This window comes from Cohnella soli, assembly GCF_042655525.1.
In the GTDB taxonomy this organism is placed as follows: Bacteria; Bacillota; Bacilli; order Paenibacillales; family Paenibacillaceae; genus Cohnella; species Cohnella soli.
In genome coordinates, this window is record NZ_JBHSMI010000067.1 from 114,137 (window position 1) to 575,509 (window position 461,373).

A 461,373-nucleotide genomic window follows, 5' to 3' on the forward strand; every position below is an offset into this window, starting at 1 on the left:
TTTCTGCAGAAAAACATATACGGCGAACAGGGGCGCAACCACGACGATAATGCCCGCGGCCAGAAACGTCCAATCGGTGGAATATTGGCCGAAGAACAAGTACAAGCCCGCCGTCAAAGGTCTCATCTCCCGATCGGACAAAAACAAATACGGATTGATAAAGTCGTTCCACGTCCCGATTGCTCCCAGCATCGCCACCGTGGCCAGCGAAGGCTTCATGAGCGGGAGTACGACCGTAAAGATAAAGCGGAAATACCCGCAGCCGTCGATCGCCGCCGCATCGTCCAGTTCGCGCGGGATTCCTTTCACGAAAGCGACGAAAATAAAGATGGCAACCGACAGGCTGTTCCCGACCATCAGAAGGACATATCCGTAATACGTGTTGATAAAACCCAAGTATTTCATGATGAAAAACAGCGGAACGAGCGCAACGGGCAGAAACAGGGCCGACAGAAATACGAGATAGATAAAGCCGGCGCCCCGAAAATGGTTGCGAGCGATCGGATACGCCGCCATGCCGGAAATCAGGCAAGTGATCAGGGGCACGGCGACGGCGTAAATCAGACTGTTCGCGAAATACGTGCTCATTTCGGCCTGCTTCCATACTTCGGTAAAATTCTGCCATTGGGGCGAACCGACCGGTTGCAATGGGTAATTCAGAAACTCTTCGCGGCTTTTCAAAGCAATGTTCACTACCAGCAGCATAGGAACAACCATCATCAAGGCGGTTAGAAGCAGTACCGCATTCGCGAGCGAGCGTTGGAGCTTGCCATGTGTCACGATATATCCGCCTCTCTCCGCCGCAAGTAATATTGAACGATCGCTACGACGGCAAGCACGATGCCGAAGTGGATCACCGAAAGCGCCGACGCGTAGCCTTGGCTGCTGCCGGGAGTCAGCAAGTTTTTGAAAATATACATCCCGAGCGTAGACGTCGCCGACCCCGGTCCGCCATTGGTCATGACGACGATGATATCGAACGTCTTGAGCGACCCGATGATGCTGAGCAGCGTATTGACCGTGACGGCAGGCCTCAGCAGCGGCAACGTAATATGAAAGAAGGAGGCGGCGGAGCCGGCGCCGTCGATCCGCGCGGACTCGTACAGATCGTGCGGAATACTTTGCAAGCCCGCCAAATACAAGATCATCGCATATCCGACCGTGCTCCAGATCGTCACAAATATGACGAGATACAGCGCAATGCTCGGGCTGCCCAGCAGCGCCGAATTCGTATGAAACGCGCTGAGCAGCTTAATGACGGGACCCGAATAGGGATCGAAGATCAATGTCCAGATCAAACCTACGATGACCACGCCCAGAATCGTCGGAGCAAAAATGACCGACCGGTAAAAATTGCGGATTCGCAGCTTCATGTTCAAGAGAACCGCCAGCACCACAGCCGCTGCATTTTGAATCACGGTCACAAGAACGGCGAATAGAAACGTCACTTTGACCGAATGCCATAATCCTTCCGACTCCCATGTGAACGCCCGCGCATAATTGGCGCCTCCGATCCAGCGAATCGGAGAGAACACGTTGCCGCTGAAATCGGTAAAGGAAAAGTAGATGTTGCCGACAGCCGGCAATAACACGAAGAGACCATATAGCAGCAAAGCCGGCATAACGGCAAGCAGCGGCCAAATCCGCATTTTCCCCTTGATGATCACTTTACTCCCCCCGGAACGTCGTCATTTCCAATTCTGCTTGCTGTCGATGAAGTCTTTTTGCATTTTGACGGCGGCGTCTTGCGGACTTATTCCGTTCAGAATCAGCTTCATCGCATATTCGGTATAGTTGTATTTGGCTCCGGCAACCTGATGAGCTTCCCAGAAATCCGTCTGATTTGACAAAAGGCCGGCAATTTCTTGCGTAAGCGGACTTTCCATCTGGACGTCTTTCATCGTCGGCAGCATTTTCGTCGCGCTTACGAACATCTGATAGTTGTCCGGACGCGATAGAAATTCCAGATATTTCAGCGCCGCGTCTTTGTTTTCGGCATTTTTGTAGACGAGCCATCCGCTGTCCCCGTTGGACGTCGGCGCGGCTTCGTTAAAGTTCGCCTGATCGCTCCCCGGCGTCAAGAAGGCTCCGACTTCAAAGGCCGGATTCGCCGATTCGACCTGCTGGGCGCTCCAGGAGCCGTCGATCATCATCGCGGCTTTCCCTTGGGCGAACAAACCGGGCGCTTCGCCGTAGGCCAACCCTGTCGCGTTTTTCTCGAAGTATTTGCTCAACGTTTGCAGTTTGCTGTAGACTTCCACCCAAGCCGGGTCGGAAAATTTGGTTTTTTCCGTTTTCATCCCGTCGTAGAAGTCGGGCTGCGGTCCTTGCACGATCCCCGCTTCCAGTCCGATCAGAATCATATTGACCGGCCATTGATCCTTGCCTCCGAACATGACGGGATCGATTCCGGCGGCTTTGATTTTCTCGCACGCGTCGACGAACTCCGACCACGTACGCGGCACGGAAAGCCCCAAGTCCTGAAATACTTTTTTGTTGTAGTAAGTAACGACGGAAGTGGAGATCGTGGGGATGAGATACTGCTTGCCGTCCGCTTGACCCGCTTTGAGCGCATCCGGGAAATAGCCTTCCAGGAGCGGTTGCCCGCTCAGGTCCATCCAGTTCTCGCGCATGGTCGGATCTTTCACGTCCCGTCCTCCGCCTCCGACCAGATCCACGTCTCCGGCAACCAGACGGGATTGCTTGAGCTGAGGGTAGTCTTTGGTCGGAACCGCATCGTATTTAATATGAATATAGGGATACTCTTTCTCGAACTTGGCGTTGATTACATCGTAGAACGCTTTGTCCTCGACGCGAAAATTAATGATTTTCAAGTCGACATCTTTCTGGGATGCCGGCTGCGTCGAGCTGCCGGACGTCGAAGGCGAGTCGGAAGAGGATTTCGAGCAGCCGGAAATCGCCAAAGCTGCGACAAGCGCCGTGTAAGCCATCCCCTTCAGAAACTTTTGCTTGTTAGCCACATGCATTCCCCCTGAATTAATTTGTTGAAATAAAGTTGAATTAAAACTGCATTTTTGTTGAATTATAACCCGTTTCACACCTCCATTTTGTTGAAAAGTGAAAAAAAGCGTTAAAAACGCAAAAAATAAACCGCTTACATCTTGTCTGACGTCATTATTTTATCAACGACCATCATATGATGTCAACATTTTATTACACAAGTTTATATACTTATTTAAACTTAACTAAACTTTTGTTGCAGAAACTCTGGAAGCGACGGAATTTCGCTCTACAATTTCCGTGGTTATCATCAAATGCTCCGGGCGCCTTTCCCCTTCTTCCATTCTTCTCAGCAATTGCTGGACGGCACGCTGCCCCATAATGTCTTTGCGTGCATCGACGGATGTCAGCGCCGGCGAGACCCACTCGCACTTGTCGACATTATCGAACCCGATCAACGAAATGTCGTCCGGACAATTCAGCCCGCATTTTTCCATCAACTGCAGAACAAGAAAAGCAACAGGGTCGTTCGCGCAGAACAAGGCAGTGGGGATTTCTTTCTGCCGGAAGCATTGGAGAGCTTCCGATTCGGAAAGCGGTAGACGACTCCCCGCCCGGTCGGCGGTTAACGGGTATTGCTCGATTTTCTCGCCCGGGAATTGCTCGCCAAAGTCCTTGATTGCGTCCAGATAACCGCGATACCGCTCCTTGAAGCTGAGCGCATACGAAATGTCGCCGGCAAAACCGATTTTGCGGTGACCTTTATCCAATAAAAATCTCGTGGCGTCATACCCTCCGCAGTAATTCTCCGCGAGTACGTGGTCCAGCTTGGATTGATAATGAAGGGAATCGACCAACACGGCCGGGATCCCCGTAGATTGAACGGCAATAATATAAGCGATTGGCATGAAGCCTAGTATCAGCGCCCCATCGACTTTCCGATCCGTAATGCAAGCCGGCATCCCATCGCTCGTAGACAACATCGTATCAATGCCAGCCAGAATCATGCTGAAAGACTTTTTGCTGAGCTCCTCCTCGATGCAGCGGATAATTCTCCCCCAATACTCGATGTCGTACAAATCCTCCCGCGGTAGCAGCACCGCGATAATCCCCGTTTCCGAGGAAGGAACGTTCATGATCGATGAATTAAATCGATAACCCGAACGGATCGCCTCCAACCTGACCCGTTCCTTCGTTTCTTCGCTTACTCCGGCCTGATTTGACAACGCTTTCGACACTAGAGACTTGGAAATATTCAATTTATCGGCGATGGACTGCATCGTCACTTTGTTCTGTTTCACGTCTTGTCCCCTCACGAGATTCGAGATATTTTTCCCTATCATAGCTGTTTTCAACATTTACTTCAACAAATTATTCAACTAGATTCAGTCCTCATCCTAACTTAAGCTTCAACGAAACCAAACAAACAAAAACCGCCGAAAAATTTCGGCGGCCGAGCTTACGAATGATGCGACATCGTTCGGTACTCCTGAGGCGTCAACTCGTTATGCTTTTTGAAAAAACGAATAAAGGCGAGAGCAGAGTTGTATCCTACCGCTTCTGCAATATGGCCTACTTTCATGCTGCTATTCAGCAGCAGCTCTTTCGCCTTCAAGTTCCGGTAATCGTTAATATATTCGGAAAGCCCTTTACCCGTCATCTGTTTGTACAGCCTGGAAAAGTAAGAAGGATTCATCCCTACATGGTCGGCGATAGAATTCAGCGAGATGTCTGTCGTAATATGGTCTTCAATATATCTGTGGACGGTTTGAATCATTTTGAAGGAAAAGTCTGTGCCTTGGTCCGCATTCCGCTCCCACACTGCTTCGACAAGCCGCATGAAATACCGCCCCACCTTGTCCCATGACCCCATCTCCCGATATTGAAGCAACGGTTCGAGATCGATCACCAGACCGACATGTTTCTTCAGCTCCGGATTGCGGTTGATGAACGACAGGAGTACCGCCGATAAGGAGTGGTACAGCTCGATTTTCCTCTCGAAAGGCTCTTCGTCGCTGCTCCACGTCTTCATCAACCTGCCATAGATTTGAAAAAACTCCTCGCGGTGATTGTTTTCCAGGCAACGCAGGAGCAATTGAATGCGATTGTATAGAAAATAATCTTCTTCCTTGCCGTCCGTAACCTTCTCGCGAATTTTCGCCTGCTCGTCCGTTAGCAACGCTTCCTCGCACAGACCGAGGTCATACAGGAGCAAGTCACTCAGTGTGTGAAAACGGTCGGATACGTTCCGCCATTCCGCCGGTTCCGCGCTGCGCACGATAGAGAACGAAAGCTTAAGCAGCCTTTTGCAATTGCGCTGAATCGCGCTTAGCGCCCGCTCGAGTTGATCTCGCGATTGCCTGCTCACATCCCCCTTGGCAGAGGATCCCGACTCCATCGTGCTGTCCGTCGGTTGAATCAGCCACACGATTCGCGACGAATCCAAGGCGTAGGAATAACATCTGAATGCCGGCCGCAAATATTCTTCTGCGATGTTCTGAATGGCATAGAGAAGTAGCTCCTTGTCCGATTGAGGCGTCATTTCCTTCCACGAGTCGACGCGTCCGAGCAGCAGCGTGGCGGGAAGAGACGGCGACAGCGGAAAATCGATCTCGGCGAACTGTTGCTGCAGTTGTTTCTCTGTGATCGGCTTGCCTTGCAGAAGCGCCGAAACGAATTCTTTGCGCAAGGAAGGAAGGGCAAGCCGCAGTCGGCTGCGCGTTTGCACGGTCATCTCCTGGCGGCCGGTATCTTCCGCGATTTTATCAAGCGCGCGCTCCACGGCGCGGATAATTTTCTCGTCGCTTTCCACTTTCAAAATATATTCAAAACCGCCGTAGCGCATCGCGTCTTGAACGTAATGAAAGTCGTTGTAACCGGTCAGGAAAATGACGATGCAATCCGGCCAGCGCGCTTTGATTTCCTGCAGCAGTTGAATGCCTTCCAGACCGGGCATATGAATATCCGATACGACGATATCCACCCGGCGGCCCGAGAGCACTTCTAACGCTTCATCCCCGGAGTATGCGGTCAAGACGTCTAAGTTCAAATGTTCTGCTTGATTGAACAAATCCATGAGGCCGTCTACAATAATGGGCAGATCATCGACGACTAGCAAGCTGTTCATGGTTGTTCCTCCTCGCCAATGTCAAGTTTGAGACGCACCCTCATCCCTCCGAGCGGGGAGCGAGTGACCGAGAGACCGTATTCGTCGCCGTAACGCAACTGTATCCGCCTATGCACGTTCAGAATGCCAGTCGTTTCTTCCATAATATCTGGCGTTCGGCCGAACTGCTCGTTTAACCGGACAAGCGTCTCGTCTTCGAGACGGTTCCCGTTATCCTCGACATAGCAGCACCATCCGTCGTCGGTCAGTTCGCTATGCACCCACAATTCTCCCCGTTCCCGCATATTTCCGAACGCGTGCTTGTACGCATTTTCGATAATCGGCTGAATAACGAGACGCGGGACGAGCGCTTTCGGATGCGTCTCCGCCTCGAAGCGGACGAACACCCTTTCTCCGTAACAGATGGATTGCATGTCCACGTAAGTGCGCGAATGCCGGAGTTCTTCCTCCAACGGAATTTCGTCGGCACTATTTTTCGTAATAAATTCGAAATACTGTCCGATGTGCATGCAGAACCGATTTGCTTTTTCCTTGTTGTCGGACTTGATCAACCTGTAAAGCACGAAGAAGCAGTTATATAGAAAATGGGGATTGATCTGCGACTGCAGCCGTTTCAGTTCGGAACGCTGGTTGCGGATCTTCTGCTCATAGTTTTCACGAATCAAAGTATTCAAAGACTGCACGGTCTCGTTGAACGCATGGTAAAGATAAGCGAACTCGTCTTCTCCCCGCTGGACGGTAATCGGCAACAGCTTGTTGTTTCTCATCTGCCGGAACGATTGGACGAGCACCTTCAATGGCTGATGGATCAGCTTAAACAAGGAAATGGAGAAGAAAAAAGCGACGAGTAAGCCGATACAGATCGCCCACCAGAACCATAACCGATATTTTTGCAGAGGAGCCATAATCTTTTTTTCCGGAATGATGGTTACGGAATACGAATGCCATACGTCCGAATAAGCGAATACGGTCAAATAGCGGACGCCCGCGTACCGAATCGTGTCGAAGCCTTCACGAACGCCGTCAAGCTGTTTCTCCTGCACGAACTGCGATAACGTCGCGACCAGCTTATCGTCTAAGCTTCCCGCAACTTGCCAATGCCGATCCAAATTCACGAGCATGCTCCGCCCCCCGAGGGATTGGCTGATCTGGGCAAGCGTATTCGCGATTTGCGTCTTGGACAGCTCGACCCCGATCACCCAAAGCGGATTTTTCCAAGCATTAGACGGATACTGCAGCGTGATAAACAGCCGGTCCTGCCAATGAATGATCGGCTCTTCGTACAGTTTGCCACTCTGCAGCATCGCGCTGTATTCATCCTTATCGATCAACGTCTCGAACTTCTGGCTGAGTAACGTTCGGTTAATCTGGGGGACGTAAGCCCGCGCTTCCAAAATATAAGGACTCGAGTATCTCATCAGATCCAGTTGTTTCTGAACGGCGACCACTTTCTCGACCCGCTCGTAAGCGGTCAGGTCGTTTCCCGACACGCCTAGTTCCATCAAACTTTGATCCATAGCGAACTTCGGCAGGAAGTCGGAAATGCGGCTAGCTTCCTTGTCCAGCGAACTTAAATAAAATCGCGTCGTGTTGGCGACCGATTGTGAAGTCTCGGTTCGAATGCTTTCCGCGCCCTTCTCGCTCATGCGCCAATTGATCAAATAAATCGGCACGAGCGCGATGACGAATACCGCCATAATCTTGTTGAAGATAGAAGAATTGCGCAAACGGTAGCCAAGTTTCATCGTTGTGGTCTCCGAAAAGTCGGGCGAGCAGCCCTATTCTTTAACGCTCCCCATTACAATACCTTTAATAAAAAATCTCTGCAATAACGGGTAGATGACCAAAATAGGGAAAGCGGCGACGAAAATTTGCGCGGCTTTACTCGTTCGATCGGACATCTGGGCGATCAATTCCGCGTTTTTCGCGTTCAAGTAACGCGAATCCAGCTTGATGATAATCGTCTGCAGAAACGTCTGCAGCGGATAGCCGTCTGGCGAGTTCATGAGCAGCATGCCATCGAACCAGCTGTTCCAATGGGTGACGATCGTGAACAGGCCTGTCGTCGCGAGCGCCGGCATCGCCAGCGGAACGTAAATTTGCCATAACGTGCGCCAACTTCCCGCCCCGTCTATTCGTGCCGATTCTTCCAGCTCCTTCGGCAAATTGCGGTAAAAGTTCAGCAGCAAAATAATATTAAACACGTTCAGCGCGCCGGGCAGCACAAGCGCCCAAATCGAATCGATAAGCCCGAGCGTCTTGATCGTCATATACCAAGGGATTAGCCCGCCGTTGAATAGAATCGTTAGGACGAACAACCATACGTAAGGCGTGCGCATACGGAATTGCCGAGGATCCTTGGACAGCGGATATGCGGTTACAATCGTCAGAAACATGCTGGCCGCCGTACCGAGGATGACGCGTTTGATCGTTACTTCGAAGGCTCGCAAATACTCCGGCTTCCCGAACACGTTCTCATACGCGGCTGTCGTGAAATGGATCGGCCAGAAAGAGACTTGGCCGGCGGACGCCGCCGAGCCTGAACTGAACGATACGGCTAGAATATGCACGAGAGGCAGCAGGCATAGCGCCGACAACACGAAAAGAAACACGCTGTTCGATAGTAGAAAGGCTTTGCGGCCTAATGACGCTTTATGTTCCATGTTTCTCCCTCTTTCCTAGAAAACGCGGTAATTCGCTAAACGGTATGCAAGAAAATAGGAAGTCGCGATCAAAATGAACGATACGACAGATTTGAGCAACCCAACTGCTGTCGCAAAGGCAAACTGCGCGTTCTGTACCCCCATGCGGAAGACAAACGTATCGACGATATCCCCGCTTTCGAACACAGGAGGACTATACAGGTTAAAGATTTGGTCAAATCCCGCGTTAAGCACGTTACCAATGTTAAGCGTTAGCATGAGTACGATGATCGGCATCATGCCAGGTAAGGTGACGTACAACGTCTGTTTCCAGCGGCTGGCGCCGTCGATTTCCGCCGCTTCATACAGATGAGGGCTGATCGCCGTCAAAGCGGCCAAATAGACGATCGTACCGAAGCCGAATTCCTTCCATACATCCGTAATGACCATAATGTAAGGAAACCAATGATTATTCCCGAGGAAAAAGATCGGTTTAACGCCGAACAAACCAAGAAATTGGTTGATCATTCCTGTCTCCGGCGACAGCACATCGATAATGATGCCACCGAGCAGCACCCACGACAGGAAGTGCGGCAAATAAACGAGCGTCTGGAATGTCCGTTTCATCCACTCCTTGCGCAGCTCGTTCAACAATAACGCAATGGTAATCGGAACGAACAAACCTGCTGCGATCTTCATGACGGCGATAAAAAGCGTATTAAACAACACCCGTTTGATGTCCGGGTAATTCCATAAATAATCGAAATTATCAAAGCCGATGAACGGCGAGCCGTAAAGCCCTTTGTTCGGCATAAACTTCTGAAAAGCCATGACGATTCCCGACATCGGGATGTAACAGAACAGCACGGCAAAGGCAAGAGCGGGAAGCAGCATCACATGAAAGGAGCCTTCCCGGTTCCAGAAACGCGAGGAAGAAAAAAGGGGATTGCGAGCAATCCCCTTCTTCCCGATCGTTTCCTCGCGGAATCGATCATTTGTTTTGTGCATACCACTCGTTCACTTCTTTCGTCATTTGGTCGCCGCCGAGTTTTTTCCATTCTGCTACGAATTTGTCGAACTCGTCGATGGAGACTTGGTTCATGATGATTTTGACGAATATTTCATCCCGCTTCGTATTAAGAATCGCTTCTTTCTCCACCATGGCCGGAGTCGGTGCGCCATAGAATTTGTCGCGCATGAAACGCTCGTTTTTCTGGAGATCCGGAACAAGCGACGACGCGCCTTTCGGACCGGAGATCAGCAATTCCCACCATACGCTGTTGTCGCCTCCCAACGCTTTCATCGCACGGGCGTAACGGCCTTTCTGGTCTTTCGTTTGCAGTAAGCTTTCGTCTTTGTTCTCGATCGCCTTCGGCAAAATCTCGCCGTTATTGTTCGTTTGGTTGTATACGGTGAGCGGGTTGAGCAGCCAGTAGTTCGACGATTTCTCCACGCGGTCTTTGCCGAACTCGTATACTTTGTTTTCTTCCGTCTGGTTGTTGTCGACGACGATCCAGTTGTTCAGCAGCTTGATGACGCCTTCAGGGTTTTTCGCTTTCTTCGAAACGACGTAATAATCGTCTGTTCCTAGGCCCATTTGGGACTTGCCAGGCGTGCCGTCGACCGAAGGGATCGGGAATACGCCCCACTCTTGCACGACTTTGTTGTCTTTTACCGCGCCAGCGGCAAGGTAAGCCGGCATCCATTGCGGACCGTACACGAGACCGATTTTGTTGTTGAAAATCAGTTCGCCTTCTTTTTGATCGTCTTTCACGGCAAACTCAGGATCGATCAAACCTTTTTTGAACATATCTTGCAGCGCCTTCAGCGCCACTTTCATTTGCGGTTGAACGTCGCCCTTCACGAGTTGGCCGCTGCCGTCGTCATACCACAGCTTCGTGTAAGCTCCGAATCCGTTCAGGAAACCGGTGAACGATTCGGCGCCGTTCCATGTGCCGATCGCGGAGCCTTCGTACAAGCTTTTGTTGAAAGCCATGCCGTACGATTTGCCCGTGCCGCCCGGATCTTTGGTCGCGAACGCTTCGGCGATGTTCATGACGTCTTGCATCGTTTTCGGTTCAGGCAAGTTCAATTTCTTCAGCCAGTCGGTGCGAACCCACAGGAACTGGTAATTAAACGGATTGCCCGTCATCGGGATGGCCATCAGCTTACCGTCGTAGGTTGCCGATTTCATCTGCAATCCGCCGTCGCGGACCATGAAGTCTTTCGTATTTTGCGTCGCGTTTTTGTCGTACAGATCCGTTAAATCCATGATCATGTCGGCTTCTACGAGTTGTTTCAATTGCGTTGCGCTCACCGGCATGAAGTCCGGAAGATCGTTCGTTGCGATTGCCATTTTCACTTTTTCTTTGAATTGGCTGTCGTCGGCAACCCATTTATTCGTAATTTTAACTCCAGCGTCTTTCTCGTAGGCGTCGTAAACCGAGTTGTGATCGAAATCTTCGCCTTCGTCGAATTTCAAATAAGGATCGCTTTTGCGAACGGTGCTGACCGTCACCACTTCGTTCTTCTGATCAGGCGATGCCGACGGACTTTGCACGGCGGTTTGCGACGGACTTTGCGAAGCATCTCCCGTTGCCGCCTCTTTGTTATTGCTGTTGCCGCATGCGGCCACGCTTACCATAAGGGCCGATAACGATAACGTCATCAGCATTTTGCCAACTCGTTTCATTGCTGTGCCTCCCTATTTGTTTGCCTTCGGTTTGATTATAAGAAACAGCCGTTCCGAGCGACTATATACCACTGTTTACTTTCGTATACTTCTGTTTGGATCGCCTTTGAAGGCCGATTAGTTTGTCATTGCAACGGTGACTGCGATACAGTAAAATTAAGATGAAAATAATTTTCTTGGGTTTCCTAGAAAATAAGAAACTATTTTTCGGATGGAAGGCGACCTCGCATGAGCATTTTGAATGCCATACATGAAAAGTTGGATAGCCTACATCTCAAAGAACGCGCACTGGCGGAATATTTGCTTGCCCATCCGCAGAACGCAGTGCAGATGACGATTACCGAGCTTGCCGCGCAATCGGGCAGCAGTCCATCGACAATCTCGCGCTTCTGCAAGACGTTCCACTCTCATAATTTTCCCGACTTTAAGCAGAAGCTGGCAACGGAGCTCGTCCAATCGACGTCGACCGACAATCAGTATCAGGACATCGTCGCCGGTAAGCCGCTGGACGATATCGTCGCCGCGCTCACGGCCAACCATCTGCGTTCGATTACGGACACGACTCGCGTGCTCGACGCCCAGCAGCTTCGACTGGCGATCGCGACGATGCACGGCGCTTCGCGCATCGATCTGTACGGCTCGGCGACTTCCGGCATCGTCGCGCAAGATTTCTTTCAGAAGCTGATCCGAATCGGCAAAGCGGCTTCGGCGTTCTCGGACCCGCACATGATGCTGACTTCCGCTTCTTCCTTATGCTCGCAAGACGTGGCGATCGGCATTTCCTATTCGGGAGAGACGCCGGAGACGATTCACGCTTTGCGCTGCGCTGCCGAACGGGGTGCGACGACGATGTCGATTACCCGGTACGGGGCGAATACGCTGGCCGGGCACGCCTCCATCCACCTGTTCACTTCCTCTTCGGAAGTCGGCATGCGGCGCGGCGATATGGCTTCACGGATGGCGCAGTTACACGTTGTCGATATTTTGTTCGCGGGACTTGTCAGCGAACATTTCGAAATTTACGTTCCCCGCCTGGAACAATCGTACCAGACGGTCAAATCGTATACTACAGCCAAAGAGGAGAAGAAAACAAAATGAACATTCTGACTTTCGACAGCGACGCAAAACTTAACGAGGCGGCCGCCAACATTATTATCGGCCAAATCCAGACGACTCCGAGGGCCGTGCTCGGTCTTGCTACCGGCGGCACGCCGGTAGGCATCTACAAACAAGTCGTTAAAGAATTCGAGCGGGGCATGTTCAGCTTCCGCAACGTATCGACGTTTAACCTCGACGAGTACGTCAACATTCCGGTCGAGCACCCGGAAAGCTATCATTCCTATATGAAAAGCAATCTGTTCGCCCACATCGATCTTCCGGAGGCGCAATGCCATATCCCGGACGGTAATGCCGCAGATCTAACCGAGGAATGCAGAAGCTACGATGAAGCGATCGAGCTTGCAGGACAAATCGACCTGCAATTGCTTGGCCTCGGCCATAACGGACATATCGGTTTTAACGAGCCTGCGCACGCATTGACGAAAGGCACCCATATCGTCGAGCTCGCGCAAGAAACGCGCGAAGCGAACGCCCGTTTCTTCGACTCGATCGATCAAGTGCCGAAGCAGGCGCTGACGATGGGCGTCGGCACGATTCTGAAAGCGAAAAAAATATTGCTCGTCGTCAAAGGCGCGGACAAAGCCGATATCGTCAAAAGCGCCTTGCAAGGACCGATCACGACCGACGTGCCGGCATCCCTGCTTCAAACGCATCCGAACTTGATAGTACTGCTCGATAGCGCAGCAGCGGGTAAACTCGCATGAGCGGCGCTGCAGCAGCATCATCATCGATTCGTATCGTCGGCGCCCGGATCGTCACTCCCGAAGGCATCGTCGAGGGCGGCGTCCTTCTCGTGAAAGACGGTGTCATCGCGCATATCGGCAGCGGCGCGGACGATTCCGCAACTGCGGGGGATGTGGAAACGATCGATGCGGCAGGACAATGGTTGCTTCCCGGCTTCATCGACGTGCACGTACACGGCGGAGCCGGCCACGACTTCATGGACGCAGAAGCGGCAGGCATCCGGGAAATTACAAAGTTCCACGCGGCCAACGGCACGACGAGTATGCTGGCAACGACGCTTACCGCGCCGCGCGAGGAATTGACCGCCGTAATCGACCGCGTCAGCCAATATATGAGCGAGCCGATGCCTTACGCGCAGCTCATCGGCGTTCACCTCGAAGGACCGTTCGTGAACGTCAAATGGAAAGGCGCGCAAAATCCGGCGTATATCGTTCCTCCCCAACCGGAATGGCTGGAAGAATGGGTAAGCCGTTTCCCGGGCATTATCAAGATCCAGACGCTTGCGCCGGAGAACGAAGGCGCACTTGATTATATCGAGAAACTGGCCGACAACGGGATCGTCCCTAGCGCGGGCCACACAGATGCGACATACGACCAGATCATCGCCGCTGCGGATAGAGGGCTGCGCCATGCGGTTCATACGTTTAACGCGATGACGCCGCTCCATCACCGCAACCCGGGCACGGTCGGCGCCGTGCTGACCGACGACCGCATCGTCGCGGAAGTGATCGCCGACGGTCACCACGTCCACCCGGCCGGCATTAAACTCATTACCCGGGCCAAAGGCGCACACAACGTCATCCTCGTTACGGATGCCATGACTGCCGCCGGAATGCCCGACGGCGACTACGACTTGGGCGGCCTTCCCGTCCGCATGATGTGCGGCGTCGCCCGGCTGAAAGAAAACGACAGCCTCGCGGGAAGCACGCTTACCATGATTAGCGCCGTTCGTTACCTTGTTCAGACAGTCGGTGCCGGCATTGAAGACGCAAGCCGAATGGCTAGCGGCAACCCTGCTCGACAGCTCGGCATCGACAGTCGAACAGGCTCGATCGCAACAGGCAAAGCCGCAGATTTCTTGCTGCTGAACGATGACCTGGAGCTGCTGTCCACGTGGATCGGCGGACGCCGCATCACAATCGAATAGTACAAAGCGCCGGATTCGGGGTCTTCTCCCGCTCCGGCGCTTTTGTTTTGTTCAGGTGCTCTATTCGGACAGTTTGCGCGTCGTTCCAGACTTCGTGTATGATGCTATATGAGATGTTTTATAACTTGCAGTAAGGCATACAGCGGAAGGCTGACGGGAGTGAAGGATCGTGGATGAACAACTAAAGAAAGCGTACGAGACGCTGGGATTGCCGACCGACGCGGATCGCGAGCAAGTGGAGAATCGCTACTTCCTGCTGATGAAGCGGGCGAAGGCGGCGAAATCAAGAACCGAGTCAGGCGGCGAGGGCGAAGAGGCACCCGATTTGACGGAGATCAATCAGGCGTACAACCTTGTACTCGGCATCGAAACGGAGAAAAACGTCACCGTACAGAAACAAACGAAAGTCGGGCACTTTTTCTATTATTATAAAATCCATCTGATTGTCGGCATTATCGTTGTTATTATGGCTTCGTATTTCATCAAGGAAGGCATCGACAAACGTCGGGAAGCGGCGAACACGCCGCCGGCCAACTTGTCGGTCAGCATGTTTGGCAACTTCTTCTTGGCTGATGAAACGACGCTTTCCGCGAATTTATTAAAACTTGTTCCCGAGTGGCAGCGGGTCAAATCAACGGTCGTCTACGTGCCTACGGAGCTGAAGAGCCCGCAGGATATCGCGCTTCAGCAGAAGAGCGTGCTTATGCTCATGACGGAGAAATCCGAGCTGTACATTGTCGATGAGAAAAATTTCGAGAGCCTCGCTGCCCAGGGGGCGTTTATTCCTTTGGACGACTTCTTGAAGAAGGAACCGCTCGACGTTCCGGAAAATAAAATCCGCAAAACGCAAGGTGAAAAAGAATCGGGGCTTCACGCTTACGGCATCGATATTACCGGCAATCCGGTGTTTAACGGCATCGAGCTCGGCGGAGAGCATACGATTGTGGCGATTCGAGCCAAAGAAGACAAGTGGGATGATACCTTTAAGCTGCTGAAGCCATTGGTCTCGACGACACCCTGAGTGATAAGAAGAGGACGCTTCAAGCCTTGACGGCTTCGGCGTCCTCTTCTTGTTTGTTTATCGAAGTATGGCGTACAAGATGACAACTTGCACGACAAGAATGGCGGGCATACCCATGACGAATGAGATATGTTTCGTCTTGTGGTGCCATATTCTCATGCCGACAATCGATCCAGGTGAACCTCCTATCGCTGCTAACAGAAACAGTGTCCGTTCCGGCACTCTCTGTCTCCTTCGTTTCGCCTGACCTTTATCGTACGCCATCGCCCACAACGCACCGACGTTAATCGCGAGCAAGTAACAAACCAACAGTAACATCACTTCGTCTCCTCCCCCATCGTTTTATTGTAACACCTCCTTTCGACATTCTCACAGTAAAACAAAAGCCCCATCTTTCGCAATGCGCGAAGGATGGGGCTTGAGTATGCCTAGACGGTTAAGTGTTAAAGCTCAGCACAAACGGCTGCCCGCCTTCCGTCGTCTTCAGTTCGTTCCATTTGGCGGCGTCTGTGACGATGCCTCCTTGGAAGCTCAGTTCGTAGACGCTTCCGTTTTTCAGATCGCTGCCGAGCTTCAGGGAAATATCCGTAACGACTTTGTTCGGATCCCCGTTGTCGATGCCTGTGACGTTCACCCAATCTCCGCCGCGCTCCCGAATGCGGAACGCCTCCGTCTTCACGTTCGTGACAGGCTCGCTGAACACGACTTTGACCGTTCTCCGGTCCGTCAAATACACTTGCGCGACGAACGGGTTAAGATTTTCTTTCACCGTACCCGCGAATACAGCTGTGTCGGCGTTCCCTTCCGTCTCGAGGCCGACGATGCCAGACACCCGCGCCGTGTACGTATGCCCTGTGACGAACAGGACTGGATTCGGAGACTTCGTCCGGAACTGCATAATCACGACTCGATCCGTTCCCGGCTTCATGGTCGAGTAATCCGTCCAGTCTGTTAACGAAACGTTGGCGTCTCCGTCCAGCAAGCTGACGATTCGCGCGTTGTTCACATCCGTGCCGGTCACCGGACGGTCGAACGTCACTTCAATCGTATTGTTGTTGATCGCTTTGATGTCCTGGACTTTAACCGGCGTCAGCGGATTTGCCACCGCGCCGAACTTCCAGTTCCCTGAAGTATCCATCATATTGCCGGCCAAATCCGGAATGCCGCTGACCGTCAGCGTGTAGACGACGGCATCTTGCTGCTGCGTCGTTCTCAAGTATACGGTCAGGCCGTCTTTGCTTAGCGTAGCTTGAGTCACTCCAAGCCCTTTATCCAATGCGTAATGGTAAGCTTGCACCGCTTGCGTCGGGTCGATTTTCTCGCTGAACTTCACGCTGACGATCGCCGTCGTCACATCGATCCGCACTTCGGTCACTTTCGGTTTCGTATTGTCGCCGTTGCCGACGAACGTCAGATCGTCATTACGGTCCATTACGTTGCCGGCCAAATCTTTGACATTACGAACTGTGAGTCGATACGTCTTGCCGTTCGTCTGATCGGACGTCGAGAACGTCACTCGGCGCAAGTCGGAAGAAAGCTGCACCGATGTCACCCGCAAACCATCGCTTAGCGTATAATTCGCCATGTTCGCTGCCGTACTGCTGTCGACCGGCTCCGAGAAAGTGATTTCGAACGTTTTCGCTGCGATGCGGTTCAGTTGGCCAACGATTGTCGGCTTCGTCGTATCGTCAGGCGTGGACGAATAGCTGTATGGATTGCCGTCGACGTATAGCCAATGCGTGATTCCGCCGATTTGGCGGTCCGTCCACAAGACGATGGACAATCCATCCTGGGCGACGATCGCTTGTTGAATGCTACGATTATTGCCATAAACATCTTTCAGCGCAAACCTTTGCAAATTGATATTGTCGCCGCGTTCGTACAAATTGAGTCTGATCGATTGATTGGACAACGCGTCGACTGAACGCACGCGCAACGGTTGAACGTGCGTGTCGAGGTATACGGTATACGCCGCTTCGACTAGCAGTCCACGGGATGCGTCAATCGTGTAGTCGTTTAGCTGAGGAATCAATCCTTTGTCCAGCGCGAGGCTGACGGCACCTCTTGCCCACGAGGAAACTTTACCCGCAACCGGCGTCGATCCGTTTCCTTTCAAGCCGTAGCTGCGGATGAACACGGCAGCCATTTGCTCCACCGTCACGTTCATGTCAGGCGAGAACACGTTCGTCTGCGTGCCGCTCATCAAATTAGCCCTCGTCACTGCCCCAATCTGCGGATACGACCAGCGGGTTTTGAGCACGTCTTTGTAGCTGAGCGCTTTCGTACTCATCGGCAAATCCAGCAACCGCCACAGCACGACTGCCAGTTGTTCCCGCGTCATCGAATCGTACAAATGCGCGCTTCCGTCGGCGAAGCCGGTAAAAATATTTTTCTGCCGCAAAAACTCATACTTCTGCTCGGTGTTCAAATTCGATGCGGCGTTCGCCCCAATTGGCAGTTGAATTAGCAACAATAGCGCAAGCAGGCAGAGCCATGCTTTCCTCATATCGATACCTCCCTATTTCTCCGCCGCGGCTTCCCGGGTTCGCGTCGCGGCTGGTATAGGGTTTGACGCAATCAAGATACGTTTTGTTTCGGCATTTAAATTAATTTTTGAAAAAGATACATTGTGACGCAACTTGTCCACTATGGTCGCTGGCGAGACGTGCGTCGGAGTGCCGTAGCTGCTCGGGAGACAACTAACCAAGCCGCTCCCCGCCTTGTCGGACGGTGAAGCGGCTTGGTAGACCAACATATAATCATACACTTATGCCCGTGAGAACCGGTTCGGGGAATGTTTCCTTTGGCTCTCGATTTTGTCGCCGTTATCGAGTCTGAGCCATGTCTCGAAGCTCTCGCTACCCTCGCGCATCCGAATGAGGCGGGCGCCGCGGCGGAAACGCCATCTTCCATAAGTATTGTACCCGGTCGCTCTGCCGTAGCAAAGCCGAACGCCGTACAGCGTGCCTTCGTAATCGTTGACATGATCGTGCCCGCAAAAAGTCCCCATCACGCCGCCCGCTTGCTCCAGCGCGGAGAACATGCCTGTGTTCAGCCGCGGCGCCTGCACTTTCTCGTATCTTTTGCCGAAGCATGTTTGACGATCCCATACATCGCGATATTCCGGAAGCGGAATATGGAAAAACGCCAGCGAAGGCAGCGGTCGCCCGCCATTGTCCGCTTGCAACACCCCGGCTTTCTTCCGCACCCACTCCGCTTGACTGCGCTGAAACCAGCCGTACCCCGGGACATGAGGAAGCTCCGAATAAGCGCCGCTATCGAGGAAATAGAGCGCAGCGGCAGACGAGCCATCCCGGCCAACCAACGTCCTTACGAAATTGCCGACGCCGCCGATGTCGGAAGGGCCATATTCGGCGATCGTTCCTGCTATGCTCGTCTGGACGCTCATCAATTCTTCGCGTGAAGTCTTACCTTCGCTATCGTGATTGCCGAAAACCGCCGCCCACGGAATGCCGCTTTCGCTCGCGACCCCCACCGCATCTCGAAACGAACGATACGGGTCTGCGCAATGCAAGCTATCAATGACATCCCCCGTGAAGACGACAAGGTCCGGCTTCTCTTCCGCGATAATACGCGCCATAAGCGATTTCGTACGGGCGTCTTTCCCGTCGCCGTTCTTCCAATGAACGTCGGTAAACTGCACGATCGTAAATGTCCCGTCTTCCCGGAAGCTCAACTGCTTGTTCATCGACTTCCCTCGCCATCCGAAAAACTATTCCCTCAGCGCGTCGTAAAGCTTGCTGCTCATATTTTGTCCTGAACCTGCGGCCAGCGCTTTGCGCGCCTTGGCCAAATCTTCCTTGAGTTTGCCGTTCTCCGTGCGCAAGGCCAGCAGTTCGGCTTCCCGCTCAGCATCGGACGCTCCGAGTCTCTTCCCATTCGCGTAGTACGCATCCTCCTCGTACACCTTAAACGCGATCTCGGCCTCAGTCACGCCAACCGATCGAATATGGCGATCGATACAGGAGGCGACGGCGTCTCTGACCGCCAAGCCGCGATCAAACCAGTTTACCTCAACGAACGGATACGAATCGACCGCTTCGCCGCCGAAGAAAGCGGTCGTGTGCAGCGCTTCCAACACAAAATAATCTTCCGGACATTCGCATATATTCGCCAACTCGGCGACGAGCGCCCGGCTGACGGACCGGATCCCTTCATGAGAGACGCCTCTAATCAACAGGTGGGGCATAATCATTAACTCCTTTTTACAAAACACTCTGAAATCTATTGTCCGAAAATCCGGATCAAATACGGATTCAGAAAAATTCCGTCCGGATCCAATCGCCGCCTCAGTTCGTGAAAGCTTTCCCACATCGGATAAGCATCGCGCAGCCGTTCGGCCGTTAAGTTATGTAGTTTGCCCCAGTGCGGCCTTCCGCCGTACTTCAGAAAGATGCTTTCCATGTCCGCGAAATATCGTTCGTGCGGCATTCCTTTGTACATGTGGACGGCGATGTACGCCGAGTCTCTACCGTAAGCGGGGCTAAGCCAGATGTCGTCGCCTTTGGCAAAACGGCATTCGACCGGAAAATGCACGCGATACTTGCCATGAGCCATTGCCTCGCGCATCTCCCGAATGACATTCGCCATCTGCTCGGCCGGTAAATTGTACTCCATTTCGTTAAAGCGAACAAGCCGTGTCGTCGCATACACTTTGTGGCTGTGCCCGACTCTTCCGCCCGTCGGGACAAGCGCGGCACATAATCGGCTAACCGGAGCGCTCATGCCCGGTATCCATTTGCTAAGCTTGGAGAGTACGCCGAAGGCAGCGTTCTCAAGCAGCACATCGCTCACATACCCGCCAATTCCGCGATGCGTCTCCGGTTCTTCGGTTTCGTCCATCGTTTTAAGCTGACACGGCTCGGCATACGGAAACCAGTAAAATTCGAAGTTGCGATGACTGACCATTAAATCCGGCATACGTTTCAAACATTCCTCGATCGGTACCCTCGAGCTCTCGTAACGCAGCCGATAGGCGGGACGCAGCCGAAGCTTCACTTGCACGATAATGCCTAGCGCTCCAAGCGAGATTTGCAATCCTTTGAACAAATCGGGATGTGATTGCTCGGTTACATCCAACACTTCTCCCGTACCCGTCACGACAGTGATGCCAATGACTTGGGTCGAAATATTGCCGAAGGACAGTCCCGTCCCATGCGTTCCGGTGCTAATCGCTCCGGCGATCGACTGCATGTCGATGTCGCCGAGATTTTCTTGCGCGAGCCCTTCGGTATGCAGCAACTCGCCGAGGGCTTTCAGCTTTGTTCCCGCCCAGACGGTAGCCGTAAGTGCGGCAGGGTTCGTCTCGAGCACCCCCTGCATGTTGTCCAGAGACATCATGATGTCATCCGTCGTGACAAGCGCGGTAAAAGAGTGTCCCGAGCCGACGACTCTAAGCTTGCGCCCTTCCCTTCGGCACATTTGGACAGCTTCGACGACTTCCTCAATATGTACGGGATAAAGAACGGTTCTAGGCTTTGCTTTCTCGATGCCCGACCAGTTGCTCCACCGGCATCCCTTGTTGATCATAAGAAGTTCCCCCCATGCCCCTGTAGGTCGCATATTTCCCGACGATTGCTCCGTCTGCGACGACGTTTAAGCAGTCGAAACGTTCGCACAATTCCCCAGCTTTCGCATGGCGGAAAAAGATCGGATCACCAATGTGCAAACCGCGATGCTCCGGTCGATTCGCCAGCACCGGCGTCTGCACTTCACCCGCGCCTTCTAGCGAAAACAGCCGCAGGTTCTGTGGCAAATAGGGCTGGGGGAGCTTCGTCGCTCCCGCAGCGCCCGAGGCGACATACCCGCCGCCCAGACACGTTACGATATCGACGCGAGGTTTTCGGACGATCTCTACGGCGAAGCCCGCTGCAGGCAGGTATCGGAATGACTTGTAATAATCAAATAACGTCGGGCCATAAAAACCGGAACCAGCGGTTACTTCCGTGACGAATTCCTCTTCCCGAGACGTCGCCAAGCTGCCGGTTCCGCCGGCGTTGACGAACCGGAGCGCCACACCGATGCTTGAGAGACCGCGAACGACTTCTGCCCTTCGTCTGGCAACTTCAGAGACGGATCTTTTTTGCAGAAAACAGACGATCCGATTTTGGAATGTCGCACCTGGCACATCGTCTCCTACACCCGCGATTTGCGCTTCATATCCCATAATGCCGTCAAGCTTCAGCCAACGGGAGCCGACGATCGCCTCGACAACCGGTTTGGCTTGCTCCCAGCCGTTTATCGGGGAGCGCCATACGCCGAAACGCAGCCCCGGATAAGACGTGGACATGTCCACGTCCAGACATAGCGGAACACGAGTCCCGCTTCCTTGAGCAAATTTTTCGATATGGGCGACATGTTCGATGGAATCGACCATAAAGGTGATCTGCTTGCCGGCCGCAACTCTCTCCACAAGCGCACGAATGCCGTCCGCCTCCCACGTCGGGTAGCCAAGCAGCAGATCGTCGAACCCTTGGTCGGCCAGAAACGCCGCTTCCGATGCGGTGTAACACATAACGCCACCGTAAGGAGCACCCGAGTCCAAAATGCGGCGAAGAACATCCACGGAACGGATCGACTTGCTGGCGATACGGATGTTTTTGTTGCCGGCGGCCGCGGCAATATCGGCGATATTGCGATCAAGCATGCTTAAGTCCAAATAGGCGAACGGCATCGGGAGATGTGCGAACAGTTTCTTGTACGCTTCGTAACCGGGTATCAACGTTGCCAGAACACATTCCCTCCCCTCGTCGAGATCGTTTATCGCAGCAGCTTGCGAATGATTTTCGGACCGAGCTTGGAGCCAGGGTAACGGAACGGCAGATCAAACCGATTGGACTGCTTCAGCACGGCTTTGCAATGGGAGAACGTACGGAAGCCATATTCTCCGTGATAGTTGCCCATTCCACTCGGGCCGATGCCGCCGAACGGCAAGTAAGGCGTGCCCAAGTGGATAACCGCATCGTTGATGCAACCCCCGCCGAACGGGATTCGGCCGATGATCTCGTCCTGAAACTTCTTATTTTCCGAGAACACGTACAGCGCGAGCGGTTTCTCGTTCGCTGCGACAATCGCGAAGACGTCGTCGATGTTGCCGTAAGTGATAATCGGAAGAATCGGTCCGAAAATTTCTTCCCGCATGACTGGGGCGTCCGGTGCAACGTCCGCCAGCAGCGTCGGGGCGATCTTCAACGAAGACTCGTCCGATCGTCCGCCGTAGACGACGTTTCCGTCCTTCAAGTAAGCCGCCACGCGATGAAAATGCCTCGCGTTTACGATACGCCCGTAGTTCAGATGGGCAATCGGGTCCGCACCGTAGAACGATTCGATCACTTGCCCGATCGCTTCGATCAGCTTCGTCTTGACCCGCTCGTGCACGAGCAAATAATCCGGAGCAACGCACGTCTGGCCTGCGTTCGCGAGTTTGCCGAACGTAATTCTTCTCGCGGCGAGTTCGATATTCGCGTCTTCGTGTACGATGCAGGGGCTTTTGCCGCCAAGCTCCAGCGTAACCGGAATCAGCCGCTTCGCGGCGGCTTCCATGATAATTCGCCCGACGGTCGCATTGCCCGTATAGAAAATATGATCAAACGGCAATTGAAGCAACGCCTGACTCGTCTCGGCTCCCCCTTCTGCGAGGGCGACCGCCTCTGGAGAAAACGTCTCGCGTACGAGTCTCGCCAGCATCGCTGACGTGGCGGGCGCCATCTCCGACGGTTTCAGCACGACGGTGTTGCCTGCGGCGAGCGCGGCAATTGTAGGAATAAGAATGAGTTGAACCGGATAGTTCCATGGACCTATAATCAACGACGTTCCTAACGGTTCGTAGCGAACGCGGCTGCTGGAACCGAAGTGCGTAATCGGAGTGCGTACCCGCTTTGGCTTTGCCCATTTCCGGACGCGGCGGGATGCGAAGCTGATTTCCGACAGCACTGGCCCAATCTCGAGCGCGTAACTTTCCGTCTCGGGCTTGTTCAAGTCGCTCCTTAGCGCGGCCAGAAGCTCCGGCTCGAGACGGACGACGGCCTCGCGTAACTTCTCAAGCTGCTTAAGGCGATATGCAATCTCTCTTGTCGCCCCGCTAAGGAAAAAATCCCGTTGTCGTTGCACGATTTGGGAAAGCTCGATATCGGCGGCGGATTCGGGAATGGTGAAAGTCATTGGTTTGTGCACCTCAAAATATTTTAGTTAAATTATCTAGGCAAATAGACCCTGATGTAAAGACTTTTCTGACAACTCCCTCATTGCGTACACATTCGCTATCAGGTATGATCGAATCAACACTTGGAGGTGTAAGAGAATGGGAAAATCGAAGTCGAAGCAAGAGAGGCTTAAGCGGGTGCGCGAAGGCGCGAACAACCCCGAAATCGTCCGTGTAACGTGGCAGAGGAAACCGCAAACGCAAGTCGTCATGAACAAGAAAGCAGAACAGCGCCGTACGCATTGCCGCCGGGGAGGCAGCAGCGATGGCGCTGTTTTTGATTTGCTTCGTATCGCTTTCGTGCTTTAAATTTTCAATACTCCCAGCAGCTTATAGATCATCGCCGCCGCTTCCGCCCGCGTTGCTTGAACATAAGGACGGAAAGTTCCATCCTCATAGCCGTTCAAGATGCCCGCCGACACAGCTGTCTCGACAGCAGCTTGGGCCCATTCCGGGATTGCTCCGCTATCTTTGAAACGAGCTGTTCCGCCCGCTGCTCCCTCCGCTCCGTTCCCGCCTGCGCTTAGTGCGCGTGCGATCATCACTGCCATTTCCGCGCGAGAGATCGTTCGATCGGCCCTGAATCGCATCGCTCCTTGCCCCGGATACCCGCTGATAAGACCGAGTTTCGCAGCTGAGGCCACGGCAGACTTGGACCAGTCAGGAATCTCGTCGTCATCCGCGAAATCCGTCGCGTTCGCAGTTGCCGGAAGTCCCAGCGCTTCGGCAAGCATTTTCGCAAATTGCGCCCGCGTTACCGTTTCATTCGGGTGGAACGTTTGATCCGGGTAACCTTGAATTACGTGCATACCCACTAATCGCTCGGTAAACGCCGTTGCCCAATGGCCCGCCAAATCGGAAAACGATGTCGGCTTAAATTCGAATACCGCAAATTTCGTGAAATGGTTAACGCTTATCGTTATCGTTCCGTCCTCGTTTACCGTTCCTCCGATATAAATCCAACGATGTTGCAATTCGTTGTAGTAGTAGACTGCCGCACGACTACCAGCGCCGACTTTGTCTTTTCCATAATAAAAGGTGATTTCCACCGGCTTGTCGAACGAATGGCCGGTCGTGCTCGAAAATTCAACTACCTGGCTAACCGCGTTCAGCCCCCCCGTCGATGGAGCCTGATCGGCGGCCACAATCGATACGGAAATTTTACCTTCTCGAGAAACCGCACCAGCCGGAACCTTCAGCTTAACAACGCCCTTGATTTCTCCTGACCCGCCTTGTTGCGGGCCGACGGTCAAGTGCAACTCGTTGTCTCGTGACGGTTCCGGGCTTACTACCGGAGGCGGCCCGATGTTGCCGGAGCCCGGTGCCGTCGGCGTTACTGGAGACGAGGCGGTAGACGCAGGCGATGCTCCATTCGCGTTGATCGCAACTACTGTGAAGGTATACGCCGTGCCGTTCGTAAGACCTGATATCGTGATCGAGCCGGACGTTCCAGTTGCTTCTTTCACATTCTGATCATCTTTCCATGCCGTAACCCGATATTCCGTAATCGGGCTGCCTCCATTATCGAAGGACGGATAATAGGAAACCACTGCGCTTCCATTGCCTGCCGTCGCCGTCACGTTCGTCGGCGCTTGCGGCACCGTGCTTGGCGTCACTATGTTGGACGAATCCGATTGTTCCGACCAACCTACCTCATTGTAAGCTTCTACGACGAACGTGTAAGCCGTGCCGTTCTGAAGCCCCGTCACTTCTATCGGACTGGACGAGCCCTCGATCTGCATGAGAGTAGCCGTACCCGCCGACGCTGTCACTCTGTATTTCGTAATCGTCATCCCGCCATTTTCCGGCTCGTTGAAGGATACGATTGCTTTTCTATCCCCTGCCGATGCAAAAATGTTATATGGCCCTGCAGGCACCGCGGGCAGTTGCGTCCATACGACTGTCTGCGTTTCGGCGGAAGCGCCCAGCGCGTTAAGTGCTGCGACTTTGAATTGATAGTCTCCACCGTTGCGGAGCCCGCTCACGACCGCGGACGTTGCGTTCGGGCCAACGGTCATCGTAATCGGATTCTCTTCGGCGTTGCCGGGAATCGTCGTGATCCGGTAGCCTGTGATCGGGCTTCCTCCGTTGTTGGTGGAAGGCGTAAAGCTTACCGTCGCTTGTTCTATGCCAGCGGTAGCCGTTACGCTCGCAGGAGGGGTAGGAACCGTGGCTGGAGTTCCCGGCAGATCGGCCGACGGCTCCGAAGGACCGTTTGCGTTAACTGCCACTACCGTAAACGAATACGTCTCGCCATTCGTCAAGCCTGTCACCGTTATCGGAGACTCGCTTCCGACAGCGCCTCGCTTAAGAACGCCGTCTTGCTTCGCCAGAACTTGATACTCGGTGATCGGGTTGGAGCCGTCGCTAACCGGCGGCTCGAAGCTCACCGTCGCCTTGCGGTTGCCGACTTCGACCCCCGTAATCGTCGGCGCACTCGGCACAGTCGAAGGAACGAATGTCCGCATAGTAGATGGTGCTGAAGACCCAACGCTATTCACTGCGGATATCGTGACGCCGTAAGTGACGCCATTCGTCAATCCCGTCTTGGTATAAACCATGCCTGGCGTGTCCTCTACGAAATCGACTCCACCCGACATTGGGTGAATGGTGACCCTATAGGACAGAATATTGCTCCCACCGCTATCAGGCGCATTAAATAGGACCGTAACTTCGCCGTCCCACGGGAGGACTTCCGTGATTTCAGGCGCGTCCGGCACGGTGGCGGCGGTCGTGAACGTCCACTCGATGGTCGGAGCCGGATTGTCGTTCAGATCGGCGAAAGCTCCCGCTTCCGCAACAGCCCGGTAGCTCGTCACCTTTCGTAATTCGGTCGGTACATCGATGGTCGCTACATTCCCCGTTACCGACACATTCGCGCTGCCGGCATCAACGAGCTGGCATTCCGTGGAAGCTACCTTGCAAATCTCGATATCATGACCCGGCACGCTCTTGATCGGTTCATCGAATGTTACCGTTAAGCTCTCGCCCCTGTCTACGTCTGTCGCCCCGGCGGATGGAGTCATTCCTGTCACCGAAGGCGGAATCTTCTCTGGCGCATACCGGATGACGACAGGATGGTTGGCTCCGTCAGTAAACGCCAAGTAACCTTCTCCGTTCTCCCCGAACGCCAGCGAGACATTGTCCGCATTCATTGCCAACCCGCCTGTCGAAGTCGTATCGATCAGAGCCGAGCCGTTCCACGTCTTAACTTCGGCTTTGCCGCTCCGATCGATATACGCAACGAACGGAGCATTCGTCAGCGGACTGATCGCCAAGTCGATATTTTTCATTCCATGCGCATTCCATTCCGCAAGCTTCTCCCATGTCCCTCCAGACAGCCTGTATAAATAAGCTATGCCGTTATCGGGCGCATTGCCGTTCTTGAAAACCGCATATGCCGTTCCGTCGGAAGCGAAACGAAGCGATGGGTAATGCGCAGAGACGCTCGAGAATTGATCGTTACCCAACGTCTGCCATGCATTTCCATCGTACACAATCGCTTTCGGCCGATAGTAACCGGTAGAACCGTCTGCGAATATCATTGCGGGTTGGCCTTGCGGGGTCATCGTCAAGTTCGGAAGATTGCTATAGTTGCCCGTAACCACCGTCGCCGTCGTCCAAACCGTGCCATCGAATTGTCGAATAAAAGTCTGAAACGAACCGCGTTCCTGGTAATACATAGTTGGCTTACCGTTCGTTCCAGCAACGACACCGGTATAATCAGCACCTGCCGGAGAAGACAAAAACCCGCCGTCGCCCAACTCGACCCATGCTCCGCCGCTAAGCTTGCGAACGACCGCATGATACGGACTTCCGCTCCCGTCTACGTAGGTTGCGTATATTTGTCCGTCCTGTCCAATATTGAGCGACGCGCTCCCCATGTGGCCCGGCGTAACGTAACCCCCGCCAACCGTCGCCCAACTCGATCCGTCCCACGATTTGACGATTCCTCTGCCCCCGCCACTGCCAACGTTATAGAACAAATAGGGCACATTGTCGTGTACTTCAATATCAAGCGTCTGCGCAAAACTGTTCTCCACCGCCCCTGTCCCGACCGGCTCCCAAAGCCAGTCGCCCACCGGCACCGCTCCTGCCCGTTCCGTACCTAACCAAACTGCGGCAGTCTGCCAAGAGACGATGAGCGCGAGTGCCGCTCGCGCGAGTTGGATCCACTTTCTCTTCATGTCATCCCTCATTTCCTGTATTCGCTCACAACTAGACGGAACACGAATAAAATACATCCGACTTCTCACAAATTACTCACAAAAAACGACAGAAAACTACGACGGCACAATTCACTAACCAGAAACATAACTGCTAAGGCACAATTGTTGAATGTTGTAACGGTTGGAGCGCGTAAATGCGAAATCAGCCGCCGCCCGTCGGTAGTAGAGCGACGAGAAGCGGGTACGCGGTGGGCTGCAGTCAGGCGAAACCCACATAGAGCGACGAGAAACGGCGGACGGCGAGCTGCAGTTAGGTGAAACCCACTTAGTGCGACAAAAAGCGGCGCACGGTGAGCTGCAGTCAGGTGAAACCCACTTAGAGCGACGAGAAACGGCGGACGGCGAGCTGCAGTTAGGTGAAACCCATTTAGAGCGACAAAAAGCGGCGCACAGTGAGCTGCAGTCAGGTGAAACCCACTTAGAGCGGCGCGAGGCGGTACAGTTTTCGTCGGCAGCAACATAGGTGTTAGTGCATTGTGCCGCCGTAGAAAAAAAGAGAGACGCAAAGTCTCTCTTCAAATCTCCTTCAACCCTCATATGGAAAACCCCGTTGCCAGCACCCGGATCGACTCTGTCGGTCGGACACCGAGTTCTGCCTCCAAGCGTTGAGCGTATTGTTCGTAATGATTCCGGAACGCTCCCGACTCCCCGCTTTCCGCATACAACCGGAGAAGCTCCGCGTTGATCTCCTCATCAAGCGGAGCATCGGCCAAGTAGGTCCGCAGTGTCATCTTCGCGGCCGCCATGTCCGCGATTTCACGATAGTAGGACGCCAGCATAAGGGCCAAAGAAGCCTTCTGCGCCGACACTTCGGCAGCGAGGCCGGAGCTCCACACATAATCTTTGCCTCCGAACAATTCTCCGCGGCAGGACCGGAACAGCTTCTCGGCCTCCGTCGCGTTCCGTATATCGATCGCGGATGTCCGCTTCATGAAGTCTCGAAAACGTTCGATGTCCGTAAAGGCGGGGGCTACGCGCAACAAATATCCTTCGTTGCTGTGCGTCAAGTCCACAGGCAACCCGGCTTCCTTTAAAGCCTTCTTTAACCTATAGATCGCATTGTGCACATTGTGGAGGGCACGGTCCTCCTCCATGTCCGTCCAGAGGAGATCGGCCAACTGCCACTTGCCCGCCAGCCGGTTCGGGTAAGCTAACAGGTATGCGAACAGCTCTTCCGTCTTACGTGTCGGCCAAGAGATCAGGCTTCCGTCAACCTTCCGCGTCTCGAACGTTCCCAAGCAGCGGACGGACGGTTCACCGACGGCAACTGGAGCCTCCAGATTGGAACGCAGCGAATAATTTTTAGAAAGACGGGCCACAACCCTCTCCAGATCATCCGAAGTGACCGGCTTGAGCAAATAATCGACAGCACTCACACGAAATGCATCGACCGCATAATCGGGATAAGCGGTCGTGAACACGATCTGAATGTCCTCGTCGATCTCCCTGAGCTTGTTCGCAAGCTCAAGGCCGCCCATCTTCGGCATCTCGACGTCGAGAAAGACCGCGTCCGGCTTCAATAGAGTATACTGTTCCAGCGCCTCAAGAGGGCTCGTGAACGTTCCCGCAACCTCCAGCAGCGGATGCCGGCCTACAAGCCTCTCCATCAAATCCAGAGTCGGCTGCTCGTCCTCTACGATGATGACGCGAATCATGTTTCTTCCTCCGTTTCTCGCTTGGGCAAATAGATCGTTACCCGCGTGCCCCGTTCCAACGCGGAATCGATCGCAATGCTCGCGCCCGGAATCGTCGCCAGCCGTCTTCGAACGTTCGTCGCCCCGATGCCGGCGCCTTCAGGACGATCTCCCGCCCTCAGACGATACAGCGTGTCATCCGCCATTCCGACGCCGTCGTCTTCAATATCGAACCGAATATAGCCGTTGCCGTCCGAGACGGTTAACGTAACCGTTCCGTTGCCTTCTTTTTCGAACAAACCGTGCCGGATTGCATTCTCGACGAACGGCTGAAGGATCAGCGAAGGAATGACGGCTGTGTCGAGCCCCGGATCCGTCTGCAGCTTGTAGGCTAACCGCGTACCAAAACGGGCTTTCTCGATTTCAACGTATGCTTTAATAAGTTCAAGCTCCATTCTTAACGTTACGAACAATGTTGTCTGATCGCGTTCAAACACGATTCGTAAATATCGGCTCAGCATGGACAGCAAATATGCTGCCTTTTCCCCGTCCGTATAACAGAAAGAAACGATACTGCTTATGGCGTTGTAAAGGAAATGAGGTTTAATCTGCGCTTGCAGGAACGCCATTTCGTTCTTGACGGCCAAGTCCATCGAGGTTTTCATCGACAGTAAGGTCCGGACTCTTGCAGCGAGCGTCTTTGGATCGAACGGCTTGGCGATGAAGTCGTTCCCTCCCGCACCGAAGCAAAGCTCGATATCATACAAAGAATCTTTTACGGTCGCGAACAGTACGGGCAGTTCCAACACCGAGCGCGATTCGCGAACTTTCCGGCATAGATCGATGCCCGACATTTCCGGCATCATGACGTCCATGATGATTAGATCAATCCGCGAATGAGTTTCCAGCTTGCGAAGTGCCTCTTTCGCAGACAATGCCGTCAATACGTTGTACTCGTCTCCCAGCAGATTCAGCAGGATCCGAACGTTAGACGCCTCATCGTCGACGACGAGAACCGTATACTCCCGCATCTGATCGACGATATCGAGCTCCGTTGAAAAGTTCTTTGGCGTCGATTCCACGGCAGCTGCCACTTCACCTTCTGCGGTTATCCAGTCTCCGGTATCGTCAGCTGGAAGAGTGAATGTCATCCGCGTTCCCTGTCCCGGCTCGGAGCGTTCCACGTAAATGCTGCCGCCCATCCGTTCCACCAACTGGCGGCTGATATACAGTCCGAGCCCCATGCCTGTGTACCCATCCTGCGGCAGGGCGCGTTCCGCTTGCTCGAAATAACCGAAGACGGCCTCCTGGCTTTCTTGCGGTATTCCAATCCCGGTATCTTCTACCCAAACGACGGCTTGTCCGTCTGCAACTGTCGCACCTACCCATATCCAGCCTTTTTTCGTATGCTTGATTGCGTTATGAATGAGGTTGTACAACACCTGTCTCACCCGGTTTTCGTCCGCACGGACGAACGTACCAAGCGGAATCCGATTCTCCCATTGCACGTCCTTGCCCGTCAGCTCGAATTCCAATACCTGGAAAGCCGTCTGAACTGCAACCCGCAAGTCCAGAACCGTTTCTGCAAGCCGGAGATCTCCGTGCTTCATTCTTACGACGTCCACAAGGTCGTTCACAAGCGCGGATAACTTCGTCGATGTATCTTGAATAAGCGACAGCTCGCTTCTCTGCTTGTCCGTAAGATCTCCTGCCTTCCCGTCGAGCAGGTAGGAGGCCATATTCTGAATCCCATGCAGCGGCGTCTTCAGTTCATGAGACGTATTGGCCAGAAATTCGTCCTTTAATCGATCCCGCAGGATCAATTGCTCCGTCAGTTGCTCCGTCTTGTCCGTGGCGCGGGTCAGGCGAAAAGCAAGCAGCGTGTTCATGAACGCAATGGCTGCCAGAAACGCAACCCGGCGTCCGAGATCCGTCTCAACCCATCCCATGGAATAGAAGATCCCGACAAGCGAAATCGACACGGTGGATACGAGCACGCCGCAGAGCAGCGCGGTTTCCTTGCGGTCCAGTTGGCCGTCTTGCTTCGCAAACAATCGTGCTGCCCGATAGAGATAGATCATGAGGAGCAGCAACGCATAATCCCAAGGCAGTTGACCGAGAACCGAATACATCGAATATGGCAGTACCGCAACGGATGCGATATAGACGGCGATTGGAGCAACGAGTACGCTAAGCATCTTACGCGACAGCAGCTTCCCGTCCAAGTAGTGGAGGAAAATGCCTAGCATCGCGAAATTCGAAAACCCGCCGATATAGTTGAGCTTCCTCGCCCAGTCATAGGAAAATCCCGGCACCAGTTGGAGCAGCAGCTTGTCTCCGTCCATCGCGATGAAAACCAGAAAGGTCAGGTAATACAGACTGCTACAAAGATAGGCTTTGTCCTTCGACCTCATGACATAGATACTCAAGTGATAACCGCCGAATAGCAACAGGATAAAAAGTCCCAAAAATTCAACAGCGAAGAACAGTTCGTCCTTGCGAAGCAAGTCCGCCTGCGAGCCGAGCTGCAATTCTTCGAAGCCCCCGATTCTCTCGGGGATGTCGCTGGCTACTTGCAGCACAATGTCCAACTCCCGCCCTTCCGCGCGGAAAAACGTCGTATAAGGCTTATTTTCCGCTCTGTACTCCCGCGGAATATCGGACGGATTGCCTCCGCTTCCGATCATAACGCCGTTGACGTAAAGCCGATGCGACCGGTTGATGTTGTTCGTCCGAATGCCGTAGCTGCCGCCGTTCTCCTTCAGCTTGACTGTCAGCCGGTACGTGCCGTACGGTGTCCGGCTCGCTTCGTCCGGAGAACTTCCTCCGAACCAAGCGTTCGGAATGCGAGCGGTGATGGTCCTGACATCGCCTTCCCCGCCGCTTCGGAATTCGTCCGGCGTCAGCAGCCGATTCGGATAATACGTCCACTCTCCGTCAAGATTAATGAACCCCCTCTTGCCGAAGTCCCATTCGCTCAGATCCAGGACGCCAGCCCGAGCTTGCGGAGCCGACCGGTTCGGTACCATAAAATCGTAAAACCAGATTACCAGAACAAACGAAATCAACGGGATCAACGTCAGGCCTAACGCCCGCGAACCGAAAAACACCCCTTTTCGCAAGCTCAAGCTTCCCACCGCGGTTCCTCCCAAGTTCCCGTTTTTGTCAAAATAGCAACTTTCACTCCCAAAATACTCACAAGGCCATTATTACAAAATTATCGACAGCTTGCTACGAGAAAACAAAATAGGCCGCCAGAAACCGCGACCTTTTACAAAGACATTAGCAATTACGCTTCATGATGGTATTTTTTGCTTGCGACGCGAGCTAATAGATTAACGACGCCGTACAGGAAGACCGACAGCAGTGCAAGCATCGCCACGCTCACCATCACGAGATTCATCTGGAACACTTGACCGCCGTAGATGATCAAATAACCCAAGCCCGCTTTCGACGACAGAAACTCTCCCATAATGACCCCGACAAGCGTTAAACCTACGTTCACCTTCAACGTCGCGACCAAATGCGGCACGCTCGCCGGAAGCATGACCATCCTTAACATTTGCCCTTTCGTCGCCCCGAAAGATTGCATCAGCTTCAGCTTTGTCCTGCCGATTTCCTTGAATCCATTTTCAACCATCATAATCGTGACGATAACCGAGATCGCAATCGCCATGCCGTACACCGAGTAACGATCCCCGAGCCAAATGTAAAAAATCGGACCAAGCGCAACTTTCGGCAACGCATTCAGCACGACGATGTAAGGCTCAAGCGCTTTCGAAGCAAACGTCGACCACCAGAACAGCACCGCAACCGCCGTGCCGAGCGCCATCGAAAGGGCGATGCCGACAACCGTCTCCGTCCCCGTAATGCGAGTATGATGAAACAGATCCCCATGAAAAGCCAGATCTCGAAACGAAGTCCACAGCATCGACGGCTTGCTCGTTAGCATCGGATCAATCCACTTCCAGTCCGCCGCCAGCTCCCATACGAGCAGGAACAGCGCCAATATCGCAAACCGGGCGAGCCCGATCATGATGCGCGTGCGGCGCTGCGCCCGAAGAAACCGTTCGTACAACGGCGACTTCGCGCCATTTGTCTTCATCGCTGCTCGAGCTCCTTCCAGATGGCGTTGAAATAGCCATTGTAACGCCCGGCCTGCCTTCTGTCCCATGGAGAAAGATGACTGCCTTCCTCGAACGTGATAGGGTGAACCGAGCGGATCGTACTTGGCCTAGAGGACATAACCATCACCCGATCCGCCATACTGATCGCTTCGGACAAGTCGTGCGTCACGAGGACGGCCGTCGTCCCCTGGTCTTTAATGATGCGGAACACTTCCTCCTGCAGCGTTAGCCGCGTCTGGTAATCCAGCGCGGAGAAAGGCTCGTCGAGCAGCAAAATATCCGGCTCCGCGACAAGCGTCCGAATGAGCGCAACACGCTGCTTCATCCCACCGGATAATTGGGAAGGCAAGTAACCAGCGAAGCCGCCGAGTCCGTACCTCTCCAGTAACGTCTCGGCTTTGGCTCTCGCTTTCTTCCGGTCCATCCGGCGAATTTCCGCACCTACCGTCAAGTTGCCGAGCACATCTCGCCATTCGAACAAATGGTCGTGCTGCAGCATGTAGCCGACTTTGGAGGAGGTGCCCGACACCTCCTCCCCGTCGATGCGCACGCTGCCTTGCGTCGGTGTCAGCATGCCGGATATGAGAGAGAGCAGCGTGCTTTTGCCGCAGCCGCTCGGCCCTACGATGCTAATAAACTCTCCGCGGGCAATCTCGAAGCAAACGTCGCGCAATGCTTCTGTTTCCTGCTGCAGAGTGAAATAACTAAGCCCGACACCTTCCATGACGATATGCGCGGGAGCGGATAGCGGACGATCGATTCCGTCGCTCGGTTCGATTCGCGCCATCGTACGATCAATCCTTGCCGGCCGCGGCCGCGAAGCTGTTATCGACAACGTCGTCCAGCTTGCCGACTTTGTCCGCCGCCTTCAGCACGCCGTTCTCGACGAGTACGTTCTGCAAAATATCGAATTGATCTTGCGACAGCGCCGGCGTCGTCGACCACGTCATCTGCTTCTTATAACGCTCGACCGATTGCAAAATAATGTCATCCGGCGTGGCATCGAAAAACGGCTTCAACGCTTTAAGCACATCGTCGGATGAGGCAGTCTGCAACCAGCGCGCGCCTTCGGTTACGGCTTTCGAGAATTTCCGGACAACTTCCGGATTTTTCTTCATGAAGTCGGAAGTCGCGACATACGACGTTTCCGGATAGCTGCCGAACGCTTCTCCGAGCGATGCGACGTAATAGGCTTTGCCTTCCTTGATCAGCGTCGAAGCGACAGGCTCGAACAGTTGGATGAAATCGCCCTGCCCGCTCGCGAACGCACCCGCCATCGCCGGTGCTGCAATGTTCGTTACGACATTTACGTCTTTCACGCCTTCTTTTAACAGCGTCGAGTTCAGAACCATTTGCGGCGAACTGCCCGGACGCCAGCCGATCACCGTCTTGCCTTGCAGGTCGCTCCATTTGAAGCCGTCCAGCTTCTCGCGCGACAGCAGGAACGAACCGTCCTTAATCGTCAATTGATGGAACGCTTTAAGCGTCTTCTCGCCTTTCTGGTTGAAAATATAGATCGTTGTCTCAGGTCCGATAAGCGAGATATCGGCCGTCCCCGCGATGAGGGCGGCAGCGCCTTTGTCCGAGCCTTGGGCGGTATTCATGTCGACATCGAGGCCCTGATCCTTAAAGAAGCCTTGCGACATTGCCACATAGTGAGGTGCGTAAAAAATCGAACGAATGACCTCGGAAAATCTCACCTTTGTCGTCTTGTCGGCGTTGTTATCGTTTTTGCCGCATGCGGCGGTCGCGGCGACAAGCAGGGCGGCGAGCAGCAGCAAGACGGGTTTTCTCGCTTGACGCATAGTGGTTCTCTCCTTCTCATAGCGAGCTAAGGTACTTGTATATGAACGGTTCAGCTCGAACCGGCGTATTCGGCGCAACGCGAAAAAGCTTCGAATAGGTATTATCCTATTCAAAGCTTTAGGCGCTGGTTCTTCGATTGGGAGGAGCTATTCTTTCACGACGACACCAAGCAACGAGCCGAAGCTTTCGATCTGATCCGACCGCACGATGCAGCCGCGCAAACCTTCAAGCGTCACGCCAATCGATCGGAATTCGCAGCTGCTCAGGTCGATTCCCGCTAGCCTCGCGTTTCCGAATTGTGTCTGGTCAAGCTCCGTATCGGCGAAGGTTACGCCTGAGAAAACCGCATCGTAGAAGTCGGATTTCTCGAATTGACTGTCTTGGATGCCGACGTATTTCAAATCCGCGAACCGGAACATAGAATACTGTCCGTGGCACTTGTCGAACTTCACATTGCGCAGCGTTGCATTGGACAAGTCAAAGCCGAGCAGCTTGCAATTGACGAACTCAACCCGGTGCAACACCGCATCGCGGAAAATAACGTTGGAAAGATCGCAACTGTCGAACACCACATCGGTTAGCTCCACGCGTTCCAGCGTTACTCGGTCAAACGTCACGCGATCAAACACGACAACGTCGAATGCGACTTTATCCGCGCGCTGATCCCGGATCGTTCGGCTCTCGATTCTACCATTCTCGATTACGGTTTTGTCTTCCCACTCCTCATCACCGACGTCCAATGGCTCAAGCCTTGACGGCAGCCTCGGCGCTTCCGGGTCTATGTTTTTCGGTTTTTTCGTTGCCATTGGGGATACCTCCATACGTTCCGATTGCGAAACACTCCCTCTATTATGGACGAAGCCTTGGCGCAAGTGAAGTCGTATGTGCGTAACGCCCCGCCGCTAGCTGTATACGCGCCATTTCCCTTCCGTGCGGGCTTCGACGATTCTCGCGCCGGCGAGCCATTCTGCGATCGTCTCCGTCATGTCGACCGTCGATTCCCGGACAATCGGCTTGCCTCGGAACATACGATATTCCCCGCCTCCCGACGCACGGTAATGGTTCATGACGACGTCGAATTCCGCCTCCAGATCGAGTGGCTCGCCGTCGCGACGCAAGTAAACGACGCGCTCACCTGCAGGGCGGGACACGTCGATAGCGTATTCGATGCCTGTCCACATATCGTAGTTGTAGTGCTGCGGCTTCGGGAACAAGTATGCCGGAGACACTTCGATCAGTCCGCCTGGCCTAGCTTGAGCGAAGTATGTCGCCGTCCGCTCCAGCGCTTCAAGGATGTCCTGGCCGCGAAGTCGCAACACTTTTAACGTATTCGGATACGGATAATTCGCCGTAATCTCCCTCATCGTCACACGCATGCCAAACCCTGTCGCCGCATTGTCAAATAGCGACGTGCACGAGATGCGCGCCCCCGTCGCCTCCATCTGGATACGGTTAATCAGCGCGATGAGCGGATGCTCCGTCAACCTTGCCGCCGCATGATCGATCAGCCTCATGTCTCCCCTAATCTCGCAAATCGGCGTATCCAGCCATTGCTGCGTACGGGCCTCGCATGACGACAATCGGCTCACCAGTTCCATGCTAGCGTCCACTCCTGCAGCTTCCAAATAATCGCTGCAAGTATCCGCCACCCGCCATTCGCCGGCGCTGTCGTCTATAGTCAGCTCGATTCTCGCAAGCCCATTTCCTTGGTAGCCTGGTTGAACCGTCCACGTTCGGTTGATTTTCGCCCCTTCAATAATGCGGTGCTGATGCCCTGTAATGAGCAAGTCAATGCCTTCGATCTCTTGACACAAACGCCAGCCTTCGTTTTCACCCGTCTGCTCTTCGACCGCCTCTCCCGTGGCGATATCCTTCTCGAAGCCTCCGTGATAAGAGACGATCACGACGTGTACACCTTCCCGCTCCCTCATTATGGGAACCCAGCGTTTGGCCGCTTCCGTAGCCGACTCGAAGCGCAGACCGGCAATATTGCCCGGCTGCTCCCAATTCGGAATATATGCCGTCGTCAAGCCAAGCACCGCGACCCGCAACCCGTCTTCCCATTCGAATATCCGGTACGGAACGCCGAAGAAAGGCTCCCCCGTTCCGGCGTCAAGCACGTTCGCCGACAACCAAGGGTAATTCGATTGCTGCCAGGTTCGACGCACGAAAGGTAAGCCGTAGTTGAACTCGTGGTTGCCGGGAACGAAAACGTCCAGCCCGAGCGCGTTCATCGTATCGACGATCGGATGGGGCGTCTCATCGTCCAGCATTGCATGATAATAGGCGAACGGCGTCCCTTGCAACAAATCTCCGTTATCGATGAACAAGACGCGTTCGCTCCTCTTTCTCTCCTCTTGGACGATCGTCGCCAGTTTCACCAGTCCCGAATCGACCGGCGCGTTATCTGAATATCGAACGGGCAATACATGTCCGTGTATATCGCTTGTCGCAAGCACCGTCAATTGGATCGTTCGAATGTTGCTCATGCACTCCACTTCCTTTTTCCGATATCGTTTCGATTTGTTAATTCGATATTTTACATGTCATCGCCATTTTTAACACAGTGCGTCATGTCGCAAAATAATTCGATGGTAGATTAGGGCTTGTACCCCTAATTTGTGTCATATAGAAAGAGGAGGAGAAAGAAATTATGCTTAACCGTTTGCCTGCTTTACGTTTACTGGTTGTCATCTCGATCGTTATGCTTGTTATCGCCGGGTGCGGCAACAAGAACAACAACAATGCCTCGGGCAATTCGGCATCGCCGTCTGCCTCAAACACGGAGTCTGCTTCCTCTGAATCGCCTAGCCCGTCTCCGAGCGCCAGCCCGGAAGATACCGGTTACGTCCCGAAGGAATTGACCGTTCAATTCGTACCTTCGCAGAACGCGGAGACGCTTGAAGCCAAAGCGAAGCCGCTCGAGAAGCTTCTGTCCGACAAACTCGGCATTCCTGTAAAAGTAAGCGTATCGACCGATTACAATACGATTATTGAGGCGATGCAATCGAAGAAAGTCGACGTCGGTTTCTTGCCTCCGAACACATACGTGCAAGCGAAAGCGATGGGCGCAGCGGAAGTTATTTTGCAAGCGCAGCGTTACGGCGTTAACGAGAAAGACGGTACGCCTTCGACCGAACTCGTCGACAGCTACAAATCGATGATTGTCGTTAAGGCCGACTCCGGCATCAAGTCGCTTGCCGACTTGAAAGGCAAGAAAATCGCCTTCCAAAGCGTGACGTCTTCCGCGGGTTACGTCTACCCGGCCGTCGAAATGAAAAAAGCCGGCATCGATCCGAACACGGACGTAACGAGCATCGAAGTGAAAGGTCACGATAAGGGCATCCTTGCCGTGCTGAACGGCGATGCTGACGCTGCAGCTGTTTTCCAAGATGCGCGTAACATCGTGAAAAAAGACGTGCCTGACATTTTCGAGAAAGTCGTACCGATATACTTCACGACGCCGATCCCGAACGACACGATTTCCGTCCGTTCCGACATGAGCAAAGAATGGATCGCCAAAATCCAGGATGCGTTCATCAGCCTCGGTCAAAATGAAGAAAGCCACAAAATCATTTTCGAAATTTACTCCCACGAAGGTTACGTGAAGAGCGACGACAGCCATTTCAATTCCGTTCGCGAGTATGCGGAAGCGTTGAAGTAACAACAAAGGTTGTCCGGCGTTGTCGGACAAAGAAGAAGCCCGGATGATCGGCTCCCCAGGGAGCGCGACCATCCGGGTTTTTCTTGCGCTTTAGCGGCCTTGTACGAGCTTGCGGCGAATGCTGCCGGACAGCCAATCGATTGCCGTCACAAGCGCGATAATCCCAAGCAGAATAATGCCGACGCGATCCCAGGAACGCCCTTCCATCGCGAATATAAGCGGTGTGCCGATCCCTCCCGCACCGACTGCGCCAAGAATAGCCGCCGAGCGGACGTTAATCTCGAGCCGGAACAACGCAAAGCTGAGATAAGCCGGAATCGCTTGGGGCACGATCGCATACCAAATCGTCTGCAACCGGTTTGCGCCGCACGCTTTAAGTGCCTCGGACGGCCCCATGTCCAAGTCTTCGATCGCTTCCGCGTTCAGCTTGCCGAGCATCCCGATCGAGTTGATGCCGATCGTTAGCACGCCCGCGAACGCCCCTGGCCCGACCGCCTTAATAAAAATAATCGCCATAATCAAATCCGGAAACGTTCGAATGAGACTTAACGTGAACGTCGATGCCCCTGAGAACAGCCTCGTCTTAACGAGGTTGCGGGAAGCCCATAATGCGAACGGAATCGTCAGAACGACAGAGATCGTTGTGCCCAGTAGCGCTATGGCAAGCGTCTCGCCCAGCCCGCGCAGCAAATCTTCCCCTTCCGGCAAATAAACATAACCCCAATCGGGATGGAACAAGCCGCGAAATACAGCCTTCGTAATCTGCCATGCCGTCGGCTTGATGCCGTCGAACGGAAGTCCGTTAAACGCCCATACGTAGATGGCAACTATCGTGGCGAAAATTAACCAAGTACGCCATTTCGCATACCACATCGGCGGCCTCGTCATATGAGTTTCCTCCTTATGACGGAACTGACGACATCGATCGCTTGTACGATCGCCAGCGTAAACAGGATGATGATGATCGTCTGATCGTACCGGAACATGCCGAGCGTCCTGTTCAAATAGATGCCGATCCCTCCTGCACCGACAATGCCGAGAATGGCCGCCGCGCGGATATTGATCTCGAACATGTACAACGCGAAGCCGACGAACTGGGGCATCACTTGCGGCAACACGCCATACTGAATCCATTGCAGCCGGCCGGCTCCGACGGCGGTCATCGCTTCAAGCGGGCCTTCGTCGATCGTCTCAATCGCCTCATATGCCCATTTCGACAAAATACCGAAAGAGAAAAAGGCAAGCGCCAGCATACCTGCCAGCGGTCCGTAGCCGAATACGGCGGCGAACAACGCGGCGAACAGCAAATCTGGAATCGTTCGCGACAAATTCAGCAGCAGCCTTGCAGGCGTACGCAGCAAGGCGTTACGAGTGACATTACCTGCCGCCAGAAACGAGATCGGAAGGGCAAGCAGCGCCCCGAACGTCGTCCCGAGTATCGCCATCTGCACGGTCTCGATCATCGGTTTGACGACGATTCGGATGTAGCTCCAATCGGGAGGAAACATTTTCGCGATAAACTTGCCGATTTCCGGAATACCGTCCGCAAGCTCGCGGAACGAAGCTTCCGTCTCATGTGCGCAGTACCAAAGCATAGCGATCAGAACTGCCGCCGTCATCCAACGTTTCGCGCCCGCAGTCGGCTTCGGAGGAATGACGAGCGCATCAGCCGGCTTCATGAGATATCTCCCCCAACTTCTCGCCAATTGCGACCGGCCGTCCGTAAATGGCAGCGAACGCTTCGTCCGTCGCCTCCGACGGCGTGCCGTCGAACACGATTGTCCCTGCCCGTACGCCGATTATCCGTGTCGCATATTCTCTGGCCAAATCAACGAAGTGTAAATTAACGACTGTCGTGATCCCCATATCCCGATTAATGCGAAGAAGATCATTCATCACCTGGCGCGTCGTTAGCGGATCGAGCGAAGCAACGGGTTCATCCGCGAGGATGATTTTCGCTCCCTGAGCGAGCGCTCGAGCGATGGATACGCGTTGTTGCTGGCCGCCGGACAGTTGATCGGCCCTCTGGTAAGCTTTGTCGAGCATATTTACCCGATCTAGCGCCTCGAATGCAAGTTCCATGTCCCTCTTCGGGAACAGACCAAGCATCGTTCGAAACGTGGAATGATAGCCGACTCTCCCCGCAAGCACGTTGCGCAGCACGGACGATCGCTTGACGAGGTTAAAACTTTGGAAAATCATGCCGATCCCCCGCCGCATCACCCGCAACTCGCGACCTTTGGTCGACGTGATCGAACGACCGTCAATGGCGATGTCGCCTGACGTAATTTCATGCAGCCGGTTGATCGAGCGCAGAAGCGTCGACTTACCCGCCCCCGATAATCCGACGATGACAACAAATTCGCCGGGCAGAATTGTCAGATCGATATTTTGCAAACCGACCGTCCCGTTTGGATATACTTTGCTGACTTGCTTGAACTGAATCATAAGTTGCCTACCTCCGTTAGCAACGCCGTCCGATTTTGTCTTCCGTTGGAGTAAATGCGGCGTTCCTTGCAGAAATTCGGCACCATTCGGCCTGTTCCTCCGGGATTTTGAAATTTAACAGTTATTTTACAATTTTGAATAAAAGTTAACTTGATGATAACGAACCCTGTGCCGTTATCGCGATCTAATCGAACAATTCAGGAAGTCACTGCCTTCCGACACTCCGATGAAAAAAGAACCGTCCCCCCGGTCGGCCTGCGCCAACCTCGGAACGGTTCTATAATTATGGTTGAAGCGACAGCGTCAGTTCATGCGAAGCCGCTTCGATGTCGGCGGACGCCCAGTGTGTCGTCGGCACATCTTTCCACGTCGACACGGTCCCGGCCTTCGTCGGAATGGGACGATCGAACAGCTTGTTCAGCGCTTTAACCGCTTCGGCGCGGGTCAGCTGGCCGTTCGGGCGGAAAGTGCCGTCGCCGAAACCGACCAGATAGCCGCTTGCCTGGACTGCAGCGATATCCGTTGCCGCCCAGTAGCCTGCCGCGACATCGGTGAAAGTAGAAGCTGCACCGGATGGCTTCAAGCCTTTGTAAGACGCGATAATTTTGGCTAGCTCCGCTCGCGTCACCGGCGCGTTCGGACGAAAGCGTCCTTGGCTGTCGCCAACCATCAAGCCGGCCTGTTTGACCGCCGCGATCGGAGCCGCAGCCCAGTGGGAGCCCGGAACGTCCGGGAACACAGCAGCGGAAACCGTTTCCGCATCGGTTTTCCCGTCTTCGCCGATGTTGCGCGCCAGCCATGCGGCCAATTCCGCCCTCGTCAGCGGCCGATTCGGATGGAACAGGCCGTCGCTCGCAGGCGCCACATAACTCGCTAGTATAATCGGTTCGTTAAGCGTAACCGGCGTAAACGTGCTGAACTTGGTCACCGTAATTTCGATGGCTACCGGGTTGCTTTGCGCATCATAACGGATCGTTCCTTTTTGCAGTTCCTTGCTGCCGTCGCTGTGCGCGATATACATCGCCAATTGCGAGATGTACCACTTTCTCAGCACCGGGTTTGCCGGCAGCTTCAGTCCGGCGAGCGGGAGCTCCAGTTTCGTTTCTTTGCCGCTGTAGTTCGGCTCAATGTCGTAGCTAATGCCCGCCGCGGCTGCATTGCCCCCCGGAGCCGCTTCCTTCACCTCTCCCGAATTAAGCGCATTGCTACCCGTCGCAGCGGAATCGACTGGTTTCAGCTTAAACGACAAATCTTGACCTTCTGCTTTCAACAGTTTAAGAGTCTCCTTGGACAGCTTGATGACCGCCCCGCCTACGACGATCTCGAGACCGACGTTGTTGTCGTTTAACGCAGCGACGCCTTCTTTCGGCACGTTTACGATTTTGCCGCCGCCCGAGCTGCCTCCCGACATGCCATCTAGATCTATCCTTACGACCGTGCGGTTGGCTGAAGCAGCATTTTTCGCCAAATCGGCGATGTTTGATCCCAGCATCGTATAGATATCCGTCGTTCTTCCTTCGGCGTTTTTCGTCTGCCGAACATCCACCTTGGCTGCATGATTCGGATCGTTCGTCGGCGCCGTCGTCGTTGTTGGAGCTGCCGGCACGCCAGGCGTCGTGACGACCGTGGAGGAGGTATCCGTAATCGTAACCGCCAGCTTCTGATGCCGCCCGTTATTAAACACAAATTCCAGGTTTGCCGTTCCTGTGCTTAGAGTCGAGAGGTACGTCTTATGAAACGCTACGACGTTTCCTGCGACGGTATAGTCTACACCGGCTTGCAATTTCGCTCCGCCTTTGCGGATGCTGACAAGCATGTTTCCGTTTGCCGTTATCGTCGATTCGATGTTGGCCTGGTTAGCCGGATTTTTATCGAAAGACGCCGTATTGGACGATAACGAAGCGCTTACGGGCGCGAACTTCGAAACTCGGCGGTTGTCGGAATCCGATGCGAAAACATTCCCATCCGAGTCGACGGCGATTCTGTTTAAGGATGCGAATTTTCCATCCTCTGTTCCGTCCGTGCCCCAAGCGACAATCGCGTTGCCTTGCGAATCGTATTTGCGAATCCGGTTGCCGCCCGAACCGGAGCCGTTTTCGGCTACGTACACATTGCCATCCGCGTCGATCGCCACGCTGTTCAAATCTCCGTGGCTCGTCCCGCCGAATTCTCCCCAGTCGGACTCGACCGGTGTGCCGTCCAGCAGGAACGTTTGAATGTTATCCGGGCCCGAGACGTACAACAGTTGCGCATCCTGGTCTACGGCTATGCTTAAAGGAATAAACATCTCCGGCATATTATAGTTCGGCTCGCCCTCCCAATCCGTCAATTTTACGCCGGACGGCGATACTTTTACGATTTTCCCGTCCCCGATGTCCCCAATATAGACGTTACCATCGTTATCTACTGCAAGACTTCCAATGTAAGGCATGTCGTCTTCATCGGTGAAAGCGTAAAATATCGCTGCTTCTCCGGTCGCCGCGCTTGCTTTGAACACTACATCGCCGTTACCGATATACAAAGAACCTCTGTCGTATACGATAGCACTCGGGTTAAAATGATCGGGGTTGCCATCCGCGCTCCCCATAGCTCCAAGCTTCTCTAGAGCTCCGTTATACTTCGCGATTTCATGCCTTCCCGGGTCTGCGACATACACATTCCCGCCCTCGTCCGTAGTCAGATGATCAGGCTCGAAATAATCGCCGTATATGTCATATAAATCCCATAAGTCCCGCTCGCCCAAATCCTCGTTAAACAACAGCAGGCGATAACGATCCGAGTCCGCTACATACAACGTGTTGTTCTCGTAGACGATACCTCCCGGTTTACCGAGCTTATTTTCTGCTCCGACGAATCCATCAGCCGAAATGTAATTTCTATCGTCGGAGTTATAATGGTATACGAGACCTGTCGCTTCGTCGGACAAATAGAATCCTTCGTTCTCGTCGGCATCGATGCCGACGATCTCCGAGCTGCCGCTCGGCGCAGCCCAGCTTTCCTGCAAATTAAACGAAGAATCGAGCTTAAGAATTTCATTTCCGTTGTTCACGACGTAAAGGTTCCCGCCGGAATCTTTCGCAATCGCGGTTGGGCTTACGAACGGCTTGTCCGTCGTCTCGTCTTTGTAAGTTGAGATTTTTTCCCACTCCGAACCGGTCTCGGCATCGGGCGTATACGCATATATCGCGTTGTCCTTCGCGTCCGTGGCCAGCAGCGAATAACCGTTGCTTACGGCAACGAGGTCTCTTAAGTCTCCGAATGGTTGCGGCAGTTGCCGGAATTCGTAATCCCATTCTCCCGAATACATCTCCCATACACGATTGTCGCTAGCGAAGTAGATCGAATCCACGTCATGTACCGCGATCGCATAGGGCTGGATGGATACTCCCTCAGGAGGTTGCCAGCTGTCGGACGATCCAAAAATATGTCTTTCGACGATTCGTCCGTTTCCCCGATCCGCGATATAGAAGTGGTCTCCATCGTTCGAGTCGATATCCCTTACATCCGCAAGTTGTGCCGATTTCACGAATTCATACTTCGGTCCCGTGACCGTTGCCTCTGCCTTCCCGGGGCCAGCGCCAATCGCTCCCGGCAGCGCCAGAAGCGCGGCCAAAGCGACCGCTGCCGTCTTGCGCCTTAACGTCATTGCTCTCATGTGCCGTTCACATTCCTCTCTTTTATGGTCATGTGACGTCATTCTAGCAATTTGCGCCTCTCAAAACGATTAACGAAAGTTAATCATTCCTGTCGATTTAACAATAAATAGGACGTTATAATGGAATGTAACGAGAATGTTGTCAGCATCCGGAGGTTCTATGCACACATTACCCGAACCGATTATTTTACATACGAAACTCGCCGCTCCCGCCCCGCGCACGAAGCTGGTCGATCGGCTCCGTCTCATTGAACTGATCGAACGAGGCACTGCCGGCAAACTTACTTTCGTCTGCGCTCCGGCAGGCTTCGGCAAAACAGCGCTGCTCGGCCAGTGGGCACGCACCGTCGTCATGCCCGTCCGCTGGGTATCGCTCGATGAAACCGACAACGACCCGGTACGCTTCTGGCGATATGTCGCAGAAGCGTTGTCCATTGCGTTGCCGCCAGCGAAGAGCGACGTCTACAAGCAGCTCGTTCGTAGCCTTCCTGACCTGTCTTTAAGCACGTTCCTCGACGCTCTCATGAATCAGTTGTCCGACGCAACGCGGCCCATCCATCTGATACTGGACGATTATCACGCGATTGAGGAGCCGCAAATTCACAAAAGCCTTTCGTATTTCATTGAACATATGCCGCTTAGCGTTCGTCTCGTTATCGCCAGCCGTTCCGACCTGCCCTTTCCGACGGCGAGATGGCTCATCCAAGGTGATTTCGTCGCCATTAATGCGAGCGGGCTAACCTTTACATTAGAGGAAGCGGAACGATTCTATCGCGACGTCGCGAACTTGCCGCTTAACAGCACGCATGTCGCTGAGCTCTATCGACAGACGGAAGGGTGGGTCACCGGACTTCAGCTCACTTCCTTATCTCTCCGGACAGAGAAAGAGCAAGATTTCGATCGATTTATCGACCAATTCGGAGGCGCCCATCGGAATGTCTCGGATTACTTGTTCCAAGAAGTCGTAGCCCGGCTCCCCGACGAGACGCTCGATTTCGTGCTCAGAACGTCGCTGCTTGATCGACTCGATGCCAAAGCTTGCGACGCCGTTACCGGGCGTTCCGACGGCATTCGGATGCTCGAAAGCTTAAAAGCATTGAACCTGTTTCTCATCCCGCTAGATGACCAAGATATCTGGTTCCGCTACCATCACTTGTTTGCAGACTACTTGCGCAACCTCCTCCACGCAGAACACCCGGAAGAATGGGCAGTCGCCCATTTTGCCTCATGCCGCCATTTTGCTTCCCGCGGGCTGACGGACGAAGCGATCGGCCACGCTCTTGCCGCCGAGGCTTACGGAGAAGCCGAGAGTCTGATTGCCCGGCATGCGCCTCATACGTTGAAACGCGGGGAGCTTCCGACGCTTCTGCGCTGGTACGGCACGTTCCCTTCGGAATACGAATTGTCGCCGGACATGGGTTTGCTGTATGCCTTCCTCCTTGCTATTACCGGACAAGCGGAACATGCCGGCCGTTTGCTCGACGATCTAGAGCGGCGTCGGGACGGGATGGAAGCAGGTGAGACGAGGCAGCAACTGCAAAGCGGGCTTCTGTTCGTGAAGTCGAACCTATTCTTCTCCGGCGGCGACTTCCCGCAATGGTTCGCTTTCATTAGCGGTATCCTGGACGACATCTTGCCGCACAATCCGATGTTCTACAACTTCAACTACAATCGTATGGCGCCGTACGTCAGAAGAACTGCTTTCGGTTTGAACGGCGTGTTGTCTGAAGACACGGAGAAAATCGGGAAATTGTTCGCTGGGGTACTGGAGAAGCACGGTTGGGGAGACTCGTTGATCAGCTTATACGTGCTGCAATCGCTGGCCGAAGGTTTCTATGAGTGGAATCGGATCGGGGAAAGCGAGGAATTGACGGCTCGGATCGAACGAGCAGCGCGGCTGAAGCTCGTGCCCGGCTTATTCGTGCCGAATCGGCTGACGCAAGCTCGACTCTATTGGCTGCGCGGGCAGCGAGAATTAGCCTTCGAGACAATAGACGAGGCTATAGCATTCGCGGCGAAACTTCCCGAACCTCAATGGACGTCCCGGCTTATCGCCGCCAAAGCGATGTTCCTTATTCAGGACGCTCAACTTGCGGCCGCCAAGAAAGAAACCGTCAAGCTGCGCCTCGGCGCGAAAGATAAGCCAACGTACGACAAGGAATTCGAATACTTGTCGCTTGCGCGTTTGCTCGGCGCCCAACGCAAAGAGACGGAAGCTCTGAAGCTGCTCGAGTTGCTTATTCCCCAAGCAGCAAGGGAAGGCAGTCTGATGCCGATCGTCGAAATTCGGATCGTTCAAGCTTGTTTGCTAGATCAAATGGGACAGCGGACGAACGCGTGCAAAGCACTTCGCGAAGCGCTCAAGATCGGCGAGTCAAACGGGTACGAGAGAAGTTTCGCCGATGAAGGCCAGCCGATGGAACGGTTGCTTCAGCGTTATGCTACGATTGCGGGCTCTTCGGATGCTGCTGAGCACGAACTCACGGGCGTTTCCCCGGAGTACGTGGGACGATTGCTCGGTTTATTCGAAAAGCCGAGAACTTCTCCCCCGTCGGTGACACAGCAGGAACGACTGATCGAACCGCTAACTCGTTCGGAACTCGTCTTGCTTGCCCTCATCCGGGAAGGTGCGTCCAATAGGCTGATCGCCGAGAAGCTGTCGTTGTCCGAAGGCTCCGTAAAAGTATATACGTCACGTATTTACGGCAAACTCGGCGTCTCGTCTCGCACTCAGGCAATCGCTGCCGCACAACGGCTGCGCCTTCTCGACGGCGACGAATCTCAATCGGCGTCTCACACGTAAAGCAAAATCGCAAAGAAATGCATAACCGAACCGGCTACCACGAACAAATGCCAAACCGCATGGTGATAAGGGAATCCGCGCCAGACGTAAAATACGGAACCAACCGTATACAGCACGCCGCCAATGATAAGCAGCTTGAGCCCTTCGGGCGTCAGCAGCTCATGAAGCGGCTGCCAGGCAAAGACGATGAGCCAACCCATCAGCACGTAGAATAGCGTCGAGAGCACAAGAAACTTTTTCGTAAAAAACGCCTTGAATACGACGCCCGCAACCGCAAGCCCCCAAACGATGCCGAACAGTGTCCAGCCCAGGGGGCTTCTTAGCGTGACGAGCAACAACGGCGTGTACGTTCCTGCGATAAACAAATAAATACACGAATGATCGAAAGTCTCAAACAGATCTTTGACTTTGCCTTCAGGAAAAGAATGCACAAGCGTCGATGCCGTGTACAAAAGGAGCATCGTCACTCCGAAGATCGTAAAGCTGACGACGTGCCATGCTGTTCCGTTCAGGCTCGCGAAGACGATTAGCAAAACAAGGCCGGCTATGCTAAGTAACGTGCCGATACCGTGCGTGACCGCGTTGACGACTTCTTCTTTTCTCGTGTAGACATGCGTATTGGCCATTGCAGCTTCCTCCTGTGCGGGCGAATCTAGTATGATAACAATATCACATCGGAAAAGCCTCATAAAAGTCGAAGAAGGGGGGCTTGTCTTGTCCAAACAACTCAATTGGGGCGTCATCGGAGCCGCCGGCATCAATGGTGCTGTCGTACCCGCTATCCAAGCTTCTTCCAGGGGCCGTGTCGTGGCGATCGCCAGCCGAACTTTAGAGAAAGCCCGAGCTGCAGCCGACAAATTCGCCATTCCGACTGCTTACGGCAGTTACGAACAGCTGTTGACCGATGAAAGTATTGATGCGGTATACATTCCGCTTCCGAATCATCTGCACCGCGAATGGACGATTCGCGCCGCGGAAGCTGGCAAACACGTGTTGTGCGAGAAGCCGCTTGCCCTGAATGCGCAAGAAGCGCAAGAGATGGTCGACGCTTGCGCGAAAGCCGGGGTTCACCTCGCAGAGGCGTTCATGTATCGCCATCAACCGCGATGGGAGCGGATCAAGAACGTCATCGCCTCCGGCGAGATCGGCGAGCTTCGCGTCATGCGCGGAGCGTTCACGTTTAACATGGCCGCTGACAAAGGCAATGTGCGGTTTCACGCCGATTGGGGCGGCGGTTCGTTGTTCGATATCGGCTGTTACCCGGTCAGCACCGCCAGATTTCTGCTTGGGAACGAGCCTATCGCCGCATCTGCGCATGCCCTCTTCTCTCCCGAGCATGACGACGTCGATATGATGCTCTCGGGTATTCTCGAGTTTCCTGGAGATGTCTCGCTGACATTCGACTGCGGCATGTGGGCAGACTTTCGCAATTTCTTCGAAGTCGTCGGTTCGGACGGCCGCATCGAAATTCCCGGCACGTTTATTCCGAATGACGACGATGCGGACTTCGTCGTATATTCTGGCGGCCAGCGAAGAGTAGACAAAGAGCCCGCAGTTAACCAATACTCGCTGCAGGCCGACCGGTTCGCCCGGGCGGTATGGGGCGAGGATGTACCTCTTGTTCCGGCGACAGACGCCGTCCGGAACATGCGCGCACTCGACGCGTTGCTGCGTTCCGCACGCGAGAAAACGCGGGTGACGTTTGATTGACCAACTCGCACTAACTCCATACCGGGTGGGGCTCCGATCAGAGATTTACTTAAGCAGAATCTAAGCAAGTTTCAATAGGGTACTTTTCAGCCGAGGCAACATATGCTAACTTTTAACTATATTCATCTGCAATGCAATGCGCGTGAAGCACACGCCGCTTACTCCGAAATGGAGTGGGCGGCTTTTTTATTTCCAAGGAGGAGATTCATTTGTTTGAGGAAGAGTTCGAGGCACTGGTCGCAAGGCAAAAGAAAGAGGCGCGCGGCCAAAGAAGGGAAATGCTTGAAAAGGATCTATCCGCGACAAAGAAAATGCTTGAAGTTTTATATCCTCTCATCGGTTCGCTTAAAGACATTATTCTTGAATACGAGATTGTAAAATCATCCGGCGTCAAAATATATGCGGATGCCTTCATTCGAAAACTACGCATAGTCCTTGAAGAAGAAAACTTTGTAACGCACGCAGAAACCATTACTAGAAAAAGATTCAGCTTTGAACGTTCTCGTGTGCGCACGATCTCCATTTTCGGATACACGTTTTTCACCTATTCCCGAGATGAACTCGATCAACAGCCGGAACAATGCCGCAGAGATTTTCTAGAGTTCATCAGCTCTCGAACTAACATTAAAGGCATTGAACTTTTGCAGTTACCCGTATTCGAAAGAGAAATACTTCGCTTTGCCTTGCTGCAGGATAGCCCATTTGGTTTAGCCGAACTTTCATCACACTTGCAACTCCATCCCAATGCATGCAGTAGATTGGCGAAACTTCTTGTGACTGAAGGTCTGTTAGGCAAAATCGGTGGAGGAGAGCACAGATGCCATCAATTTCAGATTTCTGAAAAAGGAATTTCCATGTTTCACCCAAAGCTGCCTCATTCGTTCTAACTCCGAGGGACTTTGGGGACTTCGAGCACCGAGTTACTTACGATGGCGCATTAATTCTGCATCGCGCGGGGCTTTGAGCACCGAGTTACTCACGATGGCGCATTAATTCTGCATCGGGCGGGGCTTTGAGCACCGAGTTACTCACGATGGCTCATTAATTCTGCTTCGGGCGGGGCTTTGAGCATCGAGTTACTCACGATGGCTCATTAATTCTACCTCGCGCGGGGCTTTGAGCACCGAGTTACTTACGATGGCTCATTAATTCTGCCTCGCGCGGGGCTTTGAGCACCGAGTTACTCACGATGGCGCATTAATTCTGCCTCGGGCGGGGCTTCGATCACGGAGTTACTTACGATGGCTCATTAATTCTGCCTCGGGCGGGGCTTCGAGTACCTAGTTACTTACGATGGCGCATTAATTCTGCCATGAGCGGGGCTTCGAGTATCGAGTTACTTACGATGGAGCATTAATTCTTCATTGCGCGGGGCTTTAGCACCGAGTTACTTACGATGGCGCATTAATTCTGCCTCGTTCGGGGCTTTGGGGACCGAGTTACTTACGATGGCTCATTAATTCTGCCTCGTTCGGGGCTTTGGGGACCGAGTTACTTACGATGGCGCACTAAATCTGCCTCGCACAAGGCTTCGAGCACCGAGTTACTTACGGTGGCGCATTAATTCTGCCTCGTTCGAGGCTTTGGGGACCGAGTTACTTACAATGGCACATTAATTCTGCCTCGCGCGGGGCTTTGGGGACCGAGTTACTTACAATGGCACATTAATTCTGCCTCGCGCGGGGCTCTGAGCACCGAGTTACTTACGATGGCGCATTAATTCTGCCTCGCGCGGGGCTTTGAGCACGGAGTTACTTACGATGGCTCATTAATTCTGTCTCGGGCGGGGCTTCGAGTACCGAGTTACTTACGATGGCTCATTAATTCTGCCTCGTGCGGGGCTCTGAGCACCGAGTTACTCACGATGGCTCATTAATTCTGTCTCGGGCGGGGCTCTGAGCACCGAGTTACTTACGATGGCTCATTAATTCTGCCTCGCACGGGGCTCGGGCTCGGGGCTCGTGGCCCCTGGCCCCGAGTTGTCCCGCCCCCCTCACACCGACTGGCTTTTCCGATATTCGTTTGGGGTCACGCCGGTCAATTTCTTGAACACTTTGCTGAAATATTTCTCGTCCTGGTAACCGACCATCTCTGCGACTTGTGCGATTCTCAAATGCGGATTCAGCAGCAGAAGCTTCGCCTTCTCGTTGCGGATGCGTCCGATACAATCCGAGACATTCTCGCCGGTCTCTTGCTTAAATCTACGCGAAATATATTCTCTGCCGACATAAAGGTGGTTCGCGATATCCTGAAGCGTAATGTCTCTATGGTAGTTTGCTTGAATATACTTGCCGATCTCATGCACGAGATTGTTCATCTTCGTATGCTTCTCGGCGAGCGTGCCGGATACCGCAAGCATCGCGCGGTTCAGTTCCGACTCCCATGCGGTCAGATCGAGCTTACCCGACCGATCCAGCGGCGGCAGCTCGAACGGCCGCGCAATATCGGTCCACTCTATCGTCGGCTCCTCTTCCTGCGATTCCTGTGACAGCTCCCGAAGCCATTCGGAGCAAAACACGGTATATTCGTTCCACCACTGCTCCAACTGTTCGATCGTCGCCTGTTTCTGCTCACGCAGCGGCGACAGCAGCTTGCCGATCGATCGCCCGACCTGCTCGGCATTCCCGCTGCGGACCGCAAGCCTAAGTTCCTCCGCCCCGTCGCCGAATCTCGCAGAAGCTGCACGAACAGGCTGCTTCCCTCCAATATGTATTCGCAAATCCTCGTCCATCACATTGCTTGTCTTGATCGCCTGCTTCGCTTCCCGGTAAGATTCGCCAAGCCCATACGGGAACGCTTGCGCCGAACCGATGCCGAAGTGGACTTTGCCGCCGAGCGCCTTCCTGATTCCTTCCTCGATCTCGCGAACCGTTTTTTCCACCGCTTCGATGTCGACGGTGCGCCAGAAGGCAATCAAAATTTCCTTGTCGCTGTTCCAATATCTAAATGCGTAACCGGCATTATCCCGCCGTACGATCTCGTTACAAATGTTCGTTAACGAGTAATACAACAGCTCCCGATTGTCCGCGAACTTGCGCGCCAGCCCCGGATCGATCCGCTCCAGACTTAAGATGGCCAACCTGCTTGGACAACCTTGATCCAGCCCGCCGAATTCCTCGCGAATCGATTCGCGTTCCGCCGCCATCGAAGACGGCTCCACGACAAGGTTGGACAGCAGTTTGTCCCAGTAGACGGGCTTCAGCCGATTCACCTCAATCGATCGAAGAGTCGTTTCCAGTCTTTTCCGATCGTCTTCATGCCAGCTCTCCACTGCTTTACGCACCGTCTCCGTCAATTGATCGGCATCGATTGGTTTTAGCAAATAGTCGATTCCGCCATGTTTTAACGTATGACGCACCAGCTTAAAATCATCGTGCCCGCTAATGACGATCGTTTTGCTGCGGGGGGAGTGCTCGCTAAGCCATTCGAGCAATTCGGATCCGGACATGTTGGGCATCATCATATCCATGAAAATAAGCGCAGGACGCTCTTGCTCGATCAACTCGATTGCTTGCTGTCCGTCGGAAGCTTCCGACACTTTGGCAATGCCAAACCGTTCCCAGTCAACCAGCATTCTGATCGCGTCCCGCACATGTTTCTCGTCATCGACGATGATCGCGTTCATGATCCCTCTCCTCTCGTGTCCGAGCCCGCAATGTCCGTGTCCGAGCCTGCAATATCCGTATCCGGACCCGCAATGTCCGTTTCCGCAATATCCCCGATCTCGAACTCCGCCCCCGCACTTTGCGGCGGCAGCCGAAGGCAAACTTGCATCCCAAAAGGCTGGACGTTGTTGATGATCATTTCAGCGGCATCTCCGTCGTGCAGCCTCATTCTGGCCAACACATTCGCTAGCCCGATGTGGGCGATCGACGCATCCGCCGCCCAGCCCGGACGGCCCGCCTGCGCCAACTGACCGCGCAGCGTCTCCAGCTTCTCCTCATCCATCCCTGTTCCATTATCCGTCACGCTGATCTCGACCGAACCGTCTGGAAGCAAACTAGACGAGACTGCAATTTTCGCCATATCCGGCCTCGGAGTAAATCCGTGCTTAAAATAGTTTTCTACAAGCGGCTGAATAATCATTTTCGGAATGGGTGCCTGTCGCGTCTCCTCCGCTATGTCCAACTCGTAAACGAACGTATCGTCGAAGCGCTGCTTCTGCAGCTTCAAATACGCGACGACGTAATCCATTTCCTGTCGCAGCTCCACGACCGTGTCTTCCGTCCGCATGTTGTAACGCATCATTTTGCCGAGGGACGTAATCAGTGAATACGTCTTCTGATCCCCATTGTGAAGCGATTGAGTGGCGATCGATTGCAGCGCGTTATACATGAAGTGCGGGTTAATCTGCGCTTGCAACGCTTTTAGCTGGTTCGTCTTGTTCGCAAGCTCGAGCCGGTATTCGCGCAAAATCAAGTCATTGATCGTCCCCATCATCGACTGAAACCGACGAGCCAGAATACCCAATTCGTCTTTATCGTCGATGTCGATATCTTGCTGCAAATTGCCGCTTTCGATTTTTTTGACATAACCGAGCATCTTCTTAATCGACCTTGTGAAGCGGATCGTAATGTACAAGGTTAGCGCCACCGCAACGACAAGGAACAAGCCGAACAGCAAACTGTTAATTTTCGTGATGCCTCTTGCGCTCTTATCGAGCGCTACGTTCGGCGTCAGCTTAACGATCGTCCAATCCATAAACCGCGTCTGCAGCTTCTCGTAGAACACAATGCCTGAAAAAACATCGTTTTTCCAATCGAAGTGACCATACGGGAGGGTTGTCCCGCGCACGTGAGCGACCCAATCGTCGTCCAGCTTTTTTCCCCATTGGTTCTTGTCCGACGAATAAATCATGGTACCCTTCCGATCGACAATATAGAGCAAGTCGCCGGGCGTCTGCAGTTGTTCCCCGATGCTCTCGATCAAATCCATCCGAATATCGATCGAGACGTATCCGAGCACTTTGTCCGACGGCGTCCTGACGATCGGTCTGTGGAACGTGATCACTGTCGGGCGTCCCTCAAGCGGAATGACATTGCCCATACCGAAATTATGGCTCTCATGCGGCGGCTCGATAAACACTTCATTTTCGGATGGAGGCACATACCCCGGATTGTACAGGTAACGGTTGTAATCGTTCACTTGCAACATGGACATTCTATCTTTGAGCGTAAACAGATGGATTTTGTAAAATTCCTTCATCGTGCGCAGCATGTTCATCAACTGGCTTCTAAGCGATTCCGGCGGAAGCGTCGTGCTGTCCGGCACGCCATTGGGCCCCGGTTGGCGCTCCAAATCTTCGATGTACGTATAAAGCGACCCGATCTGATTAATGCCCGAATAGATCGTAAGGCTCGATTGGTTTACGGCGTTCATGTAGTTGAGCAAATTCATTTTACCCAAGGAGAGCGTCGATTCCGTGTTGCGAATCGCGTTTTCCGTGACGGAGCTTTTCGTGTAATAGTACGAGATGACCATCGAAGTGCAGATCGGCACGACTGTCGCGACGAGCAGCAAGACGATGAGCTTCGAACGAAAGCTGTAAATCATGTTGAATTCCCCCCCGAACGCGAATACGCGAAAACACCAACAGTTTAACAAGATCGATCAATATATTCCACCTTATTCGTCACGATCATCGGTAGTTGCGTTTCGGCGCGCATCGCTATACTGAAGTTATTCTAGGAAGACCGCGTGAAAGGAGTCGGGAAAACATGCGCAATCGCAACAAGAAAGAATGGCTGCAACAGACGGTATTCGTCGGCCCCGGGCTGCTGCTGTTCATGGTCATCGTTATCGTGCCGTTCCTGATGGGGTTCTATTATTCATTTACGAAATGGGACGGCATCCGTTCGTCTCCGACTTGGACGGGCTTGACCAATTTCCGGATTTTGCTGGCTGAGAAGGCGTTCTGGACCTCTTTCCTGTACACGATCAAATTCACCGTCGTTACCGTTCTCGTTTCCAATGTGCTCGCCTTTGCTTTCGCCTATGTGCTGACCAAAGGACTAAGGCTGAAAAATGTCCTCAGAACGGTCATTTTCCTGCCGAACGTCATCGGCGGTTTGCTTCTCGGCTATATTTGGCAGTTCATATTTGTCAAAGGCTTCTTCACGATCGGGGAGAAAACGGGCATTGGCCTGTTCGCGCAGCCGTGGCTCGGGACGCCGACAACGGGTTTCTGGGGGACGGTCATCGTCTTCGTCTGGCAATCGTCCGGCTACATGATGATCATCTATATCGCCGCGCTCGTCGGCATGCCGAAAGATTTGCTTGAAGCTGCCAAAATCGACGGCGCGAACGGCTGGAAGCTGCTTCGTAATGTCACGCTGCCGATCGTCATGCCGGCGATTACGATTTGTCTGTTCCTGACGACATCGAACGCGTTCAAAATGTTCGACCTCAACCTCAGCTTAACGAACGGCGGGCCGGGCACGTCCACCGAATCGCTTGCGCTTAATATTTACCGGGAAGCGTTCACGAACAGCAACTTCGGTCTTGGCACGATGAAAGCGATGGTGTTCTTCTTCGCCGTCGCGCTCGTCACCGTCACGCAAGTGCTTATTACGAAGAGGCGGGAGGTGGAAGCTTAATGGAACGGACAAAAGAAAAGTATACGCCTGCGCTATTTAGCATCGAGATCGTAACCGTTCTGATCGGTTTGCTGTTTCTGGCTCCGTTTTATTTTCTCGTCAGCAACTCCTTCAAGTCGTTCCGTGAAATTCTGATCGATGCCGCTTCGTGGCCCAAAGATTTCACGCTCGACAATTTCAAAAATGCGTGGGAAGTGATCGATTTCCCGAAAGTGGCGCTCCATTCGTTCATGATCACCGTGCTCAGCGTATTTTTTATTGTGCTGTTCAGCTCGATGCTGGCTTACCGGCTCGTGCGCAGGCCGACGGTTTTTAACCGAATAGTGTTCATCATGCTGATTGCCTCGATGATCATTCCTTTCCAATCGATCATGCTGCAGATGGTCAAAGTGGCGGCGCTGCTTAACTTGCACAATACGCTGTACGGCATGATCGCCTGTTACATCGGCTTCGGTTTGCCGCTGGCGATGTTCCTGTTCCATGGCTTTATTAAGTCGGTTCCGCTCGAAATCGAGGAAGCGGCGGTAATCGACGGCTGCTCGCCTTACGGGACGTATTTCCGCATCGTCTTCCCGCTCATCCGCCCGATCGCCGTCACCGTTATCATTCTCAACGTGCTGTGGGTATGGAACGACTACTTGATGCCCGTGCTTATCATCGGCAGGAATGAGGAGCTCCGCACGATTCCGCTCGCGATCCAGTCCTTCTTCGGGCAATATACGAAGAAGTGGGATTTGGCGATGGCCGCGCTCACGCTGAGCATCGTTCCAATCGTCGCTTTCTTCCTCGCGCTGCAACGGCATGTCGTGGAAGGCGTCGCCCAAGGTGCAATCAAAGGCTGATCGCAACAAGTGCAACAATTTACCCCCTTTCGTTCAATATCGTCCGTATCGTTCGCGAACAATCGCCAACTATAATGAGCGTGTCGGACAGTTAACGCTTATCATCGCACAACAAATCAGGGAGGTTCTACAGATGAAAAAAATCGGGTTACTCGCGCTAACGGCAACGATGCTGGTTCTTCCTCTCGCCGCTTGCGGCAAGAGCAACAACAATAACGGCCAAGCCGCTTCTCCGTCCGCTTCGGCCAGCGCCAGCGAGACCAAAGCTTCGGAAGCGCCGAAGAAAAACGTATCGATTAAGATTTTCCAATTCAAAGTTGAAATCGATGAGCAACTGAAAGCACTAGCTAAAGAATATGAAAAAGAAACCGGCGTAAAAGTCGAAGTCGAGACGCATGGCGGCGGCGAGGATTACGGCGCATTGCTGCGGGCGGCGCTCGCGGCGGGCGAAGAACCGGAAATTTTCAACAACGGCGGCTTCGCTTCCCTTGTCCCTTACATGGATCGCGCAACGGATTTGTCCGGCGAATCGTGGGCGAAAGACGTTCTTGAAGTCGCGAAAGCGCCAACGACCGTGGACGGCAAGCTGTACGGCATGCCGATGAACGTCGAAGGCTACGGGCTCATCTACAACAAAGACCTGTTCGCCAAAGCCGGAATCGACAAGCTGCCGACGAACTTGACGGAGCTTGAAGCGACGGCGAAGAAACTGAAAGACGCAGGCATTACGCCGTTCATGCTGACGAACGAATGGTGGTCGCTCGGCATTCACCTGGTCAACGTCGGCATCGCCAACCAAGCCGACCCGGCGCAATTCGCAGCCGATCTGAAAGCCGGCAAAGCAAAATTCAAAGGCAATGCGGTTATGGAAGATTGGGTTAAACTCGTTGAGCTGATGTTCAAGTACGGTCAGAAAAACGCGATGACGACGGACTACAACTCCCAAGTGACCGGATTTGCTTCCGGCCAAGCGGCGATGATGCAGCAAGGCAACTGGGTACAAGGCATGATCGACGGCATTACGCCAAACATGAATATCGGCACGATTCCGCTTCCGATCAACGACGGCTCTACCGGTTACGTGTACACGGGCGTTCCGAACAACTGGATCGTCAACAGCAAGTCCGCTCATCCTGACGAAGCGAAGAAATTCCTGGAGTGGCTCGTCACTTCCGAGACAGGCAAACGTTACATCGCGACGGAATTCAAGTTCATCCCGGCATTCACCAGCATCCCGGCGGATGCAAAAGCGATCGGTCCTATTGCTACCGAACTGAACAAACTGCAAGCGGACAATCCGGATCGCGTCAAAGGCTGGCACTGGGATCGTTTCCCGGACGGCACGACGCAAGCGTTCGGAGCGGCGATGCAAGAATTCCAAGGCGGCCGCATCAACAAAGATCAATTGCTCGAGAAGCTCGACAAAGGCGTAGCCGACATTATGGCGAAGCAGAAGTAATAGAGCGATTACACGATTGAGCGAAGACTCCCCCCATCTTCGCCCTAATGAAAAAGGGTTGAGCAGATCCCCTCTCTGCTCAACCCTTTTTGTTATTTCTTCCGTAGAATCATCCAGCCGAGCGCGAATCCCGCGAGCGAGAGCACCGCCATCGCCCTGTACAGCCATTCGCCTCCGAACTCGTCGATCAGCCATCCTCCTGCGCTCGATCCGATAATGCCCGATACGCTGAAAAATGTCGCCGTCAGCACCGTCTGACCGGTCGACTTCCATTGCTCCGGTACAATCCGGTACAAATATTGCATCGCTCCTACGTAGAACAATACGAACGTCAAACCTTGAAACACCTGCAGCCCGACAAGGACATACGGCGATCCGGCCAAGGAGCTAAGCAGAAAGCGAAGAGCGTACAGTCCAGCTGCGGCCGCCATCCATGTTGCTTCCTTGCCCGGCTTAATCCAGCGGGAACTGACTGCAAACATAATCGTCTCGGTAATGGTCATGACAAACCACGACACCCCCGTTAGCCGGACGTCTCCTCCGAGCTGCTCCATGTACAGGCCGATGAACGTATCGTTCATCTTGTGAGGGATGGCGACGATCAGCACGAGGAGGAAAAACAGCCAAGTGTGGGACTGGAACAGGAAGTTTTTCAAGTGCTTCAAGGAAGGCCGCGACGCGGACGTGTTGACATCCGATAAGCCTAGTGCGAGCAGGAGCGCGATTACACTCATGCCGAAGAAAATCCAACTGAGACTGTTCATTCCCCACAACTTCGTCGCGTAACCGGCCGTTAACGAGACGCAAGCGTATCCGAGGGCACCGAACATCCGCACCGAGCCGTACCCGACTTTCTCCCGCTCAGCCGTCTGGAAGTTCAAGCTTTCGACGAGCGGATCGGTCGGCAAGTAAAATACGTTCATAAGGGCGACGAGCAGGACGAGACTCCACGCCGCTTCCGCACGATAGAGCAGCATACCTACGATCGAGGACACGGCGAGCAGCAGTATAAGTATCTTTTTGATCGTCCGGGCTTTATCGCTGACCATTCCCCACAACGGCTGGGCGAAAATGCTCACGAGACTGCCGAATGCGAGCATAAGCCCAATTTGCGTGCCTGAGATGCCAACTTTCGCACTGTAGACCGGTAGGAACGAGATGAACAGCGCGAACAAGGCAAAATAAGAGAAATTAAACCCTTTCAGCCGGGCGATAGTGGACATAAGATCACCGATCCGCCGGGAAAGCCACGCCCATCTGCCTTCTCGCTTCATCCATCGTTCGTAGTGTCGCCAAGGAAACCGCATGGGAATTCACAGTCGATTCCTTCGACCCTCTATTGAGCAAACCGATAAATTCCCGTACTTCGTACGTCATGGCATTTTTCGCTTGCGGCGCCGTTAGAGTCTTCGTCGTCCCGTCCCGAAACCGGATTTCCGCGAAGTCCGGCCGACTGATTTTCTCGAAAACAATCGTACCGTTCTCCCCCTGGATTTCCGATCGGGCGTACGAATCGGTCATCTTCGAGTAGTGTACGACCGCATCCATGTCCGCATATTTCAGCAGCAGACTCCCGGCAACATCCGCTCCCGTATCGAGCAGCCGTCCTTTCGCAGTAATCCGCTCCGGCTCGCCGAACAGCGCGATAAGCGGGTACAAGCAATAGACGCCAAGGTCCATCAGCCCTCCGGTCGACATAGCCGGGTCGAACACGTTCGGCGAACCGCCGGACGCATACTCGCCGAAGCTTCCGGAATATTGGCAATAACTCGCGAAATAACGACGGACGGGACCGATCGCTTCGAGCTGGTCGCGAATCGCGAGAAACGTCGGCGTGAACGTCGACTTCATCGCTTCCATAAGCAAGACGCCATTTTCCTGTGCTGCAGCCGCCATTTTCTCGTACTCTCGCGCGTTGGAAGCCGCGGGTTTCTCGACAAGCACGTGTTTGCCGCCCTGCATGCAGGTTATCGCCTGATCCGCGTGTAATACGTTCGGGCTGGCGATGTAAACTGCGTCGATGTCCGGACTCGCAGCTAGCGCCGCCAGGCTCGTGAATGTCAGGGGGATATTGTGCTTCGCCGCGAAAGCATCGGCATTCTCCTGCGTCCGGGAATAGACTGCGGCAAGCTCGAAATCGTCCGAGGTAAGCCCCGCGTCGATAAAATGGTCCGTAATCCAGCTTGTGCCGATGACGCCGAATCGAATCATGCTTGACCTCCCTTGTCCGCCGGGAAGACAAGGCCGATCTGCCTGCGCGCTTCCTCTATTACAGCTATCGTCGTAATCGAGTTGAACGGAGAGTTGGTCGGATCTTCTCTTTCTCCCCGCTTCAGCAAGTCAATGAAAGCGCGCGTCTCGTAATACATCGGGCTGTTCGTTTGCGGGCGCCCGATATTTCTCACCGTGCCGTCGCGATATCGAATTTCGACTTCCTCCGGACATTGCGCAGGCTGGAACACAATCGTCGCGTTCTCCCCTTGAATTTCCGCCGGAGCATACGAATTCGTAATTTTCGAATACATGACGACAGCATCCATCTGTTCGTAACTAAGCAACATACTGCCTTCACCGTCCGCGCCCGATGGCAGCATATGCGCGTTTGCCAGCAGGCTGTCGGGTTTGCCGAACAACGCGATGAGCGGATACAGGCAATAGATACCGAGATCCATCAGCGAGCCGTTCGATAATTGCGGGTTGAATGCATTCGGCAGCTCTCCGCGCTTAAACGCGTCATACCGCGAAGAATACTGGCAATAACTCGCGAAATAACGACGAATCGTCCCTACCTCGCCGAGATGATCGCGGATCGCCTCGAAGTTCGGGAGCTGGGTCGTCATCATCGCTTCCATCAACAGCACGCCGTTGCGCCTCGCGACCTCGAACATCTCGCGTGTCTCGGCCGCATTCGAGGCGATCGGCTTCTCGACGAGCACATGTTTGCCCTGCTCCATGCAAGCGATCGCTTGTCGGGCGTGGAACGCAGTCGGGCTGGCAATGTAGACCGCCTCGAACGCCCCGCTGGCGGCAAATTGCTCCAAATCCGAATACCGATGCGGGATGCCGTACTTATCCGCAAACTCATCAGCCCGTTCGGCTGTGCGCGAGTACACGGCGCTCGCGACGAACTCGCCCGTCTCTCCCGCCGCTTGCATAAATCTGTCCGTAATCCAGTTCGTACCGATGATGCCGAATGTCGTCATAGAGATTTTAGTTCCTTTCGTTGTGTCGCGTTATAAGGAGAACAAATCCAATTGTTCCGGGGCTTCCGGTATAGCCGCCTCCGGAAACTCCGGTACAGGTAAGCCGAGCAATCTCATGAAGCTCTTGGCATTGCCGGCCGCATGACCGCCGGAATTGTTGTTGAAGACGATGCCCACTTCCGCAGAGGACGTGAGCAATTGTCGTATGCGCCCCGCCCATTCCTCCAACTCTGCGTCGTTGTAATTGTATAAATAGCGGACTTCCCGCCAGTTCGCTTCGCCGCTCTGGTTCCAGCCGCCTACGTTGCGACCGTGAAAACGGACGAGCGTGTAATCCGGGCGAGAAGCCTCCAGCACGATCGGAATAGAGCCGATGCCCGCCTGCGGTTCGTCGCAAACGCTATGAATCCAGCCCTCTTCGCGCATGAACGCCATCGTCCGCTCGCGGAATTCCAGCGTATACCAGCTTTGATGCCGGAATTCGAGAGCGCAAGGGAAGCCCTCCATCCTCCGCTTCGTCTCTCTTAACAGCGTTACATTCTGTTTCGAGCAATCGAACCAAGGCGGATATTGAAACAGCGCCGCCCACAGCTTGCCCGCATGCATCATCGGCTCCAAACTGTCGCGGACCGCCGTGTACATGTCATCGTCGTTCGTGTAGTAGGGCTTGCCGCGCAGGTGGCCGGTCATCCCCTGGTACGCCTTCACGACGAAACGGAAATTGTCCGGCGTCTCCTCCGCGTACCGCGCCATCCGATCGGGAGGCTGAACCGCGTAAAACGAGCTGTCCATCTCGACCAAAGAAAAATGGTCGCCGTATCGGGGCAGCTTTGCTTTCGCCGCCGTTCCCGGCTTGTAAAGGGAATCGTGGTCTCCCCATCCGGCTAAGCCGACCCTGATCACTAGCGTTCCCTCCCTCCAAAAAAGTCTCTCCGCAACGAGAAAACGAAAGAAATCACATATCAGAAAAAAGCTGCAATTGTACATTTTTTGATCCATTTTCTCACGTTGTGGTGCAGTATTCCTGCAAAAATACATGTATTTTCCGCTTAACTGCGCAAAAAAACTTATCAGTAGCAGAAAGCCTGTACAATCGCAGGCATTTGTTGGGCTTCGTCATTTCTGGAGAAAAAAACTGCACTTTTGCAGGTTTTGCACACCGATAAAGACGCCTAACCTGAGTCTAAGACTTTATTCTTTTCCCGGCAAGTTTAGTTGTACGCAGCTTACACGCATTGTTGATCCACCTGGCTCTTGTCCGCTCCGCGCCTTGAACGAAAAACGAAAATGAACCTTTTACGTTTGTCATTTGTCTGTATATAGCAGGGAGGGGATAATAACTTGGAATTCGAATATTTAAAATCTTTGACTGGGGATTATCCAAGAGGCGAAATTCTGACAGATATGGTGCGATGTTTTGGTAAAGACGTCTGGAATTATGCCCTTTCAATTTCAGGTAAACCAGAAATGGCAGATGATATAACCCAAGATGTGTTTTTCAAAGCATTAAAAAAACTGGACACATTTCGACACGAGTCTTCAATGAAAACATGGCTGTTGAGAATAACGCGAAACTCTGCGCTCAATTATAAATCAAATTATTTCTTCAAAAAAGTAACGCTCGTCGATAAGTGGTTTGAAAGCCAACCGGGTTTGGACCATCCCTCAGCAGAATCGGTGGCTCTTGAACGCATTCAACTTAATGAGGCCTGGAAGATCGTACTGCAATTACCAACAAAGTATAGAGAGGTTCTCGTTCTATTCGCCTTTCATGAAATGACACATAACGAGATAGCTCAGACTGTCGGTATTCCTGAAGGAACAGTAAAATCGCGTCTGCACAAAACAAGAATTCTCTTTGCACAAAAATTCGAGGGAGGGACGTACGAATGATAGATCAGTATCGCACAGACATGGAGAAGAAGCTCAAAATTTCGCCGATTGATGATTCCGCAATTTTGAGACTTACGACGGAATTGTGTGAACGGCATATAAAGTCTGTGGAAAAAACAAAAAAGCGATGGATCTACAGATTAGGTTATTTGATTGTGATGGTTGTCTGTTTGGCAGCTGTTATTGTTAGCACGAATCCATTCTCCGTAAATACCGCGAAACAAAGAGAAAATACACAAAATGAAATACCATTGGTTGAAGGCGATGGATTCCAAATCATGCCTGCAGAGTTTTTTCTCTACAAAGCTAACGTTGAAGAAATAAATAATAATCCTAAATCTACCCCGATGATCCTAAGTGACGAGCAGATAGTTAACAACATGATTACCGAAAAACTTTTAGTCCTAAATGCAAAAAAAAGAGGGCTAAAAGTATCTCCAGCTGAAGTAGATAAAGAAATTGAGTTCCAGCGGAACGCTTTAGAAAAAGCTGCAACTGACAATCCAATACGGGAAATCATGAATAATCGGATCAAAAGAAGCGGATTTTTTGAAGCAGAATTTTGGACCAGTGATGAAATCAGAGGATATTATGAAAATGCATTACTGGTAGGTAAATTGTTCTCAGCACTTGCTGCTGACGGGACAATAAAAAGTATTGGTAATGGATCTGAAGTTGCAAAATATAAAGAAGAGATACTGTCTAAGTATAAAAATACTCTGGTTATTAATTGGTCTGCACTGAAGAATAAATGATCTATTAATATTATTAAGTTACTCCAACCATTACTGCTTATGGAACAAGCCGCGTCCGAAAGCTTTGAATGCCGCCTCAAGCGGCCGATGCGGACTGGGCACATGCGCGCCCGACAGCTCCCACACCCCCAGAGCGAGCCCAATAAGCATAACTCCTATATACAGGAATGCCGTCCGGGAACGTCGTTCCCGGATTTCTCGGCGAACTTGCAGCCAAGAGAGAAAGCCAAATGCAAGCAAGAACAGAATCCACTTCACTACCATAAAAGCCTACCTCCCTGCCGGTATAGCGCCGGCAGTTCCTTTTTTGCCCGCAAAGATTGCGACTGCAAGCAGCGCCGCAGGAATGAGCAACTGGAATGGCAGAGAGTACCAGGGCCACACCCATAGCGCGAATTGCACCGATTCCGTGCCTGCTTTGTATACGATGCCGGACAGTTCGATCATCAGCAATGCAAGCGGAATCAGCAGCGGACGATAACGTACCGGACGAATCAGATCCGCAAGCGAACGCGAGGCGACATATAGACACACACATATTTTGATAAAACCGCCCAACACAAGCGTGAACATCGACAGCGGCTCCACCCGATCGAGAAAATCCGAAATCGAAATGTACTGGTAAGTTGTATAGCTGGCAAAGATCATCCGCGTGCTCAAATCCCCCAGAATGAGCAAATTTCGCACGTTAACGATCAGCAGCAGCAAAGCGCCGAATCCGAGCGTCAGCATGACCGTTCGGGTTGACTTGCCGACCCGGTTCAACTGCGGAATAATCATGGCGAACAGAACCGTCTCTCCGAACGGAAACGCGGTCACTTCCACTCCGCCCTCAATAATCGGACTCCACCCTCGATCGAGAATGGGAAACAGATTGGCATACTGAAAATCTTTACTCATCATGAGTACAGATGCCGCGACTTCGGACAGAACAAGCGCAAGAATAATCATGGCGCACCGTCCGATCACTTCAATGCCGGCAAAAGCCGCCCACAGCACAACGCTCATCATCATCACAGCGATAATGACAATCGGCGTTCTGGGCAATGCCACTGCCGAGATGAAATCTATAAAGATCCGCAAGACAAGCGCGCCAAGGTGAAGACTATAAATCGCGTACAATACTCCGATCAGACGACCTGCCCATGAGCCGAGCACCGTTTCGGCTATCTGGACAAGCGATTGACCGGGAAACCTTCTGCATAACCGGGTGTACACAAGCGCAAAGCAAAGCGAACACGCCATGCCGAGCAGAATGCTGATCCAGGCGTCTTTTGCGGCGACTGCGGCAAGCGGGATCGTCAGCGAGCTGCCGACCAGAAACATGAACATCGTGGCTACGAATGACCGCTCCGAAATTTGCTCCGTTCTATTGGCCACCTTCCCATTCCTCCTCTATTTGACGATATCGCTTTCCTTCAATTGCAGCGGCGGCCCCGTCATGCCGATCGAAGTAATCTTGAAGTCGACCGACACGGTCACATTTGCCTGCTTGAATACATGTTCCCAGTCCTTGCTCCTCTTTTTCCATGCGTACTTATGCTGCCGGTGCAGCGCTTCCCCGAATCCGAAAATATCTGAATTGTAAGTGCTCTGCACATTGTCCACCATACGCTGCGCCATCAGGCGAATCGCAGCCTGCGCTTCCTTTTCCACCTGACGCAAGCGATCAGGATCCGTCAGATCGAGGCGTGCATTATTCTCTTGTACTATTCCACGTCCTTTCATATGAACGTGGATGATCGTTTCATCGCCTCTGATGGCTGTCTCGATCGTCCGCTCCGGGTTTGTGATCGCCACCGTGACGGTGTCTTTCGCATTGCCTATCTCGATCGTTACCGTCCCATTGCTCAATCGCCCGACAATCCATCTGTAATATAGCGAGTCGTTTTCATCCAAATATCCCAGCAACTTTGTGTTTTTGAACACCGCGGTTTTGTCTACGCGGAACCGGCTGGAATTCGTGTTTTTGCCAGAACCGACAACCGGGCTGACCAACTCGACAACATCCGTGACAGGCTGAATGCCCGTCTCAGAGACGGAAGCGATCACGTCTCTCAGCGTAGTCGGGGTTCCTCTATAGACTTTTTCCATTTCGCGAATCGCTTCTGTCGGAATGAACTCCATCGGATAATCCGTGTTGAGGAGGTCGCTGCCGGATCGGCCCTTGACGACGAGCACGTATGTGCGGAGCCTGCTTGACGGATTCCGGCTAAAGTAGTCCAGAATGTTCTCGATACCGTGTCTGGCCAGCTCTTCTCCGATAAAAAGCACGCGTCTGTGCGCGACGAACATTTTGCGAGAAAGCTTGAATTGAATGTGTTCCAGGATTTCGTCGACTGTACGCCCTGTAGCCGATTCCGTCATATAGCTCTTCTCGCCCTCCTTCGAGGGCTTCGTGCCGATCTGCCTGACAGGTATGACGAATTGCGAGGTCGCCCTATATTTGCCGTCCGGATCCATATCCAAGGCTGTCGCCATGACCAACGCAATATCGTTGATTTCCTGCTTGTCCCAACAGCCCGTGCATGAGAACAGCACTAGGGAAGCGATAACGGCCAAGCTTAACCTTCGCATGGAGAGAAGCCTCCTTCGTCATCCAGACTTATGGTTATGAGCGATTCGGCCGCGGCTTCTGCCCGCCGGGAACGCGCACCGGATTGCGGCGATCAAACGGTTTTTCGCGTTTGGAAAACGCCCAATGCGGCACGCGAATGAACACATCCTTCAGGCTATGAGTCGACAACGGAGCTACCGGGTACAAATAGGGCACCCCGAAGGAGCGAAGCGAACACAGATGGACCAACAGCGCGAGGAAACCGATGGCAATACCGAAGAGGCCGAAGGCCCCTGCCAGAAACATCATCGGAAAACGAAGCAAACGAAGTCCGAACGAGAAATTGAACCGCGGAACCGTAAACGATGCGATACCGGTAATGGCAACGACGATGACCATCGGCGCGGATACGATGCCGGCTTCGACGGCCGCTTGCCCGATGACCAGCGCTCCGACGATGCTGACCGCGGCGCCAACCTGCTTGGGCAACCTGACGCCGGCTTCGCGCAGCGCTTCGAATGAAACTTCCATAATGAGAGCTTCGACAAAGGCCGGAAAAGGGTTTGCTTCGCGCGCTCCTGCAATGCTAACTAGGAGATTTGTCGGAATCATCTCCGGATGAAATGTGGAAATAGCAATGTAAATGGAAGGAAAAAATAAAGAAATGACCATAAATACGAGCCGCAGCCAACGGACAAAAGTGCTGACAATCCAATTTTCATAATAATCCTGTGCGCTTTGCAAAGATCCCCAGAATGTAAACGGCATTACGATTGCCGAGGGCGAGCCTTGAGCTAAAATCGCCACCCGCCCTTCCAGCAACCCCGCCGCTGTAACGTCCGGGCGTTCCGTATTTTGTATGGTCGGGAAAGGCGAATACGGTTCATCCTCAATGAAAGCTTCGACATAGCTGGAATCGATGATGCCGTCTATCGAAATATCCGTCATTCGGCTGCGGACTTCCTCGACAACCGATTTTTTGGCGACTCCATCGATATACACCATCGCGACTTTTGTCTGGGTATATTTGCCGAGCAGAATCGTTTCGATCTTCAAATCTTGGGTGCGGATCCGATTGCTAAGCATTGCCAAATTGGAATCGAGCTGTTCGATAAAGCCTTCCCGCGGCCCCCGCACAAGCGGCTCGGCGTCCGGCTCCTGGATGCTTCTTGTCGGCCACTGTTCAATGCCGGTGACGAGCGCCGCTTCTCCGTTACCGAAAAGCAACGCGGCTTTTCCCGACAGCACGCCTTGCGTCAGCTCTTCCAGGGTGCCGGCGCGCTCGAGCTTGCCGAATGTCTCCGACCGCTGCAAATCCGCAAAGGCCTCCGGTATTTCCTCCGCCAGTCGGGTCAGACAGCGACCTAGCAGATTATGATCTACCGTAGCTTGAGCGTATACAACGCAAATTTTGCGGTCGCTTGCGCCTCCAAGATCCCGGCTGACAATATCCGCACGTTGAGAAAGTTGTTGCTCTAGCAAGGTTCGATTCTCATCCAGGTTCTTGCTCAAATTTTCGCCCATTGTCCCTCGCTCCGCTTCACCGCGTCGGCAGCCTGATGTACGTATTTCCTATTTTGGCGAAGACAGGAATGATTTATTCCCTTCCCCCAATATCGTCCAATCCGGCTGGCATCTATGTTACAATCGGATGACGGACGCAACTTTTCGACATCTTTTTCGTTCATAATTAAGTCTGTCTATTCCATACTGAGCTCCTTAGGGCGTGTCTGCAGACACGCCCTAGCCGGGAGCAACAAGAGAGGTGCCACAAACGAAGTGATAAGAGAAAGCGCATTGCAACGCACAACGTCGGAAATCCCCCAAGACACTTACCGAGAAACGAGGTCCGGGCACAAGAAACGGAATACCTTCTTTTTCTTCCTGGCACTATGGATTGTCCTGATCGCCTGCGGAACGCTGGGAGCAAAATGGTACTCCGACCGCATTCAGCAGCAGGTTACCCTTGACGTCTCGAAGCAAACCGCCGTCCAAATCTCCGAGCTGCAACAACGTTACGAAACCCGGATATCCGAGCTTGAGTCCGGCTACCAACAACAAATCGCCAAGATGGACAGTAAAATCCAGTCGCTGAACGAACTGCTCACGTTCGCCAAGGACAATGCAGACACGAAAACCGACAACAGCAACAAGCTTTACACGCAATTGGCGGAAGTGAAGAAACAGCTTGCAGAGCTGAAAAAAAGTTTGGACGTGCTCAAATGAGCGCGCTGGCCGTCCGTTCTCTGAACCGCACGCTGCTGTACGCCGCCGCCCCTTTCGCCGGACTGCTCGTCTGGCTGTTCGTCGCGAGCGTCAACGTGACGATCGAGGACAATTCGCTTCGCTCTATCATCGAATCGTCCGCGTCGGATTCACCGTCCGATTCACCTTCCGCCGCGACCGAGACAACACTCGTGAAGCTCGGACAAGCCGAGAAGATCGCGAAAGGTACAGGAGCCTCTCTCAAGAAGCAGATTACGCTCTATAACAAAACAAACGCGGACATGAATGCAATCGCAGAACTGGCCATCTCTCAAGCCGCCAGACCTTACGCGATTTACGATAAGAGAATTACGGGCAGACTTGGCGCGCCATCTGCGACGATCCAGTCGGACAAGCTGAAGGCGCAGCTGTTCTACCTCGGAACGTCGAACTTCACGAGTTATGCACTAAAAATCAAGCTCAAAAAAAGCGACGCCATGAAACTCTCCCTCGGCAACGACAAACAAGGCGGAGCAGAGACGACGCTTGCCGCAGTCAAGCGCACCTCCGCCGTCATCGGCATTAACGCCGGAGGTTTCGCCGACAGCGGAGGCAAGCGTTATCCGCTAAGTACGACGATCGTCAACGGCGAATATGTCGGAAGCTTCGAGGCTAGCTACAAGGATTTGTTTTTCGTCGGTTTGAACGACAATAACCGGCTCATTGGAGGCAAATTCGGAAGTAAGGACCAACTTGACGCGTTGGCGCCGAAGTTCGGGGCGTCGTTCGTGCCGGTGCTGCTCAAGAACGGCCGGACGACGGACATTCCCGCCAAATGGCAAACAAGCCCGAAACGCGCGCCCCGCACCGTTATCGCAAACTATAAAGACGATCAATTGCTTATCCTCGTCGCCGACGGTTACAACGAGAAAGGCAGCTCCGGAGCAACGCTCGAAGAAATGCAAATATTGCTGCAGCGATTCGGTGCGATCGACGGCTACAATCTGGACGGCGGGGGATCGACTTCGCTCGTCTTCGGCGGCAAAGTGATTAACCGTCCTTCCGACGGACAGCTACGCAAAGTGCCGACGAATTTCCTGTTCTTCAAATAATGACGTATAATGCCGCAAGCGGCTCGTCCGATCTCAGTTCGAATATTCGTTGCCTCCCGATCATACCTTTTCAAGGTAGGCTTTCCTTGGAGGGATCGATATGGAGCAGAAAAAATTAGTCCGATATTGCGAGCTGAAAGCGCAGCAGAAACAAATCGAAGACGAGCTCGAGTCGCTGCGCAAAGAAATTATTTCCGCTTACTCCGCGGACGCGCAATTCGAGTTGGAGAAGTTCACCTTAAAGCTTGTTTATCAGGACAAGCGGCAATACGACGACGTTCGCCTATTCGAAGCGGTGCCCGATCCGGAGCTGTGGAAGGCGGTGTCCAAAGCGGATTCCGCCAAAATCGGCGCGCTGCTGAAGGCGAATCTCTTGTCGGATAAAGCGCTGGAAGGCACTTATCACATCGTCCGAACGCCTTATTTGTACGTTCAACCGGCAGTCATTCCCTGATCTCGCCTATCCGTCGATGTGATACAATAGGGAGATCAACAAGACTAGACGTGAACGAAGGTTGTAGCAATGCGATGGATTCACCAAGCGAGAATGGATATACAAAGCTGGAGCCGCGCCGTGCGGCTCTTTTTCCTGGCCAACATCCTCTATCAGACCGGCAACGGCATGTTTACGGTTCTATATAACTTATATGTAGATTCGCTAGGCTTCGGGCAAAATACGATCGGTTCCATCGTTAGCGTCCAGTCGCTCGCGGCTGCGCTGATGATCATTCCTATCGGGCTGCTAGGCGACCGGTCCAGCCGGAAAACGATTCTGATCGCCGGCATGCTGCTGACCGGTTGCGCATACGTGGCAAGCTCCTTCGCCGAGACGGGGCTTGCTTTGCGCGGCTTCGCCATCATGTCTGGCCTGTTCACCGCGTTCTTCCAAGTGACGGCTGTCCCTTATCTCGCCGCCCATTCGGACAAGTCCCAGCGGCTGCGGATGTTCAGCTTCCACTTCTCCGTTATGCTCGCCTCCCAAGTCGTCGGCAGCTTAACCGGCGGTTTGCTCGGCGATTTGCTTCAGTCGATCGGATGGAGCGCAACAGTCAGCCTGAGAAGCGCCTTGTCTCTAGGCGGCATGCTCAGTTTGTCGGCTTGCTTGCCGCTTCTATTCACAACAGGCGGTGCCGGGAGCAGGAGCGTTGCGACGACGCGGGAAGCCACATCAACATCGGACTCAAAGGTACAATCGGTCGACAAAGAAACCGCAGACGCCCGTCGCCGGGAGTGGCGGCTCATCCTCCGAATTACGCTTGCGCAGCTTTTAATCGGCTTCGGCTCCGGTATGGTTGTGCCTTACTTAAACGTGTATTTCACAGACCGATTCAATGTGTCCTTGTCGGCGATCGGGCTGCTTATTTCGCTCGGCCAGTTGATGACAGTGCTTTCGATGCTGATCGGTCCATCTCTCGTCGGCCGCGTTGGACAAGTGCGCGCCGTTGTCATCTTCCAACTGTTGTCGCTCCCGTTCCTGCTGCTTACCGGCTTCACGAACGTTCTGTTCGTCGCCGGCATCGCCTTCCTGTTCCGGCAAGCGCTTATGAACGCTGCCAACCCGATTCAATCTTCCATTCTGGTCGATCGAATATCGGATACCCGCCGGGGCGTCGCCAATTCGCTCACCCAGACGGTATTTATGCTCGGCTGGGCATCGATGGGACAAGTGCAGCCCCAATTGATCTCGCATTACGGCACGTACTGGGGTTACGTGCTGACGTTCAGCATTACCGGCGCGCTGTACGTCACATCGGCCATCTATTTTTATTTCATGCTCAGACGCAAACCCGGAAAGTCTCCGGCAGGTGCTTAGACAGCGCCCCCGACGGTCGCCGTCAGATCAATCTTTGCCTGCGCCTGTAGGCGATCGGGGACATGCCGGTTGCCGCTTTGAACCATTTGCTGAAATAATGCAGCGATCCGACATGCAGCCTCTCCGCCAATTCGCTTGCCGTCCACTCGGTGCCGGTGAGCAGTTCCTTGGCGCGTTGGATTTTCTGCAACGAATGATAGCGATGCGGCGTCATGTTGCATACTTTCAGAAACATGCGGCACACATAATCCTCATTATAACCCGACCATACGCTGAGCCATCCGCGATCATACGGCTGTTCGGCTAGCTGCTCCAGCCTGCGCCGGATGTCCCTGACAATCCGCTCCTGCGGTGACATCGCCGACTCGTCCCGTCCCTGGTATTGCTGAAGCAGCACGAACGTCTGCAGCAGCATTCCCCGGTTGGCTACGGCGGACTTGTCGCTGCTGCTCCGGTATTGCTGGACGATCGACATGAGCAATTCCGGTATGGGCGTCCCCTTGATCTGCTGTTTATCTTCCACGCGCAAGAAATCAAGCCCCTGCTCTCCGATCATCAGCCCGTTTTCAGTGTGAAGCAATCTCCTTATTTCCTCAGGCCCCACTTCTCTGATGACAAGAGGGTCATTTGCAGCCTCCAGCCCTTTGTTCAGATCGAAATGCATGCCGTATATTTCGAAAGGTTCCCGCTCGTCCGCTCTGAACCAATGAACGACCCCCGGCCCGTAATAGAAAAGATCGCCAGCTTCGGCGACATAACTTGCGCTGCCGATCTCTCCTATCCCTTTTCCTTTCGAAATATAGATCAATTGATGATTGCCAATTATACGCGGGCCGTATTGAAAAGAAGGCTCACACTTCAGCAGCAGCGCGAAATTCACGACCGGATTCAGTTCATTCCACGACAGCTTCTCCATTTGCCAGCCCCCTTTTTCCGTATTTCAGATTATGTCTGTAAAATACAAACATGTTCCCGTTTGTCTAAAGCCGCATATAAGAATATGTTCTATACTCTGCGTGATACCCTTTATTTTATCTTATAGGAGCGAGTCTCATATGACTACAGAAAGTCGACAATATGCAAATGTGTCCGACAACCCGAGCGAACCGACGAAAGGTTTCACCGACGCCACCCCGCTGCTGCACGATCCCGCAGGTTTGCGCAAGCAGGCCGAGCAAGACAGCTATTTGTGGTTTAAGGGGTTGCTGCCGCGAGAACAAGTGCTCGAACTCCGCCATAGCATTCTGCAATTGCTTCGCGACCGCCAGATGCTGGACCCTTCTTATCCGCTTGAGCAAGGGATCGCCAATACGGAGGAGATAGACCGGCTGGCCGCGGAGGGACCGTTCTGGGCAGGCATCCCCCAAGATCTCTATTTGCAGATTCAGAAGCTGGAGGCATTCCATCGCATCGCGCGCGCGCCTGAGCTGCTGCACGTCTATCGTTTGTTGTTCGGGACGGAGCCTTTCCCTCATCCGCGCAATATTTGCAGGGTCGTGATGCCGCATCCAACCACGGTTCCGACGCCGCCTCATCAAGATTTCCTTCATATTCAAGGCTCAGAGAACACCTGGACGTGCTGGTTCCCGCTCGGAGACTGTCCGAAGGAGACAGGCGGATTGGCCATGCTGGAAGGCAGCCATAAGCTCGGCTTACTAAATGCGGCAGGGCACGATGGCGCGGGAGGGCTGGAGACGATTCTGTGCGGCTACAATATGAAGTGGGCTTATGACGATTACAGCGCGGGGGACGTCATCATTTTCCACAGCCACACGGTACACAAAGCAATACCGAATCAGAACGGCAACCGCTTCCGGCTTTCATGCGATTTCCGCTACCAACCTGCGACCGAGGTGATCGACAGCAGCTCGCTGCTGCCTCACGGCGATTACTCTTGGGAAGAAATTTACGCCGACTGGTCTGACGAAAGCTTGAAATACTACTGGCGAGATATGAATTTGGAACTGTCCGCCTGGGACGAGTCGATCCGCTGGCAGAAAGAGAAAATTTGCTAGGTTACTCCACACGGTCGTACGTACGGCCTCATCCGGAAGAGCGTCTCACGGTCGCACGTTATGCGGCTCGAGAGGCGCTTTTTTCGTTCGTGCGAACGGGATCGATACTTTTGACGCGGCTACGAAATTTCGTACAAACCTCCTCTGACTGACCACCTGGTGCCCCGCTTTATACGAAATTTCATACAATCGCCCTCTGACTGACCGCCTCGTGCCCCGCTTTATACGAAATTTCGTACAAACCTCCTCTGACTGACCGCCTCGTGCCCCGCTTTATACGAAATTTCGTACAAACCTCCTCTGACTGACCGCCTCGTGCCCCGCTTTATACGAAATTTCATACAATCGCCCTCTGACTGACCGCCTCGTGCCCCGCTTTATACGAAATTTCGTACAGACGCCCTCTAACTGACCGCCTCGTGCCCACCTTGTACGAAATTTCGTACAAACATCCCCTGACTGACCGCCTCGTGCCCCGCTTTATACGAAATTTCGTACAAACGCCCTCTGAGTAACCGGTAGGCATCCGAATAGCTGCATATGGTTGAAAATTCGCACACCTTAACCCCATAACATTGAAGGTTCCATTGGCTTAAATGCACAAACGCAAAAAGAAACCCAAGCGCAACCAAACGCACTTGGATTTCCCGATATCCCTTTACACCGACCCGTCAGCTTCGACCGAAGCTTTCCTCTTACGAGGCAGCGCCCCCGACAAGAACACTTTAAAGATGGCAATCGCGAATACCGCGATGAATATCAGATGCATGCCGTCGGCGAATTGAACTTGCGTCCCTTCCCCAACAACGTGTCTGTTGAGCAGCATGCCGAACACGGCAACCGCGACCGTCTGGCCCAGCGTGCCCATAAAAGAGCTCGTCGACGTTGCGACACCTCGCTGGCTGTCCGATGCCGCATTCTGAATGGACAGGATCGCCGGCGTATTGATGCACCCCATGCCGAATCCTATAATCGAGACGATACCGATGACGTGCCAGTAAGGTGTTCCGATATTGAGCGTAATGAGCCATAAAGTTCCCAATACCAACAGTACCGTTCCCATTACCATGAACACTTTGGCGCCAAAACGGAACATGTACCGCCCGGACAAGTTCGATGCGATCGGCCAGGTCATCGACATCGGCATCAGCATAAGCCCCGACTTCGTTGCGCTTAAGTTCATGACCGTCTGCACCCACATCGGAATGTATAAGGTAACCCCCGCCACGATGCAGAAGCCGAAAAACCCAAGCGCGTACGCAACCGTCAACGTCCTGTTTCGGAACAACTCAAGCGGAAGCATCGGCTCCTTCGCTTTCCTCTCAATGAACAGAAACACGACCAGGAACAAAGCTGCTATCGCGAACAACGACAAGATATACGTGGAGTCCCATGCGTGTTTTCCCTCGCCCCCGCCAGTCAACAGCGCGAGCAACAAGCTCGATACGCCGATCGTAAACGTCGCCGCGCCCGCGTAGTCGATGGTTGCGCGGACTTTCGAGAACCGTTCGTGGAGAGAGCCGAAAACGAGAATGAATGATACGATGCTGACCGGCACGTTCATGAAGAAAATCCAGCGCCATGAAATCGTATCGACGAAATATCCGCCGACGAACGGCCCGACAAGGCCAGCAATCGACCACATGGAAGCGAGAACGCCTTGCACTTTGCCCCGCTGTTCACCGGTGTACAAATCCCCGATAATCGTGAACGTTACCGGCGTCAGCGCACCGGCGCCGATTCCCTGAATCGCGCGGAACCAAATGAGTTCCGTCATCGATTGCGCTGCGCCGCACAGAACGGAGCCAACTAGAAACAACACCAGCCCGATCGTGAAGATCGACTTTCTGCCGAACAAATCCGCCAGCTTGCCGAAGATCGGCGTCGTAACGCATGTCGTAAGCGTATAAATCGAGAAAATCCAACTAATCAACGCGAAACCGTTTAAGTCTTCTCCAATCGTTTTCATTGCCGTATTTACGACCGTGCCATCTAATGCTCCGATGAACAAAGCGGCGAGCAGCCCGACCGTAACCAGCTTGCGATTTGTTTTTTTATGAGACATTACGTTCAAATCCTGCCTTTGTTATCCTTTTAGTCACTCGTATGCGTGGCTCGGGTTTTGCTCGATTACCTGAACCGCGCTGGCTAGCTCCCGCAAAATGTCGGACTGGAGCTGCGGCTCCTGAAATAAAGCCTTCACGTAGGCTTCTCCTGCTTGCGTCGATGTGTAACGAGGTGGAAGGTGATTGAGCGCGAGCGCCAGAATGTCGGCCTGACATCTTTCGCATGCGCACTTCAACACGCCCGTTTTCTCGAAATGATCTTCGAACATATGGCTAACGATCGGCTCCATGGCGTTCAATACCGGCGATTTCCCGGACTGCAGCATCCGCAAACACGCTCCAATACATGTAATAGAAACAATAGAAATGCCCCTATTATACCACAAAACCGCTATCTCCTTTGTTACAGCTTAATAGAAACTTTGCCGAAACGATTACCTTTATCCATGTAACGGAACGCTTCGATGGACTGTTCGAACGGGAATACGCGATCGATGACGGGCTGCAGCTTGTTCGCATCTATCGCACGGTTCATCGTTTCGAACATTTCGCGGCTGCCTCCGTTAATGCCCTGAATCGTCGGTTTTTTCAGCATTATCGGAAGGATGTTGAACCCTTCAGCGACCATGCCGGTCAAAATTCCGATAACGCTCACACGCCCGCCAATCCGCACCGCCGCAACAGATTGGTTAATCGTACGCGCTCCGCAGACATCGATCACATGATCGGCGCCCAATCCTTTCGTGTATTCGAGAACCGCTTTCTCCCAGTCCGGGTTCGTGTTGTAATTGATGCCGAAGTCCGCCCCAAGCATCTTTGCTTTGGTTAGCTTCTCGTCACTGCCGGAAGTGACGATCACTTTCGCTCCGTGAATTTTCGCGAATTGAAGGGCAAACAACGACACGCTTCCTGTCCCTTGTACAACGACTGTGTCCCCTGCACCGACTTTGCCTTCGGCAACAACGGCGTGCCACGCCGTTACTCCGGCGCATGGGAGAGTAGCAGCTTCCTCATCCGTCAGATGCTCAGGCACAAGCACAAGCGCATCTTCATGTACAACTGCATATTCGGCCAGCAAGCCGTCCGTAGGGCTGCCGATCGTGCTATACAAAGTCGTTCTGTCAGGCGCCCCGGCAATCCACTTATGAGCATAGGTCGGACTTACCCGGTCGCCAACTTCCACGCGGCTTGTATTTTCGCCAAGCGCGACGACTTCGCCGACGCCGTCGGACACCGGAATGAGCGGAAACGTCTGATTCGGATTGTAGAAGCCTTTCACAACGCTTAAATCTCTAAAATTCAAGGAAACGGCACGTATGCGAATCAGCGCTTCGCGCGGACCGGGCGCAGGCACAGGACGCTCCCCAGTCGTAATAGAATCGATGCCGAATTGCTTGATTTCAAATGTTTTCATCCCACTCGCTCCTCGTATTGTCGTTTTCTTTGAACTAACAATATCGCATGATTTAAGAACGAGTAAGGAGGCACTTTAAAGTGCGCTACCCACTGAAAAGTGTCTTTTTGTGCCAGCATGGCGTCCGGTCCCTTCAATCATAAAAACAGCGATGAATCAGGCATCCTAAGCCCCATCCATCGCTGCTCGATTAATCCTTCATCGTTAAGAAAGCCGTTACTTCACTCATGAATCGTTCGGGCTCTTCTACGCTCGGCGCGTGCCCGGAAAACTCGAACTCGGAGAAAGTCGATCCGGCGATCAGCGAAGCGATTTCCCGCCCTCGTTCCGGTGGATTCAGCCCATCGTGTTTGCCGCTAATCACCAATGTACGAGCTGTAACTGCCGGCAAACGGTCGCGAAAATCAAAGCCTTCAACCGCCTTGTTTGCAGCCGCTTGCTCCTTCGGATCCGTTAACGTCATCTGTTCCTTGTCCCAATCTCCCATCGTCTTCTGTGCTACGTCGTGACGATGGAAAATATATCTGGTCGCGTATGCGAACTTCTCAGTAGCCGGGATATCTTTCATCTCCTCGGCATGGCGAACAAAAAGCTCTTGCACGGAAGACGTTTTGCCGTTGCTTTTCGATACAATCAGCACCAGCTTTTTGATTCGTTCGGGAATCGCGATCGCTACGCCTTGCGCGATATAGCTGCCCATCGACACGCCAAGTAGGTAACAAGATTCGATCTCGAGCTTGTCCAGCAAAGCGACGACGTCCTTCACGTGATCCTCCAGCTTATACTCAGGAGGTTTGTCCGATTGTCCATGACCGCGCGCATCCGGCACGATCACGCGAAAATGACCTTTCAACTGTCGCACTTCGTTTCTAAACGTCTTGCCGCTCCCGAACAAACCATGAAGCATCACTAGCGGATAACCTTCGCCTTCTTCTTCGTAATAAAGCCGTGTCCCGTTGACGTCAATAGTCGGCATTGCTCCACGCTCCTATCCTCTTTCTAATATTTGGAAAATTGCAGTGACTCTTTAGAAACGTATTCGTCGCGATTTATCCATTTACCTGTATGTATTTGTGTGCGAATTTTGCGTGCGCATAGCAAAAAGACCGCAAGCAATCGCCTGCGATCTTTCACTCCAAGCTTAAGTGCGCGATTCTGCGCAGCTTTTGCATATGCACGCTTTGCGCCGGCTTTCCAGGGGAACCTTGTCGAGCAGTTCCGGCGGAAAAACAGCCGAGAAACACCAGCAGGTTCCGGCTTCATTCCCGGCAACTGAGCCGCATTCGTTAGGCCGCCCGCATAATGGGCACGCGGACGGATCGACGTTGCGTTCGTCCATCCGCGAACACCTCGTTTATGATCTTGCTCTCAGGAATCGAACGGCTTCTGCGATGTCGACTTCCGGATTGGCGCCGACTTCGCGTTCGATCGTCAAGTATCCATCATAGCCGATATCCCGAAGCGCCTTCAAGTATCCGTCCCAATTCACGCTGCCTTGGCCAAGCGGAACTTCGCGGAAGGCGTCGCCCGACTCTGCCTGCTGGGCGATAACTTCATGATCAAGCGGATCAAACCCAAGCGCGCCGTAGACGAGACGCGGATCGACTTCGCGCAGACGTACGCCGTCCTTCGCATGCGTATGCACGATATAATCGCGCAGCGTGTATACGCCTTGTACGGGATCGTCGCCCGTTACCATAACCATATTCGCCGGGTCGAAGTTAACGGATACGCCCTTGGAACCGAGTCCGTCAAGGAAGCTCTTCAGATGCGCAGCCGTCTCTGGTCCCGTCTCGATAGCGAAGAAAGCATTCATGCTCGTCGCGTAGTTGCTAAGCTCTGCACACGCTTCGTGCATCGCCGAGTAAACCTCGCTGTTCCGGTCGTCCGGAACGATGCCGATATGGGTCGTAACGACGTTCGTACCGAGCTCGACGGCAAGATCGAGAATACGTTTCGACTTCTCGACTTTAGCCGCGTTCGCTTTACGGTCCTGGAAGCCATGTCCGCCTAGATCTCCGACAAGAGCGGAAATTTGCAGTCCTTGCGATGCGATAAAATCTTTCCATTCTTTGCGGGCAGCCGGGGAAAGACCAGCAGGGTCCATCTCGCCTTCCACCGCATAGATTTGTACGCCTTCTGCGCCGAGAGCTGCCGCTTTCTTGAGTCCTTCGCGCACGCCGACTCTGAAGCTGTCTACGATAATGCCAACTTTCCATGGCTTAACAATATTGGACATTTTAACGAACTCCTTCCGCCGATTAGGCTAATTCCCACAATCTCTTCACATTGTCGAGCGCAATCTTCGTCGCTTTTACGCACGGCTCCATGCCTTCGAACTCGATCGAGATGTATCCGTCGTAGCCCGATTCTTTTACGGCACGCAGTGCTCCAACGATGTCGAGATCGCCTTGTCCGATAATCGCGCCGCGCAAGTAAGTGCCGTTCGTCGAATTGAACCAGCCCTCTCCCGGGTTCACTCCGGAAGCCGGACGGCGATAGAAATCTTTCACATGCACAATCGATGCGTACGGCGCATTGTTGCGTACACCGACAAGCGGATCTTCGTCCACGCAGACGAAGTTGCCGACATCCAGCGTCGTGCGGAAGTTCGGGCGATCAACCGCATGAATGAGAGCTTGTACACGGTCGCTCGCCTGCACGTAAAATCCGTGGTTTTCGATACTTGTCGTAATGCCGAACTGCGCTGCATAGTCCGCAATTCTGCGGCATGCGTCCGCCAAGCGAGGCAAGTCCGCGAGAAACCGCTTGATCGAACGATCGTCCGAATTCGCCACATCGTGGCGCATCAACTTCGCTCCGAGCGCAGCGGCAATGTCGACCTGACGCATTACACGCTCGATTTCCTTCTCGTACGCCTCGTCGTCCAATCCGGCGAAGTTCGCCCCGATCGCATAGTTCGAGATGTCGAGCCCATGTTCCGCCGCTTTGGCGACGATCGCCGCGACCAGTTCCGGATTATCGGTCAAGTCGTAGTCGAGCGGCACGATTTCGACGTGCTCGCCGCCCATTTCCGCAATTTTACCGATCGCCTGAAGGACGTCCAGTTCGCCCGCTTGCACCGCTTGCCATAAGCAGTACGTGCTTACACCGAATTTCATAGACGAATTTCCTCTCCCTTGGCTGCCGACTCGTAAATGGCGCACAAAATTTTCATCAGTTCGACGCCGTCTTCAACAGGGCTCATCTGCTCGGTTCCGTTGGCGATGCAGTCGATGAAGTGATTGATTTCGTTATCGAAAGCAGGTTGCCCCGCGAAGCCCGCTTTGCTGTCGGTTTGCGGCTCGATGTTCAGGATTGTATCGTATTTCTCGGTGACGATGGCGATTTCCGGATCGATCTCGAACGAACCGTTCACGCCGTAAAGCTTGACCGAGCCTTCGTCCTTCTTCGCGTGCAGCGAGTAGCTGACGTCAACCATCAGCGAGGCGCCATTCTCGAAGCGGATGACGGCGCTAGCCAAATCTTCCACCGTGTTTTTGGATGCGTCGTAGTCTGCCGCTTTGTAGAACGACAGATGTCTGACATTGGAGCGGTTGCCGAGCTTGTTGTATACGTTGCCGCTGACCGTCGTCGCTTTCGGACGCCCCATCAAGTACCAGACAAGGTCGATAACGTGAACGCCGATGTCGATCAACGGACCGCCGCCGGAACGATCAACGTCCGCGAACCAGCCTCCCGGATTGCCAAGACGGCGAATCGTCGAAGCTTTAGCATAATAGATCTCGCCGAACTCGCCGCGTTCAGCGAATTCGCGCAGCATTTTCACGTTCGGATCATATCTGCGCACGAAGCCGACTTGCAGCAGCTTGCCTGTCGAACGAACCGCGCGTTCGATTGCAAGGGCCTCTTCTACAGTACGTGCAAGCGGCTTCTCGACGAGCACGTGTTTGCCGGCTTCAAGAGCCGCGATGCTGATCGGCGCATGCGTGTTGTTCCATGTGCAGACGCTGACCGCGTCAATATCGGGATCAGCAAGCAGCTTATGGTAATCGGTAAATACTTTGTCCGCGCCGTATTTCGCCGCGACTTTGCTTGCTCTCTCTTCGTTTACGTCGCAGATGGCGACAATTTTCGCATTCGAATTGCTGTTATAAGCGCTTAAGTGACATTCCGAGATCGATCCAGTTCCAATAACGCCAATTCGAATCGGGTTCATTCGTTTCGCACTCTCCTTGGTTTATGAAAAAAATAAATGCAGTAGCTTTTGCCAAAGTCGTATTGCCTAACAATTCGTATTATAATGGGACCAGAAATGGAAACCATGAAGAGGCATGCTCTATTTTTGTACAATCATGCTATTGGAAGGGTGAATGAGTTGCAAAATCTATCGACGCTGCGCGAGCATATGCCGATGCCCGATCCGTCATTCCCGATCAAGATTAACCCGCTTCAGACATGGCGCATGGAAGTGGGGGCAACGCTGTTCCCACACCACTGGCACGAGCACATGGAGTTCCTCTATGTCGTCACTGGACACGCGACGTTCGAATGCGGTTCCGTCCCCTACGAGTGCCAGGCGGGGGATTTGATCGTCGTGAACAGCAACGAGCTGCACTATGGGATAAGCAGATCCGAAGATTTATCCTATTATGCGTTAATCATGGACATTTCGCTGCTGAACAGCCCTTCCTCCGATGCCGCCGATCAGAAATTCATCACTCCGATGATCGAGAACCGTCTGCTTTTCCAAAACTATATCGAAAAAGACTCCTCCGTCACGGATTGCATTCTTGCGATCAGAGATGAACTCGAGGTCAAAAATGTCGGGTACGAGCTATCCGTCAAAGCGCATTTGTATCGTATGTTGACGCTGCTCGTCCGCCGTTATGTCGCCACCGTCCGGGAGAGGGACGAGTATTACGCCCGGTTAAAGGAGCTGGATCGGCTTGCACCCGTGCTCGCCTACATCGACGATCGCTACAAAGAGAAACTGACCGTCAGCGAGCTAGCAGATCTGGCCGGGCTAAGCAGATATCATTTCAGCCGCTTGTTCAAGCAAGTAACGGATAAATCGCTCGTCGAGTACATCAACCTCGTTCGCATCAACAAGTCTGAAAGCCATCTTCGCGACGGCAGATTGACCGTATCTGAGATTGCGCTGGCAACGGGTTTTAGCGACATATACTATTTCAGTCGCATGTTCAAGAAGCTGAAAGGCGTCTCTCCGTCCGAGTGGCGCAGCGATGTCTGACCCGGCCGGCTAAGAACGATCCGAATGCCGGTTGGCATTCCTTTAAAGCACCATCCGGCTTTTCGTAAATCGATTAGCGTAAGAGGAAGCAATGCATGCTTCCGGCTTTACTCTTGGCGCGTAGCCGCCCATCGCTTCGACACGATCGACCATTTCCTGCACGTATTGCGCCGTTTTGCTGACGATCGGTTCCGTCCCCGCATCGATATCGATATAGGTCCGCAGACTTGCTCCTTGGTAAACATAGGGAACGAGAAGATTTTCCATTCGCCTTACCGCCTCCGACTCGACAAAATAACCCGCCACCCGCTGCGAGAACGACGTTTCCAACGTCAGCTTCTCCCTTATCGATAACAACTGCCTGGGCAACCCGACTTGCCTATAGCACGCCCATGCCCCTCGGCCGATCCGATGAATGACGATTCCCGTCACGAACTTCGTATGGCCTCTGTGCACTTGGCTGTCCGTTCCGATCACGAATTGGTAAGCGCCTTTCGGATCTTTGGCGATAAAGGCGATGACTTTCTCGAGGACGCGTTCCACGCTCATCCCTTTCTCGGACAAGTTCTGGAAGCACAAATCATCCCAGGCCGATATCGTGCTCATCATGTCACTGCCTTCCTCCTTGCTTCTCAAGCCACTTCCTCCACTAGTCTATGGCGCTTCATTCCGAACTCGAACCTTTTGAGACCTATATCCATCCCGAAAAATGCATCAAGCTTGTCGAACGTTGTATTTATCCGCATACGCGCACTATAATAAATAAAGTAGCTTGACTATACTCGAACCTATGAAAGGGAATCTTATGGATAAATTCATTCTCATCCTGACCGCCGTAGAGGCGGAAAAGGATGCCGTCGTCCGCGGCTTGCGGGGAGACGAACGCTTCGAAGCGCATGCTGCAGGAGTTGGTCCGGCCGCCGCCGCCGTAACCGCTGCTGCGGCGCTCGCAAGTAATCCCGGCCATTACAGCCTGGTCGTGAGCGCCGGCATCGCTGGCGGCTTCGCCGGCGTCGCTCCCGTCGGCTCGGTCGTTATTGCTAGCGAGTCGATCGCCGCCGATCTCGGCGCCGAGACGACTGATGGCTTCGTACCGGTGGACGAGCTCGGCTTCGGTTCAAATCGGTTGCCCGTCGACGGCGATGTCGCCGCCCGGCTAACGGAGAGGCTGCGCGATGACAACATCCCCGTCGCATTCGGCCCCGTGCTGACGCTGTCGACCGTGACCGGCACCGCAATGACCGCTGCAGCGTTGGCTGAGCGTTATCCAGGCGTCGCGGCAGAAGCGATGGAGGGTTTCGGCATTGCCGCGGCGGCCGATCGTTTCGGCGTGCCTTTTCTCGAAATCCGCGCCGTCTCTAACGCCGTCGGGCCGCGCGATCGATCTGCCTGGCGGATCGGCGACGCGTTAGCCGCGTTGGAATCCGCTTGCTCCACGTTAACGGAGGTGCTGAAATGACAACTTTGAAGATCGCCTACTCTCCGTGTCCGAACGATACGTTCACCTTTCACGCGCTCGTGCACGGCCTCATTGCCGGCGCCCCGTCCTTCGACGTCACGTATGCCGATATTGATCACACGAACGGCTGGGCCTCGACCGACGATGGCTACGACATCATGAAAATTTCTTATGCAGCCCTGCCATGGATATTGCCGTCTTACAAGCTCATCCCTTGCGGCGGCGCGCTCGGCCGCGGCTGCGGACCGCTCGTGCTCTCTGCGGACGGTCAGGCGAACGCTTCTTCGCTATCCGGTAAAAGAGTCGCCGTGCCAAGCGAGCGATCGACCGCTTATTTGCTGTTCCGGTTATGGGCGGCGAGCAACGTACCTGGCGGCGTCGGCGAAATCGTCGTCATGCCTTTCCACGAAATAATGCCCGCCGTACGAGACGGCGCTATCGATGCAGGCCTTGTCATTCACGAAGCTCGTTTTACGTATCAGAATTATGGGCTGTCCCAAGTCGTCGACCTCGGCCATTGGTGGGAGTCGGATACGGGCCTGCCGATTCCGCTCGGAGCGATCATCGCCAAGAGGTCGCTCGACCTCGAAGCGGTTCGCGAGTGGATTCAGCAGTCGGTGCGCTATGCATGGAAGCATCCGGAAGTCTCCCGCGACTACGTGCTGGCGCATGCGCAGGAGATGGACCCGACAGTCGCCCAAGCTCATATCGATCTGTACGTAAACGCATTTACAGAATCGCTCGGAGACGACGGCTTCGCGGCTGTTGAGTCGCTGCTCGGTCGCGCGATGGGAGAAGGGTTAGTGCCAGCGTTTGATCTGGCATCTCTGCGTTGATCGGTCACATATAAAAAAGTCTCCGATGCCCGTAGACATCGGAGACTTTTTAAGTTATTTTTCGGATTTATCCGTCAAAATGCCATGATAGAAAATCGTAGCCAGTTGCTGCTTGACCGATTTGATCTCACCCAGATGGAGCAGCGTATCGGATTTGGAGACGTGTTCGCCCATAAACTTCAGGAACGCAACGACGACGCTCGGAGACAGTTCCTTACGGATTTGCCCTTGCTGCTGCCCTTGAAAAATCAATTGCTCAAATTGAGGCAATGCGCGTCCGAGTTGGGCATCGACCCATCTTGCCATCAAGTGCGGATAATCCGACTGCAAATCCGTTACGAATGCTTCGGAAATATCGGCATCCGGGAAGTCCAGTTCTGAAATTCGATTAAGGGCATCGACCGTATCGCTTGAACCTTGGATCGCCTCATCGAATAACCGCAATATTTCCTCTACGGCATCATCGACGACCGCCTCGAGCAGCCCTTCCTTGCTTCCGAAATTGTTGTACAGCGTCATTTTCGTGACAGGCACGGCTTCGGCGATCTGCTCCATGGACACGTCGTTTATGCCTCTGGACAAAAACAGTTTGCGGCCGGCCCGAACGATCGCCTCTTTCTTGCGGCTCATCCGGCATCGCTCCTTCGGTATTATGTTACAAGTCTCGTTTGAGGAGTGCAAGCCAGCCAGCGATACTGCCCGCTGCAAAAATGCCAACGGCGGAGGCAACGCCGCCAACGCTTAGCGACCCGCCGCGACTGATTGCAAATGTGTCGAACAGATGGAACAAACTAATGTCGGCCAACCAGCCAAGATTGTCTCCGAAGCCAGACAGCATGTTAAACAAGAACATGAGCAGCACGACGCCGATGCCGAGCGACAAGCCTGTGCGTTCGGAAGACAGCCACGGGGTAATCGCGTACCCGATTCCCATGAAGGCGAATGCAATCAGCGTGCTCGCGACGATGAGCCCGGTCACGGCTCCGGCGTCTTTCATCGTGTCCGTCGCTTGCCCAAGGCTCAAAGTAATGGCGATAACCGCGACGGCGATCGCGATGACTTGCAACACATGCGAACACCATTTGGCCCAGTAGATCGACGTACGGCTTCCCGGTAGAGTAAACAGAAACTCGGCGGTTTGACGATCCCGTTCCTTGACGATGCTGCCGATCGACCAATTCATGGCGAAGAATCCAAGCAGCAGCGCATAGAACGTATAAGGCTCGCTTGCTACCCAGCCTTCGAACGTCGAGAAACTTTCCGGATGGATGCCGAATCCCTCCAGCATCCCCTGAGGCATCTGCTTCAGCAGCTTTTCCATGTCCGGATTGTTGATGTAAGTTTTGGCCATGCCGGCGAACAACGCTTGGAGGGCGAGCACGACGACGGCGCCGATCCAGAAGCCGCGTCGATTCTGGCGCGATTCGAACTTGGCGAATTGCAGCATGTTAATTCACACTCCTGTCTTGGGGCTGCTGTTGCGGCTTCCGGTATTCGTCCATGAACCGTTCTTCCAGCGTCGGTTTGCGAATATTCAATTCATGCACCTGTTTTTCCGACAGCAGCTTAAGCACATCGTTCAGCGATGACCCCACATGGAAAATATGATGTCCGTTCTCGTATATCGCACCGGGATCGATTGCGCGTATTCCGTATTCATCCCTTTTGTCACCAGGCTCCCGAAACATCGCTTCAATGCGGTGTCCGCCATCCGCGGCAATCTCTTCAAGCGTCGACACCCGGATCAAACGGCCCTCGCGGATGATAGCGACGCGATCGCACAACTTCTCAACCTCTGTCAGTACGTGCGTGGAGAAAAAGATCGTCGTCCCGTGCCGCTCGTTCAGTTCTCGTAACATATCGTAAAACTCTTGCTGCATAAGCGGATCGAGACCCGACGTCGGCTCGTCGAGAATGAGCAGATCAGGATTGTGGACGATGGAGAGCAAAATACCCAACTTCTTTCTGTTCCCTAGCGAGTACGACTTGATTTTCTGTTTCGTGTCGAGTTGCAGCCTTTCTACATACCGCGCTGCAGGCGAGTTGGCCAGTTCGATGCCGTGTACGGCCGCCGCGAACTCTAGCGCTTGCTTGCCGGTCATGTCCGGGAAAAGTCGGATTTCCGATGGCAAATACCCTATCCGCGCACGAAGCTCCGGGTGATCTCCGCCGATACGAGTGCCCAGAATGGACAATTCACCCGCTGTCGGTGCGATCAATTGAAGCAACATACGGATCGTCGTCGATTTCCCTGCCCCGTTCGGCCCGATAAAACCAAAGATTTCTCCCTTGTTCACGGCAAGGTTCAGCTCTTGAACACCTTTTCCGTTACCATAGCGCTTCGTCAACTTTTTAGCTTCGATAACGATCATACGCCGCCTCCAGCTTATACTTCTAATGTATTTTGAGTATAATTTATTCCTCGGTGTCGCTATTGTCAATAGCAATTTATATCGAAATTCCGATTGGATATCAAAAAAACGCCAGCGAGTACGCTGACGTTTCACTATTTTATTTCTGCATGACTTTATCAGAACAATTGATCGACCAGAAGTCCGGTAAGCGGATAACGCAATTTCTGTTGCAGGGCCGAGCTGTACACGGAAAAAGGCTGCAATCGCTGCTCGTTGTCGTTGACGAGACTGCCGACGGACGCTTCCGAGAACTTGCCGACAGACAACTCCAGCTTCTTCGCGAAATTCGTCAATGCACTGTCGGTCCGGTTGTAGTCCCCCTGAAGCCGATCGGACAACTTTTTCTCATCAAGCTTAAGCTTGCCGTCCGCTCCGCGCTGAATGACGACGTCCGCAAGCGAACCGCTTTGGCCGATCGCTTGATCAAGCGATCGTTTCGTGGACGAGCCAAACAGTTGTCCGGCGTCCTTCAATCGATCGAGCGTCTCGTTGTAGCCATCGACGAGTGACTTCACCGCCCCAACGATGCGCTGAACATCCGGCCGAACATCGATCATTGTCCCGCTGCTGCCAGCCGCATCGGGCTTGATCAGCTTCGCGGTTACTTTGTCTTTCTCCAGAACGATTTCGTTCGTCGCAGAGCTGCGCACCTCGCCGCCATTGACGGAATATTTCGCATCCGTCGCTTGATTGGCGATGGCGGAGACCCCCGACTTGGCGACGATGTCTCCAGACTCGTCCTCAATCGTAAACTTGTTGTCTTTCCCCGACTGAACCCCCGTTAACTCCAGACGAAGCGCTCCCGAATCTTTATCCTTCTGAATCGCGGCTTTCACGCCGGCGCTCGATCCGTTGATCGCGTCCCGAATTTTCGTGAGCGCCCCTTCGTTCGTATCCGTTTCCCGGATGTCGACCTTAATACTCGATTTTCGGCCGCCGCTCTCGATCGCGAACTGGTTCATGCCGCTCCGTAGCGTCGTCTGACCCGCAGGATTCAAAGAGCTGCCGACGTTCTGCTGGGCTTCCGCCACTTGGCTCACTTTCACGCGATAACTTTGTAAGGAGGCTCCGTCTTTCGCGGACCCGACTGCAGAGCGCCCATCATCCGACGCCGATAATGACGATGACACAGCCTGTCTCGTCTTTAAGATCGACGTGCTCAGGAAAGACGAAGCGTTCGCCCGCGTCCGTTCCGCCGCCTGCAGGAAATCCGCGATCGAAGCCGCCCCTTCCCTCGCCTTATTGCCATAAGATCGGCTGTTCCACGGGTTCTTCAACCAACTATCGATAGGCCGATAGCCGTCATGAATGGCTGCGGTTCGTCCGATCGCGGGCACAGGCAACGACGTCCGAGCAACGAAGCTTATCGAGTTCACCACATTGACACATCCTTTCCGTAAAAATTTCTCGTTTTGAACATCTACATTTATAATAGTACATTCTCAGACTTTTTTACACAAAAATCCATCTATTACAGAGCAAACGGTTGAAAGTCATACCCGCGAGGCTTCGAATACTGAGTTACTTAAGATTGCACATTAATTCTGCCTCGCACGGGGTTTCGAGCAGGGAGTTACTTTCGAATGCTCATTAATTCTGCCTCGCACGGGACTTTAAGTAGGGAGTTACTCACGATTGCGCATTAATTCTGCCTCGCACGGGGCTTTAAGTAGGGAGTTACTCACGATTGCGCATTAATTCTGCCTCGCACGGGGCTTTAAGCAGGGAGTTACTTATGATTGCTCATTAATTCTGCCTCGCACGGGGCTTCGAGCAGGGAGTTACTTACGATTGCTCATTAATTCTGCTTCGCACGGGGGTTTAAGCAGGGAGTTACTTAAGATTGCTCATTAATTCCGCTTCGGACGAGGCTTCGAGTAGGGAGTAACTTACGATTGCGCATTAATTCTGCCTCGCACGGGGCTTCGAGCAGGGAGTTACTTACGATTGCTCATTAATTCTGCTTCGCACGGGGCTTCGAGCACCGAGTTACTTACGATTGCGCATTAATTCTGCCTCGCACAGGGCTTCGAGCAGGGACTTACTTACGATTGCGCATTAATTCTGCCTCGCACGGGCTTTAAGCAGGGAGTTACTTACGATTGCACATTAATTCTGCCTCGCACGGGGTTTCGAGCAGGGAGTTACTTTCGAATGCTCATTTATTCTGCCTTGCATGGAGCAACGCCCTGCCCTGCACTCGAAAACGCCATTAAAGGGATTGCTCGGCAGAATTAAAGAGTCAAAATCGCCAAAATTGCACAATCTATCCATGAATGCGGACGGAGCTCAACCGTTCTCTTTATGAGATCATTCTTATGCATAATAATGTCTATTCCCGAACAGAAAAATGCATTAGAATGGAATAGGTTCAATAAACCAATCTCAAGACTGATCGTTATCAATCAAGAATGCAGAGGGATGAACAGATGTCTGTTGACAATGAAACGATGCAAGGACTGTGGCAGCAGTTTTTCGGGCCCAATCTAGGCTACATCCAAGAGCAGCACGAAATTTATTTGAACAATCCGGAAGCGGTCAGCCCGCAGTTCCGGGAGCTATTCGCGCAGTACGGCGCACCTCCCCGGATCGAAGCAAACACATCCCGGACGCTGGCAGAGCAACCGCAACAAGTTCGTGGCAACGAGAAACCGGATTCCCTTGTTCTCAAAAAAGCAATCGCTGCAGGCCAACTGGCTTGGAATATACGCTCTTTCGGCCATTTGGCCGCCAATATCGACCCGCTCGCGCTTAGCTTCCAAGCCGACGCCAGCGTGATCGAACCAAGCAGATACGGCTTGTCCGAAGCCGATCTGAAGCAATTGCCTCCGGAATGCGTATGGGAAGAATCCCCGTACGCTTTTAACAATGCGTGGGACGCGGCACAGAAGCTTCGCGAAGTGTACACGGGCGCAATCGCGTTCGAATTCGACCATGTTCACTCCGAACAAGAGCGCAAATGGCTGAACAATCAAGCGGAGAACGTCATTCCGACGAGGAAGTTGCTCGCTACCGAGCGCGAATCGCTTCTTCGCCGATTGCTTGAAGCCGAGCAATTCGAAGATTTCCTGCAAAAAACGTTCGTAGGCCAGAAGCGCTTTTCCGCTGAGGGCATCGAATCACTCATTCCGCTTACGGACGAGATCGTTCATGAGCTAACGAATGCTGGCGCGCGTTCGATTGCAATCGGCATGGCGCACCGCGGCCGCTTGAACGTGCTCGCTCACGTATTGGGCAAGCCATACGGCAACATTTTCTCGGAGTTCCACCACTCCCCGAACAAAAACCTGATTCCGTCCGAAGGCTCTATCGGCATTAACTATGGCTGGACGGGCGACGTTAAATATCATTTGGGCGCAAACCGTTCGATCCCGTCCGGACAGACGGCGGAAACGCGCATTACGCTTGCGAACAATCCGAGCCACTTGGAATACGTAAACCCGGTCGTCGGCGGCTTCGCCCGCGCGGCGCAAGAAGACCGGACGAAGCCAGGTTATCCGGTACAAAACCTGGATGCTGCCGCCTCCATCGTCATTCACGGCGACGCGGCATTTATCGGCGAAGGCATCGTCGCCGAGACACTGAACTTCGGTAACTTGAAAGGGTACACGAGCGGCGGCACCATTCATATCATCGCCAACAACCGCATCGGCTTTACGACCGAGAGCCAAGACTCCCGTTCGACGCATTACGCAAGCGACTTGGCGAAAGGCTTCGAAATTCCGATCGTTCACGTCAATGCAGACGAACCGGAAGCCGTCATCGCCGCGGCGCGACTGGCAAGCGAATACCGTACGCTGTTCAAGAAAGACTTCGTCATCGACCTGATCGGCTACCGCCGCTATGGCCATAACGAGACGGACGATCCGGAAACGACGCAGCCGCTTATCTATAAGAAAGTCAAAGCCCACTCGCCTGTCGCCCGGTTGTATGCCGACTCGCTCGTTCTCAATGGTGCAATGTCGGCAGAGAAAGCGGCGCAAGTCAAACTCGACGTGCAAAACAAATTGAAGGCCGCTTACGACGAAGTTAAAGGCAAAGAGAAAAAAGACCCTGTGCACCAAGCGGGGCCAACAGCGTTTAACTTGTCCGCGCCGAAGCCGGTCACATCGGTTCCGCTCGAGAAATTACGCAGCATTAACGCCAACCTGCTGAAATGGCCGGACGGCTTCAAAGTGTACGGCAAGCTGCAAAAAATTCTCGAACGCCGCTCCGATGCGTTGAACGACGGAGAAAAAGTCGATTGGGGGCTCGCCGAGACGCTCGCCTTCGCATCGATTTTGTCGGATGGCACGCCGATCCGGTTGAGCGGTCAAGACGTCGAAAGAGCGACGTTCGCACACCGCAACCTTGTCCTTCACGATCCCGAGACAGGCTCAACGTTCTGCCCGCTTCATGTGTTGCCAGAAGCGAACGCTTCGTTCGCCATCCATAACAGCCCGCTGTCCGAAGCCGGCGTTCTCGGCCTCGAATATGGTTATAACGTCTACGCGCCGGAAACAATGGTCATCTGGGAGGCGCAATACGGCGATTTCGTTAACGTCGCCCAAGTGCTGATCGACCAGTTCATCTCCGCCGGCTTGTCCAAGTGGTCGCAGCGTTCCGGCCTGATTATGCTCATGCCACACGGCTTCGAAGGTCAAGGACCGGAGCACTCCAGCGCAAGAATGGAACGTTTCCTGCAACTGTCCGGCGAAGAAAACTGGACGGTCGCCTACTTGTCCAGCGCGGCGCAATATTTCCATCTGCTCCGCCGCCAGGCGTCCATCTTGAATACGGATGAAGCGCGTCCACTGATCATGATGGCGCCGAAGAGCCTTATCCGTAACCCACTTGTGGCGTCACCGGCATCCGAGCTGAGCAACGGTACATTCCAAACCGTTCTCGAGCAGCCGGGACTCGGAGGCAACCCGAAACACGTCGAACGCCTCGTACTTTGCACAGGCAAAGTGGCTATCGACCTGGCAGACGAGATCAGCAAGACACCCGAAGTGAATCGCGACTGGCTTCACATCGCGCGGATCGAGCAGTTGTACCCGTTCCCGCAACAGGAAGTTCAGGCGATCATCGCTCGTTTCCCGAACTTGTCCGAAGTGCTGTGGGTACAAGAAGAGCCGAAGAACATGGGCGCGTGGAGCTACATGGAGCCTCGCATCCGCGAGCTTGTAGATAACGCCAAAGTCGAAGTCGGCTATAACGGCCGTCCGAAGCGTTCCAGCCCGGCAAGCGGCTACCAGCAAATCCATACGTTCGAGCAACAGTTCATCATTAATCAAACATTGGTTCAAAAAAAGAAATCCGCAGTCAAATCCGGGAGGTAACTAGCAATGTCCGACATTATCGTACCAGCAATGGGTGAATCTATTACGGAAGGAACGATTTCCAAATGGATCGTTAAAGCGGGCGACTCCGTCCGCCAAGGCGACTTGCTGCTGGAACTCGAAACCGACAAAGTCAACCTTGAAATCAGCGCCGAAGAAGACGGCGTCATCACCGAAATTCTCGCCAATGAAGGCGACACGGTTCGCATCGGCGAAGCTGTCGGACGGATCGGAGCAGGCGGCGTAGCCGCAGCTCCAGCGGCTGCAGGAGCTGCTCCTGCAGCCGCTCCTGCTCCTGCACCAACTGCGCCTGCTGTACCGGCTGCGGCTCCTGCAACTCCAGTGGCAGCTGCTCCTTCGGTCGACGCCAGCTCTACGCTCGCTACGCCTGCCGCTCGCAAGCTCGCACGCGAGAAAGGCATCGACCTGAACGCGGTGCCGGCACGCGATCCGATCGGTCGCGTTCATGCCGCCGATGTTGCGGGCGCTGGCACGGCGCCGGCTCCGCAAGCAGCCGCTCCGGCTGTAGCGGCTGCGAATCCGAACAAGCCGGAAGAACGTAAACGCATGTCCCGCCGCCGTCTGACGATCGCCAAACGCCTCGTCGAAGCGCAACAGACGGCTGCAATGCTGACGACGTTTAACGAAGTCGACATGTCCGCGATTCTCGAAGTGCGTAAACGCCGCAAAGACTCGTTCAAAGAAAAGCATGACGTCGGCCTCGGCTTCATGTCGTTCTTCACGAAAGCAGTCGTCGGCGCGCTGAGAGCATTCCCGCTTCTGAACGCGGAAATTAACGGCGAAGACATCATCGTGAAGAAATATTACGATATCGGCATCGCCGTATCGGCTAAAGAAGGTTTGGTCGTACCGGTTCTCCGCGACGCCGACCGTCGCAGCTTCGCCGACATCGAGCGCGGCATCGTAGAACTGGCCGGCAAAGCTCGCAACAACACGCTGGAATTGTCCGAGCTGCAAGGCGGAACGTTCACGATTACGAACGGCGGCGTATTCGGTTCCCTGCTTTCGACGCCGATTCTGAATGCACCGCAAGTCGGCATTCTCGGTATGCACAAAATCCAACTTCGCCCTATTGCAATCGACGCAGAGCGGATGGAAAACCGTCCGATGATGTACATCGCTCTCTCCTACGACCACCGTATCGTAGACGGCGCGGAAGCGGTACAATTTCTCGTCAAAGTGAAGGAAATGCTTGAAGATCCGGAAACGCTCCTTCTCGAAGGTTAATCAACAACAAATCCCGCTTCGGCTACACGAAATCGTGCGCCGCAAGCGGGATTTTTTATATCCTATACTCCTTCATGCACTCGGCATATTCGTCGTCTTGTTCCAGTCTTTCGCCTCCGCAGCCGTAAGCGGTTTGCTGAACAAATAGCCTTGAATGCAGTCGCAGTCATACTTCTTGAGATAATCGAGCTGCGCGTATTTCTCTACACCTTCCGCCACAACTTTGATGCCCATTTGTTTGGCTAGTTGAATGACCAATCCCGTTAGCGGATTATCGTCCCGGTTATCCGGAATGTGATCAACGAAGCTTTTATCTATCTTAAGCGTCGTAATTGGCAGTTTCATGAGGTGACTTAAGGAAGAGAATCCTCTACCGAAATCGTCCAATGCGATGTTTACGCCGGAGTCGCTCAAGCGCTTGAGCTTGTCCCCGATAAGTTCCAACGACTCGATCACCATTGATTCCGTCACTTCAAGCTCCAGGTGATGCGGGTCAACTCCCGTTTCCGCCAAAACTTCGCGCACCATATCTTCGAAACGGTGGCCATACAGTTGGACGACGGATACGTTAACGGAAATGCTTGGCTTATTCTCGTTGCTTTCGTGGAAATCACGAATAAATTCGCAAGCTGTCCGAAGCACCCATTCTCCGATGGGAACGATCAGTTGGGTTTCTTCTGCGATCCGAATAAACTGATCCGGGCCAACTCTTCCAAGCACCGGGCTATTCCAGCGAATCAACGCTTCGAAGCCTTCGACCCCGGCACTCGCCAAATTGATCTGCGGCTGATAGTGAAGTTCGAACTCCCCGTTCTGCAGCGCTTGTCTGAGCAATCTCTCCATTTCCATCCGATGCTTGAGAGGGACGCTGAACGACTCCTCATAAATCGCGAGTCCGTTTTTACCTCGTTTCTTCGCTTGGTACATCGCGATGTCCGCATTTTTTAGAAGCTGCTCGAGTGTTCTTCCATGGAACGGAAAACGGGAAACGCCGATGCTTCCACTCATGTGAATACTATTATTTTCTACTGAAAAGGAATGATCGAACAAGCCGAGCAGCATTTCGCCCCGGACGCTCAGCCGATCTTCGGTTTCCCGCGACACGATTACCCATTCGTCTCCGCCGAGCCTATATAGCTGTTCCGACTCGGTCAATCCCTCCGATAACCTTGCCGACACTGCGCGAACGAGTTGATCGCCAAACTCATGACCGAGAGAATCGTTCACGTATTTGAAATCGTCCAGATCGATATAGAACAGAGAGACGTCCTTCAGCAAACCTAAGTTCTCGTACAGCGCAAGCCTGTTCGGCAGCCCGGTAAGCTGATCTTGGAACGCGACATTGCGCAGTTCCTCCCGGCTGTTCAGCAGTTCGGTGAATTGGTTATGTAACTTGCGCTCCGCGACGCTCATCCGGAACGTTGCTTTATAAATCAAGTAGAAGAGCAGAAACGCCGTCATGACAATATAGAGCCAGCCCTTAATTAGGCTGAAATAGGCAAAATTCTCCTTGTCGCGAACTAAGGCACCCAATACCTGATCTGAAAATAGGATCCACAAAGCCCCGCAAAACAAATAAACGGCCGATATTTTCAATGCTGCGGTTCGCGGTGATTGTACTTTGTACTTCTGGGCCTGCTCCTGTTCACGGTGCATCATTTGCCCCCTCGCGTATGATATTGTCTGTCGAGAATTCGACATTCTTTCGACCTTAACTTACACAATTCTCCACAAAATTTCGGAATCCTCTATCGTCCGTCGACAAAAAAAGCTGACCAAGCGCACGAACTTTGCCGAGAGCTTGATCAGCTTTTGGATGGCTGAGATGACCTATCTTTGTTCCGCCTTTGAGCCGGTGCGTCGTGGTTCGGAGCTCCACGTCCCTATTGTATGGCGCGAAAGAAAGCGCTTGTAATTCATGTTTTTTTGCTTCCGTTTCAATCGGTTTACTTCTTTGCTCAGAGGTACCTCATTCGAAAAAGCCCGCCTCACCGTGAGACGGGAGGCGGGCAGGGTCATATTGTTTACTATGCAAAAGGTTCAGCCGTTAGCGACAAGCAACGCAGCGCCGATCGCGCCCGCTTCCTTGCCGAGCTCGGGAGCGATAATTCGAACGCCGTCCGCCATCGAGGCGATGCCCAGATCGGCGATCGCCTTGCGCATCGGAGCTAGCAGAGGCTCGCCGATCGCCGACGCGCCTCCGCCGAGCACAATGACTTCGGGGTTCGCCATGTGGATGATGCTCACAAGCCCCGTTCCGAGCGCGCGGCCCGCTTCGCTCAAGAGCGCGAGCGCTGCTTCGTCGCCTGCCGCAGCCGCTGCGGATATGTGCCGCGACGTGATCGGCTCGCCCGCCGCCAGCGATAGTAACGCTTTCGCTTCGTCCGGCCGCTCCTCGGCCAAACGTTGCCCGGCGCGGCCGATCGCCGTTCCCGAAGCGTACAGCTCGACGCAGCCGACGTTTCCGCAAGGGCACTTCGGCCCGTTCCAGTCGAGCGTAATATGGCCAAGCTCACCCGCGCTGTTGTCTCTGCCGCGAAGCAGTTTGCCGCCGCTGACGATGCCTGCACCGATGCCCGTCGACACGGTAATGTACACGCAATCCTGCGAGCCTTTGCCCGCGCCGACTGCCCATTCGCCGTAAGCGGCAGCGTTCGCATCGTTCTCGAGACTCGTCGGCACGCCGAACGATTCCTCCAGCTTCTTGCCGAGCGGGACGTCTTTCCAGCCGAGATTCGACGCGAGCGCGACGATGCCTTCATCCGCGTTGAGCGTGCCCGCCGTCGCAACGCCGATGCTGGCAAGCCGATCCCCCGGTCCGATTAGTTGTTGCAATAAGGCAACGATCCGCCCGATGACTGCATCGGCCCCTTCGGAAGCTTTCGTAGCCGTCTCCGCCTCTCTTAGCTTGTTGCCTCCCTCATCCATAAGTACGATCAAAATTTTCGTGCCGCCAAGATCGACGCCTGCAAACACTTTTTTTTCCGACATTCCGCCATACCTCCGAATTATTTCAACACCGATGCGCTGAATATTTTTTGCAGCATTAACGCCGCTGAACCATACAAGGCGCCTTTCTCTCCGAACGTCGCCGGCATTAAGCCAATTTTAGAAAATACAAAAGGGAACGAACTCGTTTCGACCGAAGCGTTCAGCTTCTCCATAAGCTTGGCCGAACGATTGATCCATCCTTCGACTATGACAGCTTCCGGACTGAGAAACTGCACGGTTCCGAAGATCATTACTTTACACACGTACAGAATCCGGTCAAATATCGGCTCGAGCCAATCTTCCCCTGCTTCGTATCGAGCGAGCAACTCCTCCATCGACTCCGGCGCTGCAACTCCTATCTGTGCGGCGATCGTTCCGCATTTGTCCAGCACATACGGACTGCCAAGCACGGTTTCCAGGCAGCCGACCTGCCCGCACTTGCATATTTCGCCTTGAGGATCGACCGCAATATGCCCGATCTCACCTGCCGCCCCTTTTTTGCCCGAATAAATGTCCGAATTGACGATAATGCCGGCTCCGATTCCATCATCGATTCGCAAGTAGACGAGATTGTCCAAGTCTTTGCCCGCTCCGAAATAATGCTCGGCGAACGCCGCGGCGTTCGAATCGTTCACGATCTGAATCGGCACATTCGGGAACATGCCGGACAGAATCTTGTGCAAGTCGAAGTTCGTCACCTTTAGCTGGCTCGAGTATACGATCGTCTTCGCTCGCTCGTCGATAATGCCTGGCGCCGAAATGCCGATCCCCATCATCGAATCCTGGCGAAATTCGCTCGTTTGGGCTGTGCAGGCCGTAATCGCGTCGTAAATCTGATCTGCCAGCGGCTTGCGGCCAACTTCGAGCTTCGCGCGGTATTCCGTCACAATTTCTCCATGCAAGTTCATGATCGCACAAGTCAGCACATGAACGTTAAGCGATACGCCGACGACGTAACCGCCGTTTTTGTTGATCTGCAAGGAAAGCGCTCTGCGCCCTGCCCCGGGCATAATTTTCTCCCCGATAATCTCGACGAGATTTCTGCCGATCAGTTGTTCGATCAAGCCGGAGACAGTCGTCGGACTGAGCTTCGTCATTCTGGTCAGTTCCGCCCGCGTCAACTTCTCATTGCGATGTAGGTAGTTCATGATCATGGCCGTATTGATTTCTTTCATTAGCTGCAAGTTGCCCTTTATTGCCATACGGCACCGATCCTCCCGCAGCATCCATATGCAAATCTATTATTCCATTGGGTGGAATAATTACAGTATAGTGCATTATTCGGCTGTAGTAAACGAAATAGGCTGCCGCAAACGCGAATTTCTTCGAGAAAAAAAGAACCTCAGCCCCCACTCTTCAGTGTGGGATTTGAAGTCCTTTCGCATGTAAATAGGGATGTCCTTATACCTTGAGTGGCGCTTCGTAGCCCGGTTCTTGAGACTGTCGATTAAATAGTCATCAGGCTATCCTTTTGCTGCCGTTAACCGGAAATTGCCCGTAGTGGACCAAGCCTTCGCTTTCGCTGAAAGGCCAATGTAAGTGAACCCTGCACATGTTTTACGATTTGCTTAAGGTTCGTTGCTAGAGCCACAAGCATCGTGTCCATACGGCGTCGCCCCACAATCCCATAGTCAGGTGAAACCGAATTAGAGCGGCGCGAAAGCGCAACAACGAGCACGCAGTCGGGTGAAACCGAACTAGAGCGGCTCGAAAGCGTAACAACGAGCACGCAGTCAGGTGCAACCGAACTAGAGCGGCGCGAAAGCGTAACAACGAGCACGCAGTCAGGTGCAACCGAACTAGAGCGGCGCGAAAGCGTAACAACGAGCACGCAGTCAGGTGCAACCGAACTAGAGCGGCGCGAAAGCGTAACAACTAGCACGCAGTCAGGTGCAATCGAACTAGAGCGGCGCGAAAGCGTAACAACGAGCACGCAGTCAGGTGAAACCGGATTAGAGCGGCACGTAAGCGCAACAACGAGCACGTAGTCAGGTGAAACCGAACTAGAGCGGCGCGAAAGCGTAACAACGAGCACGCAGTCAGGTGCAACCGAACTAGAGCGGCGCGAAAGCGTAACAACGAGCACGCAGTCAGGTGCAACCGAACTAGAGCGGCGCGAAAGCGTAACAACGAGCACGCAGTCAGGTGCAACCGAACTAGAGCGGCGCGAAAGCGCAACAACGAGCACGTAGTTAGGTGAAACCGAATTAGAGCGGCGCGATCCGGGCTATTGCTCGCGAAATCGTTCAAGAGTGGCTATTGCCCGTCGAAAATTCACCAAATGGCTTTTGAGACGGCCCCGCTATTTGCAAATTACGATCCTATCATGCGGAAATCGATGCGCGAAGGCGGCGGGAACTGGATTTTCGCCTCTTCGATATGCGCTTGGGACAGCGGTTCGTTTCTGCTCTCGGCAAGCTTCTTCGCATGATATTTGTACCACAGCTCGATAATAAGCACTTCCCCTTCGCGAATGACTGCGAATTCCGTATCGAACAGTTCCTTCATGAACGCTTCTTGGCCGAGTTCGAGCGCCGCAGCGCCGACGATGATCTTGATCCGGTCGGCGTTCGCATAGTTCGCGGGCAGCGTCTCGTATAGGCGCCAAGCTTCTTCGTACCGGCGATCCTGAATGAGCAACTGCAAATACTCTTCCGCGAGCGCCCGGTCCGGGAAACGTCCGGATACGCCATAAGCTTGCTCGAGCAAGCGGAGCGCCTTGTCCGTCTCCCCGTTCCGTTTCGCCGCTTCCGCCAAATTCCGGTACGCCCACGCGGAAGGGCGAAGGCGCAGCGATGCTTCCCAAGCTTCTATCGCTGCTTGCTCCATGCCGCTCTCATACGCCATTACGCCTGCGTGAAGATAGGCTGTCCACGTCCGGCCTTCCGGTTGCCCGAGGCTGGCTCTCACTTTCTCGGCCCACGCCTCTTGAATCATCCAGGAAGGAGGAGCCTCCTCGACTGCATGTTCCGGCAGCCGTCCTTCGCGCAGCAGCGCGAGCCAAGGCGCTTGCGCCGCTCCGAGCGTCCGATCCTCGAACGTCAATCCCGACGGCACAGGGCGTCCTTCCGTTGTCTCCCTGCGGACGCGTTCGAGCGCCCCCCAGCCGGAGCCGTCGTGCAGCCGTTCCCCCGGTTCCCGCTCGGCGAACGCCCGCAGCTTGTCGTGGATCGCGTAAACATCGTCCGCGCTCAAGATCGACTCCAACCGCCTTGCCACGTCGCTGTTCGCGTCCGCCCACTCCGGCTTGAATACCGATTCCTCGTCTATGTCGGTCATACCGAACGCCTGAGTGAACTCCCATGTCGTGCGCGGCGGCATTTCAATACCGTGAAGCTGAGTCGGAGCCAAGCCGCCCTGTACTTCAATGTAGTTGCCTTCCCCCGGCTTGGCGAGAAAATCGCACCATCTTCTCCCGCCCGCATGATGCCCCCAGCAAAACATTTTGCGGTAACGCAGAAGAGAAGTCGATCGTTCGTAAAACAACCTTCCGTCTTCGTAAGCGACCGCCTCCCAAGGCGATTGACAGCTCGCGTGCGTCTGGAAGAAATATTCGCTCGAAAACGGAAAATTCATCGGGTATGAGGCGTCGCGTCCCGGAAGCGAAGGCAGCTCGGGAAGATGGCCGACTCCGTGACCGTTTAATCCCGGCACGATGTAGATCGCTTCGCTCGAGGCAGAGAACACCCTAGCCCGCTCCGTCTCCTCAACGGCGATATTCGTCCACCAATACATCGGCACGGCTTGATCGTTGTCGTTCACGATGCGAACGTACACCTGCAATTGCTCCGCTCCGCTCGGCAAATGGAAATCCATTTGCCAAAAAACATTTTTGCATCGCTCATACTCGTACATGCGCACGAACGCGTTGCCGTCATCGTCGATCAGCTTCGCCGCATGCAAAGGCGAGCAAGTTCCGAATGTGTGGCCGACCTGCCCGATATTCCACTCGATCCCGCCCGAGAACCAAGCGTTTAAAATCGCCAAATTCGCCGGTTGCATAACGGGGTTCCGGTATAGAATCTCTTTATCCTTTCTTTTGTCTTTCAAGGAATATAGCCTCCCGCCGTAATCGGGCAGAAATACGGCTTTCAGCAACTCATTCTCCAGCGTAATCGTCTTTAGATGTATCGTACGGCGCTCCCGCGTATACCGGTCCTGCACCCGGTATGGCAGAAACCGCTCGCCGGTGTTGGCGCCGAAATTCAGCTTCAGCTCCGGTGGGAAACTCCCATCTTCCGTCACTTCCCGTTGCGGATTCCTGTTTCTGAACATCGGCAGCGGGTTGTCCCCTTCCAGTTCGGTGCCCTCAATCGCTAAAGTCGACACATAAACGTTCATTCGCGCGCCCCATTCCTATTGTCTGTTAGCCTTTTACAGATCCCATCGTCATGCCGGCAATAATTTTTTTGGATACGAACACGTATACGATAAAGCTTGGCAGAAACACGACCATACAAGCCGCGAAAATGCCTCCATAGTTGTCCGTATTGACAAAGCCGTAAACGATCGATTGCAGCGATAGCGCCAAAGTCCGCGAGCTTTCGTCGTTCGCGAATATAAGCGCGTAGAAAATACTCATTCCATATGTTCAGAAAATTAAAGATCGACAGAGTTATTATACCAGGTTGAGCGATCGGCAGGGCGATCCACACGAAAGTTTTGATCGGCCCGTAGCCGTCCATCGCCGCGGATTCTTCGAACTCCTTCGGAATGGAAGAGAAGAAGCCGGTCAGAAAAAAAACTCCGCACGGCACGTTCGTGCAAATATAGATGATGATTAGAGTCACGATAGAGCCCGTAAGCTACAATAAAGTGCTAGGCCCGATACCCATAAACGACCGTGAAAATAGTGGCTGTCTCATAAGTAAGCTCTACATATACAGTCTAAAGTTAATGCGTTTCGCGTAGTATCTCCGGGCTAGAGGTGCCTTGCACGCTCGAGTTAATGCGTTTCGCGCAGTATCTCCGGTCCATAGGTGCTTTGCAAGCACGAGTTAATACGTTTGGCGCAGTATCTCCGGTCCATAGGTGCCCTGCACGCTCGAGTTAATGCGTTTGGCGCAGTATCTCTGATCCAGAGGTGCCTTGCACGCTCGAGTTACTGAGTTTGGCGCAGTATCTCCGGCCCAGAGGTGCCTTGCACGCTCGAGTTAATGCGTTTCGCGCAGTATCTCCGGTCCATAGGTGCTTTGCAAGCACGAGTTAATACGTTTGGCGCAGTATCTCCGGTCCATAGGTGCCCTGCACGCTCGAGTTAATGCGTTTGGCGCAGTATCTCTGATCCAGAGGTGCCTTGCACGCTCGAGTTACTGAGTTTGGCGCAGTATCTCCGGCCCAGAGGTGCCCTGCACGCTCGAGTTAATGCGTTTCGCGCAGTATCTCCGGGCTAGAGGTGCCTTGCACGCTAAAGTTAATGCGTTTCGCGCAGTATCTCCGGCCCAGAGGTGCCTTGCACGCTCGAGTTAATACGTTTGGCGCAGTATCTCCGGCCCAGCGGTGCTTTGCACGCTCGAGTTAATGCGTTTCGCGCAGTATCTCCGGTCCATAGGTGTTTGCAAGCACGAGTTAATACGTTTGGCGCAGTATCTCCGGTCCATAGGTGCCCTGCACGCTCGAGTTAATGCGTTTGGCGCAGTATCTCTGATCCAGAGGTGCCTTGCACGCTCGAGTTACTGAGTTTGGCGCAGTATCTCCAGCCCAGAGGTGCCTTGCACGCTCGAGTTAATGCGTTTCGCGCAGTATCTCCGGCCCCGAGGTGCCTTGCACGCTCGAGTACCTCATTTAATCCGGGATAGAGCAGCCACCGGATAGAGATACATCTACGCTAAATATAAATCGTACGCACAACAGGGGATGCCCCTCAGTCTTTCATGACTTATGGGACAGCCCCTAATCACACATGCACGATCAAGTTATAACATTTGAAGTAGCCGATAGACAGCTTGAGCGATTTCCGCCCGAGTAGCGGTTGAAGCGGCGTTAAACCGATTGCCGCCGGTCCCGACCATGAGCCCGAGTCCGACAGCGGTACGAACGTCTTCCGCCGCCCAGCTCGAAATTTTCTCCTGATCGGCAAAGGAAATATCCAACTTCCCAATCCCTTCCGTGCTGCCTTTCTTATACTGGTACGCATGGACGAGCAAGGACGCCAATTGCTCTCGGGTCAGTTTGGCATCCGGTTGAAATTCGGAATCCGTTACTCCCTTTATCAGACCGGCTTCGGAGGCTGCCGACACCGCATCGGCATACCAAGCGGATGCCGCAATGTCGCGGAAGGCCGGCTGCCCGCTCGCCTTTAAGCCGAGCAAACGGGTCAGCAGGGCTACGGCTTCCGCGCGAGTCGTTTGTCCTTGCGGATTGAAAGCCTGATCCGTTGCCCCTTTGACGATATGCCGGGCAGTCAGAATTTCAAGCGCATGATGCGCCCAATGCCTTGCAGGAACATCGTCGAATTCTTTTTTGTATTGCAGAACCGCGTAAGCGCTGAAGTGACTCAACTGCACCGCTATGACATCTTGACTCGAACTCGGAAGGCCGCCGACATACTCCCATGCCGCGTTTTTTTCGTCGAACCAATAGACGCCGGCCAAATCCTTGTTCACAACCGAACCGTCGAAAGAAAACTCTACCTCGACCGGTTGAGGAAAACTTGTTAACTCCTGTTCTTTGCCATCCTCTCCGACGACAGCAAGCTTCAAGCGATAGATTTCGCCTCCCGCTTTCAGCGAAGCGTTAGGTCCTGCCCCCGGCAGAACCATGCTTTCCGCCGACGGATTCGACTCCTTCCCGATGGAGAACACGATCCGGCCGGCTGACGTCAAACCGCTACCGGCAAGAGTTGCAACGGCAGATAGCGTATCCGAAGGAATGGTAACCGTTACGCCTTCCGCCTGAACGACCAGCTCGCTTGCACCCAATATCGATGCAGCTCGAATCGGTAGCTGAATGCCGCTTTTCCCTTTCGGTAATTGAAGCGTAACTTTACCGCCGGTCGTACCCGACAGCTCCCCTTCCGATACGGCGTACAAATCGCCCGAATCGGAAGATTGGACCGGCAGGCTCCCTCCCGGTGTTGAAGGGACAACTATCGATTGGGTAGTTACCGTAATGCCCGGGCCATCCTGGCTCCAGTGGCCGGTCATATCCAGTGCCTCCACTTTAAAGGCGTAGCCGGTTCCGGGATTCAGACCGCTCACTACGTAGGTCGTCAAGTCGCCGCTTAAGCTGGCCAGCAACTCGTTCCCTTTATAAACCCGATAACCGGTCGTGCATTCTTCGTTCGCAGGGGTCCAATCCAAGCGAAGGCTTGTCGTCCCCACATCCCGGACCGACAAGCGGCTATCCGGGGACCACATCGGCGATGCCGCGAGCGCATTTCCCTTTTCATAGATTTTGAATTCCCTAATTTTCGGCTCCGCAGCGGAAGCCGCGATCAACAGCCTGATTTTCGTCGCCGAAAACTTCCTCATTTCGATCTCGCGGAGGCTTCCGATCGTCGTCCCTTCATGAACGGTGCTCCAGCTTTTTCCGTCCCATTTTTGAAGCTGGAAGCTTGAGACGTTGTTCCCTTCCTCGGACAGCACCACCCGGTCGATCTTGACGATGTCTTTGAATTCCGCTTGAAGCCAGGCGCCATTCGTTTCGCGGATTGCCGACCAGTAGGATTCCGTCGCTCCATCCATTGCCCGCGACGCCTGCACGTCGAACCGATAAGTAAAATCGCCGGCGGCTTCTCCAACCAAATAAGAGGAATAACTGAAATCGTTGTTGTCGTTGGAAGAGGCCGATGCCTTCGCGGCAAGCGCCAGGTTGCGGTCCGCATACAGCCGGAATTCCGCAATCGAAGGCGCCAGGGAAGCCGACAGAATATGAAGCCTCACCTTACTGCTCCGAAATTCGGGAAACACATTTGTCGCTTGAGCGCCGACGGCCGACCCGGAGTAAGCCCCCTGCCATGCCTCTCCGTTCCAGTATTCGATAGCGTACGATCCGATATGGTTGCCAACTTCGGAAAGAACGGCCCGATTCACGGTCGTCTCTCTTCCAAAATCGATTTCAAGCCAGGACTCCTGCCCCGTCGGCGTCCATTTCGTATTGAAGTTGCCGTCAACGGCATTCGCGGCGATTTCCGTACCGGAGAACGAAGACGCGGTAACGGATTGACCCGGCGCTTGATTGACGGCGCCCGGCTTGTAATCGCCGCTGCCTCCCGGAAGCAGGACGTAGGGCGTCGCTTTGCCGAACGTATACGTCACCGTCCCGTTCACGACGGCAATCCGATCGACGAAGGCTCTGCCGGAGTCCGTCAGCTCGTACAGATCGACATCGGCTACATCGCTCCAGCTGCCGGGCAGCGTCCAGGTGATGGCACGGCCGTCCCTGCTGTACGCATAAATTTTCTTGTTCCCGTCCGGCGAAGGGAGAAAGCGATCGTAGCCTTTGGCCATCACCACGTTACCTTGCGTCAACGTAAACTGTCTGGTCGTCTTGTCGAAACGGGCGATCAGGTTGTTCCCCCAACGAACCTGATACTTGCCGGCATCATTCACGTACTCCTGAACGGTATATTTACCCATAGTAGCGTTCACAAGGTTGATTAAATAATGATCCTTGACCAGCGCATCCGCCAGCATATTGTCCACGCCGTTCAAATTCCCCATGCGGTCCCTGCCGGAAATGACATTCCCGAACAGCTTGTCGTATTCTTCTCCTACATAGCCTGCAGGACTTTCCCAAGGGAAATAGTTATATTGCATGAAGGTGACGCCGGCGTTAATAAATCGATCGATTATACTGGAAGTCGCGTACCTTTTAAACAGAAATCCGCCGTTCCTCCGCTTCTCCGGCGAGTAAAATTCGGTCGCCGTATAAGTGCCGTGGGAGCGCCATTGGTCTACCTCCCGCTTCATGGCATACCACTCTTCGTCGATTCCGTAACCGACATCCTCGCTTGTATGCGGAAGCATAACGTCCTGGTACACAATTCGAGGGGCCCAGTATTTAGCCACAAAATCGTCGATCCGAGGCAGTGCCGTCCCCTTCAGCAAATCTTTGAAATGACTGATGTACCACACGTTATATCCGAAAGCATTGTGCGAAAATTTAGGCGTTCCGGCGACATCCTTGGCCAAAATATCGGGAATGGTCTGATAAGCGTTGCTGAGCTCCGACATATCGTCGGCATTCACATGAAAGGAGAGGTCGCCGTTATATTTCATGATTTCGTTGCGTGCCCAGTCCAAATCCGAGCGTTCTCCCAGCCCGGGATTCAATTGCTGATTCGCCCAATCCGGATAATTCCAGTCGTGCCCCCTGTATTGCCAGCCAACTGCTTCATAGCTTTGCCGCGACAATCCATCGGTTTGATAAAATAATTTCCTCTGTTGCGCGGCAAGAACGGAATACTGCGTCATTAGCATCGTCGATTCGGGAATCGGATTGTCCGATCGAGGAAACGCCATATGCGTCTGGCTCCAGTTCCCGCCATTGCGGAAGAAATCCTTCAAATCCGTCGGCATGGGCGGCAGTTGATCTCTGACCCAAATCGCGCCATCCTGCCAATCGACGGTACCGTTCGCATTCGCGTCTCCGCCAATGTAGGTTTTGCTCTCGAACCAAACGCCCGGCTTTACCGTCTTGAACCGGTACGGATAAGCATTGTCATAAATCGCCGCGTACTTTTGTCCCGCTTCCTTGGCCACGACCATTTTGAAAGGAGTGATCGGCAAGTTGTTATACACGGCTCCCACTGCCCCGGACGTATATACGAAAGCCCACGGCGTCTGTTGATTGCTCGTTCCCAGCGTGGACAATCCGCCGATTCTGTCCGTAAGCGCATCGGCATACCATGCGGCTCCGTTTCCGGCCTGCTTCTCTTTTACTTTCAAAATCGGAGACGTAATTCGGACGGTCTGCACATTCGGTTCTCCCGGACCTGAAATGTCCGTTATCGTTCGAACGAGCGCTTGACCCTCCAACGTAAAGCGATAGCCGATCTGCACGTTGAAGTCGGGGACGCTGACGGTATAATTCATATAATCGCTGCCATAGGTCAGATCCGTAACGCTCGCCATGTAGTCCATGCCGTTAATGTTGATGGCAGGACTGTCTTCCGTACTCGCACCATATAGAACGGCGCCGGATTCGTTCAATTTGTACTGGAGCGGTTGCGGGAACTTTTTGTCCAGAAGGACCGACAAGGAACCGTTGCTGATCTCATAGGAACTAGAAGGATCCGGTTCCAGAATTTCCTCGAATTCGGCTTGCTCGAAGTTGGCATTGCCAACAGACCAGATGACAAACCCCTCTTTGCCGGGACCTGTCGTGATCAAGCTATCCAATGTTCCCGAGTAAACTTGACTATCATTTATCCAAACTGTGATTCTCTTGCCTGCATATCGGATTTTCACGTCGTACCACGTGTTCGGATCAAGCGCGGGCGACGTAAAAAACACGTCCGGCTGGGCGTATGCCGCCTCCCTGATTCTCCAATGTCCGACGCCGTTAAAGGAATATTCATACCCGATCCAAATGTAGCTGCTTTCCGATGTGTATCGGATCAAGCCGCCGGCCGTCCCCGTTCCGGGCTGCATGCGAAACGAGTAGACGCCGTCTTTGGCGCTTGGCAGTTGACTATCGGTAACGTGTACCTCCTGGTCGGCCGCTATCACGTTTAACCGTCCGTTCGCTTCAGTCAAAGTGCCGGTGCCCGAAGCGCTCACCCATCGAGCAGCAGGGGGAGGAATATCTTCCTGAACGATTTGGCTGAAGGCGGCACTTCCGTTGCCCCAGACGACAAAACCGATTTTTCCGGCGCCCAGCGTAGTCCAGCCCTGCAACGTATCGGAATACACTTCTTTGCCGTCCAGCCATACCGTAAGCTCCTTGCCGATATACTGCACTTTGACCTGGTAATTCGTATTGGCGTCCAATGCGCTTGTCGTAAAGAACACATCCGGTTGGGTATAAGCGGCCTCGCGAATTCTCCAATGTCCGACGCCGGCAAGGGAGTATTCATACCCGACCCAAATGTAGCTGTTTTCCGAGGCGTACCTGAACATGGCTCCGGTCATACCTTCGCCCGGCTTCATTCGGAAGGAAACGCTGCCGTCGGCTAAGTTTAACGAATCCTTATCATAGACGTGCAAGTCTTGATTCGCCGCGGTAACATTCAAATTCCCGCCGGAAACCGTCACGGTCCCGCTGTTTGACGCGTTGACCCAGCCTCCCATGTCGTTATCGACGAGCACGGGACTGTAAGATTGCGCCGACGCCGGCGGCGCGGCAGCCCCGATGAACAGGACCGCTGTCAGAACATGCAGAACGAATAAGGAAATCCGTTTGCGCAATGAATGTTTCATGAGCTGTAATCCTCCTTATGGGTCAACTCAATCGAATAAGCGCTTTCATAATTGGAAAGCGCCCTCTTCGCATTTTATCCTTTCACCGAACCTACCGTAATGCCCGCCACCATTTTGTTGGACAAGAACAGGAACAGCAGAAAAGTAGGGAAAAAGACGACCATGCATGCCGCAAAAATGCCTGCGTAATCGCCCGTATTCGCAAGGCCGTAAACGATGGATTGCAGGGCCAAGGCGACGGTGCGGGTGCTTGGATTGTTCGCGAAAATCAAAGCATAGAAGTATTCGTTCCATATCCCGAGAAAATTGAAAATGGACAAGGTGAGGAGACCCGGCTTGGCCACCGGAAGAACAATCCGGATGAACGCTTTGATCGGACCGCAGCCGTCAATCGCGGCGGATTCTTCAAATTCCTTCGGAATCGAGGAAAAAAAGCCTGACAGCAAAAACACGCCGAAAGGTGCGCTCGTGAAAATATAGATCAAAAGCAAAGTGAACAGGGACCCCGTCAGCTTCAGCTCGACGAACAGCGAAAACAAAGGAATGGCAATCAGGATGCCGGGTATGGCCAGCGCCGATAAAAACATCGCTTGAACAAGCTTGCGCCCCCGAAACTGCACCCTTCCCATAATATAAGCGGCGGGAGCCGCAACCACGATAATCCCGATACAAGCTGCAACGGTATAGATGGCGCTGTTGAGAAAATAACGTCCCATCCCCTGGTCTTTAAACAAATGAATATAATTAGAGAAATGAAAGCCGCTCCGAAGCAACGAATTCGTGAAAATTTCCCTCGTCGTGCTTAGAGAGGCCAGGACTGCCCACCCAAACAGGATAACGGTAAAGAGCAGCCAGGCAAAAAGCATCAGATAACCCGGCAGCAGCCGCCGTTCCTTCTTCCAATTGTTGATTCCCACTTCGCGGATCACCTCTATTAATATTCCAGCCGCTCGCCTTTGAACAGCCGATTCAGGAGAGCCGAAACGATCAGAATGGTTAACGTGATCAGAATGCCTACGCTGGCACCGGACCCGACATTAAACTCGTCTTGCGCGTAAACGTTGCTCCCGACGCCGAATACTTTTTGATACATATAATAAGCCGGCGTTACGGTGTGCGGATCATCCTGGCCGAAAGTCGCGGACCAGGCGAAGAAATTGCTGGCCGTAATCGTCCACAAAACGACGGTGGTACGGAAAACCTCGCGAATCAACGGCAAAGTGATTTTATAGAAACGCTGAATGCCGTTCGCCCCTTCCAGCAAAGCCGCTTCGTAATAATCGACCGGTATCCGGTCCATTCCCGAGCTGAGAATGAGCATAAAATAGCCGATGGATCCGAAGCAGTAAGCGACGATCATCGAAATAAATAAATGCTCGTTGTCCGTCCACTGTATGCCTGCCAACTTCGCCATTCCGAGGCGATGAAATACATTGGCGAGCAGGCCATAATTGGGGTTATAAATATAGTGCAGCCACACGACCGAAAGAACGACGACCGAAATCGTATTGGGCAAAAAAATCAGCGACCTCCAGAAGCTCTTCCAACGAACGCCCGATTGAAGAATGACGGCGTACAGAAAAGCAAATCCGAAAATCAAAGCTCCGCCTATGAGCCATATCCCTAGCACATTCCGCACCGATGACAGGAAGTAGGGGCTTCGGACAAGATCGGCATAATTGGCCAGTCCGGCAAACTTCCATTCCGAGAATCGGCTCGATAGCGCCGGTATCGTGTAGAAGCTCATCAGTATAGTCCGCAAGGTCGGATAAAGAAAGATACCTAGATAGACGATAACGGCAGGCAGCAGAAAAAGCGCGATAACCCTTTTTTGAATTCTCATGAAAAACCTCCGGAATACTGCAATCCTGTTGAAAGAAGAAGCCGAGCGCAGCGTTCAGAAGAACTGCCGCACTCAGCGCCTCCCCATCCATCGCTACGGATTACTTGCCTCCGTAGAACTTTTTGGCCTCCGACTCCATCTTGGCAACGTATTGTTCCGCATTGATCTTTCCTGTGACCAACTCCATGAATACCGGGATGACGCTCCCGGAGGAGAAATCGGCGCCGCTGTTGATCGAGAAGCCCCACGGCATGTTCACCTTGGCATTATCGAAAGCGACAGCCGCCTCGGCTAAGGAGCTCGGCCATGGCGTATCGACGGTAGCCGGAATCGCCAAAGCCTGAACCGCCATGCCCTCCTGGGCTTTCTTGCCGACCAAATATTTCATCAATTCGAAAGCCGCGGGAATGTTTTTGCTGTTTTTGTTCAACAGAAGCCCCTGCGCGCCGAAGCTGAGCCCTTGCTGTCCGCCCTTGTCGTTGCCGTTCGGAATAATCGGGAACTGGAAGGAGCCCCATTGAAAATCCGGCCCGGCCGTTGCGGATACTTCATTGGGCAGCCAGGTGCCGTTAAAGTACATCGCGACTTTCCCCAGCGCTACGTCCTGCTGACCGGCAGGATATTTATTGCCGCCGATGGTTTTGGAGAAGTACCCCTTTTCATGAAGCGTTTGCATGTCTTTGGCAAATTGAAGAACCATAGGATCCTTCCACATCGCGCCGGTTTTATCCGTGACGAGCGCTTTCACCCAGTCGCTCCCCATGGCGCTGCTCAAATAGCCGCCGATGAATTGATCCCGATAAGCATCGTCGAATGTAATCGGCTCAACGCCGGCTTTCTTGAGCGCTTCGCACGCTGCCAGAAATTCCTCCCAGCTTTTCGGTACGGACGTAATGCCGGCTTTCTGAAACAGCGCTTTGTTGTAGAAGAACAGTACGGCGTAAGGCTGTTGCGGCAAGGCATAATAGCCTTCCTCAAGTCCTGCCGTCTTGGAAAGCGATTTCACATTATTCATCAAAGCCGGAAGCAGAGAATCTTTGACGGACTTTCCATCCAAACCGATGGACGGCTGATCAAGCATGTCGTCCAGCTTGAGCACGTGGTCTTTCAGATTGGCGAGCGCGCCTGCGGGATCGTACTCGAAAACATCCACCGTCTCGCCGCTCTCCAGAGCCGGCTTGATCAGCTTGAACAGTTCCCGGCCGTTGAACTTGACTTCCACATCGACGCCGGGGTTCGCTGCTTTAAAATCGGCGATCGCTTCCGTAATCACTTTGGATTGAGGCTCCGTATTGCTCCACATCGACCAGAAAACGACTTTACCCCCCAGCTTGGAAGCTTCCGGCGAAGCTTGGGCCGACGGTGTTTCGGAAGCGTTCCCGGACGCGCTTCCGGATGCCTGCTCCGGTGAACTCGCCTCGTTTTTGTTGCCGCCGCATCCGGAAAGAACGACAAATGCCGCCATACACAGAATCAGCAGAACCGTACTTGCTTTTGTTTTCCGCTTCATGAATCAAATCCCCCTCGATTGTTTGTCAACAGCCCTTTCAAGCTTCGGGGACGTTCCTCTTACCTGACTTCTGTTGACATTGAGTTCATTTTAGGGAAATTGTCCGCGGAAAAGTATGTGCCCGAGTTAGGCAAAAATGGACCGGAATTAGCTTTTGGAGTTTCACCCCCAGTGCGGAAAAAGTTTTTATGTATAATAGAACTTGTCAAACCGTTATCTCGTCGTCTCGGGGGGCTGCAATGAAATTTCTCAAAAAAATGCGGATCAAGACGCAAATTTTGATCGCCGTGTCTTGCTTCCTCCTGATCATGTTGTCGATTATCACGTCCATGTATATCCAAACTTCCCGGATCGTTGTCGACAATAGCAAACTGTATGCGGAAGAAACGGTCCGCAAGTTTCAGAACGGAATCTCCCGAGGCTATGATGAGATCGGTCAAATCATGTTGAACTTAGGATTCGATCCCGCGATCCAGAAGTATATGGTGTTGAACGACCCGACGGTCGCTTACGAGATGTCCAAAGAGGTGGATCGGAAAATGATTTCCCTTAAAGCCGGCAGGACAGGAATCGAAGACATCGTCATTCTCGGCTCAAGCGGCTCCAAATACAGTCTAAACGGGGGCATTGACTACGTTCACAATTTGAGAGAAGACATTATTCAAAGCAACGGGATGTATGTCAGCGGGTTGAAAAAATATTACTATAATCAGATAAAAATCGATTGCCTCGTCTTCGCGCAAAAAATCTATTCGAACAATCTGACGGACGGAACGAACGGCACCCAGATCGGCGAAATCGCCGTCATCGTGAACGTAAATGCCATGTTCTTCGACAAGGAAGCGTCCAAGACCCCGGCCGGAGTCGTATTCTATCTGGTCGACCGTTTCGGAGCCGTCTTTCCGGACAACCGTTCCTCGGATGTGAGGACTGTTCTGCAACAATCGTTTACTCGTATCGAGGACCAGATGCCGTTCAAAGAAACGATCGGAAAAGCGGAAGGAACGGTTCAGATTCACCCATTGGATCAGATTCAAGCCCGAATGGTCAGTTTCGTCCCAGACGGCCCGCTTTTGTCAGCGCTTTCTTCCGTTCGCACCAAAACCATCCTGATCTTGATCCTGGCGCTTCTCTTCCTGGCATTGCCCTTCTCGGTGATCGTCAACAATATTCTTCACCCGATCCAAATTCTGGTGAAATTTATTAATACGATCAAAGCGGGCAATTTGAAAGACTTAAAAACGAAGCTTCGATTAGAGGGAAACGTTGAAATGACGGTTGTCGCCGATAGATTCAACTCGATGCTGAGCGAAATCGACAGTCTGACCTCCAAGCTAGTAGAAACGACAACCCATCTACTGGCAGCGGAAATCGAAAAGGAGAAAGCGGCGTCCGCCTATTTGAGAAGCCAGATCAACCCTCACTTTTTGTATAACACGCTGGAGTCCATCAAGGGACTCGCCTTGGACAAAGGCGTTCCGCAAATTGCCGATATTGCCAAGGCGCTTGGCAAGCTTTTCCATTACAGCATTAAAGGCCCCGGCGTTGTCACGCTGGAGCAGGAGTTGAAAGCCGTAAAATCTTATTTGTTTCTACAGCTGATCCGATTCGAAGGGCGATTCGAAGTCGCCTACGAGTTTACCGATGAGGCATTAAAAACAACCGTTATGAAAATGATCCTTCAACCGCTCGTCGAAAACGCCATCTTTCACGGACTGGAACCCAAGACGACAAAAGGAAGGTTGGTCTTGTCCGGGGGAGTGGACGAACATCGCGTGCTGATCATTCGGATTGCAGACGACGGAATCGGCGTAGACGAAGCGCGGCTATCCCATATTCGGCAAAGATTGTCGGGTGCGGTAGACTTGCACGGCCAAGGAAGCGGAGATGAGGCCGACGGTTATGAAGGCATCGGGATTTCGAATACGCATAATCGGCTGAAGCTGGCTTATGGCCCCGCATACGGCTTAACGTTCGAAAGCGAGTCCGGTATCGGAACCTGCATCACGTTAAAGATGCCAGGACATCACATTCACCCGGGAGGCGACACCGATGTATAGAGTTCTTTTAGTGGATGATGAAATGCTGGTGCTGAAAAGCTTGGAAGCGGGAGTGAATTGGAGAAAGTCGGGCTTTCAAGTAGCAGGAAAGGCCAATCATGCGGACCAGGCGCTGCAATTGGCGGCGGAGGTTAAACCCCACATCGTCTTTACCGACATTCGGATGCCCGGATTGTCTGGCCTGGAGTTGATGAAAAAAATGAAAGAAATCGATGAACAGATTTTGTTTGTCGTCATCAGCGGCTACGCGGAATTCGAGTATGTCAAAAAATCATTGCATTACGGCGTTCTTGGCTATTGCTTGAAGCCGTTTGACGACGAAGAGATCGACGTCTTGCTTCAAAACGCCGCCGCGATTCTGGAGGTAAACAAGCTCAAGCGTCAGAACAGCTTGTTGGAATTGCTGGACGAGGGAGTTACGGAGTTCAGCCAGCATCGCGTTGATCATATTCTGACGGAAGCCGGATTGACATCCGGGAAATTTCATGTGCTGGTTGCGCTCGGGAAAGGAACGCTAGAGTGGGAAGCAAACGATCGATGGGTCGGCTTCAAGCTTGGAAACGATCAGTACGGTTTTTTCGTTCAGTTTTCGCAGCCGCAAGCCTTTGAGCGTTCCCTGACAAGCCGCTCCCCCGATTGTTGGATGGGGATCGGCGTTGTCGAAACGGACAGAGATATAATTAGCATGACGAAAAACCTGGAGCTTGCTTCGGTGCGAGCTTGGGATTTCTTTCTCCACGGGCGGGCAGGGTATTTTCGAGGAAACGATCCCGGAAGAGAAGCGACGGCGGCTCGACTGGTCAAGCAGTTGACCGAAGCCGTCGGCCAAAAAAATACCGCGCTGGTGCTGGAACTCCTCGATCGCTTGCGACTGAAGGAAAGCAAGGAATGTTTAACGATCAGAGATGCGCTGAAAATCTATAACAGCGTCTACTTTCATGCCTTTTCCCGTCATGGCATTCGCGCGGAAGAAGATTATGTGTTCAGTAACGAACAACTGCTCCATCTGTTTCCCAAATTCGATGAAATGATTGAAAGCTTGAAAGCGCTGTCGGACATGCCTGATGATCCGAACGATTCGCACGGCGGGCATGGGATCCGAAATGCCAGCCTGAAGGCCATTACGTCCTACATCCATGACCATTATCGGGACGATATCTCCATCCAAGTGATTTCCAAAGCCTTTTACCTGAATGCAAACTATTTAAGCCAGCTGTTCAAAAGAGAATTGAACCTGACCTTTACTGAATATTTGACCAAAGTTCGCTTGAAGCAGGCCAAGCATCTGCTTCATACGACAGAGTTATCGATCAGAGAGGTGGCGGAAAGCGTGGGATTCCGGGATTATTTCTACTTTATCCGGGTATTCAAGAAGCATGCGAGCCAAACTCCGAGGCAGTACAAATATCAAGCCCGTTCCGGGCTCTGTTGATCGTGCTCAAGCGAACATGGAGGCGCAAAATGAAAAAAACAAAGCGCATTTCAGTCACCTTGGCAGTTCTTTTGTCGATTACGCTCATCCTCGTCGGCTGCAGGAAAGCTGACGCCCCTCCCCCTCGGCAGGATCGAATCGAGATTTCGGTTGCGCTATGGGGACTTGCCGAGAACTTGTCGGAGCCGGACCCTTTAGTTCAACGATTGGAAGACAAATTGAACATCAAAATCAAGCCCGTCGCAATGACGGGGGTCGATTATGCGCAGCAGTTCCAGATGTGGGCCTCCTCGGGGCAACTGCCGGATATTTTTGCGGTCGACGCCATGAACTCCCGCTATTATAAAAATTGGATCGCCCAAGGCGTCATCAAGGCGCTGCCAGAAAACTTATCGGCCTATCCCCATCTGGAAAAGTATCTGTCGCTGCCGGACATCGAATCGCTCAAAGTAGACGGCAAGCTGTATATGATTCCGCGCATGACTTATGACAGCACCGACTACAATGTCCTTGACCGGATCGTCGTCTACCGGTGGGATCTTGCCCGGAAAGCGGGCATCGATAAAGAGCCTGAGACGTGGGAAGAGTTTAAAGCCATGCTTAGCGCAATCGTCGCTCAAGATCCCGAGAAGAAAAATATTGCCGGCCTGACCAGTGCGAGCAACCTGCTGCTCGGAGGGTTGTTCTGGCTGTACAGCTCGCCTGCGGCGACAAGCGATGGCAGCGGAAGCGACTACAAATGGATCAAGGAAGACGGGAGATATATTCCCGCTGTCTTCGCCAAACAATCCGTGGCCTCCTTGTCCATGCTGCGCGACTTCTACGCCTCGGGCTTAATCGACCCGGACCTGCCGATTATGAAAGGCGAGATGGGGTTCGACAAATTCGCCCAGGGCAAAGTCGCCGCCTTGATTACATCCGGTATGCTACAAGCCGTAGATACGAACATTTACAAGGATCGATGGCTCAAGCTACACCCGGACGAAACCCGATTTTATGACAAGGTGAAAGTGCTGAAGCCGTTAAAATCGATGGACGGCAACCGATATCATGCCGTGTTCAAATCCTTCTGGTCGGAGAGCTATATTTCAGCCAAAGTGGACGACAAGAAGATGGATCGCATCATGCAGTTGCTCGACTATATGAGCACGCCGGAATTTCTGGAAATGAGGCGCTTCGGCTTGCAGGGCGTCGATTATGAAAAAAACGGAGAGCTCCTCACCCGAATTCATCCGGAAGAGGACTTGGTGAAGAAATACAAAGGAATGTCTTCTCTGGGCATCCTGCTCGACTGGGATGGAATGTTTAAGCTCGACCCTGCATATTCGGGCCTTTCCCCTGAAGGACACCAAGTTCAGCAAGAACTGCTCGATTATTCGATGAAAATGACCCGCAAGCAAGCTTTCGATAGTCGGTTGACCTATCTGTCCACCCCGACGAAAGACGGCTTTTCGATCTATGACAATGATGACATGATCCGGGTTATGCTGAGCAAGCGACCCGTGGAAGACGCATGGAAGGAAATTGTAAATGGCTATCGAGCGAAAGGTCTTGATCGGTTGATAGAGGAAGTCAATGCCAAAGCCAAAGAGATGGGTATCGAATAAAAAGAGGCAGATCGTCTCCGCGTCTATAATGACCGGGAACGATCTGCCTCTTCTTCGTCGCACCCTATACGCCCGTGCGACGCTTCTGATTGTTCTGCACTTTATTGATCTGCGTCTTCATTTGTTTGACGTCCGAAGAGAAACCGGCTTTGCCGTTCTGCGCTTGCTGGCGCGCTTTTTTCTTCTCGAGAATTTTTTTGATCGCATCCGCTTGGCTCATCTGCTCGCAACCTCCTTGCATGAAGCGAAATTTACGTTTTCTCTATTGTACACGATTGGAGCGAGCAGTTCATACTCCGGGAAAATATCCCACCCTTTTTCGACAAAATTCTTTATAATAGAGTAGAAAACAAAACGGTTACGGGGTGTTCCGATGCGATTCATCAGCTTATTGCTCGCAATCTGTCTATTATTGACGGGGTGCGGCGCGAAATCAGGTTCCGGTAATGGGAACGGCCCGTTCAAGCCTACCCTGGATGTCACACTGGACATCAAGGGCCAATCCGTAGTCGTAAACGTCAAGACGAACATGAAAATATCCGCCGAAGACTATGGTGCCGAGCGTAAGGAAGGCGTTGGCCATATTCATATGTACTTGGATAACGGGGAAAAAATCGGCGTCAAAACCGGCAGCCATACGTTTACCGAGTTGCCGGCAGGCAAACACACGGTCAAGGTTTCTTTGCACAATAACGACCATACCCCTTACGACGTGACGAAAACATACGACTTCACGATCAAATAAAGATCGAAATCGCGCCCTTATAGGAGATTTGCCGTGTTCAAAAAACTAAGCCTACAGAGCCGAATTATCTTTCTCGTAACATCAGTCACTCTGCTGCTTGTCTCCGTGATCGTCTGGTTCGACTCCTACAGCTTGCGGCGTTCCGTAGAGGAGACTTACGTCAGCCAGTTAGACGGAATGAAAACCGCAATTAACGGGCGTTATGAAGAATCGCATCTCGTGGAAGACGTTCAGCAAATTCTCGATTACATCCAGTATAAAGACAAAAATGTCATTCGACTAACGCTGTTCGGCAAAGAAGCGGTACTCGCTTCAACGGACAGAGATCTTATCGGCAAACCTTCTCCGACCGGACTTCTCGATGCACTCCAGGCCGCTCCCAAGGAGACGCTTGTCGTTCATCTAAGACACGAGGACGATGGCATTCCGAAAGACCTGCTGACTGCGCCTCTGAAAGAAGACGGAGTAACGATCGGAGCTATCGAACTGCTCGTCGATACGTCGGAAAGCGCGAAACTCATCTATGACCGCACTCAGTTCATTATCGGCGTAGGCATTTGCAGTACAGCGCTGCTGCTCGTGTCCCTTGCTTTTATTATCCGCAAAATGCTAATCCGGCCTTTGCTGAAGCTCAGGAAAGCGGCGCTCTCTGTCAAAAGAGGCGACGGCTTCAAGGAGATTCCGCTTGATTCCGGCCAAGAGATCAACGAGGTGGCGTCAGCCTTTAACGAGATGGTCGCGAATCTCGAGGGCCGTTACACCGAACTGCAACATGCCCAGAAACAGCTCATCGAATCGGAGAAGATGGTCGCCCTCGGCAGCCTCGTGGCCGGCGTCTCTCACGAGATCAATACGCCCATCGGGATCGGCGTAACGGCCGCATCCTACTTAGAGGAACGCTCCCGCACGTTTAACGAGACGTACAAAAGCAATCAGATGAAGCGGTCGGACCTCGAAGATTACTTAAAGATGGTGCTCGAGACGACGGGTATGCTGCAAAGCAACCTTTTCCGCGCCTCCGAACTGATTCGCAGCTTCAAACAGATCGCGGTAGACAGATCCGTAGAGATCAAACGAACGTTCCAGTTGAAAGAATACATTAAAGAAGTGCTGGTCAGCCTTCAGCCAAAGCTGAAAAAGACGAAGCTGAATGTCTTGCTCCTCGGCGAGGACCACATCGACATTCACAGCGACCCTGGCGCGCTTTCTCAGATCATCACTAACTTAATCATGAATTCGATCATTCATGCTTTCGAAGAGGATGAAGAAGGCACCATTACGATCACCGCGACCTCTTCCCCCGATGAACTGACGATCCGTTACAGCGATAACGGCAAAGGGATGCCGCCGGAAGTCGTCGAGCAAATTTTTCATCCGTTCTTTACGACAAACCGTGCCGCGGGAGGCACAGGACTCGGCATGAACATCGTCTACAACCTGGCGACACAATCGCTCGGCGGCACGATCCGATGCGAAAGCGTTCCGGGCGCTGGCACGACATTCACCATTCAAATACCTAAGACGAACGAGGGATGACCGACTATGGCAGGCGATCAGCAAGACGATTTTCTACTATTCGCAGACGAATCCGACGAACCTTCCTTGTCGTCTACATCTTCGGCTCCACATGGCGATCGATGGAAAGTCATCATCGTCGATGATGAGCAGGAAATCCATAACGTAACCCGCATGGTGCTAGGAGACTTCGAATTCGACGGCAAACGTCTCGAAATGTTCAGTGCATACACCGAGGCGGAAGCACGAGACGTCATCCGGAGCCATCCGGACGTCGCCATTATTCTGCTCGACGTTGTCATGGATCATGACGATACGGGGCTGCAAATTGTCAAATACATACGCGAAGAGCTGAAATATAAGGCAACCCGCATTATTCTGCGCACGGGCCAGCCGGGTCAAGCCCCGGAGAAGTTAGTCATCACCAACTACGACATTAACGATTACAAAGAAAAGACGGAGTTGACGTCACAGAAGCTTTTTACGACGGTGATGTCCGCCCTTCGCTCCTATCGCGATATTATCGTCATCGAGAATAACAAAGTCGGCCTCGAGAAAATCATTAACTCCTCCGCCGACCTATTTGAACTCAAGTCGATGCGCAAATTCGCGTCCGGTGTTCTGACCCAGTTGACATCGATTCTGAACTTGCACAAAAACGCGCTTCATTGCAACAGCTATGCCGTGTCGAAGGGCAGCGAGAAAATTTATATCCTTGCCGCAAGCGGCGATTACGCTCCGAACGAAGACGACCGGATTGAAGATGTCGTTCCCGCCGAAGTGCTTGGCTGCATCGAGCGCACATTTCGGGAAAAACGCGGCGGCTTCTACGACGATTATTTCACCTGCTATTTCCAAAGCAAAACCGGCAGCGAGAACGTTATCTACTTCGAAGGGCCAACGCCGCTGAGCGAATGGAATCGTTACCTGATCGAAATATACAGTTCCAACGTATCCGTCGCTTTCGAGAATATTTACTTGAACGAAGAAGTCGAGAATACGCAGAAGGAAATTATTTTTACGCTTGGAGAGATCGCGGAGACGCGCTCTAAGGAGACAGGTTACCATGTCAAACGCGTCGCCGAATATTCCAAGCTGCTTGCACTGAAATACGGACTTCCCGAAGAAGAAGCCGAAATCGTACGGCTCGCTTCCTCGATGCACGACGTCGGCAAAGTCGCCGTTCCGGACGAGATTCTGAACAAGCCGGGCAAGCTGACCGAGGAAGAATTCGAGACGATCAAAAACCATACGAACCACGGCTACGCGATGTTGAATCATTCCAATCGCGACATTATCAAAGCCGCGGCCATCATCGCCCATCAGCACCACGAGAAGTACGACGGCAGCGGTTATCCGAGCGGTCTGGCTGGCGAAGACATTCACATCTACGGCCGCATCGCGGCGATTGCTGACGTCTTCGACGCTCTCGGCAGCGAACGGGTGTACAAAAAAGCATGGCCGCTGGACAATATTCTCGCTTACTTCCGCGAAGAGAGCGGCCGCCACTTCGATCCGCGGCTCGTCGAATTGTTCTTTGAAATTATGCCGTGCATTCTTAAGATTCGAGACGAATATGCGGAATTGAAGGGTTGATGGGTTGGGGAGGTAAGCACGAGAGAGTTGTAAGAGCAGAATCCTACGTATGGGGATTCTGCTTTTGTTTTTTCAGTATGCTACAATATACTTAAAAAGTTTTGGAGGGATCAAATGTGAAATGGCATGAGGCTCAACTCATTTACCCTAACCAATTTGTAAAATTTGAAATTTTGCACTCCATTGAACAAGACAATAAAGAAATTATTGATGAAATTGCTTTAATTGGCCCTGTTAATGACGAAGACGCAACCCGGGAATTACTTAATTGTAAGAATAGAACTCTAGTTTTCCATACTTCCAGAGAACAAGTTGAAGTCATTATCCGCAAGAACATTGGGTTAAGGAGATTCTAAATGAAAATACAATTTCGAGAAGGTCTCCTTTTTACAGAGGTTACAATTAAGTATAATGGCCATAGCAAACTGGTGAAGGACGTTGTCATTGATACCGGAGCAAGCCACACATTAATCTCTCAAGATGCAGTGGATGATATTGATATAAGGGCAACAAGGGATGATCATTTCATTACTAGTTTTGGTATTGGCGGTGAGGAGCACGCCTTCATTAAAACAGTTGATTCTATTGAAGTTGGAGATTATGTGATTACCGATGTCGAATTAGATTTTACCTCCTTTAAGTATCACAACATTAATGGGTTGCTAGGTTTGGATGTTTTGCTTAAAGGAAAGTTTAATATCGATTTATTTCATTTAGAATTAAAGCGTCTGCAATGAAAATTGCAGACGCTTTTGTCATTAGCCAGCTTTTCCTCCCTCCCCACACCGTTCCCCCAATTAATCATTCGAGCCCCTATCCAAATTATAATAATTATAAAATAGTATTGATTATATTTTAATAACAGTTATCATTAGTGATGAGGATTATACCATTATTCATTCAAGGAGTGGTAGGGGAATGAGTTCGAACAATCGATTGACGACCAGTTGGGGAGCACCGGTAGGAGACAACCAAAACTCGATCACGGCAGGCTCCAGAGGGCCTACGCTTATCCAGGATGTGCATCTTCTCGAGAAGCTCGCCCACTTCAATAGGGAGCGCGTACCGGAGCGCGTCGTTCATGCGAAGGGCGCGGGTGCGCACGGTTACTTCGAAGTGACGAACGACTTGACTGCTTATACGAAAGCTTCGTTCCTGTCCGAAGTCGGTAAGATGACGCCGATGTTTATCCGTTTCTCAACTGTGGCCGGCGAACTTGGCTCCGCCGATACAGTGCGTGATCCACGTGGCTTCGCCGTCAAATTCTACACCGACGAAGGCAACTACGATCTCGTCGGCAACAATACACCCGTCTTCTTCATTCGTGATGCGATTAAATTCCCGGACTTCATCCATACGCAGAAACGCCACCCACAGACGCATCTCAAAAATCCAAACGCCGTATGGGACTTCTGGTCGCTGTCCCCGGAGTCGCTTCATCAAGTGACGATTCTCATGTCCGACCGCGGCATCCCGGCTACGCTGCGCCATATGCACGGCTTCGGCAGTCATACGTTCAAATGGGTGAACGCGCAAGGCGAAGCGGTGTGGGTGAAATACCACTTCAAGACGAATCAGGGCGTCAAAAATCTGGACGTCGACCTCGCAGCCAAAATCGCCGGAGAAAACCCGGATTATCATACGGAAGATTTGTTTAACGCGATCGACAAGGGCGATTTTCCTTCATGGACGCTTTACGTGCAAATTATGCCGCTAGACGACGCGAATACGTATCGCTTCGATCCATTCGACGTGACGAAAGTGTGGTCGCAGAAAGACTATCCGCTCATCGAAGTCGGCCAAATGGTGCTGAACCGCAACCCGGATAACTATTTCGCCGAAGTCGAGCAAGCGACGTTCTCCCCGGGCTCCTTCGTTCCCGGCATCGAGGCGTCTCCCGACAAAATGCTGCAAGGGCGCCTGTTCGCCTACTCCGACGCCCACCGTTACCGCGTCGGCGCGAACCATAATGCGCTGCCGATCAACCGTCCGCATTCGCCGGTCAACACGTACCAACGCGATGGCGCGATGCGTTTCGACGGCAACGGCGGCGGCTCCGCCTATTACGAGCCGAACAGCCTCGGCGGCCCCGCGCAAGGCGGCTCGCAGCAGAAAATCGCGCCGTTCGAGGTGAGCGGCGAAGCCGACAGTGTGGCGTACGACCACGACGATCACTATAGGCAAGCCGGCGACCTGTTCCGCCTGCTGAGAGCAGATGAGAAAGAGCGCCTCATCCGCAACATCGTTGGCGCGATGAAGCCGGTCGAGAGCGACGAGATCAAGCTGCGGCAGATTGCGCACTTCTACAAAGCCGATCCGGCTTATGGCCAAGGCGTGGCCGACGGTCTCGGCCTCTCCGTCACGGGGATGTCTTCTAAGTAATTTATAGGCAAACGAAAGAAACCGTTCTTTGGAACGGTTTCTTTGCGTTTTTCCTGCGTAATTGCAGCCGCGGCGGCAGCCTTCTTATTTCGGAAGCTTCAGCATCCGAACGATAGCCGATGCGGCTTCCGCGCGGGTCGTTGCCGCACCCGGTGCGAATTTACCGTCAGGTAGGCCCCCGACAATAATGATGCCCGTTTCTTCGGCTTTAGAGACGGCGGGTTTCGCCCATTTCGGAATGTCGGCATCGTCTGCGAATTTGGTCGCATCCGCGTTGCCTGTCGCCAGACCGGAAGCGCGAATGACCATCGAGATCATTTCCGCATGGGTAACTTTTGCGTTCGGCCGGAACGTGCCGTCTGGATACCCGCTAAGAAAACCTAGCTTCACGGCTTGCTGCACCGGTTTCACAGCCCAACTGGGGATTTTGTCTTTATCCTTGAAAGCGAGAGGCGTTCCCTCTTCTGCAGGTTTGAGCCCCCGGATGATCATGCTGGCGAATTCTGCCCGGGTTACGCTCCCCTCCGGCCGGAACGTGCCGTCAGGATAACCGGTCACGACGCCGAGCTTCACCGCTTCGGCAATTTCCGCAGCCGCCTTATGTCCCGCAAGATCTTTGAAATCTACAGCCGGCATGCCAGGGGATTCCGTTGGCGCGCTTTCCAAGACTGTCACGATGCAGACGTCCTTCAAATTGCCCATCTCGGACGTTACGGTAATGTTCGCAACGCCCGGCGCTTTGGCCGTCACCTTACCGGCGTTGTCTACCTCGGCGATCCCGACATTATTGCTGCTCCAAGTCATTTTCGGATTCGCCGCATCGGAAGGCATGACCGTCGCGGTCAGCGTTTCGCTTTCGCCGGGTTTCAATGTGACGGATTTTTTATTCAGCTTGACATCGTTGACCGACTTTTTGTCGAGATCACCCAATTTCAAGTTGAAATCAACGAGATATTTGAAGGGGTCGATCTTCTGAATCGGCGTATTGGAATCGATTTTGCTCTTCAGGTCCGGAATGACGACGTCCGGGATGACAACGTTCAAATTCGAATAGATTTTGATCTGATCCGCGAGGCTTATCGGCACTTTTGTTTTGACGATGGCCCATATGACTCCTGGCCGCAGGTCTTGCGGCAAATTGTATTTGTCGATAACCGGCGTGACCGAGTACACGTAAATCGTGCTTTTCTTTTTGTCCGTCTGTTTGTCCACGTAGGTAAGCGGTCCGATGTTATCCATCGTATTTTCCACCGTAAACGTCTTATTACCGTCCGGCCCGGCGCGCGTAATCCGGTAATACGATTCCATGTTCGAGTTGTCCTGCCACCGAAGCGTTACAATACCGTCGTCGCTCGACGTAGCGGTTAAATCCGACGGATCGCCCGGCTGCATTATTGGATAAGGTCCGATCGTTTTCGAGGAAAAGGTTTTCGAGCCAATAAGCGGATCGAAGTACGCGCTAATGCGAAATTTGGCGGAAACGAGCCCCGGGTCGATCGGCAAACTGAATATTTTCCTAAAAAAACCGTTCTCTTGCGTGATCGGGAGACTGAGCCAAGTCGCGCCGTTATTGGTCGTATATTCAAGCTGTACCCCCTCCATCGACGTCCCGAACGCGGCATCGGAATCGAAAGCCGGATAATAGGTTTTCCCCGCGATCAAATAGGACGCCTGCGAAAAAGTTTCTAAATCATTAAGGGTGAATCGATTGATTTGCGCCGCATTGGCATTCTTGATCGGACCAATGGCGCCATTCATCAAAAGAAAAGCGAGTAACAGAATAAACATTTTTCTAGCAGCTTTCATACGCGGTTCCTCCTCGTCCTCATCAAAACTTTACTGTCGGTACGATCTTTTCCGCTTCATCGATCTGAAAAAAACGTTCTTGTCGGAAGCTGAACATGCCGGCCAACAGGTTGGTCGGGAAGCTCATGGCTGCGGTATTGTAGGCTTCCACCGAATCGTTATAAAACTGCCTCGCGAAACGGATTTTGTCTTCGATGGAGGAAAGCTGCTGTTTCAAATAAAGGAAGTTTTCATTCGCCTTCAGCTCGGGATAGCTTTCCGCCACCATCATCAATCGGCTCATGAGCCCGGAAATTTCGCCGCTGACCGCCGCTTTGTCCTGCACCGAGCCGGTGGAGGCGTACTGCGTTCTCAACTCGGTAACGCGGGTAAAGGTTTCTTTTTCATGCGCGGCGTAGCCTTTGACAGTTTCAATCAAGTTGGGGATGAGGTCGAACCGGTTTTTCAGCACAACGTCCACCTGCGACCAGCTGTTGCGGACCCGGTTTCTTAGCAATACCAACCGGTTATAAGCTAAAATAAGCCACAACAGCAGCAGAACAATGATTCCAAGCGCAATATATCCGCCCATCTCGTTCACCTCTTACGTCAAATGTATGACTTGCAGGACTCCATCCTTAGAATGCGCCTCGACCGCCGCCTCCGCCGCCCCCACCCCCGCCTGAAGAAAAGCCGCCGCCCGACCCTCTTGACGATGCGTTGCTTTGTGCGGCGGATACCGTCTTGTCGAACGAATCGGCGAAATGATCGTAATGGTGATGAAAATCCGAATCCGTTGCCCAATAATATACGGAGTCGTTGCCGTTGCTCGCTTGCCGGAGATCAATCGCGGATATGGCGATCATCTTTTTCGCTACGCCGAGGGGAATCGCATATACGAAAAAGTGCTCCCACAAGTGAACCGCCATAGGTTCCCTGGACTCCATTCGGCTGTAATCGTGCAAGAAATGCTGAAATGCTTTCCATTTCGCATACTCGGTTGCTCCGGTCTTCGTTCTGCGTTTGATCTTTAAACCGTACAACAAGAGCGGGATTGCTAGAAATCCGAGCCATTTGTTTGTCTCGGAGACCAGGAAAAAGAACACGACAAACTGAGCAGCAAACGCAAGAGCAGCGATCCTTGAGCCTGCCTTCGAAGAATCAACATAACCGTATTGCGTCGCTTCCTGCACCGCCTTCTTCTTCCATTCGGCCAACTGCTGGGCGAAAATGCGGGCATTCGCCTTTTTCTTGACGTATCCCCGAATGTCCGAGAGGGAAATTTCGTTGTTCCGGCCAAGCTGAGCGAAAAACCATTGCATCAGAAACGACTCGTGTTGCTTCAAACCGTCGGTGCTTTCATCGATCAGCTTGAACCGGTATTCGCTTTTTTCTCTGTGAAAAAGTCCGCCCGTACTTTTGACCACCTGAATATCGACGCGTTTTTTTCGGACAAGGTCGATGAGCGTCGCCATCAGATCGCCTGTCTGCACCTTGAAATTCATTAAATAGCCAACGACGGCAGGCGTTATGTCGGCTGGCAGCTCGCGATAATAGGCGCCGTGCCAGTCCGGCCTCCGTTCCTTGTCGAATTTGAAATAGAGAAATACAATGAGGGCCAAATTCGTTGCGAGCACAGCGATGGCATACAAGATCGGCCGCGGCAACGAACTTCGGTGGGTATTTCGCGCGCTGTCCGCTTTGTCCGCCCAGTTCAACTCCTCCTGCTTAATCTGGTCGAGCATCGGGGCGTTTTTGATTTTGGTGCTATCCGACACAGCTATCTTGGGAAAAAGTACTCGCGCCTCCAGCAGTTGACCGGCCTTCAAATCTCCGACTTGGTAATCCACTGTGCCATCCTCGACGATATTCACCGAACCGGAGAGCGGTCCGTGTCCGAACGCCAATATATCGTCTTTAATCACGCTGCCAGGCAGCTCGATTCGGATGCTGACCGTACCCAAGTCGCTCGGATTGGATTGATCGAAAAACTTCCAGTATAGCTCTGCGGTATCTTCGTAAACCTGAACCGCGTTTTTCACGTCATATACGAATTTGAAAATTTTCGTTTCATCGCTGGCCTTATCGTACACTTTGAACTCCGTCTGGCTGCCTTTGCTGGATGATTCGAATTTAAGCGGGATCTCTTGCTGATCCTTGATTTCAAAAGCTTGAAAGTTAACGATGCCGTCCGAACCGGACGAATCGAGCTGCACGATAACGCCGTTATAGGCGCCATGGAATTGGTACGTATCCTGTTCGGTCACCTGCATATTGCCTGCCGCATCGACATGAGCACGAATATCGACCTCGGGAATATCGAAGGAGCGGTCGCTCGCGGCATAAATGGGGGTGGAGCTTAAGATTAGCAGCAACAGGCTTGCAACAACCAACGACACACGGGCCAAGCCTGTTCTTCGTCTGGCAGCAGACATTGCAAAACCTCCTTCGGAAAATGATAAAGCAAGGAGCGCTTCAAAAGCGTTACACCGACGCATAACGATGCAACGCCTATTTCGCAGAAAACAAAAATTAGGCCGTCCTCAGCTTGTAGGACGGCCCTTGATGTTTAACGATTGATTCCATAGTTTATTCCATACTTTTGGTTATTTTACAACAACTTAACGATAAAAATAAAGCCTTATGTTTCGGGTCAGCCCCTTGCAAAATGGCTCATGAAAGCTGCTCCCATCGCGCCCATAACTCGGTCGGGTTCAACTCGTACACTTCTCGTTCGCGGTACATGAACTGGTGCATGATGAACTCCCGGCGAATCGTAGCGAAATCCTCATGGTAAGCTTTAATAAACTCGTTCAATTCCTTCTCGGAATATTGCCGCCCTTTCTCCAGCTTTGACACCAAATACTCGAGCACGATCAGCTTCTTCTTCAGCTGTGCCGGAAGGCTCTTCAGCTTGCCTTCGGCCGTGAAGAAGTTGCGCAGCACGCTATCCCTCGTTCGACCGTAATCTTCATCTAACATCTTCGACTCCCCTTTGTCCACGCTTCGGTAGATCAAATCTTCCGTCGCTTCGAAATAACTTTTCATGAAATAATTGTTCAGCGAGAAATAAATCGTATTCTTGTCTCGGCGTTCGTTAATGAGCGCCGCATCCCGCAGCTTCGTCGCGTGAAACGTGATGGTGGCGGGCGTGACGCCAAGTTTCTCCGCCAACTCTTGCCCATTGCGCTCCCCTTCTCCGAGCAGAACGAGCAGCTTTAGCCTCGTCGCGTCTGCCAGCGCTTTGTGGAAGTTTACGACTTTGTCGAGTTGCATGTGGGCGGGTCAGCTCCATTCGATTATACATTTATCTAATTAGACGATCATCTAGTTAGATAATAATCAAATTAGATTGCTTATGCAAGAGATCCTGTTCAAGTTTAAGGCTAAACGGCAGGTTCTTCCGCTATTTCCTTTGATTCTCCAGCAGTGACGGGCATAGCGGAAGCATTTTCCGTTATTTATTTGCAACTTGCCACCAACGAGGCAAATATGAGAATAATAGCGGAAAAAGTTTCCTTTTTAGTGTTGCATAGTCTTCTGCGGAGCTACAATAGCGGAAATTAATGTCGCTAGCTGCCGACGAAGTCGCGGGTTGAAGATGAGGTTGAGACAGTAAGAACTGGCACATGCAGTGAGCGAGATAGCGGTCTGTGGGGGAGTTACTTTGGCGAAAATTGGCTTGGCGAGCAAATAGCGATCTGCGGGAGCGTTAGTTTGGCGATTGCTGGTCTGACGAGCGATTTAGTGGTCTGCGAGAACATTATTTCGGCGAACTGAGTCGGGCGAGCGATTTAGTGGTCTGCGAGAACATTATTTCGGCGAACTGAGTCGGGCGAGCGATTTAGTGGCCTGCGAGAACATTATTTCGGCGAACTGAGCCTGGCGAGCGATTTAGTGGCCTGCGAGAAACATTATTTCGGCGAACTGAGCCTGGCGAGCGATTTAGTGGCCTGCGAGAACATTACTTCGGTGAAACTGAGCGGGCGTGCGAAAAACAATCTGAGTGAGCGTTATTGCGAGCCGCGAGAGACGTACGTAGCTCCACCATTGTTGCATTTTGCAACAATAAGCCATTCATCCTGCTCGACGTCGGAGCTGTTTTGCGTAAAGCCTGCAATAATACATCTTTTCACATCCAAATCGGCTCTCTCACACCAAAAGCCTGCCAAAGTGCAGGCTTTCTCCGCGTAAAAGGACACCAAAACCGATTTATCCAACAAATTCCTGTATTCTTGCAGGCTTTCAACTGCCAGAGTCGGATTGATCTGCCAAAGCCTGCACTTTTGCAGGCTTTCCGCTCGCGGCACCACACCGCAAAAGCCACCACGCGTCGACCCTACGCGTCCCCGTAGCTTTCGTAACTTTCCTCCGTTGCAATATCCTGAATGTCTTGCGCGCTGATCACGAAGTAACCATAACCTTCCTTATCTCTTTTGCGAAGTGCCTTCTCCCTCATAAAGCGCGGGCTCGCGTCGCCAGCGTCTTCATCGTAGACGAGCAAGATGCCGTCCGTCTTGCGAAGCAGCAAGTCGTCGCGCGCGGCAAATTGCCACGCCCCGACGAACGGCTGCTTGCTGACCGCGCCATAAAAGTCGAGCCTCCCGACCAGTTCCCGATAATAGTTCTGGCGCTCCTCCTTCCAGTTCTCCTCCTGGTTCTGGAACCCCGTCAGCACGGACACCTTCAGTTGCGGATATTGATCCTTCAGCTCAAGCGCGGCTTCGCACGCCCACAAGTCGACGCCGTACTGACCGGGCGTAATAATCCATTCCAAACCGTCTTCGAGCAGCGGAATCAACTTCGCCACGATCGCTTTGCGAATGTAGCTGATGCCAGCGTGCTTCTGATCGTATATGCCGAGTTCGTGGGCGCGGTAGCCGGTAACGAGAATATTTTTCACAGCGGGATCAACTTCCGTTCCATAATTGATGTAATTTCATTGTACCAGAAGCCGAACCTGCCTCCGAAGTGACTTTCTCCCGCCTCCGATGTAAGATAGGAATACATACCCAACTGTGGAGGAACGCGCTATGAAATTCATTAGCAACAACGGCATTACCGACCCGACGCTGAATTTGGCGCTGGAAGAATATATTTTACGCTCGCTTCCGGACACGGAAGATTTCCTACTCTTCTACATTAACGAGCCTTCGATCATCATCGGCAAAAATCAAAACACCGTCGAAGAAATCAATGCGCCATACGTAGAAGAGAACGGCATCCATGTCGTTCGCAGATTGTCCGGGGGCGGCGCCGTTTATCATGATCTCGGCAACCTCAACTTCAGCTTCATCATGAAAGACGACGGTCAGTCGTTCCACAATTTCAAGAAATTTACCGAGCCGGTCGTCCGCGCGCTCCGCAAGCTTGGCGTAGATGCCGAACTGACCGGACGCAACGACCTTCAAGTAGGCGAACGGAAAATTTCGGGCAACGCGCAGTTTTCCACCCGGGGAAAAATGTTCAGCCACGGCACGCTGTTGTTCGATTCGGAGATGGATAACGTCAGCTCCGCGCTGAAAGCGAACGCCGAGAAATTCGCCTCCAAGTCGACGAAATCGATCCGCAGCCGCGTCGCCAACATTTCTGAATTTCTTGCGGAGCCGATGTCGATCGAGCAATTCCGCATTCATCTGCTCTCATCGCTGTTCGAAGGAGCTTCCGATATCCCGACTTACGAACTGACCGAGCAGGATTGGGATAACGTTCGCAAGCTCGCGGACGAGCGCTATCGCAGTTGGGATTGGAATTATGGCCGTTCGCCGGCGTTTAACGTGCGGCAGACGAAACGAATCGAAGGCGCGGGTACGTACGATTTCCGCTTGCAGGTCGAGAACGGCGTCATTACCGAAGCGACTCTTTACGGCGACTTTTTCGGACGCGGCGACAGCACGGAATTCGCCTTCCAACTTATCGGCACGAAATACGAAGAGAAAGCACTCGACGCGTTGCTGGAAAGCATCGATCTGCCCTACTACCTAGGGCCGGTCACGAAAGCGCAAGTGATGGAGCTTCTTCTATAGCCGGCAGCATTTTCACCACGACACCTGAGAGGGGCATCAGCAGCATGAACGAAGCGCTGTCTTATTTTTTGAAATTGGACGACGCCGTCATTATTACCGACACTGAGCATCGCATCATCGATGTCAACGCCAAATACGAAGAGATTACCGGCCATCGCCGCAATGACATTATCGGGTTCCAGGCAGGAATCCTGAAATCGGGGTTAACCCCGAAGAGAACGTATGAACAGATGAAAGAAGCGTTGAACGACAGCCGCGCTTGGTCCGGCGTGTTCGTCAACCGCAAGCGCAACAAAGGACTTTGGCATTCCAATATTACGATTACGCCGATCGAAATCGGGCAGTCGCTATTTTTTATCGGCATATTCAGAGATTTGGGCACGATTACGGAAGGCACTTACGTCTCCGAGAAACGCATTACGAAAATCCAGAACGAAATATTAAAGGTGCTCGCCCTCTCCTGCGAAATCCGCGATCCATTCATCGAGGAGCACTTGTTACGCGTGCAGACGTTGACGAAAAAGTTTCTTAAAACGTTTAATGCCGCCAACGAAATGATGCTGACCGAAGATTACATCCAACAAGTGGTTAACGCCAGCATTATGCACGACATCGGCAAATCCGGCATTCCGGAAGGCATCCTGTACAAACCCGGCAAATTGACTTATTATGAACGCAGCATTATCGAGACGCATCCGCTGATCGGCGTAGACATTCTCAATAAAATTTCGAACGAATTGGAGGACGAGCTGTTCCGGCAAGAAATTATCGTCTCCAAGTCGATCGTCGAATTCCACCATGAAAAATGGGACGGCACGGGTTACCCGCATCAGTTAAAAGGGGACGAAATTCCGTTCGAGGCCCAGGTCGTCTCCATCGTTGACGTCTATGACGCGCTAACGACGAGAAGAGCGTACAAAGACGCTTGGACCCACGAACAAGCGATCGATCATTTACAGCAGCAACGGGGCGTCGCCTTCAAAGCGGAACTCGTCGACTTATTCGTGGAAGCGATCGACGCATCTGCTTAGACCGCTTGCACGAACCCCATCTATCCGATTACTTGCCCGAAAGTTGCCCCGCAACGACCTGGCCGCGATGAAGCACCGCTAGCCGCGGCGCCCTGCGCGCGACCGCTTCCGCCGAGCAGCTCGCACCAGCGAGCACGAACGACGCATCATCGCCGACGGTTGGCCATACCCGATTGCCTTCTCCGTCCAGCGGCATTACGCCCCCCGTAATGAAGCCGAGCGCGCGCGACAAGCCAAGCTCGTCCGACATGCGGTACAGTTGCGCCAGCAGTCCGGCTTTCTCCAGATTGTCGCCGTTGCCGAACGAAGACCAGTGATCCACCAAGCTGTCCGTGCCGAGCTCGACTTTTACCCCTTTGCGATGCAACATCGGTATCGGCATGATAAACCCGCCGAACGGCACTGTCGACGCGACGGAAATGCCCGCTTCGGCGAACCGTTCCGCCAGTCTTTCTGCAGCCGCAGTATCGGCGGTGCCGAAACCGAAGGCATGGCTGACGGTCACCCTGCCTTGCCAACCCGCCTCGATCGTCAGTTCGACCAGTCGGTTCATCGTCGCAATGCCGACGTCGCCTCCTTCGTGCAAATGCATGTCGACACCCGCGCCTGTCTCCACGGCAATGCTCATCATCTCTTGAAGCGAGCGTTCCATATCGCCGTCCACCGATGTCGGATCAAGTCCGCCGACATGCGTCGCCCCACGCCGCACTGCTTCCTTCATCAGCGCCGAAGCGTTGGAAAGCAGCAGCCCGTGTTGCGGAAATGCGACCAGCTCGCAGTCGACTTTGCCGGCGTAGGCAGCAAGCGCTTCTTGCACGGCTTCCAATCCTTTTAACCCGCTCGTCGGCTCGATGTTGATTTGTCCGCGCAGCCTCGTCGAGCCGCCCCGGATCATCAGCTCCAATATCGCTTTCGCCCGCTCGACAGCGACAGGGAATAACGTAGGCAGCAACCGCTTCTCTTCCTCAATCCGATCGAAAATACTTGCAGCCGGCCGAACCGCCTTCCAAGGCCCCCCGTAATAGGTTTTATCCAAATGAATGTGAGCGTCCGTGAACGAAGGAAGCAGCAACGCGCCATTCGCGTCCATCGCCGTCCGTCCTTCCTCATGCGGCAGCTCTCCAAATCCAATTTCCGCTACTTTGCCATCAGCGATGCGAACATGCGCCCGGCTTGTTTTCGTTCCGGTTACGGCTCCGTCCTCATATTCAAATTCCGTTTCCAGCGTCACATTTGTTAACCAGTACGTCTTGTTGTCCATCTCATCTGCCTCCTAAGTTAGCAAAAACCCCGACCCGGACTTATGATCCGGGATCGGGGCAACGTCTTACTTATTATACCATGACTTTGCAAATGTCGTTCGTGAATGCAACCGGATCTTCGATCGACAATCCTTCAATAAGGAGCGCTTGGTTGTAGAGCAAGCTCGTATACAAGCCCAGCTTAGTCTTGTCGTTCTCGAACGCGTTCTGGAGCGAGCGGAATACTTCGTGATCGGTGTTGATCTCGAGTACTTTCTCCGCCTTCACGTCCTGACCGCTCGGCATCGCCTTCAAAATTTTCTCCATCTCGATCGTCAATTCGCCTTCCGCAGTCAAGCAGACCGGGTGGGACTTCAGGCGCTTCGATGCCTTGACGCTCTTGACTTTGCCTTCGAGCAAGCTTTGCATATACTCGAACAGCTCTTTGTTGCCGCTTTGCTTCTCTTCGGCTTCTTTATCCTTCTCCTCGGAGTCGATGCCCAGATCCCCGCTGGAAACGGATTTGAACTCTTTGTCCTTGTACGAAGCGATGATCTTGATCGCGAACTCGTCGATGTCGTCGGTGAAGTACAAAATCTCGTACCCTTTGTCCAGAACGATCTCTGTCTGAGGAAGCTTCTCGAGACGATCGACTGATTCTCCTGACGCATAGTAGATGTACTTCTGCTCTTCCGGCATCCGCGAGACGTATTCGTCCAGCGTCACTTGCTTCTTCTCCTTGGAGGAAGTGAACAGAAGCAAATCTTGCAAGACGTCCTTGTTCATGCCGTAGTCGTTGTACACGCCAAACTTGAGCTGACGGCCGAACGCCTTGTAGAACGTCTCGTATTTGTCGCGCTCGTCCTTCAGCAGACTGAGCAGCGTTGATTTGATTTTGCTTTGGATGTTTTTCGCGATGAGCTTGAGTTGACGATCGTGCTGCAGCATCTCGCGGGAGATGTTAAGCGACAGATCCTCGGAATCGACCATCCCTTTCACGAAACCGAAGAAGTCCGGCAGCAGGTCACCGCACTTGTCCATAATGAGTACGCCGTTCGAGTACAGTTCGAGCCCTTTTTCGAACTCTTTTGTGTAATAATCGAAAGGAGTGTTCTCTGGAATAAAAAGAATCGCTTGGTAGCGTACCGCGCCGTCCGCGCTCAGGTGAACGTGTTTAAGCGGCTTGTCGAAGCCGTAGCGCTTCTCGTTGTAGAAGTTCGCGTAGTCTTCGTCCTTCAGCTCGCTTTTGTTTTTGCGCCAGATCGGCACCATGCTGTTGACTGTCTGCTCTTCCTTAAACTCCTCGAATTCGCCCTCTTCGCCTTCCTTCGGGCGGCGGCTCGACATCTCCATCTTGATCGGATAACGAATGAAGTCCGAATATTTCTTGATGATCGCCCGCAAGCGGTATTCTTCAAGGAATTCGTCGTAGTTATCGTCTTCCGTGTTCGGCTTGATCTTCATGACGATCTCGGTGCCGACTTCGGCTTTCTCCGCCGGTACGATCGTATAGCCGTCCGCGCCTTCGGACTCCCATTTGAACGCCTCGTCGCTGCCGAGCGCGCGGCTCGTCACCGTCACGACGTCGGCTACCATAAACGCCGAATAGAAACCAACGCCGAATTGGCCGATGATGTTATGGCCGTCTTGCGCCTCGTTCTCTTTCTTGAACGCAAGAGAACCGCTCTTGGCGATAACGCCGAGATTGTTCTCCAGCTCGTCTTTCGTCATGCCGATACCGGTATCGGCAATCGTCAGCGTACGAGTTGCTTTGTCCGCCGTTACTTTAATGTAGTAGTCCTCTTTGTTAAAGACGAGGTTGTCGTCGGTAAGCGCCTTGTAATAAATTTTGTCGACCGCATCGGAAGCGTTGGAGATCAGTTCCCTCAGGAAAATTTCCCGTTGAGTGTAGATCGAGTTGATCATCATCTCGAGCAAGCGCTTCGATTCCGCTTTGAATTCCTTCTTCGCCATCGTGAAATAAATCCCCCTTCGGTGTTAGCACTCATCTTTCCCGAGTGCTAAGTCTACTTTTTATATATCATACGCCCGATGGGAGTGTCAATCTATACGTTCGCCGGCCTCATTTTTCCCGATTGTATCCTTTGTCCTCGTAAGGCCGCAACCGCTCCAGCCACGGCTTCAAAACCACTTTCAGCTCCCATTTCATGTCGGTAATATCGTCGATCACTTTCTGCTCCAGCACTTCGTATTCGAACGCGCCCGCTCCGAGCTCTTTCCAATCTTTCTGCAGCTCCAAGTTCGCGAATCGTCCCATATCCAGTTGCGCCTGGATCATCAGCCATTTATTTTTTAAGTTCGGATACGAAGCAAGATAGATTTTGCCGTTTGTTACATTTTTGATCTGAATAACGCCCATATAGATTTTGATTTCTTTATAAGCTTCTTGCAGCTCTTTGCGCCTGTTTTTGTCCATGTTGTTTTCCTCTCCTTTTGTCGCCCTTCGATTTTACTGAATTACTTATTTACTAATTTACTTAACCAAACCTGCTCCGTCAATATACGGCGAACGAAAAGAAAACTCCCGGAAAAATCCGGAAGTCATTTTGAATCCCTCTATTAGTTACCTCCGGCTCCCCCGAATCGGATACTGAATACCGTGCCGGCACTTCCGCTGTTCACATGGATAATCGCTTTATGCCTTGCGGCGATGCTGTAGCAAACCGCCAGTCCGAGTCCGGTCCCCGCTTCCTTCGTCGTAAAAAAAGGCGTCCCCAGCTTCTCCAAATACGACTCCGGAATGCCGCTGCCTTGATCTTGTATACGCAATATGACTTCGTTGCCTTGACCATATGTCGTGATCGTCAGAGCGCCTCCCGGAGACATCGCTTCCAATCCGTTAATCGCCATGTTCAGAACGAGCTGCCGAATTTCTTTCTCATCCAGCATCAGTTCCGCGATTTCCCCGTAATGAACCTGGAAATGCTTGCCCGACACCATCGCTTCTGCCAGAATGAGCGGTTCCAAGGAAGAAAGAATTTCATTCAGGTTCATCGTTTTCAAATTCGTCGTCTTGTTCTTCGCCAAAGACAGAAATTCGGTAATAATGCCATTCGCCCGGTTCAATTCTTCGAGCATAATGTCGACGTACTCGGTCGTCATGTTCCTGTTTTTCTTCGACATCTGCAGAAATCCGCGAATCGTCGTCATCGGGTTGCGGATCTCATGCGCGATGCCGGCCGCCATCTCGCCGATCAGGTTCAGCCTGGCTAACTTGGCCATCTCCTTCTCCCATGCGATACGCGCTTCGTTCGCGGCGATCAGCTCCGTCGTACGTTCCTGAACGATTTGCTCCAAATACTCGTACTGATCTCTGTAGAAGCGATGCATCTGCACGAAAGCATCGACTTTCATCTTCAGAATATCGGGATTATACGGCTTAAACACGTAATCGACCGAGCCGGCACGATATCCTTGCAATACATGGTCCGCCGTCTTGCTGATCGCCGTAATAAAGATGATCGGGATGTCCTTCGTCTTCTCCCGGCTTTTGATCAGCTTGGCCGTCTCGAAACCGTTCATCCCCGGCATCTGGACATCAAGAAGAATAACCGCGACGTTCTGCATATTTTCCCGCATCGCATAGCGGAGCGCGTCTTCGCCCGACTTTAATCCGATGAGATTATAGCCGGGATCGGAGAGCGCGGCTTCGAGCGCAAGCAAGTTCTCCGGACGATCGTCAACCATTATAATGTCGATCTTCGTTTCCATCGCCTACCCTCGTTCTACAAAGTAGGTTCCGCGATCGGCGGATTCGACTGCTTTGCGATATATTTTTTCTTTCGCGTCCACTTCTTCGAAGCTAACCGCATGTGCTCTAAGAAGTCCTTCTTTGTTGCCGAGACCCAAATAGCCGGATTCAACGAGACTTTCGTTAAACAACCGAAGAACGCGTCGCTGCAGCGATTCATTAAAGTAGATGAGCACATTCCGGCAGATGATCGCATGAAATTCGTTAAAAGAATGATCGATAGCCAGATTATGCTGCGAGAAAATCATATTTTCGGATAAATAGGGCTTAAATTCAACTCCATCTTCGTTAACCGAATAATATTGCGAGAATGCTTCTTCCCCACCTGCCTGCAAATAATTTCTCGTATACAGCTGCATCTTGTGCAAAGGAAACGTCCTCCCTGCTGCTTGCCGCAGCACTTTGTCGTTCATGTCCGTCGCATAGAGCATCGTCTTATGGTACAAACCTTCTTCATGCAGCAAAATAGCCATGGAATACGCTTCCTCGCCCGTCGAGCAACCGGCATGCCAGATACGGATTGCAGAGTAGTTCCGAAGCTGGGGCACGATTTTGCGGCGGAATGCGAGAAAAAAGCTCGGCTCCCGAAACATTTCGGTCACGTTGATCGAGAAGTCGGCGAACAACCGATCCATCACGTTGCGATCATGAAGCACTTTATCCAACAGTCCCAGTATCGAACCTACATTTTCTCCCTGCATGCGGTGAATGATTCTTCTTCGAATCGACGGGTAAGAATAGTTTCTGAAATCTTGTCCGTAATGCCGGTACACGCCTTCAAGCAACAAGGAGATTTCCAGCTTCTCGATCTCGTCGTCATGCGTTTGCGGTAACGAATCGTTGTTCATCTCCATGGGCACGCCTACCTATATAACCAGACTCGAATCAAACTCAATAGTTGATCTACGAGAATCGGCTTGCTGATATAATCGTTCGCGCCCGCCTCGAGACACTTCTCCCGGTCGTACTTCATCGCTTTGGCCGTTAATGCGATAATCGGCAAATTCTCGAATGGCGGCAGCTTGCGGATTTCTCTAATCGCTTCGTACCCGTCCATCTTCGGCATCATAATGTCCATAATGACAAGATTGATGTCGCTATCCTCGTACAGCCGTTGAATGCCTTCCTGTCCGTTCTCGGCGAATGTGACTTCGACTCCTTGGGCTTCCAATACTGTTGTCAACGCGTAAATGTTGCGCAAATCGTCATCGACAAGCAGCACTTTCTTCCCTTCAAGCGATATGCTCGAGCTTTCGCCCGCGGCATCCGGACTTCGCGCTTCGAGCGCCGCCGCAGCTTCCGGAATGGAAAGATGCAGCAGATCTCCGCGAACCTTATGCACCGGTATGTATAACGTAAACGTGCTCCCGGCCCCCTCTTTGCTTTCGATCCGAATCGAACCGCCAAGCAGTTGAGCGATTTTCTGGCAGATGGACAACCCTAAGCCCGTTCCACCGTATTTGCGGCTCGTCGTTCCGTCCGCTTGGCGGAACGCTTCGAAGATGAGTGCCTGCTTCTCTTGCGGGATGCCGATTCCCGTATCCGACACGGCAATCGCAAGTACAACGTCTCCAACGAAGTCTAGCGGCACGCCGATCGCCTCTTCCTTGGCGACCAAGCTGATCTCCAGCATAATACCGCCATGCTCCGTGAATTTGAAGGCGTTGGAAAGCAAGTTCTGCATAATTTGCTGCAGGCGCTGCTCGTCCGTGTAGATCATCAGATCGATGATTCCTTCATCTATGCTCACTTCGAACGTCAAACCTTTGTCATTCGCGACCGGTTCGTATTGGCGCCTCGCGAAGTCAACGAAATGGTGCAGCTTGACCCAATCGGACACGAGCTCCAGCTTCCCGGCTTCAATCTTCGACAGATCGAGCACTTCGTTAATAAGGCCGAGCAGGTCTTTGCCCGACGAATAAATCGTTTGCGAATACTCGATTTGCTTGGCGCTTAAGTTGCCTTCCTTGTTGCTCGCCAGCATCTGCGACAAAATGAGCAAGCTGTTCAGCGGCGTACGAAGCTCATGCGACATATTCGTCAGGAACTCCGTCTTGTAGCCGGAAGCGAGCATAATATGTTCGTTCTTCTCTTCAAGCACCGCTTTGATTTTCTCCAGCTCGGCGCTTTTTTTCTCCGACGCCTCGATCTGGTCCCGCAGTTGCTCGTTTAAAGTCTTCAATTCTTCTTGCTGCAATTGCATCTCTTCGGATTGTGTCTGCAGTTCCTCCGTAATGATCTGCGATTCACTTAATAGCCGCTTAACTTGCATCTGCCCGGCTACGCTCTTGATGGTAATGCCGAGCAGTTCTGTCAGTTCCTCGAGCAGTTGCAGATGGGTCTGGGTAAAAGGCTGGAACGATGCCACTTCGATGACAGCGACAACTTGATTCTCGAACGCTACCGGCGTAATCACGATTTGCGCCGGGGAAGCCGTTCCGAGTCCAGAGGCGATCTGAATATAATCCGAAGGCGGTTCGCTTAAAATAATCGTTTTGTTCTCTTCCGCACATTGCCCGGCAAGTCCTTGTCCGAACTGAAAACCATCCAAACCGATCGTCTCGTTATTCGCCGCGTATGTACCGCCTTTGACCAACCGAGGGATTCCGTCTTCCCCGTCATGCCGATTATAGAAGACGCCGTAGCTCGCTCCGATCAAGGGGGCGACGGCTTTAATGAATATTTTCGCGAGCCCGGTTAGCGTCTGTACCCCCTGATACATGGCGGTAATTTCGGCGACTTTCGATTTCTTCCAATTCTGCTCCTGCAATCGGGAGTTCGTCTGCCTCTGGAACGCCGCTTGTTCTTCAAGAGCTTCCGCCATGACATTGTAGGCGCGCCCGATGCTGGCCATCTCATCCCTCTTGCGTACTTCGATACGCGGCAACCGTTCGCTATGGTCCGCAATAGAAGCTTGCTTCATCACCGTAATAATGTGCGATAAGCTACCTGTTACGCTTCTGTACACCCATATAGCGACGAGCGACGTGCAAATCAGTATGAAGACGATCACTGCGATGATCAGGCGAATGACTAGCCCGTACATGTCGGTCGAATCGTTCAGTGCCGTATCCATTTCATGCTCTTGCAGAGCATTAAACTTCTTGATGTCCTCGAACAGAGCGACCCGGATCGGCTCTGTCTTTTCTCTATGCCACTGCACGGCTTCGTCTTTCTTGCCGATCTGCAGCATCCTGAGCGATTCGTCCGTGCTTTGAACGAAGTCGTCATGCAGTTGATGGAATTCTTGAACGAGCATCCGAGCTTCCGACTTCTCTTCGAACATCCGCTCCAGCTTGTTCAGGTTGTCGTTTAATCTTTTTTTCGTATCGTTAATCTTGGCAACGCTTTCTTGAAGCTTGTTCGTTTGCAGCGTAATCAGTTGCTCATTCGTCTCTGTATTGATGAGATTGATGTCCGAACGTACGACGTTGGCAAGTTTCACTTTGGAGTAATTTTCGTCTACAATTCCGTGCATAGCCTCATTCATACTAAAAAACATTTTCAGAACGATGGCGGAAAACACGACCAGTAAAACCAAAATTGTCGCGAACCCCGCGATTAGCTTCGTGCGGAATTTCATCGAAAAAACACCTTTCTAGGGAGTGTCTGAATACTCCGAGGGAAGGAGATTTTGCCGAATTTTCGTTCCATGCAAGGAACTTTTGTGAAGGCGTACCGGGGTACGTCGAGCAAAAGTGACGAAGCAGGGGGCGAAAAGGCGGTGAAAGATGCCCCCGAGCGAGTTTTCAGGCACGCCCCAGTCCGAAAATATCCCTCCATTCTTAGTTATAGCCGAATTCCCCTCGTAGTGCCAGAAAAAATTGGAAATAGGGCCATTGACAGCGAAACACAATTTAATCGTGAACGTCTCATGGCTCGATGCCATCGCTTTCTGCAATCGGTTATCCGAGCAATCGGGGTTGAAACCATGTTATGCGATCGATGGGAACGATGTGGGGATCGACTGCGACTGGGAAGCGAACGGTTATCGCCTTCCGACGGAAGCGGAGTGGCAATATGCTTGCAAGGCGGGGACGACCGGGTACAAGTACGGGGAACTCGACCGATTTGCTTGGTACGAGGAAAACTCGGGAGGCGTCATTCATGACGTAGGTCAGAAGGAGCCGAACGCTTGGGGGCTATTCGACATGCTCGGTAACGTGTGGGAGTGGTGCTGGGACTTGTACGATGAGAATGTCTACGGGTCTTATCGGATTTTCCGCGGCGGCAGTTGGGCAGACACGGCCCGAGGCTGCGGAGCGACATGCCGCCGCCGCAGCCATCCGACTTTCTCGATCGACGACCTGGGGTTCCGCCTGGCTCGGACCGTGCGATGACGTTGCCCTCTTTGGCTAACATCTCACATGTTTGCGTTTGAACCCCAGTTGTCCTCGGGTTAGGGCTTTCTGAATGTTATCTGTGGCGTTCAACAGCTTGGGCTTCGACTTGACCTGGCCGACTTCAACCGGGCCAACCGCCTTGGCGGTCTCGATCGCACGTTCGTGCAGCGGTACGTAGGACACGGCCACCGTATAAATAAACTGGTTCATTGCGTACTTTGCCCGTTCGGGTGCTCCATGTATCGTACTTTGTGCTAGCTCTAGCATGCCCGCCAGTTTGCTCTCGGAGAACTCGTGATCCGGCCGATTGCCTATCAGCCAACAATAACAGCTCCACCCCGCAGACATTCTCAATTCCTCGCCGCTTGCTATCCATTTGTCGGCTACCGCTTGCGCAATATCCGCCTCCGACAGCGTGACCGCGACTACGAAGTCCGACAGCATATAGAAGTACGCCGCATCGATCCAGCGCTCGAAGTCCGCTTCGGCCATCTCTTTCGGGTCCGCGATAATGCCCGCGAAATACATCGCGTCATAGTTGCCCGTCGCGTAAAGCTGCTCCGCAAGCGGCTGATCGATCTTGATCTTCTTCACAAGCGGCTTCATCTCGCCCGTCGCCACGCCAAAGAGCGGCTCTCTCGCTCCGTTGGACATATACATTTTCTTTAACCGCTCCTTGCCGAGCGCTTCGAGTTCCTGCATGACTGTGTCTGCGTTCATTGGGGTGCTCCTTATCTCGGGGGATGTATAACGAATGAGTTGCCTTAATTGCCCGGCATGAGTTTGACTGAAAAACCGTCTATTAATACACTCAGCCCAAAATGAAACTCGTTCTCCCAATTCGTTTTCGTTGTATAAGTAGCAAGACGAATCATATTCGGAAATTGTTCCTCAGGCAGCTGGCGGAAAAATTGATCCACCTGTTCCCCCATTTCCTCGTATGAAACATCCTGGTCTTTGGCGATTGACTGCAACTGATCCTCCTCTGCCACAAAGCCTAGCACGTAATTTTTGAGCATGGAGGCGATCCACGGTACTTGGAGATCTGCAAATCCCGCAGAAACAAGCAATTGGTACAACTTCTCAATCTGGGTTAACCGTTCGTAACCGGATGCAATCGTCTGGCTAAACAACTCAACCGCCCCCCGGTGGGAGAGAAGGACTTTTCTAAATTGCCCCGCCCACTGATAAATCTGATCTTGCCAAGGCAGCCCCGCTTCCGGCCAAACCATTTCTCTACATATCCGGTCCAAGAGCAATTGCATCAATTGTTCTCTATCTTTGACGTGATAATACAGAGATGCCGTTTTCACCTGTAATTTATCGGCTATCTTCCTCATGCTTAATTCTCTCAAACCCATCTCGTTTAATAACTGAAGAGCAGTTTCCAATATTCGAGCCTGATCAAGCGGGATATGAATTGGATCTTCAACAATTAAAGCGTTCGATACTCGAGTCGTTCGTCGTCTCGCCATTACGCGCACCTCTTTCACTTGACAAGTATATCATGTTTTCGTATTCTAACACCATTAGATTATTCTAATATCATTAGATTATATGTAACGGAGAGGAGATCCACGAAATGAAACTTAATCATTTGAATTTGTGCGTTTACGATCTTTCTGAGGCCATTCCCTTTTTCCAAAATGTTTTCGACTTCCAGCTTTTAGATCAAAAAGGTGAATTTATTGCTGTGATGACCGACGGTCACGGGTTTACCCTAGTTCTGAGCAAACTTCAGTCCGATCGAAACGAGGCAGCCCCTTACCCGAAAGATTTTCACTTAGGGTTTTATGTCGATACTCGGGCCGAGGTCGATCAATTCTATCAGAAAATTGCGGCGGCCGGCATTGCAACCGAACATGAACCTAGAGTGTTAAGAAGCGGATACACTTTGTATTTCAAGGGTCTGGACGGCATTCTTTTTGAAGTAACCTGTTATAATGACTAATGATTGAGAAAATGGATTCGTAGGAACGATGGGCGTGGGCGATCCTTCGAGCGACCTAGTGATGGCATGGAATTTTTTCGATGACAACAGTCGCCAAATTTACCTGAACCGCATGAACTTAGGAGAAGATACGATCAACCGCGCACGCGGATGGGCTTTGTGGAAGGCACTAATCAGCTACCAGTGGAATGAAAAAGGTTCGGAGTTATCCAATTGGGGGAAACGCGTGCTGGATGTTATTGTTCGGGATTCGGGGGTTAGGTATGTTTTCTCGACGTTTCATCGCGAATAAAAAACAGGCCAGCTCACGGCCTGTTTTTTTTATTCTATATATTGTCGCACACACATCTGTGACGTTCGAGCGTTTCACTTCCTATTCCAACTCCAATTCCGCCCACTGCTTCCGCACAAGCTGCATCAAATATAGTGACTGGCGCCAACGATCGCTCACTTCTTGCGTGCGCGCACCTAGTTCGTCCGTCGTGATCGCGTACGATGGCGGCCCCAGTTCGATGACGACAGGGAAAGTTCGCCCCTCGTTCGCCGGATCGGCGCGCCAGTGACGCATACCTTCCTTCCACCACCGCGCGAAGTGTGCCACCATTGGATGTTCGCCTTTATCGTCTCCTACGCCGCCGTCGATTTGAATCTGTTCGCCGTTGGAGATGCGCGTGTGAATGCTGGATGTTCGCGGCAGCAACTTGCCGAGCCAATTTTCCGCTTCCGGCGATATCGAATGCAGCTCCCCTGCGACGACATAATGCGAGTAGTCGATCGTCAGCCGCAAGTCCGGCAACACCTCGACGAATTCCGCCGTTCGGATAAGGTCTTGCGTCACTGTGCCCCTGTGTGTCTCGACGAACGCTGGAATGCCTGTTTCGCGTGCAACCTCATCTAACCCACGTAACAATGTCAGCGCTTCTTCGCCAACCGCAAATGGTTTCAGCACCTGCATATTGACGAAATCCGCTCTCCTAAGCGTAGCTGCTTTCTCCAGAAATATTTTCAAGTCCTCCACCGAGGACGGGTACGCGTTCAAACTGAAAGAAAGCCCGTAACGTTCGAGCCTGTCGAACCATTCGTCCGCTTCCTCCGGCTTGAGCAAGAAGCCGTTAATGCCATCAAACCCGCCTTCTGCAATCATCTGCACTTTCCGTTCGACCGTTAACTGCCCTCGATCGGCCTCGGACAAGTTGTCCATCGCCCACCAGGACATCTGCACATCCAATCGTTGATTCGCCATAACAAACCATCCTTCCGCCGTTATCGGCTGCCGAAATCACACATGATTTAACGGTAACATTCGCCTAAGCCGTTCGGAAGTAACGATTCTGCCTTTAACTACCGGGATTCTGCTATTCGTTGCAAAAATGTCCACACCAAAAAGTCGAGCCCCATGTTCCAGCACGATTAAGTGTATACTGTTCACATAGGCATCCATTTTCACCCATGATCACTTTTGGGAGGTCTCACGCATTGGCTATCACGCTGCTTACCATTCTCATCGTCATCATCGTCGTCCCGCTGCTTATTTTCCTCGGTTACATGTACGCCTTGTCCAAAAAAGCGAAGCATTCCATCATCCGCTCGCACCCGTTTCTGGGTTGGATTCGCTATTTGCTCGAGAAACTCGGTCCCGAATTCCGCCAGTACTGGTTCGACAACGATACGGAGGGGAAACCTTTCTCCCGAGCCGATTTCGTCGGTCTTGTGTACGCAGCCAAGTATCGGACGGACTTGATCTCATTCGGCGGCAAACGCGATTACGAGAAACCCGGTTACTACTTGTCCAACGCGTTGTTCCCGAAGCTGACAAGCGAACTTCGCATCGACAACGAAACACTCGTACCCGGCAAAAAGTACGTCATTACCGACGAAGGTTTGTTTACGCGCAAAGAAAAAGTGGTGGACGAACAAGTGAGACGCTGGTTGCTCCGTGACGATGATGCTATCGTCGTTGGTGAAAATCGCCGATACCCATGGACGCTCAAAGGGATGTTCGGCGCATCCGCAACGTCGTTCGGAGCAGTCGGCGAAAACTATATTCAATCAACCGGCAATGGTGCTGTGATGGCGGGCGGTTCCTGGATCAATACGGGGGAAGGCGGCGTCGCAGAGGTACATCTGGAGACAGGTGCCGATATCGTCTCGCAGATCGGTCCAGGTCTGTTCGGTTTCCGGGACGATGTGGGACACTTCTCGATCGAAGCGTTCAAGCGCAAAGCGGAACACTCGAATATTAAAGCGTTCGAACTGAAATTCCACCAAGGCGCCAAAATCCGCGGAGGCCACCTGGAAGGCTCCAAAGTGACGGCTAAAGTCGCCGCCGCCCGCCTCGTTCCCGTCGGCAAGACAGTTAACTCGCCGAACCGCTTCGAGTTTCTGACAAGTCCGGAAGAAGCGCTGCGTTTCATTGCCACGTTGCAAGAAGAAGGCGGCAAGCCGGTCGGCTTTAAAATCGTCGTCGGTGATCCGAAACGGCTCGAACCGCTGTTCCAGGCGATGATCGACCTTGACATTTATCCGGACTTCATCACGGTGGACGGGTCCGAAGGCGGTTCCGGAGCTACGTTCAAAGCGATGGCCGACGGCATGGGCCTACCTCTCTATCCTGCTCTGCTCATTCTCGATGATCTGGCGAGATCGTTCGGCGTTCGCGAGCGGTTCAAAATTTTCGCATCGGGCAAGCTCATCACGCCGGACAAAGTGGCGATCGCCCTCGCACTCGGCGCTGACTGCGTCAATTCAGCACGCGGTTTCATGATGGCTAACGGCTGCATTATGGCGATGCAGTGCCATACCGGTAAATGTCCGACCGGCATTACAACGACGGATGCCAAGTTCCAAGAGGCGCTCGCGGTCGAAGAGAAGCAATGGCGGGTTATGAACTATATTTTGCAGCTACGAGAAGGCGTGTTCTCGCTGGCTGCTGCTTGCGGACTGGACAGCCCGCGCCAATTCCGCCGGGAACATGTCGTGTTCACGGACGAAAGCGGGCGCAGCGTCCGCATCGCGGATTTGTTCCCCGTAACGCAAGCGTCGCGTTAAGTTAATGCGCCTCGCGAAGTAATTCGCCGAGATTCGGGGCTGTGTGTCGCGAGTTAATGCGCCTCGCGAAGTAATTCGCCGAGATTCGGGGCTGTGTGCCACGAGTTAATGCGCCTCACGAAGTAATTCGCCGAGTAGCGGGGCTGTGTGCCGCGAGTTAATGCGCCTCGCTAAGTAATTCGCCGAGTAGCGGGGCTGTGTGCCGCGAGTTAATGCGCTTTGCGAAGTTATTCGCCGCGAATCGGGGCTGTGCGCCGCGAGTTAATGCGCCTCGCTAAGTAATTCGCCGTGGTTCGGGGCTGCCCGCCGCAAGTTAATGCGCCTCACGAAGTAATTCGCCGAGTAGCGAGGCTGAGCGCCGCAAAAAAAAGGGAGCTACACCATCGTTATGCGAAGATAACGATTGGATAGCTCCCTTTTGCAATTGCGCCGAACCTATTCAATTTCCAACTGCATCCCATCATAAGCGACCTGGATGCCATGCGGCTCAAATATAGCTTGGAAATCCGTATGCAATAATTGTGCATTATGAGAGAAGTGCGTGACGACTACAGAACCGCCATCTTTCAGTATGCCGTCGTCTCTAAGGCGTGCGTTCGTCTCGAGCACGGCTTCGATGTTCATATGCGACTTGCGATAAGGAGAATGGCCCATCGTACATTCCAGGATGGCCAGATCAAGTTTCTTGTCCTTCAGCCAATCCCACGTCTCGTCAGGGAACGTGCCACTGTCGTGGCCGTATAACATCGCTTTGCCGTTCTTCTCTATATAATAGAGGAGACACGTTTCCATCGGGTCGTGAACCACAGGAAGCGGAACCGCAAAACCGTCGTGCAACTCGATGCGGCTGTACGGGCGAACGCGGTTCAGCGAATAGCGGCCTTGCGCTCCGCCTTCCGCGTCAAGCTTCGCCTTGATCATCGTCACAACCAGCTCGTTGCCATACACCGGAAGAGGGCTATCCGCAGTCCGGGTGTACCCGGGCAGCCGCGCCACCAAATCTTCAGCGTACAAATGGTCCGAATGCGAATGTGTGAAGAGAAGCGTTCGAATAGCCTCTAAGTCTAACCGCTCGCGCACCATATGAGTGAACGTATCCGGCGGAAAATCAATTTTCAAATCGTCATCCAGCATCACAGACGTACGCGTGCGTATCTCTTTGCCGCCAAGCTCGAACGCTTTTTTGCACAATTCGCACCCGCAGAACATCGCTGGAATGCCTTCGAACGCCGCCGTTCCGAGAAATCTTACTTTCATCTTCCCATCGCCCCTTGTCCATCGTCCATCGTCGGTCTCGACCGTCATTTTACCCGACAACCCGCCGCAGTTCAAGCACGCCGGCAGGATGCACGCGCAGCCGATGAACGCAGGGGTCAAGCTTCGCGGAGTCCTCTGACCGCTTACCCTTTAACCGCAGAACTAACCGTGAGCGCCTTCTCGACTTGTTCGGAGAACAGCATGTAGACGAGAATGGTCGGAATCGTCGACAGCACCATAACTGCGCCCATCGCGCCCCAGTCCGAAGTAAACTGCGTCTGGAAGTACAGCAAGCCGAGCGGCAGCGTCTTCAGCGAATTGTCCGCGATCATAACAAGCGCGACGAGGAATTCATTCCAGGCGAACAAGAAGACGAAAATGCTGACCGACGCGATCGCCGGCACGACAAGCGGCACCATAATGCGGAAAAACGTCGTATACACGCTGGCGCCATCGATGGCGGCCGATTCTTCAAGCTCATGGGGCAGCGACCGGAAAAAGCCGTAAAAAATAATCGTCGCGAAACTTAGTTGGAAAGCGACGTACGGTACGATAACGGCAAGGTAGCTGTTCTGCAAGTGCAGCGTTTTCTCCAGAATGAGCAGCGGGATCAAAATAATCTGCATCGGGATAAACATCCCTGCTGTCATATACAAGCGGCTTGCATCGGCAAGCTTCCACTTCATACGCGCAGATGCGTAAGAGAACATGAGTGCCAGCAAGACGGTCACGACTACCGTCCCCGCCGACACGATAAAGCTGTTCTTGAAATACATCGTCATATCGAACGCGTCGAACGCGTTGCGGTAATTTTCGATCCGCCATATTTTCGGTAAACCGAATACGTTCGTCGAGAAAATCTCTTCATTATTTTTGAAAGAATAGAACAGAAGCCAGACGAGCGGGTACAAGCTGATTAGCACGTAAAAAGAAAGGGGACCATAGGCCAGCGCTTTCTTGACGGTACGCGTGAACATGGGACGCCCTCCTCTTAGTAGCTGATTTTGTTGCGCGCAATGAAACGGTTGATGAGAATCGTAAAGAGCAAACATTCGAGCACGAGCACGGTCGCCGCAGCGGAACCATAGCCGTATTCGCCCGATCGGAACGCGGCTTTGTACATCATAAATGTGAACGTGTACGTGATGTTGCCCGGTCCGCCGTTCGTCATGACGTACATATCCTGGAAGGCGTTTAATCCGCCTGTGATCGCGATGATGAGACAGAACTTGTACGTCTCGCTAAGCAGCGGGATCGTAATTTTCCAATGGGATCTCCAGAAAGATGCACCGTCGATTTTGGCCGCTTCGTACAATTGTTCGGGAATCGACTTGATCGCCGCGTAGATGAGTACGATGTGAATGCCCAAGTAGTGCCACGCATTCGAGAAGGAGACAGCCCAGATCGATGCGTGCTGATCGCTCAGCCAGCCTTGCTGGTAACCGAATCCGAGAGCGGCGAAAATGCTGTTGATCAGGCCGCCGTCCGAGTTGTAGATCGCGATCCACAACTGCGACACGACAACGCCGGACAAGACGACCGGAACGAAATACGCCGTCTTGAAAAACTTGCGGCCGCGCAGCTTCTTGTTGCTCATCGAGATCGCCAGAACGGTGCCGAGCAGCATCTGATAGATGACGAGCACGAAAGCGAAAATGAGACCGTTCTTAAGCGACACCCAGAAATCGTCGTCGTCGAGCAGGCGCGTAAAGTTGTCGAAGCCGATAAACGTCGCCGGAGACAAGCCGTCCCAGTCGAAGAAGCTTCGATAGAACGTCTGCATGATCGGATACACAACGATGAGCGAGAAAAATAGCAGCGTCGGCACCGTGAAGACGATAATCGCCAGATTGTATTTTTGCCTAGTCGTCATAGGTCCTCCTTACGGAAACAGGTCATCCCGCGAATAAGGACAACCTGTCTCCTACTGCTATTATTTACGTGCGTTTTCGAGCGCTTTGTTCATATCCTTGATGTAGCTTTCCGTTTTCTGTCCGGCGAGCAGCTTCTGCGTGTTGTCTTCGACCGCCGTTTTGAACTTCGCATTCTCGTAACCCCATGCGAAAGTCGTCATCGTTTTGAAGTTGGCCGAGTCATCCGCATATTTCTGCTGAAGCGGATTGAGGCCGTTCGTAGGCGCCACTTTCTCGGCGAGAATCGAGTTCGGGTCTCCGATCTGAATGACGCGTTGCTTCGCGAATTCAAGCGAGTACAGCGCCGCGTATTTGGCCGCGATTTCTTTGTTCGCCGAATTGTTGGATACCGCGAAGCCTTGGTTAAAGCCGCCGCCGCTGACGTTCCATTGCACGCTCTCTGCTTTGTCCGCGTCTGCGAGAGGCGAATACAGAATGCCTGCTTTGTCGCCCATCTTGTCGTAAATGTCGCCCAAGGACCAAGCGCCGTTCAAGTACATCGCCGCTTTGCCGGAGATGAATTGCGCAGCAGCATCGTCTGCAGTCGTATTAAACGCGTTTTTGGACAACAGGCCCGCCGACGCAAGCTGCGTCAATTTGTCTGCCGCTTTGGCATAAGCTTCGTCGGAGAACGTGCCTTCGCCGCCGTCGAGCTTTTTCAGACCGGCAGGCTCCGAGCCGACGACAGCCATATCGAGCAGTTGCACGCCCGGCCATTTTTCTTTGGCGAATAGTGCGAGCGGCGTAATGTTTTTCGCTTTGAACGCTTTAACCGCGTCCATATATTCGTTGAAGTTCGACGGAACTTTGACGCCGTTCTGATCGAACAGCTCTTTGTTGTAGTACATAACGGCAGCCCATTGACCGACATTAGGTACGGCATAGGAATGTCCGTCTTTGTTCCGGAGCATCGGCTTGGAGGAATCGTTCAGCTTCGACTCGATGTCGAGTTGCTTCACGATGTCGTCCATGACGTACAGGTTATTCGAATTTTTAAACGTTTCGATCAGGCCGCTGGATGCGAAGAAGATATCAGGCAAGCTGCCTGCCGCGGCGTACGTTTTGATTTTCTGCTCGTCGTCCTGCGCCGCAACTTCGAATTCAACGGATACTTCAGGCATGACCGCCTTCATCGCTTCTACAGCCGCATCGTATACACCTTTTTCCGGACCGCTGTATTGCGCGTAAAACTTCAATTTAACCGAGCCGGCTTCAGGAGCTGCGCTCGCCGAGCTTGCAGGAGCTTCACTGCTGGCGCCGCCGCTGGCCGAAGGGCTCGCTGCAGGTTTATTGTCGTCGTTCGATCCGCATGCCGCAAGCACCGACAAGAGCACCGTGCTGGCAACGACGGTCGAAGCTTTTTTCGTAAATTTGTTCATGTGGACATCCCCCTTGATCGGTTATATCCCGATTGTACTCGCGGTCCGCAACACCGATAAGGGAAAAATCGGAACACATTTGTACATTTCCGCCTATTTGGTTAATGTTGCTTCATATTCGCTCGGGCTTATCCCCGTATACTTCTTGAACGTCTTGCTGAAATGGCCGGCATCTCCGTAACCGACCATCTCGGCGATGTCCGTCAGCCGCAAGTTTCTTCCCGAGACGAGCAGTTCCTTCGCCTTCTGCATTCTCGTATCGAGAATGAAGTCGCTGACGCTTTTCCCGTAAGCCTGATTAAACAGCTTGAGCAAGTAACGCGACTGGATGAACAACCGCTTGGCGATGTCGTCGACCTTAAGCGCGCTATCCGCGTAATGCTCGTTGATGTAGGCTACCGCTTGTTCCAGCGTCTTCCCCGACTTCGTGCGGATGGCGCTCCGCGACTGGCGAAGCACCGTCATATACAGCTCCCGAATCCAGCCGAAGGCGGAATCTAGGCTTGAATGCTTCATAATCTCGCGAAACGGCGAGAAGTCTTCCGGCAAAACCTCTTCCGGCTTTTTCCCGATCTCGTGAATGTAGGTCAGGCACAAGGAGACAAGTCCAGCCAGAATCATATGAATGGAGTCGCTGGATAGCCCGCTCGTCTCGACGTACTGCCGAATCGCGTCCAGATTGCTAGTGACTTCCTCTTCGTTATGTTGCCTCATCTGAACGAGCAAATTCTCGTTGATCTCGTGCGGATAGAAGCCGACGCTCGAGGAACGCGATTGAATGTCCTCGTATCGGATGACGTCGCCGAAATCTAGCGAAATCTTGTTGCGGATCGCGATAATCGATTCGATATAGGATTTGCGGATGGCGGCGATGCCGTCTCCCGCCGTGCCGATGCCGGCCGTTACGGTGAAGCCGAAGTTGTGCCTCTTGATCATCGCGCACAGCTTGCGAAGCCCGTCCAGACAGAAAGCCGCTTGGCCCGCTTCCTCCGCGGCGTAACCAAGCAGCAGGATGACCCGATTTTCCGGTCCGTTAAAAAGGTACATCGTGCTCATCGGCTTCACAATGTCGTTGAGCAGATTGGCGACAATATATTGGCGCAGACGGATTTCCCGGGAATCAAGCAACGGCTCGTTCATCGCATCGATCTCGACGGAGGCGACCTGGAACCGCATGCCGCCTCCCTGTAGCCGGAACAGTTCGAGCTGCTCGGCGATTTGCGGATGCTCCTCTTCGCATTCCCGGCTAATGAGCAAATTCAGGAAGCTTTCCTTCCAGACAAGCCTTTCCTTCTTCGTGTTATCCTGCTCAAGGCGGGCTTGCTCGATGATGCTCTTTACTTTCGTTAAGGAGATAATTAATTCTTCCTTGTCGAATGGCTTCAGAATGTAGTCGCTGACCCCAATCTTCAGCGCCGCTCGGGCATACTCGAATTCGCTGTGACCGGTAACGAAAAGCATAAACGTACCTGGATAGTCCTTCTTCACCGCAGTTGCGAGATCCATCCCGTTCATATGAGGCATATTGATGTCGATAAAAGCAACGTCAGGGCGCTCCTTGTCCACGAGCTCGAGCGCTTCAAGTCCGTTCTTCGCTTCGCCGCATACCTGAAAACCATAAGCTTCCCAATCGATGACATGATGAAGGTATTTCCTGAACTGGATCTCGTCGTCTACGAAAATCACTTTATACATGATCGCTCAAATCTCCTGTCTTCAGCGGTATCTCGACTGTGATCGTCGTGCCTACTCCGCTTTCGCTATGCACACGGACACCGTATCGTTCGCCGTAATACAGCTTGATTCGCTCATCCACGCTGCTTAGGCCGAACGAGATTTTCCCCGTTTGCCCCGCCGCTCGCTCATCGTTCCAGTCCGCTAGCTTGGCCTCCGGAAATCCAACTCCATCGTCTGAAACCCGGAGCAGGAGAATGCCATCCTGCTTGCTGCCCTCAACAGCGATATGGCCGAAACCTTGCTTCTCCTTAATGCCGTGGTAGATGGCGTTCTCTACTAGCGGCTGCAACGTCAGCTTCGGAATCGCATAACCAAGCAGTTCGTTCGGAATATGGATTTGATAGTCGAACTGATCGGCGTATCTAGCGTTCTGGATATACAAATAACTTTCGATATTGCGTACTTCTTCGCGGATAGAGATAATCTCTTCCCCGTTGCTAAGCGCCGCACGATAGAAGTCGGCGAGTGCCTTTGTCGTTCGTCCCGCTTCTTCATTCTCGCCTGTCATGCAGTTCACATAGATCAAATCGAGCGTATTGTAGAAAAAGTGCGGCTTGATCTGGTCCTGCAACAACGCGAGTTCGTATTCCCTTTTGGCCTTCTGCTCTTCCTTCACCCTGGACAGCAGATCGTTGACCCTGCCGAGCATCATATTCAGTCCAGAGCCGAGAATACCGATCTCGTCTCCGCGAGTCACTTCGATCGGGCGATCCAGATTCTCATCCCGAATACGGCTAACATAACGGGCGAGACTCATAATCGGCACCGCGATCGCACGCGACAACACAATCGCGCCGATCAGGGCGAGCAGCAGGCAGACGCCGCTGACGACGAGAATGATTTTCGATACTTGCCACGATTCTTTCGTCAGCTCCTTCAGCGGAATTTCGTTGACCAGCCGCCAATTCTGCTTGCCGAACGGCATCGAGGTGAGCAGAATCTTATCGCCGTCTCCGTCTACCGCTTCTTCCGCCAACATTTTTCCAGACAAAATATCCGCCTTCTTCTCCTCGCCCATCGGCTGCAGCACACGGGCTTCGTCCGCGGAAGACACGATAGTCCCTTCGTTGTCCACGATGGAATAACCGCTGGACTGAACAGGGCCGACAGGCCGGTAAACGGAAGACAGCGCCTTCTCGCTGATGTTCACCAATAAGTAACCGAGCGTCTCCAGCGTCTCCGTGTCCATAATTTTTTTACCGACAGTAAGCACGGGCTTGTCTGCATCTTTCGTCCAGTAAGCCCTTCTCTGCATTGGGAACCAGTTGAGTATACCGTTGCTGCCTGCCACCGTCTTCAGCATATCGCTCTTCACGCCTTCGGCCGATCCTTGCAGCAGATCCGGATCCGTCACGTACAGATGACCGTTCTTATCCATAAATATGGCAGACTCTACGTCCTGGAAAATCAGCCGAGCGAAATCAAGCTTGTTCTCGACCTGGCTGCGCAGCACGTAGTCGCTCGTCTGCCATTCTCCGTCCTGCCGCGGCTGCTTCTCGAGCGTCTTGAGCAACTCTTCCTTGTTCAGATCGAGCATGATCATGTTCGAGAAGCTCTCCGCGTTGGACATGATCGTATCGATCCGCGTCGTAATGAGCCGGGACTCGTCCAACATATTTTTCTTCGTCTTCTTGATGACGGCGTCCGTGTTTACGGTGTAAGAGAAATAGCTGAGGAGCAGAAGCGGAATAAATACGAGCGGGACGTAAATAAACAAAATTTTATTCAAAATCCGTTGCCTCTTAAACCAAGGAGTGCCGCCGGGATTTGTCGATTTCATGCGCCTCTTCCTCTCCGAGCTGCGTGCAGGCTTGATCTTAGAGTAATTAAAACAAAAAGCACCCCACGCAACAACACTTTTGTGTTATCTTCGCGGGGTGCGGCGTTAGCTGATCAGAAAGAATAAATTTAGTCGCTATATCCTCGCTTGATATCATCATCACCAAGCCATGGGCTCCACGATATGCTGCACACCATTGCTGCCTGATCTTGCGGTTCGCTGCCCGTCTGACATCAGAATAAGCGAATATTCGCGTAGTCGTCCAAGTGTGCAAAGTGACCGAACGCGTCTGTAGCGCCCCCTGTAACGATGAAATTCATCGCACCATGCCGCCGTTCTGTCCATTTCAATGCTGTTGCGATGTTTTCCATCGTTATTGGAAAGAATTCGGCCATTTCGCGTCTGCAGCGCCCCTGTAACGATGAAATTCATCGCACCACGCCGCCGATCTGTCCATTTCAATGCTGCTGCGATGTTTTCCATCATTATTGGGAAGAGTTCGGCCATTTCGCGTCTGTATCGGCCCCTGTAACGATGAATTTCATCGCACCATGCCGCCTGCTAAGCTTCGACCGCCTCTTTCATCAGCCGCTCGACTTCTTCTGCATACTCGTTGCGCCGCTCTTCCGTCCAGTTGCTCCGCTCGGCCATCGCCGCGATGACGCCTGCACCCCACCGACGCACGGAGGCGATGTCGAAAAACATCCATCCTGTCCGGCGCACAAGGAAATCTTGCGGTTTGACGACCATCTCCTCGTCCATCGCATACTTTAGCTGCGCGGCAATCGCCAGAGGCAAGCCGTTCCGTTCCGCCCACGCCCGCGTTTCGACGTTCGCCGCGACCGCGAACAGCGAATCGACGTTGGAGCCGTAAAACTTCGCCAGCGCTGCGGCTTCTTCTTTCGTGAAGCCTAATTTCGCACCATCTTGCGTCTTCTCCGCGACGTAACGTCCATAATTGGCGGAGCCGCCGACATCTCCACCGGAAATCGGAATATTTATCGTGCGGCACGCGCCCGCATTTGCTCCCGCTCGAACGCCCTCAGCAGCGAGCCGCTTCGCCACATCGTCTACAATCGATTCTGCCATTTTCCGGTATCCCGTCAGTTTGCCCCCGGCAATCGAAATCAATCCGGACGAGGAATGGAAGATTTCATCCCGCCGCGAAATTTCAGATGGATCTTTGCCCTCTTGATGAATGAGCGGCCTTAAACCCGCCCAACTGGATTCGATGTCCGCATCCGTCAGCCGCAATTCCGGGAACATGAAGTTCGCCGCGCCAATCAAATACGTGCGATCCGCTTCCGTCGCTCGAGGACGGTCGATTTCTCCTTCGTAATTCGTGTCGGTCGTCCCGAAATACGTTTTGCCTGCGCGGGGAATCGCAAACACCATTCGGCCGTCCGGCGTATCGAAATAGACCGCCTGGCGAAGCGGAAAGCGCGACTGATCAAATACAAGATGAACACCTTTCGTGAGGCGCAGCGTCTTCCCGGACTTCGAACCGTCCAATTCGCGCAAGCCATCCACCCATGGTCCGGTCGCATTCACGACTTTCGCCGCAGACACTTCGAATACGGTACCGCCGATCGTGTCGCGAACGGCCGCTCCCGTCAGCTTGCCGTCTCCGTCGTACAACAGGGAATCTACGCGAGCGTAGTTAACCGCCAGAGCGCCGAGCTCGCATGCTTTTTTTAACACTTCGATCGTCAGCCGGGCGTCATCGGTGCGGTATTCGACGTAATAGCCGCCGCCTTTCAGCCCCTCGCGCTTGAGCAGCGGTTCTCTCCGCAGCGTCTCCCCGGCGCTGAGCATCGACCGACGCTCCCCTTTCTTGACGCCGGCCAGAAAATCGTACACGCGAAGACCGATCGACGTCGAGAATTTCCCGAACGTTCCCCCGGCGTACAGCGGAAGCAGCATCCATTCCGGCGTCGTGACGTGAGGGCCGTTCTCGTATACGATCGCCCGTTCCTTGCCCACTTCGGCGACGACGCCGATCTCAAACTGCTTCAAATATCGCAAGCCGCCATGCACGAGTTTCGTCGAGCGGCTCGACGTCCCCGCCGCGAAATCCTGCATCTCGACAAGACCGACGCGCAACCCTCTGCTTGCCGCGTCAAGGGCGATGCCCGCTCCGGTAATGCCGCCGCCGATGACGAGCAAGTCGACCCGGCTATCCCGCATATTCGTCAATATTTCATGTCGTTGTGCCAACATTCGTCATCTCTCCTTCGGGAGCAAAAAGAAAAAACCACAATAACCGCTTCCGAGGGCCAATCTCCCCGGAAACCATCATCGTGGTTTCTCCATGAACTCCAACCGATATTAACTTATAGGGGTATCATAGCACCGTTACTCCGCGAACGCAATGGCCGCCTTTACCGCCCGGCGCCAGCCCGCGTACAACCGCTGTCTTTCCTCATCCGCCATGTTCGGGCGATATTCGCGATCGACTTGCCGCAGCTTGCTGATCTGCTCTTTGCTGCTCCAATATCCAACTGCTAGCCCCGCTAAATAAGCGGCTCCAAGCGCCGTCGATTCGTTCACGACCGGCCGCGCGACGGGAACTCCGAGCATGTCGCTCTGGAACTGCATCAGGAAATCGTTCTTCACCGCGCCGCCGTCGACCGCAAGCGTCGACAGTGTAATACCTGAATCCCGCTCCATCGCCTTCAAGACGTCTTTCGTCTGATAAGCGAGCGATTCGAGTGTCGCCCGCACGAAATGCGCTTTGGTCGTTCCACGCGTCAAGCCGAATACTGCCCCGCGAACGTCGCTGTTCCAGTAAGGAGTACCAAGGCCGACAAAAGCAGGCACGACATATACGCCTTCCGTACTTCCTGCCTCCTCGGCCAGCCGCTCGCTCTCTGCAGCGTCGGCGATAAACTTCAAGCCGTCTCTCAGCCACTGGATAGCTGCTCCGGCGACGAATACACTGCCTTCCAGCGCATACTCGACTTTGCCGTTCACTTCCCATGCAATTGTCGTGAGCAAGCCGGACGGCGAGCCAATCGCTTCCGCTCCGGTGTTCATGAGCATGAAGCAGCCCGTTCCGTACGTATTTTTGACGCTGCCCGCCGTATAGCATCCTTGGCCGAACAGCGCTGCTTGCTGGTCGCCGGCGGCGCCTGCGATTGGAATCGCCAGACCGAACAAGCTTTCATCCGTCTCTCCGTACACTTCGGAGGAAGAGCGCACTTCCGGCAGCATCGCTTGCGGTATGTTAAGCAGCGCAAGCAGTTCGTTGTCCCACTTCTTCTCGTAAATATTGAACAATAGCGTGCGGGAAGCGTTCGAGACGTCCGTCACATGTACGCGACCGGTCGTCAATTTCCAGATGAGCCAACTGTCGATCGTACCGAATAGAAGCTCGCCTCGTTCAGCCCGCTCGCGGACGCCCGGCACCGTCTCCAGCATCCAGGCAATCTTCGTTCCGGAGAAATAGGCATCCACGACGAGCCCGGTTTTCCGTCTGAACGTCTCTTCGTGCCCCGCCTCCTTTAACCGTTCGCAAATACCGGCTGTCTGGCGGGACTGCCAAATAATCGCCGGGTAGATGGGCTGCCCCGTCGCGCGATCCCAGACGACTGTCGTCTCTCGCTGATTCGTAATTCCGATACCCGCGATACGGTCGGCCCCGACGTTCGATTTCGTAAGCAAGCAGCTGATCACATCAACCGCCGACTGCCAGATTTGCTCGGCGTCGCCTTCAACCCAGCCCGAGTGCGGATAAGTCAGATCGATCTCCTGTTGTTCCCAGCTTACGATGCCGCCATGTTCGTTCACAAGCAAAGCCCGCGTACTTGTCGTTCCTTGATCTAACGCAAGCATGTAACGTTCCATTGTTCCATTCCTCCCAAGCTTCCGGTATGTTCGCGGTTTAACTGCCTTCCTCGCCTGTCGGCTTTACGTCTTCCACAGCTCTCGCCGCGATGTCGTAATTGCCGTTGCCCCGGCGTCCAGCGCCGTTCGAACATCGGCTTCCGTCCGGATTAGCCCCCCTGCGATCACCGGAATGCCCGTTCTGCTCTTCACTTCCTGAATCATATGCGGGATAACGCCTGGCAACACTTCGATGAAGTCCGGACGAGTCTTCTCGAGCAGCAAATAACTTTTCTCCAGCGCTCCGGTATCGATCAGGAACAGCCGCTGAATCGCCAGACATTTGTTCTGCTTCGCCTTCAGAATGACACTGCCCCTCGTTGAAATCAGACCAGCAGGCCTTACATGCTGGCACAAATATTCCGCCGCGTACTCGTCGTTCTTCAACCCGTCGACGAGATCGGCATGCAGCAGCACCTTTTTGCCATGCTGTTCCCCCAGTTCCACCATCGGACGCAATTGACCCAGATGACCTCCGAGCAGCACGACGTAGGCGTACGGGGTGGACAGTGCCGCTTCCATCTCCTTGCCCGTTTTCACGGCCGGCCACACCGTCTGGCTATGAATAAGCATGCGCACCCTCCGTTCTCAAGACGTAAAAAAATCCGCATCGAAATACCGTCCTATAAGGACGAGCTAACGATGTGGATCTCCCATTCTCCATCACATTATGAACTTGAGCCTATTATAGTCCCTTCGCAAAAAGTGCGTCAACACCGGAATCCGTTTTCAACATAAATACGAGGCACTCTCTTGCCTACCTTGCACACGACTTCATAGTTGATCGAGCGCAGGTTTCCCGCCACGGCGTCGATTGACACCGCGCCACCTTCCGATGCCCCGAACAACACGACTTCGTCCCCGACGCGAACGCCCGGAATGCCGGTTACATCGATCATGATCTGGTCCATGCACACAGTGCCGACGACCGGCGCGGCGCTCCCGTGAACGAGCACCGTCCCGTTGTTGGACAACTGTCTGGAATAGCCGTCCGCGTAACCAATCGGCAGCGTGGCGATCAGACTATCTTCTTCTGTCGTGTAGCGGCGGCCATAACTGACAGACGTGCCTTGCGGGACGGAGCGGAGCGCAACGATGCGTGTTTTCAGTTCCATCGCGGGAATGAGCGGAAGCGGCGTGCACCTTTCTTGAGAGAAGGGTGACAGACCGTACAACGCGATTCCGACCCGAACCATGTCCATATGCATATCGGGAAACTTCAACGTTGCCGCGCTGTTGCAGCAATGTTTGACAGGAAAACGGATGCCCCGCTTCTCCAGATCGGCGATCATATCGACGAATCTGGACAATTGCATGCGGGTATACACCTCATCTTCGTTGTCCGCGTTCGCGAAGTGCGTAAATATCCCTTCTAGCTCGATACAGCCGCTGTCCAACGCTTGCGAGGCAAGCGAGTAAGCCTCGTCCGCCGAAGCAACGCCAAGCCGGGTCATGCCGGTATCGATTTTCAAATGCACGCGTGCCCGGCGATTAAGCTTCCTGCAACCAGCGATAATGGCGTCCATTGTTTCTTCCGCAAACACCGTCATCGCGACTTCGCGCCGAATCGCTTCTTCGACCGCACGCGAGGAAATATGACCGAGAAGGAGAATCGGAGCGCGGATGCCCGCATCGATCAGCGCGATCGCTTCGTCCAGAAAGGCAACGCCGAGATCGCTCGCTCCCGCCTCAAGTGCCGCCCGGGCGACTTCGACGGCGCCGTGACCGTAACCGTCCGCTTTAACGACGGCCATCATCCGGCACCTTTCTCCGAGCCCGGAACGGATCGTTCTTACATTGTGACGGATCGCTTCCAGCGACACTTCCGCCTGCGTATCCCTGTAACTCGCCGTAACCATTCGTCAGCTTGGGTTGGCTGCAAGCTCCAGCGTATCCTCGAACGGCACATAAGTGTAACCCAGATCGGTAGCTACCGCGCGATGGGTAACGTGACCAGCGGCAACGTTAACGCCCGGACGTAGCCCTGGATTGTCTTGAACGGCCTGGCGCACGCCTTTGTTCGCGATTTGCAGCGCGTAAGGGACGGTCGCATTCGTTAGCGCGATCGTTGACGTTCTCGGCACCGCGCCCGGCATGTTGGCCACGGCGTAATGCACAACACCGTGTTTAACGAACGTCGGGTTGTCATGCGTCGTAATCCGGTCGACCGTCTCGAAAATACCGCCTTGGTCGATCGCTACGTCCACGACGACGGAACCCGGCTTCATTGCTTGAATCATCGCTTCCTTGACCAGCTTCGGCGCTTTCGCCCCCGGAATAAGTACCGCTCCAATGACCAGATCGGATTCCGCAACGGCGTCGGCGATGTTCATCGGATTGGAGATAAGCGTACCGATCTGTGCGCCGAAAATATCGTCCAGCTGGCGCAGCCGTTCTGCGCTAAGGTCGATGATCGTCACGTCTGCCCCGAGGCCGACCGCGATTTTCGCCGCATTCGTCCCAACGACGCCGCCGCCGATAATCGTCACTTTACCGCGTCTAACGCCTGGTACACCGCCAAGCAGTATCCCCTTGCCGCCGAATGGCTTTTCCAGAAATTGCGCACCGATCTGCACCGACATCCGACCTGCAACTTCACTCATCGGCGTTAGCAGTGGCAACGTACGGTTCGCTTCGACTGTCTCGTAAGCGATCGCAGTCACGCCTTTTTCCGTCAGTGCTTTAGCCAGTTCCGGTTCGGCCGCCAGGTGCAAATACGTGAACAGAATAAGCCCTTGACGGAAGTGGCCGTACTCCGACGACAAAGGTTCCTTGACCTTCATCACCATATCGACGGAAGCCCACACTTCTCCGGCAGTCGCTGCAATGGCGGCCCCCGCACTCACATACTCTTCGTTCGTAAATCCGCTGTTGATGCCGGCATTCGTCTCTACGACGACTTGGTGTCCTGCACTCACAAGTGTTACTACGCCTGCTGGCGTTATCGCTACACGGTTTTCATTGTTTTTGATCTCTTTCGGTATACCGATCCGCATGAAAGAGAACCCCCTTCTTCTTGGTCATGTTAGCTTTCCTACACCAAGTATAAGAGAGGAAGTCCGATTCGGATTCGTGATAAAACATCAAAAATCGTGCGCCTATTTGTCCTTTTTAACAAAGGAATTAATCTTAACGGCGATCGGTATGCAACTCTTGCCTCAGCCTGATCATGTCCCGGCACTGTATGCCGTCCTCGAAAATTTCTTCATCATAATGTCTGACGAAGAAATCGTGATCGATGCCGGTAATGCGGAATCCGCATCTTTGGTACAGAGCCAACTGCCTCACGCTTGAATTGCCTGTCCCGATCTCAACGGAATCGGCTTGAAGCTCGACAGCGACCGCGATCGCTTTGTGCAGCAGTTGCCTGCCGATGCCTTTCCCTTGATGCTTCTCTTCGACCGCTATATTAACAATTTCATATGTTTTCGGATGCGTATGAATGAGTACGAATTCACCGACAAGTTCGTCTTCATCATATGCCAAATAACAAATGCCGCGGCCGATATAGTCGTCGATGAGCGACTTGGAGGGATCTGCCAGCAGCAGCAAGTCGTACGGGATCGCATCATGATGAGGATCTAGCTTTGCAAATCGAATGGCCATGTCTGTCGGCTCCTTCTTGTTTCGCGTTTATGCGATGTGCTTCAGTGTTCCGCCTCCATGTTACCACGAGGGCAATGGCAGCAACAGTGGCGTAATCGCAAAAAAGCTCCCCGACGATCGCCGAATGGCGTCGTTGAGGAGTTTTTTCGTGGAACTAATCTTGTACTAAGCGCCTTCAAACCCTCGCGCAAACTCTTGCAGACTCAAGCTTGTACCGTCAACTCTCGACTGTTCCGCCGCGAATGCCATCAAGTGGCTTTGCACCGAACGATCGGCAGACGTCAACCCCCGGTTTCCGCCGCCTTCCCGCACCAGTCTCAGGAAGTCTCGCATCAGTCCCCAGTCTCCGCCGCCGTGGCCGACATGGCCTCCGCGGTCTTCGAATACGATCCGCTCGGTTTTGCCGGATCCGAAATGCAAAATTTCGATTTCGTTCTTTTCCATCGCGCCGCGTATTTCGCCTTTCGTGCCCATTAGCTTGATCGTACGACTAACGTCCCTTGTGAATGCGCTCATCGTGAACGACGCCGTCACTTCGTTCGCAAACTCCAAGTTTACGACTTGATGATCGACGACATCGTTGTCGCAATGATAGACACATCTGCCGTAAGGGCCGGTCTGCAATGCCCTGTAGCGTGCTTCATAACTCAAATCATCGCTGATTGCAGACGTCGGCCAATGCAAATCGTTCCTTAAATATTGCTTCGGTGCATAGTATAGGCAGTCGTCCGCCGCCGGGCAACCGTCCAGACAGCGCAGCGGCGCACCCTCAGGCGCTTGATCGGCCTTAAAGTGTGAGAGCGAGCCGAATGAAGACACCCGCACGCAATCCGAACCCGCCAGCCAAAGCAGGATGTCCAAATCGTGGCAGCTCTTCGCCAGAATCATTGGGCTCGACTCGTCTTTACGCCGCCAATTGCCTCTAACGAAGCTATGAGCTTGATGCCAGTACCCTACGTTCTCATTGTGAGAAATAGACATCAGTTTGCCGATCGCACCCTGCTCCAGCAATTGTTTGATCGTGGAGAAGAAATTCGTATAACGCAGCACGTGGCAAATGGAGAAAATGCTATTGGTCTGGGCAGCCATTTGCCCCATCCGTATGCATTCTTCGGCACTTGGCGACATCGGCTTCTCGAGCAGCACATGGTAACCCGCTTCAAGCGCCTTCATCGTCGGATCGAAATGCTGCTTGTCCTGGGTACAGATCAGAACGGCATCCGCCAGCTTCGGGCCTGCGAACAAGTCGTCCCAATGCGCGAAGCACTGTTCATCAGATAAGCCGTGTTGCTCCTTGAAGGCGTTCCTTCTCTCGGCCACAGGCTCCGCCACAGCAACAATCTGCATCTCATGAGGATTTTGCAGCGCGTAATTCGCGTAGTTAAAGCCTCGTTGCCCTGCACCAATGAGCGCAACCGTTATTTTTTTCATGCCATTATCCTCCCATTTCAAACCTTTCGCCTATTCCTTCACGCTGCCCACCGTCATGCCGCGCACGAAATACTTTTGCAGGAACGGATACACAACCATAATCGGCAATGCGCCCATGAAGATTTGCGCTGTCCGCAACGTCTTCTCGCTCAAGTTCTCTAGCGCCTTCAACTGTTCGACCGATACCGCCGTCATCATGGAGTTCATCGCAGTGATCAGCGTGGACAAATACGTCTGCAGCGGGTATTTCTCCGGCGAGTTCAAGTATAGAATGCCGTCAAACCAGGCGTTCCAGTGTCCGACAATCGTGAACAACCCGATCGTGGCGATGGATGGCAGCGATACCGGCAGGAATATTTTCCACAGTATTTTCCAATGGCCCGCACCGTCGATCGTCGCCGCTTCCTCCAATTCCTTCGGTATAGATCGGAAGAAATTCAGCATCAGAACAACGTTCCACACGTTTAGCGCCCCCGGCAAAATCAGCGCCCAGATCGAATCGATCAAGTGCGTTTCTTTAACGACGATATACGAAGGAATCAGTCCGCCGCCGAAAAATATCGTAAATGCGAAAAACCAAGCATACCACGTCCGCGACTTGAACTGCTCGCTGGATTTCGCCAGCGGGTAGGCCGTCAGGAAAACGAGGAACATGCTTACCGTCGTCCCCAAGACGACCCGTTCGACAGATACGCGCAGCGAACGGAAAAATTCAACTTTCCCCCCGAGATATTCATAAGCGTCCCAGGAAAACCCTTTCGGCCACAGCGACACTTCTCCGGCCATCGCAGCCGTATTCGAGCTGAGGGAGATCGCTAGCAGATGCAAGAAAGGGACAATGCCAAGCAGCGTAACCCCCGTCAGCACCAGCACGTTAAATACGACGAATATTTTTCTGCTTAAAGTCGGCTTGATTGCCATACTCGTTCCCTCCCTGTTGGGGCGTGTCTGAAAACGCGCTCAGGGGCATATTCAGACACACCCTAGAAAATCCGATAGTTGTTGTATTTGAATGCCGCATAATACGTTATGGAGACGAGGCCCAGCGATATCGCGGATTTGAACAAACCAATCGCGGCGGCAGGCCCGAATTGCTGGCTGAACATCCCAAGCCGATAAACGAATGTATCGATAATATCCGCCCCTTCGTACACGGTCGGATTATACATAATCAAAATTTGTTCGAATCCGGCATTCAGGATATTTCCAAGGCTCAATACGCTTAGCAAAATCAAAATCGGAGCAATGCCCGGAAGCGTAATATGGATCATTTGTTTCCACTTGCCCGCGCCGTCCACTTCGGCGGCTTCGTACAACGTTGCGTTGATACCGGTAATGGCTGCCAGCATAATAATCATGTTATAGCCCATGCCCTTCCATACGTCCGTTCCGATGATGATGCCTCTGAACCAGTCGTTTTTGAGCATGAACATAATCGGCTCAAGTCCGAGAGAAGTGATCAGTCCGTTCACGGGACCGTTTAACGAGAATAGTTCGATAATAACGCCGCCAAGCACCGTCCAGGACAGGAAAAACGGCAGGAAAATCGCCGATTGTACGACCCGCGAAAACCATTTTTTCGTCACTTCGTTTAACAAAAGCGCAAGAATAAGCGGTACAAGCAGGAACAGCACCATTTTAAATACGGCGATCACAATCGTATTCCACACGACTTGGCCGAAGTCGGGCAGATGAAAGACGTACTGAAAGTTATCCCATCCGATAAACTTCGATTTGAAGAAGCCGGAAAGCGGCTGAAAGTCCTGGAAAGCCATCACAAGTCCCGCCATCGGCCCGTAGGCGTAGATCAGTGTTAAAATAGCGCCCGGCCATAACATCACGTGCAGCGGCCAATTTTTTGTGAGCGATCTCATCGTTGTTCCCCCTCGCATCGTGTTCAAAAAGACCGGTTTTCAGCACCGAGAAGGTTGAAAGAAGCTAGGGAATGAGGAGCGGAGCGTAGGCAAACCTACGTGAGCACCGGAAGTCCCGGCTGAATTCAAGATTCGATGCCGAAACCGCTTCCCGAATGACTCCGTGATCAAAATCGGGCTTTTTGAACTTCCTCTAAAAAAAGCGGGAAGTCTTGTCGACTTTTCGACGCAACCCCCCGCCCGTCTAATCTACTTACTTGACAGCTTCCTTCTCATACCAAGCGTTCACTTCTTCGATGATTTTGTCGCCGCCGAGAGATTTCCAGCTAGACACGAATTTATCGAATTCACCTATTGGCGCACCCATGATGATCTTGGTGAAAGATTCTTGCATCAGCTTATCGAGCTGGCTTCCTTTGCTGACGACCGTCTCGGTAGGCAAGCCGTAAAACTCATTGTTTACGAAAGCGTTGCTTTCCTTGATTTTGCGCGTAGTGCCCCAGCCTCCGTCTTTAGCGGCGCGGCTGAAGTATTGTCCCCAGTTCACGCCTTTGGAAGCTTTGGAAGTATCGCCGGACATGTAAGCTTTCGTTGCCTTGAAGACCGAATCGACGCTTTTGAAGTTTTGGTCGTCCAACGTGATTTCGGTTTGGTTCGCATCGAGCGCCTTGTTGACTTCGGTGTAAATCGTATCGATGTCTGCAGGATTGTAGATCCGTGGATTAAACCAGTTGTAGACGAATCCGTCTTTCGCTTCGGTTTTGTCCATATATTTCTTGTAGCCCATCTCGATGTAGTAGTTCAACATTTTGATTGCGGCTTCCGGATTTTTCGCGTTTTTGTTCACGGCGTACACTTTGCCGGCGCGGATTTTCGGAACAAGCGATTTGCCAGGACCGCCTACGCCTGGAATTTGGAGCGCGATCCAGTTGGCTTTCGGATCTTTATCCAAGCTCGTGTTCAGCGGCCAGTTCGGGTACCACCATTCGCCGTAAGAGATGCCCACTTTGCCGGCAACGATATCTTCTACGACTTTATTTTCGTCTTTCAGCGCGAACTCTTTATCGAGAACGCCGTTTTTGTACCAGGATTGCAGCATCGTCAAGCCGTCTTTCATTTCCGGCTGGATCAAGCCCGGAACAAGCTTGCCGTCGCTTCCTTTAATCCAAGCGGACTGCGCGTCGCCAACGGAAGGATAAGCGCCGAATCCGTTAAAGAACCCTCTCAGATCGAAGCCCCAGAAGAACAACGTTTTTTGCAGCGCGACGCCGTAAGTATCTTTCTTGTTGTTGCCGTCCGGGTCCTGATTAACGAACGCGTTCGCAACTTTATCAAGCTCTTCCATTGTGGTCGGTGGTTGCATGCCGACTTTATCGAGCCAGTCTTTGCGAATCCAGAGCAGCTGAGTGGAGAGGAACGGATCCTCGAAAGCCGGAATCGCGAGTTGTTTGCCGTCCGAACTGAACGTCTTCATCGTGAATCCGCCGTCGGACTCCATGTAACCTTTCAGTTCCGGAGACGCATACTGGTTATAGGCTTCGGTCAAATCCGCGAGCATGTTCTGGTTTTTCAATTTTTCGAAGTTTTTCTGATCGAGTTCCATAATATCCGGGAGGTCGCCCGATGCCAGCGCAAGCGAGAACTTCTGCTCGAATTGGCTGGAAGGCACCATCCACTTGAATTTAACGTCGATGTTCATTTTCTCTTTCAGGTCTTTCAGGTACGCGTTCTTGTCAGGAGTGAGACCTGAAGGCGTCCGCGGATCTTCCGGAGGATTGTAGCCGATGACTTCCGTCACGGTTACCGTCTCTGGATATTTGCCAAGCGGGTCCGGTGCCGAAGAGGCTGACTCGGATGCTTGCGAAGAAGCGGAAGCCGAAGCTGCCGGGGATGATGCGGAAGGCGACGACGAATCGTTCTTATTGCTCGAACAAGCCGCTAGCGTCGTTAGTGCAAGCGATGACAATAGCACGGTTTTCCATACGTTCTGTTTTTTCATTTGCATATGTCCCCCTGACTGCCGTTTGTTAGGTTTAGGAGCTCCATGTCTGTATTGTAGCTAACAGGGGAAAACGCTCGCAATTTTAAATCGTTTACAAAAGTTTTAGATTTTTTACCGACGTGCGTTTCGATACTGCTGCGGCGACATGCCCGTCATTTTTTTAAAAAAGGTCGTAAAGTAGGAGTTGGAATCGAATCCGGTGCGATCGGCGATTTCGTTTAGCTTCAGCGGCGTATGAAGCATCAGATCGATGGCCGCATTCAGCTTCGTCGCCTGAATGAACTCCAGTAAATTGCGTCCGGTCGCCTGCTTGTAATAGCGAGATAAGTACGATGGGTTAAAATGAAACTCGCTGGAAATCGTCGTCAAAGACAAATCGCCGGCCAGGTGGTCGTGCACGTATTGGTTAATTTGTTCGATCAGCCACTGCCGTTGTTCTCCTTCTTCCTTGCTTGCGCCGCTGTCGGCAACCGGTTCCGTTCCTGCGCTTTTGCTGAAATCGACGATCGCCAGCTTGTTGCCAAGCCGAACCTTGTCCCGGATCCCGGCAAGCATCGCTGTCATCCTCTGGGGTACGGTCTCCCATCTATCGGACAGATTACCGGAGATACCGAATGCAACAGACACTTCGAGCGCTGCCTCGCATTCGTTCTGGATTTGTTCCAGAACGCCTTTCAAGTACGCAACCACTCCACTGCCGGCAGCGTTCCGGACAGTATCACGGTCGACGAATCTCGCAAACAATTCCTCGCTCGGCTGCAGCAGCCAGACAGGTACGACATCTTCGTATATCGTATGCTCGCAAGCCAGCGACTCCGGCAGCAACTGCTCGAATATGCGTTGCACGGATTGCAGCGTCTTGCGCTTGGGCGCATCCGCCCCGTTCGCTACGCCGGCAACGAGATATGCCGGACGGGCGAGATCGATGGCAATGTCCAGATCGGCATACCTCTCGCTCGCAAGCAGCGACACCAACGACTGACCGCCGTCGAGCATCGCGGACAGCAGCTCCATTTTCAAATACGGGTCGGCGATTTGCAGATGCAATTGCGCCCTCTCCTGCTCCAGCCGTCTATTGTTCTCTTCTTCCAGCTTGAGAATCGCTCGCTTCACCGCTTCGAAGATCGGATCCATGCCTTCGGTCTTTAAAATATAGCTGTCCGCGTTTTTGCGGATCGCTTCGTACACGTAATCGAATTCGTTGTAACCCGTTAAGAAAATAACCCGGCAAGCGGGCCAATAATACGAGATTTCATCGACCAATTGCAGGCCGGTCTTGCTGGGCATACGAATATCGCTAACGAGAATGTCCAGCTTCGTCCGCTTCGCAATCTCGAGCGCTTCACTGGCGGAATACGCCTTGCATATGTCCAGTTCAAATTCGGAATGATCTTGGAACATCTGAATGAGTCCGTTCACGATAATCGGTTCATCGTCCACAATTAACATACGATACATGTTCGATCAAACTCCCTTCTTGTCCAGATGGATGATCAGTTCGGCTTTCAAGCCGCCGTGCACGCTGCGCGAGACGAACACGCCGCTGCCTGCTCCGTACTTGAGCGCCAGTCTGTTGTGCACGTTAAACAAGCCGGTTGTTTCTCCTTGCCTGTGCTTGTTCGCCAGCCGCTCCTTCAATTGATTGAGACGTTCTTCCGTCAGCAATTGTCCGTTATCCTCAACGGTGATTTTAACGCAATCTTCGTCCTGGCTCACCCCGATGAAGACTTTCCCGGTTCTCGTCTCGTCTTCGAAAGCATAATCGAATACGTTCTCGACAATCGGCTGAATGATCAGCTTAGGCACGTGGATTTTTTTGAGCGAATCCGGAACTTCGGTGTACGTATAAGAGATTCGGTTGGAAAAACGGATGCATTGAATTTCGCAGTAATCGAGCGCATGCTGGTATTCCTTCTCCAGTAGAACTTCATCCGCACCGTTTCTAGTAATGTACTGATAATAACTTCCAAGCCGTTGAGACAGCTCGCCGGCGCTCTCCGAGTCATCCATCTTGCACAGCATGTAAATGTTAAAAAAGCTATTGTACAGGAAATGCGGGTTAATTTGCGACTGTAATTGCTTTAACTCCGAATGCTGCAAGGAGATCTTCTGTTCATAGTTCTCTTCGATCGATACTTTCAAGCGGTTAACCATCCGGTTAAAGCTCTGGTATAGGTAATGAAACTCATCGTTTCTTTTCGATTCGATGACCAGATTCAGGTTGTCCGTCTCGATGATGCGGAAAGCTTTGACCAAGTTGGACAACGGGCGATGGATCATCACATGAACCGAGAAGGCGTAAAGTACGAGAATGACCGTGGCAATGCCGAACAAAATATAAAAGGACACATTAAACTTGCTGATCGGTCGGATCAATTCGCTCTGGTTCACGTACATCGTCAACGATAAATTCAGCGCCCCTACGGCATGGTGCGTAATGAAATACTTCGTGCCGTCGATCGTCTTCCATTCCGGTGTAACTTTGTCGTTAATCTGCTGGTCAGGGATCAACGAAGTTTCCAATTGGGCAGACTGACCGTCTTGCGTCGTCGACAACACGCTTCCAAGTTCGGGGCTGCCGAGGAACACTTCGGATTCCTTGTACAGGGAAGTGACTTGTCGCAAACCTTCAATCAGCTTCGCCTTGGATATCTCAATATAGGACACGATACTTCCGTTATTCTGGCTTTCAATAAAAAAAATCCGATCTCCCGCCTCATAGAAGGAAGATGGAGACGAGCGCTTCAATAGCGCGGCGATCAGATCGTATTCGCGGTTCGGGACGTCCGTAACGGCGCTTTCCGCCGAAATCGTCTTGCCGATAGACTCAACGAACACTCCGGCATTAACAATGGTATCGCTCGTATCGACGAGCGGCGATAACCGGGCTCTGACCTGTTCGATCAGTTCCACCTCGTCATACTTTTCCAGCTTGCCGCCTCGAAAACTCAGCTTCTGCAATTCCTGCTCATTCATGAACCTCAATTGCTGGCTGCGAACAAAATACATCTCCTTGTCCAATTGCATGGCATAAGAAGATGCGCTGGCGGTCGCCGAGTCCAATATTTTATCTTTCAGGAAAGTCATTCCCCTGTAATTTACCCAAATGTTCAAAGCGATAAGCGGCACAAGAAATACGACGAACAGCATGACGATTTTTTGGTAGACGTACCATCTGGCTTTGCCGCCGACCTGTAATTTCATGAGGCACCTCCTGGAATGATCCTATTCATAACACAGATCGACTATCGTTGGCAATCGGGGGCGCGCGGGAGACATGCAGGCGGCATACAGGTGAAACGCATTGGCCAGGTCCTTATCCGCTAACGATTAAAAACATCGCAGCAGCTTCGAAATCGGCTCGTCGGGTGTACGGTGCGATGTTTTCCATCGTTAAAGTGACCCCGTAGACGCCAATTGGCCAAGTTCTTGCTCCCTAACGATTAAAAACATCGTAGCAGCTTCAAGATCAGCCCGTCGGGGGTGCGGTGCGATGTTTTCCATCGTTGCAAGAGTGCAGCAGACGCTCATCGACCAGATCCCCACCTGAGAATCGCAGCAAAGCGAAGCCAACCTGCCTGCCTAACTTTCTCTATCGACAGAAATCACCTCATCAAGTCAATAAAATTCAAGCAAAGTCAAGAAATCAAAATTGCGCTGCGGCCCATTTGGATTACGATTAAAGTAACTGTCTCGCAAGGAGTGAACCACGATGGGCACAAGCAAAATCATCAACGCCAGACCAACGCTAATCGACGATGTATTAACCAATCCGGGCATCGGATTTATGACTTTTCAGCGGTTTAACGGCGACAAGTTAAACGAAGGCACAGGCTGGACCGAAGGATTCCCGATTGTGTACCAAGATTTCGACGGCAACTTGGAAAACGAGAATCACCCGGCGACGACAATCGCTTATTTCAGAATTTACTGGAGATATGTAGAGCCGGAGAAAGGCAAATTCAACTGGGAGATGATCGACCACGCGCTCGCAACGGCGCGCCAGCGTAAGCAGACGCTGATGCTGCGCATCGCCCCGTATGGCGCGAACGAGAGAGAGGACGTGCCTGCATGGTATCGCGAAATACTCGGGAAACCGGCTGATACTTTTACGTTGGCCGGCTGGATGGCGGATCCGGAAGACCCGACTTATGCCGAATACTTCGGCGGATGCATTCGCGCGATCGGCCAAAGATACGACGGGCATCCCGATATGGAAAGCGTCGATCTGTCCATCGTCGGTTCGTGGGGAGAAGGCGTCGGCTCCAATCAGCTATCCCAACCGACAAGAGAAGCGCTCGTCAGTGCATACACGGATTCCTTCAAGGAAACGCCGCTTATTATGCTGCTGACCGACCGGAAAACAAACGGTTACGGCTTGTCCCAAGCGAATGTAGGCTGGCGCGTGGACTGTCTCGGCGACGTCTGCGGCAACGCATGGGATTTCGCCAAAGACTGGTCGCATATGCACGACTATTATCCGCAAACGCTTATTCGTTCGGGCATGCAGGATGCATGGAAAAAAGCGCCGGTATCGCTTGAAGTGTGCTGGGTCGTGCAGCATTGGAAAGACAAAGGCTGGGATGTCGACTACATCATCGATCAGTCGCTGAAATGGCATATTTCATCTTTCAACGCGAAATCTTCGCCGATCCCGAAAGAATGGGAGCCCCATATCAATCGCTGGTTGAACAAAATGGGCTACCGCTTGGCGCTGCGCAAATTCTCGTTCCCCGCTGCCGTGAAGCCAGGGGGCAAGCTTGCGTTCGCTTCGTGGTGGGAAAACTTGGGCGTCGCGCCATGCTACAAAAACTTCCCTCTCGCATTGCGGCTCCGCAATGAGCAAACAAACGAGCAGTTCATGACGAACGCCGACATTCGCGACTGGATGCCAGGTGACAGCCTGTTCGACAGCGCCATCTGGATTCCAGCCAACATGCCGCTCGGACACTACCAGCTGGAGCTTGCTATCCTCAATCGCCACACCGGACAGCCGGCTATCCAGCTCGGCAACACCGGCCGCCAGCCGGACGGCTGGTACGCGCTCGGCAGCGTAGAAGTCCAGCTTGAGCTTGATTCTCCTGATGTTGTTGAGTGAGTGAATTGTGGAGAGAAGCTGCTGTTGAACGCTTGTAGAGTGCTGGTTTATGCAGAAAAAAACCCCGATCCGGATCGATTCCGGTCGGGGATTTTGGCGTAATTTTCATTTGGGCTGGCTTGTTGATTGATAACCAAATCTAGCCTGCCAGAGCAAATTAAATGGAAATCGTCGCTATTTCTGAAATGCTTGCCAATCTATAAAGAATAGTTGGAGTTTTGACGTTAATCCTCACTGCGAGCATCAATGACTTCCACAGAGCTACTACTCCACAAACTTAGCCAACTGCATCTCCAAAAAAAGCGTTACGTTGCCGTGCATACTGTCCAGATCGATATCGCCGATTTCTTCGATCCGTTTCAGCCGATACGTCAATGTATTCACATGCACATGGAGCGTTTCGGCCGTTTTCTTCACGTTGCTGCCGCTTGCCAGGAACAGCTCAAGCGTACGCAGCATATCCGATTGATGCTCCACATCGTACGCCTTGAGCTTACCAATGCTGGCGTTAACGAAATTGTGCTCGCGCCACTCTTCGGCCATCCTCGGGAGAAACCGATAGAAACCCAGTTCCTCGTACCGATAAATCTCCTTGCACCGTTCCGGAAACTTCTCGCGAATACGCAGTACGCTTAGTGCTTCTTGATAACGCTTCTCTGCAGCTGCGTAATCGCCGGACAGAAGCCCCGCTCCCGCGTTGGCAACCAACGGCCCGAGCCTGTCGAGCATCCGTGAGACAAACCCCTCGGAGTTGTGCCCCGACAACAAAATCAAATGTTTGCCGTTCACGAGATGCAGCACGATCTGTTCCTGCGGGTTGGCATGAATGACATAACGAATGCGCCTGCGCGTCTCTTCGGAAATATTGGAATTATATTCGAATATATGAATACGGTAAGTTGACGGAAGGGCAATACCCAACTTATCCGCCTTCGCCCGGACACGGTCGACGGAGCTGTAATTGCCGGTAAGCATTTGCCACAGAAACTCCTGATGCTCCTTCTCGTCTTTCCGATTCCTCATTTCTAATTCGAGAATGTTCGATTTGACGGCAGCGGCAGCGATCTTCATCAGCGTCAAATCTTCGGGGCCGAACTTCTTCCCGACTTCCAACGCCCATATATAACCGAGTACTTCGTTCCTTCTGCGAACAGCGATCGCCAGCCGATCGCCGAAGCCGATACCGTCTATTGAAGGTATGCGAATCGGCTCGTCGCTTTCGTTCAGCTTGCCCATCGTCCCGTTGCTCCACAGTTCCCGGATGACGTATTCGGGCACTCGGCGACCGATGATCGTTGCGATACGCACCGGGTCGCTTTGCCCGTCATGAGAGCTGTATGCGATTAATCTATGATGGGCGTCCTCGATCGTCACCGGACAAAGAAGCGCTTCGCCGATCTCATCGGCAAGAGACGTTAAGTTGTCGAATCCTCTATCGAAAATCGCATGGTCGTCTTTCATGTCGGGCATTTCTCCTTAAATGACCGCAACGCTTACGGAATTCCCTTGGGATTTCCCTCTCGCGGCCCTGCCCTTTCATGTTACCACGACGTCGCGACATCCCGCTACGCCATTAGCCATTGCGGATTATCGCTCATGATCGCTTTTAGCATCCGTTCCGCGAGAGATTCGCTTTCTCTGACAGCAGGACGCGTTGCCGGCCGTACCGTCAGTTCACGGATTCTTTTCCTTGTGCGAAACAGAACAGACTTTACGATCGAGACAGAGCAGCGCATGTCCTCGGCGATCTCCTGCATCGAATAACCGTAATAGTCGAACAGGAGCCAGATTACAATATTGCGCCGTGGAATTGTCTCCGCGAACCGTTCCGCCCAACTCCTAATCTCACCGTAATCCGCGTCGAATGTCGGGGTCAACAGATCCGCGTTAAACAAGACAAGCTCACCCTTTTTCTGAACCGCGCGGTAGTGATCAATCCACAGGTTGCGGGCGACGCGGAACAAGAACGGCTTGACGCTGTGCCGCAGCGGCTCTACTCTCGCGAAATAACGCATCGTCTTCACGAGCGTTTCCTGGAACAAGTCTTCCCCGTCCCATTTCGATTTCGCCAGATAGAAACAATATTTCCGCAAATCATCCAGATGAGGACGAATGAGCTGCTCGAACAACATCTGTGAACGTTCGCGAGAAGAGGTCGTCGGTTGCCGCTCTACCCGAGACATGCGATAACCCCCTCGACGATGGCGGCTGCAGCCTGCTCCCGGAACGAGTCCGTTTGCATTCGCTTCTCGTCCTGCTCGTTAGAGATGTAACCCAGTTCCAGCAAAATGGACGGTCTCGCATTCTCCCTAAGCACGAAATAATCGCCGAACTGCACCCCTCTGTCTTTCGCATCCAGCTTGGCCAGAGACTCGTGTACGAGCTCGGCGAATTTTTTGTCCTCTTCCTTGTTGTAGTAGGTCGTCATTCCCTTGACGCCCCGATCCTCGAAAGCATCGAAGTGGATACTGATGAACAGATCCGCAGCTTCGTCGGCTGCGACGTCCACCCGCTCTTCGAGCTGAACTTTCTCGTCCGTCGCTCGTGTCAGAACAACGGTCGCTCCTTTGTCCTCCAACTGTCGCTTGAGCTCGAGCACAGCAGGCAGCGTGACGTCCTTCTCGTATAAGCCGTTTTTCCCGATAGAGCCGACGTCCTTGCCCCCATGACCCGCATCGACGACGATCGTTCTGCCTGCCAATGATCCGGATGACTCGTTAGTCGAGGGCGGTTTGTCGGAACCTCCTTTGTCCCCCGCCGTTCTCATATTTTCCGCTTCAGGCGCATTGCTCACCTTATTCCCTGTAACTCCACCTTCGACTTGATTGTGCAATACAACAGCGGCTATGGCTAAAATGGCGACGATGAACGCTAAGCGTTTGATGTTTTTTCTCATGACGTCATTGTAGAACTTGCGAATCAAGGTGAAATGGAGCCGATATAAAGATGAGATAAAGATTTATATTTCTTCTTCGTATACGTTCAAATAGAAGTAGAAAGCAACGCCGTCCTCCGTGTTCGCCGCTCCGTATTCCGCGCCGTGCAGCTCCAAAATGTTTTTGGCGATTGCAAGTCCGAGACCCGTACCGCCCTGCGAACGTTGCCGAGACGAATCCGCGCGGTAGAAGCGATCCCAGATTTTGTCCAGTTGTTCCTCCGGAATGTGTGCGCCTTTGTTTTCCACGCAGACGGCGACCCGTCCCTCATGCTCAATCGTCGATACGAGAATAAGCTGGTCTTCCGGCGTGTAGCGTATGGCATTCGTCATAAAATTCGTCAATACCTGCTCGATTCGATGTGCGTTAGCGACGACCTCAACAGGTAAGAGTTGCGTTTTGACTCGCAGCCCTTTGCTCGCAATCGGAAGCTCGAGCTGCTCGAGAATCGCCCCGATCGACTTGTCGATCCGGAAGACGTCCATTTTCATCGCGTAAGTGCCGGACTCGAACTTAGCCAGCTCCAGCATATCCACGATCAGATGATCCATCTTGTCGACTTCCTTCTCCATCGCTTCAAAATAATACTCTTTTTTATGACTTGCCACGTTGTCCTTTAGAATCGAAATGCAGCTCTTCATGACGCTGAGGGGAGTCTTGAGCTCATGGGAGACGCCCGAGATAAACTCCTTCCGGGTCGACTCCAGTCGTTTCTCTTTCTCGATATCCTGCCGTAGTTGGCCGATATAGCCATGGAGAGTGGCAGACAAAGAATTGATATTGCGCGACAGTTCGCCGATCTCGTCCTTGGAACGAACGGGCAGCGATTCGGTAAAATCCAAGTCCGCGATCTTTTTCGTCGTCCGGTTGATACGCAGCAACGGTCTCGCGATTCTAAGGGAATAATACAGCGATGCCAGAAGTACAAGCACGACTACGAACAGGACGATGTACACGTAATAGTCCTGAATCATGCGCACCGCTTCGTCGACAGGTTGCAATGACGCCATGGCGAAAATATACGCCGGTTGTCCGTTTTCGCCTTCGATTCGATGAACGAATAGCTTATACTTCACGCCGCTCTCCTCGTAGTCGATCGTATGCAACAAGCCGTCGTCCGCCTTCTTCTCGCCAAACAACAATTCCTCTTGGAACTGCTTGATTCGCTCCAGGAAAAGCCGATTCGAATAAAGCAGATTCGACGTTCCGTTCGGGTCCGGGAATACGGCATCGACAATGAGCCCGGTGTAATAGTGCGCGGGTTGTTTGATCGCGCTCTTAAAAGGTTTTTGCGAGGGTTCTGCCGTCGCTTGCGGCATATTGGGGTCCTCAAATAGGATCCCGTTTTCGTTGACTACAATTTCCGGCAAAATTTCTGTCGGCAATTTCTCCCGCGATGTTTTCAGCCCAGCCGCTTTTTTGCGGGTTTCCTGCAATTTTTTCTCGTATTCCATGTACTCTTCTTTGATTTGGATGTTGATCTCGTCTACTTGTTTCGACAACAGGTCGTTGCTCCACAGCTTTCGGCTGCCTTCTTCCTGAAGGAATACTGGCGCGACAGGCTCGCCATCGTCCATCACGACGGACAAAAAGGCCTTCAGCTTAGGGGCGAACAACGCTTTCGCTTCTTCCACTTTGTCCGAGTCAACCAAGTGATACAGCGGAATTCGGTAAGGGTTGTCGGGCTGCGGCTTCACATTCTCCGGCATGAAGTCGAGATAAAAATCATCCGATCGAGCCAGGTTGCCATAGCGGTCGAGCGTCGTGATCCATGTGTTGTTATTGCGATAAAATTCCTGCTCGCGCTGTCTGACCAAGCTTGTCGACGCATTAGAGGAAAGCGGTTGATGCTCGAATGCTGAGATGCTCGCCTTGATGTCGTTCACTTTACGATTGGCGTAATAATCTTTGAAAAAAATCGTCTGCCCGACATAAATAACGCCCAGTATCGCCGAACAAAGCGCGATCGTTAGCAGAAACAGTTTCGGTACGATGCCGATTCTCATACGACGCCCCCGAATTTATACCCTGTCCGTACGACCGTTACGATCAGCTTCGCTTTCTCGCCCAGTTTCGTTCTGACGTTGCGAATGTGGGTGTTCAGCGTCCGGTCGTCTCCCGCGTACTCGTAACCCCATATTTTCGTAATCAACTGCTCGCGCGAGATGACGATCCCCTCGTTCTGCATCAGGTAGGCGAGAATTTCGAATTCAGTGTGTGTCAGAATAATCGACTCATCATCCGAAACAACTGTCCGGGACGGAAAATGAATCTTGATGCCGCTCAACGTCAGTGTATCTCCCGTTCCCGCATGGGCGTTCGCTCCGTTGGCGACTTGGGCAGTCTTGGCGCTCCGGGCGCGGCTGTCGATCAGCCGCTTCGCTCTCGCTAGCAGCACCGGCGGACTGTAAGGCTTCGTCACGTAATCGTCCGCGCCAAGCTCGAAGCCAAGCAGCGTATCGTCTTCGTCCACGCGTGCAGTCAGCATAATAATCGGAACATCCGACGTCTTGCGAATGCGCCGGCATACGGACCAGCCGTCAAGCTCAGGCAGCATAATGTCTAACAAAACCAATTGCACCGAACGCTGTTGGAACAAGTCTAGCGCCGTTTTACCGTCTCCGGCTTCCAGCACTTCGTACCCTTCGTTCAGGAAATAGTCTTTAATAATTTCGCGTAAAATCCGTTCGTCTTCGACGATCAGGACAGTGTTGGCCATGTTCGTTCCACCTGTTCTATAGACTCCTCGCTAATATAACGAAATATTGGAGCAAAAGGAAACGGGGGAGTTTGAAATTTTGTTGATCATTCTTATTGAGCGGGAGCCTTCAAATACTCTTTGGCGAATCTTTTCAAAGTATCCGGGTCATACCCCCACAAATCGATCGCAGTCACCTGCTGCCCCTCGATTTCTTTATGATAAAGGGCAAGCTGGTAGCGCCCCTTTTGAAGATCCATAAGCACAGCCAAATCGTCTCCGAAGCCCGATAAAATTTTTGACCCATGAGGGTATTGGACTTGGAAAGTTGACGATTCGTCCTTATTGATTTCGGATGCTGTGAAGCTGCTTTCATAGCTTTGAATAACAACTATCCGCTCTCTGGCAGCGCTAACGAACAAGTCGACATAGATAAACGGATTCTCTGCTTTTCCAAAACTTTCGAGCTTCGTCCAACCAGGTTGTTCCGACACTACCCTGATAGGGAATTTAGCTATTTTAATGGATTCGGAAAGCCCGACATTTTTCTCGCTCGATCTTTTCAACAAATTCTCGAACCCTTCAAGAGGAGTTAACATCGTCGATAGATCATCATTTTGGGGCGCGAAGGTCACCTTGGAATTCGCCCAATTCAGGGTAGTATAATAAGTAAAACCTGCCGTAACTGCAACAAGCACGGATAATACGATTGCCCACGCCATTCGTTTGGACGTTCTGCGGGACTTGACTAATGTAGCCTTGCGCCAGACTTCTTCGAACGAAACTTTGGGATGTCGTTCCGTCATAACCGTGTCCATCACTCGACTAATGTCCGCTTGATTGTTCAATCGTTTCACCGCCTTTTATCAACAAATATGACTCTGTGTCCATCATTTGCTTTCTTAGCATATTTAGCGCCGAATGCAGCCTGGATTTGCAAGTCCCTAGTGGAATGCCGAGGATATCGGCAACTTCATAAAGCTTGAGGTCTGCATAAAAATGAAGCACAACAACTTCCTTCCTCTTACGCGACAGCTTGTTTACCTCCAGCCATAATTCTCGATCCCTTTCGTTTTCCAGAATAGACGCCTCGATTCCATCTACCCGGTCGTGCTCCGGCACCCCTGCGAAAAAACTCAACCATCTCGTCTTGCGCATGTTATTCCTTGCCAGGTTCACGGCTATTTTGGATATCCAAGGTTTGAAAGGCTTGTTCGGATCATAGCTGCTGAATTTGCGAAAAGCTTGAATGAATGCTTCTTGCGTAATATCCTCTGCTTGCATATTTGATTTGGTCAGCAAATACGCCACACGATAAACATAGGTAGAATAATCATCGAATAAAGTGTGAGCCTGCTCTTTTCCAATCTCCAACCTACTCCCCACCTCTTTCTTCCAAAAGTAACAACCTATATACACTTTGAAAGATCAAAAGGTTCGCACTTCGCACTTTATAAAAAAATCAGCGTCACAAAAAAACCGTCGCATGGGCAAAATGATCGCTGCTCATGAAACGGCTTGATGGCTTGTTGTATCGTTGTTAACGAGGTTGAGGCTGCTGCGGACGGGGGCGTTGCCCTTGCCCCGGATTCCTTCCGGAACGTTGTCCGCCGTTGTTCGACGGCTGGTTCCCGGCGCTTGGCCGAGACGCTTGCTTCGAACGTTGCTCCTGTTGCAGCAACGGTTGCTGCTTCGCCTGCTCGGCGCGCGGCTTCGGACCGTTGTTGCGGGCGCCGCTGTTCTGTGCGGGCTCGGCTTTAGTCGTGTTCAGCATCGGGTAGGCGTGATCTTTCACCTCGGGAACACGCTTGCCTGTCAGCTTCTCGATCGCCTTCAAATACGGAATTTCCTCATATTCGCAGAAGGAAATCGCAATGCCGCTTAGTCCCGCACGGCCCGTGCGGCCGATGCGGTGGACGTACGTCTCCGGAACATTCGGCAAGTTGTAGTTGATTACATGAGACAACTCGTCCACATCAATGCCCCGCGCGGCGATGTCCGTCGCGACGAGCGCACGCGTCGTGCCGTTCTTAAAGTTGTTCAGCGCTGCCTGGCGCGAATTTTGCGACTTGTCTCCATGAATCGCTTGAGCAGTTACGCCAGCCTTGTTCAGTCCGCGCGCGACGCGGTCCGCCCCGTGTTTCGTGCGGGTAAACACAATCGCGGATGTGATGGATCGATCCTGCATTAGATCGTTCAACAGCTTCTGCTTGTTTTCCTTGTCAACCAAATACACCGATTGCTGAATACGCTCCGCTGTCGAAGATACAGGCGTAATTTCCACTTTCACAGGATCTTTCAACAACGACTTGACCAAGTCGGCGATCTCCGGCGGCATCGTTGCAGAGAAGAACAACGTTTGCCTCTTGGTCGGCAGTTTGCCGATAATTCTCCTTACGTCGTGGATAAAGCCCATGTCGAGCATTCTGTCTGCTTCATCAAGAACAACAATTTCGACATGCTGCAAGTCGATATGCTGTTGATTAATGAGGTCGATCAGGCGTCCCGGCGTCGCAATGACGATATCCGCCCCTTGAGCAAGCGCCTGTTCTTGCGGCTTCTGCGGCACGCCGCCCACAATCGGCACATTGCGCAAGCCGGTGAATCGGCTGTAAGCTTCGATATTATCGGCGATCTGGATGGCAAGCTCTCGCGTAGGCGTCAAAATCAAAGAACGAACGCGTCGCTTGCCGCTTTGGTTGCCAGCTTTCTCGGTCAGCAACTGAATGATCGGCAGCGAGAAAGCCGCCGTCTTGCCCGTTCCCGTCTGTGCGCAGCCGAGCAAGTCTCTTCCCGACAATACGGCAGGAATCGCTTTCTCCTGAATTGGAGTCGGCGTCGTGTAATTCTCTTGCGCCAGCGCCTTCAAAATTTGTGGAATCAACTTTAAATCGTTAAATGTCATAATATCTCCTTCGTCCGATCATGTCTTGACGATTTAGGATACCATACGAACGTACGGCGCCACAATGCGACGGACGGACAGTAAAGCAAAGGGACCCTTCGCTGGTCGTCGACCGAAGGGCCCCTTTGCCATTATTCCGTCTTATTTGCTAGAGCAAGCATTTTCAATAAAACCGTTACGGCTTCTGCCCTCGTCGCTTGATCGTTCGGATGGAACTGGTTCGCTCCTTTGCCTTCCATAAGACCCAACCTCTTGACTTCAGCCGCCGCACCTTTCGCCCATGACGGGATGAGCTTATCATCTCCGAAGCTAGTTATCGCTTCTGGATTCAGAGTCAGACCTAGCGCTTTGGCGATCATCACGGCCATCTCGGCACGCGTAATGGCAGCTGTCGGGCGGAATGTCCCATCCGTATAACCGCTGACGATTCCGGCTTGCGCCGCCGACGCTACTGCGTTTTTCGCCCAAGATCCGATTTGGTCCGCATCAGTAAAGGCTGGAGTTTGTCCCGCCCCTTGCTCTTGCGACTGTAATACCTTTAATACCTTCATCAACATAACCGCGAACTCGGCTCTGGAGATCGATTTGTTCGGTTTGAACGTACCGTCTGTATAGCCAGAGACGATGCCGCCGGCGACCGCTTTCTTAATCACAGCCTCGGCCCAGTGCCCGGCAATATCTCTCAAGTCGGCCGAAGGGTGTTCGCCTGGCTCCTCTGCCGGTTGGCCAACAGCGAGCACCGCGAACTTCGTAAAGTGATCGACGGTTACAGTGATACGGTTTCCGGTGATGACGCCGCCCTTGATATCGATCCAGTTTTTCTTCTCTTCATCATAGTAAAACACGGATGCCGATTGGCCTCTTTTGATTTTGGCAGGATCGAACAGGAACGTAAGCGTGACCGGCTTCTTGAAGTTGTCCCTGAAGCTCTTCAGCAACTCGAAAACCGAGCTCAGCGGAACTTCATTGTTCAGAAGCAGCTTCTGCGCATCCGTTACTTTATCAATCGTGACTTGTAATTCTTTGTCCGTCGCGCCAGCCGGAATGAAGACGATGACTTCGTCATCCAAGCTCACTTCGCCCTCTCGGCCTGCCGGAAGCGTTAGCTTGCCGTTCTTCGACTTCAAGACGGTATCTCCCGGCGTCGCCGGGCCTCCGCCGATTCCACCACCGCTCGAAGCAGGGTTGACCGTCACCGTGTACGTCGTCTTTGTCATGCCATCTTGCGCCGTGACGATGACTTTCTTGCCAGACGCAAGTGTTGTCGCGATCGTCGTGCCGTCTGCGTCGTACACGTTAAACGTCGCACCCGTTGCCGGAGTGATCGCCGCCTTGAAGTCGGCTAACGTCGTGCCGTAAGGAATCCCCGTAATTGTCTCAGTGGTCGAGCCCGACCCGCCCGTGCTTACCGTGCCGATTGTCGAAGATAACGTCGCAACGTGGCTTGGCTCTTCGGATACCGTTACAACCCAATCTTGCGTTGTGCCGTTCTCCGCTTTGACAGTGTAAGTTACCGGGCTGCGGAAATCGTTGGCGGTCGTACCGCTTGTTTGATCTACCGTCCCGACTTTCGCCGTTGCTCCTGCCGATAAAGCGAATGCCGCTACCAAACTGCTGACATTGGTCCCGTGCACCACTTCGATTGCGATCGTATGCGCCGTCGCATCGATCGTCGCAGTCCCTGTCTGGGAGGCAAGGCTAAATGATGTTATCGCTTTGGCGCTATTCGCATCCACCGTCACCGTGTACGTCGTCTTTGTCGTTCCGTCCTGCGCCGTGACGATCACCTTCTTGCCGGACGCAAGCACAGTCGCGACCGACGTGCCGTCCGAATCGTACACGCTAAACGTCGCACCCGCTGCTGGCGTAATCGCCGCCTTGAAGTCGGCTAACGTCGTGCCGTAAGGCACGCCCGTAATTGTCTCAGTGGTCGAACCCGACCCGCCCGTGCTTACCGTACCAATCGTCGAAGATAATGTCGCCACGTGGCTTGGCTCTTCGGTTACGGCGACGACCCAATCTTGCGTTGTGCCGTTCTCCGCTTTGACCGTGTACGTCACCGGGCTGCGGAAATCGTTGGCGGTCGTGCCGCTTGTCTGATCTATCGTTCCGACTTTCGCCGTCGCTCCGACGGATAAAGCGAATGTCGCGACTATGCTGCTAAGATTAGTCCCATGCGTAACTTCGATTGCAACAGTATGTGCGGTCGCATCAATCATCGCTGCACTTGTCTGTGCGGCCAGGCTGAACGATGTTATCGCTTTGGCGCTGTTCGCATCAACTGTCACCGTATACGTCGTCTTCGTCGTTCCGTCCTGCGCCGTGACGATGACCCTCTTACCAGACGCTAGTGTTGTTGCAACCGTCGTGCCATCTGCGTCGTACACGTTAAACGTCGCACCCGCTGCAGGTGTGATCGCCGCCTTGAAGTCGGCTAACGTTGTGCCGTAAGGAATCCCTGTGATCGTCTCGCTTGCTGAGCTGCCCGCGCTTACCGTGCCGATTGTCGAAGATAATGTCGCTACGTGGCTAGATTCTTCGGTCACAGTAACGACCCAATCTTGCGTCGATCCGTTCTCCGCTTTGACCGTGTACGTCACCGGGCTACGGAAATCGTTGGCGGTCGTGCCGCTTGTCTGATCAACGGTACCGACTTTCGCCGTCGCTCCGGTGGATAAAGCGAACGTCGCTATCAAGCTACCAAGATTAGTCCCGTGCGCCACTTCGATTGCGATCGAATGCGCAGCCGAATCGATTGCTGCTGCCCCTGTCTGCGAGGCCAGACTAAACGTTGTTATCGCTTTGGCGCTATTCGCATCAACCGTCACGGTATAGGTTGTCTTTGTCGTTCCATCCTGCGCTGTGACGATAACCTTCTTGCCAGACGCAAGCGTAGTCGCGATCGTCGTGCCGTCTGCGTCGTAGACATTAAACGTCGCACCCGCTGCCGGCGTAATCGCCGCCTTGAAGTCGGCTAATGCCGTGCCGTAAGGAATGCCCGTAATTGTCTCGCTCGCTGAGCTGCCCGTGCTTACCGTGCCGATCGTCGAAGATAATGTCGCCACATGGCTTGGCTCTTCGGTTACGGTGACGACCCAATCTTGCGTCGTGCCGTTCGCAGCTTTGACCGTGTACGTCACCGGACTGCGGAAATCGTTGGCGGTCGTGCCGCTTGTTTGATCTACCGTACCGACTTTCACCGTCGCTCCGACGGATAAAGCGAAAGTCGCCACCAAATTGCTAAAATCAGTCCCACGCGCCACTTCAATCGCAATCGTATGTGCGGTTGAATTAATCGTAGCTACTCTTGTCTGCGAGGCTAGGCTAAAAGACGTGATCGCTTTGGCGCTGTTCGCTCCGACAGTGACGGTAACCGTCCAATTCTGCGCCGTATTATCCTCGGCTCTCACCTTGTACGTAACCGGATTCGTAAAATCGTTAATGGTTATGCCGCTCTTTTGCGACGTGGTGCCGACTTTCGCTGTCGCACCAGCGGACAACGTGTAAGTAGCCTTCAAGCTAGTTACGTTAGTCCCATATGCCACTTCGATCGCCACCGTATGAGCCGTCGCATCAATGACGGCCGGTCCGGTCTGCTGGGAGAAGCCGAAAGATAGGATGTCGTTCTCGGTATTCGGCGCAATCGAAACGATAACTAGCCAATCCCGCGTCGTTCCGTCCGCTGCTGTCACCTTATATGTCACTATAGGCGTCGTGAAGTTGTTCGGAGTCGTGCCGCTCACTTGATTTACAGCGCCAACCTTTGCCGTCGCTCCCGGGGATAAGGTGAATGTAGCGATCAGCCCGTTCAAATTCGTCCCGCGAGCGACTTCAACGATGACTTTATACTGCGAATCTGATTCCGACTTGACGATATCTGCCGGTTTGGTTTGATAAGGAACGCTGAAAGAAGTAATATCTTTCGCACCCTTCCATACCGTAACGGTAACTGTCCAGCTCTGCGTACTGCCGTCCTCCGCTTTGACGTCGTATACGACCGGTCCCGTAAAGTCGTTAACGGTTGTACCGCTCGTTTGCGCAAAGCCGCCAACCGTCGCCGTCGCCCCTGCTGATAAAGCGAACGAAGCGACCAATCCAGTCAAATCCGTTCCAAGCGCCACTTCGACCGCTACTGTATGCGCCGAATCGTCGATCGTTGCCGCCTTTGTTTGCTCGGCAAAGCTAAACGACGTGATCGCCTTCTCGCTGTTCGCCTCGACCGTTACGGTGTACGTCACCTTCGTGGTCCCGTCTTGCGCAGTGACGACGACTTTTTTCCCCGATGCCAGTCTCGTTGCCACCGTTGTCCCGTCGGCGTCGTAGACTTCGTAAGTCGCATCCGGCGCCGGGGTAATGCTCGTCTTAAACGCGGACAACTTCGTGCCGTAAGGAACGTGAGTAATTGTCTCGCTTGATGTGCCGCCCACGCTGACGCTTCCAATCGTGGAAGACAACGTTGCGTCCGAGCTCGGATTCGCCCACCTTGCGTACAAAGTTGCTGAAGATGTGAGATGTATCATCTCTCCCGGACGATAAGAATCGCCGCTGTCGTCCGCGCTCGTATTCCATCCGAAGAATGAAAATCCGTTTTTGACCAAGTTCACCGCATCCGAGTACACGCGAGCGGGAGCTCCGATAGGATAAGATTGGCTTGGCGGACCAGTTCCGCTGTCATTGCCGTTACCTTCGTAATCCAAATAGGCTTGAGCTTTGATCAAATAAGGATACCCGCCGTTGCGTGTCGTATCCAGCGCCCATATCCCTGCAAAGTCCCAAGCGTTGGCGACATCGTTCTCGTAAGTGCTTTGCGTCAGCATCTGTCCGGTCGTTACGCCGCTTCCGCCTGCCGATACGTTCTGCCCGGTCGTGTTCTTATCGTAGAAGCTGTTGATCGTCGACGCGGACATATTGTAACCGACCAAGCCACCGGCTTCTTGGCTCCCGCTAACAACGGTCACTTGGCCGGAAGCATAACTGTTTCGAATAACAACGTCATGATTGTACCCGATCAAGCCGCCGGAATAATCCTTGCCGGTTACTCCTCCGGAAGCATAACTGTCGGAGATCTCTCCGGCATTGTCGCCAACCAAGCCGCCTAAGTTAAAGCTATCTCCGTTTCCGACAACCTCCCCCGAAGCATAGCTTTCAGCGATCGTTCCTCCGTTGCTGTAGCCGATCAATCCCCCGACCGCTAGAGCGTCGTTGCCTCCGTACACGTCCCCGGACGCGAAGCTGGCGCTGATCGCACCCGCCGTGTTACCACCGACCAAACCGCCGACCTGGAAACTTCCGTCGTTTCCGTTTACATTGCCTAAAGCGTAGCTGTACGCGATCTCGGCCGTAAAGTTCTGACCGACCAAGCCGCCGACGCTATTTGTTCCACTCACGTTGCCTGAGGCGAAGCTTTCGCTGATTTTCCCGGTCATATTGTTACCTACCAGGCCGCCGACCGAGGATCGCCCGATTGCTCCACTCACATTCCCAAGAGCGTAACTATCGCTAATCCGGCTGTCGTTATTCCAACCAACTAGCCCGCCGACATTTTCATCCCCGCCGACACTACCTAGAGCGTAACTGGACGTAATTTCTCCCGAATTAGAAATATTGCCGACGAGACCGCCGACTTCCATATCGCCGTTCACTTCCCCCGAAGCATAGCTGCTGATGATGGCCACATCGGAGTCTGAGCCGACCAATCCGCCGATCTCCCGCTTCCCGCTTACTTTACCCGAAGCATGGCTGCTAATGACCGCCCCTTTGTAGCCTTGGCCAATCAAACCTCCAATGCTATTGCCACCGCTCACTTCGCCTGAAGCGTAGCTATTGATAATTAACCCATAATCGCCACCCGAGTAACCAGCCAGACCGCCTATACCGATACTTCCGCTTGCGCCAATCACGTTCGCGGATGAGCGGCTGTCCCGGATCTCCCCATCGGCGTTAGAACCGACCACACCGCCCGCATTATACATCCCGTTCACGGTTCCCGATACGGAAATGTCGTGAATCGTTCCGCCCTCATTGTACCCGGCTAGCACACCTACAGATTGATTGCCGTTAATCGTCGCATTTTCAACGTTTAACAGCGCAACGGAACTCCCCGCACTGAGGTATCCGAACAGTCCGACATAATCTTTGTTCGCGTCGTTAATCGTTAACCCCGTTATTGTGAATTCGTCGCCGTCCAAGTTGCCGCGAAAAGGCTCCAACTGGTCTTTTCCGATCGGCTCCCAGTCCGCATAACCGCTCAGATCGATATCCGCAGTCAACTTAAAATAGGTGCCCATGTCCATATAAGTCCCTCTTACTTTATTCAGTTGTTCCGCTGTGCCGATTAGATATGGATTGCCTGCCGAACCGTCCCCCACGAAATCGGGGCTTGCCGCGGCTGCTCGTCCGCTCCCGACGAATCCGCCAGCCATAACGGTAAAGGCCACGATCGCCGATAAAATAACTCTCATCGTTTTCATGATTGTCTTCCGCAACACCTTGTTCCCTCCCAAACTTTCACGTTTACTCATAGAAAGTCTATCGAAGCCGAATAAAAGAATAATGAAAGAATCGGTGGAGAAAACACAAAAACCGCTTGGCATCAAGCCTTCGCGGTTTTCGTCGGCGTTCGTCTTTTTTTGCGGCATGACGAAAATCAATCTTGCGATCTAGGTTCCAACCTTCGCACAGAAATAGAACAAACCATTATCCAACAATGAGATCCTTATACAAATCGAGCGAACTATGCTCGGCTATTATTTTCGACAGGAATTTGATGGTAAATGTCGAATAGGTACATCGACTGCGCGTTAATCTCCGGGGGGTCCGCGCCAGTCAACCCGTATAGCTAACTTGTGCGTATCTTTCACATTAATTAGCGCCCTCCCCCCATCCCGCACCGTTTATCGTCGAATTATTGGAGGTCGTATTTTGGAGAATCAATTTGAGTATTCGCGGGGATTTGCTGCTCCACCCCCACCCTATCGTCTTGTTGCAATCATTTCTACTTGTTTAGCAGTATTATTTTTTTGTATGGCAATTATCTTGTATTTTGATAGATCAACTATGAAAAAACAACTTAATGATCAAAAAGCAGAAATTGCGAGGATAGGGAATTCTCTTGAATCAGTAAAAAATGACGATATTTTTACAAAGGAATATAAACAAAGCATTTCATACTTGTCGAAAATGATCTGGCTACAACTAATACAACATTCTGCGGAGAACATTATACGGACTGACGACTTCATAGTAGAAAAGCTACATCTACTGCTTGATCCCGAGGACGGATCGTTTGAAGTCATAATCGACGTTAGCACAACACCGCAGATGAGCCCATATTACAAAGGCAATGGTATCTTCGATATACCCGATGCTGATCTGCGCGCTAAAAGTAAAGAATTAATTGCTCTGATTAAAGAATTTTATACTAGTTCGCGTTTGAATTATAAACATATCCCAAAGTGGGACAATAAGAGTATTTATTTAACAATAGAGGGCTCTCTTGAAATAGGAGAAGTGACGTCGGGGAAATTTAAGTTAGAAGGCGAAAAATAATAAAGAAGCACTTCATAATCGGCCGGTGAGCTTCATGTCCTCGCCCCCTTCATCCTGCTCGAGGCTACCTCCGCACGTTGTAGATGCTCATTAGACAACTAACTGCCCACTCGAACCTGCCTCCGCACGTTGTAGCTGCTCAATAGACAACTAACTGCCTACTCGAAGCTGCCGCCGCACGCTGTAGTTGCCCAACAGACAACTACTTGCCTACTCCAAGCTGCCTCCGCACGCTGTAGTTGCTCAATAGACAACTAACTGCCTGCTCGAAGCTGCCTCCGCACGCTGTAGTTGCTCAATAGACAACTACCTGCGGCTCAGCCGTTATCGCACGCAAGCCCCTCAACGTGCAAAGGCGGCGCTGGGCTCACATCCCACACGCCGCCATTTACATCTTCAGTCCACAACAATCCCCGAGCAATGCTCCCAATCGACGTGAACATTTTCGCCCGAATCGATAAATCGATTGCCGGACACGTAACCTCCATCCAACGAGCTTAAGCTAACTCCTCGAATTCCGTTGCCATAAACAACATTACCAGTAAAGGCAAATCCCCGATGAACGCCCGCTTCCGCTTCTTTGCTTTCCGTCATCAGCGCAAGCGCGGAAGCCCCGCGATACGTTCCGCCTCCAAAGCCGCAAGAAAGGAATAAATTGCGCGTCACCGAAACGTCTTGCGTGGCTGCAGACTCCATCCAGCCCTCTGCGCAATTCACATGAATAGCCGACCCTGTACAATGGTCGAAAGTGTTGTCCGCAATGACGGCGTCCCTCGTCTGCACAAGGATCGCCCGAGCCCGATTGTTGCGCACGATGCTGTTGGTGAAGCGCAGCGTCGCCATACGAGAAACGTTCGTGAGCAGATCCCCCATCTCGTACCCCCGCACATCCTCTTCGAACTGAATCTCTACATCGCCGTTCGGCAATCGTTCCGCTTTCCGCACGGTCAACACGCCATAAGGCTTAAGCGTGGCCCTGCGAGTCAGTTCCATACGGTCTCCCGGAGCAGGAATCTCGGAACATTCGGATTGAATATCCGCATCGATGCCGCACACGAGGCTTCTGTCGCCACCGATCTCTCTCACGCTTACATAGAAGCCGTGCACATTTGTCGCGTCGTCGCCCATGCCCTCAAACAAGCAATCGTCGAACGTAATCGTGCCGCTGCATCCGATAAAATGCGTCGCGTCCGTATTGGTGCTGAGCACGTTTCTGCTCCCCGGCCGTCTCATTACGCGCAAACCGCGCATCGTTACGTCGCCGCAGCCATGGCCGATGACCCCCATGCCCGGTGCTGTGTAAATCGTAACATTCTCCATCGCAACGTTATCGCACTGATAGAATAGAAAAGCCGATTTATAGTTCATCACATGCCGAACGACAACATGTTGGCCGGGCGATGGGGCTGCTCGCGAACCACTCATCACCTGATCCCGGATATGCGGCTTATAAGAAATTCTCACCCGCTGTTCCCCGGTCAATTCCGTCCGGTCCGCGAAGTAAAACCAGTCCAGCTTGCATCGAAGCGGGTGGGCGCTTCCGGGCACGAAATCCAGCATCGCGGCGATCGGCAAGCCGGAAGCAACCGGATAAGCCGGGTCGAACGCGATTTCCAGCCCGTTCTCATCGGCGGCAACGATCTCTCCTTGCGAGAACAGCGGCCGAGCCCAATCGATGCGTACGTTCCGAATGACAACTTCCTTGCATGCCCTGAAGGAAAAGGGCTGAATAAGTCCATGAAACCTGAGCACCGAACCTTGGAAGTCGAGCTCAATTCGTTCCATACCCTCGAAGGAAAGAAACGTATTTTTCAAATCAACGCTTTCCCCCAGATCCCACTGACCGCTTCCGCTCATCAACGCCTCGAAATCGCGCCGAGCCTTCTCGTCCGCAATCTCATACACGCCCGGCTTAAACCGGAAGCGCCGCGTCCCGTCTGCAAGTTCTTCCCGTATGAACGCACGGATTCGTCCAGTCATATCTACGTCCGTATCCGGTTCGATTCCGTGAGCTTGCGTCCCTTCCTTCCATTCCAATGCAGATTTCCTCCTTATTGCGATTCCTTAACGGTTGGCCATTTTGGCTGCATACTTCTCCGTCCATGCTTTCTCAACTTCCGGAAGTCCCAATTTGTCGGCTTTCCCGATAAACTCCGCATACAGAGCAAGCGCTGCAGCCTCGTCCTTGGCGAAGATCATTTTGGAATAATAGCCGATGTACAAGTCGAGAATTTTCTTCTCGGTCACGCCGATCGCGCTTGTCGGATCCAATTCAAGGCCGGACAGGGAAGGATCGTAGGAGATGTGATCGCCGAACATTTTGTTGTACTCGATGAACTTCGGATCGGCCGCATCCCACTCCGGCATATTCCACCAAGTCGAATTGGCTGCCAGCCAATATTCCGACAGGCCGTTCTTCTCCGCGACCCCCGACCAGTCCTTCTGCTTATCCGCCCAGTACTCAGGCAAGTAGGTCGGCTTGCCGTCCACCATCTTGTAATGCGCCCCTTGCGCGGCATCAACGTATTTGTCTCCCTCGACGCCCCATTTCGTCAGCTTGTGGCCTTCCTCGGACGCCAGGAACGACAGAAATTGAATCGCTCTTTTCGGGTCTTTGTTTTTCTTCGTGATCGCGATCGCCGTCCAGCCGCTTCCGTCGCGCACATCCTTATACGAGTCGAATGGAGGCATAACCGTATACGACGTATTCGGATTATCCGCTGGGACCTTTGTACCGTCGCCGATCGTCCACACGTAGGAGGCCGTGTCTCCGTTGTTGATTTTTTGCGTAAAAATATCCTTCGTGTCGATGAAAGAATCTTTGGTGAGCAATCCTTTCGTCGATAACCGGTTCAAAAACTTGATGACGTTCTGGTACTCGGGGCTGCGAAGGCCCGATTTAACGGCGTCGCCGTCCTTGATGAGCGACTGTACTCCGAACTGGCGCGCCGTTCCTAAGGAAACGACCGCATCGGAATTCAGATTTTTGGCGTTCGTCACTCCGTTGGCGTTCGTGTAGAAGCCGATTTTGTCCTTGTGCTTTGCTTTGATTTGCTCAAGAGCGGCAATATAGCTGTCCGCGTTGCTAATATCCGGTTTGCCGATTTCTTCCCAATAATCTTGTCGAATCGACCATGTCGACTGGTTGGAGCCGACCAAAGCATTGTACTTTTTAGCTGCTTCCACGTACTGCTCGCCTTCGATAAAGCTGACCAGCGCATACGTTTTGCCGTCCTTCGCTTTATAGTTGGCTAGCGCCTCCTTCGGCAGCACATTTTTCATCTCTGGGGCATATTGATCGATCAGTTCCTCGAGCGAATAAAGCAAACCGCCGTCGATCATGCGCTGCAAAGCGGGGTCCTTCTTGTCAAGCAAGACAAAGTCGGGCAGCTCCCCTGTCGACATCATCACATTGATTTTCTGGTTGTCGTCCGATACGGGCTTCGTAATATTCAGACTCACGCCCGTCTTATCCGTAATATTCTTGGCGGCCGGATCGGACCAGTTCATTCCGAACCACGAGAAGTTGACGAATAGATCGAACTTAATCGGAGAACTGGAAGGTGCCGCAGACTCCTCTTGCCCGCTTGGGCTTGCAGATGCCGATTCTGTGCCGGTCGCCGGGGACGACGGAGCTGCGTTGTCGTTGTTTCCGTTCGAAGAGCAAGCTGCCAGAAGCATAACCCCCATACACAAACACATCAATGCCGACAAACTTCTTTTTTTGCTGCCCATTTGATATGACCTCCTGAGTTTGATATCTATTTTAACTTGCCGGCTATCCGTCTTGAAAGAACCGCAAGCTAAAAATGAATGTGATTTAGGCTTTAATCGAGCCGACGAGCATCCCTTTGACGAAAAAGCGCTGAACCATCGGATACAGCAGCGTGATCGGCAAGATCGAGACGAACAACGTCGCGTAACGGAGCGATTCCATCGTCACTTTCGATTGGTGGTTACCTAGATACTGCTGAATTTGCTGCTGGGCCTCGGTGAGCGACAACAGACGAATGAGAATAACCGGCAGCGTCTGCAGACTCTCCTTGGAAATAAAGAAGGTAGGGACAAAATAATCGTTCCAATAGTTGACGCCGACGAACAACGTAATCGTCGCAACGACCGGCATGGACAGCGGGATGACGATTCTAAAAAAGATGAACCACTCGTTCGCTCCGTCCACGTGCGCCGATTCGAACAGTTCCTTCGGCAGCTCGCGGAAAAAGGCCATAAACAGCAAGCAATGAAAAAAGGTAAACAACGATGGCAAAATATAGACGAGGAAATGATCCAATAAATGAAGCTCGTGCAAAACAAAGTAAAGCGGGATCAAACCTCCGGAAAAATACATGGTGATAATCGCCATGGCGAGGTATAGCTTCCGAAACTTCAGCTGCTCTTTGGTCAGCGCATACGCAGCCAAAGCCGTAACGAGCACCGCGGCAATCGTTCCGATCACCGTTCGGGCTACAGACATGCCCAAACCCGTGATCAAGAAATGTTGCTTGAATACCATCCGGTAATTTTCCAGAGAGAACTCTCTCGGATAGAAATAGATGTGCCCGCGAGCGGCGTCCGCCCCATCGTTCAACGAGTTGATCAGCACGTAATATAGCGGATAAGCCGTGGAGATCAGCAAGAGGGCCGACAGCAGGATGGCAATGAAATTGACCGCTCGGTCTTCCCTTGTCAACTTGATAGCTTTCATGCGTATCCATTCCTTTTCGAATTAGAAAATTTGGCTTCCGTTCAGCTTCTTCGCCCCCCAGTTCGCCGCCAGCAGCAGCAACAAAGACACGAAGGACTGGAATAAATCGACTGCCGTAGCGAATGAGTATCTCATCTGCATCAAGCCGTTATCTAACGTGTAGTAACCAAGCACATATGAGGTATCGCGGTTGAATACATTGCCGAGCAAATACGACTGGTTAAAGTTAGACCCTCCGTACATCAGACTGCCGATGTTGAGGATGAGCAGCACCATAACCGTCCCCTTGATCGCCGGCAAATTAATATGCCAGATCGTGCGCAGTCGCCCCGCTCCGTCCACTTTCGCCGCCTCGTGAATTTCCAAGTTAATGCCGGTAATCGCGGCCAGATAAATAATGGCGCCCCAGCCCGTTTCCTGCCAGACGTCCAGAGACGCGCCCAACATCCAGAAATAATGCGAATTGGCCAGAAATTCAACCGGGTTGTCGGTTACGCCCGTGGCCTTCAACAATCCGTTCACGATACCTTTCGGGTCCAGGAAGATGATCGTAAGCGTAGCGATGATGACATAAGACAAGAAGTGAGGCAGCGTCGTCAGCGTTTGTACCCATTTCTTGAAACGGGCAAACGGCACTTCGTTCAAAATGAGAGCGAACAGCACGGGAGCGAGAAAAGTGATCAATAGTTTGATCGAGCTCATGGCAAGGGTGTTGCGCAAAGCGGAATGGAATCTTTCATCGGTGAACATCTCGCGAAAGTTCGCGAGACCTACCCATTTTCCGCCAAAAAATCCTTCCAGCACGTTGTAGTCCTTGAACGCGATTACAATGCCGAACATCGGCAAGTAACTGAATATCAGTAGCGTAAGCAGCGCAGGAACGATCATGAGCTGCAGATCGATTTGACTATTCCGTTTTCTTATTTTGCTTTTGTGGACCTGCTGCATCGAAAGCCTCCATTCTTATCGTAATTCTCGTTCGGGTAACCACATTGTAAGCGCTCCCCGTTCGCAAATCAGGAGAATATCTTTGGCTTTGGTCGACTATTTTTAGGACCTTCTCTCCGACCATCTGAACCAGTAGACGCCTTTGCGGGCATCCCCTACAATGAAGTGGGGGGAACATCCGTGAAAATGATACCGCTTCCAAATCACTTCCGCACATACAGCTTCAAGACGAAACTTTTTCTTTCATACATGCTGATCGTGCTTATTCCGGTATCCATCAGCGCCGCGTGGATTTATGATCGGGTGCTTGTTCCGACCCGGGGCGAGCGCATCCTTCTTATCGAGCAATCGATGAATCAGTTGCAAACGACGGTAGATAAAGACTTGGACGACATGGAGAAAATCGGTTACTTGATCTCGACGAACATCGTGCTGAAGAAGTCGATGCTCAAGCGTTATTATGACGAGTCGGAAATCATCGAGGTGATGAACACCTCGATTCAGTCTTTGCTGTCCTGGTTCGAAGCGACAAACAAAGACATCGGGCAATTTCACTTTTTTACGCATAACGAGACGCTGCCGGAAAGCAACTTTTTCATGCCGGTGTCGCTGTTCGCCGCCTCCCCTTGGTTCAAACAGATGATCGAGCGGGTCAAGAGCAGCTACCCTTACTGGGAAAGCAATCATGAACCTCGCGACTATCCTTACAGCAGAAAAGTCGGTTCGGCGGTATACTCGATGTTTTATCCCATTAATGACGAATTTCCGGACGACACGTCCTATTTGGAATTTGAAATGGACACCGGCCGTTTTTTTTCCAAGCTGGAGACGCTATCGCTTGCCAAATCCGGCTTCGTCACGGTCGTCGACTGGGATGGAAAACTTGCCTATTCGCCAAGTCGCGTCAGAGATTCCACCCAAGGCATTGCCGATTCGCTCATGCGATCCGGCGGCCGAATGAACGAGCTCGGATCAGGAAAAATGACGTACAACGGTACCACCTATCGCTTCGTCGTCAAACCGATCGAACGACTGCATACTTCCTTCGTCGGCCTTGTTCCCATTCAGGAAATAGAAGGCCCTTGGAGCGACGCGAAATATATTTTTATCGTGCTGATCGTTCTTCTTACCATTCTCCTTGCAGCGCTCTCGTATCTGTTGTCGGGGTTGCTCATGAAACGGTTGGTTGGTATCGTCCGAAGCGTACGCAAAATTCAGAACGGGAACTTCCAGGTGCGCATTCCCGTGCGGGGCGAAGACGAGATCGATTGGCTGGCCATCAACATCAACTCCATGGCTGGTCAAATCGACGATCTGATTAACAGAGTATATAAATCGCAGGTCTCGCAAAAAGAAGCGGAGCTAAGCGCACTGCAAGCGCAAATTAACCCTCATTTCCTGTTCAATACGCTCGAAACGCTAAGGATGATGGCAGAGGCGCGTAATGAGCAGAAGCTGTCGGATGCGCTGACCGCTCTCGGTAGTATGATGAGAATCACGATCGCCGGCGGCAATCATGCCGTCTCGCTGGAGAACGAAATCGAACATATTCGCGATTACGTATACATTCAAAATTTGCTGCACAACAATCGCATCTCGTTCCATTGCGATATCGCTGTGCCGCTGTTGGCATACCGCATACCGAACCTCCTGCTTCAGCCGCTCGTCGAGAACAGCATCATTCACGGCATGAAAGGCCACAGCGGCATATTAACGATCAGCATCATCATCGAAGAAGAACATTTGCCAACCGGAAGCCTGCTTCGGTTCGAAGTCATGGACAACGGTTGCGGCATATCCCCTGAGAAACTGGAACGTATTGTCAAATTACTGGTTCTGAAGAAGGAGCAGCGGACAAACGTCCCTGACGAAGTTCAAGCGAAGCAACGAGGCGGAGTCGGGCTGACCAATGTTCACGATCGCATTCTGTATACGTTCGGTCCCTTGGCCGAAGTGAAAATTCAGAGCCAACCCGGAAAGGGTACGACGATCATCATGAAACTACCGACGTCCGACATGACTTAAAGACTGGAAAGAAGGCTGTTAATCGATATGTACCGGCTACTAATCGTGGAAGATGAAGACATTATTCGGGTCGGGATTAAGAAAATCATTCAGGAAATGGCTTTGCCTATCGGTGATATTGTCGAAGCGACGAGCGGAGCCGAAGCGTTGACCATCGCCCGGAACGGGAACGTGGATATTATCGTTACGGATATCAAAATGGAGGGCGGGGACGGGCTCTCGCTCATTCGCAATCTGGCAGAGGAAGGAATCCGAGCCAAAAGCGTCATCCTAAGCGGATATGGAGAGTTCTCTTTTGCCCAGCAGGCCATCTCGCTAGGTATTGCAGAGTACTTGCTTAAGCCGGTCAAGAAGAAAGACTTATACGCGGCATTAACGAAAATGATCGGACAGCTCGATGCGGAGAAGGTCGCGAAAGCAACCGTCTCGTCAGAGCCTTCGGGGAAAGAACGGCTTCAGCGGTTGTTGACGGATATCGTGCTAGGGAAAGCTGAATTCGAGTCGCTTAACAACCAGGCAGCGAGAGAGGATGCCATGCTGTCCGGGCTTGCCTGGCTGGCTGTCTCTGTCACAAGCAACAGGGTGAACATGCAGACCACGCTTTCGTCTCCGTTTCCGGTTGGCGATGAAGTAGAAGATATTCAACAATACGTCATTACCGAATCGGAGTTCGGTTATACCGTGCATTTATTCGCAGCGAAGGCGCCGGTCTGCGGGCAGCTTCGGCAGTTTGCCGATTATCTGGCCAGGACGTCGGGCGCATTCGGGTACGATGCCCTTTTCGGCATTTGTCACGATATCGGCGGACCGGAGAAACTTCCCGAGTTGATCCGGCAATCCGCCTATGCGCTTGACTTCAGATTACTTCAGCCGAATGTCCGAATATTTCGCTCCAAGGAATCTACTGTTCGTTCGTTTCGCCCTCCGGAAGCGAATGCATTCACGCAAGCGATTCACAACGCGCTTCGAGAGAACCAACCGAAGAGGCTTCAAGAGACGATCGACGCTTGGTTCCGCTTCGTTGAACGACTTCCTGACGCGACCCCGGCTTTTATCACGGATACGTTATATCACTTGATGGTCTTCTCCGAGTTTAAGTCGGACAACGAGCAGGATCGCAGTTGGCGGGCGCACGCCGACCTGATTCGCCTGTATCGCCGCTCGATTACGCTTGGCGAATTCAAACTGCGCGTGCAAGAACGTTTCTTGCAAATTAGTAGAAAACCGCCAGCAGCCAACGTTCCATATGACAGTCATGCGATATCGTTCATTATCGAGTACCTGGAGAGGCACTACGATCAAGACATTACGCTTTCTTCGGCCGCCGAACAAATCTTCATGAACCCGAGCTATTTCAGCACTCTGTTCAAAAGAAAAACCGGCATTACGTTCGTGCACTACTTGCAGCACCTTAGAATCGAGAAGTCGAAGGCGCTCTTGCTTGAATCTAACTGCAAAATCTATGAAATCGCCGTAAAAACCGGATTTGCCGATGAGAAGTATTTCTTTAAGGTGTTCAAAAATTTGACCGGAAGCACGCCAACCGAATATCGGGCCAAGTAAGGGAGCGTCATCCTTCCGCTCCAGATCTTATTCGTACTTCGCCCTATAGACCGAAGGCGTCACGCCGTATGTTTTCTTGAACGTTCTGCTGAAATAAAGCGAATCGTTAAATCCGACGAGCCCGGCAATCTGTTGAATGTTCAGCCGGGTATGCTTCATCAGTTCGCACGCTTTCTGTAGGCGGAATTCGTTCATGTACCGCTGCGGCGTCTTATTCGTCACCGCCTTGAATAGCGTCGTATATCTGTCCGCGCTCAGATGCGCCCGCTCGGCTAATGCAGGCACGTACAACTCGTCCGCGTAATGGTCGTGAATATATTTCAAGGACTCGTAGATTTCGTCCCGGTCGCCGCCTCTCCTTCCTTCGCCGGACGCCTGCTCGATCTCGCGAGCGAACAAAGCAAACAAATAAGAAAGATGAGCAGCCGAAGCCAACTCGTAACCGGTTTTCTTGTCTCGCAATTCGCTCATTATCCGTTCGAACAAGTCGGCAATCTCGGCGTGTATCCCTGAACGGAAGGGTCCTTCCCCGTCCAGTCCAGCCGCCCGCAAGACGTCTTCCGCCCCGCTGCCCGTAAAATGAACCCAGTACGACAAAAACTTCTTTTCCCCGCAATGGCCATAATATTGTTCATCTCCGGGACGGAATACGAACAAACTTCCCGGCGGCAGCTGATATTCCCTCCCGCCAAGCTTGACGGTCATCGGCCCGTAATAATTGTAGCCAAGGTAAAAATCCTTGCGCCCCCGTGGCCGATGGCTCATGCGGAAGTAAGCCTCGAACTCGTAATAACCAACAGAATTAACAAGCAGATACGTGTCCAACTGCTGTAAGCCCTCGTCATCCTCATCCGGAACCCGGTAAAGATTCGTAAAGTTCACCCAGCCCCCTCCTTGTCCACTCACCATAACACAAATACGTGAAAAATCCATATTATCAAGTCGATATTACATTCCTAATACGCTGGACGGATTTTATACTGCAAGGGCGTGTCTGAAAACTCGCTCAGGGGCATCTTTCACCGCCTTTTCGCCCCCTGCTTCGTCACTTTTGCTCGACGTACCCCCGGTACGCCTTCTCAAAAGTTCCTTGCATGGAACGAAAATTCGGCAAATCTGCTCACCTCGGAGTATTCAGACACGCCCTATTAGAAATCGAACTAGTCTATATGGACCGTATGGAGGGAACGACATGAACATTTACGCCGGACTTGAGGCCGACAGCTACAAACACGTGCACGGAGCTTTACAGAAATTTACTGTGCCGTTCGACGAGAACAAAACAATTGCGCTGACTTGCGGCAAAAACGACCGGGCGGCAGTTCAGCTTCTGCTCTATTCCGAGCAAGAAATGCTGGTGAACGTAAACGGGGATTGCAGCTTCTATGAAAAGGGACCGATCGACAACGTGCGGATCGCCGTCGAAGCACCCGGCTTGCAAGGCGGTACCGCCACGGTTAACTTGATCGGCCTCATCGAGGACGACGATCGCCAGCTCAAAGCCGACATCCTGCTACGTCAGGCAGCCATTCACGTCGAGGGACGCAGAGTCCAGCCGGTATGGATCGAAGTGGCGATCGGCAAGGATGCCAAACCGGGCATTTACACGCCTCGCATTTCCGTATACGGACAACGGATGTTCGCGGATGAACAGCTTATCCGCGAGCTGACGTTCGAAATCCGCGTACTCGATACAACCCTCAAGGACGTGAAAGACTATTCGTTTAACCTCGACTTGTGGCAGCACAATTCCAATATCGCACGGAAATACGATGTTGCGTTGTGGACCGACGAGCATTTTGCCATCATGGAAAATTATATCGCTTCGCTTGCCGACCTTGGCCAGAAAGCACTCACCGTCATCGTCACCGAAATTCCGTGGTCGGGCCAAGCGTCCAGTTACGATCGTATCGATCCGGCAAACATGTTCGAATACAACATCGTACGGACGACACGGCTCGCCAACGGCGAATGGTCATTCGACTTCAGCGCTCTGAACCGTTACGTCGAGCTTGGGATGAAACATGGCATTACGCAAGAGATCGAAGTGTTCGGCCTGATCAACATCTGGGTGCTAGAGGATGTCGGCTTCGGCGGCGTGTTGGAGGACCATAACGATGCCGTTCGTGTTCGCTACTGGGATGAGAGCACTCGATCGTATAAGTACATGAGGCGGAAAGCGGACTTCGAGTTATACGTTCAAGCGTTACAACGGAACTTCATCGAGCGCGGCTGGATCGACCTCGTTCGGGTAATCGCTGACGAACCGGCCGACCTCCCCGTCTTCAAAGCCCGTCTCGACGCGCTGAGGCAAATGGCGCCTTCCTTCAAATACAAAGCAGCGATTAATCATTCGAATTTCATCGAGCAGCAGATCGAAGGCATGACGGACTATGTGCCCGTTCTGAACTGCATCGCCCATGAGTTCGAGCATATTAAGAAGCTTAAGACAGAAATTAAAGGCAGCATGAATTATTACGTCTGCTGCGGACCGGATTTTCCGAATACGTTTATCCGGTCTCATTTGCTGGAAAGCCGTCTGATCCCTTGGCTCGCCTACTATATGAATATGGACGGGTTCCTGCGCTGGAATTATACGGTGTGGCCGAACGATCCTCTGCGGAAAATTTCGTACCATGCACCGATTTTTCCTGCAGGCGATACGAACTTCGTCTATCCGGGCAAAGACGGCAAACCGCTCCTGACGCTCCGGTACAAGCTACTGCAGAAAGGCATCCGAGACTATGAAATCATTCGTAGTTCCGTTGAAAACGGCGGCAATCGCGAACAATTGGAGCAGGAGTTCAAAAGAGTGTTCCTCTGGGAACATTTGAGCGAGCTGCACCCCGAATCCCGGAAACGGAAGGAAGAGCTGTTCTCGCTGAACGACGCGGACTACGAGGAGATCATCACAGGCATTCTCGCGAGGATCGCATCAGCGGCGCCTGCTGAGCGCTAAACCTGCCGAACACGACCATCCCCCTCCGACTTCGGCGCTTGTCGCCAGAACGGAGGGGGGTTTCTTTCTTCGAAATAACATCGCCACGCGACGCTAATCCCTCGTATGTACGCGTTTCGCCGAAATAACATCGCCAATGAAAAAGAGGGGCCGTCCCTTAGTCATATTTTATGACTTGTGGGACAACCCCTCTTACCGCATTTATAGTCGTGCCGTGCTTTGCCTGACGACAAGCTGCGGTTCAAGCGCGGTCAGCTTTTTCGTTTTCCCTTTGTTCATCATTTGCCTCAGCACTTTAATGGCCATCCGGCCAAGCTCGTTCGCCTGCTGGGACACGGTCGTCAGCTCGGGAATGACATGATGGGCGAGAGGGATGTCGTCGAAACCGACAATCGAGATGTCGTCCGGCACTTTCAGCCCGTTCTCGACGGCCGTCTTGATCGCCCCGATCGCTGTAAAGTCGTTCACGCAGCAGACGGCGGTCGGCTGCTCCTTCATGTCCAGCAGCTTCTGCATCATCTGCCTGCCAGAATCGACAGAGAAACTGTCCGGTAGTATCCACTCCTCCCTGACCGGAATTCCTTCGTCCCTTAGCGCCTTGCGGAAAGCACGCAGTTTGATAGAGGTCGTCGTCATATGGCTTTCGCCGCCGATAAAACCGATCTGCGTATGGCCGAGTTCAATCAGGTGGCGCATCGCAAGCAGCGTGCCGGTGTATTCGTCCGTTACGACTCGGGTTAATTCGGTATTTTTAAGATTGCCGTTCACGAGAACGAGCGGAATTTTGTTGGCGTGTTCGACGACTTCCTGTACGAGTTCGGGCTCGCAATCTTTCAGATTGATTCGTCCCCCGATAAAGACGATGCCGTCGACGCGTTTTTCCTGCATAATGTTCAAATACTCGGATTCTTTCGCGTAACTGCCCATCGTATTGCATAACAGAAACGTATGTCCCGATTCCTGTGCTTCCTGCTCCGCGCCTGCAAACACTTCAGGGAAAAAAGGATTCGTCAGATCGGGCACGATTACGCCGATAATGCCCGTTTCTTTGGAAAGCAAGCTTCTGGCCATCGCGTTCGGTTGGAACTGGTACTTCTGGATGAGCGCTTCGATCTTGGCTCTTGTGGATGCTTTAACTGGCGCGGTTCCGTTCAGTACCCTGGATACGGTGGCAACGGAAACTTTAGCTTCTTTGGCTATATCGTAGATCGTAATCTGCCTCATAGGATTCTAATCCCTTTCTGCAGTCGTTATCATCGCCACATTATATCAGACTCAAGCATTTTCTGTAACGGGTTACAATTCGGGATTTTGCACAATTGCGATCCCCGCTAAAAAGCGGGACCGTCCTTCCGGACAGCCCCGCTTCCCCGACGTAACTGTTCCGATGACGCTACAGCGTGGCTGTTTATTGCCCGGCCATCTGCTGTTTGAACGCATCCATCTGTTTCTGAATTTCCGCGAGCACTTTATCGTATCCGGCCGTTTTCAACTTGTTGCGGAAGTTCTCGACCGCTTTATCCGGATCGCCCGCTTTCCCCCACAAGATGGCAGGTCCCATCTCGCCGATCACTTGCGAGATCGCCGTCAGTTCGGGGTCGATGCTCGTTTTGTCGAAGACGAATTGCCCATACGGATAGGGCTTCTTGTACGTATCATATTCCGCATAGTACTTGGAAATGCCGTCCCACACCGTATCGGTAGGAATCTCGAATTTGTCGACCCGTCCGCCCCAGAAATCGGAGTAGTACGCGTCTTTCGCTTCGTTGTATGCTGCAGGCAGCACGCGTTTGCCGTCTTTGATCTCGTATTGCACGCCTTCAAGCCCGAAGTTGATCAGTTGATAAATCTCTTTGTCGTTACGCATCAAGTCGTAGGCCATCAACGCGCGTTCCGGATTTTTACTGTGTGCGCCCAGCGATGTTCCACCGTGCGTAATCGACAGCTCGATCAAGTTTTTACGCGTTGCGGAGAATGGGAACATTTCCAGCTCCGAACCTGGTTGATCTTTGTCCATCTGCACGCGCAAGGAGGCGAACGTTTGCGTGTGATGGGCATCCGCGCCGGACAGTCCCGCTCTCAGCAGCGTGCGCGTATCTCCTTTATAGTTCAACACGTCCTCGCGCCAGTAACCTTTGTCCGCCCATTCCTTCATCATTTTCGCCATTTTCAAGAACACATCATCGAAAATCGGGCTCGTAACCGTGTACTTCTCATCATAAGACTTCGCGTAGAATGCAGGGAAAATGCCTGTGCCGATCGGTAGCTCGATCATGTCCGTATACGAATTCGCAAATCCGATATAAGGCGCAATGCCGTTGGACTGCGTATCCCAAGGTACGACTTCCTTCTTGTTGTCTTTAATAAACTGGAAGTACTTGCCGAGCGTTTCGAAATCGGTGATCGGGCCGGTAATGCCCGCTTCTTTGGCCCAATCTCCGCGATAGAAAATGCCATGGTTAACCCACTGCGTATAGTCATTCTCCGGAATGATCACGATTTTGCCTTTGTACTTCGTTTGCGCCCAATCTTCCTGCGGAATGGACTCCCACGTCTGCGGCGCGTATTTCGGAAGCAAGTCGTCAAGCGGCATGAATGCTCCACGCTGGGCGTTGTTCCACGCGTCCAGCCAATCCGTCGCCACCGTAATCAGATCAATCGGTTCACCGGACGCGAGCAGCAAGTTATATTTCGTCGACCAATCCGCCCATTCGACCCATTTCCATTCCAACTCGGCGTTGATTTTCTCTTTCATCAGCTTGTTGACTTTCTCGAACACTTTCTCGAATTGGCCATTCTTCGGTTTGTCGCCGAGCACGACATAGCTGATCTTAACGAACTTCGACGTGTCGATTTTGCCGTCGGAAGCGGACGCGCTTGGCGAGTTCGAAGCACTTTCCTTGCTCTGCGAATCGCTGGCACTCGACCCCGAATTTTTGCTGTTGCATGCAGCCAGAACAACAATCAGAATGACGGACATGATGAGTGAAACGAGCTTTTTTCCCCTTGTCATTGCATTTCCTCCCCTTGATTATAGATACCTGTGAAACCAAGGTGTAACCGGTTTCACTATATGTGAAGGAGTCTCTTGCGAGCGCTCCCGGCACAACTTGTTACGTTATCCTTTAACCGCGCCGATCGTAATCCCTTTGACGAAATAGCGTTGGACGAAAGGGAAGAACAGCACGACCGGCCCCGTCGCGACGATGGCCGCAGCCATCTTCATCGACTCCAGCGGCACATCCCTCAGCGGAACATTGGAGGAAGCGGACGAGTTTTTGATCCATTCCGCGCTCGTAACGACGTTGTACAGAAAAAGCTGCAGCGGGCGATATTTTACATCCGACGATAGGAACAACATCGAGTTATACCATTCGTTCCAATATGCAAGCGCGATAAACAGGCCGATCGTCGCCAACGCCGGCGTCGTCATCGGCAGAATAAGCCGGATGAAAATCGTAAAGTCTCCCGCCCCGTCGATTTTGGCCGATTCCGTAATCGCATGCGGAATCGACGACACGAATGCTTTCATCATAATGATAAGAAAAGGGGTTAGCAGTCCGGGAAGCAGCACGGCCAGGTAGCTGTTTTTCAATTCCAAATATTGCGTGATGAGCAAATAGAAAGGAACAAGTCCGCCGGAAAACAGCGTCGTGAAGTAGATCAGGAAGGAAATGTAGTTGCGATACCGAAAATCCGGCCGTTGCAAGGCGTAGCCTGTCATCGCCACTAGAAACAACCCGGCCACCGTTCCAATGATCGTAAGCGCAATCGTTACCGCGTAAGAGCCGACAACGTAATCCGGATTCTCGAACACGATTTTATAAGCAAAGGTCGTGAAGTCCTTCGGCCAGAAATTGAACCCGTGCTTCTGGATCGAACGCTCCGTCGTGAATGACGTGCCGAGCACAAGGATGAACGGCAGCAAGCAGCATAAAGCAAATAGTCCGATCGAGCAGTATCCGACCAGCCTGACGACTTTCTCCGCGGCATTGTTCCGAATGCTTCGCGAAACATTTTCCATTCGTGCCGCCTCCTAGAACAATGAGTTGTCTGGGGATACTTTCTTGACGAACCAGTTGCACGAAACGACGATAACGAGACCGAACAACGATTGATACAAGCTGACGGCGCTGCCCATCGAGAAATTGAAGTTATTCATCAAGGAGCGGAAAACGTACGTTTCGATAATGTCCGTCGTCGGATACAGCGCCACATTGTTCGCGCCGACCAAGTTGTAGAACAGACCGAAGTTGCCTTTCAGAATGCCGCCGAGCGAGAACAGCAGCAAAATAATAAACGTCGGCTTCAGCCACGGAATAATAATATGGATGATCCTCCGGTAGGCGTTGGCGCCGTCGATTTCGGCTGCTTCGATAATCTCGCCGTCAAGTCCCATGATCGCCGCGAAATAAACGATAGAGCCGTAACCCGTCGACTGCCACAAATAGACGAGAACGATAATGAAAGGCCAAATGTGCGGGTTGGAGTAAGTCTTCACCGGGTCGATGCCAAGCGATGCGAGGATGCTGTTCAAGATGCCGTAGTCGTAGCTGAGGAAGTTGTAGGTGATTAGTCCGATCAAAACCGCGGAGATAAAGTAAGGGAGAAACATGAATGTTTGGGCGATTTTTTTGAACCATTTGGTTCGCAGCTCGTTTAGAAGAACCGCCACCACGATCTGGAGCACGTTGCCGAGCAGGATGAAGGCGATGTTGTAGAGCACCGTGTTCACCGTCAGCCGCCATAAATCTCCATTAATGACGAGAAACCGAAAGTTATCGAATCCGACAAACGCGCTTTTGAAAATACCGTCCGTATAGTTGTACTGGATGAACGCAAGGTACAAGCCCGGCATCGGCAAATAGGCGAATACGAGGAAAAACAGAACGGCGGGCGCGCACATGAGCAACAATGTTCGATTGTTCCACAGCCGCTTCCCGCGGGATGTCTTCGCAACGGGCTTTCGCTGTTTCTTTAACGCTATCGTCTCAGATACTTGCAACTGAAAGTCTCCTTTCCTTTTAAACTTGGATGAAAGAGAACCGTTCAATCGTGCACGGGCCTGCCGGGTCCACCGCTTCCACGTAAATGGCAAGCTCGCCTTGCTTACCCGCAAACCATGGCCCTGGAAGCCAGAACGAATCCGGACTGCCGCCGCTCATCGTCGGTCGTGCGCTCCCGCCCTGCAGCCACAGCCGCGATATGACTTGGCCTTCGAACAACACGGTAAGCTTCAAGCCCGTTCCTGCTACGCGTACACGCCAGCCTTCTTCGCTCGAAGATAGAGGAATGCTGCCGAACAGCCATGACGTCTGTCCGGGCTCCATCGTTAGCGGCAGCTTGCTCTCGAGCGCTTCGACTGCCATGCTCTCCGCCTGTTGAGCCAGTTCCCGCTCGCCGCATGCCGTCAGACGCCAGTCTCGCGCTGCGTTGCCTTCGTACAAGAGGACGTTGCCCGCATGCGCTTCGAAAGTGCGTTCCAGAAATACCGTCAGTTGAGCAAGTTCGCCCGGCACGATGCAGGAAGAAATGTCGACGAATGGATCGAACGATGTGACCTGATCTAAAGCAACGCCATTGACGTATACCTCCGCTAATCCTTGCAGGCCGTCGAAATGTAAGGTCCACGAATCCGCTTCCCGGGAAGGGATGAACGACTTGCGGAAGCATTCCGCCATTGGACGGTCCATCTGCAGCCAACCGCCGAATCCGGTGATCGGCCATTGCCTGTCTTCGTATGCGGGGTCCGCGAGCTTCACTCTGTCCCCTCTGACGAGTTCGAGCTGCCTTCGCCAGTTACCGCTCAAGTCTTTCACTTCGCTGACGGAGACAAGCCCTCGAATGCCTTTTAATGCGTTCAGTCGGAGGGCGGGTCGGCGGAGATCGTCGAAATTGGAATGACCCCAAATTTCGGTTCTCGCCGCGAACTGTCCTGCTTGATCGCCGGGAAAAGGCAAGTAAATGCTGGAACCGCCGGGAACGACCGTTCCCGCATAAACGCCGTCCGCGTACACGGAGACGACGTCGCTTGCCTGACGAACGAGAATACCTTGGCGACGTACGTTCGGAGGCATCGTATCCGTCGCCTGATACAAGGCAAATCCTCTATAGATGCCGAAGTGTTCCAAATAGTCAGCTTGCCCGATCGTTTTCGTCCCGGTCAAGTTAGCGTGGGCAGCCGGATCGACGGAGACGCGGGACCACTTAATGTCTATTGGCGCGGGCTCATCATCATAGGTCGGCAACGAAACACTGACGATCCGTCCGTCCGATCCGATGCCCTCCATTTCAAGTGCCGTCTGTCTGTTCATGACGACGATGACGAGTCGGCGTCCGTCTAGTGCGTTGCCCGCAAAGTTCGTAGGGCCGCCTGCGCCTGACTCGAACCGAACCCGAATCCGCCCTCTGCTCTCTAAATCTGCTCCGTCCTCTTCCCATACCAACGCCTCGTCGAAGCGGAATAACATCTCTCCATCCGTATCCGCATGAAAGGCTGCAATCGTTTCTTTCCCGTTCGTCTGAAGGTGAAACAACTCAGCTGTCGAGTGAATCAGGCATCCTGCAAAATGCCAATCGGATAGCGGCAGGTTGAGCGGAATAGCGACTGTGCTCTTCGCGGGCAGCGAAAGTGGAATCGCCTCTTCGGCTAACCCACCGCTCAGCGAGACCGGTGCGCTTGCATCCGATGTGTTGTGTAGGAAGACGAGATGCCCGCCTTGCTTCAGCGACAGAGCCGTCGGTCCGATCACTCCGTTCGCGTCGCCCTTGTTCAATACGTACGGGCTGCCTTCTTCCGGCGCCATCGGTAACGCTTCCGCCAGCGAATCTCCATAGGTTTGAATGAGACGGTTGAGAAGTCTGCCTTCATGGACTTCCGGTCTGAGACGTCCCTCCGGTGAAATCATCCCTCCGAAATCATAGTCGGACGTCATGAAAGCAAGCGGGTCGCCCCAATTGTTCGTTCCGTTCGTGAAGCCGAAGTCCGTCCCTGACACTTGCAAATAAGGACCTAGCAGCTTCGCGCCTGCAGATAACAATCTTCGCAGAAGAAAATGGGAGCGGTTCGTCTCGGTGACCATAAGCGGTTCGTCTCGCTCTTCTAGCAGTTGCCGGTATTGAAGTACCTTCTCTTCGAATTCGGGGTCCAGATCGTTCGGGTAGAAGTTGCAAGTGGGGATGACTTCCTTCGCGAGTCCCGATGCCGCGAACAACCCTCCCTGCCCCGCGCAAGCGATCAGCGGCACTTCGATGCGATGCTGCAATGCCATGTCGCGCAGAGCAGCGATATATCCGTGCGGGTCTTTGCATCCATAGAAGTCCAACTCGTTCTCAAGCTGTACACAAATGACCGAACCCCCTTCGCCGATCTGTTGCCGGCGAATAATCGGCATCATTTGTTCAAACCACAAGGCCACATACCGCAAATACGCAGCATCGTTGTCCCGGATCGTGAGCCCGCTCTTCGCAAGCAAGTAAGCCGGAAGCGCCCCTCCATCCCATTCGGAGCAAATGTAAGGTCCTGGTCTGGCAACCGTCCACAGGCCGGCTTCCTGAACAAGCCGCAGGAACGTCTCTGCGTCCCGTTCCCCTTCGAAGTTCCATTTCCCCTCGGACGTCTCGTGGTAGTTCCAAGGAAAGTACACATCCACGCAGTTGTAGCCGGCGAGCTTGAGCCGATCGAGCCGGTCTTTCCACAGTTCTCTAGGAATCCGAAAATAAAATACCGAAGCGGACACCAAAATGACGGGTTTCCCATTCACGCGCACCGCTTGCCCGGTTAGTTGGATCGGCATGACGTTCTGCAAGAAAACAATCCCCCATTCGCTCGAAAAAAGAAGATATGACAGCATTCGACAAAATAATGTAACCCGTTTCATGAATTCGGTTTCATAATATCTAAAATAATAAAGCGCAGCATTTTCGCCCTTCGATGCCCCCTAATGAAATGGGTTACATTTTCTTCGAATAAATAAAGCGCTTTCGGGAAGATCATAATACTGAACTCTATTTTTGTCAATCGTCTAAGTTGGGCATGTGCTGAAAGCGCCGCCGCAGGCAGTTGGTTAGACTAACCCAACCTACAACGCACCGTATTGTTTGGACGTAAGCCAAAAGCCGACGCCATCTTCTCGAATCTCGAGAATAGCGTCGGCTTTGTCGCTGTTATGTCTAATTACTCCGTCGTCTCAGCGGTCTCCACCTTCGCCTTCACTTCCGCCACAGGCGAGGCTGCTGCGGAACTTCTCTGCGCGAAGCCGTTAATGAGCTTCTCCACGTCTATGCCGGATACGCTCTTGAGCATGTCCGGGGCGGTCGCCATCAGCTCGGTCAAATACTTGCTGACTTTAGTCGCACCGCCGCCGTTTCCGCCTGCGTCCACAACCGTGATCTTCTCGATATGCCCCATCGGCTCGGCGATTTTCCCTGCCAAGTCGGGCAGCATTTTGACGATCATCTCGAGAATTGCGGCTTGACCGAACTTCTCAAACGCCTCGGCCAGCTTCTCTTTCGCTTCCGCCTCTGCGAAGCCTTGAAGACGAATAATATCCGCCTCTGCGGTCCCTTTCGCCCGACTGATGTCCGCTTCCGCCGTTCCTTTGGAACGTTCGGCCGCCGCCTGGGTTTCGATGACGTATTTGTTCGCGTCGGCTTCGAGAATCCGCCGTTCCTTATCCGCTTCGGCGGCCTGAATGACGGCTATTCTTTCCGCTTCCGCCTTCTTTACGATCTCGGCGGCGTACTCGCGCTCCCTGATTTGGATTTCTTTCATCTTGATGTCGGATTCCCGTTCGCGCTTAACGATCTCGACTTGCATCTGCTCTTCCATGACGACGCGCTTCGACCTGGCCTCTTGAATGCTGTAAGCTTGGTCGGCTTCTGCTTTCGCGACGTCTTGTTCCTTCTTGAACTGGGCGACGCTCATCGCTTTGTTTTTCTCCGACTCGGCGACGAGCGTATCGCGCTCGAGTTCGGCTTTCTGTGCTTCTTGGTCCGCGGATGCACGCTTCACCCGGGCATCCCGGTCCGCATGTGCTTTGGCAATCTCGGCATCGCGCTTGACGGCCGCGATCTGCGGCTGGCCGAGCGCTTCGAGATAACCGTTCTTGTCGCGAACGTCCCTGATGTTAAACGAAACGATTCGCAGTCCCATTTTATCCAAATCCGTCTGGGACACCTCAAGCACCTTCGTGGAGAACACATCGCGCTTCTGGTAAATTTCCTCGACGGTCATCGCGCCAAGAATGGCCCGCAGATGGCCTTCCAGAACTTCGCGAGCTTCATTCTGCAGGTCCTCGGTCGATTTCCCCATGAACTGCTCCGCTGCCGTCGATATGCCCTCGATCGTCCCGTCGATCTTCACGATGGCGATACCGTCGGCCATAACAGGCACGCCTTGTTTCGTATAGACTTCCGGCGTTTTGATTTCAAGTTTGTGGGAATTGAGGGAAATAAATTCGTATTGCTGAAAAATCGGAAGAATAAACGTGCCGCCCCCGCGGATAATTTTTAACCGCCGTCCGTTATCGTCGCCCGCAATGTGCTTACCTCCGAGAAACGAACCGGTGACGATCATCGCTTTCTCCGCGCCGACTGTTTTGTACCTTGCCCAGAACGCCAAAGCGAGTACGATCAATACAGCAACCAGAATGACAGGTCCTGTGAGAACTTGAATATCCAATCAAACACTTCCTTTCTCCAAGCTAACATTAAATTTGGAATGCCAATACTTTCAGATGTTTGCCAGCTACTCTTACGACAATCGCATCCGAACCAAGAGGAATATCAACATTGTCGAAGCTCACCGCGGTAAAATTCAAAATGCCCGTCGGTGACTTGTAGATCACTTCCCCGAGCCCGTCTGCGGGGATGGGAACCGTTACTTTGACGATTTTGCCTTCCATCTCCGCAATGGAGAAGCCAAGAGAGCTCTCCGCTTTCCTCATCGGTTTCACGTAAGCAAAATACGAACCTGCCGATACGACTACCGCGAATAGGACGGACGACACCAGTAACGCCATCCCTTCGACATCGAACACGCGATTCAAGAAAATACCGCATGCGCCGAATGCCGTCGCTCCGCCTACGACCGTAACCGGCGACACGAAATCGAAATGATCGAAATGCAACACGCCGCCCAGCCAATCTCCGATGATGTCCCCGAACAGCAAAGAAACGAGGGCAAAAATTACGCCAAAAATGGCGAACGACCAGTAAAGTTCGATATGCGCATCCCTCCTCATACCCTAATATTAACCTTGTAGTATATACTTTTCCATATTTAGTTTGGTTTCATTTAAATTACAGGAACAATGATGCTCACGTTCGTTCCCGCCCCAAGTTCGCTCTACCATCGATATCGTTACTCTTCTGCTAAACCGTCGTTAACTATAAGGGACCGTCCAACGAAAAGAAACCGCCATCCACTCGCTGACGGGCGAGTATTGGCGGTTTCCCTTTTGATACTATGCTTCAATCACGGAAATACCGGCTGACTCGCATGCATTCGCTAGCTCCCGTTCGGGCAACCGGTCGGTTATGATCCGCTGAACTTCCTGTAATCCTGCGAACGAAAATAACTCCTTAGCGCCGAACTTCGTATGGTCGATCACGATGTTCACCTCGGCTGCTTTGGCAATCGCCAGCTTCTTAATCTCAGTCTCATAAATATTCGAGTTGCTAAAACCGTGCGATGCGGTAAGCCCCGTTGCCCCTAAAAAGACGCGATCGAATGCCATGGTCCCAATTGTCGAAACCGCGAACGGGCCGATCAGCGTTGCCGTCGTCTCCATCGCCATTCCCCCGGCGACGATCGTCGGTATGTTTTTTTCCAACAATTCAAAAGCAACGTTCAATGCGTTCGTGACAACCGTGATTTCCATCCTGGGCTTAATCGATCTGGCGATTTCGAACGTCGTCGTGCCGCCGTCGATGAAGACGGATTCACCCGGTTGGATGAGCGAAGCCGCCATGCGACCGATCGCGACTTTGGCTTCCGTCTGGATGCCGGTACGCACCTTCAAGGCGACGTCTTTGCCGACATGGATCGCCCCGCCGAACGTGCGACGCGCAAGTCCCGCCTGCTCGAGCTTCTCGAGATCCCGACGAATGGTCATCTCCGTGACGTCGAACCGTTGCTTCAGCTCGACGATTTTAATTTCCCCGTCCGCTTCCAACGACTCGATGATCTTCCGCTGGCGATCATTTAATCCGTTCAATGAAAATCCAACTCCCAACGATAACGTATCGCTTGACCCGGCTGCAGCCAAACCAAGGTCCCTTTATCTTTTTCCGCGGCGATACCCTCAACCCCACAATTGGATGGTTCAATCCCGAGAGCGTAAGTGCCCGAAGCAGGCATCTTCCACTGGACAAGACGAGGCAGCGTATCCGTATTCCAGCCGATCGACACGGACAACGGAATATCGCGTCCGCCTGCTTGCGGAAAAGCCGGCTGCGTCAAAGTCACCGTCGCCCTTTCCCTGTCGGCCATATTATGATAATAGACGCGTTCTTCGTAACCTTCAACAGGTTGTTCAAAATGGTCGTATCCTATCGTTGGGACATCCGGTTTGACCGGAACGACTGATGTAGAAGGTATATCAAGTTGCGTGTTCTCGTCCATAAAAGGATAACCGAAATTAAAGTGATAGAGAAGCATATGCGGAGACGCTTCGAAACCGAGGTTCTCAACGACGTCTTCGACCGTAATCCGGTTGACTCCCATCCTGCAACGGATTTCGCGCTTTAGCCGGAGCACAGGGCCGAAAATCGCCGTCTCTTCCACCGTGCCCCGGATGACCATGTCATACTCGTCTCCGTTCCATTCCCCTTCCGCCGACACTTGTTTCGCGGGCGTATGATGTGCTTTCCCGTGAACGCCTTGAATGTTTCCTCCAAGCCCGGAAGATGAGCCGACGTTCGTCAACCCACACGTCATCAGCATGCCGCCGGACGCCGTACTCAGCCATTGTTTGTCGCGCGGGTCGTAATACATCGGATGAACGTCGCCGCTCGGGGACATCCAACTGATCGGCGTCCCCCCGTATTCGACGAGCGACAGATCGAGACCTTTCGTAGGAACGACGGTAAAGGCCAAGCCGGTCCCGTTTCGAACTTCGATGAACGACATCCCTTTTTCTTTCCCATCGATTCCTTCGCGATAACGAATGCCGCCGATTTGCTCCAACCGCCCGACTCTCGCCTCGATTTCCCGTCTTGTCCGCTCTTTTCCGTACAACTTCATCGGTTAGTCCTCTTCGATAACTGGCATCCGTTCGATCCGCGGGTCGGTGAAAATATCGAATTCGTCCCGGCTCGTGCTCGAAAACTCCGATACGATCGCGCCTTCTTCGCCCGCTTGGAACCAGTGGAGCGTTCCAGGTACGATTGTATATTGCTGGCCCGGCTCCAATACGATTTCATGATATACGGTATAGTAATCTTCGCTTCCCGCCGGAACGACGGCTTGAATGCCGTTCGTCTGTTGCCCGTCCACGTAGAGAAACACTTTGCCCGATCGGCAGCGGAACGTCTCCGTCTTGCCGGGGTCGTCTCCGACCGGGGGATGAAGGTGCTCCGGGCAAGTTTGCCTTGGAAACAGCACAAGCTCTTTCGCGCAATAGCGTGCATTGTTCACATACGTAATCAGTTCGAGACCTTGTCGCTCAAGATCGTTCAAACCGAAGCCGGCCACTTCGATGTTGCCGGACTCCTCGTCAGTTAGCACGATTCCCGCCTTCTCGAACATCGCTTTCGTGCGCAGTTTTGCGCTTTCGTATTCGCTTCGTTTCATTTCCTTACCTCCCCTTTCGCATCGTTCGGTCCGTTCCAGACGGCCGCGCCTTTCCGCGGATTCGCTTCGAAGCCGCTCAACAAGTTGCCGGTGCCGTGCTGCTTCCAACCGGCAGCGATCCGTTCGCTCAGTTCTGCCCATGGCATGATCCCGCTGACCGAATCCGGACGTTCGACGTTACACGCGCCCGTTCCTACCGCGCCGATCATCGTCTCCTCTGGCGTCAGCCCCTGCGCGAAGCCCGCAAGGAAGCCTGCGATCGTGCAATCTCCAGCGCCAGTCGTTCCTGCGACGGACACTTCGAAACAAGGCGCGTACAACTCTCTGTCCGTCCATACAGCAGGGTGTTCAGGCGCGTATTTACCGGCTTCGGCCAATCGCGCTTTGTCGCTCGTTGTACGTAAGTAAAGGCCGTACTCTCCCAGCTTGAGTACGACGACGGCCGCTCCCATTCCGATCAGCTCACCCGCGAGTTCATCGAGCAGATCGGCATCCATGTAGGCTTCCAGCCCTTTATTCGATAGCTTATCATATTGCTCTCTGCGAAGCATAAACATGATTTCCTCGATGCTCGGCAGAAACAAATCCACGAAAGGTAATACGCTTTTTAGAATTTGCCGCCAATCTGCCCGGCCAGCTTCCGCCGCAGGATCAGGCCTTGCCAGATCAAGGGAAGTCGTCGCTCCCGCTTGTTTGGCCCGCTGCATGAGATGAGCCAGCTCCGTCCCGCCATCTTCGAACATGCTTCGCATAAGAGGCGGATAACCAAAATGAAAAAGGCCGACTTGCCGCAGCGCTTCATCGGAAACGTCGCTCGACTTGAATGTATCGTTCGCGCCCGTGCAATGCAGGAACATCCGATCGATGCCCGGCGGATTTATGACGATGGAATACGAGCTCGCTTCTCCAGGGGAAACGATCATTCCTTGCGCCAGAGATGGATCGTGCTGCTGCAAAATACCGAGAATCGTCCGGCCAAACCAGTCGTCCCCGACTTTGCCCATTAGCCGAGTCGGCGCACCTAGACGGAACAGCGCAAGTCCCGTGTTGGGGACGGCGCCTCCCGTTGCAAGCATCGCCGGACCGCTATCGATCAGTTTGCCCGGCACGAAAATATCCTGCAGCGAGCCGTGCGTGCCTTCCATCACGGGGATGACGTCGAGGCAGACGTGTCCGCCTACTACGATCGGATAGGGCAATTTCTCGATGCTCACGGCTTAGCCTCCAATCACGTTAACGGTTTGCCCCGTAGCGTGGGATTCGAGCGCCGCCGTGAACAAAGCATGGCTGCCTGCCGCTTCTTCCGGCGTCGCGCAATGGAACGGCTGCATCATGCCGTTCTTGCCGTTCGCAATCTCGTCGCAGAAGGCCGCCCACATTTGCAAAATAGAATCGGAGAATCCGAACTCGAAAATGCCGCCCGTAATCGTCCCGTAAGCCGACTTGTAAGGTGCGTCCACGACATGCCACGCCTGGGAGCCGCCGGTCTCGTAAGGCAAGGAAGCAACTTGCTTCGGATTTTTGGTCGTAAATTCCGCGGACAGCTTCGTACCCTGAATCCGGATGAACCACGTATTCGCATGTCCAGGGGCGATGCGTTTCGTGGAAAGCACCATCGGGAAGCTTTGGTCAGCCGTCTGTACGTCGCAAGCGAGGATCGCGTTGTCCCACGTTTCGCATGGCGCCATGCCGCCTTTGCCGTCCGGACGTTCCTCGACGATTTTGCTCAATAGCGCTCTAACGCTGCGAGGTTGCCAGCCATAACGCATCGGCAAATGCAGCACGTGCAAGCCAAGGTCGCCCATACAGCCGTATTCGCCGTTCGTCGCAATTCTGCGCTTCCAATTGATCGGTTTGCTCGGGTCGAGATCGCTGGAATGCCAGAAGCCCGCTTCCACTTCAATAATGCGTCCAAATCGCCCTTCGTTCACCCATTTCGTAATCTGCATAGCGCCAGGGAAGAACGGGAACTCCGAAGAAGAACGGACAATCACATCCGGGCGTTCCTTCATCGCGTCGAGAATACGATCGTTTGCTTCCTTATCAATGCCGAACGGCTTCTCCCCGAGTAAATGCTTGCCTGAACGAATGATATCGATATAAATCTGCTCATGCAGATTATGAGGCACGGCGCAGTAAACCGCGTCCACTTCCGGGTTCGCCAGTAAATCTTTGTAGTCGGTATACACGTGCTTAACGCTAGGCACCGCTTGCTCGAACCAAGCCGTCGCGGCAGGGATCGCATCGCATACGGCAATGATGCTTGGTTCGAAATTCACATCGGTTAAGTGGCACCAACGCGCGGCCGCGCTAGCGAATTCTTTGCCCATCAGGCCGCAGCCGATAACGCCGAACCGAATTACTTTTTTCGTAGACTCGTTCGCCGCCATATCAGTCGCGCTCCCCTTTCAAAATAGCCAATGCCGTCTCGGCGCCTGCGCCTTTGTGTACAATCTGCATGAGCGCTTTCGTCATCCGGGCAGGGTCTGGATGCTGGATGACGTTCCGCCCGTAAACGATACCCGCCGCACCTTGATTCATGAGCCGTATCGTACGATCTACAATTTCTTCGTCGGGCGCGCGTCCGCCGCCGCGAACGAGCACGGGAATGCCGGAGGCGACTTCGATTACGCGATGATACTCGTCGACATTGTCGCACGGATCGGCTTTAATGACGTCCGCTCCGAGTTCGACAGCTTGGCGAACGAGCGGCATGATTTTCTCGATGTCACCGTCGACCATGTAGCCGCCTTTCGCCTCATTCGGCAGCATGACGAGCGGTTCGACCATGAGCACCATGCCGTAACGTTCGGCCTCCGATTTTAATTTCATCACGTTCTTCACGCATTGGTAGTGCAGTTCCGGTTGATTCGGCAGAAGCAGGAGATTGACGCATACGGCGACCGCATCAAGGCGGACCGCATGTTCGATCGCGTTATCGGCGATTTCGCTGAACAAATAATTTGGAAGCTTGGAGCCGTAGATGTTGGCAGCGTCCGTGCGCAGCACAAGGCCTGGTTTGCTTTTGCCGGGGATATCTTGCAAATGTCTAGCTTGACCGATGCTGAGCTGGATACAATCCGGATTCGCGTCCACGACCGTCTCGACCGCTTGCTTCATGTTCTCGATGGATGCCAAAAAAGTGTACTCGTTAAAAAATCCATGATCGATTGCAACATCAAAACATTTACCTTCTTCACTGAACATCCGCTTCATTCTCGCCTTTGTGCTCATTCTCGTCACCTCATAATAGTTGTTTTGTAACATTGTAAGTTCGTTTATAACATTATCATAACCGATATATTGCAACGTGTCGAGTGTAGTTTTACGCGGACTATCTCCTTTAAGTAGACACTGGGAAGGGACTTTTAAGCCAAAAATAGTCGCTGTCCCAAAAGCGTTCGCATGACAGGCGAACATCCTTTTTCACACGTGAAAGGACCTCAATTTCCACCACTTCAATGTGGGGGCTGAGGTCCTTTCTACGACGGTACAATCGACGATAGCTTCGAATGAGCGTCGAACGATTAACAACCGGACGAGCGTATGTGTATGAAAATTCGTACAAAATCGGGAGGATCGGCGACCGGACGGGCTATGTGTATGAAATTTCACACAAAATCGAGTAGGTCGGCAACCGGACGGGCTATGTGTATGAAATTTCACACAAAATCGGGTAGGTCGGCAACCGGACAAGCATGTATGTATGAAAATTCACACAAAATCGGGAGGATCCGCAACTGGACGAGCGTATGTGTATGAAAATTCGTACAAAATCGGGCAGAACGGCACCCGAACGGGGTATGTGAACGAGAAACACGAAGGGCACATAAGATCGCAAAATGGCTTTTGGGACAGTCCCGATTTTTAACGCTACATCTCGAGGAAATGTCACTGGCTTCAGCCTGAACGACTTAATCGATACCCTCGCTAACGGGCGCAGTGGAGCCGCGAACGATCAATCGCGTCGGCACGCGGATCATCACCCGGCTCTGATGCGGGTCTTCGATCAAGGAAAGCACCCTGTTCGCCGCTTCGCGGCCGATCCGCTCACCTTGCTGGGTGATGCAGGTCGGCGGGATGCGGGCGTCGCCGGAATGATCGTAGTCGTCGAAGAAGATGACGGACATTCGTTCCGGCACCGCCTTCCCGATTTTCTCCGCAGCGCGGATCGCGTTCAGCCCGATTTCCTCGTTAGCCCCGAACAAGGCCGTCAGATCGGTCTTGTCTTTCAGGAACGCTTCGATTTCTTCCTGCTCTCCCCGCTCGAGTACTCTGCTCTTGTCGAAAATCACCCCATAATCGTTCAAAGCTTGCCGATACCCTTCCAGACGCTCCTCCAGACTCGTCGTACCCGCGCAGGCGGGGGATACGAACGCGATCCGACGATGCCCCTGCCGCAGCAATTGCTCCGTCGCTTCGTATGCTCCCGTGTAATGGTCGGAGCATACGCAATTGGTCTCGACCCCCCGCAAGTACCGGTCAAGAACGACGATCGGGTAGCGATCCAGCGAAAGCCGGAGCATCCCTTCGTTGTACGTCTGTCCGTCGGAAGGATAAATAATGATGCCTTGCGCTCCCGCTTGAACAGCCTCCCGAAGCTTCTCCTCTTCCTTGGCTTGGGAATAGTCCGTGGTCATCAGAAGAATCCGATAGCGTGAGCCATCTAACCCCGCCTCCACTCCCGAGGTCAGACGCGTCATCAGATTGCCTCGCATTTTCGGAAGAATCAGCGCCACCAGATGAAGCCCATCTTTGTCCAGGTCCGGCTTAGCGTACCGGATCGGTTCTTTTTCCCCGGCATATTGGCCCACATAGGAACCCCTTCCCTGAACTCTATAGACGATCCCTTCCTCGACCAGCTTGGCCATCGCGCTTCGGATTGTAATGCGACTCACGTCGAACTGCTTGGAAAGCTGTGTTTCCGAGGGCAGCTTGCGTCCTGCTCTCCATTTCCCCGAACGAATATGGTCGATCACGTAATCGCGCACTTGGGCGTAAAGCGGCGTTCGTTTGGACGTCTCTTTCATCGGCCCATCATCTCCTGACATAACAAATATACAACTTTCTCTGATTGACTTCATCGTCACCCATTTACTTTTCAATTAAAACTGCCTATTATCCAGTATAACAAGTAAGCTCAAAGTTGTATATTTGTATTGTATATGGAGGAGAAAACATGACGAAACCCGTTGCGCACATTATCTCTCACACTCACTGGGACCGGGAATGGTATATGCCGTACGAGAAACACCACGTTCGCCTGATCAAGCTCATGGACGTTCTTCTCGACGTATTGGACAAGGACGGGGAGTTTCGCAGCTTCCACCTGGACGGCCAGACAATCATCCTTGACGACTACTTGCAAGTTCGCCCGGATCGGCGCGAGCGGCTCGCAAAGCTCATTCGCGAGGGCAGAATCGTCATCGGCCCTTGGTACATTCTGCAGGACGAGTTTCTGACAAGCGCGGAAGCGAACGTCCGCAACCTGCTCATCGGGCACAAAGACGCGAAAGCCTTCGGACCCGTCGCGAAAATCGGCTATTTCCCCGATTCCTTCGGTAATATGGGCCAAGCCCCCCAACTGCTGCTTCAGGCAGGCATCCGGAACGCTGTTTTCGGCCGGGGCGTGAAGCCAACGGGGGCGAACAATACCGTGGCCGATTCAGCGGCTTACGAATCCCCCTTTTCCGAGATGATCTGGCGTTCCCCGGACGGCTCCGAAGTGCTGGGCATCCTGTTCGCCAATTGGTATCACAACGGAATGGAAATTCCCGCCGACGAAGAGGAAGCCCTTCATTATTGGCCTGAGAGAATGGCAAACGCGGAGCGCTTCGCCGCGACGCCCCATCTGCTGTTTATGAACGGCTGCGACCATCAGCCCGTACAGACCGATCTGTCCGCCGCGCTAGTAACCGCTCGCAAACTCTATCCCGGCTATGACTTTAAACATAGCAACTTCGCCGAATATATCGAGGCCGTGGCAGGAGCCGTCGACAAGCCGCTAACGGTGATCGAAGGCGAGCTGCGAAGCCAGCGGACGGACGGTTGGGGAACTCTCGTCAATACAGCTTCCGCGCGCGTATATATGAAACAGGAGAATAGTTTAGGCCAAGTCTTGTTGGAAAAGATAGCCGAACCCGCGGTGGCGATCGCCGCGCGCTTGGGCTTAACGTATCCGGAACATCTGCTCGATTACGCTTGGAAAACGTTGATGCAGAACCACCCCCACGACAGCATCTGCGGCTGCAGTGTCGACGAAGTTCACGATGAGATGATGACTCGGTTCGCGAAGAGCCGTCACGTCGCGGAATCTTTGGCGCAGGACAGTCTTAAATTCATGGCCGACCGCGTAGATACTTCGATTTTCGATGACGCGGACGTCCCTTTCATTGTCATGAACTATGCGGGAATTCCGAGAACGGGCTCGGTCGGTGTAGAGCTGGAAATCGTGAAACGTCCTCTCGGCCTTTCGCCGACCGAGATTTACGGCGAACTGGAAAAACTCGACATCGGCGGCGGTTTCGTCGTGGATGAGAAGGGGAATATCGTGGAGGCGGAGATCGAGGATCTGGGAGTTCGGTTCAACTACGAGCTGCCCGACGACAAATTTAGGCAGCCTTACATGGCTCGCCGTCTTCGGGTTACGCTGAAAGCTGAGCAGGTTCCCGCATTGGGTTATCGCACCTATGCTTGGCGCCGAGGTTCCGGCCCCTCTCTTGAAACCGGCACGATGCCGGTCTCAGGAAAGCCGGGGCCGTTCGCTCTCGAGAACGATTATTACTCGATCTTCGTAAACCGCAACGGAAGCTTGACGTTGACGGACAAGGAGACCGGAGCCGTATACGAAGACCTGTGCGTGTACGAAGACGTCGGCGACATCGGCAACGAATATATATTCAAGCAGGATGGCAGCGGACAAGCGTTGACGACTCGCGATCTGGAAGCCGAGATTCGTTTGCTGCCCGGCAGTTCCTTCTCGACGACCGTCGAGATCGTCCATCGCTGGGAAATCCCGGCGGAAGCCGAGGCCACCCTTCGGCGAGAGACCACCGCCATGGTTCACGTCCGGGACCGTACGTCGGGCCGTTCGGAACTAAAGGTTCCGCTTGTCATCAAGACTCTCGTCACCGTCGAACAAGGCTCCCGGGCGCTGCAAATCTCCGCTTCTTTCAATAACCAATCGAAGGATCACCGGCTGCGGGCATTGTTCCCTACGAATATCGTCACCGACGTCCATTATGCCGATTCCGTCTTCGAGATCGCCAAGCGGCCGATCGCCCCCGCGCCGGAATGGGTCAACCCGAGCAACGCTCAGCACCAGATGGCCTTCGTCGCTCTTGACGATGCCGAGCGTGGTCTCGCCGTCGCGAACATCGGACTGAACGAGTACGAGATTCTCGACGACGGACGGAACACGATCGCCGTTACGCTTCTGCGGTCCGTAGGCGAGCTCGGCGACTGGGGCGTATTCCCGACTCCCGGGGCGCAATGCTTGGGCGAGCAGGAGGTCCGGTTAGCGATCATTCCCTACAGCGGGCAAGCCAAACGCAGCGAAGCCGCCAAGGAAGCTTATACCTTCCAGATTCCTTGGGTCTCCGTCCAAACGGACATCCGGAAGGGCGAGCTTCCGCCCGTCCGAAGCTGGCTCGTCTGGAGCGGTGAACATCTCGCCCTATCCGCCGTCAAGAGGGGCACCGACAGCGGCGACACCGTCGTCCGCTGGTACAATCTGGCGTCCGAGCAGACGGAGCTTGTCGTTACGCCTTCCGGCGAAGTTGCGGAAGCGTACGCGAGCAACATTCTGGAGGAGCGACTGCATTCCCTTCGCCCCGACGAGGACGGGAAGTTCCGCGTTAGGGTGAAGCCTTTCGAGATCGTGACCTTGCTATTCGATCGTCTTTAAAGGTGTATGCGACTCGATACAGCTTATTTGGAAAGTAGCTGCTGCGCGATTTTAATTAAAATATCGGCCGCATCGGCGGCGATGTGCTTGCCGCGCTGCGCTTGCACTTCCTGGACAAACGCCTTTAGGTTGCCCTTATCTAGTTTTTGCTGCAGGCTGTTGCCGATACCGCGGTTGTCAATCACATTCGAGCTTACCCATCGGCCGATCAGTTTGCCCAATGAACCCAGGTCGGCATCGACCTGGAACGTCACGGTCTTCTGTTGTAAATTGCCGGCCGCATCGACTGCGCTCACCTTTAACGTATGATTGCCCAGGGCCATCGTATACAGAGGGATAGCCACATTCGGCTGTACAGGCTTGCCGTCCAACGTCGCCGAAGTCAGCGATTTGTCCACGCCCGACAATCCGTCCGACACGGCAAATTTCGGAGTCAGACTCTCGGCTATGGAATAACTACCGTTCACCGGTTCGGTTACGGTGATGTTGGGGGCGGTCGTATCTACTTTAAAGGTCAGCGACTGCACGGCTTCCATGTTGCCCGCGTTATGCGTCGACCGGTAACTGACAGCGTATTGCCCATCGGCGCCGAACGTCAACGGCGCCGAATAGGGCTGCCAATTGGCTCCGCCGTTCGTGCTGTACTCGAACGATGCAACGCCAGAAACATTCGTCGCAGATAAGGTCAGCGTGACCGGGTGGACGTACCAGCCGTTTTGTCCATCCGGCTGTTTCGGGGAGAGGTCCGCCGTTACATTTATGTCATCCGTCTTCTCATCCAACACATACAATTTGCCTTCACCTGGAGCAAAGCTGCCAGAAAGCGTGCCAGCCATACTGTTGTAATTCGTGCTTGTCTCGCTTCCCGTAATTTTGGACACTTCTTTCACTGAACCAGGCTTGGACGGAAGGGAGAAGGCAATCATACGAGAATTTTGAATATCTCGATTTACGACCATCACATATTTTCGGCCGTTCTCATTTGTAAACGAGCTAATGATCATCGGCTGGGAGGAGTCAGCTGGCTGCCAAAAGAAATCCGTCGGTACTGCCTTTGTCCCTTGCGGTCGTGTTCCCGTATGATAAACAGCCTTCGATTTCAATCTCTGCAGTGTCGGTCCAAGCTTGAGTACACCAGCATTAATGTTTTTGGCCGAATGGTATAATGCGCTCTTCGAACCATCAGGAAGGATGAGTCCGCCCACAAATGGTGATCCGCTCCAATTTTGATAGAGAAAATAATTGATTCCTTTTGCACCGTACGCAAGATTGGTATATACCTGATACATGAGTTCATTTTCGTTTGGCTGTCTTAGAGAGCCTTCCTCGCCCACTGATTGGATGTAGGACCAGAAATCAATTTCTGCTGCAAGAGCTTGCCGACGGATGATTTCCAGGTTATTGTAATATCCATCTTCATTTATTCCGCCACCTAGACGGAAAGGATAATAATCAAACATCAGAACATCAGGACGTTTATTGGCCCACCGGTAAACATAATCCTCATAGGTGCGGTATACAATGTCCTGGTTGATTGTAAACCAGAAATCACTATTCATCGCAACGCCACTTTTATAACCAGTCCCGTCCTTCTCCCAGTCCGATCCTGCTTCCCCATAAACAACCCAACCAACTAAATTTTCAACTCCCCCTCCATTATGGGTAAGCTCCCAATAATAAGTTGTATTAGGGCTAACAGTCGCGTTGATAGAAAACTTTGGATAGCTGTAGACTACACCCGGAGCCCCCTTGGTATCCTCGCCTAAAAGTGTCGTTTTCGCTGGAGAATCCCATAATTTCAAAGTTATACTTTCACCGTCGCCCCACATACCACCTATAAATAATTGGATAGTTGAAATCGAGGTCGTTACCGCATTTGTTTTAAACGTTTGACCTAAGGACTGGCTAGGCGACACAAAATCTCCTGAGTGCGATTCTCTAAAAAGTTGATCATCAGAAGCATAGATGGGAAGCAAGTTCGCATATGTCATGTGATCGGGATCAGCCTGTCTGAAATGTTCCATCGTGGCTTGCAGTCCTGTCATTCCTTTTGCCGAAGGTTCATCTACAATGGCGTATCCCATAAGCCAGGGGTTCGACTTATAGCGATTCGCAATTTCGTCGATCCATTCTGTAGCTGGTCGAGGGGCTCCTTCATAAAATTTGTGATTGTAATTGATTTTGAACCACATATCATGATTACTTTGGGCAACACCTGCCTCATAAGCGGTGCCACCGGTGTAAGTGTCAGATGAGCTCCCTTTCACTTTAAGAGGCGTGGAGCCATCGCTTGTTAACTCCATATAATAGGTTGTATTAGGAGAAATCCATTTGTATAATCCAAACTTTATATATTCACTGCTAACTGCTCCAGTAACAGTTGATCTTCCCAATAAAGTTGTCTTGCTCGTAGAATCATACAGGCTTAATGTAACTTTACTTTCTTCCGTCCAGTCAGATTTGTCTATAAATAGCTCTATCGTATTGATTGCCGTGTACGCATCTGATGTTGTTGTAAAGGTTTGCCCTACAGAGCTGCTTTTACTTAAAACCCACTCATTATCTGCAATGGTTTGTCCCACAGTGAATGGATACATGATGAGTCTTGTATCGGTTACCACACATTTGATTTCAACTATTTCGCACTGTGCTAGCGAAGCATCATTGGCCTCAACGGTACCTTCATTATTAACGATATAGGTAGCATTCATGTCTTTTATTTCTTGATATTTAACAGTTGTGGCCGGATCTGGAGCAACAAAAATTCCGATTGGGAACGGATCAACTTGCGAGACGCTGGCATGAATTGAAGACAAAGGCGTAAAGCAGGCCAAAAGAGCTACTAGTACAAATTGGACAACCATTTTTCGCATACAAAAACCTCCCGTTATTTAATTAAACTACTTACATAAACGAATTCACGATCAAATCGTCCGAAATTGAAGCGCTTTCAGTTCTGAGCTTCATTTTGCCCTCTACTTATCTTTCGAATGTTAATGCTTGTACGCGAGTGCGATTGACGCACTATCACCTCCTTTCATCCCATCCTGGACTCACCCCTTGACGCTGCCCAGGACAATTCCTTTGACAAAATAACGCTGCAGAAACGGGTAAACGACCATGATCGGCAGCGCGCCAAGAAAGATTTGCGAAGCTTTGGCCGTGCGATCCGAGACGTCCTTCAGTATCTCGAAATCTTTGCCCGACATCGAGGTCAGATCGATATGAACGAGAATCGTCTGCATATACGTCGACAGCGGAAAATGCTCCGGCACCTTCATCAGAATCAAACCGTCAAACCAGGAGTTCCAGTGTCCGACGATCGTGAATAGCCCGATGGTCGCCAGCGCCGGCGTGGACAGCGGAACGTATATTTTCCATAGAATCGTCCAGTGGCCGCCGCCGTCGATCGCTGCCGATTCGTCCAGCTCTTTCGGTAAACCGCGAAAGAAATTGAGCAGCAAAATGACGTTAAACACGGGCACGGCCCCCGGCAGCACGAGCGCCCACAGCGTATCCATAATGCCGGTCCACTTGATCGTCATGTACCACGGAATAAGCCCGCCGTTGAACAAGATCGTGAACACGAAAATCCAGGCATACAGCGTTCTGAACCGAAAAGCCGACACTTCCTTGGAAAGCGGATACGCGACGAGCAGCGTCAGCAGCAGATTCACGACCGCGCCCAGCCCTACCCGCTGCAGCGTGACGACGATCGATTGCAGGAAAGCCGGTTTCCGCAAAATGAATTCGTAAGCGTTCGTTGTGAATCCGACCGGCCAAAGCTTGACAAGACCTGCGGCCGCCGAGCTGTTGTTGCTGAAAGACAAAGCCAGCACGTGCACTAGCGGCAGAATGCAAAACAGCGCCAATAAAGACAAGAATATGATGTTGAATAGGTTAAACACGCGGTAACTTACGCTCGTGCGCATGATCGTATCCCTCCTGTGCTAGAAAATCCGGTAGTTGGCCAATCGATAAGCCAGAAAATAGGACACGGACACCATGACGAACGACACGATGGATTTGAATAGCCCGATCGCCGTCGCGACGCTGTATTGCGCCTGTTCGAGTCCTATCCGATAGACGAGCGTATCGATGATATCTCCCGTTTCATAGACCGAAGGGCTGTACAGATTAAAGATTTGGTCGAACCCGGCGTTCAGCACGTTGCCCAGACTCAACGTAGCCAGAAGCACGATGATCGGCAGCATGCCGGGCAAAGTCACGTACAGCGTCTGCTTCCAGCGATTGGCTCCGTCGATCAGCGCCGCCTCGTACAAAGCCGGATTGATCGAAGTGAGCGCGGCCAAATAAACGATTGTATTGAATCCGAATTCCTTCCACACATCGGTTGCGACGACGGTAAAGGGGAACCACTTGTTATCCCCGAGGAAGTAGATCGGCTCGATTCCGAATGTGCCGAGCACCTGATTGACAATACCTTGCGAAGGGGACAAAATGTCGATCAGAATGCCGCCTAGGATGATCCAGGACAAAAAATGCGGCAAATAGATGAGCGTCTGCACGCTGCGCTTCAGCCAGCCTTTCCGCAGCTCGTTCAGCAGGAGAGCAATGACGATCGGCACGATTTGTCCGACGACGATTTTGAGAAAAGCGATGTAAAACGTATTGCCCAGCACGCGCAGAAAATTCGGCATAGCCCACAAGTATTTGAAGTGCGCCATCCCGACCCAGGGATTATCGAACAAGGGGCGTCCGGGCAAAAACTTGACGAACGCCAAAGACAAACCGAAAAGCGGAACGTAACTGTAGATCAATACCAGCACCAGACCGGGCAGCAGCATGACATGCAGCGGCAGCTGGCGAATTGTTTTTTTTGAAAGCATGTTTATCCACATCCCTGAAACGGTAGAGGGAGAAGAGCCGCAAAGTTCTTCTCCCTCTCCTTGTTATCGATTATAGGCTTATCTGGAAGCCGCCCATTCGTTGACTTCCTTCGTAATTTGATCTCCGCCGAGCTGCTTCCAATTGGCGACGAACTTGTCGAATTCTTCGATAGGGGCCGCGCCCATAATGATTTTGGTGAACGTTTCTTTGACCAGCGTATCAAGCGTGCTGTTCTTCTCGCCCATCGTCGGCGTCGGCGGCCCAAAGTATTCGCTGCGCAGGAACAGATTTTGATCCAGCATCTGTTCGATAACTTTGTAGCTGCCGTCCGGACCGAATACTTTGTAGTAGCCCCAGCTCTTCTCATCGCCTTCCAAATACTTGGCAACGACCGCCAGTTGCCCTTCCCTCGCCGTCTTCATGCTTTCGATATCGTTGGCCTCGAACAGCTTTTTCGCTTTGCGGTACACATCCAGATTTTCCGTAATCGGCGCGCCGGCGAGAATGATGTATTTGAACGTCTCAATGCCATCGTACTTCGCGTCCGCCTTATCGCCTTTAATGTAGTTGAAGTCGTAGAAAAAGTTCAGCATCTTGAGAGCGGCTTCCGGATGCTCTACGCCTTTACGGACGACATAGTATTGACTGCTAGGCACATCGAACGGCACTTGTCCCTTCGCCGGCTGACCGTCTGATGACGGCAACTGGAACGGCTGCCAATCCATCTTCGGGTCGAGGTTTCTGCCGTCCTGAATCGGCCAGATTGGCGTCCACATCGCGCCGTAATACATGCCGAGCTTGCCGCTCGTTACCGCTTCGGCGATCTTGTTGCCGTCCTTCGTGCCGAATTCCTTGTCGATCGCTTTGGCGGCGTACAGCTTCTGCAGCGCCTCCAGCGCCGTCTTCATCTCGGGTTGAATGTTGCTGTTCACCAGTTGCCCGGACGCGTCCTTCAACCATGTATTGTAGTAAGCGTGATACCCGTTGAGGAATCCTTCGAAGCCCGGGAATCCGCCGTTCAAGTCTTTGGACAAGCCCAGACCGTACGTATCCGGTTTGCCGTTTCCGTCCGGGTCCTGCGTCGCGAACGCTACGGCGATTTTCTCCACATCCGCCATCTTCTTCGGTTCAGGCAAGCTCAGCTTAGCGAGCCAATCTTTGCGAATCCAGAGGAGCGGAACTTCATCGATATCCGAGCCGATCCGCGGTAATCCGAGCAGCTTGCCGCCGAAGGTCGCGGAGTTAAGCGCCACGCCCCCGTCGTCGGAAAATATTTTTTTCGTGAAATCGGAGGCATAGCTCTTATAAACATCCGTTAAGTCGGCCAATTGCCCCGCTTCGGCCAACTGCTTTAATTGAGCGCTGTTGACGACCATGATGTCGGCCAGGTCATTGCTCGCGATCGCCACGTTGAGCTTCTGATAATATTGGTCGATCGGCCCTTGCAGCGTCCAATCGTACTTGACCTTAACACCGAGCCTTTCCTCGTATTTCTGCGTCCACAGGTTGTTCGTCGCGGACTCGCCTTCAATAAATTTCACGTTCTCGTCGTAGGGCCGAATGACGGACACTTCGATCGGCGGGTCGTACTTGCCGAGCGGATCTGCGGGCTCCACTGATGCGCTTGCCGATGCGGATTCGGATGCGGCTTGCGAAGCGGTGCCGGACGGCGACTGCGACGCGCCCGCGTTGCCTTCGTTCTTCGAACTGCAACCGGACATGATCGTAACGAGCGCGAGCGCAGTCGCGAGTCCCATTGAAACGGATTTCGATTTGTTCTTGTTCATATGTCTCCCCCATGAGTGAATGTTGTCGAAGATCTCTCTTCTTGATTATTAGTATAGGAGCGCGCTCTAAGGAGCGAAATTGGACGATTTCGACTATTCTTGCTCTCCCGTTACAACTTTGCTCAGTCAGCGCGTTTGCGGCTTCGTCCGGTTATATCCGGGACTGCTCGCGATACTCCTGGGGCGTGAGCCCGATCGCCTTTTTAAAAAACCGGTTAAAATACGCCGCGGACTCGAACCCGACCTTGACCGCGATATCCTGCACTTTGTCGTCCGTCTCCTTGAGCCGTTCCGTCGCGGCGGCCAGCCGCGCGGACATAATCGTATCGGATACGCTTTCCCCCGCCATCTGCTTGTACAACCGCGACAGATAGGACGGATTCAGCGCGACGACTTCGCCGAGCCTGACCAGCGACAAGTCCCCCGATAAATTCGTTTCGATATATTGCTTGATCCGGTGAATCATGCTTTTGCCGTACTGCCGGGATATCGAATCCTTGCGGGAGAATACCGCGTCTCCTGCTTCCGATACGAGCGCGAGCGTCTGCTCCCAATTGGCATGCGTATCAAGCTTGAGCAGCCTGTCCATCGCCGGAGAGCTCAGCATCGGCTTCAGCAATCCTTCATTGGACAGCACCGTCATGAGCATCGAGATCAGCCGGTACGCCGCCATGAGCTTCCACTCCGCATCCCCGCCGGCGAGCTCGGACGCCGCCAATTCCGCCAGCTTGTGCCGAAATTCATCCCTCTGCCCGCTTTCGAGCAGCACGCTCAATTCGTCAATGAGTTTGCCGACCCGCTTGATGCCGTCTTCGCGAAGCGCAGTCTCGGACGGCTCATCGCCGTCCGCGTCGGTCAACAGCAGCTCGTGGCCTAGACCGAAGCTTCGGCGCATCGCTCTTCTCAGCGCTTCGTGCCGGGCGGCGACTTGCGGCCAGTCGCAGCGGTCAAGCGTCATCGCGAACGACAGCTGCAGCCGCAGCATTTGCTTGCACGACTGCTGAATTCTCTCGAACGCCCCTTGAATAAATTGCGGCACATTCGTCCGCTTGCCGTTCTCTGCCTCTTCCGACGCTGCGGACTGGATAATCCAGGCGATACGGTTTTTCTCGTAAACGAACGACTGCGCATTCACGGAATCCGCCAAATACTCTTGAGCGATATTTTGCACGGCGAACAGCAGCAGCGATCTGTCGGCGTCACCGTAGTCGTTCCACTCGTCCACGCGGGCGATCGCCAGCCATACGGGACGGTCGCAGGCGAGCGGAAGCTTGAGTTCGGCGAATTGCTCCTTGAGCCTTCCGCCGACTGTTTTCTCCCCTTGCAGGATGTCGGTCAAAAACTCGTTTTGCAGAAACGGCAGCGCGGCCTGGAAACGGGACTGCGCTAGCGCGAACTGCGTTTCCCTGACGAATTCCGCTTCGATCTCATCAAGCGCTCTCCGGATCGCCCGCAAGACCGGTTCGTCCCCTTCGGTCTTCAGAATATAGTCCGCGGCCCGGTGATGAATCGCTTCCCGGGCGTAATCGAACTCGTCGTGACCCGTCAGAAAAATGACTTTGCACCTCGGCCACTGCTTCTGGATGTGCTTCTGCAGCTCCAGTCCGTCCATGCCGGGCATGCAAATATCTGTCAGCACGACATCGATGGTCGCTCTTTGCAGCCATTCCAACGCTTCGTTCGCGGAAGCGGCCTTGTACACTTCCAGTTCGGCGAAGTTCGCCTCTTTCACCATCGCGGTCAGCCCGTTAAGAATAAACATTTCGTCATCGACGATCAGAATTCGCCGCATCGCTATCCCCTCCGTTCGCAGATGAATCGACAGGCAAATGCAAAGATACTTTCAAGCCGCCCGCCGCTCCGGCCGACACGCGTACGCCCCACGGCTCTCCGAACTTGAGGCGGATGCGCTTGTTAACGTTGATCAGTCCCGTATTTTCCAACGCGCCGAACGACGACTCTTTCAGCTTGCGCTGCAGCGCGCCGATCTCGTCCCCGCTTGGCGCAGCGCCGTTGTTCTCCACCGAGAAGACAACAGATCTTCCATCTTCACCGTCGATGAGCGACAGCGCGATCCGCCCGTTCTCCGTCACCGACTGCAAGCCGTGCTGGTAGGCATTTTCGACAATCGGCTGAAAAATAAGCCGCGGGATGCGCAAGTCGTCCAGATGCGCGGTCCGGCAAACGATCGTCGCTTCGATCCGGTTCTGAAACCGCATCTGCTGAATTTCCAGGTAAGCCAGCGTATGGTTCCACTCTTGCGCGAGCGTCGCTTCGTTCGAGGAATTGCGAGTAATGTACACGAAATAGTCGCCCAAATATTGCGTCGCTCTTTCCACGTTGTCGATATCGTGCATCCGCGCCATCCGATGGACCATATAGTAGGTGTTGTACAGAAAATGCGGATTGATTTGCGACTGCAATTGCTTGAGCTCCGACTGCTGCGCCATAATTTGCGATTGATACACATCCTGCACTGATTGCCTGAGCTGGCTGACCATTTTGTTGAATTGCCCGTACAAATACTGGAACTCGTCCTGATTGCGGTGCGTAATATTCAAGCTCAAGTCGCCCTTCTCGACTTTGCGGAACGCTTGTACCATACGCCGGATCGGGGAGTGAATCGAGCGGAAAATCCAGTAAGAAAATCCGACCACCGTAATCAGCGTCGCGCCGAACAGACTCTGGAAGAGCGTGCGGTAGCTCTGTAATGGACCAAGCACATTCTCTTCAGGCGTATAGAGCGCTATCGTCATGTTGAGCAGATCGGAGCGTTCGTACACGACGTAGTAGGCATGGTCGCCAAGCTTCAGGACAGTTCTGCCCGACTGCCGGTCCGCCGCTTGCCGGTTCGTATAGGCCATGATGCGATCGTTCAGCCCCTCGACGGGTTCTCCCGCGGCCAGCTTCCAATCCCGACTGTCGTTGAACAGCAGCGCCCCGCCTCCGGTCTCGCCTGACAAGCGGCTCAGGAAATGTTGCAAGCTCGACTGGTCGATCTCGGACTGCAGCACATAGAGAGGCGGGAAAACCATATAGGAGTTCGGGTCGGGGTAAATCGTGCTCAGCAGCAGCTTGCCGTTCCAGAAAACAAACGGGGATTGCTGTTCTTTTTTCAACAACTGCAATTGCTTCAGTTCGTCATCCGCTATTGGATCGGTATCCGTCATGGACAGGAGGTTTTTGTGAAACTGGGGAATATACAACTGGGTTTGCTTGACGTACAGGCTGGACATTTCCAGAATCCACAGCTTGTTCTGCACGCGCTTCTGCATCTGCATCACTTCGTAATAGGGCAGGATCGAGGACATGCTGCTCAGCTTCGTGATATCGCTATCGAGCGGATACTGCGTGTGCATCCGGATCAGACGATCCATCTCGGCTTCGAGCGAGCCGATATTGAACCGCACCCGCGTTTCCATCGAACTCCATATCTCTTTGCGGACGCTATCCGCTCCGATGCTGAACAATTGGAAAGAGACAATAAACGAGGGAACGATCGCGATCAGAAACAAGACGATCAGCTTAGGGAAGATTTTCAGGTTTGCAAGCCCAGTGAATGCTCTCATGATGTAACCGTCCTTTGTCCGCTAGGGCGTGTCTGAATACTCCGAGCAGGTTTTCAGACACGACCTAATGTGTGTTGTAGTTAATTATACGCTGGACGAGCCCAGTTCCCCTAGATTGCCGGTCTTGTGCGTGATTGTATTATGACGACTATTCTTGACTTTTGTTTACTCGTTTCGCTTTTCCGACAGTTTTGGACCCGCTGCGCGGCGATTTCTTCAGCTTTCTTCTGATCTTTCACGTCTCAAAACAAAAGAATCTTCTTTTCCACTGAAATCGTGGATTGGAAGATTCTCTATTGTTGCCGTTCCTTACCGTTCCATTAAATTGATTTCCTTCAGGGTACCTTCATCCGGATCGAACCTGAGCGTCTTGATTTCGAAACCATTCAGCGAAACGGGGTATCTTGTGCCTTCCGCAGTTACAATTGCCGTCTCGCGAGCCTGTCCGGTCGGCTCGAACAGCCGCAGGACGAACCCTTCTCCACGCTCTTCGCGTTTGAAAGCAGCAAGCTGCACGATGTCGTCTTCCAGGACAAACAGCGGCGTCGGCAATTGACCTTGACCGGAAGGGAAGAATGATAATGCGAACGGCTTCTCTCCATGGACGAGCGCCTCGCGGTCAATCGTATCCATCCGTTGCGCCGCTGGCCCCGCATTAAGCCAAAACGTAAACTGGCGCTCCCCTTGATCCATCCTTGGCAGGAACCGATCTTGTACGACTAGCGGGCGATCCATGATCGGATGCGCGCAATACGCCGGAGAACGAAGCAGCGTCATTCGGATCTCTCCGTCTTTAAAGTCCGAACCGTAGACTCCGTCGTTCGCGATCGTCACCGCAAACGTGCCGTCCGTCGCCGCCACCCATTTTTGCGCGACGGCTTCATCCCCGTTCGCGGGCAGTTCGGCGACTCCGTACATCGTTTGTCCCCGGTAGGCCGCGTTCGTCGCGAGCGCCGTCGGTACGGACCATTTGAGCATCTTGTTTTTTTCATTCCAGAACACTCGGACGTGGATTTCAGTTTCCGTTCCGTTCTTTGGAAGCTTATACGTTTGCACGATGCGCGAATCGCGGTAAAAGAAAAGCGCTTCGATGACCGAGCGTGCTTCGCCGTCCTCAACGATGCGGACGGACGGAAGAAGTCGCGTATCCACGCCCGAGAAATCCGTTCCCTCACCCATCGGCATAAGCTCGAATCTTCCAATGATATCCCGGAACGAATTCACGTCCATACGCCATGGATCTCCATTATCGTTCACGACGAGCGGTTGGCATGCACCCGGTAAAACGACATTTCGACCGTCCGCGACGTATTCGTCGATGAAACCAGACCTTGCGTTGATCACGACGGATAACCGCTCGGTCAGGAAAGAAATTTTACCGTCAGAAACAGTCAACGCAGGTGCCGGCTTCTCAGGAAGTTGCTTGATTCGGCAATCAAACCTGTTCATGGACATCGGTTGAAGCTCCGCTTCGAAAACCACTTTTTTACGCCAATCGAGGTTGAGGTTGCTGTCTTCCTTCTCCGGTTGGGAAGGAATTCGAACGCCGTCCTTGTATACGATCGGCATCGAAAACTCCGGTTGCCAATTCTGGTCTTCCAGCATGAATTCGCATTCCCAGACGCCACGAACAGGGAATGGATGCGGATTATACACCAGGATAGGATATTCCCCGGGACTTGAGACCGGTTGGCCCGACGCTAAGGCGAAGAAAGCGCGCGCCTTGAGGCGGCTTAATACTTCAAGTCCGTGATCGAGCCCGCGGAGAGAGGTATCCTCAACGCTTTGCACGGATGACCCCGGCAAAATATCATGGAACTCGCTCGTCAGCAAATCTTGTTGGGCTTCCTGAAGCTCGGCATACGGATAAGCGAGGAGCCCTTGGAGCGAAGCCGCAGACAACATCTTCTCGGTCATGTAAAGCTCGTTCTCGAGCTTGCGATGCTTCTGCTTAATGCGGACTTGCGAGGTGTAGCAGCCGACGAACCGCGGATTCAAGTCCCGATTCATGACGGGAAGCTCCTTCGTCTTGGCCAGTTCGGCGAAATACGCCTCTGGCGTCGAGTGTACGATGTCGAAATCGCCCGTCTTCTCCTTCAACTCCGCGATCAGTTTGAGATCAAGCCGAGACGGTCCGCCTCCGTGATTCCCGACTCCCCAGAGCACGAGCCCGATCTGCGCTTCCGGGTTCTCTTTTAACCACGAAGCGATTTTCTCGGTCGATTTGCCAAGCTGAGAATTGTAGCCGTTCCATACTTTATGCGCCATGACCGAACTGCCGTTAAAGCCTTGCCAAATGAAATCTTGGGCGGGAACTTCCATTTCGTCCGGCCGCATGAAGATGTAAGAATCGTAGCCCGCAAGCTGCATGATCTGGACAAGACCTTGAGAGTGGCCGAACGGATCGAAGTTTATCGCCGTCGTCGGCTCCGAGTCATCTCCGAACTTGTCGCGGAAATAAGTTCTGCCCACCAGAATTTGTCTCACGATCGACTCGCCGGAAGGCATATTGCAATCGGGCTGCAAATACCATCCGCCCATAATGTGCCATTTGCCGGCTTTCACGAGGCGCCTAATGCGCTCGAACAAAGCTGGCTCGTACTCCTCGATCCATTGATAGAGAATAACCTCGTTATGATTGAAAATATATCCGTCGAACTCCTCGCAAAAATCGGCGGCCGCCCGGAACGTCGATACCGCCGCCGCTGCCCCTTCCTCCCACTGCCATTGCCATACCGGGTCCAAATGCGCGTTGCTGAGCAAATGCAATGTTCTCACCGGAAAATTCACGCCCCTCTAATGGAATATTCTCATTTTTTCACATTTGAATTAGAGAGAAAATCCAGCAGAGTAACGACTATTTGCACAAAAATGATATTATAATCATATCCCTTAGGTTGGAGGATGGAGGAACCAACATGAGAATGCTTGAACTGAAAGCCCAGACCCGATTTTTAACTCATCACGCTTGCCGCAACATCAAACTAAATGACGTCGTTATCGAATGGATCGACATTATGTTCGAAAATGCTTTGGGAGCTTCTCTCTGCCCTCCTCATTCGCATGATTGGTTTGAATTCAATTATGTGGCGGAGGGAAGCATGCGAACTGCGTTCGAAGATGGAAACATGCATAACATAAACGCGGGAGACTATATTCTCATTCCGCCTGGCTGCTTGCACTCGCACGAATACGACGCCGTATCTCCTCACGAGGGTTTATGCCTTCGTTGGCGATTAAAGCGGAATACGCTCGCCTCTGAAGAAGGTATCGACCAAGTTTCATTGTACGACAAGCTTAATCAGCTTTCCGTCGGCACCCCTGTTCCCATGAAGGATGTCGTAGGAATCGCGGCCATGCTTGAACATCTGCTGGCAGAGTCGGAAGCCGGCGAACAGGCGATTTTTGTGCAAACGTCATTCCTTCGCTTCCTGTTGAAGTTGGCGGAATCATTGTCGGAAATCCCTGTTGCAGGCTATGGGGACGAGGCAACAGTCGATCGTCTTGTCCGAAAGGTCGATATCTTCCTGAACGATCTGCAAGATCGCGAACTCGACGTGAAGCAGTTGGCCGCTTCGCTGCACTTGAGCTATGGACATTTAGCTAGAGAATACAAGCGCCGCACGGGCCTGACGATCGTAGAACGACTGACTGAAATCCGGCTGACCAAAGCCGTCGAAGATTTGACCCGGACGAACCTGACGATGGGTGAAATCGCCTTTCGATCAGGCTTCGCAAGCGTTTATTATTTCAGTCGCGTGTTCAAGCAAAAATATGGGGTTAGCCCCTCGCGATTTCGTGCAGGATTCCTCATCTACAAGAAAACGGCTGAAACTCTGCAGTTTCAGCCATTGGTCTAAGGCATTGTTCTTAAAGGTAACGGAACGGCTCCCTCGCATCGACGAAAGCGACCGCGATGTCGCCGACCAGCGGCCGAAGCCAACCCGCCATGTGTTTCATTCCCCATTCTTCGCTGCGCTCATGGCCGATGATCAGCATCGCTTTATTCATCCCCAGCATGGCAGCGTCATTGACATAGGCGCATAATGTCCATTCGGTAATTTCTCCGCAAACCATGACGTCCAGATTCTTGTCGTTCATCAATTCCATCGGCATTTGCTCTCTGCCCAACCCTAAGCTCCCTCCGCCGACCAGAACCCCGATTCGGGAACACGGCATATCCGGATTGCCGACAATCCGAACGACGTCCATGGCTATTTTCCGTTTGAATAATTCGGCCAGTTCCCTTAACGTCGTCTTCTCGATTTCGTATGCCCAGGGAGAGCTTTTATCAATCAGTTCATTCTCCCAACCCATTTCCTTGATAAATCCGTCATAGATCCGATCCGTATGGGCCAAATGCATATGGTCATGGAATCGCCAAATGGCAATCCGGTGCTCTTCGATCAACTTCCGCTTGGCCAAGTAGACGGGATCCTGTTGCAGCCACTCCAACTCGTCGAGCCCGGTAAAATAAGTAGGCTCGTGCGTAATGATCATGTTCGCCCCGATCGCGATCGCTTCCTTGATCACATCGACGGTTGCCATGAAAGTCGTGACGATCCCCGTGACTTGCATTTCCGGGTCGCCGCTTGCGAGTACGTCGCACGTTTTTTCCAGCTTCTTCCCGCCGCAAGCGTCCAGCAAAACCTTATCGATTACTTCTTGAACCTTCATTTTTGTCATCCTCCCATTCATTTTCGATTAACCTTTAACCGCGCCGATCACGACCCCTTTGGTCAAATACTTCTGGAGAAACGGCAGCACGAACAGGATCGGAAGAATCCCCACAACCGCCATGGCCATTCGAATGGCCGTGCTTGGAAGCTCTACGGCGTTTGCTCCGAGAATGCTGCTTGCCTGGCTTGTCTTCAGAAATTGAATGTTGTTCATCAATCGGATCAGAATGTTCTGAATCCCGTAATACTGGGGCTTAGTGATGAAATAAAGCGCATTGATCCAATCGTTCCAATAGGCGAGTCCCATGAACAGACCGACTGTCGCCAAGACCGGTACGGAAAGAGGCAGCATGATCCGGAAGAATGTCCGCAGCTCCGAAGCTCCGTCGATTTGAGCGGATTCGATCAGGTCTACGGGCACGTTGTTCTTGTAATAATTCCTGATCAACAAAACATGAAAGCCGTTCGTCAGCAAATTGGGCACGATTAATGCCGCCAGCGTATCCTTTACATGCAAATATTTGGTCCACAAAATATAGGAAGGAACGATTCCTCCGCTAAACAGCAAAGTGAAGAAGACGAAAAAGGCCAATACGTTATGATACTTGAAATCTTTTCTGGACATCGGATAAGCAAGCATGCTCGTAATCAACAAGCCGATCCCCGTCCCCAATGCAGTGACGAGGAAAGAAACGCCATAGGCCCTGAGGAAAGTGGCAGCAGACGATACCATGTAGACATAAGCGTCAAGGCTCAGCTTTTTCGGAACAAAGGCGTAACCGTCTCGAATCAAGGCGGTTTCGTCGGTAAAAGAAGCAGCAAAGATGAGGATGAAGGGTATAAAAGCAAGCAGGGTCACCCCACCCATGACGACCGCGGAAAAAACGGTAAACGCTCGTTCCCCTCTAGTTTGTAACATGGCGTTTCCTCCTAAAACAAAGCATTGTCCGAGTTGACCTTTTTGACGATCGCGTTCGCAAGCATGACAAGCACGAGTCCGACCAGCGACTGATACAATCCGGCCGCGGCGGACATGCCGATGTCGTTCACCTGCATCAGAGCGCGATATACATAGGTGTCGATCGTTTGGGTCGTACTGTATAAAGCACCCGCATTCATGGGAACTTGATAGAACAGACCGAAGTCCGAATTGAATATTCTGCCGATAGACATCAGCCCAAGGATCACGATTGTAGGCTTCAGAAGCGGAAGCGTGATCATCCGAATTTGCTTCAGCTTGCCCGCCCCGTCGATCTTCGCGGCTTCGTAAATGCTCTTATCGATTCCTGCGATAAATGCGAAATAGACAATGGAACCATACCCTGCCGACTTCCACATTTGAATAATTACGAGCAGATAAGGCCAATATTTGGCTTCCGAATACCAGTTGATCTCCGGAAGACCTAGCGGACGCAGGATAGAGTGGTTGACGAACCCGCTGTCCGCGTTGAGAAACGCGAACACGAGAAACGAAAGCACGACCATCGAGATCAAGTTCGGCAGCACCAAGCCCGACTGATACAATTTGGAGTACGCTTTGTTCAGCAATTCCGACATGAAAATGGCGATCATGATCGAGAAGATCGTTCCGAGCACGATGAAGGCCACGTTATAAAATAAGGTGTTTCGGGTCATGATCCATGCATCGCTCGTTTGGAAAAGGAACTTGAAGTTGTCGAACCCAATCCAATCGCTTCGGAAAATGCCTTTGGCGTAATTCACGTCCTTGAAAGCGATAAATACGCCGATCATGGGAAAATAGCTGTTAACAAGAAAATACAGCAAACCCGGAGCGGCCAATAGAATAAGCGGAAGCGTCTTCTTCAGCCCTGTCGATTTCGTTCTCATGGTTGTCATTCCGGAATTCTCCTCCATGATGCGAAGCGGAGCCTACGAAAGGCTCCACTCCGCAATCGCTATTTCCGTTTATTTGCCCTGCGATGCGATCCACTGATCCAGCTGCTCCTGCTTTTGCCGGATGATCGTCTGAGCGCCCGCATCGTTCAGCGCCTTCACGAATTTCGGAATTGTCGTCTCGGGATCAAGAGATCCGCACACGAGACCAGGCAAATATTGATTCACGACGTTGGTCACCGCGCTCATTTCCGCTTTCGCTTTGCTTTGGTCGAACATAAAGCCGAAATAAGGCGATCTTGCGGTTTCTTTGTTTTCTTTCAGCTTCAATTCAACGTCCGACCAATTGACTCCTTCGAGCTGATATTGCAGCGATTCGGAGCCCACCATTCCCGTGCTCAACATGGCGGTGTACGGAACGGTCGTTGCATCTTTGCCGTCGGGGAATTTCACGTGATGCTCGTCCACCTTGACGTAATCCTCCCCTTCGATCCCGTACAGAATCGTGTTGATCAGAGCCGGATCGGAGTAGAGGAGATTCAGGAACTTGACGGCCGCTTCGGGCGCTTTAGACGTGCTGGAAACCATCCAGCTGACCAAACTGACAGCCCCCGTTTCGAAATAATAAGGCGCGATCCGTTTCATCTCGATGTGCTTGCCCAATTGGGCGCTAAGCGTCTTCGCCGCCTCCATGCCGCCGTAACCGCCCATAAAGGAGAAGCCGCGTCCGGAAGCGACCACATCGGGAAATCCGATGGACGCCGTTGCCGCATCCTTCTGCAAATAGCCTTTGTTATACCAGTCCCTCATCATTTTGACGCCGTTCTTGAATACGTCCGTTTCATAGAAGTTCCGGACCTTGCCCTCATTGCCGATGACGACCCCGACGCCGGTCGTGTCCGACAAGAAGTCGACCTGACTCGCTCCTTTTAGCAAGAGGGGCAGCCCCGTATCGCTCGGATTGACGTTAATGGGGCCAAACGGAACAACGTCCGGGTACTTCTTCTTGACCGCATCGAAGACCGCGGGCAGATCTTCAACCGATCGAATGTTGTCTGCGCTTAAGCCGGCGTCTTTCAGCATATCGGCGTTATAAACAAAATTGGTTGGAATGGACATCCCCTTGTTCACGGGGATTCCGTATATATGACCGCCCAAGGTCGTCGATTTCAACAGGTCGGGACCGAAGTCTTTCTCCAGAATGGCGGTCATTTCTTTACCGTACTTGGGAATCAGATCTTCCAACGGATAAAGCTGATTTTTCGATGCGTAGCTTGGAAGTTGTCCGAGCGTCGTGAACACATCCATCTGTTCGCCGCTTTGGAGCGCCAAATTGACCTTTTGCACGTAGTCTGCCGGGCCGTAAAGCTTATAATCCACTTCTACGCCGATTTTGGGGATCGTGATTTTATTGATGGCATCCGTCACTTTTTTCAGGTCGTCCGGAATTCGATTAAACGATGCCAGCGCGAATACGATTTTTTCGACTTTTGCGTTCGAGCCTTTGGCGGCGCCTTGCGAATTCGCCGGCGATTCCGCCGCGTCGTTGCCGCATGCGGACAAGATCGATCCGCACGCTACCATAGTTGCTAGCATCAAGGTTAAGCCTTTTTTTCTTTCCATGTTTCGTTTTCCCCCTGTTCTCCTTTGATACGTCTTCATTTTAATCATTCGGACCGGACGCCGACTTTTAAAAAAACGAAGTGTTTTTTCAAAAAAAAGAGCAGTCCCATCCGATGTTCGGTTGGGCTGCCCGGTTCTATGTCACCGATTGGTGCTTCGCTCGATAAGAATTCGGCGTTTCCCCCGTCAGCTTCTTGAATACGGTGGAAAAATAGGAAAGGTTATCGAAGCCGGTTTCCGTCGCAATAAGACTGATGCTGGCATTGCTTCCGATCAACATCCCCTTGGCCATCTTGATCCGGTGTTCGTTCAAATATTCCTTAATGGTCATTCCCGTTTCGTTCTTGAACGCTTTAGCTAAATAATCCGGAGTCAAGTAGACGTTCGAAGCGACGTCATCGCGAGTCAGATCACGATTGTAATTTTCTTGGATGAACCGCTTTACCTTCTCGACGACCCCTTCGGACTGCAACGCTTCTTTAAGGGTCTCTATCGTTTTCTCCGTAATGAAATGAGCCCACTTCATGAAGTCGAAGACGCTGTTTTCCGACTTCTGATACATCCGTTGGGCGATGTCTTCGGCGAAGAGACGATGCGCTTGAATATTGTTTCGGGTAAGGAACGCGTAAACAACTTGAAGGAAATCTTCTCGGATCGAATGAAAGGTCATCGGATCCAGTTTGTTTTGAAGGGCAAGCGTCTCGAGTTCTTTTTTTAACCGGTTGACGATCTGAACTTTTTCCTTCTGCACGAACAGCGTCGTAAACAGTTCAGTATCAAGCGAATAACGGTCTTTCGTATCGTACTGCAATCGATCCTTCTGAAAATGTATGTTTCCCCTGAATATGATGTTCAATGCGTCCCGTTTTTCCAATTCCGTTTTCGTTTGCGCAATCTCCGTGATTGCCGCTTCCTCGCCGATATAACACGTGACTACGCATTTCAAGAATTGTTTGCACAATCGAATGAGACGCTCGCCTTCCGACTTTAGCTTGTCCATGACGATCCCGCCATCCAATACGATCGCAACATAAAACCGATCATCCGCTTGATAGGGAATGACCCGGTCATGGTTCGGGCCCCCGAACAGGACTTCCGAGCTCAGATTGCATAGCGCGTAATGAAACGTGCTATCCTCCCATTCGCCTTCGATCTCCGACTTGGCTACGACCGCAAGAAATAAAATATATTTGCCGTCTACCGAAAGCGACAGATCCCTTTTGCGGATTTCGCCTTGGATCAGATCCATTCTCGGCGAGATCGTTGCGGTCAACACGTCTCTCCAGAAGCTTTTCTCGACCAAATCTTTATTTTTCAGCCAGGTCAGGCCCAGCTTGCTGTATTCCCCGAGCGTCCGTTTCCGTTTCAGCGATTCGATCGCCTTGTACAGAACCGGCTCCAGTCTTTGTTTGTCCAGCGGTTTGATCAGGTACGAATCGGCGTTGTACGAGATGGCGGTGGAAGCGAAATCGAAGCTCTCATGACAGGTAAAGAAAATGAAGGCGCAATCGTAACCGTTCTCGCGGACCCATTTGATCATGTCGATGCCGGAGCCTCGGGGCATTTCAATATCGCAAATGACAAGATCGGGAACTTCGGCGTCGAATAATGCCTTCGCGTCTTGGATGTTATGCGCCGTCATCAGTTGCGTGATTCCGTATTCGGACCAATCCATAATATCCCGAAGAGCCTCGACGGTAGGTATATCGTCATCGATCAGCAGGCAGCGCATCCGAATCCCCCCCTGGAGCGTTTATGTCAACATCCCGAAACGGCAGCCGAATTTCGACCCTGGCCCCGGAAGGCTCGGCGTTCGATAGCTTCAAGAGGTCGTTTCTTTTATACAATAACTGAAGCGTTCTGCGAATATTCGCGATTCCGACTTTATTGCCGTTTTCGTCGGGCCAGTCCGATTCCGATCGCTCGAAGGTTTCCGGCATTCTCTTCGGAAACCCCTCCCCGTTATCTTCAATGACGATTTTGACCCATCGCTTATCTTCCATGACATGGCTTGCTCTTATGAAAATAGAAAGCATCTCTCCGTAGATCATGGCATGCTTAAAGACGTTTTCGACGAAAGTCTGAATCAAAAATTGGGGGATGCCGGTTTGCTCCGCTTCGGGATCGATATCCGTCATGTAAAAGATTTGGTCGGGGTAACGGATTTCCTGCATTCGAATATAATTTTCCACGTGCTTGATTTCCTCGCGAATCGGGATTAAAAGAAGCTCCCCTTTAAACATGTACCTTAAATGCACGGATAAGAGTTGAATCAAGTTTCTGATTTCCTCGTTCTTGTTTTGGTACGTTAAACTGGAAATCGTCGAAATCGCGTTAAGAAAAAAATGGGGTCTGATTTGCATTTGCAAATATTTCAATTCCGTGCGGCTTCGCTCGATTTTTTCTTCATAGGTTCGAATTTTCAAATCGGTAATTTCGCGGACCATGGATTGAAAAGAATGAAATAGCTTCGTAAACTCCATGGAATATCGGCCGGAAGGAAGTTGGTATTCCCATTGGCCTTTTTCCACTTCTTTGGCCGCTTTCACCAGCTCTAGAACTGGATTGATGATGCCTCTCGTCAAATATCTCAATACGAACGGAATGACGATGACGGAGACGATGCCCAAAGAAATTATCACCCATTGAATCAGCTTTAATCCCGAGAAAACGCTTTGCTTCGCCACCATATTCGTCATCTGCCCGAATTCGGCAATAGGCTCCGATATAATGAGAGATCTTGCTTTAAATCGTTCCCTCAACTCCTCCAACGTCGAGCCTGCATGAATGCTCGCATTCGTAGAAGTCAGAACGCGTCCGTCCTGATCGCTTAAGAAGTAATGGCTGTCATTAGCCTTCTTATTCACGATCGACAATAACGTATTCGCTTTAACGAATACTCCGAAGCTGATGTCCGAATACGTTATATATTTGAACAAATAGTTGAAACCGTTAATATCGAAATTCGTCCACTCATCGAGCTTTGCGGACGAATCGGGCTTGAACGGTTGCTTGTTCAAGAAATCGGCGAGCGCCAATTTTTCGTTTGAAGGGATGCGGTTTCCGAATTGTACGAGAGGCATGCCGCCGTCCGGGAGCTTGATGAACATTCCGTCGCTCGAATCGTTGTTGGAAGTTTTGGCTTTTAACGCATTCATCCATTGCGCCGATTTAAAATACCGGTCGCTCTCATTTAAATGGGAATATTCCGTGGCCGTATCGATGTTGTTTTCAAACACCTCTAACAAGTCTTTCGAGCAAATATTCAAATAGTTATGAATGCTTTCGACATAGATCGCAAGCGTGTTTCGGGAACTGTTCAAGGAGTTCTGCCGAACCACTGCCAACGAATAGATGTTGCTTACGAGCAGAACGGTAAGGAGGATCGCCAATATCAGCGTCAGCGAAACGGCAAATTTGTAAACGATGCTGTTCGTTTTCATGAGGCTCCCCTCCTTTCATCAAGCATCCTGCCCCACAATATGTTCGGATAAACAATCCGGGAAGGCTCCCAACCTTTCGTTATACGATGTAGTCGATTGCGCTGCCCACATTATCCGCATAATGAATCGTCGATTGATAGGTGTTCAGGTCGACGCGCAATTCGCAGCCGATTTCTCCCTTATTCCATGCCAGCCGGACCTCATCGTCCGCCGTTGGAAGCACGCTGAACTCGCCGTTGAAGGCGTCGTGCGTATTTCGGAAACGGATAAGCTTCAATAGACGCCGTACGACATCTTTTCCAAGCGATTGCTCGATTTCTTCTACGGTATAATTGCGTCGGTTAATTTCGCGTCCTTCGCCCGTTTCTTTGACCCGATCGAAATCGTTCTCGCCGGCAAGCAACCCCACGTAATAAACCTGAGGGATGCCCGGCACGAAAAATTGGATCGCTCTCGCAGCCAAATAAGCGTCATCGTCGCAATTAAGGGCACTGTAATAAGTGCATCGAATTTGGTGAACGTCGAAGCCGTCTTTCGCCTTATGCTCCTCCGACAAAATCAAACTGAGATTGGCGCCTCTTTCCACGCACAGATCGACCAGCTTTCTTGCTTCCTTGGTGTCTATGAGGTCATCCAAATCCGGCTTAACGGGAATGCCGTCATGGCAATCCAGCATCGTAAACTGCTTCGGCGGCCGAACCGCCAAATAGCGAAGCAATTCCTGACTGGACCGGTTGACGAGAGTTTCGAGCACTCTGTAGGGCAGAATGAAATCGTAAATCCAGCAGCCGTGTTCCGCGAGCTTGAACTGAGTGGCGTAATGCGCATGCACTTCAGGCAGCAGCTCGATATCCAGAGAATCCGCCAGCTCCTTCACCCAATCGAGAAACGCATAAATGTCCGGTTCTACGAAAAAACAGCTTGTCCCTAATTTTTTGATCACGTATCCGACCGCATCCAACCTGACGATCTTCACGTTCTGCTTGCGGAAATGCGTAAAATACTCCGTTAATAGCTTCTTTGTCAGCGGCGAATCGATGTCCAGATCGATTTGTTCGGAAGGATCCGTCTTGCCGAATGTCGTCCATACCTCCAATTGCTCATCGCTGCCTTCAAGCGGATAGGCGGAATAAGGCAACGGCCTGCGCAAAAACATCTTATCGATATCCGTTTGAATCGGCTTTCCGTCTTCCCAAAGCTTATCCAGCGTCAAAAACAGATCGGCGTAGGCGGAGTTTCGTCCCTTGGCAAGGACGTCCTGAAAATACGGCGACTGCCTGGAGATGTGATTGACCATCAAGTCGACTAGAATATCGAAGTTTTCCCCGATCGCCCGGATATCTTCCCAGGAGCCGAAACCCGGATCTATCTCCAGATAGGTCAGCGGAGCGAAGCCGCGATCCCCGGAAGAAGGAAACGGCGGAAGGATATGAATCCCCCCCTTGAAAATATCCGGAAAATGCTTCAGCAGCATTTCGTTTAACGCCTTCAAATTGCCCCCCATGGAATCGGGATACGTGATCAGCTGCACTTGATTTTTCACCGTCATACGGAAGCCTCCTAGAGGTTGAATTGTCTTTTGATTGCTTCGAGCTCCGGTAAATCCACGACGGCGCCGGTATATTTCAACTTAAACGCGCTGACGGCAAATCCAAGCTCCAATGCTTCTTTGATGGTATGCCCTTTGATGACTGCCGCGTAAAAGCCGGACCAAAACGCGTCTCCGGCGCCTGTCGTGTCCTCGACCACGGTCGCCAGCGAGGCGAAGATGACCGTTTCCTTTCCGTTGGAGACGATAGCCCCGTCCTTGCCTAAAGTCATAATGACCAATTTGGCGCCGAGCTCCAGAAACTTCTCGACTTGATTGGCGTGCGAATCCGGCCCGAACAGCCGCTCGGCGTCGTCTTCGGACGGCTTGACGATGTCGACTTTCGAAATAACGGATTTAACGTACGCGACGCCGTCTTCGTCCCGTTCCCAGATTTTGGGGTGATAGTTGGGATCGAAGCCGATGAGCATCTTATTCCGCCTTGCCTCTTCGATAACCCGTTCGACCGTGTGGCGTGCAGGGACTTTCGAGATCGGCCAGCACGAGAAGTGAACCGCCTTGGAATTGTTCAAAGCTCGTTCCAGCGATCCGTTATAGGTTAATCCGTAGTCCGCGCCCCGGTAAAAAATCGGGACGGGCGTGGATTGGCTTTTGGTGACCACGACCAGGCTGGTGGAATCGGGCGTCGTTTGAATCCCGTCCGTATCCATGCCGGCTTCTCTCAAGCGGTTCAGCAAGAACGTCCCCAGGCTATCCTCGCCGACGGCGGAAACGATATGGGACCGAATGCCGAGCTTGTTGGCGTTGATCGCAATGTTGGAGGGAGATCCTCCAAAAAAACGGGTATATCCATTATTCTCGTAACCATCGCCATAATTGTCCGAGATCATATCAACGAGCATTTCCCCGACCGTCAAGAGGTCATTCGGTTTATCTTCGAACATGACTCTGTCGTTGAATTCGAACACGTTTAGACCTCCCCGCCATTCGAACCGTTAAATGCTCGAGCCAGAGCGTTCAAGTATCCCGATCTCGCGCGCCGGCTGATCTCCGCCGTCGGAACGACGTGCTCGAAGCCATGATAACCTCCGGGATAAAGCTGGAATTCGACATCGACTCCGGTTTGCGCGAGCCGCATGACATATTCGATCGTCTCGTCGCGAAACGGATCGAGCTCGCCTACGCAAGTGTAAGCCGGAGGAAGTCCGGCCAAATTCGTCGCGCGGCTTGCCGCGGCGTACGAAGGAATGTCGCCATCGGCATGCTCACCCAAATACATCTTCCATGCCGCCGCATTGTTTGCGCTGTTCCACACCTTAAGGTTCGTAATTTCATTGCTGGACGGCGTCGCATTTCGATCGTCGATCATCGGATATAACGGCATCTGGAAACAAATCGCGGGGCCGCCCCGATCGCGGGCCATCAAAGCCAATGCCGCGGCCAATCCTCCTCCCGCGCTTGCTCCTCCGATCGCCAATCGGGATAAATCGATCCTCAATTCCTCGGTCGCGCCTGCCATCCATACTAACGCAGCATAGCAATCTTCTATTGCAGCCGGATAGGGATGCTCGGGGGCGAGCCGGTAATCCGGCGAAACGACGACGCAGCCGGCTTCTTCGACGAAGCTTTGGCAGAGATTGTCGTCGTGCTGCGGATGACCTAACACATATCCCCCGCCATGGATCCAAAGCAACGCGGGAAGATTTTTTTCATCTCTATGGAGCGGTTCGTAAATCTTGATCAGCATTTCATTCGAGCCCGCGCCGGAAATATAACGCTCGGTCGTTTTAACTTGCTCGGACTTCTCCGTTGCCGGAATAGGCCACTGTCTCGCCGTTTCCAGATCATCGGGCAAACGAAGAGGCGGCAATCGCGTTAAACCTTGTAACAATTCGGGAGAAACTCTTTGTAAGAAATTCATATGATGACCTCCATTTACTACACTCGGACTTTGTCTACGTTGTTCCTTTCTCCAGCAATTTGACCGGAAGAATCGTTTCTAGCGGCGTCTCTTCGCCCGCGATTTGCTGAAGCAGATGCTGTACCGCCAGCCTGCCCATTTCCTTAATCGGCTGAGCGATCGTCGTCAAATCCTCCGTTCCGCCGATTTGAATCCCGTCGTAACCGACGACCTTTACTTGGTCGGGTACGGATTTGCCGAGTCTCCGGCATTCTCGGACCACCTGCAGCGCCAGCATATCGCTGCTTGCGAATACGCCGTCGATATCGGGATGCTCTTGGAATAATTCCCGAACCAAATTTTCGTATTTCTTATATTGAAATCCGTTCATATCGGTTTGCTTGACGATATATTCGACGCCTTTGCCTTTCGCTTGCCGAACGAACGCGTCGTGTCTTTGTTTGGCCAGCATGTTCAACTGCAGGTTCCCGCTTAAATACGCGATTTTATTGCAGTTTTTTCTTAGAAGGAGTTGAGTCGCAAGCGATCCGCCCCGGTAATTATCGGATGATATATAGGGAATCGATTCGGAAATTTGCCGATCCAGCGTCACCAGAGGAAGCTTGATCGACAAGTATTCTTTGACGCTCATCGTATGGCTTCCCATGATGATTCCGTCCACTTGACTGGCTCTGAGCAAGTCGATGTACTCTTTTTCCTTTTTCTTATCGAGCAAAGAATTGCAAAGCATCAGCTTGTAACCATGCTTATAAGCATAGTACTCCATGTGCTTCGTCATTTGCGCGAAAAACGGATGCGAAATATCCGGAATGATGAGACCGAGAATATTGGATTTCTTTCGAGATAACGAACGTGCCACCTCGTTAGGCTGGTAGTTCATCTCCTCCATCGCTTCGTGTACCCTTTTCTTCAAGCCGTCGCTTAAATATCCACGGTTGTTCAATACCCGGGAAACGGTCGTTACCGAAACCCCTACTTTCTCGGCAATATCCCTAATCGTTACGATCATCATAGGCCTCCTGCAGACTGACGCGATTCCGTTTCCATTCATTTATATCAACCGGTTGACATTATGGACATGGCTCTCTCAGCCGTAAGATCCCGGCAATGAAACAGCCATTCCGTTATTCATGTCGAATCGCGCTCGACAAGGGTGACGGGAAAAGAGTGAATCATAGGCACTTCTTCCCCTTCGATCTGCTTCGCGATCAACTCGATCGTATATTCGCTCATTTCTCGAATCGGCTGCCGGATCGTGCTTAGACGCGGCCACACTAAAGACGCGACTGCTACGTCGTCATAGCCGATTACTTTCATGTCGGCCGGCAAATTCTTCCCCATCCGATGGCAGGCTTGAATGATTTCGGCCGCGATCACGTCGCTGCTGGCGAAAATACCGTCGACATCCGGATGATCCCGAAGAAAACGAACGATTTCCCCATCTTCGTCCATGTCGGAGGCATCGGTCGGCTCCAAATGAAAATGAACGGGTTCGATTCCGACGTTTGTGAGCTCCTCGTCGAATCCTTGTTCTCTACCGCCGGCCAACAATTGACGATGATGGGGGCCGCCGATTCCGCGGTATACGAAAACCGGTTTTTTGCAGCCTTTGTCGATCAATAATTTCGTGGCCAGCTTGCCTCCCATGAGATTATCGGAAGTGACGATCGGGATTTCGTCCGCCACCTTGCGATCGAAGGAAACGATCGGCAAATTCAAATTCAGATAATGCTCTACGTCCAATACGGCACTGCCCATAATAATGGCGTCCACTTGATTCTTCTTCAACATGTCGATATATTCGCGTTCTTTGGAAATCTCGCGATTCGAATTGCAAAGCAGCAATTTATATCCTTTCAGGTCGGCATAATACTCCAAGTAATACGCCAGCTTTCCGAAAAAAGGATGGGATACGTTAGGAATAATGAGACCGATCATGTTCGATTTTCTTCTAAACAAAGCCCGTGCCATTTCATTCGGCTGGTAATTTAATTCTTTCATGACCTGGTATACTTTGTCCCGCGTCTTCTGGCTGATATAACCCCGGTCATTGAGCACGCGCGAAACCGTAGTGACGGAAACGCCTGCCCTCTCGGCTACGTCTTCTATTTTCGGCATAGATGATCACCTTGCGTTTTTAAGCCCATTATAAGCTTTACCGCAAACTTTTTCAGCCTCGATCGACAAGATTATTTCAATGCCCCTTCCGTTATCCCTTTAATGACTTGTTTTTGGAGAAAAAGATACAAGACCAGAACCGGAATAACAGTCAAGATTAATCCCGCCATAAGCGGCGCGTAATCGACCGAGTAGGAAGAAAAGAAATTATACGTGGAGAGGGGCAGCGTTTTCTGATCCGGCGAAAGCATGATGAGACTCGGCAGCAAATAGTCGTTCCAAATCCAAAGGACGTCCAATACGATGAGCGTCACGAAAACCGGTTTCAGCAATGGAAGCACGATTTGGAAAAAAGTTCGCAGTTGGGAGCTGCCTTCGATAAAAGCCGACTCCTCCAACTCGTACGGTACGCCTTTAATAAAGCCATGAAACGTGAATACGCCGAAAGGAACGCCGAAACCCAAGTACATGAACAGAAGCGTTTTTTTCATATTAAGCAAGTCCATATGGCCGTACAGCATGACCAGCGGAATCATGAGCACTTGGAAGGGCAGCGCCATTGACGCCAGCATGGCAAAGAAAATGACGGCGTTCGCCTTCCATTTATAACGAACGAACAAATATCCCGTCATCGACGAACATACTAGGATCAGCAATACCGAAACGACCGTAATCACCATGGAATTGAGAAAGCCGTGCATGAAATCCATCTTGTCGATCGCGTTGGCGTAGTTCCCGAATCGGAAGCTTCCGGGAAGAGATAAAGGATTTTCGACGAACTGCTGCGTGGATTTAAACGAGTTCATGACGATCAGCAAAAACGGAGTCAAAAATGCGAACAACATCAAAAACATGAACGAGAACTTCATCCGGGATAGGAATCGCCGCGTCTTCATTACGATTCAACCTCCAGTTTTTTGAGCAAGTAGGATTGGGTGAGCGCGATGATCGCTACGACGGCAAACAGCACGACGGCTTCGGCTTGCCCGACTCCGTATTGGTTAGACAGAAATGCTTTTTGAACGATATGGTAAGTGGCCAATTCGGTCGAATTGAACGGTCCGCCTTTCGTCAGCGCAAGGTTAATATCGTAAGTCAAGAAAGAACGGGAAACGGAAATGAATATGCAAATGACGATTGCCGGAATGGAAAGCGGCAGGATGATTTTTCGTAGAATAGCGGTGCCGTTCGCGCCGTCAATGCCGGCAGCTTCAAGCACGTCATTGGGAACGCCCGCAAATCCGGCAATATAAATAATCATGAGATAACCGATCAATTGCCAGGCCGTTACGATGACCAGCGCCCAGAATGCGCTATTCGTATCCGTCAGCCAAGACGTCGCAAACAATTTCCATCCGTATTTGTCCCCCAAATAAGGGAGAACTTGCGAGAATAACGTTTGCCATAAATACCCGAGAACGATGCCGCCAATCAGGTTCGGCGTAAAAAAACCCGTCCGCAGCCACTGCTCTCCTCTTCCCCCTCTAGTCAGCGCCAAAGCGATGAAGAATGCCGCCGCATTGGCGATGAGCACCGTAAAAAAGACGTATTTGAGAGTAAACCACAATTGATCGAAGAAAATAGAATCACGGAATACTTCAACGTAATTCGAAAAACCGACGAAGGTGCTGTCTGCGGTTCGAACATCCCAATTCGTAAAGGTCAAATACAGTCCGACGAAAAGCGGAATAATGACGACGGCCGCAAAAGCGAAAGTGGCCGGACCTCCGAAAAGCAAAAAGGTCCAGACGTTTTTGATTGAACTTTTTTTGATCACGATGCTGCCCCCTTGCGTTCCGTGAATAAAAGACGGTGCGAGGCAGGGCCTCGCACCTGTCTTTCTCAGCCTGCGATTGAAGTATTATTTGCCGGCATACGATTTCCAGTAATTTTGGACTTCGTCCGCCAGTCCTTTGCGATCAACTTTTCCAACTAAATACTTTTGCATGGAAGCTCCAGTCTTAGACCAGTAATCTTGAGGGAAATAGTTGATGACGCCGATATTAATGACTTGCCCTTGATCCACATATTTGCTTACGGCATCGGAAATGATATTTGTGCCTTTGGCTTTCACGTTCTTGTAAGGCAAGGACAGCCCCATTTTGGTCACGATCGCGTCTTGACCCTGCTCGCTAGAGACCAGCCATTCGATGAACGCCTTAGCGGCCGCTTGTTGCTCAGGGGAAGATCCGGATTGATCGATCGCGAACAGCTTCGGTTCGCTGTAAGCGACTTGGGCGTTGCCGAAATCGGCCGGATTGTTGCTGATCGGAACCGGAAGAATGCCGAAATCTTTATCCCGTCCTTCCAGCGTGCCGATGACTGCCCATGTCCAGTCTCCCATGAAATAGAACGCGGCGTTGCCTTTAGCGAAGTCGGCGCTGTCTTTATTGTAATCCGCGACAAGAGGATCGTTTTTTCTGGCATTGTATTTCTTCAACAAGTCGAACGTATCCATCAGGCCGTTGAACTGCGGATTGTCGGACAGCGCAGCTTTACCGTTTTTCAGGTCTTCCACGAACTTGCGATTGTCTTCCACGTTTTTCGATTGCAAGGAATAAGTCAGACCCAAATAGTGAGCGCCCAAAGACCAATCGGCTCCATGAATCATGACCGGCGCTTTTCCGGCCGCTTCGACTTTCTTGAACAAAGCTTCCAAATCATCGCGGGTTTTCACCATACCCGGATCGAAGGTTCCCCCGATCGCTTCCTCCACGACTCGTTTGTTATAGAGCAAGCCGTAGCCTTGAGCCGTCCATGGAATGCCGAGGAATTTGCCGTCCAGCAGCGCCCCGTCAACAGCCCCGGGTTTCGCCAGCTGTTCATATTTGGCTTTCTCCGGATCCAAATTCAAGAACTTGTCTTTATACTGCAGGATCGTTCCGGGATCCAGGTTGGCAATGTTAGCAGGTTTTCCGGAAGCAAGCAGAGATTGGAACTTTTCGAGCTGCGCTCCGCCGATCGGCGTCGGTATCAATTCGATGGTCACGTTCGGATTCAGCTCGTGATACTTTTTGAAAAGATCTTCGAACACGGAATTCACTTCGGCGGAGGTATTAAAGAAAGTCAGTTTGACTTCCTTAGCCGCCGGCTGCGTTTGCCCGGCTTCTTGCGTTTGTCCCGCGGAGGCGCTTGGCGAATTGTTTTTGGAGCATGCCGCAAGCGAGGTGGCCAACAATGCCGAGCAAATAACCAAAGCGGTATTTTTCATCAATTTCAAATTCTTCTCCCCCTCATATGCATTCGTATGAATGCGCATTCATTATTATTGCTCCTTTATGATAACCGGTTGACATACAATGTGTCAACCGGTTGTCATATGGATGATCTTGTAAGCGATATCCGTTTACTATAATCCCGGTATCATGCTAAAATGAGCCTGTCAGATCGGCCAATCATCTTGAAGTACGGGAGAGATCGCATGCAGGTTCGCGCTTTCGGTTACGATAATTCTCTTGAGGCGTCTCAGCCTGTACAGGATAACCTTTCGCTCTTCCCCATGGAGTCGATCATTGGCGGTCTTCACCCGCAGCATCACGAATTGCTCTATATTATTGAAGGAACCCTGAAAATTACGATCAACAACGTAACCTATTCGATGATGGGTCCCGCCGTCATTCTTATCCCTTTGAATACTTCCCACCATTTGCAATTCCTAACCCGGATTTACCGTTATACCTACTGGGAGCTTCAGGATGACGCAAACGAAACCTTCCCAATCCCGTCGGACTGCGAGAACTGGAACCGTCTTCAGGCAGATCCGGACGGGAGCTTGCCTGCCGTTCGATTGATCTATGAGCGTATTCATGCGCTTCACCAGATCCTGATGGCGGAGTGGATGCGCAAGCAACCCGATCTGACCCGGCAAATCAGTTATTACGACATCCAAGCCATCCTTGCTCTCATCCGTCATGTGGCCAAGCCTGATGTAAAGCTCTACGGAAAGACGAGTCAACCGCCTGTCAAACGAATTGCTTCAACGGTGGAAACCATCGAGATCCTCGTCCGTTGGATGGAATCCAGCTACTGGGAGAACTTCACCCTGCAGAAGCTGTGCGAGTATGCCCATTTGAATTCCTCCTATCTGATCCGCACGTTCAAAGCCTGCAAAGGGGTTGCCCCGTTGCAATTTCTCAATAACCTTCGAATGAACGCTGCCGAGAAGTATTTGCTGGAAAGCAATATGAGCATTCAGGATATCGCGCATGCCACGGGTTTTCAGACCATTCACTATTTCAGCCGCTTGTTCAAGCAGAAATACGGCAAAAGCCCCGCCCATTGGCGGAGCGAGCATAAGAATACGACTTCTGACCCGGACTAAGACCCGCTCCGATCAGCCGAACTTCAATCCGGCCACCTGACTTCGCGGAAGGTTCCGGTATCCGCGGACTCCTTGGCTTTCAGGCACAATAACGTGCTGTTCAAGCCATCCTCCAGCATGGACACGGAAGTTTGCGTCTTCCCCTGCATGAGCGAGATAAAATTCTCGAGCAGCGTGGAGTCGCCCCCTGCATGACCGACTGCCGTGGCCGCGTTATCGATCTCGTATGTTTCGACTCTAGGAGTATGATGCATATAAACTTGAATTCGGTTCGTGGCCCAATCGAATTCGACCGTCCCTTTGTAACCTAGAAACCGGGCGCCTCTCGCGGCTGCTTTTTTTCTGACGAAAAAATTTTGCGAATAAGACACGTGCATGCCCGACTCATAGGCGATTAAAGCACTGCCCGAATCCTCGTTGCCGGTATCCTCCGCGAAGCAGCAGTAAGGCCCAAGCGGTTCCTCGAAGGCATGTCTCCGAAGATTTTCCGGACTTTCCGGACACGTGCTCGTCTCGTCACAGTCCTTGCACTGCAATCCAGCTCGCTTGTTCCCTTTGAAAATTTGCTTCGATGTCATCGCGCATACGGTCACGGGCTTCAGCCCCAGAATATGATTGATATAATCGAAATCATGCGTCGCTTTCTGTACGAACAGGCCTTGCGTCTCCTTCTCGTCGCGGAACCACCCGTGATAATAGATATTGCCGTAGTTCACGTTATTTACGGCCTGTACATGCTCCACCGTTCCGATTTTTCCGGAATCGATGATTTCCTTCACAAGCTGCACGTGATGCGTAACCCGCAGCGGGAAGGACACGACCGTTTTGCCGCCGTATAAGGCGTTCGCATCTCTTAGCTTCACAAGGTCCTCCATCGTTGTCGCGACCGGTTTCTCCAGGTAAAGCGGAATTCGCCTTGGCAACACTTTTAAGGCCATGGAGGTATGAAGGGAGCAGCGCGTTCCGACGAATACACCGTCTAATTCCCCGTCGTTCAGCATGTCATCCGCGTTCTCGTAAAATGAAATCCCTGACGGGTCGACCCCGTCCGCTTTCATCTGTTCGCGGATTTCATGATGGCGAACATCGGCTATCGCCGAAATTCGGCAGCTGCTATCCATCTCCTGCATCATACTCAGAAGCCTCTTGACTTGATGACCGTACCCGATTACCCCTACTTTACTCATGCGTTTCCCTCCCAAGCTCCCATTTAACCTTTGACTCCGCCCATTGTGGCGCCTTCTATGATTCTTCTCTGAAACAACACGTACACGATAACGGTAGGTATGATCGTGATGACAAGACCCGCGAGCAGCGTCACCCAATCCGCCTTGAATTCCATCATGGCGTTGGCATTATACATGTTCACGCTAATCGGATATTTGGCCGGATCGCTGATGAGAATGAACGGGCCTAGGAAATCGTTGTATAAGCCCACGAATTTGAAGATGCCGATCGTGACGATGCCCGGCATAGACAGAGGCAAGATGATTTTGCGGAAAACCTGAAATAACGTGGCCCCGTCGATAAACGCGCTTTCGTCCAGTTCCTTCGGTAAGGAGCGCATGAAGCTCCCCAGCAGGAGCAGTTCGAACGCCCCGACAGGCAGACCGGCCAGGAGCACCAGTCCGTTCAAGCTGTCCGTCAGATCCATTGCGCGCATTAACGTATACTGGGATACGAGAATGTTGATGCCCGGCAGGAACAAGGAAATCATGATGACGCTCCACAGCAAGGACCTCAGCTTCCATTGGATTCGCGTGAAGGCGTAGGCGTTCACCGTGGAGACAAACAGACTAATGAGCAGACTAAGCCCTACATAATAAAGGGTGTTGATCACCGATTGGCCTATACCGAGCCGCGTCCATGCCTTCTCGTAATTGCTCCATTTCAGGTGCTCGGGGAAGGCCCATATATCGGCGAAAAACTCTTGATTCGTTTTGAGAGATTGGTAGAAAATCCAGAATAGCGGAAGCAGGACGGTTAGCGCCCAGACGAAGAGCACCATTCGCCATAGCCATGAAGTGACCCCGGTTCTCATAGAACCCCTCCTTTCAGTACTCGATGCTGTCTTTGGTAAAAAATTTGTCTACGACCAGCTTCAAACCGACGAGCAGGACGAAGATCATCATGCCGATCGTGGATGCGTAGCCGTAAATATGCTGACCGAGGTTCAAACCGCCGAAAGCAAGATTGAACATATACAGGGAGATAACGTCCGTCGAACCGCCGGGACCTCCCTTGGTCATGATGAACATATATTCGAAACCTTTGATCACGGATAGCATCAGGAAGATCGTTCCGACTCGAATGACGCCGGACAACAAAGGAAGCGTAATCTTCGTAAACCGTTGCATATGCGTAATTCCGTCCAAAGTGGCGGACTCGTACAAAGATTTAGGAATGCCTTGCATGGCATTCATGAATATGACCACGTAAAACCCGACGTAACACCATACGTATAACGGAATCATGGAGAGCAGCGCCGTGCTTTTACTGCCTAGCCAGTTATGTTCCCTTCCAAGGCCGAACACTTGAAGCAGTCCATTCAGCAAGCCAAAGGTACCGTCGTAGATGAACGACCAGACGAGCGCGATGACGACGAGAGACAGCACGTTCGGGAAAAAATAAAGGACTTTATAAAACGAATTTTCCGCGAATGAACGGTTAACGAGAAGATCGGCCAATACCAACGAGATCGTAAGGGTAATGGGAATAACCGTAATGAGCAAAATCAGATTATGCTGCAAGGCCCGCAAGATGAACGGATCCTGGAACAACCGGATATAATTGTCCCATCCAACGAACGTTTTGGCGCCTATGCCGTCCCAATCCAAGAAGGAATAATAGATGGAGAGGGCATTCGGATAGAGCGTGAATAACACATAGGCCGCGAACGCCGGGGCCACGACAATGAAAAGAAATATCGCTTTTTGAAACCGTGCGCTTTTCAAGAGATGCATAGTTTTCTCTCCCCGCATATCACGGTCGAAAGGCAGTCCGGATGACTGCCTTTCGACCGCTTCGTAATCCGTCTACTCTTTGTTTTGTGCTTTCTTGTCGTTCTTTATGGCGTTCTGCAGCAGCTTCTCCGCGTCCTGCAAGATCGGCTCCGGTTGTTCCTGCCCCGTCAACACGAGAGCCATATTATCTACAATGACTTTGAGCGATGCTGCGTAATCTGGATGCGTGAGCTCGATCTTGCGATTTTTCAGCTCGAGCACGACTTGATTCTCCTTCAAGTACGTGGCGATCGATTTCTGAAGCGGCTTCATATTGTCCGCTCGCGTCGGGACATCCAAGTAATCCTTGCGGAGCGGAAGCGCGCCGCCTTTCTCGACCAATTGCTGCTGGACTTCGTTCGACAAAAGCGAGAGAAGGAACTGCTTCGCCCATTTCTTGTTCAATTCCGGCTTGGCCGCCCAAATCTCGAAGGAATAGCTCAATCCGTTGTTGATATAGATCGGACCGTTCGGATTATTCGTGAATGGAACCGCCATGTATCCCCATTGGAAATCGTCCGGAGCGGATTCCTTCATCTCGTTCTCGATCCAGTCCCCCGATGGCACCATGGCCGCTTTATGCTGAAGAACGAGCATTTGCGACTGCGTATGGTTCATGCCTACGCTTTTCTTGCTGATATACCCCTTCTTGCCCATGTCGTACAGTCGTTTGTACACCTCGATGTTTTCCGGAGAAGTGTTCTGCGGACCATTGAAATACTCGAAATCGTTGCGGAATTGCTTGTTTCCGTTCTCGTCGGCAATTTCGAATATTTTCGTATCGAAAGCGAACTGCGCGTAATTGTACAAGCCGGCATACACGATCGGATCAATGCCTTTGCTCTTGATCGCTTCGCAAAGTTGAATAAATTCATCGTACGTCTTTGGATTCTTGTTCCAACCGTTCTCATCGAACAGCTTCTGATCGAAGAACATGCCGCCGATGTAATTCGCGATCGGGAACACCCATGCATTGTCTTTATAATACTTCTCGGGATCGTTGAAGCCAGGAATAATCAGATCGTTCAGCTTCCGGCCCGGCGCGTCGTCCGGTGACATCTCAAAAATATCGGTTACCGGCTCCAGCTTGTTGGCATTTACGTATTCCGTCCAGGTGGCGCCGTAGAACAAATCGAACATATCGTCGTCGTTGCCTGCCGAGGCCTTGGTCGAGATGAGGTCGCCGATCTTCGGAGAAGCCGTAATATCGAATTTTACGTTCGGATATTTTTCTGTGAAGTGCTTAACGGCATAATCGAACCATTCCCTTCCATAGCCCGATTCGAGCAAGCCGACCTTTAACGTCACTTCTTCGTCTTTAGGCAGTCCGTTCTCGTAGTTGGCCGCTTCCCCGGAAGCCTGTCCGCTCGCGGCAGGTGTCGTCGAACTAGGGGATGTGTTGCTGGCATTCTGCGTTTCCGTCGAATTGGCTTTCGAGCATCCGGCAGCAAACAAAGATAGAATGAGTATAAGCACAAGTGAAATCCATGCATTTTTCTTGTTCATCGTAAGACCCTCCAGATTTCATATTTTATTTTTTTAATAGGGGGTTGCGGTAAGCGCGCCGCTATTATTCACCGCGATCTTGTAGCGCGCACCGTTCGGTGCCTTAAGAATGAAGCCCTCGCCGGCAACATCAAGCGAACGGTTCAATTCATTAATAAAGGAGTTATGGTAGTTGTTGTCGACCGCCGTGCAGAACTCCATGCCGGTTGCGAAGAGAGAGCCTACCTCTGCAGTCAGCTTGATTCTGGCGTAAGCGGCATCGCTCGGAATGGCAGCCGTCACCATCAAATCCGACCAGCCGGTGCCGATGTCCACGGTACCGAATAAATAGGTTTCCGCAGTTGCGGACGCAGTGCCGTCGGCTTGAAACCAGAGCAACTTAATGCCGGCATGACCGCCGCCGCCGATCCTTTTCGCCTTCATCCGGAATACAGCCAGCGCATTCGGGGTTACCGCAAATGGTTGCGAGGTAATAAACGATTCGCCGGTTGCGACGACCTCGATCGCGCTTGCATATCCCGACGGAACATCGGAACTCGTTTTACGGAAATAGACCGTTCCCGAGCCGTACAGATTGGTCCATACCCAGCCGGATTTATCCGCCGTATTTGCGGTTGTCGACATATTTTCGCCAGTCGTATCGACCGAAGCGATCAGATTGACATAATCCTTCTTATCGTGAATCGTATAGCGTTGCAAGGCGCCTCCCGCCGTATAGGTAAAGTGGGTATCCTGAACGAATACGCGGTTTCTTTCCCTCGACAAAGCAATGTAATAAGGCGCCCACTCGCCTAGATCGCATCGGGCTATGCTCACGTGATAGTTCGGAGAACTTTCAAGTCCGGCTATGATGTAATTGGTCAAGTAGTCTCCTACGCCTGCGCTACGCGACATTCGAACATTCTGAATTCTTAAGGACCCCAATGAGCCAGGAGCGATCTGGAACATTGGCAATCCGGAGTTACCGCCCATAAAGCCCCCGTGGACGACATCGATCGTCACGTCTCCCTCGGCTTTCACCCAAGTGCAAGGCATTTCAATGACGCAGTTCGAAACGACGATGTTTCGGCCTTGAAGCCCGCATCCCTCCAAATATTCCACCTTCAACAATTCGCTATCTTCGACTGAAATCTGGCCGATCTTGCAAGTAATGACGGTTGAATCCGGAATGCTGAACGGGTTGCCGGGTTGAAATACCCATTCCCTCTGATGGCAATCGATCGTACTTCCGGATATTTTAAGGAATCCGTTCGGTTGATTGCTGATGATGCAGTTCTGCAAGCTTCGGCAGCGAAAGCCGTACAAGTAATTCTCGCTCTGCGGCGCATCGTGAGGGCTCGGATCATCCAGCCATGCTCCATATTGAATGCCCACGAGAATATCCCGGATATACATACCATACACATTGATAAATCCGGCTTGGGGATAACCTGGACGCGAATACCAATGAATCCCCGCACGGTAATTGCGGTTAAACTGGCCATTGATTTTGATATCATAGAGCTCCAGATAGATGCCCGTAATTTTGAGTATCGCATCCTTGTCGGAGGCGGAGTCCCCGCTTCCCGTTATTCCAATCAGCCAATAGCCGTTAAAGTTGATCGTTTGCGTGTCGCCTTTCATCTCTACCGATCTGACATTGTAGTTTCGCGTAAAGATGACCGTGTGGCCGGAGTCGAAGGCTGCTTGAACGGCCGCTGTGTCGTCCGTTCCTGTGCCGACCCTATAGAAATCCGGTGTAACCGAACGACCGCTGAACTCCTGATCGATCTGATCGAAGTTGCCATTGACATCGGCAGCGTTAAGCGGGTTTGTTTTTTTGAGCTTCATGTTCGTTGTAAGCGTCGTCGAGCTTGCGTAAGAGAGTTTGCCGCCCGCCATTAAGGAGAGACCGGTCAGCCCTAGCGCCGTCATCATCTTCCTGCGGCTGATCGGCTTTGCTAGCGCTTTGTCTAGCTGACTGCTTAGCTCAGAAGAGCTATTCCCTTCAGGGATGGAAAACCCGTCATTATTCGGCATTCCTTCATTCCTCCTTGGAAGTATAAAGTATCGCTGATTCATCCATCTTGCCGTGAAGCGGTAGTCCGGTTAAATTCTCGACTTTCACCTTGTAACCCGGTGGAACGTTGATCCGATATTCCACTCGTCCGTCCACCTTGGACCATTCTAAGCGAACCTCACCATCTCCTAGAGGCAGCACCCCCTTACAGAAGGAAATGTCCAGATCGCAGAACCTCAGCGTAAGGGTTTGCGCGATCGGGTCGATTCTGTAGATGCCTAGTACGTCGCGAATCAAGCTGTGTACGACATGGGAAGCGAATCCGTGATTGCAGCTGGCGTAGTCCCCGACGTTCTCCCAGAGCGTCCCGGTTCGTTCAGCCATGTACAGCAGGTAGTCAGCGGATTCGTCCACCGCCTGACGTACATATCCGTACCTTGCCAGCAATTCGAGGCGCAAATAATTTCCGATGAAGGCATTCGCTTCATGAATGTCCGGATACGCGTTCGTCCGATTCCTGGAAGGCCCGAAACGGTTTATCAGCGTATCCCAGAGCTCAGGATTGCCGTTGGGATCGGCCGTTCCGAAATAGAACGCGTAATACTGACAAATCTCGCTCCTATTCCGAGTAGTTACGAGGCGGCCGTCCAGCCTCACTGCATTGTCTATGAAAAAACTTCCATCATAGGACTGCCTCCGGATCACCTCATGCACCTTCTCGGCCTCTTGCAACAGGCGGGTCTGTTGGTATATTCGACCCGCGGCGGCAAGTGAGGCTGCATACAGCATATTGCTTGGATAATTAACGTCCTGTACGAATTCGTTCGCCTTGGACCACTCCAGGAATACCCAGCTTTCAAGACTCTCCAGCAGTCCGTCTTCGTTCTTGAACCGTTCGAAGTAGTCGAACAATTTCATAATTCTCGGCTGCATCGCCTCGATCAACTTCCGATCGCCGCTCCGTTCCAGATACTCCTCCAATTCGATAACGAACCAGAGAGACCAATTCGGAATAAAGACACCGTCGTTATGGTCAGCTGGATAACACATCGGGAGCATCCCTTCGGGCAAATGCGGGAAGCTATCGGGCAAGAGGTAATTTTCGAAGAAAGCTCGCTCCACCTGCGTATGCCCCGTCAAGCTGAACGCCGCCCGTCCCATGAAGAAGCTGTCGCACAGCCATCCGGCGCGCTCCCTTGAGGGACAATCCATGAACAGATCGACTACGTTCTGTCGGAACGTTTCCCTGCCTGCTTCGAAAATCGCGTTCAGCCGTTCGTCGCCGGATCGGAATTGCGCCTTGCCGGCATCGGCGTTCGCATATTCCCTCATGTAAATCCCCGACACCTCGCATTCCCCTTCCGCTGCTATCCACTTCATATAGCGAAGGGTATACGGCTCGAACGATTCCAACCTGTAGGTTCCGGGTTCAAGCTCATACCGCAGGGCATTGACGCAACCGAATCGCAAATGATCCACGTCGTCTTCCCGTAGAACCTCGTCGAACGTCACGTACAGCAAGGTCCTACGACGGCAACTAACGGTACCGCCAATGAACCCGGTCCGGTTGATTCCCATGTCCAGAATCCCAAACTCGCAGGTAGCGAGCGATAAAGAATCGTCTTGTGCATGCGGTTGCTGAACGATACGTTGACGAAGTACAGGCAGATCGGCCAATTCATCCGATAAAATGAAGGCCAGATCGTTCATTTCGTAACCTCCGTACTGAGGGCCTACGCCTGTCAAGGAACGATCGCGCCAATAAGCTCCCTGCCATTTCCGGCGAATCACTTCTCCCCTCGCGTACACCGCAAGCGGATTACGCTCGGTGAACTTAGCTATGGAGACGCCCCTTGGAATCAAGGTCTTCACGCCCGACTCTATGCAGGCAATTCGGTTGAAGGAAGCGCTTCCATCATACCGCCAGCTGTCATAGCCAGATTGTAGCGAATACGCTTCGACGAACGTTCTCTGGAAGCTGAATCGCTGCACCTTCCGTACACGTTCCTTCAAGAGTGACGCCTCGAATCCGTCCTCGGCGCCCGTCGCCAGAAGTACATCCTCGCCTGCCCGAACCTCCGCCTGTAGGAAGGATGGCTGATCAAGTACGTAATAGCTGTTGATATTATAGCCCGCCACCTCAATGGCTACGAGGTTAGTGCCTTCGTTGACGTATTCGCTCAGGTCCCATACATCGACTCGATAATGCCCATGGGGCCCGCGGGCTGGCCCGTGCCCGATGAACTTGCCGTTTATATAGCATCGATAGAGGGTCGATGCGGCAATATGCAACGTTAAACTTGTGTCCTTGCGCGTTGTTACAAAACCTCTGAAGCCGACGGTGATATTTTTGTCCCTCTCCCGATCCTTCGGCCATATGGGTCTTGCCGATCTAAAATGCTCGCGGTCCGCCATTCTAGTCACCTTTCGCCTCCTTTCATCTCGGTTGTAGCGCTTTCATTGCTGCTGTTCCTCCTTGCTTACATTCAACGATTGGCCTCTCGTTTAGTCTAATCCTACTGTGAAAACACGGCCAAGTCTTTGCAGAGTTTATTGTTTATGCCGCGTATTGCTTGGTCTTTATTCGGGCATCCAGACGACGTTTACGACACGTCGTTTGCACAAAACTGACTTTCACTTTGGCTTCCATCTACTGAATGGCCATCCAACTGGTGGTTTACGCTTCACCCATCGCCTCAATCTCGCGCTCCAGCGCACGTTGTCTTCTTCCAAAGGCAAGCTTAGATAAGAATACGCTGATTTCGTACAAGAGTACGAGTGGTACAGCGACAAGAAAATCCGATACAACGTCCGGGGGAGTAACTGTCACACCGATTGCGATCAGAATAAACCAGGCCATTTTCCTCATTCTTACAAGCAGTGCCGGGCTCAGAATACCGATGCGGCTCAGGAACAAAATGACGAGCGGAAGCTCGAACAGCAGAGAGATCGGCAGCAATATGTTGAACAAGAACGAAAAATATTGCGATACGCCGTACGTCTGCTCTAGCCCCAAATTAAACGTAACCTTCTCCGTAAACTGGAACGCCATCGGAAAGACGACAAAATAAGAGAAAGCCAAGCCGACGAGGAACATGGCAAGCGCCCAAGGAACGAACATGAGCGTCGCTCTCTGCTCTTTTTCCTCCAACGCCGGTTTCACGAATAACCACAACTGAAACATCGCAAATGGAATCGCGACGACGAACGAGATCAGAAAAGCAAATTTCATGTAAAGCCCGATGGCGTCCCATGGCGAGAATGCGTGCAGATTCAAGTTCCTCACTGGCGCCGCTTCCACCAAATAATCGAATAACGGCTGGGAACCAAACAAGCCCCCGACAAGCCCGAACGCAAATACGATCAAGCTATAAATAATCCGTTTGCGCAATTCACCAAGATGCCCCGTAAGCGGCATCCATTCGTCACTGCGCTGTGTGCTTTGGTCTTCGGCCATATCTCATCTTTCGCCTCCTCGCAACAATGGGGCCGCCCCTAACGCGAAAAGTTGTTTCGCATCGAGAGGCCGGCCCCATAGGGTGTGTTCGTTGCAGATTTGCTTATTCCGGCAGTCGCCGTTCCGCTTTCTGCAGCTCCGGTTGTTCCGGTGAAACGTCGACACGGCTTGCCGGCTTCGTATCATCCAACAATTCGTTGGCGCCTTTCTTGAATTCGCGCATCGTACGACCGAACGCTTTGCCCAGTTCGGGAAGCTTATTTGGCCCGAATAATAGCAACGCGATTAACACGAGCAATATAATACCGGATGCACCAATACCGCCCATCGTATGACCTCCGTTCTCATGAAATGATTTTGTTTTTGTTCATCGTCTTCAAATCAATCCGGCATCGAAAAAACTTAAGCGCTTACATGTTAATGCTTCGCTCATCGGCTGCGACCCGATCGTAATTATCGTACTGCATGAACGAATTGGCGTCTTTGCAGGTCTTGGACTTTTATCGTCTATTTCGATAACTTGTTTTTCTTGACATGCCGTTGATTCGTCTTGTTCGTTTGCACGATTTTGACATAATGAGTATCAACTATAACCATTAACCGCTCCGCCGTTATCTGGCCCGAATCAATCGGTTATTCAAACGGTCGACTTCGCCGGTGATCGAATCGACTTTACCGGTGCCTTGAATACTACGGTGCCTGGTAAATATACCGCGGTTTCCAAGCTTGTAAATCCAAATGAACAAGCCGTCCGGTTAATTGCAGGAACGGCTAACCCGGTAAAAGTGTGGCTGAACGGGACTGTTTTATTCGAAGACGACCAAGAAACGGAGTTTATGCCTGCTTATCACCGTTCGCCGAGAAGCAAGATGCATGAACTAATTATACCTGCCGGCACCCATGATATCCGGATCGAGGTCATGAAAGACGAAAAGCCGCTCGAGCTTTTCATCCTACCGATCCTCGCAGAAAACTTAGCTAAGATCGGCGAGTTTTTTTACTTAACCGAAATCTATTTCGATGCAGATGCACCATCTCTTCTTTAATTGAATAAACTCTACTTCTAACACAAAAAAGCCAGTTAGATCAGGATTCTGTCTAACTGGCTGCAAATTCGGTCTCATTTATATATAGGTTATAAACCGCGACTATTCCGAATATCCCATCATTCCAATATAAGCCAAGTTAGGTTGGGCAATATCCATCCTGCCGTACTGAATAATGACATTCACTTCGCTTCTAAACCGTAGGGAGTATTGCAGTTGCCTATCCAACACTATTCCGCCGATTTCCTCCGGATGGTCCATGCGGATGCACTTTACTCTCCTCGCTGAAGCAAGGAGCTTGATGTCCCGGTCAGGCTCCCTGTTTTCGTAAAAAATATCCATGAGGATTTCTGCATCTGTATCCTGACAATTCAGGATCATGATCGCTTCATGGCCTTCAAGCGAATCGTAGTCTCCTTTACCTTTATAGGGTAAATAGCCGTCGACGACATACCAGTTTTTTGCACCCTCTTTGCTCATCTCTTACCCTCCTTAAATAACCGTAATCGTCGCGGTTTCTTTCCAAGTTTTGCTTAGTTGCCGGACCAGCTTGGACATTGATTCATACCCAGTTTCGGTTACGAGCAGACTCTCTTCAATCCGATTGGAACCATAGGGATGGCCGAATAGACTAACGTCTGTATTCACAGTCATTCCGGCGACGAATAACGCTTCAGACTGCTCATCCGGATAAGGGGATTCCGCTTCCGCCAAGCCGCATCCATGCAGCGGCGGGTATAAGTCATACTCCGTCATGTCTTTTTCCTTAAAGTAAGCTTTAACCGCACGCACCACTTCACACTGCTTTGCTCCCGCTTTGATCCTGGACAGCGCGATATCTTCGGCTTCGACCAGAATATCGATGAACTTCTTCTGTTCATCGCTAATGCGCCCTGCGACAAAGGGGAAATTCAACGTAGCTACGTATCCTTCGACTTGTACCGCTATTGCAGCCATGATCATATCCCCATCCGCAATCACTTTCCCGGAAGGTCTGCCGATGATCGTATTCACGCGTTCCCCGCTTGTTAACAAGCAGAATGGCATGATCTCCGCACCTTGTTTGATACATTCCCCATAAGCGAGCGAAGCGAGCTCCAGCTCGGTCATACCCGGTTTCACCTGATTAATCATAAGCTTATAGCCCGCATCGGCAATTCTCGCAGCTTCTTGCAGACACCTGACTTCATTCGGTGACTTGGTCATTCTAAGCTTAAACAGTAAATCGCTTGCATCAATGAGCTCGATGCCCGCAAAGCCTTGTTCAATTGAATTCATCAGCGGCGTGGGGATCGCATCGATGCCCACGATACCTATTCGTTGCAGGGGACCGTGCTCTTGCAATTTCTCACGAATCGCGGTCAAGCTTGTATAATGCGCCATCGGATATTCAATCTTATCCGGAACCGTTACGCAAGCGAATTCGGGAAGCAGCCGTACATCCGGCCAAGCGCTCATTTCGCGGCAGAACATTTCTCCTTCCGGCGCGGCAACGATGATCGGCTCACCTGTAAGAGGGACGATAACTGCTCCTCTTTCGAATAGAGGCCAATAATTACTCATATAACGCAGGTTTTCCTTCCGGTACTCATCGCCATAAATAAGACAGGCGTGTAGATACCGCTCCTTCATTAGTACTCTAAGCTTTTCGACTCTTGCAGCAAATTCTTCGATCGGAATTCTAATCATGTTAATCTTCTCTCCTCAGTTACCCGAAATTATTGTCCAGAAATTCAGCCGGATTGCCGCACATCAATGTATGAATGTGTTCAAGTGAAATCCCCTCATCCACCATCATCGGGACGATGTTGGTAATGACGTGATCATAACCCCAACCGCCATAGCTGTGCAGACATGTTTTCAAGCAGACGTCATTGGACAGCAGTATTCTCGAAAGGAATCCGTAATCAATCAACTCTTTGATCGCGCGTACTCGCTCGATATCTCTGGCAAACAGTCCCTTCAAGACGCTTTTATGCCGTTTGTCGGCATAGAACTCTTTGCCGAAATTATCGAATTCAACATATACCCCTTGATGAAGAAGCGATTTAATATAATCCATCTTAATATCCACATCAACGTGATTGATGCAGATCTTACCAGCCGCTGCACCATGTTCGGTCAGAATCTTCACAACCTCGTTTCCATTGGTTGCCCAGAGGTCGGTATGTACATGGAGTCCCAATCCTGTTTCCTGCTGTACAGTTGCTGCTGCTATTAGTGTTTTTCTTTCATTCGGATAGATGATTTCGCTTGTGCCGATTTCGCCAATTACACCGGCCTTGATGTTTGTTCCATCTATCCCGTATTTAATTTCATTAAATATCTCCTCAGCGATTGACTCGATTGTTTTGTCATCCATATCAGGAGGGTGGGATTTATTAATGTAGTATCCGCAACCGGCGATGATATGGATATCGAGCAGCCGCGATAATCGGGCCAACAGCACGGGATCCCTGCCAATATCCCGCAGCGTAAGATCGACAAAGGTTTTCCCGCCCGCCTTCTTGAACTCCAGCAGCTCAAACTCGACGATTTTTTCCTCATCAATTACTGCATTATCAAGCACCGCATATGGATTTCGCTGCAGTTCTCCCATATTGCTCAATGCGACTTTTTGCTGCGCCAACACTTTACCTGATATGGTGTGCGGTGCTGGTACTAGATTTCTTAGATCGATATACGCATGTTCATGGGGCAGTACTAAACCCAGACTATCCGCGTTCACCTTCCCTGTTACGGTCATTACAGACATCTCATTCACTCCTGTCACTTCATTTATGTCTTTGCTCTACTTCCATTCCTTATTCAGCCTGCAGTCAAATCCATAGATTTGAAATCAATCTCCACGATCACCATACCTCTTCCGGGAACATACAATTGAAAGCGTGAATCGTTCGTTGCAACAGGGATCCCCGGGAATTCGGTCAGAATACTCATCTTGTCGATCGCACGTCCTACATCCAGGCTTGCAGATTTGTAGTTCAAATGCAGATTTCTAATCATGATCCGCCAACGGTTCGGATTCATCTCTAATACAATAGGCCGGATATGGTCATCATTCCTGATTACATGCGGTGCACCAGTGATTTTAATTAATGCCTGAACGCAACTTGTTAAGAAATCTTCAGTTACCGGACTGAAATAAAGGCTTTCAAGCCATGATTTGGCATCATTGATCTCTTGAAGAGACCCCTGCTCGTGTTCCTGCTCCTCACCTTCAAGCTTCTTATCCTGTAGCATCGAGAATACATTTACTGCTCCAGATTGCTCTTCACGTATGACACAGAACTGTTGATTCAACTCACATGCAGCAACTAAGCCAGCGCCAGAGAGAGCTTGGGCGATACGGTCCGTCATTAGGCCAATCATGATAGCCGCTCCATTCCGATAAGCAAGAACGCTCTTCAATTCATCATCCGGCAGTAAATGAAAATTCGTAACTACAATTGCACCGCTTGTTTGCCGCAAATCCTTCACATCCACAACGCTGTGAATCGGAGCGCCTCTTGCTATCAATTCATAAGTGAATTTATGAGCCGGCCAATGACGCGTAGCGATATAATGTTCCAGAGATTGATGCAAAGCTTTATCGGACCATACCAAGCTTGCTCCCACGGTTCTCTGTGCCAAAATATCGAACCCTAAATTCCAGCGTTTAAGAATCCATTCCCAGCCATCCCGGCTTATGCCATCCCCTAAACAAGCCATAAATCCTTCCGTGCAGCGATGCAATCCAGAACGAGTCTGTAAATATACATTGGAAAATGCATAAATATCCCTTTCGAGAACAGTTGGCGCATGGCTAAGCGCATCCCACTGCTCGTTCGTATCCTGGATAGCATTCAAGCAGATCAGCTTCGTATCCGGCACATAAGCTTTGATCGTCATGATCATCGACATAAACTCGTTGCCCGGTTCGTATTCCGTTTCATCTGCTCCTGCGGACAGCGACGCTCCGACGGACTCCACGATAAAGCCGTCGATTCCTGTCGCGGCAAGCTGCTGGTAATCTACGCCATAACGGTACATCGCTTCGAATGGATCTCTTGTCCAAGCTGTATTTGCATAAGCCTTTTTGTGCTCTCTACGAATCGCAGCCATTATTTTGTGCCACAGCTGCGCCCAACGCTCCCCATGAAACCGAATCCATTCCAGGCGTCGATGAAGCCAAATCCACTCGGCCCTTTCCCCCATTAATGTAGGGTTATCATCACAATTCGCGAATCTATCGGGTAGATCTGTTATCCCGCTATGGTGAACAAATTGATCGACCATATCATCGGAATAGTCGGCTTCGGCAAGGCTTTTTCTCGGACTCGTATAACCATCCGCCCCGTGGTAGCCATCAAACCCATAATCCCGTATCACGACCATCAAATCCGTAATAAACAAGTCTTCGTAGTAGGTGCCATCCTTGAACCTTCTCAACGGATTGATGACGTTTAGCGCTTGTCCCGATTTATTCATCTCATAAAGCTCCGGATGTGCTCCACACCACTCACTGCTTCTCGGAGTGTCACCCGCTTCCACGCGAAATAAGTCAAAAAAGCTGCAATAGATTTCAATCCCGTATTTCTGAAGCTCCGCAATTAAATTTCTCAGCTGATGGTTGGTCCACTCCTGTCTGTTGCGCTCCTTGCCATAGGGACGAGCCGCATAAGAACAAACTTCAATCGGCAGAACGGTTTCGCTGTCCATCCCTTCATGTGCGTGTACAAAATCGGGGGTAAATAACAGCAAACACATGGCCGTTGGAATAAATCCGACTCGCTCCAGGTACGCGGCAACTGCAAAGTCGCTATGTGTATTGTCAAACCCGATCAATTCAATCCATATCCATTTTTCATATGATGATAGACTCATGGATATCCCTCATTCCTAATCGCATTCGAATTTATTGGCTTTGTAATAACTCCGGAACTCTTGCGGGGTCATTTGCAGCTTTTGCTTGAACTTGCGAATGAAACTGGAAACATCTTTATAACCAACCAGCTCCACAATTTCTTGCACGCGAAGATCCGTTGCTTTCAAAAGCTCTTTGGCCTTTGTAATCCGCAACTCTTTGACATAATCCATGATCGTATTTCCCGTATCTTCTTTAAATATCCGACTAATATAGGAAACAGAGAATCCTAAATCGTTCGCGATCATCTGAATATTCAAGTTGTAATCGTCAAAATGCTGCTGAAGATAGGTCTCTATCCGTTCTGTGACTGAAATAGGATCAATGTGAAATCCCCCGGACTGGATAATCTCGCAAGCCATCCGGCAAATATCCGTCGTCTCCCCCAACAGACGCTCGATGGAGTTGAAATTCGCGTAGGAAATGACATCGGGGAACATATGCATGTTCGAATAATTAATGTGACTATAGCGTTGGCGCAGAAACAGTAAAATAGCATTGATGACCTCAATACAAGCGGACTTCGCCTGGAATAGCGAATCGCTTTTCCCTCTAATTTCCGCAACAAGAACGCCGACAGTGTTCATGGCCTGCTCAACGGCACCTCGATCTAAATGAACCAGAAGATTTGCCGTCGTTTCTGTTGCATCGTAACTTTTCCGCGATAGTTTGGGGTCCAATTCCGAGAATAAAATGACCTTGCCGCTTCCATATATAAATTTATGACTGACTGCTGTAGAAGCTTCAATATAGGATGAAGCCAGTTGACTCAATTCGCTAACTGCGGTCCCTACTCCGATCGTAACAAGCTGCTGAACATTTTCTGTCATGGCTTGCAGCAGTCTGGAAAGTTCCTCCTTCGGTATAGAGTCATTGTCCTTGCCGATAATTAACGTTAATTCAGCCTCCGTCTGCAGTTCGTAGATTTGATACCCGTTGCGGTCCAACTCCCGATACATGCCCAGATCGTTCATGCCTGTTTGAAGACCGCATTCTGCTTGAATCACCGTAACAAAGTAGCTGCTCTGGTTCATCGTAAGACCTACAAAACTGCCTGCTTTATTGAGCTCTTCTCTCGTCGTAATCCTCCCTTGCAGCAATGACAGTAACAAATGCTGGCGAACATATGGAGCGTTCAACACGTTCTGCTGCTTCCATTTCTCTGCAGTAGAAAGGGCATTCTCGATTTTCTTAAACCCGTGCTCGTCTCTGAATTCGCCCCACACCTCTTCTACATTAGCGAGAATACGCCGAACGGGTTTATAGTTAAACCGCATGCCAATATAAATTCCGACACTGCCTAGAAAAATAATAATCAGAAATGATAGCAGCGCGATGTACTTAATCTCATTGACTTTTTTGAACAGCTCTTTCTCAGGCGTTGCAACAGCATAAATGAACCCTGTATACTTCGATTGAATATAGGAAACATTTACCGATTGACCGGAGTCATTTTCTTGAACAACTTGTTTATTGTTCCCACTGGACAACAACTGCGCAATTAAGGACTCCTCTAACGGAGCTCCTTCGTAGGTGCCCGTAATAATCGTCCCATTCTTGTCTATGATATAGGCTTCATTTCCTTTATATAACAAAATAGGTTGCAGGAGATCTTTGATCGTTTGCTCTTTAATTAAATAAATGGCTGTACCCTTGGGCTTAAACGCAGATATTGGAATCGGTCTTAAATACGTAATGAAACTTTCTCCATTGATCAATTCTGCCTTGCGTAATACGGGATGGATCGATGTGTTTAATGTATTTCTAATATCATCAACCGACCATTCCTGATAGGAGTAAACCTGATTAAACACATCCAAGGAATAGGTGCTATCCGATGAGTACAGATATTCCCTTTCACGGTCATAGAGGAACACTTCGTACAGGAATGTATTGCTAAGGCGATAGTTCATCACATGGCGCATCGAGTAATAATAGAAATAGTCGCGATATTTATTTAATGAGACCAGGGGATTCGTTGACAGATCCGTTGCAATATTCGCCATTTCCAGAAACTTGGTATCAATCACTTCGCCTACTTGCTTAATCATTCGCTCGTTAGCCGAGAGAGATTGTTCCCGTACGGTATCGATCATACTATTGTATATAACCACGCCTGTAATTAGAGTTGGGATAAACAACACTATGGCGTATGAGATTAAGTATTGCATATAAATGGGTAGCCGCAATCTGGTTCTCATTTGCCAATCCCGCCCCGTTGACTGTATGTTGTGCATTTCTGAGGGTACCACTCCAAAAGCGGGCGACATAGCTCGTACAACTTGCTATGCCGCCCACATTCACGAAAAATAATTATTTCAATTGATATTTGCTATGGATTTCCAAGAACTTGTCTACACCTAGTTTCTTCACCTGTTCCAGATGTTTCTGCCACTTCTCGTCCGTTACCCCATTAATCACAAAATCTGCAAAAATCGTACTAATGTAAGTGCTCAAGTCACCATATTTTTCAAGTTCTTCATAATCTGCCGCATCATATACCAATACGGAATTTAATGGCTCATACTTGAGCAAAGGTTCTTTCAGCTTGTAGGCCTTCAGTTCCTCAGTCTCGCGCGGTGTAATAAAGATGTTATCCGTATAGTTCTCCGACGGTATAATGTTTGGCGCGTTATATCCCGGGGCCATACTGGCCCTAAACTCGACATTATCCATCCCATTAGGTGCCGGTATATCTTCATATTTGCCATCATCCAGTTTCTTCAAGCCTAAGCCGACAGGACCTTCTTGAATCTCGAGACTCATTTCGGAATCATAATGAGAGTCTATCCATTTCATTGTGAGCTCGGGGCTTTTATTGGACGAGGTGATCATAAATGCTCCGACCCAAATTCCAGGATTTTCTTTCTTCCAACCAAATTCACCTTTAGGGCCTTTTAATCCCAACAACGGAACATATTCATCGCCATTCGTTAAATAGCTGTTGATCGGATAAGAAGCCACACCCACCACCGGAACTTCGTTCTGCAGCCTTGAGAAATAGACCTGAGGCGTTTGCGTGAACATTTCCTTATCCACTAATCCTTCGCTATACAAGGTATGCATATATTGGACATAATCCCTGTACTCCTCTTGCTGCGGCGCAAACATCAATTTGTGATCTTTAATGTACGTATGACTAAAGTTGTCCATAATCCCGAATGAATTCGATAGGGAAAAACCGCCTAACCAATGGGAATTGTACAAGAAGCTCATCGGGATTTCGTCCTTCTTGCCGTTCCCGTTAAAGTCCTTACCCTTAAACGCTTTCAAAGCTTCATACAACTCGTCTGTAGTCGTCGGTACCGGAAGCCCCACTTGATCCAGCCATTTTTTATTAATCCACATCGTGTCCGGAGCTTGATAGAAGGGCGCATCCACAGCCTTGGGCAACGAATAAATATTGCCGTCATAATGAGTTACAGCCGCTTTGTATTCCGGGTGTTTCTCAAATATTTTTTTCAGGTTTGGTGCGTAGTTATCGATGAGATCATTCAATGGAATAAGAATTCCCTGCTTCGCCCAAGAGCTTAAGCTGGTTCCGCCTACCATAGCGCCGTAGATTGCATCGGGATATGTCCCGCTTGCGAACACTAAATTCAGCTTCTCCATAAGAGTGGTTTCATCTGCGAGCGTCCAATTGATATGAACATTCGTTTTATTCTCCAATCTTTTGAATAGTTCAAACTCATTATAGTCTCTTACTTTTATGGAGCTTCCTTTAAAAGCGAGAATATCCAAAGTTTGTTGTTCTTTCAGCGGGAAAACATATTTGTCTCCCGACGGGCTCTCCTGCACGACATCTTCGGTGGCAGAAGGTGATGCCGGTTTGTTTCCGCCCTGCTTAGTTTCCTTGTCTGACGAACATGCAGCTAATAAGGAAAGAATTAATACGACAACTAATGTTAAGCTGAACCACTTCTTCATTTTCATTTCCCCTTATAGTGAATTTTCACTTTATCAACAACTGAATGTTGGATTTTCAATACGAGATAACCGGTCGCCGTATCGTAACTCCAGCCGGCCGCAACCGTATTGAAGTCAGATACCTCGCTTAGCGTTGCGCCGTTCACCTGAACTTTGCTTGGCTTCTCGCGTTTTGTTACAAGTGTGTACGTTGTCTCTCCTGCAGGATAGGTCAAATCAAACTTCACAAGTTTACTCGACATAGTCGATCCTTCAAATTGAATCTTCGCAATCGAAGAAACTCGTGTTTCCACGCATGAACCTTGCCCGTTGCTGCGGCGGCAGCGATTAACGGCCGTACCGAAGTCTGGATCAGGATTTTGACTGTCTAATGCTCGCCTGAGGAATACGTTTTTAAGTAATGCCTCCGGATTAATCATAACGTGAGCGGAACTCGCGTTCGTCATCAAATTCCAGTTGTCCGGATATCCGCCTCTAGATGGTTCGTTGACTCCGGATGCCTGAGTCATCTCTGCACTAGCCAGTATACCGTCAGCGATCTCCCGCCAAGGAAATGATTCATCATAACGGGATAGTTCCAGCAGCTCGTAAGAATAAACAAGCCCCGTCCACCACACCGGTATACCAAACCACGGGTTCGTATAGAGTGACGAACCGTAAACGGAGATTGTCGCATAAGGCGTCATGGGTCGATCGGGCATTTCCCACGAATAAATGAACGGTAAACCGGTACGTGCCCATTTAATCGCTTTTCCAAGATATTGCTTGTCGTTTGTCCATTTATAGGCTTCCAAGTAGGCTCCAACTGCCTTGGCCGAAGCGAGAATATCCGGCGTATGAACGGGCACTTCCCATGTTTGCGCGCCCCGCGGTATATCTCCCATATTATCGAGTGCTGTAATACCTTTAAGTCCCGCTACTGCAACAGTGTCATCACCTGTCATGTTAGCGTATCGAAGTAATGTTTGTGCGTTTTCCGCCGTAATGCCCAGTACCGGCTCGCCCTCAACGCCGAGCGGCCTGCCAGCGATGTCGGGACTGTTATGAAATAGCCATGCGCCGGATGTGTCCTGTGCCTGAATAATCTTCTGTATTCTTTTTTTCAACCCCTCAAGCGCATCAATCATATGACCAAAATAAAAAGGGGATTGGAACTGTGTGACATGTCCGTCAGGTAGTCCAAGCTTGGTCTTATCCGGCATATCGTTCAATACTTCGTTGATAACCGTATCTGCGTCAGCCCGTCTTGTCGGATCGCTCATTCCGAGCAGTCGAAGCAGAACAAGATTGGACGTATATTTGGCGGGTTCCCACGTCGATCCATCTACATGCCTCCATCCCTTCGCTCCGGGCACCCAATACGTATTCAGATAGGCATCCAATCCAATATCCACTTCTTCTGCGAAATGATGTGCAATCGGTTGATCCGGCAACCCATTTTTATCTCGATATATATCGACCGCGTCAAGAATACTTTCTGCCGGAGATGCTGCGATAGCAGCTTGCAACGTCAAAGCATTATTAGCCGTTAAGGGATAAGGATTGTATGCCAGCTCCTCATTTTCTTTCACCCCGGTTGGAGCAGATAGTGCCGATAGTCCGAGCACATGATTATTTTGGTTTTCTACCCAGTTTGGCGAAGCAAATTTAGCTGCCGGAAGCGAGTTTATACCGTCCCACTTTTGGTTTGGATCCCACATAAGACTGACCATATTCCCTTCACTCTTAACGGCCATAAGCGGTATTGTTATTTTATAAGGATGCGGTATATATCGATTCGAATTCGGAGGCAACGAATCGAGCTCGCTTGATGAAGATTCATTGCCGACGAGCCATTCCAGGCCGGGGAACAGCGCCTCTTCTTTGGTCGACCCGAAGCTGCCTTGCCCGACCGTTAATACCGGACCGGATAAATTCAATAAGTCAGCATTGCTGTCCGCCGTTACTTGCTGCTCAACATCCATCCATTCGTCGTCAACGCCGATCTCGAATGTAAAACTGTGTTGCCACTGTCGTCCAGAATTGTCCTTGTTCGTACCGCTCATGGTCAGACTAGCTTTGCCAGACTGATTATTCGCTTGCGCGGAAGTTGGATAGAAGCCCACAGCTTCTTTGCCACCCGTATTTTGACGGACGACTGCGTATGCGAATGGTTGGGCGGAGGCCATCTGTTTCCACTCGTTATCAGACCACGTGTAGATCAAATACTGACCGTATCCGAATGAACTTCGAGGAAATACTGCACGTACCTTATCATTTTGTATGATCGCATTGCCCGATACAGGATCGACTGCTGCTGTTGCCGTTCCCCCATTCGGTTGACCTGGCTCGAACGTCGGTAACGCTTCGAGCACTGGCAACGGAAGCGATTGATTTTCGGAAACGCTGCCCGCATTCATTTTAAGGTTGATTGAATAACCACCCTCAATAACGCCCCTAGCCCTCCATGTCACTGTCTTCCGTTCACGATGACCAATATCGCCAAGCTGTTCAATAACGTTGCCTTGGATAAGCTGCAAACCCGTCGGGAGTTCAATCTCCACTCGGGCGTTTGGCAATATTTTGCCCCCACGGTTTAATAGTTCAGCTGTTATCACTACGTCTTCGCCGAGAATAACGTAGGGCTGTGAACGTTTCATTTGTAATTGAAAATCGGTTGGATTCGGGATGAAATACATGTAATCCAGCGCCCATTCGACACCGACGATGTCGCCGCCTTCCAAATCCAGACGAAGATCGGTTATTCTACCGCTCCATTGCTGATGCTGGCCGACTGGCACTGTATACTCATGAAATAATCCATCCGCGATGATGTCGAAATCGAAGCGTCTCTCCCCGGAGAATCCTGGTGATTGCTCCGTTCCGAAAAATAGGGAAGCATTTAAAACCCCCGCTGTTGCCCGCATTCGAATAACCATCGTTCCGTCACGTTCCCCAACAAAATTCGTTAAATTGCTCACACTCATGTAGGGATCGGTACCCGTCACTTTCGTCCGCATTTCACCATCAACAATGGAAAGCGGCGCAAGGGAATGGTCGCCATGCCAACCCTGCGTATCATAATCATAGTTCCAATCGAACCGCGCGGGCGGAGTGGCCGGGAAACGGAAGTAATCGATCGCCAATCCCGCTCCTCGCAACTCCGAACTGTCCCCCTCCAAAACAAGGCGTATATGTCCGATCTTACCGCTCCACAATGGATGCGACCACATATCGAGTGAATATTCATGAAATTGTCCGTCTGCGATAATCGGCACACGCATTACACGGTCTTCAGAAAACTGCGGTGACGGAGTCGAGTCCGTCTCAAAGTAAACGGCAATGCTTGTTCCGGCAGTTGCTTTCATCCGTAAACGAAGGATGGGCAATTCTTCTGCGTCCGTATCGAATGATGGAGACGTCAAAGTGGGAGTATCCCCCGTTACTATCGTCGATATCTCATTCGAGCCAATCACGAACGGATCAACGTCGTTAGATGCGGTCCATCCGTCATCTGAACCGTTAAACTCCGAACCCGCTGTAACGAAACGAATATAATCGACACTTACGTTCGCAGGGTAACTATTTTCCGGTTCCAAATCCATCCTGAACGTTTGAATCGTCCCGTCCCATAATGGGTGGGCGCCTACCTTGACACGATATTCGTGATATTGACCGTCAGGAATAATACCGAACTTAATCGTCTTCTGCTCAGACGTTCCCGGCGATAAGTCAGTGTCGTAATAGATGGTCATGTGACTTCCTTTATCGGACTTGGCGCGTAAGATCATCACTTGCGCAGGATTAGCCGATAAATGAAGCGTAGGCCCGTACCAGAAAGGATCCGACGAATTTAAAGATAAATTAAGCGCGCCACCATGCACAGATGCTGTCACTATACCGTGCCCGGAGGTTGCCCAACCCTGCATGTCTCCATCCGTATCAAACTCAAATGCAAGGTTACCGGCGCCACTTGCTTCAGCAATACGAGCCTGCAAGTTCAAGCTTGCTGCCAACATCGAAAATAAGAGCAAAATAACCGCCAGCTTTTTTGGACTACGACCTGCTAAACGAAACCACATTTTATTTCCCCTTTCGCTTTATTTATATCATGTCGGTAGGTGAGCGGCTAACCGGATTAACCCTTCACCGAACCAATCATCATACCTTTCACAAAATACTTCTGTAGAAATGGATAGAGCACTAGCATTGGTAAGCTTGCCACGATAATGAGCCCGTATTTTATTAATTCTGCATACTGAACCATGCTCTGGGCAGACGTAATGTTCCCAAGCATTTCACTGTTTTGGTTCCTGATAAGAATTCTGCGTAAAATAATTTGCAGCGGTTGCAAATCATCATTGGTTATATATACCATAGCCTTAAAATAGGAGTTCCATTGACCAACGGCATTAAACAGCACAATGACGGCAATGATCGGTAAAGCCAGAGGCACTACGATTTGAAGGAAAAATCTTGTATTGTTGCAACCGTCCATCATCGACGCTTCCAACAAATCATCCGGGATCGATTGCTGAAAGAACGTTCGTGCTACGATGAGGAGGAAGGCGGAAACCGCCCCGGGAATAACCATCGCCCATATACTGTCGAGCATCCCCAAATATTTAACAAGGATATAGCTGGGGATCAGCCCCCCCTGGAAGAAACTCGTAAATAAAATAAGCAGCATAATTGGAGTTCGGCCAACCAAATCTTTGCGGGATAAAGCATAACCGCCGCTTATCGTTATGACTGTGCTTATCGCCGCGCCCAACGCAGCATAGATCAATGAATTCTTATAACCCGTCCAGATGGAGCGTTCCGAGAAGATTATTTCATAACCTTTCCAATTGAAGTCTACCGGAAACAACCAAACCTTCCCTGCGTTTGTTGCAGTCGGATCACTAACGGAAGCAATAAGAATAAAGTAAATAGGGTACAAAACGAGCAGAAGAACAATAAGAAATATAATAATATTCAAAAGATCGAACAAGCGATCGGATTTTGTTTTTCTATCCATTCTGCTCACCTACCATAAAGTAGTCTGATTCATTCTTCGAGAAATCGTATTCATAATAAGGAGTAACACAAAGTTAACGACCGAATTGAAAAAACCTATAGCAGATGCATAGCTAAATTGTCCGCCGACAAGCCCCATCTGGTATACGTAGGTTTGAATGATCTCAGCAGAAGCAATATTTAATGGATTTTGCAGCAAAAAGGCTTTTTCAAATCCTTGATTCATCAGGTTTCCGACACTTAGAATAAGTAAAATAGTTACCGTCGGCATAATACCAGGCAAATCGACATGCCATATTCGCCGAAGTTTATTTGCCCCATCCACTACTGCTGCTTCATGCAATTCAGGACTTATGGATGTTAATGCCGCTAAATAAATGACCATGCCCATACCCATGTTTTGCCAAACACCAGACCAAACATAAATGGATTTAAACCAAGCCGGTTCTCCAAGAAAATAAATCGCAGTTCCACCGATCCACTCAATGAAATGATTGATTATTCCATCACGGGGCGATAAAAACAAATAGAGCATGCCGGCTAGGACGACCGTTGAAATAAAGTAGGGCGCATAAGTAACCGTTTGCACGAATCGTCTGAATTTACTGCTGGTCAGTTGGTTCAATAACAAAGCCATGATGACCGGGATTGGGAATGTGGCTAGCTCGTATAAGCTGAGCAGAACCGTGTTTCTCAAGATGTCCCAGAATAAATAAGAGTCGAAAAAACGTTCAAAATGTTTCAGACCTACCCATTCACTTCCGAAAAAGCCCTTCGTAACCACGAAATCTTTAAACGCAATTTGTAATCCGTACATCGGGATGTATTCCATGACAATAAAATAAACAAGTGTTGGTAAGAGCAGAAGGTAAAGCTCCCAATTTTTAACTATTTTTCTCCTTATTCCTCTTTTTTTGAAATCTATTAGAGCATCCATTTTGTTCCTCCGCATATATAGATTGTTAGTCGTGTCTTCTCCCCTCGTTTTTCTTGCTCCCCAGTTTGTCATGATTCGATTTATGGTTCAATATGTCGTTTGTCTATCGATATGCAGGAAATCTACTACATCAGATTAGAACGAATAAATTGGCTATACGCGCTTGCGGCTGTCTTTCCGGATGCCTCCGAATCGATCAAAGCATGAAGGATCTCGATGCTATCCTCAAGTTTTGCTTTATTAGGGTTCGTATTTCGTACGTTTTCCAATTGCTCTTTATTTTGTGGCAGAAGAATACCACCGAGAATTTCAAATACATCAAAGTCCATTGGCGTTTGCAGTCCTAGAACGGCCTTGGTAAGCGCTCGTCTATAATTGCTTGTTATTTCCCTTTCTGAGTAGTCCCAGAGTTTATCGCCAAAAACAAACACTGCACTTGGAAGAGTATATTCATAATGATCTTTGGACTCCCAGGCACACATCTCTCCTCCAATGATTAAATGCTTCACATCATCCGTACTCTCCGGTCTTGCCTTCGGATGCCAGTTTAATATTTTCTCCTCTTCCATATAGAGGTCCAAGTAAGTCTCGGGAAAGTCAGAGTTCACAACACGGAAGCCTTCCTCCAAAAACCGCTGCATGCTGCATCCTTCAACAGGACCTCTTCCCTCCGCGGCAACTCTCCAAAATTGAATGCGAATATCTCTAGGAATGTCAGGTGAGACTGAAATATCTACTCCATCGTTCCACATCATCATTTTCTTTCCCAATCCGGTCACAATTCCATAAATTCTACTGACAAAGTAATAAAACAATTCCCTCTTGCCTTCTAAATGCTCTCTCCTGGAAAGCTCGGCACATACTTCACAATCATCCCATGTAGGCCACAATCTTTGTTCTGGAAATACATCGGTAAATTCAAGTTCATCCATACCGACATGGATATAATCTCCCGGGAAAATCTCAGCGATTTCTCTAATTAAGTTTTCCAAGATCTCATATGTTTTCTCATTCCCCACACACATCGCCCAGTTGCTCGGCTCGACCGTTCTAGTCCTGCATTTCAGCTCCTCAAGCTTATCTACGATGAATAAACCGTGAGCCGGCATTTCTATTTCGGGAATAACCTCAAGTCCGAACAATGTGGCATACTCAACGATTTCCTTCAACTGATGTTTGGTATACTGTTGCATCGGAGTATCATTTAACTGAGGATAAACGTCTGTTTGAACAGGATTATGTTCGGTTTCAAGCAAATGAAGATGCAGCGTATTATACTTTGCTTTTGCCATTTGTTGGATAATTGTTTTCATTTCTTCAATAGGGATGTATTTTCTTCCCACGTCGATTAGGATACCTCTGTATTCTCCGTCGGGATAATCCGTTATATTGCAAGCTTGTATGTAAATTCCCTTTGCATCGCGTTCAATTAAACCATATAAAGAAATAACCGCATTCCGTGCACCAAGCTCATCGCCATAGGTTAACATTACTTTCCCCTTACGGAACTCTATACGATACGCTTCTTTCATATTGAATTCATCGCTGGAACGTACGAATTCAATAACATTATTAATGCCATATGAGAAAGCAATGTTGATTTCAGACACTAGAATATTGAGTACTTGAAGAGCTTTCTTACCATAATCCTCCTCAGCCAGTACTTCCATTGCACTGTGAAGATAAAGACGATCATCTAAATATTCAATGCGTTTAGGCTTTGGCAGTAACATTTATTTCTCCTCTCGCCATCGTAATGAAGCTTATTTTATTCTGATTTGAATAGGGTTCAATATGTGGTTTGCATTCCTATATGCAGAAATTGGACTCCATGGTGTTCCGAACAATTTTCACATACTTATATAAGCGCTACATATCTTGCAGTTAAATCTATCCAGGATTTTATGAAGAAACTGCTTATGATAGCTAAAGGATTTGCCCCCAGTTCTGCACACGGCCTGTCCAGTTGAACGAGAATTCATTTTTGGACAATACGTTTGTATGCGCCTCGAAGACTGTTACCAAAAAGCAATAATCAAAGAACGCCAGTTTAATAAAAACCATTAATACCAACTACATTGTTGAAGCAAGCGTTGGAGAATGTTACATCCACACAATAAAACCCTGTTGCAGCAAGGAACTGCTGAAACAGGGTTTCGTATTGAATGCCTCTTTATCACAAAATTAATGCCAAATTACATTCAAACGAGCGTCACTTTACGATAAAGTTTACAGAAGAAAAGCTGTATTAATTATGAAAATAAATGGGACTTTCACTTAATACCTCGACAGCAACAGTAATGAAAAGGTTGAATCGATCGGCTTACGATCAATCAATCTCAAAATCTGACATAAACCCGGTATATGCTCATTGATGCCGTCAATCGCAGAAACTTCCGTTCGGAAGTTTCTTCTTCCACAACAGCACGAAAGCCGACCGTTACATTCATCTCTTGTTCGCGGCCTGCAAGCCAGATCGGTCTTGCCTGATGAAAATGCACGTAAAGAACACCTGCTTTCTATTCCGTTTACATTTTAATCGAGCCAGATGATAAACCTTCCACGAACTGCTTGCTTGCGAACATGAACAGGACGATCAGGGGAACGGACGCAATAACATAGCCAGCGAATAGCGGGCCCCAATTTGTCGTGAACAACTGTTGGAACGTCATCAGGCCGAGCGACAGCGGCATCAACTTCTCATTGCTGACAACCATTAACGGCCAAATATAGTCGTTCCATGTACCGAGAATGTTCAACACGCCCAGTGTGGCGATAATCGCTTTGGACAGTGGCAATACGATGCCGAACAAGATCCGCAACTCGCTGCCCCCGTCCACTCTCGCCGCTTCGAACATTTCCTCCGGCAACGACGAGAAAAACGAGCGCAGTACAAATATGCAAAAGATTTGTCCGCCCGCGATATAAGGTCCCCACAAGCCGAGCCAACTGTCCAGCATATGCAGCTTGACGATGAGTCCGAATAACGGTACTAGCGTCAAAATAAACGGAATCATCAGCAGCGAGATGATCAGAAAATACACTTTTTCCTTCAGAAAAAAGTTCATGCGAGCAAGCGGATATGCAGCCAGGCAGGAAAACGTCAGCACGCCGACCACCGTCACGCCACTAATGACGAAGCTGTTCCAAATGTATTTCCGAATCGTTTGCCACGCCACAGTGTAATTTTCAAAGTGAAATGGAAACGACACCGTCCACCGCTCCAGGTTGAACTGCGTCAAATCTTTCAAGGACAAGTTGAGCAACACGAAGAATGGAAGCATGGTGAGCAGACCTAACAAAAAGATCGTCCCGTGCTTAATCAGAAAACCGGTGTTTGTTTTGACCATGGTGCTCCTCCCTATTAAGCATCAGCTCCGTATTCAGTGGACGACTTCAGATATTTATTATTGACGAATGTCAATATGAAGATCAGAACGAACAAAACGACACCCACCGCGCAAGCGAACCCCATCCGGTTATTGTTCATCGCTTCCTGGTACATGACTAGTCCCGGCACAGTCGACGCGTATCCCGGTCCTCCTCCGGTCAACACGAGCTGGGTCTGGAAGCCTTGAAGCGTCCCGATGATGGTCAGGATCAAAATCAGCTTGATTTGCGCGGCGACTAGCGGCAGTTCGATGCGAAAGAACAGACGGAAGCCGCCGGCGCCGTCCACGGTCGCAGCCTCGACGATAGATCGCGATATGTTCTGGAAGCCGGCCAAATAAATGAGCATCGACACCCCCTGAGCCCACGGAAAGCCAATCAGCATCAAGGAGAAGAGCACGGTGTCCGGACTTCCAAGCCAGAGCGGAAGCATGTCTTCCGGAACCCCGAACGCCGCCAATATTGCATTCAGCAAGCCGACATCGGGGTTCAAAATAAACTGCCACAGTAATAATACGACCATCGACGGGATGACAAGGGGAAACACGAACAGCATTCGGTATGTGTTCTGCACGCGCTTGTTTTTCACTCTGTAGATGGCAAGCGCAGCCAGCATCGGAAACGTTAAAGAGGTCGCAATGCCGAATAAAGATAACCATAGCAAATTCAAAAACGCATGGGAAAATACCGCGGTCGTAAACATTTCCTTGAAATTGTTTAATCCAACGAAGTCGGACGTAGAAAAACCGTCCCAATTCGTAAAAGAATAGACAAAAGCTTCGATAGCGGGATAGTAATTGAAGAGCCCGATCATAGCCAGAGTCGGCAATAAAAAGAAAAAAGCAATAACATTTCGTCGGGACTGCACCATCGTATCGTTCTCCCGTTCATGAAGATGTAAAAGATATGGCGGGGGCATCCAGCTTACCCGCCATATTCAACGTTACTTGCTTGCCGCGCTTTGCTGAGCGATCGTTTCATCCGCACCCTGCGCATAGAACTGTTTGACTTGTGTCAGGAAGCCGTCTAAATCAAGCGTCCCGGTCAAATAAAGGGTGAGCGTACGCTCGAACTTGTCGCCGAAGGATTTGCCAAGGTACGAGCCATAGTGCTGAGCAACGATTAGCGGCAAATTCTCCTGGAACACCTCGTGTCCTTCAGGCGCCTCTGCACCTATTATGTTCGGCTCCGACTCAGTTTCCTTGTCAAGCTTGGAGATGTTTTCCGGCTTGCTCAAGAACATCAAATAGTCCATGATGACCGCTATTTTGTCCGGGTCATCCTTTTGCAAGTAACCTGGCAAGACCCATTGTCCAGGACCCCACGGACCGTATATTTTCGCCCCCGTCTCCACGGAAAGCGATGCCGATTCCTTGGTCACGGTCGGGAAATTGAAAGCCCCCCATTCGAAAGGCAGCTTCATCGCCTTGAGCTGCGAGATCGTCCAACTGCCGCCGAACAACATCGCCGTCTTGCCGGAAGCGAACATTTGGTCTCTGTCGTATTTGCCGGCGAACCCTTTCGGCCAATACTTCGACCAATCCTTATATAGCGTAAATTCTTGCTTCAGAACACCGAGTTGGGGCATCAGACCCTTCTGAGTCGCGTGAGCGATTTCGATCGGGTCGAGCCGGTTGTTCTTGTCTTCATCCAGCTTGTCGATATTGCCGATCAGAAACTGATTGTGCAACAGCGCGTCGGTCCATGGCGCGTCGCAGCAACTGCCGGAGACGACGTTGAAAGCGAACGGGGTCGTGCCGGAGGCGAGAATTTTCTCCTGTACGTCCATGAACTCTTTCCATGTTTTCGGAATTTGCAGGTTGAGCTTTTCGAAAATACTCTTGTTATAGAAGATAGCAACTCCGACGCCATCCGCCGGAATAACGTACAACTTGCCATCCGGCGCCCTGACGGAATCCAGTATCCCCGGGATGAACGTATCTTTCCAAGTCTTCCCTTCGTTATACGGATTCGGCTTCTCCAGCCATTCGTCGACCGGCGTAAACCATCCCTTCTGGTAGTTAGCCCACGTCGCTTCGAATTGGGTCCAGAACACGTCGGGCGCGTCTTTGGCCATCATTCGAGCCTGCAGCCAGGCGTTGCGGTCTTGGGTGGAAGGAACGCTTACCAATTCAATCTTGACATTCGGATGCAGTTTCTCGTACTCCTTGTTTAAATCGTCGAGCACGTGCCGTTCGGACGGATCTTGCGCATCCGGCTTTTTGGGCAGATGCCCTTGCGGGTCGAATTTGATCACCCAATTTTTGTCGCTTTTTCCCGCTCCGTCCTCTTGAGTGCCGGCGCTGGCCGGTTGGCTGTTGCCGGCGGATGATTGGCTATTACCGCTGGTCGATTGGCTGTTTCCGCCTTTCGAGCATGCAGCCAGCGCAAGCGCCAATACGCAGAGGATGGAAATGGTCGCCTTAACGTTTCGCTTGTTCAACATCGTGCAATCCCCTTTTTAAGTAAATTGTGTACGCTTTCAGTATAAAGCGGGGTTACGGGGCTGAACCATTTCCGCAATTTACTTTCCTGTGGCGCAATTGACCACTTCGGGAACGGCGTTAGCCGAGCATCGCGCGAAATTCCGTCGGGGTGACGCCCACGAAGCGCTTGAACAGCTGGCTGAAATGCGAAGGATCTTTAAAGCCGACCTGGTAAGCGACTTCGAACGCTTTCGTCTCGCTATCCGCGAGCAACTCCTTCGCTTTCTCGATGCGAATCTGCCACAGCAGCTCGCGGAAGTTGGTTCCGGTTTCTTTTTTGATCAGCCGGCATAAATACGCGTGATTCATGTGGACATGCTTGGACAGGGAGACGAGCGTAATTTCTTCCTGGTAATGGGTATCGATGTAGTGCATCATTTTTTTCAGCCATCCGCTGACCGATTGTTCGCTGTAGCAGGACAAACGATCGGCTACCTCCGATAACCTGATCTCGAGAAACTTCATCAGCTCCGAAAGCGTGTCGTAGGACAATATTTTTTTACGGTCTTCGATTTGCTCTTCATGGCGGATGCTTATTCTGTATTCGGTCATCACCCGCTCTGCACGTTCTAGCAGATCGAGCGCATAATGCTGAACATGAATTTTTTTGAGCCCATTTGACAGCATGTCCCGGTAAACGGCTCGGAAATAAGGAGGAATGCGCTCCTTCTCCCCCCTGCGCAAATAGCCCATCAACTCTGCTGTTTCCGCAGTGACGGCGCACATGCCCCCATGTTGGATACTTGACAAGGAATCGTAAGCGATAATAGATCCTTCCCCGAGCAACATGCGGTAATCGCGGCATTCTTCGATGTGTAGCATGCCCCGGCGCAAATCCGTCAAAGACGCAAGAACACCGCTGATGACGATCGATATACTGTAACTGAACATTGTCTTGCAACGATCGGTCAGATTGCGAGCGATGATGAGAACGTCCCTTTCTATATCGCACTCTACCCCGTCCGGTTGAAACAGGATAATGAACAGCCCTTTCTGACCGAAATAAGTCCAAAAAGGGTACGAGTGTCGGCTCATCGCATTGCAAACCGCCTCTTTGAGCGTTAACAGAGAGAGCGGATTCGTTATCGTATCGGCGCTGCCCATGTTGTCAATTTCGACTGATATCAGAACTGTCTGCCTGTCTAGCAGCGGCTGCAAATTGCGCAGTTCCTCCTCGTTAATCCCGTCTTGCTTGCCCGACAGTTGCAGCCGAATCATATTCTCTTGGAACAACTCTCCGTCCCTGTCCGCCCGGTGGATTCCCTGCCGCAGCAACTCCACGGAGTTCAACAGCTCACCGACGACAATTGGCTTCGTAATAAAATCGACTACGCCTAATTTCATCGCCTGCTTGGCATAGACGAAATCGTCGTAGGCTGAAATGAAAATGACTTGAACGGACGGATACAGGGTTCGTACCGTTTCGGCGAGTTGAATGCCGTCCATGACCGGCATTCGGATATCCGTAATGATTAGATCCGGCCTGCAGTCCGGCACGGATTTGAGCGCTTCGCTCCCGTTTCCCGCCTCCCCGACGACAGTGCAGCCGATATTTTCCCATTCCTTCAGACCGACCAAATGCTCGCGAATCGCTTGTTCGTCGTCCACAACCATGATCTGCATAAAAGCAATCCTCCCTATCCCGTAATGGGAAGCCGAACTTTGATGATCGTCCCTCCGGTTCGCTTGTTTTCGCTGGTCACTCCGTACGGATAGCCGTAATAAATCGCAATGCGCGATGAAACATTAGCCATCCCGCTTCCGAGTCCGCCCGAGGCGGTTTTCACTTTCACGTCGGAATAATCGATGCCCGGTCCGTTGTCTTCGACTTCCATCCACAAATCATAGTCGCTCACGTATGCGCGAACGTGGATGAATCCCGGCCCTTCTATCTGGTTGACCCCATGGATAATGGCATTTTCCACGATCGGCTGGATGATGAGCTTCGGCACCGTCACATTTGAAAGCGCGGGATCGACTGCGATTTCCCAATGAAGCCGGTCTTTGAAACGGTACTTGTGTAGTTGGAGATAAGATAGTAGCATGCTCATTTCGGTATCCAACGGAATAAAATCGTTTTCGCCGGAGATAGAGAAGCGTAAAATACGCGATAGCTTCTGAATGACTTCGGGCACGTCCTTCGCCCCTTCCGCTTTCGCCATGATGCTAACCGTTTCCAACGTGTTATACAGAAAATGGGGGTTGATATGCATTTTGATCGCTTTCAGATTTGCCTCTTTTTTGAGCAGCTCAGCCTTGTATACTTTCTGAATCAAAAATTGGATTTCCCGGATCAAACGATTGAAACTATTGCACAGCAGGGCGATTTCGTCGGTCGTTCGGATGCCGCTCAACGGCTCGAAATGCTCCCGTTCGGCTTTTCGCATCAGTCCCGTGAGGCGCATGAGCGGCTGCGTAATATGACGCAGGATGACGACTGTCAGCACGAATACGATGAACCAGGCTACCACCGTGATCGCGGCAGCATAATAGGCCAAATTCTCAATTTCCTTTTGCAGAAAGCGCTTTGGGATAATGCTATAGTACGTAAAGCCCGAATAAAGAGATGTGCGTTTGTTCAATATATTGCCGGCGGTTACGATCGAAGGTTTCAGTTTTTCTCCTATCGATGCCGTATCGTGAGATGCGAGAATCAAATTGTTGCTGTTTACGATGTAAAACGAGCCGTAAGAGTAGGAGGCGAAAGCATCTTTGAATTTATCCGGCTTCAGCATGACGGCCAAGTAACCAAGCTTCTGGTCGGTCGACTCGTCATAGATTTCCAAGGCTGCGGCGATGCGCGAATGATCCGTAAAAAAAGCCCAGCTCAGACTGCCAGGCACTTGATGGGCGATATATTGCAGCGCTAAGTAGCTGGTGACGGTTTCCGCCCCTGTGGAAGTGTATATATTTTCTTCATTATCGAAAATATAGATGGCATCGATCAATTCTTCTTCGGCCAGTTCGGCGTTCAACGCTTTATCGAGGTCTGCCGTATATTGTCGGCGCTCTTCAGGCGTAAGTGCGTATTCAAGCTTATCCATATCGTTTCTCAAAAGCTTGTGGATCGATAAATTGGTAGACAGTCGGTTGGTTTTTTGTTCAATCAATTTGAGCATCCCGTCGATTTTGTCGGAAGTCTCTACCAAGGTCTGGTTGCTGGAAGTTTGGATTTTCGTTTCGATGATATCGGTCGAACGGAAATAAAACAGGCTGATGACGACGATCAATGGAACCACGGTCAACAGGGAATAGATCAAAATCATCTTGTAGAGCAGTTTTGAGGTGAAACGGCGATAAAACCGGCGAATGAGCGTCATGAGCTTTCAGGAAATCGGTCATCAGAATGACATTCCCGCCATAACGTCGGGCTGACGGTGTACTTCATCTTGAACTGCCTGCTGAAGTAATGGATGCTTTGGTATCCAACCATGCCGGCAATTTCCTGAACGGACAACTTTGTCTTCGAAAGGAAGCAAGCGGCGGCGTTCATCCGCAAATTGTTCAAATATTGCAGCGGAGTCGTACCGGCGATCGTTCGGAACATACGAATGAAGTAAGACACATGGAGATGCGCATGCGAAGCAAGTTCCCTGATCGTAATGGGTTCATCGTATTTGGTTTCCAAATAACGCATCAATGCCAGTACGCGATCCCGCGTCTCCGTTGTATCGTACGAGCGTGCGGCGTCTGCCGGTCGGAACAGCCGGGGCTCTCTTGCACGCAAGCAGGCGGTTACCATGAGCAGCGTTTTACGAATGTCTAACAGGACGAGTTCGTTCGCGATGTCACGGTAAGGGAGAACGGAATCGAAATTGGCCCACAAAGTTCTTGCGACTGCATAAATCGGAGCGTAAAGTTCCGATTTATGGCGTTCGTCGCCGGTTTGCAGCTCGTTCCAGACGAACATCTGCCCTAGGCACGGAAATACCGAATCTCCCTGTATATCGAGTTCGATATACCCAAAGCTGCACGTGGCGGATCGACTAAGCAATCGGTGCGGGGTGTTCGGTGCCAGCAGGAACAAAGTCGGCGCCGAGACGGCGTACTCCTTTCCCATCCACTGGAGCAAGGCGTTGCCCGAGGCAAGGAACAACATTTCGTGATAGGGGTGAATACCTCCCCCACCCTCGAAGTCGGTCATGAGCTGCACCATATCGATTTTCCGTACATGCATAGATATCCCTCCTGAGCTTGTTATCTTCCGCAGGCTTCATCGTTGCTCGATTACGAGGGTACTACAATCGATTCGTCGAATGTATTCGTATGCCGTGTTCCGCTAACGTCCTACGCAGTGTTTCCGCCATGATATCGTATCCGTCAACATTCGGGTGAATCCCGTCATAAGTGTATTCGCTGCGTAGCGTTTTGCCGTCCGGCCCGCACATTGCAGCATGATAATCGATATAAATAATTCCTAGCTCGCCCGCAAGCTGCTCAAGCTTGTTGTTTGCCTCCATAATCAGCGGGTTGCGAAACTCCCAGCCGAACCGTTCGACACCCGATGGCATAAGCGAGCAAACGATCGGCTCTATACCATTCTCCCGTGAGATGCGAATCAACTCCCGATTACCGTCCACAATACATTCTCGCATCGATGTAAGCCGAACCGGATCTGCACTCCCTTCTCGGATCCAATCATCAAGCAAGATCGTATCGTTAATACCGATCGCAATAACGACATATCGCGGATTCAATTGCACGACATCCGCCTGGAATCGGTGCAAACCGTGTTTCGTCGAATCGCCTCCTATACCGCGATTAACAACGATGGCACGGTTGCGCCCGAAATACGTCTGCAGCTCCCAATAATGCGTAATGGAATCGCCGAAGAACACATAATCGATTCTTACCCGGTGAGACAATAAGATCTCGTTGTTCATATCAAACTCAGCCCTGCGTAATTCATACGCTACAACCGAAGGCTTATAACTCGGTCGAATGATCGAATACCACTGCTTCATCCTGGTTCCCCCAGTGAGCTTCTCGACTTTGCACTTCGTTAACTCACGGAAAAGGAACGGGCGTGCGATTCCCGCACAACCGCTCCTTTTCCAAGCTCATCTTCGTTTATTTCGATCCTAAGAACTGGCTTGTCTGAAATTTGTGAATCGCAGTCTAGAAATTGCGAGATTTCTCAACCAAAATACCGTTTAGTGTTTCCTGAAGTACGAGCAAACCATTGGTTGGAAGCGTTGCATTTGTTGAACCCTTAAGAACAACAATTCCGCCATTCTGGATAGTGGATGTGCTTACCGCATAATTGATGAAGCTGACCTGTTGGCCGGCTGCCGGATTGATGATCGATGAAGTCGTTGTGGTCGCCGTATAGCCAAAAAGCGTATTGATGTCGTATCGTTCAAGATCGAGAGTAGACACACCATTCAATACCCTCTGATCTCGTACAACAAAGGCATCCGCTTTGCACGCTGTATTATGATGCTTGTAAAACTTCGATACGTAGTATTCATTGTCTCCAAGCGTAATCGGCGCTATAGCGGCATTGGTGTAGACGATGTAGCCACTCGTCTTAGCGGATACGGAGCCGTTGAAGCAAAAAAATCGATTATCTTTGACTCGGGACGGCGAGCCATTGCTGCTGTTGGCAATTCCGTAAAATTTCGTGCTCGTCCCATTGTCGATCCAGGTAACATCGTTGTTTATGAATGTGGTACCGGAAAGAAGGATGGCGTATTGATCCATATATACCTGATCGAAAGCGCAACCATCAACAATACATGATGACGAACTGGTAAACGACACCATATTCGACGATTTCCCGGTCTGAGTCTGGCGGAATTGACAGCCGCGGATATTGACCTTATAGGAAGTGATAATCATGAATGGTGCCACCGACGTTTCGGCAACACCGAAATGAGACGCCACGGCCTGAACGCTGTTCGGCGCGAACAAGCATGCATTGAAATCGATGTGGTTCGAGCCGTTGTTAATGACGATCTGCGAGTATCGGGAGTAACGGTTCACAACCGTTATGCCGCCTGACGGGTACTCGCTGACTTCGAAGTGGCAGCCGTTGAAAGTGATATCGGAACCTCCGCTGATATTCAACATGTACGGCGTGATCTCGATATGAAGTCGATCGAAATGGACCGAGTTGCAGTTATTCACGAGATTGAGCGAGGGGTATACGTTTTCCGTTCCGCAGTCGATGATGCCGAGAGCACGGATATGCATGTCCTGGATATAGTCTCCGGTCACGCCATATTGTTGAAAGCCTTCAACGACAACGGAATCGATCAGGCCATCCCAACCCTGATTTTTGAGAAGCATTCCGGAACCATTAATACCAGCTCCGTAGATGCGAAAATTACGAAGTTGACCGCCGCGTTGGTAGCTGTTCCCGAATTTGAAGCAATAGTCAGCAGCTACCGTGGAGAGGAATGTAACAGCCGGCACACCTTGCGGATAGGACGGCGTTGCGGATGGGCTCTGCGCCTCGCCAACCACCGTGATCGCCACTGAGGTCGTAACCGGGGATGTGATTATATAAGTGCCGGATGGGACGTACAGCGCATGATTATTATCGGCACACCATGTCATGGCTGCCTGCGTTGCTGCGGTATCATCTGAAATCCCGTTGCCCTTTGCGCCAAACTGCCTCAAACTGATCTTGTCGGTAGCAGCGAGTTTCCAGCGTCCTCCATCCGAAGCGACGATCACGGTACCGCCATTATCTGCACTCGTTGTATCAGTCGAGTCAAAATAATAGTTGCCGCCGCCACCATCTCCGGAAGCATAATAACCAGTCACGAAAGCAAAAAAATAGGTTGTCTTCGATAATGCCTTTAGTGCTGAAATCGACGTGACGACCTCTACATTTCCAGCTCCGGATGCCGCTTTCGCACGGGGAAGCAATGACGTTGGACTTAGCAGGCTGCCTGCCGCCAAGGCTGCTCCCGTCATCCCCATGGAAACCAAAAACTTCTTGCGGCTAACTGGTTTCGTACTCGAATCTTTGGATTGTTGTTGATCGGACATGCTTATTCCTCCTCATAGAATTTTGGGGATTCATCTGCCGTCATCGATACAATGATACGCTCCTCATGTTTCCAGCAGTGGAATCCACTTGCATGACATCGGCGGCAAGGTCACCTCATGCTTGCGCCCTCGATAAGCCAACCGGCAGAAACCGCTCGTCTCCTCCAAATTCAGCAGAATCACACCGCTGCAAGCCGGCAACCAGAACAAAGCAATATTCGTCCCTTCTGTCAACATCGGAAAATTCCATTCAGTTAGAGCAAGCAACGCACGCAGATCGCGAATTTCCGCACCTGCATCCCCGGTTCCAACGGAATGATCCCACACCTGAATATTCGAGTACTTCTGATGGCTCACTTTATCCGAATTTGCGGCGAAAGCTCGAGCATCTAAAATCACACGTTTATAGACCGGCAACACCTGTTCCCAATCTTCATCAAGCGTATAATCGCCGAAGACAAGCAGCACCTCGCCGCCCGCATCCTTCTCGCATCCTCGAACCGGTTTCACAGGAAGTCCCGACAAGGTTGGCAGCGTTGTCGAATGCAGCGGCTCTTGATAAAGGCCATGCGTACCGTAAGCCACATGTACCGGATAGACGCGTTCATACAGGGACAACGCTTCCTCCATTTCGCGCAACTCCCGTACATGATCGCCCCATGCTTGCCAATAATCGTCCTCGTACACATACGTTCCGCTCATGAGCATCAGATTGGGTATGCCTGCGGATATGGCCAGTTTGGCCTTGTATACAAGGTTGGCTGCGCTCAGAGCACGGTAAGGGAAACAGGTCGTCTCGCTATAGCTATTCTCCCGGCCCACCCGGTTCAAATGCTTGAGGATGCTGTTCAGTTCCAACGCCTTAGAGCTTGCTGTGCCAAAGTCGCGGTCGTTATACAAGTGCTCACCGACCCGGAACATGCAGTCCGGAAGGTTCGACTGGATCGCAGTGATATCGATGCCGTGCCGTTCGTCGCCGTCCGGCATTGTCATGAACCCGAGCCGCACACCGGGAACAGCCATTGCTGTCATCAAACTTGTCACTTTGTTGCTTTGAAAGGACATCCACTCCCGCAACACTTCCGAAATTTCCCGGTTCTCAATCCGCCCGCTCAGGCTTTCCCGGGTTTCGTTCCGTTGCCATGTCCGATTGAACGCCTCTACGCACGACTCGCAGAAACAACCTTGGATCTCTCTGTCCCAGTTCCCCTGCCGCATGTCGTCATCCATAAAAATATCCGCAAACCCTGCGTCTCTAATCGCGGTTACCGCCGCCACGCTGTCCGCGACCATCCTGTCTTCAATGTCTGCGCAGTAGTAGACCGGATCTCCGTGCCGATCGATCCGGCACCTCCAAGAAGGAGGAAGCGCAAGCTCCAAATCGGGGTCATCCGGATTAAGCGCGTTGCCCGGGTGTCCAAGCGGCACATTGATCACGCCAACTTCAAAGTCAAACCGCTCCAGCACTTCCTTTGCCATGCACAATTGCGCCAAGGAGGAAGCCATATGACCATAGAAATAGCCGTGCAGCCAAATCTTGTCCACGCCGGCACGTTTCATAGTCGATAGCCATTCACCGCGTTCCGGATCGAGAACGACTTCCGCCTGGAGCGGGTAATGAATCTTCACCTTGCAATCCCCCTTTCTTGACCTAGTGGAAAAGAAAAGAGTTTGGATCATATGATCCAAACTCTAAGCCTACTCTTATTGTAGGTATGCGGCAAAACGCCAACTACGGCAATCTGTTGCGATTGGTTATACTTTGTTGCTTTGTTTATAATCCATTGGCGTGATACCTATATGTTTTTTGAAAAACCTGGTGAAATAAGGAACGTTGTCGAAACCGAGCTCAATCGCGACATCCTGCACCTTATATCCTTCCCGCAACAGCAATTCCTTGGCGCGCGATAGCTTAAGTTCCTTGATGCTTTCGAACAAGGATACCCCTTTCTCCATATGGTAAAGCCGCGATAAATAATAAGGGCTCAAGTGAACCTGCTTGGCCAGCTCGGTGAGCGATATGTTCCGGTTCAACGAATTAACGATGTACGCGTCGACTTTATAAACGATCTCCTTCTTCTGGTCTTTGCGTTCTGTGTCCGCATAGGAGAAGATCAAAGTGGACAAATTCAAAAAATATTCCTCCAGCGCAGACCAATTGACATGCTTGCGGTAATGGGTCAAATCGTCAAGATCGATTTGACCTCCAAGGGCGGCTGTCATTTTCCTTCCGTTCATGAATGATAGGAACATCGTCGAAATACGGGAATATATTTCCAGTTGGAACGCATAATCGAGAAACACCGATTGCTGCATGGAGCGAAAAAAACGCATCAGCTCGTCCTGGAAAGTTGCCTTATCGTCGGTTTCAAGCAAATTTGCCAATCGACTCATATGCCGTTGTACATCCTGCGGAGCGAGCTCCTTCTCGGGAAATTGTGCCAACATATCGTCTGCTTGCTCGATCATGATGATTTGCTCGTCCAGACCGATGCCCCTTTGCATCAATTCGCACATTATCCCGTAAGTGTGAGGGATTTGCTGCCAGCTTACATCCGGTTTGGAGAGGACGAACGAGACGGGAAGATGCAAATATTGCCGAATCGTTTGCTGAATTTTCTCCAGGAGCTCGTTCAAATACCACTGGAATTTAGCCATATCCCTGACTTCTTCGCCTTGACCCGCCGATTCATAATGGGTCTGAAACAGCCAAACCACATAGCGTTCATCCGAATGCGATACAAACCGGCATTTGTCGTTGACGTATTCTTCGACGATATTCCCGATCGCATATTGCAGCAGTAACTTGTCCCGCTTATGTTGATGCGTAGGCCAGCGATCGACCCTTCCAATTAATAATATGACACTGTGGTTAGGATCCAACGGAATCTCCAGATCGCGAACCTGAATGCGAATATCAGCAGTCGGAAGTGGCCCCCCTTTTAGCAATCCGTCGAGGAACTCGTTCTGGAGCAAATTTAGCGCTCTACGCAACTGCTGTTCAGCGCGGGTGATGACATCTAGCGTTTGGATCTCCGATTCGAATTCCGAGATGACACGCCTCAAAACGTCCACAATCGTCAAGTTGTCGACCGGCTTTAATAAATAATCAAAAGCGTCATGGCGAAGTGCGGTTTGCAAATATTCGTAATCGGAATACCCGGACAAGAAGACCACTTTGCAGCGAGGCCAATGTTTTCTTACATGTCCAATCAGCTCCAGGCCGGACATCCCTGGCATACGAACGTCCGTGAACAGAATGTCGATCCGATTGTTCTGCATAATATCGATAGCTTCCAAAGCGGAATAGGCTTTCCACAAGAGGAGATCCATCTCTTCTATTCCAGCAAGAAAATGAAACAAGTTGTCGACGATTAACGGTTCGTCATCCACAAACAGAACGCTATTCAAGGTTGGTCCCCCCTTCCTCGATTTCAATTCGAATCGTGACGGTAACGCCTCCAAATGCGTTCGGTTTGAGCACAACGCCGCTTTTCGCACCGTATCTTAGTTGGAGTCGCCTGTGTACATTCCATATTGCATGATGATCCTCGACCGCTTCCACCATACGTCTCCGTTCTTCCCATTCCTTCATCTGGTCGGGAGTTACTCCTTTGCCGTTGTCTTCGATTTCAATCGTAAGCGACTTCGGCTCACAGATGACGCGGAAATGGACCAGGCCGCCTTTCATCGTGTCCTCGTGCCCGTGGACGATCGCATTTTCGAGAAAAGGCTGGATGATGAGACGCGGCACTTCCCACCGATCGACAGAACCGCTGACTTCGAAATGGAAGGTGATCCGCTTGCCGATTCTCATTTGCTGAATGGAGCAGTATACGCCAGCGTGATGAATTTCATTGCTCAGCGGGACGAAATCGGATTTGTTCTGGGTAATGAATTTGAAGTAGTCGCCCAGATACATGGAAAGCCGGGAAACGCCTTCGACATCCTCATCCTGCGCCATCTGATACAGAATGTATAGGCTGTTATAAAGAAAATGCGGATTGATCTGCGATTGGAGCTGCTTCAACTCTGCCTTTTGGCTGCGAATGGTCTGCTCGTATACTTCCTGCACGAGAACCTTCAGCTTGCCGACCATTTGATTAAACTGCCTGTATAGATAGTCGAATTCGTCCTTGTTCCGGTGCTGCAGGTGAATTTCGAACTGCCCCAGCTCGACCTTCTTGAACGCCCGTACCAGTTTCAGCAGCGGTCGGTGGATAAAGCGAAGCAACGAATAAGAGACGATCAGAACAACGATAATGGAAATCGCTGACAACACCCACAACCACGTCTTGAACGACGATACTGGTTTCAGGATTTGATCTTCCTGGACAAGCGTTACGAAGGACAAGTCAGCAAAAGCAAAAGCCTTTTTAAAGCTCAAATACGTTTTGCTACCAATAGAAAATCGTTCTCCACCGAGCGTCAGGCTCTTATTCATCGCTTCCAGCTTATCGGGAGTGGCATTACTTGCGGGGATCAGAAATCCGTTAAGCTTGCGATTGCCTGCGATGTATGCGATGCCGTTTCCCGTTGTATTCTGGTCTGCCAGCACTTCGCCGATTTTGGGGGCCGACAGCTCGATGACCAGCAAATAAAGAGGTTTCGCCTTACTCGGATAGCCGAGCGAAAGAAATATTCGTTTATCGAAGTGCAGTAATCCGGGCGAAGACATGTTCCTCTGGAGAAACGCATCGTATTCGTCCAGGCTCATATCTGACAAGCCGTCAATCGACGACAGCCGTTTGCCGATCCCTGGCATGAGGACGAACGCTTCCTTCACATACCGGCTCGAGGCTGCGAGCGCAGACAGCTTGAAATTGAGGTCGTTGACAGCTTTAGTCTGCTCGTACACACGCAGCGATTCGTTCCGGATGCTGATCGCCTGCAGATCGGGGTCGACCAGGAAATTGACCTGAAGCTGGGAGATCCGAGCCATTTCCGCATCAAACGAAGACACGAAAAAAGCCGATTTCTGCTCCATCAACACGAGAATTTGCTGTCGAAGCAGGTCGACTCCGGTCTTGCTCATCAACGAACCGATCACATATATCGGGAAGAAAACAGCCAAAAAAGTCGCAAAAAGCTTCATAAAAATACCGTTTTGCAAGGCAATCGGCGCTTTCCCCATCATCGGTTAACCCCCTCCACATTCCCATAACCATCATAACCATGCTCATTAATAGTTAGCAATGGAGAGGCGATCCATTCCAAATGCACAACAAGGTAAGTTAGTTACGCCTTGATTCAGCGCCATAATTGGAAAAAACCGAACGGAATAGCGAACGTCAACGAGATCAGGACGGCAAACTTCATGTATATGCCGATCGCATCCCACGGCAAAAACGCGTTTAGCGACAAGTTTTCAGCTGGGGCAGCTTTCACCAAATAATCGAACAGCGGCTGTGCTCCGAACAGCCCGCCGACCATGCCGGCAGCAAACACAATTAGTGTATAAATAATGCGCCTGCGCAGTTCCCCGACATGATCCCATATCGACATCCCGCCGTCGTCGGGGACGGCATTCGGGTTTTTCCGCATGATGGCCTCCAAATTCATAATCGTATATGAGAACTAAGGCGACCGCGCATGCAGCCGCCTTGTATGCAGGCACAATCTCTCGATTTCCTTACTCCGGAAGGCGCCTTTCCGATGACGGCTGCTCTTTCTCTTGCGGTGTAATGTCTACCGGATGGACATTGCGATCATTATTGTCGGCCATTAAATCGTTCGCGCCCTTCTTGAATTCCCGCAGCGTACGTCCGAACGCCCGTCCCAGCTCGGGCAGCTTGTTCGGCCCAAACAGCAGCAGCGCGATCAACACCAGCAATATTATCCCCGATGCTCCGATTCCACCCATTCTTTCTCCTCCTAATCTAGCTTAACTTACCCCTTCACACTTCCTAACGTAATCCCCTTGACAAAGTAGCGCTGAAGGAAGGGATACACAATGAGTATAGGAAGCATTCCGAGGAAAATTTGCGCCGTCTTGATCGTTTCCCTAGATACGTTCAATACTTCCTCGAGGCTACTCATCTTGCTCATGTCGGGGTTCGTGACGATTGTCTGCAAATACGTTTGCAACGGATAGCTTTCCGGCTTGTTCATATACAGCAGGCCGTCGAACCAAGAGTTCCAGTGTCCGACTATCGTGAACAGGCCAACTGTGGCGAGCGATGGCAACGATAGCGGCAAGTAGATAATGAATAAAATTTTCCAATGACCAGCGCCGTCGACGTAAGCCGACTCTTCCAGCTCTTTCGGCAAACCGCGGAAGAAATGGAGCATCATTGTAATATTGAATACTTGTACGGCAGATGGAATAATAAGTACCCAGAATGTATCCAGTAAACCGTATGCGCGTATGACCATATAGTTCGGAACAAGCCCGCCGCCGAACAGCATCGTGACGACGAAAAACCATACGTAGACGGTTCTTGAACGGAATCGAAGCGATTCCTTCGACAAAGGGTAAGCGGTGATGACCGTTAGCAGGCAACTGATCAGCGTGCCGATGACAGCCCTTCGAACAGAAATCCAGAACGATGCGATGAATTTGTTGTCATGCATGATGAGTCGGTACGCATCCGTATTCCAATCGACTGGCCAGAATGTCACAAGTCCGGAGCTGGCCGCAGCCGGGCTGCTGAACGAGAAGGCCAGCACATGTATAAACGGAAGCAAACAAGCGAGGGCGAGCGCGATCATTATGCAGTTGATTGTAGCGTTATACGCGCTGTGACTCCATGTTTTCGGTTCAACCAATGACTTTCCTCCTCGTTCAAAAAATGCGGTAGTTGGCAAGCCGGTAGGCCATCCAATACGAAATGGCGATCAAAATGGTACTGATTACCGACTTGAACAGTCCTACCGCCGTAGAGACGCCATACTGCGCTTCGACGAAGCCGATTCTGTAGAGCATCGTATCGATAATATCGCCGGATTCGTAGACAGAAGGACTATACAGGATGAACACTTGATCGAAGCCGGCATTCAATATGTTGCCAAGATTGAGAACGGTCAGCAGTACGATAATCGGCGTCATGCCGGGCAGCGTCACATACAGCATCTGCTTCCAACGATTCGCTCCGTCTATATAAGCAGCTTCGTAATTCGTCGGATCGATCGAGGTGATCGCCGCCAAAAAGACGATCGTAGAGAAACCGAACTCCTTCCACGTACTCGAAGCGACGAGCGTGAATGGAAACCAGTCATTGCTGCCCAAGAAGAAAACCGGCTGAAATCCTATCCACTGTATAAACTGGTTCACAATGCCCTTCATTGAGAGCAGATCGATCAAAATCCCCCCCATAATCACCCAAGAAAGAAAATGAGGAAGATAAACAATGGTTTGTATCGCTCTCGTCAACGACTTGCTTTTCATTTCGTTCAACAGCAACGCTACGACGATCGGCACGATCATCCCGGCGATAATTTTCATTACGGCGATGTATAAAGTATTCAGGATGACCTGATAAATATCAGGCATGTTGAGCATATAGGCGAAGTTGTCCCAACCGACCCATCTGGAGTTGAAAAACCCGCGATTTGGTATAAATTTCTGAAAGGCGATTACAATGCCGGCCATAGGCACGTATGCGAACAGGATCGTAAGCGCTACGGCGGGTAGCAACATAGTATGAAGTGGAATATTTCTTCTGAATTGTTTACCGAACATTGGGAATGTGTCCCCTTCCTGAAGCCGACATCAGGTGTCCACTGAGAACGGAGAAGGCCGAAACCGCATACCGGCCTTCTCTGAGTCGGCTCCTGTTACTCGTTTACTTCTTTCGTAATCTGTTCTCCACCGAGCTTGTTCCAATCCTGCACGAATTTGTCGAACTCCTCGATTCCGGTTTCTCCGATAATGATTTTGGTTAACATGACTTCTTCCATTTTGGTCAGCGTAGGCATTTTTGCAGCCATCGTTTCCGTAGATGCTACTTTTAGGCCTGTATAGATGGTCAAATCATTCTTAAAATATTCGTCCAGAACTTCCAGACCGCTATGGGGCGTTCCGAACGTACGGTTGAACGTCCAGCCGTTCAGAATCACCGGGTCTTTCGTATTCTCCGGATTAGCCTTGTACTTGTAGATCGCATCCAGGTAACCATATTCGTCGACCGTATGCTTGGCTTTGTCCGGCTTTTCATTGGCGAGCAGCGCCGCTTTCACATGTTCGTGCTGGCTGATATGAGCTAATGGAGCCGACATCCTGACAAAAAAGTATCGATAAGTCTGATAGTCGGCATCCGATTTTTCCTTGTCAAGATTCTGCGTATTCGGGTGCACAAGACCGTCAACCCACAGATTAGCCATCTTGACGAGTGCTTCGGGATTCTTGAAGCCTTTCTTTACGACAAAGAATGTGCTCGCGGTCGGGCCGACGAACGCTTTCGCAGGATTCGCGTCCGCTGACGGAAGCGGATAGCCGTTCCATTCGGCTTTAGGATTCGTGACGATTGAATCCTTGAATGCAAACATAGGATAGGCGAAGTTTCCGTAAACCATGCCGATTTTCCCGGCGTTCATCGCTTCCGTAAGCTTCGCTCCATCCTTGACGCCAAATTCCTTGTCGATGATTCCACTCCGGTACATGTCTGCGAGTTTCACCAACGGCTCCTTCATTTCAGGCTTTAGGCTGCCGTACACTACACTCCCGTTGCCATCCTTGAACCATTTGCCAGGATACGCATGATAACCGTTGAAAAAGCCAAAGAGATTCGTTAATAAGTCCTTGCTCACCCCAAGACCATTCGTATCATTTTTGCCATCACCGTCCGGGTCGTCGTTAGTGAACGCTTTGGCGATGCGAATGACGTCGTCCATCGTTTTCGGTGGCTCAAGCTTCAATCGGTCTAGCCAGTCCTGACGGATCCACAAAACTTGCGAATCCCAATACCCTTGGGTCGTCACCGGTAAGCCATACATTTTTCCGTTGATGGAACCCGCATTGATCCCGTAACCGCCATCCTCTGATAGTAAGTTCTTCGTATCCGCGCTTGCATATTTTTCGTATACCGAGGCCAAATCCTCGATCATATCCGCCTCTACCAAATTTTTCAGCTGAGCTCCGTTCACCTCGATCATATCCGGAATGTTGCCTGACGCAATCGCAACATTGACCTTGCTGTCATATTGCTCACTGGGGACGACCCAATCATTGATCACCTTAATGCCTAATTTTTGTTCATATAAATCGTAAACGACGTTTTTGTCGATACTTTGCCCGGGGGCGAATTTGAAGTTATCGGCCGTTCTTCCGATTGTCACTTGAACGGGTGACTCGTATTTCCCAAGCGGATCAGCCTGGCCATTGTCCGACTGCTGGCTTTCGCTGGCTTCGCTTGGCTTGCCGCTGCCGGTCGGCTCGCCTGTTGCGGCAGTGTTGCTTTTGGAACCGCTTCCACATGCACTCAACACAGTTGCTGAAACCAACAATGTAAGTAAGACCATTACAAAAGACTTCCTTCTCATTCTGCTTGACACACCTTCATCCCCCTGACAATATGTTCACTCGAGTGTACACTAATTATATCGACGTTGCCCGGAACGCAACAACGGTAATCCCTTGTCATCGTTTACACTCTGTTGCTCACCTGTCTCATAGGGTTCGGAAATTTTCCATTTCTTGATATTCAAATGCCATGAGTGAGCACTTTAAAGAGGCTCCCCTGAATAACAAGGAAGCCTCGGAACTTTCTGATTCCGAAAAGAAACATTCATTTCGGCTATTATAAGTTTACTTTACCTAAAAATCGTGTTCGCCAAAGCCTTTCCTAACTCTACGTGAAAATCGGCGTCCGGATGATTGATCCCGTTCGACAACCGGGTGTGGATGTCGATGCCGTCCTGCTCCATCTGTTCCCACATCCGGTAAGAATCGAAGTACGGAACATCCGCCTCGCGAGCATAACAGCGAAGCGCTTCGACGTACATAGCAAGATACCCCGCATCCGCCACGCGGATAAATTCCGTCACGAGGCTGCGGTGCGACTCGTGAATACGGTCGTTGTCTCGCTTCATCATCATGCCGGGAACGACCAGCAAGATGTCCGCTCCCGTCTCGTTCCGCAGACGATCGACAAGATCGCCAATCGCCTTTATGTAAGGCTCGACTCCATCCGGACCTCCGTGGGCATCGTTCAGGCCGAAACCGATCGTCACCAAGTCCGGCTCATACATCAGTACATCCCTCTGCCATCTGGAACGCGAAGCGTTGGCGGTATCGCCCGCAAACCCGGAATTGATCACATTGATCACCGTTCCGGGGAAGCCGCCCTCCACACACCGTTTGAATATTTGATGGTACACGCGCTCATACTCGATTACGCCAAGCTCCATGCAGCCCTGCGTTACGCTGTCTCCGAAAGCGACATACGTGACCGCTCGCGCGCCGGGATCGGCGGCTTTTTCCTGTAATCTTGAGTGAAATCGACTAAATGGCATCGCAAATTCTCCCTTCTCACTGCCCGAAATTCCGCTTCGATTAGCGGTCTTCTTTCCAGTCTAGGACAACTCCGAGACAAGGACGGCTTTTATCCAAAATAAGCTCCCAGGATTCCGCAACGCGTTCGACCGGAAACCGGTGCGTGATCAGCTGCGTCGTCTGCAGCCAGCCTTCTGTTATTCCGTCCATTGTGGTTTTCCTGTCTCGTCCCGCCATCATGTTCATATCACAGCGGGGGCAGGTCGAGACGATTTTGATTTCCACAAGCACCTGATGATCCTGCAGTTCGGGCAATTCGGTTTCCACAATGGCATACTGGCCTGACCCGGTAATTTGCAGAGCCTTCATCGTATCCATCTTCCTTTTCGTTTAGGCATCACAACTTTGCTTAGTTGTATCGTACTGCATAAACGAATTGGCGTCTTTGCAGGTCTTGATGATTATCGTCTATTTCGACGAGTTATTTTCCTTGCCGTGCCGCCGATTCGTCTTGTTCATTTGCACGATTTTGACAATATAACGAGTAAAAACAGTGTAGAAGATCGTACTTGTCTCGAATCTCATGGATCTAGAGGCCGCCCTTTGTTTTAACATTTGAATCATCTATCAATAACAAAACCAGTAACAGCAAGGAACATTGCTGTTACTGGTTTTGAACTCAGTCTCAAATATATGACCTGAAATATCACAAATATCGGCGTAATGAGTATCAACAATGATCGTGGACCACGAAGACAATTTTGTATTGCTTACACCTTATAAGCCCGCATCGCTTTAGCGATCTCCTTAATGGAAGGACGCTTGCCATACATAAGCACGCCGACGCGGTAGATTTTGGCCGACAGCCAGCCGATGAACAGAATCGATGCGAACAAAATGCCGATCGACAGTGTGATTTCCCACCAGGCCGGTTCCGACAAGCCGATGCGCAAGAACATGAGGAACGGCGAGAAGAACGGGATGTACTGGCACACTTTGATCAGAATATGATCCGGATGCGTCAGACCAAACATCGCGACGTAGAAGCCAACGAGCGTGAGCATCGTGATCGGCAATATCGCTTGACCGAGATCCTCGGTGCGGCTGACGATCGAGCCGACGGAAGCGAACAGCGTCGAGTACAGGAAGAAACCTGCCAAGTAGAAACCGATCGCATAGATAACCAGCGTCGCGTCAATCGCGCTCAGATCGATGCCGAGCTTGTCGAGCGAGTCCTTGTTCTGCGGGCTCATCAGGTTGAGGACAAGCGCGCCGATCAGGATGATGAGTTGAATCATCGCAACGATAAACGTGCCGAGAATTTTACCCCACATCTGCTTCAGGGGAGAGACGCTCGTAACGATGATTTCCATGACCCGGGAGCTTTTCTCCGCTGTGATCTCCGTTGCGATTAATTGACCGCTGATCATGACAGCCATGAATAGAAGGATAATCATCGCGTAGGTCAGGCCGATCGCCATACCTTGCTCTTCTTCCGTCTTGCCTTTCTCATTCGTAAAGCTGACCTTCTTCGTATCGAGCTGAACCGGAGCATACAACTGCTGCTTCTGTTCCTCCGTCAGGCCGGCGTCTTTGATGATCGCATCTGTCTTCACCTTCTGAAGGGCGCCGGTGAGCGAGGAAGAAGTTCCACCGGAGAATGCGCTCTTCGCGTTGTACGATGCTTTGGGAAAATAACCTTGCGGTCGTTCGGGCGGATTGTCGGCGAATGATAAGTAACCGCTAATATCCCCGTTCTCGAGCGCATCTTTCAATTGTTGCTCCGTACCCGTGATCGCTATGAGTTCGATAGACTGCTCCGGCAATTTCGCGTAGTACGACTTCAAACCTTCCATAATCTGCGGCTCTTCGCTCGCCAAGTATCCGACTTTCGTTGCCTTGTCTCCGCCGCCAAGCTTGTCGATCAGAACGGGAAGATTGCCCACGACGACGAGCAATACGGCAAGCACAACCGTCATGATAATGAATGCTTTGCTGCGAATTTTATTACGGACCGTAAATCCGAGTACCGTCCACAAGCTGTTATTCATGGCTCTCACCTACCGTCTTAATAAAGATTTCGTTCAGCGTCGGTTCCAAAATCTCGAATCTCGTAACCGGTCCTTGCGATAAAGCATGCTGCAAAATCCGTTGGCCCGCTCCCGGGTCTTTCACTTTCAACTCGTAGCCGCCGTGCTCATGACGAATGACGTTCGTGACGCCTTCGATGTTCGCCAAACCGCCGATTTCCCCTTCGGTCGACACGACTACCCGCTCCTGCGGAAACCGTTTCTTGATGTCCTTGATCGAGCCTTGCAGCACCGGATTGGACTTGTGCATAATCGTAATGTTCCGGCACAGTTCTTCCACGTGCTCCATGCGGTGCGTCGAGAACAGAATGCTTGTGCCTTCGTCGCGCAGCTCTTTGACGGTTGATTTCAGCAGCTCTACGTTAACCGGATCGAGGCCGCTGAACGCTTCGTCCATAATAACGATTTTAGGATTATGGATAATTGACGCGATAAACTGTATTTTCTGCTGATTGCCTTTGGACAGCTCTTCGACTTTTTTCCCGTAATATTCAGGCACCTGGAATTTCTCCAACCAGCGCTTCAGGTTGCGGTCGGCGTCCTTCTTGGACATGCCGCGCAATTGCGCGAGGTAGATGATCTGGTCGGCCACCTTGATCTTCGGATACATCCCCCGCTCCTCTGGCAAATAGCCGAGCATGCTGAGCTGTTCCTTCGAATAAGATTTGCCCGCGTAGCTGATGCTGCCGCTGTCCGGCAAAATAAGTCCGAGCACCATCCTCATCGTTGTCGTCTTGCCGGCGCCGTTCGCGCCCAGCAACCCGTATATTTCCCCAGGGGACACCTCGAAACTGAGGCCGTTTACGGCCGTTTTGTCTCCATAATTTTTCACGATTCGATTCACGCTTAATGCATTCATCGTTTTGCTTCCTCCTTCCGAATTAAACAGCTTAATATATCTTCCAGTTCCATCCGCTGGACGCCGAGCACCTGAAAACCGTTGGCTCGGCAATACGATTCGGCTTGTTCGGAATCGTCGACTTCCAAGCGATAGATACCTGATCCCGCTTCCGTGAAGCTTTGTAGCCCTGGGGCCGCCTGTAATGTCCTGGCGTCGGCTTGCGCCGCATTCGTCGACGCTTGCAAGACAATCGTGCGCCATTCGTCGAGCAAGCGGTCCTTCTCGTACAGCCCGAGCACTTTGCCCCGGTTCAGGAACAAAATATAATCGGCGAGCCGCTGAACTTCGGCGATAATATGGGTCGCGATCAATATCGTCCGGTCGCCCGGTTCCATATAACGCTGAAGCTGTTCCAACATTGTCCGCCAGGCGAACGGATCGAGTCCCGACGAAGGCTCGTCGAGCAGCAGAAGCTCCGGATCGTGCGCCATCGCGACGGACAGCTCCGCCTTGCGCCGCATTCCTTTGGACAGCTTAGACAATTTGACGCCGCCGTCCACGTCGAAATGCCGCATCAACTTGCGATATCTGTCCCAATCCCAACTCGCATACACCAACGATGCGAATTCCGCTTTCTCGTCGGCGGTCAGCCCGTTCTCGTACTGATGGGGATTTTCCGCCAAAAAACCGATCTTCCCTTTGTACGCATCGTCCCGGCCTCCGCTGAGCTTCGTGCCGAGCACTTCGGTTTCTCCTTCGCGAATCGGCTCCAGACCGAGAAGGGAACGGAATAACGTACTCTTGCCGGATCCGTTCGGTCCAACAACCGCGGTCACCATCCCTTTCGGGATGTCGCAATCGATCGGTCCGAACGTGAATCGCTCGTGCCGAAGCTTCACTCCCCGCCAGGAAATCGCCGCATCCTCTGAATTTGCCGTCATCGCATCCGTCTCGCGCCAGGCAGTCGTCGTTCTCGTCATGTTTCCCCGCCCCTTTCGCTCCGCTTTTTGTCGATCGTCGCACGGAACAATTCCTCAAGCTCTTCCAGCGTGCATTGCAATTGAAGACCAGCATCCACCGCTTTCTCCAAATGCTCCGCCGCCTTCTCCAGCTTGTGTTCATCCAGAGCGATCGGCATCACTCTCGCGACGAACGTTCCCGTCCCTTGCCGCGTACGGATCAAACCTTCATTTTCCAAGTCCTGATATACCCGGCGTACGGTAATGGCACTGCACTTCAGCCCAACCGCCAGCTCGCGAATCGACGGCAGCAATGTGCCTTCCTTAAGCTGACCGCCAAGGATGAGCCCGCGAAGCTGCACTTCGATCTGGTGATACAGCGGTTCCGGGCGTTGTTCGTCAATCCTTATCGGCAGCCACACAAGCTCACCCCCTATCTGTATGCTCGTCCCCTCATCAGAAGGTCAGCGAACGTTTGCGAATTTTGGCGACTGTCGCCCTGTACCCTAACCAGGCCCCGATGATCGCCAGCGCTGCGGCGCCGAGCAAGTAAGCCCAACCGTAACCGCCGGCAATCCCGTTCATCATTCCAATGACGAAGTGTTTATCTCTCCAGGCAGCCGCAGCGCATATTCCCGCCAACGCCGCCATCCCCGCAAAGTAATAGATCGTATATCGTTTGCCGCTGTAGCAAAACTCGCATAAGATGATCAAACCGTTCATCGCGATCGAGTAGCCGATCCATACGAGCCAGAACTCCACCAATTGCACCGGAGATAAAACTTCTCTGAACTTATCCGAAATGACATATTGCATCAGAACGAACGCTGCGCCGATGCTCGGCAGAACGTATAGCATCTGCAAAAATCTCGCCTTCACGATCGCTTCGAGAGGAATCGGCATCGTGCGCCAGTAAGCCAATCGCTTCGAGAAATTATCATCGCGCCACATGCCGAACGAGGACTTGTTCATCACCGTGCCGAAAATCGGGAACATCGTCACGTACAGCCAGTCGGTCAGTCCGTTCCCTGCGGCCGCATCCGCTCCTCCTCCGAGCGTCTCATTCAAGCTTAGACTGATGATTCCCCCGGTGTATAGCGCGAAAACGAATGTAAACAGCATACCCATCCGTTCCCGGCGCCACAGACTCCAGCTTATGGCTCTGATGGCTTGCTTCTCGCTCAATGCGGCTCCTCCTTCACGAGTGTTCATGTGTGTATATCCATATACACACTATACACTTAGACACAGATAAGTGTCAACAGCTTGCCGAAGTAAATTGCTAAAGAATGCGAAGTTCTGCTATTCCGCAGAAATAAGGTATAATGGGCCTATGTTGAAGCGCACAGCTGTTGCGTACGAAAGGAACGATCGATTGCCAATGAGACAAGGTAAACGCCCATCATCGCCCCGCCCTCACGGCGGGGCTTTAAACCGGGGAGGTGCCGGTGCGCCTCCCAAAACGCTGCAAGTAACGGAATCGGGAGAGCTGCTTGCCTTCCTGCTGGACAAGCTCGCCCCCCAAGGGCGTAATTCCATCAAATCGCTGCTCGCGCACGGCCAAGTATCCGTCGACGGCAAAGTCGAGAAACTTTACAACTATTCTTTGAAGCCGGGACAAGTGGTCGAAGTGCGCAAAGACCGCACAACCGTCGCCCCGCCTCTCGTCGGCTTGCGAATCGTCTACGAAGACGACGCGATCATCGTCGTGAACAAAGACGCGGGTTTGTTGTCGATCGCCACCGATCGCGAGAAGGAGCTGACCGCCTACCGGCAGCTCACCGCACACGTTCGGATCGCTAATCCGAACGCGCGCATTTTCATCCTGCACCGTCTCGATCGGGAAACATCCGGCCTAATGATGTTCGCGAAGAGCGAGAGCATTCAGCAGAAAATGCAGGACAATTGGAAGGACGTCGTTACGGAACGCACCTACGTCGCCCTTGTCGAAGGCTTGGTCAAGCAATCGACCGGCACGATCGAATCGTGGCTGAAAGAAACATCGACGCTGAAAATGTATTCCAGCTTCACGAAGAATGACGGCCAGCACGCCATTACCCGCTACAAAGTGCTGCGCGCTTCGCGCAATTATTCGTTGCTTGAAGTAGAGCTTGAGACCGGGCGTAAAAATCAAATCCGGGTCCACATGCAAGACATCGGCCACCCGATCGCCAGCGACAAGAAGTATGGCGCGAAAACAAAGCCGTTTTCCCGACTCGGCCTCCACGCCCGCGTACTCGGATTCGAACATCCCGTTACAGGCAAGCCGATGCGCTTCGAGACGGACATTCCGAAGCCGTTCCTCAGCCAGTTCGGCGAGAAATAGCGGTAGAACAAAAAGACAGCCGCCTATGCTTCCGCAGATTGCTTGCGGAATTTCAAAGGCGACTGTCCCGTATATTTACGGAAGGTCTTAATAAAGTAGGCAGCGTCATTGAAGCCCACTTGCTCGCTGATCTCCTGAATCGACAGCGCGGATTGCGTTAACAGCCGCCGCGCATGAGCCATTCGTGCCTCAGTTACATACTGGGTATAAGTCATTCCAACCGCTTGCTTGAACAGCTCGGATAAATATATCTTATTGAAATGCATTTTTTCGGCCATGGCATCTAGGGAAAGGTCTTCATGTAAATGCGCCTCGATGTACAGTTGAAAAGAACGGATTTTGCTGCTGGCTTTTTTTACAGCTCCAGCGGATAAGCGCCTCAGATGCTCCACGCATAGGACCGACCATTCATATAAGCCTTCAAAGGTGGTGAAATGCTCTACTGACAGATCCATCAAGCCTTCACTGGAAGCCAGCAGCGAGCCAACCTGGAATTCATTATAAAAGGTATTTATGATTTCTCTAAAACACATGCGGATTTCACTTTCATTCATGCCGGGTCCTTTATGCAGCCACAGTATATCCAGTTCATTCATCAACCAGGCAAGCTGCCCTTGAAGCAGCTTGTTTTTCCATTCTCCGAGGTCAACCCGCTGCGAATTGCCATCTGACTTTTGCCTCCGCTCCGTTTCATACGGACCGATATACCCTCTGCGATGAAAACGACCCAGTTCGGCATTGATCCTACAGTAGCATTCGGGAAGCTCGGCGGCAGTTACAGGCAGCGGATAGTACAAGCCTGAGACTGCAATCCCCAGCTCTCTCTGTAATTCCCGCTGCAGCTTCTGGGTAATCTGGGCGGCATTTGCATAAGCCTCCGAACGGCTTAGCCTCGAACCAAAAGAAATAATCGCGAACAAAGAGCCTTCATGCCATTCGGTTATATCTGATTGATAAGAGGCTAAAACTTCTTCTGCAACCGTCGCGGCCCGTGCCTCCCTCTCGGCAGGATTGGCCCACAAGGAGGAATTTTTCTTGATCCATTTGTAATCATCAATCTGAATGGCAATCATTTGCAAATGATCTTCGGCGCTGAAGCTATAGGGCCTGAAGCCGGTATTGGGACTGGCGTGAGAGCCATGCGGATCATGGGAATTCGCACCGACATGCAACGTTCCAGCCAGCCAGTGGCGCAAATACGCCTGCTTGCCCAGCTTGCTGAACGAACCGTCCCGTTCCTGCTCCTCCTCCTCCTCCAGCCGGAGCAGGATGGGAGCTAGCTGCTGCTCCGTCATCTGATGCTTCAGCAAATAATCCATGACGCCCAGCTTAAAAGCTTGGCGAACATACTCAAAATCCATAAAAGAGCTAATTACAATAATTTTCGCATTGCGGTTCAGCTTCAGTATTTCTGTACAGAAATCAATCCCATCCATGATGGGCATGCGAATATCCGTCATAATCAAATCGGTCCGGAGACGTTTATACTCTTGCAGTCCCTTCAGCCCATTGTCAGCCTCGTAGATATGATCATAGCCGAATTTCGGCCAATCGATGCTTTCTTTCAGCCCCGCCCGCACAAAAGCTTCATCATCGACTATAAGCACGGATTTCATCTGCTATCACCCAACCTATCATGGTTAGCTAGCGAAAACATAATCACAACAACGGTTCCAATGCCCGGCTTGCTAAACATTTGCACATCGGACTGTCCATCCGCGAAATAATGGGCAATACGCTGCCTCACATTATCCAGACCGACTGAACGCCGCAAGCCCGCGTCCGGCTTGTCATGAATGCCCACCCCATCATCGATCACCCGAATTTGGCAAGTATCCATCACCCGCTCCACCTTAATATGAATGCCACCCGGGCCCTCTTTGGGGTAGATTCCGTGGAAAATCGCATTTTCCACCAGAGGCTGCAGTGAAAATTTGGGCATAAAAACACCAAGCAAATCGGGATCCGCTTCAATATTCAACTGGATTCCGTGCTCCGTACGGAACTGATGCAGCCTCACGTAATGCTCGATCAATCTTAACTCGCTGGCTAGCGTAGCCACCAACCGTTTGGACTTCAATGAATCCTGCAGCAGCTCGATGAGCGAATTCGTTAACGTTTCAATCTCGCGCGTTTTATTTTTTCTGGCAAGAAACACCGTCAAATTCAGTGTATTATACAGAAAATGCGGATTAATCTGCGCCTGCAGCGCAGCCAGATCGGCTTCCTTCGCTTTCTTTTGTTCCTCTATAATATCAGCGATCAAGCTGCGAATTTGATGATTCAGCATATTGAACCGCTCTGTAATCTCTTTCACTTCCGAAGGTCCCTTTACTTCCATTTCTACTAAGGTCGCTCCAGCTCCCAAGTGACGCATCGCGACCATCATTTTTTTGAGCGGCAATATGACCTGACGGCTCAAAATCAATGTAATCACCAGCGCGCAACCATAAGTAATCAAAACAAGCCAAATCGATTTATTCCGCAAGTCTCTTGCTTCCTTCACCATCAGCTCATAAGGAACGACCTCAAATACGAGCCAATCCGTCACGTTGGAGCTTTGACTTACAACCACATACTTCTTGTTATCCTTAGTCAAATCGGTCGTCCCAGTTTCCTTTATATGCAACAGACTTTGAAGATCAAGCGCATTTCCCTGCTGATACAACAGTTGACGGCTCTGATTAAACACATACACAGAGGATCCTAACTGGGGATTTTCTCCAAAAACCCCCTCGAACATTCTCCTATCAATCTTGTAAACAAGCGTCCCAAAATGTTCCGTAAACCGAACGGGGTCATTAATCCGGCTCAAGTGAATCCATTGCTGCTCGTCAAACGGGTAACTGCCCCTAAGCAAGCCGCGCTCCTCGAAATCCTGAAATCCCGGAGATTGATGTAACTTCTCCATATCAATAAGAAGGCCTAAATCATTAACCGACGTGGAGTTGTAGGCTTCTCCGGACTTGGACAGCAATGCGATGGACTCCAAATAATCCTGACTGTATTTATAGCCGCTGAGCAGCTCTCTAATTTTACCGACATTTTCGCTTTGTTCATAGAGCTTGTCCGGACCTAGCTTCCGTCCCTTCTCCAGCAGCGACCATAACACCTCGTCCTTGACAAGATTAACAGTGAGCCTTGTGAAATCGGTATAATAAGATTCCATCGACTCGACCGCATGATTCGTATCATATTGAATAAGCTGCTTGGTCTTGTCTTCAATATTCGCAATGAAGGCCGAGTAGCTAATCATAATCACAATGATGAGAGGGGTCAGCACTGTTAATGAAAAATAGACGACCATTTGCGTCATCAGACTTTTGGATGACAGTCTGATTCTGCCCGGTCCTATGCGAAGTCTCATAACAGCCCCCTCTCTGCTCGGCAATCTTACCTTCAGTCTACCCGCCATCAAAACCTTGTCAATAGAAGGGCTAGAGGGAGATGCTGGATGGCTCGATGGTGCCGCTTTCCTTCCATTGCTCGCATAATTGCGGAACAAGAATGGATAAGGAAGCATAACCCGTCTCCGTGATGACGAACGATTCTTCAATCCGGTTGGAGCCGTCGGGATGGCCGAACAAGCTGATGTCCGTATTGACGGTCATGCCTGGTTGGAACACCTCCGTGGACGCCTCGTTCGGGTACGGCGATTCCGCTTCAGCCACTCCGCAGCCATGCAGAGGAGGATACAGATCGTACTGGCTCACACCGCTTGCGCGAAAATAATCCTTAACAGCCTTCACCAGCTCCGACTGCTTGCCGCCTGGAACCAGCTTTGCCTTCGCGGCTTCGTTAGCCCCGATCAACAGCCCGATAAATTGCTTCTGCCGCTCCCCCATGCTACCCACGACAAAAGGAAAATTGATCGTGGCAATATAGCCTTCATATTGGACGGCCAGCGCGGCCATCACCATATCGCCATCCGCAATTCTTTTCGCTGTTGCCCGGCCAATAATGGTATTCACGCGCTCGCCGCTGGATACAAGGCAAAAAGGAATGGCCTCAGCCCCCTCGCGAAAGGCCGCCTCATGTGCAGCCGCCGCCAATTGCAGCTCCGTTGCGCCTACCTTGGCAGCCAGCAGCAGCGCTTTGTAGCCGGCATCGGCAATCCGTGCCGCTTCCTTCAGACACGCCCTTTCGTCCGCCGACTTCATTAGACGCGCTTCCGTCAGCAAATAATTGCCGTCAACGATTTCGCATCCCTGCAAATTGTCCGCGATCGCCGTAAAGACCTGATGCGACATTGCATCCATGCCTATAATGCCGGCTTTCTTCAGCGGCGCTGTCCGGCGTAATTGTTCGAATACGCTTTGGAAGCTTGTATACGCTGCATTCGGGTATTCAATTTCCTCCGGAACCGTCACGCAGGCAAAATCGGGAATCACCCGGATATCGTCCCAAGCGCTCGTTTCCCGGCAAATCATCTCCCCTTCCGGAGCTGCCAGCAGGATAGGCTCATCTTCAAGCGGAACAATGAGCGCGCCGCGCTCAAACAGAGCCCAGAAGTTGCTGACATACCGCAAATTTTCCCGTCTGTATTCATCTCCGTAAACGATGCAGATATCGAGCTGCTCTTGTCTCATCCGATTTCTCAGCTTCTCTATTCTTTGTTTAAATTCCGCTGTTTGGATTTTAATCATGTTGGTACCCCTCCTGGTTCATGCTGCCATGTTTAAGCCTATTAACGAACAACCTCCGGCTTATCTATGCTTTTCAGAAACGCTTCCCCGTATTTGACTCCCGCCTGCGCTCCCCGCATCAGTGCTTTGCCCTCAATTTGCTGAAGCGCGCCGGACACGACGGTGCACTGGGAAGCGTATGCTCTCATGGCCTCCATCTTGGCCTCGAACGTAGCTTCGATGTCTACGATATGGGAAACGTGTGCCAACAGCTCTATGACCTCGAAATAATAAAGCGACTTCGCCTTCCACGGCTCTCCCAGGTCAAGCGAAGCGTTCCAGCCTGCCTGCCAGAAAGCGTCGCTGACGATGGAGGCTACCGCTTTATGCGTGTTATATTCCCGCCAGTAATGGGTGAAGACGATATCCGGCTTGTATTTGCGGATTGCCTGCAGGCACATTTTATAGGTCGTTTCATTGGCCGGAATCGCATAATCTCCGTAGTCATAAGCCTCGTAGGTATGAATACCGAGAATATCCTTTACAGCCTCCCGCTCCTTGCGTCTTATTTCTACAATGTGCTCTTTATCCTTCAAATCGGTATAACCCTCATTGCCATTGGCGAACATCAGCACGTTTACTTCTACGCCCGCGTTCGTCATCTTTTTGATCGTGCCGCCTAGCCCAAGCACCTCGTCATCAGGATGGGCGCAAATGACGAGCGCTTTCTCAATATTCAGCATAACATTCGCTCCTATTTGACTGTTCTATGTTTCTATTCGTCTATTGCTGATCGAATTCAAGCTCAAGAATAACAGTCCCTCTCCCCGGTACTGTTACATGGAAGCTGCTCCTTCTCGGACTAACGGGCGTACCGGGAAAATCCGTACAAACCCGGATGTTCGAGATGCTCCGCCCGACATCGATTCCAGGAGACTTATAGTCCAAATTTCCGTTCGCAATAAGCAAGCGCCAGCGGTGCTTATCGATTTCCATCGCGTTAACGCTTATTTTAGCGTTCTGCTCCAGCACGATTGGCGCTCCCGCGCAATTTCCGATCCACGAGGCACACAGCTGCAGGAATGTATCCGCTACAGCGGAGAAATGAAGCCCCTGTACCCAGGAAATCGCATCCAGGTCCAAATCATCTTGATCCAGGCTCGAGCGGTTTCCCGTGTTATCCCTGCCCACTTCCATCCACAAAACCCGCGACTCCGACGAGCCTCCATCCGGATAGATGATCATAAAATAATCATCCTTATGCTTAGCCCCATTCAACTCATCTCCAACAGAAGACAGTCCCAGACTGGCAGCGCGATCCGTCATTCTACCAAGCAAAATGACCGGCCCCGCAGAATAGGCCAGCACGCTTTGCAGCTCATCCTCCGGCCACAGATGCGCATTCGTTACGAAAACCGGACCGGTCAGCATCTCCAAATTCTCGATATTGGCCGCGGCATACACAGGGGCTCCGAGAGAGATGAGCGTATGCAGCCATTTGTGGCTGGAGTATTCTCTCGTTTCCATATAATTGCGAAGCTCCGCAGCAAGCATTGGATCCGACCAAAGGAAGGTGGCGCCAATCAGTCGTCCAGGCTGCTCATCGAAGCCAAGCTCCCAGCGGTCGTTGACCCATTTCCACTCCTGCCGGTCCATGCCGTCCGCCAGACAGCCCATCCATCCCGAGGAACAGCGTTCGAGCTTTCCTTGACGGTCATAACGGTATACGTTCGGCAATGTAAGGATGTCTCTTTCCAGAACTGCCGGGGCATGACGCAAGGCATCCCAGCGCTCGGTCGTATCCTGAATCGTATTGAGACAAATCAGCTTCGTATCCGGCACGTAGCTCTTGATCAGCATCAATGTCGCCTTAAACTCATCGCAAGGCTCGTACTCCATTCCGCCTGCTCCGAGCGTCAGAGATGCGGCTCCCGCTTCAACAACAAAGCCATCAATTCCTGTATCGGCCAGACGCTTGTAATCTACGCCATACCGGTACATCGCTTCGAAAGGATCCCTCGTCCACGTTGAATTCAGCACAAACTTCTTCTTCAGCGGATGCAGCCTTGCCGCTATTTTGCGCCAAAACGTTTCCCAGCGCTCCGCATAAAAATCAATCCATTCCAAGCGCCTGTTCGCCCATATCCAGTCCGCTCTTGCGCGCACTCGCTCCGCATTTCCTTCGCAGTTGCCGCTCAGCTCGGAAGGAAGCTCCGCCCGGCCGGACGCCGTAAACTGACCGACCATATCATCCGAGTAGTCGGCTTCCGCCAGACTGATTCTCGGGCTCGTATAGCCATCTGCCCCATGATAGCCATCGAAGCCGTAATCCTCCATGACGGCAGTTAACTGCTGAACAAAGAAATCTTCATAATAAGTTCCGTCTGCAAGCCTGCCGAGCGGATTCAACATCTCCGTGCGTTTGACCGACTTCGTAACGACATGCAATTCAGGATGCCGGCTGCACCATTCACTGCTATATTGCTTTCCGTCCAACTTATAGATGAACAAATCAAAAAAGCTGCAATATACCTCAACGCCATGTTGCTGCAATTCGCTTAGAAGCCCACGGAGCTGAGTGCTGGTCCACTCCTGTCTGTCCCTGTCCCTTCCATATGGCCTGGCTGTATACGAGCATATTTCCGGTGAAAATACGCGCTCTTTTTCATTCCGGTCATGGAGATGAACAAAGTCAGGTGAATAGAACAGCAGCGAAAGCGCTTTAGGCACAAAACCTAAATTGTCCAAATAAGCGGGGACTCCGTAATTGTCCTGTTCATTGTCGAAGCCAATCAATTCTACCCACAGCCATTTTTCAAAGTTCATAGATTCCCTCTACCTCCTCAGCCCTTAATCCCTGACATCACAAAGCCGTTAATTAAATACCGCTGGAAAAACAGAAAAACGAGAAGTGCGGGCACCACCATGACAGCGGCTCCGGCCATAACGAGATGGGGCGTAATAAAGCCATATTGACCGACTAATCCGGCGATGCCGATCGGAATGGTCTTAAGCTCCTCGCGATTGATTACAATCAGCGGCCAAAGCAGCGAATTGTAGAAGGAGATAAAGGCGAGCGTTCCCAGCGTGGCCAGCGCAGGCACCGACAGCGGCAAATAAATTCTTGCAAACACGCCTAGATTGCTGCAGCCATCCAGCCGCGCCGCTTCATAGAAATCACGGGGCAAGCCGAGAAAAAACTGGCGGATCATAAAAATGCCATATCCCGAAAATAGCATCGGCAAAATCAGCCCGAGGTACGAGTCGATCATCCCCAGCTTTTGCGTGATGATAAACAGCGGAATCAGAACAACGGCGCCCGGTACCATCATGCTGGATATAAACAAGGCGAACAGAAACGCCTTTCCTCTGAACGAAAGCACGGCAAAAGCAAAGGCCGCGGAGGAAGCCAGCACCAGCTGCAATACTGTAGTCGTCGTAGATACGAAAAGGCTGTTCCCCAGATAACGCAGTAGTGAAAGCTGCTTGAATACGTCCACAAAATTAGACCATTGCGGAACAGCAGGCAGCAGTTTGGGAGGGTATACATAGAATTCACCCAACCCTTTTAACGACAAAGAGATCATCCATAGAAACGGGGCGGCAAAAAACAAAGCCAGAACAAGAGTGAGCGCATATTTGCCTACGAGACTCATAGGCAGTGGACTTGTTCGTTTAATTGTAATGCACCCACCTTTCCTGAAACTTCCATTGAATCAGCGTAACGATCGCGATCAACGCGAACAACACGGTTGAAATCGTTGCCGCAAGCCCCATATTGAACCCTTTGAAGGCTGCATTTACGATAAAATAAACCAGTGTCGTCGTCGAATAACCAGGACCTCCGCCTGTCAATATATAAACAGCTTCAAAGGTTTGCAAATTGCCGATCACCGAGGTGATCACGATAAAAAACATCGTCGGCGAAAGCAGCGGCAGCGTCACCTTGCGAAATACATAGAAGGGACCTGCACCGTCCACCTTGGCCGCTTCATACAACGTCTCATCAATCGCCTGCAGACCTGCAAGAAAAATAAGCATATTGTAGCCCGCCGAATGCCATAGAGAAAACAAAATGACGGACAGGATCGCCGTCCATGGGCCGGAGAGCCAGCCGACGGGAGAAATGCCGATCAAGCTTAACCCATAATTGATGAGGCCGGTGTCCTTGGCATACATGTTCACCCAAATGACCGACATCGCCACCATGGAAGAGACAGAAGGTATAAAAAAAACAGACCGGAACACGGGCTTCCCGAAAGGCAGCTTATTGACCAGAAGCGCCAGAAGCAATCCGAACGATATCGTCAGCGGAATGGATATGACGACAAACAACAGCGTCGTTCTGATGCTCGCGATGGCCTCCTTGTTATTCAGAAAATCCGTCCAATTGTCGAGTCCTACATAGCGGATCGGAGTCATTAAATCCCATTGGAATAAGGATAAGCCAAGGCCCATCACCGCAGGAATCAGAACAAAAACGATAAAACAGATCATTGAAGGGAGTATAAACAGATAGGCCGAGAGCTGTCCCCAGGTGCGATTCATCATAATCTCCCTCTTCCATTGTTATAGGCGGACAGGCTGCTGCACCTGCCCGCCGGGCAACAAGTCTCTATAGCGCTTGCATTCTTGCTTTTACTTATTTCTTTTGCTTATCGTCGAACACTTTATTCCCCTGTTCTTCCATTGCCTTTACTGCGGCCTGAGGGGTCTTCGTACCGTACCACACTTGCTCCATTTCTTTGCCGACAATCGTTTGCAGCTCCAGGATGCCGTTTTTCGCTTGATAAGGCGTAGCCGTTCCAATCAAATCCGCATATTTCTTCAATAAAGGAGACAGCCCTTCCTGGGAAGAAATCCGTCCGGGTACGCCTGCGTTTGTTTTGGTAACAATCTCGTTCAAGCTCTCCGTACTGGTCAGGAATTTAAGAAATTCATAGGATTCCCTAGGGAACTTAGTCTGTTTGCTAATGACGAATGCTCCGCCCAAGCCGGTAGTAAACTGTCCTTTAGGACCCGCCGGTATCCGAACCATATCCCATTCGAAAGGTACATCCTTGAAAGAAGGAATCACCCATCCTCCATCCGCCATCATGCCCGCAAGTCCATTGAGCCAGATCGGACGGGTCGTCTTTCCTTGTTCAGGCTTTGGCGTAATGCCCATATCGATGTTGTCTTTAAAGAACTGCAGGGTATCGATTCCCCCTTGATTATTGACCCCTACCTTGCCCTCAGACGTAAGCATCGTAGCGCCAAAAGCGCGGAAATAAGAATCGGCCGTGAAATCTGCGGCCATAGTGGATAAGAGACCGTATACTTTTCCTTTGTCCGATTTCAATTCGCTCAGCTTCTTGGCGGCTGTCCTGACATCTTCAAGCGTCCAGTCGTTTGTCGGATAGTCCAGCTTGGCCTGATCAAACAAATTTTTATTGTAGAACAGAACCTGCGCCGAAACATCGTAAGGAAAACCGTAAATTTGCCCTTCGTAAGTCAAATAATCGATCATCATCTTATGGAAGTCTTCCAGATTCAAGGACGGGTCATCCTTGATGTAATCGTTAAGCGGAAGCAGCATACCGTTCTCCTGCCACTGCGCGCCTAATCCTGGCGTAAACACCCAAACATCCGGCATCGTATTGGACGCAGTCATAACCTGAAGTTTTTTCCAGTATTCCGCATAGGCCGTATTCTCCAGCTTTACCTCAATATCAGGATGCTCCGCATTCCACTGGTCAACGACCTTTTTATAAGGCTCCAGAGTTGCCGGTTCCATCGCTGTTGCTAAACGGATTGTTACCTTTTCCTTTTTATCCGGAGCTTTGCTGGTCTCTGGCGCATTTGTCTGCGTCGGGCCGGAGCTCCCTGATGCTCCCTTATCTCCGGATGAACAACCTGCCAGTGTGACGGCTGCTACAAGCAGCGTACTAAGAACGACCCCGCTTCTCTTCTTCAAACTAACTCCTCCTTGTATACGTGAATGCGAAGCGCTTACATGGTTAATCGTAATTCTTTTTCAGCTAAATAAATTGGCATTTGTTCATGAGAAATATAACAATATTCAGGTTACACGGACAGACGAAGGCCGCAGTAGACCCAAAAAGTGCAATAGCGACCTGGGGATAGTTTCCCCACGCCGCTATTTTTCAAATATTCACGGTTTCTCCGTTCATCGAAGTTTGGCTCGTCGCGCGCCCTGGACTAAATGTCCGTCGCGAACACAGCCGACAAATCAATCGTCAAGCAAGGAATCGTCGGCGAGACGAGCTGCTCTTCTTCCGTCCACGTCTTCAGCAGCCGGTATTCGCCATCTACAAGCACATATTGATCGACAAGCTTATAGCTCGGCTCGATCAACCAGTATTCGGGTACGCCGAACCGCTCGTACGTCGCTTTTTTGATTGTCTTATCGTTGCGCGCCGTACTGGTCGACAATATCTCGACAATCAGATCGGGAACCCCGTACACGTACCCGTCTCTAATGATCTCCTTGTTCTCTCGGCGAATATAGAGAATATCCGGCTGCAAAATATTATCTTTGTCGAAATGAACATCCATCGGGGCATACAAAGTAATTCCGTCCTGAGCGCATGACGAATGAAATGCAATATGGAGCCCTCCGGACACACTCTGGTGAACAAACTTCGGCGAAGTCAGAAAGTCGTATCGAACGCCGCCGATGATTTCGTATCTTTCCTCGATAAAATAGGTGCCGTGCGTTTCCTTCACCTTCGTCGCTTTCTCGTCCTTCTTACCTCTATCGCTCATCCACAAAGCCTCCATTTCGCCAAAACACCCCGCACAGCGAAGACACGAATCGTGTTCCGCTCTGCGAGGTGCTTCCCCGTCCTATTTTCCTTATTATGGCCGATTGCGGACGATGCTGTCAATGAAAGAACGCTTGAACCTACTTCATCTTAAACACAATAACGCCCGCGATCATGACGCCGATACCGATCAACCGGTTGGCCGACAGCGCGATTTTCTCGACTCCGAACCATCCGAAGCTTTCGATGGACATCGATACCAACAGCTGCGCGATCAGCAATATCGCGACTGCGTATGCCGGGTTCAGCGCGATGACCGACTTCATTGCCGTGAAAACGATCATGACGCCGAGACAGCCCCCGAGCAAATACAGCTTGTTAACGGAGGCAAGCTTGCTTATGCTGCCATCCTTGATGAACAGAAACAGCGCGATCGATAACAGAAACCCGGTGCCATGCACCCAGGCGTTCGTCAGCCAGAACCCCGCCTTTTCGCCGAGCCGCACGTTAAAAATACCCTGAATGCTTACAATCGTCCCCGCGATGAACGCATACAATACCCCAATCATTCGTACCCCTCCGCCATGATAACTAGCTGTATAAATTCCCATTGGCGAGCTGCTTCAGCCGACCGATATCCTTCACGTACAGCGATCCCCTCGCTCGCTCGACGAGACCGTCCGCTGCGAACTGCGTAACGACCCGGTTCAAATGCCGATAGCTCGTCCCGAGCAGCTCCGCGATCTCCGTCAGCTTGGCCGTCTTCAGCTCCTCGATCATCGCCCGATCGTTCTCGTCCACCGCGATCGATACAAGATAACTCGCAAATCGCGTCTCCACCGGGTATAACAGATTCAATCCGGATGAGTTCGAGAATGTATGCAGCTTGTGCACCAGATGCTTGATGACGAATCGCAGGAAAGCCGGATCCTCGTTGGCCGTATCGATATAAGCTTGCCTCGGAATCGCGATGAACAACGTATCGTTCACCGACTCCACCGTATTTTGCGCCGTCAACCCGTTCGTCATCTCGAGGTCCCCGATCGTGCTAATCGGACCGTTAAACCGAATGAGCATCGATTTGCCGTTCGGCAACACGCGATAGTTTTTCACTTTCCCCTTCACGAGCAAGTAGAAATAGTCGACAGGCGCGTCGGCCGCGACCACGATCTCGCCCTTGTCGAACGCATGCAACTCCATCGCCGCCCCGTTCTTGCGCCGAACGTCCCTTCAAGCCCATAAACCTCGAGCCGCTCTCGAACAACCGCCGTTTCTTTGATTTTCCGCATGCGCGTTGTCCCCCGATCGCTTCTCTTCCTTCCTACTGCTCATTGTATAGGCATTATTCCCCCGGAAAAAGGACATATGTCCCATTCGACAGAAAAAATACGCCCCTCTTCAGAGGAGCGCATTGCGCCTTACGGTTTCACATCTTAATCAATCAGAAAGGACCTCTTAGGCCGCGGAACAGCGTGGAGGCAATATCGTCGCCGAGCAGAGAGATCAGTATGAACGAAGCTGCATAAGTAATAATGACGCCGTAGAAGGCATCCAGCCCGCTCGTGTGATCCTTCTTGAAGCTGTAGATGACGAGACATACGGCTACAAACCAAGAGAATATGCCCAAGCCGATGCTGAGCCCCCAAATAAAAGAACCGTCGCTTATAAGGGAGAACAGCAACGCAACGAGTAAGAACGCTACCGATGGAATCATGAAGCTGCCGAACCGGGCTGTTACTTCCCTGTAATTGACGTTCTCGTTACCGATTTTCAGTACGAAAAACATGACTGTGTTCACGAGAAGGAGGATAATCAACATAAAGAAGAACGGCTTGATCACAACGCTTCCGAAATCAATGCGATTCACGACGAAGCCGCCGAAGCTAGAAAGCCGATGGCGTAATTGGAAGTAGACGATCAGCGGCAAAATAAGAGAGAACAGAACGATTGTAATCAGTCCGTTCGCCATATGACTGCCGTCGGAAGCTTGTCCGGTTCGCGTTGGGCTCTTTAGCACCTGAACAAAATAAGCGATATATTGTTTGCTGATTTGTTTAGCTTGTTGAAGCTGCTTGTTCGGTTCCTCGCGCGTCGGCCCGCCGGACTGTTGCGAATACTGGTCAGGTTGTTTGCCAAGGTTAACCGTATCCGACGTCGCCGCAAGTTGCAGGTTTACCCCGCATTTCACGCAAAACTTTGAAGATTGATTCATATGACCGCATTGTGAGCACTGCACGCCTTGTCATCCTCCACATTTCATATTAATATAGGATTTTTTTCCTATGAACCATAAGTATTATAGTTGGGTTTGATAGGCACGTCTATGTCAGCCGCCTAAATTATTTTTAAAATCTTACCTCCTTGCGTGCAAACATACAGTTCTCCGTTCGAGTCTCGTCCGAAGGAAGTGATGTTCTCTCCCGTTTCCAGAAGCGTTCGGTTCACCATCCGTCCCTCGTCGCCGGTCGACAGCGCCCACATCGTTCCCGTACCATAATCCGCGTATAGATAGGCCCCGACCAGCTCACGCGGCAGCTCGTTCCCCCGGTATACATAGCCGCCGGTTACGGAGATACCCGCCTCGTGGTCGTAGACGTAGATCGGATCAATTAGCCCATCTCTTTGGCATCCCGAATCCGGCTTGTAACATTCAAGTCCTTCCCGGACGCGCCAGCCGTAATTGCCGCCCTTCTTGATGATATTTATCTCTTCGAAGCGTTCTTGCCCGACATCAGCCGCCCATAGTCTGCCGGTCTCCCCTTCGAAGCTGAACCGCCAAGGATTACGCAGACCGTACGCATAAATTTCCGGAGCGCCGCTCTCGACGAATGGATTGTCCGGCGGTATAGAGTAGGCGAGGCCTTCGGCTGACGCATTGACATCGATCCGAAGGATTTTGCCGAGCAAGCTATCGAGGTTCTGCCCGTTGTTGTTCGGATCGCCGGCGCTGCCTCCGTCCCCCGTAGCAACGTACAAGTAGCCGTCAAGACCGAAGGCTAGTTGACCGCCGTTATGGTTCGCATAAGGCTGTTCGAAGGTTAAAACGACTTGCTCCCCCGTAGGCTCCAGACGCTCCTGATTTTGTGGATCCGCCTTGTACCTCGCAATGATCGTATGGGATTTCGTTGTGTAGTTCACGTAGGCTTCGTTCGGCCGATTCGGATGGAAGGCCAGTCCAAGCAGCCCCTGTTCATTGCCTTCGTCATAGACGCGGTTGCGGATGTCGAGTACCACGGCTGCGGGTTCATCGGGCTTCTTTAAGTTCTTGGACAACACGCGTCCCGGCTGTTCGACGATGTAGACGACGTCTTCGTAACCTTTCCTCGTCTCCAACCCAACCGGCTTGTCGAATCTCTCATCTTTGAAAATGTCGGCTAGTGACACAATGGCGGCTTGCTCTGCTCGGGTGGGTGACCCTCCCGTTGTTGGCGTCCCGTTCTGCCCCCGGCAAGCGGTCATGATTATCCCCATCGCTAACAAGCACAACACAAGTCCCGCTATTCTTCGTTCGTTCGCGCCCATCCGGCCCAGCCCCCTTTTACCAAAATTCTCCCATAGCTTCCGGGCTCATGCAAGACGAATAATAAGAACAGCCTCCGCGCGAATCGAGCGAAGGCTGTCCATGTTACAGCTTAAACCTGTTAACTTCGTTCTGCAGCTCGGTAGCCATTCGGCTTAGCTGCTCCGCCGATGACGAAATTTGCTCAACCGAGGCCAGTTGTTCTTCGCTCGCGGCCGTTACGGTCTGCACGCCGTCGGAGGACGCTTTCGAGATGGCCACCATTTCATCCATCGACGCGGTAACTTGTTGCGCTCCGGCGGACATCTGCTCCGATTCCGCGGATATGTCCTGCATCTGCTCGGCTACGTTTTGCACGGAATGGACGATCAAGCCGAACGCTTCTCCCGCATCGCGGACAGCCACGATGCCTTTATCCACTTCGCGAACGCCTCGACCCATCGCGTCTACGACTTGCTCAATCGAACTGCGGACTTCCCCAATGAGCTCATTGATTTGTTCCGCCGACTGTCTGGACTGTTCGGCCAGCTTTTTCACTTCTCCGGCTACTACTGCGAACCCTTTGCCTTGCTCTCCCGCCCTTGCCGCTTCAATGCCTGCGTTTAATGCCAAAATATTCGTCTGTCCGGCGATGCCCGACATAACGGACACAATCGCCTCGATCTCCATCGACCGTCCGCCAAGCTGCCGCACCCGTTCGGCCGAATCATTGACGGAACGACTGATGCTGTTCATCTGCGCAATCGCTTGTTCCAACGTATGGTTACCCGCCAACGCATTTTTGCCTGCTTCTGCCGCCGCATCCGCTACAACAGACGAAGACTCGGCTACCCTCTGGATTCCGGAAGCAAGCTCTCCCATTGTTTGAGAGCTTTGGTGCGCACCCTGCAATTGGCTGTCGCTGCCCGCAGCAACTTGTTCCATAATGCCTACAATTTGATCGGAGGCGGAACGGGTATGGTTAGCGCTGAGATCGAGCCTCTCCGCTGTTGCGGCCACTTGGCTGGCGCTGCCGCTCAAATGCCCGATCATCGTCCTGAGCGAAAGTGTCATCGCGTGAAGGTCATCCGCCAATCCGCCAATCTCATCCTTGTTCTTGATTTGCTCCCGATCGCCCGTCAAATCTCCTTCGGCGATTCTTTTCACCCGTTTGGCGATTTTGCCGATCGGTTTCGTAATCGAGAACACGATCAGCAGCGCAATGACGATGGTGACAACCGCAGAAATGAGCAAGCTCATGAAGAAGGTGTTCTCCGCCTTGGACTGGGTGCCCAGAATACCGCTCAATGGCATATGCAAGTATACTCTAAACCCCGTGTCAGCCACTGGCGCATAAGTGACAATATAAGTTTCGCCGTCTACGGTATAATCGGCTTTATCGCCTTTGAACTCGGATTGGGACAGAATGCCCTTCAAGCCATCCGGCAATGTAGATTGCTCCGGCTTAACCCCAATCGCTTCTTTCTGACGCGCATACCGGATGACGCCGTAGTCGTCCATGACGATCGGATAACCGTCTCCCTTGGCGATGACCATGTCTTTGAAGAAGTAGTCCATCATCTCTTCGAACGGAATCGTACTGGTCAGCACTTTAATCGTTTGCTTATCCGAGGCGTCCTTCACAGGAACCGAGATGGAAATCATCGACCTCCCCGAGCGGTAAACCGTAATGTCCGATACGCCCGGTTGACCGCTTAACGCGTTCTTGAAATAGGGCTTGTCCTCGACCTGTTCTACTTCCTGCCGAGAATTGCTATGTACGATCGCCTTTCCCGATTTGTCGAACAGGATCATGTCGCTGCTGCTTGCCGACAGCTCCTGAAGCACCGCCAAATACTTCAACTGCGCTGCGGTATCGTTCGAGCGCATCGTTTCGTTCCCCGAAGCAAGCATCAATTCCGCAACCCGCTGATTGACCCACTCTACCATGTTCTTCGCTTTATTTTCAGTCAAATTGCGGTATACCGCCACTTGGCTGTCCACATGATCAACAGCCGTCGTGTTATAGATAATCAAAGAGCTAGCCGCCATGGGCACAAGGCCAACGACCAAAAACCAAAAAGTAAGCCGAGTCCGTAACGATCGGTACCAATTCATGCAAAAACCTCGCTTTCAGCAAATGGCATATTCCTCCTTCATCATACCGGATATAACGTCTTTCGCATTCGGCCCTCGGGATAGCTTTCGTTTCATATCAAGTCGTGGAGCAACCCCGACTAAAGTCTAGGTTAGTTGCAAAAAAGAAAGCCCGCCCCTTCTCAAGGGCGAGCTTCTTGAACGATCAACTTTTCTTCGAGCTCCCAGCTGCTGAAGTGATCCTCCCAAATGACGTGGCACAAGTTGCCTTGCACTTCTACGACCGTTCCTTTCGTGCCGTCGTGCGCGTAGACGACCTGATCGCCGACTTTCATTCGCGCTCTCTCCCTCGTTAGCCGAGTCGAAATACGATGCCGTGTCCGCCTTTCGGATATACCCATTCGATATTTTGGTGAGGACAGCCGATCCGGCAGCTTCCGCATTCATGACACCCTTCGTAACCGACGTGCATGCGGATATTTTCCCATTTGTATACTTCCGCCGGACAGAAAATGGTACAAATTTTGTCCGGGCAGCTCGACATGCACACTTCGGTATTCATGACGCGCAGATGGGATTTCGTGTCGGCATTAAAACGGATCAAATATTGCTTCTCCTCGATTGTTGCGCCTTTGGCGGCGTTCTGCGATTGCGGCTGCGGCGATTGTGCCTCGCTCATCACTTCATCACCTTCCAGGCCCGGTACAAGTCGCGGGCGATTTTGAATTTCGCCTTGGTCGGTCCGATGTCCCGCCAAATTTTCTTCTGTTTCTCCCGCTTCGACGCGCCGTCTACGGTCAGCATCTGGCTCGCCGCCTTGTTCATCATCGGGATGTACTGATCGAAATATTGCGGGAACTTGTCGAAGTGGTGCGTCGCGTCTTTGTACTTCTTCAGATCTTGCCCGACAAAGCTATTCATCAGCTTCTGCCGGTAGCTGTCCAGCCCCACCTCGGAGAAGTCTCCGCTCTCCTTCGCCGCGATGATCGTCTCCGCCGCGAGCCTCCCGGACGTCATCGCCATGTTCGATCCTTCGCGATGGATCGCGTTTACAAGCTGAGCTGCGTCCCCGACGACCAGCACCCCTGCGCCGACGACTTTCGGCATCGACTTGTAGCCGCCTTCGGGAATCAGGTGAGCTAGATACTCTTGGGCCTCCGCGCCTTGAATGTAGGGACGGATCATTGGGTGCGTTTTCACATACTCCATTAATTCATATGGCTTTATTTTATGTTTGATGAGTCCGGACAGTAACGTGCCTACCCCGATACTTAACGTATCTTTATTCGTGTAGAGGAAGCCGGTGCCTAGAATGCCTTTCGTCGCGTCGCCGAACAGTTCAATCGTGCAGCCTTGGCCTTCTTCGAGGTTAAACCGATCTTCGATGATTTTCTTGTCGAGCTTGAGAATTTCCATCGTCGCGAGCGCCACCTCGTCGGGTCGAAACTCCTTGTGGAAGCCTAGCGACTTGGCGAGCAGCGAGTTAACCCCGTCCGCCAGCACGACGACGTCCGCGCGCAGTTCCCCGTCCGGCCGATCCGTCCGCACTCCGACGACACGGCCGTTCTCCACGATGCACGACAGCACGACCGTCTCGTTCACAAGCAACGCGCCCTGCTCAACCGCTTTGGCCGCGAACCACTGGTCGAACTTCGCCCGAAGCACCGTAAAATTGTTATACGGTTCCTGAGCCCACTCCATCCCTTTGTAGGAAAACGTAACTGCAGATTCTTTATCCATCATCATGAACCGCTGCTCCACGATCGGCCGCTCGATTGGCGCCTCCTTATGGAAATCCGGCACGATTTCCTCCATCATTTTGCGATAGAGGACACCGCCCATAACGTTTTTCGAACCGGGATACTCTCCTCGCTCGATTAGCAGCACGTTCACGCCCGCTTTGCCGAGCTCATACGCACAGGCGATTCCTGCAGGTCCCGCGCCGACGACGATCGCATCAAACTTTTCCGGCATTGGCCTCTTCCTTTCTGCCCAGCGCATTTTGGAATGCCTCGATCAGCAGCGGCACGATCGCCAGCGCATCCCCGACGATGCCGTAATGCGAAGATTGGAAGATCGGCGCGGCCGGGTCTTTGTTGATCGCGATTATAAGTCCGGCGTTCTGCATGCCGACGATGTGCTGAATGGCACCCGAAATTCCGATGGCAAAATAGATCTTCGGCGTCACCGTCACGCCCGTCTGTCCGACTTGATGATGGTGTCCGATCCAGCCGGCTTCGACGACGTCCCGGCTTGCCCCGACCGCGGCGCCGAGCGTTGCCGCCAAGCGCTCCACAAGCTGGAATCCAGCCGGACCGCCTAACCCTTTGCCTCCCGCCACGATAACGTCCGCCTCGTCGATCCGCATCCGCTGCGTCGTCGAACGGACGATCTCAAGCACTTTCGTGCGAATATCCGCTTCTTCGAGCGGAATGCTCTCGTCGACCATTTCTCCTGAGCGCCCTGCTTCGCGGGGAAGCGCCTTCATCACTTTCGGCCGGACGGTGGCCATCTGCGGCCGATACTTCTTGCACAGAATCGTCGCCATAATATTTCCGCCGAATGCCGGACGGCTTGCAAGAAGAAGTCCCGTATCCGCCTCTACGTCAAGCTGTGTCGTATCTGCCGTTAATCCTGTCGGCAAATCCGTCGCCACCGCGCTGGCCAGGTCTTTGCCCGTCGATGTCGCGCCGTAGAGCAAAATTTCCGGCTTGTGCTTTTCTACGCAAGCGAGCACCGCGCGCATATAGGTCTCCGTCCGATAGTGACGATAGATCGAATCATCGTATACGTACACTTTGTCTGCGCCGTATTCGAACGCCGTTTGCGCGAGTTGCTTTACGTTTTCTCCAATCAATAGGCCTGCTAATTCCGAGTTTCGCTTGTCCGCGAGTGCTCGCCCTGCTCCCAGCAGTTCAAGAGACACCGGGGCAACAGCCCCGTTCTTCTCCTCGATGAACACCCATACTCCCCGATAGTCGTCGAAGTTCATCGTCTGTCACCTCCCGCTCTCGAGTCAGTGCCCGTGTTCGAGCCGTCGGAAGTTGATGCATTCGTCGCACCTGACACTCTCGGCGCACCCGCTGCTGCTCCGACAGCGAACAACTCCTTGCGCGCAAGCACAACTTCAAGCAACTGACGAACTTGATCGTCCGGCTCTCCTTCGAACAACTGACCGCCTTGCGGTTTCTGCGGCGCCCATACCGAACTAACGATTGTAGGCGAGCCTTTCAAACCAAGCTGCGTCTTGTCGATCTCTCCTAGATCCGCTACAGACCAGATACGAGGCTCGTATCTTGCCGCCCTCAGCACGTTCGGCAACGAAGAATACGGCACTTCGTTAATCTCTTTCTCCACTGATAGCAGACAAGGCAGCGTCGATCGAATCACCTCGTAGCCGTCTTCCAGCTTGCGGTGCACGATCGCGTAACCTTGCTCGCGGTTGATTTCAACCACTTTGTTGACCGAGGTCAGAGGGGGCATATCTAATCTACGGGCAATGCCGGGACCGACTTGACCGGTGTCTCCGTCGATTGTCATTTTGCCGCAAATGATCAGGTCGATCGGTCGGTCGGACGCCATTTTACGGAGCGCCATCGTCAGCGCATAACTCGTCGCCAACGTGTCTGCACCAGCGAACGCCCGGTCCGTAATCATGTACCCTTCATCGGCACCGATTTCGATGCACTTGCGAATCGCCTTCACTGCGGGCGGCGGCCCCATCGTCAGTACGGATACGACGCCGCCGTAACGCGCGCGAAGACGGACCGCTTCCTCGACCGCGTGAGAATCATACGGATTCAAAATCGCAGGCGCGCTGGAGCGGTCCATCGTGTTCGTCTTCGGATTCATTTTAATAATTTTCGTGTCGGGCACCTGCTTAATGCAGGCGACTATGTGCAACATGTGCATCATCCTTTCCGAGCTTGCTAGGGCGTGTCTGAATACTCCGAGCCCTAGGAATCGGCTCAACCTTTCAACTTATCTATATTAGGCGCGAGGCACGATCATGACTGGGTTTGTCCGGAATCGACGAGAGCAGCAACCCGTTTCCTCTTGCTTTCGTTTATACAAATAGGATAATAAAGGGAGAACATTCGAGAGGTTGGCGGATATGAAAGTGTTAACAGGGAAAATGCATAAATCGGTAGGAATGCTCGTGCTTCTGTTGGCCACAACGAGCGCAAGCGGATGCGCGGGCAAAGAGAACGAAGCGAATGGGGCACCCGCATCCACTACGGTTGCAAGCCAGTCTGCTCAGGCGATAGACTCATCGCCCCCGTCAGCGGCGACGGACATCGGTGCCAGCTCTGTCAAGCTTGCGAACTATAACCGCGCTGAAAGCAGCGGACGGTACGGCACGCTGTCGATCGTCCCAGAGGAAGGGGAAACATCCGGCACGGTCGAGGCCTCTTCCTGTTACGGGAAAGAAGGAGAATCGGAGTTTAGCGGAATTTATCACGTTATCTATCGAAACAAAGACGAAGGACTCGTGAAAGATTTAGGAGTTATCGGCAATGGCTCCGCCGAATCTACCGTGCGTACGTCGGAAACGATCGGCCTGAATGAGCTTCAGATGGGAGAGACGGATGTGTATTATTTCTCCCCCGTCGTCGACCAGTGCCACGGCTCGGAGTATACGTTTTATGGTATTAATCGTAATCGCAATGCCTTCCCGTTCCGCTTCGATATGGGAGCTAACAGCAAGCACCTCGAACGCATCACGCTTCTGCCTGGCACGCTGCCGAAGCTGAATGACGACGGTACGATCGAGCTCGACAGCTACGGTGAGCCGGGGAGCATGCCGCCCAGCCGCGCCAAGTACGTCTTTAAGCTTGACGGAGATACGTTCGTTTTAACCAAATCGACGCCGCTGCCCGACTAAGCGCCACCCGCCTCTTCCTATCGTTCCATAGCCGGTCTGGGTCTGAACAAGAAGCCGACGATTGAGAACAGGAAAAACGCCGCAGAGAGAAACAAAAACAAGCTATGATTCGATACGTACCGCAGCCCGTAACCCCCCAGCGTCGGGCCCATTACGCTGCCGATGCTGAAATGAATCGAGGCGATGACACTCGCCGCGGGGAGAATCGCTTTTGGCAAAATGTCCGCTGCGTAGGCGAGCCCCAAAGAATAGAAGGAGCCTACAAGCCCGCCAGCTAGTGCAAATAGGAGAATAAGAATTGCAGGTGTCTCCCCGGCGAACGGTATCGCGGCGAAGATTAATGCCCCCGCGAAGCCGGCCCCCATCAACACTGGCTTGCGCCCGATTTTGTCGCTCCATATGCCAAGCGGCAATTGCAGCACTAGACTGCCGGCTCCGAACGCGAGCAGCAACAAAGAAATCCATTCCGTGCCTAGTCCGATTTTTACGCCGTATAGCGGAAAACTGCTATTCATCGAAGACTCCATCAGTCCGTACAGCAGACTCGGAATAAGTACGAACCAGGCGGTTCGATACGTTCTCGCGAAACGGTTGTCTCCTGTCTTTTTCTTCTCCGCGCGTTCCGGATAGTCGTTCTTCATGCCCATGACGAGCAGGAACACAGCTGCGTAAAACAAACTCGTCGCCGTGAAAGGAACCCAATCCCCGAACGGCAGCAAGTTCATGCCGAGCGGACCGACGCTGAATCCGGTGCCGTATGCCATACCATATAAGGACAAGTTTCTTCCCCTGCGATTAGCCGGGCTTGAACTGACGATCCATAGCTGTGTCGCGTAATGGAGCGAACTGTCGCCCACCCCGACGAGCAAGCGGAGCACAAACCAGACGACAAGCGAGTCGCTCGCCGGGAACAGCATCGTCGAACAGGCAACGAGCCCGATTCCGGTTAAGATGACTCTCTTGTAACCGAATTTCGCAACCGGCTTCTCGATGAAAAACATTGTGCAAAATACGCCGATATAAAGCGCAGCCGAATTCATGCCGTTCAGGTCCGACGAGATGCCCGCGTGCTCGGTCAGAATAGAGAGCAACGGCAGCAGCAATCCCTGGCTCATGCCCGCGACAATGACAACAAGCAGCAGCGACGCGATTTTCGATCGGGGAAGTTCTCCCCCGATATCGTGCAAGTTCGATGGCAACCGATCGGATACACTCATCTCGCGACACCCCCGTTATCTGCCACCGACCATTTACTTTTCTGCCCTATATAAACGAATGCGCATGTCCCTATCATGATGTTTGATTCCCCTCTTTGTTGTCCTGGTGCGCTATAGCTGGCTGGATTTAATGCGGCTCGCTCAGTAACTCGACCACTTACTACTGCCGCGCGAGGGATTTAATGCGTCTCGCTCATTAATTCGACCGCCTACCCCTGCCTCGCGAGGGATTTAATGCGTCTCGCTCATTAACTCGGCCAGATCTCACCACCGCGAACGGGATTTAGTGCGTCTCGAGCATCAACTCGACCGCTTACCCCCACCGTCTGGCGAAAATTGAAAAACCGGGAACATAAAGTCCCCGGCTCCATCGCGCTACTGTCTATCCAATTCCGTTAACCGACTCCCGCGCGGCCAACCGATCGTTATCCGAATATCGCCTCGATAACCGGTTTCGTATGCCCGCCCGGGTAACACAAGTACAGGAGAACATAGACCGTTACGCCGGTAACTACAGTTGCGAACCAGATAAGCGCCGTCGTCCTGCCCCACTTGCGATGCTTGGCGAAGCTTTTGCGGTACGCCAGGGTCAACGTTGTAATACCGAATACCGCAGCGACCGTCGCAAGTACGATGTGGAACAACAGGAATATCAAGTACACCGTCTTTAAGCTTTCCGGTCCGTTAAACATCGTATTGCCGATGAAGATCGTCCGCGACACATAAATAACGAAAAACAAAGTCGCCGCAATCGCCGCCGCGACCATCACTTTCTCGTGCGCTTCGCGTTTCTTTTTAATAATAAGCGACCAGCCGATCGCCACCAGAATGCCGCTAATTAAGATAAAGCTCGTGCTGACCAGCGGAAAAATATCATACCACGACATGTCTCTTCACCCGTTCCGTCGACGTAACTGCTCGTATGCTTTCACCCTATTGTACCTGTCCCGCCGCCATTGTTCAAACGTTCCGGCAAGCCGTCACAGATTGTTCAATCTGGCCGCCGCGGTCGGATCTGTCACATTGTCATCTTCTTTTGCCCGCTCCCTGCGATACCACTGCATGAAGACGGTATAAAGCGCTGCCGCGTTCACGAATTCCTGCACCAGCTTCATCACAATACCGCCGAGTTGTTGATCGTCCTTGCCGCTCATCAAGTTAAAGAACGCCGGACCTTCAACTTTGCTCAGCAGCACGGAAGGATCCCCAGACATACAATATCCCATTGCCTTCGCCCATACTTGCGGGTCATTATACACGTCGAAGAGAGGCTCACCAGCGAAAATAATCATCGCGCACGCCGGTGTCAGCAACAAACCGCTCATAAATACGTAACCGAGCGTAAGCAGAAGGGACATCCTTCTCCATTGCGGTACCGGGCAATAGACATGCCACCACATCATCACTGACGAAACGAACAACAAGATATAATACAACCGATGAACCGTAAAATGGGTCATAATCCAGTCGTGGTTGCTCGGCATGTGGTAGAACGAGAATAGTAACGTAAACATCCCCAAGCTGACGATCGGATTCATGATCAGCCTGAACGTCCGATTACGCCAGAACGGCGCTTTGAACATCGCTCTCCACAGCCAATCCGGAATGCCGTAAATCAGCATCGGCGGCACGAGAATGTAGGCGATCGCCATATCCGTCATATGGAACGTAAACATGAGATGACCAAGCAGGCTGAGCGGCCCGCCCTCCGTCAAGTAAATCAACGCGACCGACAAAATAAATGCGGTCTGGCGGGAAACCGATACGGGCTTGCTTCCGGCAAACCGATGTCTCCAAGGACCGACCACGAACGAATACAACACGATGACGGCCATCATGAACAACATAAATACCGGACTCCACAAGTCCCGGAAGGAGAAATACTCCAATCCCATCATTTCCGCCAGCCCCCTTCAATCGATCGTTATCGCATTTAAAAAAGAGAGAACGGATTGTGGCCCGCCTCTCTTGAATTGGTACGTTATTCGCTTACCACCATACCCAGTACAGGGCCATGATGACCATCGTGAAAACGACGAACACGCCTGCCAAAATCCCGATAATCGGGAACAAATGGCCGCGATCTTTCATATGCATCCAGAATGCCATCTGGATGAACACTTGAATGACCGCCATGCCGACGAGGATGATGTACGTGAACGTTTGGTTGATCTCGCCCGCGGATACGGCCGCGAATGCGATGATCGTCAGTGCCAGAGACAGGACGAAACCGACGATATGTTTCTGGGGTCCTTCGATCCGATGGCGTTTAGACGATTCATCCGAAGCGGAATGGTTATGGTTGCTCGACATGTTACCCAGCCACCTTTCCCATCAAGTAAACAACGGTGAAGATGAATACCCAGACGACGTCGATAAAGTGCCAGTAAATGGCCGAGATATACACTTTAGGCGCCGTAACGACGGTCAAGCCTTTTTTGAGAATTTGACCGATAACAAGACCGATCCAGAGCACCCCGAACGCTACGTGAGCGCCGTGGAAGCCGACAAGCGTGTAGAACGATGAACTGAATGCGCTTGTCGTAAAGCCGTGGCCTTCATGGACGTATTCCTTAAACTCGTAAATTTCGAGACCGAGGAACGCGAGGCCGAAAAGAACCGTAATGATCAGCCAGCCGATCATCGCCTTTTTCTGATGGCGGTGAAGCGCTTGGACAGCGAACACGCTCGTCAAGCTCGAGGTGAGCAAGATCATCGTGGCCGCAAATACAGTCGGCAGCTTGAACAATTCATCAGCGGTTGGCCCGTCGCCAATATTGTGACGAAGAGCCAGGAACGCGGAAAACAACGTTCCGAATAAGACGGTTTCGGCGCCAAGGAAGATCCAGAAGCCGAGAATTTTGTTGCGCGCTTCAAGCGTCGCTTTCTCCGGTTCGTGCGGCAGTTCGCCATTTACGTGATCGTGTGCGCTCATGCCTGCACCCCCTTCTCCTGCTCTTCTGGTTCGATATGGAAGCCATGATCGTCAAAGAGGGAGCGAATGACCATGCAGCCGAGCGTAATCGCCAAACCGACACCGGCGACGATAAGCTTGTCGTACATAAATCCGTAACCCGCGATGAACAATCCAATACTCATAATAAGCGGCAAAATCGATGGAGACGGCATATGGATCGATCCGATCGGTTCCGCAGGCGTCATCTTCGTCTTGCCTTCCATCTTTTCCTTCCACCATGCATCGTAACCGCGTACGAGAGGCGTTTGTTGGAAGTTGTACTCTGGCGGCGGCGACGGAATCGTCCACTCCAATGTGCGTCCGTCTTCCCATGCATCCGCAGCTGCATTGCGTGGTTTAGCCCACGTGATGAAGATGTTAATCAGGAACGCAATCGTTCCGATGCCCATCAAGAATGCGCCGATCGTACTGATCAAGTTCATATTATTAAAGCCCTGTCCGTCCAAGTACGTATATACCCGGCGCGGCATCCCCAGCAAGCCGAGGAAGTGCTGCACGAAGAACGTCATGTGGAATCCGATGAAGAACGTCCAGAACGTTACTTGACCGATTTTCTCGTTCAGCATCCGTCCGAACATTTTCGGCCACCAGTAATGCAAACCGGAGAAAATACCGAAGATCAGACCACCTACGATAACGTAGTGGAAGTGAGCGACGACGAAGTAGCTATCATGATATTGGTAGTCAGCCGGCGCGGAAGCCAACATAACGCCGGTAACGCCACCCATGACGAACGTCGGGATAAAGCCGATTGCGAACAAGCTTGCCGTCGTAAAACGGATCGAACCGCCCCATAGCGTGAACAGCCAGTTGAAGATTTTCACCCCGGTCGGGACCGCGATGAGCATCGTCGCGATGGAGAACAGCCCATTCGCGACTGGACCGAGCCCCGTCGTGAACATGTGGTGAGCCCATACCATGAACCCGAGGAACGCGATCAGTACGGTCGCGAATACCATCGAGCTGTAACCGAACAAACGTTTGCGGGAGAATGTGCTGACGACTTCGGAAATAACGCCGAACGCCGGCACGATCAGGATGTATACTTCGGGGTGACCGAACACCCAGAAAATGTGCTCCCAGAGGACGCCGCTGCCGCCGTTGCCGACTTCGAAGAAATTCGCGCCGAACAATCGGTCGAACATCAAGGCGACGAGACCTACCGTAAGAGCGGGGAATGCGAATACAATCAGTGCGGACGTAATGAAGATCGTCCACGTAAACATTGGCAATCTCATGAAGCTGAGACCCGGCGCTCTCATGTTGATGATCGTCGCCATAAAGTTGATGCCCCCGAGCAGCGTGCCGATACCGGCAATCTGCAAGCCGAGAACGTAATAATCGACACCGTGGCCGGAGTTAAATCCCGGACCAGCTAGCGGAACGTAAGACGTCCAGCCTGCGTCCGGAACGGAGCCCGCGAACCAGCTCAAGTTCAGCAGAAGTCCGCCGAAGAAGAACGTCCAGAAACCGAGTGAGTTAAGGAACGGGAAAGCAACGTCGCGCGCGCCGATCTGAAGCGGAATAACCGCGTTCATTAGGGCGAACAGAAGCGGCATTGCCGCAAGGAAGATCATCGTTGTCCCGTGCATGGTAATCAATTCGTTAAACGTATCGCCGGAAACGACGTCATTCATCGGTTTCATCAGTTGAACCCGAATCAGGATCGCTTCCAGGCCGCCGATCAGGAAGAAAAGCAAACCGGCGATCATATACAAAATGCCGATTTTCTTATGGTCGACGGTCGTCAGCCAATCCATCAAGCCGCGATAACGCTTGACTGTGTGTGCATGTGCTGCCAAGGCCACGTACCTCCCTTATCAATAGTCGAGCTTATATTCAGCCAAGTATTTGGCGATAGCGCTCACTTGCTCCGGCGTCAAATCGTTATCCGCCGCGGACGGCATCATTGCGCCTTGCTTGTATTTCTGCGGATCGGTTACCCAATCGTGGATGTTTTGTTCAACTGGCTTGTCGCCTTTTTCCGGATTCGCTACGACATCCGAATTGTACAGAATGCCGGCGATCGTCTGACGTCCGCCAACGCCTGTCAAGTTCGGTGCGCTGTTGCCGCCGTTCTCGCCCACCGCGTGGCAGCTCAAGCATTGATCTGTGAACTTCTGTGCCAGATCGGCGTCCGCAGGCATGACAGCAGGAGCCTTCATCGCTGCAACCCAACGATCGAAGGAGGCTTGGCTAACCGCTTTCGCTTTGAAATCCATCAAGGCGTGAGAAGGTCCGCACAGCTCCGCGCACTTACCGCGGAACACGCCTTCTTTTGGAAACTCCAGGTACATTCTGTTCGTAACGCCCGGGTTCGTGTCCATTTTGCCGCCGATGGAAGGAATCCAGAAGCTATGCTTCACATCCGCCGCGTTCAGTTCGAAGGAGATCTTCTTGCCCGTGGGCACGATCAGTTCCTGAGCGGTTTTAATTCCGTAAGTCGGATATTCGAACTCCCACCAATATTGGTGTGCCGTGACTTTGACTTGTACGGCATTCGAGTCCTTGCTGTAGTCTTTGGCGAAGCTGAAGACGTCCTGAATCGTTGGCACGCCAAGAATCAGAAGCAATACAAGCGGAATGACAGTCCAAATAATTTCGAGCGTATGGTTGCCTTCAACTTGCTTAGGAATCGTTTTGTCGCCCTTGCGGCGACGGAAGCGAATCAGCACGAAAATACAGATGGCGAACACGATAACGACCACGAGCGCCATAATGCCGATCGACAGCTTCATCAGATCGAATTGTTTCTCAGCTACCGGTCCTTGCGGATTCAGAGTTGAGAGGTCATCCCTTCCGCATCCCGACAGCAGCAGTACGAGACCTGCCATCAGCGGTAGCAGCCGTTTCATCACAGACCACCGATTCATCATATCAACCCCAATTTGACGTTTTCATAGACGCCTTTCCGCCAAATGGCCGAGGCGTCTATATGTACACGGATGTTGGACCAAGCAACAAACGCTCTTCAAGCACTCTACTAAATATAAAGATTCGTTCGCCTAATTGTCAATGTTCACGAAACATTTCACAAATTGTTCTCAAAACTGTCAAAATCGTTGCCGCTCTAGGCTTTTCGAACGTTTTTCCTCTTTGTCCAAAGGTTTCGCGAGGCGTTGGAGTCCGACACTCCGCGCCTTTGTTCGACAATGTCCGCCTAGGGCGTGTCTGCAAACTCCGAGGCAGCAATTTTTGCCGAATTTTCGTTCCATGCAAGGAACTTTTGTGAAGGCGTACCGGGGGTACGTCAAGCAAAAGCGACGAAGCAGGGGGCGAAAAGGCGGTGAAAGGTGCCCTGAGTGAGTTTGCAGACACGCCCTAAATTGTCCTCCCCCTTCTTTTTGCCAAATTGGCCGGGTTTTATGTGCGGACTTCGCGCATACTTTTTACTTGGCTGTCCAAGCTAACGATATCGCTTGGGCGTTTCTGAATACGCCGAGGGGAGCAGATTTGGCCCCTTGAGCGCGTGTTCAGACACCCCTAAATCCAAGGAGGTCGTACGATGTCCGCCCGTCGCATCCTCGCTCTAATCGGAACCGCCGCGCTCTTCCTCGGCCTGTTCGCGGGCTGCAATTACAAATCTTTTTATCAGAAAAGCAAGCAAGATTACGCCAGCCGGGCCAGCAACGATCCGAAAATGTCTGGCGTGCGCTCTTACGGCAAGACGACCGGTGACCCAAAGCAGCATGAGAACAAATATTTCGAATACAGCAGCGCGTTATCCAATAAAGTGGCCGATCTGCCGGGCATTAATACCGCGATTGTCTTTCTGACCGACAAGAATGCGTATGTCGGGATTTTGACCGACTGGACGGCAACCGGCGCAGAAGCGAGAGGCGGTCAGCGCTCCCATGAACAGGACAATACGGGAACGACCGAAGGTGTGTATAACGTCAGCAACGGTAGCTCGAAGTGGAGTAACCGTCAAGTGTCGACCCCTTACAACTCGTATTTTAGCCATAAGGACTCCATGGACTTGTCCACCGAATTAAGGCAAGTGATCGGCAATACTGTTCGAAGTGCTTTCCCGCGTGCGCAGGAAGTGCATATTTCAGCGAATAGGGAATACGTCAATCAATCACTCGAGTTCGCGAAGGTGGCGTGGTTGAAAAAGCCGATGGCTCCGCTGCTCGCGGATTTCAACACGCTCGTCCAATTTACATTCGGCAACAGCGACAAACCGCCGATTCCGCTTTATTTGAAGCCGGAAAAGGGATCTCCTTCTCCGGCGCGGTGAATGCTGCGAGGGCCGTTCCCAATCTGGGGCGGCCCTCGTGGTATTTTCGACTGTTTACTTATAAAGTCAAAATGCGCGGACCCTCTGTTGTAATTGCGATTGTATGCTCAAATTGAGCCGCGAGTCCACCTTCCGTCATCATGACCGACCAGCCGTCCTTTGCGATATAGATATCCGGGTCGCCGAACGTCAGTATCGGTTCGATCGTCAGCACCATTCCTTCTCGAAGCGTCACCCCTGTTCCCGCCATTGCAATGCTGGGCACTTCGGGCAGCTCATGCATTTCCCGTCCGATGCCATGTCCGCCGAACTCGCTCACGATTCCGTATCCACCCTCGTCCGCCACAGCGCAGATGACCTCCGCAATATCTCCGGTCCGTTTGCCCGGAACCGCTTCGGCGATTCCCCTGCTCATCGCCCGAAACGCCGCCGCTCGCAGTCTCTTGGCGTCTTCAGACACTTCGCCCACCGCAAACGTCCAGGCCGTGTCTGCCATCCAGCCGTTCAACTCGACGACGAAATCCAACGTAACGATGTCGCCTTCCTTAAGCGCACGTCCGTCCGGCAACCCGTGACATACGCAGTCGTTCACTGCGGCGCAGATCGCATAGGGATAGCCGTGATATCCTTTTTGCGCGGGCTTCGCGCCCTTCAACTTCATGTATTGTTCTGCGTAACGGTTCAGTTCGAGCGGTGTGACACCCGGCCTCACTCTTCTGCCCAGTTCACGCCTTAACTGCCCCGCCAACTTACCTGCCCGTTCGATCGCCGCTATCTCCTCCAGGCTGCGAATCGGTACGCCATCACTCGGCTTTCTGCCATTCTCTTCCCTTTTGCCCGTCATGTCCTCCGCACCTCCGTTTCCATTCCTACATGCTTATTCGGGAACGGGTAAAAACGCTTCGGCGCAAACAAAAAAGCCGATAGGCAACCGGGTGACTCCCGCTTCCGTATCGGCTTGATTCCCGCTCCGTATTAGGAGGCAGGAGTGTTTAATTTGTTCATTTCACGTTCGACGAACATCGTAAGTTCGTCTTCGTAACCACCGGTAATTCTATATTTGCGGATGTAATCTCTTACGAACTTGCGGGGATCCTTCGGGCGGAAAATTCTAGTCAGTTCTCGCAAACTTTCTTGAACTTCGTTGTGGCTGCGTTTGGCCATGCAATTCCCTCCCAGTGGAATGGATTCCGGCCCGGCGCGAACTCCCGGACGGAGGCGGTACTTCGCCACCTGGAGAACCGAGCAAACACGCCTTCTGCGTCCATACGACGCTGCAGATGCTTTGAACTCGGGTTCTGCATTCAGCTTCGATGTTCCACCGCGACTTACCGTTAAGGAAAACGATCCTGCATTTTCTGAGTATACCATTTTTCGGATGGAGGATAAAGTAAAAAACGTTAGGCATTTGTTCCCTAACGCTTAACGCCCGCCGTCAGTCCCTTACTTCAAAAGTTTGCAAAGGGTCCGACAACGAAAAACGGTCGCCAGAACGAAGGACGACCTTCGATCCAGGTTTTAATCGCTCGCCATCGCTAAGGAATGTCCCGTTGGATGAGCCGTTGTCCTCGAGCAGAAAAATCCGCGCCTCCTCGTCGTAACGAACCGTGCAATGAACGCGGCTGATGTCCGATGACTCGTAAGGATAAAGCACAGCGCACCGAGCCGGGTCCCGCCCGATCGTTAATCTTCTGCCTGTCAACCTGTATCGACATCCAGCATGCTCACCGACAATACCGCAAAGTCTGGGCTCGTCGTCCTCAGCGGCTTCCGCCGGCCCTGCTTGCTCCAACAGGCGGGCAACCGGTATCGTATAATCCGTCAGCGGTTCCTCGTATTCGGGATGATGCGCTGACTCCTCTTCCGCCCAGGCCTCCATGTCGATGCTGGCACCTTCTCCAGACTCCCAGTCCGGCTCCTGGTGAGGATCGGATGCGGACGAGAAAGCCTGCATTCCCTTGTCCTTGGTCGTCAATTGAAGGAAAGCGATGACTGCGCCGATGGCGACGGCGATGCCTAGGGCGAGCGCCGCCAGTAATGGCAGCGTACCGACTTTGACAATAACCGACGTACCGGCACGCTTCGAAGCGAACGCTTCCCTGGGAACGGCCGTCCATGCGGCAAGTCCGATCACCGCTAATACAGCCGATTGAGCAAAATTGCTCCCCTTAATTCGATCCCTCCAGTCTTGATATTGTTTGAACTGCTTCTTCACCTTTCTCACCTCCCCTGACTTTCACGCATTTTCTACTTGTTGACATGTAAACGCTTACGTTTGTTTTCAGAAAAGAAACCCAATTTTTGAGAGCATGGGTTTATTATAGCGAAAATCATACGGGCGATCAATTCGAAGCATCCGATAATTCTCATGATTCAACCGGGCTCATTCGGGACTTCTTCCCGTTGCGCAAGCTCTTCCTTCAGCTTTCTGCGCATCACTTTGCCGATTAGCGACAGCGGCAAGCTCGCTCTGAATTCATACGCCTTCGGCACTTTATACGGTGCAAGTCTCTCCCGACACCACTTATCGAGCTGCATCTCCGATACCTGCCAGCCATCCTTCAGCACAATGTACGCTTTAACCGTCTCTCCCCGGTAATCGTCCGGCACGCCGAGCACGGAAGCCTCCTTCACTGCAGGATGCTCGAACAGAACTTCCTCGACCTCTCGCGGATAAATATTGTAACCCCCCGCAAGAATCAAGTCTTTTTTACGGTCCATAATCGTAAAAAATCCATCTTCGTCCATCGTACCGATGTCTCCCGTCCGGAGCCAACCGTCCTTCAGCACCGCCGCCGTTTCTTCCGGACGATTCCAATAACCCGCCATTACCTGCGGGCCTTTCACAACGAGTTCCCCAAGCTCTCCATACGGCAACGGATCGAGATCTTCTGCTCCAACAATTCGCGCATCCGTTCCTGGTAATGGCACTCCAATCGTACCGAATTTGCGATATCCCCACACCGGATTGCAGTGCGTGACCGGAGATGCTTCCGTCAAGCCGTAACCTTCGATCAACCGCCCTCCTGACATCCGTTCGAACTTCTCCTGCAGTTCCTTCGGAAGCGGAGCCGCTCCGCTGACGCATACGCGAACAGACGAGAAATCGTCGGGCTTCGCGAGCGGACTGTTCAACAGCGAGATGTACATGGTCGGCGCCCCCGGAAATACGGTCGGCCTTCTTCTGCGTAACGTATCTAGCACCGCTCGCGGCTCAAATCTGGGGACGAGAATGAGCGCCCCCGCCTTCTTGATCGCCAGGTTCATAAGCACCGTCAAACCGAACACATGGAACAGCGGCAATGCGGCCAAATACTTTTCCTTACCATCCTCCAGCCGGCAGCACCATGCGGCAATCTGCTCCGTATTCGCGAGCAGATTGCCGTGGGTCAACATAACGCCTTTCGGCTTGCCGGTTGTCCCTCCCGTATATTGCAGCATCGCAGTGTCTTGCGAGGCGTCTGCTTCTTCGCAGATCGGAACGCTCTTGCCTTTACGGATAAGTCGGGACCAGCGCTCGACACCCGCCGCACGATAGTCCACTTTCAGATCGGGATACTCCCGGCGCCTTTTGATAGGGTAAAGCTTATTTTTCGGAAAAGGAAGTCCGTCGGACAGCGTCGTCACCACGATTCTCCCCAGCGCTGTTCCTTCTCTGGCCTTCAAAACGCGAGGTAACAGCAGGTCTAGCGTAACGAGCGTTGTCGCTCCGCAATCGGCCAATTGGGTATGCAATTCTCTCTCGGTGTAAATCGGATTCGTCTGGACGATCACCGCACCTGCCATCAAACCGCCGAAATAGGCGATAACCGCTTGCGGACAATTGGGCAGCATAATCGCCAGACGGTCTCCTTTGGCGAAATCGGGATGGGATCGCATGGCATTCGCGAATCGGCGGCATTCCCGCAAAAGCGCCTTGTACGTGTAATGCCTCCCGAGGAAATCAATCGCCTCGTGGTCGGGATAGTCGCGCGCGGCATCCAGCAGAAGCCCGGCGACGTTCGTCTTCGGATAATCGCAAGCATGAGGAATCTGCAACGGATAACGATCCAGCCATGGCCTGGCTTCGGAGCGTCCGAAGACCTCGCCCTTTTCGCCGGAATCTTCGTTCATGCTTCTCCCTCCCTAGGTGCCGACATATCTTTCCTCGGCGATCACCTTTGCGGCGATTCGCTTGCGCAGAGCGGAGCAATCCGTCGGATCAAATCGAAGCAGCCGCTTCAATACCGACAGTTGAAGCCTTAAGTTTTCTCCTTGCTCCAGAGAGGCGAGCACGGCTCGAGAACGTGCGCCGGCGCGCTCCGCTGCCTGCTCGGCGAACAGCGCGACCATGTCCGCAGCATGCTGCGGATTCTGAGCTGCCGTGGACTTGTCAGCCAATTTGCGGGTTCGCAACAAGGCGCTTTCCAGCGCGTACAGGTCGATCATCGCGTCCGCGAGAGCTGCGACAATTTCCTGCTCGCGCTCCAGACGAAGGCCATATTTCTGCACTGCAAGACCGCCAACCATCAGGAACGTCTTCTTCAGCGCCGACAAGATGTTCGATGCGGCGGATGTCGGCGTGTGCTCTTGATTCCGCGACGACAGCGGTGCGGGGTTCAGCAGCTCTTGCTGCAGCTGCTGGGCTTTATCGATGAGCGGCAACTCGCCTTTCAGCGCGCGTTTAAGCAGCGTCGCCGGAATGAGCAGCCGATTGATCTCGTTCGTCCCTTCGAAAATCCGATTGATACGCGAATCCCGATACAGTCTTTCGATTTTGTATTCCTGAATGAAGCCGCAGCCTCCATGAATTTGCACGCCTTCGTCGACGATATCGTCCAACGCTTCCGATGCGAACACTTTATTAATCGAACATTCCAGTGCGTACTCGGCGATCGCCTTGGCCGCGTTGAGCCCTCCGTCCTCTTGAGCGGAGTCTACTCCCGACAACGAGTCGTCTATCAACCCCGCTGTCCGATACACCATGCTTTCTGCCACAAACGTTCTCGTGTTCATGTCGGCCAGCTTCGCTGCGATGAGCGGAAAAGACGAGATCGGTTTGCCGAACTGTTGCCTTCCATTCGCGTAAGTGGCGGACAACTGGATCGCTTCCTTCATTCCCCCAAGGCAGCCAGCGGCCAGCTTAAAGCGGCCGATGTTTAGAATGTTGAAGGCGATAAGATGACCCTTGCCCACTTCGCCGAGCAATTGATCCGCTGGGATGAGGGCATCTTCGAAATATAGAGGACGGGTAGACGAGCCCTTAATGCCCATCTTATGCTCCTCCTGCCCAATCGAGAATCCCTGTGTACCGCGTTCGACGACAAATGCGCTAAAATGTTCGCCGTTCACTTTGGCGTACACGATAAATACGTCGGCGAAACCGGCATTCGTAATATACAGCTTCGATCCATTCAGCAAGTAATGCTCTCCGTCGTCCGTTAGGACGGCAGTCGTTCTGGCACCGAGCGCGTCGGAACCGGAACCCGGCTCCGTCAAACAATATGCAGCGATGAGTTCGCCGGTCGCGAGCTTCGGCAGCCAGCGGCTTTTCTGCGCCTGCGTACCGAAGAACACAATCGGAAGCGTGCCGATGCCCGTATGCGCTCCGACCGACAGCGCGAACGACGAAGCCGGAGCGAGCGTCTCCGCGAGCAGCGTCGTGCTTGTCTTGTCGAGCCCGAGCCCGCCGTACGCCTCGGGTATGTCGGCGCCGAGCAGGCCGATTTCGCCGGCCTTGCGCATGAATTGCACGGTCAAGCTGTAATCGAGCTTCTCGATGTCGGCGTCGCGCGGCTTCACGTCGCGCTCAACGAATGCGCGTACTGTGTCGGCCAACATCAGTTGTTCCTCCGTGAAATCTTCCGGCGTCACGACATGCTCCGGCTTCGCGTCTTCGACGACGAACCTGCCGCCTCCTCGCACCGGATTACCCTGCGTCTGCGCCATCGTGCGCCACCTCCTTTTATTAGTACAACTGGCGAAGTAACAAACTGCTCGAAGACCCATCAAGGAGCGATTTAGCGAGGCTGGCAAAGTAACTACCTGCTCGAAGAATCTTCAAGGAGCGAATTAGTGCGGCTGGCGAAGTAACTACCTACTCGAAGACCTTTCAGGAGGCGAATTAGTGCGGCTGGCGAAGTAATTACCTGCTCGATGACCCTTCAAGAGGCGAATTAGTGCGGCTGGCGAAGTAACTCTTGGCTCGAGCACCACAAGGGCGTGCGACTACAGCACCTCGAACACACCTGCCGCACCCATGCCGCCGCCGACGCACATCGTAACGACGCCGTACCCTCCACCGAGCCTTCTCAGCTCGTGCAGAAGCGTAACGGCAAGCTTCGCTCCGGTACACCCGAGCGGATGGCCTAGGGCGATCGCCCCTCCGTTGACGTTAACGAGCTCGGGGTCAAGCTCGAGCCGGTCGATGACCGGGACGACTTGGGCGGCGAAAGCTTCGTTCACTTCCCAAAGCGACACTTGCTCGGTCGTCAGCTTCGCTTGCCTAAGCGCTAGCGGAACTGCTTCGACCGGTCCTAACCCCATAATCTCTGGTTGCAGCCCCGTCGCCGCGAACGAGCGGAATACCGCAAACGGAACTATGCCCAAGCTTTCTGCTTTCTCCCGGCTCATAAGAACGAGTGCGGCCGCCCCATCGCTGTATGGCGACGAATTGCCCGCGGTCACACTGCCCTTCACCGCAAAAGATGGCTTAAGCGCCGACAGCTTCTCAAACGAAGTGTCCGCGCGTACGCATTCGTCGGCAGCTACGGTAACCGTTCGAGAACGAATCTCTCCAGTCGTATCGTCCGCAAGCAAAATTTTAGTCGTTATCGGCACGATCTCCTCGTCAAATCGCCCGGTGACGACGGCTTGCGCCGCTTTGCGGTGGCTCTCGGCCGCATAACGATCCTGCATTTCCCTAGATATGCCGCAGCGTTTGGCGACTAGTTCAGCCGTATGACCCATTCCCATATAAGCGGTCGGCATTGTCTCCCACAATCCGGGATGCGGAGACAGCTTAAAGCCGGTCATGGGAACCCGGCTCATGCTCTCTACTCCCCCGGCGACAACGACGTCCGCGAACCCGCTCTGTATCGCGGCCGCCGCTTGCGCGATCGCCTGCAACCCCGAAGCGCAAAACCGGTTGACCGTCACCGCCGGCACTTGAACCGGGAAACCTGCATGAAGCGCCAACAACCGGGCGACATTCAGCCCTTGCTCCCCCTCCGGCATCGCGCACCCGAAAATCACGTCATCAACGCCGGAAGGATGCAGCCCCGGCACTCGGCGGACAGCTTCGTTCAGCACGGTGGCCCCTAAATCTTCCGGCCGCGTCTGGGAGAAGCCGCCCTTCTTGCCCCGACCGACCGCCGTGCGCACCGCCGAGACGATGACGGCTTCCCTGCCCGACATGTTCATCCCTCCATGTACAATTAATTTGTTGAGAAACGTCCAACTGACTGAATTAGCGGCGCGAGACGTTGTTATTTCGGCGAAACAGCCAACTGATGCCGATTAGCAACGCGAGGTGTTGTTATTTCAGCGAAACATCCAACCGACTGCGATTAACAGCGCGGCACAATGTTATTTCGTTGATACTGCCAACTAACCTGGCTAATTCCGTAGAGGTTTCCCAGTCGCGAGCATATGCCGCATGCGCGCTTGCGTGAGCGGCTCGCCGCACAAGCTCAGGAACGCCTCTCGCTCCAGGTCGAGCAAATAGCGATCGGTCACCTCCGTCCCTGCCGGCACATCACCCCCAGACAAAACATCCGCCAATTTGCCGGCAATTCGGACATCGTGGTCAGAAATGTAACCGCCCCGCCGCATCGCCGAGACGCCAAGTTTCATCACCGTCGCCGCCTCGCGGCCTCCTGCCAACACCCGCTGGTTCGCATCCGGTACCGCATACCCGCGGCGATCCAGTTCCAGCACCGCCCGCTTTGCTTCTGCCAACCGACTTTCTTCTCGTATGAGCACCGCGTCGCCTGCACGCCAGAACCCGAGCCCTTTCACCCCGTGCCCGCTCTCCGACACTTTGGCCATCGCAATCGTCTCGAACAGCTTCGTTAGCGGAGCCGCAACGTCGTCCAGTCCGGCCGCTTCCGCCCGTTCATGCGCAAGCGCCGCCGAAGCCATGCAGCCTCCGCCTGCAGGGATCAACCCGACGCCCGTCTCGACGAGCCCGAAATACGTTTCGGCCGAAAACAAAATCCGATCGGCGGGCAAACAAGCTTCCACGCCTCCTCCGAGCGTCATCCGATGAGGCGCGGCGACGACCGGACGAGGCATCAGCCGCAACGAACGCATGCTCTCTTGAAAATCGCGGATGATCAGGTCGATCTCATCCCATTCCCCGTTCTCGGCTTCGAGTAACAGCAGCATCAGATTCGCTCCAACGCAGAAGTTGCGGCCCTCGTTGGCTAGAACAAGTCCCTTCCAATTCAAGCTAACCTCCCGCACCGCCTCGCGGATGGCAGCCAGCACGCCGGGCCCGATCGCATTATTCGGCGAGCGAAACTCCAGGCAAGCCACGTCGTCGCCCAAATCAACCAAATGGGCTCCATCTCCGGCGAACACCGTCCGGCCTTTTTCCTTTAACAGCCGCAAAGAAATCTCGTCCGACCGTTCCTCCACGAACTTGTAGTACCCTTGCGAATAGTGGAACATGCTTCCGGCTTTGCGAATATAGAACGTGTCAGAGCCTTTGGCCAGCATCGCCGCTACCGGTATAGGAACCGCACTGCCTCGCTCCTGGAGATTCGCAGCCGTCGCTGCGACGCCGAGCGAATCCCATGTCTCGAACGGGCCTTCCTCCCAATTGAAGCCCCACCTCATCGCTTCATCGATCTCGATGACGGTATCGGCGATCTCGCCCAATTTATCGGCGGCATAACAGATCGCCGCCTCGACAACATCCCGCGCGAACGCCGCCAGCCGGTCGCTCGCCGCCGCTTCCATCAGCGCTCGCAGCTTGGCTGCTGCGCCTTTCGCCATCTTCGCCGCCTCCAGCGCGGGCGAAGTGACGCGTGCGCTCGGACCATATGCCATCGTCGCCAGGTCTAGCGTCTCGATCGCACGTTTTCCATCAACCGAAGTCGAACCTTTCCGGTAAAAACCGCCGCCGCTTTTCTCACCGAGCCATCCTTTCGCTACAAGGTTTTCTATGAGAGGCGGATCGGCGAATGCAGCCGCCTCCATCGGATCGTCTACATTCTCCCGGACGTTCCGGCATACGTGAAGGAACGTGTCGAGACCGACCAGATCCAGCGTGCGGAACGTCGCGCTTTTCGGACGGCCGAGCAGCGGCCCCGTCACCGCGTCGACTTCGTCGATCGTCAAACCGTGTTTCTCCATCGCCCGCAAAGTCGCAAGCATGGCAAACGTGCCGATCCGATTGGCGATAAAGTTCGGCGTATCTTTCGCGTGGACGACCCCTTTGCCAAGCCGCTCCCTGCAAAACCGCGTCATCCGGTCTACCGCATCCGGCGCAGTATCCCGGTTTGGCACAATCTCGAGCAGTTTCATATAACGCGGCGGGTTAAAGAAATGCGTAACCATCGCACTTTTCCTGCAACCCTCGCCGCAAACGGACACGATGTCGTTAATCGACAGCCCTGACGTATTACTGCTGACGACCATCCCCTCTCGCCAGATGGAATCGATGCGTTTCCATACGGCATGTTTAACTTCAAGCCGCTCCGAGACGGCTTCTACGATCCAGTCGCAATCGGCTGCTTCAGCCAAATCGCGCTCCAGATCCCCCGTGCGAATGCGCGAAACAAAAGCAGGGTCATACAGCGGCGAAGGCTTCGTTTCCTTCAGCCTCGCCACGCCTTTGGCCGCAAGATCTTCCAAATCGAGCAGCAAACACGGTATGCCTGCGTTCGCCAGATGTGCGGCAATCGCCGCTCCCATCACCCCCGCCCCGATGACCGCCGCTTTCCGAACGTTCCACACCCGCTTCACGCTCCTCGACGTTTTATTTTTGCGAACGCTTATCCGACTCCCCGAATACCGACAACGCCAGCAGTTCCGCCACGTCCGCCGCACTCGCCCAATCATCCGCCTCGTGTTTGCGTATTCCCTCTTCCATCATCGTCAGACAATAGGGGCATGCGGAACCGATCAACTGAGCCCCGGTCGCCAGCGCCTGTTCGGTCCGCAACTCATTCACTCGTTTGCCCGGCTCCTCCATCCACATTCGACCGCCGCCCGCCCCGCAACACATCCCTTGTTTGCCGGAACGCGCCATCTCGCGCGTCTCCAATGACGGAATCGACGCCAATATGGCCCGAGGAGCCTCAGTGACGCCGTTGTAACGCGCCAGGTAGCAGGAGTCATGGAACGTGAGCGTACGGTTGATTGGGTGTTTGGGCTTAATCGCCCCACGTTGGATTAATTCCGCAAGAAGCTCCGTATGGTGATGAATCTCCCCCTCGAAACCGAAATCCTTATACTCGTTCCAAAAAAGATGAAACGTATGGGGACAAGCGGTCACGATTCTCTTAATGCCATAACGCCTGAACGTCTCGATGTTGGTTTTACACAGCTCCTGAAAAAGAAACTCGTCGCCCAGCCGCCGCGGCGTATCGCCGGAATTGCGTTCCTCCGTCCCAAGAACCGCGAACGATACACCCGCTTCATGCAGCAGCTTCGCGAGCGCAAACGTCACTTTCCTCGCCCGCGCGTCGTAAGCGCCCATGCTGCCGACCCACCAAAGCCAATCCGGCCGCGGATTGTCGCGAATCGTCGGGATACGCCACCCCTCCTTGGCAGCGAACTCCTCCATCCATGCGGTCCGGTCTTTGCGCGGAAAACCCCACGGATTGCTTTGGCGGTCGATGTTTTGCAACGTTTTGCGGGCTTCGGACGGCATCTTCCCTTCGGTGAGCACCAAGTAACGGCGTATTTCCAGCAAAGGCGACAATTGGGCGTTGCCTACCGGACATCTCTCTTCGCAAGCCCGGCATGTCGTGCACGACCACAGTTCTTGTTCGGTGACCACCTCCCCGATCAAGTTCGGTTTCGTCTCGCTCGGTCGCCAGCTGTCCGTCTGCCACGCCATCGTGGCGCGAATGCTCGCTTGCCCGGTCGTCGCGAACGGCCGGTCCGCTTCCGGCTGAAACGACATCGGTTTGTTTTGCAAAGCGTCGCGGAGTTTGGTCATCAGATGCATCGGAGACAGCCCTTTATCCGTATTGGCGGCGGGACAGACGTCGGTGCACCTGCCGCATTCGACGCAGGCGAACAAGTCCAGACGAGTTTTGCGCGAAAGGTCGGCCAGTTCGCTTGCGCCGAACTTCTCTGCGGTTTCGTCTTCGAGGTTCAGCGGCTCCATCTTGGGAGCGTCGACCGGGCGAAGAAGCCAATTAAGCGGTGCGGTGAAAATATGAAAATGTTTCGAAAGAGGCACATAGACGAGAAAACCGAGCAACAGCAGCAGGTGCGCCCACCACGCGATTTCGTAGCCCATATCGGCTGAGCGTTCCGACAAGGCCGAAGCCAGACCGGACGATAGCGGAGCCGCACCGGATGAGGGCAATTGCTGCTGCAATCGTTCGAAAGCCAAAGTGGCGATAACCGACAACATGAGGGCTCCAATCCAGAGCAATACGAGCAGCGGTTTCGGGCCTTTCGGCAAACGGGGGAGCTTCTCGACATAGCGCCGGTATCCGGCGTACACAACCGCGATCAGCACTAGTGCAACCGTTGTTTCCTGGAGCAGCGAGAACACGCCGTTGTCTGCCCAAGAAAGTGCCGTGCCGAACATCCCTTTCCATAAGATTTGAAGCGCTCCCAACTGGAGCACCAGAAATCCATAAAACAAAACGAGATGCATCGCACCGCTTCGCCGATCCAGCAGCAACCGGCGATGCCCGAACGATTGAACGACCGTTTGCCGTACTCGCCTCCACTCCAGCTTCATCCTTCCATCCTGCGGTCCCGCCAGAATCAGCTTCGCTTTGCCGAGCACGATCCAGCCGAACGCAGCCAGTCCGCACAGGATGACGAACGCGGCCAGCCACCCCCTCATCGGCCGTCACCCCCTTTTCGTGGGCGTGTCTGAATACTCCGAAGGAGCTTTCAGACGCGCCCTAGGTCCGCGGCGCCCTCCGGGCGGTCCGCGATCTTCTGAATGCTGCCAAAGTTTCATACGATGAAAGTAAGACGTTGAAACGATGAGATCGTCATATTCAAAATTTATTCGCCAGCCGCCCCCTCGTATGCCCACATCGGCAAAAAAGGACGTGCTCAACGGCGTTCCTCTAGGTGAGCCTTTACCAGGCGAGGGATTGGGTGGGCGGGATGGCTGTTGAGAAAGGAGATGATCATCTTGCAAATCGCAGTGCTGATAAAATCGGTCGTCGCCACTGATGAGCCGGTACATGTGCGGGAAGGTATGATCGAGGATTCCGGAGCGAAAAGAGTCATTAACCCTTACGACGAGTACGGGTTGGAGGAAGCTTTGCGCTGGAAGGAATCTTTGGGCGGTACAGTCATTGCGATTGGCGCCGGAGGGGAGCGAACGGTCGATGCGCTCCGAACGGCGCTAGCGATGGGGGCCGACGAAGCGATATGGATACGCGTCGACGATGAAGCTGCGGATGAACACTCTTATGCGATGCTCATTGCCGAGACGCTTCGCAAGAAGCAATACGATATCGTGTTCGCAGGCCATTTGTCCATCGACAACGGTGCTGGTCAGGTGGCGATTCGAGTGGCTGAACTGCTTGGTTGGCCGCATGCGGGGGCCATCGTCGCGTGCGAAGCGGTGGACGGAGGGCGTTTGCTTGTTACTCGGGACGCCGAAGGCGATAGCGAGGACTGGGAACTGACGCTTCCCGCGATCGTAACCGCGCAACAAGGGCTGAACGAGCCGCGGTATCCGGCGCTGGCCGGTATTATCAAAGCGAAGCGTAAGCCGCTAACCGAGTTAACGCCGCAGGACTTAGGCGTGTCGCTAGAACGGGTCTCCTCCTCCGAGCTAGACGGCGCACCGCGAACCGAGCGGGTTTGTATCGAAGTACCAGCGGCGCGTCAGCCTGGTCGCAAGCTGAGTGGTGCGACAGGAGAGCAAGCTGCAGAGCTGCTGCGATTGTTGAGAGAAGAGGCGCAAGTGTTAGAGGGCAGGTGAAGTTGCGGGATGAGGCGCAAGTGTTGGAATTGTCGGGTGAATTGAACGGCGCGAGACTGCTAGGAGTGCACATCATGATGCGACGATAATCTATCAAAATCACGAGCGAGGAGGAGAACAATATGAGCGGAGCGTCGAACCAACACATCGTCATCGCGGAATGTCGGGACGGTTCGTTGCGGCGAGTATCGCTGGAGGCGATTGCCGCGGCACAAGGTTGTATGGCGGACGGCGACCGTCTCGCCGTCGTGCTGCTCAGCCCCGGTGGCGCGGAATCGGACGCGGCCGCCGGGCTGCTGGCGCGAAGCGGCCCTGACGAGGTGATCGTCGTCGATCACCCCGTCTTGGGGCGCTATGCGCCGGATACGCACCTCGCCGCCGCGCTGGAGGCGGCGAAAGCGTTGGCACCCGAAACGCGGTGGTGGTGGCTGGGCCACACCGCTATCGGGCGCGATCTTGCCCCGCGGCTCGCGGCACGGCTCGCGGCGGGGCAAATCTCCGATGCGCTCGGCGCCGCCCGCGGCGGCGACGGACGCATCGAGTTCACGCGTGCGTTGCACGCGGGGAAAGCGCTCGAGCGGCGCGCTTTCCGAACTGGCGGGCCTGCCGTCGTCACCGTCCGCCCGAACAACTTCGCCCCGGCGCCAGTCACCGCCGGCCAAGCCGCGCCTATCCGCCGCGTGCCGTTCACCCCTCCTCCCTCGCGCATCTTCGTACGCGATGTCGTTCGGCGGGTGTCCGGCACGGTCGATTTGGCGGAGGCGCGGATTATCGTCGCCGGCGGACGCGGCGTGAAGAGCGCCGCCGGCTTCGCCCCGCTCGCAGAGCTCGCGACGCTGCTCGGCGGAGCGGTCGGCGCTTCGCGCGGCGCCTGCGATGCCGGATATTGCGACTATGCCCTCCAGATCGGGCAAACCGGCAAAACCGTCACCCCCGACCTCTACATCGCCTGCGGCATAAGCGGCGCCGTTCAGCACCTCGCGGGCATGAGCCGCTCCCGCGTTATCGTCGCCATCAACAAAGATCCTGACGCGCCAATCTTCGGCGTCGCCGACTACGGCATCGTCGGCGATCTGTTCGAAGTTGTCCCTGCCTTGATTGCGGAGCTACGTTAAGGATTCCCATCCAACATGCTGCCTGCAAACCAATTAATCTCATGGTGAGTGAACTCCCCCTCACTCCAATGACCCACCAGACCACTAATCGCCCGACATTCGCTCGTTCCACCGCAATAATGTTCCGCCAGATCACTAAACGCTCGACATTCGCACGTTCCGCCGCAATAAAGTTCCACCAGACAACTAATCGCCCGACATTCGCATGTTTCACCGCAATAATGTTCCACCTGATCACTATACGATCGACATTCGCACGTTCTTCCGCAATAAAGTTCCACCAGACAACTAATCATCACACACTCGCACGCTCTACCAAACTAATGTTCCACTTGATCACCAACCGCTGTCCCTCGCCCGCTCCAACGACTTTCAGCCTCACTTTTTACCTCATCCCCGCCACAATACAAAGGGCCACAACCTCCACGACATATGGGGGCTGTGGCCTTTTGAACTGCCTATTACATTATCCTCGCACCAACTCCTGCAACTGATTGCTTTACAATTCCTCTTCAGCCAGAACGGTAGTTTCGGCGTTAAGGAGCCATTGGCCGTTTGTTTTTACCGCCTCGTTCAGTACCGTTTGGCGTAGCTTCTGTTTCTGGCCGCCAATGTCCGACTCGGTGATGACGATCGCGAGCAGCGTTGCTTTCGAGCTGCCGTCATACTCCACCACGGCCCATTGGCCGGCGGTTGCTTGCAAGCTTCCGTTCTGGAACAGGCTCGTCAAACTTGCTTTTAACCCGGCTTTGTCAGCGACGTTAAATAAAGTGGCGATGTAGGCGTCGGCGTCTTTCGCGTTAAACGCTTTGATCTGGTTTTCGAACGCTCCGCCGATCGCTGCTTTCTCCACATCGGGAATGTCGGCGGTTTGCTTGAACAAATCGGGAACATTCGTATATTCGACGTATGTCACTTCGATGTTGTATATTTTCCAACTGCCATCTTTCGCCTTGTGCAGCGTATAACGGGTTTCGGAACGATTATCCGGGTAAAATCCGCCGCTCACCTTCGTCGTTTTCTCAATGAGAGTGACGGTTGCCGCCGTGTCGGAATAGGACTCTAAATATTTAGCTTCGTATACCGTTTTCGTTTTTGCAGTGTCCCACATTTTCTTAACCTGTTCCAGATCAAGCTTCGAATCTTCCGAGATTAAAGCGACAAGTCCGGTGCTGTCGGCCGCCGCTTCAAGCAGCTGCAGCTTGTTAAACACGTCGTAAACCGCCGCTTTTTGCTCGGCAGTAGGCCCTTGATAAGTCAGCGCGATCGTTTTCGTCTTGGCATCCCATTCGACGCCGAAGCTCGTCAGTTTGGCGGCGAAGCGTACGCCGACCACCACACTGCCGTTGTGTTCGATCGTTTCCCCTGCGCTTGGGTACAATGTTCCGTTCGCGAAAGCTTGCTCCCCCTGCAAAACGACAAGGGCATCTTCCGTCCTTGCGCGGACCGCGTTGCTTGCCTCATCGATCTCGCTCTCGTAACCAAGTGCTTTGAACAAAGCTCCATATTCAACATAGGCCTTCCCATGATCAACGTACAGACCAACCCCGAAATCAACCGCTTTGCCGTTCACAGTCACTTTAACCGGAAGCGAAGCTTTAACCGCCGTGACGGGCGCGGCAGTTACCGCGGCGTTTACGGCCGTCGCCGCAGACGCAGAAGCCGTTCCTCCAACCGCGCTAGCAACCAAAACTGATAACAACATGAAAGATAAACGTTTCAAAATAGCGCACCAGCTTTCCGACAAATGTAAAAGTCTACCTCTTAATCTAGTCAATGCGAGTCAACCGTTCAAGCACCATTAGACCTAATATTGGAAAAATCCCTTCTCCGACGCAAGTCCAGTACGCCAGCCGAACTCGAGTCGGATTTCGCCATTCAGCCAAATCGGTAAAATAAGGGTATTGGAGAGCCGAGGTCGGCTTCATCAAAGGAGGAAGTCTCTTGCGAGTCGTTAAATCATCTTATGTAATCGCATTTTTTGCTTTAGCAGTCAGCTTGTTCTTGGCGGTGCAGTATTTCGTTGCCGGGGACGCGAAAAGCGCCGATTTCGTCCAACAGAAGTTGAAAGAAATGAGCTTAAGCGATTTCTGGTATGTTGTGCTGTACGTACACATCGTCGGCAGCATCGCCGCGATGGTCGTCGGATGGAGTCAATTTATTCGAAAATGGCGAGCGAAATCTCGCGGTTTGCATAAAGCGATCGGCAAAATTTACGCAGCAGGCGTTCTTCTCGGCGGCTTGTCCGGCATCTACCTTGCGTTCTACGCTTCGGGAGGTCCAGTCGCGACAGCCGGTTTTCTGCTGCTCGCGATCGCTTGGTTGTACACGATGTTGCGTGGCGTCAAAGCGATCGTCACGAACGGCGACAGAACTGCACACCGGAGATGGATGATGCGCAGTTACGCCCTGACTTTCGCTGCCGTCATGCTGCGAATCTATGTTCCGATCTGCATGATGATTTTCGGAAATGACGCATTCAACGATTATTATAGAATTATCGCTTGGTTATGTTGGGTGCCAAACCTGATCTTCGTGGAATGGCTTATTCGCCGCAGAACAGCCAACCTCAGTCGGAGATTAGACTCTTCAAGTCGCTCAACGACGGCTTCTTGAACTGGACGTTTACTTGCCCGTCGCCCCACTTCAAAGCTTTAATGTGCAGAAATTTGGGCAGATCGTCGCCGATTGTAATGACACGATCAGAGAACATGGACAGCGGCAGGTTGACGCCTTTCAATCGAGCTGACTCCGCCGTAGCGATGACGTTCGGCTCTTCCCATCTGAGCCGATAATCCACCTTAAGGCCCGCGCTGATCCTATCTTTCCAGATGACGTTTAAGTCGGCGTGCAGCACATCGCCTTCCAGTCGGAAACCCGCTCCCGTCACGAGTACATCCGGCTCGACTTGCGGGTTGTCCGCCAGCGATTTTTTCGCCAAGTTAACAATATCTTCGTCGGTCAAAACCAATTCCGTCGACACGCGCTTGGCCATACTGATCGCACGGTCTTTCAGCGGCACTTTCTCGTACGTCAAATCCAGATTTTGACTCGGCCTGACGTAATACAACGCGCCAACGCCTGCAGCAACAATGATAATTACGAATACGAAAAATCCGATTAACCATTTTCTCACCTTGCAATTGTCCCCTTCCCCTGGTTTGCCGATTGAATCGTACGGCATCCCATTGACTTCCGCTTCACGGAAGAGTATAACATGTATAACATTCCACGACGGGAACGCGTTGCCCGGTTCCTTCGACCTTCAGAGAGTCGGCGATTTGCTGCGAGCCGACGGCCGAAGATCGGACGATATCCTCCCCGAGAAGCCTAGGCGAATCGCCGGCGTACGCCGGTTCAGTAGCCATGGACGGATTCCACCGTTACGGGAACGCCGTATTTGTATATACGGCACGCGAGCGCCTAACGTTGCGCCGGAGACGATTCCGGACGCACATTAGGAACGAGGGTGGTACCGCGGATTACGATCCGTCCCTTTTTCGGGGACGGTTTTTTTATGTTTCATGAAGGTGCCTGCTTCCTCATCTTCCACCCGAAAGGAAAATGCCGTATGTCCAACCGTAACGTTGACCGCTCCATCTCACTCGCCGACATCTTGAACGCTCATCGCGTGTTGCAGGATGTCGTCCAACCGACGCCCTTGCAATACAATCAAGCGCTGTCCACCAAATTCGACTGCAACGTCTATTTGAAGCGCGAAGATTTACAAGTTGTCCGTTCTTTCAAAATTCGGGGTGCATACACGCTTATTGCTTCGTTACCCGAGTCGGAACGCGCTCGCGGCGTCGTCTGCGCAAGCGCCGGCAACCATGCCCAAGGCGTCGCCTACTCGTGCCGCAAACTCGGCATTCCAGGCATTATTTACATGCCGGCAACGACGCCGCGTCAGAAAATTACCCAAGTGCGCCTGTTCGGCGGTGAGTTCGTCGACATTCGGCTTACCGGCGATACGTTCGACGATGCCTACGCCGAAGCGATCCGCGTCAGCGCACAGGAAGAGCTGCCCTTCATCCATCCGTTCGACGATCCTCTCATCGTCGCCGGCAATGCGACCGTCGGCAAGGAAATTATCGAAGGCGGCGCGCCCGACATTGACTTACTCCTCGTCACGATCGGGGGCGGCGGCCTGGCAGCGGGCGTATCGACCTATATTAAGGCGATCAGTCCCGCAACGCGTATCGTCGGCGTCGAGCCGGAAGGCGCGCCTTCAATGAAGCAAGCGATCGCGAGCGGCCACGTCGTTACGCTTCCGGAAATCGACAAGTTCGTTGATGGCGCTGCCGTCAAAAGAGTTGGCGATCTGACCTACGACGTCTGCCGCGAATTGCTGGACGATATCGTCGTCATCCCCGAAGGACGCGTATGTACAACGATACTGGAGCTTTACAACGAGAACGCCATCGTCGCCGAACCGGCAGGCGCGCTCACTGTTGCCGCCCTATCCGCTATCCATCCGGAGCAGCTTAAAGGCAAGACTGTCGTCTGCATTATTAGCGGAGGGAACAACGATATCGACCGCATGCAAGAGATTAAGGAGCGTTCCCTTATATACGAAGGTTTGAAGCATTACTTTATGATCAATTTCCCGCAACGCGCAGGCGCTCTTCGGGAATTCCTGGATGACGTGCTCGGCCCGAACGACGACATCGTACAATTCGAGTATACAAAGAAACATAACAAGGAAAACGGCCCTGCCCTCGTCGGCATCGAGCTCAAAACGCCTGAAGATTATAGCGGTTTGATTGGCCGGATGGAAAGCAAAGGCTTCCACTTCCTCGAACTGAATAAAGATCCGATTCTGTTTAACTTGCTCATCTGAGTCGCCGCCGCCAACCGTCCGGTTCGTTCGCGTTCCTGCGCTTTATCCGTATTTTACACTCCCGGGTTACAGTTGAAAGTAGCTTCGAATATCGGGAAAGCGGGTGCGCGAATGAACAAAAGGCGCAAAATATTTATCCTGTACGCGAGCTTCGGCGAAGGTCACCGGCAAGCGGCTTCCGCGCTGAGCCAAAGCTTCGAGCGGACGGGCGGCGCGGATACGGTGCTGATCGATCTGCTGGCGGAAGCGCACCCGTTCCTTAACGGGGTTAGCCGATTCGTCTATGCCAAAAGCTACAACGTCATGCCCCAGTTGTATGGCTGGGTGTACGAAACGACGAGAGATATGGACGCGGGTTCGCCGTTCGCGAACTGGTTGCATTCGTTCGGCAGCGTCGCCTTGCGCAAGTTGATCGAACGGGACAATCCCGATGCGATCGTTCATACGTTCCCGATGCTTGTTCTTCCTACCCTCTTCCGCAAAATCGGGCGAACGATTCCGATGTTTAACGTCATTACGGACTTCGATCTTCATCGCCGCTGGCTGCATCCGGCGGTGGATAAATATTATGTCGCGACGGATGATATGAGCAAGCAGCTTCGCTCGCTCGGTGTGCGACCCGATCGGATCGCGGCGACCGGCATTCCGATTCGGCCGGCTTTCCGCCCGGACGGTCCGCGTACCGGCGTCGCGGCCAAGTATGGGCTCGATGAACGACGCCCTATCGTCATGGTGATGGCTCCGCCCAATGTTCCATCTTCAGAGACGTCCAAGATGTGCCTGATGTTGCGCGATCGCTGCAATGCCCAAGTCGCGGTCATCTGCGGGCGAGACAAAACGCTGCGGGATTCGCTTGCTTCGGCGCTAGCTTTCCGGGCGGGGATCGCCGTACTCGGTTTCGTCGAACGTATCGACGAGCTGATGGCCGCATCCCGTTGCCTCATTACGAAGCCGGGCGGACTTACGCTTTCTGAAGCGATTGCGGCCAGGCTTCCGCTACTGCTTTACCGCCCGGTCCCGGGCCAGGAGCTTGGCAACGCCAAGTACTTGTCGGGAAAAGGCGCAGCCGTTATTTGCCGCGATTCGTACGACGTCGTGCGGGCCGCCGGCCGTCTGCTGGAAGACGACTCCGCGTCGTATGCGATCCGTGCAGCGCTCGAAAAGCTTCGCAAACCCGATGCGTCGGACCGAATCGCCTTGGATATTGCAACACAATTGCATATAATGGAAAGAGCTTCCTCGAAGGCGGCCTCGTTTCCACGCACGACTTTGTTGCCGACTTCTCGCTAGACGCGATTCCGATAAAGAGGAGTGCCGCAATTGAAATTATCTACGAATGCTTTTATGAAGCGAGACATGCTGCTCAATTTGTTTATTCTTTACCTCGTCGAATTCGTTCGCGGTGCCGCACTGATCAGCTTCTTGCCGATTTATGGAGAAAAGGCGCTCGGACTCGAACTCGATGTAATCGGCGCCGCAATTACCGCGCATTATGTGACAGACACAGCGCTTAAACTTGCAATCGGATATTTGCTCGATCGTTTATCGGTAAGGACTGTCGTCGGCGTCGGCCTTTTCTTCTCGTTCATCGGCATATTCATTCTTCAATTCGCCGACGTTCCATGGCTGTTCATCACGGCTGCGGCTGTCTACGGCATCGGGATTTCCCCGATCTGGATCGTCTGTTTGACGAAAATCAAAGAGGATCAACGCGCGACGCAAATGGGCTTCCTGTACACGATATGGCTCGTCGGCCTCGGCAGCGGCCCTATCGTGTCAAACTTGTTGCTCGACATCGACCTGGACCTGACTTTTTACATCATAGCCGGCGTGGCGCTTGCTTCCTGGTTGCTGTCGCTGCTCATTCCCGGCGGAAGAAGTATGCACATCGATGTTGTGCCGTTCCGCAAACAACTTTCCATACTCGGAAGCCGTTTGAAAGACATGCGGCTATTGCTGCCCGGCATGGTGCTTCAGACGCTCGGAGCAGGTATGCTGCTGCCGATCTTGCCCAGCTTCGCGGTGAACGATCTCGGCATGACCGCGACGCATTATTCCGTACTGCTATTGATCGGCGGCGGTTGCACGATCGTCGGTCTGATCCCGATGGGCAAACTGTCGGACGCGCTCGGTAAAAAATGGTTTCTTATCGTAGGATTTCTGTCGTTCGGCATGGTGTTATTCGCGCTGACGCAGAAGCCTCCGCTGGGGTTGGCCCTTTTCTGGGCATTCCTGCTCGGCATCTCCTATGCTGCAGTACTGCCCGCATGGAACGCACTTCTCGCGGCCTTCGTGCCGCCTGGCCAACAAGGACTCGGCTGGGGTGTATTTTCCACCGTCGAAGGCATCGGGGGCATCGTCGGTCCCGTTATCGGCGGTTTGCTCGCCACCTCCTACGGGGGATCGTCCGTCGTTGGGCTTGCCGGCATTCTATTTATCGTCATCAGCTCGTTTTATTTATTTTTCCCGTTCCGGCTGTTCAAAGGCGACTCCCCCGTCAAGTAACAGGGAGGTTCGTCTTCCGCCGCGAATTGGGGCGCCATTATTTATCGCCGTCAGGGCCGAATGGAGTCGCAACTATTGGTAACCCCTAATTTCGGGTATTTCTCTTGGCATATTCATGAATGGATCTCTTACATCAAGACATTGGATCTGGAACAAATCGAACGGTGGCTCAAAAAATACTCCGAGCTTGGGCCGCTCCCCGGCATTTTATTACCTTTCCTGGAAGCATTCCTACCGTTCCTGCCACTCGTCGTCTTCGTCATCGCCAATACGCTCGCATACGGCATGTGGCTTGGCTTCCTGTATTCGTGGATCGGCGCGACCGCTGGTTCATTGGCCGTCTTCCTTATCGCACGGAAGCTTGGAACTCGCAGAGGGGACATGCTTCGAAGAAGGTTCCCGAAGACGGAAAAGCTGTTCGGATACGTGGAGCGAAGTGGTTTCACGCCGATTTTCCTGCTCTCCTGCTTTCCGTTCACGCCATCCGTTCTCGTCAATGTGGCCTCCGGCTTGTCGAGGCTTCCGATGCACACCTATTTGATCGCGATGATGCTCGGCAAAGCGGTCATGATTTTCTGTCTTGCCTATCTCGGCAACGACTTGCATGAAATGATCGACCATCCTTGGCGTATCGGCGTCGCGCTTATCGTCCTGTTTCTGCTTTGGCTTGGGGGACGCAGACTGGAAAAACGATACGACTAATTACGCAAACCCCTCACCCTCATCTTTGCGAGCATAACCCCTCGTATCCCGAGGCAACCTAATCGGGTATTCGAACGCAAACGAGGAGGAATCGCCATGTCAAACGGCACTCATCCTTCCGACAAGCAATTGCAAGCCCGCAAGGCGCAATCGGAAGCGGATCGCAAGGGCGAAGGAAGAGCTCGCGCGAGAAAGCTTCAGTCGGAAGCGGACAGCGCGGCCGTCACGAAACACGGAGATTAGGGGGCAGCGACCGAATGAGCGACTACAAGGATCGAATGGATCCGATTTCGGGCGAACAGGTGCCTGTGGATGGCGTCTATCGCAACGAATGGGGACGCGAGCAGGAGTTGAATCGCGGGGACACCTTTCCCGCCGACCCGATGCTCGGAGAGACGGAGTGGGCATTAACGGAGCTAAGCTTCGACAACCATCACGAAGGCCGCACCGATCCTCGTCTCGTGCCGAAGGAGAACGACACCGACAAGCAAGGCAAAATCGACAGTCCCCGCCGTCAAATGGATCGCGGGAAGAAATAGCGGTTTTTTAAGTGAAAAATCACAAAGGGAGATCGTTGGATCATTAAACTGACCAATGGATCTCCCTTTTCTTACTCTACTTGCTGACTTCCGGTTCGAGCAATAGCAGCAATTCTCTAACAGCCGGCGAAAGTTGTTCATTGCTATTCATAATTGTATTAAAAAAAGGAATCGCATCTTTAAGCAAACAATGGCTGAAATAATAATAGCTGAAAAATACTTTTTCCTCGTAACCGGGAGGTTCCTCTTTCCCCCACAGCAAATCGTCCTCTTCCTCGTCTTCCGGCCAAAGATACTTTTCATCGAGCAACTCGTGCATCGTATCGACCGTATTTTGCGAATCCATATACTCCAAAGTTATAGAAGAAGCTACTGTCATATACAGTTCCATTTCTCTTAAAGAAATTTTCTGGCTTCCGAGTGGTCAGTTTTTGCAGCAACATACATAACACCCAAGGCGTCGCTTGCCACAATGTGCCCTGATGTTCGATCAGATTGACTAACTCGTCATATTGTCCTGATTCTATTAGCCGCGGAAGGTTCGTGCCTCTTCCATAAGCTGTCGTCAATCGCTTCCAAGGAATGTCGTTGATAGCTCGTATTCTGTTCAAAGAGCGTCTTCCCCTTCGCCTTGATCCCGCTGCAGCCACTGCTCCATCAGCTTATCCAGCCGCCGAAGCTGCTCTTCGTACGAATAGACGGCCGAAGTAATCACGAGAATACGCGCGCGCGAAGTCACTTCCTCGCTCTGCCGCTCGCCAATGAGCTCAGTCAGAAGAGCCGATGCGTCGGGAGGCGGTGCGGCTGCGGTCGCTCCCGGTTTCATTTTGCCGTCCCATTTCCAGAGCAACTGTTCGTGGTAGCCGCACAGCACTTCAATCTGCCGATCGATGAGATGATTCCAGGCTTTCGGCGTGCTTACTTGCCAGTAGTGCGACTCGACCGCTTCGATTAACGTGTACCCTCGCTCTAGTGCAAGCAACATGCCCTTGTATACGACAAGCAGACGTCCCCGTTCCAGTCTGGCTCCTTTGCGCCATACCCGCTCCTCGGCGAACAAATCGTAGAACTCATCCAGCTTGCGAAGCTTATTCCTCAGCAGAAGTTGCTCTTCGCGATACACGTTCTCCTTCAGTTCATTGGAGACGACCGTTCTCAGCAAACGCGAAAGCAGCGCTTGCGTCTCCTCGACCTGTTTCACAAAGCGGTTGCGATGCCTCGGCGGGGCAATGATCACGTTCACCGCGAACGCGGACGCCATGCCTACAAGGATCGCTTGCAACCTGTCCCATGCGACCGTCCAGCCTTGCCCTTGGGCCTCCATGACAACAACGACGGTCACAAGCGTCAATGCGATCGTGTCTTCAGTTTTGAGCCGGATACATAGCAAAATAACGCCGACGCAGACAAGGCCGACAACGATCGGCGCATTGCCGATCAGACTGACCGCACCGATCGCGATAGCCGCTCCGAGCACATTGCTCTGCACCTGCTCCAACACTTGCTTCCACGAACGGTAGATCGACGGCTGAATCGTGAAGATCGCAGCGATCGCTGCGATCAGCGGCGAATCCAGCCCGACAAGCGAGCCGACCCAGAGCGCGACCGCGACGGCCAGTCCGGTCTTGAGCACTCTTGCGCCAATCGTCATCCTTGCTCCACCTCGTCCTCTTCGCTCGCCAACAACACGTCCATCCGCGCAACTTCTCGCCCGTTCACGACGAGCGCCATCCCGTGAGCGCCAGGGTAATGGCGTCTGGTGGACAGGTCGGCGAACGAGAAGTTTCTGCCGCCGCTTGGACGCGAGCCGCCTTCGCAATCTTTCTCGCTTAGTTTGAACAGCTTCCGGTACATTTTACCCGTTGAACGGGGAAACGTCACCGCCAGCTCGACCCGCAGCTTCGTCGTCTCCCCCTCCGGCACGCGAAGCGCATACCGGAAGTTGACCGATTCGCCGATTCGTATCGCTCTCGGCTCGATCTCCCACTCGAGCACATCCACATCAGTCGGCACGATTCCAAACAGCGCCATCGCTTCCGGATTCGCCGCGCGAATCAGCCCACGGCAGCCGTGGCGGACGATCCAGTCCGATTCTTGGCGCTGCCCGAACCAACGCTTCGCAACTTCAAGCACAAGCGCCGGGTGATCTTTGGATATATCATTTAAGTTGTTCGCGACGCTTTTCCTCACGTATTCGGACGGGTCGGCTTTCAGCATCTCAAGAATGGGCCAGATCGGTCCGGGGTCTCGCTTAAGCTCCGGCAACGCGTCCGCCCAAGGCAATCTCGGCCTGCAGCCTTCGCTGGCCAATCGGCGCACATGCTCATTCGGATGCTCCGCCCAGCTTTCCATCTGCGCCATCATTCTGGCCTGATCCCGCTTAATGAAAGGCCGCACCGCGAACTCCGCACTCGACAGCTTCGTGAATCGCTCCAGCGCGGCGATCGAACGGTCCCAATGATCAAGCCCGAACGTCTCCACGAAATCGGGAAAAAACAAATAAGGAAACCCACGGCAATCGTCCGAGATCGCCTCCAGAACGTCAAGCGCTTTCCCATAGTCGGAAGGCAGCGTCGCGCCCAGCGTTTCCGTAATTTTTCTCATTCTGCCTTTCAATTCTAACTCGTCCCAGCCCGGGCCGAGCGTTGTCCGCACGAACGATTTCTCATCGAACGAAGGGTACGCCTCTGCGACCTTGCCGGCGAACTCCCTTAGGAAAGTTTCGTCGTACATCGCTTTGAGCGGTTCCGCCATGTTGATATCCCCCTAGTTGCCAATAATTCATTATAGCATCCGCGGATGCTCTCCCCGCAAGGGCTTCCGCTCCGCCCCCCGCCCTCTTATAATAGGGGACAGACAATAGGAAACAGTCAGTCGCAATTTCAGGGAGGCATGTACGGCTTGATTTTATTCGTCGTCAACGAGAAATCCGGCAATGGCCGCGGCAAAAAAATATGGGCGGCAGTCGAGGAGAAGTTGAAAGCGACTGGCACTGCCTACGAGAAACTGGCTACTGTATCGGAAGCGGATGCGGTAGACCGCGTTAGAGATATCGTGCAGCGCGGACGATTGAAAGCGGTTGCCGTTATCGGAGGCGACGGCACTCTACACGGCTTGCTGCCGATCATTGCCGGGACGGGTATTCCGTATGGCCTGATTCCATCCGGATCGGGCAACGACACGTCACGAACGCTCGGCATTCCCGCCGACCCGTTGCGGGCGCTCGATATTATTTTGGCCGGCAAGACGAGAGCGATCGACCTGCTCGAGACGACTGCGGAAGGCGGCATCGAACAGCGCACGCTGACTGCCGTCGCCATCGGTCTCGACGGAGCCGTAGCGGCCGACGTGAACGGATCGCGCTACAAGCGGTGGTGCAACAAGCTCCGCATCGGTTCTTTCGCCTATATCATCGGCCTGTTCCGCGCTTTGGCCATGTTCAAACCGCGCCCCATTACGGTGACGGTCGATGGCATCCCGCACGAATTCTCCCAAGGCTGGCTGTCCGTCATCGCAAGCGGTCCGAGCTACGGCGGAGGCTTACGCATATGCCCGGACGCGCGGCCTGACGACGGCAAGCTGCACGTGTGCGTCGTCCATAATTGCTCCGTCGGCCGCATCCTGCTCGTCTTTCCGACGCTGCTGACAGGCGGACATGTCAAAAGGACGCGTTACGTCACGATCCTGTCCGGATCGAGCGCAACCGTCCGTTCTGAATTCCCTATGCTTGCCTTCGGCGACGGCGAGCCTTCCGGCGTTACGCCGATTACCGCAGTCGTCCGCCCCGGTCAGCTCGATTTCTTGATTGCCGTTTCCGGGTAACGGAACGGCAACATAATCTCGAACAGCGTGCCGACGCCTAGTTGGCTTTTCACATCGATTTTTCCTTGATGGTTGTCTACGATTTTGTAGCTGACCATCAGCCCTAATCCCGTTCCTCTTTCCTTCGTCGTGTAGAACGGCTGTCCCATTTTGGCCAACTGTTCGTCATCGATGCCTGGCCCTTCGTCTCGAATGCGAACATAGACGCCGTCGCTCTCGCGGGATAGCTTGATCTGGATGGCACCGCCGTCGATCATTGCTTCTATGGCGTTTTTGATCACGTTGATGAACACTTGTTTGACTTGATTTTCCACGCCGTAAATCCATAATGGGTCGGTGCCGTACTCCGCCTCGATCGAAATATTATGCAAATTCGCCTGCGTCTCCAGCAGCGTGACCGTGTCCCTCATCATTACTCTCATATCCTGATAAGCCAGGTCGTACACTTGAGGCTTCGACAGCATGAGCAGTTCGCTTACGATATCCTCGATCCGATCCAGCTCCGCGTTCATGATGTCGTAATAGCTGCTGCTGCTTTTTCGCCCGGAGGCGATCAACTGAAGAAATCCTTTAAGCGATGTCAGCGGGTTGCGAATCTCGTGCGCGATGCCTGCCGCCAATTGGCCGGCGACGTACAGCTTCTCGGAATTAATCATCAGTTCCTCATTTTTCTTCCGTTCCGATATGTCGCGAATGATGACTTGTACCGCCGGTTCGTTGTTCAGCGTCGTCATCGTCTCTACAATTTCCGTATGAAGCAACTTTCCTTCAAGCGTGTACCATTCTTGCTCGATCGCCTTGCCGCTGCCTGTAAAAACAAGATTATGAAGCCGTTCCTTCATCGCAAAATGATCCTTCGCCGGCAAAAACGCGTAAATAGACTTGCCGAGCAGCTCTCCATCCGACTTCGCTTCGAACATCCTCAATCCCGCGGCATTAACGAAGCCCCAGCAGTCGCCTTTCAGAATGGCGATCGTATCGAGAGAATTCTCTACTAGAAGCCGGTAACGTTCATCCATCTGACCGAGCCGCTTATCGATGTACCACGTTACGATCGTCGATAACAGAATAAGGATAGCGCCTAACGCAATAATCACCGCGAGTTGGTTGATGTCCGTATACAGCTTGTCTTTGGTGACAAAAATATTGTTCGCATATTCGATACGAATCGCCGATTCCCCAAGCAATTGAAGACAGACGACGGAAGTGCCAAGCAGCAGACTTGCCATGAATTGTCGATATCGCAAAGCACTCTCCGACAACAAGAAAGATAGGTGCGTGCCAATGAAGTTCAACCCTATCGCCAATATCAGGTAGGGCAGGCTGAAAGAAATGCTTTCTATCTCTCGGCCGAACAGGCTCATGAAATTCATGACCATAATGCCGAACGCAAGTATCGAGCTGCCGATAATCAGTCGATTCTGCCCGATGCCCTGAAACGTGAACATGACGAAAGACATTAAGGAGAAAAAAATAATCAGCATCATGGCGACTGGGCCGATCCATGTGAAATAAATTTGCTCCTCGTAGTTGTGTCTCAGAATGAAATGTTTCGCCCACATGCCGATGCCGAATACGAAGGCGCCGCCGACTAGCCAAAATTGTCTAAAGTTCCCGTTTATTCTTTTCAGATTGCCTAAAAAGTTGAACATAGTATATGATGCGAGTATGCTGATTAACAGTGCCAGAAGTAAGAAAGACGCAGGCCAGAAAGACACAGCGGAACCGTTCATTAATTCATCCCTCGCAGTATCTAGTCATGAAAGTCGCTTGTTCTATAGCATTCGACGAATGGCAGCAAATTCCTTTTCCGAATTTATCTAAAATTGGAGGTTTCATAGGTGATTAAGTCAACTTTGCAAGAGTTTAAAACATTCGCAATGCGCGGGAACGTAATTGATTTGGCTGTCGGTGTCATCATCGGCGCGGCATTCGGCAAAATCGTCACATCGCTTGTTAACGATATTATCATGCCGCCGATCGGCAAACTGCTAGGCAACGTCGATTTCAAAAATTTGTACTGGAATTTGGATCCGAGCAAGACGCTTCCCGGCGATATAAAACCGGAATCTCTGGACAAAGCTCGTGAAGCCGGAGCAGCCGTCATCGCTTACGGACAATTCATCAACATTCTCATCGACTTCCTGCTTGTCGCTTTCTGCGTCTTCATGCTCGTTAAAGTCATCAACAAGCTCAATCGGAAAAAGCCGGAAGAAGCGCCGGCCGCGGAACCGACGACGCGCGATTGCCCTTACTGTCTGTCAGCAATCCCGCTTGCCGCTTCCAAATGTTCGCATTGCACGTCCGACGTCGATCCGATCGGACAAGCCGCCAAGGCCTGACGTTATCACATGGCTGAAATATTCGACGTCTACGATGAAGATGGCAACTGGATCGGTACGGAGGAACGCGCGAAAGTGCACGAGCTCGGCCTATGGCACCATACGGTGCATTGCTGGCTCGTGCGCCGCGACGAGAAAGACACGGCTCGTATTCTGTTCCAGAAGCGTTCCGACGACAAGGACACGAATCCCGGTTGTCTGGATATTACGGTCGCGGGCCATCTGATCGCCGGGGAGACGCCTCGCGATGTCGTTCGCGAGTTGGAAGAGGAACTGGGCGTCGTCGCGACTTTCGAGCATCTGACTGCGTTTGGGACGGTTAAAGAGTATGCCGAAGGAACGGTTAGAGGGCGATCTTACGCTGACGCGGAGATCAGCCACGTGTTCGGCTTACTGACGAAGATGCCTCTTGGGGCATTCCGTTTGCAGGAGGAAGAAGTTGCCGGTTTGTATGAAGCCGATGCGGATCAGCTCATATCGCTTATGGAAGGCAAGGTCGATCGCCTGTCCGCAAGAGGCATCGCGATTCGGAACGGCTCACTCGTCGATTCGGTCGTCGAAGTCACCCGCGACTCCTTCGTACCCCGGGATTACAGCTATTACGTGGAAGTGTTTCAGTTTCTGCGTAAGTTAGCCTCCGAGCGGGAATAGCGACAACAAACAACCCCCATGATTATCCAGACGAGATAATCATGGGGGTTGTTGCATTTTTTATCGCGGTTGCAGGACGATCGGTTGCCATTTCATCTGTCCGCCTAGCACTTTACCTTCGTTCCAGCAGCCCGTAGCCGGGTGCCTGAACAGCACCTCGAGCCTGCCGTCCCCGTCGACGTCCCATACGCGAAACGGCCTTCCATCATCCATGCGTCCGAACGTCGAACTGTCTCCCACCTCCGCCCACGGCGCGGCGGCCGACGAAATCGCCAGCCACCATTTTCCGTCGAAGACGGTATGCATCAATACCTCGTCGTTGGCACCTGCGAAAGCCCCGCGCCAGCAAGAATACCCTCTCGCGAACCGGCCTTGCCCCTCCCAGTTCCGGTACCAGTTATCGACCATATGATGAATGTTGTAAAATTCGGTGTGGCGCGGCGCCGTGTCGAAATCGTTGATCTCCGGGTCGCCGAACAGTTTCGCCGATTCCTGGTGGATGCAGGCGTGCAAGTTGGACCCTTCGATGAACCGGCCGAGTTCGTCGGCGGTGGCGAAAGTTTCCGGCTGGTACATAATCCGCGCTTCCGCCTGCTGGTTATAACACCGCGATTGCCGGATCGGCTCGGGCACGGACGTCCACGCCTGCACAAGCTGCGGATCGTAACCGTTCTGGTTGTACCAAGCCATCGCGCGGCCGATGAAGTCGCGATGAAACCGCAAAAACTCCTGCCCATAGCCCGGGGGAGGATTGTTCGTATCCACGTTGTGCCGGGAATGATGCCAGCGTTTATGTTCTTCCAGCAGAGCCGGCGGGAAATTCGGAATAAGCGGCATATCGGTCGAACCTCCTCAATCGCCGCCGAAACGCCGGTTGGCGCGGCAGGCGGTTGCCTACAGCATATGCAGGCAGCAGTCGGGAGGCTACCCGTTACTTCTCGGGAGGCATGCCTGCCGCTTTGCGAATTTCGTTCGCCAACCGGTTGAACTCGTCTTTGTCCGCCTTCGTCGTCGCCACGTACCAGCCCGCGGATAGAAACCGGATGATTTTGTTCGCATCGTCCTGGCTCATCACGTCTTCTCCTCCTCCTCCCGACTTCGTATTCCACGAACCCTCGTTGCCGTAACCATCGTTTAGATCGACTTGAACGCCTCCGACGGTGGCGCCGTTTTTGTACTGATACAAGTTGGCGTGTTGGCTCTTCTTCCCGCCGCTCCAGGCGTACGTTTGCCAGAACCGTTTGCATGCGCCGCGTTTGTACATTTCCTCCACAACCGCGAACGAAGCATACACACCCGCGACATAACCTGAGATTTGCGCTGCGGCCGCCTTGAGATATTGCTCAATCTTATCGTAGTCTTGCGGCTGTGCATCGTAATCAACCGCAAAATAAATGGCGCTGCCAGTCGGCTGCTTCACTGTCTGCGCCTCCTTCAACGCCGCTGCCCCGTCCTGCTGTCCCGAAGACGCGCCTCCCGCTGGCCTATTCGCAGACGTCTCGTAGACGGATACAATTTGCATCCCGGCATCCGTAATCGTCTTTGCCTCGCTTGGCGTCAGTCGTTTCCAGCCGTAGCTGTCCGGCACGAGATACCGGGCAGCGAACTTATACCCTTCCTTCGCGATCGCCCCGGCCGTCGAAGCAGTAAGCGGCGTCGCGCAATCGATTCCTTTCGTTGTCGTTGCCGTCGCACTCAACTCCTGTCTGCATCAAGTACAGTGCTTCTTTATTTAATGATCAGGGACAGCCATCGGTGTCGGCAGCTGTTCTCATGAGCGCGTGAAGTGACTGCCGACTCGCCTTAGGCGTCCTCCGACGGACTACTTTGCGGTCAACTTCGCCTTATCCAGGAACCCTATGCCAACGATCAGCACCGCGACACGCTGCTTGCGCTGCGGAACGCGTGAATACCATCCCGCTATGTGCTCGGAGGCTGTTCTCGCCCTTATAGTGAACTTTTTTGGGTTGGTGTTGCATGTGAATTAAGCGCGCTGCTCCGAACAGGAAGCGATACTCCCAGTGCTTGCCTTCGATACTGTTTACGCGAACGCCGCCAGATGCGACGAAGTACGCATGCTGCATTTTTCCGTCGCCCAAGTAGATGCCGACGTGCGAGATTTTCTCGGCGAATGGACGTTTGCTGTCGTTGAGCCAAGCTTTCGTTCCTTTGCAGTCCATGAAGAACATCAGAAGAAGAGCGCCTAGAGTGCAGGTTGAATTTATCAAGCTTCGTTGTCCAAGCCGTATCCGGCTATAGAACGGTTACTGACACCGTGTAATTGTTTCCGGCCGTACTTGTCTTAGTAATCCTCAAAATATGCGTAGTCGCGTCGAACGTATAGTCGGAACCAGGCGTCAACGTCACCCCATTAATTTTGACGTTCGCCAATCCCGAAGAGCCCGTATACACGTCCAGCTCTTCGAACGAGCTGTCGAAGCCCATGCTTAGCGTTTTCGTCCCGGCGTTCCAATTCAAGCTCGTCAAATTGATATTCTGGTAGTTATGGCGCGTATTCGTTCCGATCAGGAGAGGGTAGACCCCGCCGTAACTTTGCTCTAGGTCGCGGAACAGAATCTCTCCCCATGCCTGGGATTCCCCCATTCCCGCATAACCAAGCTCGTTGCGAATAACCAGCGCATCATCCGTATCCCACTGCGGAAGCTGCAAGAAATGGCTCAACGCTTTCAGCGCTTTCGGACTTTGTTTGTTGCCATAGGCCAGGTAGGTCTTGGTCGTGTAGTAGCCTTTGTTGTTGTTCGCACTGATGTCCTGCAAATGCGTTTCATATTCGGAGGCTTTAGGATCGTTCATTCCTTTGAACTTCCTTATGGCGTATATGGCATTGCCAAGCCCGTCATTATCGTTCGCGAACAGTCCGGTCGCCGCCGTAGGGAATTTGTCGTACACGAATTGGGCTAGTTGCGCATATGTTTTCCCGGCGATCGTTGTCGTGCCGTCGACGTCAGCCATGACCGACAGCCCGTGCAGCAGCGGCCCCAATTCCCCATAATACAAGGAACCGTTCGTAACGTCTGCGTACGAGGACCAGTTATAGCTCGGGTAATCATTCAAGTTCCGGTATAGGATGGCGATCGCGTCGTTCAAGACGGTTTTGGCATCGGAGTCGGCTGGATGGTTCGCGCTCCAAGAAGCGAGACCCATGACCGGATAACCGTAGTTCATCAGCCTGCCGAACAAATAATTATCGTACTTCGCGGAATTGTATACCGTCGGCTCGTAGCTGTCCGCCGTACCTCCGAGCATATGGGAGCCGAACCGAATCTTCTCCAAATACTCGCTCCACTTGGTACCTTGAGTTAAAGTGCCGTTATATTTGAAATAAGAGCTGCCGTTCGATTGCAGGATACCCTCGAAGCGGCTCGGGTTGTTTTTCGCGAGATCTTCTCCCCTAACGAAGCCTTTGCCGTTGTCGTACAGTAGCCAAGCTTGGCTTGCCCATTGCTTGACGGATCCGAAGAAGGTCGGATTACCGATTCCGTCATTATTCATAGCTTTGACGATCAGTCTCGGGTTGGCGATCGAACCGCTCGTAGGCGTGATCGAGCCTTCGACCTCTGCGACCCCTCCGTGAATGGTCACTTTGAAATAGACGTGCACCCGGTTCTCGTCTTTGGTGAACTCGACGACCATCGCGTTCGTCGCCGGATCGAAGGTGACGGACCTCGTCGTCGGATTCGCGATTTCAAGCGGCGTAAGTCCGTCATAACCGTAAGCGAACCGGAGAGCGCCCAGCGGATCGGCACCATACGTGCTCTCTTTGAACGTTAACCTGGGTACCGACAGATCGCCTGTGACGAGGTAAATGCCGTTGTCGAACTTCAATTGCGGGTCTACGAAGACGCTTTGCCCTTGTCCGTATCGAAAATCCGCCCATCGATGGGTCGGCAATCCCCGCGGCATGCTCTCTTTTACGAAATTCGCCAGATTCTGCGTCGATCCGAGTGCATAAGTCTGAGGGAGCCCCTGCAGGCCCATCAACATCTCCGCGGAATCGGTGCTCCATCTCATGCTGCTCTCGATATATCCCCTCGTCTCCGTATTTCGATAATCTCCCAACTGCGGATCGTAATAAACCCTCTGACCTCTTTCTTGAGGCTTGACCAGGTAATCCGATACGTTGCGGACATCTAGCCGGTTGGACCTGGCGATTGTGTTGCCGCCCGCATCACAGACGTCGATGATGTAGACGTATGTTTTCTCCGCTTCCAAAGAACTCGTATAAGTAAGCGCATTCACATTGGTGATCGTTGCGTCCAAATAATAGGGGTGCATCTGCGGTAGGTACTGGAAGTTTTTGTTCCAATCGCCACCTGTGTAGGTTCTCAGGGCCGGGTAAGTTTTCGGGAATTTGTAGATTTTGTACGAGCCGAAGTTGCTGCCGGTATACTTCGCCCAGTTTAACGCGACCCGATTGGCCGACGGAGCGCCGGCGGATAGAGCAAATGAAGGGTAGGGCACGACGTTCACGTCGAACCACAAGCCCAGATTGTTCAAGAAGGTGCCGTCCGCCTTGACGGGGCGTAAATACACTCTGCTCGTGCCAAGTTCTTCCTGACCCGTGAAGCTGAACTCGAATCTGCCCGTACCGCCCGTCGCGATTCCGGAATAGTTGGGAGCGGCAGGCCGGTTAAATTGGAGCCATCTGTCGTAACCGGTGAAGATCGAGCCCGTTTCCTGCGAATAGGCGCTGTCCGTATGAGCCAGGACGACTTCGTTGGTCGGCCAACCAAACAGCCACGTATCGCTGCCCGTATTTTTCAGATCGACCCAGAATCGCCCCGTCTCGCCCGGATGGACGGTAATCGACGAGGCGCTTTCCGCCACATATTGGGCGCTGAAATTCGCGTAGACCGGAGCGCTTGCCAAGAAGACGGACAGCAGGCTTGTTCCAATAGCAAATCGCTTCTTATTCATAAGATGTGCGACCTCCCATTCAATATGGATCGTTTAGTATGACGGCGCTTTCATTTGGGTGCCGGGAAGAGCCCTCCGTTAAGAGGGCTTCTCCCGACATGTTACTTACCGGCCGCAAGAAATGCGTCCGCTTGCTTCTGAAACTCGGCGATGACCTTCTCGAGTCCGGCTTTTTTCAGTTCCTTGCTGTATTGGGGAACCGCGGTTTCCGGATCCAATACGCCCGTCGCGATACCGTATTTGTATTTGTTCTCGATGGTGCTCATTGCGGCCAATTCGGTTTTGACCGGAGTTTGGTCGAAGTTGAAGCCCATGATCGGGCTGAACAGCTTCGTATCCTTATCGAAATCCTGAAGCTGCTGCATGAAGTCCTTGGCGTCGGATGCTTTCGGCTTCAAGAACTTCGGATTTTGCCACATCCATTCCGGCGGAGCGTATCCGATCTTCGAAGCGTCTACGCCTTCCGGGGCGACGATAGCGCCGTCCTTGATGTCGAAATGCGTACCCTTAATACCATTGGTCATCATATCGTAGTTGTCTTCGTTTTGCTGAATCCAGTTCAGGAACATAACCGCCCTGTCGATGTTCTTCGACGACGCGGCGACGCTCTGGAAGTTCCAGGTCGTCGTTGGCATGTAAGGTTCCGATGTGAGCAGAATCTTCACGAATTCGACTTGCGCGCCTTCCACGGCAATGTTGCGGGAATAGTTATTATACTCGTACACATCTCCGCCGCCAATGGCCGCTTTTCCGGAATTAAAGTCTGCCCGGATGTCCCGGCCGACCATGACATCCTTGTCGATGTAGCCTTTCTGGTACAGTGATCGGATAAACCGAGCATCTTCCAATGTTTGCGGACGATCATACTTCGCTTCCGCTTTCTTCGTGCCATAATTGAAAACAATGCCGTCGGATATGGTGCTTTGCACGACTTCGCCGCGGCGGAAATCGGCGGGCGGTTCGTTAAAGACGATCATTTCCGGGTTGTTCTTCTTGACTGCCTCCGCGTAAGCGAGAAGGTCGTCCATCGTTTTCACCTCCGGAAGCCCGTACTTCTCGCGCAAGTCTTTGCGCAGCGTGGCCGTGTAGTAGCCTTTCGTCGTGCCTAGCGCGCCGGCCGGTACGCCGTATTTCTTGCCGTTTACCGTAACCGGCGGCCAGTATTTCTTGTCGAGCGCCGCCACGATGGCTTGCCCGTGCTTGGACAACGCCTCGTCGAGCGGGGCGATCGAGTTCGATTTAACGAACGTGCCAAGAAGGCCAGGTTCCGTCCACATGATGTCCACCTGATCGCCCGTCGCCAGCATGATGGGGAGCTTCTGAAAATAATCGCCCCAAGGAATGTACTGATATTTCAATTTCACGTTGATTCCGTCTTCCGCCAATTTCTTCTCCAGCGCTGCCGTTACCGTAGCTTGATCCGGCTGCGGGTCGCCTGGGTAAACGATGTTCAGCGTCACTTCCGGCAATGGCTCGGAATCTTTATTCGTTGCGCTTTCTTGCGGCGATGACGAGCTGCTTCCGCTAGGCGCGGCATTGCTCTCTTTTCCTTCCGCTTGATCGTTCTTCGAGCCGCAAGCGCTCGCAAACGTCGCCAGCAGAAGGCTTGCCAAGACGACCCCCAACATTTTTCTAATCGAATTGCGCATGTGTATTCCTCCTCTTTATTTATAAGGCTTATCTATACAAATCTTTGCAGATTGTATACGCAATGGCGAAGCTTCCCGTCAACCTTTCACGCTTCCGACGGTCAGCCCTTTGACGAAGTAACGCTGCAAGAACGGATACAGCAAGATGATCGGTCCGATCGTAAGCACCGTCGTCGCCATCTTCACGCCTTCTTTGGGAATAGCGGCGGCGGCAACGGATGAATTCGCGGAATTGGAAGCCGCGTACGTAATATTGGAAGTAATGGCCCGAATGAGCAATTGCAGCGGATACAGCTCCCGGTCGCTCACGAGCATGAGGCCTAGCCACCAATCGTTCCAATAGCTGATCGCGTAGAACAGGCAGATCGTCGCGAGTCCGGGCAGAGCCAAAGGCAGCGCGATTCTGAACAGCAGATGGACGTCGTTGGCCCCGTCGATTTTGGCGGCTTCGAAGATCGAGTTGTCGATGGTCGAGATGAAGCTTCTCATAATGAGCAGGTTAAACGCATTAATGGCATAGGGAACGATTAACGCGAGAAGGTGGTCGTACAGGTGCAAATATTTCGTCGTGACGATATACCACGGTACGAGACCGCCGTTGAACAGCATCGTGAAGTAGACGAGGAACGAGATCGGGCCGGACATTTTCCATTCTTTTCTCGATAGGGCGAACGCCATCATCGTCGTCAGCAGCATGCTGATCAAGGTGCCTGCCACGGTAACGATAACAGTCACCCGGTAGGCGTCCAGGATGGAAGAACCTCTCCCAAGTACGAACTTGTAAGCCGCAAACGTCAGGTCGTGAGGGAAGAGATCGAATCCGTTTGCCCGAATATACCGCTCGTCCGTCAGCGAAGTGGAGATGATGGTCATGAACGGGATAATGGCGGCAACGACGAACAAGATCATGTAAACGTAGGCGAATCCCGCGACGATTTTATCGCCGGGCGAATGGTGCTTCATCGGGTAGAACTCCTTTCCGGACTCATCTTCTAGAACAGGGCTGAATCTTTGTCGTGTCTGCGCACGATGGCATTGACCGTAAAGACGAGAGCGAAACCGACGATGGATTGCAGCAACCCTGTTGCGGACGACATGCCGACGTCGTTTAACGTCCGAAGCGCGCGATACACGTAGGTGTCGATCACGTCGGTCGTCGAGAATAATAGGCTGTTGTCGCCTACCAGACCGTAGATCATTCCGAAATCCCCGTAGAAAATCCGTCCGATCGCCAGCAGCAGCAATATGATAATCGTCTTGGATATGCCCGGGATGGTAATGTGCCACATTTGTCTGAGCTTGCTCGCGCCGTCGAGCGCCGCCGATTCGTATTGCTCTTGGTCGATTCCGGAGATAGCCGCGAGGTAGATGATACTGTTGAACCCTACCGTCTTCCAGGAAGACAGCACGACCAGAATGCCCGGCCATAATTCGGCGCGCCCGTACCAATTGACCGGATCCAGCCCCATATTTTTCAACCAACCGTTCAGAATGCCGAAGTCCGTGTTCAGGAAGTTATAGGCAAACACGGCGACGATAATCCAAGAGATGAAATTCGGCAAAATAATGAGCGACTGGGATACTTTCTTGAACAAGACGAACCGAATTTCGTTCACCAGCACGGCGGTGAGCACAGCCAGTACGGTGCCTACGCCGATGAACAACGCATTCAAATAAAGCGTGTTGAAGATCGCTTTCAGGACGGATGCCGTATCGACCGTCAAAAATCTGAAATTGTCCAATCCGTTGAACGGGCTGCCAAAAATCCCCAAGTCCATGCGGTATTCTTTGAATGCAACGACAACTCCGGTCATCGGCCAATAACAGAAAAGCAGAAAATAAACGAGTCCCGGCAAAGCCAACAAATACAAAAATCTGTTTTTGACAAGGTCGGTCGATATGAAGCGCGCGGCTCTCCTCACCATGTTCACCTCTTTCTTTCAGCTTCGCCGCTCACGGCTCACGGACTCCAATTTAGCGCTTTCATGGATCACCAACAAGTTAGAATTCTCAACATTGCTTTTAATCGCATAGGTTTAGCCCCTCGAAAAAGCTGCTGCGGAGCGAATCTCAGCTTTTCAAACCTTCGTCGTCCCTCCCTAAAAGAACGACGCCCCCGAATCATGGGGCGCCGTCGCTCGTGATCGCATGTTTCCGATACTCGGTCGGAGCCATGCCCGTATGCTTTTTATACCATGTAACAAAGTAAGAGGCATTCAGAATGCCGACCTTCTCCCCGATTTCCTTCACCGTAAGCTTCGTATCCGTCAAATAGGCATTCGCCTTTCGGATCCGAAGCTCCGTTACGTACTCCAGGAAAAACCGGTTGAACAATTCCTTGAACAATCTGCCGAAATAAATGCCATTATAATGAAACCGTTCCGCTACCCATTCGATCGATAGTTCGGGATTACCGCATTGCTCTTCCAGGAAGGAGGCGATCTCTTCCGCCAAACCGGATTTCGGATGCCTCTTGTTTTCCTTCGATCTCTGTATCGTCTCCATCACGTGCCTTATGAACCATTCTTCTATGCGCTGCAAGGATTCCATTCTCTCAAGTGATCCTAACGTTTCGATAAAGTCAGCGGAAGTCGTTGACAAGGAAGATCCGGAGTAGCTTGAAGAGTAGACTGAGAAAAGCAAATACGGGATAGCGGACCTGATCGTCAGTAAGGACGCATGACGAATCTCGCCGAAGATATCGGCAACGGCCGCTTCAACTTTCTCCTCTTTTCCTGACTTGATCGTATCCAGCAGTGTTTTCTGCTTTTCATAAGGATAATCGAAGTCGTCTTTAACCCGCGACATGACCTCTTCAAAGAAGAGAATATGCCCTTCCCCGTAAACAAGCCGATACAAGGCAGCCTCCTTCGCGGTCAAATAAGAGTCGCCGATCTCTTGTCCGTTTCGGGCTGATTGACCTATACCTATCGTGAGCGTGACGCCATAAGTACGAACCACCTCTTGTTGCAATCCGCGCAGAGCCCCTAAAGCCGAATCGGGAAAAGGTTGACCTTCTCCAAGCAACAAAACAATATCTTGGTCGACCTTAACGATATCGCAAGCCATCCTGGTCTGCAGATATTGCTCCGCAAAGTCGGACATAACGGCAGGGATGGTATGATCGATTTCATCCGATCTTTTCGCCAGTTCGTGAATGCCATCGATCTTTAAAACCGTCACCCTCAACGGAGCGTTCCCGGCCGGATCCACGCTTAACCGATATTGCCTGGCGTCTTCCGGCTCCGGCACCCGGATGCCGTGCAGCAGTTCTTTTAGATACTCATTCTTCACGAATAGATGGGCGCTTCGGTCCTTGGCTTCGAGTCGTTCGTATTTATCCGTAATGTTGGCATAGAAGCGGGCCAAAATTTCCGTTTCGCTCAGTTTTTTCTCCGGCGTGAATCCTGTATCGATCTTGGAATCAAGCACTTTCCGAGCCAGCTTGGTCAGCGGCGAAGAGAGCACGCCGCTTAATACGGCGGAAACCCCAAGCGCCAGGACGAGCAGAATAAGGCACGTCCACACTGCCGTACGACGGATGTCGGAGATTTGTTTATTTGCCACATCGTACGGAATCTCGGAGACGAAGTACAATCCGAGCTGCTTCGAATAGGTATAGGAAACGAGTATTTTCCTGCCTTCAATCGAGTCCGTAAAGCTGCCGTTCGTTTCTGAATGCAAGACTCGCTTTATGTAAGGCATCTCGGAGAGATCGCTAAGAAATTCGCCAGGTTCGGGGGAGAAAACGACGCGTCCTTTCTCGTCCAGAATCAGAACACGGTCGCCGTTAATCGCCTCGTTCTGCCGATCGGCGATACTATCCAGGGTAAGATTCAGGATGATGGCGCTGACGATCTCGCGGCTTTCGTCATTTCGATCGTAGAAAAAAAACGTATAGACCTGCTTCCCCGCCCCCGTCCCTCCTTCGTCGCCGAGCGTTCGGGGAACCGCCCTACCCAAGTTTTGGACGGTTTCCGTTTCCGTCAACCACCGAATCGTATCCGCTTCGGCTTTCGCCTTGTCGCGGTCGGTTCCGATTAAGGAGCGACTGTGGCCGTTGTATACTGTTATGGAAAAAATATTTTTGTTCGTTAACAACAGGTCGTTTAATTTCCTTAGCGTCGCGTTATAAAGAAAATAGTCCCCCTTAGCATCTTGACTATTCATGATTTGAATCAGATCGTTGTCCAACGAAAGCTGAAGGGTAAGTTGGCGAGCTTGCTCGAGCATAATCTCGAATGTGCTTTTGCTCTGTTCCAGCCTCTTCTGGGAGATCTCATTGATCTGTTTCGCGGAACCATTGGAGAAGGCCTGGGATAACAGCAAAGTGATGGTTAAAGCCACGGCGGCTAGCAGTGCGACGAAAGATACAAAGAACTTGGAAAACAAAGAATTCAACCGGATTTTATCTTTCCAACGCTTCATATTTCCCCTCCTGTCTCAACTATAAGTTTGAAGCGCTTACATCAAAATGTTGAATTTTAGAAACGGTTCAATCCTTTTCAGATTACCCTTTTTTCCGTGAAAATGAAGTTCGAATCTTAAAGATCATTTTGAAAAATGAACTTTTCTATTGATCATTCCTTATAAAAGCCTAGTCCGGGAGCCGAAAATCAATGGTACCATAAAATCCCCCCCCTAACGACAAGAGCCGTTTCGCATAACGCGAAACAGCTCCTTGCATGTCAAATACCGCTTACACCTTCGATACGATCCGTCCATGTCCCTCGAACGGATAATCGATCACGATTCTGCCAGCTTCCGTATCTCCGATACCGCTGTACAAATCGCATTTTCCGTCATCGCGCATGACGATACCCGAGGTGAACGCGCAATCGGTCAAATCCGGCTTCTTCGCCGGACCATCCGGGTAACAGGAGCGGGTGCCGATGATTTTCTGATCCAATGCTTCATGCTTGTCCACGTCCAACACGAACGAAAAGTTCATGTAGACCTGCTTCAAGCGACCGGCCTCACCGTAGGTTTTGTAGCATTTATGACCGATTACGCCTACCTTGCCGCTGTCCAAATAGTAAGCTTGATTGCAGCCTCCCCATTCATCCTTCCCGAACAGTTCCGGTATGTAGGGCGCGTTCTCGACCGTCTCCGCCGTTAACTCGTCGAGGCTGCCTATGATGGTAAATCCGATCATCGATTCGCTCCCGTGCTTACTGCGTACGTCCTCGCCCCGAGGCCTGGAGAATACGCCGATCCGACCGCCTTCCATCTCGACAAGACGGATATCCTTCATATACTCGGGACCTGTCGTGAAATAGTATAAGTCGTCTACGTTCGTCCCCCGGTAGAAGTAACCGAAGTAAGTGTCCACTTTACCTTGCTTGTACCTCACATGCGTGCCGCCCATGACGAGCGTCTCTCCGATTATGCTTACATACGGATCTTCCAGTTGATAGATCATGGAACCAGGAACGAGCGACCACTCGTCCTGCCCGGACTTCTCGAATAGCCGAACCCATGAGCGCGCCCATTCTTCGCGTCGTTCCACGCGCCCGAATATATAATCCTTGCCCTGCCAGCGGAACGGAATGGACACGTTATAGACGTCAAAACCCTTCACTCCATGAAAAGAAAGCTTCGCGCTTTCGTAAACGCGCATGTTTAAGTCGAATTGCTCCCGTTGTTGGATTAGCAGCACAGAAATCATCCCCTTGATAGACATGGTTTGCTGTCGCTAATTGTATCACTGGCAATCGTCGCGATCTTGCAGTATTTTTGCCTACGACTACGCTATTTTTGCATCCACGATAATAAGGAAGTACTTAATATGATAATTTAGACATTCTTTCAACTATCCTTTACGAGATACAATGTGTTATTTTGATGTATGAGGAGGCGAACCATAGAAATGGATATCCCCGTGCTCAGGGCTGAGATCGGTATCGACCCCGAAGCGGAAGGCCACTACCGCGATATTTCGGGCATAAAAAATACATCGGGGATTCATACCCACGACTTTTATGAATTTTTCGTTATCGTGGAAGGTGCGACCTATCATTGCATTAACGGTCGTAAAGAAATAGCGAGGGAAGGCGCGCTCGTGTTCATGCGTCCTCACGATATCCATTATTACGAACAGCTGCCCGATACCGATTGCCGGCTGATCAATTTGTCATTTTACGAGCATACGTTGACGGATCTATTCGCCTACCTCGGCACAGGGTTTCCTAAGGAGTCGTTCCTCAGTTCGCCGGATCCTGTCACCGTTCAGCTGTCGAGACAAGAAAAGCTTCTGCTACAAGAACGGTTGGAGAAGCTGAGCCGAATTCCGCAACAGGAGAAGCAGCGCTTCCGAACGGAGCTTCGTTCGATTCTGGCCGAAGTGTACGGCCGTTATCTGTTACACTCCGTCGTACTGGAGAGGGACACGAAACCAATGTGGTTCGCGGATCTGATCTTGGAGATGAATAAACCGGAACGATTTCTCGAAGGATTGTCGGCAATGGTACGGTTATCCGGCAAATCCCACGCCCATTTGTGTCGTGTATTCAAACAATGGGAGAACCAAACCCCACAAGCTTATTTGAACCGTGCGAAGCTGCAATACGCCGAAAATCTTTTGCTCCGTTCGAGCAGAAACGTGCTCGATATCGCCTTGGAAGCGGGTTTCGGAAACTTGGGGCATTTTTACAAATCATTCAAAGCAATGTTCGGCAACACGCCCCAACAGCATCGCAAGCTGTATCACGCGAGGTTTACCCCGCTGGTATAAGGCCAAGAAGGGGAAAAAGATCCATTCGACTCTTTTCGTAAAAAAGAAGCCTGCCGTTTATCCGGCAAGCTTCCTTCGTGCAATTTATACCATTATTATCTGTCTTCTTCCGGAATCAGCTTCGCGCGAAGCTCCTGCACTTCCGGATGCTCCAAATATTCATCGAACGTCATCAAACGTTCCGTCGCATAAAAAAGGGGCGAATTTTCATACACATACACTCATCCAATTATTAATCGTTCGAAGCTCATTCGATGCAATCGTCGGTTGTTCGTCGATTATACCGTCGTAGAAAGGACCTCAGCCCCCCACTTTGAAGTGGTGAAAATTGAGGCCTTTCACGTTTGAATAGGGACGTTCGCCTGTCATGCGAACACTTTTGGGACATCCCCTTTGGGTCATCGACTATACCTTAAATCGAGAGACCGCCTCGTTAAGCTGAGTCGCCAGCGTACTTAACTGCTGGGAAGCCCCTGCGACTTCCTCGACGGAAGCCAGTTGCTCTTCGGAAGCTGCGGCCACTTCTTGCGCATTCGCCGCCGACACTTGAGCGGTCCGCTCCAGCTCTCCGAGCGAAGCCGCGATTTGCTCGCTTCCCGCGGACATCTGCTCGGCCGCGGCGGATACTTCTTGCACTTGATTCGATACTTGCTTGACCGAGCCGAGGATGGCGCGGAACGACTCTCCAGATGCATTCGCAAGTTTTGTTCCTTCGCGAGCTTCATCCGCCGAGACGTTCAAGGAACTTGCAACCACATGCGAACGCTCGCCAATCTCGTGCAAAATCGTGGCAATTTCTTCGGACGATGTTTTCGAGCGTTCGGCAAGCTTGCGGATTTCGTGCGCGACGACTGCGAAGCCTTTGCCATGTTCGCCCGCTCTGGCCGCCTCGATCGATGCGTTCAGCGCCAGCAAGTTCGTCTGATTCGCGACTTCCGCAATATGGGACAAAATATCGCCAATCCGTTCGCTCGATTCGTTTAACTCGCGCATCGCTTGTGTCGCCTCACTGACATGCTGCTCGATCGTGTCCATCTGCTTCACCGTAAGCTCCATGACGCCCTCGCCGTCGGTTGCCAGGTTTGCCGTTCCCGTTGCCAATTCGCTGACGACCGACGAAGATTCGGCGATTCTCTGAATGCCGATCGCCATCTCCGTCATCGCGCGTTGACATTCGTTAGAGCTTGCAAGCTGAGATTCCGCGCCGACAGCAACGCGAGAGATCGCATGCGCAATTTCGTTCGTGGCGGCTTCGGTCTGGCTTGCCGTTTCTTTCAAGTGGAAAGACGAACTCGACACCTCTCCGGACGTCTGACCGATATGTAGGGTCAGCTGACGCAAGTTGGCGACCATATCGTTAAAAGCGGTCGCCGCTTGTCCGACTTCGTTCTCGTTCGTGACCGGAACGCTGACGGTCAGATCGCCTTTGGCAGCTTCCTTCGCTCGCGCAGCCAGCAGTTGAAGCGGCTTCAGCGCGGCACGCAGCAGGAACACGACTGCCAGTATGCTAAAGAGTACTGCGGCTGCACTAATGCCGACCGTTTTCCAAATTAACGCATCCAGCCGCTCTTTCACTAATCGGTAGTCAAAATCAACGCCGTACAGCGCGACTACTTTGCCATTGCCATCTTTAATCGGCGCTAGAAACGTAAGCCAGTAGCCGTAATCATCCTTGAACACATCGGTTAATCCGGCCTTTCCTTGAAGCGCCTCCTTGTACACCTGGCTGAAGCTGCCGTGATCCTCGTATTCGGTTCCTGCCATCATGTCCAGCTTTTTCATCGATTCGCTCGTCTGCAAATACTTAAAGTAGTTTTTCTCGCCTTCTTGCCTGAATTCCGAAAGCAAGTAATAGGCGTTCGTAACGAGATAATCGTCTGTCGTACCGCTCAGCAGACGTTTCAAGATCGACATCTGCTCTTCAGGCGGTTGCTGACCGGCTGCCATAACCGGGGCAGTCTTCTCGACGAGATTAACATTCGCTTGCGCGACATCTGTCAGCTTGTTGCCCACGTTGGTGAACTTGCGATAAACCTCGCTGTGCGTCGAATTGTACATGATCGCTGAAATGATACTGATAATGGCAACCAACAAGATAGATAAAACAATGGAGCAGCTAACGATGAGGCTTTGTCTTTTCATCCATCTGTTCATCGCAATTATTCTCCTTTAATTCGACATTGTTTTTAATTAGTATACTGAAAAACGGATAAAATTGGCAGAGGGAATCTGCGAGAGTCAGATCGCGACGGTATGAGGTAATGCAGTCCTGAGGCAGAACTGCAATCGTACATCTTTTTCCCCGCTACACCGCCAGAATGATGAAATACCTGCGAAAGCGCATCAATTTCCGCAACAACTCCACTATAGCCGCAATCAAAACAAAGAATGCCTGCACTTCCGCAGGCATTCTTCGATTTCAAACCATATAGGGGCGATAAGCCTGCACTTTCGCAGGCATTTTCTCATAGCAGTTGCCTGCGTCTCCCAAGACTGAGTAGAACCCCGCCCCACCCCGCCCCCGCTAGAGCACCTTCGCCAAAAAATCCTTCGTGCGGGCGTTGGACGGGTTGCCGAACACTTGCTCAGGCGTTCCTTCTTCCACGATCACGCCTTTGTCCATAAACACGATTCTGTCGCCGACTTCGCGGGCAAACCCCATTTCGTGGGTGACGATGACCATGGTCATGCCGCCTTTGGCCAGCTTCTTCATAACGTCCAGCACTTCGCCGACCATTTCCGGGTCAAGCGCCGAAGTCGGTTCATCGAATAGCATGACGTGAGGCTGCATCGCCAAGGCACGCGCGATAGCAATCCGCTGCTTCTGCCCGCCGGATAGTTGGGACGGAAACAAATCCTTCTTGTCTGCCAATCCGACCGTGTGCAACAGCTCCATCGCGGTTTTCTCCGCCTCAGCCGCAGACACACGTTTCACCTTTACAGGCGCCAAAGTCAGATTTTGCAAAACGGTCTTATGCGGAAACAAGTTAAAATGCTGGAACACCATGCCCATTTTCTCGCGAGTAGCGTTAATATTGTGCCCGCGGGCGGTAATAGACTCGTTCTCGAACAAAATTTCCCCGCCGTTGGGCTGTTCCAGCAAGTTAATGCAGCGCAAGAAAGTACTTTTTCCCGAGCCGCTCGGCCCGATGACCACGACGACTTCTCCGCTTTCGATGCGAATGTCGATGCCTTTGAGAATTTCCGTTTCTCCATACGATTTGCGTAACTTTTTAACGGTGATCACTTGCGCCCATCCTCCGTTCCCATGCGCCCAGCAGCTTGGACAGCGTGAAGGTCAAAACAAAGTAAATCGCAGCCGCTATAATAAACGGGCTAAGTCCTTTGTACGTAATATTTTTCACGATACCAGCCTGGTACATAATATCCGCCATGCCGATTACGGAGATGATGGACGATTCTTTAATGATCGTAATGAACTCGTTACCGATTGCTGGAAGAACGGCCTTGAACGCCTGCGGCAAAATAATATGGCGCATCGCCAGCGTCCTGCTCATCCCGAGCGAACGAGCCGCCTCCATCTGACCGCGATCCACGCCTTGAATGCCCGCCCGGAAAATTTCCGCCAAATAGGCCGAGCTGTTCAGCGACAGCGTAATAATCCCCGACTGAAGCGGAGTAAAGTTAATTCCGAGCGTCAGCGCCATGCCATAGTGAATGATCATAAGCTGTACCAGCATCGGCGTGCCGCGCAAAATTTCTACATACGTCGTCCCTAGCCAGGAGATCGCGCGAACGCCCGACATCCGCACTAGGCTGATAATTAAGCCGATGATAAAGCCAAACAGCACGCCAAGCGCAGACAACAGCAACGTGTAGCCAAGGCCTAGCGCATAGTAATTGCGATACTCCCAGAACGTTGCGAATATGTTGCCGGATGATTTCGGCTTGTCGATGGACAACTGGCTTGCATGTTCAACCATCTCCGCTATGCGGTTCTCGCTCTGCAAACGAGCGATCGTCGCATTCACTTGGGCAAGCAGTTCCTTATTGCCTTTGCGAATGCCGATTGCCGCCTGAACAGGCGCATCGTCCGGTGTAGCCGCCGCAAGCGCGAGCGCGCTGTCCTGCAAGTAACCGATCGCCACCGTGTCTTCCAGGATGACGGCATTCACCCGTTTCGTCTGCAATTGCAGCACAAGATCGGGGATGCGATCCAATGAAGTAATGACAGCCCCGGGAATGGAGCGAGCGATTTCTTCCTGAACGGAACCTTTTTGCGCGCCGATTTCCTCCCCTTCCAGGGTGTCCATCGTGTTAAAGCGATCCTTGTCCTCGGCACGTACCATCAATACTTGCTTGGACTGGTAGTAGTTGTCCGAGAAGTCGATGCTTTGCCTGCGTTCGTCTGTAGGCGTCATTCCGGAAATTACCAGATCGACCCGACCGCTCTGCAAAGCAGGCAGCAATGCGTCGAAGCTCATATCCTCAATAACCAGCTTCGCTCCGATATCTTTGGCGATCTCGCCTGCAATATCGATATCGAAACCGACGATCTGATCTCTCCCGTTGATCGTTTTATGAAATTCATATGGCGCATACTCGGCGCTTGTACCAAGCACCAAAGTTTTCTCTGTCTGACTGTCTGCCGCATAAGCGGTTAGAGCGGGAACACTCGTCAGCAGCAGCGCCAGCATCGGCAGTAGAAGGGCCATACTGCGGCAGAACTTTTTCAACTGCGTCTCTCCTCACGTGGTGTATGGTCTTGTTGTATGGGTAGGAGCCCGGAGCAATTATAAGGGAATATTCTAGTTTGTGCAAATAAATAAAGGCCCTGTGTTAGGACCTTTATCTCAGCGTTCTATAGATGCATGCTGTCTCCTAACTCCGGAAAGAAATATTTCGCGAATGCCTTGTAGCGATCTTGAGCAGACAAACAAGTATCGATCAAGTACCCTTTCTCTGAGCGGTAATCCTTCAAGCCACGGTAATAAAACAACTTTTGCTCATGGTCGATGATAAAGGGCATAATATTGTGTCTCAAACACTCTTTGAACATCAGGATTCTGCCTACACGGCCGTTGCCGTCCTGAAAAGGATGGATACTCTCGAATTCATAATGAAAATCTACAATGTCCTCTATCGATATGTTTGGCTTGTGAAGATAGGCTTCCAACAGCTTTGCCATAGCGTCCGCTACTTTTCCCGGAGCAGTCGTTTGCATATCTCCTACCACATTAGGTCTAGCCTTATACTCGCCAATCCGGAACCATTCTTTTCTTTCGTCCGAAGTCGTTCTTTTTAATAAACGGTGAAATTCTTTAATGTATGCTTCGGATAACTCTTCATGTGCGACATTCAACATATAATCAAAGCAGACAAAGTGGTTTACCGTCTCGACAATATCGTCAACGCTGGCAACTTCCTCTGGCGCCACATGAATCGTACTCGTCTCAAAAATATAACGAGTCTGATCCTCCGACAATCGACTGCCTTCGATTCGATTGGAATTGTAGGCAAGTTTAATTTGGGTCTGATGATACAGCCCCCCTTTAAGCCCCATCTTCATCTCTTCCCGCAGAAGCTCCAACAGTGTTTTGTCGGTCATCGCTTTTCTCCCGATTATTTATTTAGCTTAGGACCATACGCAGTCTGCTCGTGATTATCATTATAGCATGATATGTCATATCGTATGCGCTAGCTAAACTTTAGACAGCTCGTCCAGAAAAGCCGATTTCTTGTGATATTGGGCTCGTAATTGCAGAAGGATCTCAGACTGGCTCTCTTTACCGAAAACCTTCTGGTAACGTCTGAGCATGCCGCCAACCTGCTGATATTCTTTGCGATTGTTGGATGAACCGGCAATTTTATAAATATAGTCGCGATAAATCCGTTCCACCTCCTCGCGGTAGTCAGCAGCCAGCCGATCGGCGTACCCTTCTATTGCAGAAGGGCTAGTCCGTACATATGCCAGCATCTCTGCCAGATCATTTTTGTCCGAGATCAGCTTCAGATAAACCTCGCGCGCGCGCCAATCTCTACCCTTCTTCAATTCGGCAACGGTTTCCTTGTAGAACTCTTCTTTGTCCCCCGCCGTCAAAGATTCCAGCACGGGATAATAAGCGTAATCTCCACCCAACAAAAATTCCTTCGCCAGTTGCTTCTGTTCATTCTTGAGAGAAAGATGACGATACGCTTCATATCTGGCTGTTTTCCATTGGATGAGCAGACCCGGAAGACCCTTATCCAGCCGTTCACCCTCTTCCGCCAGTTGTAGGACACGCTGGTAATCCTTCTTCTCCATATTTTTCTTTATCGCTTTCACTCTGAAAAAGTATACTGCAGATGCTCTTCCTCGAACTTGTCCGCTTCATCTGCCGAGCAATAATCCTGAATGAGTTCATGTAGAAGCTTAAGCAGCGCTTCAGCCGTATATTTCCCAAACTGGGCACCAGCAATTGCATCAATCCTGCGTTTAATAGCTGCCTCCAACCGTTCTCTAAGCTTCTCATCTTCCGCAAATTCAGCGCATATGCGAAGCAATTCGAGCCTGAAGTCTTCCCAACCTTCGAAAATCTTGCTATCGCTCATATGAAGCACGCGTTCAAAAAAGAGTTCCCGCCGAGAAGCCTCCTGTTGATCCAAACTTTCGGCCAGGTCCCTAATTTGCCCAAAACACTCATTAATCAGCATACCGATATCGCCATTCGAATCGTCTGCGTACTGAAATGCCTCTACTCCCTCTGCCAGCACCATCAGGGCAACTTCCAACGCATAGATGCTGTCCGTCGTCTCGTCGATTTCTTCCATCACACCGACCATATCCGATGCAAAACTATAGGTCTCTCTGTAAGGAATGAACCCGTCCCGCCCGACATATTTTTTGACAATAGAGTTCATTAACTGCTTGCTTAACTGAAGCTGCCGCGTATAATCACCTTGCGAATATTTCACCAGCAGACCGCTCTTAAACATGGAGTCCTGTTCCGCCACTTGGACAATAATCCGAATCAATTCTTCTTTGGACAAAGGTTTCAGTACTTCGCTCAGTTCGGGTTGCTTTTGTCTCGCCAATTGAGTCACGCTCCTGTTCACTTGTCATTATCAGTCTAACAGGATTCGAAGGGTGCGACCAACGTATTCTCTGCTTCAAATAAACAAAACAACAATTGATTTCTACCGCCACTTCTCTTGTATAATGAAATTGGCACTAATATCTTACGATTATAAATTGACGGGAGAGGTACAAATGGACACTATGAATGCTGCCAATGCCGGAAAATGCCCGGTGCATCACGGAAGCGCTACGAGTCACAGGTCAAGCGGAACGTCAGATCGAGATTGGTGGCCGAATCAGCTAAACTTGAACATTTTACGTCAGCATGACCGCAAATCCAATCCGCTGGGCGATGATTTCGATTATGCAGAACAATTCAATAAGTTAGATTATCAAGCGCTTAAGCAGGATCTTCGTAACCTCATGACTGACAGTCAGACCTGGTGGCCGGCCGATTATGGGCACTACGGTCCGCTGTTCATTCGTATGGCTTGGCATTCTGCAGGTACATACCGTACAGGCGACGGCCGCGGCGGAGCCGGAAGTGGCTCGCAACGCTTTGCCCCGCTCAACAGTTGGCCCGATAACGGCAACCTGGACAAAGCACGTCGACTGCTGTGGCCGATCAAGCAGAAATACGGGAATAAAATTTCTTGGGCGGACCTACTCGTTCTGGCAGGTAATGTCGCCATCGAATCCATGGGAGGCCCAACCTTCGGATTCGGCGGCGGGCGCGAAGATGTGTGGCATCCGGAAGAGGACATTTACTGGGGAGCCGAGACAGAATGGCTGGGAGATAAGCGCTATACCGGCGATCGCGAACTGGAGAATCCTCTTGCCGCCGTTCAGATGGGACTGATCTACGTCAATCCGGAAGGGCCGAACGGTAATCCGGACCCGGCGGGGAGCGGTCGAGACATCCGCGAAACGTTCAAACGAATGGGTATGAACGATGAGGAAACCGTCGCTCTCGTGGCGGGAGGCCACACGTTCGGTAAGGCGCATGGGGCGGGGGATGCCGGTCTTGTCGGCCGCGAACCGGAAGGCGCACCGATCGAAGCGCAAGGCTTAGGATGGCTGAGCAGCCATGGCTCAGGCAAAGGCGGTGACGCTATCACCAGCGGTGTCGAAGGCGCATGGACGGCGAACCCTACCCAGTGGGACAACGGCTTCTTCGATCTGCTGTTCGGCTATGAATGGCAACTGACGAAGAGCCCGGCGGGCGCTCATCAGTGGGCTCCCGTCAATCCAGCCGCCGAGCATCTCGCTCCGGACGCCGAAAATTCCGCCGTTCGGGTACCGACGATGATGACGACCGCCGATATGGCTTTGCGCATAGACCCGGCCTACGAGAAAATCTCCCGCCGCTTCCATGAGCATCCGGAAGAATTCGCAGACGCCTTCGCCCGTGCTTGGTTTAAGCTCACGCACCGCGACATGGGTCCCCGCGCTCGCTATCTGGGCCCGGAAGTGCCGGATGAAGAGTTGATCTGGCAAGACCCCGTCCCTGCTGGAGGGGACGACTTGTCCGCTGCCGAGATCGAAGAGATCAAGACGAGAATTCTGGATTCCGGGCTAACGATCGGAGAACTGGTCACTACGGCTTGGGCTTCGGCCAGCACCTTCCGTGGAACGGACAAACGCGGCGGCGCGAACGGCGCCCGCATTCGTCTCGCCCCGCAGAAGGATTGGGAGGCGAATCAGCCCGCTCAACTGGCCAAGGTACTTGCGATCTTGGAAGCCATTCAGACGGATACGGATCGGAAAATCAGCCTGGCCGATCTGATCGTATTGGGCGGCAGCGCCGCAATCGAGAAAGCTGCTCGAGACGCAGGCTTTGATGTTACCGTTCCTTTCGTCTCAGGACGCGGCGACGCTACGCAAGAACAAACCGACGCGGAAAGCTTCGCCGTGCTCGAACCGGTCGCGGACGGATTCCGCAACTATCAGAAGCAGCAATATCGCGTAAGCTCGGCCGAGTTGCTTATAGACAAAGCCCATCTGCTGGGCCTAACAGCACCGGAGATGACCGTTCTTGTAGGCGGCATGCGCGTGCTCGGCACCAACTTCGGCGGCACTCAACATGGCGTTTTCACAGACCGCGTTGGTACGCTTTCTAACGATTTCTTCATCAACTTGTTGGACATGGGCGTCCAGTGGAAACCAGTCGGCCACGACGTGTACGAAGGCCGCGACCGTAGCACCGGCGAAGTCGTCCGCACTGCGACGACAGTCGACCTCGTATTCGGCTCCAACTCCGTCCTGCGAGCGATTGCTGAGGTTTATGCCCAAGACGATAACGGGGAGAAGTTTGTCCGCGACTTTATCGCTGCGTGGGTGAAAGTTATGAATGCAGATCGTTTCGATCTTAAGTAAATCTACTGACGCTCATATGAATCGAAAAGGCATTAAAAAGTAGAAACGGCGACGTCAGGGAGGTTTTCCCTGCGTCGCCATTTTTCGATTGAGGTCGATGAGTGTTTGCTTTAAAACGTTGTAGGCAAGCGAAAGCCACCCGACCTCTGAATCCTTTGGAGATATGCCCCCGTATCACATAAGCTGCACGAATAATATACGATTCTTCAGTCACATGACTTTAGGCGTTCATAAACCTTGTATACAATAGGATCGGCACACTTCTCGGCAACCATCTCCAAACAATGAAGAAGCCGCTCCCTCTCTTTGACAAAAGCGAACAATTCCTCACACCTGCCAGCGAACCAGCGAAGGTGCAATGGATGCCATTCTCTCTCCATGATGCTATCGAAGAAGACGGAAAGCAGGTAACCTATCTTTACCCTGTCATAGTCGTACATCCCCCGAATGAGCGATACAGACAGATCGGCCATCGCATTATAGATCAGCGGGTGATTCAATGGGAACTGCGCGCAGTCGTAGAGACGTGCTACTAACTCTTCCTTTTGCTCCTCCAGTTGCAGATGACCGACCTCGAGCTTAAGCATATGTCGTTTGTTGTTGCTGTACAACGTCAGTTCTGCCAACAGATCACACAGAAAAGAACGTTCGCTCACTTCCAGTTCGTCAACCTTGGATTGGATAGCGGGTAGGAATGCAGCTTGGCCAGTCAAATTATACTTCAAGACGAGGTTCTTGATGACGATCGCCTTTTTCACCAGTTCTTCAGCCTGTGCCTGAAATGATGCAAGCGAAATTTGTAACGTCTGTCCTAGGAAATATAATCGATCTTTCATCACTGCATGATGTTCGTATACGCAATAGAAAGCATGAATATTAATGTGTTGTTTTTGTTCTGCAAGTTGGATTTGTTTTCGGAGCACCTGATACACTTGCATGCCATACTTAAACGGATTTAACTTGCTATTTAAATGAACCCAGTGAGGAGAGTTGACGCTATTCAAGTAGTCTGACAGTTGCCCGATCAGGTGGAAGAGATCAAAGCTCCCGGATAGATAAGTATAATTCGAGAACGCATATTTTCGATATTTAAACGTTATTGTCTTTCTGTACAACTCATCCGTTGCTTCAACAGCTTGTACAATAGCCAGAAAGGGAACGGTATAGCAAGCATATTGCCCATCTGCCATATACCCACTGACGTGTGCGACGTTCTGCTCCAGATCATAACCGTGAATTAGAAGATCATGTATATAATGGTCCTGCTGATAAGATCTCGTACCTTCAATATAGAATTCGTCGAGAAAGAAATAGACGTAATGCTCCTCGTCGATCATGGCCGGGATCCAATCGATAAGGTTAGGCCGGATCGAGCTCAATTTCACTTCATTCACTATCAGCCAGGGATAATTATCGAAGCCACCAGTATCGTGCATATGGATTTGTTCATTATCCGTACTGTACATCTGGATGAAGTTGCAGTAGAACCAAGACCATGCTTCCTTATGTGCAAGAATAATGGACAAGGGGTAAGCGAGATATTGATACGTTCTTACCGGCGGAATAACAACATTAAGAATGCTTTTCAAAGAAATCTCTCCTGAATGAGAATAATGGGATTTCATCGCGTTTAGAACAAATAGCCGCCCCCCGAATAGAGAGCCGCTGCTTGGCGTCTCGTTTGCTAGGAAACGGCTCAATTCACCATTACTTGTACCACCCAAGTTTAAACCCCCATTGCCCGATATCGTACCAAAAAGCAAATCCCCAGTAATAAACAAAGAATGCCCCTCCCGCCATTAAAGCAATGCTGCTAATCAGCAGCGGTTGATGCGGCTTTCTCTCCATCCACTTCGTCAATCTTTTGCCGAATAAGCCTATTAGAAGCAAATATAGCACAACCATCACAGCAATTTGTCCCAGCCCTTGTGTCATCATCGCCAAGGAACCATATCCCGGACTTCCGGATTCCGCAGCATACAAAATAAATTCTCGAAAGATCGGATAAGGCCGTCCTACGGCGAAAAAGCCAGCCATAAGACCCATGATGGATGCTTTCGTATAAGCGGAACTCAATATGGAAAGCAGGCGCGGCGATAACAAATTGGTGAGCCTGCCCAGAAATCCGAATGATAAGCCCCCCCATACCAACAGCACTGCTCCGATCCATGTAAACGTCGTTTGTGCCTGAGAAATTCGCATTCCCCGATCATTAAACGCTTGTACACCTTCCACACCAAGCGATGTGACGTATGCTCCGTATACGGCGCAAACCGCGAGGACACCGACAGCAAATAATGCAAGCGCGAGAAGCGCTCGTTTCTTTGATGATTTCCGATCTGTCGCACATGCCAGGCTAGGCAGCATAGCGAACACTACGCAGTTGCATGCCGTAAAGCTAGCCGCTAGTCCTGCGGCAGCTGCGAAAATGAAACCGAATGCCGTTCCTTTGTCTGCGTAAGTGACAGCATCGGGATGCCCGATAATTGAAGCGGCAATCCAATCGCGACCGATACCGTCTACCAGCTTGTAGTTCCAGAATCCGGCGATCAGTATCCCAACTGCCAACGCAATCAATGCCAAGCTTACCCTTTTACCGACAGACCACTGATTAATCAAATGCTGCTCCCCCTTTATTCTCTTGTTTTGCCGGAAGTACAGTAAACCTTCGATAGGACGTGTGTCCGTCAGCTTTGCGGTTTACTGTTTTCCAGTCCACGCGGTGAGCTCCGATCATTCCAGACTCATGTTGACCTAGAAGCGCCTTAAGCCGATTTTCCGCTTCGGTCTTTTTGTACTGCGCCGTTCGCTCCTCCTTCGACGCTTCTACAAATTGATCAATCCATCCTTCGGCTTCGTCAGGCAGCGCAATCGCTGCTCTCGAGACCCGTTCAGGAGGATACATTCTCCCCAGCAATTCTGCGGAGGCAGCGCTTCCGTCTGCTGTTGGCGGTATTTGTTTGAGAACATGCTCCGACCAGAACTTTCCGGCCGCTGTCATTAACCTGCTAATCAATTCCTCGTCCCGCTCCACGCGCACAATGTTCATTTTATTGCCCCCGACAAGCCCGGCAACCCACCAGTGGTCGACACCGGTAACGGCCATGTAATGCTGGCTCTGAATGTCGACTTCCTCTGGGATCGAGCCCTGTTCCCATTGTTGTTTCAAGTACTCGGCAGCCGATTTGCATAGCAGCCCCGCTCCGTCGCCGACCACCCACCTATCAATCGTGGCAATCAAATAGTCATGCTCCGGATGACAGAAAATCATGTTTCTGCGAAACGTTTTTAAGCCCGTTAGCTCGGAGAATTGCCGAGCAATAAAACTCTTAAGACGGTTTCCCAGAAGCATCGCTTCTGTTGCGGGTTGCTCCGAATACTCCCCAATCTTATCCAAATAAACTTGCATAGCCGACTTTCTTCTGTCCTTGCCCAGTATCGCAGCAGCATCGCTGCCACCAAGCCCTTTTCTCCTCCAGATCAACCACTCCTCGCCAGTAAGCGTTCGTGTCTGGGTCAATACTTTTGCCAACAAACGACCATCTCCTTATCTTTGCGGAATTTGGCTTCCATCTGCAAACTTCATACGGTAGATCCGATACGGCAAACCGATGAACAAAGCGACAAAAAAAGCCGAGTAAAATGGAGAATTCGTGATTTCGGCGACTCGTAAGGAAGCATCCGCCAACGCGATAAGGATAGCAAACACGATTCTCGCCCTTCGCGTTGGCGGTGTCGTCGCAGGGTCAGTAATCATAAAGAAAGTAAAAAGCTGGAACGAGGCTCCGAACATTGGTCCAAAGGCAAACAAGGTGGGTTCCCCGAATACGTAAATGCGAACGAAGGCAAACACGCAAAATCCGGCAATAAAAGCGATGACCGTATCCAATCTTTTGGCTGCATACGCAGCAATTGCGCCCAGCAATAAAATGATAGCCATGACTTCAAAGCCGTTTGTCCATTGTTTCGGTGTGCTGACAGCATATTGGGGTAAGAAAAAAAGCATAAAGGACATAGCAACGTTATTGGGATTAAAGAGATGTTTTCCGTTTATGCGGATGAAGTGTTTGAGCCCAATCGCGATAATCGAGGTGAGTGCATAAGGCCATACGAGGTGGGAACTCAGCAATAGGCTGATCCCCATGCCGGTAATGAGGGCGCTTAACGGGAATATCCACCGCTTGCGGACAATCCGCGATAGAGCAATCTCAGCTAGACATGAGGAGAAAACGGCTGTGAGGAATTGATCCCAACGTTGAAAAAAACCGAGATACTGTTGACCCATCACGACAAAACTGAGCAAAAAGAGTAAAACCATGTAACGTGGGTCAACACGGTTTCCTAGAAATTGACGGACAAAGCATCCCACCTTTCCCCCAAAATAGGTTCACCGCGATGCTGCCGTAACTTTCGCTGGCGCCTTCATCTCCTCAATTCGCAAAATCTGATCGGCTGCAACGTCCGTAAGTTCCTGGACTCTGCCGCTAGGCCATTCGATTCGGATATGATCCGCTTTGGTCGAAGCTTTCAATCCGAAGTGGATTCGTGGATCGCTCTGCCCGCCATGGCTGTTGCCGCCGTCTCGTTCGATGACCGTCTTGATGTTCTTTACGGTAAAGATCACTTTAGCGCCAACTGCATCGCGGTTGCTGGGAGATACGCCGATCAACTGAAGCGTAAGCCAATGATTCCCGGTATTGTTGATATTTTTATAAACCCGCACCGGCCCTCCCTGATTGGCAAAAACGAAGTCCAACGTCCCCCGGTTCCACAAATCGACTGCGGCAATCCCTCTTCCATCTTCGGTAAAGGTTAGGCCGACTTCTTGCGCGACGTCCCGAAATGCAGCAGCGTCATTATAGAACAGTTTCTTTTTCTCATAACCCGACATGCTCTTGTTTCCAAAATCCGGCCAGTTCCGGGTGTCCTCCACGATATATCCAGGAGTCGTCGCCAGAACGCCCATATCGAACCAATAATCCTTGTTCCGGCTAGCCGAAATGAAGCCGTTCGTAACCATAAGGCTGAACTCGCCGCTATTATCGACATCGAGGAATTTGGCCCCCCATGAAAACCCAGCCTGTTTCACTCCGAGTTCTTCTGCCCGGTCCTGATACTCACCGAAGCTATCAGCTTGCCACAGCTGGTTTCCTTCCAGCAAATACGTCTCCTTGCTAATGTTGCTGACATAGTTGGCTAACCGGCCATTATGGGAAATATCCGCAAAATCCACGTTCATGCTTTTGTACGTATCATCGCCGATGCCGCGTTTTTGAACGACCTTAGTAAACCCTTTCCCCTGTTCATTCAAATAAAGAGAATCAGGTCCAAAATCGTTTGCATTATAAATGTCCGGCCATCCGTCACCGTTCAGATCCGCCGTTCCCGTCGCCAGCGTCCAGCCGGTGTCGTCGACACCCAAATCCTTCGCCACATCGGTAAACGTTCCGTCTCCGTTGTTCCGGTACAACACATTTCGCCCCCCGTTCCGGGCGCGTTCGAAGTCGCTATGCATGATTTTGGTGGAAGTGAGATGCCACAAATCGTCAGTCTCCCGGAAGTAGCAGCCCAAATAAAGATCAAGGAAACCATCCTTGTTGTAATCAATCGCAATGACTTTGTTCACGTACCCCTGGTATCCGACGCCTGCTTCATCGGTAACTTCATGAAACTTGCCGTTTCCGTCATTATGAAATAAACGGCTTTTTCCCCAGGCTCCTACGAAAAGATCCGGAAGGCCGTCATTGTCATAATCCAACCAAAGCGCCGTTTGAGAGATGCCTTGCGTGTTGACGTCCGCAACGCCTGCCTGCTTCGCAGCTTCCGTGAACGTCCCGTCGCCGTTATTGAGGTATAGTGCATTGCGACTGTTCCGTTTGCTGTTAATCAAATAGAAATCCATTAAACCATCCCCGTTGACGTCGGCAACGAATACGCCAGCCCCTGTAGAACCGAGCCATGGAAAGATGTTGGATACTTTCGGATCAAACGTATCCTTCTCATGCTGGAATGAGATGCCTGACTCCTTCGTAACCTCTTCAAACCGAAAACTAACATTTATCGGTCGGTCGGAGCAGCCTGCGGTTACGAATAGCACAATCGTTAAAAATGCTAATAAAGATACATAACGCTTCATGAGTACCTCCTTCAAGTTAAACGGTCAAGCAATGATCTTGTATCATCCATCCATCTCAAGTAATAATGATCGCTTGAGACAGCCTCTGAACAATCGAGCTGATCCCTTGCCTGGTGGACAAAAAACACGTATTGTCTGGCTCGGATCGCAACCGAAGGCATGTATTTATCGAGCTGAGCCTGCCAGTAGACCGGGTTTTGCAGTTGTCTCGCTTCCCAACCGAAAGCTTGCCCTTGTCGGAACGCCGTTCGATAGCAAGACGGCACTTGGTCTTCGGAACGTAATGCAAAGGAAAGGTTGTCGAACATGCTGTACGCTACCGCAAGCCCAAGACCGCTATAAGCATCACCGCGGAAAGCATATGGCAAATACTGAATTTCGGCGATTGCCTTATCCAGATCAAATCCGCAAATAAACCAAATTGCACGTCCCATGCCTTGGTAGCAGACACGCTGAAAGTGCCAAGGAAAATGATTGAATTTACGTGTAATCTGCTTATTTTCCGAATAAGAGAATAGGCCGATTTTGAAACCAACTCCGTCAAACACTATTGGGGCATATCGGGGATCAAGTTGTTGCAGCCACTTCCGATAGCCGCGGAACCGGAACCCGAATCGGATTTGCAAAAACCAGCCAAGGCCTACATAGTATTGATACAAATAATTCGGGTCCAGCTTGCGAAAGGAATTCTCGAACCGTTTACCGGCGGAAGGCAAGAGAGAAGCTTTCGCTCCAAATCCCATGCCCGTTCCTTCATAAGCAAAGCCTCTATAGAAATCCTCGAACTTGTCATCCAGACCGCTGCGCAAATGGTCTATGCCGCCCCCGAGCCGCAAAGCGCAGTTGTTGCCTGTAAGAAAGGCTCTAAGAATTAACGGAAATCGCTTCGAATATAACGTGCCATCTGCGACTTGGAACCGTTGTTGCATGCGCCTGATATTTACAACGAAGAGACGGAGGTAGATCAAGGGAAACGAAACGACGATAATTGTAATCGGAATGCAGACGAGCCACAATATGCTCATATTAACCTCTCTTGCGTTCAACGATGTCTATAATATCTCGGAGCTTGGTGATTTCACCCAATTCCTCCTCCGTCAGGCGGATGCCGAACTCTCTTTCCAAGTAAACTGCAAGCTCCAGTGCCATAAGGGAATCGATGCCGATGTCGGCAAACGAGGCATCAAGACAGTCTTCGTTCAGCGTTTCATCCACAAGTTGGGAGGCAAGCTCTATCAAACGCGCAGTCAATCTATTCATGTCGGTATTCATAAAAGTTGTCCACCTTTCAAGGAAGTAAGGTCAATCCACCGTCCACGACGATGACCTGCCCCGTTATATACGCTGCAGCATCAGAAAGCAGAAACGCCGTGACGGATGCTACCTCTTCGGGTTTGCCCAGCCTTCTCATCAGAGAAGCATCCGAGACTTGCCGAAGCTTGGCGGACGGTACATCCCGAAGCATCGCGGTGTCGATATAGCCGGGAGCAACAGCGTTCACGCGTACCCCGACACCTGCCGACTCCTTGGCGAGAGATTTCGTGAAACCGATCATTCCCGCCTTGGCGGAAGCATAATTCGTCTGGCCGCTAAGCCCGGTTAATCCTGCAACGGACGTCATATTCACTATGCTGCCGCGAGACATAGCGACCGTACGAAAAAGACCCTTTGTAATGAAAAACATAGATGTGAGATTGGTTTGTAATACCTCAGTCCAATCGCCTCCATCCATCTTGTACATTGGCTTGTCCCTCGTAATGCCCACATTATTGATGAGGAAATGCAGTTCTTTTCCCTCATCCTGCAGCGAACGAACAAGCCTATGATCTTCCTGATCATCGCCGTGTCGACATTTGAGAGGAATCGCTCGTCCGCCGTCGGCTCCGCAGGAGTGCCTCAATGACTGTGCGGCGGACTGATCGCTGCCGTAAGTAAATAGCACCTCAGCCCCGGCATCAGCGAGTAATTTGACAATTTCACGACCAATGCCTCGCGACCCGCCGGTCACTAGTGCCCGCTTGCCTTGGAAATCCCATTTTACTTGCAAGTCCTCACTCACCTTCCCTTACAGACTCGAACACTGCCGCTGCCTGAAAACCACCATAGGCCGGGACAGATTTCATCGCTCTACGGATATTACGTTCTTTCAAAGTTGTGGAAATGGGCAGCGATAGCCGCGGATCGGGGGACGTGCAATTTGCAGTAGGTGGAATCAGGCCATCCCTCATGCAGTGCAAGAGCGCGATTGCCTCCAGAAGGGCGTTTGCCCCGAGGGTATGACCGATACTTCCTTTAAAAGCGGCGATGGCAGGTATAGATGGAAACGCACGCCGGATCTCCTCCGCCTCGTAACGATCCCATAACGTGCTTCCCGTGCCATGCGGAATCAACAAGTCGATCGGTTCGCGCGATCCTATTCCGGAAGCTTCCTTCATTACTGTGGAATAAGTGTGGGAGGGATAATCCGGAAGCGTCATTTGCCACGTATCCTGCTTTAGAGAAGCGCCAGCATAGGAGGCCCATGGCCGGGTTGCGCGCAAGGAAGCGGAAGCCGATGCTTCCAGCACAACGGCTGCCGCACCGTCTCCAAGGATGGAACCGTCGCGACCAGAATCGAAAGGCTTCAACTGCTGTTTCTCCGAGCCGAATCCCTTCTGCTGCAGCCACATCGATTCCGTTACGTGGGCGTAATCCGAACAAACAACAAGCGCCAAGTTCGATTGCCTGCTGCGGATAAACTGGCTCCCCAATTCAAGCGCATAGAGTCCCGAGGCACACGCATTGTTGACTACATACCCGATGCCTCTCACATCCAGCAGTTTCGCTAAATAAAACAGGTAAGGGAAAGTTTGCAATCCGTAGAAGGAATGACGATAAGCAGTGTAATCTTGCCAGGGGTCCGCACCGGCCAGCGGCGATCCGCCGTCGGCATAAGCCGATGACGCCAGAATGCGATCCACGAGCCGATTAACACCAAGATTTTCATGGCCGATGACGAGTGTCGCCTGGCGTCTATGCTCCATCGTAAGCTTCGCTTCGTCAATGGCCAGCAAAGCCGCGACGGCGAGTAATTGAAAATCCGGGTCATTAGCCAGCCCCTCTTCGAGCAACCAGTCATAATCTTGTGGAGACACCCACGTACGCAAGTCGAGGGCTGGCGCCGCATATACCGGATACGACACTTGCAGGCCGTCCCCGGCCGCATAGGAACGAGTCGTTTGGTTTACACGACCTGCAAGTATCGTTTCCCAGAGCGCATCGGATCCGATTCCCCCGGCAGAAACTGCCCCGGTTCCGGTTACCAGAACATGGCGATTACCCATGGCCTTCACCGATAGAGTCGACAGGATCAAGCGAGAACATATAATAACCGTTAGCTTGCCGGGTGACGAACGGTTGAATGACGGAAGGTCTGCGAGGTTCCATTCGCGCATGGTACAAAGAGGCGAGAGCCAAGAAACAATTCGACGGTTTAATGAGCAGTGATTCGTCGGACATATAGGCATGTGGCCCTTGCAACGTAACTCTCACTGCCCTTTCCGGAACGACAGGCGGCAGCAACACATCATCTCGTTGAAACAGCAAAGCCACTACGGATTCGGGGCCGCTGGAGACATCTGCAACGCTTCGCAACCTTGATGGAGGATGAACCTCGATGGCGCAGCACATGACATAATCGGCTTGGCCGCTCGTTAACAGATCATAGGCGTATAGAAGCCCCATTGGACCTGACATTCGGCCATTAGACAACGTCGCATTCGGTCCGGTAATGCGGAAGTAAATAGAGGCATGTCCACCGATCGCATTCAAGACGGTATCAGGGAAAATCCCCGGGTTCACGTGGTTAACGCCGTAAGACTGTGCGTCTTCATACAGCGCAATGATCGGATCTAGATTGGAATGGCTGGTGCTGATGATGAGCCCCGTCTTGTCAGACAGTTCGGAATTTTCAATCGGCATAGCCCAATCGGCCGAACGGAAAGCTTCTCCGATCGCAAGCGAGCAATACTTACCGATGCGCGATTGGCGATGCAGCCCTCTCCAACCATAATCGTCCGGGTTTAAGTCGGGCAGCTTAAGATCGCCCCAATCGTTTAAGCCCTCCGGTTTCGGCAGAAAGGCTGTACCGACACCTGCCGGCGAGACAACTCCAACTCCGGTCAATAAAATCGATTTCAAACGAAAGTTCCCCTTTCCTGCACGGATCCAAGTGGAACCGATCCGATTCTCGATAGGATAATCGAGGTATTGATTCCACCGAAGGCGTATGCATTGGACATCATATGATCCACATTTACCGATACAGGCTCATTGGCGATAACGGCGACGGCACACGACGGATCCTTCGTTCGAAGGTGAAGCGTAGGCGGTAGAATTCCGGTTTCAAGTGCCTTCACGCATACCGCGGCTTCAATCGCGCTGGCTGCTCCCAACGTATGACCGATATGTCCTTTAATGGAGCTTGTCCGTATCTCCTCGCCGAATACTTCAGCCATAGCCACGCATTCCATCCGATCATTGGCCGGCGTTCCGGTGCCATGAGCACTAACATAGCCGATTTGTTCGGGATCAAGCTTTGCCATGGCAAGAGCCTTCCTCATCGCTTTGATCGAGCCTGCCGCCTTCGGGTCAGGTTGGGTAATGTGATGCGCGTCGGCGCTTAAACCGTATCCGGAGATGATCGCTCGCGGCTTAACGCCGCGCGCGACCGCATCCCGTTTCCGTTCCAGAATAAGCGCAGCGGCTCCTTCACCGAGCAGCAGCCCTTTGCGTTCAAGATCGAACGGGCGGCACACATCCGGTGCCATTGCGCGCAAGCTCGCGAATCCCGTAAACGCAATCCAGGACATCGCATCGACACCCGCGGCGATCATGACGTCGGCCCTTCCTAGCCGAAGCTCTTCCACTGCTCTGGCGATCGCCATATTTCCCGCCGCGCAAGCATTCGTGATCGTCCAACTGGGGCCATTCAAGGAGAACCATTCTCCCGCATGATCTGCCAAGACAGACGGCCCGCCTCGGGCGCTAATACCACGGCCTAACATCGCGTCCTCATAAGGGCTAATCTCACCCATCGTCGTTCCAACACTGATTCCGGCAATGCGGTCGTCCCACTCTCTATCAATCAGGCGGGCATTGTAAAGCGCATCTTCTACTACGGGCAGCAGCAGCCCTGTCGCCCGTCCTCCCGGCCTTCCTATTAACGATAAATGTTCGAAATCTTCAACTTCGCATCCGATCTGATGCTGATGCCCGGAAACATCAAAGGTACGAATCGTTCGTGCCCCGGATATTCCCGCCAGAAGTTTATCCCATGTTTCATCCAAGGTTGAGCCAATCGATGTGATTACGCCAATTCCGGTAATGACGATCTCTTCTTGGTCATCCAAGTGAACACACTCCCATTATTTCGTATCCCACAATACGCTCAGATCGGAAATCGATGGATCCGGTCGCTGAAACGTATCGATGCCGCGCGTTTCTTTTACCCGCTCACGGGCTTCCTCGCTATTTAGGCTTTTCCGGTCAGCAAGCGGCTTATCCTCCGGAAATCGCTTCGCTCCTTCCTTCCAAACCGCGATGCCCTCTTGGGACTTTCCTGCTTTCACAAGCGCATCTCCGTATGCTGTGTAGATCATAGGCCACAACGGGGAATCCATCTGCGGCATGAGCTGCTTGGCAACGGCCAGACAGTAGGCCAAATCCTGAATCGCCTTATCTGTCCGCTGAAGACCAGACGGCCAGTACAGGTTATTTAATCCACGTGCATAATGTGCCAGCCAGTCGTAGGGGTTCTCCGAGATGATTTCGTTCAGGATGGAAATAGACCTCGAAGAAATCTGTCCGAGCGAAGCCGTGCCCAAATCCGGGTTTTGCAGTTGGTCGATGTAGGCCAGCGCTTTCTGAAGCTTAAGTCGCTGCGTTTCGGAGCCCATTTCATTCGCAAATGCGATAAAAGCTTCCGCCTGGTCTGCCCTGGCCATTGCCGTTCGCAGTGCATTCGAATAGGCGAGATTATCGGGGGCCTTGGCTACAGCTTGTTGCAAATCCGCAATCGAATCCGAAATTGTCGAAACCGCCGGGTAGGTCCTCATCTCCTCAGAGAAGTCCAATCCGTACTGTTCGATTGTAATGCCTGGCGTGATCTCCGGAAGCTTATACGGCTTCGTCCACCAGAAATAAAACCCGACAGCCACAGCAACCAAGAGAAGTGAAACGGCGATCAGTAGTTTTTTCGTCATGCAAGCACTCCTTCATATCGTTCGTATCTAGGACGGCATGCGGAAGGATTCATTCCGAATTTCCGTTTGAACACTCTGGCAAAATGCGTCAGATCACTGTATCCGACGGTATAGCAAACTTCTGTAACGGAATTCCCCTGTTTCAAAAGGGAATGGGCTTTTTTCAGCCGCTTGTGAATGACGTACTCCTTAAAGCCTTTACCCGTGTAGCGCTGGAACGTTCGGGAATAGTGACAACGGCTCATATAAATGCTGGAAGCTACTTTATCGAGAGACAATTCGTGGTCGAATAAGTTTTCTTCAATGTAGGCAAGAGAGGAAGTGAACAGTTCATTCGACGCCGCCTCTTTGTGCCCAGGCTTGCGGACATCCAGCGTTCCGATCAGCTCAGCCAGCGACCTGGAAGTCAGGTGGGTCATGCCGGTAAGGACAATGATCGGACATTGAATGTGCTGACGAGAAGTTTGCCATAGAGCAGGAATCGTAGAGCCGTAAGCAATGAGTACGATCAACCGATACGCTTTCGGTTCCAGTATCGTTTCCAGCGCTTGGACATTTCTCAGACAAGCCACGTCCACGTCCTCGGGCCAATCTTCCATCCGGACCGTGTGTTCTTTTTTTTCATCGTAGAAGCAAATTAGAATTCTCATGCCCGTCATTTCACCGCCGTTTTCTTGGGATATACTTCCTTTTCTTTGCCGTCATGATCACAATAATAATGTTAATTTTGGAAAATAAATATGAATTTATTGCTTGTTCATCATCCTTTTTTGACAAGGTTCGTTCATATTACATGTTTTTCCATCAGGTGATCGTAAAATCGATTTTATACGCATATGCGTAAATTATCAACTAAATTATACGCATATACGTTTAAAATTAACAATAAAAGACGCAGACATCTCAACAAAAAAGGAGAGGTCACATGCCCCCGTATCGTATGATGGAGCAAATCGACACGAGGGAGGAGTTCAGCATGCCGTCCTTTGACCGTTTTGCGTACGGGCAGTCCGACCGACAATCCGAAGAACCTGAGCAGTTGTGTGAATGCTGCAACGATCGGTGCCGAAATCCGATCTACTTCGGGGAAGCGAACTGGGAATATTACGGAGAGTGGTACTGCAGCGCCCATTGTCTAGCAAAACAGATAGGAGCGGAAAAACGTTATGTCTCTTATTAACCGGTCGGCTAAAATCATCATGCACGAAGGACAAGACTATCATCTGCTCTATGAGCAAACTGTTGGATTTTTGAACTGGACGACGGCTTACCATTTTGACGACTTGCGATTTGTCCACCTGCTGCATCGAACGGAAAACAGCATGACGGGCAGTGTGACGAACAGAACGATGTATTTGCACTATAACGATGTGAAAAGGATTTTTTGGCAAATGCTTGGGGAAGAATTGATAGGGGACCACATGGCTTGAAGGAAAGGCGAAGTCTCTCTCCGTTGGATACGAGACTTCGCCTTCCTTCGTTGTTTATCGGCTAAAGTTAGTAATTTTCACGAAGCCGTCTTCGCCGACTCCATCTCCACCGGCCACTCGCTCAAAATCGCGTAAACTCATTTGGCCCAGCATGAAATCCAGGAAATGAAAAACTTCAGGCTCCGGATGCTTGGAATAAAATAAGTTATGGCTATTCTGGATATAGGATTTATACGATCCGCTCCCTCGCGGGTGAGCAATATGCACGTTTATCGCCTCCCGCAGGTAGCGAAACGACGCGAGAGCGTGTGCGGCCCGATAACCGAACTCCATATGTTCGAATCCCCATTCGCTGAAACGCTCGTCGAAGCCTTGCAGCGTGCAGAACAAGCTGACCGGAAGCGACAAATTCCCGCTCAACGCAGCCACCCAAGCGATAGGCGATTCTGTTCGGCCCGTCTGATCGAATAGCGAATAGACCAAACGACAATACTGGGGGATGCGGTCCCTTTTTGCCGATATGAACGACTCCAACAACAGCTTTCGATTTCGTTCGGGCTGCGCAACGTACATTTCCCGGACTTGTCCCACGCATACGGACTCTTCGTAGCGCTTAAACGCTTCAGCATGTGCACTGATAAATTGCGGCCTGGGCATGCGGTCTGCATCGCAAAACACGAGCAGCCCCCCCTTCGCCTTTCTCGCGCCAACATTGCGTGCAAAGGCTCTCCCGCTTCTTGGAATTCGAATGAGGCACAGGTTCAGATCTTCTTTATACGATTCGACGACGGCGGATATCGGCTCCGCAGATCCATCGTCCACGATAACGATCCGGAACCGATCCGGGGGCACATCCTGTCTGGCGAAGGCTTGCAGGGTGAGGGATAAGGGTAACGCTTGATTATGAACGGGGATAACGACGGTTATATCCATGGGTATTTGCCGTACCAGTGATACCAGCTGCGGAAGTAGGAAGTTCTGTGGAACTGCTCCCATTGCTTTACCGCAAGACTATCGACTGCTGGTTTGTGCGTCAGCGGCGGCTGGTTCGCTGGCATAGTATCCTGCGAAGTCTCGACCTCGCGGTCCGACGCCGAATCGCCCTGCTTTCGGTTTGTCCTCTCTTCTTCTAGCATACGCTGACTCCTTTTTGTAGATGATGAACCTATGGTAACTTCCTTTAGGCAAGAAAGACTCGGGGATTCTCTACGAAACGATGAAGCAATCATTAAATTATGCAAAAAAAACTTTTCATTCGAACAAATGTTTGGGATAATAAGGAGAACGTATGTTTGAAAAGAGAGGGAGGGATTGCTCGTGCATGAGATTAACCGTAAAATTCGCGAGCTGAGACGGTCCCGTCAATTAACGGTCTCCAAAATGGCGGAGTTGATCGGAGTGTCCCCAGGTAACATCAGCGATTGGGAGAGCGACAAGAAAAAATCCACCCCCTCCGCCAAAGCGCTGGTTGCCATTTCGGATACGTTTCAGGTTTCCCTCGATTGGTTGATGAAGGGAGAGTCTTCCGAGATCAGTTCGCCTCTTACGGCAAGCAATAACATGCTGCTGCACTCTTTGAGAGGATTGTTCGGTCAACTGACTGAGCAGGATGTTCAATTGCTGCAGAACGTCGCAGCTCATCTCGCTTCCAAGAATCCTACGTTTCCGTTTCTTTACACCGATAATCCAAGCCCTAGCAAGCCTAATGACGCTGGATCGAATATCGTTAAAGAAGCATCCCTTGCAGCCGAATATTTCGTAAAGCTCCCACTGGTGGGCAAAATTACGGCCGGTGCTCCGATCCTGGCTCAACAAAATATCGAGGATCATATTAACGTGCCCAAGCACATGGTCGGATACGGGCATCATTTTCTTCTTCGCGTGCAGGGGGAGAGTATGATTGACAAGGACATTCGCGATGGGGACATGGCCGTGATCCGACAGCAGCAGGATGCGGAGAATGGCGAGGTCGTTGTCGCTTTGATCGATAACGAGGAGGCAACCTTAAAAAGTTTATACAAAGAGAAAAATCATGTGCGGCTGCAACCGGCGAATTCCCGTATGAAACCTCTATTCTCGAAGAAGGTTCAAGTATTGGGCAAAGTCGTTGGCATCCTCCGCACCTCAGAATAATAAGGAGCAGAAGGTAAGTCATCAAGCCTGTCTGCTTTCTTTTTTTCCTTCGAGCTTAGCGCGTCTGTAACGTGACCGCAAATAGATGCATATTCGGATTGAAAGGAAACGTAATGCTAGTGATAGGGACCTCTGTGCGAGGAATATCCGACTTGTAATAGTAAACGTATTGATAAGCGCCACCGTCATTCATCACTTTGAAAGCAACCATGCAACTGTGGTCCTCCCACTCCCAAATCGTACTGCCGCAGCTCCAGTCAAGCAAATACAGATCAGCTCCTATCTGTTTGCCGTCCACACATTTGAAGAGCCAGTTCTCCCTGAAGTCCCCCCACTCCGCCAATCCAAGAATGTGTATCGACGAGTAATTGTCGGGAACAATTTGCAACGACTGTCCCTCGCAAACGAGGTTATCCCGTTCTTCGCCAGCGGGATCCGGAAAATGAAATGGAATGCCGAAAACATGCAAATTTTCTATTGAAGGCAGACTGTCCTTCAATAGAAATTGGCGAGCGATTCCAGCACCTGGTATTTCTCTGAGCAGATTTACCTGATCGGGGGAAGCGAGCAATTTATGATTAACGAATGGAGTCAACTCAAGGAATCGATAATGCGTCATTTAACTCCCCCATTGCTGCAGAAAACGTTGGTAGTTTCCAAGAAACCGCCGCTCCACCTCAGCCGCTTCCTCAAGCTTCCGAAGAAGAAATTGAAATGAACGGGGTTGATAAAAAGAAGAGTATTGATACTTACCGAACACAGAACGTATCAACTGCCAATCGTTGATGATTTGATCCAGATCAGCGATAAAGACTGTATCCTGAAAGACCTTTCTTATCTGGTACTTTCTAACCACATGGTTGTTGATGATATCGGTCAGCCGCTGAAAGAGTAAGTCAAAATTCCCTTCCAAATAGACCTGGAGCTTCGTTTCCTCCAATACAACCGACTCTAATAAACAACCAAAAGAAGCAAGCACTTTCAGGGCATCCATCTGCTCGGCCATACCGGATAGCGCAGATTCAATATAGCGAGCTCGCAATCCCAATTGACTCCGTTCGCGATCAAATATTTGTTGAGGGTCCCGTAGGTAATACTCCTGACCGATTGGTAAATCGTTCCCCCAATTTAGGCTATCATGGATGTTCTGGCATGAAACAACAATGTCCTGAAAAGGCACGTTTCTCTTCTCGTACAAGTAGGAGTCGCGGTATTCATGCTCGATAATGTGGAAAAGTTGACGCTCCGTGTCGTAACCGTGGATTAATAAAGAGTGGAGACAGTGAAGCTTATGAAACGTATCCGGGCGGATAGACAGGTAAAAACAATCGACGAAAACGATGACGGGATGCCCGTCGTCGATAGCCTGGACGATTCTAGAAACAACATTATCTCTCAGGTCAAGCCGAGGGCCTGCGATATTGATGTACTCCAGCAACTCCTGATCGGATCTGAGATATTTCGTAGCATGATAGATTTGATACGTCTCCTCGTCCATCTCGTAGGAGTGGGATTCATTTAGAATATAGCAGTCCTCAGTTCTTCCAAAATGCCGGATAACAGGAAATAATGCATTGTAGAAACAATTACGAAAATAGATCTCATTAAAAGGCGAGAATGGTTCGAGTATTTTATGTCTCTGCATAGGGTCAACCCATTGTCGACGACTGACCATTACTGCCAGAAGCCGGCTGTCTCCGGGGGATGATAGGTCTATGAAACTCCGGCTTCGGATTAGGCAATTGGCGATAATGTTCAAGTTCCTCTGCGGTCAAATAATAAGATTTCACTTCGCCCGTTTGACTTTGCTCCAAATCTTTATTGTAACGAGGAACAATGGTTCTTTTCGCTAAGTGTACTCTGGCCATCCGTCGCCACTCCTCTCGTTGTCGAATTCTTCGACCATAAATTGGGTGTCAAGCTTGCATGTGGTGCAGTTCATTAACAATACGTCCCAGGGGCTTGACGCCCCGCTTCGAAACAACGTTTCTTTCAAATGGCTCAACGCATTCTCGTTATACCAGCTGCCGAACTGAACATTCGACATATGCCGGATTTGCGATGAAGCGATCTCGCCAAGCAGATAGTTATAGTAATAAACCGGAAGTGTGGTCAAATGCGGGACAGCCGCCCAATAAGGAGAGTTCCAGTTCACATCTGGACGGGACACTCCCATTACGCTTTCCATCTGCGACCACCAAATGTCGTTAAGCGCCCCTTCCGGATTGCGATACAGCTCTCTTTCGAATTGGACGACAACGATCGTCCAATAGATCCGAACGAGCCTTCTCATTCGAATGGCTTCCTTGTCCGACCTCCTCCTTCCATCTTGCAATCCCATCTCATCAAGCCATTCTTCCTCATCCAATAGCCGTTCGAACAAGAGCGCAATCGCTTCACTTAAGAAAATATGTGCAGGTTGTCGAAGAATAAAGGGCAGATCCGAGCTCAATTGGCTCTCATATACGGCATGTCCGACTTCATGCAGCAAGATCCGAAGCCCACTCCGGTCTGGCCTTACATTACACAGAATACGAATGTCGTTGGCACGGTCGATATTCAAGCAGCAATTCGCTTGGTTTTTGCCCGGACGTTCCAACCAGTCCGCCGTTTGCAAAGTGGAGTCGATATTGATGTGGTTTTTATTTAACCATGAGGACAATCTGGGTAAGAGCGTAGACAGGCTCCACTTCATATCGCACGCCAGTCGGGTACTGCCGGGGATAAACGGATGCGTGTAATGCCAAGGGCGAATAACATTCGGAGAGATGCGAAAAAAATCGGACACTTCCCAATCGATTTGCGCTTTTGCCTTGCGGTAGGACTGATCCAATAACTTCCGAAGTTGATAAATATGGCGATCAAGGTCGTTCGGATCGATTTCTTGCGAATATAATTGCATCTCAAAATAGTCGGCAAATCCATTTTCTGTCGCGGTCCGGTTGCGCAGGCGGACCAATTCAAGGAGGCCAGGCGCGATCGACTCCCCTAGTTGCATGTTATTACGCCATAGCCGCTCACGTTCTGTCTCGTCCGTGATGGAGCGAAGCAACATGTCCACTTCTTGGGCACTCAGAGATGTGTCGTTGATCTTCGTACGGTACGTACTGATCGTGTAATGAAGCTCATTCCAGCGCTGCGTGATTTGTTCACGTAAGGCAGCATCTGTCGAATGTTCCAGCCTCTCGTTCTGCAGCAGTAGGAGCTGACGATCCACCAACCGATCTAAACCGCCGGATGTCTTGAGCAGCCCGACCTGCTCACCTAATGAAGAAGAAGCAACCGTGTTGTGGTAATCGACTTCACTCACAGCGAATTCGTCAGCCCACCTAGCTTCCCCTGTGGCAAGTACCATCCACAAAGCATTCATCATTTTGGAATAGACGCCGCTTAACGTTCGGTTAATCGAATTCATGGCGTCATGCGCTTGTATCATTCATTCCCTCCTGCTCCACCGTTGCTGCTCCGTTCGGAGATCTTGGACTACTTCGGCCACATGCGTGCTAATGTCCATCACCCGGTATATTCGTTCCACTACCCCCGAGGGGTCTATCAAATAAGTGATCCTTTGGACAGCAGGACTGCTTATGAGAGATTCTTCTGTCCGAGTGCCGAATCGATCCGCGATCGTAAAATCCTCGTCGGATATGAGGGGAAACGGCAATCTGTTTTTCCTTGCGAAACGGAGGTGAGAAACGACAGAGTCGGGACTAACCCCCAGGACGACGCACCGATAGGGAAGATCCAACTCAAAAAAATCCATATGATCCCGGAAGGAACAATTTTGTTCAGTACAAAAAGGAGTGTGATCTTTGGGGTAATAAAACAGAACAACGAACGCTCCTTGATAATCCTTCATAGAAATCATCTTCTTTACGCCTTGTTCTGCAGCAGGCAACTGAAAATCTGGAACCCTGTCTCCTATCTTCATCGCCAATTTGCAATCCCCCCTTGATCATTCAATGGAATGCACTGACTTGATTACAGCCTGACATAAAAATGCCTCTTCGCCTGGAGATAACGTCAAAGGAGGATAGAGAATTAGAACGCCGTTGAACCAATTTCCGAGCACGCCTTCCTGATGAAGCGCAGCAGACAGCTTCTCTCCGAAGGCAAAGTCTACTGGGGATTTAGTTGTTCGGTCGGAGACGAATTCGATGGCAAGCATTAGCCCTTTGCCACGAATGTCTCCAACATACGGATGATCGCGAAGAGCGGATTGTAGCGTGGACAAGAGCGAGGAACCCCTTTGTTCCGCATTAGAAATAAGGCAATTTTCATCCATGTAATCGAGTACAGCCAACGCGGCTGCACACCCAACCGGATGCCCGCTCTGCGTCGATCCGTGGAGGAAGATGCCTCCGTTGCCGAATAGCTGCTCAGCTATGGTCGCTGAAATTAGGGTCGCTCCCATAGGGAAATAACCTCCGGTCAATCCTTTGGAGAGGGTTAACAGGTCCGCCTGAATATTAAGCTCGTGTGAATAGATCCAGTTACCGGTTCGTCCAACGCCAGTTGCGACTTCATCCATAATGAGCAGAATGCCATATTTCTCAGTGATCTCTCTAATGGACTTTAGGTACGCTGGTGGGAGCGGAACGATTCCGTTCACTCCCTGGATCGGTTCGAGCAGCACAGCCGCTACCTCATTCGGTCCGACTTCGAAAATAAGCTCCTCCAGCAAATGCAAACAATCGTTAATGTTTTGCTGAAGCGTACCCTCAAGAGGAAGACGATAAGGATTCGGCACAGGAGCCGCGTAACATTCCGCCAATCCCGGTCCGAACGATTGCTGAATGCCAAGATGGGTGACGGATCCAGAACCAAAGGTTGTACCGTGATAACAGCCTTCCAAGCTGATGAATTTGATACGTTTCGTCTGCCCTTTGGAGATCCAATATTGCCGGGCAAGCCTCATTGCCGTTTCGACGGCGCCGGACCCGTCGTTGCTGTAAAATACTTGTCCGAACGAACTGCCTGATCGTTCAATCAAACGCCTCGACAGTTCCTCGATTAACGGATGGGTTTGTCCACAAGTGGAAGCAAAGTTCAATGTCTCGTATTGCGCACGAATCCGATCCAGTACGAATGGATTGCCCAAGCCTACGGACGGGACAGCAGTCGTCGCATACAAAAAACGATTGCCCTCACCGTCGTAAACCCATACACCCTCTCCCCGGGTCAAACAAATATTGCGGCTTTGAAAATCCCGCTCCGTCGTACTCGAAAACGGGGTCATATAGGAGAAGGGATGAAGCGTTGAATACGATGATTTTGGTTTATTTTTAAGCATAACGCAGGCTCCTTTCATAATGGAGGGCCACAAAGATATATACAGTATAGGGCTCTGCCCCCCACTTACACGCGGCTTCCTGTGCGCGCATTCGGCAATGGAAGCAGTGCCGGTATCGAACGATATCGTTATGGTAAGGGAAAATGAAAAAGGAGTGCTTTCCTTGCAGCAAAAAGTCCGAGTCGGCGTCCTGGGAGCCGGGAAAATTGCCCAGTTCCGGCATCTGCCCGAGCTGTCTTTTCGGGATGACGTAGAAATCCTATGTATTTGCGACAAAAACGTGGATCGGGCATCCGAGATAGCGAAGCAGTACGGGATTCCGCAGGTGTATGAGCATTTCGATCAATTGATCGCGGAGGAGCGTCTCGATGCGGTAACGATCTGCCTGCCGAACGCCTTGCATGCAGATGCTACCCTGCTTGCATTGGCTAAAGATCTTCACGTCCTGGTGGAAAAGCCGATGGCAACGACGATGGAAGATTGCAGACGGATTGTGGAAGCTTACAATCATTCGAATCGAATTGTGATGGTAGGATGCAATCAACGCTTTCATCCGTTAAACAGAAGAGCTAAAGAACTTCTTCAGTCAGGGGCAATCGGAACGGTATACCAGTTCTCCGCCAATTTTCATCATGGAGGACCGGAGCAGTGGAGCGTAGATGAACGAGACAGTTGGTTTTTCGATGCTGCTCAGTCTGGATCCGGTGTCACATTCGACTTGGGTTTTCACAAGATTGATTTGATCCGCTGGATGTTGGAGGATACAATCACGAATATTTCTTCCTTTCGAAGTCGAACCCGTGCCTGGACGGAAGTAGAAGATAATGCTGTCATGATGATTCAAACTGAGAGCGGTGCGATCGGAACAGTCAGTATCAGCTGGTGCAATCCACAACAGGATCACCGAACCTGTCTGTATGGCTCACGAGGGACGATCGTTTTTGGAGAGTCGTTGTTCGGGTTAACAGTTCATCATAACGACGGGGATAGCATGACCGAAGAAATTGTCCCGGAGTTTCGCACAGACGGCAAATTGAATTCTGGCGTCATTGACCATTTCGTCGACAGCATTGTTTCGGGCCGCCGTACAGATGCCGAGTGTACATCGGTATTGCCCAGCATGGAAGCTCTTTTTGCGTTATGACGTTCAAACACCCCGGCTGAACAATTCAGCCAGGGTGTTCGCTCTCTTACATCATGCCGCCCATACCGCCCATGCCACCCATGCCGCCGCCCATCGGAGCTGCAGACGATTCTTTCTCCGGCTTGTCCGCGACAAGCGTTTCGGTCGTCAGAATCATACCAGCCACTGATGCCGCATGCTGCAATGCAGAGCGGGTTACTTTCGCCGGATCCACGATACCTTCGTCGATCATGTGCACCCATTCATCCTTAGCCGCGTTGTAGCCGTAACCAGGTTGTTCACGCTTGAGTCGTTCGGCGATGACCGAACCTTCCTTACCCGCATTCGAAGCGATGATGCGGACCGGCTCTTCCAGCGCGCGCAGTACGATCTGCACGCCAGTGCGCTCATCCCCTTCGGTGATAAGAGCTTCTACGGCTTCCGCGACGTTCACGAGCGCCGTGCCGCCACCCGCGACGATGCCTTCCTCCACAGCCGCCCGCGTAGAGTGCAGCGCATCTTCGATGCGCATTTTGCGCTCTTTCATCTCGGTTTCCGTAGCTGCTCCCACTTTAATGACCGCCACGCCGCCTGTTAGCTTGGCCAGACGCTCCTGAAGCTTCTCTTTATCGAAGTCGGACGTCGTCTCTTCCAACTGCATACGGATTTGCTGAGATCGCGCGACAATGTCCGCTCTATTGCCAGAGCCGTCGACGATGACCGTATTCTCCTTCGTGACACGCACCGACCGTGCCCGGCCGAGCTGGTCCATCCGAGCGGTTTTGAGGTCGAGACCCACTTCCTCGGCAATGACTTGTCCGCCCGTCAGTACGGCGATATCTTGCAGCATTTCCTTGCGGCGGTCGCCGAAGCCGGGAGCTTTCACCGCCACGCAGACGAAAGTACCGCGCAGCTTGTTGACAACAAGCGTCGCCAGCGCTTCGCCTTCAACGTCTTCGGCGATGATCAGCAGCGGTTTGCCTTGCTGTACAACCTTCTCGAGAAGTGGAACGATGTCCTGAATACTCGAAATTTTCTTGTCCGTGATCAGAATATATGGATCGTCCAGACGAGCTTCCATTTTATCCTGATCCGTCACAAGGTAAGGAGAAATATACCCCCGGTCGAACTGCATGCCTTCGGTAAGCTCCATCTCGGTCGTAAAACCCTTGGATTCCTCCACCGTGATGACGCCGTCCTTGCCGACCTGCTCCATCGCTTCCGCGATGAGCTCCCCGACGCTCTCATCCGCGGAGGAAATCGCCGCAACCTGGGCGATGGATTGCTTGCCAGCGATTGGCTTGGCGATCTGCGCCAGCTTCCCGACCGCTGCTTTCACCGCTTTGTCCATCCCCCGACGGATCACCATCGGATTGGCGCCTGCGGCGACATTTTTGAGTCCTTCGCGAACCATGGCCTGCGCAAGTACTGTGGCTGTCGTCGTGCCGTCGCCGGCTACATCGTTCGTCTTCGTCGCCACTTCCTTCAGCAACTGCGCCCCCATATTTTCGTTCGGGTCTTCCAGCTCGATTTCCTTGGCGATCGTAACGCCATCGTTCGTAATCAGCGGACTGCCGAATTTTTTCTCCAGCACGACGTTGCGACCTTTCGGTCCAAGCGTCACCTTCACCGCATCCGCCAGCGCATCCACGCCTTTCAGCAGCGCGCGGCGAGCTTCCTCACCAAACAACAATGTTTTCGACATTCGTTCATAGCCTCCTATAAATGATCTTTTAGTTCAAAATCGCCAGCAGGTCGCTTTCGTGCAGAATCAACATATCCTGACCATCCACTTTCACTTCGGTGCCGGAGAATTTGGCAAATAACACTTGATTGCCAACCTTCACTTCCGGCTGAACTCGATGACCGTCTCTGAAAATGCCGGCCCCCACGGCGACGACGCGTCCTTCCTGGGGTTTTTCCTTCACCGTACCTGGCAGCACAATGCCGCCGGCAGTTTGTTCTTCCTTCTCAGTCGGCTGCACAAGCACCCGATCTCCAATCGGTTGAATCATGTTTAATATCCTCCATTTCCATTCTTCGTTTTTTGCGATGCCGCACTTCTTATTTTGCTGGAAGCCGGTTCTTATTTCTCAGCTTATATTTCATAAAATCGGCGTAATTTTGCATGTTCGCTTGCAGCCGGGAAAGAGCAACAATGACAGAGCGCTGTGAACGTCATATTTATTATGATCGTTACAAATGTGCCTGGGAGGGAAATGGAACCGTGACGGAAACAGAAAAGAGCAAAACCGTAAATACCATTTGGATCGAAGCACCCGTTTCGGAAATATGGCCATATGTGACTACAACCAGAGGGTGGAAGCTTTTTCTGGCAGACATCGCTTATATCGCCAACGGCAAAGAGGAAGTCGAGTTGAACGACCGTCTTCGGCTAGTTCTCGGAGAGCTGTCCAACCGCTCTGTTTGTACGGAATACCGGAGATACAAGGAAATTCTTTATGACGAGACGTATGCTTCCATCCTTCCGAACGGCAGGCTTTGGGAATACCGACTGGAGACCATGTTTACATTTGAAGAAGCGGACGGAATGACCCAAATGACCGTAACGGTGGACGGTTACGGCGAGGATGAGATGATGCAATGGGTCCGGGAATGCGGGGAAATGGGTTGGCGGCAGTCGCTGCTGCATTTGAAGAACGTCATCGAGCTCGGCCTGGATTTACGTGATACGATTTTTAATTATCCGCGGCTCGGCGTCTTGAATTACACAGCAACGGAAGAGCAACTCAAGAATCAGGGTCTAGCGGGCTCCGGAGTAAGAGGAAACTATATCAAAACTGTCTATCCGGGCGGCCCTTCCCACAAAGCGGGGTTGCCCGGGGGCTGCATCGTCGCTTCGATCGGCGGTGTAGCTGTTCCGGATTATCAGCGATTCGTAGAAGCATTAGGACGGTTTTACGGGAAACCCGGAAACATAGATTTGGTCTACTACGAACAAGGGGAGCGCAAAACGACGAATGTCGCGCTCACCTATGATGATCAGTTTACTGGCATGATTGATCCGAATAGCGTTCCACTTGAGGAAGTTCAGCGGAATCGCTCGGAGCGGTCGATATGATGGTTTAGACAAACGGCCTTGTAAGGAACAACTTCTGTTCCTCACAAGGCCGTTAGTTTGTAGGATAAAGCTTGTCCAACCCGGGGAGCGCATCGATGAATACAGACAGTTGTTGCGGCGTCCCTAGCGGATAACAACAGTCGGCGTAATCGACAGCCACTTTGCCTCCGCGTTCGATCAATCGATTATACAAGGGAGCGACGTACCATTCCCCTTCTGCCGGCAAAGGCTCCTTAAACGCTTCTTCCACCAATGCCAGAAAACGTCTCGTCGATGCGAAATAATAAAGTCCAGTCGTCGCCCAAGAAGAAATCACTTCCTTCTCCCGCACCGAACGAACCGAGCCGTCCGCATCCAAGTCAACGTAACTCATCGAAGGATCAGTGGATTGAAAAACGGAAATGAGACCGTCAATATCGGGATCCAGACGAGAAATCGTATGAGCCGCTCGTCCTCGCATGTAAGTGTCGCAATTATATATAATCAGCGGTTCGTCTTCCTTGTAATGTTCGCGTGCCAAGTAGACGGTTTCCGCTTGCCCTCTGCTCACGCCCGGAATCGATACGACGTTCGCTTCAGGAAAGGCGGAGCGGACGACATCCCACAAATAAGTGCGCCGCAAGTGCTCTTTCAGACATACAATGAGCAGATTCTCCTGCTTGAAACCCGGAAACAGGCTATCGAGCGCCCAATAAAGCATTGGCCGCTCGGCCGCCTCAATCAGCATTTTCGGTTGCACGTATCCCGCTTCCCGGAATCTTCTGCCCGCACCAGCTACAGGAATCACGATATTCATAGAAGGAGCTCCTCAGTTTGGCAACGGGACAAGCTGGTGTTTGTTAATGTTGTAATCGATAAAAATGAAAAATGTGCACCCTGTTTCCGTGTAGACGTCATGCGCCTCGCAGTCGATAGCCGTCAGGAAATCGCCAGCCATCATGATGTCGTCGTTAAGGCGTACCTCTCCTTCCACGAGAAAGGCGACTTCGCGCCGCGGATGATCGTGAAACGGGATCGAGCTCCCAGGTGCGCATTTGACCAGAAACGCCACCCTGCCTGTTTCCGGCTCCTCCCACAAATAGGCCATTTCCGTGTTCTCATACATCCCGTATTCCCACTTCATTTCGTTCTGGCGGACAATCAAATGCTTATGATTTTCACTCATTGCGATTCATCCTTTCCGGCAAGGTTTTTCCATATCGCCCCTGATGCAGATCGCTCCGAGGCCATCCGCTGTCGGCGCTTCCGCTCTTCCTCCTGCCCCGCGTCCGTCCCTTCGATCAAACCGGTGAACATACGGTCAATCGTCAAATCCAACACAACCTCCCCCTCCTGTCCATTACGTACGTAAGTAATGGTTACGGGGACTTTGCTCGCGTAATAGCCGGACACGACACGCACATAAGTTCGGTAATCGGGAACCGGCTTGCCGTCGATCGCAGTAATGACGTCTCCTTGCGCGAGTCCCCCGCGTTCCGCAGGTCCATTTGGAAATACGGTAAGCAAGTAATTGCCTCGCCCTTCCGGCACCCCCGTTTCCTCACATTGTTCAGCATTCACTGTACAATTCGTAATGCCCAGACGCGGATAACTGAACAGCTCGTTCCGCAAATCCATCCCGAGTTCGAGCACCGATTTCAAATTCAGGAGAGACCGTCGCCACCCCATCTCCAGGCATTCCCGGAACCATTGACCGTACGTATCCGAATCATATCCTTGCACTTCGAGCGTTAGTTTCGTAAATGCTTGTCCATATGACTCGAACGCGTATGAGGTCCGTACGGGAAATGGATCTACCGTGCCGTCGGGGGCCATCGATTCATAAGCGTCTGATAGGACGAACAGTTTGTAGGGCTCATAATGCAACACAACCGCTCGGTTGATAATGTCGCCGTAATACAAAGTAAATCGGTCTCCGATTTTCGGTTGCTCCGGGTCACCGGAGGTAAGCGCCTGATCGGTCAGGTAAGCGTTGCTTCCAAGCGTGGTCGCAACCGTCTTCCAGACCGTCTCGATCGGCGCTTCGATATAAGTCACATTCACCGACCGATCTTTCGGACAATCGATCATACAACTATTACCTCCCTTGTCAGGTTTGCGTATATATTATCAGCCCGCTGTGCGAGCGATTTGACTAAGCTGGGAAACGTGCACAGCATCTCCAGCATTTCTAGCTGCTTCGAATCTACGGTTTCAGCGGCCTTCGCAAGCGTAGCCCAAGAAGCTTCATACTGAGGGATGATCCTTTCATCCCGCCTGTACGCATACGATGCCATCGCTTGTTCCCAACCTTGTTGCCCGGACCATACTTGATGCAGGGATTCTGCCAAATATTCCGCGCAGCATACCGCATTGTCAATACCGACTCCGGCTACGGGATGCAGATGAGCTCCAGCATCGCCGACTAACGCCCAGCCAGCACCATAGGATGGCCGTAAGTAACCTTCGATCCGATCGAGCCCTTTTACTTTTCCCGATAGAGAGCAACGTTCCAGCCTTGGCTTTAATGTAGGGATTTCACGTAACCAGTTCATGGCGTTCGTATGCAATTCGTGTTGCCAGGAGCGCATCGTTTCACTTGGAATCATCAAAGCAATACAATGCATGGATTGGTCAATCGGATTAATGATCGCTACGCCGCCATCATGCCAATACCACTCCACGGTAGGAATCGCAAGCGGGGATACTGACCGTGCATAAAAATAACAGACCGCATGAGAATAAGTTGCGGATCGGGTCGCGGCAACGCGCATTCGACGGGCGACAGTAGAATTTCGACCGTCTGCCCCAATGACAACTTTCGCAGTGTGGCGGATCAGCTCTCCTGAGTCGCTTCTACACACTACACCTGTCACGACGCCATTTTCCTCGACAACGTCTATGAACTCCGTGTTCAGCAGCACATCCACATTCGACTGCAACGCTGCCGCCTTCAGCAGCATGGGATCGAGCAACTCGCGCCGCAGTCCTAATACACGTGTCGTCGCAGCCAACCTGGATTCCAGCACGCTGCCGTGCAAATCCACTCGCATACGGGTAATCAATGGCGCTCCGGCAGCATGCATGTTTGCCAGTATACCGAGTCTCTCATAGACCTCTACCTCGCCAATAATGTGCGTTGATAACACAGGGCCTGGTGAAGCGTATTTGTCAAGGAGCAGCACCCGATAACCGAGTTTCCCGAGGAATACGGCAAGCGCAGCTCCCGCGCATCGGGCTCCAACGATAATAGCATCGTGCATGAAACACCTCGATCAGCGAAAATGAAACCAAAGAGACCAGGGGATGGTCTCTTTGGCCGTAAGCGGGGAGGATTAGTTAGATTGCAGGCAGCCGTAAAGCGTTCCGACTTGGTCTTCTTTCTCGTCGTAGATCGCGATGGTGCCTTCGGAGTGGAAGGTGGCGTCTTTCGGAGGGAGACCGGTGATCCGGCCTTTCATGTGGATCGGTTGCTTATTGTGGAAAGTGCCCTCCGGCGTTTCAATGACCCAGTACAAGAACGACTCGGCTTGAACGCCGTCGGCCATCTTTTTCCCGAGCGGGATTTGCGCCGACGCTTTGATTGGCTGGCCTTGGCCGTGGATGCCCCCGCGAACGCGGACTTGCTGGCCTGGCCACAGAACGGAGGAAGTCGCGACGAGATCGACGTTCTCGATCTCCAAGTCTACGCTAACGCCGGACTTCAAGCTGAACTCCGAATCGTTCACCGTGAACTTCGTCGGATTGACTTGCGCGAAGTGAAGCTCTTCGGCGCGGCCGTCAAGCAGTTCGAAATAAGTTTTGCTGTTGGATGACGGCAGCGTCATCTGGATTTTCTTGGACTTAAGCAGGTTCATGGGATACCTCCTTGGATGTTGTTGTCTCCCGGGGACATCTTCAGTATCTCATGACTGAATGGTAGTGACTCTGTGTTAGGTTGACGCGTTATTCGTGTTTTATCGTCTGGGGTCTTCCGGATGCTCACGATTAATGTCCAGCACGATCTGCGCGACAGCATAGTCCCCGGAATGAGAGATGCTAACGTAAATATGGTATTGATACTGCCAATAATGCTCAAGCGCACTGCCATGTAGGATGACGTGCGGCTTCCCGGATTCGAGTCTGACCGTCTCGATGTCCGATAACTTGTAGCCTCCGCTCATTCCAGTCCCTATCGCTTTCAAATACGCTTCCTTGACCGCCCATCTGCCCGCATAATGTACCTCCGGCGACCGATAATTCTCGCAATACGCGATCTCGTTCGACGTAAAAACTTTCTTCAGAAACCGGTCCGCCTGCCGGTCGAGCATGTCCCTGATTTGATGGACCGTCTGAATGTCGATTCCGATACCATAAATCAATTGGAAGCCTCCCATTTCATAACTTCTGCATCTGCAGTCCTCGTCCCAAGTTGTGGGCCTCTTGGGCACCTCTATAGTTGCGGCGATAGATTTCATCGCGTAATCTGATGACCCGACTTCGGTATTCGTCTTCGATCACATGCTTCGCCAGTCGGTACAAGTTTTCTGGCAAGAAGGTGTCCGGAAGCATATATTCAGACAATCCCAGTTCAGCCATTTGTCTGGCGTTGAACTCCCTCTCCGTGTGCGTAGGAACGATCAACGAAGGGACTCCCGCCATAATAGAAGAAAGACAACTGCCGTGCCCGCCATGATGGATGAACAACTGACAGTTGGCTAACCACTCGGCCGAATAGCTGGGGACGACTTGAATACTCGGCGGCAATGATCGTTTGAGGGTGTCATCCATGTCCCCTCCGAACGCCAGCAAGACACGTTCAGCCTTGTCGCGAAAAGCCTCCGCCAGCCACAGGACGAATCTGTCGCCGCTGCCCCCCGAAGTATCCTGTAATCTGCCAGCATATGCGAGGATATAAGGTTCACTCGGTGGATGCGAGGGATTGGATATGACCGTTTCCTCAATCGGACCGATATGGTAGACGCGATCTCCGCAAACCGGATCCAACTCCGGTATGCCGGGAATCAGCGTCACATCTCCTTCGTTCAACTGCTCCATTCTATCAATGCGAGGCAACCCCAGTTCGGTCAGTACCCGGTTGATAATCGGAGTGACTTTGGGTGTGTTTCTCGGCGGATCTCCCCAATAGTGGAGCTGTTTCCCGATCGGAACGAAGCAAGACTGAGTGATGCTGACAACCGGAATGCCGAGATACCTCGCCGCAATCACCGTATGGGGGCTCATATCCGCGTAGACGAGATCCGCTTGAAAGGATTGCAGCATCCCAATTCGATGGTCGATCCAAGAGCGGACGAACTTCTCGTCGAGCAGTCCAATCTGAGCGAAGTAATGGTCCAGGTGGTAAAATTGCGGTCTGCGCGGGACTAATCTGGTTGCGTCGGGCATCGTCGGGTCATCGTCCGGCAGGTGTTCGTAACCGCGGGAACGGACCGTATGGGCAGCATTGTCATCGTAGATGCTGAATGCTACCGTATCGCCCGTCTGACTGAACAGATTGGCGATCGGAAGGGTTCGCAACACCGGCCCCATTCCACCGCTTAGGCCGAAGAAGATTCGTCTCCCCATGATTTACTAACCCCCTTCCCGATTTAATTTAAAAAATGGCGTTGCGCGCTAAGTTCCAACTCTGAAACCGGTGCCCGAGATCATCTATATAAAGATCGCCTTGCGGTTTACCGAATACGATCTCATCGTAAGGAATTCGATATTGTTCCAGCCAATCCAAAGTTGTCTTACCGATGTTGGCAACAGCAATGCCAATATTGCCGCCAGCTGTTCTCATGTTCCTCGCTGTATGAATAATGATCGTATGACCTTCTTCCTTCCATGCCCGCAGCGTTTCCGCCGCACCGGGAAGCGGGAGCACATCCGAATAAGACTGATTCTCTTGTTTAAGTTCACAGATCGTCCCGTCAAGATCGACAACGATTCGCATCGTTATGATGTCCCCCTTCGGTCAGAAAGCGCATCAGCAAGTAATTCTGTACTGAGCGCATAGAAAGCTAGTTGGCGTTGTGGATCCTCTTTGTGCAACGGCAGCATGGATAAGAACAAGAGCGCTTCTATTATTTTGACAGCTCGAAGGTGGCTCCCCAGCATTCTATCCCATTGATTCCGCAGTCCTTTCGAGACAGTTTGAAGATCGATTTTTAACTCGATGTCATACTTGTCCACTCCGAGCCGATAACGGTTTCTCACAATATGCTCATATCCGCTCAAGCTGTGTCTGACTTTCGCCATATCGTATCGCTGGTCGCCGTAGATTCCCTTGCTGCCAAAGCTCCCCCTCGGATCAATCAGTTTCAGTGAGCTCGAATGTTGCGGCAAGTAGAACAGGTTTGAGAAGCATAAATCGCCATGTATGATCGCGTTTATGGGCTCGTTCAGAAGGAAGATTAAATCCGAAGTGCGGTGGTAGAAAGTTCGGATCGGACATAACATGGTCATGCCGTTCAGCTGATAATGTCCGCGTTGGTGCAGGGCTCGTATCCTCTCGTGCTGACTCAGAACAGCGGATATCCGCTGCCTTGTTTTGCGAAAGTACATATTGTAGAGATGCTGTTTCGACAGCGTGCCGGGATAATGGGTGAATCGATCTAAAATCCTGTGAAGTCCGTAGAGTATGTCCGTCCAGTCGATGTCGGGCTGATTTCTGGCCACGAAGCAGTCGCCGACAGTTTGGGACCCGATAAATTCCATGCTAAAGTGGACCTCATCCTGCAGCGAGTATTTTTCGAGGTGTGGCACCGTGTCTGACAGCTCAGCTGGCAACTGCAAGTACCAACGAATCTCATCGGCCAGTTTGTCATCGTTGCTACTCGTCTTGGTCACAAGTGAGCGCTCTGTATCGTGGACGATTCGGTTAAAATATCTTCCGGGGAGCATGTTCATCTGCTGGCTGTCGTTTATCCGCACGATGGCATTCTCCCCTTCTGCCGACGAAAATCGGACGGGTTGATTCCGACCATTTTTTTGAACACTCGCCCGAAATGCGTCAGATCCCCGTAGCCAACCGCATAACAAACATCGGTTACAGGCGTTCCTTCCTGCAGCATTACTTTGGCCTTCTGAATTCGCTTATTCATGACGTATTCTTTAAAACCGATACCGAAATATTCCTTGAACATCCGACTATAATGGCAGCGGCTGACAAAAATACTTGAAGCCACCTGCTCCAGACAGAGTTCGTTCTCGCAAAGATTCTCTTCGATGAATTCGATTGATTTATACAGCAGCGGGGGAATTTCCGATTTCGTTGTGACCGAGGAAGAGGGGTTCGCGAGTAGCCCGACAGCATCCAGAAACGAGTAGAACACGAACAGATCCAGTTTGCTTACTTTTAGCAAAATCATGATCGGATTGTTGAGAGACAGTTGGTCAATTTTCCATGAATCGGGGAGCGCTTCTTCGAAGCTGAGGAATACGACTAATTTGTATCGTTCTTTCCTCAGATGCTTGACCACTGTTGGAAAGTGGGATTCCGACAAAATGATCATGTTGGGAAACATATTCTGAACGCGCAAGAATTCTTCTTCAGTTAATTTGTGACTTATGATCAATAAAACATCCATTGACACCCATCACCTCCATGGACAGTCTTGTCCGGTGAATAAATGGTATCAATTTCCGCCGATGATTAATCTGTATCTGTTGCGTAGGAGTAGGAGTTATTTGATTATTTAGGGAACGTACGTTCCCTAAAATGATGATAGCCCGACATTTTGCTTTAAAAAAACTACGAGGTACCCGCACCCCCTTGATCCAATCGTTTCAAGTGGCTTAATGGTATAAATTCCATAATAGGATTAATATGTATTCTTTTGCGAGGAAGTCGGAGTTAGTTACTCAAAAAACAAACACTTGTTCCCGTTCTTTAAAATATGTTTGATGGAATAAAAGAAGATGCCCCTAAAAATTATAGGGTCATCTTCGTATGGAGTAATGTTTTTATTAGACTGTCTGATATCGGGTCACAGTTCTCAAGGTTTAGGTGAACCTTGTCCATGACCGTAAAGTATGAGCCACATTTTGGCCATTAATCATTTTATAGATATCTTCATTGATAAGCTGGCGGGACGCATTCCATTTTTTACTCAGGTAATAAGCGCTAAGTTCTACGTGTTGCAATTCTGTTAAATAACGTGACCAAATCGGATGTTCCAATAAACCTCTTTGCTTTGATTGAGAGATTGAGATGGGCGGCATCCAAGAATGGCATTCCAACAAATAATAACGCAAGAATTGCCATGCCAGATGTGGATTAGCCGAATTATTCGTTATGCCGACTCCTCCCATATAAATCATATTTGCCTCTTTTCCTCCCGGCATTTTAGGCAAACCAACGATACCATATCGTTCATTCTGTTTCTGCATGGCATCCCAAACAAAACTGAAGTTCATGGCTGACTCATCCTGCCCCGCCTGCGCATGACAAGGCTCCCCCGGCCTGCGAATGACACAGTGTAACCGGAAAGCATCAACGATTTTTTGAAAGGCCTCGATGGTTGCCGGGCTGTCCACTTCGCCTCTTGACGTGGATCCGTCCGGAGAAACAAAGCGCCCCCCGTTTCTCATGACAAAAGGTTCAAACCACTCCACATCGACGCCAAGACTGAATCCGAATTGGCTCGCAATCCCTTGATTGTCGCGAATAGTCAACTTTTTGGCGATTTCGATCATATCATCCCAAGTCCATGATTCGGTGGGGTAAGCTATGCCAGCACTGTCAAACATCTCTTTATTAAAGATAACGAGCGGGGAGGACATTTCAATCGGCAGGCCGGGAAGCATTCCGCCGCTTCTCGCAACACGAAGCAGGCCGGGAAAAATATCTTCTTCTGTATTTTCCGTCTCCGAAACGAAGGGATTCAAATCCATAAAGATTCCGTCCGGATTGTTGATTTGAAACCCGCCCGTTTCAATAATATCAGGCGCTTCTCCGGACTTTAACTCGTTCATAATATCGAAGTAGTCTTCCATCTGTTCAACGACTAACTGCACTCCCGGATTCAATCTTTCGAAGGCCTCTTTTGCAGCTATAACTTTGTTCATGTTATAGGCGATCTGCGTAATAAACCGTATTTTCTTCATCGTTCGCTTCATCCCTTCTTTATTAAAGATTGCGCTTCATCTAAGTAGGCGATAGCCGCAGATTCATAGGATTTTGCCTGACTTAAAATAATCGCGCAGTTTTCCCGCATTTCCTGCGATAGAAACTCGGAATCACGCGCAAACGGCACTTGCAAGCTCAAATAATCAAATTCGTCCGCGACCCGACTATAATTTTCCGAAGCGAGCAGAGTAAGACGCAAAACCTCTTTCTCGAAAGGAATGTTTCTTAAATACCTTGAGGCATACCGCTTGGCATCGGCGTAAACCGCGGACAGATGACTCATGCCATACCTGTTAGGCACGTTTTGGGGATTTCGGAGATGATTGATCCATTGGTCGTATGCAGCAATTCCGGACGCGTACCGCAAGTAACTTGTCCTGGGATGGTAGTCGCAGCCGTGTCTGGCATACTGTACCGCAAATCGAATGATTCGCTCCGCCTGTTTTCGTTCTTCCGAATGTTTCATTTGCCGAGAACTTTCCGCCCTTTTGATCACCCCATCAATTCCTGCCATAAACCGCACCGGATTATGAATAACATCCGAGTATGAAAGAATTTTCCCTTCAGGATAAGCAGACTCGGTCAAGAAAACGACCCTTTCAGCATCATCGTATCCGTAAATAACGGACCACTCGTGCACAAGCGGTTTGGAAACGTTCGTATCGAAGTAGAGGATCGGCACACCGGCATCGATATACTTTCGAATAAAAGGCATTACCGATTCCTCGTTGGACAATACGACAGGAAACCTCTCTACGGCACCAAGAAGCGGCTTTGGCGCATTTGCGAGCTGCCCGCAAAGAATCGTAATCTGATACCCGAGTTCCTCCATAAACCTTTCAAGTTCTTTTCTCCAATCAAAAATGTAGATTCCATCCGAATAGGTCGTATATTCGGAAATCTTAAACCGAAACGCAAAAGTAGATATCCCCATCAATTCCGCCATTGTCCTGGCGTCTCCTATCGAGGCTAAGACCATTCCTACGCTGTCAACTAAAGTATTCTTCGCGACCGATAGAATAGGCGTTTCCGGCATATTCAGACATTTTTTCCCCCTCACTTCGCTCCCTCCCTTCTCGGTTATGAAGCCAAGAGAATCACGGACGGACTCGTTGCGCAGTTTCAGGCGCGAACGATGGATGTAAGTGTATACAGAGCCGGTAGTCATACTGTGATTAGACGCAATCTCCTCTGGATGCAATTGTTCAAATAAATAGGATCTGAATACGTCCCTCTCTTTGGGCGTTAAGTAAAGAAAGTGCGAATCCAACATTTCATAGGTTTCTTTGAGCAACATCCGTTCTACCGGGTCTTTCCTCCGGACCGCTTCATCTAACGATTCGTAGTATTGGCGGTACAATATGCCCTCCGCATACTCGCCATCATGCGAGGACTCGCCGTTCAAAGCAGACGGCATAAAAGAAAACGGCATTTCTTTTCGATGCTGCCCGCCGCGGCGAAGAAACATATTCGCTTGATTACGGACTATGCGATAAAGCCAAGGAAGAAAACTATCAGTATTGGAAAGCGAACGAAAATGCAATAAAGCTCGAATCAAAGCCTCCTGTACGATATCCTCCGCCGTGAAGGGATCGTTGGTCATTTGGTTCGCCCAACCTCGAGCCTTGTTCCGATGCTGCTCGACCAATGCTCCGAACGCTTCAATATCTCCTGATTGAGCCCGTTCAACCAACTCATGGTCGATATCGTCGTACTGTTGTTTACCTGTACGGTTTTTCATCATGACCAATTTCGCCTCCTGCCGCAAGTCCTCCGCGTTACTTGCTTTACTATTACTGATGCCAATAACTTCTCCGTTTTGAACATTGATTAATATCATTCAACAAATTATATTCATTTCCCTTTAGAAGAAAAGCAAAGCACCCAAGAACAAATCGTTCTTGGGTGCGAATATTTCGGATAATTACGTCCAGTAAGTAAATGGACGCAGGATTTTTCCGGTATGATTCTTTTCCAATTCGGTCTTTATTTCAATGTGATCCGGCCATAAACGAGCATCCGTTCTTTTCTTGATTAACATTGTCATGATGTCAGATGGTTGGATGCCCTCATCCGTGACGACCCAGGCATGAATCTTTAAAGAGAAGCCATTGTCCCGTTCGGCAAAAACGACCGCTTCTTTGACGCCAACGCAACCTAAGAGCATATCTTCAATTTCTTGCGGGTAAATATTGACTCCCCCGCGGATCATGAGTTCATCTTTGCGCCCGTGCACATATAGTTTACCATTTCTAAACGAACCCATATCGGAAGTTCTGAGCCAACCGTCGATGATTTTGTTTTTCGTGTTTTCAGGATCTTTGCAATAGCCAGACATCACGTTCGGACCGTGTACCCATATTTCACCTTGTTCGCCTTCGGGCAAATCGCGACTATGGCTATCTACGATTTTTATTGAAACGTCAGGAAGTGGAGTGCCAACACAAAGAGGATCGTTCATATCCGACAAGTCCGTATTGCAACTCACTCTTGGAGAAGCTTCCGTTAGTCCATAAGCGTTCCAAATGCGGGCTAGGGGAAATGTCCTTCGGATAAGTTCCAATTGTCTCGCAGTAAGTCCCTCACCGCTTAATACTATCTTTTTTAAATGAGGAAACGAGCGGTTTGTCGCCACCCTCGCAATGTAGCTGCAGACCGTCGGGGTTGCGCAAAATACGCTGATTTTATACTTATTCAACAAACTTAAGGAATGAAGGGGGGAAACTTCGGAAGGTTTGATATATACGCTGCATCCGCTAATTAAGCAAGGGAGCAGTTCACCGGTAATTGCCGAAGCATGAGTAAACGGCCGAATAATAAGCATGCGGTCCCGTGGAGAAAGGTCAAAATAGGAAAGAATACTATGGACGTTAGACCATATATTCTCGGAACTTAACATCACTCCTTTAGGGTTTCCGGTCGTCCCGGAAGTGTATAATAAAAATGCTATGTTTTCCAATTCGGCTCTGCTTTTCGGTGAAAGGATCGCTTGGGTTTCTAACATCCTGCCATCATGCGAAACACGATTCTCGTCTATAATCAACTCGGGCGTTAATTCTGCACAAAGCTTTGCTAACTGTTGGGGGGAACGATGGGAATCAATTGGAATCACCGTCACGTTCAGACTAAGCGCTGCAAGCGCTGCAGGAACCCATTTCCACCCGAGTGCGGCATCGATAAAGACGAGTTGCCCTGTTGCCCCCCCGAAGCCCATGCCTCGTATGACTTTCTTATTTTGTTCGACGACTTCCAATAATGACGCATAACGCAAGTCGGTGCCGGGCATGATCACCGATATCCCTTGATGACGGGATAGTCCTGCCATAAAACCTTCCAATCCCGTACCCCCTATTTCGTATTTAGAGGAGCCAGATCAGGCAAAATGAACTTCCCGTCTTTCCGAATTAATACATCATCGAAATAAAGTTCCCCTCCTCCGAATTCGGAAGACTGATGCAAAACAAAATCCCAATGGATAGCGGATTCGTTTCCGTTATAGGCCATTCCGTAAGCTTGGCCTAGCGCGATATGAATGCTACCCGACATCTTTTCATCGAAAAGCAACTGATTCATGGGACGCAAAATATACGGGTTCAAGCCGATGCCGAATTCGCCGGCTCTCGATGCTCCCTCGTCGGTCGAAATGATTTTTTTAAATTGCTCCTTCTTGTCGCATTGAAATCGAGTAACGATTCCGTGAGAGAACTCTAGACAAACGTCGTTGAATTGCATACCCATAAACGATGTCGGCACATTGAAACGAATACGTCCCTCGACCGAATCTACTATAGGCGCGGTAAACAATTCACCGTCTGGAAGGTTATACTTCCCATCGCAGAAATAATTCGCTATATTTTTTACGCTAAAGCTCAGATCCGTTCCCGGCGAGACGATTCGGACGCGATCTGTCTGGCCCAACCTCTCTTGGAGCGGCTTTGTCTTCAATGCCAGCTTTCGATAGTCTAGATTACATGACCGATAAAAAATCGTCGAGTATTTTTCGAGGCTCATTTGGGCGATTTGGGCCAGCCCGTTACCGGGCGACTTTAATATTAGCCATTTGTTAAGTTCGGCCATCCGGTGCTGAAGCGGCAGTAAAAAATGCTTTCTATACCTTTCATAGAATACCCCTGGAATATCCGAAAATTCGAACAAATTATTTTCCGATCGGATCCCGATATACGCATCCACATCAAGATAAAAAGCCGACTCTATATCGTACCAATGTTTCCATTGGTTCTCGTCGTTGTTCTCGATCAGCAATTTCAAATGATCGATCGATAGTTGTCTGATGTAGGGACTTGTTCCGGCTAATAGCAATTGACTGAACAACTGCTTGACGAACGGCCCGGATTCCCCGACGACGTCAATGAATACTTTATCGTTCCTTTTTAATGCCAACGAATGGCCGATAATAGTGCCCGCTAAGTTTTTCATGTTCGATTCCGGCATATTCTGACACCTCCTTTGCCGCCATTATGATCAAGAAATATCATGCTAAAGCGAGTGACGACTATATTCCCTACCGTCCCGGTGCCCATAAAAGTCCATTCCTCGTTGCCATGGTCAAAAGCGGAAATTTCATAAATCACGATATTCCCCGGACGAACCGGATGAAGGAAACGGGCTTGCGATCGGATCTGATAAATTTCGGTGCTCGGATCGGCGGAACTCTCGGTTTTCCATATGAATATGGATTGTTTTATTCCTTCCAACAGAAGCATCCCCGGATAAACGCTATAGGAAAGAAAGTGGCCTTGCAAAAAAACATCGCTATAAGAAATATTTTTTTGGGTTACAATGCCGTTGTCGTTCACTTCCAACACGTCGTCGATAAAAATCCATGGTTTGCTAAAGTTGAATTTTTTTTCGTTTATGGCCATTGGAACGACCTTCTGACGGCAAGTCCCAGTTCCGAACGCAGAACCAGTAAACCATCAACTCTTACTTCTCCAAGCACATAGGATTGCTTAACCGAAATTCGCTGCGCTTTAATGAAGTAATCGAATCTACGATGGCGGGAAACAGGACAATAAAATTGAGAATGAATACTGCCTAATACGGGATACTCGTCGGTTCCGAGAGGCTCTATTTCCAACTGAACGAACATCACGGCCGTTTGCGCTAATCCTTCGACGAGAAGGTGTTCGCTTATTGATTCGTCATCTCCATACCAGGAATCGGAAGGCGAAGGTTCCCATGATGCCGATAAACTGCTTCCTTTTTCGTACGAATGAACGGCATCGACTAATCTAAGTGGCTTCTGATGAGGCAACATTTCCAATATGTGTCGATAGGAAGACGGACTATACATTGTACCTCCTTATTTCCGAGCAATGATGACCATACGGCTGCTCTCGGATGTCCACTCGCGGCAATCCAGACCTCCATAAATTCCTTCTACTTTAAATCCCGCTTGAAGCAAGATGCCGACCATTTCGTCTGGGGAATACAGCCGAAGTACGAATGATGCCGTTTGCTGCTTCTCGCCGCTGCACCAGCTAAAATACTCTTTCCATAACCCTGTTTCTTCGGAAAACTCGCGTCGCGACGTCATCGATATCCCGTAAAACTCTTCCTTGATCTCGGATTGAAACCGTTGCGTTTTTTTGTCTCTATTTTCGGTATCGATAATGAATTTACCGCCGGGATAAAGCGCCATGCCTACATGTTCCAGCGCTTGCCTATCTCGCTGCTCGTCTCCTCCGTATCCAAAGGCCGTGCCGATATTGATCACGGCATGAAATCGCTCGTCATAGTGCAGATGCCTTATGTCTCCCCGTTTAAACTCCACTTCGACATTTTCGCGCTTTGCCCGTTCGCGGGCTTCATTCAACAATACCTCCGACTGATCGTAACCGACTATCGAATACCCTTTTTGCGCTAACGGTACCGCTATTCTTCCTTGCCCGCATCCCAGATCCAATATTCGAATGCCAGTAGATGAGCCTAAAATTCTCGTTAAATTTTCCACTTCGTTTTTCGTTCGTTCCGTATTTAATATTAGTTCGGAAAATCGTATATAATCTTCACCGAAAAAATGCTGCCACTGCTCGACAGATTCACTCATTTGAACACCTCACCCCGTCAGCGGATATCCCGAAAAGTTCTTTGTACATTGGATTGTTCGACATTAATTCGGCATGGGTGCCGAGACTGACAATTTTGTCTTTTTCGATGACACAAATCGAGTCCGCATCATGAACGACATCTAATCTATGCGAAATAACGATTAGGGATCGACCTTTATTCCTTGTCCATTCTTTGATGGATTGGATAACTTTCCACTCCATCCGAACGTCCAACGCGGAGGTCGCTTCATCGAAAATATATACGGGCCGTTCTTGAAGAAGAGCACGCGCGATTGCCAACCGTTGCTTTTGCCCCGCCGATAACGAATTTCCTTTTTCGGAGATCATCGTTTCGTATCCGTCCGGCAATTCTCGAATCATTTCATCCGCTTGAGCGGCTTTAACCGCCGATGCGAGCTCTTTTTCCGAGAAAGAGCGGTTCAACGTTAAATTACTACTAATCGTGCCGGTAAAAAAGTAAGGCGTCTGGGAGACATACATGACGGATCTGCGAAACCTTTCCGGGTCCTTGGCCGCCGATAGACCATTGACGACGATCTCTCCTTGACCCGTAAAAAGAAGGCCCGATGCTACCTTCGCGATCGTTGATTTCCCTGTACCGCTAAGACCGACCAACGCCATAAAAGCCCCCGGCGCAACATTCAAATTCAAGTTCGTGAATATGGCCTTCCCCGGGTAAGCAAAAGCCGCGTGGCGGAATGAAAGCCCGCAAGCCATTTGGAGATTAGCGACGGGTTCCGCGCCCGCGGCCGGTTCCTTCCTTTCCAACAAAACGGAATAGACCCTCTTGGCCGATCCGAGCTGCTCTTGAACGCCCCCCCACAATTGAGTCAAATAAATCAATGGTTCGCTTATCCGCCAAATCAGAATGGAAAAGGCAAGCGCCGTTCCTGCCTGTACTTCCCCGATTATCGCTAACCGGGCAACCGCCAGTACGGACCCCCACGTGACAAGCAAGATCATCGACGAGGAGACGAAAAGAACCGCTTGTTCCCAGAACATCTTGCGAATATAGAGGCGATTCAGCTTTTTTCTTTCCTCGAAAATGCGATCACGCATCCAACGCCCCGCATTAAACGATCTAACGGTTTCCATCCCTTGCAGGACATCCTGCTGGATCATTCTGAACTTCGCCTCTTGGTCGGCGACTTCAACGCCGATTTGCTTCAACCGTTTATTTAGCGCTTGCGTACCCAAGACGATCAAGGGAACTACGAACAAGATGACGACGGCGACCTTCCATTCGTGCCAAAGTATCAGCGCGGTCGCCGCTAGAAACATAATGATTTCATTCCCCATGACATCTATGATTTGAAACAATATTTGAGCCGTCTTGCGAGTATCATGGGTAATCTTTTGGGAGAGATCGGCCGAATGCTCGTTTAGGGATTTTTCAAACGGGAGACGTTGCGTTTCGTCCGCAAGCTCCAACGAAAAATCCCTCTGCAACTTGCCCATTGCGTCGAATTTCAAGTACTCCCCCAGCAACTGCAACCCGACCAGAACGAATATAACGATACTAGAGCCTATAATCAGCGCGCGAATATCCGCGTACGACTCCGATTCAAGGAAATTGAAATACCGCTCGTTCAAAATCGGAAAATAAAGCACGATGGCCGTTTGAATTAATCCAAGAAGCAACGCCAGTAAGTACGCGGCACGATAAGGAGCCATTTTCCCCCATAACAACGACAGGACATCAGCGAGCCTAGGATGATCCCGATTCGGTATGTTCGTATTCATTCGTCACCCCTCCCGTGATAACTAAAGACGCGTATTTTCCTTTCGAACGAATCAACTCTGCGTGAGTGCCCGATTCTTGGATTCCCCCCTCTTCCAAGTACAAAATGCAGTGAGCTTCCCGTATCGTCGACAATCGATGCGCCGCGACCAAAACCGTTCTATCGCGCATGAAGCGAGTCAGCGAATCTTGAATCAATCGCTCGTTCCGTGCGTCAAGCGCTGACGTCGGCTCATCCAGCAACAAAATTTCGGGTTTGCGAACGTAGGCTCTCGCGATTGCCAAGCGTTGTCTTTCGCCGCCCGATAATGAATGCCCGCCTTCCCCAAGCCTCGCAGCATAGCCTCCGGGTAAATTCCTGATGAATTCGTCAGCATTGGCGAACTTGGCTGCTTCTATGATTTCTTGATCCGTAGCTTCTAAATTTCCGATGCGTATATTGTCCGATACGGAAGCGTCGAAGATCATCGGATCCTGAGGCACATAAGCGACACGTCCTCGCCAGGCGGTCAATCCGTCCGTATCAAGCGGTGTTTCTCCGTAGTGGATTGCTCCTTCATTCGGATGATGAATGGCGAGAACCAATTTTAAAACCGTGCTTTTCCCGCTGCCGCTCGGACCTACTAGCGCAGTTACGCACCCGTGACGAAAAGTCGCACTGAAATTTTCCAAAACCGGGCGGTCGGGGGAATAATAAAAACTTACCCGTTGCATTCGAATATCACCGGAAATCGGCAATTCGCCATTCCCCTCAACAACGGGCTTGTTTTCCGTCGGATCCGCCATCTCGAATACGCGTAAGCTATGCGACAACGCGCTTTGAATCGTCGCCCAAAAGTTCGAGATTTGCGCCAAAGGGAAAATAATTCTGTCGCTGGACAACATCAATGCGGCAACAACGCCAATGCTCAACTTGCCGTCGCTTACCAGCCAGGCACCCATACCGAAGAAATACATATTCCCGATCCATAAACTCAAAAAGACGGACAACCCGGACGTCCACGACCATAAATGGGTTTTCAATCCATGCTTTCGGGTATTCTCGACCAATTCTCTCCATGCGGCATTAAAACTTGTCCTTAGTCCGAAAATCTTAACGATTTCTGTTCCTTGTAATTGTTCTTGAAGCTTGCTGTCCTGTTCCGATTGCGATTCGTTTGTTTTGTTTTGCCACTTGCGGATTGGTCCGCTCATGCCTTTACCGATTATGGATACCATTGCGGCAACTATTATTGCGCCGGCTACGAGCTGCCAAGACTCGAAAGAGAAATAAGCGAGAAGAAATAGTATCGTTAAAGATTGTTCGATAAGTCGGGGAATGCTTTGGTTGATCTCGTTTTGCGCCGACACGGCCGAATCATTGATTCTTTGCAGCTTATCGCCCGTATGCCATTGAGCGAATTTAACGAGCCTCATTATCAGTAACCGTTCCCACACCTCGCGCTGCAATTCGGAAATGGACTTGTTCGATAGCCGTTGCGTCAACCATGCTTTTAGGAATGCAAGAACGGTTTCGACGACGAACACGGCGCCTAGCCACAGTCCGGCAACCCAAAGTTGCGATGGTTCGTCGGCGTCGATCATATTCAAAAGACGTTTTATCGCTTCGGCCCATCCCACCGGAACAAGGGAAGCAATAAGAACGATAACGCTCATCGCGGCGTAGTACGTCCAGAACGGGCGCGCCAACCTGTAGCATTTTCGTATGAGAAGGCCCGTTTTTTCCAGACTGACGATCGCTGCATTCGACTGATCCATATTTCATCTCCAATAATTCAAACTATAGGTGTTCGCCTTATTCGCAGTGTCTTTCCCGGACCGGCAATAGAAGTTCCATCTGTACTTTCCCGGAACGGTCCGCCTCCGTAAAAGCATGTTTTTCGATGCCGAAAGCAGCCGCTATTTCGTAATCGGAGTTTAGAATCCAACTATATAAAAAATCATAAACGGAATCCGTGTTTTGGCTCTCTCCCGCATAAGAGACAGCGGCATATGATCCGCCCGGTATCGTAAAAGTCTCCATTCCGGGAGGCACATCATCCGAAGAATGCACCTCCACGCCTGCGATCCATTTAAAAGTATCTGTGATAGGATCGTAGTTGGGTGGATCAATGAAAATCCCATAAATCCATTCCGGATGGATCCGATGCTTAATTTCTCCGATCCGCCTCTCGAATCTAAAGTGAAGCATAGACACTTTAGAAACTTTACCTCCGGTTTGCTGTCCCAATATCAAATTTGAAGACATCCCTATAATTTTTTTTTCGTTTATCCGAACGATGCTTGCTTCCATCTCGACTACTCCTTCGGCCGCTCATTTTGCCCGTCGCGAATAACGTCATAAATTTTCGTTATCGTTGTGAAATTTTCCATTAGAAGCTTTTCGTCGTCGATCACTATGTCAAAGGCGATTTCCAAATTAACGACTAATTGAATAAAGCTATACGATGTCAGCCCGCGAATGGTAAGATCCTCATCGTCGGCCAAGTCGTCTTCGACTTGTAAAATTTCTTTGGCTTTTGTCGATATAATTGCAACCGTATCCGAATTCATGTCCATTTCCGTTATTTCCCCTTCGATACGATGGTTAAAAGCGCCTTTTTGTCTGTTTTTCCGTTCGCTGTAATAGGAATGTCGGCTAATATAACGATGGATGAAGGAATCATATAATCCGGCAATTTGCTTTTCAAAAAACCAAAAATATCGTTTAGCGTTTCTTGCTCCTCTCTGGCGGGATAATCGGGCACAATAAACGCGATCAACCGTTCGGAAAAACAAATAACGGTAGCCGCTGATACAAGGTTGCTCTCAATCAGCACATTTTCCACTTCTCTTAACTCGACCCGGTGTCCCCTGATTTTCACTTGTTCGTCCGTTCGGCCGAGCACTTCGAAAGAACCGTCTTTGCGTTTCTTTGCCAAATCGCCAGTTTTAAAATACCGCCGTTCATGCGACTCGATAAACGAATTCTTCGTCAATTCGGGGTCGTTCCAGTATCCGCGTGCCAATCCGATTCCGGAAAGGTGCAATTCCCCCACCTCTTCCTCCAGTAAATTTCCGGCGGGATCCATCACGCACATTGACGTATTCGCAATAGGTACGCCGATCGTAACGCAAGCGGCATCCGTAACGTCGGCGATCGCCGTCCATACCGTCGCTTCGGTCGGCCCGTATAAGTTGTAGATACGCGCCTCCGTACTGCTCTTTATCCGCTGCAATAACGAGAGGCGGAGCGGTTCTCCGCCGATAAGTATGTCCGTTAGCCTATTCAAGCATTGGGAACTATTACGATCATTAAGAAACCAAACCCATCTGGACGGCGTCATTTGAACCATATCTATTCCATCATTAACAATAAGATCGCGAATGCCTCTGGGAGATTGCGATTGTTTGTCATTGGCGATGACGATTTCCATGCCATGAGATAAAGGAACGATCGTTTCCATGAGGTAAATGTCGAAGGTGGGAGGAGATACTACGAGGATTTTTTTCCCTGGGTGCAAATCCAACTTTTCTGCCATGGCACGAATGAGGTTGCCGACGGATCGGTGTTCGATCATAACGCCCTTGGGTTTTCCGGTCGATCCCGAAGTGTAAATGATGTAGGCCAAGTTATGCGGGGTACTTTGAACATGAACCTGACTTTCATGTAGTTCCAAAGATTCGACGGTCGCATGTTTGCCGCGAATCAAAAACTTCGCATTCGCATCCTTTAGAATCGATTGTACTCTTTCGGGCGGATTCCTAAGATCTATCGGAACGTATATGCCCCCTAGCGTTAGAACGGCTAAAATACTTACGAGCAGATCAAGCGATTGTTCGAGCAAAATCGCAACGATGTCCTGATTTTGGACGCCTAGCATTCGTAATTTATCCGCTAACCGTTCCACCCGGTCCATCAACTCCGAATAAGTCAACGAGCGGCTTTCAAATGTGACGGCCGGCTTGTCCGGCATTTTCTTCGCCGTTTCTCCGATAAACGCCGTAATATTCTTATCTTCTATCTCCATGTACGATCCTCTCCAACTCATCGGCCGCGGCATCTTCGAGGCGGGCAGCTTCCAACACTCTCCAAGATAGTTTTTTGACGGCCGGTTGCGGGTCTTTCAGAAAGCTCGCCTTGACGAAAGCATTTTTTATTACATCCCATTGCTCGGCCGAGCTTAAGATTAACCTGGACATCTCCGCAAGTTCTGGTATCCGGTGTTGTTCCGCGAGCCATGCTAGATAGATGGAAAACCTCAGTCTGTTGTTATGGATCATTCTGAGTTGGATAAACAGTTCGTGCAATTCGAAATTCGGAAACAAAGAAAACTCGCATGCGATATCATTCGAATGTTCGAGTTCGTGGGCAAACGCCCGCATGGATACGATGGAATCGGTTGACCGGATATTTGCCAAGCACACGGACAGGACATCGAGCCAATCCATCTCTCCCGGGCCTCTTTTCGAGAACTTTATCACGTCGATGCAAGCTTGATGTTCCAGTTCGACGGGGTTCACGAATTGAACGTCTACGGGAAACATAGGATCGACGATGATTAGCAGTCCGTCGGGAGTTAATCCGCTGACAAGGACAAAGTGCTCGATTTCTCTTTTTTGATACATAGGGTGCCATGGGCACCAAAAACCGTCGAATGTGATGCCCAGAGGAGTGCCCGAACTCGTATACTCCTCGCTCAAAGCAACAACATGCGAGGTAGAACGAGTCCTTTCCGCCTGTATTCCTAGCCCAAGATAGCTTTCCAAGTGATGGAAAAACGGAAGCGGATGTATTCGATATCCGAGCGAGACGTAAGACTCTTGCATCATATGGCTGGTATGGAAACTGAATTGCGATCGTTCTATGTCTTTACGCAATTCGTATTGCGTTTGATTAAAGTTATGGTGAAATCCCCACGACCCGGAATAAAGATATTTGTGATCGATCTCCCAGAATTCGCATACCGTTGCGATCAAATTCTCGTAACAGTTCAATAATGGGTCGAATACAGGCGCAATCTTCAGCATTTACGCACCCCTCGCTCGGCCATGTCATGACTAGATTACTCCGCCGTCGACCACCAGGATTTGACCGGTAATATACGACGCTGCATCGGATAGCAGGAACATAATAGCCGAGGCCACTTCGTCCGGCTCTCCGAATCTTCTTACGGTAATGAGATTCTCGATTTCATGCCGGTGTTTTTCCGGCAGTAAGTCTTGCATAGAGGTTTCGATAAAGCCGGGAGCCACAGCGTTTACCCGTACCTCCAACCCCGCCATGTCCTTGGAAAGCGCCTTAGTGAATCCGATTAATCCGGCCTTGGACGAACAATAATTAATTTGGCCCGCGGACCCGACGATCCCCGCAGTCGACGTGACCGTAACGATGCTCCCCTTACAAGAGAGAATGGGCCGAATTAACGCTTTGGATAACCGAAAGACTGAATGAAGGTTGACGTCCATTAAATAATTCCACTTGTCCTCGTCCATTGCGTGAAACGGTGCATGACTGATTACTCCCGCGCAATGCACCAAATAATCCAGCCGTCTTTCACCTTTAGGGCAAACCGCTCTAGCCAGATCGTCAATGTCATTTTTTGAAGCATTGTCGCATCGAATCGCCCTTACTCTTTCGCATGATTCGTTGCATTCGTTCATGAGTTGATATGCTCCGTCTTCATCCCGGCAATAAGTAAAATAAACGAAGGCGCCCGCTTTAACGAGTTTTTTTACGACTGCTCTCCCGATGCCGTTAGAACCGCCCGTGACCAGCGCTTTTCGGTTGGAATAGTTCCATGTCGTTGAACTCATTCAGAGCCCCCTTGAAAATACGATGAACGATGAACGTATTCCGCGTATCGATTGCAGGTCTTAACGCGTTCTACCGTCCGTTCGTGAACTTCCTCGAATGGCGTCAGAAAGCCCGACTGCGAAGACGCGAATGGATCGTTCTCGTTGCGAATCCCTTTCCAACCTTCTATATACCCGCAATGATGCCAACCTACCACGAAAGGAAGTTTCATGATGGAGGAAAGATATTTGCCGTACTCTTGGCCTACGGCTTCTTGAGATTCCACGATAACGCCCCTGGCGAATATTTGATTTTCTTGAATACATGCGAAAGCGGAATCCCCCATCAAAATCGGTTTGCCCGTGCGGTGATGGATATCGTTTAAAGCATTCTCTTGAACGCCAAAATAATCGACCCACTCGATGAAAACTAGGTCTACGTATTTTTTTAAGATGTCGAGCAAATAGTCAGGCAAATCCTCCCAACTCGCGTTCAATTTATCTCCTAGAATCAAATGATTCGGATCGTGCTTTTTTATCAATGTATAATATTGCGAATAATATCGCTCTGCAATAGTTGCTAACATGTATCTATTATCGCTGGTCGGGTAGTGCTCGAACGAATAGTTGGACCAGTCCGTAACGGATCCCAATTCCGCCCAACTTCCTGTCTTTAATCCATAGACGGAATTTACGACTTCTATCGATCGGTAACTTTGCCTCAGCAAATTGATCCACTGATTTTTCCCTGGAGAATCAACGGGTAATTGTTGATAACGTTCGACTAAGGGATGGAACGTTCTCTTTCGGCTACAATCCGCGCGCAAGCGATCGTTCAGCATTTTTGCAAACAACCGGCTTTCCCTTTTTGTCATTCGCTGCGGGTCCGGCATATTTCGGTTTTTGGACATTTCGTATGTAAATCCGGAAATATCGTGAAAAGCATACCCTAGCAAATTGGATGCTAGCTTATGCTCGTCGCAAACGGACTTGACGAGCTTATCGAGCGAATCGCTGAATTCTTTAGAAAACACGTCGGGAAACGTACGGTAATCCTCCAACGAATTGTCGCGGATAGGAACAATATAGGATAAGTCCGTTTCCTTCAAATACGCGCGAGGAACGGATGTATGATAACCCAACGTATTAAAATGCCACTCTTTCATGTCCGCTTGTACCTTGGACCACCATTTTTTTGCCGCCTCTCCTTCCGGGTTAAACGCCAAATTATCGAATACCATGTCATTCCCGTATTTGGCGATTGTTCTGTTAATGTTATAAGGGGCGAGCAAGAAGTTCGGATCGACATGATTGATTCCAATACTGACGAAAAGCTTCCTATCGCCGAAAACGAACCACCATACGCCTTCCACGCATTGAAGGCGTATGGCGGGAAACTCGGCTTCCGTCATACCTCGGTCCTCCCGTTCGCAACGAAACCGATTACGGTTTTAACCGTAATCTCCGCGGATATATCCAACATTTCATCAGGAACCGTCATTTGAAAAGTCTCCTCCAACCATACGATCAAGTCCATATACCGCAGAGAATCGATTCCGAGTTCGTATAGGGTCTTGTCGTACGTAATGCTGTGAATAGGAAAAATTCCGCATCCCTGATCGCTTAGATACTCAAGTATCGCGTTTTCCACTTCAACACCTCATCTGCCCGTTTTGGCAACAATCCTGCTAATGTAATCGAAGGCATCCTTGAGCGTTGAGAAGTTATCCAAATTTAGGCTGTCGTCCAAAATATCAATGTTTAACGCGATCTCCAACTCAACCAGTATCTCGATCACATTGGTGGAGTCCATATCCAGTTCTTGAAAACGGGTTTCTAATGTCGCTTCTTTATCCCCGCATATTTTCTGAACCGTATCTATCATCATTTTTTCCGTAAGCATCGTTGAATTGGCCTCGCTTTCATTGATTGATTATGGAATGAAGGATCTGAATGACCCTTGATGTTGAATCGCGAAATAGCTCGTGACGGGCTAAACGCTCGGCATTGTTTCGGTAAACCGGGTCATTGTGCAACTCAAGCGTTAGTTTCATGATTTGCTCGGACGAGATTTGCTCCGGTTGAAGAGTTTTGGAAACGCCCGCCAACTCGCATTGCTCGGCAAGAATTTCGTGGTCGGCCCCCAGCGGGATGATGACCATCGGCTTCCCGTGTTTAATGCATTTTAGTAAAGTTCCGCTCCCTCCATGCGTAATGACTATATCCACCTGGGGGAGTACGATATGATGCGATGAAGAGCCTAGGAGAACAACGAGATTGGGATAATATCGGGTAGGATGGAGGAATGAAGGGTCAGTCAGGATAACCTGAAAGGACGGATGTCGAAAAGCCTCGACTGCGAGGCTGACGTACTCGTTGGTCAATTCTTTGAACTTGACGTTATCCAGAGAAGGGGTACAAACGAGTACTTTAATTGTTCCATTTTTCCACGGAAAAGCCGATTCCGCAGGCTGCGGCTCTTCTAGGAAACACGGTCCGACGACGATGGATTTCGGGGGGAGTCGATTTCGGTCGGGGATGATTTGCGGCATAACCATAACAAGATTCGCGTAAGGTGATAAAGCGGCGAGGTCGCCTCGCGTCTTTTCGGGGTCTGAGATCGGAGGCAACCCATAGTTTCTCCGGATGGCGTTTAGTTGTTCCTCATAGATTTTCCTGATTCTCAGATGCGAGTCTTTTCTTCCCGGTATCCTATCATCGGACAGGGGAACCGATGTTTGGTAACTTACCCAAGGGATATTTCGCTTCTCGGCGGCGATAGAGGCGGCGGGAACGGTCGCGTCTATAAGCATAAGCTCGATATCGTGCTTGCTTATAATCCGCCACGATTCTTCACATGCTTCCCCGATGAATTTATCCGGATATATCCTGCCCCATTCGATGCGTTCATAGATACAGCCCTGCTGCTCGACCAGTGCCCTATTCATGCTATGGGCAAGAACGATAACCTCATTGCCGCGCTTAACCATTTCTCTGCCTACGCTTAAAGCCGGAAGGAGATGACCTAAGGTCGATTGGCTAGCGATCGCGATTCGACTCACGAGCGTTCTCCGCCGATCGCCTGTGATAAAAAACGAATGAATTTCTCCTCCGAGTGCGCAACTTGATTTAAATAGTAAATCAGCTTTTCCTTATGATCCAGGTCCGGCCGCCGTTTCCACTTCATAACGACGCCAAGGGTCATTGACCATACATCACAAAGTTGGAATAGCTCTTCCACCCATTCTCCTCTAATGAATCGTTCGGGTATCGCCTTTTTCATGATGGACGCTTTCCATAGCTCCCTTAGTCGCCTCACGTGATGGTAATGAAACTCCAAACTTTCCAGGCTGGCGATAATGGATACCGAAGGCGTGTCTTTCACAAAGTCCTTATATCGACTAAAGTTGTCGAGCCCCTCCCGGTCAATCATTTCGTGAACGGACTCCTTCATCAACCCTTCAAATACTTCGGGCCAAATGGACGCATCCGATCGGTCTTTTTCGAGGACGGCAAGGCCTCCTTCCGTCCAGTTGGAAAGAAACAACTCCCACGCAACCGTACCTTCCATTCCGGTAAAGTACGGTTTGATGCCCGTGTGGTCCAATAAACGGAAATGATCGGCTGTCGAGCCCGTTACGAGCGACCAATGAGTCACTTTATGAACGCGGTAATATTTCGAAAACGGCATATCGTACGCGTTATAAAACAGAATACAGTAGCCGTGTCGCCCTATCGTTTCTTGAATATAAGCCCTGTCCACTTCCTCAAGCGGTTGTTTTACGATTTTCCATCCCATCCGCAAAGGAGACTCTTTACGGGCAAGCACTAGCCCGTCATGATACCCATTGAAAGAATCCATAAAACAAGGAAGGATTTGCGGTTCTTGTTTCCATTTCAAAACCGTATTCATCGCAAGTTGTCTACAATCCAAGTTGCGATCGCATAAGCCGTTGAAATCAGGAAATCGCCAATCCAAGTCGGAATCTTCCCTTTGCATGTTTGTCATGTTCATCCCCCTCTCCTCAGACCGCTCGTTGAAGCCAGTGAAGGCTAGCCAACATGACTTTTCGTTCAAACTCGGCGGATGAAAACAAATGCCCCGCTCCGTCTACTCGCAAGACGTCTCTTTGCCGGTTGAACGCGAAATCGCAATCCGGTTGCAAGCTTTCCAGATCCGTTCTTACGGTATCGTCCTGGTTATCATAGATAACCAAACTTTTACCTGAGTAGGCTTTCAATCCGGCCGCCACGTCGTGGTTGGCTAAGTCTTGAAAATAACGGACGCCGAACCACAACCCCGACCAAGGAACGACGAACGAATTGCCGTCATGCGGATTCCGAATCACCTTTGGTTTGCGAGCGGCAAAGTAATTCCTCGCCCCCCCCTTGTAGACGGGGCTCCAATGAATGAGCGATCGGACTTCCAATTCGAGCGCTGAAAGCAAAGATATTTTGGCCCCGTCGCTAAACCCTAATAAAGTAATCTTGTCGGGATGGATAAAACCTAGTGCCCTTAAATATGCATATACTTTTTTTACGTTGGAAACCTTGGTGGACGTCGTCATTTCATAAGAGGCCCCATCGCTGAGGCCCATGCCGAAATAATCGAATCTCATGCAGGCGATGCCGTTAGCCGCGAGCAGCCTACCGAATTTTACAGCCATCCGGTGTTTTTCCGCTCTCTCTCCATTAAGCCCTTGGCAGATAATAACGGCCCGTACTCGGTCTCCGTTAGTCGAAGGGTAATGCAATACCGCAGCCAATCGGCCCTGATCAACGATGGATAGCAATTTTTCTTTCGCCTCGGTAATCATGAAAATCGAGCCTCACCCTAACCGGATTAGTAGTTCGTCAATGATTCCATGCATCGCCTTTCTTTCCCGCTCCTTCAATTCCTCGAGCTGCGCGCGCGCTTTTGCCCACTCACCGCTTTTTTGCGATACCAAATACTTTAGAAACCGGTTCCGTATGGAATACGCGAGTTGTTCCAAATCCCGTAATGGCTCGTACCAATGTTCCAAATCCGCAACGTCGATATATTCAAACCTTTGCCGCATCGTTCGCTTGTGCTCCCAGAGGATATGAAAGGGCATGATGCTAAGTTTGTACTGATGCCTTCTTACTGCTTCTAAATATTCGAAGACTTTATCGTATACCCGATGGCCGAAAATATAATCGTTCGAAGAATAAGCATTCACGTGCATGCTCAATCTTTCGGAAGTGTTTGTGCCGCTCATATAGTCCTGCAGCAATGCCAACATATTTTTCATTTGAAAGCGATAGCCGTACGTAAAGTCGTTTTGAAAAAGACAAATATATTGATGCTGATCCTGCAGAACTTTGGCATGCCGGAACCCCGAGAACAAGGATTGAATAGGGATTTCCCAACGATCGAACACTACGTTCTGATTAAATCCCGAGACGTGACAAGATTCGTTCTCCGAATCCACGCCATGGATCAATATGTCGTGCGTAAGATGATTTTTGAGATGTTGTTGTCTTCCGTTAATCTCGTACTCGTCTACGAACATGTACACATAATGGCCATGACTGACAGCTTCCTGCAGGAAATGAACGAACTTCTTCTTGGACGAATAGAGGTCCCTATGGAACTTATTCGTATGAAGAAACGGGTACAGACCGGGATCGCGCCGCGCATAACTGTAGAAGTCCGTAAAGTAGATATCCTCTTCTCTAAGACTGATTTGCAACTGGATATAATTCGAATAAAACCAAGGGAATGCATTTTCATTAAGAAGAATTACGGATAAAGGAAATGCGTGGTACGTGTACCCAGCAACCGGAGGGGTACACAAAGGCAATATTTTAATCATCGCAGCAATACCTCACCATGATTTTGAATTCAAACATGTCGGTAAAGGCTATGTCTTTTATTCATTTTTCTAACCGTCCGCCTACCGTTCCTCGAAAAAAGATTGTCATGATTGACGAATATCGATTCGATGGATTCTCTGGCGCACTGGATAACGATCGATCGCCGGAACCGATTTGGACTGATGTTGCTATGGGATCCATGTAACAATAATCCGTCGAATACCACGACGTCCCCGGGAGCGGTCACGATGTCGACGAGGCTTTTATTCTCGGGTAAAGGGAACGTCATTCCCACCACGTTAGGCCGGTTTGAATATACACTCGGACGCAATAACCCCTCCCTGTGCGTCTCGGGTGCCATGATTAGTCCTCCATTTTCGGGGTCTGCATCGTCCAATGAAATCCATGCCGCAAAGCTGGCTTCGGGATAAGCCCCTATATCATACTGGTCTTGGTGAAGAGGGAGCTTTTTCTCCCCCGGGGCTTTAAAAAAACAAGTGCTCCCGACAATTAGAACTTTCGATTCGAATAGTTTTTCCAACGCTTCGAACAATTTCGGCTGCAATACCAGATCCTTGGTGACTGAGAATTGAAAATCCATTCGAATCGGTTGAAATAAACTCGTTACAGGATTGGCTTGGTTTTGTACGATCCGTTTACAAGCCAGCTCGTTCATCCACGCTTGGTCGACTCTTTTTTTCATAAGCCGAATTTCGTCATGATCGAATAATCCGCTAAGTACCGTAAAGCCTGCTTGCCGATACTCCTGTCGCGCTTCATGAATCGCTGTATGCGCCAGCATCGACTTCTCCCCTCCTTAGCGAAAGGCAAACTTTCGATTGTTGCCGATCGCCCAATCCACGTAATTGATCAACGTATCTTTGGTCTCGCAACGTTCGTAAAAGTAGTCGACATCTTGCAGTAAGCACTTAGAAGATACCGAGATGTCGTTATACAAGCTTGACTGGCCGCTCTTGTCGCCGTAAATCAAATATTTCCGACCGTGCGAGTATGAATCTAACGCGCCTCTTGCGTCTATTCGGTCCAATTGTTTAAGGAATTCCAACGATATTTCCAAACCGTGCAAATTCATGATGTGGGACCCTAATTCCCAAAAATACTCAAGTTGCTTAAGCGAGAAATCAGAAAATAAAGCATAGTCGTTGCCCGGAACGAGACTCTTCATATCTGCCCTGCCATACGTTCGAAGCCACTCGATGCCTCTTTCCGAAAACAATGTTCCATAATGACTGGCTCTCAAGACCGGAACGGATATCAGGATTAAGCAAAAAGGCAGTTTTTTATTGCTTCTCGCTAAATAACGAGCCGTGTCATACGCAATGAGTCCTCCTAATCCGTTAGCCACGAAAATGATCCGCGCTGGGGCGATCTCATGAATCATTTTCTTCGCGACGAGTCGGGCATCATAGGCCATCGTCGAATAATTGACCTCATGGAAATCTCCTCTGCTGTCGCCATGGCCGTAGTAATCGAATTGAACGAAATGGCAGTTTTTCTCCGTCGCCATTTTGCGCAAATCGGTAAAGACATCATTTTTCTCGCTCATCGGTTGGGCTAACCCTGCCAAAGCAATGACTAAATCCTTGTCCCTACGCCGATCATCCGGTTCGCTGACAATACCGCAGATGCCTCGTTCATTACCGAATACCCTTTGCTCCCACATACGGCCGTTACCCTATCCCTATTTTTATCGTGCTTCCTTTCCTTTATATTACGCACCTGCTCTTTTTACTCGGCTTAATTTATTTGATCCGCAGGCCCATTAAATTCGGTAGAAAGCTTTGCAATAAAACCAGAGCCTACCGAATTTATTTGGATTAGTATGCTAGTAGACGTATTCCCGCAGTCGCAGCACCCCCATTAAACCAATCAAGGAGAACACGGAACATGTCTTTTCTGCAACTGCCCGTCGAACGTTCCCCGGGTTTTATCAGCGAGTGTTATCACAATATCAGACTTAGCATCGTCCAAAGCGAAGGGGATTGGTTTCCTTGGTTTTATAGTCACTTCGACACCTTGCTTTATCATTTCGACGGAGAGAATTTCCCGATCATTCAATTCGAAGACCATTTGAACATTTATCGTTCGATACTAAGAGAAACACCCTTGGATGAACAACATCATTCCGTAGACCGTCTTATTCAGTGCCTCCATGCCGGAAGTTACATTTTGGTGTTTTTGAATTGGAGATACGTCGAGGAGTTTAACCGCTTCGGCGTTCAAGAAGATGCTGTACACGAAACTTTGATTTATGGATGCGACAAGGAGAACAAATGCTTTCTTGCACTTGCGTTTGAGACGAATGGGCACCGGTACGGCCCGTTCACCATTTCCTTCGCAAAGCTAACCGAAGAGTTGACCCGTCTTCTGAATCATGCGAAAAACGAAACCCGGTGGCTGCATCATTATGGATATCCGATAAGCAGCATCGTGCCTGATCGTCAATTTCTTTCCGCTTTTGCGCTTGATACGAGGAAACTCTTTTTTTCGTTAAACAGAAGACGCATTCCCGTTGACAGCGAAACTTCAAAAACTGCTCCGCTCTCGTACGGACATCATATTTTTCTTGGTTTTGCGAATTACTTTAACACCGTGAATGACATTTCAAAACATGACCATGAGACTTGGAACATCATGATCCACAAAATCATGCTCTGCAATAAAATGACGCTTAACAGAGTAGCCTATATGGAAGGTACGAGAACCGGTTCGGATCCTAGCTTAAGCAGACTGATTCTGAAGCTTGCCGAAAGCGAACGGGCATTATTGCTCGCGATTCGATCGCTTTCGCTCAAATATCAATCGAAGCCCGAAAAAGGGCTGCTAAAAGAAGTGAGCGAGCGTTTCATGAAAATTTACGAACTCGAAAAGAAATCGCTCCCCCTGTTATTGCAGTTTTTTTTATCTAACGGAAAAGAAAAATAAATGGAGGGCATTGGGATGCATGATAACGTTCAAACCCGGATTATTGCATGTTTAAAAGAAATTTTTCAGGATCAGCCGGATATCCACGAGAACACGCGGTTGGAAGAGATCGGGTTGGATTCTATGAACTACATTCGTTTAATCGTCGGTCTTGAAGACGAGTTCGAGATCGAAATTAATGATGAAGATATACACATGGAAAATTTCGCCTCGCCGCTTCACATCCATACAATGGTTACGAATTATATTTAAGAAAGTACGATCGCCTATTATCGGTCAATCTACCGATAATAGGCAATCTTTAGTTGTTATAAGAGATGCACATCGAGCAATTCTCTCTCGAACATGCGCCTATGCAAGCTTACCGTTCGTTTTAAAGCTTTTGCCTGATGTTCATCGCGTATATCGTAATTAAAAGTGCTCTTATTCAGCCTATGCAAACTCTCAAAGTAATACAAAAGCATCTCTTCCGGAATATTGTAAGGGTTATGAATAGCCATTAACCTCTCTTTTTCCTCCACGCTTAAACCTAGCTTTGCAGCCGCGCTATGCATCGTCCCCCGATATTTCGCATGCCCGCGTAAAACGACGCGCGTTCTGTTGAGATAAATGACCGGCATGTCCTTCTGCAAAGCAAAATGAACGGCCTGATCCAGCGTTTGAATGATAGGTTCTCCCTTATCGTTAAGGGATGTGTTGCAAAGCATCGGAATTCCCGTTTGTTTTTGAATAGCGGCGATAACGTCGTACAATACCGGATCGCTCCGTTTCGTTATCGTCTGAACCCGTGCGGTCCCGTCCAAGTGAAGTATCCCCGGCACAAGCCCGCGTTTCTCCTCACGTACTTCAAACGCATGCAGCATGAAAGGAGACTCGAATGCCCGATCGAACCAATTGTTCAATTCTTCCAGGATGACGATAGGCGCTACCGGACGCCACCATTCCCGCTGTTTGATTTCATTCAGCTTATCTTTCGTTTGGGCGTTCCCCGGATCTCCGAGAATGGAACGTTTGCCTAACGCTCTCGGCCCCATTTCGGCCGCTCCGTCAAACCAAACAATGGGGTGGGCTAGAATATCTTTCGCGATAACATCGGGAAGAGCGCTCGAAACTTGCGAAATATACACTGAATATTTTTGAAGGATATCGCTCAAATTTCGGTCATGTTCCCCGTAAAACGCGTTATTCAAACGAAAGCGGATCTTCTGCGGGGATAACCGCGCATAGAAAGCATACAGTCCCATCCCCAAAGACAGTCCCGAGTCGTTCACGCAAGGCGGCGCTTGAAATCCTTTAAACGAATAGGCCTGCATGAGCCTCGCATTGATCGGACAATTGAGGGCAAACCCGCCTGATAGCGCCAAATAAGTGTCCGATGGAACGATGTTGAATTTTTCAATCAAGTTATCGATATTGGCACACATCATCTGAAAGGAAACATGATCGATTTGCTTGACTACCATGCTGATCCTATTCTCTTCCTCGGTAAACCTCGGGTCAAAGCCGTTGAACAACGTTCCCGTATCCGATTCCGTTAGTCGATTAACAAAAGATAGCAGGGCATCGATATATTCCCCGGCATAGACCCGTGACAAGTAGTCATCGATGTGCGGTATCTGCATTTCCGGAAAACAGGCCGTGCTCGTACTGCTTGTACCTAATGCCATCAGACTGCCCTCTCGCATCCGAAAACGGGCTTTTAGCTCGTACCAAAGCAAGGCAGGCGAAGCTATGGGGAACAATTCGATTTTTCCACAGTCCGAATAACATCCCGCATACGGCGACTTATCGATTTCATGCGGATCCAGGACGCCATCGGGGCCGGCATCTACGGCCATCCCAATCATGCGCTCCTTGTAGAATACATCCGTATCCATAAGCAAGGTAGAAAACAAATGCGATACGCTATGATAAGACAGCGCCGGATAGTCTTGCATGGAATGATACTCGGAATGGTTTTGCAATCTTGGCGTACCCCATACTTCCACCATATCCTCCAGTGAAAGGTTTTCCGATTGCAAACGCCGGTTAATTTCCGCTTTCGCCTCCGTCTCATCGAAAAAGGAATACGGGTGCGCTTTTATTCTGGAAAATCTTTCGAGTTCCCAAAACCTTACCAACGTAACGTTCTCGCCTTCCTTGCGAAAGAGCGCCATGTTCTGATCATGTCTCGTATGGGCTTCCAACAAATGGGTAAGCTCGTCGACATGGGCATAAATCGATAAGTAATATCCATCCTTCATGAGTCTCGTTCACCTCGATTTTCTCAAATCTTGCTCTTCGATCAGTTTAAGTTAGGAGCTGCGGGTATGCTCTGCGTTTGTTGCTGAAGGAGGGGCTCGAATCGTTTCCGTCCTCTGAATCTCTAAAGAATAGCTGAGCCTTTCATTCTTCAAATCGATAAGATGGGATAAAAAGTATCTCACATAAAGGGAGGAAATGTATGTTGTCGGCAAGCAGCGATATGCTCTCGCGTATTCGTTCCCATGGTTACGTGCACCTAAAAAACGGAATAACCCTTCATCAGATCGAAGCTATAAACAGCGAGCATAAAAAAGCGTGGCTTGAACAAATCGCGGCGGGAAAAATCAAGCAAGACACCTCGGATCCTTTGCATAGTTTGTTCCCGCCGATAAGGGATCTGCACTATGACAATCCGACGATTCGCGACTTCGTTCTGTCGCCCGCTCTCTTTCAGTTGATGGAGTTTCTCATCGGCGAAGAACCCCTTATCATTACGACCAACTATTACTACTATGGGCCGGGCATGCGAGGAATGAACTTTCATCAGGATAATTACGGCATCGGGGTATCCCCCGGCACTTGCTACGCTTTATGGATAGGACTTGATCAAGCGGCGCTCAGCTATAACTGTTTAAGGTTCGCTAAAAATACCGAATCTTTGACTCTATTAAGTCCGGAAGAACTTTCTCTGAAATATCCCGGCAACCGGATGGATCATCCTGTGCAGTACGAGGATGTTGAAACCGCGCCTGGCGATTTCGTGATCTATAACGGACAAATTGTGCATGCGACAACCGATAATACGACGGATACGCATATCCGTAGATCGCTCGTCATCCATTATGCGCCCCGATCGGCCGAGAAGTTAGTGTTGAACTTCAATAAATTGTTGAATCGGAACGGCGAAAAAGTGAAAAAGAGAGCCGACTTCTCGAGTCGGCAATAAAGGAGGAGGAGTATGTTGGATAACTTCCAAAAGCTCACCGATGATAAAACACGACTTGAAGCGGATGGTTACGTCCACATCAAAAACGTTGTGCCGATGGATCGAATTCAAACCATTAATGATTGTTATCACCTTTATTGGTTCGAATTAATCCGCGCGGGACAAGCGGGATTAAGAGACCATTCGAAACATCCGCTCGAAAAGCTTTATCCCCGGGTTAGAGATTTGCATTATCGGAACAATACGATCAAAGAAATCATTTTGTCGACACACGTTATCGAGTTATTGGAAAACTTGATCGAAGAGCGCATTCTTATCGTTTCGACCAGCTATTATTTTAAAGCTCCGCAAACAAGAGGCATGCCCGATCACCAGGACAACTTCGCGATCGGCGCGGCCCCGAAGTCGAGTTACTCGATGTGGATAAGTCTGGACGAATCCGACCGGGAAAACGGCGGCCTTCGGTTTTATAAAGGCTCTCATAAATTCGGCCCCCTGCCTACAAGAGGGACCTTGAACGCGTCGAACAATCCTTTCTCCGACGCCGGACAAAAAACGATTATGCCGGCGTATTCGGAAGAGTGCGCCGTCGAAACGGCCCCCGGCGACGTCGTCGTGTTTCATGGCGATACGATTCACGGCTCGTATGATAACGTTTCCCCGCATCGGTTCAGAAGAGCTCTATTAGTTCACTTTGCCGGCGCTTCCGTTGAAAGGCTCGTTCTGAATTTCAACCAATTGCTCGATCGCAAAGGGGAACGCGTTAGACGAAGATTAAATACTCGTCCTATGATAACCGGGGACGAATCGGTATTGGCGTTAAAACAAGCCCAATACTATAATTCGACGGGTTGGAAATAAAGCCGACTTTGTCGCGTCTAGGCAGGTCTTCCATTAAAAAAAGCAGCAATCGCGGCAATGGTTTGAAAATCCTCGCGGCGTATCTCCTCGATGGCTATATCCAAATCGTATTTTCTTGAAGCGGCCATTACGATTCTCATGATTCCAAGCGAGTCGATAATTCCGTTTCGAAATAAATCAAAGTTTTCCGGCAAGTCTCCAGTACTATCGATCAACTCTTCCGCGACTAGCATCTCCCTAACCATCCTCGTCGTAATCATATTATCCCTCTTATCTTAAGTATTTTTTCCATTCATTTTACTTGACGGGGCCAAGTCGCTCTGCGTTATTATTGCGTAAAAATAGGTTTTTTTTGACAACCGCACGAAATGCTGACTTGGAGGGTTCAAGCAAATGGAAGGGTATATGGCAGGCTCAAAAGGCTACGATATCAAAAGCGCCATTGAGGAACTATCGAACGTTTTTCGACAAAACGCAAGCCGCTACGACCAAACGGGTCGGTTTCCGCATGAAAACTTCGATCTGATCATAAAAAACAATCTCCATACGCTAACGTTGGATGCCGAATACGGCGGTCTGGATCTAGGATTCCAAGAAGTATCCGCCATGCTTGCCTCTTTCGCTTCCGGATGCGCGTCGACGGCGCTCAGTTTTGCCATGCACGTGTTTACGACGGCAGCGCTTCATCGCGTTCTTCCCGATAAACTTAGGGAATCCGTACTCCGGGACGTCCAGCAGAACGGACAGTTTTTTAACTCATTAAACCTCGCGAACGTGGCTGTTCCCGACCCTAACATGGATTATTCGAATCGGACATCCATTACGATCGAAAAGACGTCCTCAGGCTACAAAATTAACGGCTTCCGCAAAAACGTATCCGGGATAGACCGCTTTAAATATATTCCCATTCTCGGCAATCAAGCAGGTATAGATAAAAGTTTATATGGCATTACCGCTTTGCTCCTCACCAAAGGGGACCTCGGCGTCTCCGTCGAGCACACATGGAACTTGTCCGGAATGAAGGCGACCAAAAGCGATGACATTCACTTCGAGAACGTGCTGGTGCCATTCGAGCGACTGATCGGCAAAGAGGGTCATGGAATAGAAGTTACGCAGCAAGAGTACCATTGGTCCCGGTTAACGATATGCTCGGTCTACCTCGGCCTGGCTAAGTGCATTCTCGATCATGTTTCGGCCATGATCATGGAGCGCAAAGATTCGATTTCAAAAGTGAGATTAGCGTATATGCCCGGAGTTCAATCCAGATACGCCCATCTAAAAATAAAATATGAAACGGCAAACAGCCTATTACAGGCTTACGCCGCTCAAGCCGACCGGGAAAGAAACAAAGTTTTCACGCATGATTTATATGAAAAAGCGTTAATTACGAAATACTACTTGTCGCACGTAGTTAACGAAATGGTTTGGGAAGCGATGCAAATCGAAGGTATGAACGCCTTAAAAAACGGCAGCTTGTTGGAGAGAATCTTTAGGGACGCCAGAGCCGCGACGTTTCATCCGCCCTATGACGATCTCTTAACGGAACTATTGGCCAAAACTTCGTTGGGCTTAATAACCATTAAAAACCGTTGGGTTTAGTCGCATGAACTTTCGGTCGGAGATCTTGAATGAACCAAAACGATAAAGCACCTCTAAAATCCTTTTTTAACGGTTGCGATTTTACGATAAAAACGGGAGCGAACTGTTATTGGAATGCGCTGTCGGTTCCTTTGCGCTACTACGGTCTCGATTGGCTATCGCTATCTTTCGTTAACATGGGATTTATTTTTAGCGGCCCAACGCTGGAATACCATGAAAAGGAAGAGGATCTCGAGCTGGAGTGGTTGTTTAAATACGTAAAATTAATAAAAAACCGCGTTGCGATCAGCCGGCTAACCGACATGAACTTCAATAGCCCCATCGCGCTGACCGTTGATTTATTCCCCTTCTCGCACGATTATCCAGTCTTCCCCGGCATACATACCTTCCATTGTCTGAACGTGTTGGGTTTCGAAGAAGACAAAGCGTTGATTGTCGATTGCCATTTCGGATTCGCCGGCCCGGTCGGAGTCGATACATTAGCAGCGGCCGTCCGATCGGCGGACGTGGAAGGATGCGGCGTGATGATTCGAGTAGAGCCTGCCGGTATATTCCATGCGTCCGCTGTCGGACCAACGACCGATCAACTCGATCAAATGCTGCTTCGCAAATGGTCCGATTACATCCAAGGATCTTATTGGCCGACAAGAGACTATACTTGCGGATTGCTCGCCTTAACAAAACTCAAAGATTACTTAATGGATACGTTGGAGTTTTATTTCAGTCAACCAAGAAATGCGTATAGACAATTATGCCAAAAAATAAACGAAGGTTTTACCGACCCTCGCGAAGGATTCGTCCGTTTTCTTTTAAGGCATGGTCATCTTTTCTCTAGGCGCATTTCTTCTGATTTGCTCCGCTTAATGGAGCACTCCATACACTTGATGCGACAGTTTATCCTTACCATAATCATGGGATATATGCAAAAGTGGACGCTTAGCTTTCTAGCGCCTAAGCTGCTGCATTTGTTAGAACGCGCGATAAAGACCGAAACGGAAATCCATCGTCATATCGAAGACATTCTTATAGCCGGGTGATAAAGGAATGACCTGCATTTTTCCAACGTTTATTAAAGAGGTATGCGGTCGGCATGCCGACCGCATCGCTTATCGCCATATAGACCAGACCGATTGCAGTTATGCCGAATTGAATGCAAAGACGGATCGGCTGGCTGCATACTTTTTGCGAAACGGGGTCCGTCCCGGCTATAAAATGGCTTTTATGTGCGATAACCCCATGCACGCCGTTTTTGGATATGTTGCCTGTTTAAAAATCGGCGTCACCTGTATCCCGATCAACGTAGAAATCGAGAATCCTAATCATTTATTTCAAATATGCCAACCGGACGGCATTTTCGTCACTCAGGAAATAGAGGCAAGAATAAGAGCCTATATTCCTGCGAACGCGAAAATTTACAGTTTGGATTCGCGAACCCCCTACTATTGCAACGACTCTGATTTTTCGACTTCGGAGATAAACAGTCTTGCATTAGGCACACGGCGATTGGACGAGAACGATCCCGCCTTTATTTTTTTCACCTCCGGTTCGACGGGCAGTCCGAAAGGCGTCGTTCTGTCTCATCGCAATATCGTTTATTATGCCATGCATGGCGCCAGCCCTTACCGGATCAGGTTTGACGATGTTTTCATCTGTTTATCGGCATTTCACTCGGACATGAGTCTGTTTCCGCTTTTCTTGCCGCTTCGTTACGGAGCATCTTGTTTACTGATCAATCCGGCTTCCCGATGGAATCCATCCTATATATGGAGATGCATAACGGAGAAAAAAGTAACGACGCTTTTCGTCGTACCCTCGATGTTGAAACTCATGCTATTTCAGGAATTGCGGGAGGCTGAAGCCGAATCGGTACGCTATTTGATTATTTCCGGGGAAAAGGCTTCCATGAAGGACTTATTAACCGCTCGAACAGTATTCGGCCAAGCGCAATTTATTAATCTATACGGAAATACGGAATCGAACGACATTATGTTTTATCGCATCCCGTCCCGATTAGACAACCTTTCGGAACTTCCTTTGGGCACCCCTATGCCGTATGTAAGCGCCTTAATCGTCAATGAATCGATGAACGTTTGCGAAGACGGCGAAATCGGAGAATTGTATATCCATTCTCCGACTCTTATGTCCGGCTATCGCCGTATCGATACAGAAATTAACGACTTTGTTTCGGTGAACGGCACAGAAAAAAAATACTTTCCGACGAAAGATCTCGTTTGGCGGAAAGAAAACGTATATTACTTTGCTGGGCGCAAAGATAATATGATCAAAGTTCATGCGCAAAGGGTTTTCCCGTCTCTTGTCGAAACCGTCTTGCAACGTATGCCCAACGTAATCGAGGCCGCCGTCTTCCCTATTCATCGTGCCGGCAGCGCCGCTTTAGCTGCTTTTCTTTATGGCTCGAATATATCCAATTCGGAAGCTAGAGACTATTGCGCCCAGCACTTGCCCGCATATTCGATACCGAAAAAGTTCGTTATCGTAGAAAAATCGCTTCCGAAAACGAACACGGGTAAGTTCGACTATATCGAAATCGAACGAGAATACCTATAATCCAATAAGCGCTATAAGCTTTTCGAATTTATCCCTTTCCGGTCGCTCCATATTCCCGAATCCGTAATCGTCTTTCAGGCTATTTCTGAACAATTCGACTTCGGCCCTTAGTTTCTGCATCGGAACCGATTGAAGAATAGCCGCATTCATCAATCTCGCCAACTCCTCCATATGGTCCTGCGTCGCTCCGATACGAGTGACTTCATTTACTCCGATCCTTAACATGGACTGTTTGCTGCCGGGCATTTCATCGAAGGCATTTACCCGGATACCCGAATGATATAATCTTTCGCTAGCCTCGTAAGAATCGATTCCGCGGTTATGCGTAGACATCCAAATTTGGTGTCCCGCGGTAAATCCGCGTTGGCTGCCCTTTACGTCATATCGGTAAGCGTCCAAATATCGCGCTAATGCACGAGCGTTCTCAACCGTTCTTTTGCTATATTCTTGCCCGGACGTCTTAAACTCAAGCAGGGCAATCGCCAAGCTGACAACCGAGCCGAAGTGGTGGCTGCTGATTGAATAATGCTGCGCAAACTTAGCTTTCATCGCAAGCATGTTGTTTCTGGTACAAAAAATCGCCTTTTGCGGCCCCGGGAACGTTTTATGAGTCGATCCGCCGAAGGAATCCGCGCCCGCGTCCAGCGGGTTTTCTACTTCGCCTCCAAAAACCAATCCTAACCAATGGCTTATGTCAACATGTATCAAAGTAGTCGGCGATATTCTCTTTACCGCTTGTACCAAGCGTCGAATATCAAAGGGAAATAAACCGTTGGATTGATCCACGTAGACTAACTTCACGTCCATTTGCTTCAATTGATGCTCGACTTTGTTCAAATCAAGGGAGTATTCGTCCTCACCTGCCAAATAAACGGGATTCAGCCCTATGCTCATCGCCAAATTTCGCGTGGCATAATGTCCGCCCTGTTCCGGCGAAACCGTTAATACATGGGATTGCACGCCCCCTCCTAAAGCAAGCAAGGCAAGAAGCATGCCTCCCATTCCGGATACGGGCCGAACGCTAATATATTCCGCATTCGTAAAATCCCGAAGCAAGGGTATGACCACATCGGTCTCGATCCAATGAATGTCTTGAACCCCGCGAAAGCTCCATCTCTTATGATCTTTCGCCGCGTGAAAAAAGTATCGGTTGTACAAATCCAACAAAAGGGGGATTCTGGAGAAACGGGTTGCCGCGTTCTCGCTAGGGACCAAATTCAATGTTTTCCGAGAAGTCTCTTCATGTTCGATTAGCGCGTCCAATAAAATTTCGATATTCACATGATCTCCTCTTAACCTTTATTTTTGATGAACAACACACCCAAAGAGTGACCCGCGTCCACGAAAATCAAAACAAGATATGGACGTAAAAGCGATTTGTCGCCACTAACGCCGATAAGCGTATAGAAAGGATCCGCCGTTCCGAGGTAACGGGAGTCTTCCCTTCCCCACGAGTGGATGAAAAACGGTTTCAGCAAAGGAAAATACGTGTGCTTGAACGTGGGCAAAAGAACAAGCACATCTTCCTGTCGTACGTTTTGCTCTTGTGCGAAGCAATCGATGATGGACCTTGCCGTATTTCCAATTAACTGAACATCGTCCTTTACGTTGCTCGACTTCCGAATCCGCCGCTGTTCGCATGCCAAAATGCGATATTCTCCCCTATCGAATGTAAACGTGAAGGCCGAGACGGCGTCCGCTTTCATTAGCCCATCGTCCCTAAGCGATTCTCTCCGGTCATAGATCTGTTCCATGCAAACTACCAGAGCGTTTTTCCCGGAGAAATAGGCGATTTCCATCGCCAGAAGAGGGCTAATTCCGCCTCGACCGGTTAATGAGAAAGCGGAGGCATCGGGAAGGTTCAACGATTTTTTCAAATACAGCGACGGAGGCCACCGGCCGGTTAACGGGTACGTGATATGGCATGAAATTAAATAATCGACCTGGCTATGCAAGTTTTCAATGTTCGAACATTGAATATGCCTGTAAGGCTCTTGTTCGAAAAATAGCCGATCCTTGAAGTCCCCGGCGACTTCCCCGCCGCGTTCATAAAACTCGCACATTCTTTTATATTGTCCGTATGTTTCGCGGTCGATTGCCCGTTGCTCCCTGTACTCGCTAAACGTCGACGGGGTCGATATAAAAACGCTAGGCTTTTCGGCAAACCACACAACTGATCCCCCCGCCCAACCCGATCGAAATGAACATATAATAATCGTTCGCTTTTATTTTCCCTGAACGAACGGCAAGCGAGTAGTTAATGAATAAATCGCTATTTCCGCAATGTCCGACGCTGGACATTCCTTCGAAAAAAAACTTTTCGATCGGAACCTTCATCAAGTTTGCGGCGACTTTCATCGTCTCTTCGGACGCGTTATGGGGGATGAACAAATCAATATCTTCAAATGACAGTCCGGCCGCTTTTACCGTCCTTTCGAGCACTTTAATCAAAGTAAGAAAATAGTTCGGTCCCGCGACGAATCCTTGATTCTTAAATTCGGAATCCAGACGGATATGCCTTGTATCGGACTTATCGTCAAAAGCGAGTATTCTATCGCCGGGCCCCCGCAGTCCCAATACGAAAGCGGCGGCCGCATCCCCGATTACGAAAAAATCGTCTCCCCCGCGCTCGGAATCCTCTATTTCCATATCGACCGCAATGCATAACACGGTCGCGCGTTCATCGGCGGATCGCGACAACAGAATGCTTGCCACTTCAAATATCTTTGCATTGTTCGAGCAAGTTAAATCGGTGATGGCGTATCCGTTAACGTTCGGCGACAAACGGTATCTGGATTGTATGCGACGGGGAAGATCCATCCAGTAGGGGAACGTGCAATAACGATACGTTAGCAATATCGCTTGAATATGACGGCGGTCGCGATACGGGGGCGAGAATGTTGCGTCCAACGTTCGAAACAGCATTTCCAGGCCATTCCCGCTTTCCTTAGGAAAGGCGGTGATCCCCTTTTTCCTTAACTGCTTGAGGTTATGAGCGGTAATAATTCCCGCTTCGAATAGCTTGTTAATAGGGACGCGAACGCTCGGAACATAAGTCGATACTTGTTTTAAATAGACGGGTCGGTTGATAACGGTTCCTCCTTTCCCGTGCGATCCCCTCTCGTACTCAAAATCGTATCGACCATTCGTTTTTTGTCCGTTTTCCCCGATTTCGTTTTTGGAATTTCATCGGATAGATATACGTACCGAGGGCGCTTCCACCCTTCAAGGAAAATCTCGGCTATCTTCTTCAGCTCATTCGTCCATTGTTTCTCGGCGGATTCACTTTTGATTTTCTCTTTCGTCACCGCCCATAACCCGATTGCATGTCCGAGTTTGGAGTCTGGAATTCCGACGGCGACTACATCCTTGAGTCGAGGGCAATGTTTCAGAAACACATTTTCGATTTCGCTGCAATCAATTCGGAAGCCCCGCGACTTTAATTGCGAATCTTTTCTTCCCGCAAAATACATAAACCCTTCCGGATCGCGGTAAAAGTAATCCCCGGTCCGTAACCACCGTCCGTCGCTCTTACGAATATACGTACGATCCGTCATATCTTTGTCGTTCCAGTATCCCTTGCAAAGGTGCGGCCCGTTTACGAATAACTCTCCTATGACGTTCGGGGCGCATTCTTCCCCGCTTTCGTCGCGGATTGAAACGCGGGTATCCTTAATTGGAATCCCTACCGACCCGATCTTATCGTACACTCGACTGGAGGGCAGGCAAGAAACCCTTTTGCATTCCGTAAGGCCGTACATTAAAAATATTTCGGAACGCGGAAACTTCTCCCCTATTTTTCTCACCATTTCAAAAGGAAGTTCGTCGCCGGTATTCGTTACATACCTCACGCAGGGATACTTTTCTTTCATGACATGGATCAAAGAAAAAATATTTCTTAATCCCGGTAATCCGGTAACCTTCTCGTCGTTAATGACTTTCCGAATCAAATCCGTTCCTAGATCGGCGGCGTTCCGCAAAATCAACTTAGCTCCGCGGGATAAGGTCAAATAAATTTGATATAAACCATAATCAAAGGACAACGGCAAATAACTGAGAACCCGATCGTGCTCATTGTGCCGGAGGAACTCGTTAATCGCGTCCGTCGTAAACCTGATGTTTTTATGCGTACTCATAATTCCCTTGGGTTTCCCCGTACTCCCGGACGTGTAAATAAGCAATGCCGTCTCTTCTTCGGATAACTCCGGAAATAATTGCGACCTTCTTCCCTCGTCTTCCCGCCGTTGCATCATCCATTGAAAATAGGGGATCCACCCGCTTGTCGGCTGGATCTCAATCGCGACTTTAATGATTTTTTCCGGCAGTTGCTGCAGCGTAACTGTCGAGTCGGCAACGATGGCGACTGCATCGCAGTCGTAAATAATGTCGGCGATCGTCCCCGGCAACGTTTTGGGATGAATAAAGACGGCTATCCCGCCCATCATCAAAACGCCAAAGTGCGCGATAACCGCTTCGATCCCGTTCTCGGCAACCAAAACTACCCGATCGCGAGGTTTTATTCCGTGGTGCAGGCAAGAGAGCGCGAATTGGACAGACTGACGATAAAGCGCCTGAAACGCGATTTTGTTTTTTCCCGTAACGATGGCATCGTTTGGACCCCAGTTGGCGGAAGCATACGGCAGCCACTCCGCAATATTGTTCATCTACGGTTCCCACTTTCGCTTGCAGCTGAGAGAATCCCCCTGAATTGTTGTAACTTGCATTCTATTCTATTTCGTTAAATATCACTCGGCTTTTGGATATGAAGTAATAACAGGCTTCGCCATAAAAGCAGAGCGAAAAAACAATAATTTAGCTACGATAGGACTGCTAATTATATGTCCAGGGGTGATCCTCATATCCAAAATCGTAACGTTAAACCAACTTATTTCGATAATCAAACAGATGGAGAACGGCACAACAGTCTTAGCCGGCGGCTGCTTCGATACGTTTCACTATGGCCATCTCGAGTATTTAACTGAGGCAAAAAAGCTTGGGGGAATTCTCATCGTCGCAATGAACTCCGATCGGTCGTTCCGCGAATACAAAAAAAAAGAGCCCCTTTTTTGCGAAACTCAACGCGCCGGTATTTTGTCTCATTTGGACATTGTGGATTACGTCTTTCTGTTCGACGAGGTTACTCTCGATCATGGATTGGAACGCATAAAGCCTAATTATTATGTCAAAGGCATCGA

General features: G+C 51.7%; 381 protein-coding genes and 3 pseudogenes (2 of these 384 only partly in view). 78 read left to right on the forward strand and 306 right to left on the reverse strand.

Features of this window, described 5'->3' with window-relative positions:
* The 9 genes from ACFPOF_RS29990 to ACFPOF_RS30030 all read right to left on the reverse strand — a co-directional run.
* Positions 1-780: the 5' portion of a carbohydrate ABC transporter permease gene (locus tag ACFPOF_RS29990; protein ID WP_378139234.1), read on the reverse strand. 42 nt of this gene lie to the left of the window's left edge; the window shows 780 of its 822 coding nt (coding positions 1-780); it begins with the start codon at positions 778-780; its stop codon lies off the left edge, out of view.
* The gene (locus tag ACFPOF_RS29995) at positions 777-1,667 is read right to left on the reverse strand and encodes a carbohydrate ABC transporter permease (protein ID WP_378139236.1); all 891 of its coding nucleotides are present in this window, start codon (positions 1,665-1,667) and stop codon (positions 777-779) included. The genes ACFPOF_RS29990 and ACFPOF_RS29995 overlap by 4 nt, the downstream gene beginning before the upstream one ends.
* Positions 1,668-1,688: 21 nt before the next feature.
* Positions 1,689-2,981 (reverse strand): ABC transporter substrate-binding protein, encoded by a 1,293-nt coding sequence (locus ACFPOF_RS30000; protein WP_378139238.1) that lies wholly within the window; start codon positions 2,979-2,981, stop codon positions 1,689-1,691.
* Positions 2,982-3,206: 225 nt separating this feature from the next.
* Positions 3,207-4,262 (reverse strand): LacI family DNA-binding transcriptional regulator, encoded by a 1,056-nt coding sequence (locus ACFPOF_RS30005; protein WP_378139240.1) that lies wholly within the window; start codon positions 4,260-4,262, stop codon positions 3,207-3,209.
* A gap of 158 nt (positions 4,263-4,420) precedes the next feature.
* Positions 4,421-6,088, reverse strand: a complete 1,668-nt coding sequence (locus ACFPOF_RS30010; RefSeq protein ID WP_378139241.1) for a response regulator transcription factor — start codon at positions 6,086-6,088, stop codon at positions 4,421-4,423.
* On the reverse strand, positions 6,085-7,833 hold the full coding sequence (locus ACFPOF_RS30015) for a sensor histidine kinase (RefSeq protein ID WP_378139243.1): 1,749 nt from the start codon (positions 7,831-7,833) through the stop codon (positions 6,085-6,087). The genes ACFPOF_RS30010 and ACFPOF_RS30015 overlap by 4 nt, the downstream gene beginning before the upstream one ends.
* Before the next feature lie 33 nt (positions 7,834-7,866).
* A complete protein-coding gene (locus ACFPOF_RS30020; RefSeq protein WP_378139245.1) occupies positions 7,867-8,751 on the reverse strand; it encodes a carbohydrate ABC transporter permease in 885 nt (294 codons plus the stop codon).
* 15 nt (positions 8,752-8,766) lie between these two features.
* Positions 8,767-9,624 (reverse strand): ABC transporter permease, encoded by an 858-nt coding sequence (locus ACFPOF_RS30025; protein ID WP_378140445.1) that lies wholly within the window; start codon positions 9,622-9,624, stop codon positions 8,767-8,769.
* A 97-nt stretch (positions 9,625-9,721) separates the two neighbouring features.
* A complete protein-coding gene (locus tag ACFPOF_RS30030; protein ID WP_378139247.1) occupies positions 9,722-11,422 on the reverse strand; it encodes an extracellular solute-binding protein in 1,701 nt (566 codons plus the stop codon).
* A 228-nt stretch (positions 11,423-11,650) separates the two neighbouring features.
* Here ACFPOF_RS30030 and ACFPOF_RS30035 point away from each other — a divergent pair, with 228 nt between their 5' ends.
* The 4 genes from ACFPOF_RS30035 to ACFPOF_RS30050 all read left to right on the forward strand — a co-directional run bounded on the left by ACFPOF_RS30035 (position 11,651) and on the right by ACFPOF_RS30050 (position 15,453).
* Positions 11,651-12,520: a MurR/RpiR family transcriptional regulator gene (locus tag ACFPOF_RS30035; protein WP_378139249.1), complete on the forward strand. Its 870-nt coding sequence runs from the start codon at positions 11,651-11,653 to the stop codon at positions 12,518-12,520.
* Positions 12,517-13,245 (forward strand): glucosamine-6-phosphate deaminase, encoded by a 729-nt coding sequence (gene nagB / locus ACFPOF_RS30040; protein ID WP_378139251.1) that lies wholly within the window; start codon positions 12,517-12,519, stop codon positions 13,243-13,245. The genes ACFPOF_RS30035 and nagB overlap by 4 nt, the downstream gene beginning before the upstream one ends.
* On the forward strand, positions 13,242-14,432 hold the full coding sequence (nagA, locus tag ACFPOF_RS30045; protein ID WP_378139253.1) for an N-acetylglucosamine-6-phosphate deacetylase: 1,191 nt from the start codon (positions 13,242-13,244) through the stop codon (positions 14,430-14,432). Before nagB ends, nagA begins: the two co-directional genes overlap by 4 nt.
* A 169-nt stretch (positions 14,433-14,601) precedes the next feature.
* Complete coding sequence (locus tag ACFPOF_RS30050; RefSeq protein ID WP_378139255.1) at positions 14,602-15,453, forward strand: hypothetical protein; 852 nt, start codon at positions 14,602-14,604, stop codon at positions 15,451-15,453.
* A 57-nt stretch (positions 15,454-15,510) separates the two neighbouring features.
* Here ACFPOF_RS30050 and ACFPOF_RS30055 read toward each other — a convergent pair whose 3' ends face one another.
* The 7 genes from ACFPOF_RS30055 to ACFPOF_RS30085 all read right to left on the reverse strand — a co-directional run bounded on the left by ACFPOF_RS30055 (position 15,511) and on the right by ACFPOF_RS30085 (position 23,634).
* On the reverse strand, positions 15,511-15,771 hold the full coding sequence (locus ACFPOF_RS30055) for a DUF1294 domain-containing protein (RefSeq protein ID WP_378140447.1): 261 nt from the start codon (positions 15,769-15,771) through the stop codon (positions 15,511-15,513).
* Between the two features lie 118 nt (positions 15,772-15,889).
* Complete coding sequence (locus ACFPOF_RS30060) at positions 15,890-17,959, reverse strand: Ig-like domain-containing protein (protein ID WP_378139257.1); 2,070 nt, start codon at positions 17,957-17,959, stop codon at positions 15,890-15,892.
* Between the two features lie 261 nt (positions 17,960-18,220).
* Complete coding sequence (locus ACFPOF_RS30065) at positions 18,221-19,162, reverse strand: metallophosphoesterase family protein (protein ID WP_378139259.1); 942 nt, start codon at positions 19,160-19,162, stop codon at positions 18,221-18,223.
* Positions 19,163-19,186: 24 nt separating this feature from the next.
* Positions 19,187-19,663 carry a DUF1904 family protein gene (locus tag ACFPOF_RS30070; RefSeq protein WP_378139261.1) on the reverse strand — a complete coding sequence of 159 codons (477 nt, stop codon included), beginning with the start codon at positions 19,661-19,663 and terminating at the stop codon, positions 19,187-19,189.
* Positions 19,664-19,698: 35 nt separating this feature from the next.
* Positions 19,699-21,003, reverse strand: a complete 1,305-nt coding sequence (locus ACFPOF_RS30075; RefSeq protein ID WP_378139263.1) for a D-arabinono-1,4-lactone oxidase — start codon at positions 21,001-21,003, stop codon at positions 19,699-19,701.
* Positions 20,945-22,192 carry an amino acid deaminase/aldolase gene (locus ACFPOF_RS30080; protein WP_378140449.1) on the reverse strand — a complete coding sequence of 416 codons (1,248 nt, stop codon included), beginning with the start codon at positions 22,190-22,192 and terminating at the stop codon, positions 20,945-20,947. The genes ACFPOF_RS30075 and ACFPOF_RS30080 overlap by 59 nt, the downstream gene beginning before the upstream one ends.
* A 41-nt stretch (positions 22,193-22,233) precedes the next feature.
* A complete protein-coding gene (locus tag ACFPOF_RS30085) occupies positions 22,234-23,634 on the reverse strand; it encodes an aldehyde dehydrogenase (protein WP_378139265.1) in 1,401 nt (466 codons plus the stop codon).
* Between the two features lie 139 nt (positions 23,635-23,773).
* Between ACFPOF_RS30085 and ACFPOF_RS30090 the strand changes: the two genes are divergently transcribed.
* Positions 23,774-23,983: a hypothetical protein gene (locus ACFPOF_RS30090; protein ID WP_378139267.1), complete on the forward strand. Its 210-nt coding sequence runs from the start codon at positions 23,774-23,776 to the stop codon at positions 23,981-23,983.
* Here the strand turns inward: ACFPOF_RS30090 and ACFPOF_RS30095 are convergent.
* The 8 genes from ACFPOF_RS30095 to ACFPOF_RS30130 form a co-directional block, all read right to left on the reverse strand.
* Complete coding sequence (locus ACFPOF_RS30095) at positions 23,980-27,861, reverse strand: fibronectin type III domain-containing protein (RefSeq protein ID WP_378139268.1); 3,882 nt, start codon at positions 27,859-27,861, stop codon at positions 23,980-23,982. The genes ACFPOF_RS30090 and ACFPOF_RS30095 overlap by 4 nt on opposite strands.
* A gap of 575 nt (positions 27,862-28,436) precedes the next feature.
* Positions 28,437-29,558, reverse strand: coding sequence for a response regulator (locus ACFPOF_RS30100; protein WP_378139270.1), 1,122 nt, complete (start codon positions 29,556-29,558; stop codon positions 28,437-28,439).
* Positions 29,555-32,674: a hybrid sensor histidine kinase/response regulator gene (locus ACFPOF_RS30105; protein ID WP_378139272.1), complete on the reverse strand. Its 3,120-nt coding sequence runs from the start codon at positions 32,672-32,674 to the stop codon at positions 29,555-29,557. The genes ACFPOF_RS30100 and ACFPOF_RS30105 overlap by 4 nt, the downstream gene beginning before the upstream one ends.
* Positions 32,675-32,826: 152 nt before the next feature.
* The gene (locus ACFPOF_RS30110; protein WP_378139274.1) at positions 32,827-33,642 is read right to left on the reverse strand and encodes an ABC transporter permease; all 816 of its coding nucleotides are present in this window, start codon (positions 33,640-33,642) and stop codon (positions 32,827-32,829) included.
* Positions 33,639-34,451, reverse strand: a complete 813-nt coding sequence (locus ACFPOF_RS30115; protein WP_378139276.1) for an ABC transporter ATP-binding protein — start codon at positions 34,449-34,451, stop codon at positions 33,639-33,641. The genes ACFPOF_RS30110 and ACFPOF_RS30115 overlap by 4 nt, the downstream gene beginning before the upstream one ends.
* A gap of 7 nt (positions 34,452-34,458) precedes the next feature.
* A complete protein-coding gene (locus ACFPOF_RS30120) occupies positions 34,459-35,469 on the reverse strand; it encodes an ABC transporter substrate-binding protein (protein WP_378139278.1) in 1,011 nt (336 codons plus the stop codon).
* Between the two features lie 147 nt (positions 35,470-35,616).
* A complete protein-coding gene (locus tag ACFPOF_RS30125; protein ID WP_378139280.1) occupies positions 35,617-36,276 on the reverse strand; it encodes a pentapeptide repeat-containing protein in 660 nt (219 codons plus the stop codon).
* Positions 36,277-36,372: 96 nt separating this feature from the next.
* Positions 36,373-37,959 (reverse strand): bifunctional metallophosphatase/5'-nucleotidase, encoded by a 1,587-nt coding sequence (locus ACFPOF_RS30130; protein WP_378139282.1) that lies wholly within the window; start codon positions 37,957-37,959, stop codon positions 36,373-36,375.
* A 164-nt stretch (positions 37,960-38,123) separates the two neighbouring features.
* Between ACFPOF_RS30130 and ACFPOF_RS30135 the strand changes: the two genes are divergently transcribed.
* Positions 38,124-39,134: a phosphate/phosphite/phosphonate ABC transporter substrate-binding protein gene (locus ACFPOF_RS30135; protein ID WP_378139284.1), complete on the forward strand. Its 1,011-nt coding sequence runs from the start codon at positions 38,124-38,126 to the stop codon at positions 39,132-39,134.
* Between the two features lie 90 nt (positions 39,135-39,224).
* On the opposite strand, the gene phnE (ACFPOF_RS30140) is transcribed toward ACFPOF_RS30135, so the two are convergent.
* The 4 genes from phnE (ACFPOF_RS30140) to ACFPOF_RS30155 form a co-directional block, all read right to left on the reverse strand.
* Complete coding sequence (gene phnE, locus ACFPOF_RS30140) at positions 39,225-40,022, reverse strand: phosphonate ABC transporter, permease protein PhnE (RefSeq protein ID WP_378139286.1); 798 nt, start codon at positions 40,020-40,022, stop codon at positions 39,225-39,227.
* The gene (phnE, locus tag ACFPOF_RS30145; RefSeq protein WP_378139288.1) at positions 40,019-40,813 is read right to left on the reverse strand and encodes a phosphonate ABC transporter, permease protein PhnE; all 795 of its coding nucleotides are present in this window, start codon (positions 40,811-40,813) and stop codon (positions 40,019-40,021) included. Before phnE (ACFPOF_RS30145) ends, phnE (ACFPOF_RS30140) begins: the two co-directional genes overlap by 4 nt.
* Entirely contained in the window at positions 40,800-41,582 is a 783-nt protein-coding gene (gene phnC / locus ACFPOF_RS30150; protein WP_378139290.1) for a phosphonate ABC transporter ATP-binding protein, read from the reverse strand. The genes phnE (ACFPOF_RS30145) and phnC overlap by 14 nt, the downstream gene beginning before the upstream one ends.
* Positions 41,583-41,865: 283 nt before the next feature.
* Positions 41,866-45,237 carry an S-layer homology domain-containing protein gene (locus tag ACFPOF_RS30155; protein WP_378139292.1) on the reverse strand — a complete coding sequence of 1,124 codons (3,372 nt, stop codon included), beginning with the start codon at positions 45,235-45,237 and terminating at the stop codon, positions 41,866-41,868.
* Positions 45,238-45,397: 160 nt separating this feature from the next.
* On the opposite strand from ACFPOF_RS30155, the gene ACFPOF_RS30160 reads away from it, so the two are divergent.
* Positions 45,398-48,040, forward strand: coding sequence for a winged helix-turn-helix domain-containing protein (locus ACFPOF_RS30160; protein WP_378139294.1), 2,643 nt, complete (start codon positions 45,398-45,400; stop codon positions 48,038-48,040).
* Here ACFPOF_RS30160 and trhA read toward each other — a convergent pair.
* Positions 48,031-48,666: a PAQR family membrane homeostasis protein TrhA gene (trhA, locus tag ACFPOF_RS30165; RefSeq protein WP_378139296.1), complete on the reverse strand. Its 636-nt coding sequence runs from the start codon at positions 48,664-48,666 to the stop codon at positions 48,031-48,033. The genes ACFPOF_RS30160 and trhA overlap by 10 nt on opposite strands.
* An 88-nt stretch (positions 48,667-48,754) precedes the next feature.
* Between trhA and ACFPOF_RS30170 the strand changes: the two genes are divergently transcribed.
* Positions 48,755-49,750 carry a Gfo/Idh/MocA family protein gene (locus tag ACFPOF_RS30170; protein WP_378139298.1) on the forward strand — a complete coding sequence of 332 codons (996 nt, stop codon included), beginning with the start codon at positions 48,755-48,757 and terminating at the stop codon, positions 49,748-49,750.
* Between the two features lie 209 nt (positions 49,751-49,959).
* Positions 49,960-50,637, forward strand: a complete 678-nt coding sequence (locus tag ACFPOF_RS30175) for a hypothetical protein (protein WP_378139300.1) — start codon at positions 49,960-49,962, stop codon at positions 50,635-50,637.
* 1,106 nt (positions 50,638-51,743) lie between these two features.
* Here the strand turns inward: ACFPOF_RS30175 and ACFPOF_RS30180 are convergent.
* Positions 51,744-53,375 (reverse strand): response regulator, encoded by a 1,632-nt coding sequence (locus ACFPOF_RS30180; RefSeq protein WP_378139302.1) that lies wholly within the window; start codon positions 53,373-53,375, stop codon positions 51,744-51,746.
* A complete protein-coding gene (locus ACFPOF_RS30185; protein WP_378139304.1) occupies positions 53,372-55,303 on the reverse strand; it encodes a cache domain-containing sensor histidine kinase in 1,932 nt (643 codons plus the stop codon). Before ACFPOF_RS30185 ends, ACFPOF_RS30180 begins: the two co-directional genes overlap by 4 nt.
* 164 nt (positions 55,304-55,467) lie before the next feature.
* On the opposite strand from ACFPOF_RS30185, the gene ACFPOF_RS30190 reads away from it, so the two are divergent.
* The 3 genes from ACFPOF_RS30190 (at position 55,468) to ACFPOF_RS30200 (ending at position 58,647) form a co-directional block, all read left to right on the forward strand.
* Positions 55,468-56,346, forward strand: coding sequence for a carbohydrate ABC transporter permease (locus ACFPOF_RS30190; protein ID WP_378139306.1), 879 nt, complete (start codon positions 55,468-55,470; stop codon positions 56,344-56,346).
* Positions 56,346-57,188: a carbohydrate ABC transporter permease gene (locus ACFPOF_RS30195; RefSeq protein WP_378139308.1), complete on the forward strand. Its 843-nt coding sequence runs from the start codon at positions 56,346-56,348 to the stop codon at positions 57,186-57,188. Before ACFPOF_RS30190 ends, ACFPOF_RS30195 begins: the two co-directional genes overlap by 1 nt.
* 133 nt (positions 57,189-57,321) lie before the next feature.
* Positions 57,322-58,647 carry an ABC transporter substrate-binding protein gene (locus ACFPOF_RS30200; protein ID WP_378139310.1) on the forward strand — a complete coding sequence of 442 codons (1,326 nt, stop codon included), beginning with the start codon at positions 57,322-57,324 and terminating at the stop codon, positions 58,645-58,647.
* A 92-nt stretch (positions 58,648-58,739) separates the two neighbouring features.
* Here the strand turns inward: ACFPOF_RS30200 and ACFPOF_RS30205 are convergent, their stop codons facing one another.
* The 4 genes from ACFPOF_RS30205 to ACFPOF_RS30220 are packed head-to-tail and all read right to left on the reverse strand — an operon-like array spanning position 58,740 to position 62,753.
* Complete coding sequence (locus ACFPOF_RS30205; RefSeq protein WP_378139312.1) at positions 58,740-59,870, reverse strand: MFS transporter; 1,131 nt, start codon at positions 59,868-59,870, stop codon at positions 58,740-58,742.
* A gap of 4 nt (positions 59,871-59,874) precedes the next feature.
* Positions 59,875-60,858, reverse strand: coding sequence for a Gfo/Idh/MocA family protein (locus ACFPOF_RS30210; RefSeq protein WP_378139314.1), 984 nt, complete (start codon positions 60,856-60,858; stop codon positions 59,875-59,877).
* Positions 60,855-61,850 carry a Gfo/Idh/MocA family protein gene (locus ACFPOF_RS30215; RefSeq protein WP_378139316.1) on the reverse strand — a complete coding sequence of 332 codons (996 nt, stop codon included), beginning with the start codon at positions 61,848-61,850 and terminating at the stop codon, positions 60,855-60,857. The genes ACFPOF_RS30210 and ACFPOF_RS30215 overlap by 4 nt, the downstream gene beginning before the upstream one ends.
* A gap of 30 nt (positions 61,851-61,880) precedes the next feature.
* On the reverse strand, positions 61,881-62,753 hold the full coding sequence (locus tag ACFPOF_RS30220; RefSeq protein ID WP_378139318.1) for a DUF72 domain-containing protein: 873 nt from the start codon (positions 62,751-62,753) through the stop codon (positions 61,881-61,883).
* Positions 62,754-63,191: 438 nt separating this feature from the next.
* On the opposite strand from ACFPOF_RS30220, the gene ACFPOF_RS30225 reads away from it, so the two are divergent.
* Together ACFPOF_RS30225 and ACFPOF_RS30230 are read left to right on the forward strand one after the other, a co-directional pair.
* Positions 63,192-63,743 (forward strand): RNA polymerase sigma factor, encoded by a 552-nt coding sequence (locus ACFPOF_RS30225; RefSeq protein ID WP_378139320.1) that lies wholly within the window; start codon positions 63,192-63,194, stop codon positions 63,741-63,743.
* Entirely contained in the window at positions 63,740-64,498 is a 759-nt protein-coding gene (locus ACFPOF_RS30230; protein WP_378139321.1) for a SurA N-terminal domain-containing protein, read from the forward strand. Before ACFPOF_RS30225 ends, ACFPOF_RS30230 begins: the two co-directional genes overlap by 4 nt.
* 30 nt (positions 64,499-64,528) lie before the next feature.
* Here ACFPOF_RS30230 and ACFPOF_RS30235 read toward each other — a convergent pair whose 3' ends face one another.
* Genes ACFPOF_RS30235 through ACFPOF_RS30250 form a run of 4 tightly spaced genes read right to left on the reverse strand, consistent with a single transcriptional unit; the run spans position 64,529 to position 68,579 of the window.
* On the reverse strand, positions 64,529-64,762 hold the full coding sequence (locus tag ACFPOF_RS30235) for a hypothetical protein (RefSeq protein ID WP_378139323.1): 234 nt from the start codon (positions 64,760-64,762) through the stop codon (positions 64,529-64,531).
* Positions 64,763-64,768: 6 nt separating this feature from the next.
* Positions 64,769-65,878 carry a GerAB/ArcD/ProY family transporter gene (locus tag ACFPOF_RS30240; protein ID WP_378139325.1) on the reverse strand — a complete coding sequence of 370 codons (1,110 nt, stop codon included), beginning with the start codon at positions 65,876-65,878 and terminating at the stop codon, positions 64,769-64,771.
* A gap of 15 nt (positions 65,879-65,893) precedes the next feature.
* Complete coding sequence (locus tag ACFPOF_RS30245) at positions 65,894-67,075, reverse strand: Ger(x)C family spore germination protein (protein ID WP_378139327.1); 1,182 nt, start codon at positions 67,073-67,075, stop codon at positions 65,894-65,896.
* Positions 67,076-67,109: 34 nt separating this feature from the next.
* Positions 67,110-68,579 carry a spore germination protein gene (locus ACFPOF_RS30250; RefSeq protein ID WP_378139329.1) on the reverse strand — a complete coding sequence of 490 codons (1,470 nt, stop codon included), beginning with the start codon at positions 68,577-68,579 and terminating at the stop codon, positions 67,110-67,112.
* 273 nt (positions 68,580-68,852) lie between these two features.
* Here ACFPOF_RS30250 and ACFPOF_RS30255 point away from each other — a divergent pair, with 273 nt between their 5' ends.
* From ACFPOF_RS30255 to ACFPOF_RS30270, 4 genes are all read left to right on the forward strand, one after another.
* Positions 68,853-69,281, forward strand: coding sequence for a hypothetical protein (locus tag ACFPOF_RS30255; protein ID WP_378139331.1), 429 nt, complete (start codon positions 68,853-68,855; stop codon positions 69,279-69,281).
* Positions 69,278-70,372 carry a phosphodiester glycosidase family protein gene (locus tag ACFPOF_RS30260; RefSeq protein ID WP_378139333.1) on the forward strand — a complete coding sequence of 365 codons (1,095 nt, stop codon included), beginning with the start codon at positions 69,278-69,280 and terminating at the stop codon, positions 70,370-70,372. The genes ACFPOF_RS30255 and ACFPOF_RS30260 overlap by 4 nt, the downstream gene beginning before the upstream one ends.
* Before the next feature lie 100 nt (positions 70,373-70,472).
* Positions 70,473-70,826 (forward strand): hypothetical protein, encoded by a 354-nt coding sequence (locus ACFPOF_RS30265; protein ID WP_378139335.1) that lies wholly within the window; start codon positions 70,473-70,475, stop codon positions 70,824-70,826.
* 69 nt (positions 70,827-70,895) lie between these two features.
* Positions 70,896-72,185 carry an MFS transporter gene (locus ACFPOF_RS30270; protein ID WP_378139337.1) on the forward strand — a complete coding sequence of 430 codons (1,290 nt, stop codon included), beginning with the start codon at positions 70,896-70,898 and terminating at the stop codon, positions 72,183-72,185.
* Positions 72,186-72,207: 22 nt separating this feature from the next.
* On the opposite strand, the gene ACFPOF_RS30275 is transcribed toward ACFPOF_RS30270, so the two are convergent.
* Positions 72,208-73,101, reverse strand: a complete 894-nt coding sequence (locus tag ACFPOF_RS30275) for an AraC family transcriptional regulator (RefSeq protein WP_378139339.1) — start codon at positions 73,099-73,101, stop codon at positions 72,208-72,210.
* 139 nt (positions 73,102-73,240) lie between these two features.
* Between ACFPOF_RS30275 and ACFPOF_RS30280 the strand changes: the two genes are divergently transcribed.
* Entirely contained in the window at positions 73,241-74,200 is a 960-nt protein-coding gene (locus ACFPOF_RS30280) for a phytanoyl-CoA dioxygenase family protein (protein WP_378139341.1), read from the forward strand.
* A 658-nt stretch (positions 74,201-74,858) separates the two neighbouring features.
* Here the strand turns inward: ACFPOF_RS30280 and ACFPOF_RS30285 are convergent.
* The 8 genes from ACFPOF_RS30285 to ACFPOF_RS30320 all read right to left on the reverse strand — a co-directional run bounded on the left by ACFPOF_RS30285 (position 74,859) and on the right by ACFPOF_RS30320 (position 81,860).
* Positions 74,859-76,265 (reverse strand): MDR family MFS transporter, encoded by a 1,407-nt coding sequence (locus ACFPOF_RS30285; protein WP_378139343.1) that lies wholly within the window; start codon positions 76,263-76,265, stop codon positions 74,859-74,861.
* Positions 76,266-76,298: 33 nt separating this feature from the next.
* Positions 76,299-76,592 carry a late competence development ComFB family protein gene (locus tag ACFPOF_RS30290; protein ID WP_378139345.1) on the reverse strand — a complete coding sequence of 98 codons (294 nt, stop codon included), beginning with the start codon at positions 76,590-76,592 and terminating at the stop codon, positions 76,299-76,301.
* Positions 76,593-76,669: 77 nt separating this feature from the next.
* Positions 76,670-77,680, reverse strand: coding sequence for a zinc-dependent alcohol dehydrogenase family protein (locus ACFPOF_RS30295; protein WP_378139347.1), 1,011 nt, complete (start codon positions 77,678-77,680; stop codon positions 76,670-76,672).
* A 190-nt stretch (positions 77,681-77,870) separates the two neighbouring features.
* Positions 77,871-78,656, reverse strand: a complete 786-nt coding sequence (locus tag ACFPOF_RS30300) for an alpha/beta fold hydrolase (RefSeq protein ID WP_378139349.1) — start codon at positions 78,654-78,656, stop codon at positions 77,871-77,873.
* 165 nt (positions 78,657-78,821) lie between these two features.
* Positions 78,822-79,019: a cysteine-rich CWC family protein gene (locus ACFPOF_RS30305; RefSeq protein ID WP_378139350.1), complete on the reverse strand. Its 198-nt coding sequence runs from the start codon at positions 79,017-79,019 to the stop codon at positions 78,822-78,824.
* Positions 79,020-79,034: 15 nt separating this feature from the next.
* The gene (locus ACFPOF_RS30310; protein WP_378139352.1) at positions 79,035-79,919 is read right to left on the reverse strand and encodes a sugar phosphate isomerase/epimerase family protein; all 885 of its coding nucleotides are present in this window, start codon (positions 79,917-79,919) and stop codon (positions 79,035-79,037) included.
* 22 nt (positions 79,920-79,941) lie between these two features.
* The gene (locus ACFPOF_RS30315) at positions 79,942-80,802 is read right to left on the reverse strand and encodes a sugar phosphate isomerase/epimerase family protein (protein WP_378139354.1); all 861 of its coding nucleotides are present in this window, start codon (positions 80,800-80,802) and stop codon (positions 79,942-79,944) included.
* The gene (locus ACFPOF_RS30320; RefSeq protein ID WP_378139356.1) at positions 80,799-81,860 is read right to left on the reverse strand and encodes a Gfo/Idh/MocA family protein; all 1,062 of its coding nucleotides are present in this window, start codon (positions 81,858-81,860) and stop codon (positions 80,799-80,801) included. The genes ACFPOF_RS30315 and ACFPOF_RS30320 overlap by 4 nt, the downstream gene beginning before the upstream one ends.
* Positions 81,861-82,019: 159 nt before the next feature.
* On the opposite strand from ACFPOF_RS30320, the gene ACFPOF_RS30325 reads away from it, so the two are divergent.
* Positions 82,020-82,895, forward strand: coding sequence for an AraC family transcriptional regulator (locus ACFPOF_RS30325; RefSeq protein ID WP_378139358.1), 876 nt, complete (start codon positions 82,020-82,022; stop codon positions 82,893-82,895).
* Positions 82,896-82,937: 42 nt separating this feature from the next.
* Here the strand turns inward: ACFPOF_RS30325 and ACFPOF_RS30330 are convergent, their stop codons facing one another.
* Entirely contained in the window at positions 82,938-83,531 is a 594-nt protein-coding gene (locus ACFPOF_RS30330) for a ribonuclease H-like YkuK family protein (RefSeq protein WP_378139359.1), read from the reverse strand.
* 154 nt (positions 83,532-83,685) lie between these two features.
* On the opposite strand from ACFPOF_RS30330, the gene ACFPOF_RS30335 reads away from it, so the two are divergent.
* Positions 83,686-84,354 (forward strand): futalosine hydrolase, encoded by a 669-nt coding sequence (locus ACFPOF_RS30335; RefSeq protein ID WP_378139361.1) that lies wholly within the window; start codon positions 83,686-83,688, stop codon positions 84,352-84,354.
* Between the two features lie 5 nt (positions 84,355-84,359).
* Positions 84,360-85,190 (forward strand): 1,4-dihydroxy-6-naphthoate synthase, encoded by an 831-nt coding sequence (locus ACFPOF_RS30340; protein ID WP_378140451.1) that lies wholly within the window; start codon positions 84,360-84,362, stop codon positions 85,188-85,190.
* Positions 85,191-85,244: 54 nt separating this feature from the next.
* Here ACFPOF_RS30340 and ACFPOF_RS30345 read toward each other — a convergent pair whose 3' ends face one another.
* The 4 genes from ACFPOF_RS30345 to fliD form a co-directional block, all read right to left on the reverse strand.
* Complete coding sequence (locus ACFPOF_RS30345) at positions 85,245-85,820, reverse strand: TetR/AcrR family transcriptional regulator (RefSeq protein ID WP_378139363.1); 576 nt, start codon at positions 85,818-85,820, stop codon at positions 85,245-85,247.
* A 25-nt stretch (positions 85,821-85,845) separates the two neighbouring features.
* A complete protein-coding gene (locus ACFPOF_RS30350; protein WP_378139365.1) occupies positions 85,846-86,637 on the reverse strand; it encodes an ABC transporter permease subunit in 792 nt (263 codons plus the stop codon).
* Position 86,638: 1 nt separating this feature from the next.
* Positions 86,639-87,562: an ABC transporter ATP-binding protein gene (locus tag ACFPOF_RS30355; RefSeq protein ID WP_378139367.1), complete on the reverse strand. Its 924-nt coding sequence runs from the start codon at positions 87,560-87,562 to the stop codon at positions 86,639-86,641.
* A gap of 158 nt (positions 87,563-87,720) precedes the next feature.
* Positions 87,721-88,980, reverse strand: coding sequence for a flagellar filament capping protein FliD (gene fliD, locus ACFPOF_RS30360; RefSeq protein ID WP_378139369.1), 1,260 nt, complete (start codon positions 88,978-88,980; stop codon positions 87,721-87,723).
* 1,053 nt (positions 88,981-90,033) lie between these two features.
* On the opposite strand from fliD, the gene ACFPOF_RS30365 reads away from it, so the two are divergent.
* Positions 90,034-92,925, forward strand: a complete 2,892-nt coding sequence (locus ACFPOF_RS30365) for a 2-oxoglutarate dehydrogenase E1 component (RefSeq protein ID WP_378139371.1) — start codon at positions 90,034-90,036, stop codon at positions 92,923-92,925.
* Between the two features lie 6 nt (positions 92,926-92,931).
* Positions 92,932-94,173, forward strand: a complete 1,242-nt coding sequence (gene odhB / locus ACFPOF_RS30370) for a 2-oxoglutarate dehydrogenase complex dihydrolipoyllysine-residue succinyltransferase (RefSeq protein ID WP_378139372.1) — start codon at positions 92,932-92,934, stop codon at positions 94,171-94,173.
* A 72-nt stretch (positions 94,174-94,245) separates the two neighbouring features.
* Here odhB and ACFPOF_RS30375 read toward each other — a convergent pair whose 3' ends face one another.
* The 10 genes and pseudogenes from ACFPOF_RS30375 to ACFPOF_RS30420 all read right to left on the reverse strand — a co-directional run bounded on the left by ACFPOF_RS30375 (position 94,246) and on the right by ACFPOF_RS30420 (position 111,880).
* The gene (locus tag ACFPOF_RS30375; RefSeq protein ID WP_378139374.1) at positions 94,246-95,832 is read right to left on the reverse strand and encodes a putative bifunctional diguanylate cyclase/phosphodiesterase; all 1,587 of its coding nucleotides are present in this window, start codon (positions 95,830-95,832) and stop codon (positions 94,246-94,248) included.
* A gap of 381 nt (positions 95,833-96,213) precedes the next feature.
* Positions 96,214-97,164: an ROK family protein gene (locus ACFPOF_RS30380; RefSeq protein WP_378139376.1), complete on the reverse strand. Its 951-nt coding sequence runs from the start codon at positions 97,162-97,164 to the stop codon at positions 96,214-96,216.
* A 17-nt stretch (positions 97,165-97,181) separates the two neighbouring features.
* A complete protein-coding gene (locus ACFPOF_RS30385; RefSeq protein WP_378139377.1) occupies positions 97,182-98,366 on the reverse strand; it encodes an ROK family transcriptional regulator in 1,185 nt (394 codons plus the stop codon).
* 1,111 nt (positions 98,367-99,477) lie between these two features.
* Positions 99,478-101,505, reverse strand: coding sequence for a DUF5107 domain-containing protein (locus ACFPOF_RS30390; protein ID WP_378139379.1), 2,028 nt, complete (start codon positions 101,503-101,505; stop codon positions 99,478-99,480).
* Positions 101,506-101,530: 25 nt separating this feature from the next.
* Positions 101,531-101,746, reverse strand: coding sequence for an ABC transporter permease family protein (locus ACFPOF_RS30395; RefSeq protein WP_378140478.1), 216 nt, complete (start codon positions 101,744-101,746; stop codon positions 101,531-101,533).
* Between the two features lie 40 nt (positions 101,747-101,786).
* Positions 101,787-101,954, reverse strand: a pseudogene (locus ACFPOF_RS30400) (carbohydrate ABC transporter permease); the annotation flags it as partial.
* Between the two features lie 1,125 nt (positions 101,955-103,079).
* Entirely contained in the window at positions 103,080-108,527 is a 5,448-nt protein-coding gene (locus ACFPOF_RS30405) for an S-layer homology domain-containing protein (protein ID WP_378139380.1), read from the reverse strand.
* 74 nt (positions 108,528-108,601) lie between these two features.
* A complete protein-coding gene (locus ACFPOF_RS30410; RefSeq protein WP_378139382.1) occupies positions 108,602-109,444 on the reverse strand; it encodes a carbohydrate ABC transporter permease in 843 nt (280 codons plus the stop codon).
* Between the two features lie 17 nt (positions 109,445-109,461).
* On the reverse strand, positions 109,462-110,370 hold the full coding sequence (locus tag ACFPOF_RS30415) for a carbohydrate ABC transporter permease (protein ID WP_378139384.1): 909 nt from the start codon (positions 110,368-110,370) through the stop codon (positions 109,462-109,464).
* A gap of 100 nt (positions 110,371-110,470) precedes the next feature.
* On the reverse strand, positions 110,471-111,880 hold the full coding sequence (locus ACFPOF_RS30420; RefSeq protein ID WP_378139386.1) for an ABC transporter substrate-binding protein: 1,410 nt from the start codon (positions 111,878-111,880) through the stop codon (positions 110,471-110,473).
* A 239-nt stretch (positions 111,881-112,119) separates the two neighbouring features.
* Here ACFPOF_RS30420 and ACFPOF_RS30425 point away from each other — a divergent pair, with 239 nt between their 5' ends.
* The 3 genes from ACFPOF_RS30425 to ACFPOF_RS30435 are packed head-to-tail and all read left to right on the forward strand — an operon-like array spanning position 112,120 to position 116,979.
* The gene (locus tag ACFPOF_RS30425; RefSeq protein WP_378139388.1) at positions 112,120-113,940 is read left to right on the forward strand and encodes a sensor histidine kinase; all 1,821 of its coding nucleotides are present in this window, start codon (positions 112,120-112,122) and stop codon (positions 113,938-113,940) included.
* On the forward strand, positions 113,933-115,372 hold the full coding sequence (locus ACFPOF_RS30430; RefSeq protein ID WP_378139390.1) for a response regulator transcription factor: 1,440 nt from the start codon (positions 113,933-113,935) through the stop codon (positions 115,370-115,372). Before ACFPOF_RS30425 ends, ACFPOF_RS30430 begins: the two co-directional genes overlap by 8 nt.
* Before the next feature lie 29 nt (positions 115,373-115,401).
* A complete protein-coding gene (locus tag ACFPOF_RS30435) occupies positions 115,402-116,979 on the forward strand; it encodes an extracellular solute-binding protein (RefSeq protein WP_378139392.1) in 1,578 nt (525 codons plus the stop codon).
* A 64-nt stretch (positions 116,980-117,043) separates the two neighbouring features.
* Here the strand turns inward: ACFPOF_RS30435 and ACFPOF_RS30440 are convergent, their stop codons facing one another.
* On the reverse strand, positions 117,044-117,199 hold the full coding sequence (locus ACFPOF_RS30440) for a hypothetical protein (protein ID WP_209744538.1): 156 nt from the start codon (positions 117,197-117,199) through the stop codon (positions 117,044-117,046).
* A 153-nt stretch (positions 117,200-117,352) separates the two neighbouring features.
* Here ACFPOF_RS30440 and ACFPOF_RS30445 point away from each other — a divergent pair, with 153 nt between their 5' ends.
* From ACFPOF_RS30445 to katA, 6 genes are all read left to right on the forward strand, one after another.
* The gene (locus ACFPOF_RS30445; RefSeq protein WP_378139394.1) at positions 117,353-117,724 is read left to right on the forward strand and encodes a hypothetical protein; all 372 of its coding nucleotides are present in this window, start codon (positions 117,353-117,355) and stop codon (positions 117,722-117,724) included.
* Positions 117,725-117,757: 33 nt separating this feature from the next.
* Positions 117,758-119,260 carry a HAMP domain-containing sensor histidine kinase gene (locus ACFPOF_RS30450; RefSeq protein ID WP_378139396.1) on the forward strand — a complete coding sequence of 501 codons (1,503 nt, stop codon included), beginning with the start codon at positions 117,758-117,760 and terminating at the stop codon, positions 119,258-119,260.
* Positions 119,261-119,266: 6 nt separating this feature from the next.
* Positions 119,267-120,835, forward strand: a complete 1,569-nt coding sequence (locus tag ACFPOF_RS30455; protein WP_378139397.1) for a DUF3369 domain-containing protein — start codon at positions 119,267-119,269, stop codon at positions 120,833-120,835.
* A gap of 116 nt (positions 120,836-120,951) precedes the next feature.
* A complete protein-coding gene (locus tag ACFPOF_RS30460; RefSeq protein ID WP_378139399.1) occupies positions 120,952-121,191 on the forward strand; it encodes a hypothetical protein in 240 nt (79 codons plus the stop codon).
* On the forward strand, positions 121,192-121,572 hold the full coding sequence (locus tag ACFPOF_RS30465) for a retropepsin-like aspartic protease (protein ID WP_378139401.1): 381 nt from the start codon (positions 121,192-121,194) through the stop codon (positions 121,570-121,572).
* Between the two features lie 181 nt (positions 121,573-121,753).
* Complete coding sequence (katA, locus tag ACFPOF_RS30470) at positions 121,754-123,217, forward strand: catalase KatA (protein WP_378139403.1); 1,464 nt, start codon at positions 121,754-121,756, stop codon at positions 123,215-123,217.
* A gap of 84 nt (positions 123,218-123,301) precedes the next feature.
* Here katA and ACFPOF_RS30475 read toward each other — a convergent pair whose 3' ends face one another.
* From ACFPOF_RS30475 to ACFPOF_RS30495, 5 genes are all read right to left on the reverse strand, one after another.
* A complete protein-coding gene (locus tag ACFPOF_RS30475; RefSeq protein WP_378139405.1) occupies positions 123,302-125,023 on the reverse strand; it encodes an S-layer homology domain-containing protein in 1,722 nt (573 codons plus the stop codon).
* A 22-nt stretch (positions 125,024-125,045) separates the two neighbouring features.
* Positions 125,046-125,594, reverse strand: a complete 549-nt coding sequence (locus ACFPOF_RS30480; RefSeq protein WP_378139407.1) for a LemA family protein — start codon at positions 125,592-125,594, stop codon at positions 125,046-125,048.
* A gap of 46 nt (positions 125,595-125,640) precedes the next feature.
* Positions 125,641-127,437 carry a DUF2207 family protein gene (locus tag ACFPOF_RS30485; RefSeq protein WP_378139409.1) on the reverse strand — a complete coding sequence of 599 codons (1,797 nt, stop codon included), beginning with the start codon at positions 127,435-127,437 and terminating at the stop codon, positions 125,641-125,643.
* Between the two features lie 238 nt (positions 127,438-127,675).
* Positions 127,676-128,278: a DUF2087 domain-containing protein gene (locus ACFPOF_RS30490; protein ID WP_378139411.1), complete on the reverse strand. Its 603-nt coding sequence runs from the start codon at positions 128,276-128,278 to the stop codon at positions 127,676-127,678.
* A 1,063-nt stretch (positions 128,279-129,341) separates the two neighbouring features.
* The gene (locus ACFPOF_RS30495; RefSeq protein ID WP_378139413.1) at positions 129,342-129,905 is read right to left on the reverse strand and encodes an SLOG family protein; all 564 of its coding nucleotides are present in this window, start codon (positions 129,903-129,905) and stop codon (positions 129,342-129,344) included.
* 130 nt (positions 129,906-130,035) lie between these two features.
* Here ACFPOF_RS30495 and ACFPOF_RS30500 point away from each other — a divergent pair, with 130 nt between their 5' ends.
* Complete coding sequence (locus ACFPOF_RS30500) at positions 130,036-131,028, forward strand: lipoate--protein ligase (protein ID WP_378139415.1); 993 nt, start codon at positions 130,036-130,038, stop codon at positions 131,026-131,028.
* A gap of 44 nt (positions 131,029-131,072) precedes the next feature.
* A complete protein-coding gene (locus ACFPOF_RS30505) occupies positions 131,073-132,059 on the forward strand; it encodes an HD domain-containing phosphohydrolase (RefSeq protein ID WP_378139417.1) in 987 nt (328 codons plus the stop codon).
* Positions 132,060-132,087: 28 nt separating this feature from the next.
* Here ACFPOF_RS30505 and ACFPOF_RS30510 read toward each other — a convergent pair whose 3' ends face one another.
* The 6 genes from ACFPOF_RS30510 to ACFPOF_RS30535 all read right to left on the reverse strand — a co-directional run bounded on the left by ACFPOF_RS30510 (position 132,088) and on the right by ACFPOF_RS30535 (position 140,655).
* Entirely contained in the window at positions 132,088-133,320 is a 1,233-nt protein-coding gene (locus ACFPOF_RS30510; protein WP_378139419.1) for an amidohydrolase, read from the reverse strand.
* Between the two features lie 73 nt (positions 133,321-133,393).
* On the reverse strand, positions 133,394-135,274 hold the full coding sequence (gene htpG, locus ACFPOF_RS30515) for a molecular chaperone HtpG (protein WP_378139421.1): 1,881 nt from the start codon (positions 135,272-135,274) through the stop codon (positions 133,394-133,396).
* Positions 135,275-135,383: 109 nt separating this feature from the next.
* A complete protein-coding gene (locus ACFPOF_RS30520; RefSeq protein ID WP_378139423.1) occupies positions 135,384-135,737 on the reverse strand; it encodes a GIY-YIG nuclease family protein in 354 nt (117 codons plus the stop codon).
* Between the two features lie 143 nt (positions 135,738-135,880).
* Positions 135,881-137,032 (reverse strand): response regulator, encoded by a 1,152-nt coding sequence (locus ACFPOF_RS30525; RefSeq protein ID WP_378139425.1) that lies wholly within the window; start codon positions 137,030-137,032, stop codon positions 135,881-135,883.
* Between the two features lie 3 nt (positions 137,033-137,035).
* Positions 137,036-137,926, reverse strand: a complete 891-nt coding sequence (locus tag ACFPOF_RS30530) for a CheR family methyltransferase (protein ID WP_378139427.1) — start codon at positions 137,924-137,926, stop codon at positions 137,036-137,038.
* Positions 137,927-137,934: 8 nt separating this feature from the next.
* Positions 137,935-140,655 carry an ATP-binding protein gene (locus tag ACFPOF_RS30535; protein WP_378139429.1) on the reverse strand — a complete coding sequence of 907 codons (2,721 nt, stop codon included), beginning with the start codon at positions 140,653-140,655 and terminating at the stop codon, positions 137,935-137,937.
* Positions 140,656-140,932: 277 nt separating this feature from the next.
* Between ACFPOF_RS30535 and ACFPOF_RS30540 the strand changes: the two are divergent.
* Positions 140,933-141,412: pseudogene (locus tag ACFPOF_RS30540) on the forward strand (formylglycine-generating enzyme family protein); the annotation flags it as partial.
* A gap of 15 nt (positions 141,413-141,427) precedes the next feature.
* Here the strand turns inward: ACFPOF_RS30540 and ACFPOF_RS30545 are convergent.
* On the reverse strand, positions 141,428-142,135 hold the full coding sequence (locus ACFPOF_RS30545; protein WP_378139431.1) for a DNA alkylation repair protein: 708 nt from the start codon (positions 142,133-142,135) through the stop codon (positions 141,428-141,430).
* A gap of 44 nt (positions 142,136-142,179) precedes the next feature.
* The gene (locus tag ACFPOF_RS30550) at positions 142,180-142,908 is read right to left on the reverse strand and encodes a TetR/AcrR family transcriptional regulator C-terminal domain-containing protein (protein ID WP_378139433.1); all 729 of its coding nucleotides are present in this window, start codon (positions 142,906-142,908) and stop codon (positions 142,180-142,182) included.
* 89 nt (positions 142,909-142,997) lie between these two features.
* On the opposite strand from ACFPOF_RS30550, the gene ACFPOF_RS30555 reads away from it, so the two are divergent.
* Together ACFPOF_RS30555 and ACFPOF_RS30560 are read left to right on the forward strand one after the other, a co-directional pair.
* Positions 142,998-143,366 (forward strand): VOC family protein, encoded by a 369-nt coding sequence (locus ACFPOF_RS30555; protein ID WP_378139435.1) that lies wholly within the window; start codon positions 142,998-143,000, stop codon positions 143,364-143,366.
* 34 nt (positions 143,367-143,400) lie between these two features.
* The gene (locus ACFPOF_RS30560; RefSeq protein ID WP_378139437.1) at positions 143,401-143,658 is read left to right on the forward strand and encodes a hypothetical protein; all 258 of its coding nucleotides are present in this window, start codon (positions 143,401-143,403) and stop codon (positions 143,656-143,658) included.
* 81 nt (positions 143,659-143,739) lie between these two features.
* Here ACFPOF_RS30560 and ACFPOF_RS30565 read toward each other — a convergent pair whose 3' ends face one another.
* A complete protein-coding gene (locus tag ACFPOF_RS30565; RefSeq protein ID WP_378139439.1) occupies positions 143,740-144,609 on the reverse strand; it encodes a sugar phosphate isomerase/epimerase family protein in 870 nt (289 codons plus the stop codon).
* Positions 144,610-144,842: 233 nt separating this feature from the next.
* On the opposite strand from ACFPOF_RS30565, the gene ACFPOF_RS30570 reads away from it, so the two are divergent.
* Complete coding sequence (locus ACFPOF_RS30570) at positions 144,843-146,414, forward strand: glutamate synthase-related protein (RefSeq protein WP_378139441.1); 1,572 nt, start codon at positions 144,843-144,845, stop codon at positions 146,412-146,414.
* Between the two features lie 435 nt (positions 146,415-146,849).
* Here ACFPOF_RS30570 and ACFPOF_RS30575 read toward each other — a convergent pair whose 3' ends face one another.
* From ACFPOF_RS30575 to ACFPOF_RS30665, 19 genes are all read right to left on the reverse strand, one after another.
* Entirely contained in the window at positions 146,850-147,671 is an 822-nt protein-coding gene (locus ACFPOF_RS30575; RefSeq protein WP_378139443.1) for an MBL fold metallo-hydrolase, read from the reverse strand.
* 143 nt (positions 147,672-147,814) lie between these two features.
* Positions 147,815-148,648 carry a carbohydrate ABC transporter permease gene (locus ACFPOF_RS30580; protein ID WP_378139445.1) on the reverse strand — a complete coding sequence of 278 codons (834 nt, stop codon included), beginning with the start codon at positions 148,646-148,648 and terminating at the stop codon, positions 147,815-147,817.
* Positions 148,649-148,662: 14 nt separating this feature from the next.
* The gene (locus tag ACFPOF_RS30585) at positions 148,663-149,544 is read right to left on the reverse strand and encodes a carbohydrate ABC transporter permease (protein ID WP_378139447.1); all 882 of its coding nucleotides are present in this window, start codon (positions 149,542-149,544) and stop codon (positions 148,663-148,665) included.
* 60 nt (positions 149,545-149,604) lie between these two features.
* Positions 149,605-150,963 (reverse strand): ABC transporter substrate-binding protein, encoded by a 1,359-nt coding sequence (locus tag ACFPOF_RS30590; RefSeq protein WP_378139449.1) that lies wholly within the window; start codon positions 150,961-150,963, stop codon positions 149,605-149,607.
* A 93-nt stretch (positions 150,964-151,056) separates the two neighbouring features.
* Complete coding sequence (locus ACFPOF_RS30595) at positions 151,057-152,658, reverse strand: response regulator (protein WP_378139451.1); 1,602 nt, start codon at positions 152,656-152,658, stop codon at positions 151,057-151,059.
* Complete coding sequence (locus ACFPOF_RS30600) at positions 152,651-154,480, reverse strand: cache domain-containing sensor histidine kinase (RefSeq protein ID WP_378139453.1); 1,830 nt, start codon at positions 154,478-154,480, stop codon at positions 152,651-152,653. The genes ACFPOF_RS30595 and ACFPOF_RS30600 overlap by 8 nt, the downstream gene beginning before the upstream one ends.
* Before the next feature lie 159 nt (positions 154,481-154,639).
* On the reverse strand, positions 154,640-154,912 hold the full coding sequence (locus tag ACFPOF_RS30605; protein ID WP_378139455.1) for a hypothetical protein: 273 nt from the start codon (positions 154,910-154,912) through the stop codon (positions 154,640-154,642).
* Positions 154,913-155,041: 129 nt separating this feature from the next.
* Complete coding sequence (locus tag ACFPOF_RS30610) at positions 155,042-156,700, reverse strand: glycerol-3-phosphate dehydrogenase/oxidase (protein ID WP_378139457.1); 1,659 nt, start codon at positions 156,698-156,700, stop codon at positions 155,042-155,044.
* 135 nt (positions 156,701-156,835) lie between these two features.
* On the reverse strand, positions 156,836-158,326 hold the full coding sequence (glpK, locus tag ACFPOF_RS30615; protein ID WP_378139459.1) for a glycerol kinase GlpK: 1,491 nt from the start codon (positions 158,324-158,326) through the stop codon (positions 156,836-156,838).
* Positions 158,327-158,389: 63 nt separating this feature from the next.
* A complete protein-coding gene (locus ACFPOF_RS30620; RefSeq protein WP_378139461.1) occupies positions 158,390-158,938 on the reverse strand; it encodes a glycerol-3-phosphate responsive antiterminator in 549 nt (182 codons plus the stop codon).
* Positions 158,939-159,075: 137 nt separating this feature from the next.
* Positions 159,076-160,224, reverse strand: coding sequence for an alanine racemase (gene alr, locus ACFPOF_RS30625; RefSeq protein WP_378139463.1), 1,149 nt, complete (start codon positions 160,222-160,224; stop codon positions 159,076-159,078).
* A gap of 3 nt (positions 160,225-160,227) precedes the next feature.
* Entirely contained in the window at positions 160,228-161,361 is a 1,134-nt protein-coding gene (gene ald / locus ACFPOF_RS30630) for an alanine dehydrogenase (RefSeq protein ID WP_378139465.1), read from the reverse strand.
* Between the two features lie 133 nt (positions 161,362-161,494).
* The gene (locus ACFPOF_RS30635; RefSeq protein ID WP_378139467.1) at positions 161,495-161,971 is read right to left on the reverse strand and encodes a GNAT family N-acetyltransferase; all 477 of its coding nucleotides are present in this window, start codon (positions 161,969-161,971) and stop codon (positions 161,495-161,497) included.
* 165 nt (positions 161,972-162,136) lie between these two features.
* Positions 162,137-163,402: a Gfo/Idh/MocA family protein gene (locus ACFPOF_RS30640; RefSeq protein WP_378139469.1), complete on the reverse strand. Its 1,266-nt coding sequence runs from the start codon at positions 163,400-163,402 to the stop codon at positions 162,137-162,139.
* Positions 163,403-163,432: 30 nt separating this feature from the next.
* Positions 163,433-164,323, reverse strand: a complete 891-nt coding sequence (locus ACFPOF_RS30645) for a carbohydrate ABC transporter permease (protein WP_378139471.1) — start codon at positions 164,321-164,323, stop codon at positions 163,433-163,435.
* A 62-nt stretch (positions 164,324-164,385) separates the two neighbouring features.
* A complete protein-coding gene (locus ACFPOF_RS30650; protein ID WP_378139473.1) occupies positions 164,386-165,276 on the reverse strand; it encodes an ABC transporter permease in 891 nt (296 codons plus the stop codon).
* 253 nt (positions 165,277-165,529) lie between these two features.
* Positions 165,530-167,275 (reverse strand): extracellular solute-binding protein, encoded by a 1,746-nt coding sequence (locus tag ACFPOF_RS30655; protein ID WP_378139475.1) that lies wholly within the window; start codon positions 167,273-167,275, stop codon positions 165,530-165,532.
* A gap of 114 nt (positions 167,276-167,389) precedes the next feature.
* On the reverse strand, positions 167,390-168,736 hold the full coding sequence (locus tag ACFPOF_RS30660) for a response regulator transcription factor (RefSeq protein WP_378139477.1): 1,347 nt from the start codon (positions 168,734-168,736) through the stop codon (positions 167,390-167,392).
* 6 nt (positions 168,737-168,742) lie between these two features.
* Positions 168,743-170,482: a sensor histidine kinase gene (locus tag ACFPOF_RS30665; RefSeq protein WP_378139479.1), complete on the reverse strand. Its 1,740-nt coding sequence runs from the start codon at positions 170,480-170,482 to the stop codon at positions 168,743-168,745.
* Between the two features lie 508 nt (positions 170,483-170,990).
* Between ACFPOF_RS30665 and ACFPOF_RS30670 the strand changes: the two genes are divergently transcribed.
* Entirely contained in the window at positions 170,991-172,376 is a 1,386-nt protein-coding gene (locus tag ACFPOF_RS30670; protein ID WP_378139481.1) for a DUF4832 domain-containing protein, read from the forward strand.
* Positions 172,377-172,640: 264 nt separating this feature from the next.
* Here ACFPOF_RS30670 and ACFPOF_RS30675 read toward each other — a convergent pair whose 3' ends face one another.
* The 9 genes from ACFPOF_RS30675 to ACFPOF_RS30715 all read right to left on the reverse strand — a co-directional run bounded on the left by ACFPOF_RS30675 (position 172,641) and on the right by ACFPOF_RS30715 (position 187,385).
* Positions 172,641-173,837 carry a PucR family transcriptional regulator gene (locus ACFPOF_RS30675; protein WP_378139483.1) on the reverse strand — a complete coding sequence of 399 codons (1,197 nt, stop codon included), beginning with the start codon at positions 173,835-173,837 and terminating at the stop codon, positions 172,641-172,643.
* 104 nt (positions 173,838-173,941) lie between these two features.
* Entirely contained in the window at positions 173,942-174,559 is a 618-nt protein-coding gene (locus ACFPOF_RS30680) for an RNA polymerase sigma factor (protein ID WP_378139485.1), read from the reverse strand.
* A complete protein-coding gene (locus ACFPOF_RS30685) occupies positions 174,547-175,272 on the reverse strand; it encodes an N-acetylmuramoyl-L-alanine amidase family protein (RefSeq protein WP_378139487.1) in 726 nt (241 codons plus the stop codon). The genes ACFPOF_RS30680 and ACFPOF_RS30685 overlap by 13 nt, the downstream gene beginning before the upstream one ends.
* Before the next feature lie 63 nt (positions 175,273-175,335).
* Positions 175,336-177,318, reverse strand: a complete 1,983-nt coding sequence (locus ACFPOF_RS30690) for a sensor histidine kinase (protein ID WP_378139489.1) — start codon at positions 177,316-177,318, stop codon at positions 175,336-175,338.
* Positions 177,315-178,031: a response regulator transcription factor gene (locus ACFPOF_RS30695; protein WP_378139491.1), complete on the reverse strand. Its 717-nt coding sequence runs from the start codon at positions 178,029-178,031 to the stop codon at positions 177,315-177,317. The genes ACFPOF_RS30690 and ACFPOF_RS30695 overlap by 4 nt, the downstream gene beginning before the upstream one ends.
* 92 nt (positions 178,032-178,123) lie before the next feature.
* Positions 178,124-178,858, reverse strand: a complete 735-nt coding sequence (locus tag ACFPOF_RS30700; RefSeq protein ID WP_378139493.1) for a hypothetical protein — start codon at positions 178,856-178,858, stop codon at positions 178,124-178,126.
* Positions 178,836-179,384 carry an RNA polymerase sigma factor gene (locus ACFPOF_RS30705; RefSeq protein WP_378139495.1) on the reverse strand — a complete coding sequence of 183 codons (549 nt, stop codon included), beginning with the start codon at positions 179,382-179,384 and terminating at the stop codon, positions 178,836-178,838. The genes ACFPOF_RS30700 and ACFPOF_RS30705 overlap by 23 nt, the downstream gene beginning before the upstream one ends.
* A gap of 166 nt (positions 179,385-179,550) precedes the next feature.
* Positions 179,551-180,915 carry a DEAD/DEAH box helicase gene (locus tag ACFPOF_RS30710; RefSeq protein ID WP_378139497.1) on the reverse strand — a complete coding sequence of 455 codons (1,365 nt, stop codon included), beginning with the start codon at positions 180,913-180,915 and terminating at the stop codon, positions 179,551-179,553.
* Positions 180,916-181,046: 131 nt separating this feature from the next.
* Positions 181,047-187,385 (reverse strand): S-layer homology domain-containing protein, encoded by a 6,339-nt coding sequence (locus ACFPOF_RS30715; RefSeq protein WP_378139499.1) that lies wholly within the window; start codon positions 187,383-187,385, stop codon positions 181,047-181,049.
* A 451-nt stretch (positions 187,386-187,836) separates the two neighbouring features.
* Between ACFPOF_RS30715 and ACFPOF_RS30720 the strand changes: the two genes are divergently transcribed.
* Positions 187,837-188,463: a hypothetical protein gene (locus ACFPOF_RS30720; RefSeq protein WP_378139501.1), complete on the forward strand. Its 627-nt coding sequence runs from the start codon at positions 187,837-187,839 to the stop codon at positions 188,461-188,463.
* A gap of 396 nt (positions 188,464-188,859) precedes the next feature.
* Here the strand turns inward: ACFPOF_RS30720 and ACFPOF_RS30725 are convergent, their stop codons facing one another.
* The 4 genes from ACFPOF_RS30725 to ACFPOF_RS30740 all read right to left on the reverse strand — a co-directional run bounded on the left by ACFPOF_RS30725 (position 188,860) and on the right by ACFPOF_RS30740 (position 194,116).
* On the reverse strand, positions 188,860-190,500 hold the full coding sequence (locus tag ACFPOF_RS30725; RefSeq protein ID WP_378139503.1) for a right-handed parallel beta-helix repeat-containing protein: 1,641 nt from the start codon (positions 190,498-190,500) through the stop codon (positions 188,860-188,862).
* 27 nt (positions 190,501-190,527) lie between these two features.
* Positions 190,528-192,198 carry an extracellular solute-binding protein gene (locus ACFPOF_RS30730; protein WP_378139505.1) on the reverse strand — a complete coding sequence of 557 codons (1,671 nt, stop codon included), beginning with the start codon at positions 192,196-192,198 and terminating at the stop codon, positions 190,528-190,530.
* A gap of 85 nt (positions 192,199-192,283) precedes the next feature.
* Complete coding sequence (locus tag ACFPOF_RS30735; RefSeq protein ID WP_378139507.1) at positions 192,284-193,168, reverse strand: carbohydrate ABC transporter permease; 885 nt, start codon at positions 193,166-193,168, stop codon at positions 192,284-192,286.
* A gap of 21 nt (positions 193,169-193,189) precedes the next feature.
* A complete protein-coding gene (locus tag ACFPOF_RS30740; RefSeq protein WP_378139509.1) occupies positions 193,190-194,116 on the reverse strand; it encodes an ABC transporter permease in 927 nt (308 codons plus the stop codon).
* A 186-nt stretch (positions 194,117-194,302) separates the two neighbouring features.
* On the opposite strand from ACFPOF_RS30740, the gene ACFPOF_RS30745 reads away from it, so the two are divergent.
* Both ACFPOF_RS30745 and ACFPOF_RS30750 read left to right on the forward strand, forming a co-directional pair.
* Entirely contained in the window at positions 194,303-196,141 is a 1,839-nt protein-coding gene (locus ACFPOF_RS30745) for a cache domain-containing sensor histidine kinase (protein ID WP_378140453.1), read from the forward strand.
* Positions 196,142-196,168: 27 nt separating this feature from the next.
* Entirely contained in the window at positions 196,169-197,704 is a 1,536-nt protein-coding gene (locus tag ACFPOF_RS30750) for a response regulator (RefSeq protein ID WP_378139511.1), read from the forward strand.
* A gap of 27 nt (positions 197,705-197,731) precedes the next feature.
* Here ACFPOF_RS30750 and ACFPOF_RS30755 read toward each other — a convergent pair whose 3' ends face one another.
* On the reverse strand, positions 197,732-198,586 hold the full coding sequence (locus ACFPOF_RS30755; RefSeq protein WP_378139513.1) for a helix-turn-helix domain-containing protein: 855 nt from the start codon (positions 198,584-198,586) through the stop codon (positions 197,732-197,734).
* Between the two features lie 310 nt (positions 198,587-198,896).
* On the opposite strand from ACFPOF_RS30755, the gene ACFPOF_RS30760 reads away from it, so the two are divergent.
* On the forward strand, positions 198,897-200,663 hold the full coding sequence (locus ACFPOF_RS30760) for a DUF4091 domain-containing protein (protein WP_378139515.1): 1,767 nt from the start codon (positions 198,897-198,899) through the stop codon (positions 200,661-200,663).
* A gap of 201 nt (positions 200,664-200,864) precedes the next feature.
* Here ACFPOF_RS30760 and ACFPOF_RS30765 read toward each other — a convergent pair whose 3' ends face one another.
* The 14 genes from ACFPOF_RS30765 to ACFPOF_RS30830 all read right to left on the reverse strand — a co-directional run bounded on the left by ACFPOF_RS30765 (position 200,865) and on the right by ACFPOF_RS30830 (position 218,489).
* On the reverse strand, positions 200,865-201,887 hold the full coding sequence (locus ACFPOF_RS30765) for a LacI family DNA-binding transcriptional regulator (protein ID WP_378139517.1): 1,023 nt from the start codon (positions 201,885-201,887) through the stop codon (positions 200,865-200,867).
* Positions 201,888-202,071: 184 nt separating this feature from the next.
* Positions 202,072-203,676, reverse strand: coding sequence for a DUF3502 domain-containing protein (locus ACFPOF_RS30770; RefSeq protein ID WP_378139519.1), 1,605 nt, complete (start codon positions 203,674-203,676; stop codon positions 202,072-202,074).
* A 105-nt stretch (positions 203,677-203,781) separates the two neighbouring features.
* Positions 203,782-204,687, reverse strand: coding sequence for a carbohydrate ABC transporter permease (locus ACFPOF_RS30775; protein WP_378139521.1), 906 nt, complete (start codon positions 204,685-204,687; stop codon positions 203,782-203,784).
* A 12-nt stretch (positions 204,688-204,699) separates the two neighbouring features.
* Entirely contained in the window at positions 204,700-205,569 is an 870-nt protein-coding gene (locus ACFPOF_RS30780) for an ABC transporter permease (RefSeq protein WP_378140455.1), read from the reverse strand.
* 118 nt (positions 205,570-205,687) lie between these two features.
* Positions 205,688-208,471 carry a beta-galactosidase gene (locus ACFPOF_RS30785; protein WP_378139523.1) on the reverse strand — a complete coding sequence of 928 codons (2,784 nt, stop codon included), beginning with the start codon at positions 208,469-208,471 and terminating at the stop codon, positions 205,688-205,690.
* A gap of 368 nt (positions 208,472-208,839) precedes the next feature.
* Positions 208,840-210,345, reverse strand: coding sequence for a flotillin family protein (locus tag ACFPOF_RS30790; RefSeq protein ID WP_378139525.1), 1,506 nt, complete (start codon positions 210,343-210,345; stop codon positions 208,840-208,842).
* A 28-nt stretch (positions 210,346-210,373) separates the two neighbouring features.
* Positions 210,374-210,907, reverse strand: coding sequence for an NfeD family membrane protein (locus ACFPOF_RS30795; protein WP_378139527.1), 534 nt, complete (start codon positions 210,905-210,907; stop codon positions 210,374-210,376).
* Between the two features lie 222 nt (positions 210,908-211,129).
* The gene (locus ACFPOF_RS30800; RefSeq protein ID WP_378139529.1) at positions 211,130-211,882 is read right to left on the reverse strand and encodes a DeoR/GlpR family DNA-binding transcription regulator; all 753 of its coding nucleotides are present in this window, start codon (positions 211,880-211,882) and stop codon (positions 211,130-211,132) included.
* Positions 211,879-212,910 carry an aldose 1-epimerase family protein gene (locus tag ACFPOF_RS30805; RefSeq protein WP_378139531.1) on the reverse strand — a complete coding sequence of 344 codons (1,032 nt, stop codon included), beginning with the start codon at positions 212,908-212,910 and terminating at the stop codon, positions 211,879-211,881. The genes ACFPOF_RS30800 and ACFPOF_RS30805 overlap by 4 nt, the downstream gene beginning before the upstream one ends.
* 3 nt (positions 212,911-212,913) lie before the next feature.
* Entirely contained in the window at positions 212,914-213,459 is a 546-nt protein-coding gene (locus tag ACFPOF_RS30810) for a D-lyxose/D-mannose family sugar isomerase (protein WP_378139533.1), read from the reverse strand.
* Complete coding sequence (locus ACFPOF_RS30815) at positions 213,456-214,673, reverse strand: carbohydrate kinase family protein (protein ID WP_378139535.1); 1,218 nt, start codon at positions 214,671-214,673, stop codon at positions 213,456-213,458. The genes ACFPOF_RS30810 and ACFPOF_RS30815 overlap by 4 nt, the downstream gene beginning before the upstream one ends.
* Before the next feature lie 3 nt (positions 214,674-214,676).
* The gene (locus tag ACFPOF_RS30820; RefSeq protein WP_378139537.1) at positions 214,677-215,849 is read right to left on the reverse strand and encodes a Gfo/Idh/MocA family protein; all 1,173 of its coding nucleotides are present in this window, start codon (positions 215,847-215,849) and stop codon (positions 214,677-214,679) included.
* A gap of 1 nt (position 215,850) precedes the next feature.
* Positions 215,851-216,693: a class I fructose-bisphosphate aldolase gene (locus ACFPOF_RS30825; RefSeq protein WP_378139539.1), complete on the reverse strand. Its 843-nt coding sequence runs from the start codon at positions 216,691-216,693 to the stop codon at positions 215,851-215,853.
* Positions 216,694-217,373: 680 nt separating this feature from the next.
* Positions 217,374-218,489, reverse strand: coding sequence for a GntR family transcriptional regulator (locus ACFPOF_RS30830; protein ID WP_378139542.1), 1,116 nt, complete (start codon positions 218,487-218,489; stop codon positions 217,374-217,376).
* Positions 218,490-218,638: 149 nt separating this feature from the next.
* Here ACFPOF_RS30830 and ACFPOF_RS30835 point away from each other — a divergent pair, with 149 nt between their 5' ends.
* Positions 218,639-221,365 carry an alpha-mannosidase gene (locus ACFPOF_RS30835; RefSeq protein ID WP_378139543.1) on the forward strand — a complete coding sequence of 909 codons (2,727 nt, stop codon included), beginning with the start codon at positions 218,639-218,641 and terminating at the stop codon, positions 221,363-221,365.
* A gap of 23 nt (positions 221,366-221,388) precedes the next feature.
* Here the strand turns inward: ACFPOF_RS30835 and ACFPOF_RS30840 are convergent, their stop codons facing one another.
* The 7 genes from ACFPOF_RS30840 to ACFPOF_RS30870 form a co-directional block, all read right to left on the reverse strand.
* Entirely contained in the window at positions 221,389-224,238 is a 2,850-nt protein-coding gene (locus ACFPOF_RS30840; RefSeq protein ID WP_378139545.1) for an OmpL47-type beta-barrel domain-containing protein, read from the reverse strand.
* Between the two features lie 180 nt (positions 224,239-224,418).
* Positions 224,419-225,297 (reverse strand): carbohydrate ABC transporter permease, encoded by an 879-nt coding sequence (locus tag ACFPOF_RS30845; protein ID WP_378139547.1) that lies wholly within the window; start codon positions 225,295-225,297, stop codon positions 224,419-224,421.
* 18 nt (positions 225,298-225,315) lie between these two features.
* Positions 225,316-226,215: an ABC transporter permease gene (locus ACFPOF_RS30850; protein ID WP_378139549.1), complete on the reverse strand. Its 900-nt coding sequence runs from the start codon at positions 226,213-226,215 to the stop codon at positions 225,316-225,318.
* A gap of 78 nt (positions 226,216-226,293) precedes the next feature.
* Positions 226,294-228,003, reverse strand: coding sequence for an extracellular solute-binding protein (locus ACFPOF_RS30855; RefSeq protein WP_378139551.1), 1,710 nt, complete (start codon positions 228,001-228,003; stop codon positions 226,294-226,296).
* 151 nt (positions 228,004-228,154) lie between these two features.
* Positions 228,155-229,795 (reverse strand): response regulator transcription factor, encoded by a 1,641-nt coding sequence (locus tag ACFPOF_RS30860; RefSeq protein ID WP_378139553.1) that lies wholly within the window; start codon positions 229,793-229,795, stop codon positions 228,155-228,157.
* Entirely contained in the window at positions 229,770-231,572 is a 1,803-nt protein-coding gene (locus tag ACFPOF_RS30865) for a sensor histidine kinase (protein ID WP_378139555.1), read from the reverse strand. Before ACFPOF_RS30865 ends, ACFPOF_RS30860 begins: the two co-directional genes overlap by 26 nt.
* A gap of 309 nt (positions 231,573-231,881) precedes the next feature.
* Positions 231,882-234,350 (reverse strand): glycoside hydrolase family 38 N-terminal domain-containing protein, encoded by a 2,469-nt coding sequence (locus tag ACFPOF_RS30870; RefSeq protein WP_378139557.1) that lies wholly within the window; start codon positions 234,348-234,350, stop codon positions 231,882-231,884.
* 140 nt (positions 234,351-234,490) lie between these two features.
* Here ACFPOF_RS30870 and ACFPOF_RS30875 point away from each other — a divergent pair, with 140 nt between their 5' ends.
* Positions 234,491-235,432 (forward strand): helix-turn-helix transcriptional regulator, encoded by a 942-nt coding sequence (locus ACFPOF_RS30875; protein ID WP_378139559.1) that lies wholly within the window; start codon positions 234,491-234,493, stop codon positions 235,430-235,432.
* A gap of 10 nt (positions 235,433-235,442) precedes the next feature.
* Here ACFPOF_RS30875 and ACFPOF_RS30880 read toward each other — a convergent pair whose 3' ends face one another.
* From ACFPOF_RS30880 to ACFPOF_RS30945, 14 genes are all read right to left on the reverse strand, one after another.
* Positions 235,443-236,249: a Nif3-like dinuclear metal center hexameric protein gene (locus tag ACFPOF_RS30880; RefSeq protein WP_378139561.1), complete on the reverse strand. Its 807-nt coding sequence runs from the start codon at positions 236,247-236,249 to the stop codon at positions 235,443-235,445.
* A 27-nt stretch (positions 236,250-236,276) separates the two neighbouring features.
* A complete protein-coding gene (locus ACFPOF_RS30885; protein ID WP_378139563.1) occupies positions 236,277-237,170 on the reverse strand; it encodes a carbohydrate ABC transporter permease in 894 nt (297 codons plus the stop codon).
* Positions 237,171-237,181: 11 nt separating this feature from the next.
* On the reverse strand, positions 237,182-238,108 hold the full coding sequence (locus tag ACFPOF_RS30890) for an ABC transporter permease (RefSeq protein WP_378139565.1): 927 nt from the start codon (positions 238,106-238,108) through the stop codon (positions 237,182-237,184).
* A 69-nt stretch (positions 238,109-238,177) separates the two neighbouring features.
* Complete coding sequence (locus tag ACFPOF_RS30895) at positions 238,178-239,728, reverse strand: ABC transporter substrate-binding protein (RefSeq protein WP_378139567.1); 1,551 nt, start codon at positions 239,726-239,728, stop codon at positions 238,178-238,180.
* 136 nt (positions 239,729-239,864) lie between these two features.
* Positions 239,865-241,460: a helix-turn-helix domain-containing protein gene (locus ACFPOF_RS30900; RefSeq protein WP_378139569.1), complete on the reverse strand. Its 1,596-nt coding sequence runs from the start codon at positions 241,458-241,460 to the stop codon at positions 239,865-239,867.
* On the reverse strand, positions 241,438-243,171 hold the full coding sequence (locus ACFPOF_RS30905; protein WP_378139571.1) for a sensor histidine kinase: 1,734 nt from the start codon (positions 243,169-243,171) through the stop codon (positions 241,438-241,440). Before ACFPOF_RS30905 ends, ACFPOF_RS30900 begins: the two co-directional genes overlap by 23 nt.
* 79 nt (positions 243,172-243,250) lie before the next feature.
* Positions 243,251-244,720, reverse strand: a complete 1,470-nt coding sequence (gene gtfA, locus ACFPOF_RS30910; protein WP_378139573.1) for a sucrose phosphorylase — start codon at positions 244,718-244,720, stop codon at positions 243,251-243,253.
* Between the two features lie 11 nt (positions 244,721-244,731).
* On the reverse strand, positions 244,732-245,688 hold the full coding sequence (locus ACFPOF_RS30915) for a carbohydrate kinase family protein (RefSeq protein ID WP_378139575.1): 957 nt from the start codon (positions 245,686-245,688) through the stop codon (positions 244,732-244,734).
* A gap of 2 nt (positions 245,689-245,690) precedes the next feature.
* The gene (locus ACFPOF_RS30920; RefSeq protein ID WP_378139577.1) at positions 245,691-246,641 is read right to left on the reverse strand and encodes an alpha/beta hydrolase; all 951 of its coding nucleotides are present in this window, start codon (positions 246,639-246,641) and stop codon (positions 245,691-245,693) included.
* Positions 246,642-246,675: 34 nt separating this feature from the next.
* Positions 246,676-247,650 (reverse strand): LacI family DNA-binding transcriptional regulator, encoded by a 975-nt coding sequence (locus ACFPOF_RS30925; RefSeq protein WP_378139579.1) that lies wholly within the window; start codon positions 247,648-247,650, stop codon positions 246,676-246,678.
* Positions 247,651-247,769: 119 nt separating this feature from the next.
* Entirely contained in the window at positions 247,770-248,759 is a 990-nt protein-coding gene (locus ACFPOF_RS30930) for a LacI family DNA-binding transcriptional regulator (protein WP_378139581.1), read from the reverse strand.
* A 71-nt stretch (positions 248,760-248,830) separates the two neighbouring features.
* A complete protein-coding gene (locus tag ACFPOF_RS30935; protein WP_378139583.1) occupies positions 248,831-249,655 on the reverse strand; it encodes a carbohydrate ABC transporter permease in 825 nt (274 codons plus the stop codon).
* Positions 249,655-250,539 carry a carbohydrate ABC transporter permease gene (locus tag ACFPOF_RS30940; RefSeq protein ID WP_378140457.1) on the reverse strand — a complete coding sequence of 295 codons (885 nt, stop codon included), beginning with the start codon at positions 250,537-250,539 and terminating at the stop codon, positions 249,655-249,657. The genes ACFPOF_RS30935 and ACFPOF_RS30940 overlap by 1 nt, the downstream gene beginning before the upstream one ends.
* A gap of 81 nt (positions 250,540-250,620) precedes the next feature.
* Entirely contained in the window at positions 250,621-251,970 is a 1,350-nt protein-coding gene (locus ACFPOF_RS30945) for an ABC transporter substrate-binding protein (RefSeq protein ID WP_378140459.1), read from the reverse strand.
* Between the two features lie 210 nt (positions 251,971-252,180).
* Here ACFPOF_RS30945 and ACFPOF_RS30950 point away from each other — a divergent pair, with 210 nt between their 5' ends.
* A complete protein-coding gene (locus ACFPOF_RS30950) occupies positions 252,181-253,080 on the forward strand; it encodes an AraC family transcriptional regulator (RefSeq protein ID WP_378139585.1) in 900 nt (299 codons plus the stop codon).
* 23 nt (positions 253,081-253,103) lie between these two features.
* Here the strand turns inward: ACFPOF_RS30950 and ACFPOF_RS30955 are convergent, their stop codons facing one another.
* From ACFPOF_RS30955 to tatA (ACFPOF_RS30990), 8 genes are all read right to left on the reverse strand, one after another.
* Positions 253,104-254,267, reverse strand: coding sequence for a Gfo/Idh/MocA family protein (locus tag ACFPOF_RS30955; RefSeq protein WP_378139587.1), 1,164 nt, complete (start codon positions 254,265-254,267; stop codon positions 253,104-253,106).
* A gap of 23 nt (positions 254,268-254,290) precedes the next feature.
* Entirely contained in the window at positions 254,291-255,121 is an 831-nt protein-coding gene (locus tag ACFPOF_RS30960) for a carbohydrate ABC transporter permease (protein WP_378139589.1), read from the reverse strand.
* Between the two features lie 13 nt (positions 255,122-255,134).
* Positions 255,135-256,043 carry a carbohydrate ABC transporter permease gene (locus ACFPOF_RS30965; protein ID WP_378139591.1) on the reverse strand — a complete coding sequence of 303 codons (909 nt, stop codon included), beginning with the start codon at positions 256,041-256,043 and terminating at the stop codon, positions 255,135-255,137.
* 72 nt (positions 256,044-256,115) lie between these two features.
* On the reverse strand, positions 256,116-257,588 hold the full coding sequence (locus ACFPOF_RS30970; RefSeq protein ID WP_378139593.1) for an extracellular solute-binding protein: 1,473 nt from the start codon (positions 257,586-257,588) through the stop codon (positions 256,116-256,118).
* Between the two features lie 33 nt (positions 257,589-257,621).
* Positions 257,622-259,607, reverse strand: coding sequence for a hypothetical protein (locus ACFPOF_RS30975; RefSeq protein ID WP_378139595.1), 1,986 nt, complete (start codon positions 259,605-259,607; stop codon positions 257,622-257,624).
* A 4-nt stretch (positions 259,608-259,611) separates the two neighbouring features.
* Positions 259,612-262,002: an alpha-L-rhamnosidase-related protein gene (locus ACFPOF_RS30980; protein WP_378140460.1), complete on the reverse strand. Its 2,391-nt coding sequence runs from the start codon at positions 262,000-262,002 to the stop codon at positions 259,612-259,614.
* A 262-nt stretch (positions 262,003-262,264) separates the two neighbouring features.
* Positions 262,265-263,044: a twin-arginine translocase subunit TatC gene (gene tatC / locus ACFPOF_RS30985; protein WP_378139597.1), complete on the reverse strand. Its 780-nt coding sequence runs from the start codon at positions 263,042-263,044 to the stop codon at positions 262,265-262,267.
* A 103-nt stretch (positions 263,045-263,147) separates the two neighbouring features.
* Entirely contained in the window at positions 263,148-263,372 is a 225-nt protein-coding gene (tatA, locus tag ACFPOF_RS30990; RefSeq protein ID WP_378139599.1) for a twin-arginine translocase TatA/TatE family subunit, read from the reverse strand.
* Between the two features lie 367 nt (positions 263,373-263,739).
* On the opposite strand from tatA (ACFPOF_RS30990), the gene ACFPOF_RS30995 reads away from it, so the two are divergent.
* Complete coding sequence (locus ACFPOF_RS30995; protein WP_378139601.1) at positions 263,740-264,090, forward strand: hypothetical protein; 351 nt, start codon at positions 263,740-263,742, stop codon at positions 264,088-264,090.
* Between the two features lie 102 nt (positions 264,091-264,192).
* Here ACFPOF_RS30995 and ACFPOF_RS31000 read toward each other — a convergent pair whose 3' ends face one another.
* From ACFPOF_RS31000 to ACFPOF_RS31165, 34 genes are all read right to left on the reverse strand, one after another.
* Complete coding sequence (locus ACFPOF_RS31000; protein WP_378139603.1) at positions 264,193-264,570, reverse strand: sensory rhodopsin transducer; 378 nt, start codon at positions 264,568-264,570, stop codon at positions 264,193-264,195.
* Between the two features lie 12 nt (positions 264,571-264,582).
* A complete protein-coding gene (locus ACFPOF_RS31005; RefSeq protein ID WP_378139605.1) occupies positions 264,583-265,779 on the reverse strand; it encodes a M24 family metallopeptidase in 1,197 nt (398 codons plus the stop codon).
* Positions 265,780-265,798: 19 nt separating this feature from the next.
* Positions 265,799-266,845, reverse strand: coding sequence for a phosphotriesterase family protein (locus ACFPOF_RS31010; RefSeq protein ID WP_378139607.1), 1,047 nt, complete (start codon positions 266,843-266,845; stop codon positions 265,799-265,801).
* Between the two features lie 53 nt (positions 266,846-266,898).
* Complete coding sequence (locus tag ACFPOF_RS31015; RefSeq protein ID WP_378139609.1) at positions 266,899-268,956, reverse strand: hypothetical protein; 2,058 nt, start codon at positions 268,954-268,956, stop codon at positions 266,899-266,901.
* A 15-nt stretch (positions 268,957-268,971) separates the two neighbouring features.
* Entirely contained in the window at positions 268,972-271,197 is a 2,226-nt protein-coding gene (locus ACFPOF_RS31020) for a helix-turn-helix domain-containing protein (protein ID WP_378139611.1), read from the reverse strand.
* A gap of 112 nt (positions 271,198-271,309) precedes the next feature.
* Positions 271,310-272,923, reverse strand: a complete 1,614-nt coding sequence (locus tag ACFPOF_RS31025) for an extracellular solute-binding protein (RefSeq protein ID WP_378139613.1) — start codon at positions 272,921-272,923, stop codon at positions 271,310-271,312.
* Between the two features lie 2 nt (positions 272,924-272,925).
* The gene (locus ACFPOF_RS31030; RefSeq protein WP_378139615.1) at positions 272,926-276,984 is read right to left on the reverse strand and encodes a hypothetical protein; all 4,059 of its coding nucleotides are present in this window, start codon (positions 276,982-276,984) and stop codon (positions 272,926-272,928) included.
* A 56-nt stretch (positions 276,985-277,040) separates the two neighbouring features.
* Positions 277,041-277,922 (reverse strand): carbohydrate ABC transporter permease, encoded by an 882-nt coding sequence (locus ACFPOF_RS31035; protein WP_378139617.1) that lies wholly within the window; start codon positions 277,920-277,922, stop codon positions 277,041-277,043.
* A 9-nt stretch (positions 277,923-277,931) separates the two neighbouring features.
* Positions 277,932-278,858, reverse strand: coding sequence for an ABC transporter permease (locus ACFPOF_RS31040; RefSeq protein WP_378139619.1), 927 nt, complete (start codon positions 278,856-278,858; stop codon positions 277,932-277,934).
* Positions 278,859-278,983: 125 nt separating this feature from the next.
* A complete protein-coding gene (locus ACFPOF_RS31045; protein ID WP_378139621.1) occupies positions 278,984-280,591 on the reverse strand; it encodes a family 20 glycosylhydrolase in 1,608 nt (535 codons plus the stop codon).
* A 606-nt stretch (positions 280,592-281,197) separates the two neighbouring features.
* Positions 281,198-281,359: a hypothetical protein gene (locus ACFPOF_RS31050; protein WP_378139623.1), complete on the reverse strand. Its 162-nt coding sequence runs from the start codon at positions 281,357-281,359 to the stop codon at positions 281,198-281,200.
* A gap of 27 nt (positions 281,360-281,386) precedes the next feature.
* The gene (locus ACFPOF_RS31055) at positions 281,387-282,208 is read right to left on the reverse strand and encodes a carbohydrate ABC transporter permease (protein ID WP_378139625.1); all 822 of its coding nucleotides are present in this window, start codon (positions 282,206-282,208) and stop codon (positions 281,387-281,389) included.
* Between the two features lie 14 nt (positions 282,209-282,222).
* Positions 282,223-283,119, reverse strand: a complete 897-nt coding sequence (locus ACFPOF_RS31060) for a carbohydrate ABC transporter permease (RefSeq protein WP_378139627.1) — start codon at positions 283,117-283,119, stop codon at positions 282,223-282,225.
* Between the two features lie 72 nt (positions 283,120-283,191).
* On the reverse strand, positions 283,192-284,694 hold the full coding sequence (locus ACFPOF_RS31065; protein ID WP_378139629.1) for an ABC transporter substrate-binding protein: 1,503 nt from the start codon (positions 284,692-284,694) through the stop codon (positions 283,192-283,194).
* A gap of 118 nt (positions 284,695-284,812) precedes the next feature.
* Entirely contained in the window at positions 284,813-286,357 is a 1,545-nt protein-coding gene (locus ACFPOF_RS31070; protein ID WP_378139631.1) for a response regulator, read from the reverse strand.
* Between the two features lie 14 nt (positions 286,358-286,371).
* A complete protein-coding gene (locus ACFPOF_RS31075) occupies positions 286,372-288,054 on the reverse strand; it encodes a cache domain-containing sensor histidine kinase (RefSeq protein ID WP_378139633.1) in 1,683 nt (560 codons plus the stop codon).
* Positions 288,051-288,911 carry a helix-turn-helix domain-containing protein gene (locus ACFPOF_RS31080; protein ID WP_378139635.1) on the reverse strand — a complete coding sequence of 287 codons (861 nt, stop codon included), beginning with the start codon at positions 288,909-288,911 and terminating at the stop codon, positions 288,051-288,053. The genes ACFPOF_RS31075 and ACFPOF_RS31080 overlap by 4 nt, the downstream gene beginning before the upstream one ends.
* A 61-nt stretch (positions 288,912-288,972) precedes the next feature.
* A complete protein-coding gene (locus ACFPOF_RS31085) occupies positions 288,973-289,698 on the reverse strand; it encodes an SGNH/GDSL hydrolase family protein (RefSeq protein WP_378139637.1) in 726 nt (241 codons plus the stop codon).
* A gap of 154 nt (positions 289,699-289,852) precedes the next feature.
* Entirely contained in the window at positions 289,853-291,733 is a 1,881-nt protein-coding gene (locus ACFPOF_RS31090; protein ID WP_378139639.1) for a glycosyl hydrolase family 28-related protein, read from the reverse strand.
* A 63-nt stretch (positions 291,734-291,796) separates the two neighbouring features.
* On the reverse strand, positions 291,797-293,362 hold the full coding sequence (locus tag ACFPOF_RS31095) for a hypothetical protein (RefSeq protein WP_378139641.1): 1,566 nt from the start codon (positions 293,360-293,362) through the stop codon (positions 291,797-291,799).
* Between the two features lie 126 nt (positions 293,363-293,488).
* Positions 293,489-295,144, reverse strand: coding sequence for a response regulator transcription factor (locus ACFPOF_RS31100; RefSeq protein ID WP_378139643.1), 1,656 nt, complete (start codon positions 295,142-295,144; stop codon positions 293,489-293,491).
* A complete protein-coding gene (locus tag ACFPOF_RS31105) occupies positions 295,137-296,870 on the reverse strand; it encodes a sensor histidine kinase (protein ID WP_378139645.1) in 1,734 nt (577 codons plus the stop codon). The genes ACFPOF_RS31100 and ACFPOF_RS31105 overlap by 8 nt, the downstream gene beginning before the upstream one ends.
* 113 nt (positions 296,871-296,983) lie before the next feature.
* Positions 296,984-297,277: a twin-arginine translocase subunit TatC gene (locus ACFPOF_RS31110; RefSeq protein WP_378139647.1), complete on the reverse strand. Its 294-nt coding sequence runs from the start codon at positions 297,275-297,277 to the stop codon at positions 296,984-296,986.
* 88 nt (positions 297,278-297,365) lie between these two features.
* Positions 297,366-297,596: a twin-arginine translocase TatA/TatE family subunit gene (gene tatA, locus ACFPOF_RS31115; RefSeq protein ID WP_378139649.1), complete on the reverse strand. Its 231-nt coding sequence runs from the start codon at positions 297,594-297,596 to the stop codon at positions 297,366-297,368.
* Between the two features lie 26 nt (positions 297,597-297,622).
* Positions 297,623-298,444 carry a carbohydrate ABC transporter permease gene (locus tag ACFPOF_RS31120; RefSeq protein WP_378140462.1) on the reverse strand — a complete coding sequence of 274 codons (822 nt, stop codon included), beginning with the start codon at positions 298,442-298,444 and terminating at the stop codon, positions 297,623-297,625.
* Between the two features lie 73 nt (positions 298,445-298,517).
* Positions 298,518-299,414: an ABC transporter permease gene (locus ACFPOF_RS31125; RefSeq protein WP_378139651.1), complete on the reverse strand. Its 897-nt coding sequence runs from the start codon at positions 299,412-299,414 to the stop codon at positions 298,518-298,520.
* A 95-nt stretch (positions 299,415-299,509) separates the two neighbouring features.
* The gene (locus tag ACFPOF_RS31130) at positions 299,510-301,192 is read right to left on the reverse strand and encodes an extracellular solute-binding protein (RefSeq protein WP_378139653.1); all 1,683 of its coding nucleotides are present in this window, start codon (positions 301,190-301,192) and stop codon (positions 299,510-299,512) included.
* A gap of 291 nt (positions 301,193-301,483) precedes the next feature.
* A complete protein-coding gene (locus ACFPOF_RS31135; RefSeq protein ID WP_378139655.1) occupies positions 301,484-302,185 on the reverse strand; it encodes an SGNH/GDSL hydrolase family protein in 702 nt (233 codons plus the stop codon).
* A 40-nt stretch (positions 302,186-302,225) separates the two neighbouring features.
* The gene (locus tag ACFPOF_RS31140; protein ID WP_378139657.1) at positions 302,226-302,534 is read right to left on the reverse strand and encodes a hypothetical protein; all 309 of its coding nucleotides are present in this window, start codon (positions 302,532-302,534) and stop codon (positions 302,226-302,228) included.
* 401 nt (positions 302,535-302,935) lie between these two features.
* Positions 302,936-304,216: an ABC transporter permease gene (locus ACFPOF_RS31145; protein WP_378139659.1), complete on the reverse strand. Its 1,281-nt coding sequence runs from the start codon at positions 304,214-304,216 to the stop codon at positions 302,936-302,938.
* Positions 304,209-305,114, reverse strand: a complete 906-nt coding sequence (locus ACFPOF_RS31150) for an ABC transporter ATP-binding protein (RefSeq protein ID WP_378139661.1) — start codon at positions 305,112-305,114, stop codon at positions 304,209-304,211. The genes ACFPOF_RS31145 and ACFPOF_RS31150 overlap by 8 nt, the downstream gene beginning before the upstream one ends.
* Positions 305,111-306,076 (reverse strand): ABC transporter ATP-binding protein, encoded by a 966-nt coding sequence (locus ACFPOF_RS31155; protein ID WP_378139663.1) that lies wholly within the window; start codon positions 306,074-306,076, stop codon positions 305,111-305,113. The genes ACFPOF_RS31150 and ACFPOF_RS31155 overlap by 4 nt, the downstream gene beginning before the upstream one ends.
* On the reverse strand, positions 306,073-306,477 hold the full coding sequence (locus ACFPOF_RS31160; RefSeq protein ID WP_378139665.1) for a GntR family transcriptional regulator: 405 nt from the start codon (positions 306,475-306,477) through the stop codon (positions 306,073-306,075). Before ACFPOF_RS31160 ends, ACFPOF_RS31155 begins: the two co-directional genes overlap by 4 nt.
* A gap of 34 nt (positions 306,478-306,511) precedes the next feature.
* Positions 306,512-307,240, reverse strand: coding sequence for a hypothetical protein (locus tag ACFPOF_RS31165; protein ID WP_378139667.1), 729 nt, complete (start codon positions 307,238-307,240; stop codon positions 306,512-306,514).
* 196 nt (positions 307,241-307,436) lie between these two features.
* Here ACFPOF_RS31165 and ACFPOF_RS31170 point away from each other — a divergent pair, with 196 nt between their 5' ends.
* Complete coding sequence (locus ACFPOF_RS31170; protein WP_378139669.1) at positions 307,437-308,381, forward strand: RluA family pseudouridine synthase; 945 nt, start codon at positions 307,437-307,439, stop codon at positions 308,379-308,381.
* A 23-nt stretch (positions 308,382-308,404) separates the two neighbouring features.
* On the opposite strand, the gene ACFPOF_RS31175 is transcribed toward ACFPOF_RS31170, so the two are convergent.
* From ACFPOF_RS31175 to ACFPOF_RS31265, 19 genes are all read right to left on the reverse strand, one after another.
* Positions 308,405-309,997, reverse strand: coding sequence for a helix-turn-helix domain-containing protein (locus ACFPOF_RS31175; RefSeq protein WP_378139671.1), 1,593 nt, complete (start codon positions 309,995-309,997; stop codon positions 308,405-308,407).
* Complete coding sequence (locus ACFPOF_RS31180; protein WP_378139673.1) at positions 309,994-311,748, reverse strand: sensor histidine kinase; 1,755 nt, start codon at positions 311,746-311,748, stop codon at positions 309,994-309,996. The genes ACFPOF_RS31175 and ACFPOF_RS31180 overlap by 4 nt, the downstream gene beginning before the upstream one ends.
* A gap of 70 nt (positions 311,749-311,818) precedes the next feature.
* Positions 311,819-313,027: a M24 family metallopeptidase gene (locus ACFPOF_RS31185; RefSeq protein ID WP_378139675.1), complete on the reverse strand. Its 1,209-nt coding sequence runs from the start codon at positions 313,025-313,027 to the stop codon at positions 311,819-311,821.
* Between the two features lie 41 nt (positions 313,028-313,068).
* Positions 313,069-313,749, reverse strand: coding sequence for a PIG-L deacetylase family protein (locus tag ACFPOF_RS31190; RefSeq protein ID WP_378139677.1), 681 nt, complete (start codon positions 313,747-313,749; stop codon positions 313,069-313,071).
* Between the two features lie 40 nt (positions 313,750-313,789).
* Positions 313,790-315,832: a hypothetical protein gene (locus ACFPOF_RS31195; RefSeq protein WP_378139679.1), complete on the reverse strand. Its 2,043-nt coding sequence runs from the start codon at positions 315,830-315,832 to the stop codon at positions 313,790-313,792.
* A 17-nt stretch (positions 315,833-315,849) separates the two neighbouring features.
* Entirely contained in the window at positions 315,850-316,662 is an 813-nt protein-coding gene (locus ACFPOF_RS31200) for a carbohydrate ABC transporter permease (RefSeq protein ID WP_378139681.1), read from the reverse strand.
* 19 nt (positions 316,663-316,681) lie between these two features.
* Positions 316,682-317,557 carry a carbohydrate ABC transporter permease gene (locus ACFPOF_RS31205; protein ID WP_378139683.1) on the reverse strand — a complete coding sequence of 292 codons (876 nt, stop codon included), beginning with the start codon at positions 317,555-317,557 and terminating at the stop codon, positions 316,682-316,684.
* Positions 317,558-317,648: 91 nt separating this feature from the next.
* Positions 317,649-318,962: an ABC transporter substrate-binding protein gene (locus ACFPOF_RS31210; protein ID WP_378139685.1), complete on the reverse strand. Its 1,314-nt coding sequence runs from the start codon at positions 318,960-318,962 to the stop codon at positions 317,649-317,651.
* Between the two features lie 245 nt (positions 318,963-319,207).
* On the reverse strand, positions 319,208-319,774 hold the full coding sequence (locus ACFPOF_RS31215) for a Uma2 family endonuclease (protein WP_378139687.1): 567 nt from the start codon (positions 319,772-319,774) through the stop codon (positions 319,208-319,210).
* A gap of 139 nt (positions 319,775-319,913) precedes the next feature.
* A complete protein-coding gene (locus ACFPOF_RS31220) occupies positions 319,914-320,342 on the reverse strand; it encodes a DMT family transporter (RefSeq protein WP_378139689.1) in 429 nt (142 codons plus the stop codon).
* A gap of 22 nt (positions 320,343-320,364) precedes the next feature.
* The gene (locus tag ACFPOF_RS31225; protein WP_378139691.1) at positions 320,365-320,973 is read right to left on the reverse strand and encodes a Crp/Fnr family transcriptional regulator; all 609 of its coding nucleotides are present in this window, start codon (positions 320,971-320,973) and stop codon (positions 320,365-320,367) included.
* Positions 320,974-321,214: 241 nt separating this feature from the next.
* Positions 321,215-322,009, reverse strand: a complete 795-nt coding sequence (locus ACFPOF_RS31230; RefSeq protein WP_378139693.1) for a hypothetical protein — start codon at positions 322,007-322,009, stop codon at positions 321,215-321,217.
* 98 nt (positions 322,010-322,107) lie between these two features.
* Positions 322,108-323,295, reverse strand: a complete 1,188-nt coding sequence (locus ACFPOF_RS31235; RefSeq protein ID WP_378139695.1) for a PQQ-dependent sugar dehydrogenase — start codon at positions 323,293-323,295, stop codon at positions 322,108-322,110.
* Positions 323,296-323,398: 103 nt separating this feature from the next.
* Positions 323,399-325,309 carry a methyl-accepting chemotaxis protein gene (locus ACFPOF_RS31240; protein WP_378139697.1) on the reverse strand — a complete coding sequence of 637 codons (1,911 nt, stop codon included), beginning with the start codon at positions 325,307-325,309 and terminating at the stop codon, positions 323,399-323,401.
* Positions 325,310-325,551: 242 nt separating this feature from the next.
* Positions 325,552-325,704 carry a hypothetical protein gene (locus ACFPOF_RS31245; protein ID WP_378139699.1) on the reverse strand — a complete coding sequence of 51 codons (153 nt, stop codon included), beginning with the start codon at positions 325,702-325,704 and terminating at the stop codon, positions 325,552-325,554.
* Positions 325,705-325,721: 17 nt separating this feature from the next.
* Complete coding sequence (locus tag ACFPOF_RS31250; RefSeq protein ID WP_378139701.1) at positions 325,722-326,048, reverse strand: ferredoxin family protein; 327 nt, start codon at positions 326,046-326,048, stop codon at positions 325,722-325,724.
* Entirely contained in the window at positions 326,048-327,343 is a 1,296-nt protein-coding gene (locus ACFPOF_RS31255) for an FAD-dependent oxidoreductase (protein WP_378139703.1), read from the reverse strand. The genes ACFPOF_RS31250 and ACFPOF_RS31255 overlap by 1 nt, the downstream gene beginning before the upstream one ends.
* Complete coding sequence (locus tag ACFPOF_RS31260; protein WP_378139705.1) at positions 327,327-328,361, reverse strand: electron transfer flavoprotein subunit alpha/FixB family protein; 1,035 nt, start codon at positions 328,359-328,361, stop codon at positions 327,327-327,329. The genes ACFPOF_RS31255 and ACFPOF_RS31260 overlap by 17 nt, the downstream gene beginning before the upstream one ends.
* Entirely contained in the window at positions 328,358-329,275 is a 918-nt protein-coding gene (locus tag ACFPOF_RS31265; protein WP_378139707.1) for an electron transfer flavoprotein subunit beta/FixA family protein, read from the reverse strand. Before ACFPOF_RS31265 ends, ACFPOF_RS31260 begins: the two co-directional genes overlap by 4 nt.
* A 208-nt stretch (positions 329,276-329,483) precedes the next feature.
* On the opposite strand from ACFPOF_RS31265, the gene ACFPOF_RS31270 reads away from it, so the two are divergent.
* Positions 329,484-330,254: a hypothetical protein gene (locus ACFPOF_RS31270; RefSeq protein ID WP_378139709.1), complete on the forward strand. Its 771-nt coding sequence runs from the start codon at positions 329,484-329,486 to the stop codon at positions 330,252-330,254.
* A 17-nt stretch (positions 330,255-330,271) separates the two neighbouring features.
* Here ACFPOF_RS31270 and ACFPOF_RS31275 read toward each other — a convergent pair whose 3' ends face one another.
* The 7 genes from ACFPOF_RS31275 to coxB all read right to left on the reverse strand — a co-directional run bounded on the left by ACFPOF_RS31275 (position 330,272) and on the right by coxB (position 337,324).
* Positions 330,272-331,471, reverse strand: coding sequence for an MFS transporter (locus tag ACFPOF_RS31275; RefSeq protein ID WP_378139711.1), 1,200 nt, complete (start codon positions 331,469-331,471; stop codon positions 330,272-330,274).
* Positions 331,472-331,896: 425 nt separating this feature from the next.
* Positions 331,897-332,358 carry a DUF420 domain-containing protein gene (locus tag ACFPOF_RS31280; protein WP_378139713.1) on the reverse strand — a complete coding sequence of 154 codons (462 nt, stop codon included), beginning with the start codon at positions 332,356-332,358 and terminating at the stop codon, positions 331,897-331,899.
* 93 nt (positions 332,359-332,451) lie between these two features.
* On the reverse strand, positions 332,452-333,369 hold the full coding sequence (gene ctaG, locus ACFPOF_RS31285) for a cytochrome c oxidase assembly factor CtaG (protein WP_378139716.1): 918 nt from the start codon (positions 333,367-333,369) through the stop codon (positions 332,452-332,454).
* Positions 333,370-333,460: 91 nt separating this feature from the next.
* On the reverse strand, positions 333,461-333,784 hold the full coding sequence (locus ACFPOF_RS31290) for a cytochrome C oxidase subunit IV family protein (RefSeq protein ID WP_378139718.1): 324 nt from the start codon (positions 333,782-333,784) through the stop codon (positions 333,461-333,463).
* A 1-nt stretch (position 333,785) separates the two neighbouring features.
* Entirely contained in the window at positions 333,786-334,406 is a 621-nt protein-coding gene (locus ACFPOF_RS31295) for a cytochrome (ubi)quinol oxidase subunit III (RefSeq protein WP_378139720.1), read from the reverse strand.
* Positions 334,403-336,208 carry a cytochrome c oxidase subunit I gene (gene ctaD / locus ACFPOF_RS31300; RefSeq protein WP_378140463.1) on the reverse strand — a complete coding sequence of 602 codons (1,806 nt, stop codon included), beginning with the start codon at positions 336,206-336,208 and terminating at the stop codon, positions 334,403-334,405. Before ctaD ends, ACFPOF_RS31295 begins: the two co-directional genes overlap by 4 nt.
* Before the next feature lie 60 nt (positions 336,209-336,268).
* Positions 336,269-337,324, reverse strand: a complete 1,056-nt coding sequence (coxB, locus tag ACFPOF_RS31305; protein WP_378139722.1) for a cytochrome c oxidase subunit II — start codon at positions 337,322-337,324, stop codon at positions 336,269-336,271.
* A gap of 629 nt (positions 337,325-337,953) precedes the next feature.
* Here coxB and ACFPOF_RS31310 point away from each other — a divergent pair.
* Positions 337,954-338,688 (forward strand): hypothetical protein, encoded by a 735-nt coding sequence (locus ACFPOF_RS31310; RefSeq protein ID WP_378139724.1) that lies wholly within the window; start codon positions 337,954-337,956, stop codon positions 338,686-338,688.
* 58 nt (positions 338,689-338,746) lie between these two features.
* Here the strand turns inward: ACFPOF_RS31310 and map are convergent, their stop codons facing one another.
* The 8 genes from map to ACFPOF_RS31350 form a co-directional block, all read right to left on the reverse strand.
* Positions 338,747-339,532: a type I methionyl aminopeptidase gene (gene map / locus ACFPOF_RS31315; protein WP_378139726.1), complete on the reverse strand. Its 786-nt coding sequence runs from the start codon at positions 339,530-339,532 to the stop codon at positions 338,747-338,749.
* A gap of 131 nt (positions 339,533-339,663) precedes the next feature.
* Positions 339,664-339,852, reverse strand: coding sequence for a hypothetical protein (locus ACFPOF_RS31320; RefSeq protein WP_378139727.1), 189 nt, complete (start codon positions 339,850-339,852; stop codon positions 339,664-339,666).
* A gap of 271 nt (positions 339,853-340,123) precedes the next feature.
* Positions 340,124-340,903 (reverse strand): FHA domain-containing protein, encoded by a 780-nt coding sequence (locus tag ACFPOF_RS31325; protein WP_378139729.1) that lies wholly within the window; start codon positions 340,901-340,903, stop codon positions 340,124-340,126.
* Between the two features lie 158 nt (positions 340,904-341,061).
* Complete coding sequence (locus ACFPOF_RS31330) at positions 341,062-342,801, reverse strand: long-chain-fatty-acid--CoA ligase (protein ID WP_378139731.1); 1,740 nt, start codon at positions 342,799-342,801, stop codon at positions 341,062-341,064.
* A 12-nt stretch (positions 342,802-342,813) separates the two neighbouring features.
* Positions 342,814-344,616, reverse strand: coding sequence for an acyl-CoA dehydrogenase family protein (locus ACFPOF_RS31335; RefSeq protein ID WP_378139733.1), 1,803 nt, complete (start codon positions 344,614-344,616; stop codon positions 342,814-342,816).
* Between the two features lie 279 nt (positions 344,617-344,895).
* Positions 344,896-346,083, reverse strand: coding sequence for a thiolase family protein (locus tag ACFPOF_RS31340; protein WP_378139735.1), 1,188 nt, complete (start codon positions 346,081-346,083; stop codon positions 344,896-344,898).
* Positions 346,084-346,284: 201 nt separating this feature from the next.
* Positions 346,285-348,630 (reverse strand): 3-hydroxyacyl-CoA dehydrogenase/enoyl-CoA hydratase family protein, encoded by a 2,346-nt coding sequence (locus tag ACFPOF_RS31345; RefSeq protein WP_378139737.1) that lies wholly within the window; start codon positions 348,628-348,630, stop codon positions 346,285-346,287.
* Between the two features lie 22 nt (positions 348,631-348,652).
* Positions 348,653-350,707 (reverse strand): (Fe-S)-binding protein, encoded by a 2,055-nt coding sequence (locus ACFPOF_RS31350; RefSeq protein WP_378139739.1) that lies wholly within the window; start codon positions 350,705-350,707, stop codon positions 348,653-348,655.
* A 279-nt stretch (positions 350,708-350,986) separates the two neighbouring features.
* Between ACFPOF_RS31350 and ACFPOF_RS31355 the strand changes: the two genes are divergently transcribed.
* Both ACFPOF_RS31355 and ACFPOF_RS31360 read left to right on the forward strand, forming a co-directional pair.
* Positions 350,987-351,808 (forward strand): electron transfer flavoprotein subunit beta/FixA family protein, encoded by an 822-nt coding sequence (locus tag ACFPOF_RS31355; RefSeq protein ID WP_378139741.1) that lies wholly within the window; start codon positions 350,987-350,989, stop codon positions 351,806-351,808.
* Between the two features lie 122 nt (positions 351,809-351,930).
* Positions 351,931-352,923, forward strand: coding sequence for an electron transfer flavoprotein subunit alpha/FixB family protein (locus tag ACFPOF_RS31360; RefSeq protein ID WP_378139743.1), 993 nt, complete (start codon positions 351,931-351,933; stop codon positions 352,921-352,923).
* A gap of 499 nt (positions 352,924-353,422) precedes the next feature.
* On the opposite strand, the gene ACFPOF_RS31365 is transcribed toward ACFPOF_RS31360, so the two are convergent.
* Complete coding sequence (locus ACFPOF_RS31365) at positions 353,423-354,628, reverse strand: stalk domain-containing protein (protein ID WP_378139745.1); 1,206 nt, start codon at positions 354,626-354,628, stop codon at positions 353,423-353,425.
* A 239-nt stretch (positions 354,629-354,867) separates the two neighbouring features.
* Between ACFPOF_RS31365 and ACFPOF_RS31370 the strand changes: the two genes are divergently transcribed.
* Complete coding sequence (locus ACFPOF_RS31370; RefSeq protein ID WP_378139747.1) at positions 354,868-355,539, forward strand: DUF2306 domain-containing protein; 672 nt, start codon at positions 354,868-354,870, stop codon at positions 355,537-355,539.
* On the opposite strand, the gene ACFPOF_RS31375 is transcribed toward ACFPOF_RS31370, so the two are convergent.
* Both ACFPOF_RS31375 and ACFPOF_RS33580 read right to left on the reverse strand, forming a co-directional pair.
* Complete coding sequence (locus ACFPOF_RS31375) at positions 355,493-356,059, reverse strand: hypothetical protein (RefSeq protein WP_378139749.1); 567 nt, start codon at positions 356,057-356,059, stop codon at positions 355,493-355,495. The two genes, ACFPOF_RS31370 and ACFPOF_RS31375, sit on opposite strands and share 47 nt — an antisense overlap.
* Before the next feature lie 64 nt (positions 356,060-356,123).
* Positions 356,124-356,291 carry a hypothetical protein gene (locus tag ACFPOF_RS33580; protein ID WP_465251477.1) on the reverse strand — a complete coding sequence of 56 codons (168 nt, stop codon included), beginning with the start codon at positions 356,289-356,291 and terminating at the stop codon, positions 356,124-356,126.
* 203 nt (positions 356,292-356,494) lie between these two features.
* On the opposite strand from ACFPOF_RS33580, the gene ilvA reads away from it, so the two are divergent.
* The 6 genes from ilvA to ACFPOF_RS31405 all read left to right on the forward strand — a co-directional run bounded on the left by ilvA (position 356,495) and on the right by ACFPOF_RS31405 (position 361,509).
* Complete coding sequence (gene ilvA, locus ACFPOF_RS31380; RefSeq protein WP_378139751.1) at positions 356,495-357,763, forward strand: threonine ammonia-lyase IlvA; 1,269 nt, start codon at positions 356,495-356,497, stop codon at positions 357,761-357,763.
* A 111-nt stretch (positions 357,764-357,874) separates the two neighbouring features.
* Positions 357,875-359,053 (forward strand): MGDG synthase family glycosyltransferase, encoded by a 1,179-nt coding sequence (locus tag ACFPOF_RS31385; protein ID WP_378139753.1) that lies wholly within the window; start codon positions 357,875-357,877, stop codon positions 359,051-359,053.
* A 21-nt stretch (positions 359,054-359,074) separates the two neighbouring features.
* The gene (locus ACFPOF_RS31390) at positions 359,075-360,268 is read left to right on the forward strand and encodes an MFS transporter (RefSeq protein ID WP_378139755.1); all 1,194 of its coding nucleotides are present in this window, start codon (positions 359,075-359,077) and stop codon (positions 360,266-360,268) included.
* 75 nt (positions 360,269-360,343) lie between these two features.
* The gene (locus ACFPOF_RS31395) at positions 360,344-360,970 is read left to right on the forward strand and encodes a TVP38/TMEM64 family protein (protein WP_378139757.1); all 627 of its coding nucleotides are present in this window, start codon (positions 360,344-360,346) and stop codon (positions 360,968-360,970) included.
* Between the two features lie 96 nt (positions 360,971-361,066).
* Entirely contained in the window at positions 361,067-361,213 is a 147-nt protein-coding gene (locus ACFPOF_RS31400) for a hypothetical protein (RefSeq protein ID WP_378139759.1), read from the forward strand.
* A 14-nt stretch (positions 361,214-361,227) separates the two neighbouring features.
* Positions 361,228-361,509 carry a transposase gene (locus ACFPOF_RS31405; protein ID WP_378139761.1) on the forward strand — a complete coding sequence of 94 codons (282 nt, stop codon included), beginning with the start codon at positions 361,228-361,230 and terminating at the stop codon, positions 361,507-361,509.
* Between the two features lie 76 nt (positions 361,510-361,585).
* Here ACFPOF_RS31405 and ACFPOF_RS31410 read toward each other — a convergent pair whose 3' ends face one another.
* The 3 genes from ACFPOF_RS31410 to ACFPOF_RS31420 form a co-directional block, all read right to left on the reverse strand.
* The gene (locus ACFPOF_RS31410; protein ID WP_378139763.1) at positions 361,586-361,855 is read right to left on the reverse strand and encodes a hypothetical protein; all 270 of its coding nucleotides are present in this window, start codon (positions 361,853-361,855) and stop codon (positions 361,586-361,588) included.
* A gap of 261 nt (positions 361,856-362,116) precedes the next feature.
* On the reverse strand, positions 362,117-363,160 hold the full coding sequence (locus ACFPOF_RS31415; RefSeq protein WP_378139765.1) for an FUSC family protein: 1,044 nt from the start codon (positions 363,158-363,160) through the stop codon (positions 362,117-362,119).
* A complete protein-coding gene (locus tag ACFPOF_RS31420) occupies positions 363,157-364,263 on the reverse strand; it encodes a DNA alkylation repair protein (protein WP_378139767.1) in 1,107 nt (368 codons plus the stop codon). The genes ACFPOF_RS31415 and ACFPOF_RS31420 overlap by 4 nt, the downstream gene beginning before the upstream one ends.
* Positions 364,264-364,410: 147 nt before the next feature.
* On the opposite strand from ACFPOF_RS31420, the gene ACFPOF_RS31425 reads away from it, so the two are divergent.
* Positions 364,411-365,331, forward strand: a complete 921-nt coding sequence (locus tag ACFPOF_RS31425; RefSeq protein ID WP_378139769.1) for a diacylglycerol/lipid kinase family protein — start codon at positions 364,411-364,413, stop codon at positions 365,329-365,331.
* Here ACFPOF_RS31425 and ACFPOF_RS31430 read toward each other — a convergent pair.
* Positions 365,298-367,064, reverse strand: coding sequence for an ATP-binding protein (locus tag ACFPOF_RS31430; protein WP_378139771.1), 1,767 nt, complete (start codon positions 367,062-367,064; stop codon positions 365,298-365,300). The genes ACFPOF_RS31425 and ACFPOF_RS31430 overlap by 34 nt on opposite strands.
* 111 nt (positions 367,065-367,175) lie before the next feature.
* Here ACFPOF_RS31430 and mscL point away from each other — a divergent pair, with 111 nt between their 5' ends.
* Positions 367,176-367,673: a large conductance mechanosensitive channel protein MscL gene (gene mscL, locus ACFPOF_RS31435; protein ID WP_378140465.1), complete on the forward strand. Its 498-nt coding sequence runs from the start codon at positions 367,176-367,178 to the stop codon at positions 367,671-367,673.
* Positions 367,674-367,682: 9 nt separating this feature from the next.
* Complete coding sequence (locus tag ACFPOF_RS31440; protein WP_378139773.1) at positions 367,683-368,324, forward strand: NUDIX hydrolase; 642 nt, start codon at positions 367,683-367,685, stop codon at positions 368,322-368,324.
* A gap of 60 nt (positions 368,325-368,384) precedes the next feature.
* Here the strand turns inward: ACFPOF_RS31440 and ACFPOF_RS31445 are convergent, their stop codons facing one another.
* The 9 genes from ACFPOF_RS31445 to ACFPOF_RS31485 all read right to left on the reverse strand — a co-directional run bounded on the left by ACFPOF_RS31445 (position 368,385) and on the right by ACFPOF_RS31485 (position 380,570).
* Positions 368,385-369,161, reverse strand: coding sequence for a hypothetical protein (locus ACFPOF_RS31445; RefSeq protein ID WP_378139775.1), 777 nt, complete (start codon positions 369,159-369,161; stop codon positions 368,385-368,387).
* Between the two features lie 94 nt (positions 369,162-369,255).
* Positions 369,256-370,023 carry a DUF1906 domain-containing protein gene (locus ACFPOF_RS31450; protein ID WP_378139777.1) on the reverse strand — a complete coding sequence of 256 codons (768 nt, stop codon included), beginning with the start codon at positions 370,021-370,023 and terminating at the stop codon, positions 369,256-369,258.
* Between the two features lie 145 nt (positions 370,024-370,168).
* A complete protein-coding gene (locus ACFPOF_RS31455) occupies positions 370,169-370,513 on the reverse strand; it encodes an NlpC/P60 family protein (RefSeq protein WP_378139779.1) in 345 nt (114 codons plus the stop codon).
* 64 nt (positions 370,514-370,577) lie between these two features.
* Complete coding sequence (locus ACFPOF_RS31460) at positions 370,578-373,262, reverse strand: hypothetical protein (RefSeq protein WP_378139781.1); 2,685 nt, start codon at positions 373,260-373,262, stop codon at positions 370,578-370,580.
* 101 nt (positions 373,263-373,363) lie between these two features.
* Positions 373,364-374,911: an extracellular solute-binding protein gene (locus ACFPOF_RS31465; RefSeq protein WP_378139783.1), complete on the reverse strand. Its 1,548-nt coding sequence runs from the start codon at positions 374,909-374,911 to the stop codon at positions 373,364-373,366.
* A 78-nt stretch (positions 374,912-374,989) separates the two neighbouring features.
* The gene (locus ACFPOF_RS31470) at positions 374,990-375,874 is read right to left on the reverse strand and encodes a carbohydrate ABC transporter permease (protein WP_378139785.1); all 885 of its coding nucleotides are present in this window, start codon (positions 375,872-375,874) and stop codon (positions 374,990-374,992) included.
* Positions 375,875-375,903: 29 nt separating this feature from the next.
* On the reverse strand, positions 375,904-376,836 hold the full coding sequence (locus ACFPOF_RS31475) for an ABC transporter permease (RefSeq protein WP_378139787.1): 933 nt from the start codon (positions 376,834-376,836) through the stop codon (positions 375,904-375,906).
* Between the two features lie 196 nt (positions 376,837-377,032).
* On the reverse strand, positions 377,033-379,339 hold the full coding sequence (locus ACFPOF_RS31480) for a helix-turn-helix domain-containing protein (RefSeq protein WP_378139789.1): 2,307 nt from the start codon (positions 379,337-379,339) through the stop codon (positions 377,033-377,035).
* 271 nt (positions 379,340-379,610) lie between these two features.
* Positions 379,611-380,570, reverse strand: coding sequence for a DUF1861 family protein (locus tag ACFPOF_RS31485; protein WP_378139791.1), 960 nt, complete (start codon positions 380,568-380,570; stop codon positions 379,611-379,613).
* Positions 380,571-380,780: 210 nt separating this feature from the next.
* On the opposite strand from ACFPOF_RS31485, the gene ACFPOF_RS31490 reads away from it, so the two are divergent.
* The gene (locus ACFPOF_RS31490) at positions 380,781-381,644 is read left to right on the forward strand and encodes a helix-turn-helix domain-containing protein (RefSeq protein WP_378139793.1); all 864 of its coding nucleotides are present in this window, start codon (positions 380,781-380,783) and stop codon (positions 381,642-381,644) included.
* Positions 381,645-382,049: 405 nt separating this feature from the next.
* Here ACFPOF_RS31490 and ACFPOF_RS31495 read toward each other — a convergent pair whose 3' ends face one another.
* The 6 genes from ACFPOF_RS31495 to ACFPOF_RS31520 all read right to left on the reverse strand — a co-directional run bounded on the left by ACFPOF_RS31495 (position 382,050) and on the right by ACFPOF_RS31520 (position 388,688).
* Positions 382,050-383,798 (reverse strand): methyl-accepting chemotaxis protein, encoded by a 1,749-nt coding sequence (locus ACFPOF_RS31495; RefSeq protein ID WP_378139795.1) that lies wholly within the window; start codon positions 383,796-383,798, stop codon positions 382,050-382,052.
* 370 nt (positions 383,799-384,168) lie between these two features.
* The gene (locus ACFPOF_RS31500) at positions 384,169-384,891 is read right to left on the reverse strand and encodes an amino acid ABC transporter ATP-binding protein (protein ID WP_378139797.1); all 723 of its coding nucleotides are present in this window, start codon (positions 384,889-384,891) and stop codon (positions 384,169-384,171) included.
* Positions 384,878-386,341, reverse strand: coding sequence for an ABC transporter substrate-binding protein/permease (locus ACFPOF_RS31505; RefSeq protein ID WP_378139799.1), 1,464 nt, complete (start codon positions 386,339-386,341; stop codon positions 384,878-384,880). The genes ACFPOF_RS31500 and ACFPOF_RS31505 overlap by 14 nt, the downstream gene beginning before the upstream one ends.
* A 125-nt stretch (positions 386,342-386,466) precedes the next feature.
* The gene (locus ACFPOF_RS31510) at positions 386,467-387,213 is read right to left on the reverse strand and encodes a Fic family protein (RefSeq protein WP_378139801.1); all 747 of its coding nucleotides are present in this window, start codon (positions 387,211-387,213) and stop codon (positions 386,467-386,469) included.
* A gap of 93 nt (positions 387,214-387,306) precedes the next feature.
* Entirely contained in the window at positions 387,307-387,909 is a 603-nt protein-coding gene (locus ACFPOF_RS31515) for a hypothetical protein (protein ID WP_378139803.1), read from the reverse strand.
* 17 nt (positions 387,910-387,926) lie between these two features.
* A complete protein-coding gene (locus tag ACFPOF_RS31520; RefSeq protein ID WP_378139805.1) occupies positions 387,927-388,688 on the reverse strand; it encodes a hypothetical protein in 762 nt (253 codons plus the stop codon).
* 166 nt (positions 388,689-388,854) lie between these two features.
* Here ACFPOF_RS31520 and katG point away from each other — a divergent pair, with 166 nt between their 5' ends.
* The gene (katG, locus tag ACFPOF_RS31525) at positions 388,855-391,038 is read left to right on the forward strand and encodes a catalase/peroxidase HPI (RefSeq protein ID WP_378139807.1); all 2,184 of its coding nucleotides are present in this window, start codon (positions 388,855-388,857) and stop codon (positions 391,036-391,038) included.
* Positions 391,039-391,244: 206 nt separating this feature from the next.
* Here katG and ACFPOF_RS31530 read toward each other — a convergent pair whose 3' ends face one another.
* The 13 genes from ACFPOF_RS31530 to ACFPOF_RS31590 are packed head-to-tail and all read right to left on the reverse strand — an operon-like array spanning position 391,245 to position 404,066.
* Positions 391,245-392,819 (reverse strand): hypothetical protein, encoded by a 1,575-nt coding sequence (locus tag ACFPOF_RS31530; protein ID WP_378139809.1) that lies wholly within the window; start codon positions 392,817-392,819, stop codon positions 391,245-391,247.
* A complete protein-coding gene (locus tag ACFPOF_RS31535) occupies positions 392,746-393,657 on the reverse strand; it encodes a hypothetical protein (protein WP_378139811.1) in 912 nt (303 codons plus the stop codon). Before ACFPOF_RS31535 ends, ACFPOF_RS31530 begins: the two co-directional genes overlap by 74 nt.
* Complete coding sequence (locus tag ACFPOF_RS31540; RefSeq protein ID WP_378139813.1) at positions 393,650-394,570, reverse strand: YqaJ viral recombinase family nuclease; 921 nt, start codon at positions 394,568-394,570, stop codon at positions 393,650-393,652. Before ACFPOF_RS31540 ends, ACFPOF_RS31535 begins: the two co-directional genes overlap by 8 nt.
* A gap of 15 nt (positions 394,571-394,585) precedes the next feature.
* Positions 394,586-395,407, reverse strand: a complete 822-nt coding sequence (locus ACFPOF_RS31545) for an RnfABCDGE type electron transport complex subunit D (RefSeq protein ID WP_378139815.1) — start codon at positions 395,405-395,407, stop codon at positions 394,586-394,588.
* Between the two features lie 18 nt (positions 395,408-395,425).
* Complete coding sequence (locus ACFPOF_RS31550) at positions 395,426-397,174, reverse strand: CRTAC1 family protein (protein ID WP_378139817.1); 1,749 nt, start codon at positions 397,172-397,174, stop codon at positions 395,426-395,428.
* 11 nt (positions 397,175-397,185) lie between these two features.
* Positions 397,186-398,199, reverse strand: coding sequence for a DUF1702 family protein (locus ACFPOF_RS31555; protein WP_378139819.1), 1,014 nt, complete (start codon positions 398,197-398,199; stop codon positions 397,186-397,188).
* Position 398,200: 1 nt separating this feature from the next.
* Positions 398,201-398,446 (reverse strand): acyl carrier protein, encoded by a 246-nt coding sequence (locus ACFPOF_RS31560; RefSeq protein ID WP_378139821.1) that lies wholly within the window; start codon positions 398,444-398,446, stop codon positions 398,201-398,203.
* Between the two features lie 16 nt (positions 398,447-398,462).
* Positions 398,463-399,221 (reverse strand): SDR family oxidoreductase, encoded by a 759-nt coding sequence (locus ACFPOF_RS31565; RefSeq protein WP_378139823.1) that lies wholly within the window; start codon positions 399,219-399,221, stop codon positions 398,463-398,465.
* A 4-nt stretch (positions 399,222-399,225) separates the two neighbouring features.
* The gene (locus ACFPOF_RS31570; protein WP_378139825.1) at positions 399,226-400,497 is read right to left on the reverse strand and encodes a beta-ketoacyl synthase N-terminal-like domain-containing protein; all 1,272 of its coding nucleotides are present in this window, start codon (positions 400,495-400,497) and stop codon (positions 399,226-399,228) included.
* A complete protein-coding gene (locus ACFPOF_RS31575; RefSeq protein WP_378139827.1) occupies positions 400,490-401,353 on the reverse strand; it encodes a beta-ketoacyl synthase N-terminal-like domain-containing protein in 864 nt (287 codons plus the stop codon). The genes ACFPOF_RS31570 and ACFPOF_RS31575 overlap by 8 nt, the downstream gene beginning before the upstream one ends.
* Complete coding sequence (locus tag ACFPOF_RS31580) at positions 401,350-402,564, reverse strand: beta-ketoacyl-[acyl-carrier-protein] synthase family protein (protein ID WP_378139830.1); 1,215 nt, start codon at positions 402,562-402,564, stop codon at positions 401,350-401,352. The genes ACFPOF_RS31575 and ACFPOF_RS31580 overlap by 4 nt, the downstream gene beginning before the upstream one ends.
* Positions 402,565-402,579: 15 nt before the next feature.
* Positions 402,580-403,416, reverse strand: a complete 837-nt coding sequence (locus tag ACFPOF_RS31585) for a tetratricopeptide repeat protein (protein WP_378139831.1) — start codon at positions 403,414-403,416, stop codon at positions 402,580-402,582.
* Positions 403,413-404,066, reverse strand: coding sequence for a helix-turn-helix transcriptional regulator (locus tag ACFPOF_RS31590; protein ID WP_378139833.1), 654 nt, complete (start codon positions 404,064-404,066; stop codon positions 403,413-403,415). The genes ACFPOF_RS31585 and ACFPOF_RS31590 overlap by 4 nt, the downstream gene beginning before the upstream one ends.
* A 275-nt stretch (positions 404,067-404,341) precedes the next feature.
* Here ACFPOF_RS31590 and ACFPOF_RS31595 point away from each other — a divergent pair, with 275 nt between their 5' ends.
* Positions 404,342-404,596 (forward strand): hypothetical protein, encoded by a 255-nt coding sequence (locus ACFPOF_RS31595; RefSeq protein WP_378139835.1) that lies wholly within the window; start codon positions 404,342-404,344, stop codon positions 404,594-404,596.
* Complete coding sequence (locus tag ACFPOF_RS31600; protein ID WP_378139837.1) at positions 404,583-404,846, forward strand: hypothetical protein; 264 nt, start codon at positions 404,583-404,585, stop codon at positions 404,844-404,846. Before ACFPOF_RS31595 ends, ACFPOF_RS31600 begins: the two co-directional genes overlap by 14 nt.
* A gap of 54 nt (positions 404,847-404,900) precedes the next feature.
* On the opposite strand, the gene ACFPOF_RS31605 is transcribed toward ACFPOF_RS31600, so the two are convergent.
* Positions 404,901-405,779: a glycosyltransferase family 2 protein gene (locus ACFPOF_RS31605; protein ID WP_378139839.1), complete on the reverse strand. Its 879-nt coding sequence runs from the start codon at positions 405,777-405,779 to the stop codon at positions 404,901-404,903.
* Positions 405,770-405,982 (reverse strand): hypothetical protein, encoded by a 213-nt coding sequence (locus ACFPOF_RS31610; RefSeq protein ID WP_378139841.1) that lies wholly within the window; start codon positions 405,980-405,982, stop codon positions 405,770-405,772. Before ACFPOF_RS31610 ends, ACFPOF_RS31605 begins: the two co-directional genes overlap by 10 nt.
* Positions 405,983-406,163: 181 nt before the next feature.
* Between ACFPOF_RS31610 and lexA the strand changes: the two genes are divergently transcribed.
* On the forward strand, positions 406,164-406,979 hold the full coding sequence (lexA, locus tag ACFPOF_RS31615) for a transcriptional repressor LexA (protein ID WP_378139843.1): 816 nt from the start codon (positions 406,164-406,166) through the stop codon (positions 406,977-406,979).
* Positions 406,980-407,034: 55 nt separating this feature from the next.
* Here lexA and ACFPOF_RS31620 read toward each other — a convergent pair whose 3' ends face one another.
* From ACFPOF_RS31620 to ACFPOF_RS31645, 6 genes are read right to left on the reverse strand one after another with little or no spacing between them, the layout of a single operon-like run.
* Positions 407,035-407,598, reverse strand: coding sequence for a hypothetical protein (locus tag ACFPOF_RS31620; protein ID WP_378139845.1), 564 nt, complete (start codon positions 407,596-407,598; stop codon positions 407,035-407,037).
* Positions 407,599-408,624 (reverse strand): cysteine peptidase family C39 domain-containing protein, encoded by a 1,026-nt coding sequence (locus ACFPOF_RS31625; RefSeq protein ID WP_378139847.1) that lies wholly within the window; start codon positions 408,622-408,624, stop codon positions 407,599-407,601.
* Positions 408,625-408,628: 4 nt separating this feature from the next.
* Positions 408,629-408,847 (reverse strand): hypothetical protein, encoded by a 219-nt coding sequence (locus ACFPOF_RS31630; RefSeq protein WP_378139848.1) that lies wholly within the window; start codon positions 408,845-408,847, stop codon positions 408,629-408,631.
* The gene (locus tag ACFPOF_RS31635) at positions 408,829-410,415 is read right to left on the reverse strand and encodes a M2 family metallopeptidase (RefSeq protein WP_378139850.1); all 1,587 of its coding nucleotides are present in this window, start codon (positions 410,413-410,415) and stop codon (positions 408,829-408,831) included. Before ACFPOF_RS31635 ends, ACFPOF_RS31630 begins: the two co-directional genes overlap by 19 nt.
* Complete coding sequence (locus ACFPOF_RS31640) at positions 410,416-410,910, reverse strand: peroxiredoxin (RefSeq protein ID WP_378140467.1); 495 nt, start codon at positions 410,908-410,910, stop codon at positions 410,416-410,418.
* Positions 410,911-410,934: 24 nt separating this feature from the next.
* Positions 410,935-412,272 (reverse strand): aminotransferase family protein, encoded by a 1,338-nt coding sequence (locus ACFPOF_RS31645; RefSeq protein ID WP_378139852.1) that lies wholly within the window; start codon positions 412,270-412,272, stop codon positions 410,935-410,937.
* 163 nt (positions 412,273-412,435) lie between these two features.
* Here ACFPOF_RS31645 and ACFPOF_RS31650 point away from each other — a divergent pair, with 163 nt between their 5' ends.
* Entirely contained in the window at positions 412,436-413,416 is a 981-nt protein-coding gene (locus ACFPOF_RS31650) for a Gfo/Idh/MocA family protein (protein ID WP_378139854.1), read from the forward strand.
* 46 nt (positions 413,417-413,462) lie between these two features.
* Here the strand turns inward: ACFPOF_RS31650 and groL are convergent, their stop codons facing one another.
* Positions 413,463-415,100 (reverse strand): chaperonin GroEL, encoded by a 1,638-nt coding sequence (groL, locus tag ACFPOF_RS31655; RefSeq protein WP_378139856.1) that lies wholly within the window; start codon positions 415,098-415,100, stop codon positions 413,463-413,465.
* Between the two features lie 28 nt (positions 415,101-415,128).
* Positions 415,129-415,410 carry a co-chaperone GroES gene (gene groES / locus ACFPOF_RS31660; protein WP_378139858.1) on the reverse strand — a complete coding sequence of 94 codons (282 nt, stop codon included), beginning with the start codon at positions 415,408-415,410 and terminating at the stop codon, positions 415,129-415,131.
* Between the two features lie 212 nt (positions 415,411-415,622).
* Between groES and ACFPOF_RS31665 the strand changes: the two genes are divergently transcribed.
* The gene (locus ACFPOF_RS31665; protein ID WP_378139860.1) at positions 415,623-416,477 is read left to right on the forward strand and encodes a hypothetical protein; all 855 of its coding nucleotides are present in this window, start codon (positions 415,623-415,625) and stop codon (positions 416,475-416,477) included.
* Positions 416,478-416,529: 52 nt separating this feature from the next.
* Here the strand turns inward: ACFPOF_RS31665 and ACFPOF_RS31670 are convergent, their stop codons facing one another.
* The 33 genes and pseudogenes from ACFPOF_RS31670 to ACFPOF_RS31825 form a co-directional block, all read right to left on the reverse strand.
* Positions 416,530-417,273, reverse strand: a complete 744-nt coding sequence (locus ACFPOF_RS31670; protein ID WP_378139862.1) for a glycosyltransferase family 2 protein — start codon at positions 417,271-417,273, stop codon at positions 416,530-416,532.
* Between the two features lie 12 nt (positions 417,274-417,285).
* Positions 417,286-417,642 carry a cupin domain-containing protein gene (locus ACFPOF_RS31675; protein ID WP_378139863.1) on the reverse strand — a complete coding sequence of 119 codons (357 nt, stop codon included), beginning with the start codon at positions 417,640-417,642 and terminating at the stop codon, positions 417,286-417,288.
* Positions 417,639-418,547, reverse strand: a complete 909-nt coding sequence (locus ACFPOF_RS31680; protein WP_378139865.1) for a PDZ domain-containing protein — start codon at positions 418,545-418,547, stop codon at positions 417,639-417,641. The genes ACFPOF_RS31675 and ACFPOF_RS31680 overlap by 4 nt, the downstream gene beginning before the upstream one ends.
* Positions 418,544-419,719, reverse strand: coding sequence for an NAD(P)/FAD-dependent oxidoreductase (locus ACFPOF_RS31685; RefSeq protein WP_378139867.1), 1,176 nt, complete (start codon positions 419,717-419,719; stop codon positions 418,544-418,546). The genes ACFPOF_RS31680 and ACFPOF_RS31685 overlap by 4 nt, the downstream gene beginning before the upstream one ends.
* A gap of 72 nt (positions 419,720-419,791) precedes the next feature.
* Positions 419,792-420,313: a hypothetical protein gene (locus ACFPOF_RS31690; RefSeq protein WP_378139869.1), complete on the reverse strand. Its 522-nt coding sequence runs from the start codon at positions 420,311-420,313 to the stop codon at positions 419,792-419,794.
* A 99-nt stretch (positions 420,314-420,412) separates the two neighbouring features.
* Positions 420,413-420,817: a holo-ACP synthase gene (gene acpS, locus ACFPOF_RS31695; protein WP_378139871.1), complete on the reverse strand. Its 405-nt coding sequence runs from the start codon at positions 420,815-420,817 to the stop codon at positions 420,413-420,415.
* 16 nt (positions 420,818-420,833) lie between these two features.
* A complete protein-coding gene (locus ACFPOF_RS31700; RefSeq protein ID WP_378139873.1) occupies positions 420,834-422,021 on the reverse strand; it encodes a glycosyltransferase in 1,188 nt (395 codons plus the stop codon).
* A 28-nt stretch (positions 422,022-422,049) separates the two neighbouring features.
* Entirely contained in the window at positions 422,050-422,391 is a 342-nt protein-coding gene (locus ACFPOF_RS31705) for an HAD hydrolase family protein (RefSeq protein WP_378139875.1), read from the reverse strand.
* Between the two features lie 2 nt (positions 422,392-422,393).
* Positions 422,394-423,371, reverse strand: coding sequence for a hypothetical protein (locus ACFPOF_RS31710; protein ID WP_378139877.1), 978 nt, complete (start codon positions 423,369-423,371; stop codon positions 422,394-422,396).
* The gene (locus ACFPOF_RS31715; protein ID WP_378139879.1) at positions 423,362-424,027 is read right to left on the reverse strand and encodes a helix-turn-helix transcriptional regulator; all 666 of its coding nucleotides are present in this window, start codon (positions 424,025-424,027) and stop codon (positions 423,362-423,364) included. The genes ACFPOF_RS31710 and ACFPOF_RS31715 overlap by 10 nt, the downstream gene beginning before the upstream one ends.
* Positions 424,028-424,442: 415 nt before the next feature.
* On the reverse strand, positions 424,443-425,546 hold the full coding sequence (locus tag ACFPOF_RS31720) for an ABC transporter substrate-binding protein (protein ID WP_378139881.1): 1,104 nt from the start codon (positions 425,544-425,546) through the stop codon (positions 424,443-424,445).
* A gap of 8 nt (positions 425,547-425,554) precedes the next feature.
* Positions 425,555-427,312, reverse strand: coding sequence for an RNA polymerase sigma factor (locus ACFPOF_RS31725; RefSeq protein ID WP_378139883.1), 1,758 nt, complete (start codon positions 427,310-427,312; stop codon positions 425,555-425,557).
* 180 nt (positions 427,313-427,492) lie between these two features.
* Positions 427,493-428,905 (reverse strand): class I adenylate-forming enzyme family protein, encoded by a 1,413-nt coding sequence (locus tag ACFPOF_RS31730; RefSeq protein ID WP_378139885.1) that lies wholly within the window; start codon positions 428,903-428,905, stop codon positions 427,493-427,495.
* Positions 428,906-428,916: 11 nt separating this feature from the next.
* Positions 428,917-430,020: an aminopeptidase gene (locus ACFPOF_RS31735; protein ID WP_378139887.1), complete on the reverse strand. Its 1,104-nt coding sequence runs from the start codon at positions 430,018-430,020 to the stop codon at positions 428,917-428,919.
* Positions 430,002-430,451 carry a 3-hydroxyacyl-ACP dehydratase FabZ family protein gene (locus ACFPOF_RS31740; RefSeq protein ID WP_378139889.1) on the reverse strand — a complete coding sequence of 150 codons (450 nt, stop codon included), beginning with the start codon at positions 430,449-430,451 and terminating at the stop codon, positions 430,002-430,004. Before ACFPOF_RS31740 ends, ACFPOF_RS31735 begins: the two co-directional genes overlap by 19 nt.
* 440 nt (positions 430,452-430,891) lie before the next feature.
* A complete protein-coding gene (locus tag ACFPOF_RS31745; protein WP_378139891.1) occupies positions 430,892-431,638 on the reverse strand; it encodes a class I SAM-dependent methyltransferase in 747 nt (248 codons plus the stop codon).
* Entirely contained in the window at positions 431,631-433,403 is a 1,773-nt protein-coding gene (locus tag ACFPOF_RS31750; RefSeq protein WP_378139893.1) for an ABC transporter ATP-binding protein, read from the reverse strand. Before ACFPOF_RS31750 ends, ACFPOF_RS31745 begins: the two co-directional genes overlap by 8 nt.
* Positions 433,369-435,159, reverse strand: coding sequence for an ABC transporter ATP-binding protein (locus ACFPOF_RS31755; protein ID WP_378139895.1), 1,791 nt, complete (start codon positions 435,157-435,159; stop codon positions 433,369-433,371). The genes ACFPOF_RS31750 and ACFPOF_RS31755 overlap by 35 nt, the downstream gene beginning before the upstream one ends.
* Before the next feature lie 37 nt (positions 435,160-435,196).
* Positions 435,197-435,694 carry a GyrI-like domain-containing protein gene (locus tag ACFPOF_RS31760; protein ID WP_378139897.1) on the reverse strand — a complete coding sequence of 166 codons (498 nt, stop codon included), beginning with the start codon at positions 435,692-435,694 and terminating at the stop codon, positions 435,197-435,199.
* Between the two features lie 5 nt (positions 435,695-435,699).
* Complete coding sequence (locus tag ACFPOF_RS31765; protein WP_378139899.1) at positions 435,700-435,960, reverse strand: phosphopantetheine-binding protein; 261 nt, start codon at positions 435,958-435,960, stop codon at positions 435,700-435,702.
* 5 nt (positions 435,961-435,965) lie between these two features.
* Positions 435,966-436,265: an AMP-binding enzyme gene (locus ACFPOF_RS33585; RefSeq protein ID WP_465251479.1), complete on the reverse strand. Its 300-nt coding sequence runs from the start codon at positions 436,263-436,265 to the stop codon at positions 435,966-435,968.
* Positions 436,242-437,444 (reverse strand): annotated as a pseudogene (locus ACFPOF_RS31770) (amino acid adenylation domain-containing protein); the annotation flags it as partial. The pseudogene ACFPOF_RS31770 and the gene ACFPOF_RS33585, both read right to left, overlap by 24 nt.
* Complete coding sequence (locus ACFPOF_RS31775) at positions 437,395-438,411, reverse strand: hypothetical protein (protein WP_378139903.1); 1,017 nt, start codon at positions 438,409-438,411, stop codon at positions 437,395-437,397. The gene ACFPOF_RS31775 and the pseudogene ACFPOF_RS31770, both read right to left, overlap by 50 nt.
* 30 nt (positions 438,412-438,441) lie before the next feature.
* Positions 438,442-439,197, reverse strand: coding sequence for an SDR family NAD(P)-dependent oxidoreductase (locus tag ACFPOF_RS31780; RefSeq protein ID WP_378139905.1), 756 nt, complete (start codon positions 439,195-439,197; stop codon positions 438,442-438,444).
* On the reverse strand, positions 439,194-440,588 hold the full coding sequence (locus ACFPOF_RS31785) for a hypothetical protein (protein WP_378139907.1): 1,395 nt from the start codon (positions 440,586-440,588) through the stop codon (positions 439,194-439,196). Before ACFPOF_RS31785 ends, ACFPOF_RS31780 begins: the two co-directional genes overlap by 4 nt.
* Positions 440,585-440,827: a phosphopantetheine-binding protein gene (locus tag ACFPOF_RS31790; RefSeq protein ID WP_378139909.1), complete on the reverse strand. Its 243-nt coding sequence runs from the start codon at positions 440,825-440,827 to the stop codon at positions 440,585-440,587. Before ACFPOF_RS31790 ends, ACFPOF_RS31785 begins: the two co-directional genes overlap by 4 nt.
* A 9-nt stretch (positions 440,828-440,836) precedes the next feature.
* Positions 440,837-441,079 carry a phosphopantetheine-binding protein gene (locus tag ACFPOF_RS31795; RefSeq protein ID WP_378139911.1) on the reverse strand — a complete coding sequence of 81 codons (243 nt, stop codon included), beginning with the start codon at positions 441,077-441,079 and terminating at the stop codon, positions 440,837-440,839.
* A gap of 19 nt (positions 441,080-441,098) precedes the next feature.
* On the reverse strand, positions 441,099-442,238 hold the full coding sequence (locus ACFPOF_RS31800) for a glycosyltransferase (protein ID WP_378139913.1): 1,140 nt from the start codon (positions 442,236-442,238) through the stop codon (positions 441,099-441,101).
* Complete coding sequence (locus ACFPOF_RS31805; protein ID WP_378139915.1) at positions 442,235-443,185, reverse strand: hypothetical protein; 951 nt, start codon at positions 443,183-443,185, stop codon at positions 442,235-442,237. The genes ACFPOF_RS31800 and ACFPOF_RS31805 overlap by 4 nt, the downstream gene beginning before the upstream one ends.
* Before the next feature lie 16 nt (positions 443,186-443,201).
* Complete coding sequence (locus tag ACFPOF_RS31810) at positions 443,202-443,993, reverse strand: alpha/beta fold hydrolase (protein ID WP_378139917.1); 792 nt, start codon at positions 443,991-443,993, stop codon at positions 443,202-443,204.
* Between the two features lie 12 nt (positions 443,994-444,005).
* Positions 444,006-445,013, reverse strand: coding sequence for a hypothetical protein (locus ACFPOF_RS31815; RefSeq protein ID WP_378139919.1), 1,008 nt, complete (start codon positions 445,011-445,013; stop codon positions 444,006-444,008).
* Between the two features lie 29 nt (positions 445,014-445,042).
* Positions 445,043-445,816 (reverse strand): phytanoyl-CoA dioxygenase family protein, encoded by a 774-nt coding sequence (locus ACFPOF_RS31820; protein WP_378139920.1) that lies wholly within the window; start codon positions 445,814-445,816, stop codon positions 445,043-445,045.
* 15 nt (positions 445,817-445,831) lie between these two features.
* Complete coding sequence (locus ACFPOF_RS31825) at positions 445,832-446,698, reverse strand: alpha/beta fold hydrolase (RefSeq protein WP_378139922.1); 867 nt, start codon at positions 446,696-446,698, stop codon at positions 445,832-445,834.
* 224 nt (positions 446,699-446,922) lie between these two features.
* Here ACFPOF_RS31825 and ACFPOF_RS31830 point away from each other — a divergent pair, with 224 nt between their 5' ends.
* Both ACFPOF_RS31830 and ACFPOF_RS31835 read left to right on the forward strand, forming a co-directional pair.
* Positions 446,923-447,960 carry a hypothetical protein gene (locus tag ACFPOF_RS31830; protein ID WP_378139924.1) on the forward strand — a complete coding sequence of 346 codons (1,038 nt, stop codon included), beginning with the start codon at positions 446,923-446,925 and terminating at the stop codon, positions 447,958-447,960.
* Between the two features lie 15 nt (positions 447,961-447,975).
* Positions 447,976-448,212, forward strand: coding sequence for an acyl carrier protein (locus tag ACFPOF_RS31835; protein ID WP_378139926.1), 237 nt, complete (start codon positions 447,976-447,978; stop codon positions 448,210-448,212).
* A 56-nt stretch (positions 448,213-448,268) separates the two neighbouring features.
* On the opposite strand, the gene ACFPOF_RS31840 is transcribed toward ACFPOF_RS31835, so the two are convergent.
* A complete protein-coding gene (locus ACFPOF_RS31840) occupies positions 448,269-450,203 on the reverse strand; it encodes a carbamoyltransferase C-terminal domain-containing protein (protein WP_378139928.1) in 1,935 nt (644 codons plus the stop codon).
* A gap of 200 nt (positions 450,204-450,403) precedes the next feature.
* On the opposite strand from ACFPOF_RS31840, the gene ACFPOF_RS31845 reads away from it, so the two are divergent.
* Both ACFPOF_RS31845 and ACFPOF_RS31850 read left to right on the forward strand, forming a co-directional pair.
* Positions 450,404-451,150: a phytanoyl-CoA dioxygenase family protein gene (locus ACFPOF_RS31845; protein WP_378139930.1), complete on the forward strand. Its 747-nt coding sequence runs from the start codon at positions 450,404-450,406 to the stop codon at positions 451,148-451,150.
* 12 nt (positions 451,151-451,162) lie between these two features.
* Positions 451,163-452,011 (forward strand): phytanoyl-CoA dioxygenase family protein, encoded by an 849-nt coding sequence (locus ACFPOF_RS31850; RefSeq protein WP_378139931.1) that lies wholly within the window; start codon positions 451,163-451,165, stop codon positions 452,009-452,011.
* 17 nt (positions 452,012-452,028) lie between these two features.
* On the opposite strand, the gene ACFPOF_RS31855 is transcribed toward ACFPOF_RS31850, so the two are convergent.
* The gene (locus tag ACFPOF_RS31855) at positions 452,029-452,244 is read right to left on the reverse strand and encodes an acyl carrier protein (protein WP_378139933.1); all 216 of its coding nucleotides are present in this window, start codon (positions 452,242-452,244) and stop codon (positions 452,029-452,031) included.
* A 160-nt stretch (positions 452,245-452,404) separates the two neighbouring features.
* Between ACFPOF_RS31855 and ACFPOF_RS31860 the strand changes: the two genes are divergently transcribed.
* The 3 genes from ACFPOF_RS31860 to ACFPOF_RS31870 are packed head-to-tail and all read left to right on the forward strand — an operon-like array spanning position 452,405 to position 456,178.
* Positions 452,405-453,610, forward strand: a complete 1,206-nt coding sequence (locus tag ACFPOF_RS31860; protein WP_378139935.1) for an acyl-CoA dehydrogenase family protein — start codon at positions 452,405-452,407, stop codon at positions 453,608-453,610.
* A gap of 29 nt (positions 453,611-453,639) precedes the next feature.
* Positions 453,640-454,647: a hypothetical protein gene (locus ACFPOF_RS31865; RefSeq protein ID WP_378139937.1), complete on the forward strand. Its 1,008-nt coding sequence runs from the start codon at positions 453,640-453,642 to the stop codon at positions 454,645-454,647.
* Positions 454,648-454,654: 7 nt separating this feature from the next.
* Entirely contained in the window at positions 454,655-456,178 is a 1,524-nt protein-coding gene (locus ACFPOF_RS31870; protein WP_378139939.1) for a class I adenylate-forming enzyme family protein, read from the forward strand.
* On the opposite strand, the gene ACFPOF_RS31875 is transcribed toward ACFPOF_RS31870, so the two are convergent.
* The 4 genes from ACFPOF_RS31875 to ACFPOF_RS31890 form a co-directional block, all read right to left on the reverse strand.
* Positions 456,173-457,459 carry a PLP-dependent aminotransferase family protein gene (locus ACFPOF_RS31875; RefSeq protein WP_378139941.1) on the reverse strand — a complete coding sequence of 429 codons (1,287 nt, stop codon included), beginning with the start codon at positions 457,457-457,459 and terminating at the stop codon, positions 456,173-456,175. The genes ACFPOF_RS31870 and ACFPOF_RS31875 overlap by 6 nt on opposite strands.
* An 11-nt stretch (positions 457,460-457,470) precedes the next feature.
* Positions 457,471-458,349 carry a hypothetical protein gene (locus tag ACFPOF_RS31880; protein WP_378139943.1) on the reverse strand — a complete coding sequence of 293 codons (879 nt, stop codon included), beginning with the start codon at positions 458,347-458,349 and terminating at the stop codon, positions 457,471-457,473.
* Positions 458,327-459,103, reverse strand: coding sequence for a 3-oxoacyl-[acyl-carrier-protein] synthase III C-terminal domain-containing protein (locus ACFPOF_RS31885; protein WP_378139945.1), 777 nt, complete (start codon positions 459,101-459,103; stop codon positions 458,327-458,329). Before ACFPOF_RS31885 ends, ACFPOF_RS31880 begins: the two co-directional genes overlap by 23 nt.
* A gap of 143 nt (positions 459,104-459,246) precedes the next feature.
* Entirely contained in the window at positions 459,247-460,842 is a 1,596-nt protein-coding gene (locus ACFPOF_RS31890) for a class I adenylate-forming enzyme family protein (RefSeq protein ID WP_378139947.1), read from the reverse strand.
* A 241-nt stretch (positions 460,843-461,083) separates the two neighbouring features.
* Between ACFPOF_RS31890 and ACFPOF_RS31895 the strand changes: the two genes are divergently transcribed.
* On the forward strand, positions 461,084-461,373 hold the 5' portion of the coding sequence (locus tag ACFPOF_RS31895; protein WP_378139949.1) for an adenylyltransferase/cytidyltransferase family protein. 118 nt of this gene lie beyond the right edge of the window; only the first 290 of its 408 coding nucleotides appear in the window; it begins with the start codon at positions 461,084-461,086; its stop codon lies off the right edge, out of view.

Excerpts from the sequence above, each read along its gene's own strand:
- ACFPOF_RS30010 (WP_378139241.1), bottom strand. The coding sequence starts at position 6,088 with ATGAACAGCTTGCTAGTCGTCGATGATCTGCCCATTATTGTAGACGGC.
- ACFPOF_RS30015 (WP_378139243.1), bottom strand. The coding sequence starts at position 7,833 with ATGAAACTTGGCTACCGTTTGCGCAATTCTTCTATCTTCAACAAGATT.
- ACFPOF_RS30020 (WP_378139245.1), bottom strand. The coding sequence starts at position 8,751 with ATGGAACATAAAGCGTCATTAGGCCGCAAAGCCTTTCTACTATCGAAC.
- ACFPOF_RS30025 (WP_378140445.1), bottom strand. The coding sequence starts at position 9,624 with ATGCTGCTTCCCGCTCTTGCCTTTGCCGTGCTGTTCTGTTACATCCCG.
- ACFPOF_RS30030 (WP_378139247.1), bottom strand. The coding sequence starts at position 11,422 with ATGAAACGAGTTGGCAAAATGCTGATGACGTTATCGTTATCGGCCCTT.
- ACFPOF_RS30035 (WP_378139249.1), top strand. The coding sequence starts at position 11,651 with ATGAGCATTTTGAATGCCATACATGAAAAGTTGGATAGCCTACATCTC.
- nagB (WP_378139251.1), top strand. The coding sequence starts at position 12,517 with ATGAACATTCTGACTTTCGACAGCGACGCAAAACTTAACGAGGCGGCC.
- nagA (WP_378139253.1), top strand. The coding sequence starts at position 13,242 with ATGAGCGGCGCTGCAGCAGCATCATCATCGATTCGTATCGTCGGCGCC.
- ACFPOF_RS30055 (WP_378140447.1), bottom strand. The coding sequence starts at position 15,771 with ATGTTACTGTTGGTTTGTTACTTGCTCGCGATTAACGTCGGTGCGTTG.
- ACFPOF_RS30060 (WP_378139257.1), bottom strand. The coding sequence starts at position 17,959 with ATGAGGAAAGCATGGCTCTGCCTGCTTGCGCTATTGTTGCTAATTCAA.
- ACFPOF_RS30065 (WP_378139259.1), bottom strand. The coding sequence starts at position 19,162 with ATGAACAAGCAGTTGAGCTTCCGGGAAGACGGGACATTTACGATCGTG.
- ACFPOF_RS30070 (WP_378139261.1), bottom strand. The coding sequence starts at position 19,663 with ATGCCCCACCTGTTGATTAGAGGCGTCTCTCATGAAGGGATCCGGTCC.
- ACFPOF_RS30075 (WP_378139263.1), bottom strand. The coding sequence starts at position 21,003 with ATGATCAACAAGGGATGCCGGTGGAGCAACTGGTCGGGCATCGAGAAA.
- ACFPOF_RS30085 (WP_378139265.1), bottom strand. The coding sequence starts at position 23,634 with ATGACTTTCACCATTCCCGAATCCGCCGCCGATATCGAGCTTTCCCAA.
- ACFPOF_RS30090 (WP_378139267.1), top strand. The coding sequence starts at position 23,774 with ATGGGAAAATCGAAGTCGAAGCAAGAGAGGCTTAAGCGGGTGCGCGAA.
- ACFPOF_RS30095 (WP_378139268.1), bottom strand. The coding sequence starts at position 27,861 with ATGAAGAGAAAGTGGATCCAACTCGCGCGAGCGGCACTCGCGCTCATC.
- ACFPOF_RS30100 (WP_378139270.1), bottom strand. The coding sequence starts at position 29,558 with ATGATTCGCGTCATCATCGTAGAGGACGAGCAGCCGACTCTGGATTTG.
- ACFPOF_RS30110 (WP_378139274.1), bottom strand. The coding sequence starts at position 33,642 with ATGAAGACAAATGGCGCGAAGTCGCCGTTGTACGAACGGTTTCTTCGG.
- ACFPOF_RS30115 (WP_378139276.1), bottom strand. The coding sequence starts at position 34,451 with ATGGCGCGAATCGAACCGAGCGACGGAATCGATCGTCCGCTATCCGCT.
- ACFPOF_RS30120 (WP_378139278.1), bottom strand. The coding sequence starts at position 35,469 with ATGCGTCAAGCGAGAAAACCCGTCTTGCTGCTGCTCGCCGCCCTGCTT.
- ACFPOF_RS30125 (WP_378139280.1), bottom strand. The coding sequence starts at position 36,276 with ATGGCAACGAAAAAACCGAAAAACATAGACCCGGAAGCGCCGAGGCTG.
- ACFPOF_RS30130 (WP_378139282.1), bottom strand. The coding sequence starts at position 37,959 with ATGAGCAACATTCGAACGATCCAATTGACGGTGCTTGCGACAAGCGAT.
- ACFPOF_RS30135 (WP_378139284.1), top strand. The coding sequence starts at position 38,124 with ATGCTTAACCGTTTGCCTGCTTTACGTTTACTGGTTGTCATCTCGATC.
- phnE (WP_378139286.1), bottom strand. The coding sequence starts at position 40,022 with ATGACGAGGCCGCCGATGTGGTATGCGAAATGGCGTACTTGGTTAATT.
- phnE (WP_378139288.1), bottom strand. The coding sequence starts at position 40,813 with ATGAAGCCGGCTGATGCGCTCGTCATTCCTCCGAAGCCGACTGCGGGC.
- phnC (WP_378139290.1), bottom strand. The coding sequence starts at position 41,582 with ATGATTCAGTTCAAGCAAGTCAGCAAAGTATATCCAAACGGGACGGTC.
- ACFPOF_RS30155 (WP_378139292.1), bottom strand. The coding sequence starts at position 45,237 with ATGAGAGCAATGACGTTAAGGCGCAAGACGGCAGCGGTCGCTTTGGCC.
- ACFPOF_RS30160 (WP_378139294.1), top strand. The coding sequence starts at position 45,398 with ATGCACACATTACCCGAACCGATTATTTTACATACGAAACTCGCCGCT.
- trhA (WP_378139296.1), bottom strand. The coding sequence starts at position 48,666 with ATGGCCAATACGCATGTCTACACGAGAAAAGAAGAAGTCGTCAACGCG.
- ACFPOF_RS30180 (WP_378139302.1), bottom strand. The coding sequence starts at position 53,375 with ATGAACGCGATCATCGTCGATGACGAGAAACATGTGCGGGACGCGATC.
- ACFPOF_RS30185 (WP_378139304.1), bottom strand. The coding sequence starts at position 55,303 with ATGATTTACAGCTTTCGTTCGAAGCTCATCGTCTTGCTGCTCGTCGCG.
- ACFPOF_RS30190 (WP_378139306.1), top strand. The coding sequence starts at position 55,468 with ATGCGCAATCGCAACAAGAAAGAATGGCTGCAACAGACGGTATTCGTC.
- ACFPOF_RS30195 (WP_378139308.1), top strand. The coding sequence starts at position 56,346 with ATGGAACGGACAAAAGAAAAGTATACGCCTGCGCTATTTAGCATCGAG.
- ACFPOF_RS30200 (WP_378139310.1), top strand. The coding sequence starts at position 57,322 with ATGAAAAAAATCGGGTTACTCGCGCTAACGGCAACGATGCTGGTTCTT.
- ACFPOF_RS30205 (WP_378139312.1), bottom strand. The coding sequence starts at position 59,870 with ATGTCCACTATCGCCCGGCTGAAAGGGTTTAATTTCTCTTATTTTGCC.
- ACFPOF_RS30210 (WP_378139314.1), bottom strand. The coding sequence starts at position 60,858 with ATGATTCGATTCGGCGTCATCGGCACAAGCTGGATTACGGACCATTTT.
- ACFPOF_RS30215 (WP_378139316.1), bottom strand. The coding sequence starts at position 61,850 with ATGACGACATTCGGCATCATCGGTACGAACTGGATTACGGACAGATTT.
- ACFPOF_RS30230 (WP_378139321.1), top strand. The coding sequence starts at position 63,740 with ATGATAGATCAGTATCGCACAGACATGGAGAAGAAGCTCAAAATTTCG.
- ACFPOF_RS30235 (WP_378139323.1), bottom strand. The coding sequence starts at position 64,762 with ATGGTAGTGAAGTGGATTCTGTTCTTGCTTGCATTTGGCTTTCTCTCT.
- ACFPOF_RS30245 (WP_378139327.1), bottom strand. The coding sequence starts at position 67,075 with ATGCGAAGGTTAAGCTTGGCCGTTATCGCTTCCCTAGTGCTGTTCTCA.
- ACFPOF_RS30250 (WP_378139329.1), bottom strand. The coding sequence starts at position 68,579 with ATGGGCGAAAATTTGAGCAAGAACCTGGATGAGAATCGAACCTTGCTA.
- ACFPOF_RS30260 (WP_378139333.1), top strand. The coding sequence starts at position 69,278 with ATGAGCGCGCTGGCCGTCCGTTCTCTGAACCGCACGCTGCTGTACGCC.
- ACFPOF_RS30265 (WP_378139335.1), top strand. The coding sequence starts at position 70,473 with ATGGAGCAGAAAAAATTAGTCCGATATTGCGAGCTGAAAGCGCAGCAG.
- ACFPOF_RS30270 (WP_378139337.1), top strand. The coding sequence starts at position 70,896 with ATGCGATGGATTCACCAAGCGAGAATGGATATACAAAGCTGGAGCCGC.
- ACFPOF_RS30275 (WP_378139339.1), bottom strand. The coding sequence starts at position 73,101 with ATGGAGAAGCTGTCGTGGAATGAACTGAATCCGGTCGTGAATTTCGCG.
- ACFPOF_RS30280 (WP_378139341.1), top strand. The coding sequence starts at position 73,241 with ATGACTACAGAAAGTCGACAATATGCAAATGTGTCCGACAACCCGAGC.
- ACFPOF_RS30285 (WP_378139343.1), bottom strand. The coding sequence starts at position 76,265 with ATGTCTCATAAAAAAACAAATCGCAAGCTGGTTACGGTCGGGCTGCTC.
- ACFPOF_RS30290 (WP_378139345.1), bottom strand. The coding sequence starts at position 76,592 with ATGCTGCAGTCCGGGAAATCGCCGGTATTGAACGCCATGGAGCCGATC.
- ACFPOF_RS30295 (WP_378139347.1), bottom strand. The coding sequence starts at position 77,680 with ATGAAAACATTTGAAATCAAGCAATTCGGCATCGATTCTATTACGACT.
- ACFPOF_RS30300 (WP_378139349.1), bottom strand. The coding sequence starts at position 78,656 with ATGCCGACTATTGACGTCAACGGGACACGGCTTTATTACGAAGAAGAA.
- ACFPOF_RS30305 (WP_378139350.1), bottom strand. The coding sequence starts at position 79,019 with ATGGACGAACGCAACGTCGATCCGTCCGCGTGCCCATTATGCGGGCGG.
- ACFPOF_RS30310 (WP_378139352.1), bottom strand. The coding sequence starts at position 79,919 with ATGTCCAATATTGTTAAGCCATGGAAAGTTGGCATTATCGTAGACAGC.
- ACFPOF_RS30315 (WP_378139354.1), bottom strand. The coding sequence starts at position 80,802 with ATGAAATTCGGTGTAAGCACGTACTGCTTATGGCAAGCGGTGCAAGCG.
- ACFPOF_RS30320 (WP_378139356.1), bottom strand. The coding sequence starts at position 81,860 with ATGAACCCGATTCGAATTGGCGTTATTGGAACTGGATCGATCTCGGAA.
- ACFPOF_RS30335 (WP_378139361.1), top strand. The coding sequence starts at position 83,686 with ATGAAAGGGAATCTTATGGATAAATTCATTCTCATCCTGACCGCCGTA.
- ACFPOF_RS30345 (WP_378139363.1), bottom strand. The coding sequence starts at position 85,820 with ATGAGCCGCAAGAAAGAGGCGATCGTTCGGGCCGGCCGCAAACTGTTT.
- ACFPOF_RS30350 (WP_378139365.1), bottom strand. The coding sequence starts at position 86,637 with ATGCTGCAATTCGCCAAGTTCGAATCGCGCCAGAATCGACGCGGCTTC.
- ACFPOF_RS30355 (WP_378139367.1), bottom strand. The coding sequence starts at position 87,562 with ATGATCGTTATCGAAGCTAAAAAGTTGACGAAGCGCTATGGTAACGGA.
- ACFPOF_RS30365 (WP_378139371.1), top strand. The coding sequence starts at position 90,034 with ATGTCTGTTGACAATGAAACGATGCAAGGACTGTGGCAGCAGTTTTTC.
- odhB (WP_378139372.1), top strand. The coding sequence starts at position 92,932 with ATGTCCGACATTATCGTACCAGCAATGGGTGAATCTATTACGGAAGGA.
- ACFPOF_RS30375 (WP_378139374.1), bottom strand. The coding sequence starts at position 95,832 with ATGATGCACCGTGAACAGGAGCAGGCCCAGAAGTACAAAGTACAATCA.
- ACFPOF_RS30380 (WP_378139376.1), bottom strand. The coding sequence starts at position 97,164 with ATGTCGGAAAAAAAAGTGTTTGCAGGCGTCGATCTTGGCGGCACGAAA.
- ACFPOF_RS30385 (WP_378139377.1), bottom strand. The coding sequence starts at position 98,366 with ATGGCAATAAAGGGCAACTTGCAGCTAATGAAAGAAATCAATACGGCC.
- ACFPOF_RS30390 (WP_378139379.1), bottom strand. The coding sequence starts at position 101,505 with ATGAACGTTTATGTGTCGACTTTAGCGATTGAGGGCACCGAACTGGAA.
- ACFPOF_RS30395 (WP_378140478.1), bottom strand. The coding sequence starts at position 101,746 with ATGAGTATTTTCTACGCGCTTATATTCGCGAACGACGAAAGCTCGCGG.
- ACFPOF_RS30405 (WP_378139380.1), bottom strand. The coding sequence starts at position 108,527 with ATGAAACATTCATTGCGCAAACGGATTTCCTTATTCGTTCTGCATGTT.
- ACFPOF_RS30415 (WP_378139384.1), bottom strand. The coding sequence starts at position 110,370 with ATGAGAATTCAAAAAAGGGTTATCGCGCTTTTTCTGCTGCCTGCCGTT.
- ACFPOF_RS30420 (WP_378139386.1), bottom strand. The coding sequence starts at position 111,880 with ATGAAGCGGAAAACAAAAGCAAGTACGGTTCTGCTGATTCTGTGTATG.
- ACFPOF_RS30425 (WP_378139388.1), top strand. The coding sequence starts at position 112,120 with ATGAAATTTCTCAAAAAAATGCGGATCAAGACGCAAATTTTGATCGCC.
- ACFPOF_RS30430 (WP_378139390.1), top strand. The coding sequence starts at position 113,933 with ATGTATAGAGTTCTTTTAGTGGATGATGAAATGCTGGTGCTGAAAAGC.
- ACFPOF_RS30435 (WP_378139392.1), top strand. The coding sequence starts at position 115,402 with ATGAAAAAAACAAAGCGCATTTCAGTCACCTTGGCAGTTCTTTTGTCG.
- ACFPOF_RS30440 (WP_209744538.1), bottom strand. The coding sequence starts at position 117,199 with ATGAGCCAAGCGGATGCGATCAAAAAAATTCTCGAGAAGAAAAAAGCG.
- ACFPOF_RS30445 (WP_378139394.1), top strand. The coding sequence starts at position 117,353 with ATGCGATTCATCAGCTTATTGCTCGCAATCTGTCTATTATTGACGGGG.
- ACFPOF_RS30455 (WP_378139397.1), top strand. The coding sequence starts at position 119,267 with ATGGCAGGCGATCAGCAAGACGATTTTCTACTATTCGCAGACGAATCC.
- ACFPOF_RS30465 (WP_378139401.1), top strand. The coding sequence starts at position 121,192 with ATGAAAATACAATTTCGAGAAGGTCTCCTTTTTACAGAGGTTACAATT.
- katA (WP_378139403.1), top strand. The coding sequence starts at position 121,754 with ATGAGTTCGAACAATCGATTGACGACCAGTTGGGGAGCACCGGTAGGA.
- ACFPOF_RS30475 (WP_378139405.1), bottom strand. The coding sequence starts at position 125,023 with ATGAAAGCTGCTAGAAAAATGTTTATTCTGTTACTCGCTTTTCTTTTG.
- ACFPOF_RS30480 (WP_378139407.1), bottom strand. The coding sequence starts at position 125,594 with ATGGGCGGATATATTGCGCTTGGAATCATTGTTCTGCTGCTGTTGTGG.
- ACFPOF_RS30485 (WP_378139409.1), bottom strand. The coding sequence starts at position 127,437 with ATGTCTGCTGCCAGACGAAGAACAGGCTTGGCCCGTGTGTCGTTGGTT.
- ACFPOF_RS30490 (WP_378139411.1), bottom strand. The coding sequence starts at position 128,278 with ATGCAACTCGACAAAGTCGTAAACTTCCACAAAGCGCTGGCAGACGCG.
- ACFPOF_RS30500 (WP_378139415.1), top strand. The coding sequence starts at position 130,036 with ATGAAATTCATTAGCAACAACGGCATTACCGACCCGACGCTGAATTTG.
- ACFPOF_RS30505 (WP_378139417.1), top strand. The coding sequence starts at position 131,073 with ATGAACGAAGCGCTGTCTTATTTTTTGAAATTGGACGACGCCGTCATT.
- ACFPOF_RS30510 (WP_378139419.1), bottom strand. The coding sequence starts at position 133,320 with ATGGACAACAAGACGTACTGGTTAACAAATGTGACGCTGGAAACGGAA.
- htpG (WP_378139421.1), bottom strand. The coding sequence starts at position 135,274 with ATGGCGAAGAAGGAATTCAAAGCGGAATCGAAGCGCTTGCTCGAGATG.
- ACFPOF_RS30520 (WP_378139423.1), bottom strand. The coding sequence starts at position 135,737 with ATGGACAAAAACAGGCGCAAAGAGCTGCAAGAAGCTTATAAAGAAATC.
- ACFPOF_RS30525 (WP_378139425.1), bottom strand. The coding sequence starts at position 137,032 with ATGGAAACGAAGATCGACATTATAATGGTTGACGATCGTCCGGAGAAC.
- ACFPOF_RS30530 (WP_378139427.1), bottom strand. The coding sequence starts at position 137,926 with ATGGAGATGAACAACGATTCGTTACCGCAAACGCATGACGACGAGATC.
- ACFPOF_RS30535 (WP_378139429.1), bottom strand. The coding sequence starts at position 140,655 with ATGAAATTCCGCACGAAGCTAATCGCGGGGTTCGCGACAATTTTGGTT.
- ACFPOF_RS30545 (WP_378139431.1), bottom strand. The coding sequence starts at position 142,135 with ATGAACGCAGACACAGTCATGCAGGAACTCGAAGCGCTCGGCAAGGAG.
- ACFPOF_RS30555 (WP_378139435.1), top strand. The coding sequence starts at position 142,998 with ATGAAACTTAATCATTTGAATTTGTGCGTTTACGATCTTTCTGAGGCC.
- ACFPOF_RS30565 (WP_378139439.1), bottom strand. The coding sequence starts at position 144,609 with ATGGCGAATCAACGATTGGATGTGCAGATGTCCTGGTGGGCGATGGAC.
- ACFPOF_RS30575 (WP_378139443.1), bottom strand. The coding sequence starts at position 147,671 with ATGAAAGTAAGATTTCTCGGAACGGCGGCGTTCGAAGGCATTCCAGCG.
- ACFPOF_RS30580 (WP_378139445.1), bottom strand. The coding sequence starts at position 148,648 with ATGTTCACGCGTACCGTCAAGAAAGCGCTGGCCTATGGTCCCCTTTCT.
- ACFPOF_RS30585 (WP_378139447.1), bottom strand. The coding sequence starts at position 149,544 with ATGACGACTAGGCAAAAATACAATCTGGCGATTATCGTCTTCACGGTG.
- ACFPOF_RS30590 (WP_378139449.1), bottom strand. The coding sequence starts at position 150,963 with ATGAACAAATTTACGAAAAAAGCTTCGACCGTCGTTGCCAGCACGGTG.
- ACFPOF_RS30595 (WP_378139451.1), bottom strand. The coding sequence starts at position 152,658 with ATGTATAAAGTGATTTTCGTAGACGACGAGATCCAGTTCAGGAAATAC.
- ACFPOF_RS30600 (WP_378139453.1), bottom strand. The coding sequence starts at position 154,480 with ATGAAATCGACAAATCCCGGCGGCACTCCTTGGTTTAAGAGGCAACGG.
- ACFPOF_RS30605 (WP_378139455.1), bottom strand. The coding sequence starts at position 154,912 with ATGAATTTCATCGTTACAGGGGCGCTGCAGACGCGAAATGGCCGAATT.
- ACFPOF_RS30610 (WP_378139457.1), bottom strand. The coding sequence starts at position 156,700 with ATGTTGGCACAACGACATGAAATATTGACGAATATGCGGGATAGCCGG.
- glpK (WP_378139459.1), bottom strand. The coding sequence starts at position 158,326 with ATGGAACGTTACATGCTTGCGTTAGATCAAGGAACGACAAGTACGCGG.
- ACFPOF_RS30620 (WP_378139461.1), bottom strand. The coding sequence starts at position 158,938 with ATGCTTATTCATAGCCAGACGGTGTGGCCGGCCGTGAAAACGGGCAAG.
- alr (WP_378139463.1), bottom strand. The coding sequence starts at position 160,224 with ATGGTTACGGCGAGTTACAGGGATACGCAGGCGGAAGTGTCGCTGGAA.
- ald (WP_378139465.1), bottom strand. The coding sequence starts at position 161,361 with ATGCGGATCGGTATACCGAAAGAGATCAAAAACAATGAAAACCGTGTA.
- ACFPOF_RS30635 (WP_378139467.1), bottom strand. The coding sequence starts at position 161,971 with ATGGCCATTCGATTTGCAAAGCTAGATCCTCATCATGATGCGATCCCG.
- ACFPOF_RS30640 (WP_378139469.1), bottom strand. The coding sequence starts at position 163,402 with ATGAAAAAAATAACGGTTGCGCTCATTGGTGCAGGGCAACGAGGCTTT.
- ACFPOF_RS30645 (WP_378139471.1), bottom strand. The coding sequence starts at position 164,323 with ATGGCAATCAAGCCGACTTTAAGCAGAAAAATATTCGTCGTATTTAAC.
- ACFPOF_RS30650 (WP_378139473.1), bottom strand. The coding sequence starts at position 165,276 with ATGAGATCGCTCACAAAAAATTGGCCGCTGCACGTGATGTTATGGCCG.
- ACFPOF_RS30655 (WP_378139475.1), bottom strand. The coding sequence starts at position 167,275 with ATGAAAAAACAGAACGTATGGAAAACCGTGCTATTGTCATCGCTTGCA.
- ACFPOF_RS30660 (WP_378139477.1), bottom strand. The coding sequence starts at position 168,736 with ATGTATCGTATGTTAATTGTGGACGATGAACCGATTATCGTGAACGGA.
- ACFPOF_RS30665 (WP_378139479.1), bottom strand. The coding sequence starts at position 170,482 with ATGAAATTACAGGTCGGCGGCAAAGCCAGATGGTACGTCTACCAAAAA.
- ACFPOF_RS30670 (WP_378139481.1), top strand. The coding sequence starts at position 170,991 with ATGGGCACAAGCAAAATCATCAACGCCAGACCAACGCTAATCGACGAT.
- ACFPOF_RS30675 (WP_378139483.1), bottom strand. The coding sequence starts at position 173,837 with ATGAAAGACGACCATGCGATTTTCGATAGAGGATTCGACAACTTAACG.
- ACFPOF_RS30680 (WP_378139485.1), bottom strand. The coding sequence starts at position 174,559 with ATGTCTCGGGTAGAGCGGCAACCGACGACCTCTTCTCGCGAACGTTCA.
- ACFPOF_RS30685 (WP_378139487.1), bottom strand. The coding sequence starts at position 175,272 with ATGAGAAAAAACATCAAACGCTTAGCGTTCATCGTCGCCATTTTAGCC.
- ACFPOF_RS30690 (WP_378139489.1), bottom strand. The coding sequence starts at position 177,318 with ATGAGAATCGGCATCGTACCGAAACTGTTTCTGCTAACGATCGCGCTT.
- ACFPOF_RS30695 (WP_378139491.1), bottom strand. The coding sequence starts at position 178,031 with ATGGCCAACACTGTCCTGATCGTCGAAGACGAACGGATTTTACGCGAA.
- ACFPOF_RS30710 (WP_378139497.1), bottom strand. The coding sequence starts at position 180,915 with ATGACATTTAACGATTTAAAGTTGATTCCACAAATTTTGAAGGCGCTG.
- ACFPOF_RS30715 (WP_378139499.1), bottom strand. The coding sequence starts at position 187,385 with ATGAAAACGATGAGAGTTATTTTATCGGCGATCGTGGCCTTTACCGTT.
- ACFPOF_RS30730 (WP_378139505.1), bottom strand. The coding sequence starts at position 192,198 with ATGGGCAGCAAAAAAAGAAGTTTGTCGGCATTGATGTGTTTGTGTATG.
- ACFPOF_RS30735 (WP_378139507.1), bottom strand. The coding sequence starts at position 193,168 with ATGAAAGCTATCAAGTTGACAAGGGAAGACCGAGCGGTCAATTTCATT.
- ACFPOF_RS30740 (WP_378139509.1), bottom strand. The coding sequence starts at position 194,116 with ATGCAGCAGGTCCACAAAAGCAAAATAAGAAAACGGAATAGTCAAATC.
- ACFPOF_RS30745 (WP_378140453.1), top strand. The coding sequence starts at position 194,303 with ATGATACCGCTTCCAAATCACTTCCGCACATACAGCTTCAAGACGAAA.
- ACFPOF_RS30750 (WP_378139511.1), top strand. The coding sequence starts at position 196,169 with ATGTACCGGCTACTAATCGTGGAAGATGAAGACATTATTCGGGTCGGG.
- ACFPOF_RS30760 (WP_378139515.1), top strand. The coding sequence starts at position 198,897 with ATGAACATTTACGCCGGACTTGAGGCCGACAGCTACAAACACGTGCAC.
- ACFPOF_RS30765 (WP_378139517.1), bottom strand. The coding sequence starts at position 201,887 with ATGAGGCAGATTACGATCTACGATATAGCCAAAGAAGCTAAAGTTTCC.
- ACFPOF_RS30770 (WP_378139519.1), bottom strand. The coding sequence starts at position 203,676 with ATGACAAGGGGAAAAAAGCTCGTTTCACTCATCATGTCCGTCATTCTG.
- ACFPOF_RS30775 (WP_378139521.1), bottom strand. The coding sequence starts at position 204,687 with ATGGAAAATGTTTCGCGAAGCATTCGGAACAATGCCGCGGAGAAAGTC.
- ACFPOF_RS30780 (WP_378140455.1), bottom strand. The coding sequence starts at position 205,569 with ATGTGCGCGCCCGCCGTTCTGTTTTTCCTCGTATTCGCCTATTTGCCG.
- ACFPOF_RS30795 (WP_378139527.1), bottom strand. The coding sequence starts at position 210,907 with ATGAGGAGGGATGCGCATATCGAACTTTACTGGTCGTTCGCCATTTTT.
- ACFPOF_RS30805 (WP_378139531.1), bottom strand. The coding sequence starts at position 212,910 with ATGAAGTTGTACGGAAAAGAGCGGACAAGACGGGAAATCGAGGCGAGA.
- ACFPOF_RS30810 (WP_378139533.1), bottom strand. The coding sequence starts at position 213,459 with ATGAAACGAAGCGAATACGAAAGCGCAAAACTGCGCACGAAAGCGATG.
- ACFPOF_RS30820 (WP_378139537.1), bottom strand. The coding sequence starts at position 215,849 with ATGGCGGCGAACGAGTCTACGAAAAAAGTAATTCGGTTCGGCGTTATC.
- ACFPOF_RS30825 (WP_378139539.1), bottom strand. The coding sequence starts at position 216,693 with ATGAGCACAAAGGCGAGAATGAAGCGGATGTTCAGTGAAGAAGGTAAA.
- ACFPOF_RS30830 (WP_378139542.1), bottom strand. The coding sequence starts at position 218,489 with ATGAAAGAGACGTCCAAACGAACGCCGCTTTACGCCCAAGTGCGCGAT.
- ACFPOF_RS30835 (WP_378139543.1), top strand. The coding sequence starts at position 218,639 with ATGACGAAACCCGTTGCGCACATTATCTCTCACACTCACTGGGACCGG.
- ACFPOF_RS30840 (WP_378139545.1), bottom strand. The coding sequence starts at position 224,238 with ATGCGAAAAATGGTTGTCCAATTTGTACTAGTAGCTCTTTTGGCCTGC.
- ACFPOF_RS30845 (WP_378139547.1), bottom strand. The coding sequence starts at position 225,297 with ATGCGCACGAGCGTAAGTTACCGCGTGTTTAACCTATTCAACATCATA.
- ACFPOF_RS30850 (WP_378139549.1), bottom strand. The coding sequence starts at position 226,215 with ATGCTTTCAAAAAAAACAATTCGCCAGCTGCCGCTGCATGTCATGCTG.
- ACFPOF_RS30855 (WP_378139551.1), bottom strand. The coding sequence starts at position 228,003 with ATGAACAAGAACAAATCGAAATCCGTTTCAATGGGACTCGCGACTGCG.
- ACFPOF_RS30860 (WP_378139553.1), bottom strand. The coding sequence starts at position 229,795 with ATGCGGCGAATTCTGATCGTCGATGACGAAATGTTTATTCTTAACGGG.
- ACFPOF_RS30865 (WP_378139555.1), bottom strand. The coding sequence starts at position 231,572 with ATGAGAGCATTCACTGGGCTTGCAAACCTGAAAATCTTCCCTAAGCTG.
- ACFPOF_RS30875 (WP_378139559.1), top strand. The coding sequence starts at position 234,491 with ATGAGAATGCTTGAACTGAAAGCCCAGACCCGATTTTTAACTCATCAC.
- ACFPOF_RS30880 (WP_378139561.1), bottom strand. The coding sequence starts at position 236,249 with ATGAAGGTTCAAGAAGTAATCGATAAGGTTTTGCTGGACGCTTGCGGC.
- ACFPOF_RS30885 (WP_378139563.1), bottom strand. The coding sequence starts at position 237,170 with ATGTTACAAACTAGAGGGGAACGAGCGTTTACCGTTTTTTCCGCGGTC.
- ACFPOF_RS30890 (WP_378139565.1), bottom strand. The coding sequence starts at position 238,108 with ATGACAACCATGAGAACGAAATCGACAGGGCTGAAGAAGACGCTTCCG.
- ACFPOF_RS30895 (WP_378139567.1), bottom strand. The coding sequence starts at position 239,728 with ATGGAAAGAAAAAAAGGCTTAACCTTGATGCTAGCAACTATGGTAGCG.
- ACFPOF_RS30900 (WP_378139569.1), bottom strand. The coding sequence starts at position 241,460 with ATGCGCTGCCTGCTGATCGATGACGATATACCTACCGTCGAGGCTCTT.
- ACFPOF_RS30905 (WP_378139571.1), bottom strand. The coding sequence starts at position 243,171 with ATGAAAACGAACAGCATCGTTTACAAATTTGCCGTTTCGCTGACGCTG.
- gtfA (WP_378139573.1), bottom strand. The coding sequence starts at position 244,720 with ATGACGGTGAAAAATCAAGTGCAGCTGATCACGTATCCCGATTCCATG.
- ACFPOF_RS30920 (WP_378139577.1), bottom strand. The coding sequence starts at position 246,641 with ATGAATTTCTTACAAAGAGTTTCTCCCGAATTGTTACAAGGTTTAACG.
- ACFPOF_RS30925 (WP_378139579.1), bottom strand. The coding sequence starts at position 247,650 with ATGATCGTAACGATTAGGGATATTGCCGAGAAAGTAGGGGTTTCGGTA.
- ACFPOF_RS30930 (WP_378139581.1), bottom strand. The coding sequence starts at position 248,759 with ATGCCGAAAATAGAAGACGTAGCCGAGAGGGCAGGCGTTTCCGTCACT.
- ACFPOF_RS30935 (WP_378139583.1), bottom strand. The coding sequence starts at position 249,655 with ATGAAGACGCGGCGATTCCTATCCCGGATGAAGTTCTCGTTCATGTTT.
- ACFPOF_RS30945 (WP_378140459.1), bottom strand. The coding sequence starts at position 251,970 with ATGAAAAATACCGCTTTGGTTATTTGCTCGGCATTGTTGGCCACCTCG.
- ACFPOF_RS30950 (WP_378139585.1), top strand. The coding sequence starts at position 252,181 with ATGCAGGTTCGCGCTTTCGGTTACGATAATTCTCTTGAGGCGTCTCAG.
- ACFPOF_RS30955 (WP_378139587.1), bottom strand. The coding sequence starts at position 254,267 with ATGAGTAAAGTAGGGGTAATCGGGTACGGTCATCAAGTCAAGAGGCTT.
- ACFPOF_RS30960 (WP_378139589.1), bottom strand. The coding sequence starts at position 255,121 with ATGAGAACCGGGGTCACTTCATGGCTATGGCGAATGGTGCTCTTCGTC.
- ACFPOF_RS30965 (WP_378139591.1), bottom strand. The coding sequence starts at position 256,043 with ATGCATCTCTTGAAAAGCGCACGGTTTCAAAAAGCGATATTTCTTTTC.
- ACFPOF_RS30970 (WP_378139593.1), bottom strand. The coding sequence starts at position 257,588 with ATGAACAAGAAAAATGCATGGATTTCACTTGTGCTTATACTCATTCTA.
- ACFPOF_RS30975 (WP_378139595.1), bottom strand. The coding sequence starts at position 259,607 with ATGCCGAATAATGACGGGTTTTCCATCCCTGAAGGGAATAGCTCTTCT.
- ACFPOF_RS30980 (WP_378140460.1), bottom strand. The coding sequence starts at position 262,002 with ATGGCGGACCGCGAGCATTTTAGATCGGCAAGACCCATATGGCCGAAG.
- tatC (WP_378139597.1), bottom strand. The coding sequence starts at position 263,044 with ATGGCCGAAGACCAAAGCACACAGCGCAGTGACGAATGGATGCCGCTT.
- tatA (WP_378139599.1), bottom strand. The coding sequence starts at position 263,372 with ATGGGCGGTATTGGTGCATCCGGTATTATATTGCTCGTGTTAATCGCG.
- ACFPOF_RS31000 (WP_378139603.1), bottom strand. The coding sequence starts at position 264,570 with ATGAGCAAAGAGGGTGCAAAAAACTGGTATGTCGTCGACGGCTATTTA.
- ACFPOF_RS31005 (WP_378139605.1), bottom strand. The coding sequence starts at position 265,779 with ATGATTAGAATTCCGATCGAAGAATTTGCTGCAAGAGTCGAAAAGCTT.
- ACFPOF_RS31010 (WP_378139607.1), bottom strand. The coding sequence starts at position 266,845 with ATGTCTGTAATGACCGTAACAGGGAAGGTGAACGCGGATAGTCTGGGT.
- ACFPOF_RS31015 (WP_378139609.1), bottom strand. The coding sequence starts at position 268,956 with ATGAGTCTATCATCATATGAAAAATGGATATGGATTGAATTGATCGGG.
- ACFPOF_RS31020 (WP_378139611.1), bottom strand. The coding sequence starts at position 271,197 with ATGAGAACCAGATTGCGGCTACCCATTTATATGCAATACTTAATCTCA.
- ACFPOF_RS31025 (WP_378139613.1), bottom strand. The coding sequence starts at position 272,923 with ATGAAGAAGTGGTTCAGCTTAACATTAGTTGTCGTATTAATTCTTTCC.
- ACFPOF_RS31030 (WP_378139615.1), bottom strand. The coding sequence starts at position 276,984 with ATGTGGTTTCGTTTAGCAGGTCGTAGTCCAAAAAAGCTGGCGGTTATT.
- ACFPOF_RS31035 (WP_378139617.1), bottom strand. The coding sequence starts at position 277,922 with ATGGATAGAAAAACAAAATCCGATCGCTTGTTCGATCTTTTGAATATT.
- ACFPOF_RS31040 (WP_378139619.1), bottom strand. The coding sequence starts at position 278,858 with ATGGATGCTCTAATAGATTTCAAAAAAAGAGGAATAAGGAGAAAAATA.
- ACFPOF_RS31045 (WP_378139621.1), bottom strand. The coding sequence starts at position 280,591 with ATGTTACTGCCAAAGCCTAAACGCATTGAATATTTAGATGATCGTCTT.
- ACFPOF_RS31055 (WP_378139625.1), bottom strand. The coding sequence starts at position 282,208 with ATGGTCAAAACAAACACCGGTTTTCTGATTAAGCACGGGACGATCTTT.
- ACFPOF_RS31060 (WP_378139627.1), bottom strand. The coding sequence starts at position 283,119 with ATGGTGCAGTCCCGACGAAATGTTATTGCTTTTTTCTTTTTATTGCCG.
- ACFPOF_RS31065 (WP_378139629.1), bottom strand. The coding sequence starts at position 284,694 with ATGTTGAACAAGCGAAACGTTAAGGCGACCATTTCCATCCTCTGCGTA.
- ACFPOF_RS31070 (WP_378139631.1), bottom strand. The coding sequence starts at position 286,357 with ATGCAGATCATGGTTGTGGACGACGAACAAGCGATTCGCGAGCATTTG.
- ACFPOF_RS31075 (WP_378139633.1), bottom strand. The coding sequence starts at position 288,054 with ATGACGCTCATTCGCCGGTTTTATCGCCGTTTCACCTCAAAACTGCTC.
- ACFPOF_RS31080 (WP_378139635.1), bottom strand. The coding sequence starts at position 288,911 with ATGCATGTACGGAAAATCGATATGGTGCAGCTCATGACCGACTTCGAG.
- ACFPOF_RS31085 (WP_378139637.1), bottom strand. The coding sequence starts at position 289,698 with ATGAAGCAGTGGTATTCGATCATTCGACCGAGTTATAAGCCTTCGGTT.
- ACFPOF_RS31090 (WP_378139639.1), bottom strand. The coding sequence starts at position 291,733 with ATGTCCGATCAACAACAATCCAAAGATTCGAGTACGAAACCAGTTAGC.
- ACFPOF_RS31105 (WP_378139645.1), bottom strand. The coding sequence starts at position 296,870 with ATGATGGGGAAAGCGCCGATTGCCTTGCAAAACGGTATTTTTATGAAG.
- ACFPOF_RS31110 (WP_378139647.1), bottom strand. The coding sequence starts at position 297,277 with ATGCGGAAAAACCCGAATGCCGTCCCCGACGACGGCGGGATGTCGATA.
- tatA (WP_378139649.1), bottom strand. The coding sequence starts at position 297,596 with ATGGGTGGAATCGGAGCATCGGGGATAATATTGCTGGTGTTGATCGCG.
- ACFPOF_RS31120 (WP_378140462.1), bottom strand. The coding sequence starts at position 298,444 with ATGATCGCGCTCGCCCTCGCTTGTTTGCTTCCGTTTATACATGTGCTG.
- ACFPOF_RS31125 (WP_378139651.1), bottom strand. The coding sequence starts at position 299,414 with ATGTTCGGTAAACAATTCAGAAGAAATATTCCACTTCATACTATGTTG.
- ACFPOF_RS31130 (WP_378139653.1), bottom strand. The coding sequence starts at position 301,192 with ATGGTCTTACTTACATTGTTGGTTTCAGCAACTGTGTTGAGTGCATGT.
- ACFPOF_RS31135 (WP_378139655.1), bottom strand. The coding sequence starts at position 302,185 with ATGCCATTTAGTCGATTTCACTCAAGATTACAGGAAAAAGCCGCCGAT.
- ACFPOF_RS31140 (WP_378139657.1), bottom strand. The coding sequence starts at position 302,534 with ATGAAGGCTCTGCAAATTACCGGGTCAGGCCAGTATGCCATTGTGGAA.
- ACFPOF_RS31145 (WP_378139659.1), bottom strand. The coding sequence starts at position 304,216 with ATGAATAACAGCTTGTGGACGGTACTCGGATTTACGGTCCGTAATAAA.
- ACFPOF_RS31150 (WP_378139661.1), bottom strand. The coding sequence starts at position 305,114 with ATGAATGCATTAAGCGTGAATCGAATCGTGAAAAATTATGGAGACAAA.
- ACFPOF_RS31155 (WP_378139663.1), bottom strand. The coding sequence starts at position 306,076 with ATGACGAGAACGACGACTGCCTGGCGCGAGACGGATGCGATGACGGCA.
- ACFPOF_RS31170 (WP_378139669.1), top strand. The coding sequence starts at position 307,437 with ATGAGACAAGGTAAACGCCCATCATCGCCCCGCCCTCACGGCGGGGCT.
- ACFPOF_RS31175 (WP_378139671.1), bottom strand. The coding sequence starts at position 309,997 with ATGAAATCCGTGCTTATAGTCGATGATGAAGCTTTTGTGCGGGCGGGG.
- ACFPOF_RS31180 (WP_378139673.1), bottom strand. The coding sequence starts at position 311,748 with ATGAGACTTCGCATAGGACCGGGCAGAATCAGACTGTCATCCAAAAGT.
- ACFPOF_RS31185 (WP_378139675.1), bottom strand. The coding sequence starts at position 313,027 with ATGATTAAAATCCAAACAGCGGAATTTAAACAAAGAATAGAGAAGCTG.
- ACFPOF_RS31190 (WP_378139677.1), bottom strand. The coding sequence starts at position 313,749 with ATGCTGAATATTGAGAAAGCGCTCGTCATTTGCGCCCATCCTGATGAC.
- ACFPOF_RS31195 (WP_378139679.1), bottom strand. The coding sequence starts at position 315,832 with ATGAACTTTGAAAAATGGCTGTGGGTAGAATTGATTGGCTTCGACAAT.
- ACFPOF_RS31200 (WP_378139681.1), bottom strand. The coding sequence starts at position 316,662 with ATGAGTCTCGTAGGCAAATATGCGCTCACTCTTGTTCTGGCTTTGTTT.
- ACFPOF_RS31205 (WP_378139683.1), bottom strand. The coding sequence starts at position 317,557 with ATGATGAATCGCACCTGGGGACAGCTCTCGGCCTATCTGTTTATACTC.
- ACFPOF_RS31215 (WP_378139687.1), bottom strand. The coding sequence starts at position 319,774 with ATGAGCGATAGAGGTAAGAAGGACGAGAAAGCGACGAAGGTGAAGGAA.
- ACFPOF_RS31220 (WP_378139689.1), bottom strand. The coding sequence starts at position 320,342 with ATGATTGGGGTATTGTATGCGTTCATCGCGGGGACGATTGTAAGCATT.
- ACFPOF_RS31225 (WP_378139691.1), bottom strand. The coding sequence starts at position 320,973 with ATGGAGTTGCATGCGTTCGACAAGGGCGAGATCGTGGTCGCGGCCGAC.
- ACFPOF_RS31235 (WP_378139695.1), bottom strand. The coding sequence starts at position 323,295 with ATGGGCGCGAACGAACGAAGAATAGCGGGACTTGTGTTGTGCTTGTTA.
- ACFPOF_RS31245 (WP_378139699.1), bottom strand. The coding sequence starts at position 325,704 with ATGAAAGTCGGCGATCAGGTCGTCTACGCGCACGACGGCACGAAAGGA.
- ACFPOF_RS31250 (WP_378139701.1), bottom strand. The coding sequence starts at position 326,048 with ATGAGCGAGGCACAATCGCCGCAGCCGCAATCGCAGAACGCCGCCAAA.
- ACFPOF_RS31255 (WP_378139703.1), bottom strand. The coding sequence starts at position 327,343 with ATGCCGGAAAAGTTTGATGCGATCGTCGTCGGCGCGGGACCTGCAGGA.
- ACFPOF_RS31260 (WP_378139705.1), bottom strand. The coding sequence starts at position 328,361 with ATGAACTTCGACGACTATCGGGGAGTATGGGTGTTCATCGAGGAGAAG.
- ACFPOF_RS31265 (WP_378139707.1), bottom strand. The coding sequence starts at position 329,275 with ATGTTGCACATAGTCGCCTGCATTAAGCAGGTGCCCGACACGAAAATT.
- ACFPOF_RS31270 (WP_378139709.1), top strand. The coding sequence starts at position 329,484 with ATGAAAGTGTTAACAGGGAAAATGCATAAATCGGTAGGAATGCTCGTG.
- ACFPOF_RS31275 (WP_378139711.1), bottom strand. The coding sequence starts at position 331,471 with ATGAGTGTATCCGATCGGTTGCCATCGAACTTGCACGATATCGGGGGA.
- ACFPOF_RS31280 (WP_378139713.1), bottom strand. The coding sequence starts at position 332,358 with ATGTCGTGGTATGATATTTTTCCGCTGGTCAGCACGAGCTTTATCTTA.
- ctaG (WP_378139716.1), bottom strand. The coding sequence starts at position 333,369 with ATGATGGGATTGGAGTATTTCTCCTTCCGGGACTTGTGGAGTCCGGTA.
- ACFPOF_RS31290 (WP_378139718.1), bottom strand. The coding sequence starts at position 333,784 with ATGTCGAGCAACCATAACCATTCCGCTTCGGATGAATCGTCTAAACGC.
- ACFPOF_RS31295 (WP_378139720.1), bottom strand. The coding sequence starts at position 334,406 with ATGAGCGCACACGATCACGTAAATGGCGAACTGCCGCACGAACCGGAG.
- ctaD (WP_378140463.1), bottom strand. The coding sequence starts at position 336,208 with ATGGATTGGCTGACGACCGTCGACCATAAGAAAATCGGCATTTTGTAT.
- coxB (WP_378139722.1), bottom strand. The coding sequence starts at position 337,324 with ATGATGAATCGGTGGTCTGTGATGAAACGGCTGCTACCGCTGATGGCA.
- ACFPOF_RS31310 (WP_378139724.1), top strand. The coding sequence starts at position 337,954 with ATGTCCGCCCGTCGCATCCTCGCTCTAATCGGAACCGCCGCGCTCTTC.
- map (WP_378139726.1), bottom strand. The coding sequence starts at position 339,532 with ATGACGGGCAAAAGGGAAGAGAATGGCAGAAAGCCGAGTGATGGCGTA.
- ACFPOF_RS31320 (WP_378139727.1), bottom strand. The coding sequence starts at position 339,852 with ATGGCCAAACGCAGCCACAACGAAGTTCAAGAAAGTTTGCGAGAACTG.
- ACFPOF_RS31330 (WP_378139731.1), bottom strand. The coding sequence starts at position 342,801 with ATGAACGAAGATTCCGGCGAAAAGGGCGAGGTCTTCGGACGCTCCGAA.
- ACFPOF_RS31335 (WP_378139733.1), bottom strand. The coding sequence starts at position 344,616 with ATGGCGCAGACGCAGGGTAATCCGGTGCGAGGAGGCGGCAGGTTCGTC.
- ACFPOF_RS31340 (WP_378139735.1), bottom strand. The coding sequence starts at position 346,083 with ATGTCGGGCAGGGAAGCCGTCATCGTCTCGGCGGTGCGCACGGCGGTC.
- ACFPOF_RS31350 (WP_378139739.1), bottom strand. The coding sequence starts at position 350,707 with ATGAGGGGGTGGCTGGCCGCGTTCGTCATCCTGTGCGGACTGGCTGCG.
- ACFPOF_RS31360 (WP_378139743.1), top strand. The coding sequence starts at position 351,931 with ATGAGCGGAGCGTCGAACCAACACATCGTCATCGCGGAATGTCGGGAC.
- ACFPOF_RS31365 (WP_378139745.1), bottom strand. The coding sequence starts at position 354,628 with ATGTTGTTATCAGTTTTGGTTGCTAGCGCGGTTGGAGGAACGGCTTCT.
- ACFPOF_RS33580 (WP_465251477.1), bottom strand. The coding sequence starts at position 356,291 with ATGGCTACTGAACCGGCGTACGCCGGCGATTCGCCTAGGCTTCTCGGG.
- ilvA (WP_378139751.1), top strand. The coding sequence starts at position 356,495 with ATGTCCAACCGTAACGTTGACCGCTCCATCTCACTCGCCGACATCTTG.
- ACFPOF_RS31385 (WP_378139753.1), top strand. The coding sequence starts at position 357,875 with ATGAACAAAAGGCGCAAAATATTTATCCTGTACGCGAGCTTCGGCGAA.
- ACFPOF_RS31400 (WP_378139759.1), top strand. The coding sequence starts at position 361,067 with ATGTCAAACGGCACTCATCCTTCCGACAAGCAATTGCAAGCCCGCAAG.
- ACFPOF_RS31405 (WP_378139761.1), top strand. The coding sequence starts at position 361,228 with ATGAGCGACTACAAGGATCGAATGGATCCGATTTCGGGCGAACAGGTG.
- ACFPOF_RS31410 (WP_378139763.1), bottom strand. The coding sequence starts at position 361,855 with ATGGATTCGCAAAATACGGTCGATACGATGCACGAGTTGCTCGATGAA.
- ACFPOF_RS31415 (WP_378139765.1), bottom strand. The coding sequence starts at position 363,160 with ATGACGATTGGCGCAAGAGTGCTCAAGACCGGACTGGCCGTCGCGGTC.
- ACFPOF_RS31420 (WP_378139767.1), bottom strand. The coding sequence starts at position 364,263 with ATGGCGGAACCGCTCAAAGCGATGTACGACGAAACTTTCCTAAGGGAG.
- ACFPOF_RS31430 (WP_378139771.1), bottom strand. The coding sequence starts at position 367,064 with ATGAACGGTTCCGCTGTGTCTTTCTGGCCTGCGTCTTTCTTACTTCTG.
- ACFPOF_RS31440 (WP_378139773.1), top strand. The coding sequence starts at position 367,683 with ATGGCTGAAATATTCGACGTCTACGATGAAGATGGCAACTGGATCGGT.
- ACFPOF_RS31445 (WP_378139775.1), bottom strand. The coding sequence starts at position 369,161 with ATGCCGCTTATTCCGAATTTCCCGCCGGCTCTGCTGGAAGAACATAAA.
- ACFPOF_RS31455 (WP_378139779.1), bottom strand. The coding sequence starts at position 370,513 with ATGTTCTTCATGGACTGCAAAGGAACGAAAGCTTGGCTCAACGACAGC.
- ACFPOF_RS31460 (WP_378139781.1), bottom strand. The coding sequence starts at position 373,262 with ATGAATAAGAAGCGATTTGCTATTGGAACAAGCCTGCTGTCCGTCTTC.
- ACFPOF_RS31465 (WP_378139783.1), bottom strand. The coding sequence starts at position 374,911 with ATGCGCAATTCGATTAGAAAAATGTTGGGGGTCGTCTTGGCAAGCCTT.
- ACFPOF_RS31470 (WP_378139785.1), bottom strand. The coding sequence starts at position 375,874 with ATGAAGCACCATTCGCCCGGCGATAAAATCGTCGCGGGATTCGCCTAC.
- ACFPOF_RS31475 (WP_378139787.1), bottom strand. The coding sequence starts at position 376,836 with ATGGTGAGGAGAGCCGCGCGCTTCATATCGACCGACCTTGTCAAAAAC.
- ACFPOF_RS31480 (WP_378139789.1), bottom strand. The coding sequence starts at position 379,339 with ATGAAGCGTTGGAAAGATAAAATCCGGTTGAATTCTTTGTTTTCCAAG.
- ACFPOF_RS31490 (WP_378139793.1), top strand. The coding sequence starts at position 380,781 with ATGGATATCCCCGTGCTCAGGGCTGAGATCGGTATCGACCCCGAAGCG.
- ACFPOF_RS31495 (WP_378139795.1), bottom strand. The coding sequence starts at position 383,798 with ATGAACAGATGGATGAAAAGACAAAGCCTCATCGTTAGCTGCTCCATT.
- ACFPOF_RS31510 (WP_378139801.1), bottom strand. The coding sequence starts at position 387,213 with ATGACCGACAAAACACTGTTGGAGCTTCTGCGGGAAGAGATGAAGATG.
- ACFPOF_RS31515 (WP_378139803.1), bottom strand. The coding sequence starts at position 387,909 with ATGGAGAAGAAGGATTACCAGCGTGTCCTACAACTGGCGGAAGAGGGT.
- katG (WP_378139807.1), top strand. The coding sequence starts at position 388,855 with ATGGACACTATGAATGCTGCCAATGCCGGAAAATGCCCGGTGCATCAC.
- ACFPOF_RS31550 (WP_378139817.1), bottom strand. The coding sequence starts at position 397,174 with ATGAAGCGTTATGTATCTTTATTAGCATTTTTAACGATTGTGCTATTC.
- ACFPOF_RS31555 (WP_378139819.1), bottom strand. The coding sequence starts at position 398,199 with ATGAGCATATTGTGGCTCGTCTGCATTCCGATTACAATTATCGTCGTT.
- ACFPOF_RS31560 (WP_378139821.1), bottom strand. The coding sequence starts at position 398,446 with ATGAATACCGACATGAATAGATTGACTGCGCGTTTGATAGAGCTTGCC.
- ACFPOF_RS31570 (WP_378139825.1), bottom strand. The coding sequence starts at position 400,497 with ATGGGTAATCGCCATGTTCTGGTAACCGGAACCGGGGCAGTTTCTGCC.
- ACFPOF_RS31585 (WP_378139831.1), bottom strand. The coding sequence starts at position 403,416 with ATGACGAAAAAACTACTGATCGCCGTTTCACTTCTCTTGGTTGCTGTG.
- ACFPOF_RS31590 (WP_378139833.1), bottom strand. The coding sequence starts at position 404,066 with ATGAGAATTCTAATTTGCTTCTACGATGAAAAAAAAGAACACACGGTC.
- ACFPOF_RS31595 (WP_378139835.1), top strand. The coding sequence starts at position 404,342 with ATGCCCCCGTATCGTATGATGGAGCAAATCGACACGAGGGAGGAGTTC.
- ACFPOF_RS31600 (WP_378139837.1), top strand. The coding sequence starts at position 404,583 with ATGTCTCTTATTAACCGGTCGGCTAAAATCATCATGCACGAAGGACAA.
- ACFPOF_RS31605 (WP_378139839.1), bottom strand. The coding sequence starts at position 405,779 with ATGGATATAACCGTCGTTATCCCCGTTCATAATCAAGCGTTACCCTTA.
- ACFPOF_RS31610 (WP_378139841.1), bottom strand. The coding sequence starts at position 405,982 with ATGCTAGAAGAAGAGAGGACAAACCGAAAGCAGGGCGATTCGGCGTCG.
- ACFPOF_RS31620 (WP_378139845.1), bottom strand. The coding sequence starts at position 407,598 with ATGACGCATTATCGATTCCTTGAGTTGACTCCATTCGTTAATCATAAA.
- ACFPOF_RS31625 (WP_378139847.1), bottom strand. The coding sequence starts at position 408,624 with ATGCAGAGACATAAAATACTCGAACCATTCTCGCCTTTTAATGAGATC.
- ACFPOF_RS31630 (WP_378139848.1), bottom strand. The coding sequence starts at position 408,847 with ATGGCCAGAGTACACTTAGCGAAAAGAACCATTGTTCCTCGTTACAAT.
- ACFPOF_RS31635 (WP_378139850.1), bottom strand. The coding sequence starts at position 410,415 with ATGATACAAGCGCATGACGCCATGAATTCGATTAACCGAACGTTAAGC.
- ACFPOF_RS31640 (WP_378140467.1), bottom strand. The coding sequence starts at position 410,910 with ATGAAGATAGGAGACAGGGTTCCAGATTTTCAGTTGCCTGCTGCAGAA.
- ACFPOF_RS31645 (WP_378139852.1), bottom strand. The coding sequence starts at position 412,272 with ATGCTTAAAAATAAACCAAAATCATCGTATTCAACGCTTCATCCCTTC.
- groL (WP_378139856.1), bottom strand. The coding sequence starts at position 415,100 with ATGTCGAAAACATTGTTGTTTGGTGAGGAAGCTCGCCGCGCGCTGCTG.
- groES (WP_378139858.1), bottom strand. The coding sequence starts at position 415,410 with ATGATTCAACCGATTGGAGATCGGGTGCTTGTGCAGCCGACTGAGAAG.
- ACFPOF_RS31670 (WP_378139862.1), bottom strand. The coding sequence starts at position 417,273 with ATGAATATCGTGATTCCTGTAGCTGGTGCGGGCAGAAGATTCCGGGAA.
- ACFPOF_RS31675 (WP_378139863.1), bottom strand. The coding sequence starts at position 417,642 with ATGAGTGAAAATCATAAGCATTTGATTGTCCGCCAGAACGAAATGAAG.
- ACFPOF_RS31680 (WP_378139865.1), bottom strand. The coding sequence starts at position 418,547 with ATGATCGATTGTCCGAAAGATCGGTCGGTGAATGTGACTTATATCGAA.
- ACFPOF_RS31685 (WP_378139867.1), bottom strand. The coding sequence starts at position 419,719 with ATGCACGATGCTATTATCGTTGGAGCCCGATGCGCGGGAGCTGCGCTT.
- ACFPOF_RS31690 (WP_378139869.1), bottom strand. The coding sequence starts at position 420,313 with ATGAACCTGCTTAAGTCCAAGAAAATCCAGATGACGCTGCCGTCATCC.
- ACFPOF_RS31700 (WP_378139873.1), bottom strand. The coding sequence starts at position 422,021 with ATGGGGAGACGAATCTTCTTCGGCCTAAGCGGTGGAATGGGGCCGGTG.
- ACFPOF_RS31705 (WP_378139875.1), bottom strand. The coding sequence starts at position 422,391 with ATGCGAATCGTTGTCGATCTTGACGGGACGATCTGTGAACTTAAACAA.
- ACFPOF_RS31715 (WP_378139879.1), bottom strand. The coding sequence starts at position 424,027 with ATGGATGTTTTATTGATCATAAGTCACAAATTAACTGAAGAAGAATTC.
- ACFPOF_RS31720 (WP_378139881.1), bottom strand. The coding sequence starts at position 425,546 with ATGAAGAAAATACGGTTTATTACGCAGATCGCCTATAACATGAACAAA.
- ACFPOF_RS31725 (WP_378139883.1), bottom strand. The coding sequence starts at position 427,312 with ATGATGAAAAACCGTACAGGTAAACAACAGTACGACGATATCGACCAT.
- ACFPOF_RS31735 (WP_378139887.1), bottom strand. The coding sequence starts at position 430,020 with ATGCCGGAATCGAACATGAAAAACTTAGCGGGCACTATTATCGGCCAT.
- ACFPOF_RS31740 (WP_378139889.1), bottom strand. The coding sequence starts at position 430,451 with ATGGCCATAAACGAAAAAAAATTCAACTTTAGCAAACCATGGATTTTT.
- ACFPOF_RS31745 (WP_378139891.1), bottom strand. The coding sequence starts at position 431,638 with ATGAGTGAATCTGTCGAGCAGTGGCAGCATTTTTTCGGTGAAGATTAT.
- ACFPOF_RS31750 (WP_378139893.1), bottom strand. The coding sequence starts at position 433,403 with ATGAATACGAACATACCGAATCGGGATCATCCTAGGCTCGCTGATGTC.
- ACFPOF_RS31755 (WP_378139895.1), bottom strand. The coding sequence starts at position 435,159 with ATGGATCAGTCGAATGCAGCGATCGTCAGTCTGGAAAAAACGGGCCTT.
- ACFPOF_RS31760 (WP_378139897.1), bottom strand. The coding sequence starts at position 435,694 with ATGGAAGCAAGCATCGTTCGGATAAACGAAAAAAAAATTATAGGGATG.
- ACFPOF_RS31765 (WP_378139899.1), bottom strand. The coding sequence starts at position 435,960 with ATGGACATGAATTCGGATACGGTTGCAATTATATCGACAAAAGCCAAA.
- ACFPOF_RS31775 (WP_378139903.1), bottom strand. The coding sequence starts at position 438,411 with ATGCTGAAGATTGCGCCTGTATTCGACCCATTATTGAACTGTTACGAG.
- ACFPOF_RS31780 (WP_378139905.1), bottom strand. The coding sequence starts at position 439,197 with ATGAGTTCAACGACATGGAACTATTCCAACCGAAAAGCGCTGGTCACG.
- ACFPOF_RS31785 (WP_378139907.1), bottom strand. The coding sequence starts at position 440,588 with ATGACGGAAGCCGAGTTTCCCGCCATACGCCTTCAATGCGTGGAAGGC.
- ACFPOF_RS31795 (WP_378139911.1), bottom strand. The coding sequence starts at position 441,079 with ATGCTTACGGAAAAAATGATGATAGATACGGTTCAGAAAATATGCGGG.
- ACFPOF_RS31805 (WP_378139915.1), bottom strand. The coding sequence starts at position 443,185 with ATGACAAACATGCAAAGGGAAGATTCCGACTTGGATTGGCGATTTCCT.
- ACFPOF_RS31810 (WP_378139917.1), bottom strand. The coding sequence starts at position 443,993 with ATGATTACCGAGGCGAAAGAAAAATTGCTATCCATCGTTGATCAGGGC.
- ACFPOF_RS31815 (WP_378139919.1), bottom strand. The coding sequence starts at position 445,013 with ATGATTAAAATATTGCCTTTGTGTACCCCTCCGGTTGCTGGGTACACG.
- ACFPOF_RS31820 (WP_378139920.1), bottom strand. The coding sequence starts at position 445,816 with ATGCTGGCGCATACAGCGATTCATGAAGCGCGACAGGAGTATCGGCAA.
- ACFPOF_RS31825 (WP_378139922.1), bottom strand. The coding sequence starts at position 446,698 with ATGTGGGAGCAAAGGGTATTCGGTAATGAACGAGGCATCTGCGGTATT.
- ACFPOF_RS31830 (WP_378139924.1), top strand. The coding sequence starts at position 446,923 with ATGTCTTTTCTGCAACTGCCCGTCGAACGTTCCCCGGGTTTTATCAGC.
- ACFPOF_RS31835 (WP_378139926.1), top strand. The coding sequence starts at position 447,976 with ATGCATGATAACGTTCAAACCCGGATTATTGCATGTTTAAAAGAAATT.
- ACFPOF_RS31840 (WP_378139928.1), bottom strand. The coding sequence starts at position 450,203 with ATGAAGGATGGATATTACTTATCGATTTATGCCCATGTCGACGAGCTT.
- ACFPOF_RS31845 (WP_378139930.1), top strand. The coding sequence starts at position 450,404 with ATGTTGTCGGCAAGCAGCGATATGCTCTCGCGTATTCGTTCCCATGGT.
- ACFPOF_RS31850 (WP_378139931.1), top strand. The coding sequence starts at position 451,163 with ATGTTGGATAACTTCCAAAAGCTCACCGATGATAAAACACGACTTGAA.
- ACFPOF_RS31855 (WP_378139933.1), bottom strand. The coding sequence starts at position 452,244 with ATGCTAGTCGCGGAAGAGTTGATCGATAGTACTGGAGACTTGCCGGAA.
- ACFPOF_RS31860 (WP_378139935.1), top strand. The coding sequence starts at position 452,405 with ATGGAAGGGTATATGGCAGGCTCAAAAGGCTACGATATCAAAAGCGCC.
- ACFPOF_RS31865 (WP_378139937.1), top strand. The coding sequence starts at position 453,640 with ATGAACCAAAACGATAAAGCACCTCTAAAATCCTTTTTTAACGGTTGC.
- ACFPOF_RS31870 (WP_378139939.1), top strand. The coding sequence starts at position 454,655 with ATGACCTGCATTTTTCCAACGTTTATTAAAGAGGTATGCGGTCGGCAT.
- ACFPOF_RS31885 (WP_378139945.1), bottom strand. The coding sequence starts at position 459,103 with ATGCTGTTTCGAACGTTGGACGCAACATTCTCGCCCCCGTATCGCGAC.
- ACFPOF_RS31890 (WP_378139947.1), bottom strand. The coding sequence starts at position 460,842 with ATGAACAATATTGCGGAGTGGCTGCCGTATGCTTCCGCCAACTGGGGT.